Source organism: Mycobacterium toneyamaense (assembly GCF_055384815.1).
In genome coordinates, this window is sequence record NZ_AP040333.1 from 3,107,067 (window position 1) to 3,559,329 (window position 452,263).

General features: G+C 66.7%; 429 protein-coding genes, 1 tRNA gene, 8 pseudogenes and 1 riboswitch (2 of these 439 only partly in view). Of the genes and pseudogenes, 226 read left to right on the forward strand and 212 right to left on the reverse strand.

The genetic code is table 11. The features are described 5' to 3' along the window. Both ACZ5IQ_RS15015 and dnaE read left to right on the forward strand, forming a co-directional pair. Positions 1–366, forward strand: the 3' portion of a protein-coding gene (locus ACZ5IQ_RS15015; protein ID WP_464480003.1) for a TetR/AcrR family transcriptional regulator. Its footprint begins 342 nt before the window's first position; the window shows 366 of its 708 coding nt (coding positions 343–708); the start codon falls outside the window, past its left edge; its stop codon occupies positions 364–366. Between the two features lie 58 nt (positions 367–424). Further along, a complete protein-coding gene (dnaE, locus tag ACZ5IQ_RS15020; protein ID WP_212811477.1) occupies positions 425–3,958 on the forward strand; it encodes a DNA polymerase III subunit alpha in 3,534 nt (1,177 codons plus the stop codon). Between the two features lie 7 nt (positions 3,959–3,965). Here the strand turns inward: dnaE and ACZ5IQ_RS15025 are convergent, their stop codons facing one another. After that, positions 3,966–4,799: a class I SAM-dependent methyltransferase gene (locus tag ACZ5IQ_RS15025; RefSeq protein ID WP_464480004.1), complete on the reverse strand. Its 834-nt coding sequence runs from the start codon at positions 4,797–4,799 to the stop codon at positions 3,966–3,968. A 199-nt stretch (positions 4,800–4,998) separates the two neighbouring features. Then, entirely contained in the window at positions 4,999–5,697 is a 699-nt protein-coding gene (locus ACZ5IQ_RS15030) for a hypothetical protein (protein WP_464480005.1), read from the reverse strand. Positions 5,698–5,776: 79 nt separating this feature from the next. Between ACZ5IQ_RS15030 and ACZ5IQ_RS15035 the strand changes: the two genes are divergently transcribed. Continuing rightward, positions 5,777–7,288: a carboxylesterase/lipase family protein gene (locus ACZ5IQ_RS15035; RefSeq protein WP_464480006.1), complete on the forward strand. Its 1,512-nt coding sequence runs from the start codon at positions 5,777–5,779 to the stop codon at positions 7,286–7,288. Between the two features lie 4 nt (positions 7,289–7,292). Here ACZ5IQ_RS15035 and ACZ5IQ_RS15040 read toward each other — a convergent pair whose 3' ends face one another. From ACZ5IQ_RS15040 to ACZ5IQ_RS15050, 3 genes are read right to left on the reverse strand one after another with little or no spacing between them, the layout of a single operon-like run. Continuing rightward, positions 7,293–7,766 carry an RDD family protein gene (locus ACZ5IQ_RS15040; RefSeq protein WP_212811473.1) on the reverse strand — a complete coding sequence of 158 codons (474 nt, stop codon included), beginning with the start codon at positions 7,764–7,766 and terminating at the stop codon, positions 7,293–7,295. A 9-nt stretch (positions 7,767–7,775) separates the two neighbouring features. Beyond that, positions 7,776–8,585, reverse strand: coding sequence for a class A beta-lactamase-related serine hydrolase (locus tag ACZ5IQ_RS15045; RefSeq protein WP_244872554.1), 810 nt, complete (start codon positions 8,583–8,585; stop codon positions 7,776–7,778). A 29-nt stretch (positions 8,586–8,614) separates the two neighbouring features. Continuing rightward, positions 8,615–9,538 carry a LysR family transcriptional regulator gene (locus ACZ5IQ_RS15050; protein WP_212811472.1) on the reverse strand — a complete coding sequence of 308 codons (924 nt, stop codon included), beginning with the start codon at positions 9,536–9,538 and terminating at the stop codon, positions 8,615–8,617. Between the two features lie 85 nt (positions 9,539–9,623). Here ACZ5IQ_RS15050 and ACZ5IQ_RS15055 point away from each other — a divergent pair, with 85 nt between their 5' ends. The 4 genes from ACZ5IQ_RS15055 (at position 9,624) to ACZ5IQ_RS15070 (ending at position 13,223) form a co-directional block, all read left to right on the forward strand. Beyond that, on the forward strand, positions 9,624–10,445 hold the full coding sequence (locus tag ACZ5IQ_RS15055; protein ID WP_406783694.1) for an acyl-CoA thioesterase domain-containing protein: 822 nt from the start codon (positions 9,624–9,626) through the stop codon (positions 10,443–10,445). Positions 10,446–10,567: 122 nt separating this feature from the next. Continuing rightward, positions 10,568–10,813, forward strand: coding sequence for a hypothetical protein (locus ACZ5IQ_RS15060; RefSeq protein ID WP_318985090.1), 246 nt, complete (start codon positions 10,568–10,570; stop codon positions 10,811–10,813). A 138-nt stretch (positions 10,814–10,951) separates the two neighbouring features. After that, on the forward strand, positions 10,952–11,836 hold the full coding sequence (locus ACZ5IQ_RS15065) for an EamA family transporter (protein WP_318985089.1): 885 nt from the start codon (positions 10,952–10,954) through the stop codon (positions 11,834–11,836). 4 nt (positions 11,837–11,840) lie between these two features. Next, positions 11,841–13,223 (forward strand): purine-cytosine permease family protein, encoded by a 1,383-nt coding sequence (locus ACZ5IQ_RS15070; protein WP_464480007.1) that lies wholly within the window; start codon positions 11,841–11,843, stop codon positions 13,221–13,223. On the opposite strand, the gene ACZ5IQ_RS15075 is transcribed toward ACZ5IQ_RS15070, so the two are convergent. The 7 genes from ACZ5IQ_RS15075 to ACZ5IQ_RS15105 all read right to left on the reverse strand — a co-directional run bounded on the left by ACZ5IQ_RS15075 (position 13,193) and on the right by ACZ5IQ_RS15105 (position 21,009). Further along, positions 13,193–14,035, reverse strand: coding sequence for a hypothetical protein (locus ACZ5IQ_RS15075; RefSeq protein WP_464480008.1), 843 nt, complete (start codon positions 14,033–14,035; stop codon positions 13,193–13,195). The genes ACZ5IQ_RS15070 and ACZ5IQ_RS15075 overlap by 31 nt on opposite strands. 98 nt (positions 14,036–14,133) lie before the next feature. Then, positions 14,134–15,258, reverse strand: coding sequence for an epoxide hydrolase family protein (locus ACZ5IQ_RS15080; RefSeq protein ID WP_212814817.1), 1,125 nt, complete (start codon positions 15,256–15,258; stop codon positions 14,134–14,136). Positions 15,259–15,278: 20 nt separating this feature from the next. Next, the gene (locus ACZ5IQ_RS15085) at positions 15,279–15,896 is read right to left on the reverse strand and encodes a LutC/YkgG family protein (protein WP_212811469.1); all 618 of its coding nucleotides are present in this window, start codon (positions 15,894–15,896) and stop codon (positions 15,279–15,281) included. Next, positions 15,893–17,359, reverse strand: coding sequence for a LutB/LldF family L-lactate oxidation iron-sulfur protein (locus tag ACZ5IQ_RS15090; protein ID WP_212811468.1), 1,467 nt, complete (start codon positions 17,357–17,359; stop codon positions 15,893–15,895). The genes ACZ5IQ_RS15085 and ACZ5IQ_RS15090 overlap by 4 nt, the downstream gene beginning before the upstream one ends. Further along, positions 17,356–18,084 carry a (Fe-S)-binding protein gene (locus tag ACZ5IQ_RS15095; protein ID WP_212811467.1) on the reverse strand — a complete coding sequence of 243 codons (729 nt, stop codon included), beginning with the start codon at positions 18,082–18,084 and terminating at the stop codon, positions 17,356–17,358. The genes ACZ5IQ_RS15090 and ACZ5IQ_RS15095 overlap by 4 nt, the downstream gene beginning before the upstream one ends. 15 nt (positions 18,085–18,099) lie before the next feature. Beyond that, positions 18,100–19,482 carry an aminotransferase class III-fold pyridoxal phosphate-dependent enzyme gene (locus tag ACZ5IQ_RS15100; protein ID WP_464480009.1) on the reverse strand — a complete coding sequence of 461 codons (1,383 nt, stop codon included), beginning with the start codon at positions 19,480–19,482 and terminating at the stop codon, positions 18,100–18,102. Between the two features lie 27 nt (positions 19,483–19,509). Next, positions 19,510–21,009 carry a CoA-acylating methylmalonate-semialdehyde dehydrogenase gene (locus ACZ5IQ_RS15105; RefSeq protein ID WP_464480010.1) on the reverse strand — a complete coding sequence of 500 codons (1,500 nt, stop codon included), beginning with the start codon at positions 21,007–21,009 and terminating at the stop codon, positions 19,510–19,512. Positions 21,010–21,124: 115 nt separating this feature from the next. Between ACZ5IQ_RS15105 and ACZ5IQ_RS15110 the strand changes: the two genes are divergently transcribed. The 5 genes from ACZ5IQ_RS15110 to ACZ5IQ_RS15130 all read left to right on the forward strand — a co-directional run bounded on the left by ACZ5IQ_RS15110 (position 21,125) and on the right by ACZ5IQ_RS15130 (position 26,317). Beyond that, positions 21,125–22,750: a PucR family transcriptional regulator gene (locus ACZ5IQ_RS15110; RefSeq protein WP_464480011.1), complete on the forward strand. Its 1,626-nt coding sequence runs from the start codon at positions 21,125–21,127 to the stop codon at positions 22,748–22,750. A gap of 13 nt (positions 22,751–22,763) precedes the next feature. Further along, positions 22,764–23,393: a TetR/AcrR family transcriptional regulator gene (locus ACZ5IQ_RS15115; protein WP_053856342.1), complete on the forward strand. Its 630-nt coding sequence runs from the start codon at positions 22,764–22,766 to the stop codon at positions 23,391–23,393. A 171-nt stretch (positions 23,394–23,564) separates the two neighbouring features. Beyond that, entirely contained in the window at positions 23,565–24,809 is a 1,245-nt protein-coding gene (locus ACZ5IQ_RS15120) for an LLM class flavin-dependent oxidoreductase (RefSeq protein ID WP_244872553.1), read from the forward strand. Beyond that, entirely contained in the window at positions 24,806–25,858 is a 1,053-nt protein-coding gene (locus ACZ5IQ_RS15125) for an alcohol dehydrogenase catalytic domain-containing protein (protein WP_212811463.1), read from the forward strand. The genes ACZ5IQ_RS15120 and ACZ5IQ_RS15125 overlap by 4 nt, the downstream gene beginning before the upstream one ends. A 69-nt stretch (positions 25,859–25,927) precedes the next feature. Beyond that, complete coding sequence (locus tag ACZ5IQ_RS15130) at positions 25,928–26,317, forward strand: hypothetical protein (protein WP_212811462.1); 390 nt, start codon at positions 25,928–25,930, stop codon at positions 26,315–26,317. Positions 26,318–26,362: 45 nt separating this feature from the next. Here ACZ5IQ_RS15130 and ACZ5IQ_RS15135 read toward each other — a convergent pair whose 3' ends face one another. Continuing rightward, positions 26,363–26,992, reverse strand: coding sequence for a TetR/AcrR family transcriptional regulator (locus ACZ5IQ_RS15135; RefSeq protein ID WP_212811461.1), 630 nt, complete (start codon positions 26,990–26,992; stop codon positions 26,363–26,365). Positions 26,993–27,078: 86 nt separating this feature from the next. Here ACZ5IQ_RS15135 and ACZ5IQ_RS15140 point away from each other — a divergent pair, with 86 nt between their 5' ends. The 4 genes from ACZ5IQ_RS15140 to ACZ5IQ_RS15155 all read left to right on the forward strand — a co-directional run bounded on the left by ACZ5IQ_RS15140 (position 27,079) and on the right by ACZ5IQ_RS15155 (position 30,098). Continuing rightward, on the forward strand, positions 27,079–28,236 hold the full coding sequence (locus tag ACZ5IQ_RS15140; RefSeq protein ID WP_212811460.1) for an acyl-CoA dehydrogenase family protein: 1,158 nt from the start codon (positions 27,079–27,081) through the stop codon (positions 28,234–28,236). A 107-nt stretch (positions 28,237–28,343) separates the two neighbouring features. Further along, the gene (locus ACZ5IQ_RS15145) at positions 28,344–28,694 is read left to right on the forward strand and encodes a hypothetical protein (protein WP_212811459.1); all 351 of its coding nucleotides are present in this window, start codon (positions 28,344–28,346) and stop codon (positions 28,692–28,694) included. Between the two features lie 57 nt (positions 28,695–28,751). Continuing rightward, the gene (locus ACZ5IQ_RS15150) at positions 28,752–29,177 is read left to right on the forward strand and encodes a hypothetical protein (RefSeq protein ID WP_212811458.1); all 426 of its coding nucleotides are present in this window, start codon (positions 28,752–28,754) and stop codon (positions 29,175–29,177) included. A gap of 63 nt (positions 29,178–29,240) precedes the next feature. After that, positions 29,241–30,098: an SDR family NAD(P)-dependent oxidoreductase gene (locus tag ACZ5IQ_RS15155; RefSeq protein WP_212811457.1), complete on the forward strand. Its 858-nt coding sequence runs from the start codon at positions 29,241–29,243 to the stop codon at positions 30,096–30,098. Between the two features lie 45 nt (positions 30,099–30,143). Here ACZ5IQ_RS15155 and ACZ5IQ_RS15160 read toward each other — a convergent pair whose 3' ends face one another. Further along, complete coding sequence (locus ACZ5IQ_RS15160; RefSeq protein ID WP_212811456.1) at positions 30,144–30,779, reverse strand: TetR/AcrR family transcriptional regulator; 636 nt, start codon at positions 30,777–30,779, stop codon at positions 30,144–30,146. A gap of 139 nt (positions 30,780–30,918) precedes the next feature. Between ACZ5IQ_RS15160 and ACZ5IQ_RS15165 the strand changes: the two genes are divergently transcribed. From ACZ5IQ_RS15165 to ACZ5IQ_RS15205, 9 genes are all read left to right on the forward strand, one after another. Beyond that, positions 30,919–32,679, forward strand: coding sequence for an N-acyl-D-amino-acid deacylase family protein (locus ACZ5IQ_RS15165; RefSeq protein WP_212811455.1), 1,761 nt, complete (start codon positions 30,919–30,921; stop codon positions 32,677–32,679). 408 nt (positions 32,680–33,087) lie between these two features. Beyond that, entirely contained in the window at positions 33,088–34,266 is a 1,179-nt protein-coding gene (locus ACZ5IQ_RS15170; RefSeq protein ID WP_212811454.1) for an LLM class flavin-dependent oxidoreductase, read from the forward strand. Next, a complete protein-coding gene (locus tag ACZ5IQ_RS15175; protein ID WP_212811453.1) occupies positions 34,263–35,651 on the forward strand; it encodes an NtaA/DmoA family FMN-dependent monooxygenase in 1,389 nt (462 codons plus the stop codon). The genes ACZ5IQ_RS15170 and ACZ5IQ_RS15175 overlap by 4 nt, the downstream gene beginning before the upstream one ends. Positions 35,652–35,654: 3 nt before the next feature. Continuing rightward, entirely contained in the window at positions 35,655–36,779 is a 1,125-nt protein-coding gene (locus tag ACZ5IQ_RS15180) for an LLM class flavin-dependent oxidoreductase (protein WP_212811452.1), read from the forward strand. A 61-nt stretch (positions 36,780–36,840) separates the two neighbouring features. Further along, positions 36,841–38,643 carry a fatty acyl-AMP ligase gene (locus tag ACZ5IQ_RS15185; protein WP_212811451.1) on the forward strand — a complete coding sequence of 601 codons (1,803 nt, stop codon included), beginning with the start codon at positions 36,841–36,843 and terminating at the stop codon, positions 38,641–38,643. Between the two features lie 160 nt (positions 38,644–38,803). Next, positions 38,804–39,400 (forward strand): TetR/AcrR family transcriptional regulator, encoded by a 597-nt coding sequence (locus ACZ5IQ_RS15190; RefSeq protein ID WP_212811450.1) that lies wholly within the window; start codon positions 38,804–38,806, stop codon positions 39,398–39,400. A 4-nt stretch (positions 39,401–39,404) separates the two neighbouring features. Continuing rightward, entirely contained in the window at positions 39,405–39,911 is a 507-nt protein-coding gene (locus ACZ5IQ_RS15195; RefSeq protein WP_212811449.1) for an SRPBCC family protein, read from the forward strand. Continuing rightward, a complete protein-coding gene (locus ACZ5IQ_RS15200; protein WP_212811448.1) occupies positions 39,911–40,963 on the forward strand; it encodes an LLM class flavin-dependent oxidoreductase in 1,053 nt (350 codons plus the stop codon). Before ACZ5IQ_RS15195 ends, ACZ5IQ_RS15200 begins: the two co-directional genes overlap by 1 nt. A 144-nt stretch (positions 40,964–41,107) precedes the next feature. Then, the gene (locus ACZ5IQ_RS15205; protein WP_464480012.1) at positions 41,108–41,965 is read left to right on the forward strand and encodes a hypothetical protein; all 858 of its coding nucleotides are present in this window, start codon (positions 41,108–41,110) and stop codon (positions 41,963–41,965) included. Positions 41,966–42,034: 69 nt separating this feature from the next. Here ACZ5IQ_RS15205 and ACZ5IQ_RS15210 read toward each other — a convergent pair whose 3' ends face one another. From ACZ5IQ_RS15210 to ACZ5IQ_RS15220, 3 genes are all read right to left on the reverse strand, one after another. Next, positions 42,035–44,365: an arylsulfatase gene (locus tag ACZ5IQ_RS15210; protein ID WP_244872547.1), complete on the reverse strand. Its 2,331-nt coding sequence runs from the start codon at positions 44,363–44,365 to the stop codon at positions 42,035–42,037. A 110-nt stretch (positions 44,366–44,475) separates the two neighbouring features. After that, positions 44,476–45,594, reverse strand: coding sequence for an Rv3169 family protein (locus ACZ5IQ_RS15215; protein WP_212811445.1), 1,119 nt, complete (start codon positions 45,592–45,594; stop codon positions 44,476–44,478). 7 nt (positions 45,595–45,601) lie between these two features. Continuing rightward, the gene (locus ACZ5IQ_RS15220) at positions 45,602–46,615 is read right to left on the reverse strand and encodes an NADP-dependent oxidoreductase (protein WP_212811444.1); all 1,014 of its coding nucleotides are present in this window, start codon (positions 46,613–46,615) and stop codon (positions 45,602–45,604) included. 102 nt (positions 46,616–46,717) lie between these two features. Between ACZ5IQ_RS15220 and ACZ5IQ_RS15225 the strand changes: the two genes are divergently transcribed. Next, a complete protein-coding gene (locus tag ACZ5IQ_RS15225) occupies positions 46,718–47,386 on the forward strand; it encodes a TetR/AcrR family transcriptional regulator C-terminal domain-containing protein (RefSeq protein ID WP_212811443.1) in 669 nt (222 codons plus the stop codon). 73 nt (positions 47,387–47,459) lie between these two features. Here the strand turns inward: ACZ5IQ_RS15225 and ACZ5IQ_RS15230 are convergent, their stop codons facing one another. After that, a complete protein-coding gene (locus tag ACZ5IQ_RS15230; RefSeq protein ID WP_061006101.1) occupies positions 47,460–48,893 on the reverse strand; it encodes a glyceraldehyde-3-phosphate dehydrogenase in 1,434 nt (477 codons plus the stop codon). 160 nt (positions 48,894–49,053) lie between these two features. Further along, positions 49,054–50,256, reverse strand: coding sequence for an MFS transporter (locus ACZ5IQ_RS15235; RefSeq protein ID WP_212811442.1), 1,203 nt, complete (start codon positions 50,254–50,256; stop codon positions 49,054–49,056). Positions 50,257–50,350: 94 nt separating this feature from the next. Here ACZ5IQ_RS15235 and ACZ5IQ_RS15240 point away from each other — a divergent pair, with 94 nt between their 5' ends. After that, positions 50,351–52,198 (forward strand): HNH endonuclease signature motif containing protein, encoded by a 1,848-nt coding sequence (locus tag ACZ5IQ_RS15240; RefSeq protein ID WP_212811441.1) that lies wholly within the window; start codon positions 50,351–50,353, stop codon positions 52,196–52,198. Positions 52,199–52,207: 9 nt separating this feature from the next. Here the strand turns inward: ACZ5IQ_RS15240 and ACZ5IQ_RS15245 are convergent, their stop codons facing one another. After that, complete coding sequence (locus ACZ5IQ_RS15245) at positions 52,208–52,600, reverse strand: hypothetical protein (protein ID WP_226521989.1); 393 nt, start codon at positions 52,598–52,600, stop codon at positions 52,208–52,210. Between the two features lie 59 nt (positions 52,601–52,659). Then, positions 52,660–53,439: a DKNYY domain-containing protein gene (locus ACZ5IQ_RS15250; RefSeq protein ID WP_212811440.1), complete on the reverse strand. Its 780-nt coding sequence runs from the start codon at positions 53,437–53,439 to the stop codon at positions 52,660–52,662. A 169-nt stretch (positions 53,440–53,608) separates the two neighbouring features. Between ACZ5IQ_RS15250 and ACZ5IQ_RS15255 the strand changes: the two genes are divergently transcribed. Then, positions 53,609–54,985, forward strand: coding sequence for an L-serine ammonia-lyase (locus ACZ5IQ_RS15255; RefSeq protein ID WP_135355286.1), 1,377 nt, complete (start codon positions 53,609–53,611; stop codon positions 54,983–54,985). Between the two features lie 7 nt (positions 54,986–54,992). Continuing rightward, entirely contained in the window at positions 54,993–55,991 is a 999-nt protein-coding gene (locus ACZ5IQ_RS15260) for a Gfo/Idh/MocA family protein (RefSeq protein ID WP_464480013.1), read from the forward strand. Here the strand turns inward: ACZ5IQ_RS15260 and ACZ5IQ_RS15265 are convergent. Further along, a complete protein-coding gene (locus ACZ5IQ_RS15265) occupies positions 55,939–56,622 on the reverse strand; it encodes a VC0807 family protein (RefSeq protein ID WP_064858237.1) in 684 nt (227 codons plus the stop codon). The genes ACZ5IQ_RS15260 and ACZ5IQ_RS15265 overlap by 53 nt on opposite strands. Positions 56,623–56,855: 233 nt before the next feature. On the opposite strand from ACZ5IQ_RS15265, the gene ACZ5IQ_RS15270 reads away from it, so the two are divergent. The 3 genes from ACZ5IQ_RS15270 to ACZ5IQ_RS15280 are packed head-to-tail and all read left to right on the forward strand — an operon-like array spanning position 56,856 to position 58,244. Further along, positions 56,856–57,347: a universal stress protein gene (locus ACZ5IQ_RS15270; protein ID WP_061007371.1), complete on the forward strand. Its 492-nt coding sequence runs from the start codon at positions 56,856–56,858 to the stop codon at positions 57,345–57,347. A 10-nt stretch (positions 57,348–57,357) separates the two neighbouring features. Further along, positions 57,358–57,921, forward strand: a complete 564-nt coding sequence (locus ACZ5IQ_RS15275) for a hypothetical protein (protein ID WP_061007381.1) — start codon at positions 57,358–57,360, stop codon at positions 57,919–57,921. A gap of 26 nt (positions 57,922–57,947) precedes the next feature. Beyond that, a complete protein-coding gene (locus ACZ5IQ_RS15280; protein WP_061007370.1) occupies positions 57,948–58,244 on the forward strand; it encodes a DUF1330 domain-containing protein in 297 nt (98 codons plus the stop codon). A gap of 46 nt (positions 58,245–58,290) precedes the next feature. Here ACZ5IQ_RS15280 and ACZ5IQ_RS15285 read toward each other — a convergent pair whose 3' ends face one another. Both ACZ5IQ_RS15285 and ACZ5IQ_RS15290 read right to left on the reverse strand, forming a co-directional pair. After that, positions 58,291–58,791 carry a hypothetical protein gene (locus tag ACZ5IQ_RS15285; RefSeq protein WP_409429911.1) on the reverse strand — a complete coding sequence of 167 codons (501 nt, stop codon included), beginning with the start codon at positions 58,789–58,791 and terminating at the stop codon, positions 58,291–58,293. 174 nt (positions 58,792–58,965) lie between these two features. Next, positions 58,966–59,565: a TetR/AcrR family transcriptional regulator gene (locus ACZ5IQ_RS15290; protein ID WP_409429910.1), complete on the reverse strand. Its 600-nt coding sequence runs from the start codon at positions 59,563–59,565 to the stop codon at positions 58,966–58,968. Between the two features lie 120 nt (positions 59,566–59,685). On the opposite strand from ACZ5IQ_RS15290, the gene ACZ5IQ_RS15295 reads away from it, so the two are divergent. After that, entirely contained in the window at positions 59,686–61,287 is a 1,602-nt protein-coding gene (locus tag ACZ5IQ_RS15295; RefSeq protein ID WP_409429909.1) for an FAD-binding protein, read from the forward strand. Here ACZ5IQ_RS15295 and ACZ5IQ_RS15300 read toward each other — a convergent pair. Beyond that, positions 61,274–62,002: pseudogene (locus tag ACZ5IQ_RS15300) on the reverse strand (MMPL family transporter); the annotation flags it as partial. The gene ACZ5IQ_RS15295 and the pseudogene ACZ5IQ_RS15300 overlap by 14 nt on opposite strands. A gap of 75 nt (positions 62,003–62,077) precedes the next feature. On the opposite strand from ACZ5IQ_RS15300, the gene ACZ5IQ_RS15305 reads away from it, so the two are divergent. Then, positions 62,078–63,430: a putative bifunctional diguanylate cyclase/phosphodiesterase gene (locus ACZ5IQ_RS15305; protein WP_165605493.1), complete on the forward strand. Its 1,353-nt coding sequence runs from the start codon at positions 62,078–62,080 to the stop codon at positions 63,428–63,430. Between the two features lie 88 nt (positions 63,431–63,518). Here the strand turns inward: ACZ5IQ_RS15305 and ACZ5IQ_RS15310 are convergent, their stop codons facing one another. Then, positions 63,519–64,349 (reverse strand): alpha/beta hydrolase, encoded by an 831-nt coding sequence (locus ACZ5IQ_RS15310; RefSeq protein ID WP_064858242.1) that lies wholly within the window; start codon positions 64,347–64,349, stop codon positions 63,519–63,521. Beyond that, positions 64,337–64,678, reverse strand: coding sequence for a hypothetical protein (locus ACZ5IQ_RS15315; RefSeq protein ID WP_131808694.1), 342 nt, complete (start codon positions 64,676–64,678; stop codon positions 64,337–64,339). Before ACZ5IQ_RS15315 ends, ACZ5IQ_RS15310 begins: the two co-directional genes overlap by 13 nt. Before the next feature lie 94 nt (positions 64,679–64,772). Between ACZ5IQ_RS15315 and ACZ5IQ_RS15320 the strand changes: the two genes are divergently transcribed. Then, complete coding sequence (locus ACZ5IQ_RS15320; protein WP_165605494.1) at positions 64,773–65,768, forward strand: hypothetical protein; 996 nt, start codon at positions 64,773–64,775, stop codon at positions 65,766–65,768. A gap of 49 nt (positions 65,769–65,817) precedes the next feature. Here the strand turns inward: ACZ5IQ_RS15320 and ACZ5IQ_RS15325 are convergent, their stop codons facing one another. Then, positions 65,818–66,528, reverse strand: coding sequence for a fibronectin type III domain-containing protein (locus ACZ5IQ_RS15325; RefSeq protein WP_406805017.1), 711 nt, complete (start codon positions 66,526–66,528; stop codon positions 65,818–65,820). Positions 66,529–66,898: 370 nt separating this feature from the next. Here ACZ5IQ_RS15325 and ACZ5IQ_RS15330 point away from each other — a divergent pair, with 370 nt between their 5' ends. The 3 genes from ACZ5IQ_RS15330 to ACZ5IQ_RS15340 all read left to right on the forward strand — a co-directional run bounded on the left by ACZ5IQ_RS15330 (position 66,899) and on the right by ACZ5IQ_RS15340 (position 70,773). Beyond that, positions 66,899–67,144, forward strand: a complete 246-nt coding sequence (locus ACZ5IQ_RS15330; RefSeq protein WP_064858246.1) for a hypothetical protein — start codon at positions 66,899–66,901, stop codon at positions 67,142–67,144. A gap of 447 nt (positions 67,145–67,591) precedes the next feature. Continuing rightward, positions 67,592–69,121 (forward strand): alpha/beta hydrolase, encoded by a 1,530-nt coding sequence (locus ACZ5IQ_RS15335; RefSeq protein ID WP_234789599.1) that lies wholly within the window; start codon positions 67,592–67,594, stop codon positions 69,119–69,121. Positions 69,122–69,459: 338 nt separating this feature from the next. Further along, the gene (locus ACZ5IQ_RS15340; RefSeq protein WP_052536990.1) at positions 69,460–70,773 is read left to right on the forward strand and encodes an IS256 family transposase; all 1,314 of its coding nucleotides are present in this window, start codon (positions 69,460–69,462) and stop codon (positions 70,771–70,773) included. Here ACZ5IQ_RS15340 and ACZ5IQ_RS15345 read toward each other — a convergent pair. The 8 genes from ACZ5IQ_RS15345 to ACZ5IQ_RS15380 form a co-directional block, all read right to left on the reverse strand. After that, positions 70,718–71,827 carry an ATP-grasp domain-containing protein gene (locus ACZ5IQ_RS15345; protein WP_409429908.1) on the reverse strand — a complete coding sequence of 370 codons (1,110 nt, stop codon included), beginning with the start codon at positions 71,825–71,827 and terminating at the stop codon, positions 70,718–70,720. The genes ACZ5IQ_RS15340 and ACZ5IQ_RS15345 overlap by 56 nt on opposite strands. Before the next feature lie 97 nt (positions 71,828–71,924). Next, the gene (locus ACZ5IQ_RS15350) at positions 71,925–73,133 is read right to left on the reverse strand and encodes a glycosyltransferase (protein ID WP_064860128.1); all 1,209 of its coding nucleotides are present in this window, start codon (positions 73,131–73,133) and stop codon (positions 71,925–71,927) included. Beyond that, on the reverse strand, positions 73,130–74,257 hold the full coding sequence (locus tag ACZ5IQ_RS15355) for a glycosyltransferase family 4 protein (RefSeq protein ID WP_244872546.1): 1,128 nt from the start codon (positions 74,255–74,257) through the stop codon (positions 73,130–73,132). Before ACZ5IQ_RS15355 ends, ACZ5IQ_RS15350 begins: the two co-directional genes overlap by 4 nt. Positions 74,258–74,268: 11 nt before the next feature. Next, entirely contained in the window at positions 74,269–75,165 is an 897-nt protein-coding gene (locus ACZ5IQ_RS15360; protein ID WP_234789732.1) for a hypothetical protein, read from the reverse strand. 50 nt (positions 75,166–75,215) lie between these two features. Then, positions 75,216–76,421 (reverse strand): glycosyltransferase family 4 protein, encoded by a 1,206-nt coding sequence (locus ACZ5IQ_RS15365; protein ID WP_082934830.1) that lies wholly within the window; start codon positions 76,419–76,421, stop codon positions 75,216–75,218. Next, positions 76,418–78,310, reverse strand: a complete 1,893-nt coding sequence (locus ACZ5IQ_RS15370; protein WP_064860126.1) for an O-antigen ligase family protein — start codon at positions 78,308–78,310, stop codon at positions 76,418–76,420. The genes ACZ5IQ_RS15365 and ACZ5IQ_RS15370 overlap by 4 nt, the downstream gene beginning before the upstream one ends. Next, on the reverse strand, positions 78,280–78,858 hold the full coding sequence (locus ACZ5IQ_RS15375) for a YveK family protein (protein ID WP_212811435.1): 579 nt from the start codon (positions 78,856–78,858) through the stop codon (positions 78,280–78,282). Before ACZ5IQ_RS15375 ends, ACZ5IQ_RS15370 begins: the two co-directional genes overlap by 31 nt. Continuing rightward, positions 78,855–80,360: a lipopolysaccharide biosynthesis protein gene (locus tag ACZ5IQ_RS15380; RefSeq protein WP_064860124.1), complete on the reverse strand. Its 1,506-nt coding sequence runs from the start codon at positions 80,358–80,360 to the stop codon at positions 78,855–78,857. Before ACZ5IQ_RS15380 ends, ACZ5IQ_RS15375 begins: the two co-directional genes overlap by 4 nt. 339 nt (positions 80,361–80,699) lie before the next feature. On the opposite strand from ACZ5IQ_RS15380, the gene ACZ5IQ_RS15385 reads away from it, so the two are divergent. After that, positions 80,700–81,962: a glycosyltransferase family 4 protein gene (locus tag ACZ5IQ_RS15385; RefSeq protein WP_064860136.1), complete on the forward strand. Its 1,263-nt coding sequence runs from the start codon at positions 80,700–80,702 to the stop codon at positions 81,960–81,962. Between the two features lie 22 nt (positions 81,963–81,984). On the opposite strand, the gene efeO is transcribed toward ACZ5IQ_RS15385, so the two are convergent. Further along, entirely contained in the window at positions 81,985–83,151 is a 1,167-nt protein-coding gene (gene efeO, locus ACZ5IQ_RS15390; protein ID WP_082934829.1) for an iron uptake system protein EfeO, read from the reverse strand. A 451-nt stretch (positions 83,152–83,602) separates the two neighbouring features. On the opposite strand from efeO, the gene ACZ5IQ_RS15395 reads away from it, so the two are divergent. Further along, positions 83,603–84,793: a hypothetical protein gene (locus tag ACZ5IQ_RS15395; RefSeq protein ID WP_131808814.1), complete on the forward strand. Its 1,191-nt coding sequence runs from the start codon at positions 83,603–83,605 to the stop codon at positions 84,791–84,793. 45 nt (positions 84,794–84,838) lie between these two features. On the opposite strand, the gene ACZ5IQ_RS15400 is transcribed toward ACZ5IQ_RS15395, so the two are convergent. Beyond that, positions 84,839–86,890, reverse strand: coding sequence for a beta-propeller fold lactonase family protein (locus ACZ5IQ_RS15400; protein ID WP_464480014.1), 2,052 nt, complete (start codon positions 86,888–86,890; stop codon positions 84,839–84,841). Between the two features lie 574 nt (positions 86,891–87,464). Here ACZ5IQ_RS15400 and ACZ5IQ_RS15405 point away from each other — a divergent pair. Continuing rightward, the gene (locus tag ACZ5IQ_RS15405; protein WP_406774597.1) at positions 87,465–87,695 is read left to right on the forward strand and encodes a hypothetical protein; all 231 of its coding nucleotides are present in this window, start codon (positions 87,465–87,467) and stop codon (positions 87,693–87,695) included. A 681-nt stretch (positions 87,696–88,376) separates the two neighbouring features. On the opposite strand, the gene ACZ5IQ_RS15410 is transcribed toward ACZ5IQ_RS15405, so the two are convergent. The 6 genes and pseudogenes from ACZ5IQ_RS15410 to ACZ5IQ_RS15435 all read right to left on the reverse strand — a co-directional run bounded on the left by ACZ5IQ_RS15410 (position 88,377) and on the right by ACZ5IQ_RS15435 (position 93,926). After that, positions 88,377–88,937, reverse strand: a complete 561-nt coding sequence (locus ACZ5IQ_RS15410) for a hypothetical protein (RefSeq protein ID WP_406774648.1) — start codon at positions 88,935–88,937, stop codon at positions 88,377–88,379. A 396-nt stretch (positions 88,938–89,333) separates the two neighbouring features. Further along, positions 89,334–89,735 (reverse strand): annotated as a pseudogene (locus tag ACZ5IQ_RS15415) (carbohydrate-binding domain-containing protein); the annotation flags it as partial. A gap of 178 nt (positions 89,736–89,913) precedes the next feature. After that, complete coding sequence (locus ACZ5IQ_RS15420) at positions 89,914–90,336, reverse strand: holo-ACP synthase (protein ID WP_234789729.1); 423 nt, start codon at positions 90,334–90,336, stop codon at positions 89,914–89,916. Further along, positions 90,327–92,699, reverse strand: coding sequence for a glycoside hydrolase family 2 protein (locus ACZ5IQ_RS15425; protein ID WP_064860120.1), 2,373 nt, complete (start codon positions 92,697–92,699; stop codon positions 90,327–90,329). The genes ACZ5IQ_RS15420 and ACZ5IQ_RS15425 overlap by 10 nt, the downstream gene beginning before the upstream one ends. A gap of 4 nt (positions 92,700–92,703) precedes the next feature. Next, entirely contained in the window at positions 92,704–93,693 is a 990-nt protein-coding gene (locus tag ACZ5IQ_RS15430; RefSeq protein WP_234789728.1) for a DUF1839 family protein, read from the reverse strand. Next, positions 93,690–93,926, reverse strand: coding sequence for an acyl carrier protein (locus ACZ5IQ_RS15435; RefSeq protein ID WP_064860119.1), 237 nt, complete (start codon positions 93,924–93,926; stop codon positions 93,690–93,692). Before ACZ5IQ_RS15435 ends, ACZ5IQ_RS15430 begins: the two co-directional genes overlap by 4 nt. Before the next feature lie 109 nt (positions 93,927–94,035). Between ACZ5IQ_RS15435 and ACZ5IQ_RS15440 the strand changes: the two genes are divergently transcribed. Both ACZ5IQ_RS15440 and ACZ5IQ_RS15445 read left to right on the forward strand, forming a co-directional pair. Next, a complete protein-coding gene (locus ACZ5IQ_RS15440; protein WP_064860131.1) occupies positions 94,036–95,202 on the forward strand; it encodes an acyl-CoA dehydrogenase family protein in 1,167 nt (388 codons plus the stop codon). 10 nt (positions 95,203–95,212) lie between these two features. Further along, positions 95,213–96,145 carry an amino acid--[acyl-carrier-protein] ligase gene (locus tag ACZ5IQ_RS15445; RefSeq protein WP_064860118.1) on the forward strand — a complete coding sequence of 311 codons (933 nt, stop codon included), beginning with the start codon at positions 95,213–95,215 and terminating at the stop codon, positions 96,143–96,145. 1,111 nt (positions 96,146–97,256) lie between these two features. Here the strand turns inward: ACZ5IQ_RS15445 and ACZ5IQ_RS15450 are convergent. Together ACZ5IQ_RS15450 and ACZ5IQ_RS15455 are read right to left on the reverse strand one after the other, a co-directional pair. Next, positions 97,257–98,924 carry a sugar transferase gene (locus tag ACZ5IQ_RS15450; protein WP_244872544.1) on the reverse strand — a complete coding sequence of 556 codons (1,668 nt, stop codon included), beginning with the start codon at positions 98,922–98,924 and terminating at the stop codon, positions 97,257–97,259. A gap of 170 nt (positions 98,925–99,094) precedes the next feature. Then, entirely contained in the window at positions 99,095–99,769 is a 675-nt protein-coding gene (locus ACZ5IQ_RS15455; protein WP_212811432.1) for a GNAT family N-acetyltransferase, read from the reverse strand. 154 nt (positions 99,770–99,923) lie between these two features. Here ACZ5IQ_RS15455 and ACZ5IQ_RS15460 point away from each other — a divergent pair, with 154 nt between their 5' ends. Continuing rightward, entirely contained in the window at positions 99,924–100,970 is a 1,047-nt protein-coding gene (locus ACZ5IQ_RS15460; protein ID WP_464480015.1) for an alpha/beta fold hydrolase, read from the forward strand. Here ACZ5IQ_RS15460 and ACZ5IQ_RS15465 read toward each other — a convergent pair. Then, positions 100,915–101,825 (reverse strand): annotated as a pseudogene (locus ACZ5IQ_RS15465) (DUF4436 domain-containing protein). The gene ACZ5IQ_RS15460 and the pseudogene ACZ5IQ_RS15465 overlap by 56 nt on opposite strands. A gap of 512 nt (positions 101,826–102,337) precedes the next feature. Between ACZ5IQ_RS15465 and ACZ5IQ_RS15470 the strand changes: the two are divergent. After that, positions 102,338–102,628: pseudogene (locus ACZ5IQ_RS15470) on the forward strand (TnsA-like heteromeric transposase endonuclease subunit); the annotation flags it as partial. Between the two features lie 62 nt (positions 102,629–102,690). On the opposite strand, the gene ACZ5IQ_RS15475 reads toward ACZ5IQ_RS15470, so the two are convergent. Continuing rightward, a complete protein-coding gene (locus ACZ5IQ_RS15475; RefSeq protein ID WP_138247680.1) occupies positions 102,691–103,488 on the reverse strand; it encodes an ATP-binding protein in 798 nt (265 codons plus the stop codon). 1 nt (position 103,489) lies between these two features. Continuing rightward, the gene (istA, locus tag ACZ5IQ_RS15480; protein WP_406775775.1) at positions 103,490–105,100 is read right to left on the reverse strand and encodes an IS21 family transposase; all 1,611 of its coding nucleotides are present in this window, start codon (positions 105,098–105,100) and stop codon (positions 103,490–103,492) included. A 49-nt stretch (positions 105,101–105,149) separates the two neighbouring features. Here istA and ACZ5IQ_RS15485 point away from each other — a divergent pair, with 49 nt between their 5' ends. From ACZ5IQ_RS15485 to ACZ5IQ_RS15500, 4 genes are all read left to right on the forward strand, one after another. Beyond that, positions 105,150–105,716 (forward strand): TnsA-like heteromeric transposase endonuclease subunit, encoded by a 567-nt coding sequence (locus tag ACZ5IQ_RS15485; RefSeq protein ID WP_464481475.1) that lies wholly within the window; start codon positions 105,150–105,152, stop codon positions 105,714–105,716. Positions 105,717–105,839: 123 nt separating this feature from the next. Further along, the gene (locus ACZ5IQ_RS15490; RefSeq protein ID WP_005148662.1) at positions 105,840–107,804 is read left to right on the forward strand and encodes a Mu transposase C-terminal domain-containing protein; all 1,965 of its coding nucleotides are present in this window, start codon (positions 105,840–105,842) and stop codon (positions 107,802–107,804) included. Beyond that, positions 107,792–108,820 (forward strand): TniB family NTP-binding protein, encoded by a 1,029-nt coding sequence (locus tag ACZ5IQ_RS15495; RefSeq protein ID WP_005148661.1) that lies wholly within the window; start codon positions 107,792–107,794, stop codon positions 108,818–108,820. The genes ACZ5IQ_RS15490 and ACZ5IQ_RS15495 overlap by 13 nt, the downstream gene beginning before the upstream one ends. Positions 108,821–109,118: 298 nt before the next feature. Further along, entirely contained in the window at positions 109,119–109,664 is a 546-nt protein-coding gene (locus ACZ5IQ_RS15500) for a hypothetical protein (RefSeq protein WP_226522004.1), read from the forward strand. Between the two features lie 136 nt (positions 109,665–109,800). Here the strand turns inward: ACZ5IQ_RS15500 and ACZ5IQ_RS15505 are convergent, their stop codons facing one another. Genes ACZ5IQ_RS15505 through merA (ACZ5IQ_RS15525) form a run of 5 tightly spaced genes read right to left on the reverse strand, consistent with a single transcriptional unit; the run spans position 109,801 to position 113,587 of the window. Further along, entirely contained in the window at positions 109,801–110,649 is an 849-nt protein-coding gene (locus ACZ5IQ_RS15505; RefSeq protein ID WP_024444598.1) for a cytochrome c biogenesis CcdA family protein, read from the reverse strand. Continuing rightward, on the reverse strand, positions 110,646–111,146 hold the full coding sequence (locus ACZ5IQ_RS15510; protein WP_225433764.1) for a TlpA family protein disulfide reductase: 501 nt from the start codon (positions 111,144–111,146) through the stop codon (positions 110,646–110,648). Before ACZ5IQ_RS15510 ends, ACZ5IQ_RS15505 begins: the two co-directional genes overlap by 4 nt. A gap of 46 nt (positions 111,147–111,192) precedes the next feature. Continuing rightward, a complete protein-coding gene (locus ACZ5IQ_RS15515) occupies positions 111,193–111,483 on the reverse strand; it encodes a hypothetical protein (RefSeq protein ID WP_005148657.1) in 291 nt (96 codons plus the stop codon). Positions 111,484–111,515: 32 nt separating this feature from the next. After that, a complete protein-coding gene (gene merB, locus ACZ5IQ_RS15520) occupies positions 111,516–112,157 on the reverse strand; it encodes an organomercurial lyase MerB (RefSeq protein WP_005148656.1) in 642 nt (213 codons plus the stop codon). A 26-nt stretch (positions 112,158–112,183) separates the two neighbouring features. Beyond that, entirely contained in the window at positions 112,184–113,587 is a 1,404-nt protein-coding gene (merA, locus tag ACZ5IQ_RS15525; RefSeq protein ID WP_005148655.1) for a mercury(II) reductase, read from the reverse strand. Positions 113,588–113,643: 56 nt separating this feature from the next. Between merA (ACZ5IQ_RS15525) and ACZ5IQ_RS15530 the strand changes: the two genes are divergently transcribed. The 3 genes from ACZ5IQ_RS15530 (at position 113,644) to ACZ5IQ_RS15540 (ending at position 116,641) form a co-directional block, all read left to right on the forward strand. After that, on the forward strand, positions 113,644–114,033 hold the full coding sequence (locus tag ACZ5IQ_RS15530) for a heavy metal-responsive transcriptional regulator (RefSeq protein WP_005148625.1): 390 nt from the start codon (positions 113,644–113,646) through the stop codon (positions 114,031–114,033). Between the two features lie 138 nt (positions 114,034–114,171). Then, positions 114,172–114,813 (forward strand): cadmium resistance transporter, encoded by a 642-nt coding sequence (locus ACZ5IQ_RS15535; RefSeq protein WP_079481877.1) that lies wholly within the window; start codon positions 114,172–114,174, stop codon positions 114,811–114,813. Positions 114,814–115,636: 823 nt separating this feature from the next. Next, positions 115,637–116,641, forward strand: coding sequence for an MCE family protein (locus tag ACZ5IQ_RS15540; RefSeq protein WP_464480016.1), 1,005 nt, complete (start codon positions 115,637–115,639; stop codon positions 116,639–116,641). Between the two features lie 380 nt (positions 116,642–117,021). On the opposite strand, the gene ACZ5IQ_RS15545 is transcribed toward ACZ5IQ_RS15540, so the two are convergent. From ACZ5IQ_RS15545 to merA (ACZ5IQ_RS15555), 3 genes are all read right to left on the reverse strand, one after another. Further along, positions 117,022–117,453, reverse strand: coding sequence for a hypothetical protein (locus ACZ5IQ_RS15545; protein ID WP_406803288.1), 432 nt, complete (start codon positions 117,451–117,453; stop codon positions 117,022–117,024). Positions 117,454–117,714: 261 nt separating this feature from the next. Beyond that, positions 117,715–118,059 (reverse strand): hypothetical protein, encoded by a 345-nt coding sequence (locus tag ACZ5IQ_RS15550; RefSeq protein WP_464480017.1) that lies wholly within the window; start codon positions 118,057–118,059, stop codon positions 117,715–117,717. A 26-nt stretch (positions 118,060–118,085) separates the two neighbouring features. Further along, positions 118,086–119,489 (reverse strand): mercury(II) reductase, encoded by a 1,404-nt coding sequence (merA, locus tag ACZ5IQ_RS15555; RefSeq protein WP_005148655.1) that lies wholly within the window; start codon positions 119,487–119,489, stop codon positions 118,086–118,088. A gap of 56 nt (positions 119,490–119,545) precedes the next feature. Between merA (ACZ5IQ_RS15555) and ACZ5IQ_RS15560 the strand changes: the two genes are divergently transcribed. Further along, complete coding sequence (locus ACZ5IQ_RS15560; protein WP_005148625.1) at positions 119,546–119,935, forward strand: heavy metal-responsive transcriptional regulator; 390 nt, start codon at positions 119,546–119,548, stop codon at positions 119,933–119,935. A 126-nt stretch (positions 119,936–120,061) separates the two neighbouring features. Here ACZ5IQ_RS15560 and ACZ5IQ_RS15565 read toward each other — a convergent pair whose 3' ends face one another. Further along, positions 120,062–120,211: a hypothetical protein gene (locus tag ACZ5IQ_RS15565; protein WP_255207537.1), complete on the reverse strand. Its 150-nt coding sequence runs from the start codon at positions 120,209–120,211 to the stop codon at positions 120,062–120,064. Here ACZ5IQ_RS15565 and ACZ5IQ_RS15570 point away from each other — a divergent pair. Next, positions 120,188–120,544, forward strand: a pseudogene (locus tag ACZ5IQ_RS15570) (cadmium resistance transporter); the annotation flags it as partial. The gene ACZ5IQ_RS15565 and the pseudogene ACZ5IQ_RS15570 sit on opposite strands and share 24 nt — an antisense overlap. A gap of 89 nt (positions 120,545–120,633) precedes the next feature. On the opposite strand, the gene ACZ5IQ_RS15575 reads toward ACZ5IQ_RS15570, so the two are convergent. Beyond that, entirely contained in the window at positions 120,634–121,947 is a 1,314-nt protein-coding gene (locus tag ACZ5IQ_RS15575) for an IS256 family transposase (RefSeq protein ID WP_052536990.1), read from the reverse strand. A gap of 1,271 nt (positions 121,948–123,218) precedes the next feature. On the opposite strand from ACZ5IQ_RS15575, the gene ACZ5IQ_RS15580 reads away from it, so the two are divergent. From ACZ5IQ_RS15580 to ACZ5IQ_RS15655, 16 genes and pseudogenes are all read left to right on the forward strand, one after another. Next, positions 123,219–123,977, forward strand: a complete 759-nt coding sequence (locus ACZ5IQ_RS15580; protein ID WP_061263690.1) for a TnsA-like heteromeric transposase endonuclease subunit — start codon at positions 123,219–123,221, stop codon at positions 123,975–123,977. Beyond that, positions 123,974–126,025, forward strand: coding sequence for a Mu transposase C-terminal domain-containing protein (locus ACZ5IQ_RS15585; RefSeq protein ID WP_061263693.1), 2,052 nt, complete (start codon positions 123,974–123,976; stop codon positions 126,023–126,025). The genes ACZ5IQ_RS15580 and ACZ5IQ_RS15585 overlap by 4 nt, the downstream gene beginning before the upstream one ends. 2 nt (positions 126,026–126,027) lie before the next feature. Beyond that, a complete protein-coding gene (locus tag ACZ5IQ_RS15590) occupies positions 126,028–127,065 on the forward strand; it encodes an ATP-binding protein (RefSeq protein ID WP_061263695.1) in 1,038 nt (345 codons plus the stop codon). Then, positions 127,062–127,955, forward strand: coding sequence for a hypothetical protein (locus tag ACZ5IQ_RS15595; RefSeq protein WP_061263697.1), 894 nt, complete (start codon positions 127,062–127,064; stop codon positions 127,953–127,955). The genes ACZ5IQ_RS15590 and ACZ5IQ_RS15595 overlap by 4 nt, the downstream gene beginning before the upstream one ends. Before the next feature lie 76 nt (positions 127,956–128,031). Next, positions 128,032–130,626 carry a type I restriction endonuclease subunit R gene (locus ACZ5IQ_RS15600; protein ID WP_081104741.1) on the forward strand — a complete coding sequence of 865 codons (2,595 nt, stop codon included), beginning with the start codon at positions 128,032–128,034 and terminating at the stop codon, positions 130,624–130,626. Further along, a complete protein-coding gene (locus ACZ5IQ_RS15605; RefSeq protein WP_061263701.1) occupies positions 130,623–132,056 on the forward strand; it encodes a class I SAM-dependent DNA methyltransferase in 1,434 nt (477 codons plus the stop codon). The genes ACZ5IQ_RS15600 and ACZ5IQ_RS15605 overlap by 4 nt, the downstream gene beginning before the upstream one ends. Continuing rightward, the gene (locus tag ACZ5IQ_RS15610; protein WP_061263702.1) at positions 132,053–133,414 is read left to right on the forward strand and encodes a restriction endonuclease subunit S; all 1,362 of its coding nucleotides are present in this window, start codon (positions 132,053–132,055) and stop codon (positions 133,412–133,414) included. Before ACZ5IQ_RS15605 ends, ACZ5IQ_RS15610 begins: the two co-directional genes overlap by 4 nt. A gap of 91 nt (positions 133,415–133,505) precedes the next feature. After that, a pseudogene (locus tag ACZ5IQ_RS15615) lies at positions 133,506–135,326 on the forward strand (TrlF family ATPase); the annotation flags it as partial. Between the two features lie 283 nt (positions 135,327–135,609). After that, on the forward strand, positions 135,610–136,011 hold the full coding sequence (locus ACZ5IQ_RS15620; RefSeq protein WP_212811429.1) for a TA system antitoxin ParD family protein: 402 nt from the start codon (positions 135,610–135,612) through the stop codon (positions 136,009–136,011). Continuing rightward, positions 136,008–136,583 (forward strand): zeta toxin family protein, encoded by a 576-nt coding sequence (locus ACZ5IQ_RS15625; protein ID WP_212811428.1) that lies wholly within the window; start codon positions 136,008–136,010, stop codon positions 136,581–136,583. Before ACZ5IQ_RS15620 ends, ACZ5IQ_RS15625 begins: the two co-directional genes overlap by 4 nt. Before the next feature lie 511 nt (positions 136,584–137,094). Continuing rightward, positions 137,095–137,646 (forward strand): YaeQ family protein, encoded by a 552-nt coding sequence (locus tag ACZ5IQ_RS15630; protein WP_135356156.1) that lies wholly within the window; start codon positions 137,095–137,097, stop codon positions 137,644–137,646. A gap of 113 nt (positions 137,647–137,759) precedes the next feature. Beyond that, positions 137,760–138,311 (forward strand): DapH/DapD/GlmU-related protein, encoded by a 552-nt coding sequence (locus ACZ5IQ_RS15635; RefSeq protein WP_212811427.1) that lies wholly within the window; start codon positions 137,760–137,762, stop codon positions 138,309–138,311. A gap of 743 nt (positions 138,312–139,054) precedes the next feature. Further along, positions 139,055–139,366, forward strand: coding sequence for an NIPSNAP family protein (locus ACZ5IQ_RS15640; protein ID WP_212811426.1), 312 nt, complete (start codon positions 139,055–139,057; stop codon positions 139,364–139,366). Between the two features lie 35 nt (positions 139,367–139,401). Further along, positions 139,402–139,980 (forward strand): TetR/AcrR family transcriptional regulator, encoded by a 579-nt coding sequence (locus ACZ5IQ_RS15645; protein WP_212811425.1) that lies wholly within the window; start codon positions 139,402–139,404, stop codon positions 139,978–139,980. A gap of 80 nt (positions 139,981–140,060) precedes the next feature. Beyond that, positions 140,061–140,852, forward strand: a complete 792-nt coding sequence (locus ACZ5IQ_RS15650; RefSeq protein WP_061010194.1) for an SDR family NAD(P)-dependent oxidoreductase — start codon at positions 140,061–140,063, stop codon at positions 140,850–140,852. 31 nt (positions 140,853–140,883) lie between these two features. Then, entirely contained in the window at positions 140,884–141,744 is an 861-nt protein-coding gene (locus ACZ5IQ_RS15655; RefSeq protein ID WP_212811424.1) for an SDR family NAD(P)-dependent oxidoreductase, read from the forward strand. A gap of 233 nt (positions 141,745–141,977) precedes the next feature. On the opposite strand, the gene ACZ5IQ_RS15660 is transcribed toward ACZ5IQ_RS15655, so the two are convergent. Continuing rightward, a complete protein-coding gene (locus ACZ5IQ_RS15660; protein ID WP_064859155.1) occupies positions 141,978–142,190 on the reverse strand; it encodes a DUF7489 domain-containing protein in 213 nt (70 codons plus the stop codon). A gap of 1 nt (position 142,191) precedes the next feature. Continuing rightward, a complete protein-coding gene (locus ACZ5IQ_RS15665; RefSeq protein WP_212811423.1) occupies positions 142,192–142,821 on the reverse strand; it encodes a dihydrofolate reductase family protein in 630 nt (209 codons plus the stop codon). A 177-nt stretch (positions 142,822–142,998) separates the two neighbouring features. Here ACZ5IQ_RS15665 and ACZ5IQ_RS15670 point away from each other — a divergent pair, with 177 nt between their 5' ends. Both ACZ5IQ_RS15670 and ACZ5IQ_RS15675 read left to right on the forward strand, forming a co-directional pair. Further along, positions 142,999–144,135, forward strand: coding sequence for a beta-propeller fold lactonase family protein (locus tag ACZ5IQ_RS15670; RefSeq protein ID WP_212811422.1), 1,137 nt, complete (start codon positions 142,999–143,001; stop codon positions 144,133–144,135). A gap of 114 nt (positions 144,136–144,249) precedes the next feature. After that, on the forward strand, positions 144,250–145,281 hold the full coding sequence (locus ACZ5IQ_RS15675) for an aldo/keto reductase (protein ID WP_212811421.1): 1,032 nt from the start codon (positions 144,250–144,252) through the stop codon (positions 145,279–145,281). Between the two features lie 8 nt (positions 145,282–145,289). Here the strand turns inward: ACZ5IQ_RS15675 and ACZ5IQ_RS15680 are convergent, their stop codons facing one another. After that, positions 145,290–145,913, reverse strand: a complete 624-nt coding sequence (locus ACZ5IQ_RS15680; RefSeq protein ID WP_244872542.1) for a type 1 glutamine amidotransferase domain-containing protein — start codon at positions 145,911–145,913, stop codon at positions 145,290–145,292. A 227-nt stretch (positions 145,914–146,140) separates the two neighbouring features. Here ACZ5IQ_RS15680 and ACZ5IQ_RS15685 point away from each other — a divergent pair. Then, positions 146,141–146,951: pseudogene (locus ACZ5IQ_RS15685) on the forward strand (LLM class F420-dependent oxidoreductase). Between the two features lie 17 nt (positions 146,952–146,968). Here the strand turns inward: ACZ5IQ_RS15685 and ACZ5IQ_RS15690 are convergent. Both ACZ5IQ_RS15690 and ACZ5IQ_RS15695 read right to left on the reverse strand, forming a co-directional pair. After that, positions 146,969–147,724: an amino acid ABC transporter ATP-binding protein gene (locus ACZ5IQ_RS15690; RefSeq protein WP_061006497.1), complete on the reverse strand. Its 756-nt coding sequence runs from the start codon at positions 147,722–147,724 to the stop codon at positions 146,969–146,971. Continuing rightward, positions 147,721–149,199 carry an ABC transporter permease subunit gene (locus ACZ5IQ_RS15695; protein WP_135356213.1) on the reverse strand — a complete coding sequence of 493 codons (1,479 nt, stop codon included), beginning with the start codon at positions 149,197–149,199 and terminating at the stop codon, positions 147,721–147,723. The genes ACZ5IQ_RS15690 and ACZ5IQ_RS15695 overlap by 4 nt, the downstream gene beginning before the upstream one ends. A gap of 191 nt (positions 149,200–149,390) precedes the next feature. On the opposite strand from ACZ5IQ_RS15695, the gene ACZ5IQ_RS15700 reads away from it, so the two are divergent. Continuing rightward, complete coding sequence (locus ACZ5IQ_RS15700; RefSeq protein ID WP_212811420.1) at positions 149,391–150,455, forward strand: cupin domain-containing protein; 1,065 nt, start codon at positions 149,391–149,393, stop codon at positions 150,453–150,455. Positions 150,456–150,465: 10 nt separating this feature from the next. Here ACZ5IQ_RS15700 and ACZ5IQ_RS15705 read toward each other — a convergent pair whose 3' ends face one another. Further along, a complete protein-coding gene (locus tag ACZ5IQ_RS15705) occupies positions 150,466–151,569 on the reverse strand; it encodes a GGDEF domain-containing protein (protein ID WP_212811419.1) in 1,104 nt (367 codons plus the stop codon). Between the two features lie 278 nt (positions 151,570–151,847). Here ACZ5IQ_RS15705 and ACZ5IQ_RS15710 point away from each other — a divergent pair, with 278 nt between their 5' ends. The 3 genes from ACZ5IQ_RS15710 (at position 151,848) to ACZ5IQ_RS15720 (ending at position 154,761) form a co-directional block, all read left to right on the forward strand. Then, a complete protein-coding gene (locus tag ACZ5IQ_RS15710) occupies positions 151,848–153,533 on the forward strand; it encodes a GMC family oxidoreductase (RefSeq protein WP_212811418.1) in 1,686 nt (561 codons plus the stop codon). Positions 153,534–153,599: 66 nt separating this feature from the next. Then, positions 153,600–154,289 (forward strand): hypothetical protein, encoded by a 690-nt coding sequence (locus ACZ5IQ_RS15715; RefSeq protein ID WP_133428351.1) that lies wholly within the window; start codon positions 153,600–153,602, stop codon positions 154,287–154,289. Between the two features lie 64 nt (positions 154,290–154,353). Continuing rightward, complete coding sequence (locus ACZ5IQ_RS15720) at positions 154,354–154,761, forward strand: type II toxin-antitoxin system VapC family toxin (protein ID WP_212811417.1); 408 nt, start codon at positions 154,354–154,356, stop codon at positions 154,759–154,761. Between the two features lie 10 nt (positions 154,762–154,771). Here the strand turns inward: ACZ5IQ_RS15720 and ACZ5IQ_RS15725 are convergent, their stop codons facing one another. Beyond that, entirely contained in the window at positions 154,772–155,377 is a 606-nt protein-coding gene (locus ACZ5IQ_RS15725; protein WP_212811416.1) for an LGFP repeat-containing protein, read from the reverse strand. An 82-nt stretch (positions 155,378–155,459) separates the two neighbouring features. Beyond that, positions 155,460–156,200, reverse strand: a complete 741-nt coding sequence (locus ACZ5IQ_RS15730; protein ID WP_212811415.1) for an alpha/beta hydrolase family protein — start codon at positions 156,198–156,200, stop codon at positions 155,460–155,462. Between the two features lie 241 nt (positions 156,201–156,441). Here ACZ5IQ_RS15730 and ACZ5IQ_RS15735 point away from each other — a divergent pair, with 241 nt between their 5' ends. Together ACZ5IQ_RS15735 and ACZ5IQ_RS15740 are read left to right on the forward strand one after the other, a co-directional pair. Next, positions 156,442–156,870 (forward strand): nuclear transport factor 2 family protein, encoded by a 429-nt coding sequence (locus tag ACZ5IQ_RS15735; protein WP_061006491.1) that lies wholly within the window; start codon positions 156,442–156,444, stop codon positions 156,868–156,870. A 15-nt stretch (positions 156,871–156,885) separates the two neighbouring features. Continuing rightward, positions 156,886–158,262 carry a cytochrome P450 gene (locus ACZ5IQ_RS15740; RefSeq protein WP_464480018.1) on the forward strand — a complete coding sequence of 459 codons (1,377 nt, stop codon included), beginning with the start codon at positions 156,886–156,888 and terminating at the stop codon, positions 158,260–158,262. On the opposite strand, the gene ACZ5IQ_RS15745 is transcribed toward ACZ5IQ_RS15740, so the two are convergent. Next, positions 158,242–159,135, reverse strand: a complete 894-nt coding sequence (locus tag ACZ5IQ_RS15745; protein ID WP_212811413.1) for a TIGR03560 family F420-dependent LLM class oxidoreductase — start codon at positions 159,133–159,135, stop codon at positions 158,242–158,244. The genes ACZ5IQ_RS15740 and ACZ5IQ_RS15745 overlap by 21 nt on opposite strands. After that, complete coding sequence (locus ACZ5IQ_RS15750; protein ID WP_212811412.1) at positions 159,132–159,866, reverse strand: hypothetical protein; 735 nt, start codon at positions 159,864–159,866, stop codon at positions 159,132–159,134. The genes ACZ5IQ_RS15745 and ACZ5IQ_RS15750 overlap by 4 nt, the downstream gene beginning before the upstream one ends. A gap of 81 nt (positions 159,867–159,947) precedes the next feature. Here ACZ5IQ_RS15750 and ACZ5IQ_RS15755 point away from each other — a divergent pair, with 81 nt between their 5' ends. Further along, entirely contained in the window at positions 159,948–160,448 is a 501-nt protein-coding gene (locus tag ACZ5IQ_RS15755; protein WP_212811411.1) for a MarR family winged helix-turn-helix transcriptional regulator, read from the forward strand. Positions 160,449–160,457: 9 nt separating this feature from the next. Here the strand turns inward: ACZ5IQ_RS15755 and ACZ5IQ_RS15760 are convergent, their stop codons facing one another. After that, positions 160,458–161,621 carry a serine hydrolase domain-containing protein gene (locus ACZ5IQ_RS15760; RefSeq protein WP_061006487.1) on the reverse strand — a complete coding sequence of 388 codons (1,164 nt, stop codon included), beginning with the start codon at positions 161,619–161,621 and terminating at the stop codon, positions 160,458–160,460. A 177-nt stretch (positions 161,622–161,798) separates the two neighbouring features. Between ACZ5IQ_RS15760 and ACZ5IQ_RS15765 the strand changes: the two genes are divergently transcribed. From ACZ5IQ_RS15765 to fahA, 4 genes are read left to right on the forward strand one after another with little or no spacing between them, the layout of a single operon-like run. Beyond that, positions 161,799–163,289, forward strand: a complete 1,491-nt coding sequence (locus ACZ5IQ_RS15765) for an MFS transporter (protein ID WP_212811410.1) — start codon at positions 161,799–161,801, stop codon at positions 163,287–163,289. Between the two features lie 52 nt (positions 163,290–163,341). Next, on the forward strand, positions 163,342–164,559 hold the full coding sequence (gene hppD, locus ACZ5IQ_RS15770) for a 4-hydroxyphenylpyruvate dioxygenase (RefSeq protein ID WP_212811409.1): 1,218 nt from the start codon (positions 163,342–163,344) through the stop codon (positions 164,557–164,559). Further along, positions 164,559–165,863: a homogentisate 1,2-dioxygenase gene (gene hmgA, locus ACZ5IQ_RS15775; protein ID WP_212811408.1), complete on the forward strand. Its 1,305-nt coding sequence runs from the start codon at positions 164,559–164,561 to the stop codon at positions 165,861–165,863. Before hppD ends, hmgA begins: the two co-directional genes overlap by 1 nt. Further along, positions 165,860–167,173: a fumarylacetoacetase gene (fahA, locus tag ACZ5IQ_RS15780; RefSeq protein WP_212811407.1), complete on the forward strand. Its 1,314-nt coding sequence runs from the start codon at positions 165,860–165,862 to the stop codon at positions 167,171–167,173. Before hmgA ends, fahA begins: the two co-directional genes overlap by 4 nt. Here the strand turns inward: fahA and ACZ5IQ_RS15785 are convergent. The 4 genes and pseudogenes from ACZ5IQ_RS15785 to ACZ5IQ_RS15800 all read right to left on the reverse strand — a co-directional run bounded on the left by ACZ5IQ_RS15785 (position 167,160) and on the right by ACZ5IQ_RS15800 (position 170,909). Continuing rightward, on the reverse strand, positions 167,160–168,059 hold the full coding sequence (locus ACZ5IQ_RS15785; protein WP_212811406.1) for a phenylalanine 4-monooxygenase: 900 nt from the start codon (positions 168,057–168,059) through the stop codon (positions 167,160–167,162). The two genes, fahA and ACZ5IQ_RS15785, sit on opposite strands and share 14 nt — an antisense overlap. 65 nt (positions 168,060–168,124) lie before the next feature. Further along, on the reverse strand, positions 168,125–168,589 hold the full coding sequence (locus ACZ5IQ_RS15790; RefSeq protein ID WP_406774611.1) for a DinB family protein: 465 nt from the start codon (positions 168,587–168,589) through the stop codon (positions 168,125–168,127). Between the two features lie 61 nt (positions 168,590–168,650). Further along, positions 168,651–169,970: pseudogene (locus ACZ5IQ_RS15795) on the reverse strand (cytochrome P450); the annotation flags it as partial. Between the two features lie 147 nt (positions 169,971–170,117). Further along, positions 170,118–170,909 carry a protein kinase family protein gene (locus ACZ5IQ_RS15800; protein ID WP_061001332.1) on the reverse strand — a complete coding sequence of 264 codons (792 nt, stop codon included), beginning with the start codon at positions 170,907–170,909 and terminating at the stop codon, positions 170,118–170,120. Positions 170,910–171,037: 128 nt separating this feature from the next. Between ACZ5IQ_RS15800 and ACZ5IQ_RS15805 the strand changes: the two genes are divergently transcribed. Next, entirely contained in the window at positions 171,038–171,847 is an 810-nt protein-coding gene (locus ACZ5IQ_RS15805; protein WP_061001331.1) for a tyrosine-protein phosphatase, read from the forward strand. A 10-nt stretch (positions 171,848–171,857) separates the two neighbouring features. Then, positions 171,858–172,868 carry an AraC family transcriptional regulator gene (locus ACZ5IQ_RS15810; RefSeq protein ID WP_061001330.1) on the forward strand — a complete coding sequence of 337 codons (1,011 nt, stop codon included), beginning with the start codon at positions 171,858–171,860 and terminating at the stop codon, positions 172,866–172,868. Between the two features lie 34 nt (positions 172,869–172,902). Here the strand turns inward: ACZ5IQ_RS15810 and ACZ5IQ_RS15815 are convergent, their stop codons facing one another. Continuing rightward, positions 172,903–173,877 carry a hypothetical protein gene (locus tag ACZ5IQ_RS15815; RefSeq protein WP_061001329.1) on the reverse strand — a complete coding sequence of 325 codons (975 nt, stop codon included), beginning with the start codon at positions 173,875–173,877 and terminating at the stop codon, positions 172,903–172,905. 15 nt (positions 173,878–173,892) lie between these two features. Beyond that, positions 173,893–174,321, reverse strand: coding sequence for a cellulose-binding domain-containing protein (locus ACZ5IQ_RS15820; protein ID WP_061001328.1), 429 nt, complete (start codon positions 174,319–174,321; stop codon positions 173,893–173,895). 248 nt (positions 174,322–174,569) lie between these two features. Here ACZ5IQ_RS15820 and ACZ5IQ_RS15825 point away from each other — a divergent pair, with 248 nt between their 5' ends. The 3 genes from ACZ5IQ_RS15825 to ACZ5IQ_RS15835 all read left to right on the forward strand — a co-directional run bounded on the left by ACZ5IQ_RS15825 (position 174,570) and on the right by ACZ5IQ_RS15835 (position 177,409). Continuing rightward, the gene (locus ACZ5IQ_RS15825; protein ID WP_234785450.1) at positions 174,570–175,058 is read left to right on the forward strand and encodes an Hsp20/alpha crystallin family protein; all 489 of its coding nucleotides are present in this window, start codon (positions 174,570–174,572) and stop codon (positions 175,056–175,058) included. A gap of 649 nt (positions 175,059–175,707) precedes the next feature. Then, complete coding sequence (locus ACZ5IQ_RS15830) at positions 175,708–176,163, forward strand: DUF1942 domain-containing protein (protein ID WP_061001326.1); 456 nt, start codon at positions 175,708–175,710, stop codon at positions 176,161–176,163. A gap of 61 nt (positions 176,164–176,224) precedes the next feature. After that, on the forward strand, positions 176,225–177,409 hold the full coding sequence (locus tag ACZ5IQ_RS15835; RefSeq protein ID WP_409431623.1) for an MFS transporter: 1,185 nt from the start codon (positions 176,225–176,227) through the stop codon (positions 177,407–177,409). Between the two features lie 8 nt (positions 177,410–177,417). On the opposite strand, the gene ACZ5IQ_RS15840 is transcribed toward ACZ5IQ_RS15835, so the two are convergent. Next, complete coding sequence (locus ACZ5IQ_RS15840) at positions 177,418–179,184, reverse strand: GNAT family N-acetyltransferase (protein WP_061001324.1); 1,767 nt, start codon at positions 179,182–179,184, stop codon at positions 177,418–177,420. 89 nt (positions 179,185–179,273) lie between these two features. On the opposite strand from ACZ5IQ_RS15840, the gene ACZ5IQ_RS15845 reads away from it, so the two are divergent. Then, complete coding sequence (locus ACZ5IQ_RS15845; protein ID WP_464480019.1) at positions 179,274–180,053, forward strand: alpha/beta fold hydrolase; 780 nt, start codon at positions 179,274–179,276, stop codon at positions 180,051–180,053. Positions 180,054–180,148: 95 nt separating this feature from the next. Continuing rightward, positions 180,149–182,326 carry a glutamine synthetase III family protein gene (locus ACZ5IQ_RS15850; protein ID WP_061001322.1) on the forward strand — a complete coding sequence of 726 codons (2,178 nt, stop codon included), beginning with the start codon at positions 180,149–180,151 and terminating at the stop codon, positions 182,324–182,326. Positions 182,327–182,334: 8 nt separating this feature from the next. Here ACZ5IQ_RS15850 and ACZ5IQ_RS15855 read toward each other — a convergent pair whose 3' ends face one another. Continuing rightward, positions 182,335–182,817 (reverse strand): DinB family protein, encoded by a 483-nt coding sequence (locus ACZ5IQ_RS15855; protein WP_082761984.1) that lies wholly within the window; start codon positions 182,815–182,817, stop codon positions 182,335–182,337. A gap of 130 nt (positions 182,818–182,947) precedes the next feature. Between ACZ5IQ_RS15855 and ACZ5IQ_RS15860 the strand changes: the two genes are divergently transcribed. Together ACZ5IQ_RS15860 and ACZ5IQ_RS15865 are read left to right on the forward strand one after the other, a co-directional pair. Beyond that, positions 182,948–183,301: a YciI family protein gene (locus ACZ5IQ_RS15860; protein WP_061001321.1), complete on the forward strand. Its 354-nt coding sequence runs from the start codon at positions 182,948–182,950 to the stop codon at positions 183,299–183,301. An 8-nt stretch (positions 183,302–183,309) separates the two neighbouring features. Next, a complete protein-coding gene (locus ACZ5IQ_RS15865; RefSeq protein ID WP_061001320.1) occupies positions 183,310–184,536 on the forward strand; it encodes an RNA polymerase sigma factor in 1,227 nt (408 codons plus the stop codon). A 9-nt stretch (positions 184,537–184,545) separates the two neighbouring features. On the opposite strand, the gene ACZ5IQ_RS15870 is transcribed toward ACZ5IQ_RS15865, so the two are convergent. After that, positions 184,546–185,211 carry an alpha/beta fold hydrolase gene (locus ACZ5IQ_RS15870; RefSeq protein ID WP_409431622.1) on the reverse strand — a complete coding sequence of 222 codons (666 nt, stop codon included), beginning with the start codon at positions 185,209–185,211 and terminating at the stop codon, positions 184,546–184,548. Continuing rightward, positions 185,208–185,942, reverse strand: coding sequence for a cutinase family protein (locus tag ACZ5IQ_RS15875; protein ID WP_061001318.1), 735 nt, complete (start codon positions 185,940–185,942; stop codon positions 185,208–185,210). The genes ACZ5IQ_RS15870 and ACZ5IQ_RS15875 overlap by 4 nt, the downstream gene beginning before the upstream one ends. Before the next feature lie 159 nt (positions 185,943–186,101). On the opposite strand from ACZ5IQ_RS15875, the gene ACZ5IQ_RS15880 reads away from it, so the two are divergent. Next, complete coding sequence (locus ACZ5IQ_RS15880; protein ID WP_133427494.1) at positions 186,102–186,344, forward strand: hypothetical protein; 243 nt, start codon at positions 186,102–186,104, stop codon at positions 186,342–186,344. 15 nt (positions 186,345–186,359) lie between these two features. On the opposite strand, the gene ACZ5IQ_RS15885 is transcribed toward ACZ5IQ_RS15880, so the two are convergent. The 4 genes from ACZ5IQ_RS15885 to ACZ5IQ_RS15900 form a co-directional block, all read right to left on the reverse strand. Next, positions 186,360–186,788, reverse strand: a complete 429-nt coding sequence (locus ACZ5IQ_RS15885) for a Rieske (2Fe-2S) protein (protein ID WP_061001316.1) — start codon at positions 186,786–186,788, stop codon at positions 186,360–186,362. A 7-nt stretch (positions 186,789–186,795) separates the two neighbouring features. Then, positions 186,796–187,020: a hypothetical protein gene (locus ACZ5IQ_RS15890; RefSeq protein WP_133427491.1), complete on the reverse strand. Its 225-nt coding sequence runs from the start codon at positions 187,018–187,020 to the stop codon at positions 186,796–186,798. A 193-nt stretch (positions 187,021–187,213) separates the two neighbouring features. Beyond that, a complete protein-coding gene (locus tag ACZ5IQ_RS15895; RefSeq protein ID WP_082761980.1) occupies positions 187,214–188,623 on the reverse strand; it encodes a WS/DGAT/MGAT family O-acyltransferase in 1,410 nt (469 codons plus the stop codon). A gap of 19 nt (positions 188,624–188,642) precedes the next feature. After that, the gene (locus ACZ5IQ_RS15900) at positions 188,643–189,248 is read right to left on the reverse strand and encodes a cadmium resistance transporter (protein ID WP_061001313.1); all 606 of its coding nucleotides are present in this window, start codon (positions 189,246–189,248) and stop codon (positions 188,643–188,645) included. Positions 189,249–189,341: 93 nt separating this feature from the next. Here ACZ5IQ_RS15900 and ACZ5IQ_RS15905 point away from each other — a divergent pair, with 93 nt between their 5' ends. The 8 genes from ACZ5IQ_RS15905 (at position 189,342) to ACZ5IQ_RS15940 (ending at position 199,442) form a co-directional block, all read left to right on the forward strand. Continuing rightward, positions 189,342–189,815 (forward strand): GtrA family protein, encoded by a 474-nt coding sequence (locus ACZ5IQ_RS15905; protein WP_061001312.1) that lies wholly within the window; start codon positions 189,342–189,344, stop codon positions 189,813–189,815. A 314-nt stretch (positions 189,816–190,129) separates the two neighbouring features. Next, positions 190,130–191,080, forward strand: a complete 951-nt coding sequence (locus ACZ5IQ_RS15910) for a PE-PPE domain-containing protein (protein WP_061001310.1) — start codon at positions 190,130–190,132, stop codon at positions 191,078–191,080. Between the two features lie 5 nt (positions 191,081–191,085). Continuing rightward, positions 191,086–192,087 carry a hypothetical protein gene (locus ACZ5IQ_RS15915; RefSeq protein WP_464480020.1) on the forward strand — a complete coding sequence of 334 codons (1,002 nt, stop codon included), beginning with the start codon at positions 191,086–191,088 and terminating at the stop codon, positions 192,085–192,087. A gap of 61 nt (positions 192,088–192,148) precedes the next feature. After that, on the forward strand, positions 192,149–192,628 hold the full coding sequence (locus tag ACZ5IQ_RS15920; RefSeq protein WP_061001333.1) for an OsmC family protein: 480 nt from the start codon (positions 192,149–192,151) through the stop codon (positions 192,626–192,628). Between the two features lie 29 nt (positions 192,629–192,657). Then, entirely contained in the window at positions 192,658–193,140 is a 483-nt protein-coding gene (locus tag ACZ5IQ_RS15925) for an Lrp/AsnC family transcriptional regulator (RefSeq protein ID WP_061001308.1), read from the forward strand. A 162-nt stretch (positions 193,141–193,302) separates the two neighbouring features. Beyond that, a complete protein-coding gene (locus tag ACZ5IQ_RS15930) occupies positions 193,303–196,782 on the forward strand; it encodes an indolepyruvate ferredoxin oxidoreductase family protein (protein WP_061001307.1) in 3,480 nt (1,159 codons plus the stop codon). A 96-nt stretch (positions 196,783–196,878) separates the two neighbouring features. Further along, entirely contained in the window at positions 196,879–197,940 is a 1,062-nt protein-coding gene (locus ACZ5IQ_RS15935; protein ID WP_061001306.1) for a Glu/Leu/Phe/Val family dehydrogenase, read from the forward strand. Next, positions 197,940–199,442, forward strand: coding sequence for an amino acid permease (locus ACZ5IQ_RS15940; protein ID WP_464480021.1), 1,503 nt, complete (start codon positions 197,940–197,942; stop codon positions 199,440–199,442). Before ACZ5IQ_RS15935 ends, ACZ5IQ_RS15940 begins: the two co-directional genes overlap by 1 nt. Positions 199,443–199,445: 3 nt before the next feature. Here ACZ5IQ_RS15940 and ACZ5IQ_RS15945 read toward each other — a convergent pair whose 3' ends face one another. The 7 genes from ACZ5IQ_RS15945 to ACZ5IQ_RS15975 all read right to left on the reverse strand — a co-directional run bounded on the left by ACZ5IQ_RS15945 (position 199,446) and on the right by ACZ5IQ_RS15975 (position 203,808). Further along, entirely contained in the window at positions 199,446–199,973 is a 528-nt protein-coding gene (locus tag ACZ5IQ_RS15945) for a lipoprotein LpqH (RefSeq protein WP_212811384.1), read from the reverse strand. A 120-nt stretch (positions 199,974–200,093) separates the two neighbouring features. Further along, positions 200,094–200,366 (reverse strand): hypothetical protein, encoded by a 273-nt coding sequence (locus ACZ5IQ_RS15950; RefSeq protein ID WP_212811383.1) that lies wholly within the window; start codon positions 200,364–200,366, stop codon positions 200,094–200,096. 164 nt (positions 200,367–200,530) lie between these two features. Further along, positions 200,531–200,965 (reverse strand): VOC family protein, encoded by a 435-nt coding sequence (locus tag ACZ5IQ_RS15955; protein ID WP_212814807.1) that lies wholly within the window; start codon positions 200,963–200,965, stop codon positions 200,531–200,533. 9 nt (positions 200,966–200,974) lie between these two features. After that, positions 200,975–201,961 (reverse strand): NAD-dependent epimerase/dehydratase family protein, encoded by a 987-nt coding sequence (locus tag ACZ5IQ_RS15960; protein WP_212811382.1) that lies wholly within the window; start codon positions 201,959–201,961, stop codon positions 200,975–200,977. A 207-nt stretch (positions 201,962–202,168) separates the two neighbouring features. Further along, entirely contained in the window at positions 202,169–202,531 is a 363-nt protein-coding gene (locus ACZ5IQ_RS15965) for a zinc ribbon domain-containing protein YjdM (protein WP_212811381.1), read from the reverse strand. Positions 202,532–202,565: 34 nt separating this feature from the next. Beyond that, on the reverse strand, positions 202,566–203,306 hold the full coding sequence (locus ACZ5IQ_RS15970; RefSeq protein WP_212811380.1) for an SDR family oxidoreductase: 741 nt from the start codon (positions 203,304–203,306) through the stop codon (positions 202,566–202,568). A gap of 1 nt (position 203,307) precedes the next feature. After that, positions 203,308–203,808 carry a flavin reductase family protein gene (locus ACZ5IQ_RS15975; protein ID WP_212811379.1) on the reverse strand — a complete coding sequence of 167 codons (501 nt, stop codon included), beginning with the start codon at positions 203,806–203,808 and terminating at the stop codon, positions 203,308–203,310. 112 nt (positions 203,809–203,920) lie between these two features. Here ACZ5IQ_RS15975 and ACZ5IQ_RS15980 point away from each other — a divergent pair, with 112 nt between their 5' ends. From ACZ5IQ_RS15980 to ACZ5IQ_RS16030, 11 genes are all read left to right on the forward strand, one after another. After that, complete coding sequence (locus ACZ5IQ_RS15980) at positions 203,921–205,102, forward strand: zinc-dependent alcohol dehydrogenase (RefSeq protein WP_212811378.1); 1,182 nt, start codon at positions 203,921–203,923, stop codon at positions 205,100–205,102. A gap of 12 nt (positions 205,103–205,114) precedes the next feature. Continuing rightward, positions 205,115–206,116: an AAA family ATPase gene (locus ACZ5IQ_RS15985; protein WP_212811377.1), complete on the forward strand. Its 1,002-nt coding sequence runs from the start codon at positions 205,115–205,117 to the stop codon at positions 206,114–206,116. 7 nt (positions 206,117–206,123) lie between these two features. Beyond that, positions 206,124–206,990, forward strand: coding sequence for a DUF58 domain-containing protein (locus ACZ5IQ_RS15990; protein ID WP_212811376.1), 867 nt, complete (start codon positions 206,124–206,126; stop codon positions 206,988–206,990). Beyond that, positions 206,980–207,456, forward strand: a complete 477-nt coding sequence (locus ACZ5IQ_RS15995; RefSeq protein ID WP_212811375.1) for a hypothetical protein — start codon at positions 206,980–206,982, stop codon at positions 207,454–207,456. Before ACZ5IQ_RS15990 ends, ACZ5IQ_RS15995 begins: the two co-directional genes overlap by 11 nt. Continuing rightward, entirely contained in the window at positions 207,447–209,210 is a 1,764-nt protein-coding gene (locus tag ACZ5IQ_RS16000) for a VWA domain-containing protein (protein ID WP_212811374.1), read from the forward strand. The genes ACZ5IQ_RS15995 and ACZ5IQ_RS16000 overlap by 10 nt, the downstream gene beginning before the upstream one ends. Further along, on the forward strand, positions 209,207–209,905 hold the full coding sequence (locus tag ACZ5IQ_RS16005) for a hypothetical protein (protein ID WP_244872536.1): 699 nt from the start codon (positions 209,207–209,209) through the stop codon (positions 209,903–209,905). The genes ACZ5IQ_RS16000 and ACZ5IQ_RS16005 overlap by 4 nt, the downstream gene beginning before the upstream one ends. Before the next feature lie 44 nt (positions 209,906–209,949). Continuing rightward, positions 209,950–210,489: a cysteine hydrolase family protein gene (locus tag ACZ5IQ_RS16010; protein WP_212811373.1), complete on the forward strand. Its 540-nt coding sequence runs from the start codon at positions 209,950–209,952 to the stop codon at positions 210,487–210,489. 48 nt (positions 210,490–210,537) lie between these two features. Beyond that, a complete protein-coding gene (locus tag ACZ5IQ_RS16015) occupies positions 210,538–212,439 on the forward strand; it encodes a transketolase (protein WP_244881363.1) in 1,902 nt (633 codons plus the stop codon). 25 nt (positions 212,440–212,464) lie between these two features. After that, positions 212,465–213,079 carry a class I SAM-dependent methyltransferase gene (locus ACZ5IQ_RS16020; RefSeq protein WP_212811371.1) on the forward strand — a complete coding sequence of 205 codons (615 nt, stop codon included), beginning with the start codon at positions 212,465–212,467 and terminating at the stop codon, positions 213,077–213,079. A 10-nt stretch (positions 213,080–213,089) separates the two neighbouring features. Next, positions 213,090–213,731 (forward strand): FKBP-type peptidyl-prolyl cis-trans isomerase, encoded by a 642-nt coding sequence (locus ACZ5IQ_RS16025; protein ID WP_212811370.1) that lies wholly within the window; start codon positions 213,090–213,092, stop codon positions 213,729–213,731. Positions 213,732–213,927: 196 nt separating this feature from the next. Continuing rightward, positions 213,928–214,611, forward strand: coding sequence for a sensor domain-containing protein (locus tag ACZ5IQ_RS16030; protein ID WP_212811369.1), 684 nt, complete (start codon positions 213,928–213,930; stop codon positions 214,609–214,611). Between the two features lie 9 nt (positions 214,612–214,620). Here the strand turns inward: ACZ5IQ_RS16030 and ACZ5IQ_RS16035 are convergent, their stop codons facing one another. The 5 genes from ACZ5IQ_RS16035 to ACZ5IQ_RS16055 all read right to left on the reverse strand — a co-directional run bounded on the left by ACZ5IQ_RS16035 (position 214,621) and on the right by ACZ5IQ_RS16055 (position 219,845). Next, positions 214,621–214,896 carry a hypothetical protein gene (locus tag ACZ5IQ_RS16035; RefSeq protein WP_174557662.1) on the reverse strand — a complete coding sequence of 92 codons (276 nt, stop codon included), beginning with the start codon at positions 214,894–214,896 and terminating at the stop codon, positions 214,621–214,623. Positions 214,897–214,958: 62 nt separating this feature from the next. Next, positions 214,959–215,549, reverse strand: coding sequence for a hypothetical protein (locus ACZ5IQ_RS16040; RefSeq protein ID WP_244872535.1), 591 nt, complete (start codon positions 215,547–215,549; stop codon positions 214,959–214,961). A 64-nt stretch (positions 215,550–215,613) separates the two neighbouring features. Beyond that, complete coding sequence (locus ACZ5IQ_RS16045; RefSeq protein ID WP_212814804.1) at positions 215,614–216,081, reverse strand: glycine-rich domain-containing protein; 468 nt, start codon at positions 216,079–216,081, stop codon at positions 215,614–215,616. Between the two features lie 42 nt (positions 216,082–216,123). Next, complete coding sequence (locus tag ACZ5IQ_RS16050; RefSeq protein ID WP_464480022.1) at positions 216,124–217,281, reverse strand: acyltransferase family protein; 1,158 nt, start codon at positions 217,279–217,281, stop codon at positions 216,124–216,126. A 26-nt stretch (positions 217,282–217,307) separates the two neighbouring features. Further along, positions 217,308–219,845: a DEAD/DEAH box helicase gene (locus ACZ5IQ_RS16055; RefSeq protein ID WP_061010290.1), complete on the reverse strand. Its 2,538-nt coding sequence runs from the start codon at positions 219,843–219,845 to the stop codon at positions 217,308–217,310. Between the two features lie 71 nt (positions 219,846–219,916). Here ACZ5IQ_RS16055 and ACZ5IQ_RS16060 point away from each other — a divergent pair, with 71 nt between their 5' ends. The 3 genes from ACZ5IQ_RS16060 to aceA all read left to right on the forward strand — a co-directional run bounded on the left by ACZ5IQ_RS16060 (position 219,917) and on the right by aceA (position 224,070). Next, entirely contained in the window at positions 219,917–221,296 is a 1,380-nt protein-coding gene (locus tag ACZ5IQ_RS16060; RefSeq protein ID WP_204158460.1) for a glutaminyl-peptide cyclotransferase, read from the forward strand. Between the two features lie 27 nt (positions 221,297–221,323). Continuing rightward, positions 221,324–221,719 (forward strand): tautomerase family protein, encoded by a 396-nt coding sequence (locus tag ACZ5IQ_RS16065; protein WP_061005550.1) that lies wholly within the window; start codon positions 221,324–221,326, stop codon positions 221,717–221,719. 74 nt (positions 221,720–221,793) lie between these two features. Further along, on the forward strand, positions 221,794–224,070 hold the full coding sequence (gene aceA / locus ACZ5IQ_RS16070; RefSeq protein ID WP_464480023.1) for an isocitrate lyase ICL2: 2,277 nt from the start codon (positions 221,794–221,796) through the stop codon (positions 224,068–224,070). Positions 224,071–224,090: 20 nt separating this feature from the next. On the opposite strand, the gene ACZ5IQ_RS16075 is transcribed toward aceA, so the two are convergent. Further along, entirely contained in the window at positions 224,091–224,957 is an 867-nt protein-coding gene (locus ACZ5IQ_RS16075; protein ID WP_212811363.1) for a hypothetical protein, read from the reverse strand. 195 nt (positions 224,958–225,152) lie between these two features. On the opposite strand from ACZ5IQ_RS16075, the gene ACZ5IQ_RS16080 reads away from it, so the two are divergent. Beyond that, on the forward strand, positions 225,153–225,446 hold the full coding sequence (locus ACZ5IQ_RS16080; RefSeq protein WP_212811362.1) for a hypothetical protein: 294 nt from the start codon (positions 225,153–225,155) through the stop codon (positions 225,444–225,446). Between the two features lie 173 nt (positions 225,447–225,619). Further along, positions 225,620–225,862: a hypothetical protein gene (locus ACZ5IQ_RS16085; protein WP_212811361.1), complete on the forward strand. Its 243-nt coding sequence runs from the start codon at positions 225,620–225,622 to the stop codon at positions 225,860–225,862. Between the two features lies 1 nt (position 225,863). Here ACZ5IQ_RS16085 and ACZ5IQ_RS16090 read toward each other — a convergent pair whose 3' ends face one another. Then, entirely contained in the window at positions 225,864–227,210 is a 1,347-nt protein-coding gene (locus tag ACZ5IQ_RS16090; RefSeq protein ID WP_244872534.1) for a sensor histidine kinase, read from the reverse strand. A 78-nt stretch (positions 227,211–227,288) separates the two neighbouring features. Then, positions 227,289–227,783 (reverse strand): thiol peroxidase, encoded by a 495-nt coding sequence (gene tpx / locus ACZ5IQ_RS16095; protein ID WP_318984990.1) that lies wholly within the window; start codon positions 227,781–227,783, stop codon positions 227,289–227,291. A 173-nt stretch (positions 227,784–227,956) separates the two neighbouring features. Here tpx and ACZ5IQ_RS16100 point away from each other — a divergent pair, with 173 nt between their 5' ends. Then, positions 227,957–228,916, forward strand: a complete 960-nt coding sequence (locus tag ACZ5IQ_RS16100; RefSeq protein ID WP_464481476.1) for a type IV toxin-antitoxin system AbiEi family antitoxin domain-containing protein — start codon at positions 227,957–227,959, stop codon at positions 228,914–228,916. Positions 228,917–228,995: 79 nt separating this feature from the next. Here ACZ5IQ_RS16100 and ripD read toward each other — a convergent pair whose 3' ends face one another. Then, a complete protein-coding gene (gene ripD, locus ACZ5IQ_RS16105) occupies positions 228,996–229,676 on the reverse strand; it encodes an NlpC/P60 family peptidoglycan-binding protein RipD (protein WP_464480024.1) in 681 nt (226 codons plus the stop codon). Between the two features lie 267 nt (positions 229,677–229,943). On the opposite strand from ripD, the gene ACZ5IQ_RS16110 reads away from it, so the two are divergent. Next, positions 229,944–230,606 carry an MOSC domain-containing protein gene (locus ACZ5IQ_RS16110; protein ID WP_464480025.1) on the forward strand — a complete coding sequence of 221 codons (663 nt, stop codon included), beginning with the start codon at positions 229,944–229,946 and terminating at the stop codon, positions 230,604–230,606. On the opposite strand, the gene ACZ5IQ_RS16115 is transcribed toward ACZ5IQ_RS16110, so the two are convergent. The 4 genes from ACZ5IQ_RS16115 to ACZ5IQ_RS16130 form a co-directional block, all read right to left on the reverse strand. Beyond that, positions 230,603–231,802: an MFS transporter gene (locus ACZ5IQ_RS16115; RefSeq protein WP_346416198.1), complete on the reverse strand. Its 1,200-nt coding sequence runs from the start codon at positions 231,800–231,802 to the stop codon at positions 230,603–230,605. The genes ACZ5IQ_RS16110 and ACZ5IQ_RS16115 overlap by 4 nt on opposite strands. A 56-nt stretch (positions 231,803–231,858) precedes the next feature. After that, complete coding sequence (locus ACZ5IQ_RS16120) at positions 231,859–232,752, reverse strand: LysR family transcriptional regulator (protein WP_464480026.1); 894 nt, start codon at positions 232,750–232,752, stop codon at positions 231,859–231,861. Between the two features lie 57 nt (positions 232,753–232,809). Continuing rightward, positions 232,810–234,936: a catalase/peroxidase HPI gene (gene katG / locus ACZ5IQ_RS16125; RefSeq protein WP_244872533.1), complete on the reverse strand. Its 2,127-nt coding sequence runs from the start codon at positions 234,934–234,936 to the stop codon at positions 232,810–232,812. Positions 234,937–235,038: 102 nt separating this feature from the next. Then, on the reverse strand, positions 235,039–235,488 hold the full coding sequence (locus ACZ5IQ_RS16130; protein WP_212811353.1) for a Fur family transcriptional regulator: 450 nt from the start codon (positions 235,486–235,488) through the stop codon (positions 235,039–235,041). 351 nt (positions 235,489–235,839) lie between these two features. On the opposite strand from ACZ5IQ_RS16130, the gene ACZ5IQ_RS16135 reads away from it, so the two are divergent. Beyond that, positions 235,840–236,919 carry a sensor domain-containing diguanylate cyclase gene (locus ACZ5IQ_RS16135; protein ID WP_464480027.1) on the forward strand — a complete coding sequence of 360 codons (1,080 nt, stop codon included), beginning with the start codon at positions 235,840–235,842 and terminating at the stop codon, positions 236,917–236,919. On the opposite strand, the gene ACZ5IQ_RS16140 is transcribed toward ACZ5IQ_RS16135, so the two are convergent. Next, complete coding sequence (locus ACZ5IQ_RS16140) at positions 236,909–237,595, reverse strand: Rv0518 family GDSL lipase (RefSeq protein WP_464480028.1); 687 nt, start codon at positions 237,593–237,595, stop codon at positions 236,909–236,911. The two genes, ACZ5IQ_RS16135 and ACZ5IQ_RS16140, sit on opposite strands and share 11 nt — an antisense overlap. 39 nt (positions 237,596–237,634) lie before the next feature. Further along, the gene (locus tag ACZ5IQ_RS16145) at positions 237,635–238,852 is read right to left on the reverse strand and encodes an acyltransferase family protein (RefSeq protein ID WP_318984984.1); all 1,218 of its coding nucleotides are present in this window, start codon (positions 238,850–238,852) and stop codon (positions 237,635–237,637) included. A 205-nt stretch (positions 238,853–239,057) separates the two neighbouring features. Between ACZ5IQ_RS16145 and ACZ5IQ_RS16150 the strand changes: the two genes are divergently transcribed. Both ACZ5IQ_RS16150 and ACZ5IQ_RS16155 read left to right on the forward strand, forming a co-directional pair. Continuing rightward, entirely contained in the window at positions 239,058–239,354 is a 297-nt protein-coding gene (locus ACZ5IQ_RS16150) for a hypothetical protein (protein WP_406784259.1), read from the forward strand. 139 nt (positions 239,355–239,493) lie between these two features. Continuing rightward, positions 239,494–240,645 (forward strand): alkaline phosphatase family protein, encoded by a 1,152-nt coding sequence (locus ACZ5IQ_RS16155; RefSeq protein ID WP_464480029.1) that lies wholly within the window; start codon positions 239,494–239,496, stop codon positions 240,643–240,645. A gap of 6 nt (positions 240,646–240,651) precedes the next feature. Here ACZ5IQ_RS16155 and ACZ5IQ_RS16160 read toward each other — a convergent pair whose 3' ends face one another. Next, a complete protein-coding gene (locus tag ACZ5IQ_RS16160) occupies positions 240,652–240,843 on the reverse strand; it encodes a hypothetical protein (protein ID WP_212814802.1) in 192 nt (63 codons plus the stop codon). 211 nt (positions 240,844–241,054) lie between these two features. Between ACZ5IQ_RS16160 and yaaA the strand changes: the two genes are divergently transcribed. The 4 genes from yaaA to ACZ5IQ_RS16180 all read left to right on the forward strand — a co-directional run bounded on the left by yaaA (position 241,055) and on the right by ACZ5IQ_RS16180 (position 245,385). After that, positions 241,055–241,801, forward strand: a complete 747-nt coding sequence (yaaA, locus tag ACZ5IQ_RS16165) for a peroxide stress protein YaaA (RefSeq protein WP_212811347.1) — start codon at positions 241,055–241,057, stop codon at positions 241,799–241,801. Between the two features lie 165 nt (positions 241,802–241,966). Beyond that, complete coding sequence (locus tag ACZ5IQ_RS16170; RefSeq protein ID WP_212811346.1) at positions 241,967–242,944, forward strand: TerC family protein; 978 nt, start codon at positions 241,967–241,969, stop codon at positions 242,942–242,944. Positions 242,945–242,998: 54 nt separating this feature from the next. Beyond that, positions 242,999–244,432, forward strand: a complete 1,434-nt coding sequence (locus tag ACZ5IQ_RS16175) for an amidase (protein WP_464480030.1) — start codon at positions 242,999–243,001, stop codon at positions 244,430–244,432. 32 nt (positions 244,433–244,464) lie between these two features. Then, a complete protein-coding gene (locus tag ACZ5IQ_RS16180; protein WP_212811344.1) occupies positions 244,465–245,385 on the forward strand; it encodes an alpha/beta fold hydrolase in 921 nt (306 codons plus the stop codon). Positions 245,386–245,391: 6 nt separating this feature from the next. On the opposite strand, the gene ACZ5IQ_RS16185 is transcribed toward ACZ5IQ_RS16180, so the two are convergent. The 4 genes from ACZ5IQ_RS16185 to ACZ5IQ_RS16200 all read right to left on the reverse strand — a co-directional run bounded on the left by ACZ5IQ_RS16185 (position 245,392) and on the right by ACZ5IQ_RS16200 (position 250,728). Then, positions 245,392–246,684 carry a competence/damage-inducible protein A gene (locus ACZ5IQ_RS16185; protein ID WP_464480031.1) on the reverse strand — a complete coding sequence of 431 codons (1,293 nt, stop codon included), beginning with the start codon at positions 246,682–246,684 and terminating at the stop codon, positions 245,392–245,394. A 30-nt stretch (positions 246,685–246,714) separates the two neighbouring features. Continuing rightward, entirely contained in the window at positions 246,715–246,933 is a 219-nt protein-coding gene (locus ACZ5IQ_RS16190; protein WP_036420352.1) for a hypothetical protein, read from the reverse strand. Between the two features lie 34 nt (positions 246,934–246,967). Beyond that, complete coding sequence (locus ACZ5IQ_RS16195; protein ID WP_464480032.1) at positions 246,968–249,835, reverse strand: glycoside hydrolase family 2 protein; 2,868 nt, start codon at positions 249,833–249,835, stop codon at positions 246,968–246,970. Positions 249,836–249,990: 155 nt separating this feature from the next. Then, entirely contained in the window at positions 249,991–250,728 is a 738-nt protein-coding gene (locus ACZ5IQ_RS16200; RefSeq protein ID WP_464480033.1) for a glucose 1-dehydrogenase, read from the reverse strand. A gap of 59 nt (positions 250,729–250,787) precedes the next feature. Between ACZ5IQ_RS16200 and ACZ5IQ_RS16205 the strand changes: the two genes are divergently transcribed. From ACZ5IQ_RS16205 to ACZ5IQ_RS16220, 4 genes are all read left to right on the forward strand, one after another. Then, positions 250,788–251,567 carry an HAD family hydrolase gene (locus ACZ5IQ_RS16205; protein WP_244872530.1) on the forward strand — a complete coding sequence of 260 codons (780 nt, stop codon included), beginning with the start codon at positions 250,788–250,790 and terminating at the stop codon, positions 251,565–251,567. Positions 251,568–251,704: 137 nt separating this feature from the next. After that, positions 251,705–252,838 carry a nitronate monooxygenase gene (locus ACZ5IQ_RS16210; RefSeq protein ID WP_212811342.1) on the forward strand — a complete coding sequence of 378 codons (1,134 nt, stop codon included), beginning with the start codon at positions 251,705–251,707 and terminating at the stop codon, positions 252,836–252,838. Between the two features lie 166 nt (positions 252,839–253,004). After that, the gene (locus ACZ5IQ_RS16215) at positions 253,005–253,577 is read left to right on the forward strand and encodes a TetR/AcrR family transcriptional regulator (RefSeq protein WP_212811341.1); all 573 of its coding nucleotides are present in this window, start codon (positions 253,005–253,007) and stop codon (positions 253,575–253,577) included. Next, complete coding sequence (locus ACZ5IQ_RS16220; protein ID WP_212811340.1) at positions 253,574–255,811, forward strand: molybdopterin-dependent oxidoreductase; 2,238 nt, start codon at positions 253,574–253,576, stop codon at positions 255,809–255,811. The genes ACZ5IQ_RS16215 and ACZ5IQ_RS16220 overlap by 4 nt, the downstream gene beginning before the upstream one ends. Here the strand turns inward: ACZ5IQ_RS16220 and ACZ5IQ_RS16225 are convergent, their stop codons facing one another. Then, positions 255,812–256,486, reverse strand: a complete 675-nt coding sequence (locus ACZ5IQ_RS16225) for a PAS and ANTAR domain-containing protein (protein ID WP_244872529.1) — start codon at positions 256,484–256,486, stop codon at positions 255,812–255,814. It abuts the gene before it with no gap. A gap of 162 nt (positions 256,487–256,648) precedes the next feature. Between ACZ5IQ_RS16225 and ACZ5IQ_RS16230 the strand changes: the two genes are divergently transcribed. Beyond that, positions 256,649–257,377 (forward strand): Crp/Fnr family transcriptional regulator, encoded by a 729-nt coding sequence (locus ACZ5IQ_RS16230; protein WP_212811339.1) that lies wholly within the window; start codon positions 256,649–256,651, stop codon positions 257,375–257,377. Here the strand turns inward: ACZ5IQ_RS16230 and ACZ5IQ_RS16235 are convergent. After that, on the reverse strand, positions 257,374–257,835 hold the full coding sequence (locus ACZ5IQ_RS16235; protein ID WP_212811338.1) for a hypothetical protein: 462 nt from the start codon (positions 257,833–257,835) through the stop codon (positions 257,374–257,376). The two genes, ACZ5IQ_RS16230 and ACZ5IQ_RS16235, sit on opposite strands and share 4 nt — an antisense overlap. 282 nt (positions 257,836–258,117) lie before the next feature. Between ACZ5IQ_RS16235 and ACZ5IQ_RS16240 the strand changes: the two genes are divergently transcribed. Further along, on the forward strand, positions 258,118–259,377 hold the full coding sequence (locus tag ACZ5IQ_RS16240; RefSeq protein ID WP_212811337.1) for a cytochrome P450: 1,260 nt from the start codon (positions 258,118–258,120) through the stop codon (positions 259,375–259,377). Here ACZ5IQ_RS16240 and ACZ5IQ_RS16245 read toward each other — a convergent pair. Further along, positions 259,349–259,693 carry a hypothetical protein gene (locus tag ACZ5IQ_RS16245; protein ID WP_212811336.1) on the reverse strand — a complete coding sequence of 115 codons (345 nt, stop codon included), beginning with the start codon at positions 259,691–259,693 and terminating at the stop codon, positions 259,349–259,351. The two genes, ACZ5IQ_RS16240 and ACZ5IQ_RS16245, sit on opposite strands and share 29 nt — an antisense overlap. Positions 259,694–259,861: 168 nt before the next feature. Between ACZ5IQ_RS16245 and ACZ5IQ_RS16250 the strand changes: the two genes are divergently transcribed. Next, positions 259,862–260,611 (forward strand): helix-turn-helix domain-containing protein, encoded by a 750-nt coding sequence (locus ACZ5IQ_RS16250; RefSeq protein ID WP_212814796.1) that lies wholly within the window; start codon positions 259,862–259,864, stop codon positions 260,609–260,611. Here the strand turns inward: ACZ5IQ_RS16250 and ACZ5IQ_RS16255 are convergent. Beyond that, positions 260,601–261,365, reverse strand: a complete 765-nt coding sequence (locus tag ACZ5IQ_RS16255) for a L,D-transpeptidase (protein ID WP_371824546.1) — start codon at positions 261,363–261,365, stop codon at positions 260,601–260,603. The two genes, ACZ5IQ_RS16250 and ACZ5IQ_RS16255, sit on opposite strands and share 11 nt — an antisense overlap. 75 nt (positions 261,366–261,440) lie before the next feature. Then, positions 261,441–262,766: a DUF7159 family protein gene (locus ACZ5IQ_RS16260; protein WP_464480034.1), complete on the reverse strand. Its 1,326-nt coding sequence runs from the start codon at positions 262,764–262,766 to the stop codon at positions 261,441–261,443. A gap of 355 nt (positions 262,767–263,121) precedes the next feature. Here ACZ5IQ_RS16260 and ACZ5IQ_RS16265 point away from each other — a divergent pair, with 355 nt between their 5' ends. Both ACZ5IQ_RS16265 and ACZ5IQ_RS16270 read left to right on the forward strand, forming a co-directional pair. After that, entirely contained in the window at positions 263,122–263,328 is a 207-nt protein-coding gene (locus ACZ5IQ_RS16265; protein WP_212811334.1) for a hypothetical protein, read from the forward strand. Between the two features lie 56 nt (positions 263,329–263,384). Further along, the gene (locus ACZ5IQ_RS16270; protein WP_212811333.1) at positions 263,385–263,801 is read left to right on the forward strand and encodes a DUF6188 family protein; all 417 of its coding nucleotides are present in this window, start codon (positions 263,385–263,387) and stop codon (positions 263,799–263,801) included. Between the two features lie 12 nt (positions 263,802–263,813). Here ACZ5IQ_RS16270 and ACZ5IQ_RS16275 read toward each other — a convergent pair whose 3' ends face one another. Then, complete coding sequence (locus ACZ5IQ_RS16275; RefSeq protein WP_212811332.1) at positions 263,814–265,742, reverse strand: flavin-containing monooxygenase; 1,929 nt, start codon at positions 265,740–265,742, stop codon at positions 263,814–263,816. Between the two features lie 81 nt (positions 265,743–265,823). On the opposite strand from ACZ5IQ_RS16275, the gene ACZ5IQ_RS16280 reads away from it, so the two are divergent. Then, positions 265,824–267,107, forward strand: coding sequence for a cytochrome P450 (locus ACZ5IQ_RS16280; RefSeq protein WP_212811331.1), 1,284 nt, complete (start codon positions 265,824–265,826; stop codon positions 267,105–267,107). 4 nt (positions 267,108–267,111) lie between these two features. Here ACZ5IQ_RS16280 and ACZ5IQ_RS16285 read toward each other — a convergent pair whose 3' ends face one another. Together ACZ5IQ_RS16285 and ACZ5IQ_RS16290 are read right to left on the reverse strand one after the other, a co-directional pair. Then, entirely contained in the window at positions 267,112–267,498 is a 387-nt protein-coding gene (locus ACZ5IQ_RS16285; protein WP_212811330.1) for a cupredoxin domain-containing protein, read from the reverse strand. Further along, positions 267,495–268,406, reverse strand: coding sequence for a dienelactone hydrolase family protein (locus ACZ5IQ_RS16290; RefSeq protein WP_212811329.1), 912 nt, complete (start codon positions 268,404–268,406; stop codon positions 267,495–267,497). Before ACZ5IQ_RS16290 ends, ACZ5IQ_RS16285 begins: the two co-directional genes overlap by 4 nt. A gap of 124 nt (positions 268,407–268,530) precedes the next feature. Between ACZ5IQ_RS16290 and ACZ5IQ_RS16295 the strand changes: the two genes are divergently transcribed. Further along, complete coding sequence (locus ACZ5IQ_RS16295; protein WP_212811328.1) at positions 268,531–270,330, forward strand: N-acyl-D-amino-acid deacylase family protein; 1,800 nt, start codon at positions 268,531–268,533, stop codon at positions 270,328–270,330. Then, positions 270,320–270,763, forward strand: coding sequence for a nuclear transport factor 2 family protein (locus ACZ5IQ_RS16300; protein ID WP_020100212.1), 444 nt, complete (start codon positions 270,320–270,322; stop codon positions 270,761–270,763). Before ACZ5IQ_RS16295 ends, ACZ5IQ_RS16300 begins: the two co-directional genes overlap by 11 nt. 7 nt (positions 270,764–270,770) lie before the next feature. On the opposite strand, the gene ACZ5IQ_RS16305 is transcribed toward ACZ5IQ_RS16300, so the two are convergent. After that, positions 270,771–271,253, reverse strand: a complete 483-nt coding sequence (locus ACZ5IQ_RS16305) for a carboxymuconolactone decarboxylase family protein (RefSeq protein WP_212811327.1) — start codon at positions 271,251–271,253, stop codon at positions 270,771–270,773. 113 nt (positions 271,254–271,366) lie between these two features. Next, positions 271,367–271,846: a bacterioferritin gene (gene bfr, locus ACZ5IQ_RS16310; protein WP_212811326.1), complete on the reverse strand. Its 480-nt coding sequence runs from the start codon at positions 271,844–271,846 to the stop codon at positions 271,367–271,369. Positions 271,847–272,119: 273 nt separating this feature from the next. Here bfr and ACZ5IQ_RS16315 point away from each other — a divergent pair, with 273 nt between their 5' ends. Beyond that, entirely contained in the window at positions 272,120–272,755 is a 636-nt protein-coding gene (locus ACZ5IQ_RS16315) for a fatty-acid--CoA ligase (RefSeq protein ID WP_212811325.1), read from the forward strand. After that, positions 272,755–272,943 (forward strand): (2Fe-2S)-binding protein, encoded by a 189-nt coding sequence (locus ACZ5IQ_RS16320; RefSeq protein ID WP_020100208.1) that lies wholly within the window; start codon positions 272,755–272,757, stop codon positions 272,941–272,943. Before ACZ5IQ_RS16315 ends, ACZ5IQ_RS16320 begins: the two co-directional genes overlap by 1 nt. A gap of 2 nt (positions 272,944–272,945) precedes the next feature. On the opposite strand, the gene ACZ5IQ_RS16325 is transcribed toward ACZ5IQ_RS16320, so the two are convergent. The 3 genes from ACZ5IQ_RS16325 to ACZ5IQ_RS16335 are packed head-to-tail and all read right to left on the reverse strand — an operon-like array spanning position 272,946 to position 275,041. Further along, positions 272,946–273,716, reverse strand: a complete 771-nt coding sequence (locus tag ACZ5IQ_RS16325; RefSeq protein ID WP_212811324.1) for an enoyl-CoA hydratase/isomerase family protein — start codon at positions 273,714–273,716, stop codon at positions 272,946–272,948. After that, positions 273,713–274,420, reverse strand: a complete 708-nt coding sequence (locus ACZ5IQ_RS16330) for an EthD domain-containing protein (protein WP_212811323.1) — start codon at positions 274,418–274,420, stop codon at positions 273,713–273,715. Before ACZ5IQ_RS16330 ends, ACZ5IQ_RS16325 begins: the two co-directional genes overlap by 4 nt. A gap of 12 nt (positions 274,421–274,432) precedes the next feature. After that, positions 274,433–275,041, reverse strand: coding sequence for a PaaI family thioesterase (locus ACZ5IQ_RS16335; RefSeq protein ID WP_371824572.1), 609 nt, complete (start codon positions 275,039–275,041; stop codon positions 274,433–274,435). Between the two features lie 451 nt (positions 275,042–275,492). Between ACZ5IQ_RS16335 and ACZ5IQ_RS16340 the strand changes: the two genes are divergently transcribed. The 4 genes from ACZ5IQ_RS16340 (at position 275,493) to lon (ending at position 279,889) form a co-directional block, all read left to right on the forward strand. Continuing rightward, a complete protein-coding gene (locus ACZ5IQ_RS16340) occupies positions 275,493–276,173 on the forward strand; it encodes a LuxR C-terminal-related transcriptional regulator (protein ID WP_212811321.1) in 681 nt (226 codons plus the stop codon). 18 nt (positions 276,174–276,191) lie between these two features. After that, positions 276,192–276,671, forward strand: coding sequence for a nucleoside deaminase (locus ACZ5IQ_RS16345; protein ID WP_212811320.1), 480 nt, complete (start codon positions 276,192–276,194; stop codon positions 276,669–276,671). A gap of 174 nt (positions 276,672–276,845) precedes the next feature. After that, complete coding sequence (locus ACZ5IQ_RS16350; protein WP_244872527.1) at positions 276,846–277,502, forward strand: VC0807 family protein; 657 nt, start codon at positions 276,846–276,848, stop codon at positions 277,500–277,502. A gap of 29 nt (positions 277,503–277,531) precedes the next feature. Further along, positions 277,532–279,889 (forward strand): endopeptidase La, encoded by a 2,358-nt coding sequence (lon, locus tag ACZ5IQ_RS16355; RefSeq protein ID WP_212811319.1) that lies wholly within the window; start codon positions 277,532–277,534, stop codon positions 279,887–279,889. A gap of 87 nt (positions 279,890–279,976) precedes the next feature. Here the strand turns inward: lon and ACZ5IQ_RS16360 are convergent, their stop codons facing one another. Together ACZ5IQ_RS16360 and ACZ5IQ_RS16365 are read right to left on the reverse strand one after the other, a co-directional pair. Further along, positions 279,977–280,993: an ABC transporter ATP-binding protein gene (locus tag ACZ5IQ_RS16360; RefSeq protein WP_212811318.1), complete on the reverse strand. Its 1,017-nt coding sequence runs from the start codon at positions 280,991–280,993 to the stop codon at positions 279,977–279,979. Positions 280,994–280,996: 3 nt separating this feature from the next. Next, a complete protein-coding gene (locus ACZ5IQ_RS16365) occupies positions 280,997–282,046 on the reverse strand; it encodes an ABC transporter permease (protein ID WP_212811317.1) in 1,050 nt (349 codons plus the stop codon). Between the two features lie 79 nt (positions 282,047–282,125). On the opposite strand from ACZ5IQ_RS16365, the gene ACZ5IQ_RS16370 reads away from it, so the two are divergent. From ACZ5IQ_RS16370 to ACZ5IQ_RS16415, 10 genes are all read left to right on the forward strand, one after another. Further along, a complete protein-coding gene (locus tag ACZ5IQ_RS16370; RefSeq protein WP_212811316.1) occupies positions 282,126–282,458 on the forward strand; it encodes a TfoX/Sxy family protein in 333 nt (110 codons plus the stop codon). Between the two features lie 36 nt (positions 282,459–282,494). Beyond that, on the forward strand, positions 282,495–283,130 hold the full coding sequence (locus ACZ5IQ_RS16375) for an HhH-GDP family DNA glycosylase (RefSeq protein WP_212811315.1): 636 nt from the start codon (positions 282,495–282,497) through the stop codon (positions 283,128–283,130). Between the two features lie 30 nt (positions 283,131–283,160). Beyond that, a complete protein-coding gene (locus ACZ5IQ_RS16380; protein ID WP_212814435.1) occupies positions 283,161–284,393 on the forward strand; it encodes an NAD(P)/FAD-dependent oxidoreductase in 1,233 nt (410 codons plus the stop codon). 42 nt (positions 284,394–284,435) lie between these two features. Next, a complete protein-coding gene (locus tag ACZ5IQ_RS16385) occupies positions 284,436–285,692 on the forward strand; it encodes an HNH endonuclease signature motif containing protein (RefSeq protein ID WP_212814433.1) in 1,257 nt (418 codons plus the stop codon). Between the two features lie 83 nt (positions 285,693–285,775). Further along, positions 285,776–286,300 carry an RNA polymerase sigma factor gene (locus ACZ5IQ_RS16390; protein ID WP_212814794.1) on the forward strand — a complete coding sequence of 175 codons (525 nt, stop codon included), beginning with the start codon at positions 285,776–285,778 and terminating at the stop codon, positions 286,298–286,300. Positions 286,301–286,331: 31 nt separating this feature from the next. After that, complete coding sequence (locus tag ACZ5IQ_RS16395) at positions 286,332–286,907, forward strand: methylated-DNA--[protein]-cysteine S-methyltransferase (protein ID WP_212814793.1); 576 nt, start codon at positions 286,332–286,334, stop codon at positions 286,905–286,907. After that, positions 286,904–287,614 carry a 2OG-Fe(II) oxygenase gene (locus ACZ5IQ_RS16400; RefSeq protein WP_212814431.1) on the forward strand — a complete coding sequence of 237 codons (711 nt, stop codon included), beginning with the start codon at positions 286,904–286,906 and terminating at the stop codon, positions 287,612–287,614. The genes ACZ5IQ_RS16395 and ACZ5IQ_RS16400 overlap by 4 nt, the downstream gene beginning before the upstream one ends. 2 nt (positions 287,615–287,616) lie before the next feature. After that, positions 287,617–287,865: an Ada metal-binding domain-containing protein gene (locus ACZ5IQ_RS16405; protein WP_406801474.1), complete on the forward strand. Its 249-nt coding sequence runs from the start codon at positions 287,617–287,619 to the stop codon at positions 287,863–287,865. A gap of 87 nt (positions 287,866–287,952) precedes the next feature. Further along, the gene (locus ACZ5IQ_RS16410) at positions 287,953–288,711 is read left to right on the forward strand and encodes a CPBP family intramembrane glutamic endopeptidase (protein ID WP_212814427.1); all 759 of its coding nucleotides are present in this window, start codon (positions 287,953–287,955) and stop codon (positions 288,709–288,711) included. Positions 288,712–288,830: 119 nt separating this feature from the next. Further along, positions 288,831–289,103, forward strand: coding sequence for a GlsB/YeaQ/YmgE family stress response membrane protein (locus ACZ5IQ_RS16415; RefSeq protein WP_020100188.1), 273 nt, complete (start codon positions 288,831–288,833; stop codon positions 289,101–289,103). Positions 289,104–289,166: 63 nt separating this feature from the next. On the opposite strand, the gene ACZ5IQ_RS16420 is transcribed toward ACZ5IQ_RS16415, so the two are convergent. The 4 genes from ACZ5IQ_RS16420 to modA all read right to left on the reverse strand — a co-directional run bounded on the left by ACZ5IQ_RS16420 (position 289,167) and on the right by modA (position 293,006). Then, positions 289,167–290,189, reverse strand: coding sequence for an APA family fibronectin-binding glycoprotein (locus ACZ5IQ_RS16420; RefSeq protein WP_213020320.1), 1,023 nt, complete (start codon positions 290,187–290,189; stop codon positions 289,167–289,169). 167 nt (positions 290,190–290,356) lie between these two features. Continuing rightward, positions 290,357–291,445 (reverse strand): sulfate/molybdate ABC transporter ATP-binding protein, encoded by a 1,089-nt coding sequence (locus tag ACZ5IQ_RS16425; RefSeq protein ID WP_212814425.1) that lies wholly within the window; start codon positions 291,443–291,445, stop codon positions 290,357–290,359. Further along, on the reverse strand, positions 291,442–292,245 hold the full coding sequence (locus ACZ5IQ_RS16430; protein WP_212814423.1) for an ABC transporter permease: 804 nt from the start codon (positions 292,243–292,245) through the stop codon (positions 291,442–291,444). Before ACZ5IQ_RS16430 ends, ACZ5IQ_RS16425 begins: the two co-directional genes overlap by 4 nt. Continuing rightward, entirely contained in the window at positions 292,242–293,006 is a 765-nt protein-coding gene (modA, locus tag ACZ5IQ_RS16435) for a molybdate ABC transporter substrate-binding protein (RefSeq protein WP_212814792.1), read from the reverse strand. The genes ACZ5IQ_RS16430 and modA overlap by 4 nt, the downstream gene beginning before the upstream one ends. A 119-nt stretch (positions 293,007–293,125) precedes the next feature. Between modA and ACZ5IQ_RS16440 the strand changes: the two genes are divergently transcribed. The 3 genes from ACZ5IQ_RS16440 to ACZ5IQ_RS16450 all read left to right on the forward strand — a co-directional run bounded on the left by ACZ5IQ_RS16440 (position 293,126) and on the right by ACZ5IQ_RS16450 (position 296,314). Beyond that, entirely contained in the window at positions 293,126–293,797 is a 672-nt protein-coding gene (locus ACZ5IQ_RS16440; protein ID WP_212814791.1) for an SDR family oxidoreductase, read from the forward strand. A gap of 84 nt (positions 293,798–293,881) precedes the next feature. Beyond that, on the forward strand, positions 293,882–294,811 hold the full coding sequence (locus ACZ5IQ_RS16445; RefSeq protein WP_212814421.1) for an LLM class F420-dependent oxidoreductase: 930 nt from the start codon (positions 293,882–293,884) through the stop codon (positions 294,809–294,811). A gap of 99 nt (positions 294,812–294,910) precedes the next feature. Then, positions 294,911–296,314, forward strand: coding sequence for an NAD(P)/FAD-dependent oxidoreductase (locus ACZ5IQ_RS16450; protein WP_212814419.1), 1,404 nt, complete (start codon positions 294,911–294,913; stop codon positions 296,312–296,314). 1 nt (position 296,315) lies between these two features. On the opposite strand, the gene ACZ5IQ_RS16455 is transcribed toward ACZ5IQ_RS16450, so the two are convergent. The 8 genes from ACZ5IQ_RS16455 to ACZ5IQ_RS16490 form a co-directional block, all read right to left on the reverse strand. Then, on the reverse strand, positions 296,316–296,975 hold the full coding sequence (locus ACZ5IQ_RS16455; protein WP_212814417.1) for an urease accessory protein UreD: 660 nt from the start codon (positions 296,973–296,975) through the stop codon (positions 296,316–296,318). A 3-nt stretch (positions 296,976–296,978) separates the two neighbouring features. Beyond that, positions 296,979–297,665, reverse strand: a complete 687-nt coding sequence (gene ureG / locus ACZ5IQ_RS16460) for an urease accessory protein UreG (RefSeq protein WP_212814415.1) — start codon at positions 297,663–297,665, stop codon at positions 296,979–296,981. A 15-nt stretch (positions 297,666–297,680) separates the two neighbouring features. Next, positions 297,681–298,316 (reverse strand): urease accessory protein UreF, encoded by a 636-nt coding sequence (locus ACZ5IQ_RS16465; RefSeq protein ID WP_212814413.1) that lies wholly within the window; start codon positions 298,314–298,316, stop codon positions 297,681–297,683. Positions 298,317–298,334: 18 nt separating this feature from the next. Continuing rightward, on the reverse strand, positions 298,335–300,068 hold the full coding sequence (locus ACZ5IQ_RS16470) for an urease subunit alpha (RefSeq protein ID WP_020100177.1): 1,734 nt from the start codon (positions 300,066–300,068) through the stop codon (positions 298,335–298,337). A gap of 31 nt (positions 300,069–300,099) precedes the next feature. After that, positions 300,100–300,411, reverse strand: a complete 312-nt coding sequence (locus ACZ5IQ_RS16475) for an urease subunit beta (protein ID WP_212814790.1) — start codon at positions 300,409–300,411, stop codon at positions 300,100–300,102. Between the two features lie 42 nt (positions 300,412–300,453). Beyond that, positions 300,454–300,756, reverse strand: coding sequence for an urease subunit gamma (locus ACZ5IQ_RS16480; RefSeq protein ID WP_212814411.1), 303 nt, complete (start codon positions 300,754–300,756; stop codon positions 300,454–300,456). A gap of 77 nt (positions 300,757–300,833) precedes the next feature. Then, on the reverse strand, positions 300,834–301,235 hold the full coding sequence (locus tag ACZ5IQ_RS16485) for a PaaI family thioesterase (protein WP_212814409.1): 402 nt from the start codon (positions 301,233–301,235) through the stop codon (positions 300,834–300,836). Between the two features lie 186 nt (positions 301,236–301,421). Further along, positions 301,422–302,192, reverse strand: a complete 771-nt coding sequence (locus ACZ5IQ_RS16490) for an iron reductase (RefSeq protein WP_212814407.1) — start codon at positions 302,190–302,192, stop codon at positions 301,422–301,424. Between the two features lie 211 nt (positions 302,193–302,403). Between ACZ5IQ_RS16490 and ACZ5IQ_RS16495 the strand changes: the two genes are divergently transcribed. From ACZ5IQ_RS16495 to ACZ5IQ_RS16545, 11 genes are all read left to right on the forward strand, one after another. Beyond that, a complete protein-coding gene (locus ACZ5IQ_RS16495) occupies positions 302,404–302,820 on the forward strand; it encodes a BlaI/MecI/CopY family transcriptional regulator (protein ID WP_029104910.1) in 417 nt (138 codons plus the stop codon). 14 nt (positions 302,821–302,834) lie between these two features. Next, on the forward strand, positions 302,835–303,791 hold the full coding sequence (locus tag ACZ5IQ_RS16500) for a M56 family metallopeptidase (RefSeq protein WP_212814405.1): 957 nt from the start codon (positions 302,835–302,837) through the stop codon (positions 303,789–303,791). 71 nt (positions 303,792–303,862) lie between these two features. Further along, the gene (gndA, locus tag ACZ5IQ_RS16505) at positions 303,863–305,362 is read left to right on the forward strand and encodes an NADP-dependent phosphogluconate dehydrogenase (protein ID WP_371824547.1); all 1,500 of its coding nucleotides are present in this window, start codon (positions 303,863–303,865) and stop codon (positions 305,360–305,362) included. A gap of 92 nt (positions 305,363–305,454) precedes the next feature. Continuing rightward, a complete protein-coding gene (locus tag ACZ5IQ_RS16510; RefSeq protein WP_212814401.1) occupies positions 305,455–306,903 on the forward strand; it encodes a GuaB1 family IMP dehydrogenase-related protein in 1,449 nt (482 codons plus the stop codon). A 256-nt stretch (positions 306,904–307,159) separates the two neighbouring features. Then, positions 307,160–308,521 (forward strand): hemolysin family protein, encoded by a 1,362-nt coding sequence (locus ACZ5IQ_RS16515; RefSeq protein ID WP_212814399.1) that lies wholly within the window; start codon positions 307,160–307,162, stop codon positions 308,519–308,521. Beyond that, a complete protein-coding gene (locus ACZ5IQ_RS16520) occupies positions 308,514–309,563 on the forward strand; it encodes a hemolysin family protein (protein ID WP_212814396.1) in 1,050 nt (349 codons plus the stop codon). Before ACZ5IQ_RS16515 ends, ACZ5IQ_RS16520 begins: the two co-directional genes overlap by 8 nt. Continuing rightward, complete coding sequence (locus ACZ5IQ_RS16525; RefSeq protein ID WP_244872887.1) at positions 309,556–310,458, forward strand: 3-methyladenine DNA glycosylase; 903 nt, start codon at positions 309,556–309,558, stop codon at positions 310,456–310,458. Before ACZ5IQ_RS16520 ends, ACZ5IQ_RS16525 begins: the two co-directional genes overlap by 8 nt. Beyond that, a complete protein-coding gene (locus ACZ5IQ_RS16530) occupies positions 310,455–311,822 on the forward strand; it encodes a lipase family protein (RefSeq protein ID WP_133427530.1) in 1,368 nt (455 codons plus the stop codon). The genes ACZ5IQ_RS16525 and ACZ5IQ_RS16530 overlap by 4 nt, the downstream gene beginning before the upstream one ends. Further along, the gene (locus ACZ5IQ_RS16535) at positions 311,819–313,174 is read left to right on the forward strand and encodes an alpha/beta hydrolase (protein WP_212814391.1); all 1,356 of its coding nucleotides are present in this window, start codon (positions 311,819–311,821) and stop codon (positions 313,172–313,174) included. The genes ACZ5IQ_RS16530 and ACZ5IQ_RS16535 overlap by 4 nt, the downstream gene beginning before the upstream one ends. Before the next feature lie 101 nt (positions 313,175–313,275). Further along, complete coding sequence (locus ACZ5IQ_RS16540; RefSeq protein WP_133427532.1) at positions 313,276–315,489, forward strand: malate synthase G; 2,214 nt, start codon at positions 313,276–313,278, stop codon at positions 315,487–315,489. Between the two features lie 98 nt (positions 315,490–315,587). After that, positions 315,588–317,696, forward strand: a complete 2,109-nt coding sequence (locus ACZ5IQ_RS16545; protein ID WP_212814389.1) for a substrate-binding domain-containing protein — start codon at positions 315,588–315,590, stop codon at positions 317,694–317,696. A 111-nt stretch (positions 317,697–317,807) separates the two neighbouring features. Here ACZ5IQ_RS16545 and gcvP read toward each other — a convergent pair whose 3' ends face one another. From gcvP to secA2, 11 genes are all read right to left on the reverse strand, one after another. Further along, entirely contained in the window at positions 317,808–320,678 is a 2,871-nt protein-coding gene (gene gcvP, locus ACZ5IQ_RS16550; RefSeq protein WP_212814387.1) for an aminomethyl-transferring glycine dehydrogenase, read from the reverse strand. 161 nt (positions 320,679–320,839) lie between these two features. After that, positions 320,840–320,937: riboswitch (glycine riboswitch) on the reverse strand. A 106-nt stretch (positions 320,938–321,043) separates the two neighbouring features. Beyond that, entirely contained in the window at positions 321,044–321,670 is a 627-nt protein-coding gene (locus tag ACZ5IQ_RS16555) for a MerR family transcriptional regulator (protein WP_020100160.1), read from the reverse strand. Between the two features lie 243 nt (positions 321,671–321,913). Then, on the reverse strand, positions 321,914–322,408 hold the full coding sequence (locus ACZ5IQ_RS16560; protein WP_020100159.1) for a bifunctional nuclease family protein: 495 nt from the start codon (positions 322,406–322,408) through the stop codon (positions 321,914–321,916). Between the two features lie 52 nt (positions 322,409–322,460). Beyond that, positions 322,461–323,195 carry a transcriptional regulator FtsR gene (gene ftsR, locus ACZ5IQ_RS16565; RefSeq protein ID WP_212814385.1) on the reverse strand — a complete coding sequence of 245 codons (735 nt, stop codon included), beginning with the start codon at positions 323,193–323,195 and terminating at the stop codon, positions 322,461–322,463. Between the two features lie 15 nt (positions 323,196–323,210). Then, complete coding sequence (gene garA / locus ACZ5IQ_RS16570) at positions 323,211–323,687, reverse strand: glycogen accumulation regulator GarA (RefSeq protein WP_020100157.1); 477 nt, start codon at positions 323,685–323,687, stop codon at positions 323,211–323,213. Positions 323,688–323,888: 201 nt separating this feature from the next. After that, positions 323,889–324,284, reverse strand: a complete 396-nt coding sequence (gene gcvH / locus ACZ5IQ_RS16575) for a glycine cleavage system protein GcvH (RefSeq protein ID WP_212814383.1) — start codon at positions 324,282–324,284, stop codon at positions 323,889–323,891. Positions 324,285–324,356: 72 nt separating this feature from the next. Next, entirely contained in the window at positions 324,357–325,145 is a 789-nt protein-coding gene (locus ACZ5IQ_RS16580; RefSeq protein ID WP_212814381.1) for a DUF881 domain-containing protein, read from the reverse strand. A gap of 9 nt (positions 325,146–325,154) precedes the next feature. Continuing rightward, complete coding sequence (locus tag ACZ5IQ_RS16585) at positions 325,155–325,487, reverse strand: small basic family protein (protein WP_020100154.1); 333 nt, start codon at positions 325,485–325,487, stop codon at positions 325,155–325,157. A 10-nt stretch (positions 325,488–325,497) separates the two neighbouring features. Beyond that, a complete protein-coding gene (locus ACZ5IQ_RS16590) occupies positions 325,498–326,442 on the reverse strand; it encodes a DUF881 domain-containing protein (RefSeq protein ID WP_212814379.1) in 945 nt (314 codons plus the stop codon). Beyond that, positions 326,439–327,077 (reverse strand): CDP-alcohol phosphatidyltransferase family protein, encoded by a 639-nt coding sequence (locus ACZ5IQ_RS16595; protein ID WP_212814377.1) that lies wholly within the window; start codon positions 327,075–327,077, stop codon positions 326,439–326,441. The genes ACZ5IQ_RS16590 and ACZ5IQ_RS16595 overlap by 4 nt, the downstream gene beginning before the upstream one ends. A 10-nt stretch (positions 327,078–327,087) precedes the next feature. Beyond that, complete coding sequence (gene secA2, locus ACZ5IQ_RS16600) at positions 327,088–329,433, reverse strand: accessory Sec system translocase SecA2 (RefSeq protein WP_212814376.1); 2,346 nt, start codon at positions 329,431–329,433, stop codon at positions 327,088–327,090. Positions 329,434–329,581: 148 nt separating this feature from the next. Between secA2 and ACZ5IQ_RS16605 the strand changes: the two genes are divergently transcribed. Next, positions 329,582–331,501 (forward strand): ABC transporter ATP-binding protein/permease, encoded by a 1,920-nt coding sequence (locus ACZ5IQ_RS16605; protein WP_212814374.1) that lies wholly within the window; start codon positions 329,582–329,584, stop codon positions 331,499–331,501. On the opposite strand, the gene ACZ5IQ_RS16610 is transcribed toward ACZ5IQ_RS16605, so the two are convergent. The 6 genes from ACZ5IQ_RS16610 to ACZ5IQ_RS16635 form a co-directional block, all read right to left on the reverse strand. Next, positions 331,502–332,980, reverse strand: a complete 1,479-nt coding sequence (locus tag ACZ5IQ_RS16610; RefSeq protein ID WP_406774837.1) for an FAD-binding protein — start codon at positions 332,978–332,980, stop codon at positions 331,502–331,504. A gap of 129 nt (positions 332,981–333,109) precedes the next feature. Continuing rightward, complete coding sequence (locus ACZ5IQ_RS16615; RefSeq protein ID WP_406774838.1) at positions 333,110–333,754, reverse strand: SRPBCC family protein; 645 nt, start codon at positions 333,752–333,754, stop codon at positions 333,110–333,112. Further along, positions 333,754–334,086, reverse strand: a complete 333-nt coding sequence (locus tag ACZ5IQ_RS16620) for an ArsR/SmtB family transcription factor (RefSeq protein WP_212814368.1) — start codon at positions 334,084–334,086, stop codon at positions 333,754–333,756. The genes ACZ5IQ_RS16615 and ACZ5IQ_RS16620 overlap by 1 nt, the downstream gene beginning before the upstream one ends. Positions 334,087–334,196: 110 nt before the next feature. Beyond that, on the reverse strand, positions 334,197–334,880 hold the full coding sequence (locus ACZ5IQ_RS16625) for an Rv1815 family serine proteinase (protein ID WP_464480035.1): 684 nt from the start codon (positions 334,878–334,880) through the stop codon (positions 334,197–334,199). A gap of 193 nt (positions 334,881–335,073) precedes the next feature. Continuing rightward, positions 335,074–335,694 carry a LysM peptidoglycan-binding domain-containing protein gene (locus tag ACZ5IQ_RS16630; RefSeq protein ID WP_138249423.1) on the reverse strand — a complete coding sequence of 207 codons (621 nt, stop codon included), beginning with the start codon at positions 335,692–335,694 and terminating at the stop codon, positions 335,074–335,076. 160 nt (positions 335,695–335,854) lie between these two features. Beyond that, positions 335,855–336,721: a sterol desaturase family protein gene (locus ACZ5IQ_RS16635; RefSeq protein WP_464481477.1), complete on the reverse strand. Its 867-nt coding sequence runs from the start codon at positions 336,719–336,721 to the stop codon at positions 335,855–335,857. A gap of 146 nt (positions 336,722–336,867) precedes the next feature. Between ACZ5IQ_RS16635 and malQ the strand changes: the two genes are divergently transcribed. From malQ to ACZ5IQ_RS16660, 5 genes are all read left to right on the forward strand, one after another. After that, a complete protein-coding gene (malQ, locus tag ACZ5IQ_RS16640) occupies positions 336,868–339,015 on the forward strand; it encodes a 4-alpha-glucanotransferase (RefSeq protein ID WP_267325750.1) in 2,148 nt (715 codons plus the stop codon). 56 nt (positions 339,016–339,071) lie between these two features. Further along, complete coding sequence (locus tag ACZ5IQ_RS16645; RefSeq protein WP_060999815.1) at positions 339,072–339,527, forward strand: hypothetical protein; 456 nt, start codon at positions 339,072–339,074, stop codon at positions 339,525–339,527. Positions 339,528–339,689: 162 nt separating this feature from the next. Continuing rightward, entirely contained in the window at positions 339,690–340,547 is an 858-nt protein-coding gene (locus tag ACZ5IQ_RS16650; RefSeq protein WP_464480036.1) for a metal-dependent hydrolase, read from the forward strand. Positions 340,548–340,672: 125 nt separating this feature from the next. After that, complete coding sequence (locus ACZ5IQ_RS16655) at positions 340,673–341,986, forward strand: IS256 family transposase (protein WP_052536990.1); 1,314 nt, start codon at positions 340,673–340,675, stop codon at positions 341,984–341,986. A 134-nt stretch (positions 341,987–342,120) separates the two neighbouring features. After that, positions 342,121–343,182, forward strand: a complete 1,062-nt coding sequence (locus ACZ5IQ_RS16660) for a PDR/VanB family oxidoreductase (RefSeq protein ID WP_346416265.1) — start codon at positions 342,121–342,123, stop codon at positions 343,180–343,182. A gap of 155 nt (positions 343,183–343,337) precedes the next feature. Here the strand turns inward: ACZ5IQ_RS16660 and ACZ5IQ_RS16665 are convergent, their stop codons facing one another. After that, positions 343,338–344,885, reverse strand: coding sequence for an IS1182 family transposase (locus ACZ5IQ_RS16665; protein WP_061009594.1), 1,548 nt, complete (start codon positions 344,883–344,885; stop codon positions 343,338–343,340). Between the two features lie 90 nt (positions 344,886–344,975). Here ACZ5IQ_RS16665 and ACZ5IQ_RS16670 point away from each other — a divergent pair, with 90 nt between their 5' ends. Genes ACZ5IQ_RS16670 through ACZ5IQ_RS16680 form a run of 3 tightly spaced genes read left to right on the forward strand, consistent with a single transcriptional unit; the run spans position 344,976 to position 347,625 of the window. Continuing rightward, positions 344,976–346,292, forward strand: coding sequence for a serine/threonine-protein kinase (locus ACZ5IQ_RS16670; RefSeq protein WP_406774841.1), 1,317 nt, complete (start codon positions 344,976–344,978; stop codon positions 346,290–346,292). After that, the gene (locus tag ACZ5IQ_RS16675; protein WP_212814355.1) at positions 346,292–347,179 is read left to right on the forward strand and encodes an LLM class F420-dependent oxidoreductase; all 888 of its coding nucleotides are present in this window, start codon (positions 346,292–346,294) and stop codon (positions 347,177–347,179) included. Before ACZ5IQ_RS16670 ends, ACZ5IQ_RS16675 begins: the two co-directional genes overlap by 1 nt. Beyond that, entirely contained in the window at positions 347,170–347,625 is a 456-nt protein-coding gene (locus ACZ5IQ_RS16680) for a nuclear transport factor 2 family protein (RefSeq protein ID WP_212814353.1), read from the forward strand. The genes ACZ5IQ_RS16675 and ACZ5IQ_RS16680 overlap by 10 nt, the downstream gene beginning before the upstream one ends. A gap of 7 nt (positions 347,626–347,632) precedes the next feature. On the opposite strand, the gene ACZ5IQ_RS16685 is transcribed toward ACZ5IQ_RS16680, so the two are convergent. Then, the gene (locus ACZ5IQ_RS16685) at positions 347,633–348,391 is read right to left on the reverse strand and encodes a class I SAM-dependent methyltransferase (protein WP_212814786.1); all 759 of its coding nucleotides are present in this window, start codon (positions 348,389–348,391) and stop codon (positions 347,633–347,635) included. 94 nt (positions 348,392–348,485) lie between these two features. On the opposite strand from ACZ5IQ_RS16685, the gene ACZ5IQ_RS16690 reads away from it, so the two are divergent. Then, positions 348,486–349,280, forward strand: a complete 795-nt coding sequence (locus ACZ5IQ_RS16690; protein ID WP_244872885.1) for an LmeA family phospholipid-binding protein — start codon at positions 348,486–348,488, stop codon at positions 349,278–349,280. 45 nt (positions 349,281–349,325) lie between these two features. Further along, a complete protein-coding gene (locus ACZ5IQ_RS16695) occupies positions 349,326–350,123 on the forward strand; it encodes an SGNH/GDSL hydrolase family protein (RefSeq protein WP_212814349.1) in 798 nt (265 codons plus the stop codon). Here the strand turns inward: ACZ5IQ_RS16695 and ACZ5IQ_RS16700 are convergent. From ACZ5IQ_RS16700 to ACZ5IQ_RS16710, 3 genes are read right to left on the reverse strand one after another with little or no spacing between them, the layout of a single operon-like run. Beyond that, positions 350,106–350,480, reverse strand: a complete 375-nt coding sequence (locus tag ACZ5IQ_RS16700) for a DUF732 domain-containing protein (protein ID WP_212814347.1) — start codon at positions 350,478–350,480, stop codon at positions 350,106–350,108. The genes ACZ5IQ_RS16695 and ACZ5IQ_RS16700 overlap by 18 nt on opposite strands. Before the next feature lie 51 nt (positions 350,481–350,531). Next, complete coding sequence (locus ACZ5IQ_RS16705) at positions 350,532–351,095, reverse strand: hypothetical protein (protein ID WP_212814345.1); 564 nt, start codon at positions 351,093–351,095, stop codon at positions 350,532–350,534. A 51-nt stretch (positions 351,096–351,146) separates the two neighbouring features. Then, entirely contained in the window at positions 351,147–351,959 is an 813-nt protein-coding gene (locus ACZ5IQ_RS16710) for a nuclear transport factor 2 family protein (RefSeq protein WP_212814343.1), read from the reverse strand. A gap of 95 nt (positions 351,960–352,054) precedes the next feature. Here ACZ5IQ_RS16710 and ACZ5IQ_RS16715 point away from each other — a divergent pair, with 95 nt between their 5' ends. Together ACZ5IQ_RS16715 and ACZ5IQ_RS16720 are read left to right on the forward strand one after the other, a co-directional pair. Continuing rightward, positions 352,055–352,468 (forward strand): hypothetical protein, encoded by a 414-nt coding sequence (locus ACZ5IQ_RS16715; protein WP_464481478.1) that lies wholly within the window; start codon positions 352,055–352,057, stop codon positions 352,466–352,468. Positions 352,469–352,562: 94 nt separating this feature from the next. Continuing rightward, on the forward strand, positions 352,563–352,985 hold the full coding sequence (locus tag ACZ5IQ_RS16720) for a hypothetical protein (RefSeq protein WP_212814341.1): 423 nt from the start codon (positions 352,563–352,565) through the stop codon (positions 352,983–352,985). Positions 352,986–353,308: 323 nt separating this feature from the next. On the opposite strand, the gene ACZ5IQ_RS16725 is transcribed toward ACZ5IQ_RS16720, so the two are convergent. Beyond that, positions 353,309–354,712, reverse strand: a complete 1,404-nt coding sequence (locus ACZ5IQ_RS16725) for an HNH endonuclease signature motif containing protein (protein WP_212814337.1) — start codon at positions 354,710–354,712, stop codon at positions 353,309–353,311. Between the two features lie 164 nt (positions 354,713–354,876). After that, positions 354,877–355,338 (reverse strand): SRPBCC family protein, encoded by a 462-nt coding sequence (locus ACZ5IQ_RS16730; protein ID WP_212814335.1) that lies wholly within the window; start codon positions 355,336–355,338, stop codon positions 354,877–354,879. 350 nt (positions 355,339–355,688) lie between these two features. On the opposite strand from ACZ5IQ_RS16730, the gene ACZ5IQ_RS16735 reads away from it, so the two are divergent. Next, positions 355,689–356,258: a peptidoglycan endopeptidase gene (locus ACZ5IQ_RS16735; RefSeq protein WP_212814333.1), complete on the forward strand. Its 570-nt coding sequence runs from the start codon at positions 355,689–355,691 to the stop codon at positions 356,256–356,258. A 65-nt stretch (positions 356,259–356,323) separates the two neighbouring features. On the opposite strand, the gene ACZ5IQ_RS16740 is transcribed toward ACZ5IQ_RS16735, so the two are convergent. Continuing rightward, positions 356,324–358,699 carry an ATP-binding cassette domain-containing protein gene (locus ACZ5IQ_RS16740; protein ID WP_212814331.1) on the reverse strand — a complete coding sequence of 792 codons (2,376 nt, stop codon included), beginning with the start codon at positions 358,697–358,699 and terminating at the stop codon, positions 356,324–356,326. A gap of 127 nt (positions 358,700–358,826) precedes the next feature. Then, complete coding sequence (locus ACZ5IQ_RS16745; protein WP_212814329.1) at positions 358,827–361,268, reverse strand: Tex family protein; 2,442 nt, start codon at positions 361,266–361,268, stop codon at positions 358,827–358,829. Between the two features lie 113 nt (positions 361,269–361,381). Here ACZ5IQ_RS16745 and ACZ5IQ_RS16750 point away from each other — a divergent pair, with 113 nt between their 5' ends. After that, positions 361,382–362,548 (forward strand): GGDEF domain-containing protein, encoded by a 1,167-nt coding sequence (locus ACZ5IQ_RS16750; protein WP_212814327.1) that lies wholly within the window; start codon positions 361,382–361,384, stop codon positions 362,546–362,548. A 9-nt stretch (positions 362,549–362,557) separates the two neighbouring features. On the opposite strand, the gene ACZ5IQ_RS16755 is transcribed toward ACZ5IQ_RS16750, so the two are convergent. Then, positions 362,558–363,844, reverse strand: a complete 1,287-nt coding sequence (locus ACZ5IQ_RS16755) for a lipase family protein (RefSeq protein ID WP_406801486.1) — start codon at positions 363,842–363,844, stop codon at positions 362,558–362,560. 266 nt (positions 363,845–364,110) lie between these two features. Here ACZ5IQ_RS16755 and ACZ5IQ_RS16760 point away from each other — a divergent pair, with 266 nt between their 5' ends. Beyond that, positions 364,111–364,803: a hypothetical protein gene (locus ACZ5IQ_RS16760; RefSeq protein ID WP_212814323.1), complete on the forward strand. Its 693-nt coding sequence runs from the start codon at positions 364,111–364,113 to the stop codon at positions 364,801–364,803. A 2-nt stretch (positions 364,804–364,805) separates the two neighbouring features. Next, positions 364,806–366,764 (forward strand): YhgE/Pip domain-containing protein, encoded by a 1,959-nt coding sequence (locus tag ACZ5IQ_RS16765; RefSeq protein WP_212814321.1) that lies wholly within the window; start codon positions 364,806–364,808, stop codon positions 366,762–366,764. A gap of 6 nt (positions 366,765–366,770) precedes the next feature. On the opposite strand, the gene ACZ5IQ_RS16770 is transcribed toward ACZ5IQ_RS16765, so the two are convergent. From ACZ5IQ_RS16770 to ACZ5IQ_RS16780, 3 genes are read right to left on the reverse strand one after another with little or no spacing between them, the layout of a single operon-like run. Further along, entirely contained in the window at positions 366,771–367,199 is a 429-nt protein-coding gene (locus tag ACZ5IQ_RS16770; protein ID WP_212814318.1) for a VOC family protein, read from the reverse strand. Positions 367,200–367,244: 45 nt separating this feature from the next. Continuing rightward, on the reverse strand, positions 367,245–367,664 hold the full coding sequence (locus ACZ5IQ_RS16775; protein ID WP_212814316.1) for a hypothetical protein: 420 nt from the start codon (positions 367,662–367,664) through the stop codon (positions 367,245–367,247). An 11-nt stretch (positions 367,665–367,675) separates the two neighbouring features. Further along, a complete protein-coding gene (locus tag ACZ5IQ_RS16780) occupies positions 367,676–368,872 on the reverse strand; it encodes a globin domain-containing protein (protein ID WP_212814313.1) in 1,197 nt (398 codons plus the stop codon). A gap of 233 nt (positions 368,873–369,105) precedes the next feature. Here ACZ5IQ_RS16780 and ACZ5IQ_RS16785 point away from each other — a divergent pair, with 233 nt between their 5' ends. Then, positions 369,106–369,471: a PE-PGRS family protein gene (locus ACZ5IQ_RS16785; protein ID WP_371824548.1), complete on the forward strand. Its 366-nt coding sequence runs from the start codon at positions 369,106–369,108 to the stop codon at positions 369,469–369,471. A gap of 112 nt (positions 369,472–369,583) precedes the next feature. On the opposite strand, the gene ACZ5IQ_RS16790 is transcribed toward ACZ5IQ_RS16785, so the two are convergent. Then, positions 369,584–370,378, reverse strand: coding sequence for a SigB/SigF/SigG family RNA polymerase sigma factor (locus ACZ5IQ_RS16790; RefSeq protein ID WP_244872884.1), 795 nt, complete (start codon positions 370,376–370,378; stop codon positions 369,584–369,586). Between the two features lie 432 nt (positions 370,379–370,810). Between ACZ5IQ_RS16790 and ACZ5IQ_RS16795 the strand changes: the two genes are divergently transcribed. Then, the gene (locus tag ACZ5IQ_RS16795; protein WP_244872937.1) at positions 370,811–371,065 is read left to right on the forward strand and encodes a hypothetical protein; all 255 of its coding nucleotides are present in this window, start codon (positions 370,811–370,813) and stop codon (positions 371,063–371,065) included. A 133-nt stretch (positions 371,066–371,198) separates the two neighbouring features. Further along, positions 371,199–371,924, forward strand: coding sequence for a cutinase family protein (locus ACZ5IQ_RS16800; RefSeq protein ID WP_406774844.1), 726 nt, complete (start codon positions 371,199–371,201; stop codon positions 371,922–371,924). Here the strand turns inward: ACZ5IQ_RS16800 and ACZ5IQ_RS16805 are convergent, their stop codons facing one another. The 4 genes from ACZ5IQ_RS16805 to ACZ5IQ_RS16820 all read right to left on the reverse strand — a co-directional run bounded on the left by ACZ5IQ_RS16805 (position 371,925) and on the right by ACZ5IQ_RS16820 (position 377,190). Next, positions 371,925–372,308 carry a hemerythrin domain-containing protein gene (locus tag ACZ5IQ_RS16805; RefSeq protein WP_406774845.1) on the reverse strand — a complete coding sequence of 128 codons (384 nt, stop codon included), beginning with the start codon at positions 372,306–372,308 and terminating at the stop codon, positions 371,925–371,927. A gap of 87 nt (positions 372,309–372,395) precedes the next feature. Continuing rightward, positions 372,396–373,658, reverse strand: a complete 1,263-nt coding sequence (locus tag ACZ5IQ_RS16810) for an osmoprotectant NAGGN system M42 family peptidase (RefSeq protein WP_212814308.1) — start codon at positions 373,656–373,658, stop codon at positions 372,396–372,398. A gap of 11 nt (positions 373,659–373,669) precedes the next feature. Beyond that, the gene (gene ngg / locus ACZ5IQ_RS16815; RefSeq protein ID WP_212814305.1) at positions 373,670–375,391 is read right to left on the reverse strand and encodes an N-acetylglutaminylglutamine synthetase; all 1,722 of its coding nucleotides are present in this window, start codon (positions 375,389–375,391) and stop codon (positions 373,670–373,672) included. After that, complete coding sequence (locus tag ACZ5IQ_RS16820; RefSeq protein ID WP_212814303.1) at positions 375,388–377,190, reverse strand: N-acetylglutaminylglutamine amidotransferase; 1,803 nt, start codon at positions 377,188–377,190, stop codon at positions 375,388–375,390. Before ACZ5IQ_RS16820 ends, ngg begins: the two co-directional genes overlap by 4 nt. A gap of 539 nt (positions 377,191–377,729) precedes the next feature. Here ACZ5IQ_RS16820 and ACZ5IQ_RS16825 point away from each other — a divergent pair. Then, positions 377,730–378,392: a DUF1361 domain-containing protein gene (locus ACZ5IQ_RS16825; RefSeq protein WP_212814301.1), complete on the forward strand. Its 663-nt coding sequence runs from the start codon at positions 377,730–377,732 to the stop codon at positions 378,390–378,392. On the opposite strand, the gene ACZ5IQ_RS16830 is transcribed toward ACZ5IQ_RS16825, so the two are convergent. Next, on the reverse strand, positions 378,370–379,032 hold the full coding sequence (locus tag ACZ5IQ_RS16830; RefSeq protein WP_212814299.1) for a response regulator: 663 nt from the start codon (positions 379,030–379,032) through the stop codon (positions 378,370–378,372). The two genes, ACZ5IQ_RS16825 and ACZ5IQ_RS16830, sit on opposite strands and share 23 nt — an antisense overlap. A gap of 280 nt (positions 379,033–379,312) precedes the next feature. Here ACZ5IQ_RS16830 and ACZ5IQ_RS16835 point away from each other — a divergent pair, with 280 nt between their 5' ends. From ACZ5IQ_RS16835 to ACZ5IQ_RS16850, 4 genes are all read left to right on the forward strand, one after another. After that, a complete protein-coding gene (locus ACZ5IQ_RS16835; protein ID WP_212814297.1) occupies positions 379,313–379,546 on the forward strand; it encodes a hypothetical protein in 234 nt (77 codons plus the stop codon). Between the two features lie 43 nt (positions 379,547–379,589). After that, positions 379,590–379,781, forward strand: coding sequence for a hypothetical protein (locus tag ACZ5IQ_RS16840; protein WP_212814295.1), 192 nt, complete (start codon positions 379,590–379,592; stop codon positions 379,779–379,781). Between the two features lie 83 nt (positions 379,782–379,864). Continuing rightward, on the forward strand, positions 379,865–381,409 hold the full coding sequence (locus tag ACZ5IQ_RS16845) for a GAF domain-containing sensor histidine kinase (RefSeq protein ID WP_212814293.1): 1,545 nt from the start codon (positions 379,865–379,867) through the stop codon (positions 381,407–381,409). A gap of 42 nt (positions 381,410–381,451) precedes the next feature. Then, positions 381,452–381,817, forward strand: coding sequence for a response regulator (locus ACZ5IQ_RS16850; protein WP_212814291.1), 366 nt, complete (start codon positions 381,452–381,454; stop codon positions 381,815–381,817). Positions 381,818–381,964: 147 nt separating this feature from the next. On the opposite strand, the gene ACZ5IQ_RS16855 is transcribed toward ACZ5IQ_RS16850, so the two are convergent. Continuing rightward, on the reverse strand, positions 381,965–382,102 hold the full coding sequence (locus tag ACZ5IQ_RS16855; protein ID WP_212814289.1) for a hypothetical protein: 138 nt from the start codon (positions 382,100–382,102) through the stop codon (positions 381,965–381,967). A 381-nt stretch (positions 382,103–382,483) separates the two neighbouring features. On the opposite strand from ACZ5IQ_RS16855, the gene ACZ5IQ_RS16860 reads away from it, so the two are divergent. Then, positions 382,484–383,338, forward strand: coding sequence for an FHA domain-containing protein (locus tag ACZ5IQ_RS16860; RefSeq protein ID WP_212814287.1), 855 nt, complete (start codon positions 382,484–382,486; stop codon positions 383,336–383,338). Here ACZ5IQ_RS16860 and ACZ5IQ_RS16865 read toward each other — a convergent pair. After that, entirely contained in the window at positions 383,332–386,436 is a 3,105-nt protein-coding gene (locus tag ACZ5IQ_RS16865) for an FAD-dependent oxidoreductase (RefSeq protein ID WP_212814285.1), read from the reverse strand. The two genes, ACZ5IQ_RS16860 and ACZ5IQ_RS16865, sit on opposite strands and share 7 nt — an antisense overlap. 123 nt (positions 386,437–386,559) lie before the next feature. Further along, positions 386,560–388,491, reverse strand: coding sequence for a serine/threonine-protein kinase (locus ACZ5IQ_RS16870; RefSeq protein WP_212814283.1), 1,932 nt, complete (start codon positions 388,489–388,491; stop codon positions 386,560–386,562). 105 nt (positions 388,492–388,596) lie between these two features. On the opposite strand from ACZ5IQ_RS16870, the gene ACZ5IQ_RS16875 reads away from it, so the two are divergent. Continuing rightward, positions 388,597–389,964, forward strand: a complete 1,368-nt coding sequence (locus ACZ5IQ_RS16875) for an FAD-binding oxidoreductase (RefSeq protein ID WP_212814281.1) — start codon at positions 388,597–388,599, stop codon at positions 389,962–389,964. Here ACZ5IQ_RS16875 and ACZ5IQ_RS16880 read toward each other — a convergent pair. Continuing rightward, positions 389,939–390,214 (reverse strand): hypothetical protein, encoded by a 276-nt coding sequence (locus ACZ5IQ_RS16880; protein WP_212814279.1) that lies wholly within the window; start codon positions 390,212–390,214, stop codon positions 389,939–389,941. The two genes, ACZ5IQ_RS16875 and ACZ5IQ_RS16880, sit on opposite strands and share 26 nt — an antisense overlap. 142 nt (positions 390,215–390,356) lie before the next feature. Here ACZ5IQ_RS16880 and ACZ5IQ_RS16885 point away from each other — a divergent pair, with 142 nt between their 5' ends. From ACZ5IQ_RS16885 to ACZ5IQ_RS16895, 3 genes are read left to right on the forward strand one after another with little or no spacing between them, the layout of a single operon-like run. Further along, complete coding sequence (locus tag ACZ5IQ_RS16885; protein ID WP_212814277.1) at positions 390,357–390,797, forward strand: three-helix bundle dimerization domain-containing protein; 441 nt, start codon at positions 390,357–390,359, stop codon at positions 390,795–390,797. A gap of 45 nt (positions 390,798–390,842) precedes the next feature. Then, complete coding sequence (locus ACZ5IQ_RS16890) at positions 390,843–391,997, forward strand: acyl-CoA dehydrogenase family protein (RefSeq protein ID WP_212814275.1); 1,155 nt, start codon at positions 390,843–390,845, stop codon at positions 391,995–391,997. Next, complete coding sequence (locus ACZ5IQ_RS16895; RefSeq protein WP_212814273.1) at positions 391,997–393,289, forward strand: ClC family H(+)/Cl(-) exchange transporter; 1,293 nt, start codon at positions 391,997–391,999, stop codon at positions 393,287–393,289. Before ACZ5IQ_RS16890 ends, ACZ5IQ_RS16895 begins: the two co-directional genes overlap by 1 nt. A gap of 1 nt (position 393,290) precedes the next feature. Here ACZ5IQ_RS16895 and ACZ5IQ_RS16900 read toward each other — a convergent pair whose 3' ends face one another. From ACZ5IQ_RS16900 to ACZ5IQ_RS16910, 3 genes are all read right to left on the reverse strand, one after another. Continuing rightward, a complete protein-coding gene (locus ACZ5IQ_RS16900) occupies positions 393,291–394,304 on the reverse strand; it encodes an NAD-dependent epimerase/dehydratase family protein (protein WP_212814271.1) in 1,014 nt (337 codons plus the stop codon). A 122-nt stretch (positions 394,305–394,426) separates the two neighbouring features. Beyond that, positions 394,427–394,555 carry an Rv1893 family protein gene (locus ACZ5IQ_RS16905; RefSeq protein WP_464481479.1) on the reverse strand — a complete coding sequence of 43 codons (129 nt, stop codon included), beginning with the start codon at positions 394,553–394,555 and terminating at the stop codon, positions 394,427–394,429. 19 nt (positions 394,556–394,574) lie between these two features. Next, positions 394,575–395,489, reverse strand: a complete 915-nt coding sequence (locus ACZ5IQ_RS16910) for an acetoacetate decarboxylase (protein ID WP_212814269.1) — start codon at positions 395,487–395,489, stop codon at positions 394,575–394,577. Positions 395,490–395,681: 192 nt separating this feature from the next. Between ACZ5IQ_RS16910 and ACZ5IQ_RS16915 the strand changes: the two genes are divergently transcribed. The 3 genes from ACZ5IQ_RS16915 to ACZ5IQ_RS16925 are packed head-to-tail and all read left to right on the forward strand — an operon-like array spanning position 395,682 to position 398,652. Then, on the forward strand, positions 395,682–396,647 hold the full coding sequence (locus ACZ5IQ_RS16915; protein ID WP_212814267.1) for an alpha/beta hydrolase: 966 nt from the start codon (positions 395,682–395,684) through the stop codon (positions 396,645–396,647). Then, positions 396,644–398,218 carry a succinic semialdehyde dehydrogenase gene (locus ACZ5IQ_RS16920; protein ID WP_212814265.1) on the forward strand — a complete coding sequence of 525 codons (1,575 nt, stop codon included), beginning with the start codon at positions 396,644–396,646 and terminating at the stop codon, positions 398,216–398,218. Before ACZ5IQ_RS16915 ends, ACZ5IQ_RS16920 begins: the two co-directional genes overlap by 4 nt. Continuing rightward, positions 398,215–398,652, forward strand: a complete 438-nt coding sequence (locus tag ACZ5IQ_RS16925; RefSeq protein ID WP_212814263.1) for a nitroreductase family deazaflavin-dependent oxidoreductase — start codon at positions 398,215–398,217, stop codon at positions 398,650–398,652. The genes ACZ5IQ_RS16920 and ACZ5IQ_RS16925 overlap by 4 nt, the downstream gene beginning before the upstream one ends. A 126-nt stretch (positions 398,653–398,778) precedes the next feature. On the opposite strand, the gene ACZ5IQ_RS16930 is transcribed toward ACZ5IQ_RS16925, so the two are convergent. Further along, the gene (locus ACZ5IQ_RS16930; protein WP_212814261.1) at positions 398,779–399,471 is read right to left on the reverse strand and encodes a type 1 glutamine amidotransferase domain-containing protein; all 693 of its coding nucleotides are present in this window, start codon (positions 399,469–399,471) and stop codon (positions 398,779–398,781) included. 153 nt (positions 399,472–399,624) lie between these two features. On the opposite strand from ACZ5IQ_RS16930, the gene ACZ5IQ_RS16935 reads away from it, so the two are divergent. The 3 genes from ACZ5IQ_RS16935 to ACZ5IQ_RS16945 are packed head-to-tail and all read left to right on the forward strand — an operon-like array spanning position 399,625 to position 402,758. After that, positions 399,625–400,650, forward strand: coding sequence for an AraC family transcriptional regulator (locus tag ACZ5IQ_RS16935; protein ID WP_244872883.1), 1,026 nt, complete (start codon positions 399,625–399,627; stop codon positions 400,648–400,650). Next, the gene (locus ACZ5IQ_RS16940; RefSeq protein WP_212814259.1) at positions 400,647–401,702 is read left to right on the forward strand and encodes an AraC family transcriptional regulator; all 1,056 of its coding nucleotides are present in this window, start codon (positions 400,647–400,649) and stop codon (positions 401,700–401,702) included. The genes ACZ5IQ_RS16935 and ACZ5IQ_RS16940 overlap by 4 nt, the downstream gene beginning before the upstream one ends. Before the next feature lie 60 nt (positions 401,703–401,762). After that, positions 401,763–402,758: an NAD(P)H-quinone oxidoreductase gene (locus ACZ5IQ_RS16945; RefSeq protein WP_212814257.1), complete on the forward strand. Its 996-nt coding sequence runs from the start codon at positions 401,763–401,765 to the stop codon at positions 402,756–402,758. On the opposite strand, the gene ACZ5IQ_RS16950 is transcribed toward ACZ5IQ_RS16945, so the two are convergent. Beyond that, entirely contained in the window at positions 402,755–403,060 is a 306-nt protein-coding gene (locus ACZ5IQ_RS16950; RefSeq protein WP_212814255.1) for a three-helix bundle dimerization domain-containing protein, read from the reverse strand. The genes ACZ5IQ_RS16945 and ACZ5IQ_RS16950 overlap by 4 nt on opposite strands. Next, positions 403,057–403,968: a universal stress protein gene (locus ACZ5IQ_RS16955; RefSeq protein ID WP_244872882.1), complete on the reverse strand. Its 912-nt coding sequence runs from the start codon at positions 403,966–403,968 to the stop codon at positions 403,057–403,059. The genes ACZ5IQ_RS16950 and ACZ5IQ_RS16955 overlap by 4 nt, the downstream gene beginning before the upstream one ends. A 206-nt stretch (positions 403,969–404,174) precedes the next feature. Between ACZ5IQ_RS16955 and ACZ5IQ_RS16960 the strand changes: the two genes are divergently transcribed. The 6 genes from ACZ5IQ_RS16960 (at position 404,175) to ACZ5IQ_RS16985 (ending at position 410,529) form a co-directional block, all read left to right on the forward strand. Next, entirely contained in the window at positions 404,175–405,173 is a 999-nt protein-coding gene (locus tag ACZ5IQ_RS16960; protein ID WP_212814779.1) for an Acg family FMN-binding oxidoreductase, read from the forward strand. A 290-nt stretch (positions 405,174–405,463) separates the two neighbouring features. Beyond that, complete coding sequence (locus ACZ5IQ_RS16965; protein WP_212814253.1) at positions 405,464–406,288, forward strand: universal stress protein; 825 nt, start codon at positions 405,464–405,466, stop codon at positions 406,286–406,288. 76 nt (positions 406,289–406,364) lie between these two features. Continuing rightward, the gene (gene dosR, locus ACZ5IQ_RS16970; RefSeq protein WP_212814251.1) at positions 406,365–407,012 is read left to right on the forward strand and encodes a hypoxia response regulator transcription factor DosR/DevR; all 648 of its coding nucleotides are present in this window, start codon (positions 406,365–406,367) and stop codon (positions 407,010–407,012) included. A 48-nt stretch (positions 407,013–407,060) separates the two neighbouring features. Then, the gene (locus tag ACZ5IQ_RS16975; RefSeq protein WP_371824574.1) at positions 407,061–408,773 is read left to right on the forward strand and encodes a GAF domain-containing sensor histidine kinase; all 1,713 of its coding nucleotides are present in this window, start codon (positions 407,061–407,063) and stop codon (positions 408,771–408,773) included. Positions 408,774–408,994: 221 nt separating this feature from the next. Then, complete coding sequence (locus tag ACZ5IQ_RS16980) at positions 408,995–410,026, forward strand: Acg family FMN-binding oxidoreductase (protein WP_212814247.1); 1,032 nt, start codon at positions 408,995–408,997, stop codon at positions 410,024–410,026. Positions 410,027–410,079: 53 nt separating this feature from the next. Further along, positions 410,080–410,529 carry a hypothetical protein gene (locus tag ACZ5IQ_RS16985; protein WP_244872881.1) on the forward strand — a complete coding sequence of 150 codons (450 nt, stop codon included), beginning with the start codon at positions 410,080–410,082 and terminating at the stop codon, positions 410,527–410,529. A 34-nt stretch (positions 410,530–410,563) separates the two neighbouring features. Here ACZ5IQ_RS16985 and ACZ5IQ_RS16990 read toward each other — a convergent pair whose 3' ends face one another. Continuing rightward, on the reverse strand, positions 410,564–411,172 hold the full coding sequence (locus ACZ5IQ_RS16990) for a hypothetical protein (protein ID WP_212814245.1): 609 nt from the start codon (positions 411,170–411,172) through the stop codon (positions 410,564–410,566). Positions 411,173–411,424: 252 nt separating this feature from the next. On the opposite strand from ACZ5IQ_RS16990, the gene ACZ5IQ_RS16995 reads away from it, so the two are divergent. Both ACZ5IQ_RS16995 and ACZ5IQ_RS17000 read left to right on the forward strand, forming a co-directional pair. Further along, positions 411,425–412,822 carry a wax ester/triacylglycerol synthase family O-acyltransferase gene (locus ACZ5IQ_RS16995; protein WP_212814243.1) on the forward strand — a complete coding sequence of 466 codons (1,398 nt, stop codon included), beginning with the start codon at positions 411,425–411,427 and terminating at the stop codon, positions 412,820–412,822. A gap of 64 nt (positions 412,823–412,886) precedes the next feature. Continuing rightward, positions 412,887–413,276 carry a SpoIIAA family protein gene (locus ACZ5IQ_RS17000; protein WP_212814241.1) on the forward strand — a complete coding sequence of 130 codons (390 nt, stop codon included), beginning with the start codon at positions 412,887–412,889 and terminating at the stop codon, positions 413,274–413,276. Positions 413,277–413,336: 60 nt separating this feature from the next. On the opposite strand, the gene ACZ5IQ_RS17005 is transcribed toward ACZ5IQ_RS17000, so the two are convergent. Then, complete coding sequence (locus ACZ5IQ_RS17005; protein WP_212814238.1) at positions 413,337–415,733, reverse strand: phosphoketolase family protein; 2,397 nt, start codon at positions 415,731–415,733, stop codon at positions 413,337–413,339. Continuing rightward, positions 415,730–416,632: a universal stress protein gene (locus ACZ5IQ_RS17010; protein WP_212814777.1), complete on the reverse strand. Its 903-nt coding sequence runs from the start codon at positions 416,630–416,632 to the stop codon at positions 415,730–415,732. The genes ACZ5IQ_RS17005 and ACZ5IQ_RS17010 overlap by 4 nt, the downstream gene beginning before the upstream one ends. A 270-nt stretch (positions 416,633–416,902) precedes the next feature. Here ACZ5IQ_RS17010 and ACZ5IQ_RS17015 point away from each other — a divergent pair, with 270 nt between their 5' ends. After that, on the forward strand, positions 416,903–417,691 hold the full coding sequence (locus tag ACZ5IQ_RS17015; RefSeq protein ID WP_244872880.1) for a universal stress protein: 789 nt from the start codon (positions 416,903–416,905) through the stop codon (positions 417,689–417,691). 56 nt (positions 417,692–417,747) lie between these two features. Here the strand turns inward: ACZ5IQ_RS17015 and ACZ5IQ_RS17020 are convergent, their stop codons facing one another. Beyond that, entirely contained in the window at positions 417,748–418,641 is an 894-nt protein-coding gene (locus tag ACZ5IQ_RS17020; protein ID WP_212814234.1) for a universal stress protein, read from the reverse strand. 137 nt (positions 418,642–418,778) lie between these two features. Then, complete coding sequence (locus tag ACZ5IQ_RS17025; RefSeq protein ID WP_212814232.1) at positions 418,779–419,075, reverse strand: hypothetical protein; 297 nt, start codon at positions 419,073–419,075, stop codon at positions 418,779–418,781. An 84-nt stretch (positions 419,076–419,159) separates the two neighbouring features. Between ACZ5IQ_RS17025 and ACZ5IQ_RS17030 the strand changes: the two genes are divergently transcribed. The 3 genes from ACZ5IQ_RS17030 (at position 419,160) to ACZ5IQ_RS17040 (ending at position 422,653) form a co-directional block, all read left to right on the forward strand. Further along, positions 419,160–420,524, forward strand: coding sequence for a cytochrome P450 (locus ACZ5IQ_RS17030; protein ID WP_212814230.1), 1,365 nt, complete (start codon positions 419,160–419,162; stop codon positions 420,522–420,524). After that, positions 420,521–421,183, forward strand: a complete 663-nt coding sequence (locus ACZ5IQ_RS17035) for a class I SAM-dependent methyltransferase (protein WP_212814228.1) — start codon at positions 420,521–420,523, stop codon at positions 421,181–421,183. Before ACZ5IQ_RS17030 ends, ACZ5IQ_RS17035 begins: the two co-directional genes overlap by 4 nt. 81 nt (positions 421,184–421,264) lie before the next feature. Continuing rightward, entirely contained in the window at positions 421,265–422,653 is a 1,389-nt protein-coding gene (locus tag ACZ5IQ_RS17040) for an AAA family ATPase (RefSeq protein WP_212814226.1), read from the forward strand. A gap of 27 nt (positions 422,654–422,680) precedes the next feature. On the opposite strand, the gene ACZ5IQ_RS17045 is transcribed toward ACZ5IQ_RS17040, so the two are convergent. Beyond that, entirely contained in the window at positions 422,681–423,235 is a 555-nt protein-coding gene (locus tag ACZ5IQ_RS17045) for a PadR family transcriptional regulator (protein ID WP_212814223.1), read from the reverse strand. A gap of 274 nt (positions 423,236–423,509) precedes the next feature. Here ACZ5IQ_RS17045 and ACZ5IQ_RS17050 point away from each other — a divergent pair, with 274 nt between their 5' ends. After that, entirely contained in the window at positions 423,510–424,508 is a 999-nt protein-coding gene (locus tag ACZ5IQ_RS17050; RefSeq protein ID WP_212814221.1) for an NAD(P)H-dependent flavin oxidoreductase, read from the forward strand. Here the strand turns inward: ACZ5IQ_RS17050 and ACZ5IQ_RS17055 are convergent. The 4 genes from ACZ5IQ_RS17055 to ACZ5IQ_RS17070 all read right to left on the reverse strand — a co-directional run bounded on the left by ACZ5IQ_RS17055 (position 424,505) and on the right by ACZ5IQ_RS17070 (position 428,391). Next, a complete protein-coding gene (locus tag ACZ5IQ_RS17055; RefSeq protein WP_212814218.1) occupies positions 424,505–425,809 on the reverse strand; it encodes an amidohydrolase family protein in 1,305 nt (434 codons plus the stop codon). The genes ACZ5IQ_RS17050 and ACZ5IQ_RS17055 overlap by 4 nt on opposite strands. Then, positions 425,803–427,005, reverse strand: a complete 1,203-nt coding sequence (locus ACZ5IQ_RS17060; RefSeq protein ID WP_371824549.1) for a CoA transferase — start codon at positions 427,003–427,005, stop codon at positions 425,803–425,805. The genes ACZ5IQ_RS17055 and ACZ5IQ_RS17060 overlap by 7 nt, the downstream gene beginning before the upstream one ends. Beyond that, positions 427,002–427,940 carry an enoyl-CoA hydratase/isomerase family protein gene (locus ACZ5IQ_RS17065; protein ID WP_371824550.1) on the reverse strand — a complete coding sequence of 313 codons (939 nt, stop codon included), beginning with the start codon at positions 427,938–427,940 and terminating at the stop codon, positions 427,002–427,004. Before ACZ5IQ_RS17065 ends, ACZ5IQ_RS17060 begins: the two co-directional genes overlap by 4 nt. A gap of 100 nt (positions 427,941–428,040) precedes the next feature. After that, positions 428,041–428,391 carry a hypothetical protein gene (locus ACZ5IQ_RS17070; protein WP_212814216.1) on the reverse strand — a complete coding sequence of 117 codons (351 nt, stop codon included), beginning with the start codon at positions 428,389–428,391 and terminating at the stop codon, positions 428,041–428,043. Positions 428,392–428,781: 390 nt separating this feature from the next. Between ACZ5IQ_RS17070 and ACZ5IQ_RS17075 the strand changes: the two genes are divergently transcribed. From ACZ5IQ_RS17075 to ACZ5IQ_RS17090, 4 genes are all read left to right on the forward strand, one after another. Further along, on the forward strand, positions 428,782–430,284 hold the full coding sequence (locus ACZ5IQ_RS17075) for an SDR family oxidoreductase (RefSeq protein ID WP_244872879.1): 1,503 nt from the start codon (positions 428,782–428,784) through the stop codon (positions 430,282–430,284). A gap of 74 nt (positions 430,285–430,358) precedes the next feature. After that, a complete protein-coding gene (locus tag ACZ5IQ_RS17080) occupies positions 430,359–430,796 on the forward strand; it encodes an SRPBCC domain-containing protein (RefSeq protein ID WP_029118694.1) in 438 nt (145 codons plus the stop codon). A gap of 61 nt (positions 430,797–430,857) precedes the next feature. Then, on the forward strand, positions 430,858–431,502 hold the full coding sequence (locus ACZ5IQ_RS17085) for a UdgX family uracil-DNA binding protein (RefSeq protein WP_212814212.1): 645 nt from the start codon (positions 430,858–430,860) through the stop codon (positions 431,500–431,502). Between the two features lie 54 nt (positions 431,503–431,556). Further along, on the forward strand, positions 431,557–432,123 hold the full coding sequence (locus ACZ5IQ_RS17090) for a dihydrofolate reductase family protein (protein ID WP_212814210.1): 567 nt from the start codon (positions 431,557–431,559) through the stop codon (positions 432,121–432,123). A gap of 11 nt (positions 432,124–432,134) precedes the next feature. On the opposite strand, the gene ACZ5IQ_RS17095 is transcribed toward ACZ5IQ_RS17090, so the two are convergent. From ACZ5IQ_RS17095 to ACZ5IQ_RS17105, 3 genes are all read right to left on the reverse strand, one after another. After that, entirely contained in the window at positions 432,135–432,884 is a 750-nt protein-coding gene (locus tag ACZ5IQ_RS17095; RefSeq protein ID WP_244872878.1) for an LOG family protein, read from the reverse strand. 38 nt (positions 432,885–432,922) lie between these two features. Further along, positions 432,923–435,529 (reverse strand): helix-turn-helix transcriptional regulator, encoded by a 2,607-nt coding sequence (locus ACZ5IQ_RS17100; RefSeq protein WP_464480037.1) that lies wholly within the window; start codon positions 435,527–435,529, stop codon positions 432,923–432,925. A gap of 106 nt (positions 435,530–435,635) precedes the next feature. Further along, a complete protein-coding gene (locus tag ACZ5IQ_RS17105) occupies positions 435,636–436,931 on the reverse strand; it encodes a glycoside hydrolase family 25 domain-containing protein (RefSeq protein WP_464480038.1) in 1,296 nt (431 codons plus the stop codon). Between the two features lie 377 nt (positions 436,932–437,308). Here ACZ5IQ_RS17105 and ACZ5IQ_RS17110 point away from each other — a divergent pair, with 377 nt between their 5' ends. Both ACZ5IQ_RS17110 and ACZ5IQ_RS17115 read left to right on the forward strand, forming a co-directional pair. Continuing rightward, a complete protein-coding gene (locus ACZ5IQ_RS17110) occupies positions 437,309–437,986 on the forward strand; it encodes a hypothetical protein (protein ID WP_212814204.1) in 678 nt (225 codons plus the stop codon). A 147-nt stretch (positions 437,987–438,133) separates the two neighbouring features. Beyond that, positions 438,134–439,165: a peptidoglycan-binding domain-containing protein gene (locus tag ACZ5IQ_RS17115; RefSeq protein WP_244872876.1), complete on the forward strand. Its 1,032-nt coding sequence runs from the start codon at positions 438,134–438,136 to the stop codon at positions 439,163–439,165. Between the two features lie 4 nt (positions 439,166–439,169). Here ACZ5IQ_RS17115 and ACZ5IQ_RS17120 read toward each other — a convergent pair whose 3' ends face one another. Together ACZ5IQ_RS17120 and ACZ5IQ_RS17125 are read right to left on the reverse strand one after the other, a co-directional pair. Continuing rightward, on the reverse strand, positions 439,170–440,345 hold the full coding sequence (locus ACZ5IQ_RS17120) for a damage-control phosphatase ARMT1 family protein (RefSeq protein WP_212814202.1): 1,176 nt from the start codon (positions 440,343–440,345) through the stop codon (positions 439,170–439,172). Positions 440,346–440,355: 10 nt separating this feature from the next. Next, positions 440,356–440,613: a DUF3297 family protein gene (locus tag ACZ5IQ_RS17125; RefSeq protein ID WP_212814200.1), complete on the reverse strand. Its 258-nt coding sequence runs from the start codon at positions 440,611–440,613 to the stop codon at positions 440,356–440,358. A 372-nt stretch (positions 440,614–440,985) separates the two neighbouring features. Between ACZ5IQ_RS17125 and ACZ5IQ_RS17130 the strand changes: the two genes are divergently transcribed. Further along, positions 440,986–441,219, forward strand: coding sequence for a hypothetical protein (locus tag ACZ5IQ_RS17130; RefSeq protein WP_073696419.1), 234 nt, complete (start codon positions 440,986–440,988; stop codon positions 441,217–441,219). A gap of 4 nt (positions 441,220–441,223) precedes the next feature. Here ACZ5IQ_RS17130 and ACZ5IQ_RS17135 read toward each other — a convergent pair whose 3' ends face one another. From ACZ5IQ_RS17135 to ACZ5IQ_RS17175, 9 genes are all read right to left on the reverse strand, one after another. After that, positions 441,224–442,042 carry an HpcH/HpaI aldolase/citrate lyase family protein gene (locus tag ACZ5IQ_RS17135; RefSeq protein WP_212814198.1) on the reverse strand — a complete coding sequence of 273 codons (819 nt, stop codon included), beginning with the start codon at positions 442,040–442,042 and terminating at the stop codon, positions 441,224–441,226. Between the two features lie 93 nt (positions 442,043–442,135). Continuing rightward, positions 442,136–443,233, reverse strand: a complete 1,098-nt coding sequence (locus ACZ5IQ_RS17140) for a fatty acid desaturase family protein (protein ID WP_212814196.1) — start codon at positions 443,231–443,233, stop codon at positions 442,136–442,138. Positions 443,234–443,312: 79 nt separating this feature from the next. Beyond that, a tRNA-Pro gene (locus tag ACZ5IQ_RS17145) sits at positions 443,313–443,386 on the reverse strand. Positions 443,387–443,474: 88 nt separating this feature from the next. Then, positions 443,475–444,881 (reverse strand): ribosome biogenesis GTPase Der, encoded by a 1,407-nt coding sequence (gene der / locus ACZ5IQ_RS17150; RefSeq protein WP_212814193.1) that lies wholly within the window; start codon positions 444,879–444,881, stop codon positions 443,475–443,477. Next, positions 444,878–445,561, reverse strand: coding sequence for a (d)CMP kinase (gene cmk / locus ACZ5IQ_RS17155; protein WP_064986779.1), 684 nt, complete (start codon positions 445,559–445,561; stop codon positions 444,878–444,880). Before cmk ends, der begins: the two co-directional genes overlap by 4 nt. Continuing rightward, positions 445,558–446,301 (reverse strand): pseudouridine synthase, encoded by a 744-nt coding sequence (locus tag ACZ5IQ_RS17160; protein ID WP_212814190.1) that lies wholly within the window; start codon positions 446,299–446,301, stop codon positions 445,558–445,560. The genes cmk and ACZ5IQ_RS17160 overlap by 4 nt, the downstream gene beginning before the upstream one ends. Before the next feature lies 1 nt (position 446,302). Continuing rightward, positions 446,303–447,052 carry an SMC-Scp complex subunit ScpB gene (scpB, locus tag ACZ5IQ_RS17165; RefSeq protein ID WP_406802701.1) on the reverse strand — a complete coding sequence of 250 codons (750 nt, stop codon included), beginning with the start codon at positions 447,050–447,052 and terminating at the stop codon, positions 446,303–446,305. Next, positions 447,049–447,915 carry a segregation/condensation protein A gene (locus ACZ5IQ_RS17170; RefSeq protein ID WP_406776139.1) on the reverse strand — a complete coding sequence of 289 codons (867 nt, stop codon included), beginning with the start codon at positions 447,913–447,915 and terminating at the stop codon, positions 447,049–447,051. Before ACZ5IQ_RS17170 ends, scpB begins: the two co-directional genes overlap by 4 nt. Next, positions 447,915–448,853 (reverse strand): ParA family protein, encoded by a 939-nt coding sequence (locus ACZ5IQ_RS17175; protein WP_064986777.1) that lies wholly within the window; start codon positions 448,851–448,853, stop codon positions 447,915–447,917. Before ACZ5IQ_RS17175 ends, ACZ5IQ_RS17170 begins: the two co-directional genes overlap by 1 nt. Before the next feature lie 102 nt (positions 448,854–448,955). On the opposite strand from ACZ5IQ_RS17175, the gene ACZ5IQ_RS17180 reads away from it, so the two are divergent. Next, positions 448,956–449,690: an O-methyltransferase gene (locus ACZ5IQ_RS17180; protein WP_064986776.1), complete on the forward strand. Its 735-nt coding sequence runs from the start codon at positions 448,956–448,958 to the stop codon at positions 449,688–449,690. Here ACZ5IQ_RS17180 and ACZ5IQ_RS17185 read toward each other — a convergent pair. The 4 genes in view from ACZ5IQ_RS17185 to ACZ5IQ_RS17200 are tightly spaced (at most 32 nt apart) and all read right to left on the reverse strand, a layout consistent with a single transcriptional unit that may run on beyond the window. Further along, positions 449,678–450,043 (reverse strand): DUF1622 domain-containing protein, encoded by a 366-nt coding sequence (locus ACZ5IQ_RS17185; protein WP_064986775.1) that lies wholly within the window; start codon positions 450,041–450,043, stop codon positions 449,678–449,680. The genes ACZ5IQ_RS17180 and ACZ5IQ_RS17185 overlap by 13 nt on opposite strands. Before the next feature lie 32 nt (positions 450,044–450,075). After that, positions 450,076–451,038: a site-specific tyrosine recombinase XerD gene (gene xerD, locus ACZ5IQ_RS17190; protein WP_212814184.1), complete on the reverse strand. Its 963-nt coding sequence runs from the start codon at positions 451,036–451,038 to the stop codon at positions 450,076–450,078. Then, a complete protein-coding gene (locus ACZ5IQ_RS17195; protein WP_406803406.1) occupies positions 451,038–451,652 on the reverse strand; it encodes an NUDIX domain-containing protein in 615 nt (204 codons plus the stop codon). The genes xerD and ACZ5IQ_RS17195 overlap by 1 nt, the downstream gene beginning before the upstream one ends. Then, positions 451,645–452,263, reverse strand: partial view of a CTP synthase gene (locus tag ACZ5IQ_RS17200; protein ID WP_212814180.1) — the end only. Its footprint extends 1,148 nt past the window's final position; 619 of the gene's 1,767 nt are visible here — the last part of the coding sequence; its start codon lies beyond the right edge, outside the window — the gene reads right to left on this strand; the stop codon is at positions 451,645–451,647. Before ACZ5IQ_RS17200 ends, ACZ5IQ_RS17195 begins: the two co-directional genes overlap by 8 nt.

Sequence of the window (452,263 nt, forward strand, 5' to 3'; positions counted from 1 at the left end):
GAACCGGGCAGTGTGGCACTGCTGGTGAGTTCCTATCTGGAGGCCGACCGGCTGCCCGCCCCGCGCAGGGACGCAAAGGCCGCCGTCCGCAAATTCATGGACCAGGCCGTGCGCGACGCCGTGGCGCGCGGCGAGTTGCCTGCCGGGACGGCTGTGGCCCCTGTTGCCGATCTGCTGTACACCATGGTGTGGGGGCTCGGGTTCTACGCCGGGCTGGTGGCCGATCGAGACCGCGTCGAGGCGGTAACTAAGCAACTGCAACAGGTGTTGCACAAGGGGTTGCTGGTGGGTCCCGGCGCAACAGCAGACGGCCCGGCTGGCGGCCCCGCGCCCGCGGCCGCCACGGGCGCGTCGCAGTCGGCCTGACGACACAGCCCGCGACACGCCGAGACGTGTCGGTGGCCCGTTTTAGACTGGCAGCCCTATGAGCCAGTTCGTGCACCTCCACAATCACACCGAGTACTCGATGCTGGACGGTGCGGCGAAGGTCAAGCCCATGATCGCCGAGGCGCTGCGGTTGGGAATGCCTGCCATCGGCATGACCGACCACGGAAACATGTTCGGCGCCAGCGAGTTCTACAACGTCGCCACCAAAGAGGGCATCAAGCCGATCATCGGCATCGAGGCGTACATCGCGCCGGCGTCGCGCTTCAACACCAAGCGCATCACGTGGGGTGATCCGAGCCAGAAGAGCGACGACGTCTCGGGTAGCGGTTCGTACACCCACATGACGATGGTCGCGGAGAACGCGACCGGTCTGCGGAACCTGTTCAAGCTGTCGTCGCTGGCGTCGTTCGAAGGGCAGCTCGGCAAGTGGTCCCGGATGGACGCGGAGATCATCGCCGAGCATTCCACCGGCATCATCGCCACCACGGGCTGCCCGTCGGGTGAGGTGCAGACCCGGCTGCGGCTCGGCCACGAGAAAGAGGCCATCGAGGCCGCCGCGAAGTGGCAGGAGATCTTCGGCAAGGAGAACTTCTTCCTCGAGCTCATGGACCACGGCATCGAGATCGAGCGCCGGGTCCGCGAGGGCCTGCTGGACATCGGCAAGAAGCTGGGCATCCCGCCGCTGGCCACCAACGACTGCCACTACGTCACGCGCGAGGCCTCGCACAACCACGAAGCGCTGCTGTGTATCCAGACCGGTAAGACACTGTCGGACCCGACGCGGTTCAAGTTCGACGGTGACGGCTACTACCTCAAGTCGGCCGAGGACATGCGGGCCATGTGGGATCACCAGGTACCCGGTGCCTGCGATTCGACGTTGCTGATCGCCGAGCGCGTCGAGTCCTACGCCGATGTCTGGAAGTTCCACGACCGGATGCCGATCTTCCCGGTGCCCGAGGGCGAGACACAGGCCACCTGGCTGCGCAAAGAGGTGCTGCGTGGCCTGGACCGGCGCTTCCCGGGCGGTCCGCCGCAGGAGTACCTCGACCGCGCCGAGTACGAGATCAGCGTCATCGTGCAGATGGGCTTCCCGGCGTACTTCCTCGTCGTCGGTGACCTCATCAGCCACGCGCGCGAGGTCGGCATCTGGGTCGGCCCGGGCCGCGGTTCGGCCGCCGGTTCGCTGGTGGCCTGGGCGATGGGCATCACCAACATCGACCCCATCCCGCACGGTCTGCTGTTCGAGCGGTTCCTCAACCCCGAGCGCGTGTCGATGCCCGATATCGACATCGACTTCGACGACCGCCGCCGCGGCGAGATGGTGCGGTACGCCAGCGAGAAGTGGGGCAGTGACCGCGTCGCCCAGGTCATCACCTTCGGTACCATCAAAACCAAAGCCGCGCTGAAGGATTCGGCCCGAGTCCACTACGGGCAGCCGGGCTTCGCCATCGCCGACCGCATCACCAAGGCCCTGCCGCCGCCGATCATGGCCAAGGACATCTCGGTGGCGGGCATCACCGACCCCAACCACGAGCGGTACAAGGAAGCCGCCGAGGTCCGCGCGCTGATCGACACCGACCCCGACGTCCGCACCATCTACGAGACCGCGCGCGGCCTGGAGGGCCTGGTCCGCAACGCGGGTGTGCACGCCTGCGCGGTGATCATGAGCTCCGAGCCGCTCATCGACGCCATCCCGATGTGGAAGCGCGCCCAGGACGGCGCCATCATCACCGGCTGGGACTACCCGTCGTGTGAGGCCATCGGCCTGCTGAAAATGGACTTCCTGGGCCTGCGCAACCTCACCGTCATCGGTGACGCGCTGGAGAACATCAAGGCCAACCGTGGCATCGATCTGGATCTCGACCACCTGAGCCTTGACGACCCGAAAACCTACGAGCTGCTGGCGCGCGGCGACACGCTCGGGGTGTTCCAGCTCGACGGTTCGGCGATGCGCGATCTGCTGAAACTGATGCGGCCGACCGGCTTCGAGGACATCGTGGCCGTCCTGGCGCTGTACCGGCCGGGTCCGATGGGTGTGGATGCGCACACCGACTACGCCAAGCGTAAGAACGGGCTGCAGGAGATCAAGCCCATCCACCCGGAGCTCGAAGAGCCGCTGCGCGACATCCTTTCCGAGACTTACGGTTTGATCGTCTACCAAGAGCAGATCATGCACATCGCGCAGAAGGTCGCGGGCTACTCGCTCGGTCAAGCAGACCTGCTGCGTCGCGCGATGGGTAAGAAAAAGAAGGAAATCCTCGACGAGGCCTACGGCGGGTTCGCCGACGGCATGAAGCAGAACGGCTTCTCGCAGGCCGCGATCACCGCGCTGTGGGACACGGTCCTGCCGTTCGCCGGCTACGCGTTCAACAAGTCGCACGCGGCCGGCTACGGCCTGGTGTCGTTCTGGACGGCGTATCTCAAGGCCAACTATCCGGCCGAGTACATGGCGGGTCTGCTGACCTCGGTCGGTGACGACAAGGACAAGGCCGCGATATACCTGGCGGATTGCCGCCGCCTGGGCATCACGGTGCTGCCGCCGGATGTCAACGAGTCGGTGCACAACTTCGCCTCGGTCGGCAAGGACATCCGCTACGGGCTGGGCGGTGTGCGCAACGTCGGCGCCAACGTGGTGCAGTCGATCATCGCGGCCCGCACCGAGAAGGGGAAATACACCGACTTCTCCGACTACCTCAGCAAGATCGACATCACGGCCTGCAACAAGCGGGTCACCGAATCTCTGGTCAAGGCAGGCGCTTTCGACTCGCTGGGCCATGCCCGCAAGGGCCTGTTCCTGGTGCACGCCGACGCGGTCGACTCGGTGCTCGGCACCAAGAAGGCCGAGGCCATGGGCCAGTTCGATCTGTTCGGCGGCGGTGACGCCGGGGATGCCGGCGATGCGGCCTTCACCATCAAGGTGCCCGACGACGAGTGGGACGACAAGCACAAGCTCGCCCTGGAACGCGAGATGCTGGGTCTGTACGTTTCGGGCCACCCGCTCAACGGTGTCGCGCACCTGCTCAATGCGCAGGTGGACACCCAGATTCCGGCCATCCTCGAAGGCGCTGTCGCCAACGACTCCCAGGTCCGCATCGGCGGCATCCTGGCGGGCGTGGTGCGGCGGGTCAACAAGCAGGGATTGCCCTGGGCCTCAGCGCAATTGGAAGATCTCAACGGTTCGGTCACCGTGAACTTCTTCCCGAAGACCTACGCGGTGTTCGGCGCCGACATCATGGACGACGCCATCGTGCTGGTGAGCGGCAAGGCCCGGGTCGAGGACGAGCGGGTGTCGATCTTCGCCAGTGACCTTGTGGTGCCGGACTTTTCGAATGCACAGGCCGACCGCCCGCTCGCAGTGAGCCTGCCGACCCGGCAGTGCACCCCGGAGAAGGTCAGCGCGCTCAAACAGGTGCTGGCCCACCATCCGGGCACCTCTCAGGTGCATCTGCGGCTCATCAGTGGCGACCGGATCACCACCCTGGAACTGGACCAGACGCTGCGCGTGACACCGTCGTCGGCGTTGATGGGCGACCTGAAGGCGCTGCTGGGTCCGGGCTGCCTGGGCGGGTAGTCGCTGCTCAGAAGCCGTAACGCAGGATCCGGGCTTTCCGGGCACCGGCGCGGGTGCGCCCCGTCAGCCGGGTGGCGATCCGCAGCACCCGGGGAAACAGGTCAACCTCGGGCTGGTGGGCCAGGCTGGCTTCTTCGATGAGGTGCATTCGGGGATTCCAGGTCAAGGGGTGCCGGGCGTCTTTGAAACCCGCGTAACCCAGTTGGCTGCCGACGTCTTTGAACATCTTCTGCGGCAGGTACTTGAACGCCGCGAGGCTGATCGGCCCGAACTGTCCGTAATCGTTGAACGCCAGCTCGCCGTGGTGGAAATGTTCGGTGACGCTGCGGAACACACCGGCTATGACGGGCTCGGTGAGGAACGCGAACAGACCGTCCGCCACGAGCATGGTGGGCCGGTCTGCGGGAATCCCTGCGGCCCAGTCTGTTTCGGCCACCGATGCCACCACCGTATGGCAGTGCGGATTCGCCGGCAACAGCTCCTCGCGAAGCGCGGAGATGCCCGCCAGGTCGACGGTGTACCAGTCGACCGTCGGCGGCGGTGCGACCCGATAGAAGCCGCTGTCGAGGCCCCCGCCCAGATCGACCACGACCGCATCGGGATGGGATGCGAGGAATGCAGCTACGCGGTCGTCGAGCATCTTGGCGCGCAGCGCGGTCTGGCAGACCACGCTGGTCTGGACCCCGAGTGCGGCGAAGTCGTAGTCGATGGCCGCCACTGCGGCATCTGCCCAGGTGTCCCCGAGAATCGGTCGGGGCCGCCGGCTGTCGAGGGCCCTCGCGTACACGGTGAGCAGGGCGGTCCGTTCCACAGGCGTCAGCGACGTGACAGCTATTCCCATCGTTCCGACCATACGCCATCATTCGAGCTGAACGTTTCGGCCAAAACGTTTAGCGCCCTGCGGATTTCGCGTCTCGCTGCACCTGAGTTGGCGGCCTGTCGTCGAGAAGTACGCAGCCGAGATCGAGGCGCTCTACGCAACGGATCCGGGTCCGACGGTCCACGAACCGAAAGCGACTGTCGCCGCGGCGAATTGACCCTCAGGCAGTGGTGCAGGCGAACTTCAGCCCCACGCCCTCGGGTGCCGGGAGCACCGGAGTCAGGCAGCCGAAGGTCTGGATGCCGGCATCACTGAACCGGACTGCGGTGCGGCGCGCGTAGTTCACGCAGACCGGCCCGGTGGCGTCGGCGCGGCATTGGTAGTCGCCGAACCGCAGGCTCTGGCCGTCTTTGAGCTTGGGGCCGGTGCCCTTGTTGAATCGTCCCGGATCTCCGTGCACGGAACCGACTTCCGCTGTCGGCCCCTCGAAGTCGACCCAGCCGCCCACCCAGTGGCCATAGGTATCGGCCGGTTGTGGTGGCGGGGACTTCAGGTGTGTCAGGCAGGCCAGCGTGCCGTTGAAACTCTTGTCGGTCATGCAGTTCGCCCCGGAGGCGGTGGTGAACGCGATGTCGGTACCCAGATCGGTGGGCGTACCGTCGCGTGTCGCGGTGTGGAACCCCGCCGGGTCGGCCGGGGTACCGGCCTCGACCCAGGCGATCACGTCGGCGACGGGGGCGCCCGCGGGCGGCGGCGTCGTGGGTGCGGCTTTCGGCGTCGGAGCCGGCGGACGACTCGTTGGTGCGGTGGCCGACAGCGATGGCTCCGAGATCGCCACGCCGGGCCGTCCGTGCTGGTCTGACGTGGCGGCACAACCCGCAACCAGGGCACATGCCGCGAGGACCACCGGAAGTCGCATGCCCGCCAGGGTAACCGGCACTACCGCAACACGCGGCTCAGGCACCCCGGTGATTACAGATTTTCGATAGTGTCCATTTATGCACGAACGTACCGTCCGCGTGACCATCGACAGCGGAACCATCGAGGGTTTCACCCGTGACGGTGTGCACCGTTGGCGTTCCGTGCCCTACGCGCGGCCGCCGGTGGGCCCGTGGCGCTACCGGGCCCCGCAACCGGTGCAGCCGTGGCGCGGCGTGCGGTACTGCCATGGCTTCACGTACTGCGCGCCGCAGGACCGCAAATTCACGATGCTCAGCGTGGGCAAGTACCAGCCGATGGGTGAGGACTGTCTGACCCTCAACGTGGTGACGCCCGAGCAGCCCACTGGCGAGCCGTTGCCCGTGATGTTCTTCATCCACGGTGGCGGCTACATCCTCGGCAGTTCTGCCACCCCGATCTACGACGGGGCCGCACTGGCGCGGCGCGGCTGCATCTTCGTCTCGGCCAACTACCGGCTGGGTGCGCTCGGCTGCTTCGACGTCTCGACCCTGGCCACTGCGGAGCACCCGCTGGACGACAACCTGTTCCTGCGCGACCTGGTGGCGGCGCTGAAGTGGGTGCGGACCAACATCGCGGTTTTCGGCGGCGACCCGGACAACGTGACCATCTTCGGGGAGAGTGCCGGTGCGCACGCCGTCGCGACGCTGCTCGCCGTGCCGCAGGCGAAAGGCCTTTTCCACCAAGCGATTGCGGAGAGTCCCGCCAGTGGCATGGTGCGGTCACCCGACGCGGCGGCCCAGTTCGCGAAGCAGTTCGCCGCACAGCTCGGCGCCGGTGAGCGCGACGGCGCCGCCGCGCTCATGGCCGCGAAACCGGCTGAGCTGTTGGCCGCGCTGGACCGCGTCATCCATGGTGCGGTGGCCGACATGCCGGGGGCCTTTCCGGCCGGCCCGGCGTACGGCACCGAGTTCCTCCCCGAGGATCCGATGGTCGCGATGCGCGAGGGGCGGGCCCACCAGGTGCCGCTCATCGTGGGCAGCAATGCCGACGAGGGTCGCCTGTTCACCAAGTTCATGCAGCTGCTGCCCACCAACGAGGCCATGATCGAACGCATCCTGGCCCATGTCCCGGCCGAGCAACGCGCCCGGATCATCGGGGCCTATCCGGGCTACCCGCACTCGGCCGACGCCTGTATCAAGCTCGGCGGCGACTTCGCCTTCGGCACGGCGGCGTGGGATATCGCCGGCGCGCACATGCGCCACGCGCCCACGTACGCGTATCGGTACGACTACGCGCCACCGGCGCTGCATTGGACGGGTCTGGGCGCCACGCACGCGACCGAACTGCTCGCCGTGTTCGACGTGTACCGGACCCCGCTGGGTTCGGTGCTGACGGCCGCCATGGACCGCAAGTCGGCGTTGCGGATCAGCAATGACGTGCAGAACCGCTGGCGGGCGTTCGCCCGCACGGGCGTCCCCGGCGCGGGCTGGCCACGGTACGACGCCGACGACCGCGCCGTGCTGGTGTTCGACCGCAAGACGCGTGTCGAGTTCGATCCCCGGGCCGAGCAGCGTCAGGCCTGGGAAGGCTTTTCACTGGTCCACGGCTAGGCCGCTACTTCTTGACCACCTGGGTGCCGCCGGCGAGTTCGTCGTGCCGGCCCTGCTTGCAGGGGCTGGAGCTGATGGTGACGGCGATGAAGATGTATGCGATGAACGCGAGCAGCCCGCCGACCCACGGGATGATGGTCAGCAGGGTGAACGAATTGCGGATGGCCGACTGCTTTAAATCGGGTTTCGGCATGCCGTGCGGGCCGCGGACGCTGAGGCCCAGCACCATCTTGCCGGGCGTCGCGCCGGCCAGCACCTCGAACAGCACGAAGTACAGGAAGGTGCCCAGCCCGGAGAACAGGCCGGTCACCATGATGTCCGACATCGAGCCGATCGAGAAGGCGCCGAAGAAGGCCAGCACTCCGACGATCAGTCCGTCGATGAACCGCGCGAAGAAACGGGGCAGCAGGTCGCCGGGATGCACCGGGGTCGGTGCGCCGTAAGCGCCTGAGGTTGGGTAGTTCTCGCCGTAGGTCATGACGTCAATTTACTGCCGATTGGCCAGCAATATCTGGCTTAACCGCGTAGTGGTGGCCTGGCCGTCCGCATTGCCGCCGGCGCCGTTCAACGCGTTCATGACGGCCAGCGTGAAACGTTGTCCGGGACCGGCGAATCCGACGGTGTTGGTCACCCAGCCGCCCTGTTCGTCGGACCAGCCGTCCTTGTTGCCGGGCGCCATGTTCGGGCCCGCGCCCCAGACGCCCCACTGCTGGATCGGATCGACGTTCTGCATGGCGTTCACGATCCAGGCGGTCTCGTTGGGCCGCAACCGGGTCAGCATGTAGTTCACCATCTGGTCCAGATCGTCGGTGGTCGACTTCTGAAAACCCCAGTAGGGGAACATGTCTCCGAATCCCCGCTGCGGTTGGACCCGCGTCATGCCGAAATGCGGGAAGTCGTTGTTGAAGATGGTGTGGTCGGGTCCGCCGTACCGCGTCCACAGGGTGTCGGCGGCGTCGTTGTCCGAGGTGTGCAGCATCTTGCCCATCAGGGCGATGTCGTTGTCGGTGAGCCGCAGCAGCCCGGCGCTCTGCCGGGCGAACAGGTCCACCACGATGCCGAGCTTGATGGTCGAGGCCGTCCAGACCATGTCTCCGGCATGCGAATTACGGTACACCGCACCGGTTTTGCGATCGCGGAGCACGTAGCCGACGGTGCCCGGCCGGGTGGCCAGGTAGGCGTCGGCCGCCGCGACGCGTTGCTGCGCATCGCAGGCACCGGTGCATTCGGCGCGCGCGGCGGGCAGCGCGGATCCGGTCAAAAGCGTTGCGACCAGCGCCGCCCTGAGCAGTTTCACGCCGGTAGCCTCCCAGATCTCGGTCAGTGTCATTCGGTGCCGACGGCCTCGGGGCGCGGCCACGTCGGGAGGGGCACCGGTCCGTCGCCCGGTCGCAGCCGGTCGAGCACGGCCCGTAGCGGCGGCCAATTGGTGCGGCCCTTGCGGGTGACGGCGTAGGCGGTGTGGATCACCGTCGGCCCGGCCAGCGGGACGACCTTGATGCCCGCGCTGGTGGGGCGTTCCAGCGGCAGCAGACCGACGCCGTATCCGGCGACGATCAGATCCTCGACCAGCTCGAGGCTGTCGATCTGATGGGCGATGCGCGGGGTGAATCCGCTCAGCGCACCCAGCGTGCGGACGGCATCCTCGTCAGCGGTGTTGCGCGAGTTGACGATCCAGGTCCGGTCCGCGTAGTCGGACAGTTCGGCGGGTCCGTGGGCTTCGTCGGCCGGCAGGCCCAGGCCCCACGGAATCGACCACAGCGCAAAGCCTTCCAGCAGCGGGCTGGGGGAGGCCGGAGCGAGGTTGTAGTCGTAGGTCAGGGCCAGGTCCAGGTCGTCGTCGGTGAGCAGCGCGAACGCTTCGATGGGCTCGTATTCGCTGATGGCGACATCGATTCCGGGGTGCTCCTTCGTGAGTTCCGCCAGGATCGGCAGCAGCGAGACGCGGATGCCGGTGGCGAATCCGCCGATCCGCAGCGTGCCGACGGGTTCGGCGTCGGAATCGAGGTCCAGGCGCGCCGCGTCGACGGCGGCGAGAATGGTGACCGCATGATCGGCCAGGCGCTGTCCGGCCGGTGTCAGTCTGACTCTGCGGCCTTCCGGTTCGATCAGTTGGGTGCCGGTCTCCTTGGCGAGTGCGGCGATCTGTTGTGACACCGTCGACGTCGTCAGATTGAGGTTTTCGGCGACGGCCCGCATCGACCCCAGGCGTGACAGCGCCAGTAGGAGGCGCAGCCGTCGGGTGTCCATCCGACCATTGTCCAGGAAATCTGCATGATTCTGCACCGTCCGGCCCGAAGTTATGAATATTTAGCCAATGTGCGACGATCCGAAAATGACCGCACGCCCCGCCCACTTCATCCCGATCGACGCCGACCGGGTCCAGCCGACCCGATTCGCCCAGAGCCTGTGGGGTGAAGACCACCTCAACGGTCCGGCGGTGGTGGGGCTGGCCGCCCACGCACTGGAGGCCGCGTTCGGATTGCCCGACTTTCTGCCGGCCCGCCTCACCGTCGACCTGTTCCGCGCCGCGCGCGGCGTGCCGACGACGACAGAGGTGAAGCTGGTCCGGGACGGGCGACGCGTGCGTAATTCCGAGTGTGACGTGGTGCAGGAGGGCGTGGTCGTCGCCCGGGCCACGCTGGTGCAGTATCGGCTCGCCGAGGCGCCTCCCGGCGAGGAGTGGTTCCGCACAACCGATTTCGAGCCGCCCACGGAGATCGACGGCGGGCTGGCGCCGTACATCAGCAGTGACGGCGTGGGCTGGACGCGGGCCATCGCCGAGCATCAGAACACGGCCCGCAAGCGCTACGTCAACCAGCCCCTCGACGTCATCGAGGGCGAGACCAACACGCCGTTCGTCCGGGCCGCCGTGGCCGCCGAGGGCACCAGCATGGTCACGAATCTGGGGACCGCGGGCATCGGCTACATCAACGGCGACCTGACCGTGGCGTTGACGCGGCTGCCGCAGGACGACTGGGTCGGTGTCGAGGCCGAGACGCACTGGGCGGACCGCGGCATCGCGGTCGGTGCCACCACGCTGTACGACAGCGCCGGGCCCATCGGTACCGGGCTCACCACTGCGGTCAGCAATCCCGCCGCTCAGATCGATTTCGGCCACAGCCGGTTCCCCGATCGGATCAGGCGGGACGTGTAGCGCTCCGATTGTGAAGCGCTGCAGAAGGTTTAGCGGCGGGACGCACGCGGTAACCAACAACTGTCCGAGCAATCCGTGGGGTGGACACCCCGCAATCATCTGATTGGAGGATCGCGATGAGGATGAAGAAAACAGCTGTCACCACTGCTGTTGCCGGTGCTCTGTTCGCCGGCGCCGCGGGTGTCGGCACAGGCATGGCCACGGCGAGCATGACGCCGCCTCCCGGGCCGACCGTGACGGCACCGCCGGCATGGGCGCCCCCGAAGCCGGCCGAACCGGCGTGGTCGATGGGTAATCCCCAGGTCTGGGATGCCGGATGGAACCACTGGGGCGTCTGGGTGAACGGCACGTTCGTTCCGACGTTCTGATCGGTTCGGTTCTGATCCGGATCACGAAGGAGCCGTTGTTGCAGTCGTTGCAGCAACGGCTTCATTCATGAATTGCGAACGATATGTCCACGATTATCACGTGGACATGAACATTCTGGTTCCCGTTCAATACAACGCATGACCACCGCAGCGGCGCGAAACGGCGCACTCATGACCGTCGCGTCCATGATGTCGGTGCAGCTGGGCGCCGCCCTTGCGGTGAAGCTCATGGACGGCATCGGGCCGGCCGGCGTGGCCTGGCTCCGCCTGGCCTGGGCCGGCACGTTGATGCTGCTGTTCGTCCGGCCGCGGCCGAAGTCGTTCACCCGCTCGGCGTTCCTGTCGTGTGTGCTGCTCGGTATCGCCACCGCCGGCTTCACGGTGCTGTTCATGGTGGCGGTCTCCCGCATTCCGCTCGGCACCGCGAGTGCCCTGGAATACCTCGGCGCGCTTGGCGTCGCAGTGGCCAAGGGGCGCGGACGCGGACGGCTGCTGTTCCCCGCGATGGCGGGCACCGGCGTCGTTCTGCTGACCCAACCGTGGGCTGCTGCCGTCGACCCCGTGGGTGTGCTCGCCGCGCTGGCTTCAGCGGTCTGCCTCGGTGCCTACATCCTGCTGACACAGCGCGTGGGCGACGAGGTCTCCGGCATCACGGGTCTGGCGGTGTCCATGCCGGTGGCCGGGCTGGTCGTCACCATGGTGGCCGGTCCGTCTGTCGTCGGCCATCTGACGCCGCACCTGCTGCTGGCCGGCCTGGGTCTCGCCATCCTGTTGCCGGCCATCCCGTTCACGCTGGAGATGCTGGCCCTCAAGCGCCTCACCGCGGCAGCGTTCGGCACGCTGATGAGCCTCGAACCCGCATTCGCCATGATGCTCGGGCTGATCGTGCTGCATCAGGTGCCGGGGCTGCCCGCCGTCGCCGGTCTCGCACTCGTCGTGCTGGCCGGTGTCGGCGCCGCCCGCAGTGGCGCTCGACCCGTGGCCGGAGCGGACCACCAGGAACCGGTCCTCGTGGTCGAATAGGGGCATGACGCCACCGGCCACCGCGCTCACCGCCTCGCCGTTCACCGGCCGCACCCCCAGCCGGGCCGGGGACCTGTCGGTGGAAACCCATGGCATCGCCCCGGTTCCGGCCGACCGGCGGTACGGCACGCCGGGCCGGTTGTTCACGGTGTGGTTCGCGCCGCAGATCAACATGACGTGCGTCTTCACCGGCGCGATGATCGGCGCGCTCGGTCTGGGGTTCTGGCTGGCGATGCTGGCGATGCTCGTCGGCACGGTGCTCGGGTCGCTGGTCGTCGGCTACCTCTCCACGCTGGGCCCGCGCACCGGTACTGCGCAGCTGCCCGGGGCGCGGCTGGCTTTCGGCGGTTTGATCGCGGTACCTGCTGTGCTGCAATGGCTCTCGTCGGTGGCATGGGACGCACTGGTCGGTCTGTTCGGCGGCGAAGCGCTCGCCGTGCTGCTCGGTATCCCGTTCTGGGCGGCGGTGCTGATCGTGCTGGGCGTGCAGGGCGCGGTCGGGTTCATCGGCTACGAGCTGATCCATCGGCTGCAGGCCGTTCTCACCGTGGTGTTGTTCGTGACGTTCGTCGTGTTCGCGGTCAAACTCGTTGCCGGACACCAGGTTGTGACGCCGGCGACCGCGCACGGCGCCGACCTCGCCGGCGCCTTCGTGCTGGCGGTTACCATTGCCCTGAGCCTGGCCGTGTCGTGGGCCAGCTATGCCGCCGACTTCAGCCGCTACCTCCCGGCGGATTCCGCACCGCGCAAGGTGTTCGGGTTCAGTTTCGCCGGGCTGGCCGCCGCGTACGTGTTCGTCGAGACCATCGGCATCGCCGCGGGCGGTCTCATCACCGACCAGACCGCCGAGGGCGTGCGGTCGGTGATGGGCGGGGGAGCACTGGGTGCCATCGCGCTGGCGGTCATCGCGCTGGCATCGGTCGGCTCGGGCGTGATGAACGACTACAGCGGTTCCCTCGCCCTACAGACGCTGGGCGTCCGCGTACGGCGGCCGATCTCCTCGCTGGTGGTGACGGCGCTGGCGTTCGGCCTCATCCTGTGGCTCCACACCGGCGACACCGCAACGCGATTCACCAATGTGCTGCTCCTGATCAGCTACTGGATTCCCGCCTTCGCGGCCATCGTGATCGTCGACTGGCGCCGCCGCAGCCGCGGCCGGCAGACGGTGGATCCCGCGGCGGAGACGACGCCGCGCGCCGACGCCATTGCCGCGCTCGTCGCGTTCGCGGTGGCCTACGGCGCCGCGATCCCGTTCATGAACACCACGCTGTTGCAAGGGCCCGTCGCCGTGGCGTGGCATGGCGCCGACATCGCGTACTTCGTGAATTTCGTTGTCGCGCTGGTGGTCTACGGCGGCTACCGGCGGTGGCGAGGGTCGCGAGTGTGAGTCCTATGCAGGTGATTTCGCGAAAATCCCTGCATAGGACTCACAGTCGTCAGATCGGGCAGCCGGCCCCCGGTCCAGCCTTCGGCTTCGAGCAATGCGATCCGATCGATATCCCACGACCGCTGCCGGCGGTCCGTCCAATGGTGCACGCCGTCGTACTCGACTGCCACTTTCCACTCGGGCCATCCCATATCGACGCGGATACGGAGGTGACGGAACTCGATCTGCGTTTGTGGCGTCGGTAGACCCGCACCGACTAGAACGAGCCGCAATCTGCTCTCCTGCGGGGACTCCGCACCGCCGTCGACCAGCCCAAGCATGGCTCGCAGTCTCGCTGCACCCGGGACTCCACGGTGTGCCTCGGCGACCGCTGCCACATCGGCCGCCGTGATGCGGGTCGCGTTGAGCACCGCGTCGACAATCGGAATTGCTTGTGGTGCAGGACGAGTGCGGCCGATGTCGAAGGCCGTCCGGGCCGCGGTGGTGACGGTGATGTCACCGACTACGCACAGTTCGCACGCGCCGACAGTCCACGACCGCACGGCGAGCCCAGCCTGAGACCGCCGATTTGCGCGCAAGATCTCCGCGGGGTCGCTTGGGTCCAACCATTTTGTGCCGAGCACCGCGGCTGCAGACAATCCGCACAGCGGCGCACCGCTCGCGAGCCAAGCGGCTTGTGCTCGGAGCTTCGCCGTCAGTTCGATATCGCGCGGTAGGTATACATCGCGGAATATCGACCGGTAATCGCGGGCCAGATCATGTCTGGTGAGCGCTCCCCGGCGTACTTCCTGACTTCCGATGAAAGGTTGCATGGCCACACCGTCGGTGGCGACACCGACGAATGTGAGTGCTGTGCACCCATAACTGGCTGCTTCTGTGCATAGACCTCACACTGGGAATAACTCAGTCGTCAGCGCACCGTCGCGAAGAACGCGCGCACGTCGTCGACGAACAACTCGGGCTGCTCGAATGCCGCAAAGTGGCCACCGCGCGGCATCGTGGTCCAGTGGGTGATGTTGTAGCCGGTCTCGCACCAGGACCGTGGCGCCCGCAGGATCTCCTTCGGGAACGACGCGACACCGGTGGGCAGCTCGACCTTCTTCTGGCCACCGCCGAACACCCGGAAGCTCTCCCAGTACAGCCGCGCCGATGACGCCCCGGTGGCCGTCGCCCAGTAGATCATCACGTCGTCGAGCATCTCGTCGCGACTCAGCGCGCTCTGCACGTCACCGTCATGGTCGGTCCACGACCAGAACTTCTCCACGATCCACGCCAGTTGCGCCACCGGTGAGTCGACCAGGCCGTAGCCGATCGTCTGCGGACGCGTGGACTGCTGCTTGGCATAGCCGGAATCGACGTCCTGGTAACGCTTCAGCGCCGCCAGCGCGTTCTGTTCCTCGGCCGTGAACTCCGTCGTGCCGGCGGCGGGGCGGCCCATGGGCATGTTGGTGTGAATGGCGATGCAATGACCCACGTTTCGCCCGATCTGGGTGGTGACCGCCGCACCCCAGTCGCCGCCCTGCGCGCCGTAACGGGTGTAGCCGAGTCGCACCATGAGCTCGTCCCACGCCCGCGCGGTCCGCTCGACGCCCCAGCCGGTGGCGGCTGGTTTGCCCGAGAAGCCGTAGCCGGGCAGCGACGGACACACCACGTGGAAGGCGTCTTCGGCCCGTCCGCCGTGCGCGGTCGGATCGGTCAGCGGGCCGATGACCTTCTGGAACTCGGCGATCGACCCGGGCCAGCCGTGCGTGATGACCAGCGGCAGCGCATCGGGGTGCGGTGACCGCTGATGGATGAAATGGATGTCCAAACCGTCGATTTCGGTGACGTACTGATCGAACCGGTTCAGCGCGGCCTCGCGGGCCCGCCAGTCGTAGCCATTGGCCCAGTAGTCGGCGAGGGCGCGCGTGTAGCGCAGCGGAATGCCCTGGCTCCAGTCGTCGACGCACTCGGGTTCCGGCCACCGGGTGTTGGCCAGACGATGGCGCAGATCCTCCAGCACGGCGTCGGGCACGGCAATCTGAAACGGTGCAATGTCAGTCACAGGATCCATTCTTACCTCGCGGCCCCGATGATCACGACGTCGAGGGTCCGTGGACCGTGCACACCCTCGACACGCTGCAGTTCGATGTCGCTCGTCGCGCTCGGCCCGGAGATGAAGGTCAGCGGGCGTGACGGGTCGAGCGCCGCGAAGGCCTGCGGCACGGTGTCGACGATCTGGTCGGCCCGGATGACGCAAATGTGATGGTCGGGCACCAGCGTCAGCGCGCGGCGGCCCTGTGCCGCACCGGCATCCAGCACGATGGTTCCGGTTGCCGCGATCCCGAGGGCGCAGCCCGTCACCACCGCAGCGACGCTGTCCAGTACCTCGAGGCCGACGGGTGGGTCGTCGACGATGGTGTGGCTGCCTGTCACCCAGTCGGGCGGCAGGTCCGCGGGAACGACGGCGGTCCCGCTGCCGACGAGAGCGCTGATGGTCGGGGCGACCGCGTCTGGCCCGACGCGGTGAACGCGCGCCCGGTAGTCGGCCACCGCCTCGGCGAACCGGTCGACGTCACCAGGGCCGGTCAGCGGCTGCCGGTCATAGTCGCGTGGCACGCGTACCTCGGCCGGCGGGGCCGATCCGAGTGCGGTGCGGATGCGCTCGAGTATCACTGCCCGCGCGTCGGTCATTGTTCGCCGCTCCGGTTGCGGGCCCACCACTGCCGGAACGTCTCGGTGGGCGGTGCCGGAACATCCCGGCTCGCAGTCCATTTCGATGCCGGCCAGGGCAGCCTGCTGATGCGGTGATCTTTCCCTGCTACCAGTCGTCCTATCCCGAGTGCCTTCTCGGCCAATCCGAACCGCGCCGCGGAACCCATGGCCCAGCCCGCGGCTTTCATCGCCAGGTCCTGTCCGCCGGGCAGCCCGCCACGTTCTGAATCGACCTGCACCGCACGCAGATGCACCAGGATCGACGGGATGTCGATGCGCACGGGGCAGGCCTCGAAGCAGGCGCCGCACAACGACGACGCGTACGGCAGGCTCGCGTTCGGGTCGTCGTGGCCGGTGGTCCCGGTCAGCAGGGGACTGAGGATCGCGCCGATGGGCCCCGGGTACACCGAGCCGTAGGCGTGCCCGCCGGTGCGTTCGTAGACCGGGCAGACGTTCAGGCACGCACTGCACCGAATGCAGTGCAGCGCAGCACGTCCCACTTCGTCGGCGAGGACGCGCGTCCGGCCGTTGTCGAGCAGCACCAGATGGAACCGCTGCGGGCCGTCGCCGGGGTGCACGCCCGTCCACATCGAGGTGTACGGGTTCATCCGCTCGGCGGTCGACGACCGCGGCAGCAGTTGCATGAACACGTCGAGATCGGTGAAGCGCGGGATCACCTTCTCGATGCCCATGACGGTGATCAGGGTTTCGGGCAGGGTCAGGCACATCCGCCCGTTGCCCTCGGATTCGACGACCGCCAGGGTCCCGGTCTCGGCCACCCCGAAGTTGGCGCCGCTGACGGCGACCTTGGCGGACAGGAACTTTCGCCGCAGATGCGCGCGGGCGGCCATGGCCAGCACGCGGGGCTCGTCGGTGAGTTCGCCGGCGCCGGGCATTTCGCGTTCGAAGATGTCCCGGATCTCCGCGCGGTTGCGATGGATCGCCGGAACCAGGATGTGACTCGGTTTGTCGTGTCCGAGTTGAACGATCAGCTCGGCCAGATCGGTTTCGATGGGCGTGATGCCCTCGGCCTCCAGGTACTCGTTGAGCCCGATCTCCTGCGTGGCCATCGACTTCACCTTGACGACCTCGTTGCTGCCGGTTCCCCGGATCAGCTCGGCGACAATGCGATTCGCTTCGTCGGCGTCGCGCGCCCAGTGCACGGTGCCGCCACGCGCTGTGACATTGGCTTCGAGCTGCTCCAGTAACTCCGGCAACCGCGCCAGCACATCCTGTTTCAGGGCACTGCCGGCGGCCCGCAGCTGCTCCCAGTCATCGCATTCGGCAATGGCGGCAAGGCGTTTGGCGCGGATGGTGCCGGTGGCATGGCCGATGTTGCGGCGGAGTTGCGCGTCGCCGAGCGCGGTGCGCGCGGCAGCCGGGAAGCTCTGGTCGCCACGGAGATTCCCCACGCCCGGCTGCCCGAGAAACACCGCGGTCATGGTGTGGCCGCCAGGATTTCAGCCAGGTGCACGGTGCGGACGTCGCTGCCGATCCGACTCAGTCCGCCGCCGATGTGCATGAGGCACGATGCGTCACCTGCCGTGCACACCGCGGCGCCCGTCGTCGCGATGTTCGCCATCTTGTCTTCGAGCATCGCGGTGGACACGTCGGCGTTCTTCACGGCGAAGGTGCCCCCGAAGCCGCAACAGGATTCGGCCTGCGGCAGTTCGACGAGCGTCAGGCCGCGGACGTTGCGCAGCAATCGCAGCGGCTTGTCACCGACACCCAGCAGCCGCAGCGAGTGACACGTCGGGTGGTAGGTGACGCGGTGCGGGTAGTAGGCGCCGACGTCGTCGACGCCGAGCACGTCGACCAGGAACTCGCAGAGTTCGAAGGTGTGCGCCGCAACCGATTCGGCGCGCGCCGCGAGCTCGGTGTCGCCGGCGCGGTGCGCCACCATCGCGTGCTGGTGACGCACCGACCCGACACACGATCCCGACGGCGCCACCACGGCATCGAATCCGCTGAAGGCGTCCACGTGGTTGCGCACCAAGGACACGGCTTCACGCAGGTAGCCCGTGTTGACGTGCATCTGGCCGCAGCAGGTCTGCCCGGCCGGGAACTCCACCTCGTGCCCGAGCCGCTCCAGCAGCCGCACCGTGGCGATGGCGGCAGCCGGGAACATGGCATCGGCCAGGCAGGTCGCGAACAGCGCTATCCGCACCGGCCGACAGTACCCCTACTGGGCGTACTGGTCCGCCACGTCGAGGGCGCGGTCCAGGATTTCCAGTCCGGCCCGGACCTCGTCGTCGGTGGCATTGCACGGCGGCACCACATGGATGCGGTTGAAGTTGGTGAACGGCATGAGGCCGTTCTCCTTGCAGAACGCGATGACGGTGTTCATCGCGGCACTGCTGCCACCGTAGGGCGCCAGCGGCTCCCGCGTTTCGCGGTCCTTGACCAGTTCGACGGCCCAGAACACACCCGCGCCGCGGACCTCACCGACACTGCGGTGCCGCTGCGCCATATCCCGCAGGGCCGGCCCGATGATGTCCGCACCGAGGTGGGCGGCGTTCTCGACGATGCCTTCGTCGCGCATCGCGTTGATGGTCGCGACGGCGGCCGCCGTCGCCAGAGGGTGCCCGGAGTAGGTCAGGCCACCCGGGTAGGCGCGCTCGGCGAAGGTCTGGAAGATGGCGTCGCTGATCGCGACACCACCCAGCGGCACATAGCCGGAGTTGACGCCCTTGGCGAACGTCAGCAGGTCCGGAATGACATCGAAGTGGTTGATGGCGAACCATTTTCCGGATCGGCCGAAGCCCGACATGACCTCGTCGGCGATCATCACGATGCCGTACTCGTCGCACAGTGCGCGCACCCCGGCCAGGTAGCCCGGCGGCGGCACCATGATGCCGGCGGTGCCCGGGATGGACTCCAGGACGATGGCCGCGATGGTCGAGGCGCCCTCGAGCTCGATGACGCGCCGCAGCTCGTCGAGGGCCCGAGCGGATTCCTGCTCCTCGGTCTCGGCGTGGAACACCGAGCGGTACAGGAACGGGCCGTTGAAGTGGACGACGCCGGCGGCGCCGCGGTCGTTGGCGAACCGTCGCGGGTCGCCGGTCAGGTTGATCGCGAGGTCGGTGCCGCCGTGGTAGGCGCGGTAGCGGGCCAGCACCTTGTGTTTGCCGGTGTGCAGCCGCGCCATGCGGACGGCGTGCTCGTTGGCGTCGGCGCCGCCGTTGGTGAAGAAGATGTGGTTCAGGTCGCCGGGGGTCAGCTCGGCGATCAGCCGCGCCGCCTCGGATCGGGCGGCGTTGGCGTGCTGCGGTGCGATGGTGCACAGCTTGGCGGCCTGTTCCTGAATCGCGGCAACGACTTTCGGGTGCTGGTGGCCGATGTTGGTGTTGACCAGCTGCGAGGAGAAGTCGAGCAGCCGGTTGCCGTCGCCGTCCCAGAAGTAGCTGCCTTCGGCCGCCGTGATCGTCATGGGGTTGAGCGCGCCCTGGGCCGACCACGAGTGGAAGACGTGGGCGCGGTCGAGGGCGTAGGCGCGCTCGGCTTCGGCGCGCATCGAGTCGATGGTGTGTCCGACGGGCAGGACGTGGTCCGCGGCGAGGGTCATGTCAGGTCCTCTATCTGGTTCGCGCGATCAGTTGTTTTCCGGGAAGCCCAGGTTGATGCCACCGTGGCTGGGGTCGGCCCAGCGCTGGGTGACGGCCTTGGCGCGGGTGAAGAACTGGACGCCCTCGGGGCCGTAGGCGTGGGTGTCGCCGAACAGCGAGGCCTTCCAGCCGCCGAAGCTGAAGAACGCCATGGGAACCGGGATCGGGACGTTGATGCCGACCATGCCGACCTCGACCTCGTTCTGGAACCGGCGGGCCGCGCCACCGTCGTTGGTGAAGATCGCGGTGCCGTTGCCGTAGGGGTTGTTGTTGATCAGTTCCAATGCCTCGTCGTAGGTTTCGACGCGCACGACCGACAGCACGGGGCCGAAGATCTCGTCGGTGTAGACGCTCATCTCGGGGGTGACGTTGTCGAGCAGCGTCGGGCCGAGCCAGAAGCCGTCTTCGGCGCCCTCGACGGTGAGGTTGCGGCCGTCGAGCACGACCTTGGCGCCCTCGGCCTCGCCGGCGTCGATGTAGGCGGCGACCTTGTCGCGGTGCACCTTGGTGATCAGCGGGCCCATGTCGGAGTCCTTGGCGCCGTCACCGGTCTTGATGGCGGCGGCACGCTCGACGATCTTGGCGACGAGGTCGTCGGCGATCGGACCGACCGCGACGCAGGCCGAGATGGCCATGCAGCGCTCACCGGCCGAGCCGAAGCCGGCGTTGACCATGCTGTCGGCGGCCAGATCGAGGTCGGCGTCGGGCAGGATCACGGCGTGGTTCTTGGCGCCGCCGAGGGCCTGCACGCGCTTGCCGGAGGCGGTGGCGGTCCGGTAGACGTACTGCGCGATCGGCGTGGAGCCGACGAACGAGACGGCCTTGATGGCGGGGTTGGTCAGCAGCTCGTCGACGGCGGTCTTGTCGCCCTGCAGGACGTTGAAGACGCCGTCGGGCAGGCCGGCTTCCTTCCACAGTTCGGCCATCCACAGCGAGGACGACGGGTCCTTCTCGGACGGCTTGACGACGACGGTGTTGCCGGCGGCGATGGCGATGGGGAAGAACCACATCGGCACCATGGCGGGGAAGTTGAACGGCGCGATGATGGCGACGGGGCCGAGGGCCTGCCGGATGTTGTAGACGTCGACGTTGGTGGAGGCGTTCTCGGCGTAGCCGCCCTTGAGCAGATGCGGGATGCCACAGGCGAATTCGACGACCTCGATGCCGCGGGCGACCTCACCCATGGCGTCGGAGAGCACCTTGCCGTGCTCGGCGGTGATGATCGCGGCGAGCTCTTCGCGGCGGGCGTTGAGCAGCTCGCGGAAGGCGAACAGCGTCTGCACGCGCTTGGTGATCGAGGTGTCGCGCCAGGCCGGGAAGGCGGCGACGGCGGCGTTGATGACGGCCTGCGCGTCCTCGACGCTGGCCAGCGCGACCTGGCCGGTGACCTGGCCGGTGGCCGGGTTGGTGACCGGTGCCGACTGTCCCGAGGATCCGGTGAAGACGTCGTTGTTGATCCAGTGCGAGATGGTCTGCGAGGTGGTCATCGTCGAGATTGGCCTTCCGGGTCGGGGCGGGGTGTGCACTCAGCTTGCCGCGGCGGAACCCCTGAATTGGCCGACAATCTGTATCAAGTTCGACCGCTCGATTTACACTTTGTAAATGCCCACCGTTGCCGAGATCGTCGCCCTGCCGGTCATTCAGCAGGGCGAGCCCGAGATTCTCTGCGCCACCGGATTCGACCGGCCGATCCGCTGGGTCCACGTCAGTGACGTCCCGGACCTCTCGGAAGTCCTGCAGGGCGGTGAGCTGGTGCTGACGACCGGTGCCGCGCTGCGGGCCGCGCCGCTGGAGTACCTGCGGTCGGTGGCTGCCGCGCAGGCCGTCGGCGTCGTCGTCGAACTGGGCGCCGGGGCCGTGCCGCTGCCCGTCAACGTCGGCGCGATCGCGGAAGAACTCGGGCTGGCCCTGGTGGCGGTGCGCCGGGTGATCAAGTTCGTCGAGGTGACCGAACAGGTGCACCGCGTGATCGTCGCCGACCAGTACCAGGAGGTCGATTTCGCGCGGCAGACGCACGAGGTGTTCACCGACCTGAGCATGCGCCGGGCGACGCCCGCCGGGATCGCCGAGGCGGCGGCGAATCTGCTCGGCGCGCCCGTCGTCCTCGAGGACCTCACCCACCAGGCGATCGCGGTGGCGACGGCCGGGCGCCCGACCTCAGATGTGTTGCGGGACTGGCAACGTCGGTCCCGCCAGCACGAGACCGGGGCCGAACGGACCGACGACTGGGTGATCAGCGAGGTGGGACGCGGCGAGGATGCGTGGGGCCGTCTGATCGCGCTGAGTCCCTCGGACGACGTGGCGGGCAGGTTCACGATGGTGCTGGAGCGGGCGTCGCAGGCGCTGGTGCTGCACCGGATGGCCGAGCGCGGCCGCACCGACATCGAACATCAGGCGCAGGCCGGTCTACTGGAAGACGTTGCGCGCGAACGTATCCGGTTCGAGGATGAGGCGACAGCGCGCGCCTTCGCGCTGGGCCTGCGTCCGGCGGCGCAGTACCTGCCCGCAACGCTGCGGATCGCAAGCTGGGCCGCGCAGGATGGTTCCGACACCGACCCGGTATCCGAACAACGCCGCAGCGCACGCCTGCTCGACGTGGTCACCCGGTCGGTGAAGGCGTTGGGGCACACCGGATTGTTCTCACTGCGCGGTCCCGGCGAGATCGCCATGGTCCTGTCGCTCAACACGCGCGCAGGCGGCGCGCTGGAGCCACTGGGCCGCGCACTGCGACGCGACGCCGAACGTGCCGTCGACGCTCACGGCCTGGTACTGGGCATCGGTTCGCCGGCGGCGGGCCTGATCGACGCGATTCACCGCATCACCGATGCTGCCCATGTCGCCGAGGCGGCGCTGTCGCTGCCCGCGTCGCAACGGGTCTGCTTCCGGGTCGCCGACATCAGGCTGCGCGGGCTGCTGTCGATGCTGCGGACCGACCCGCGGGTGCAGCGATTCGCCGAGGGGGAGCTGCGCGCGCTGATCTTGCACGACATGGAGACGGGTGAGGGCCTGCTCGACGTCTTGCGCGGCCACCTCGAACTCGGCGGCAACAAGTCGGCGCTCGCGTCGCGGCTGCATCTGAGCCGCCCGTCGCTCTATGCGAAGCTCAGCCGCATCGAGCAGATCCTCGACGTCGACCTCGCCGACGGTGAGTCGGCGACCTCCCTGCACGTGGCGTTGCTGATCCTGGAGACACGCAACGCTTTCGGTGGCGCCGGCGCACCGCTGTGACATGCTTCTGACCGTGTCGGGCACATCGCAGAACCGCCAGGGCAATGCCACCCGCGCCAAGTTGGTGAAGACGGCCGAGAAGCTCTTCGCCGAGCAGGGCGTGGACGCCGTCTCGGTGCGCTCGGTCAATGCGGCGGCGGGCCTCGGCGCCGCCTCGGTGCACTACCACTTCGGTTCCAAGGATGAGCTGCTGCGCGCGGTGGTGCTCGACCTCGGCGCCGCGGTGGGCTCGGCCATCCAGGCGAATGTCGATGTGCTGGCAGCGGATTCGGCCGCGCCGTCGCCCGACGCATTGGTCCGCGCCGTCACCGCACCCTATCTCGATCTGCTCCGGCGCCAGCGCACTCGCGGTATGCGCTGGATCAAGATCATGGCCCAGATCACCCAGGCCGGCCCGGCCGACGAGAACATCGAGCCCAAGCTGCGCGTCGCCCTGCTGGCACAGGTGCGGCGGGCCTTCCCGAACGCCGACGAGGCCCGGCTCGAGGCCCGCTGGGCGGTGTCGATCATGGGCTTCGTGCAGGGCCTGAGCCGCGCCGACGAATGGGACCGCGCCAAGCTGTCGGCCCCGGCCCTGGAAGCGTTCTACGAAGACCTCGTGACGTTCGTCGTCGGCGGCACCGAGCGCCTCTTGAATTCTTAACCGCGAGCGGCCGTGTCTGTACGGCAACACGCCGCAATCTGCGTGCATTTTCGTCGCACTCGTGGCTGACGAGCGCGCCCATATTTCTGGATCACTTGATCCAATCGAGTGATCGGATTACAGTCGGCCGGGCAAGCCGAGACAGCCCTCACCGAGAATCAGGAGACCACCGTGAGCAGCGTTGCCCAGTGGAGCCCGACGTCCATGAAGTTCGGGGCGTTCCTCGCCCCGTACCATCCGCTCGATGCCGACCCGGCGTTGCAATTGCGCCGCGACATCGACCTGATGACGCATCTGGACCACCTCGGTTTCGAAGAGGCCTGGATGGGGGAGCACCACTCCACCGGCGCCGAGATCGTCCCGGCGCCTGACGTTTTCATCGCCGCCGCGGCCGAGCGCACCGAGCGCATCCGCTTCGGCACCGGGGTGATGTCGCTGCCGTACCACCACCCGCTGATCACCGCGGACCGCATCACACAGCTGGACCTGCAGACCCGCGGCCGGCTGATCGTCGGAACCGGCCCGGGCAAGATCCCGCTCGACGCGCACATGATGGGCATCACCACCACCAACCAGCGCCGCATGCAGGGCGAGGCGCTGGAAGCCGTCCTGCGTCTGCTGCGCGGTGAGGTGGTCAACATGGAGACCGACTGGTTCACCCTGCGCGACGCCCGCGCCCAGCTGCCCACCTACAACCCGGCCGGCATTGAGGTGGCCACCGCCTCGACCATCTCGCCCAACGGCTCGGTACTGGCCGGCAAGCACGGATTGTCGCTGCTGTCGCTGGCCGCGAGCTCGCAGGCCGGCTACGAGTCGCTCGACCGCAACTGGGGTGTGTACGAACAGGTTTCGGCCGAGAACGGCCATGTCGCCGACCGGTCGACATGGCGTCTGGTCAACCCGATGTTCATCGCCGAGACGCGCGAGGAAGCCGAGCGCGCCGTCAGCCGCCGCATTCACGCCATCGCCGAATACGTCAACCGGCAGCAGAACATCAACCCGGATTGGGCGCAGACCCCGGCCGGCATCATCGACTACTGGCGCACCGAATCGCTCGGCGAGTTCGGTCAGGCGATCATCGGCACGCCCGAGGACGCCATCGCGCAGATCGATCGCCTGATCGAGAAGACCGGCGGCTTCGGCACCCTGCTGATCATGCACGTCGACCTGGCCGACTGGGAGAACACCAAGCGCAGCTACGAGCTGTTCGCCTCGGAGGTCATCCCGCACTTCCGCCGCCGCAACGCCGGCCGTCAGGCCAGCCTGCAGTTCGCGCAGGACAACTCAGAGGTGCTCATCGGCAACCTCGTGGGCGCGATCACCAAGGCCTACACCGACTACTACGGGCAGCCGACCGATCTGCCCGCCACCCCGGCGCCCGCCAACGAACTCAACACCGCAGGAGCACACGCATGAGGGCAGCACAGTTCATCGACGGCCAGTTCACCGTGACGGACGTGCCGGAGCCGCCGGCCACCGGTCCGGGCCAGCTGCGCATCAAGGTGGCCGCGTGCGGCATCTGCGGCAGCGACCTGAGCATGTCCAAGGACCCGTGCCGGTTCGTGTCCGTCGCAGCCGGGGCGGGCTTCCCGTTCGCGGTCTTCGACGCCACCCGTCCGGTGGTGCTGGGGCATGAATGGGCGGGCGTCGTCGTCGAAACCGGCGAGGGCGTCGAGGATTTCCAGGTCGACGACCGCGTCACGGGCCTCGGCATCACCACCGAGCAGAACGGGATGCCGACGATCATCGGCTACTCGAACGACTACCACGGGGCGTTCGGCGAGTACATCGTCGTCGACGCCTTCTGGGTGCGGCATGTGCCCGACGGCCTCTCGCTCGAACACGCGTCCCTGGCCGAACCGCTGCACGTCGGCGAGATGCACATGCAGCAGTCGGGGCTGACGCCCGCGGACACCGCGCTGGTGATCGGCTGCGGCTCGATCGGTCTGGGCACGATCCTGGCCGCGAAAGCCGCAGGCGCGCACCTCGTCCTCGCCTCCGAGCCGTCGCCGAAGCGGCGCGAGCTCGCCGCGAAGATGGGCGCCGACATCGTCGTCGACCCCACCGAACAGGACCCGATCGACGTCTACAACGAGTTGCTGGGCAGCGGCAAGACCGGCGGTGGCCTGTTGATCGCCTATGAGTGCAGCGGCCGGGTCGGCACGCTCAATACCCTGACCCACACACTGCCGTGGGGGTCGCGCATCCAGGTGGTGGCATCGCCGTTCGCGGAGGAGACCATCATCCCGGTGGTCGCGCAGATGCGACAGATCGCGATCAACTTCGGGCACGGCCCGTACGAGCAGGCCTACGAAAAGGCGCTGGGCCGGCTGGCGGCGGGGGAGATCGACGCCGAGGCACTGATCACCGGACGCACCGGGCTCGACGGCATTGCGGACGCGTTCACCGCGCTGCGGAATCCGGACGAGCACGTCAAGATCCTGGTACTGCCGTCTCGGTCGTGAGCAGCGTTACCGACGTGTAGCCGTGTCGATCACGGGACAGGCGGGCCCGGGTGCGGCACAGTTAACTGTATGGCCGGTCAAATGATTCCGAAGCCCAGCGACCTGAAGGCTGCGGCTCAGTCCGCGGTCGATGCCGCCCAGTCCGCCGTCGAGATGACGCAGGCGGTGGCCAGCGGTGCCATGCGCATCCCGCCGGCCTCCGTCCAGCTCGCCGCCCAGGTGCCCGATCTCATCGAGAACCTGGCGGTGGCCACCGAGCGGCTCAACGCGACGATCGACCGCACCGAGCGGGTCATGGCCATGGCCGATCCCATGTTCCGGACGCTCGACGCCCTGCTGCCGCAACTCGAAGCCCTGGTGAACACCGGCAACGAGGTGTTCCGGCTGCTGTCGAACATCCCCGGGGTGTCGCGGCTGAACCCCTTCGGCGGCGGACCCAAACCCCCGCAAGACAGGTGATTTGTGCACGATTTTCCGCGCCGGCCGCGGAAAATCGTGCACAAATCACGGTAGGGCGTTGAAGCGGATGGCCAATCCGTCGATGAACGCAGTCAGGGCCAGCTCGAAACCGGCCGTGTCGATCTGGTCGGCCTTGCCACGCAGCAGATGTGCCTGGCCCATGTGCGGGTAGCGGTCGCGGTAGACCTGCACGTCGTCGGTGAATCCACGTGAGAAGGAGCCGACGGTCGAACCGAGCACCAGTGACCGGGTGGCGGCACCGATCAAGGTCGCTTCCCGCGGTGGCCAGCCGGCGCCGACCAGGCCGCCGTGGACGGCGTCGGCGATCCGGAGGCTGACATCGCGACGGCCCGGCCCGGTCGCCAGGTAGGGCACGAGATTCGGGTGGGCGGCCAGCGCGGCGCGGTGGGAGCGGGCCCACGCCGCCAGCGCGTCCTGCCAGTCATCGCCGCGGTCGAACCCGGAGGTGTCGATTTCCCCGGCGACCCGACTCGCGACGGCGTCGAGCACGTCGTCCTTGGTGGGGTAGTGCTTGTACAGCGACGACGCCTGCACGCCGAGTTCGGCGGCCAGCTTGCGCATCGACAATTCGGCGAGGCCATCGCGATCGATCAAGTCCAGAGCGGTGTCACGGATGAGTTCGCGGTTGAGCAGCGGTACGCGGGGCCTGCCCATCTGCTTCTCCCTTGAATTAGCGAACATTGTTAGCTTATGGTGACGGCAACAAGCTAACACTGTTCACCACTTTTGAGGAGTTGTCTGTGAAACGCGAGGTCTACAGCGAAGAGCACGAGGATTACCGGGCCATGATCCGGGCCTTCGTCGAGGCCGAGGTGAGTCCGGTCTACGACGAGTGGTTCGAGAAGGGCCTCGTGCCGCGCGAGTTCTACTACAAGCTCGGCGAACTCGGCATCTTCGGCGCGGAAATCCCGGAGGAGTACGGCGGCGAGGGTCTGACCTCGTACAAGTTCCAGGCGATCCTCACCGAGGAACTGGCCCGCGCCGCGGTGTCGTTCGGCGGCTCCAGCGTGCACGTCGGTCTGTGTCTGCCCTACATCCGCGACATCGGCAACGAAGAGCAGAAGAAGCGCTGGTTCCCCGGCATGCTCAGCGGCGAGATCATGTTCGCCATCGCGATGACCGAGCCCGGCACCGGTTCCGATCTGGCCGGAATGCGCACCACCGCAAAGCTTTCCGAGGACGGCACCCACTACGTCCTCAACGGCTCCAAGACCTTCATCACCGGCGGTGTGCACGCCGACCGCGTGATCGTCTGCGCGCGCACGTCGGCCCCCAAGGAAGACGATCGCCGCTTCGGCATCTCGCTGCTGGTGGTCGACACCAAGCTGGAGGGCTACTCGGTCGGCCGCAAGCTCGACAAGCTGGGCCTGCGCTGCTCGGACACCGCCGAGCTCAACTTCACCGACGTCAAGGTCCCGGTCGAGGACATCCTCGGCGAGCCCGACCAGGGCTTCAACTACCTCGGCCAGAACCTGCCGCGCGAGCGGCTGGGCATCGCCGTCAGCGCCTACGCGCAGGCCAAGGCCGCGGTCCGGTTCGCCGTGCAGTACACCAAGGATCGCACCGTGTTCGGCAAGCCGGTCGCCTCGTTCCAGAACACCAAGTTCGAGCTCGCCGCCTGCCAGGCCGACGTCGACGCGATGGAAGCTGTCGTCGACCGGGCCATGGAAGCGCACGACCTCGATGAGCTGTCCGCCGCCGACGCCGCCAAGGCCAAACTGTTCTGCACCGATGCGGCCGCGCGCGTGATCGACCGCTGCCTGCAGCTGCACGGCGGCTACGGCTACATCAACGAGTACCCGATCGCCCGGCTGTACGCCGACAACCGCGTCGGCCGCATCTACGGCGGTACCAGTGAGGTCATGAAGATGATCATCGCGAAGGACATGGGGCTCTAAAAGCGCTGTCGCAGTGTGCGAAGGCGCCCGTCGGAGTAACTTGATTCCCGGGCGCCTTCTGCATTTTCGGGCCTGTCGAGGTGCCCGAATCGAGGGAACGACGCAAAGTGGCAGCCCCACGACACCACGTGCACGTGTGCGACCATCCGCTCACGCGGGGTCAGGCGCGCCGGCTCAGTCGGCGCTTCGCCGTCGCGGGAGTGCAGATCGAGCCCGGGCGCCTGCAGGAGATCGCGGCGGGCGCGGCAACCGTCGGCGACGAACACATCGATGTCGCGTTCGCCATGGTCGCCATCAGCTACGTCGCGGACCGTCGCATCGCGAAGTTGACGCGCATTCGCCGCCGGATGGGCCGCTGGCTGCTGGTGGGTGCGATGATCGTATTGAGTCTGTGTCTGCTCATCAGCTTGGCCATGGCCATCTTGACGCTGATGCAGCCGACGTTCACGGGGGTCTGAGGAGTCGAGATCGAGAACGTACTGACGCGCTGGGCGATCGGGGTCATCGCCTTCGCGATGATCGTCGTCGCTGCCGTGCTGCCGTGGTACACCGCCCACAACGACCATGGGCACGGTTCCATGAGCGGCTGGGGAATCTGGGACATCACCGGGAACCTGGGCGCCGCGTTGCGGCCGCTGCCCTTCGCCGTGCTGATCCTGCTCGCGGCCGGCACGATGATCGTCGCCGCGGTGCGCGCCATGTTCGGCACCGCGCTGGCCGCGGCCATCGCCTGCTTCGTGGTCAGTCTGCTGCCGTTGATGACGGGCGGCGCGGTCGACCGGCGGCTGGCCGGAAGTGATTCCGTCGCAGTGGTTCTCGGTCAGGCGGTCACGCCGATGATCGTCATCGGCTTCGTGGCCTGCGTGGTGAGCTGGATCGGATATGCGCGGTGCGTGCTGCGCGCGGCGCCGAGAGCCGAGGTCGAGGTCCAGCCGGCCTGACCGGCATTCCACTGATCGGACGTTCGGGCCGTCCGGGCCCGCGCCCTGCGATTTACTTCGGCCATGGGTGCACAGGAACTGTTCGGTGGTGGGATCGCGGTCATCACGGGTGCCGGCTCGGGCATCGGGGCCGGACTGGCCAGGTACGCCGCCGAGCTCGGGATGACGACGGTGCTCGCCGACGTCGACGCCGCCGCGGTCGCCGCCCTGCGCGATGAACTGTCCGCTGCCGGTGCAACCGCCGTCGACGCGGTGTGCGATGTCCGCGATGCCGAGGCCGTGCAGGCCCTGGCCGACCGGGTCAACCGCGAGATCGGGCCGGTGCGCCTGCTGGTGAACAACGCCGGCATCGAGCAGTTCGGGTACTTGTGGGATACCCCGGTCGCCAATTGGGAGCGCGTCATGGACATCAACGTCAGCGGCGTCTTCCACGGCGTACGGGCCTTCCTGCCCGCCATGCTGGCGTCCGACGAACCCGCGTGGGTGTGGAACATGTCGTCCGTCGGTGGCGTGTCGACGGTGCAGCTGCAGGCGCCGTACATCGTCAGCAAGCACGCCGTGCTCGCACTCACCGAGTGCCTGCGCGTCGAGGTCGAGCTCGCCGGCCACGACGACCACGTCACCGTGCAGGCGGTGCTGCCCGGACCGGTGCAATCCAACATCTTCACGGCGGCCGGCGGTGTCGACAGTGGAAGCGGGGACGCCGCCGACGCCTCAGAGTCCGAGCGCGCGGCGATGCACCAACTCTCTGCCATGGACCCGCTCACCGCGGCCGCGGCCATCTTCGACCAGTCGGCGGCCGGCGGCTTCTATCTGACCACCCACCCCGACGCCGTCGCCGGCGCCATGGCCGAACGCGCCCGCGTCCTCAGCGAGCAGGCGATCCCCAAGCTGCGCACCCGCCGGTTCGCCACCAAGTGATTTGTGCACGATTTTCCGCGCTCGCCGCGGATTTTCGTGCACAAATCACCCCAGTGAGGCGAGGAGCGCGGCCAGTCCGTACTCGAACACCGCGTCGTAGTCGGTCGGCGAGCGCAGGGCGTCGACCAGTTTCTGATCCGGCCAATCGTCGCCCCACAGTGAGGGGTCCTCTTCCTCGTGCTCGCCGCTGCGGATGGCCGAAAACTGCATCAGCGCAGACGAAATCACGTGTACCTCGATGGACCGCAAGGCCAGGGCCGCCTGATTGCCGGTGATCCCCAGTGCGGCAAGTTCGGCGGCGAGGGTCTGCTGCACCGGCTGGAACAGTGATGGCGTCCGGTCGCGTTCGTGCGCGATCGCCATCAGGTGCTGGCGTTCGATGAGCGCGGTGCGCTGTGCGCGGGCCAGGGATGCGATGCGATCGGCCGGCGTGTCGCCGGTGGCGGGCAGGCTCGCCATCACCTCGATCAGCCGGTCGATCAGGTGGTCGAACAGCTTGTCCCGGCCGCCGACGTGCCAGTAGATCGAGGTGACGGCGACGCCGAGATGCTCGGACAGGCTGCGCATGGAGAAGCCCTCGACACCGTCGCGTTCCAGCAGCGCCGCGGCGGTATCCAGAATGAGTTGAGCGTCAACAGGTTTCGACGGACCATCGGACCCGCGCTGGGTTGCCTCAGCCATGACCACCTCCTTCAGCCTTGCCGAACACCTAATCACACCAGGGCTGCGTCCAGTCTCTGGATCTGCCGCCCATCACGGTGTAACACTGTTACAGTACTGCCGCCGACGGATGTTCGCGGGCAGCAACGAGGGAGCAGATGTGTTCGATCTGAAGATCACCGGTGGCACCGTCGTCGACGGCACCGGCGCCGACCGGTTCACCGCCGACGTCGCGATCAAGGACGGCAAGATCGTCGAGGTTCACCGCCGCGGTCCGAACGACCCTGTGCTGTCCGGTGATTCGGCCGAGACCATCGATGCCACCGGCAAGATCGTCGCTCCCGGGTTCGTGGACATCCACACCCACTACGACGGCCAGGTGAGCTGGGACAGCGTGCTGGAGCCGTCGAGCAACCACGGCGTGACGACGGTGGTCGCGGGCAACTGCGGCGTCGGTTTCGCGCCGGTGCGCCCCGGCCAGGAGGAATGGCTGATCGCGCTCATGGAGGGCGTCGAAGACATCCCCGGCACTGCCCTGACCGAGGGCATCACGTGGGGCTGGGAGAGTTTCGGCGAGTACCTCGACGTCGTCGGGCAGCGTGAACTGGCCGTCGACATGGGCACCCAGATCGCGCACGGCGCGGTCCGCGCGTACGCCATGGGGGAGCGCGGCGCCCGCAACGAACCGGCCACCGCCGACGACATCAAGGCCATGGCCAAACTGGTCCAGGACGCGATCGAGGCCGGGGCCCTGGGCTTTTCGTCGTCACGCACGTTGGCACACCGTGCCATGGACGGCGAACCCGTGCCCGGCACCTTCGCCGCGGAAGACGAGTTGTTCGCCCTGGGCCGGGCCACCGCGGCCGGTGGGGCGGCCGTCTTCGAGCTGGCCCCGCAGGGCGCGGCGGGCGAGGACATCGTCGCGCCGCGCAAGGAACTCGAGTGGATGCGCCGGCTGGGAGAGGAGATCGACTGTGCCCTGAGCTTCGCGCTCATCCAGGTCGACGCCGACCCCAATCTGTGGCGTGAGCAGCTCGATCTGTCGGCGGCCGCGCACCAGGCGGGCAGCCGGTTGTTCCCGCAGGTGGCGGCGCGGCCGTTCGGCATGTTGCTGGGCTTCCCCGGCCACCACGCGTTCACCCACCGGCCGACGTACCGCCGGCTGGTCGCCGAGTGCACGCGCGAGGAGCTCGCCGAGAAGCTGGCCGAGCCCACGGTGCGGGCCGCGATCCTGGCGGAGGAAGACCTGCCGATCGATCCCACGAAGTTGTTCGACGGCATGTTCATGCTGGCGCAGAATGCGGCAAATCGCCTGTACCACATCGGCGAACCGCCGGATTACGAGCCGACGGTCGAGCGCACCGTGGCGGCGATCGCGGAGCGCCGCGGCGTGGACCCGCTGGCCGCGATGTACGACCTGATGCTGGAAGCCGACGCCGGCGCCATGCTGATGTACCCGATGTTCAACTACTCGGACGGCAACCATGACGCCATCCGCGAGATGCTCACGCATCCGGCCGGGGTGCTCGGGCTGTCGGACGGCGGCGCGCACTGCAGCATGATCTGCGACGCGTCGTACCCGACGTTTCTGCTGACGCACTGGGCCCGGGACCGCCATCGCGGTGAGAAGCTGCCGCTGGAGTACGTCATCCGCAAGCAGTCGCATGACACCGCCCAGCTGTACGGGATGTCGGACCGTGGCGTCATCGCCGTCGGCAAGAAGGCGGACGTCAACGTCATCGATCTGGACGCGCTGACGCTGCACGCGCCGAAGATGGTGCACGATCTGCCCGCCGGGGGAAAACGCTTGGTGCAGGGCGCAAGTGGGTACGACGCGACGATCGTCAGCGGCACCGTCACCCGACGGCACGGCATCGACACCGGCGCGCGGCCGGGCCGGCTGGTCCGCGGCATCCGCTAGCCCGGTTTGGAATCCTGATGATTTCAGGAGCATCGCGATACCTCTGGGGTCGTGCAGACGCGGCAGGCCCCGCGCGAAAACTCGCATCCCAGTGATCTGTCCCGGGTCCCCGGCACTCGCCGCGAGGCGCGCCAGGTTCAGACGCCGTCGACTGCCGCACGTCGCAAAGACGTTGGCATAGAGCCTTTTTGATGCCCCAGCGCACACGCCAACGGCCGCTCCGGCGGGCATCGACGATCCCGCCGGCCTGATCTCCGGCCGGCCGGTGCGACGGCTGAGCGTCCGTCTACCGGATGTGCCGACCGATCGGCCGACTATTCCCTGCCCTGGCGCGGACACTGCCGCAACCGCCGCGATCTGCGCGCGGCTCGGCAGAGTGGTCGTACCCCGTCAGGAAGGCAGGTTGCGATGCCTCATTCGTCGAGCCGAATCCATCTGGCCGTGGCGCTGGACGGCGCCGGCTGGCACCCGGCCGCGTGGCGCGAACCCGACGCGCGATCCGCCGATCTCTTCGGCGCCGGCTACTGGACCGACCTGGTCCTCGAGGCCGAACGCGGTGCATTGGACTTCGTGACCGTCGAGGACTCGTTGGCAGTCCAGTCCGACGACCCCTTCGTGCCCGACCAGCGCGTCGATCGGGTCCGTGGCCGGTTGGACGCGGTGTTGATCGCGGCGCGGGTCGCGCCCCGTACCCAGCGGATCGGGTTGGTGCCCACGGCCGTCGTCACCCACACCGAGCCGTTCCATGTGTCGAAGTCCATCGCGACGCTCGATTACGTGAGTGCCGGCCGGGCCGGTGTGCGCGTCCAGATCGCCGGCCGCCCGGATGTCGCCGCGCACTTCGGGCGACGTGAGGCTGCGTCCCGGTCGCGGACCGACGAGTATTTCGCCGAGACCGCCGATTACGTCGAGGTGCTGCGCCGGCTGTGGGACAGCTGGGAGGACGACGCCGAGATCCGCGATGCCGCCACCGGCCGCTTCATTGATCGCGACAAGCTGCACTACATCGACTTCAGTGGCCGCTGGTTCTCGGTCAAGGGTCCGTCCATCACGCCGCGCCCACCGCAGGGGCAGCCGATCGTCGCGGCATTGGGCCACGGCCGCGCTGCCCACGAGCTGATCGCCGGCAGCGCGGACCTCGGGTTCGTCACCCCTGGCGACGCCGCACAGGCCGTAGCTGTCGTCGAGGAAATCCGTGGGTTGCAACACGACGCCGGCCGCGGTTCCGAGACGATCCACATCTTCGGCGATGTGGTGGTGTTTCTCGATGACAGTGCGCCGGCGGCGCAGGCCCGCCGGCGCCGGCTCGATGACGTCGCCGGTGTCGAATACCGCAGTGATGCAACAGTGTTCGCCGGAACCGCCGCGCAATTGGCCGACCTGCTGACGGAGTGGCACGGCGCCGGGCTGACGGGATTTCGGCTGCGGCCGGCGGCTCTGCCGCACGACCTGGTCCAGATCACCGAACAACTGGTGCCCGAATTGCGGCGCCGCGGACTCTTCCGCGACGGGTACGAAGCGAACACGTTGCGTGGCCTGCTCGGGTTGCCGCGCCCGTCCAACCGTTACGCAAGGAGCAGCCAATGAGCAAGCCAGTCAAGCAGATTCACCTCGCTGCGCACTTTCCGGGCGTCAACAACACCACGGTGTGGAGTGACCCGGCGGCGGGCAGCCACATCGAGTTCAGTTCGTTCGAGCACTTCGCGCGGACGGCCGAGCGCGGGAAATTCGATTTCCTGTTCCTGGCCGAGGGCTTGCGCCTGCGCGAACAGAACGGCCAGATCTACGACCTCGACGTCGTCGGGCGTCCGGACACCTTCACCGTGCTGGCCGCGCTGGCCGCGGTGACGGAGCGAATCGGCTTGACGGGCACCATCAATTCGACGTTCAACGAACCCTATGAGGTGGCCCGGCAGTTCGCCTCCCTGGATCATCTCTCTGACGGCCGTGCGGCCTGGAACGTCGTCACCTCGTGGGATGCGTTCACGGGCGAGAACTTTCGCCGCGGCGGGTTCCTGGCGGAGGACCAGCGCTACGAACGGGCCAAGACATTCCTGCAGACGGCGCTGGAGCTGTTCGACTCGTGGCGCGGCGACGAAATCGTGGCGGACAAGACGAGCGGCGTGTTCCTGTCCGAACCCGATGCCGGCGCGTTCGCGCACACGGACAGCCACTTCGACATCCACGGCCGGTTCAACGTGCCACGCAGCCCGCAGGGGCGCCCGGTGATCTTCCAGGCGGGCGACTCGGACGAGGGCCGCGAGTTCGCGGCATCCGCTGCCGACGCCATCTTCTCGCGGCACAGCACGCTGGAGGCCGGGCAGGCGTTCTATACCGACGTCAAGGGCAGGTTGGCACGTTACGGCCGGCGCCATGACGAGTTACTCATCCTCCCGGCCGCGACGTTCGTGATCGGTGACACCGATGACGAGGCGGCCGACCTCGCGCACGAGGTCCGGCTCGCCCAGGTGTCCGGGCAGACCGCGATCAAGTTCCTCGAACAGCTCTGGAACCGCGACCTGTCCGACCATGACCCGGACGGGCCGCTGCCGGCGGTGGATCCCGTCGTGGGGGAGAACACCATCGCGCGCGGCCGGGCCAGCGTGCGCATGTTCCGGGACCCGCTCGCGATCGCCGCCGAGTGGCGGGCCAAGGCCGAGGCGCAGAACCTCACCACGCGCGAGCTGATCGTCGAAGTCACCGGGCGGCAATCGTTCATCGGATCGCCCCACACCATCGCGGCGACGATCGACCGATACGTCCAGGCCGATGCCAGCGACGGATTCATCCTCGTCCCGCACATCACGCCCGGCGGCCTCGACCCGTTCGTCGACCGGGTGGTGCCACTGCTGCAGGAGCGCGGCACGTACCGCACCGACTACACGGGCACCACACTGCGCGACCACCTGGGACTGGCGCCGCTGCCGCGGCCGGCGGTGCGCACCAACGTCTCCGCAGAAGTGGCGTCGTAGCTCATGGCGACTCCACTGACCGTGCTCGATCTGGTGCCGATCTCGTCGGGTTCGACTGCGCCGCAGGCGCTACGCAACAGCATCGACCTCGCCAAGCGCGCGGAGGCCCTCGGCTACGCGCGTTACTGGTTCGCCGAACACCACCTCAATCCCGGTATCGCCGGCACCTCGCCGGCTGTGCTGCTCGCGCTGACCGCGGCGGAGACCTCCACGATCCGACTGGGCTCGGGGGCGGTGCAGATGGGTCACCGGACCGCGGTGGCGACTGTCGAGGAGTTCGGTCTGCTCGACGCGCTGCACCCGGGCCGGTTCGACCTCGGCCTGGGGCGCTCCGGTGGTAAGCCGCGGGAACCGAAAGTCCCGGTGGGTGCCGCGGTGGGCGCTCCGAGTGTCCGCAACGGCGCGCGCGGGCTGCTGATTCCACCGAAGTTCGATCCGCGCCCGCTGTTGCAGTCACCCCGGTTCGCCCTCCAACGGGCACTCCTGCAGCTGCCCGGCGCGCAATCGCAGGACTACACCGACCAGATCAGCGACATCCTGGCGTTGATCGCCGGCGTCTACCGCGACGCCGACGGCTTGGCGGCGCAGGTCGTGCCCGGGGAAGGCGCCGACCTCCAGATCTGGATCCTGGGCAGCAGCGGCGGTGAGAGCGCCGAGGTCGCCGGGACCAGAGGACTGCGGTTCGCCAGCAACTACCACGTCGCACCATCGTCGGTCCTCGAGGCGACCGACGCCTACCGGGCCGCGTTCCGTCCATCGACCGAACTCGACGAGCCGTACGTCGCGGTGTCGGCGGATGTCGTCGTCGCCGACGACGAGGCCACGGCCCGCGAACTCGCCACCGGATACGGCCTGTGGGTGCGCAGCATCCGCACCGCCGAAGGCGCCATCCCGTTCCCGACCCCGGCCGAAGCGCGGACGCACACCTGGACGGCCGCCGATCGTGAGCTCGTCGCGGACCGGGTGGACACCCAGTTCGTGGGGACCGCCGCACAGGTCGCCGACAAGCTGGAACGGCTACGCGACGCGACCGGGGCCGACGAATTAATCATCACCACCATCACCCACGACCACCAGGACCGGGTGCGCTCCTACGAGTTGTTGGCCGACGAGTGGTCGCGGCGGTGAACAACTACAGATAGATGTGTAGCGGCGCAGCCATTTTCAAGGGTGCGCATAGGCTGGACCCATGACACCGGGCAGCGGCCTTTTCCAGATCGAGGACTGCGTCGACGAATCGGGGGCGGTGACGCTGCCGCCCGGCGCGACGCTGATCGCCCTGATCGATGGGAACATCGCGCATCTCCCCGACATGGTGGCATACCGCTACCTCGACTACTCCGGCACCGAAGCGCGGACTTACGAAGTGACCTGGGCCCAACTCGGGGTGCGACTGGCGGCCATCGCGGCCCGGCTGCAGTCCGTCACCGAGCGCGGTGACCGCGTTGCCATCATGGCGCCACAGGGCCTCGAATATGTCGCCGGGTTCTTCGCGGCGATCAAGGCCGGCGCCATCGCGGTACCGCTGTTCGCGCCCGAATTGCCGGGGCATGCCGAGCGGTTGGACACCGCACTCCACGATGCGCGACCGGCAGCGATCGTGACGACGGCGGCGGCGCGGCCGGCCGTCACTGAATTCCTCGCCGCGCATCCGGACCTGGGCACGCCGGCAGTCGTCGCCATCGACGAGGTGCCGGACGACGAGGGCGTTTCGTTCGAACCCGTCCACCTCGAGATCGACGATGTCTCGCACCTGCAGTACACCTCGGGGGCGACCCGCCCGCCCGTCGGCGTGGAGATCACCCATAAAGCGGTGGGCACCAACCTGATTCAGATGATCCTGTCCATCGACATGCTGGATCGCAACACCCACGGCGTCAGCTGGCTGCCGTTGTATCACGACATGGGTCTGTCGATGATCGGCTTTCCCACCGTGTACGGCGGGCACTCGACATTGATGTCGCCGACGGCGTTCGTCCGCCGGCCGTTGCGGTGGATCCAGGCGTTGTCGGACGGCTCGAAGGTCGGCCGAGTGGTCACCGCGGCACCGAATTTCGCTTACGAATGGGCGGCGCATCGTGGTGCGCCGAGCCCGGGTGACGACATCGACCTGGCGAACGTGGTGATGATCGTGGGCTCGGAGCCCGTCAGCATGGACGCCATCAAGAGCTTCAACGCGGTCTTCGAATCGTATGGACTCCCGAAGACGGCGATCAAGCCGTCCTATGGCATTGCCGAGGCAACACTTTTCGTGTCCAACATCGCGCCCGACGCGGAGGCGACGGTGCGGTACTTCGACCGCGCGCAGCTGGCGTCCGGTGTGGCGGTGCCGGTGGCCGAGGACGCACCGGGCGCGGTCGCGCAGGTGGCGTGCGGGCAGCCGGCGAGCAGTCTCTGGGTGGTGCTGGCGGACCCGGTCACCGGAACCGAACAGCCCGACGGTCGCGTCGGCGAGATCTGGTTGCAGGGCAACAACATCGGCCGTGGTTATTGGGGCCGGCCAGAGGAGACCCGAGAGGTTTTCCACGCTCGGCTGCGCAGCACCTTGCCGCTGAACAGTCACGCCGACGGCGCCGATGTCGACGGATCCTGGTTGCGGACAGGTGATCTGGGTTTCTACCTCGACGGCGAGTTGTACGTCACGGGTCGTCTCGCCGACGTCATCACGATCAGTGGGCAGAACCACTATCCGCAGCACATCGAGACGACGGCCGCCGACGCGTCACCATTGGTGCGGCGCGGCTACGTGACCGCCTTCACCGTGCCGGGCGAGGATGGCGAACAGCTCGTGATCATCGCCGAACGTGCCTCGGGCACGGCGCGCCATGATCCCCGGCCCGCGATCGAGTCGGTCCATGCGCTCGTTTCGGAGCGTCATGGCGTGACCGTCGCCGAGGTCCGGTTGCTGCCTGCCGGCGGCATCCCGCGCACCACCAGCGGGAAGCTGGCGCGCCGCGCCTGCAGAGCCGCCTATCTGGACGGTTCGCTGTAAGCGCCGGGCGCCACGCGGCCGGTTATGAATCGCCTCATATTCGGGTGCGTTGACGCACGTCCATACTGCTCGCACGCGTCGGATGCGGGCGGTTCTTGACTCCTCGATATGAACACGATCATAATTCGAGTCAATCGTTCCGCCCGTCAGGAGTCGCCCCATGCCGCCCGACACTCGCCAGTCGATGGTGGTCGCCGCCGTCGAACTGCTGCGTGAGCGGGGCGTCGACGGTGTCACGCTCGACGATGTGCTGAGCCGCAGCGGCGCGCCGCGAGGCTCCATCTACCATCACTTTCCCGGCGGGCGCGCTCAGATCATCGACGAGGCCGCGCAGCTCAGCGGTGATGCCATCTCCCGGCTGATCTCCAGGGCGGCACCGGACGGCCCGGCGGCCGTCGTCGATGCCATGACCGGATTCTGGCGGAAGCTGCTGGGCCAGAACAACTTTGCGGTCGGCTGCCCGGTGGTGTCCATTGCCGTCAGCGCCGCACCGGGTTCGGCGCTGGCGCAGCACGCCAATCAGATCTTCCGCACCTGGCACCAGCTGGTCACCGACTGTCTGGTGGCCGACGGCGTCGGCACCGTGGTTGCCCGCCGACTGGCCACCATGTCGCTCGGTGCCATCGAAGGTGCCATCACCATGTGCCGGGCCACGTCGAGCCTGCAGCCGCTCGATGATGTCAACGCCGAACTGAAGTTGCTGTTGGCAGCCCGGACGCTCTTTGCCGCAGGCGCACCTACCCCGAAGGGAAGTTGAGACCATGGAATGGACCGGTGCGGTGTATGCCGACGCCCCGACCGTCGAGGTGTCGACGTGGATCGACGCGCCCGTGGCACGGGTCTGGGAAGTGGCGTCGGACATCACGGTGATGCCCGAGTGCAGCCCCGAGCTGCAGCGGGTCGAATGGCTCGGGGACTGTGACGCACCGCGTGTGGGTGCCCGTTTCGTCGGCCACAACAGCCATCCCGCACTCGGGGAGTGGTCGACGGAGTGCGAGATCGTCGAGTACGAACCACAACATGTGATGGCCTGGGCCATCGGCGATGCCGGCAACCCGACCGCAACGTGGCGCCTGAGCCTGCAACCCGACGGCACCGGGACCCGGTTGGCGGAATGGGCCCAGATGGGCCCCGCACCGTCAGGGTTGTCTCTGGCGATTGCCCGGATGCCCGACAAGGAACAGAAGATCGTCTTCAACCGGCTGCGCGAATTCGAGTCCGGGATGCAGTGCGCGCTGGCGTACATCAAGCAGCGGGCCGAGAGCTGATGCGCGCCGCGACGACGGTCGAGGCTGCGAGCCTCGGAAACTGGAATTATCAAAGGCTTTTCGTCTCCGAGGCCGAGAAGTTGGGCCTGGACATCTGTTGGGTCGCCGAGGCGTGGGGATCCGACGCGCCGTCGGCACTCGGGTACTACGCCGCGTGCACGGAACGGATGTTGTTGGGCTCGGGCATCATTCAGCTCGGCACCCGGACGCCGGTGGCCATCGCCCAGGCCGCGATCACGCTGTCGAATCTGTCGGGCGGGCGCTTCCTGCTGGGCCTCGGCGCATCGGGACCCCAGGTCATCGAGGGACTGCACGGCGTACCGTTCGCCAAGCCGCTGGGCCGGATGCGGGAGACCATCGACATCATCCGGCAAGTTGTCGCGGGCGAGCGGGTCACGCACAGCGGCAGCCAGTTCCAGATTCCGCTGCCGGGCGGTGACGTGAAGCCGATGCGCCTGTCGATGCGGGCGGAGCACGAAATGCCGCTCTACATAGCGAGTCTCACACCCGCCATGCTGCGGCTCACCGGCGAGGTCGCCGACGGCTGGCTCGGCACCAGCTTCGTCCCCGAAGGTGCCGACGACGCCTACTTCGCCCACCTCGACGACGGTCTCGGGCGCTCAGGCCGCGCGCGTGCCGATCTCGACATCTGCCAGGGCGCCGAGGTGTCGTTCGCCCGCGACGAGGCCCATCTCAAGACGCTGATCGACGCCCGGAAGTCCGAGCTGGCGTTCAGCCTCGGTGGGATGGGTTCGGCCTCGACCAACTTCTACAACCAGGCGTACAGCCGGCAGGGCTGGGCCGAGGTCGCGGCCGCGGTCCGGGAACGCTGGCAGTCCGGTGACCGCGACGGTGCGGCGGCGCTGATCACCGACGAGATGATCCTGGCCACCACCTTGATCGGCACCGCGGACATGGTGCGCGATCGCCTTCAGGTGTGGTGCGATGCCGGCGTCGACACCGTCCGGATTTACCCGGCGGGTGACACTCTCGAGGAACGGTTCACCACGCTCGGTGCCGCCATCGACCTGGTGCATTCGATCGAGCGGTGATCCGGCCGGCCTGACGGCGGCGGGCACATCATAGGGAGTTCCCTTATTTGCCGGGCCGTGACGCGGACGTAGCGTCGAACCGTGGTTCGAGCTGGCCAGCGCACCGCGATCCGTCTGCCATGTTCCGCTGCCCGAGGAGATGTCATGCCCAGTCGAAGGCGAAATCTGAGACGCATCGTCACGCCGATTCTGGTCGCGTGTCTGTGCACGTTCGGTCTGATGCTGCCGCCGGCGGCGAGCGCCGATCAGTTGTCGAACGGGCTCACCGCGAACTGTACGCCCGACAGCGACGTCCACGTCACGTGCATCATCGGCGGATGTGCTCGCGTGCACGGTGACTACGTCATCGACGCGGTACACATCATGTGGAACGGCATCCAGTCCGAATACGAATTCAAATGCATCAACGGCGCCACCGCACGGTGGGGACATGACAACGGCGGCAAGGCTTTCAAGATCGGCGTCCAGGGCTGCCGCAAGAAGGACTTCGAAGGCGACTGGTGCGGGCCGTGGGCCGACTACAACTACACCCCGCCCGCAAAACCGCAGGAGGCGCCGGTGAATTGCCCGCCGGGATCGAAGACTTCGACGGTGCCTGCGGGACAACAGTGTGAGGCAGCACCCTTGGCGGACATCAAATGCCCGGACGGGTCGCCGACCCCGACGGTGCATGCCGGCCAACAGTGCGCCCCGATTCCCGAGGTGACCAACGCGATTCAGGCGTCGTTCGGCGCTCCGGGTGCGACGAGTATTGCCTTCAATGTCTCGAACACGTCGAATCTCGCGGCAACGTGCAACTATGTCGCCACCACGAACTCGGTGAATCCGTTGGTGCCGCGCAAGACCACCCGGCAGTTCAGCGTCCCCGCCAACGGGAACCACACCGAGACTTTCAGTGGTGCACCGACTTTCTCCACCTACAACGTCGTGCTGTCCTGCCACGACGCCGGCGGTAAGCAGAAGTCGGAGATCGGCCACGTCGAAACGTCGGTGACGTGGTGACCTGACCCGACTCGGGGGCGTCCTGCCACGGTCCGCAATGGCGCGGGCCGTGGCAGGACGGCGTCCGCCTTACGTGTAGGCGACGTGGACGTGGTGGATGTGTCCTTCGAAGGGGAAGGGCGCGCGTTCGCGGTAGTCCATCGACACGGGTGACCCCAGGCAGGTGCCGATGTCGAGGCAGTCGTTCGCGGTGAACAGCAGCGGGGCGCTGATCGGCACCTGTCCGGCGGCCACCGTCTCGCCGTCGACCGCGACGGTGATGTCCAGCGGGCCACCGGGACGCAGCTCGGCGTACTGGGTGGTGACCGTGATGGTGTGCCGGCCGGGCGCGACGGCGGCGTCGGACTGAATCTTGGTGCGTTGCAGGATGAACAGGTTGTACTCGTAGCGGACGTGGCCGTTCTCGAGGTAGCAGGTCAGGCCGCCGGCGCCACTGCCAAGGGCGTACAGGACCCCGGATGCGTTCTCCGGGACGTCGGCGTCGATGGTCACCACGTTGTTCTTGTTGCCCAGTGCCGGGGCGCAGAACTCGGGCATGCGGATCATGTCGCCGGAGAAGTGCCACTCCCGGAACGGCGGCGCGATCCGCAATTCCGGGTGGTACACCGGAACCCACAGCCCGCCGCCGACCGGCAGCACGGCGTTTCGGGCCGCTTCGATGGCGAACATCTCCCGCATCTGCGCGAGCTTCTCCGGCAGCTGCGCGGCGAGATCGTTGGCCTGCGACCAGTCTTCGTCCAGGTTGTACAGTTCCCAGACATCCTGATCGGGCGTCCACGTCGCGATGCCCGGGGGTTGCCCCGGCACCCACGGCAACCGCGGCCCACGCGCCGACGCGATCCAGCCGTCGTGATAGATCGCCCGGCTGCCCATGATCTCGAAGTACTGAGTCTTCTTGCCGCCCGGCGCGTTCCGGTCGGCGAGGGTGCGGGCAAAGCTGGCGCCGGCCAGCGGCATCTGCGGTTCGCCGTAGACGGTGCGCGGCGGCTCGATGCCGACCACCTCGTAGATCGTCGGCACGATGTCGTTGCAGTGCAGGAAGTTGTCGCGCGGCACGGTGTCGGCGGCGATCTTCGCGGGCCAGCGCACCGCCAGCGGATTCCGGGTGCCGCCCAGATGCGACGCCAGCAGCTTCATGCCCTTGTACGGCGTGCTGCCGGCCCAGGCCCAGCCCGCGTGGTACTGATTGTCGACCAGGGGAGAGCCCAGGACGTCCAGCCCGCCGAGCTCATCGAGCGCGTCGATGTGCTGGCGCACCGTCGTGGGAATTCCGTTCTGCGCCAACAGCTCTGAGATGGTGCCGTTCTGGCCTTCGCCGGAGGAACCGTTGTCGCCCCAGATGTACAGGAACAGGGTGTTGTCGCCGTAGCCGAGGGCATCGAGTTCGTCGGCGATCCGGCCGACCTGCACGTCGACGTGCTCGGCGTAGCCGGCGGCGACCTCCATCAGGCGCCGCTGGAACGGCTTCTCGTCCTCGGGGATGTCGTCCCACGCCGGCAGGGTCTCGTCGCGTTCGGTGAGTTCGCAGTCCTGCGGAATCCAGCCCTTTTCCTTGGCCCGCTCGAAGACCCGCTGCCGGTAGGCATCCCAGCCGTCGTCGAACTTGCCCGCGTACTTGTCCGCCCATTCCTTCATGATGTGGTGCGGGCCGTGCAGGCAGCCGCTCGCCCAATACATGAAGAACGGCTTGTCGGCATTGAAGGCCTTGTGCCGGCGCAGCCACGAGATGGCGTCATCGGCGAGGTCTTCCGACAGGTGGTAGCCCTCTTCGGGAGTCTTCGGCGGGGCGACCACCGTGGTGTTGCGGACCAGGTTGGGTTCGTACTGAGACGCCTCACCGGCGAGAAAGCCGTAGAAGTATTCGAAACCCAAACCGGTGGGCCAGTTCTCGAACGGGCCGGCCGCGGTGGTTTCCTCTGCCGGGGTGTTGTGCCACTTGCCGAAAGCCGAGGTGGCGTAGCCGTACTGTTTGAGAACTTCGGCGACCGTCGCGCTGGACCGCGGAATCTTGCCCGCGTACCCGTCCCAGTCGTTGGCGAGTTCGGCGATCTGCCCGTTGCCGATCTCGTGATGGTTGCGACCCGTCAGCAGCGAGGCCCGCGTCGGCGAGCACATGGCCGTGGTGTGAAACCTGTTGTACGAGACGCCTTCCGCGCACACCCGGTCGAGTGTCGAGGTGGTCACTTCACCACCGAGAGTGGACGGCAGCCCGGGACCGGCGTCGTCGATGAGGACGATGACGATGTTGGGGGTGTCGTCGTGCAACCGCTTGGGGACGGTCCGCGGCTGGTACGTCGACTCCTGCAGCGTCCGGCCGGCGATGCTGGCGGATGGAACCGGCGGGAACGGCAACACGCCACCGTCCGGCAGTACCGGTGCCACCACACTCGTGTCAGACAACTCGACCCCTCCTTCTGGTGATGCGGCAAGAGACTGCCCCCGATCCGGGGTCTACTGTGCCGTACGCCACTGACGGTCGCGTCAGCGGGGGAGATCTTTGCCGTGCCGGGTCAGCCCTGGTAGCCGTCCAGGAATCCGGTGAGTCCCGACGGGGTGTGCGGACCGATGGCGATCTGTTCGACGACGCCGATCCCGGTGCGCTCACCCATGGTCGCCTTCACGACGTTCTGCAGGTGCAGCGACGTGAAGTCCGTCGGATCGAAATCGCCCAACCGGATTGATTCCCTGCCGATTTCGTACGGGCCATGATTGGAGCCGTGGCCCCAGTGCGGGTGCCAGTAGCCGATGCCGCGCATCCGGAACGTATAGAGCTTCTCCAGTTCGATGTGTGTCTCGCCCTCGATGGGATCGGTGAACCACAGGTGGGCCCGCCGGATTTCACGCCGCCCGGGCTCCCAGTCCAGTTCGTAGCCGATGTCGTAACACTCGCGTACGCCGACGCGACTGGACGGTGACGCACCGTCCGGCAGCGGGTCCAGGACCGCGGCAGTCTCCAGCCACCGGCGGCCGTCCTCATGCTCATGGAACGCGTAGTGGGTGAATCGGTCTCCGAAATGCAATGGCGCCCAGAGCCAGAAGACCTGGAACGGCATGGGTTGGCGCAACACGGCGAGCTGTTCGCCGACCGGACGGATGCCCCACGACCGATCCCGGGTCCCCGGCACCTCACCGGCCCTGACCGCAAGGTCCTCGCCGTCGACGCTGATGATCCCTTCCCACGACCCCCATTGCGTCAGCCTGGTGTGGTCGGTCAGCACGATGCCTTCAGCGGTGCGTCGCTGTTGACGTGGCTCCTCGACGGCCACAGTGGTGGCTCGGAAGGTCAGGTCGCAGGAGATGTTCTGCTCGTTGTCCTCGACGACATAGCGGATGGTCCGCAATGGTTCGGCGACTTCGACGCGGAAAGGGCCGATGGTCGCCGACCGGTCCAGGGGCATCGCGCCCGAGGCGAAGATCGAATGTTCGACACCGTCTTTCACGACACTGAACGCGGCGTCGATGATGCCGCGAACGGGGTAGTGCCCCATGGCCGCACCGAAGTAGAAATCGCCGTCACGCTGGTGGCCGTTGAACCAGTAGCGGTCGTAGTGGTTGGGGTCGCCGCTGGCCGGCACGCCTACCGGGTCTGCCGAGGCGTGAATCGGATAGTCGTCAAAGGGCGTCAGCACGGCGGCGTCACCGTTCCGGGTCGTTGATCTTCACCAGCATCTTGCCGATGTTCGCCCCGGTGAACAGGCCGTTCAGCGCGTCGATGCTGGATTCCAGTCCCTCGTAAACGGTTTCGCGATGCACCAGCAGGCCCTGCTGCTCCCAGCCACTCAGCGCGGCGAAGGCCTCGTCGAACCGCGCCCACTCCTCGAGTGCGATGAAGCCCTGCATCGTCGAGGCCGTGGACAGCAGATTCACGTAGTTGGACGGACCGGGGTGGTCGCCGTTGAGGTACGTCGTGATGATGCCGCACATGACCACCCGCGCCCGGTGGGCGAGATTGCCGAGCGCGGCATTGAGGATGTCGCCACCGACGTTGTCGAAGTAGACGTTGATGCCGCCCGGACAGGCCGCCTTCAAGGCGGCCGGGAAATCGTCGGCCTTGTAGTCGACGCAGGCGTCGAACCCGAACTCCTCGACCACGACGCGACACTTCTCCGGGCCGCCTGCGATGCCGACGACGCGCGCGCCGGCGATCTTGGCGATCTGCCCGGCCACCGATCCGGTGGCGCCCGCGGCGGCCGAGACGACGACCGTCTCGCCGGGTTGGGGCTTTCCGACGCCCGTCATGCCGAAGTAGGCGGTCGCCCCGGTGGGGCCGTAGATCGACATCACCGCGAGAGGGTCGGTGTACCCGACGACCGGCGTGCTGAACAGGTCGTCGTGGATGATCGCATAGTCCTGCAGGCCGGTCAGCGTGGTGACCAGGTCACCGACTTTGTAGGCATCGCAACGAGATTCGACGACCTCGCCGATGCCGGCCACGCGCACCACCTCACCGAGCCCCAGCGCCGGGAGATAACCGGGTTCGCCGTCCAGCCAGGTGCGGGCAGCGGCGTCGATGCCGACATAGGTCGTCCGTAGCAGTGCTTCACCCTCTGCGGGGACGGGTGCGGGCACCGTCACCATCTCGGTGTCGTCGGGGGAGACCAGACCGTTGGGGCGGCGCCGCAGCAGGATCTGACGGTTTTCTCGGTTCATCGTGTCGTTTCTGTGGGTACCGGCGAGTTTTCATATTGATTATTAAAAGTCCTCTCGGTTATCGTCAACCCCGAATGTGGAAGTGGTCGCCAGGAGAGTCCGATGAGCGTCAACAACGCAGCACCCCGCCGGGGGCGGCCGCCGCGTGTCGACCAGAGTGCCATTGCCGCAGCGGTTTTGGAGATCGGCACCGAGAACGCCACCATGCGCCGGGTCGCCGAGCATCTCGGTATCAGCCTGCCGGGGCTCTACCATCACGTGAAAAACCAGCACGACCTGCTGCGCCTGGCCACCGTCAGTGCCCTGACGAACTCACCGCCGCCGCGGTACACCGGCGGACACTGGGCGACCTGGCTCCGCGACTATGCGTCCTACATCCGGTCGGTGCTGGCCGCCGAACCCGCGCTGGTGGAGAAGTTCGTCAGTGGTGCGGTCGGCCATGACGTCGAGATGGAGTACACCGCCGATGCAGTGGAAGCGCTTGCCGCGCAAGGTTTGTCGCCGAGCGACGCCCTCGCGGTATGGGCATCGGTGAGTACCATGGCAGTCGGCAGTGTCACCGAGGCCCATCGCGAATACCTGTACTCCGAGAGCGGGCAGCCATGGTTGGCCCGGATTCTCGCGCTCACCGCCAAACGTTCACCGTCGGAGTTTCCCACGTTGCGTGCCATCGCGAAATCGGGTGACGACCCGTTCGGTGACGAGGCCTTCCAGCATCGAATCACGTTGCTGCTGACCGGTATCGCCGCGCATTACGGACTGCCCCTCTAGCGCCGAAACGGCACTCCAGCAGAGCAAGTCTCGTGAACTTGTCTGTCGGAATGCCGTTTCGGCGGAAGGTGGATCAGCTGCGCGGGTACGTCGGGTATTCGATACCCGAAAGGAACTGCACGACACGAACAACCTGGCACGAGTAGCCGAATTCGTTGTCGTACCAGCAGTACAGGATCGCCTGATCGCCGTCGACGATGGCGGCGTTGGCGTCGATGATCGACGCCGCACGCGAACCGATGAAGTCGCTCGACACGGCGTCGGTCGCCGCGGTGTAGTCGAGGTTGCGGCTCAGCGGACCCGACAGCGACGTCTCACGCAGGTGCGTGAGCACCTCATCCTTCGTCGTCTCCTTCTTGAGCTGCAGGCTCAGGATGGCGATCGACACGTCGGGGGTAGGAACGCGGATCGAGTTACCCGTGATCTTGGCCTTGAGCTCCGGCAGCGCCTTGGCGACGGCTGAGGCGGCACCGGTCTCGGTGATGGTCAGGTTCAGCGGCGCGGAACGGCCACGACGGTCGGCCTTGTGGTAGTTGTCCAGCAGATTCTGGTCGTTGGTGAACGAGTGGACCGTCTCGACGTGACCACGGATGATGCCGAACTTCTCGTCCATCGCCTTGAGCGGCGGCACGATCGCGTTGGTGGTGCACGACGCACACGAGAAGATCTGCTGGTTGACGTCCTGGCCCAGGTGGTTGACGCCGTGCACGATGTTCGGCACATCGCCCTTGCCCGGTGCGGTGAGGACGACCTTCGAGATGCCCGGACGCAGGTGCTGCTCGAGGCCGGCGCGGTCGCGCCACTTGCCGGTGTTGTCAATCAGGATGGCGTCGCTGATGCCGTACTGGGTGTAGTCGACCTCGGACGGGTCATTCGCGTAGATGAACTTGATGACGTTGCCATTGGCGATGAGGAGGTTGTTCTCCTTGTCGACCTTGATTGTGCCGTTGAAGTGCCCGTGGACCGAGTCGCGGCGCAGCAGCGAAGCGCGCTTCTTCAGGTCGTCGGCGCCACCGCTGCGCACCACGACGGCCCGCAGGTTCAGGCCGTTGCCGCCACCGGCCTTCTCGACCAGCAGTCGGGCCACGAGGCGACCGATCCGGCCGAAGCCGTACAGCACCACGTCACGAGGGCCCTGCGGCTCGGCCTTGTTGTCGCCCGTGACGTCGGACAGTGCGTCGGCGACGAAGTCGGCTACCGAAAGGCCACGCTCGTCGGCGCGGTAGGCGTGCACCAGCAGGCCGAGGTCGATCTTGGCCGGACCCAGGTCCAGATTCGCCAGAGCCTCCAGGAACGGGAAGGTCTCGACCACCGAGAGCTCCTCGCCGGCGATCTGCCGGGCAAAGCGGTGGGTGCGCAGGATGCTGATCACCGACTTGTTCACCAGCGACCGGCTGTGCAGCAGGACGGTGACGCCGCGCGTGCGGTGCAAGGTGCCGACGATCGGAATCATCGCCTCCGCCAGGGCTTCCTGGGTGTTCCAATTGGCAAGTTCTGGTGTATTCAACTCATCTGTCCTACGGGTCGCTTGGCCGATCGCGCTGAGCAGCGCATTCATGTTAGCGATCGGTATTTCCGGCTCTGCAGGTCGTCCCGCTGGCAGGGCACGTAGGGGTTGACAGGCACGCCGGCCCGTGGGCCGAAACTGTGTCCCAGCAGGCGACTACTCAGTGGATGGCCGGCTGAATCCTGCGCAGGATGGGCACCAAACCGATCAGTGCGACGACGTTCGCCACCACGATCAGCGCGATCGTGTAGGTGGGGGAGATGTCGTAGACCGCACCGAGCAGCCCACCGGCGATGAGCAACGCGATACCGCGCAACAAGGCGAGCCAGCCGAACGCCACAGCCCGGGTGTGCACCGGGACCAGCTCGGTGACGACTGACTTCACGGTGGAGTCGAGGACTCCGTTGACGATGCCCCACACCGCAACGCCGATCCATACGAGGGTCCGGTCGCCGGTGAAGGCAATCGCGGACAACGCGGCGGCAATGGGCACCGCGACCAGAGTGACGGGCCCGCGCTTGTCGTAAACCCGACCCATCACGAGGCCGGCCGCACCGTCGACCGCCATCGCAACCGCGAAGAGGACGGGGACCTGAGCGTCAGACAGCAGCCCGGTGCGTTGGGCGTGGAATGCGAGCAACGGGAACGAGGCGACGCCGCACGACAGCACCCCGATCGTGATGACGTAGTGCCAGAACCGAGCGGGCAACCGCTTCGGTACCGCAGGGCTACCGGCGTCGGGTTCGGTTGCTTCCCGAATGGCCTCCTCTTCGTAGCTCCGCGGATCGGGAACGCGAAAGCGGAGCCAACCCAGCAGGATCAGTACGAGTACGCCCGGAACAATCAGTACTCCGAACGCCATCCGGTAGTCGCCGGCGTGAGCGCTCAACACCGCGGCCAGCAGCAGCGGCCCGGCGATGGCGCCGGTCTGGTCGAGGGCCTGGTGTACGCCGAAGGCGCTGCCGCGACCCGTGCTCGTCGACGCGTGCGACAGCAATGTGTCCTTGGCCGGCGAGCGGACCGCCTTGCCCAGGCGCTCGGTGCCATACAGCAGCAGCGCCGGTACGAGCGATCCTGTGACGCCGATCAACGGGACGCTCAGCACCGTCAGTGCGTAGCCGGTGATCGTCCAGCTCCAGTAGTGCTGGGTCCGGGCCACGGCATAGCCGGCGACAACCCGCAGCCCGTATCCGATGAATTCGCCTGCGCCGGCGACCAATCCGACGACGGCGGCGGACGCCCCGAGGGTGGCCAGATAGGGGCCGATGATGCTGCGTGCGCCTTCGTACACCATGTCGGCAAGCAGGCTCACCACGCCGAAGACGAGGACAAAGTGCCAGGGCTTGAGTGGTCGGCCGGTCACGCACCGATTGTGCACGGGACCGAGGCGGAAGTGTCACCGATGTCCTGAGACATAACACGTGACAATGGTCGGATCTGGCGGTAGACTCGAACACATGTTCGAACATTCTGGTATCGGGGCCGGCGGTGTGCCGGTCCACGATGCCGGCGTGGTCGACTTGATGATCCACTTCGCGCGGGTGGAAAACCAGTGCGCTGCGGGCCGGCTGACAGCCGTCGCCGACCTGGTGGCGCTGCGGGTCGATGACCAGGATGGCCGGCAGTGGTGGGCCTGCGATGGCTGGGACGCCGCGGTCGCCGAAGTCGGGGCGGCGCTGGGGATCGGGAAGCGCGAGGCGTCGGGGCAGTTGTCGATCGCGGTGGCGTTGCGGTTCCGGCTACCTCGGGTGGCGGCGGTGTTCGCCGACGGTGGAGTCTCGGCGCGGACGGTCGGGGCGATCTGCTGGCGTACTCGTCTGGTCGAGGACCCCAACACGCTGGCGGTGATCGACGCCGCGCTCGCGGGAGCACTGTCGGAGTGGGCGGGGTTGTCGCGCAAGAAGATCGAGAAGAAGATCGACGGTTGGGTGCAGAAGTTCGACCCCGCCGCAGTCCTGAAAGTCCGCTCAGCAGCGCGCCGCCGTGGGGTCGGGGTGGGCAAGCCTGATGACGAGACCGGCGTGGCCTCGATCTGGGGTGCACTCCTGGCTACTGATGCCGAACTGCTGGATCGGGTGCTCACGGAGATGGCCCGGCAGGTTTGCGACCAGGATCCGCGTACGTTCGGGCAGCGCCGCGCTGACGCCCTGGGAGTCCTGGCAGCACGCGGGGACCTACTGGCCTGCCAGTGCGGCAATTCCGACTGCCCGGCGGCTGGGCCTGATGCGCGGGCGACGGCGGTGATGATTCATGTGCTGACCAATGGGCTGCCGGCGCCGGTGCCTGACCCGCTGCTCAGCGGGGACCCGGCCGCGCCGCTGGTGCCCACGCCGGCCCCGTCTGCGCCGGAGCCGGTCTTCACGCCCCAACCTGATCGCGCGCCTGAGCCGGTCTTCGCACCTGCACCTGCGCCAGCAGCCGAGCCGGCGAACGACATGGCGTCGACGCCCATGCCTATGTCCGACCCTGCGCCGGTGGCCGATTCGCGGGCCGCCGAAACCCTGGCGCCTGTTGCGTTCGAACCAGCCAGCGACAGCACGTCCACACCGGTGGCCGACGCGGCGCCCACGCCGGCGACCGCGCCGGTGCGGGCGCCGGTCGGTTATGTCCTCGGCGGCGGCGTGATCCCGCCGACAGTGTTGGCGGACCTTGTCGCCCGGGGCGCGAAGGTCCGTTCGGTCGCCTCCGCCGCCGACCTGGATGAGGTGCCGCGATACCGGCCGTCGGCCGCGATGGATGAGTTCGTGCGGATGCGGGCGATGACGTGCATGTTCCCGGGCTGCGATCACCCGGCCACCGCCTCCGATATCGACCACACGGTGCCGTGGCCGGCCGGTCCCACCCATCCGGGCAACCTGAACCCCAAGTGCCGCAAACACCACTTACTGAAAACGTTCTACGGCGGCCCCGACGGCTGGCAGGACCGTCAACAACCCGACGGCACCATCGTGTGGACCGCACCGACCGGGCACACCTACATCAGCGTGCCCGAAAGCCGAATCCTGTTCCCCCGCACGATCACCGACACGCCACTGCCCAATCCACCACCAGAGACCGTTGGTCTGGACACCGCCACGGCTCCCGGCCGGAGCATCATGATGCCCATCCGCCGCCGCACCCGCGCACAAGACCAGGCGCAGCGCAATGCCTACGAACGCGCCCTCAACCAAGCCGACATCGACGCACAAGAGGCCGCCCGGGAAGCCTTCGCCCGCCAACGCAGAGAACGAGAAGAATGGGAAGCGGCAGAAGCCGCAGCAGCCGCCGAATCCGCAGGGCAACAGGACATCCCACCCCCGCGGTGAATCAGATGGCTAGTGTGCGTGGTCGAACAGCACCAAGGTGTCGGCCAGGTTGCCGTCCACGAAGTAGGCGCGGCAGGTGAAGGGGTCGTGAATCGTGCCGCCGGCTTCGGCCTTGGCGTCGATCGTCCCCGACACGTTCCACACCGTAATGCGGCTGCGGTCAACGCCTTTCAGCGGTTTGTCCATCATCAGCGGAAACATGTCCTGTCCATCCGTCTCCAGCGCGCCGGCAACCGACCGAACGCCGGAAAGTTGGGCTGAATCGGGCGATGCCAATTGCTTGCGCACGTCGGCCTGGCATCTGTCGCGGGCGACGTCTTGCGCAGCACGCGGCTCCGGACCCATGAGGCCGAAACCGCGGGTTTTCACGCCGATCACCGCGAGGACCGCCAGCGTCAGCACACACACTGCCGCGATGATGAGGAGCCGGCGCGCACGACGACGCTCTCCGTGGTCAGCTGTCATGGCCCGAACGTAACCTGCGTCGCGTCGCACCCGGTCACAGGCTTGCCGGATGGGAAGTCATGCGGGTCGACGTTCGGGATGACGGTGTCCCAGCGGTACGCGTGTTGCGCATCGGCGGCGCACCCTTCGTTGGCGGTGTCGTACAGCACCCGGAACGTATGTGGGTTGGCGCCCACGATAGCCCGGTCCTGGTAGTAGGCACGCTGATCATCGACGGCGTAATTGAACACGCTGTCGTTGAGGCGACGGAAAGTCGCCGCGTTCGCCCCGGCGATCGCCTCGCAGCGGTAGTAGGCGGTGTGAATGTCCTTGGCATAGTCCAGGTTTCGGTCGTCGGGGGAGAATCGCAGGATCTCGAAGTGCGCTGGGTCGTCCGAAATCTCGCGGTCCTTGCAATAGACACTCCGACCGTCTTTTGCCAGATCGCTGTTGATCGGCACGAAATGGTCGGGGTCGTTGCTGAGGGGCAGAGTGCCGGCCCAGATGTGGTTGCGGTCCTTGGCCCAGCCGTAATTCAGCCAGTCGAATGTGGCGGCATCGGCACCGGGGATCTGAGCCCCTCGGTAGTAGGCGTGCGACTTGTCCCGTGCGTAGCCGCTCGAGAGTTTGTGGAAGGACTCGGCGTCAGCGCCTGCCACCACCCGGGGTGACGAGTCGATGCCGGCGGTCCAATAGACCTTGCCGTCCTCGACGTAGTACCCGCCGACGACCTTGGGACTGCACGCACCGACGAGTGCGGACGCGGCGATGCACAGCACGGCAGCCAACCGACGCATGTCGACCCCTTTCGATGAACGTCCACCATCCCCCGTGGCAGAGCGTCCGGCCGGGATCACGCTACTCGCGGTGTGCCTTCGTCGACGACGATCAATGTCGGCGACCGAGTCTCGTCGCTGACGCTTCTGCGTACGCTGGCGAACAGTTCCCGCTCAATCTGGAGTTGTCATGACGATCAGCGTGTTCGATCTGTTTTCCATCGGGATCGGGCCGTCGAGTTCACACACCGTCGGGCCGATGCGAGCCGCCGGCATGTTCGTCGACGAACTCAACGCGCGCAATGTGGTCGACCGGGTCGTCGATGTCCACGTCGACCTGTACGGGTCGCTGGCTGCCACGGGCGGCGGCCACGGCACCATGCCGGCGATTCTGCTCGGTCTGGAGGGCTACCGGCCTGACACCATCGAGACCGATGAGATGGAACGGCGGCTGGCGGTCATCCGGGCTGAAGGGAAGATCCGGCTCGGTGGCCGAATCGTGCTTGCCCTCACCGAATCCGATATCGCTCTGCACCCGACGCAGCAAATCGACCGTCACCCCAACGCGATGACGGTCACGGCGACCTCTGCGGACGGCGGGGTGCTGTACCGAGAAACGTACTTCTCGGTCGGCGGTGGCTTTGTCCTCACCGAGGAGGCCATGGCCGCCTCACCCGAAAGCACCAGCGAGACCGCCGCTTTCACGTCGGCAGCCGAACTGCTGGCCCTCACCGACCGTGAGCGCATCTCCATCAGTGATGCGATGATGGCGCAGGAGTCCGCGACCCGCACCGAGGCAGAGGTGCGCGAGCGTCTGCTGCACATCCGTGACGTGATGGTCGCCTGCGCGACCAACGGGATGTCGCGCGACGGCTACCTGCCCGGCAACCTGCGGGTCCGTCGCCGGGCCAAGGACTGGTTCGTGCGGCTCAATGCCGAAGACCCGCAGCGGGATCCGGCGTTCGCCGAGGATTGGGTGAATCTGGTGGCGCTGGCGGTCAACGAGGAGAACGCCTCGGGCGGACGCGTCGTCACGGCTCCGACGAACGGCGCCGCGGGCATCATTCCGGCCGTGCTGCACTATGCCTTGCACTACACGGCGGCGGGTAAGGCCGACCCCGATGACGCGACGGTTCGATTCCTGCTGACCGCCGGAGCCATCGGGTCGCTGTACAAGGAACGCGCATCCATCTCGGGCGCTGAGGTCGGTTGTCAGGGCGAGGTCGGATCCGCGGCCTCCATGGCGGCGGGCGGCCTCGCGGAAATTCTCGGTGGCACAACGCAACAGGTCGAGAACGCTGCCGAGATCGCCATGGAACACAGCTTGGGGCTGACGTGTGATCCGATCGGCGGCCTTGTCCAGATCCCCTGTATCGAACGCAACGCCATCTCCGCGGGCAAGGCCATCAACGCCGCACGCATGGCGCTGCGAGGTGACGGCACCCATCGGGTCAGCCTCGACCAGGTCATCGAAACCATGCGCGCCACAGGCATGGACATGAGCTCCAAGTACAAAGAAACCTCGACTGGCGGCCTCGCAGTGACCGTCAATGTCGTCGAATGCTGAGCCGTTGATGAGCGAGACAGTCGCGCCGGTACGAATCGGCATCCTCGGCGCAGCCCGGATCGCGCCGTTGGCGCTCATCAAACCGGCCAAGGGCCGCGGCGACGTCGTCGTGGCCGCGGTCGCAGCCCGCGAGGAAGAGCGGGCCGCCGCATTCGCCACCCGCCATGGCATCGGTACGGCGTACAGCGCCTACGAGGACCTGATCGCGGATCCCGAGCTGGACGCGGTGTACATCCCACTGCCGAACGGGCTGCACGGCAGGTGGATCCGGGCTGCCCTCGCGGCAGGTAAACATGTGCTCTGCGAAAAGCCGTTCACCGCCAACGCCGCTGAGGCGGCCGACATCGCCCAACGCGCGGCCACTTCCGACCGTGTGGTGATGGAGGCGTTCCACTACCGCTACCACCCGCTGGCGCTGCGCGTCGAGGAGACCATCGCCTCAGGCGAATTGGGGAAGCTGCAGCACGTCGAGACGGCGATGTGCTTCCCGCTGCCCAAATTCTCCGACATCCGGTACAACTACGCGCTCGCGGGCGGCGCGACGATGGACGCCGGCTGCTATGCCATCCACATGGCGCGCATCTTCGGCGGTGGCACTCCCGAGGTCGTATCGGCGCAGGCGAAACTCCGGGACCGGCAGGTCGACCGTGCGATGACCGCCGAATTGCGTTACCCCGCAGGGCATACCGGACGGATACGTTGCAGCATGTGGTCGACGAGTCTCCTCGAGATGAGCGCTCGGGTCGTCGGGGACCACGGCGAGTTGCGGGTGTTCAATCCCGTGCTGCCCCAGCTGTACCACCGCCTGACGGTCCGCACCGTGAAAGGCAAACGGGTGGAACGGTTTCCGCGGCGCGCATCCTATGACTATCAGCTGGACGCCTTCGCCGGTGCGGTCTTGCGTGGTGAACCTGTCAAGACGTCTCCGCAGGACGCGGTCGAGAACATGACCGTCATCGATGCCGTGTACCGGGCCGCCGGACTTCCGGTGCGAGAGCCTGCTTGAAGCGGCGGACCATGAGGGCCACCACGGCGCCGATGGCCAGGACGACGACCGAACCGACGGCGTTGACCAGGCCGTTGGCGACGTCGAACGGGAACGTGAAGATGATGCCGAGCAGGACGGCCACCTGAATCAGCAGGCCGACGCCGACGACGGCGCTCAGTCGGACGTGCAACGCCAATAACGCGGTGGTCGGAGTGTGCTCGGTGGTGGCCGGCATGAATCGGGCCGCGACGAACTGCGTCATGGGCTTGCCGAGCAGGCAGCTGGCGAGGAACACCGCCGCCGCCACACCGCCGACGAGCGTCTGCCCAGCCAGCACGAGCCGGGGATCGGTCGTCACCAGGGCGACGGCCAGGGTGAGCCCGAACATCAGCATGAGGTACCCGGAGTAGGGATCGAGCCGACGAACCCGCACGAGCCCGTACGCGACCGGGACACCGGCGACGACCGTCGCGGCCAGGAGCGCGAAGTACTCGGAATGCCCGGTGGCGCGGAGGCCGTAGAAGGCGACCAGCGGCGTGCCGATCTCGAGGACGGTCCGGACGATCGCGCGGCGTTTGGCGGCGGATCGGGCGGCATCCGGGCGGTCGACCGGCTCCGGTTCGATGGTGTCGATCGACATGGCGGTCATGGAGATGTCCTTCCCGGACGAGTCGGTGGCGTCGCCGTGCAGCGATGCCTACAGCGTCTCGCTCGGGCGGTCCCGGGTCTGTCGGGCGACCGGTTGATGAGGGGGAGGAAACCGATGTCCACCGATCGGCGGAGCCGCTGAAGGCGCGTACCTCCGAGCCACGCCAAAAGTCCACGTCAACCGGATTGTCCGCGCTAATGTCGTCTCGACGTCACTGCCGTAAGGAGACAGCCATGGGTAGCTATCGGACGGTCCTGGTCGGAACTGACGGCTCAGACTCATCGATGAAGGCAGTCGAGCACGCGGCTACGTTCGCCGCTCAGCAGGGCGCGAAGCTGGTGATCGCGACGGCCCATTTCCACGAAGTCGAAAAGGGCAGCTGGGCACGAGCGGCCGCACCGGAAAAGGCCAGTGATCGTCGCGCCGAGGACGTACTCGGTCGTGACGCCGGCTACCGGGTGCACGGCGACGCGCACGTGTACGAGATTCTGCGCGACGCAGGCGAACTCGCGCGTGGCGCGGGCGCCCAGGACGTGGAAGAGCGGTCGGTCATCGGCGCACCCGTCGAAGCGCTGACCACGCTGGCGCGCGACGTCGCCGCCGACCTGATCGTCGTCGGCGATGTCGGCCTGAACACGACCGCAGGACGCCTGTTGGGCTCGGTTCCCGCCGACGTTGCGCGCAAGGCCAAGATCGACATCTTGATCGTGCACACCGTCGACTGACCTTGTGCCGATGTCGACCCACGACTTTGCCACCTACGAGGAATTCGGCCGAAAGTTCTTCGAGGTCGCTGTCACCGCCGATCGCGTTGCCGATGGCTTCGGCACGATGGCCGGCGACACCTTTGAGCTCGGGCCCTTTCCGGCCGGCCCCGCCGGGATCGCGCGGGTGACGGCGCGGGTCAGCATCGAGCAGCCACAGGTGACACGCAGAGACGGCGACATGATCGCTTTCGACGTTCGCATTCCCCTCGACATCGATCTGCTCATCGACCTGCGCGTGGACCGGTCCCGGTTCGAGGTGACGGGCGAGATCGCGTTGATCGCCACGGCTCGCGCTGCCGAGCCGCTGCTGCTGATCATCGATATCCCGAAGCCGGAGCGCAAAGACATCACCGTGAACGTGACGTCGCAGACACTGCGCGGTGAGCTGCTGCGGATCGTGGCCGACGTCGACTCGGAGATCAAGCGCGTCATCGCCAAGCAGGTCGGCCGCCGGATCGAGGCGCCCGAAGCGCAGCAGGCGAAGGTCGTCGACATCGGTAAGCGCATCGCCAGCGCCTGGACCGGCGTCTGACGGCGCCGACGGGGTAGCGTGCCCGCATGACGGTGTACGCCATTGCGCAGCTTCGGTTTACAGATCGACCCGCCTACGACAGGTATCAGAGTCGGTTCATGGGCGTCTTCGCGCAATACGCGGGGACCATCCTCGCGGCAGACGAGGCACCCGCGGTCATCGAAGGCGACTGGGATCGCGAGAAGGTGGTCCTGATGTCGTTCCCCGACGAGTCGTCGTTCCGTGCATGGGCGAATTCACCTGAGTACCAGGAAATCTCGGTCGATCGCCGGGCTGGATCCGACGCCGTCGTCCTGCTCGTCAAGGGAATCGGTGCGCCGTAGTGGTGGCGTACCGAACAACCCCGTGGCCGGACGATTCGGCGACCGATCAGACCGGCGCGATGTAGTTGCTGCTGTAGAACTCCTCCGGGACTTGCGAATGCGCAGACGGTAGGTCCACGGCCAGCCACATGCCGGTGGCGCCGGCCGGGATGGGCGCCTGCAGCGTGATGCTGCCGCTGCCGAAGGCATCGGTGACGAGGGTTCCCGTGGTGATGCCGCGGTCACCGGGCAGACAACCCAGCACGGCGTGCGGTGCCGGGATCACCCGCACCACGTACCGCGCGTCGTCGGCGCCGTTCGTCAAGTCGATATGGGCGACCGCGATGCGACCGTCCGAGGTGATCTCGGCGAAGGGTTTTGCGCTTGCGCGACCCAATTGTGTTGTCACCAGCTGGAAGTCGCAGGTGTGCAGGTTGGCGAGCAGGAACATTCGATGTGCCGGCGATGCGGACGCCGACGTGGCCACCATCGTCATGGCCGCGCTCAATGCTGCCGAGATGGCCACGGCTCGCGCGAATTCGCCCCGTACGGTCGCTAAGGTTTTCACTGTGAACCTTCTTGCTCGTGCGTGAAATAGATTGGCGCACTACGTGTTCAACAGCCTATGAAGGTGAGGTGTCCGCCCGGATCGTGCCGTGGTCGGAGATCGGTCGAAGACTTCCTACTCCCGGGGTAGGTATCGACCGCCACCCACGGCACGATGCCGGCGCGTGCGGCGTGACTAGCGCGCCGGGGCAACGCCGTTCAAGACGAAGTCGATGACGGCACCGGCGACGTCGCGCTGCGTCTTTCCCGAGCCGACGGCGTTGTGCAACAGCGCTGTCATCATGACCGCCCCGAAAATGCTGACCGCATCGGTGTGTGGCTCCGCGACACGCTTCAGGGTGCCGTCGGCGGCACCGGCCTCGAGCACACGCGCGATGGGTTCGTAGAACGCATGCTGGACCGCCGAAGCGAGGTCGGGGAGTCGGATGGCGCGGCCCAGGTCACCGACCAGTGCCATGCTCGTCCCCGGCCGATTCATGGTGTGCGCGACCTGCGCGGTGATGACGGCAATGAGCCGTTCCCGCCCGCTTCCCGTGGAATCGGCGGCCGCGGCAACGTCACGAGCCAGGTCGCCCAGTGAATCCCGCAGCAGGAAGCCGAGGATGTCGTCCTTGCCGGTGAAGTAGTAGTACAGCGTGGCTTTCGGGACACCGGACGCGGCGGCGATCTCTTCGATCTTCGTGTTTTCGAGGCCCTTGGCGGCGATCAGGTCGGCCGCGGCATAGAGCTTGCTCGCCACTGCCGCGGGCACTGCGCGTCCGGTCTGTTCAACCACGAGTCGAAGTGTACGAGGGAGCGATCCGCGGGACCTCGCGACGGTGGAACCGACATCTAAACTGATATGTTGTACTCAGAGTCTAAACCGTGAGTTCTAGACCTGTCGGAAGGGATCACCATGAGCAGCGTCACCGCAGACGTCGTTGTGGTCGGCTACGGAGCCGCGGGCCTGTGCGCTGCGCTCGAGGCGCGGGCTCAGGGAGCGGACGTCCTCGCCATCGATCGTTTCAACGGGGGCGGCGCCACGCAGGTGTCCGGCGGGATCATCTACGCAGGCGGTGGCACGTGGGTCCAGCAACAGGCCGGCATCGATGACACTGCCGATGCGATGTACGAATACCTCCACGCCGAAGTCGGCGACTCGGTGCGGCCGGAAACACTGCGGCGGTTCGTCGACGGTAGCCCTGCGATGATCGACTGGCTCACCGCACACGGCGTGCCGTTCGAGGCCTCGGTATGTCCCTACAAGACGTCCTACCCCAACAACAAGTACTACCTCTACTACTCGGGTAGCGAGAACTCCGGGCACTTTCGTGCGCTCACGCCGCCGGTGCAGCGCGGCCACCGGGCCAAGGGTGCAGGCGCGTCGGGCAAAAAGATCTATCAGCCGCTGGTGGCGTCAGCGCGTCGGGCGGGCGTGCGCACGATGTTCCACACGCGAGCCGAGTCACTTCTGACCGATGCCGCGGGCCGGGTCGTGGGGGTCCGGACCAGCACCCTGGCGCAGGCTCCGGCGTGGGTGCAGCGTCGCTACGCGACATACGCCGCGCTGTCCGTGAAACCCGGTATCTACTACCCGCCGCTGCGCGCGGCGATGGACCGGCGGCTCGCCGCTCTCGAACGCCGTTACGCCCGAACGGTCGACATTCATGCCCGCAACGGGGTAATCCTTTGCGCCGGTGGATATATCGCCAATCGCGAGTTGATCCAGCAGCACGCTCCGGACTATCGCGATGGCCTGCAGCTCGGCACCAGCGCGGACGACGGCAGCGGCATGCGGTTGGCTGTCGACGTCGGTGCGGCCGTGGATCGGCTGGACAACGTATCAGCGTGGCGGTTCATCACGCCGCCCAGTGCGATGCTCGGCGGCCTTGTCGTCGACGAACACGGACAGCGCTTCATCGACGAAACCCGTTACGGCGCAGCCATCGGCAACGCGATGGTGCAAGGCCACAATGGGCGGGGCTGGATCCTGGCCGACCGGACGCTGCTCGAGCAGGCGCGCGAACAGCTTCCGCAGCAGGCGATCTGGTTCCAGCGCCTGCAGATGGAGGCGATGCTGCGGACCGATCGCGTGGAGGCGGCCACCATCGAAGCTGTCGCCGCCAAGGCGGGCGTCGACCCGGTTGGACTGTGCCGGACAGTCGCTGAGCACAACGAGGCCGCGGCAGCGGGGCGCCCGGATCCGATGGGCAAGCCGGCCGAATACGTGCACCCCATCGAACAGGGTCCGTACTCGCTGATCGCGATCTCGATCAAGCGCAGCCTGATCAATCCGTGCCCGATGTTCACCCTCGGCGGCCTCATCGTCGACGAAGACACCGGTGCCGTGAAAACTGCTGAGGGACAATCGATCGACGGCCTCTTCGCGGCAGGACGCACGGCTATCGGCATCTGTGCCAACTCCTACGTGAGTGGGCTGTCGCTCGCCGACTGTGTGTTCTCCGGACGGCGTGCCGCGCAGCACGCCGTCCGACGCGGTTCGGTCAGCGCTCGCTGAGCGACAGGTCGTCGTCGTCGAACTTCTGCGGCGACGGCCACGGGGCGGGGACCGGGCGCTGGCGCACGATCTGCGGCCACCAGAACCACTTGCCCAGCAGTGCGGCGATCGACGGTGTCATGAACGATCGCACCACCAACGTGTCGAACAGCAGACCCAGACCGATGGTCGTACCGATCTGCCCGAGGATCACGAGGGGGCTGAAGATGAACGCCGCCATCGTTGCGGAGAACACCAGACCGGCTGCTGTGACGACGCTGCCGGTGCCACCCATCGACCGGATGATGCCGGTGTTGAGGCCGGCATGCATCTCCTCTTTGAACCGGGACACCAGCAGCAGGTTGTAGTCCGCGCCGACGGCCAACAGCAGGATGATCGCGAGCGGCACCACGACCCAGTACAGATGGATGCCGAAGATGTACTGCCACACCAGGACCGACAATCCGATCGAGGCGCCGAGGGACAGCACGACGGTACCGACGATGACGGCCGCGGCCACGATGCTGCGGGTCACGATCACCATGATCAGCAGGATGAGCGCGACTGCCGCCAGCGCGGAGATCAACAGGTCGTACTTGGTGCCCTCTTGGATGTCCTTGTTGGTGGAGCCGATACCGGCGATGTAGATCTTGGCATCCGACATCGGTGTCGCCTTGAGGGCGTCGAACACCGCGTCCTTGATCGCGTTGATGTGCGGGATGGCCTCGGGGTTGTGGTGCGTCAGATTGTGACGTTCAACGAGAACCAACGCCTACGGGCCGCCGCGCGAGAACTCTTGGAGCAGGACCGGGTGACCGGCCTCGACAACGCGATCTCGTTGCGCGACCGACTGTCTTCCTTGCTGTCCCGGACCGGCCATGCCGCCGAAGGCGTTTCGGTTGCGCGTCTCGATATGGACGAGTTGGCGTTGGTGACCGCGGCCTATGGCCGTGGTGCGGGAGACGACCTGCTGAACCTGGCCGCCGGCCGTATCCGATCGAGCGTCGGCCTCGACGATGTCATCGCACGGCTGGACAGCGGGCAGTTCGCGGTACTCATGGACGGCGGTGTCGAGCGCGGCCGGGCCGTGGCAGACCGCCTGGTCCAGGCATTCGCCGACCCGTTCATCATCGACGGGCACGACCTGCTGATCCGACCGAGCGTCGGCCTGGCGGTGGCCACCGAGGGCGAAGCCGACCTGACTGCCGACGATCTGCTCGCGCGAGCGGCGGCGGCCGTTCAAATCGCCAAGAACTCGCACCTGCGAAGTGCGTACATCCACGGCAGGGACAGCGACATTGACGACGACGCTGCGACGACAACGCGCACCGCGGCCTTGGGAGCACGGCCGACCGAGACGGTCCGGCTGCTGGGCCAGCTACGCCAGGCGATCGACAGTGAGGCACTCTGCCTGTATTACCAACCGAAGTTCGACCTGATCTCGGGCGCCATGATGGGCGTGGAAGCCCTATTGCGTTGGCCCCATGCCGAACTCGGCCTGCTGGCCCCCGACCGCTTCTTGCCGTTGGTGCGTTCGCATGGCCTGACCACCTTGGTGAACGATCTGGTGATCGAGCGGGCGCTTGACGACGTTGCCCGCTGGCGCGGTGAGGGACTGGCTGTTCCCGTGGCAGTCAACGTATTCGCCAATTGCCTCACTGACATCGCCTTGCCCCGGCGGATCGCCAAGGCGCTGGAAGAACGCCGGATCTCTGCGGCCGACCTGACGCTGGAGATCACCGAGGACTTCATGCTGAGCAAGCTGGGACGCGTTCAGTACGTCTTGAACGGGTTGCGCCACACCGGAGTACGGGTCGCGATCGATGATTTCGGCAGCGGCTATTCAACGTTGAGTTACCTGCGCGACCTTCCGGTGGACGAAGTCAAGCTCGACCGGCAGTTCGTCGCATCTGTCCTCAAGGACGATCGTGCCGCCGAAATCGTCCGCTCCATCATTTCGCTGGCCCATCATCTGGGTGCCCGCGTCGTCGCTGAGGGCGTGGAAGACGGCGAAACTGCCGCTCGGCTCAAGCAATTCAAGTGCGACGTTGTGCAGGGCTATCTCTACAGCACGCCCATCGCCGCTGATCGCGTGCCCGCCTGGCTTCGTGAACGGCGAGACTTTCCGCCGAGCATTCCGCGGCCCGTCGCAGCGAGCATCTAGCGGGCCGAGTTCTGTGACCCGCGTTCTCGGAAATTGTGCGGATCTATGGGCGCACCGAGAGCGAGTAAGCGCTGAGAGTCTGCACCAATCATCGGGCCATGAGCGGCGCGAGCCACGCGAGTTCGTCTTGCATCAGTGGGTTCCAGAACGCGGGGGCGTGACCGCCGGGTGAGAGACCGCCTGCGGCGCCGTTCGGCAATTGAGCGATGAAAGCTCTGGTTGCGGCAGCGAACCCGTCGCTCTCACCGCAGTCGATCCGGATCGGAATCGAGGCCAACGAGCGCTGTCCCCATACCGAGTTCGCGGCATAGTCTTCCGGGCCGTCGAAGGCTCCCTCCGGCACCGTTTCAGGCGAGGTCCACAGTGCTGGGCTGACAGCGCAGATCGCCGCCGTCCGGGCGCGACCCAACCGGGCGCCCAAGAGAAGTGCGCCGTACCCGCCCATTGACCAGCCCAGGAACCCCACCCGCGACGTATCCAGGCCCTGCCCGGCCAGCATCGGTATCAGCTCATTGAGCACCATGGCTCCCGGGTCGTCTCCGTTGGCCCGCTTGTGCCAAAAGTTGTCGCCGCCGTCGACGCCGACGACTGCAAACGGCGGCAATCCTGCCTTCACAATCTCATCCAGGCGGTCCGGAAAGTCTGCCGACATGGTCTCGTCGAGATTGCTGCCCCTGCCGTGCAACGCGATGACAGGGCGAAGCGGCCCACCACGGCCGGGTGGCCGTGCGATGGCCCACCTGGTTGACACGCCGCCCCGCGCCTCGGAGAGGAAAGTATTGGCTCCGCTCGTTGCGGGGGCCGGATGTGCGGTGGCACGGGGCCGGCGAACAGTCGTGCCCAGTACATACGCGCCGACGGCTCCGGCGCCGGCGATGGCGCCGCAACCGATGAAGGCGCGCCGGGTCAGCTGGGCCATGGCGCCATCATGCCATCAACCCGGCGCAGCAGGCGTGGCGATTTGCCCAGAGCTGCGTAGCGACGCAAATGGAGTTCGATGATGTCGAAATGACCATCTGACGCGGGAAGTTTTCGCGTCTGCGGTAACTTTGGACCGGTGGCGACCATTATGGCGGGGAGCCGCATGTTGATGTCGATGCGAAAGCGCTGGTGGGGCAACGTGACCGGGGTGTATCGCTCCACTCCCTTGGACAGGTCTTGGTCCGGCAGTCGGATAGTTGCAGTCGTCGGACCCTTGGAGGGGCTCACCGCCGATGAGGTGCAATCCCGACTGTCGACGATAGTCACAAGTTCGGCAACCCCCAGGATTGCGATCGCGCCAAGCCAGAGCCAAGCGTGCTGGCCGTACCGTCCTGATCTCATCGACGATGCGGTTCACGTCGTGGCAGACACTGCCTCAATCGATCTCGGCGCCTTTCTCACCGGGATCGGACACCGCCAGGGTCGGCGGAATCCAACCGACGTCTTCGTCTCCGGCGGTTTCCTTGCCGTCGAATACCCACACGCGGTCGGTGACGGACATTACGGGTTGAGCATCATCGGTGCGCTGGCTGCCGGACTACCGGAGTTGCCGTCGGATCTGCCGCATACCGTGGTTTGGCGGGCGTTGTGGCGGCACTACGCTAGGCGCCCTGCGCTGCTGAGATCGCTCTGGACTCTGCGAAAAGAACAGCGGCGCAGAACTTCTGGTATTTCCGAAGCCGGCGCCGTGGCCGATTGGCGGTCGTTGAGGCGAGTCGCCACACGTCGGTTCGATGCGCGCCAGATCGGTCGATTGCAGGATTGGGTTGACAAGCATGCGCCCGACTCGACGCGGGTGGCGGTGATGTCAGCCTTGTGGCTCGCCGCGCTGCGATCAGTGCAGCTGCCCATCGACGAGCATGTGGTGGTGTTGTTCAATTGCCGGCGGTACCTGCCTCGCGAATATGCGGCCGCCCTGGGAAATTTCGCGATCGGGATTCCACTTAGGATAGGTACATTGCCGCCGGACCAGATCACGGCTCAGCTGCGCAAAGTGACTGAAACAGGATGGCCCATCATGTCCATCGGGATCGGCGCGCTCCGCTCGTTGTTGGGTGGCTTTACCCGCACGAGAGCCGCAGAACCAGACGTTGGCACAGAACGGATTCGGCTGTCCGTGAGTGATATGGGCCGGCTTCCATTCGATCACCTACCGTGGGTGCGTGATGCGCCGCAACTGGCGACTGCGTTCGTCGACCTCGATCGACCCGATGCGATGACGCTACTGATTTCCGACACCACCAACAGTCGCAACGTCTCCGTCACATACTGCGAAGCCACCGTGTCGGGGGAAGTTGTGGAGGCGGCGCTTGACCGGATGTACACGGAGCTGACGGAACTGCTGTCTGCGCTGTGATTTCGGTTGGTGATCCAACCGCGTGCTCGGCCGTCATCTGCCGGTCGGATCAACCGACAGGTGTCCGCACCGAGATGATGTTCGATGACGAAGACAACCGGCCGACACCATCTTGAGCGCGCACTCCGTACAGGTAGGTCTGGCCGGGTAGGGCCGATCGGTCGGCGAGGGTAGCCGACGATCCCGACGCCACCATGGTCCAGTACTGTCCCGAGGGGTCGCCACGCCAGAGGTAGTAACCGACGACTCCGGAACCCTGTCCGTCGTTCGATGCCTGCCAGGCCACCGTGACGCTGGTCGGGGCGACGCTGACGGCAGTGACGCCCGCCGGTGCGGTCGGCGGGGTGACATCGACGTTGCCGTCCCATTGCTGCAGCACGCGTAAGCGGCTCCACGGAATCGCGTTCATGTCGTAGTAGTCCCATGCGAGACCGGCACTTTGGTAGGCAGCCGGAATCTGGCCGGGCTTGCCGATCAGGCTCGGATCACTTTCGAAAACCACCGCGATGGACGCCCCGGCATTGTCGACGACGTACGCACCGAATGTCTGGAGTGCCTTCGCGATCACTTGTTGCCCGTAAGGCAGTGCGCCGACGTTGATCGACGGATCCAGTTGAACCCGTGAGCCTTCGGGGACGCAGTTCGCGCTTGCGTCGAAACCGTCGGTATGCGATGCGGGGTAGCGAAAGTACCCCGGACACGCGAGGCTCGATGCAATGGCCAGTGCGTGCGGAATCAAACCTGCCTGGATTTCGCGCATCCTGACGACGCCGGCGAGTCGCGAAACGTTTGTGGCTGTGGCGGATCCACTTGTGCCGCCGCCCGGCCCGATGCCCGAACCGTTTGCAAGGTCGTACGTGATGCCACCCCAGCTGGTCGAAATGGTTCCGCCGGACGGCTGCGCAGCACCCCAGAAGTCGTACGAAACAGGGGGATTCGCGGTCCAGTCGATGGAGATCAGCGCATGGTCGCTGCCTGTGTTGGGCAGTGCACCTGCCGGTAGACGCACCGCGGTGGGCAATGGGCATGGACCCCAAGCTTGTGTGCATCGAACGGAGACGACCGGCGACGAGGCCGATGCGTTGTAGATCGGTATTCCGAACTCGTTGAGATTGGCGACGTGCTGGCCGATGCTGAGTCTGGCGACGATGGCCGCGGAGTTGCTTATCAACGCCGGGTTGGATGTGATGGCGCTGTTCCACACGCTTGTGCTCGCGAATGGGCGGCCTGCGGCCCCCGTGAAAGACGATTCAGCACCTGCCGTCGGCGCGATCAGTATCGCGGTGGACGCGATGCTCACCGCTCGAGTCAGTGCCGTCCACGTTTTTGCACCCCGCCCCTTGGTCGTCATGTCAAACCCTCTAAATTGTCGATGATGGCAAATGTTCCGGGTTCAGCGGACTGTGGTCCGGGCGACATCGTGCTTTCGCCGCCAAACAATACGTTCCGAGAGTTGAAACTGGTGCGGCAGGCTAGTCACGATTTGGCTAAAACTGCTGTCCATAAGCGCACACTGGTGTTGTCGAGCCCAATTTCGTCCACTTCGCAACGGGGGGTTGGACGTGCGCGACAGACGGCGGCGATGACGCAATAGTGTGCACATACATGTAGATTGGGCAAATACTTTTGTTACCGGGGGCGCGGTGGATGGGCAGACAGGGCCGGAATCGGCCATGAGGGGGAAGCCGACGTGGTTCGGACCAGAGCGATCGCGACTGTTTGGCGTTGTGCATTCGCCTGAGGGTGGAGCTGCGCGGGCGGGCGTGATCATCTGTCCGCCGCTCGGCAGGCAGCAGCTATATTCGTATCGAGGGTTGAAGTTGTTGGCGCAGGAGTTGTGCGCCAAGGGTTTTGCGGTGTTGCGGTTCGATTACCCGGGTACCGGGGACTCGACCGGAGCGCAGTCTCGCGACAGTGCTGTGACGGACTTTGTCGAGGGCGTCCGAACCGCGGTCGACTACATGAGGTCCGCTGGGGTTCAGCGGGTATCGCTCGTCGGCGTGCGAGCCGGCGCACTGCTGGCGGCTGTGGCCGCCGAGTCGGTTGCCGGGCTCGAGTGCGTGGTCCTGTGGGACCCCGTGACCGATGGTCGTCGGTATGTGCGCGAACAGCAGTCGCTCTACCGGGTATCAGTTTCCGATGGCGGCTCGGACGAACTGCCCGACGAGGTAGGCGCAGTACAACTCCTCGGCATGCCGTTGTCGTCCGCCGCTGCTGCTGAGTTGAGCGCTTTGAAGATGCCGAGTGTGGTCAACGCTGCTCGCCTGCTGGTGCTGACCAGACCGGAATATGTCGGTGACCGTCGGCTCGCCGGCCTCGACGTCCAGGCCTGCGAAGCGCAGGTGATTTCTGGGCAACCGGAGTTTCTCGAGCCGCGAAGCGTGTTCTTCAAAATCCCGACGGATACGGTGGCTGCGATCGAGAAGTGGATGGATGCGAACAGCGCGTCGGAATCGGTACCGTTTCGTCCTGGCCTGCTGGGTTCCGCCGTCGTCGAGGTGTTGCCCGACGGTCGGGAGATTGTCGAGTCGTTCGTCGAGCTCGGGCCTGACCGGTTGTTTGGCATCAGAACTGCAATCGCCGGAACTCGTGAGGACGGTCCCACTGTATTGATCCACAACACGGCTTGCGAACATCGTGTGGGCTCAGGGCGGATCTGGCCAGATTCAGCGCGGGAGCTGGCGACGCTAGGTGTCAACGTGGTGCGCTACGACCGCCGCGGTGTCGGTGAGACGGGTATCGCGAACGACCAATACACCGGGATCCATTCAGCAGCCGCTCAATCTGACGTGACGGCTGCCGTCCATGCACTGGGGGTGCCGTCTCGCAACCTGATGATGACTGGGATCTGCTCCGGTGCATGGAATTCCGCGTACGCGGGTTCGCGATATGGCGTGCGTCTGGTGGTGCTCCTGAATCTCCTGCTGTATTCGTGGCGGCGAGTCGATGGTGTGGCCGAACGCTTCGCATACATGGCCGAGGCACCCGACAACCCACCGCGACTGAGACAGCGGACGTGGGAAACCGTCAAGAAACTGCTACGGGACGACCTGCCATATCCAGGCTGGTTGCTTCTGGGACACTTGGGTTACACGCAGGCTCCCGAAGTGCTGATGACTCCCCTTATGAAAAAGGGTGTGCGTACTGAGCTCGTCTTGTCCCCATCTGACTACGAGTGGTATCAGGCGCATCGTGGCCCAATTGGGGCGAATCGACTGGCACGTCGCGGGTCGACGCCGAAGCTGACCGCCGTGCCCGGCGGGGATCACGCTGTCCTACATCGCGGACTGCAAATATTTATGCGGAAGTACTTGGTGGATGCGGCGCGACGAGAATTTTCCGCGTCGCCGTGACGGCCGCGGTCAATTCCGCAATTGCGGAGCCGCTCTTCTTGCACGTACGCGCCCGCATGGCGTCAGCCCGATGAGCGGCAGCGGCCAGTAAGACGTACAGCACATAATTTGCGCCAAGGATTCGCCAAAATGCCGACGAACGAAGAAGATACAGGCCCACGGCGCGCCACGGCTGCCCGCCTCGGATGAGATTCTCGGCATCGTGAGCAATGATCAGAACCTGTGGATGAGCCTCGGCGAGGCGGCGTAGGAAAGGGCGCACCTTCCCGAGGATGATCTGAATGTCGAAGGTCTGATCAAGAGCCGGCGTTGGCGCGCTGGTTCGGGAAGGTACGCCCATGCTCACGGTAGTTCACGATGCGGATTCATCCAACGAGGATGCTGGCTCGTCGCGGTCGTTGCTCGATGAGATTGTCCGCGACGGTGCCCGCCAGATGCTGGCCGCAGCGTTGCGGGCTGAGGTCGCCGCCTACATCGAGGCTCATGCCGGTGAGCTTGATGAGAACGGGCACCGGCTGGTGGTGCGCAATGGCTATCACCGCGAGCGCGAGGTGCTCACCGCGGCGGGCGCGGTGAGTGTGACCGCGCCGCGGGTCAATGACAAACGTGTTGACCCGGACACTGGTGAGCGGCAACGGTTTTCCTCGGCGATCCTGCCGGCGTGGGTGCGCAAGTCGCCGCAGATGACCGAGGTGTTGCCGTTGCTGTATCTGCATGGCTTGTCGACCAGTGATTTCGGTCCGGCGTTGGAGCAGTTCCTGGGCTCGGGTGCCGGCTTGTCGGCCACGACGATCACCCGACTCACCACGCAGTGGCAGGACGAGGCCAAGGCCTTCGAGGCCCGTGATCTGTCGGGCACCGACTACGTCTACCTGTGGGTCGACGGCATCCATCTCAAGGTGCGCCTGGAGCAGGAGAAGCTCTGTTTGCTGGTGATGATCGGTGTGCGCGCTGACGGCCGCAAGGAGCTGGTCGCGCTCACCGACGGGTACCGGGAGTCGGCCGAGTCGTGGGCTGATCTGTTGCGGTCGTGCCGACGTCGCGGGATGACCGCACCGGTGCTGGCCGTCGGCGATGGGGCCCTGGGGTTCTGGAAGGCCGTGCGTGAGGTGTTCCCGGCCACCGGCGAGCAGCGGTGCTGGTTTCACAAGCAGGCCAATGTTCTTGCCTGCCTGCCAAAGTCGGCTCATCCGGGGGCGATCGCGGCGATGCGGGAGATCTACAACGCCGAGGATATCGACCACGCGCAGGTGGCGATCAAGGCGTTCGAGGTGGACTACGGCGCCAAGTACCCCAAGGCGGTCGCCAAGATCGTCGATGACGCCGATGTGCTGCTGGAGTTCTATAAGTACCCGGCCGAGCACTGGGTCCATCTGCGCACTACCAACCCGATCGAATCAACGTTTGCCACGGTACGTTTGAGGACCAAGGTGACCAAGGGGCCGGGTTCACGCGTCGCCGGAATGGCCATGGCTTACAAGCTGATCGACGCCGCGCAAGCCCGCTGGCGAGCCGTCAACGCACCGCACCTGGTCGCTCTGGTCCGGGCCGGCGCGATCTTCCACAAAGGCAAACTGCTCGAGCGACCCACCGACATCACCCCGTCGGCGGACTCGGCACCGACCGAATCAACTGGAACGGAGGTCGCCTGAAACAAGCCGATCCACAGGTATTGACAATTCCTCCGGCATCGTAGGGAAAGGCCTCAACTCGAGTTCCCGGCACCGCGGTCCGTTGTCGAGGACACGCACTGCTGATCGCGGTGGCATAGAGAAACGCAGCGGCGGTATCGACCTTGTCCTGCTCAAAGGAAAGCATCGGGCCGTAGGGCCGGAGGTTGAGGTCGATCAGCCAGTGTTTCCCGGCCGCATCACGGATGCTCTGTAGATTGATCGGCCCGCTGAGATTCAGCGCCTGACAAAGCGCCCGGCCGACGCTGAGCAGAACTTCGTCATTGACCACTTCGAAAGCCAGTGGCGCACACGTCGGATCGGTGGGGAGTTTGACGGCCTGATGAGTCATGTCCTGGACGATCTGTCCCTGGAATACCGCTCCGGCATACGACACGATCTGACCCGCGACGTATCGCTCGAAGAAGCAGTCGCCTCCGAGATCCAACCTGGCAACGGCAGATTCGATGTCGCCGATGGTCCTCGCGATCACCACGCCCGCGCCTGACGCTCCCAGCTTGGTCTTGACGACGAGCGGTAGACCGAGTTGCTCGGCCGCGTCGGTCGGCGTGACCGCGCACGCCGCCAATTGCTGGGGAGTCTCGATTCCCAACGCGGCGGCAAAAGATGCGGCACGTGATTTGTCACTGTATGTCACCCTGCGTCGAACATCGTCGGCCACTGCCGCCGGCAGGCTGTCATAGAGATCGTCGGGCAGGCCCACCATCATGGGTTCCGTCAGGAACACCTGCGCCACGGTGAACGGCTCGAGAAGTTCCGGTAGATGTTCCAATTCCTGAATGTCCGGCAGGTAGTAGCACCGCGCATAGAGCAGCGATTGGACAAGACGTTCGAGCCTGCCGGCCGTGGCGGTGGTGATTCTGATGGATGGAATGCCGTTGCGGCGGATCAGGGCCGCTACTTGATGGAAACTGTGCCAGAGCGAGTCGTGGTCGAGGAAGACGAACACGCCGGATTGCCGGCGGGGCGGCGCGCCGCGGTGGCCCCGTGACCGCACATTAATAGCGTCACTCACGGCACACCCGGCCGATCTTTTCAGTGGATTCGCTGTGTGGTCTCGCGAGAATAGCTCACGGTGAGCTGCGATGGTGGCTTGTGGGCCAATAAACTGCCTAGACCTTGGCGAAGAGTGCCCGCAATACTGCCGTGGTAGAGGCGATGTCGAATTGCTGTTCGACGAGGCGGCGTCCGGCGCGGGCGTAGTCATCGAGGACGGGGCCGGACGCGATCAGCCGTTCCAGGGTGTCACGCAGGCTCTGTGCGTCCGCCGGCCTTGCCAACAGCCCGGTCTGTTCGGGTACCACCAGTTCCGGGATTCCCGACAAACTTGTTGACACCGTTGGTATTCCGCTCGCGAGTGCCTCCATAAGGGCGACCGGCAGGCCCTCCATCTGGCCGTTGGCTGCGATGATACTCGGCAACACGAACAAGTCCGCGTCCGCCAACGCTTGCTTCACTGCTGCCTCGGACTGTCCGCCTTGGAACCGGACGCGCTTTGAGAGACCGAGCTGTGCCGCCAGCGCCTGCAATTCATTGTCCAGCGGTCCATTGCCGATCAGATCGAGTTCGATCCGATCGACGCCGGGCCCGCCGAGGGACAGTGCGCGGAGGAGCACCTCGTGGCCCTTGTACTCCTGAAGTGAGGCCACACACAGTGCCCTGATGGCGCCGCGTTCCGGGATGGTACGGGGGCGGAATTGGTATGCGGCGGTGTTGATTCCGCAGTGGATCACCTGCACCGGGGTGACGGTGTACTTCGACAGTAGACGGCGGTTGTACTCGGACACCGTGACGATGAAATCGGCGCCGTCGAGTTTGCGGCTCAGCATAGATTGGTCCACGTAAAGGTCGTGTGCGTGCACGGTGACGCTGTAGGACACACCAGCCAGGCGTGAGCAGATCCAAGCGGCCAAGGCGGGATATGTCGCGTAGTGCGCATGGATATGCCGTGCCACGCCGGATGCGTGCAATTCTCGGGCATGAGCGGTGGCGATCGGGACGGTAGCCAAGGCGCGCAGCAACAATGCGGGCCGTCGACCGTAGCCGCGCACGATGTCGGCCAGAATCGACATGGTGATCAGCGGGTGGTGCAGGAGTGCCCACGACAGGCCGACAATGCTTCGCCCCATGCCCGGCTGCGCCAGTTTGTCGACCCATGGCCGCGCGATGTCGTGGACCTGTGGGTCAGGAGACGGGAACAACGACCGCAGCCCGACGTCCCGCTCGTCCCCGGTTGCGAGGGCGTCGAGCTCGCGGACGATGAATGTCTCCGAAATGATCGGAAATCGCGACACCAGGTAGTCGATCGCCTTGGCGCTCAACGCTTACGCTCAACCAGATCAGAGTAGAGGTTGCTGAGTCGGCGGGCCCACGAACTTGACGAGAATTCGTTGCGCGCGCGCTCGATTGCGTTTTGGCCCAGCGTTTTTCGCAAGTCAGGATTGTCCAGTAGTCGATTCACCGCAGCGGCCAGGGCTGCCGGTTCATTGGGCTCGAACAGCAGCCCAGTTCCTTCATCGAGGATGATGTCGGGGATGCCGCCGATGCGTGATGCCGCGATGGCCTTACCCGACGCCGACGCCTCGATCAGGACAGTGGGCAGATTCTCGCCGAACGTCGATGGCAGCAGCACAACATCGGCAGCGCGGTAGACGTCCGGCATGTCTGACCGAACGCCGGCGAACACGATCGACTGCTCCAAGTCGGCGTCGCTGACCAATTTCCGGAATGCGGCCTCGTCGGGCCCACCGCCGACGAGTGAAAGAATTGCGTCGGGGTGTTTGCGCAAAACCTGCGGCCACGCCTCTATTGCCACCGGGATGCCTTTGAAAAAGCGGAACGCTGCAGGTAACACGACGAGCGGCGCGGGGCCACCGCCCAATTCCGCGCGAACCGCGGGCTTGACCTCCCCGGGCTGAAAGTTGGTTACGTCGATTCCGTTGTGCAGCACATCCCAGTTTCTCGGGATGCGCCCTCGGCGGTGCACGTCTGCCCACGATGTACGGCTGGCGTCGGAAACGAACAGCACTCGATCGCCAAGCGTCGCGGCTTCAGCCGCGATCTGCTCGCGCCAGTGCGCGCGGCCGGGCCAGCGCTGCGTGACGTGATGGAACGTACATACCACCGGACGGCCGGTCAGCTTCGCTGCCGGCACCGCGAAGGTTGCCGCCATTTCAAGGTGCGTGTGCACGAGATCGTAGTCACCCCTGCGGATCTCGCGCACCAGGCGGGGAATACCGGTGGGATCCAGCAATCGGCGTACACCCAGCGAGTGAGGGTGCACGCCGGCTTCGGACAGGATCGCCATCGTCTTCTCGGCGTTGACCGAGGCACGATCGAGGCCGACGACGTCCATCTCGACCTCGGTGTCGCGCATGGCGACGGCCAAGTGCGCCAGCAGCGTTTCGGCGCCACCCATCCGGAATCCATCGATCAGGGTCAGCACCCGAATCGGCCTCATTTGAGTACCCGTAGTTTCTTCCAGGGGATATTCGTCATTCCGTCGTAATCCCATTGCAGTCCGGCTGCCGCGTATGTTTCCCCAACAGTTCCGGGCGCGGCGGAGTCATCGCGTTCGAAGCTGACACTGAGGGCGGATGCGCTGACGTCCATGATGTAGGCGCCGTATCGCTGCAGAGCCTCGGCGACGAGGCGCTCCGCACGAGTAAGGTTCAGGCTGCCCAAATCCAGGCTCGGGTCCAGCTGAACCCTGGCGCCCTCGGGCAGGCAGTCGGACTTTGTTGATTGGCCGTCGGTCTTCAACGCCGGTGGGCGAAAGACCTTGGCGCATACGTTGTAGCTCTGCATCGCGAGCGCATGGGGGATCGAGCCCTGCGCGATCTCTGCGACGCGAACCACACCAGCCAACCGGGAGGCGCCCGAACCTGTGCTGGCGCCGCCCCAGCCGGAGCCGTCGAGGCTGTTGACGGCGGCGAACCCGGTCGTCCACGAACCGTTGCCGGGCTTCGCGAGCCAGAACTCGAAAATGGTCCGGGATGCCGGGTCAATCACCACCATGGCGCCGTCCGAGCCCTCCTGCGGTCGCGCCCCGTCGGGGATCGGTACCTGAAGGCCGTCGAACGGGCAATGACCCCATTCGGGGATGGTGCACGGGACGGTGTATCGGGGCGTTCTCGGGCCGGCGGTATATATCGGTATGCCGAATTCGATGGTCGAAGCATTCGCGCTGTGGTCCCAGGCCACGGCACTGATCATCGCGGCGCTATTGGGGTCGACAGGAGCATCGGCCGGGATGAGCGTTCGGAACGGGCTGTCCGCAGCAAACGGCTGGGCAAAATCTGATGCACTTGCTGTGACATGCGAGGTGATCGGGGTCGTGGCGAGACTCGCCACCGCTACTCCGATGCCGATGGCGGCGGCCCGCCGTCGCAATCGCTTGGTCCTCATGGCTCGCATTCTGTCGACCCGATCAGTTCAGTGGCCGCCGTCAATTCATTGCTGATCGCGGCTGCTGCGACAGCCCAGGAACGTTGCACAGCGGCTCTCCCGGCCTCCCCGAGTGTGGCCGCTGACTGGGGATTCTGCAACAATTTGAGGATTGCTGTGGCGAGCATCGCAGGGTCGTTCGGAGGCACGAGCAGGCCGGTCACTTCGTCTTCGATAGCGGCCGGTAGATCGCCCACGGTGGTGCCGATGACCGGACGACCGAACGTGTACGCGAGGTGCGCGACGCCGCTTGCGCTGGCTCGGATGTAGGGCGTGACAACAACCCTGGCGGAGTCGAAGAGGTTCTGCACTTCATCCATCGCGCAGTAGCCAGGACGGGTTTCCGCGCCGACTGCTGCAGCTTTGGCAATCAGTTCGGGGCCGTTCACGTCGGCACCGATCGCCCCCGCGATGACCAGGCGGGCGGTCGGCATGCCGGTCTTGACCCGGCGAAAGGCCTCGATCAGGACGTCGATGCCTTTGTAGGTGGTCCAGGTGCCGAAGAACAGCGCGATCGGTTCCGTTTGGGTGACCGGTACCACGGGGCGGCCTCGATTGATCACGCCTGAGTCGCCGTGCGGAATGACGACGACGTCGCAGCTGGGCCGCCAATGTTCCATGACGATCTGCCGGGTCCGCGGACCGAGAACGAAGGCAGCGTCCATGTGCCGCCACGCGGCGGCGAACGATGCCTGCAGCAGGTGTCCCTGCTTCGGGGTGCTGGTGTCCTTCGCGTCGGATCGGGGGAGCGGTTCGTGGGCGACTATCGCGAACACTGTGCGCGGCAGCAGCTTGCAGATTGCGACGACGAACCACGGTTCGAAGGTGAACCGCCACTGCGAGAACAGCACGGCGCGCGGCGGCCGCCGGCGCAGCTTGACCGCCAGCGTCAGCCAGGCCAGGACAAGCCGACCCGCGCGCGTGCCACGGCGTAACAAGTAGTGCAAACGGCCACCGGCGTCGTCGTTGTCATTGGGGTGCCAGGTGGGCAATACCGAGCGGACCAGAAATCTGGCTTCCTCGGAGGTGATTTCGGGGTCCGGACCGGTCCACAGCTCAACGTGTTCGCCACGGTCCGCCAGCGCCGCCCCGAGTTGGGCAGCGAATTGGAAGAGGCCGCCCGACGGGGAAAATTCGACCAGCACCGTGCGGTTGTCCGTCACGCTGGTGCTCCAGCGGACTCGTGCTCAGCCTCGGTCGGCAGTTCGGGATTGCTGACCCGGAAGCGGCGGGCAAGGAGACCGATGGCGAGTCGGGTGAGCACCATGATCACCAGACCCCAAACCGCGGCGTAGACGATCGTCACTTTGGACCGCAGAGATACGGGCTCCAGCTGTACATCGGTTATCGCCGCGATGCTGTACTGCATGTGACCAACGTTGTCATCGATACGGGTACGCGCCACCGCCAGCGCGTTGGCAAGGTTTCGTCTCGCGGCATCGCCGTCGGAACCCGTGACGGTGAAGGTCAAAATTCCGCGGACCGGGTCGACGTCGATCTTGGCAGGGGCTTCGGTGTTGTGCATGACTTCGGCCATCGTCGGCAGGAACGCTGTGCGAGCACGGACGTTCATGGCGTAGGAGGACCACCCGTCTAGTCGGCCGGCGGGCACCACGATCGCCTTCTGGGCGGCCTGCACTGCTGGCGTGGTCCTCGTCAGCATGGTGACGCCGGCGGCTGCGGCGCCGGCGATCACCGCGACCATCCACGTTGCGGTGGTCCGTAGCATCCGCCGTTTGATCGCAGTTGGTACCGGCTCGGCAGGCCCGAGTGCGCAGGCCAGGGCCAACACGATCGCGAACGAGCGGAAGTACGCGAGGTGCAGGAAGATGCTGGCGACCGACCAAGTGACGACGCCGGTCAGCGTCGCCGCTGCCAGTGCCCGATCCACCGAAATGGGGTCCGAAGAGATCCGCAGTGCGAGGATCGTGAACACGCCACCCAGCATGATCAGCCAGGTGATCAGGCCGACGACGCCGGATTCGGCGAGCAGTTGCGCATACAGATTGTGCGGGGCCACGAGTCCTTCGTGAACCGCGGTAGACACTCTGTCGGTGTAGAAGGGGACTTGGCCGCCGAACGTAGCCGGTCCGAAACCGAAGACGGGCCGTTGCTGAAACATCTGCCAGGCCATTTCTTGTGATGCTTGGCGGCCGAGTACAGACGGATCGATATCGTACTTACGGTCGGCGCTGAACAAGTCGCTTCCCAGCGCGATGATGCGGTTGCCGATGCCAGGAATTACAAACGCCACTGCGATGGCAAGGGGAATCAATGCGAGCTTGGCCGGCTTGCCCGAAGCGATGAACCACAACACCACCGCGAGACCAGCCACCAGCAACGTGCCGCGCGATTGCGTGAGGTAGACGGCGATCACCATGGGTACGGTGGTGAACAGCCAGAACAAACTGAGCAACTGGTTGCCGGCGAGGCGACTGCGCTGTGCCAATGCCCAGCCCATGGGAAGGCCGAGGACCAACAGGCGGCCCCAGAAATTCGAGTCACCGTAGGGGCCGCCGAAACGCTGGGTTGTGATCAATTGCCCTTGTGCTTGCGAAATTGAAGCGAGCCCACCGAACGTCAGATGTCCGCCGCTCAGGTAATTGACAATCGTCAGAATCGACAGCACCGCCAGGGTGGCGGCCACCGCCATCGCCACAGTCCACGGCTTACCGGTGGCTTGGGTGAGTACGAGGATGATCAGGAGATAGACCAAATCCACCACGGATCGCCATAAGACGCCTTGTGATGCGGTCAGGTCTACAGTGCCCACCATCGCGATCAGTTGACCGGCCAGGTACACGCCGACGAGGGCCACACCGATGGCTGTCCAGCGATTGAGTCGTGCTCGGGATTCAGTATCACGTAGGGCGAAAACGACCGCGACCGCACCCAACGCCATGCTGGTCTTGAACAGCGGGGGTTTTGTGTACTGCGCAGCGACCTCGGAAATGTTGGCGATCTCCATGACCACCATGACCACGAGGACGCCGACGATCCACCGCGTGGACCAGGCCTCGGTTACGCGGTGCCGCGGCGCGAGCGTAGCCATGTCACCCCGATACCGACCACGGCGCCGACGATGAGGCCGACGATGGCGCCGGTCAGGATCAGCTGGATCGGTGACGTCGCCATCTCCACCGCGCTAGGCGGCGAGATCACGCGGAGCTGGAACGGTGCCGAAACCGCCTTGACCTCAGGCGTGGCTTTTTCGAGCAGATCGGCAACAGCGGTTTGCGCCGCGTGTTCCGACGGTGCGTCGGCCGTGATCGACACGATGGTTGTCTCCGGTACCGCGCCTGCGGACAACGTCAGCTTCGACGGGTCGACGCCCGCTGCTGCGGCGGCGCCTGCCTGCCAACGTGGATCGGACAAGACCGTCGCCGCCGTGCGCGGAACCTGTCCCTGAGTGAGCACCTCCCAATAGGCCGACGAATCCGCTGTCGTCAAGTCGGGCCCGGGAACCAGGGCCACCTGTGCAGTCGCGCGATAGGTCGCTGAATTTAGCAATTGGGTGCCGGCGACTCCGCCCAGGACCCCGCCGATGATCGCGAGGATCGCGACAAGCGGGTTCAGCCACAGGCGTTTCGGACGACTCATGGATGGCCCTTTCGAATCATTATCGCCAGCCGGTTGACGACTGGCCGAACCAGCTGAGGTGCGGTGAGACACAATGCCGAAGCATAGATAATCATGCCCAGTAGAACCAGAACGGCAAGCTGGATCGGTGCTGGTAGACGGATATGCAGAGCGTCGATACCGAATAGCGCGGCGCCCATCGGGACAGCCGCGGCCAACGGGCGGCCGATCACCGAGAGAACCGATGCCCACCCTAGGGGAATCACCTTGCGAACAACGATCATTCGGATCACGAAATGCACGACTTCCACGCTGAGAAGCGCGACGGCCACCAACGTGGCGCTGTGGCCCGCAGCCCACCAGACGGGCCCGATCAGCAGCACGAGCCGGGCAGCATTGATGGCTGTCAGCAGGCCGGGGCGGCCCGCCGCTTTGAGGACGTCTCCCGCATGAAAGGAAGCCGAGTAAACCGTGGTGTACAACGCCAGCACCACAAGGATATGCGTGGCGGCGGCATACCGTGTGCCGTACATCGTTTCCAGTAACGGTCGCGCTGTGGCGGCCAGGCCGATGCCCATCGGGATTGTCAGTGCGACAACCACACTCAACGCCTTCTGATACTGCGCCGACATCGCCCGCCGATCGTGTTGCAGGCGCGACATCGAACTGAACAGCACATCGCTGATGACCGAGCACAGACTGAGCACGACCAGCTCGGGCACTCGATACGCCAGTGTGTAGAGGCCGAGTTCGGTTGTGCCGAGCCGGGTTCCGATGGCCAGGTAGTCGACGTTGTAGATGGCGTACGCGAGCAGTGTGACTCCGGTTACCGGGATGCCGAATCGAAGTAGCGCCCGTGCTTCACTCAATTGGAATCGCGGCGCCATGAAGGTCGGAGCGCTCCACCAGTACATGACCGTGGTGATCGAGACACCGGCAATCTGGCCGTAGACCAGGCTCCATACGCCGTGGCCGGTCGCCGCGAACCAGATGGTCAACGCTGTCTTGACAACGGCCCCGACGAACTCCGGCATCAAGCGTCGCTGAAAGCTCAAATCGCGTCGCATCCAAGACAGTGGGACGACGCCGAGTGCCGAAATCCCTAGGGCGACAGCAAGGACCTGAATGAGCGGCGCGATGTCTGGGTGGTGAAGCAGGCGTGCGGTGCTGCTCGCCGTCGCGGCGAGAAGTGCACCGGTGATGGCGCCTATTCCGATCGAAAGGGTCAATCCGGTCGGGGCGATTCGTTTCCACGGGTGGTGAACCTGCACCAGCGCTGGGCCGACGCCGAGATCTTTGACGTAATCGAATAGGTTGACCAGCAACAACGCCAAGGCGAAGACGCCGAATTCCTCGGGAGTGAGCAGGCGGGCGACGACGATCGTCATCAACAGCGTGGAGCTCTTGCTCACCGCAAAGACGAGGTAGTTCCAGATCGTCTGTTTGCCAAGATTCGCCGCTTTGGCTGCCGCGGACTCCGGAAATGTGTCTTCCGGCGGATCGGCCGAGACTGGTTCCGTCACACTTTCCCTGACGGTCGCCGAATTTTCTGACAGCCCCGGTGCTGCGACCCTTCGCGCAGACGTGTGGCGTCCCATCACTTCGATCACTCCATTCAAAAGCGCTGAGACTGTCTAGCGCGATTTGGGGACGAGCTATCCTCCGGCGTGTGGTCAGTGTATTCGGAGGAGTCGAAGACTTCGCCGTCGGGGACCCACTTTCTGTGCGCTGGTCGATCATCTACATGTTTGCTTAAACTGCATCCTTGCGGTGCTTGTGTCAGGCTACCGCCGTAAGGTGGGGAACACTTCCGCTGCTGGTGTTGGGTAGGGGCGGCGTAGCGAATCGAGGCAGGTGCTGTGGTGTCGGTGACTCTGGTCAGTGCCGTCGATCCGTATCCGACCGATGCCGGCAAGAAGGTGGTGCTGGCGGGTTTCCTGGAGTATTTCCGCGAGCGGTTCGGCGCGGGCAACGTGCATTACCTGCTCGTCGGCGGTCGCGCCCAGCAGGCGTTTCCGGTCACCCTGCATCCACTGCCGCGCCCGAGCCGAAGGGCGGCGCTGACTGCGGTGTCCACCCGCCTTCCGTTTGGACGATCGACCCTACAGGAATCTTTGCTGTATTCACCAGATGTGGCACGCGCAGTAGCTGCAGCGATAGCCCGCATCGGCCCTGATTTCGAAATCTATGACACGATTCGCATGGCGCAGTATGCCGATGCGGCGCGTGCTGATTGGCAATTGTGTTATTTGGATGACCTATTTTCCGAGCGATACGCAGCGATGCTCGATGCGGGCAATCGGTACCCGGATGTGACGATCCGGCCGCTCGGCAATTTCGAGCAGCATGTGCCCGGCCCATTGCGGCCGCTGGCCGACAGCAAGTTGCCGCAGCGGATGCTTCTGCGAATGGAAGGTTTGCTGGCTCGGCGCAGCGAGGATCGCGCGGCATTGCGGTTTCGTCGCAATCTGCTGGTGAACGACGGTGAAGCAGCCCGCTTGCGGGCTCGAGTCGCGCACCGCGGAACTGCCGACGTGATGGCGGTGCCTCCGTTGGTCAAGCCGCCGCCGTACCGTGCGCGCCAATACGGTGGAGCTCCGGAATTCGTGTTTGTCGGGTTGCTGTCACTACCGCACAACGAGGATGGCGTGCGTGCGTTCCTGACTGACGTTTGGCCTTTGGTGCTGGGCCGGATGCCGAAAGCGCGGCTGCGGATCATCGGGCGAGACTGCGGACCGGAGCTGGCCGAAATCGTGGGGCGGCAGGGCGAGTCCGTGACGCTGGAGGGATACGTCGCCGATCTCACCGAGGTCCTGTCATCGGCGGCAGGCTTGGTCAATTACCTGAGGTTCGGATCAGGTATCAAACTCAAAGTCATCGAAGCGCTGGGCCGGGGATTGCCTGTGGTGTCCACGAATATCGGTGCCGATGGGTTCGCCACCGGCACGGAACACGGGGTGCTGGTGGCCGATCAGGCCGAGCAGTTCGCCGAGGCCCTCTGTGACCTGACTGATCCTGCACGCAACCGCGCGGTATCGGAGGGCGCCCGTGGACAATTCGGCACGATGTACGCGCGCGACGCCGTCTTCGCTTGCTACGACCAGGCTTTCGCAATAGGCCGGTAATCGCGGTGGTCACCGACAGCGCTCATCGCGAGGCGGCAGTGCTGGGCACTTGGCCGACCTCGATGTTCAACGCGTCGATCGCGCGCGAAAGCTCTTGCCGCTGGGGCTCTGCCACCCTGTCGTAGGGTCCGAAGCCTAAGCCGCCGTTCCACTGCAGTCTGTCCAGCAATCCTTGAACGTTGGCAAACGCCTGGTCGATGCGCTTGCCGAGCTCGGGACTACGTTGGTCGACTTCCGGCCGTACCGAACCCACCCCGACGCGGCAACCGTCCACGCCGGCCTGAACGTCCCACAAATCGGTGTGACTGAATATCTCACCGCCACCGGTGATGGCTTCCTTGGCCAATGTCGCCAGCACGGTCTGGGCGCCGTGAACCACCTCGTCGGCGCTGACTGCCCATTCCGGACTCGTCAGACCCGAATCGAGCTCTTTGACGTCGGCCAGTAACTTGTCGGCCACCGCGTTGGTATCAGGTTGTAGGCCGCTCAGCCAGAGATCCCTTTCCAGCCGGTGGAAGCCGGTCCATTTGTCGTCTGGATGCACTTCGGCCGGGCCGAGGTCGATCCGAGTCTGGAGGTTGTTCGGAAACCGCTGTGCGACAGGCGCAATGCGCTCGTAGTACGTCCGTGCCGTTGGGTACAGGTCCTGAGCGCCGGTGACGTCCCCCTTCTTGACGGCGCCGACAAGGGCCGCTGTGGCGGTCACCAGGGCGCCGGTCTGGTTGCTGACGTATCGCTTGTAGCTCTGCTCGGCCTCGTCCTGTCGGTCCGCGGCAATGGGGTTTCCGTCAACCTTGAAATCGGCGCTGATGCCGTCGCCGATCAGTGCGGGCTTGCAGGCCGTGAAGTAGTAGCCGGGTTCGTTCAGGGCCACGGACAGGTTTCGCTGCTGCCCCGGCTGAATGTTGTGGACGTCACCCAGCACCCGGGCGCCGGCACCGTACAGGTAGAACTCGGTCACTTTGGTGCCGTTGTTCGTGACAACGAAGTCGGTCCGGCCCGTCTCGGTCGAGGTTTTTGACAGCGTGCATTCATGATCGGTTGCAGCCACCGTGATCTGGTGGGGCCCTGGTTTGCCGTCGGAGGCCGGTGGCGGCGTGGGTGCGCACCCGGCCAGCGACACCGCGACCAGGCTGAGCAACACGGTGGCGGTCCCGACCGCCGTGGCATCGTTCGCAGCACGGGTCATTTGGGAGGCCTTTCGTGACTGGTGGGGCTCAAGGCGAGTAACGCCGGCCGATCATCGGTAACAACAACCTAGCCGCAAAGCTGTGGCGATACGCGCAAGTGTTCCTGCACGGCGACATCAGCTGCCTCCCGGCCGGTCCCGGTCGCCAGCTTGGCATTCTGCCGCACCGGCGTCGCCAACTCGCGTCGACCGATCAGAGCTCCGTTGCCGGGGCGATTCGGACGTCGCTGTCCGCTGTTGACGCGGAGTGCCGAGACAACGAACGAATGGTATGTTTTGTCGTGATGTGGCATTTTCAGCAAACGTAGCGCCGCATCCCGCACGTCCTCGGTTCGACGTTTCCGGGAGCTATCCGGGCCGACCCCTTGGCGCGGGGTGCTCAACCCGGACCGGGGTCGGTGGTGGCACGGCAGTTGATTGAGTCCTTGCACGTTCGCTGGAAAGAAGACGCTTGAGTACCCGACTGAATCCACGGCTCTGGATCCTCGTGGCGTTTGCCGGATTCTTGTTGGTCAGCAACTCCGCTCTCGGCGCACCGCCGACCCACGATTCGATCGACTACCGCGAGATCGCGAGCGCGGCACCCCATCTGCCCCATGGCCACATCGGCTCGGCCTATACCGGCCGATTTGTCGTCCACTACACCGTCGGGCTGTTTTCCTGGGCCACGGGGCTGCCGCTCGGCGCGGCATACGCTGTAGCCCTCGCGGGGGTGCTCGTGGTCCTCGGTGCGGTGATTCTTGCGCTGCTTCAGAGTTGCTCGTTGGGCGAATTCAGCATTGCCGCGGGCTTATTGGCTCTCAGCCCGTATGCCCTGCGGCCCTACCTCATCCAGACGAGCATGCTGGGCGATCTGGTATTTGTGATCGGGCTGGGTGCGAGCCTTTACGGCGTTCGCAGCAGACGGGTACCTCAGGTGTTGGCCGGCCTGGTCGTCGCGGTTCTCGGGCGACAGAGCGCGATCGGTGTCGCACCGGTGTTGGCGCTGTGGGTCTTGCTGGATCCGGCCTGGCGGTCATCGGTATCGATCCGCGTGCGCGTCACGATCGCTGCCGTCGCGGTCGTCTTGACCACGGCGCTCTACAGCGGAGTCAGAGCGTTTACCGCTCGCTTCACCATCCCTTACGAGCCGTCCCTCCTGCACGACTCAGTCCTGAAACGAATCGCCGACTTACCCGCTGCCGCTTCAGAACTGATCACCCACGCTGCGCGCACCATGGCCCCGTTGATCGTGCCTGTCGCCCTGATCATCGTGCTCGTCATCAGCCTCGGGTGGCGCCGTGTGACGTTCCGGTGCTGGGGTTCACTGGTTGTCGCAGCGTCATTGGTAGTTCAGCCGTTGATGATCGATCCGGCCTGGACCGGGTTCGCACACAATGAACAGCGCTTGGCCGCGTTGGCACTGTTGCCGCTGTCGTGCGCTGCTGCCGATCTGCTGGGTCTTGCACACCGCAGTGACATGCCGCGGAGCCGAATCCTGATCACGGTGGGCCTATTGGCCATCGGCTCGCTTCATCATGAGTTCAGCGTCGTCGGGCCGACGTCTCTCGGCACGTTTCTTGCCATCCAGTTCGTCGTCGCGGTGGCAGCGTGCTGGTTGGTGCTGCAGACGAAGCCCACCGCGACACCCGCTCAACCATGATGGGATCAGTCAGCCGTCACTCCCAGTCGCATCGCGCCGGATCCCTCATGCCGGGCTGGCGCCGTTCCACGTGGCCAGGAATTGCAGTGATGTCCACGGGATGTGACTCATGTTGTAGTAGTCCCATGCGATGCCGGCTCCGGTGTATGCCGCATTTCCGGGGTCCAGTTGGCCGATCAGCGCCAGGGGAGCGCCGCCGGCATCCCCGATATACCCGCCGTACGTCTGCAAGGTCTTAGCAATGACCTTCTCTCCGGCCGTAATTCCCGGAATCGCATCGACGTTGATCGACGGGTCGAGGATGAACCGGGTTCCCTGGGGAATGAGCGGCGTCGACGCCAACGCATCGGATTTCACGGCTGGGTAGACGTAGGAATTCGCCGCAAAGGACGACGAGAAGAACAACGCATGGTTGAGACCGGTGTTGTTCGCCGCCGCAGCGCTGAACTCGTCGGCCATGACGATTCCCGCCAGCCGCGAGAACCCGGTGGCGGTGGCCGAACCGGACGTGTCAATCCCGTTGCCGGTCAACGAAGTCATGCCGCCCCACGATGCCGACCAGGTATTCGACGTTGCGTTGTACTTCGCCTGCCACAGGCCGAATACCATGTTGGTGACTGGGTCGACCACGACGAGATGACCGTCGCTGCCCGTAGGAACGGGGGTGCCGAGCGGAATCGGAACCTGATACGTCCCGAACGGACTGGGCCCCCAGGCCGGGGCATTGGTGAACTGGATGGTGTAGCGGGGCGTGTTGGCCGTGACCTGAGATGCCTCGACCACGCTGACACTGTAGGCGTTGATGTCGAAGACGTGCTGACCCCCCGAAATCGCAGCGGCCCACGCTGCCGAATTGGTGTTGAGTACCGCTCCGCCTGATATCGCGTTCCAGAGCCAGGTCGCTGAATTGAATTCCGGCACAGTCGGTGTCGTCGGGGTGGTCGTGGCGAGGATAGGCACTGACACCGACACCGTGGCCGACAGGCTGCCATCACTGGCAGTAACAGCGAACACCGCGGTCTTGGCCCCGTCAGCCTGTCCGGCGGCGATTCGGGCAACAGATGTCGGGGTGAAGGTGTAGTTGCCCGCCGAAGTGACCGTGACAACGCCGGCAGTGGGCTGAGTGATGCTATAGGTGAGCGAATTGTTGTTGGGATCAACGAAGTTCAGCGTGCCACTGACTGCACCGCTGGCCGGGTCGGGTGTGCCCACCGTGGGAACTCCGGCAACGGGCGGACTGTTGAGGTTCAGCACCCGGACAGCGTTGTCGGCCATATCGGACACGTAGAGCTGCCGGCCATCCGGGCCGGATGCGATGCCGTGCCAGTTCGACTCTGGCGCGCTGTCGATGGTGAGAGCGCCCACCACCCTGTTGGTGCTGATGTTGATCACAGACACCGTGTCTGTGGCATTGGCAGCAAACAGCATGGTGCCGTCGGGGCTCAGAGCGAGACCGAGGGGCTTGCTACCCATCTGGATGGTCGACACCGACCGCGCTGCCACGGTGTCGACCACCGACACCGAGTTGCTGCCGTTGTTCGTGACGTACACCTGGCGGCCGTCGGCCGAGACAGCCACTCCGAAGGGGTTGCTGCCCACGGCAATCGAGGCCACCGTCTTGTTCGTTCCGGTGTCGACCACCGAGACCGACTTGGAATTCCAATTTGCGACATACAGCCGGGTTCCGTCGGCCGAGAGCGCCATCGCGCGCGGGCTTTTACCAACCGAAATCGTGCTCAGCACCTTCGGGGTCGCTGTCGAGGTGTCGATCACGGTTACCGAATTGGTTCCCGAGTTGCTTGTGTACAGGCGTTGACCATTCGCGGACAACGCGATGCCGTAAGCCGTTCCACCTCCGGTATTCACCGTCGCCACAACGGAGTTCGTGGTGAGGTTGACCACCGACACTGCGCCGTTTCCGGCCACATACGCGCGGCTGCCATCGCTGCTCAGCGCAATCGCCGAAGGCGAGCCGACAACCGGGATGCTGGTCACCGCGCCGGTGGTCCGATCGATCACTGACAATGTGGAACTGCCCGAATTGGCGGCATACACCTTGGTGCCGGATACTGCGAGCGCGACCGGGCCGGTGCCCACGGTGGTGGGCGTTGCCGACGGGACAATGGTCGCGGGTAAGACTGGCACGGTGACGGTTACCGATGTCGAGGTGGAGGCGTTGCTGACGGCGACTGTGAAGGTGTCCTTGGTGGCTCCGCCCGCAAGTCCGGCGAGCACTCGGCCGGCCAGACTCGGCGTGTACGTGAATGCGCCCGTCGCGGCGTCAACCACAACGGCTCCGCTGCTCGCTGTCTGGCCGGAAAGCTTGTAGCTCAACGTGTTTCCGGCGGTGTCTGTGCCGTTTATCGATCCAGTCACCACGCCCGTAGTCGGGTTCGGCGACGTCTGCGTGGGTGATGCCGTCGGCGGAGCCGTGACCGCCACCGCGGTCAACGGTCGAACTGCGGCCGTTGCGGCGACGGTAGTCGCCGCCGTCTGAGTCTGTTGGCGACGCGTCCAGGCCAGCAGGCCCAACTGCGCAGCCGAGTCGAGCGGTACGAGTGGTGTGTCCATTGGTGCGGTGGGGCCGACAGTCAAAGTCCCCGCGCTCAGATTTGTGAGCGGCGTGGTTGTTGTCAGAGAGGTGTTGTAGTGCTAGACGGCCAGTCGGTCGATGTTGGCGCCTCCGGCCACGACAGGCGATGGTGCTGGGGGCGCCGCAGCGGCGGAGGACTTCCGGGCCGCGGCTGAAGCCGCTGCCGGGCGCGGGGCGGCACTGCCATCTCGCGACGGCGTGGACGCGGTCGAGTTCACCACCGGTCGACTGCTCGGCGAATCGTCGTCGTGGCCTTTTGGGGCACTGCCGGCGCCGCGGGGCCCGGGCCGCCGCTTGGCGGGGGTGTGAGTCTTATTGGGTGCCCCGACCCTCTGGCTGCTTGTCGTCGGCGCGCCGACGGATGCGGATTTGGGCGGATTCGACGATGTCGCACCCGAATCGGTCTCTGCCGTTGCGATACCCGGCACGGCGGCGATGGCCATACCGACCCCGAGCGCAACAGCCAATGCCCCTACGCGTCCGATGCCCAATCCGATGTCCATTTGCCCGGCCTTTCGACGCTGCATGCGGTTTTGAGCTACGAGGTCCGCAGTTGTCGCAACGATGATGGCGAGCATTGACGGTGGTGTATCGAGATTCGCAAACAATTCCAAAAGTCTGAACCACGCTGCGCCACAACAATATTCGCCATAATTTGAGAAATTGACGTAGATGACGAGAAGTGTGCAGTACGCAGCCAAATCAGACCATGAGTATTTATTTGCTAGGACGTCAGTTTGATTTCAATCGGACCTGTTGGTCGGCGTGACGGCGGCGGCGGCGACGTGCAGCGCACAATCTGGTACTCGCTTTTGCTGAGACCGCGCTGGCGACCATCACTGCCGGTCACGTAGATAGGCTGCGCCTCGGCGCGGCTGATTCGTCCGGACCATGGGATCAACGGCCGTGAAGAGGCCTGGTCACCTGAGCGTAGGCGGACTGTTCCTAGTCGACGTCGCGCGAAGCACGAAATTGCGAACCGATACGGGTTCAGCTCGCCAGCACTTGCAGACTGCTCCATGGGATGTCGGGCATGCTGTCGTAGTCCCACCGCAAGCCAGCGGACTGGTATACGGCACCGATCGAATTCGCGGCCGCCGTGGTGTCCCGCTCGAAGCTTACGCTGATCGACGATCCGCCCCTGTCCATCACGTAGGCGCCATAGGTCTGCAGCGCAGTGGCGACGGTACGTTCGGCTGGCGTGAGACTCAATGACGCGAGGTTGACCGATGGGTTCAGCCGTACGCGCGCGCCTTCGGGTATGCAATTGGTTGCGGTCGAATTCCCGTCGGTCTTGAGTGCGGGGGCGCGATATATAGATGCGCAGACGTTGTCGGTCTGCAGTGCCAAGGCGTGGGTGATGCTGCCCTGTTGAATCTCGGCGACCCGAATGACTCCGGCGAGTCGCGATGCGCCCGAACCGGTACTGGCTCCGCCCCAGCCGGATCCGTCGAGGCTGTTCACCGCACCCCATGAGCTCACCCACGAGGCGCCGGACTGCCTGGCTTGCCAGAACTCGTAGATGTTGCGGCTGGCTTCGTCGATGACCACCATCGCACCGTCCGATCCTGGAGATGGAACTGCGCCAGACGGGATCGGGATCTGGTGTCCGGTGAATGGGCACGGTCCCCATGAGCTGATGGTGCAAGCGACGCTGTAGCGGGGCGTCGACGTGGTGGCCACGTAGATCGGCACCGCGTATTGAACGAGGTTTGCGTAACCGGCTCTATTGCGCGCCGCGTATGCAACCATGTTGGCGCTGTTGGGATCTACCGGTGTCGCGGTGCTCAACGCGGTGCGCCAAGTGCTCGTCGACGTGAACGGCACGCCGGCGGTCCCGGTGCCGGCCGGCACGGGCGGTGGCGTGGTCGTGGACGAACCGGCCAGGGTCATGGTGATCGTGTCGATGAGCAATGCGCGAGTGCAAGTGCTCGTCGAATTGTCATTGGTGAACGTGATCGTCAGAGCGTGTGATCCGGCAGGCACCGTGCGATTCGTGCTGAAGTTCGTCCACGTCGTCTCTTTGACACTGGTCTTGATGACTCGCGAACCGTCGATCGCGACCACCATGTTGGGTGAGCCGTTGCAGGGCACGCCTCTGGCGCGCACTGTGATGGTCGCAGCGGCGGTGACGGGCATGGACAGCGTTGCCGTCGCAGTCCCTTTGGCGATGAAGGCAAGTGCTGCTCCGCTCGTCGCGGTGCCGTCAGAGAGCGCTGTCGCGGATCCGGTGGGTGACACAGACAAAGTGGTTCCGGCGATTGCGGCGTCCGCTGCGTGGGCTGGTGCGGCTACGGCGATCGGAAACACCACTGCGACGGCGAGCGCGGTCCATCGGCGAACTGCCATGACGCGCTCCTGAGGTTGTGGCGATCAGAACGTGTCACATCCTGCAGTCAAGTCGCTATCAAAACAATGGTCCCAGCTATCACTTTGATAACAAACCGCATTTGGCGAGATGGTTTTCGCGTATTGACGGTATTGTATGTTTCTCCTCGGTTACGTGGCATTAGCCACCAATGACCACTCAGCCGTGGGTTGTTCCCGAGCACACCGCCACGACCACTGCGGCAGCGTGGCAGTCTGAGTGCGTCAGTGACACAGATATTTGGTTCCAGCCCTGCTCTGCTGCCAGCATCGCCGCAGCGCCGAAGAGTCGCAAAGCGGGCAGTCGGGCAGTCGTGACTATCTCGATTTCGCGCGGCGCAAAGGCTGCATCAGGCTGCGAAAACGCCTTGATTGCAGCCTCTTTCGCGGCAAATCGAGCAGCGAGGCGGGCCACCTGATCGGGGCCGGCGCACGCCGCCTGCTCATCGGCGGTATATATCTTGTCAAGAAACCGCTGTCCGAACGCTGACAGCGAGTGCTTGATCTCCCCGAGGCTCACGACGTCGCAGCCCACCCGAATCTGCGCGCCCGGAACCTGCGCCTCAGGCGGGTTCATTCGCATGTCTGGACGGGAACGCGGGTGATCAGATCTATCGAATCGACTGTGCCGGTGGGCCTTTCGCTGCCGCCCTCGCGCGCCAGGAGAACTTGGTGGGGCAGCCGCGGTGCCAGGTCGAAATAGTTGTCACCGGGTGTCCAGCCGGGAATGTCGACCTCGACATAACGGAGCGCGACCTCTGACGTCACATTCAGTACCCAGTTGTCGGGCGATGATCTCGACACCATGGCCGTCACTGCTGACGCGGCTTGCCCGACTCTCGGGTTGATCACCAACACGTCGCGCGCGGTGCGGGCGTTGTCGAACACCGCGACGGCTTGCACTGCGTCTGCGGACGGCGGTCCGAAGCGGAACGCATGTGACAGATCGCGAAAGTGACCAGATATCTCGGAGTCGAAGTATGTGACCGACGAAGCGGGCGGCACCGCCACACGGCACGTCGCATCGACCGCGATACCTGTGAAATTCGTTGCAGTCAATCTCAATTCGCCGTTCAGCGGCGTACTGGTGTCGTTGTGTACGTCGATCCGGATGCCGGCCAGCCCATCGTTCGCGACGATGACCGACACCGGTGCCCAGGTGCGGGCCAGCACTGCTAATGCCGCTTTGGCCCCGCCGTCGGAGTCCAGGAGGCCCCAACCGGCGCCGGGCACCAAGTCCCTGCCGGACAACACCAGAGCGCCCCCGCAACCCGAGTCGGAACGTCGCCAGAAGCCGAAACATTCGCGCATTGTGCCGGCGACGGCAAGTCGGCCCAGTTGGAGGTACCGTTCGGCACTGGTGCGCCGAACCTCCAGGACGTCTTCCCCGAAGATCTCACGGACGTAGAAATCCCGAACGTCCTCGAAGTCCCACGAGGATCCCCGGTCTCGGGGCACACCCGCTTTCCAATCCGGATGGTGTCCAGCAACGCTTGCAGAACCGAAATGCCTTTCCACATGAGCGGACTCGGGTGGATTGGAGAACGCCAGGCTCTCGGCTGCGAATCGGATCCCCGCGCTGCGCACGTCCGCCAGCGGCCGCAGGTAACCGCCCACCCCGAACCATCCGGCCACACCGGTGTCGGGGCGGATAGCGAGCTGCGCGCTGCCAGGGGCGGGTGAGGGCGAAGATCGGACATAGTGGGCATCCGAATGCTCTACGACGACCGCAGGGAGCAGTGTGTCGATGACTTCAATGGCGGATTCCTGTGCGCTCAGTCCGAGCATCTCGGGCTGCTGGAGAGTCTCGCTACCACCGCTGACCACCGCCAGTGCGGGGTTCCCTGACACTCGACGCAGAACTGATCCCAATTCGCGCGCGATCAACTCGCCCTGCTCGGCCGGAGGGTCGAACGTCGCCAACATCGCATCCTGCCAGACCAATAGACCCGCTTCCGCACACGCCTGCCAGAACTCGTCTTGTTCGAATGCCAACCCGCCGACGACCCGTACCATGTTCGCGCCAGCAGAGGCGAAAGCCATTACCTGAGAGCGAATTTCCTCGTCTTCTGCGTACATCCGGAACGGGTCCGGCGGGGACCAGGTCACGCCTCTGCAGAATATCGGGGTGTCGTTCACGGTGATCTGGAATCCGTCGGTCGATACCGAAACCGTCCGGAACCCGATCAGCTGATCAATCATCTCGACGCCGTCCGCTGCCACGCGGACCCGGTAAAGATGCTGAGGGCCATAGCCGTTAGGCCACCAGCGTACGGGGTCGGCGACCGCGACATCGATGTCTACGGCGCCATTGGTCGGTGGCACCGAATGTTCAGCAATCAGGCTGCCGGCCGGATCGAACAGGGCGATATGGATCGACTTCGCATTGGTGGTTCCGGCGATGGTCAGGATGTCGCCCTCGACCCGCGCCACGATGTCCGTGCGCAGGCGCGCCGGGATCACTTTGACTGGACGCCAAATACCCACGGGAGCAGGGGTGTTCCCATACACGGGGGCGCGCCCGAGCAATGTGGTCCGCGCCCAGCGCAGGCCCGGCGATGCGACCATTGTTGAGCGCCAGCGGCCGCGCGGGCGCCGAGTCTCCAGCCAACGGTTCAGCGAACCGAAGCGGATCACCACTTCGTGTTTGCCTGCCTCGCAATCGATCCGGACCGGTAGAAACATCGACTCACATTCGATGACAGGTGTACGGTCCAAGAACACGATCGCCGGGAACGTCAGGCCGGCGAACGCGACATCAGCTGCCTCGTCAACGGTGAACGTGGTACGGCACCACCAGTCGAAATCATCCGGGTTACCGCTCTGGAGGCCGGCCACTGTCGAGGGTGCGTCCAGAACTGATGCCGCTTCCCACTGATCGGCCAATTCGTCGGGGTGTATGAATGCATCAGGCGCGCAACGCAGGACCTGCCACCGGGCCAGCATCGGCCTAACCTACCGCGTCGGCTATGACCTGGATTCCGATCTGCCAGTCCTGGGCCATCGAATCGAGCGCCGGAGTCACGTCCACCTTGCGGCCGTTGGCGACACGAGCCATCTTGAACTGCACCGATTTGGCGTTGCTCGCCACATTGCGCAGACATCCGGCGGCGACCGCCGCGCCCGGGAACTCGGTGTCGAGATATTCGGCCAAGTCGGCGAGCAGCTCAGCGGTGGCGCCACACTGGCGCAACGAAGCGAACGCCCATAGGTGAAATCGTGCGATACCGGCCTCGGGTAGCCAGCTGGCGGCATTGTGGACGCAGGCGGCCAGTCGATCGACCGGATTGCCGCGCGGTCGGCGACGCAGGTGGTCGCGCACGATGGCGGGAAGAGCACCGGGTTCAGCCCAATGCGGGAAGTGCCGGATCACCTCCATGTATGGCGGAAGCGGCAGCGCGGATTCCGCGGTCAGGCCGAAGATGCCATCGAAATCTTCGCCGGTCAACTCGAACAGCCCCGCGTTGTGCAGGTACCGCAGCTCACGCGCGGGACGGTCGATCCAGATCGGGGTGATGGTGGTTTTGACGTGCTCTGCGCGGTACGCGGTTCCAGCCGTATCCGGCAGCCACCAGCTGTCCACCTCAACAGTGTGGAGCACACCGCGCTGTGGGCCTGTCTCCACGATGTCTAGAACGGGAAGCCACACGTTTTCTTCGCCGACCTCCAAGCCGTACAGCCGCCGCAGCTCGTCGGGTTGCTGCTTGCCGAACGTCCAGGACAGGCCGTCGTGATCGGCGGACAACAGTGCTGCGAACGCGGGAACAGGGTTCAGCCCAAGGCAATTCAGTATCTCGATCCAGAGATCCAGGTAGCAGTTGGTCTCGGTCCAGATGCGGTCGGCGCCGTGCGTGAAATGCTGTGCATGGCTGGCGGGCGTTGCGTCGATCCGCAGGGCTGTCGCTGTCTGGGGCACCGCGGCAAGTGTCACGGTCGTCACCCAGCGAGGCTGGAGACGACCGCCTCGATGTTCTTGATCGAGGCGAACGTGGATTTCTTCAGTGCCTCGTCGGGAAATTCGATGTCGAACTCATCTTCCAGAGCCAGCATCACGTTCACTGATGCATGTGACGTCAATCCGAGTTCGTAGAGGTCGGCATCATCGGCCACTCCGGTTGGGTCGACGGCCATCCGACCATGGGCCGCCAGGACCCGCTCAATAGTCTCCCGCATGGGGCTATCATACAGGCCAAACTGAATTTTGAGTTAGCTGTCAGTGCTGTAGCGAATGGCATTCCACCACGGATTCGGAATGCGTCGAGAACTTTTGGGGGAAGCGTCCATGTCCGACCGTGACGGCGTCGCAACGTTGAACCAGGCTGTGGTGCCCGGCCTCGCCGAAGCTGTGCAAGCGGCGGCCGCGGCCGCTGACGACGTTGATCGGGACGCGCGCTTTCCTCACGAGGCTGTCGAGGCTCTCAAGCACGCAAAATTGTTGTCTTGTGGCCTGCCGGTCGAACTTGGGGGCCGGAACTTCCCAATCGGCCGGTTGGCTGTCGTCGCGCGCGCCCTGGGTGGCGCCTGCAGCGCGGCGGGCATGGTCTTCGCAATGCATCAGACGCAGGCGCTGGTGCTAGCCAAATATGCCCGATCGGGGCCGCCCGCCGAGCTGACAAAGTTGATTGCAGCAAATGAATCACTTATTGCTTCAGCAACCACTGAGGTGACTACTGGTGGCGATCTGGGTGCATCCACGTGCGCGGTGGTGAGCGACGGCGATGGCGTGCAGTTGGAGAAGAACGCACCAGTCATCTCGTACGCCGAGCACGCGGACTACATCGGTGCCACGGCGCGACGCAATCCCGACGCCTCGGCGAATGATCAGGTACTACTGCTATGTCCCGCCCAGGACACGAAATTGGAGCGCACCAGCACATGGAACACCCTGGGATTTAGGGGGACATGCAGTCCGGGCTACCTTTTGTCGACTCGGACGTCGCCCGACAATGTGATCCAGGCCGACTTTGCCAGCATCCTCGCCACGACGATGCTGCCTGCGTCGCACACGCTGTGGGCGTCAGTGTGGCTGGGTATCGCCGATGCTGCCTACGCCAAGGCGCGTAGCACCGTTCGGCAAGCTGCGCGCAAGTCGCCCGGCAAATCCGTACCGCAGGCGACATTGCTGGCCGATCTGACTGTCGCGCATCAGGGTTTCGAGTCGATGGTGCAGCACGAAGTGCGGCGGTATCAGGCGCTGGTCGAGTCAAACGCCGACGAGGCCACGATCAGCTTCACCCTCGCGATGAACAATTTGAAGATCGCGGCGTCGACTGCTGTCATCGAAGTGGTCACCGACGCTCTGAGGATTGTGGGACTCAATGGATATCGTGAGGACCATGCATTGTCCATGGGACGTCTGCTGCGGGACGCGTTCGGACCGCAGCTCATGGTCTCCAATGAGCGCATTCGCTTGAATAACGCCAACCTCGTGTTGGCCTACCGGGGGTAACGATCAGCACATGGTTTCCGATTCACTCGAACTCGCCCGCAAGGAATTTCGCGATTCATTGACTGAAGCCGGGTTGCTCGTCCCGCTCGGGATCGACGGGTTGTATGGCCGCAGCGGTGCCTTCGAGAAGATCATCGATGGTATCGACATCGCGGTCCGCGCCAAAGGTGCCGAAGTGCACGGTGACAATGCGGTGGTTCTGCGTTTTCCACCGCTGTATCCGCGCGAGGCGTTTGAGAAGACCGACTATATTGCGTCCTTTCCGAACCTCACCGGCGCCGTGTCGACATTCACCGGCGGCAACGCCGAGCACCGGGCCCTGCTGGCTGATCGTGATGCCGGCATGTCCTGGGACGGGCATCTGAGTCCGGCCGGAACCATGCTGGTTTCGGCCGCATGCCACCCCAGTTATGGAACGTTGCCGAAGGTGCTGCCGGAAGGCGGTGCGCTGATGGACATCTACGGCTACTGCTTCCGGCACGAACCAGCGATCGATCCCGCACGGATGCAGGCCTTCCGGATGCATGAGTACGTTCGTGTCGGTTCGCCTGAACAGGCTGAGGTGCACCGTAATTCGTGGGTGGCGCACGGCATGGACGTACTGACATCGCTCGGGGTCGATGCCCGCTCGGAAGCTGCCAATGATCCTTTCTTTGGGCGAGCCGGCCGGATGCTGGCGGCCAACCAGCGTGACGAGAACTTGAAGACTGAGTTGGTTGTGCGCCTCTACGGGGATCTCGACGAGGGCACCGCAGTTGTCTCAGCCAACTGTCACCGTGACCACTTCGGTGAGACCTTCGGCCTCTCGACTTCCGATGGTGCGACGGCACACAGCGCCTGCGTCGGGTTCGGGATGGAGCGAATTGCGCTGGCGCTCCTGGTGACTCATGGTCTCGAGACGGATTCGTGGCCAGCCTTGGTCCGGAAGCAACTCGGATGGTGACAGGGCCGTCCATCGCTGAACCGATTGCTAACAGTCGATATGCGCTATGCGTTGATCCAACCGCTCAGATGCATCGTCCTGCCCTCACGGCATGAAGCGGAGACGGTCGACACCGGCAGTGTCGTCCAGTTTCGTGTGCCGACGACCGAGTGCGACGCCAACCATGGTGAGGATCAACATCCCGGTAACGCCGGGGAGTGCACCACTGATCAGACATCCTCCTCCCGGTATATCCGGATCTGACAGCCCCGGAATTGGTGCCTGCGAGGAGACTGTAAGGGGACTGCGCACGCCATCTGCTGGCGATGAATAAGTCGGCATGAACCGGGTGATATCGACGGCTTGTAGCGTGCCCCACCGTGATGGGCCTGCTACCACGTCGGTGTCTCTGGTGGTGGCCGGCCAGGTTCGCCCGCGGACAGCGCGCCGCACGCTCACCGGTGCGATGTCAGCCGATGGCATTGAAAGGTCGCCTCGCTGCCGTGCACTCGACTGCGGGCTGGATGTCAGCGCGGAGTTCATGGAAATCGGGAAGATCGTGGTGTCCTGCTGACGAAGCGAACGGGCATCGACTCGACTGGGTTCGTTAGATCCGGCAACTGGTTGATCCGGAGATAGCGGCGCGGTCTCCAGTGGGCGGCTCTTGTTGGTTGGTGCCTTATGCGCGGGTACGTTGGCCGTACGCAGCGATTTACGCGGTCGGGGAGACGGATTGGCGGACATCAGCGGTGTCTGCTGGGCATCACGGCCATCACTCATCGCTTTCGACACATGTGCACCGTGTACCGAATGACCATGTGAGGCGCCCGATGCCGCTGGCCGTGCATCGTTCACCAGCGGCGGCGGCTGATCTGCCTTCGCTGACGGGGAGGCGACAATTCCGACGACCAAGCCCGCGACCGTCAGCGAAAGCGCCTTGCCCTGCCGCCTGGTTGATTTCATCACAACCGTCCCGAGTCATCGGACTGTTGCCTGAAGCCGATAGTGGGCTCGGACTGGCGGCCGAGGTGCCCACGGCCGCATCTCCTCACGAGCCTGAACCTCGAGCGAAGTTGATCGGGGTCGGTCTCGCTCGAGGTCCAGGAGTTTTGTGGGTAGGTTGCCACGGTTGTCAGTAGGCGCCGCTGCCAGTCAGGACGGTACGGACAGTTTTGGCGATGATGAGCAGGTCTTGTAGTAGGGACCAGTTTTCGACGTACGAAAGGTCCAGGCGCACAGCGTCTTCGACCGCTAGGTCGGAGCGTCCGCTGATTTGCCAGAGTCCGGTGAGGCCGGGTTTGACGGTGAGGCGGCGGCTGACGAGGTCGTCGTAGGTGTCGACTTCGCGGCGGACTTGGGGTCGTGGTCCGACGACGCTCATGTGTCCGGTGAGGACGTTGAGGAATTGGGGGAGTTCGTCGATGGAGTATTTGCGGATGATTTTGCCGATGGGGGTGACACGGGGGTCGTCTTTCATCTTGAAGAACATGGCACCACCGCCGTTGGCAGCGATCAGGTCGGCTTGGCGGGTGTCGGCGTCTTGGTACATGCTGCGGAACTTGGTCATCTTGAACGGGATGCCGTCGAGGCCGATGCGCTCCGCCTTGTAGAAGATCGGGCCACTGCTGGTGAGCTTGACGGCCAGCGCGGTGACGAGCATGAGCGGGGCCACCGCCAGTAGCGCGGCACCGGCGAAGGCGATGTCGAAGGTGCGCTTGATGAGCGAATTGGCACGGCTGTATTGGGGTTTGGTGATCTCGAAGACGGCCATGCCGGCGACCGGGCGGCTGGTGAGGCGTTGGTCGGCGATGTCGATGAGGCCGGGAGCGACCATGAGATCGATACCATGAGTTTCCAGTTCCCACATGAGCCGGCGGATGTCGGTGGGGCTGAGATGGTGGGTGGCTGCCAGGGCGACAGTGTCGGCGTTGGTGTGCAGGACTGCGGCAAGGATGGCTTCGTCGGTGCCGACGATGGGGATGTCGCGGCCGGCGATGGTGATGACTTCCTTGGCGTGGGTGGGTCCCATCGGGGTGCAGAATCCGGCGACGTGGTACCCCGCCCACGGATCCTTCGCGAACTCGGTGGCGATGTCCGCGGCGGCACTCGTGGCGCCGACAACGAGGAGGCGGCTTTGGTTGTAGCCATGGCGGCGCTTGTTCGCGTGGATCTTGCGCCAGATCCAGCGGGTGGCGATCAGACCGACCAGACCCGTGGGCAGAGCGATGGCCAGGTAGCCGCGCGAGATGTCGAAGTGCAACAGCGTCGAGGCGATGGCGATGAGGCCGAACAGCTGCAGCGTGGCCGCAGCGAGGGTGACGTATTCATCGAATCCGCGGCCGACGATTTTGGCTGATCGGCTGCCAAGGGACAGAAAACCCATCCAGGCGATGGCGATGATGGCGGACACGACGAGGTAGCGGATGTGGGGACCGCCGTCGAGGGAGACGTAGACAGGGCGCGCGTCGGCACCGGCGAAGCGGAAAATCTGCCCGAGGATGACGGCAGAGCAAATAACGAGTGCGTCGCTGAAAATAAGCTGGCGTGCATATTTTGCGTGACGTTGCTCACGGATTGACCTGCCCCGGTTGCCGCTTGTGGTAGCCGGTGGTGGCTGCAGATTGAGCTGGTTTGTTGTGTCGACCTGACCGGTGGACGACTTGATTACCGACTTTACCTGCGCATTTTCTACGGTTGGTGTCGACATGGCTACCGGGGCGCTCTCTGCTGGGCGGGACTCACTCGGCGGGTTCGATCCCTGGCTGCTTGCAGGATTCACCTGCCAGTTCAGGATCCACACGCGGACCGACGGTGGTCTCGCGTGATGCTGTATCTGTTAACGAATGCGATTTTGAGCAAATTTATACCTAAGGGTTGAAACAGGCAAGTAGGACACCTAATCAACACGTGTTACGGCCATCACATCTGGCCTCAGACCCATGTGAGACGAGACCTGACTGCTCTGGGGCGTCAGGAAATGCGGATGATCTCGAGGGGGACCGTGCGCGTCAGGGTGAAACCCATCGCCTTGTAGAGCGTCTGAGCCGGGTTGTCGCTCGAGGTATGGAGGAACGGAGTTTCGCCGCGCTCGCGGATGCCGTGTGCGATCGCGCGGATCAGGCGGGATGCCAGGCCCTGTCCGCGGGCTTCGGGGGCGGTGCAGACTGCGCTGATTTCCGTGTAGCCGGTCGGACGCATCCGCTCGCCGGCCATCGCAACAAGCGAACCGTCGGCGGTACGGATGCCGAGGTACGTTCCGAGTTCGATGGTCCGGGGCAGGAACGGCCCGGGTTTGGTCTGCTCGACGAGAGCGGTCATCTCGGGTACGTCGGCCGCTGTGAGCGGTATCGCCGCCGGTTCGGGCGCGGTATCGACGCCGCTACCTTCAAATTGGACCAAACCGAATGTCTCGACGACGGACCATCCCGCGGGCAGTGGCGTGGCGCGGTCGCGAAGTACCGCAATCTTGGTGGGCCCGGCCAGGCGGGCGACGTGGCTGTAGTCCTCGTCGGTCAGCTCGCGTGGGTGACCATAGAACACCGACACGTCCGGGTGATATCGCTGGATTCGTCCGCTGACTTCACGGAATCGGCTGTGCGGGCCGTCCAGCGCGGCGTTGACGGGATCGGCGAGCACATCGGTCACGTCTCGATCATCCCAGACGGCGAGACGGCGTCAGGACGCCGCTGGCGACGGCCCTGCCGGGAAGGCTTTGGATTCACGAGGATTGAATCGCGTTTGTAGCCCTGCCTATTCCCAACCATTCTGGGCGGGGAGGCAGAAGATAGACTGCCCGACCATGCCCTCGCTTGCGACCTCGGCGCGCAACCTGTTCGCCATCACGCTCGGCGATGGTGTCTGCCCACCGGAGCCGACCGAGCATGTGGTGCTGTTCGATGAACCGCACCGCCAACTGCGGCGCTACGGCCAGTCGGACGGACGCGAGTCCGCACTGGTGCCGGTTCTGCTGGTACCACCACTGGCCGCTTCGGCGACCTGCTACGACTTGTCGCCGGGTCAATCGCTGGTGGCTCACCTGCTGGAACAGGGCCGTACCCCGTATGTGGTCGACTACGGCGAAATCGGCTGGGCTGACCGGCATCTCGGTTTGGAGGCCTTCTTCGCAGACATCCTGCCGGAAGCCATCGAGCGGGTGCTCATCGATTCCGGGGCTCAGGAACTCGACCTGATCGGTTGGAGCCTCGGCGGCACACTCAGCCTGTTCACCGCGGCTGCCAACAAGGACCTGCCCATCCGTTCGATCACCGGCATCGGCACGCCGCTGGATTACGGCCGAATCCCCGGCTACCCGGAAGTCCGACGAATCACCAAGCCCACCAACGGCTATGCGGTCACCACCGTCCTGCGCGCCATGGGCGGGGTGCCCGCTCCGGTGGTGCAGGCCGCTTACCGCGCGACGTCCTGGGATCGCGAACTCAAGCGACCGTGGTTCGTCCTCAACAACCTGGGCAACACCGAAGCCTTGGCCAGGGCCGAAGTGATCGACCGCTTCCAGGACGCGTTCCCGGGATATCCGGGGCGCGCCGTATCTCAGATGTGGGGCCGGCTGATCTACCACGACGAGATCGCCACCGGCGTCGTCAATGTCGCGGGCCGGACCCTTGACCTGACGTCATTGACACTGCCGATCCAACTGTTCGGCAGCCACCGGGACGCCATCGCGCCGTGGGAATGCGTGCACAACGGGGTGACCATGCTGAAGTCGGCCGATGTTCGGTTCGCCACTGTGGAAGCCAGCCATCTCGGCTTGGTCGCATTGTCGGCCGGTGTCACCGAGACGTGGCCGGCGATCGACGACTTCCTGAAGGAACTGGACACGCGCTAGGAGGGTCCGCCGGCGGCCGTTCTATTCGGGCCTGAGGTGGCGCCACCAGCACGTGATGTACAAGCTCATCGAGGCCACCAGTGTCACGATCACCCAGAGCACTACGGACACGTCGATCCACGTCCCGATGGGTGGAGCATCGGGTAGCGCGTTGCGCAGCGGCACCACTGCGAAAAGCATTGCGGCAAACCATGTCGTCATGGGCGGCTGAAACTTGCGGCGGTTGCGTGCGGTCTGTACGGCGACCACCGCTCCTAGTACGGCAATCGTGACGAGCGCGCCGACGAGGACTGCGGCGAATGCGGCTGTGCTGGGGGAGCGCTGCGCCTTGACCCGGTAGACACCCGGTGCGGCGTCGTTGCTGCCGGCCGGAATGTGGAACATCCATCCGGGCACCCGATCGAAGAACGCGGGCGTCACTCGTATCGGTACGTGTGACGCACCCCGGAACAGTTCGACGGTGATCGGGCCCGAGCGGTAATGGTCGAATGGATAGCTGCCAGGGTCGCCGGACAGGATCAGCGCGACGGGAAAGACGTCGGGCACCATGCCTTTCGTCCATGTGCGGCGGGTCGGTGTCACTGCGGATTGCACTGCGACACTGAGGTCTTCGGTAAGACTGTGCGTTTGCGGGTCCAGCAGCGCTGGACCGGGCACGACGGTCACGTTGGCCACCATGTCGCCTTTGACCGAATGGACCTCGTTCAGGTCGATGGTGACGGTGGTGCCATCGGCTGTCGGTATCGGCTCGCTGATTTGGCTCGGGTGTCCGAGGCCGGTCCTCGCGTACAGCGCGATTGTCGTGAGGTACAGGGCGACGACAACCGCCACACTCGCGACTACCCGGACTTTCATCGGCGACCCCTCCCGCATAATTGACAGCAGTGTAAGTCAGGTTTCTGCACGGATGCGCCGAAACCCCGATGGCATCGTCGGTGAAAGGTTGAACCAGGTTGCGGCCCAATGCTATTCGTCACAGTGACGAATAGCATTGCGGCAGGTTTCCCGAGACGGCAGGGGGGTGAATGGCGGTCGACTTTCGCCTGTTGTCATATCGATGGCCAGTCAGCGCTTGAGCCACTCATGCGCACACCGCGGCGTTGAACGGCAGATCGCCAATTCGGATCGAAAGGCTGGGCGCTGCAGTGATATTCGCGCACCCGGTTAGCCGTGGCTAAAACGTCACAGTGACAAATTGGTTCAGTCCGGCCCGCGCGCTCAAGCGTCGCTGGGGGCTGCCGAGTTGGCGGCACGGTTGCGCCTGGGCATGTTGTCCGTTCTCATTGATTCTGGGGCATTCTCATTGAATCTGGGGTAAGTGCGTGTCTTTCTCATTGAATCTGGGGCACGAGGCTTAGCGTTTATGTGTGCTGACGTCGGCTGTTTCGGCTGGGCCAGGTGTAGCGAGTGCAGTGGACTTGGAGTTCAACACCCGCGAGGGATGCACGCGGCAATCGCTGGACCGATGTGCTGCAACCCGGTTTGAGTTGGACTGTTCACCAGTGCGGAATTTCCCCTCGTTTCGAGGTCAGCGTAACTTTCCCGGGCTGTGGTGGTTCGCCACAACCGGCGCACATGTAGGTCACGAGTCCTGGGTAGAACGTGACCAGTTGATGGCGTTGGATGCCGATCCGGATGTTGTTGGTGTTCTGTCGCAACTGTCGCTTGCCAGGGTGATGGGACCACCTGATTGCCAGGGGGATGGGACCACCGTGGCGCGTTATTGAGGATGCTCGTCGGCGGGGTCTGGGTCAAGCTGAGGGCGGGTCCGTTGGCGGTAGGACGGTCCTTCGATGACCAGGGTGTGCGCGGCGGAGGTCAGTCGGTCGATGGCTGATTGGGCGAGCAGGGTGTCGGCGGTCATGGTCAGCCATTCGGCGGGCTCGCGGTTCGACGTCATGATCGTGGTCTTGGCGCGGTGGCGCTCGACGACGATTTCGTAGAAGTCGCTGGTTTCGGTGGCGTCGAGGGGGCGTAGCGCGAAGTCGTCGATGATCAGAACGTCGACGGCGGCCAGGCGGCGGATCTCGGCGTCGACGGTGTGGTCGAGGCGGGCGGCGCGCAGCCGGGTGAACAGTTTGTCGGCGCGGCCGAACACGACGGTGTGTCTGCGTCGAATAGCCATGTTTCCCAATGCTGTTGCCAGATGCGTCTTGCCAACGCCGACGGGCCCGAGGACGATCGCGGACTGGCCGGCATCGAGGAACCGTAGCGAGGTGAGATCACCGAGCAGGGTGCGGTCATAGCGCAGGTCGCCGTGGGCGGTCCAGGTATCAAACCGCATGCTCGGATCGAGTCCGGCTTTGGCCGCTCGTAGTGCCGCGGAGCGGGATTCGCGTCGGGAGACCTCGTCAGCCAGCAGTGTTTCCAGGAAGCCGATGTGGCTGAGTTTGTGTTGTCGGGCCAAGGCGGCGCGTTCGGGCAGGGTGTCAGCCAGTGCACCGAGCTTGAGGGCTTTGAGCAGTCGGAGCAGATCAGCGCCGATCGGGTCGGTAGCTCCACGGGCGGTGGTAGTCATGTCAGCGGTTCTCCTCGGAAACGATGGTCAATGATGTTGGGGTGGAGTTGAATTCGGAAGGATCACGGGCGAAGCGGGTCGCGGTGTGACCGACCGCTTTCGGCAGGGCCGGGGAGCTGGTCTCGGTGGCACGCTCGAGCATGGAGGCGATCTTGTTCACCGAGACGACATCGAGATCCAGCGACAATGAACAGGCCTGTTCGACCCGGTCGGCGCCGTAGCGGCGCACCAGACCCAGCAGCCGGTAGACGGTACGCATCTTCGTCCAGGGCAGCCGGTCATCGAGGATGCGTTCGGCGTAGATCCCGACGTTGGGGCCGTGCGCGGCGCAGGTGGCGATCAATGTCGTCACATCGCGCAGCGCGTAGCCGGTCTTGTGTTCGGGCAGATCAGCGGGGTCGGTGCTGCGCCCACCGGCCGGTTGGCGGGGATGGACCTTGACCAGCACGCCGCGGCGATAGAACTTCACCAGCTCGGTGTCGGCGCGCACGTCCAGGTACTGACCGATCCAGCATTCGGGCAGCGAATACAGGGCCTTGGCGACCTCGGCGTGGAAGTCGCGGTGGACCTTGACCGTCTTGAACACCGGCACGTCATAGACCTGCGGCACCGCCAACAGCCGGGGCTGCTCTTCGTCGGTGAACACCTCCAGCGGGCGTGCGCAGGTGGTGCCGTGGGTGCGGGTGCCCGCAGTGTCACGACACCACGCTGTGGCGGCGTCCTGCGCCTGCTGCAGACTGGTGAATGTTTCTCCGTCCCAGAAGTTTCGCCGCACGTACTGCACGGCGCGTTCCACCCGTGGCTTGTCTTTCGGCGAGGCCACCCTGGCGGGGTCGGTCAGAAACCCGCTATGCCCGGCGTAGTCCAGCCAGCCCTGGCTGAACTGCGGGTTGACCGCGTCCGCGGCGGCGATCACCGGTTTGAGGTTGTCGGGGATCAGCACGGCGAACACCCCGCCGAAGAACTCCCAGGCCGCCTCGCAGCCGGCGATCACCGCGGCCAGGGTCTGCGAGTACGACAACCACACGAACATGTGCCGGGAGTACACCGCGGTGAAGATCAGCGCGTGCACCTTGCGGCGGCGCCCGTCAGCAGCGTCGGTGAGCATCCCCAGGTAGCCGAAGTCGACCTGGCACTCCACTCCGGGATCGCCATCAGCGACCCGCACCGTGAGGTCTTTGCGGCCGAAACCGCAACGCTGGCTGGCGAATCGGTGCAACGTCCGATACGGCACCACACACCCCTGCCGGGCCAACAGGGTGTGGATCTTCGTGACCGTCAACGGCCGATGCTCACCGGTGCCGGCCACCCAGGCGGTGATCTGATCTTCGAAGCCCACCAGCTGCTCCCACGCCGCCCCGTGGCCATCGGGGCGCACCGGACGCACCGCCTCGGCAACCATCCCGATCAACGCATCATCGACCGCGCTGACGTCGTCGTCGCGACGCAAACCCGCCGCCTGGGCGGCCTCGACGTAGCGGCGCACCGTCTTGCGGTCCAGGCCGCAATGCGCGGCAATGCTGCGGTACCCCGGCGCCGGCAGTCCCACCACCCCCAGCCACACCCGCAGCACTTCCCTGATCTCATTCACACTGACCTCCCGAAAAGCCATGCCCGCCGACCTCCGTGACCTTGAGCCGTCACGGCGATCGAACGAACAAATGAAAAGACCACCGACGCGACGCGCCGGTGGTCCCATAACTGGCAATCCAGGTGGTCCCATCACCCTGGCAAAAATCAGGTCACACTGGTCCCATCCTCATGGCAGACGACAGCAACCATTTTGGATTCATTGGCGTGACGGCACGCGGCATGCTCCTGACTACTTCGTGCGGCGCCGCGATGGATCTGTCGTCGTAGTCGACGTTCGTGAGGACGACCGGATCTCTGACGCTGATCGGGACGTGTTCGATCGGTCTGCCGCCACGTGCGCGATGGTCGGTTGGGATTACCTGCGTGTCGGTTCCCTCGATCCAGTGCTGCGGGCGAATCTACGTTGGTTGTCGGGTTATCGGCATCCGCGAGTATTGAAGATCGGTTTGGCTGATCAACTGGCGGAGGTCTTCGCTCGGGTCCGTCCGTTGATGGCTGGTGTGCACGCGGTCGGGACTCCTTTGGTGGTGCTGCCCGTACTGTTTCATCTGCTCTGGCACGGCCGTTTAGTTGCCGATCTGCAAGGAGCGGCACTTGGCGACGACACGGCGATTGGCCTCGGGACCGGGTGGTGACCTGACGTGCGAACGGGTGTCGTCCGAGAGGGAGACGAAATCCGTTTATCAGCAGGTGTTTTCACCGTCGTAACCCTGTCGGGCGGATCAGCTCGACTGGTTGACGCTGTCGGCGAGCAGATTGTGGTGCCGCTCTCGCAGCTGATGGTTGATCCGGCATTGGAATTGGTGTCGGGGTCGCGACCGCCACTGTGTTCTGAGGAAATGCTGGCTGGCATTCCCGAGGCAGCCGTCGAGCAAGCACGGTGGTGGGAGCGCCACATCGTGGAGATCCTCAGCGGCCGCCCGCCTGGGACGGCCGCGGGCATTCGTCCCCGCCCAGAGTTCGACACGGCGAAACGATCTCTGCGGCAGCGTGAGCTGGCCAAGTTGGACGAGCTGCGTGCCGCCGGCCACGACGTGAGTCGGAATGCGTTGCAGCGTCGCCGATTTGCCTACGAACGGGACGGGCTCCTGGGAGTGGTTGACGGGCGCCATAATCGGCGGCGCGCGGTATTCGGCCGTGTGGACGACCGTGTCGTCGCCGCGGTGCGGGATGCGATCGAGGGCGAGACCGACCTGTCAACGGGAACGGTGCAGCGTCTGCAACGGCGGGTCGCCAAGACGCTGGTGGCCACCTATGGTGCCGACGACGCGCCCGCGATGCCGTCGCAGCCCACCTTCTACCGGCTGGTCAAGCGCCTCGCGGAAGGACGGCACACGTTCGGGTCAGCACGGACGCGGCGATCGCTGTCCAAGCAGCCCGATGGCCCATTCGGGTCGATCACCGTGGTGCGCCCCGGCGAGATGGTGGAAATCGATTCAACCCTTCTGGATGTACGGGTAGTGCTCGATGACGGCATGGTAGACCGAGTCGAGCTGACTGCGATGGTCGACAACGCTACGCGGTCCATCCCGGCCGCGGTGCTGCGACCGACGACCAAAGCAGTGGACGCGTCACTGCTCTTGGCGCGGGCATTGACGCCCGAACCGATGCGCCCGGGATGGGCCGATGCGCTGCGGATGTCCCGGTCGGTACTTCCGCACCACAGCCTGACCAGTGTCGATCAGCGCCTGGCCGATGCTGCGGCCAGGCCGGTGATCGCTCCCGAGACGATCGTCTGCGATCACGGGAAAGCGTATCTGTCCCAAACATTTCGGCAAGCGTGCTGCACATTGGGGATCAATCTGCAGCCGGCTCATCCCGACTGCCCGACCGATAAGCCGAAGATCGAGCGGACATTGCAGTCGGTGGGCACCCTGTTCGCACAGTACGTGGCCGGTTACGTCGGTTCATCGGTGGAGCGGCGTGGGAAAAACGCCGAGGACGACGCGGTGTGGTCGATGATTGAGCTGCAGGCGCTGCTGGACGAGTGGATCATCGCGGTGTGGCAGAACCGCCCCCACGATGGCCTGCGGGATCCGGTGACGCCGGGGAAAGCGTTGTCTCCCAACGAGAAATACACTGCCCTCGTTGAGGTGGCTGGCTATGTACCGGTCCCACTGGACGCCGACGACTATATCGAATTGCTTCCCGTGCAGTGGCGCACAATCAACAGTTACGGGGTCCGGATCAACCATCGCACCTATGACGCCAAGGCGCTCAACCCATACCGGCGCCAGCATTCCGGGGTCGATGCCCGTAACGGACAGTGGGAAGTGCACTACGACCCGTATGACGTGTCGAGGATTTGGGTGCGCAATCACCACGAAGACGGATGGCTGGCCGCGACGTGGACGCACCTTCGGTCCTCGCCGGTGCCGTTCGGCGAGACACTGTGGCGCCACGCCCGCTCCGTAGCCGACCGCAGAGGGGCCCAGAAGACCCAGGAAGCGGAGATTGCGGCCATCGCGGAGGACTTGCTGGACCGCGCCGCCGCTGGGCCGCAGCAGCAGACGAAAGCCGAGCGCCGAGTGACTGGACGGACCAGCGCCGCGAGCGCCGGCCGGGACTGGCCGGACCCGACGGAATCATCCGAACATCATGGCCCGTCACCGTCGGAACGGGCCGCCGACAACGAGACTTTCGACGATGACGGCGAGATGGCGGAGGTCATACCCCTGCCGGTGTTTGATGCACGCAAGGAGGCCCAAACGTGGCGACTGTGACCGAGATTGCGGCGGTGGGTCAGTTAGAGGATCGCCGCCAGCCGACCACGACGCTGGAGGGCTGGCGGCGTTTTGTTGATGCCGATCCGCCGGAGTTCACGTTGCTCGCCGACGACGAGTGGGCCAGCCTCGGTGAGGACGAGCGGACGGCCTACAACGAGGCCCGGGTTGCGCATCATTCGGAGCTGGTGGTGGTCACCACGTCGGCGATCGAAGCGATCACCCATCAGGGCCGGCTGTTGACATTGCTCAACCAGCGCGAGATCGGGGCCCGGCGCGGGCTGATCATCTCCGGCGGGGCAGCGACGGGGAAAACTACGGCGATCAAGCAACTGGGTCGGTTTCACGAATTGCGCACCCGTGCACGGTTTCCCGGCGATGAGAGCCGGATTCCGGTGGTGTATGTGACGGCCCCGCCGAAAGGGTCGCCCCGCAAGTTGGCGATGGAGTTCGCACGGTTTCTGGGGCTTCCCACGCTCAATCAGCGGATGAACGTGACCGATATTTCCGATGCCGTGTGCCAGGTGCTCATCGATGCCCGTACCGACATCGTGGTGGTCGATGAAATCCACAACCTCAACCTCGACACCCGCGCCGGCGAAGAACTGTCCGACCACCTCAAATACTTCACCGAGCATCTGCCTGCGACATTCGTTTACGCCGGGATCGAAGTGGAACGCTCGGGGCTGTTCACCGGCACGCGGGGACGGCAGTTGGCCGGCCGTTGCGGGGTGATCCACACCAGCGCATTCCCCGACGCCAAGGAGTGGCGACAACTCGTCGCCGCCATGGAAGGTACCTTGCGTCTGCATCGACACGAACCGGGAAGCCTTGTCGCCCAGGCCCGTTACCTGCACCGCCGCACCGGCGGGATGATCGGCAGCCTGGCCCACTTGATCCGGGCTTCAGCAATCCAAGCGATGCTCGACGGCACCGAGCACATCACCCGCGAGGCCATGGACGATATTTTGATCGACTACGCCGCCCACACGGCCGCGGCCCGCACGGCCAGCTGACGTGGCAACTGTCAGGCCGTGGCCGCGCGGACCACGCCAGCGGCTCCCGCGAACGATCGCACCGTTCCGTTGGGAAGCCGTATCGTCCTACATCGACAGGCTGGCCCGCGCCAACCATATCGGCGTCTCCACACTGCGCGGCCATGTCGCCGAATCATGCGCAGCCCGGCCGCGACCGGACTGGTTGGCCGTCGTCAGCGGCCAACCTGAGCAGGTAATCCGGTCCCGTCTCTGCGGGCTTGCTGGCGACCCCACCGCGCTCAAGCAATATCTCCGCCGCCCTTTGTGTCAAAGATGTATGGCACGCAAGGGAATACACGAACCCGTCTACTGCTACCTGCCTGCACATGTCTCCGTATGCCACCGTCACCGACGCTGGATCGGTTCACCAACGCGCGTTCTTGACGACCAGGTGGATCTTCGTGACCGGCCCACGGTGCTCAGTGCCGGGCGCACGCATCGGCGCTTGGCCCGTCAGTATTCAGAGGTCGACCTTCATGACGCCTTGGGCGACGCCCGCCACATCCTGGTCTTCTGGGCTCACGCAGAGCGTCACGTGGCGGCGGGGATTCTGCAGAATGGCCTAGAAGCGCACGTGGTGGCCTACCCCGATGTGATCGCCGTAGCCGCAACATTGCTCACAGCTCGCCCTCGGGTTGAACAGCCCAGGACGCCAACGGAACCCGCCTGGCCGACGCTACTGCTCGACCGCATCAACGAACGCACCGGCGCCCACCATGCCGACGCCACCCCCGTCGAGCAATGGGCGCAGTACCGACGCCTATTCGCCACTGCCGTATTGACGACACGCTCAGACGGCGCAGAACTGGCGTGTCGCGCTTAGGGGTCGGCAGTCTTGAATGTGCCTTATCAGTAAGGCACTTGTGGTGTGCATCTGACTGTGTCCGACGGTTGTATCTATCGGCTTTCTAATCGTTAGGGACAGTGGTATCTGGCTGGGTGTATCGGCCGGTGAATCATCACCGGCGGCGCTGCTTGCCGGTGATTGGCCGGCGGTGGGTGGTCCAGCACGCGGCCACCGCGCTGACCACCACAGCGAAGGCGGCAATGACGCTGGCCGGGAGGGCGTGGTCCTGCAGCCATCCGGTCGCGGTGGCCGACCAGCCGGTGAGCAGGTTGCCGCCGCTGGCGGTGTGCCCGGTGGCCGCGGGCAGCCAGTACCACGCGAGGTAGGCGCCGGTGGCGATGAGGACAACGGCGGTGACGCGGGTCCCGTGGCGGGCGAGGATACCCAGATGCCGGGTCAGGGCCGTGCCGGCGATGGCGGTGCCGACGCTGACCAGCATCAAGATGGTGGCGGCACCGGCTGTGTATGCGGTGAACACTGCCAGCAGACCGCCCCATCCGCTGGTGGCCTGGGCCTGGGCGATCACCGCGAGCAGTACCCCGAAGGTGCAGGACAGTGACGCCAGGGCGTAGCCGATTCCGGCCGCGAGCACACCACCGGCTGTTGGGGAGTCCGGCCGATGACGCGTCCGGGCAGGCATACGCAGACCGATGGTGCGGCCGGTGAGCATGAAGCCGCCCAAGATGGCCAGGGTGAGCCCGATCGTGATCCCGAGCCAGGGAGCAGCCGTCACCAGGGTCCGGGCACCGGCACTGATCGCGATACCGGCGAGGGTGAGGGTGCCGGTGAACCCGATGGTCAGGACGGCCCCGGTGCGCAGTGCCCGGGCCAGCCGCACGAGCACCGCATCGGTGCCGCCGGTGGCGATGGTGCCGGTGATCCACGCCGGTAGCAGCGCGAACCCGCAGGGGTTGACCGGGGCGAGCATGCCAGCGGTAAACGCGAGCGCGAGCAGGTTCACCGTGCGGCGCTGCTGCCGAGGGCGGCCAGGATCTGATCCTGGGACGGGGCGTGGCCGCGGTAGCTGATCTGCCCGGACGGGTCGATGACGAGGGCGGTGGTCGGCGCGGTCACCTGGTAGCGGCTGGTCAGGGCCCCGTTAGTATCGACGACCGCGGGCAGGCTGGTGCCGCCGATCTGGTCCAGGAAGTGGCGAACATCGGCGGGTTTCTCGGTGGGGACGATGTCGACGGCTAGGAACTTGGCGCTGCCTCCGGCTTTCTCCACGGCCGCCCGAGCAGCGGCCAGGGATTTACCGCCGCCGACGCATTCGCCGCACCCGTAGGAGAAGAACAGGATCGCGGTCGGGGCGGCAGCGGGCAGTTCGACGGTTTTGCCGTCCACCGTGGTCAGTGTCGCCGCCGTCGCCTGGGTTGTGGCGTTGGCGTGTGGCGGTGAGGTCGGATTGCTGGTTGTGGCCGATTGGCCGCACGCGGTCAGCGCGCCCGCTGCCAGCATCACAGCCGTAACGCCCGCCCACCTGTGGGGTGTAAACGAACGCGTTTCAGACATTGTCGATGCTTCCTTTCGTCAGGTCGTCGAGCGTGTGCGTCGCGGGTGAATGGCTGTCGGCGGGACAGCAGTGATCGCCGCGTTGACCGCGGCGGGCGAAGGCGACCACAGCCGCCAGCAGCAGCGCGACGGCTGCCCCGATGACCCATGGATTCTCGAGCAGTCCACACACGGCGGCGAGCGCGCCGCCGGCGATCAGGACTGGCGCGGCGCAACACAGGGCCGTCACCAGCACCGCTGCCGCACCCAGCAGCACGGGATTTCTTCGTGGACGTTGATTCATTGATTTCTCCTCATCAGGTTGGGTGCGGCTGGTCAGCTGCAGCAGCCGGGGTGGGCAGTTGGCGGGGTATGGAGCTGGGTAAGGATTTGTGTGGTCAGGGCTGCGCCGAGTTGGTGGGCCTCAGCGACGCTGACGATCTGACCTTCGGGGTGCTCGGCGAGCCACGGCGCGGCGTCCTGCGCGCAGGTGAAGTAGTGCACCTGGTTGCAGAATGAGGACCGGATCGAGGTGAGGTCGTCGGGGTTGACCAGCGAGACCACCGCGGTCTCGGGCTGCACGCTGGTGACACCGTTTTCGCCGACCGAGACCCTGATCGGGTGCCCGCTGACGGGTGATTCGGATTCGATGCTGGCGGGCCGGTCCAGGATGGTGGGAAAGATGAGGGTGTCCAGGGCGCACCAGGTGTAGAGCTCTTGGCCGGCCACGGTGAATCGGTGGCGGGTCGGGCGCAGGGTCAGGCCCTGGCCGACGATGCGGCCCTGCTCGTCGTATTCGGTGTCGGGTACCGCGGCCAGACGCCGGGTCACCTCGTCAACCGGGAGGCCGACGGCCGCGGCGAGCGCCTCCACGGTGACCGGCTCGCCGGCGGCGAGCAGCCGCAGCAACGGCACCAGCATCGTCGGGTCGAGCCCGGACTCTTCCGGAATGGTCAGGCGGTCAAGGAAATTGGGCATCAGGAACCTTTCGAGTGAGCCATGCGTCAGGATGCGCAGCAGGACAGTCGGGACATATCGGCGCTGAAGGACTGGGCGGCGATTTTGATGCCTTCGGCCATGGTCAGATACGGGGCCCAGGACCCGGCGACCTGGTCGACGGTCATCGCGGCGTCGAGGATGTAGACCGCGGCGGCGGCGATCTCGCCAGCATCCTTGGCGACGGCGGTGATGCCGTGGATGCGGCCGGTGCCGGCGTCGGCGACGAGTTTGATGAAACCGCGGGTGTCTCGGTTGACCACCGCACGCGGCACATGTTTTAGCGGCAGCACCCGGCAGTCGCACCGTGTCCCGGCGGCGAGGAGCTCGGCCTCGGTCGTCCCGGCCGCACCGACCGCGGGGCTGGTGAACGTCACGCGGGGCAGATGGCGGTAGTCGACCCTGCGGCCGGCGTCGGTGAAGATGTTGTCGGCGACCATCGCGCCGTGATGGGCGGCGACGTAGACGAACTCGCGGTGCCCGGTCACGTCGCCGGCCGCCCAGATCCGTGGGTTCGACGACTGCAGCCCGTCGCTCACCACGACCTCGTTGTTCTCGCCGGTTTTGACCTGCACCGCTTCGAGATTCAGGCCGTCGGTGTTCGGACGGCGGCCGGTGGCGACGAGGACTTTCGCGGCACGGAACTGCTGCGTTCCGCCGGTGATGGTCGCGGTGACCGTGACCTGATCGTCGGCCTGCTCGACCTCGCTCACCGTGGCGCGGCGCACCACCCGGATGCCGTCGTCGGCGAACACCTCCAGCAGCGCCATGCCGACTTCCGGCTCTTCCTTCGATGCCAGCGTGGAGCGGACCAGCACCGTCACCGTTGACCCGAGCCGGGCGAACAGTTGCGCCTGCTCCAACGCGACGTAGCCGCCGCCGATCACCAGCAGCGACTCCGGGACCTCGGTGACTTCCATCGCGGTGGTCGAGGTCAGGTAGGCGACGCCCTCGAATGCGGGCGGGATGACTGGGTTCGCGCCGGTGGCGATCAGGTAGTGCTCGGCCTCGATGGTGGCATCGCCGACCTCGATGACGGGCGCGTCCGGGGTTCCGGCGAACCGCGCTTGGCCCTGAATGCGCTGCCAGCCATACGATTCGGCCACGTTGAGGTACTTCTCTGAGCGCAGCGACTCCACCAGATCGTGCGTGCCGGCGATCAGGGCCGCCATGTCCACCGGGCCGGCCGTGGTGGCGATCCCCGGGAACCGGGCAGTGTCGGCTGCGGTATGCCGGGCCTCGGCCGCTGCGATCAGGGCCTTTGACGGCACGCAGCCGGTGTTGACACACGTGCCACCGAAGATGCCGCGCTCGATCATGACGACGGACTTGCCGAGCGCGGTAGCGCGGATCGCCGCGGCCATCGCCGCGCCGCCGGAACCGATGACCGCGAGGTCCAATCCCTGACTCATGCACCCATCCTTGACCTTCAAGTAGGCTTGAAGGTCAAGTGTTCTGAGGAGACATCGTGAGAATCGGGAAGCTCGCCGAGGCGACCGGGGCCACCACCGCGACGCTGCGCTACTACGAAGACGAAGGCCTGCTCCCGCCCGCCGAACGTTCCCCGGCGGGGTATCGCGACTATGCCGCCGACACGATCGCCCGGGTCGGCTTCATCCGACGGGGACAGGCCGCCGGGTTCAGCCTCGCCCAGATTCGGCAGATCCTCGACATCCGTGACAGCGGCCACGCGCCGTGCACGCACGTGCGCGACCTGCTCGACATCCGACTGACCGACCTCGACGAGCAGATCAGCGCACTGGTGGCACTGCGCGAGACCATCGCCCGGCTGCGGCAGGGCGCCGAAAGCGTCGACCCGGAATCATGCAGCGCCGATGACGTATGTCGATACCTCTAGGAGCCACCTCCGTGGCACCGGAGGCATGTATTTCGTCAAGTCCGTTGACCCCGGCAGTCGTCATGAATTTCCGCCCCACTGGAGGTCGTTGGTGCGCGGGAGCGCGGGGCCTGCTGAGCAGTAGGCTCACCCGATGCGGTGGGATTTCACTCGAAGCTGGTCGCATTGGCCGTGCTGAGCCCAGCCACACTCGTTCAGGCGATCGCCACCTTCGCCATCACCAATATCGACGACATCGTGGTCCTCGCGGTGATGTTCGGCCAGGCGCCCGGTCATCGTGGCGCAGCCATCCGAGTGACCGCCGGTCAGTACCTCGGCTTCACCGCCATCTTGGCAGTTTCGGTCGGCGGCGCACTCCTGGGTGCCACGCTGCTTCCTCCAGCCGCACTGCCGTACTTCGGGCTGCTGCCCATCGTGTTGGGGCTGCGGGCGGCATGGCTGGCCTGGCGGGATCGCCGCACCCAACCGGCGCCGACCGATGATCCCGCAACACTGTTGACGCCTGGCACCTGGCAGGTCGCAGTCATCACCTTCGCCAACGGCGGCGACAACATCGGCGTGTACGTTCCGATCTTCGCCGTCTCAACGATCGCCACCATCGGTGTTTACATCATCGTGTTCCTCATCGGTGTGGCCATCTGGTGCGCGGCCGGCCGATATTTCGCCTCCCACCCGATCATCGCCAAAGCACTCTCACGCTGGGGCCACATCGTTCTGCCCGTTGCACTGATCACAATCGGGGCCCTCATCCTCATCAAAGGCGGAGCGTTCGCCCTCTAGCTCGGAGCAACTTCACCACTCAGGGCCAGGAGGCGCTCCTGCATCGGCATGTGTTGGCGTTCAACCACTTTGGTGATGTCCCGGCCCGTATCCGCTATGACAATCTAAAACGGGCGGTGGCCAAGGTGCTCAAAGGCCGCAGCCGGCACCCGAACTACCAACACGAGCGAGCGCACCACAGAATCATGATCGTGTGTCACGAGAGACACGATCACAGTAGTTATACCGAAGACGTACCCGAGCCAACGGAATCGACAGGAGACCATTCCGGCTACCCTGCTGCGCTCGCAGCCGGGCGCGGAAGCAGGGTAGCCCCAGATTCAATGAGAAACGTCGCGATCGAAATTCTCATCCAATCTGGGGCAATGCAGGTCAGACTAGTAAATGTGCCCCAGATTCAATGAGAACGGACAACTCCAGATCGAAAAGTTGCGCGCTGCAGCGATATTCGCGCACCGTGCGAGGCATGGTTAAAACGTCACTGTGACAAATTGGTCCAGTGGAGCGGCCGGTCCGCGAGCGTGGTCGGGGCTGCCGTGTTGGCGGTACGACGGCCCGCCCGGCGCGTAATCGAGGCACCGACGCTCCGGGCCAGTTTTGTGGCCAGACGTGGAGTCGTGTCTCGTCGGGGTTCCTGCCGGCGCCCCGTGAAGTGCGCACGCCCAGACGGCGTCGGGACCACCAGAAGCCGACCGATGAGATGGCACGTGATCCGCTGAGTCCGGGCCGAGCCGTCGTCACCAATCAATACCAAAACGCCGATAATATCTAATTATGTCAATTAAAGCATGGACGTACACCCGCTGAATCACCCCATGGTCGTGTGGCTCTCGCCTACCGGCCTGATACCGATGAGCAAAAGAGTCCGGACACCGAACTTGTTGTCACACAACGGAGTTCACGGCGGTTCGGGCAAGTACCTGCGCAGGCCATCCAGATCCCGCTTGCCACGACGGCGTTCGGCAACAAGTACGTCGCCTTCGCGTCACCGCTGGATCCGTCGCCACAGCGACTACGGGCCGGCGAACAGATCGACGCCATCGGAGTCACAACCGAATTCAACACTTTGTTCGAGACCATCACCGCCATCTCGGAACAGATCGACCCCATCAAAGTGAACGCCACGCTGACCGCCGCAGCGCAGGCACTCGACGGACTCGGCGACGAGTTCGGGCAATCCTTGGTCGAGGGCAACGACATTCTGGCCGACTTGATCGCCCGGACGCCCTCGTTCCGACACGACACCGTGGCCATCGCCGACCTGGCGGAGACGTACGCGAATGCCTCACCTGACCTGTGGAATGGTCTGAAGAGTGCGGTTGCCGCCGAGCGCACCATCAACAGCGAGCGCGAGAATCTGGACCGGGCCTTGCTGGCCTCGGTTGGATACGCCGATACCGTCGCCGACAACTTCGAACGCGGTGGTCCGTACCTCGTCCGTGGTGCACAGGATCTGCGGCCCACGGCGGAGCTGTTGAACGAATACAGTCCCGAATTCGACTGCACGCTCAGGGGCGTCGTAAGAGCAGGGCCGGCGTTGGCGAAGGCGATCGGTGGCAACGGCTACTCACTGGAGGGTCCAGGCACATTGGTTGGGGCCGCGAATCCCTATGTGTACCCGGACAATCTGCCGCGGATCAACGCCTCGGGCGGTCCGATGGGCCGGCCGGGCTGCTGGCAGGTGACCAAAGACATTCTTCCGATGCCGTATCTGGTCATGGACACCGGTGCGTCCATCGCACCCTACAACCACTTCGGACTCAACTCGCCGGTCGTCGTCGACTACGTCTGGGGTCGTCAGCTAGGGGAGCACACCATCAACCCGTGACGGCTGATGTGCACTGAGTTTCATTGTGGCAGCTACGATCCGAGCCGCGAGGTGACCCGCCCGAAGCGGGCGGGTCACCGTTCGCCGTCAGCGACGCCTGCCTGGCATACCGAACCACGGCATCATGGGTTGGTTGGCGGGCGGCGCGACAGTACCCGGCCGGGCCTTGATCGACGTGCTGCCGTTCGTCGAGCAGATGGTTTTTGCAAAGGTGTCTTGGCACGTCGGGCGAGCATTGGCGACGGGGGCTGAAATACCTGCCGCTGCAGCCAAACTCACCATCAACAACGCTGCCTTGCGTCGACCCGGCATGTGTCCATTCCCCTCGGTCGCATTACCAACATGGATGTGCGCGGTACGCGCTGACATGCGCGCGCTCATCAGGGGCATGCCGATACGACAGTGGTGGAGTCCGCCCCGAGAGGCGTACCCGCGGCCGCGGCGCGGTTGAAGGCATCGTCACGAGCCGCCTCGACAGTCACGCCGGCGCCGCCACTGACGACATGGGTGACACCGTCGCCCACAGACACGATGCAGAGGCGATCATTGGTCACCTCATCGCTGGTGCACTCAACTCCACCAGCTGCGGTGCATGCCGCGATGACTGCCGCCGAAGCCTCATCGTTGGTGTCGCCGGTTGCGGTGAAACCAACCAGTGCGCCTTCGAATTCGCCTGTGCCGACCGCCACCGAGACGTCGTCCAGATCCTGGACGAAACCAGGTGGACCCCCCGCCCAAGCCGTAGCGGCTGCGCCACCTGCCAAGACAACGCTCGCAGCCACGATCGTCGTTACCAAACGGCGCTTCACCATACCGATCCTCCCCGTAGTGTAATTCAACGGCAGTCTATCTACCGTTTCCCTAAAATTAACGGAAATCGAAATATTTCATCTGGCCGCATTTGCGCGCACTGCCGGCCCGCTGAGCGTTTGGATCGGCAAGTCTCGCTGGAAATGTCTTGCCCGACAGGCTTGTTCGACGCGTCTGATTGAGACTATGGGTTCCCGGCAGTCTTGACGTTAATTGAGAGTATATGGACGATGTACGGCCGGTGAATGCAACGTTAAGCAAACTCATAGACAGGCGGCTCGTTTCGGCGGTCCGACGGCTTCGCTCTCGATGACACTCCGCGGCAGGCTTCCGCAGGTGTAGAGCTCTTGGCCGGCCACGGTGAATCGGTGGCGGGTCGGGCGCAGGGTCAGGCCCTGGCCGACGATGCGGCCCTGCTCGTCGTATTCGGTGTCGGGTACCGCGGCCAGACGCCGGGTCACCTCGTCAACCGGGAGGCCGACGGCCGCGGCGAGCGCCTCCACGGTGACCGGCTCGCCGGCGGCGAGCAGCCGCAGCAACGGCACCAGCATCGTCGGGTCGAGCCCGGACTCTTCCGGAATGGTCAGGCGGTCAAGGAAATTGGGCATCAGGAACCTTTCGAGTGAGCCATGCGTCAGGATGCGCAGCAGGACAGTCGGGACATATCGGCGCTGAAGGACTGGGCGGCGATTTTGATGCCTTCGGCCATGGTCAGATACGGGGCCCAGGACCCGGCGACCTGGTCGACGGTCATCGCGGCGTCGAGGATGTAGACCGCGGCGGCGGCGATCTCGCCAGCATCCTTGGCGACGGCGGTGATGCCGTGGATGCGGCCGGTGCCGGCGTCGGCGACGAGTTTGATGAAACCGCGGGTGTCTCGGTTGACCACCGCACGCGGCACATGTTTTAGCGGCAGCACCCGGCAGTCGCACCGTGTCCCGGCGGCGAGGAGCTCGGCCTCGGTCGTCCCGGCCGCACCGACCGCGGGGCTGGTGAACGTCACGCGGGGCAGATGGCGGTAGTCGACCCTGCGGCCGGCGTCGGTGAAGATGTTGTCGGCGACCATCGCGCCGTGATGGGCGGCGACGTAGACGAACTCGCGGTGCCCGGTCACGTCGCCGGCCGCCCAGATCCGTGGGTTCGACGACTGCAGCCCGTCGCTCACCACGACCTCGTTGTTCTCGCCGGTTTTGACCTGCACCGCTTCGAGATTCAGGCCGTCGGTGTTCGGACGGCGGCCGGTGGCGACGAGGACTTTCGCGGCACGGAACTGCTGCGTTCCGCCGGTGATGGTCGCGGTGACCGTGACCTGATCGTCGGCCTGCTCGACCTCGCTCACCGTGGCGCGGCGCACCACCCGGATGCCGTCGTCGGCGAACACCTCCAGCAGCGCCATGCCGACTTCCGGCTCTTCCTTCGATGCCAGCGTGGAGCGGACCAGCACCGTCACCGTTGACCCGAGCCGGGCGAACAGTTGCGCCTGCTCCAACGCGACGTAGCCGCCGCCGATCACCAGCAGCGACTCCGGGACCTCGGTGACTTCCATCGCGGTGGTCGAGGTCAGGTAGGCGACGCCCTCGAATGCGGGCGGGATGACTGGGTTCGCGCCGGTGGCGATCAGGTAGTGCTCGGCCTCGATGGTGGCATCGCCGACCTCGATGACGGGCGCGTCCGGGGTTCCGGCGAACCGCGCTTGGCCCTGAATGCGCTGCCAGCCATACGATTCGGCCACGTTGAGGTACTTCTCTGAGCGCAGCGACTCCACCAGATCGTGCGTGCCGGCGATCAGGGCCGCCATGTCCACCGGGCCGGCCGTGGTGGCGATCCCCGGGAACCGGGCAGTGTCGGCTGCGGTATGCCGGGCCTCGGCCGCTGCGATCAGGGCCTTTGACGGCACGCAGCCGGTGTTGACACACGTGCCACCGAAGATGCCGCGCTCGATCATGACGACGGACTTGCCGAGCGCGGTAGCGCGGATCGCCGCGGCCATCGCCGCGCCGCCGGAACCGATGACCGCGAGGTCCAATCCCTGACTCATGCACCCATCCTTGACCTTCAAGTAGGCTTGAAGGTCAAGTGTTCTGAGGAGACATCGTGAGAATCGGGAAGCTCGCCGAGGCGACCGGGGCCACCACCGCGACGCTGCGCTACTACGAAGACGAAGGCCTGCTCCCGCCCGCCGAACGTTCCCCGGCGGGGTATCGCGACTATGCCGCCGACACGATCGCCCGGGTCGGCTTCATCCGACGGGGACAGGCCGCCGGGTTCAGCCTCGCCCAGATTCGGCAGATCCTCGACATCCGTGACAGCGGCCACGCGCCGTGCACGCACGTGCGCGACCTGCTCGACATCCGACTGACCGACCTCGACGAGCAGATCAGCGCACTGGTGGCACTGCGCGAGACCATCGCCCGGCTGCGGCAGGGCGCCGAAAGCGTCGACCCGGAATCATGCAGCGCCGATGACGTATGTCGATACCTCTAGGAGCCACCTCCGTGGCACCGGAGGCATGTATTTCGTCAAGTCCGTTGACCCCGGCAGTCGTCATGAATTTCCGCCCCACTGGAGGTCGTTGGTGCGCGGGAGCGCGGGGCCTGCTGAGCAGTAGGCTCACCCGATGCGGTGGGATTTCACTCGAAGCTGGTCGCATTGGCCGTGCTGAGCCCAGCCACACTCGTTCAGGCGATCGCCACCTTCGCCATCACCAATATCGACGACATCGTGGTCCTCGCGGTGATGTTCGGCCAGGCGCCCGGTCATCGTGGCGCAGCCATCCGAGTGACCGCCGGTCAGTACCTCGGCTTCACCGCCATCTTGGCAGTTTCGGTCGGCGGCGCACTCCTGGGTGCCACGCTGCTTCCTCCAGCCGCACTGCCGTACTTCGGGCTGCTGCCCATCGTGTTGGGGCTGCGGGCGGCATGGCTGGCCTGGCGGGATCGCCGCACCCAACCGGCGCCGACCGATGATCCCGCAACACTGTTGACGCCTGGCACCTGGCAGGTCGCAGTCATCACCTTCGCCAACGGCGGCGACAACATCGGCGTGTACGTTCCGATCTTCGCCGTCTCAACGATCGCCACCATCGGTGTTTACATCATCGTGTTCCTCATCGGTGTGGCCATCTGGTGCGCGGCCGGCCGATATTTCGCGAGGAATTGTCAATACCTGTGGATCGGCTTGTTTCAGGCGACCTCCGTTCCAGTTGATTCGGTCGGTGCCGAGTCCGCCGACGGGGTGATGTCGGTGGGTCGCTCGAGCAGTTTGCCTTTGTGGAAGATCGCGCCGGCCCGGACCAGAGCGACCAGGTGCGGTGCGTTGACGGCTCGCCAGCGGGCTTGCGCGGCGTCGATCAGCTTGTAAGCCATGGCCATTCCGGCGACGCGTGAACCCGGCCCCTTGGTCACCTTGGTCCTCAAACGTACCGTGGCAAACGTTGATTCGATCGGGTTGGTAGTGCGCAGATGGACCCAGTGCTCGGCCGGGTACTTATAGAACTCCAGCAGCACATCGGCGTCATCGACGATCTTGGCGACCGCCTTGGGGTACTTGGCGCCGTAGTCCACCTCGAACGCCTTGATCGCCACCTGCGCGTGGTCGATATCCTCGGCGTTGTAGATCTCCCGCATCGCCGCGATCGCCCCCGGATGAGCCGACTTTGGCAGGCAGGCAAGAACATTGGCCTGCTTGTGAAACCAGCACCGCTGCTCGCCGGTGGCCGGGAACACCTCACGCACGGCCTTCCAGAACCCCAGGGCCCCATCGCCGACGGCCAGCACCGGTGCGGTCATCCCGCGACGTCGGCACGACCGCAACAGATCAGCCCACGACTCGGCCGACTCCCGGTACCCGTCGGTGAGCGCGACCAGCTCCTTGCGGCCGTCAGCGCGCACACCGATCATCACCAGCAAACAGAGCTTCTCCTGCTCCAGGCGCACCTTGAGATGGATGCCGTCGACCCACAGGTAGACGTAGTCGGTGCCCGACAGATCACGGGCCTCGAAGGCCTTGGCCTCGTCCTGCCACTGCGTGGTGAGTCGGGTGATCGTCGTGGCCGACAAGCCGGCACCCGAGCCCAGGAACTGCTCCAACGCCGGACCGAAATCACTGGTCGACAAGCCATGCAGATACAGCAACGGCAACACCTCGGTCATCTGCGGCGACTTGCGCACCCACGCCGGCAGGATCGCCGAGGAAAACCGTTGCCGCTCACCAGTGTCCGGGTCAACACGTTTGTCATTGACCCGCGGCGCGGTCACACTCACCGCGCCCGCCGCGGTGAGCACCTCGCGCTCGCGGTGATAGCCATTGCGCACCACCAGCCGGTGCCCGTTCTCATCAAGCTCACCGGCATGAGCCTCGATGTAGGCGGCGACCTCAGCCCGCAACGCTGCGGCCAGCATCTGGCGGGCACCGTCGCGGACAATCTCATCGAGCAACGACCGCGACGAGCCAGCATCCTCGTTGGATGAATCCGCATCGTGAACTACCGTGAGCATGGGCGTACCTTCCCGAACCAGCGCGCCAACGCCGGCTCTTGATCAGACCTTCGACATTCAGATCATCCTCGGGAAGGTGCGCCCTTTCCTACGCCGCCTCGCCGAGGCTCATCCACAGGTTCTGATCATTGCTCTATTTCGCCTCCCACCCGATCATCGCCAAAGCACTCTCACGCTGGGGCCACATCGTTCTGCCCGTTGCACTGATCACAATCGGGGCCCTCATCCTCATCAAAGGCGGAGCGTTCGCCCTCTAGCTCGGAGCAACTTCACCACTCAGGGCCAGGAGGCGCTCCTGCATCGGCATGTGTTGGCGTTCAACCACTTTGGTGATGTCCCGGCCCGTATCCGCTATGACAATCTAAAACGGGCGGTGGCCAAGGTGCTCAAAGGCCGCAGCCGGCACCCGAACTACCAACACGAGCGAGCGCACCACAGAATCATGATCGTGTGTCACGAGAGACACGATCACAGTAGTTATACCGAAGACGTACCCGAGCCAACGGAATCGACAGGAGACCATTCCGGCTACCCTGCTGCGCTCGCAGCCGGGCGCGGAAGCAGGGTAGCCCCAGATTCAATGAGAAACGTCGCGATCGAAATTCTCATCCAATCTGGGGCAATGCAGGTCAGACTAGTAAATGTGCCCCAGATTCAATGAGAACGGACATCCGGCGCACCAATGTGACGATGCATCGACATGGGCTATGCCTTTGAAAAACCTTTGCGGGTAACAACATTCAAGCATCCGGCGAGCCGCTGGTGAAACGTCACTGTGACGTATCGTTATTGTCGCACAGGGTGGCTCGATCAGAGTCGTCGCAGCCGAGTGGGTGGCGCTAGTATCTCCGGACGTACCCGGGGTGTCGACGCGTGACAACCGGTCCTTGGAGGAACGGCCGCCGGCGCCGCGACGCTTGTGCGGCTTGCAGCGCGCGGATACGCGCCATGAGTGTTCCGGGTGATGGTTAAGCATGTGATGGTCCGTGAGCGACTCCGCCGATCAGGCGAAGAGATCGACGGTCTTGGTCCACCCTCGCGTACCAGGCGAAAGCCAAACGCCGATAATCGACATTATGTCAGTTACTCGAATAGTAGTTTGTCGCGGTCCGATGCTGCACCCGCCCCGGCCCTTGTCCTGTCTCGATATATCTGGCGGGTTTCGCATTTGAACTGGCGGTTCTCGGAGTGTTGCCTGTATCTCAGTGAATCTGGCGGTTAATGTCGTACCCCGGTCGTAGTCTCAGCTGCGATGACCGGAGGGGGTCGGGATGGCAACTCCACGCCTGCGTTCCCTGCCACGGAACGTCACCGACGTGACGCGATTATTGGCGTGCGTGGACGGCTCCGTTCAGAACTTGCAGGTGTCACCCGACGTCGGGTCAGTGCAGCTCGAGCGCACGACCCCGATCCGCGACTTCTTCTCCTGGCCGGGCAAGCGAAACTACGAAGGACTGTACTGGTCGAGCACGAATCGCCGTCACGTCGACTTCGAGTCGCTCCTCGAACGTGAGTATCTCCTGGCGGCCGACAACGCATCCGACATCGTCGCCATCGCAGCACAGCCCCTCGCACTGCTCTGGCCCCGGGACACGCGAGGCAACCGCGACCACGTACCAGACTTCTTCGTTCGACTCGCCAACGGCGACGGTCGCTTGGTCGACGTACGCTCGTCAAAAGGAGCCGAGAAGCACGCCGAGCAGTCCGCCCTGACACGCCGAATCTGCGACGAAATCGGCTGGGACTATGAGGTCTTCACCGGCTTACCTCCCGAGCTAGCCCACAACCTGCGCTGGCTTGCCGGATATCGTCACGACCGCAGCGCTCCACCGTCGACAGAGATCGCCGAGTCTATCGAGCATTGTTTCGCGGCACCTGTGCCTCTACGGCTCGGTCTCGATGAAGCCAGCTCGCGCACGGGTCAAAGCATCGAACTCACCACTGCGCATGTGCTGCACCTGATATGGCGCAAAAAGCTGGCGACAGACATGACTCGACCGCTATCGATGTCCAGCGAGGTGTGGGCATGAAGACGGTTCGGCTTTTCGACATGCTGAGCTACGACGGCCAGACATGGCAAGTCGTAGCCCAAGATGGACCAGAACTGGCGCTGAAAGAACTCATTTCAGGACGCATCCGCAAGATCGGCGTGGCGGAGCTTCTCGGTGACGAAAGCTTCCTTCCCGACGTCCCCGACCGCCTACCTCGACTTGATTCGGCCGCTGTGTTGGAGACATTGGATCCTGCTGGCCGCGATCGCGTATTGTTCCTCCGCCGCCACGTCGTTGAAGTTCTGACCGGCAGGCCGCCCGTGGACATCGACGGACTAGACGAGGACTCACCCACACCAATCCGCTGTGAGTACGATTCGCGACTTCCGCTAAAGGATCGCATTGCCGCAAAAGTCTCCGAGCTTGCAGCGGCGAAAACCCCTGTGGGGCATCGGAGTCTGGAACGGTACATCAAGGCATACCGTGAGGACGGTGTTGCTGGCTTGGTCGACGGACGGGCGCAGCGGCAGTCTTCACCCACCGGACGGATCGACCCGGCGGTGGTTTCCCTTATCGAAGACGCGGTGAAGGGGCAGACAAACGTCTCGACAGGAACGCGCTCCCGCGTCATCAAACAGGTGAGCCTGGAAGCCTCCCAGTTGGGCTTGCCGCTCCCCTCACGGTCCACCTTGTACCGCGCGGTGGAGAACCTTGAAAAGTCTCGACATCCATTCGGAAATGCGACAACCCGGCGCACGCAAGCGAACCGCCCAGACCGAACGTGGGGTCGGCAAGCTCCGTCGCGGCCAGGTGAACTGACCGAAGTGGACAGCACACCGATGGACCTGATGGTCATCTACCCAGACGGTTCCACTGGGCGCGTGGACCTGACATTGATGCTCGACGTGGCCACTCGGACACTCTGTTCCGCGATCCTGAGACCTGTGGCAACCAAAAGCGTTGATGCGGCAGTGCTTCTCGCACGAGCACTAACTCCTCTGCCGATGCAACCCGGCTGGAGCCGATCGGTGAGTTTCTCGCGTTCAATCCTTCCTCCCGGCATGATCGAAGGTGACGACGAGATCCGGGCTAGCGTGGCCGCCAAGCCCGTCATCGTTCCCGAGTCGATCACGGTCGACCGAGGCAAGGTGTACGTCGGATCGACGTTTCTCAACGCTTGCGAACGCCTGCAGATCAGCGTTACCAAGGCCGCTCCCCGCACACCCACCGACAAGCCCCATGTCGAACGAGTCTTCGCCGCTATCAACAGCGGCTTCACCCAGTACCTCGCGGGCTACGTCGGACCGAACGTCGTCAAGCGCGGCAAGGCTCCCGACGCTGAAGCGATGTGGACACTCGCCGAGCTGCAGAATCTTCTCGACCTTTGGATCGTCGCGGTCTGGCAGAACAAACCACACGCCGGTCTTCGGCATCCGGCGATGCCGAAAAAGGATCTCACACCGAACGAGGCTTACGCGGCATTGGCGTCGGTCGCGCCAACAGTCAACGTCGCCCTGGATCGCGATGACTACATCGGGCTGCTTCCGGTGACCTATCGGTCGATCCAGGGCTACGGCATCAACTTCGAAAGCCTGCACTATGACGACCCCGCGCTGCATCCCTACCGCGGCGTCAAGAGCGGTTTACCGCTGCCGGCCAACGGTGGATGGGAAGTTCGATACGACCCGTATCGACTGCAGTCGATCTACGTCCATGACCATTTCCGCGGCGAATGGATCGAGGCCGAGTGGAGCCTCGCAAAACAGTCCCTGGCGCCGTTCTCCCTCGACGTTCTGCGGGCTGCGCGCAAGGCAGTGCAGAAGCGCGGCGAGAGCCCCGGCGGCGTGGATGTCCTCGCGGAGATCAGCCGCATCCAAACCGGTGGCGCCCGAACTGTCAAAGAACAACGGGCTGCTAAGCGGGACAGTGTGAACAAACCCGTCGTGCCACCACTGTCCCCCACGGTCGAGCAAGCTGCTGCAGACGCCACGGAAGAATCCCTAGCTACTGTCTCCGCGATCAGCGCAGCCAACGCCACCCCGCGGTATCGAGCTGCCCGCCGCATTGACGACGAGGACGAGGAGTAGCCGTGGCCGTACCTGATTCGCTGGCTGCATGGCGAGAGTTCGTCAATCGTCGCAATGTCGAGCCCGAGCACCTCACGATGGAGCAGATCTGCGCCCTGTCCCCTGCCGAGAAAGAGGACTACGACCACCAACGTTTCGCCTGGCTTGGCGCAGACGTCGTGCTGGAAACGCCCGATACCGAGGCCTTGACGCACCAAACACGGGTATTGATGGCCAGAAACTCCGCCGAGTCGGCCACCGCGCGGCGCGGTCTGGCGATCTCCGGGTCCGCCGGCCGCGGGAAGTCAACTGCCGCACTCCTGATCGGGCGCCGGCATGAACGAATGATGCGTACCAAGTTGAATCGGTACGACGACGGCTTCGCCCCGGTGGTCTACACGGTAGTCCCACCCGGGACCACCCCGAAGATGATGATGCTGGCATTTGCCAACTTCCTCGGCCTGCTGGTCCCGAATAAGTCGACCGCGCAAGACCTGACCGAGCAGATTGCGGGGTTGATGCGGAGCCTGTCGGTGTCGTTGGTCCTCGTCGACGAGGTGCACAACCTCAAGACCAATCATCAGGCTGGCAGCGAGGCCGCGTCGGCGTTGAAGGTGTTCTCGGAGAGACTCGACGCGACGTTCATCTATGCCGGCATCGACCTGCTTCAGGCCGATTTGTTCGCCGGGCACATGGGCCGCCAACTGAAAGGCCGGATGGCAGTCCACCAGATGCGGAAGTACGAGTTCGGCACGAAAGCACAGCGGGAAAAGTGGACGGAACTTGTCCTCGGTGTCGAGGCACTGTTACCGCTTGGACGGCATGCCGCCGGAACCCTCGAAACTGAGGCGACCTATCTCTATGACCGCACGGGAGGTTCCATCGGGTCACTTCGGGCCTTGCTGAACGACGCAGCAATCGCCGCGATTATCAGCGGCGAGGAGCTGATCAGTAGGAAGCTGCTCGATATGACACCTACCGATTTCGCGGCTGAGGAGGCTGCTGCGCGCACGGTGGCCGACGAGAGGGCGACCCCAATGCCATTGAAGAGGGCCGAATGAGAATCACTCCCCTCCCAGTTCGCACGCGCCTGTATCACGGCGAGACCCTGGACTCTTACATCCAGCGGCACGCCGCCCGGAACTTCTGCATGCCTTCCGATGTCGACCGCGCATTGCGCGAGCGTGGCATCGTGAAATCCAAGAATCGGCGCGACCCCGCTCGCGTCCAGGCGTGGCTGGAACTTGCAGGCACGTCGGCCGAGCGGTTCACCGCGCCTGAATACGTCCTAGATCAGGAAGTGACCGAGCGGGTTCTGTGCCTCCGTTGCACCAGAGGTGAGCCTGCCCGAGGGAAACTTACCGGCATCGGGATGGTATGTATACGGCACAGGCGATGGCTCGGCTCTCCGCAGATAGATCTGCATGGCTACTTCCCCGCTCTCGCTGCGGAACGGCACTTTCGGCGGCACCTTGCTGCTCGCGATGTCCTGCACGATTCCCTGCCCATGCTGATTGGCCGAGAATGCGCAAGTCCAGCGATCATTGGAGCTAGCGAGATCGACCGCCGCAGAATTGAATTCGGCATCGACGCTGTCGATTCACTGACGTATCCCGAGCAAGTTAAGATCGCTCGGCTGCTGTGTTTACCCGCATTTCTTTGCGCAGCAACTGATCCTGACACCGATTCAGCTAGGCGCAGTTCACTCGTCACGCGGGCAGTAGAGAAGATCATCCCCGCTCGGGACGATGCAGACCCGTGGCGAGCGACCAACCGGGTGTGGACGGCCATCACGCACCTGACCGCCCGCCGACGAGATGCCCGCATCTATGGAGTACCGATGCGCGACACGTACTACAACATTCTGCGGTTTATTCAGGAACCGCGGGACGATTCCGCAGCGTCGGGCCGGTCCCGTGAGGCACAGGGGCGAGGCGGATATGGAGCTTGAACAGGCGACTCGACAGACGCGCATTGACCCCCGGCTTAAGGCCGCCGGTTGGGCGGTCACTCCGTTTGACCCGGCCATGCCGAAAGCGATTCCATCGCAAAAGGCTGTCGAAGAATGGCCGACAACGGCTGGCCCAGCGGACTACGCGCTTTGCGACGAGAATTCGGTAAGAGCCGTCGTAGAAGCCAAGAAGCAGTCCACCGGAGCCCAGGGAATCCTCCCCCAAGCTGAGCGGTACTCCCGTGCGATTAGAGTCGACATCGCCTGGCGGGGCGAATACGGTGTCCCGTTCTTATATGCCACAAATGGTGAAGAGACGTGGTTCCACGACGTTCGTCTCCCCCAGAACCGCTCCCGCAAGGTTGCAACGTTCCATACCCCTAATGCGCTGCGGGAGCTACTCGAACGTGACAGTGACGCAGAGTTCGCCAAACTACGCACAATTCCGCTGAATTCATACTTGCGGACGTATCAAGTGGAGGCCAACACAGCGATCGAGCAGACCGTTGCCGACGGCAAGCGCAAGATGCTCGTGACGATGGCGACCGGCACCGGCAAGACGCTAATGACCGTCAACGAGATCTATCGGCTCATGAAGTCCGGCGTCGCTCGTCGCGTCCTGTTCCTCGTCGACCGCCGCGCACTGGCCGCACAGACGGTGCGCGCCTTCGCCAGCTTCGAGGCCGAGCCAGGTCTCAAGTTCGACAAGCTCTACCCGGTCTATTCGCAGCGCTTCCAGCAGTCCGATTTCGATAAGGACGAGAAGTTTGACCCGAACGTGATGCCGAACTCGTTGCTGACGAACCCAAAGTTGGGTGACGCGTTCGTCTACGTCAGCACCATACAGCGGATGAGTATCAACCTGTTTGGTCGTGACGCTGGGATTCGCTTCGGGGAGGGCGATGGCGGCGATGTGGACGCAAAGAAGCTCGACATCCCGATCCACGCGTTCGATCTGATCGTGGCCGACGAATGCCACCGCGGCTACTCCGCCAAGGAGCTGTCGGTGTGGAGGGACACACTCGATTGGTTTGACGCGATCAAAGTCGGGCTAACAGCAACACCAGCTGCCCACACAATGGCCTACTTCGAAAACCTTGTCTATCGCTACGATTACGAGCGAGCGGTACGCGAACGCCACCTCGTGGACTACGATGTTGTGCGGGTGCGCAGCGATGTCCGCATGAACGGCGTGTTCTTACGCAAGGGTGAACAGGTCGATCAGGTGGATCCCGACTCCGGCGCCCGACAACTGGACCTGCTCGAGGACGAGCGTGCCTACGACGCCTCAAAGGTGGAGCGCGAGATTACCGCACCCGACAGCAATCGCAAGGTGCTCGCCGAGGTGAAGAAGTATGCCGACGCCCATGAGGCCGAAACCGGCCGCTTCCCCAAGACTCTCATCTTTGCCGCCAACGACCTCCCCCACGTATCGCACGCCGATCAATTGGTGGAGCTTGCCAAGGATGTATTTGGCCAGGGTGAGTCGTTCGCCGGCAAGATCACCGGTCGAGTAGATCGACCGCTGCAGAAGATCCGTGAGTTCCGCAACCGCCCCAACCCCAAAATCGTTGTTACCGTTGATCTTCTGACAACCGGTGTCGACATCCCCGACCTTGAGTTCCTGGTCTTCCTGCGACCAGTCAAGTCCCGCATCCTGTTCGAGCAGATGCTCGGACGCGGCACCCGGCGCTCACCAGACTTGGTGCCGGCCAAGACACACTTCACAGTATTCGACTGCTTTGACGGCACGCTACTCGAATACTTCCGCTCGACCACTGGCATGACCATCGAACCGCCAGAGGGCGACAGCAAGGCGATCGCGCAGATCGTCGAGGACATCTGGCAGAACCGCGACCGCGACTACAACACAAAACGCCTCGTCAAGCGGCTTCAGCGCATCGACAAGAACATGAGCGGCGAGGCACGTGAGCTGTTCGCCCGCTTCATCCCCGATGGGGATATGGGGCACTTCGCCGAGGTTCTGCCCGCCAAGCTGCGCAGCGACTTTGTAGGCACTATGAAGATCATCCGTGACCCTGACTTCCTCACTCTGTGTGTCGAGTATCCGCGTGCGAGAACGCACTTCGTCGTCGCCTCGGACGTGATTGACACTGTCGAGTCCGAAATCCTGATCAAGGCCGGGATCGGCAAGGAATACAAGCCCGAGGATTATCTACAGTTGTTCGTCCGCTTCGTCGAGGAGCATGAGCGCGAGATCGAGGCCGTACAGATTCTGCTCGGTCGACCAAATGACTGGAGTCCGGAGGCGCTACGCGAACTGCGAGACGTTTTGAGCCAGGCGCCCGAACACTTCACGGACGACAACCTGCAGCGCGCGTTCAAAGCGACTCATCATAAAGCGCTGGTCGACATCATCTCGATGGTAAAACGGGCAGCCATCGAAGAGGCACCGTTACTCACGGCCGAGGAACGAGTCAACGCTGCACTAGCCAAGGTCGCCGCTGACCGTAAGCTGACTGACGCCCAGGAGAAGTGGCTGGAGTACATCCGCCAGCACTTGGTGCAAAACCTCAGTATCGAGCGGGAAGATTTCGACGTCATCCCAATCCTGTTTGATCGGGGCGGCTGGGGACGAGCCAACCGAGTGTTCGACGGGCAGCTCGATGAACTGATCAAAGAACTCAACAAGGAGCTTGTCGCCGCATGACAACTGGTGATGTCGTAAACAAACTTTGGGGCTTCTGCCACGTCCTTCGTCATGACGGTATCGATTACGGTGACTATATCGAGCAGCTGACATATCTGTTGTTTCTCAAGATGGCTGACGAGCGCGGTGTCGAAGTTCCCGAGCACGCCGACTGGCCGTATCTCCGAAAGCAGTCCGGCAGCGACCTGCTCGGTGCGTACGTCGAGGCGCTACGCACGCTCGGCAAGGAGCGAGGAATCCTCGGCGACATCTACTCGGGATCGCAAAATCGCTTCACCAATCCAGTCAACTTGCAAAAGCTCATCGGCCTGATCGACGAGACCGAGTGGACCGCCATCGACACCGACATTAAGGCGGCAGCGTTCGAGGGACTGCTGGAAAAGGCTGCCAGCGAAGGCAAGAAGGGCGCCGGTCAGTACTTCACGCCTCGCATCCTCATCCAGTCGATGGTGCGCTGCATCAAACCCGATCCCCGCGTGAGCAAGGGCTTCACCATCTGCGATCCGGCGGTCGGTACTGGCGGATTCCTAATCGCGGCCTATGAGTGGCTGAAGGCTGAGACCAAAGGCGGTGCGCTCGACCGTGAAACGGCCAAGCGCATCCGTGCCCACACCTACTACGGCAACGAACTTGTGCAGCGCCCGCGCCGGTTAGCGTTGATGAATCTCTACCTGCATCAGGTCGAGCCACACATCACGCTTGGCGATTCGATCTATGAGACGCCCGGCAGCCAGCGTTATGACGTGATACTGATGAACCCGCCATTCGGCACCAAGGGTGCCGCGCAAGCACCCGACCGCGAGGACTTCACTGTCCAGACCAGCAACAAGCAGTTGAACTTCCTACAGCACATCTTGACCACGCTCAAGATCGGCGGCCGTGCGGCGGTGGTTGTTCCCGACAATGTGCTCTTCGCCAATCAAGCGGGAGAGGTGTTCGAGGTCCTCATGGAAGACTGTGACGTACACACCGTGTTGCGTTGCCCGCGTGGCACATTCAGCCCCTATACAGAAGGCACTAAGACCAACGTCCTCTTCTTTACCAAAGGCCGGACGACCGAACGTACCTGGATCTACGACGCCCGCTCTAACGTGCCCAAGATTACTAAGAAGAGCCGGCCACTCAGTCCGAAGCATTTCGCCGAGTTCGAGGAGTGCTACGGCGATGACCCGAATGGGTTGAGCAAGCGATCTGAGAAGCAAGCCACGGATGGGCGGTGGCGTTGCTTCACTATCGACGAAGTAAAGGAACGCCACTACAAACTTGATGCGTTCAAGTGGATCCGCGATGAAGAACTCGACGACCCTGACGAGCTCTCAGACCCGGAGGAACTCATCACCACTGCGATGGAGGAACTCCAGCTCGCGCTAGACGACCTTGCCGACATCCAGAAGCTGCTGGAAGGTAACGTCAACGGCGGTGAGTCATGAGTGACCGTCCCGGATGGCACACCTCTCGACTTGACGAGCTGTGCGACATCAATCCCCCCAAGCCCAAGCTTCACAACGTCGATGACTCGACCGAAGTTCTGTTCGTGCCCATGGCAGCTGTAAACGAAGTCTCGGGCACAGTTGCGACCCCGCAGAAGTCCACCGTCGGGATCGTCGGCCGCAAGTCTTACCGGAGCTTTACGTCTGGCGATGTGTTGTTCGCCAAGATCACGCCCTGTATGGAGAATGGAAAGGCCGCAGTTGTGCCGACGATCCCAACCGGATTGGGGTTCGGTTCAACCGAGTTTCACGTCATACGTCCAAAGCAAGGCACCGATCCACGCCTGATATGGCACTTCGTCCGCCAGCAGTCGTTTCGCGACGAAGCGGCCAACCACTTCACCGGCACGGTTGGCCAGCTCCGCGTGCCCGCAGATTTCCTCAAGTCATTCGAAGTGATGATTCCATCCGACAAGAAGTACCAGTCGCAGCTCGCTGCGCTTCTCGATGCGGCCACGGGTCACAGCGCGAGCGCGTCATCTCATTTAGCCACTGCTCGACGCGCGGTTGAGCGGTTCCGTCAATCCGTCCTCGCCGCCGCTTGCTCTGGCCGCCTCACCGCAGATTGGCGCGAGGAACACCCAGAGGCCGAATCGACTGCGCCAGAGAAGACGTCGGGCAAGACGCGTCGGACTCGCGAAATGACACCGCTCGACCTTGAGCTCCCGGAAATGCCAGACACCTACATCGTCAGCACCGTCGGCGCAGCGTCGACGGTGCTCGAGTATGGCACGTCGAAGAAGGCCGACAACGATGCCCTAGGAGTGCCCGTCCTGCGCATGGGCAACATCCAGCGCGGCCGGCTTGAGTTCGATGACCTCAAGTACTGCCCCAGTGACCGTGAGATCGAACGTCTTGTCCTCCGGGACGGCGACCTGTTGTTCAACCGCACCAACAGCCCCGAGCTCGTCGGTAAGGCGGCGGTGTTCCACGAGCCGGTCGCGATGACCTTTGCTTCCTACCTCATCCGAGTACGCTTCGCCGACGACGTGGCTGACCCAGACTTCGTAAACTACTGGCTCAATTCGGCTTGGGGCCGTATGTGGGCCCGCCACGTCAAGACCGACGGCGTGAGCCAGTCGAACATCAACGGCACCAAGCTTGGATGTATGCCGCTGCCACTGCCGCCGATTGAGGAACAACGGGAGATCGTTCGACGAGCGTCACACATGCTGGCGATGGCAGACGCGCTGCTGGCACGAATAGACGAAACTTCTCGCAGCGTCGACCGCAGCTCGCAAGCTCTGCTCGCGAAAACCTTCCGCGGCGAGCTAGTTGGATCTGGAGATAATTCGTGAGCTGCGTTGTCCCTGTCCGTCTCTCGTCTCGCGCGGGCGCTTGGGGTTGTCGGCAGCAAGAGTCCGAAGCAGGAGGGGGAAGTTTGTAGCCATGCCTAATGAATCCACTAGAGCCATCGAGTTAGCCGACAACGGGGGCCATTTCTATCGCGCAGATTTCCAGGTCCATACCCCGCGTGACACGCAATGGGACGGACCTCGCCCTGTCGATAGAGACTCATGGGCAGACAGCTTTGTGGCCGCAGCCCGGGAAAAGGGGCTCCACGCGGTCGCAATCTCCGATCACCACGACTTCGCCTACTTTCCGTATATCCAGAGAGCGGCCGCTCGAGAGCAGTTCGCCGACGGTAAGGCCGTGCCGGAGGCCGAGCGGTTAGTCGTATTTCCGGCGCTTGAATTATCATTGAATGTGCCGTGTCAAGCCATTTTGATCCTCGACGCAGATTTCCCGGCCGATCGACTTGGCGACGTTCTGAAGGCTCTGCACTTCGATCCCATCGACCCTGATCTGGACTCGCTGCCACAGACTGAGAACCTCGATGACTCAGACGACCTGAACCAGCTGCACGCGAAGCTCGACAAGAACGCATGGCTGAAGGGCCGGTACATAATTCTGCCGAACGTAACTCCTGGTGGATACCGAACGCTAATGCGACAACAGTTCCAGGGAAAGTATAAGGAGATGATCCCTGTCGGCGGATACCTTGACGGGCCGATTTCCTTGCTCGATCGAGACCTCGGAACAAAGAAGATCCTTGACGGAGAAGTCAGCGCATGGGGCAACAAGCGTGTGGCGCTGTTTCAGACCTCGGATTCCCGTAGGGCCGACTTCTCGACGCTTGGTGTACACACGACGTGGGTGAAGTGGGCCACGCCCACTGCCGAAGCGATCCGCCAAGCGTGTCTGGCTCAAGAATCGCGGGTTTCTCACGCACAACCGGCAATGCCGAACGTATGGGTAGCGCGTGTCGTCGTGTCTAACAGCAAGTTCATGGGTCGAGTGGACGTAGCACTCAACCCCCAGTACACCGCCCTGATCGGTGGACGTGGGACGGGCAAATCGACTGTGCTCGATTATCTCCGCTGGGCATTGTGCGACCAACCTGCCCGGGCAACTGAGGATGACGAGGTTGCAGATCCGCGCGTGCGTCAGCGCAAGCTCGTGGAGGCAACTCTCAAGCCTTACGACGCCCACGTCGAGGTGCACTGCGTGATCAATGGGATCACACATGTCGTTCGTCGACACGCGAGTGATGGGACGATCCAGCTCAAGGTTGGAAAAGCCCAGTTCGAAATGGCCACAGAGGCGGCTATTCAGAGTCTTCTGCCGATTCAGGCGTACAGCCAGAAGCAGTTGAGCAGCGTCTCGATTCGCGTCGATGAACTTCTCAGATTCGTCACGTCGCCTATCCAACGCGAGCTCGACGAGATCGGTCGCAAGCGTCAAGAGGTGGTCGGCCGACTCCGAGAAAACTACGGCACCCTCCAGCGCTTTCGAGATCTGTCTGCCGAGATCGAACGTGGCGACCTGCGTGTCCGGTCGCTGGCTGAACAGGCGCAGTCGCTCCGCGATGGCCTCGCAGGCATATCTGAAGTGGATCGCCAAATCCTTGACGCGAAAGCCGGACACGACGATCTCCGGTCAGCTCAAACCGCCTGGCTTCAACATGTCGAGGCCACCCAGGAACATCTCACCGGTCTGCTTACTTCGCTGGACTCGTCGCTCGATGACGTTGTGTTACCGGCATCAGCACCTGCAAACCTGTCTGTCGAAGCGAACGCACTCCTTACCGCTACGCGCGATGCCCTGACTCAGTTGCGGTCCACAATTAGTCGACTGGAGACCGACTTCAATGCACTGTCGGTAGAGGGCGGTGCGCTCGCAGTGCCCTCTGACGCGCTGACCGCAAAGCCCTACGTATGTGTTCGGTTCACGCTGCTAGTCGTTTTCGTCGTCGTGACGGTGTGCGGCCTCGATCGCTTCGGGCGGGGCTGGCTGCTGTAACCAGGTTCGAATCCGCAACAACCCGCCGGCGATAGTCCCGACGGCAAGCACTGCAACGACGATCCAGAACGCAGCGGACATGGAGCAATTGTCCGCCTCTGGCCCTTCTGCCGGCGGTGCCCTGGAAAAATGACGCCGTATAGTAGCAATCTGCTACGGTGGTAGCAACATGCTACACGGGAGGTGGGTCATGTCCGAAGTCGCCGATCGGGTCACCCGGGTGTCCGCTGACCTGTTCGAGGCCGCGGCCGCCGAGGGTGCCCGGCAGAGTCGCTCCGCCAAGCAGCAACTCGACCATTGGGCGCGGGTGGGCCGCGCTGTATCGACCCAGCACACCGCTTCACGACGCAGGGTGGAGGCTGCCCTCGCCGGTCAGATCGACATCGCCGTTCTCAACACCGAAGAAGGCGTGGTGTTCAATGCCGAGGTTTCCGCGGCGATCGAGGAGAGTCTGGCCCGCACCGATTACGGTGCCGTGCTCGCCTCTCGTGGGATCACCACGGTGGCATTGGATGAGGACGGCCAGATCGTCGAGCATCGCCCGGACGGCACCGAGTCCGTGGTTGGTGCGGTGCACTCGCTGCGTCGGTGAAACGCCTGGACCTCGTCGTCGGCTCGAACGGTGCCGGAAAATCGACGTTCGTCGAACTCACGCTGGCTCCGCTGCTACCGAGCAGCGTGTTCGTCAACGCGGATGAGATCGCCAAACAGCGCTGGCCTACCGACGCTTTGGGCCACGCCTACGAGGCCGCGCGGATCGCCGCGGCGACGCGGGAAGCGTTGATCGAGCAGGGGCGTTCATTCATCGCCGAGACCGTGTTCTCGCACCCCTCCAAGCTGGAGCTGATCGATGCGGCCCGTCATGCGGGGTACGTCGTGGTGTTGCACATTGTGCTGATCCCGGAGAACTTGGCCGTTCACCGCGTCCGCTACCGGGTTGCCGCCGGTGGCCACGATGTGCCCGAGGAGAAGATCCGGGAACGGTATCGCCGGCTGTGGACATTGGTGGCTGCAGCGATCGTTCGCGTCGACAGCGCAGCGGTTTACGACAATTCCGCGGCCAGTGGACCGCAGATCGTGGCGCAGATGAGTGGCGGACTGAGCGTCGACACGCCCCGATGGCCGTCGTGGACTCCGGAACAGCTGCGTAGTCGCTGGCCGTAGCTCGGCGCAGCTCGGGCCGTCGCCACCACGTTTGTTGTCGGGCGGGCACGGGTAGCCACTACAGGAGAAAGCCGCAGAGCCCTGACCGCTCCGGAAGCGGCATGAATATTTTGGTTCGGCTCTTTGCGGCAACGAATGCGCAGCCACCACAGGAGAACTCATGTTGTCGAACATCTCGATCACGTCGATGCTCGTCGCCGCTGGTGCGGCCGCCGCGGTAGTACTCGCGCCGGTCGCTTACGCAGATGGCGGGTCCGCTCCGTGTGCGGATGAAGGCAGTGCCACCGTTTGCCAGGCGCCAGGAAACGCCAACGTCATCGCCACCCCACCCGAACAGAGTGGTAGCGGCGCTTCCGGGGGCGGCGGCGGAAATAGCCAGAACGGCCCGTACGGGCCGAATGGCTCACAACCGCCAGTCGGCTAGCGCGGAGTCGCCACTTCTCCCCTATGGCAATTCGAATTGACGGCGGCCCGACTGCAAGGCAGGTGCCGGCCGGGTGGACACTATGACGTGGCCCTTTCTGCAACAGTATTCAAAGTTGAACTCGGCGTCTCCGATGTCGACCACGGTTACTACGCCGACCACGCGTTGACGGTGGCCCGCCATCCCAGTGAGACCGATGAGCGGATGGTCGTGCGGTTGTTGGCTTTTGGGCTTCGTGCACACCGACTCAGCGACGTCGACGGCGAGTTGGCGTTCGGGCCGGGCCTGTCCACCCCTGGCGTACCGGACTTGCGGCTCGCCGACTACACCGGCCGGATCCTGGAATGGATCAACGTCGGCCAGCCCGACGAACGCGTCTTGGGTAAGGCGGCCAGCCAGGCCGACCAGGTGCTGCTCTACCCGTTCGCCGCCGGCGTGGCCACCTGGTGGCGAACCGTCGGTCCCAAAGTGGCGGGGCTGGCGAACCTGTCGGTGCTGCAGATACCGCACGAGTCGGTGCAGCAACTGGTCCAAAGCGTCGATCGACGGGTCTCGGCACAGGTGATGGTGATCGAAGGTCAGGTGACGATGACCGTTGGCGGAGTCGACGTGACCTTCACCCCCGAGCCATTGGAGTGAAGGATTTCGGTTGCCGTGCAACGCTTTCCGCCCGCCGGCGAAGTCAGTTGCCAAGTTCGGCAACAAGGCGCGTCGCTCGCTGAGATGCCTGCGGTCGGTGCCAGGATCGAGATATGAAGAAGAACACCGCGCGGCTGATCCCCAGAGGTACCGACGAATCGCGCCGTGTGGTGGAACGGGTCCAGCTTGTCATGGACCTGACGTCGCGACTGAATGTGCTGCGGCACTCGGATGTGGATGGCCGCAACGCATTGCTGAACGAAATCCTGGGGCGGTCGCTGCCGGAAACCACGACGATCTACCCGCCGTTTTATTGCGACTACGGCCTCAACTTGCGTCTGGGTGACCGGGTTTTCGTCAACCAGAACTGCTCGTTTTATGACCTCGGCGGCATCACAATCGGAGACCGCACATTGATCGGGCCGGGCGTCACCCTCTGTACCGCCGGTCATCCCGTCGAACCGGCGGCCCGATTCGACGGGATCACGGTCTCCCCGATCGATGTCGGGACAAATGTCTGGATCGGGGCCAACGCGACCATCGCTCCTGGGGTCACGATCGGCTCAGGGTCGGTCGTGGCCGCCGGCGCGGTCGTGGCGACGGATGTCCCGCCGAACTCGCTCGTCAGCAGCGCTGGTCACATACAGCGACGCGCTCTCGCGTAAGTCCCGGTACGGGAGCGCTGCTCGCGTACCGGGACTGCGCTGACATCCGCCTCGGATCAAGGAACCGAGACGCACCCCACGCCGGGCACACAGCCTCCACCGCCGCCGGGACCGCCGCCGCCGGACGGCCCCCCAGGAATGCTGCCGCCTCCGCCACCAGGACCGCCAGCACCCGTCGGGCCGCCCGGAATTGACCCACCGCCGCCGCCCGGGCCGCCGCCACCCGTGGGTCCACCGGGCACGCTGCCGCCCCCGCCACCGGGTCCCCCGCTGCCGGTCGGGCCGCCCGGGATCGAACCGCCGCCACCTTCAGGGCCACCACCACCCGTGGCTCCGCCTGGGGCGGTGCCGGTGCCGGGCGAAGTCGTAGGTGACATGGTCGTCGGCGTCGTCGTCACCGTGGTGGTAGTCGTCGAGTTGGTCGTTGTCGTTTTGCTGCCTTCGTCGGTGCCGCATCCCGTGGCGAGAGGAAGTACCGCGACGCCGGCGATCAGGCCGATCCAGGCTGAGTGCCTACGCCACGATGCTCGCGATTGCGGGCGGATGCTCGTGTCAGCTGTCAATCTCATGGTGATGTTTGCCTCCCTCTCGGCTGTCGTTGCGTTATTCCCCGAGATCGAGACTTCCAATCCTCGACGCCGAAAGAAGCGCATCGCGTCGTTTGGATCGCGGAGCCCCCGCGTCCGGCGCACCCCGTCGGCGAGAACGACATCCAGCCGAATCTACGACTGTAGACTTGCCGCGTGGAGTTGCGAACCTACACATTGACTGACGCCGCCGCGCTGGAGAGTTACGTCTCGGACTTCTGGCCTCGCCACATTCGCACGCTGCGCAAGTACGGCATCACTGTGCGCGGCGTCTGGACGGACCTCGAGTCAAGTGAGCCTCGCGTCATCGCACTCGTCGATTATGCGGGCGGCGATCCCCGCCGCCTCGCCGAGAGTTACCGCGCAAGCGATGACTTCGTCGAGGACCACCGGCATTTCGATACGTCGCTCATCGTCGCGACGCACACGCAAACGCTGCAGCCGATCGCGAGTTCCCCGCTTCAATAACGATGCTTGGTGCATCGCTGGGAGGAGATACCCACATGGCCACATCCACTTCGCCTACGCGCAATGCGGCCGCTACCCGTGAGGCGATCCTGCGCTCGGCGATCGAGAATTTCGCCCGCGCCGGATACGACGGCGCGGGAGTCCGCCAGATCGCGCACGACGCCGGCGTGACCGCCATGCTGGTCAACAGGTACTTCGGCTCGAAGGAAGGGCTGTTCGCCGAGGCGGTCGAAACGTCATTTGCCACACCCACTTTCATCGGAGAGCGATCTGACGATCTGGTCGCTGACACTGTCCGGGCCCTGGTGGCGAGGACCGGATCCGGCGACGATGCGCCACCACCGTTCATGATCATGCTGAGGTCCGCCTCGAGCCCGGTCGCCACGACGATCGTGCGCGACGCCATCGAACGCCACGTTGGCGCCCGGCTGGCGCGACAACTCGACTCGCCCGATCAGAATCTGCGCGGCGAGATCCTGCTCGCGTTGATCAGCGGAATGCTCATGATGCGCGGCGTGGTCGGGACGAGCGCGCTTCGCAAAAGCAAGCCCGCGGACATCGAAAGGGTGCTTGAGCCGGCCATCGCCGCGCTCATCGGCGGTTCGCGAGTCTGAACTCCGAAACAGGAATGAACCCGCCTAAGTCTACGTTCGTATACATCGAAGGTATACAGATGTAGACAAGGAGGACCCGGGTGGAGCTCGGATTGAGGCACAAGCGCGCATTGGTCACCGGTTCGAGTGCGGGTCTCGGTCGCGCGATCGCTGAGATGCTGGCTGCAGAGGGCGCGTCCGTGGTGGTACACGGACGTGACGCCGACCGGACGCAAGCGGTCGTTTCCGCGATCGGCGCCAACGGCGGTGAAGCGGTCGCCGTACTCGGCGACCTCTCGACCGACGAAGGCGCCGCAGCCGTCGCGCATGCCGCGGGCGAGATCGACATCCTGGTCAACAATGCCGGCGACTACGACGGTTCGTCCTGGGCGGAACTCACCACCCACGAGTGGGCGAGAATCCACCAGACCAACGTCGTGTCCGTCGTGCGGATGATCGACCATCTTGTCCCGGGCATGCGCCGACGGGGCTGGGGCCGGGTCATCCAGATCGGCGGTGGTCTCGCCGTTCAACCGGTCGCCCAGCAGCCGCACTACAGCGCCACGTTGGCTGCGCGACACAACTTGACCGTCTCGCTCGCCCGAGAGTTGTCCGGAACCGGCGTCACCGCCAACATCGTCGCGCCCGGAGCCATCCTCACCGACAGCACACGGGCCATGGTGCTGCAGGCCGGCGCCGTGCACGGCTGGGGAACCTCCTGGGAAGACATTGAAAAAGCCGCGGCCACAACATGGTTCCCCAACGACATCGGCCGACTCGGCCGTCCTGAGGAGATCGCCGCCGCGGTCTGCTTCCTCGCCAGCTCCCATGCCGCGTACATCAGCGGTGCCGATCTCCGCGTCGACGGCGGCACCATCCGCAACGTCAACTGAAACCACCAGTCGCCAAAGAAAGGTCACTGTCATGTCGCATGTCTTCCTCATCTCCGGAGCTTCCCGCGGTCTCGGGCGCGCCATCGCCGAAGCGGCGCTGGCAGCCGGGCATCACGTCGTCGCGGGTGTTCGCTCGGTATCAGCGCTCGACGATCTCGCTGCCCGTGAACCTGAGCGTCTGGCCGTTGTCCCGCTCGACGTCACCGACGACGAGCAGGTCCGCAGTGCCATCGACACCGCAATCCAACGCTGGGGTCGCCTCGACGTTTTGGTCAACAACGCCGGGTACGCCAACATGGCTGCCGTCGAAGACGTTGACGTCGACGACTTCCGCGCCCAGGTCGAGACGAACTTCTTCGGCGTCGTAAGGCTCACCCAGGCCGTGCTTCCGATCATGCGGAGGCAGCGTGCGGGCCATATCGTCCAAATATCCTCCGTCGGTGGACGTTTGGCGCGGCCGGGCCTGGCTGCCTATCAGTCCTCCAAGTGGGCCGTCACCGGCTACTCCGGGGTCCTCGCACAGGAGGTCGCTCCGCTCGCCATCAAGGTGACGGTGCTGGAGCCCGGTGGCATGCGTACCGATTGGTCGGGCTCGTCGATGCGCATCGCCCCGGTACGCGACGAGTACAGGGACACAGTGGGAGCCGCGGCGCAGCTGAGCCAATCCGCCAACCTCGGCGCCAGCGATCCGGTAAAGGTCGCGGCGCTGTTGCTCGACATCGTCGAGATGGACACTCCGCCGGCTCGCTTGCTGGTCGGCCCAGATGCCTACCGGTACGCCACCGCGGCCGGGCGCGACCTGCTCGCCTCTGACGAACGGTACGCGGATCTGAGCAACTCGACCGCGGCCGACGACGCCACCGCCGATCAGCTCAATCCGCTTGGTGCGTAACGCATCAGGTCGGTGCCAGAATGAGTCAGAAGCCGCTGCGTACAGGTGCTGGGTGATCGGTGGGAGTGCTCGCCGGCTCCTCCTTCGATGGTGTCCGGCGAGGTCGGCCGGCCATGGCGGTTTGAGGACGACCTTGGTCCGCCCGTCGTCGCGGTGGTGATTGCAAAGACGCTTGAACTCCGACCGGCTACCCCCGGCCCGCCACAGGTAAACACTCACCGCGTCTGCGGCGCTCACTCCCGACCTACGTCTTTTACGAACCGCCCTCCCGCGGTGTTGCTCACCCTGTCCCCGACGGATAGCTCCTTCCACGTCGCACGGTCGACGCGCACAGTGATCGTCTGCCCGTCGTCGCGCCGAATGCGCAGGCGCCGGTAGAGATTCGCCCCGTCGAGAAGCGCCCGGGATTTCTTGACGACGGTGCCTTCCCACTCCGATGTCGACATCTCAGCTTCCTTCAGGTGATCGGGTGACGTGGTAGCGCAGATGAGCCACGCCGGGGGCCTGCAGCACCCGCACGAGCTCCATCTTCGGTAGGCCGGGCCGGAATCCGTCGAACAAGCGCTCCCCCGAACCGAGGATGACCGCCGACACTTGCAGGTCGATCTCGTCCACCAAGCCCGCCTTGATCGCCTGGCGTGCACACGATGCGCCGCCGGCGATCGAGATGTCCTTCCCGCCGGCAGCCGCCTGCGCCTGTGCGTACGCGGATTCGATGCCGTCGGTGACGAAATGGAATGTCGTACCGCCCTTCATCTCGATCGGGTCGTGGGCGTGGTGCGTGAGCACGAAGACCGGGCAGTGATACGGCGGAGTGTCACCCCACCAGCCCTGCCAGTCCGAGCCGTCCCATTCCCCACGAATCGGTCCGAACATGTTGCGCCCCATGATGGTTGCGCCCATGCCGTCCAGCATCTCGGACATCACCTGCCGGTTGACGGGGTGATCTCTGCTGGGACCGATATGCCAATCATGGAGGTCGAGCCCGCCCACCCCTAGCGGATTCTCTTCGCTCTGACCGGGCCCGGCGGCATACCCGTCGGCCGAGATCGACATCGAGAGATTCGTTCGTGCCACGTCAAGTTCCGTTCCGTCGATCGGTTCATGCGATTGCCCTTGTCTACATTGAGACCGCTGCGGCGCCGATAACTCATCGTCGTCGGCAGTATTGCCATTCGGGTGTCGAGCGCATCTCCCTGTTGTAGCTTGGCTGGCGCTGGGTCAGGTCAATTCGATTCGACCGGAAGGCAAGCCATGGCGCTCGAAGTCATCAAGACCATCCCTGTCGGCGGCTCCCCGAGTCGGGTAGCACTTACTCCCGATGGTGGCCGCGCTTACGTCCTCAACGGCGGCGGCGACTCCGTCTCGGTCATCAGCACCGTGACCAATACGGTCACCACCACCATTCCCGTCGGGGACCTCCCCGACTCGGTGGCGATCTCCCCCGACGGCACACGTGCCTACGTCACGATCGAGAACGCCGGCACGGTCTCGGTGATCAGTACCGCCACCAACACCATCACAGCGAACATTCCCGTCGGTGACTTCGCGGGCGGAATCGCGCTAACTCCCAACGGCGCCCGTGCATATGTCGCTGCGGCGCACAACCCGGCCACGTCCGGAGACGTCGTGGTGATCGACACGGCTACCAACACGGTCACCGCAACGATCCCCGTCGACGGACATCCCCACAGCGTCGCGGTCAGTCCGAACGGTGCGCGCGCGTACGTCACGAACTGGAACCTGGACGGTTCCGTGTGGGTGATCAACACCGCCACCAACACGGTGATCAAGACCGTTGAGGTCGGAGACTTGCCCAGCGGTGTCGCCGTCAACCCCAACAGTTCCCGTGTCTACGTCACCAACGCGGCTCCCATCGGAACGGTTTCGGTGATCAACGCGACGACGAACACCGTCGCCGAGACAATCCCTGTCGGTAACTCACCGATCGGCGTTGCGGTCAGTCCCAACGGTGCCCGGCTCTACATCACCAACCGTGGCTACCCCGGACCCGGCTCACTGCAGGTGATCAACGCCGCCACCAACGATGTCACCGAAACGCTCGAGGTAGGCGAAGATGCGTGGGCTCTGGCGGTCAGCCCCGACGAAGAGCGGATCTATGTCACCAATCTCGGCGACGACTCGGTGTCGGTGATCGGCGACCACGTTCGCCACTTCCCCGACGTGCCCGACCTCGTCGGCGACATCCTCGGCGGCGTCGCGGGCGACGGTGGCGGATGGCTGATCATCGGCAACCACTTCTACAAGATCCCGCCGCGCCCTCTCGCGGTGGTGCGAATCGCGCGCGCGATAGCGCCCTACCTCGGCAAGCCGATCGAGAACCGGGATTTGGCCAAACAACTGCGCAACACTCTCAATCGACGCCGATAGCGACGGGGGTTCTCGCTCGCTGTCACCCGCCGTTGCCGGCCGATCCGCGGAACAGATTCGCGATGCCTCAGGTTGCACCCTAGAACGCCCATCGAACCTGGAGGAGGATGACACATGCCCGAATCGGTCGTGCTCGGCGACCAATTGGCCACCAGTGCAATGGGTTTCGGAGGAATGGCGCTGACACCGGTGTACGGCGGAGCCATCGATGAGGATGAATCACTGGCGACGCTGAACCACGCCATCGACGCCGGGGTGACCTTCATCGACACCGCCAACATCTACGGAGACGGGGACAACGAGCGGCTGATCGCTCGTGTGCTCGCCGGCCGCCGCGACGAGGTCACGCTGGCCACCAAGTTCGGCATCCAGGGCAACCCAGCCGGCCGCGCGCAGGGTCGCATCAGTCCGCGGGGCGACGCGGCCTACGTACGTCAGTGCATCGACGAGAGCCTGCAGCGCTTGCAGACCGACGTGATCGACCTGTACTACCTGCACCGGCGCGACCCAGCCGTGCCGATCGAGGAGACCGTCGGCGCGATGGCCGAATTGGTCGCGGCCGGCAAGGTGCGTCACCTCGGGCTGTCTGAGGTCAGCGCGGCCGAACTGCGGGCTGCCCATGCCGTGCATCCGATCGCGGCGCTGCAGAGCGAGTGGTCGGTCTGGACGCGCGACATCGAGTCCGTCATCGTCCCCACCGCTGCCGAGCTCGGCGTGGGTATTGTTCCGTTCTCTCCGCTGGGCCGCGGCTTCCTGACGGGCTCCGTGCGGTCGGCGGCCGATATGGGCGAGAACGACTTCCGGCGCACGATGCCGCGCTTCGCCGGATCAGCGCTGGAGGCCAATCAGGCGGTCGTTGACGCCGTGGTGTCGGTCGCCGCCACGGTCGGAGCGACGCCGGCACAGGTGGCGTTGGCATGGCTGCGTCAGCGCGCCGATGACCTGGGCGTTGCGGCGGTGCCGATTCCGGGCACGCGCCGCGCCGCACGGGTCGACGAGAACCTCGCCTCACTGTCGGTCACATTGACCGCCGAGCAGGTGAGCGCGCTCGGGGATGCGGGTAACGCAGTGACCGGGGCCCGCTACGCCGACATGTCCGCGATCGGTTCCAGCGGAGACTCTTCGCCGGACGACAGCGCTCAGTAAGCCTGATGTCAGGTGCCGGCGAGCGCTTCCACAACGGCCGACGAGAACGCCGGTAGGTCATCGGGGCCACGACTGGAGATCAGATTCCCGTCGATGACGACCTCGCGGTCGACAACTGTCGCCCCGGCGTTCTGCAGATCGATCCGAAGGCTGGGGTACGACGTCAGCGTCCGGCCCTTGGCGACGCCGGCGTCGATCAGCGTCCACGGACCGTGACAGATGACGCCGACCGGCTTGCCGGATTCGACGAAGTCGTGGACGAACTTGACCGCTTTGTCGTCGGCGCGCAGTTTGTCGGCGTTCACCGTGCCGCCCGGAATGAGCAGCGCGTCGAAGTCCTCCGGCGTGATGTCACCTACCAGGCGTTCCACCGGCTCGGTGCCACCGGGTTTCAGGTCGTTGTCGCGCATGTCGATGGAGCCTTCTTGCAGCGAGATCAATTCGGTGCTGGCACCCGCGGCCTGTACCGCATCTCGGGGCTCCTGCAGCTCTCGGCGCTCGACGCCGTTGGTGGCAAGAATCGCCACCTTCTTGCCCTCGAGCGGCGCAATACTCTCGTCCAGATTCTGTTCGGCCTGCTCGGCGTAGTCAGCCAGTTCAGCGATCGATTCATCGCCTTCCTCAGCGCGCATGGTGTACTCCTTGCCTGCGCCGCCGCGTCTGGCGGCACCGCTCGGCTGGGTACCCGAGGACGCCGTGGCCGAAACCGCCTGCGCATGAGCGTGGACCTGACCGGCCACGACCTCCCCAAAGACGAGGTGCACCAACCACTTCAAGGCTGGAAACGCCCGACCCGGAATAAACCCGCACGCGGGGACCTTGGCTCAAGAGTCGCCCCTTCCCCGACCAAGGAGCATCCATGACTCGTCCCGTCCGCGTCGCTGTACAGATCCAGCCCGGCGGCACGCCTGACTACGCCACCTGGCGCGACGCCGTCGTGGCCGCCGACGATCTCGGCGTCGACGTGATCTTCGGCTACGACCACTTCCATCGCCCGGCGATGAAGGCCATCGTCGACGGCAAGCCCGTCCTGTTCGACGATCAGCCCGACGTCGCCAACTTCGAGGGGTGGACCGCGCTCGCCTCGTGGGGCGAGATCACCTCACATGCCGAGATCGGGCTCCTCGTCACCGGTGTCGGCTACCGCAACGCGGATCTGCTGGCCGACATGGCGCGCACCGTCGACCACATCAGCGGTGGTCGCCTCATCCTCGGTCTGGGCGCCGGGTGGTACGAAAAGGACTACACCACTTACGGTTACGACTTCGGCACCTTCGGTTCGCGCTTCGACCTGTTCGACGACAGCCTGATCCGCATCGAGAACCGGCTCGCCGCCCTGATTCCGCCGCCCGTCCGCAAGATTCCGATTCTCATCGGCGGCACCGGGCCCAAGCGCTCCCTGCCCGCCGTCGCCCGGCACGCCGACATCTGGCACGCATTCCAGGACATCGAGGCGTTCCGCAAATCCAGCGACCGCGTCGACGAGCTGGCAGCGACATTCGGCCGCAACGGATTCTGACATCGAACGCTCGACGCTGTGGACGAACGCCCAAGCTGCCGATGCCTTCCGTGAGGCCGGCGTCACGCTGTTCCAGACCGAACTGACAGCGGACAACAACTACGACCTGACCTCGCTCAAAGAGGTGGTCGCATGGCGGGATGGTGCGTGATCGCGAGCTGAATCGCGCTACAGCGGATTCAGAATGCGGTCCAGGAACTGCCGCGTGCGCTCTTCCTTCGGGTTGCCGATCACCTCGTCGGGCGTGCCCCGCTCCAGGATGATGCCCTGATCGGTGAACAGCACCTGATTGGAAACCTGCCTGGCGAACTGGATTTCGTGGGTGACGATCACCATGGTCCAACCCTCGACCGCGAGATCCTTGATCACCGAGAGCACTTCGCCGACGAGTTCGGGATCGAGCGCCGACGTCGGCTCGTCGAACAGCACTAATTTCGGCTTCAAGGCGAGCGCCCGGGCGATGCCGACGCGCTGCTGTTGCCCGCCGGACAGCTGATACGGGTATTGGTCCTTTTTGGCGGCAAGCCCCACCTGCTCCAGGAGCGTGACGGCTTCGGCCTCTGCTTCCGCTTTGGGCCGCTTCTGCACGATGACCGGGCCCTCGGTCACGTTCTGCAGGACCGTCTTGTGTGGGAACAGATTGTGGTTCTGAAACACGAAGCCGCTCCGGGACTGGAACCGGCGCACCTCGGGTTTCGGTGTGGGCGTGGAGAAGTCGATTTCGATATCGTCCACCCGAATGACCCCGGCGTCAGCCCGGTCGAGGGCGTTCAGCGTGCGCAGCAGCGTCGTCTTGCCCGATCCGGACGGCCCGATGATGGCCGTCGCCGTGCCCTGCTCGACGGTGAACGAAACTCCCTTGAGCACCTTGTTGTCGCCGAAGGCTTTGTGGACGCCCTCGGCGACCACGCGGTTCTCTGTCATCGCGCCACATACCTTTCCAGCCGGCGTTCAATACGACCCTGGCCGAACGAGAGCGCCAGGCAGATGACCCAGTAGTACACCGCGGCGGTGCCGTACAACGCGAAGAACTCGAACGTCGGCGCCGCGATGATCTGAGCTTGCCGCAGCAGTTCGGTGACCAGGATCGTCGAGGCGAGCGACGTGTCCTTCACCAGCGAGATCAACGTGTTCGACAACGGCGGCACCGCCACCCGGGCGGCCTGGGGCAGGATGATGCGCCGAAGCGCGCCAACATAATTGAAGCCGATGGTTTCGGCGGCCTCCCATTGACCTTTGGGAATGCTCTGGATGGCCGAGCGGATGATCTCCGCCCCGTAACCGCCGACGTTCAGGGAGAACGCGATGATGGCGGCAGGGAACGGATCGATCTTCACACCCAGTTCCGGCAGCGCGAAGAACACGATGAACAGCTGCACCAGCAGTGGAGTACCGCGGATGATCGAGATGTAGAACCGCGCCACGTTGGCAAGAACCACGTTCGACGACAACCGTGCCAGCGCCACCGCCAACGCGATCACCAGACCGATCACGAAGCTGATCACCGTCAGCGGGATGGTCTTGGTGATTGCGGCCTTCGCCAACGGCACGAGGCTGTCCCCGATCAGCGCCCATGTCGAGCGCGCCACATGCTGCGCCCGGTCGGTGTCGGGTCCGCCAGATGCGTTGGCCTTGAGGTACTTCTGCGAGATCCGGGCCAGAGTGCCGTCGGCCCGCAATTCGTCGAGCGCCTTGTTCAGATCGGGTAACAGCCCGCTGTCCTTCCGGGCGGCGAAGCCCTGCTCGCTCTTCTCGCCGGTGTTGGCGGCGATCTTGACCGACTTGTCCCCGGTCTCGGCGAGGTAGGCGTACACCGCGATGCTGTCGTTCACGACGACGTCGACGCGCCCCTGGTTGAGCAGCTTGATGGCCTGGGTGAAGCCCTCCACGGTCTCGACACGGGCCCCGGCTTTTCGGGCGACCTCAGACCAATTGCTGGTGGCGTTCTCGGCGGCGACCTTGCCCTTCAGGTTGTCGAGCGACTTGATCGAGTTGTCGTCCGCACGCGTGACGATCACGCCCTCCCCCACCGAATACGGCTCGGAGAGGTCGTATTTCGCCTTGCGTTCGGGATTGATCGTCACCTCATTGGCGACGACGTCGAATCGGTTGGCCTCCAGCGCGGCGAAGATCGAGTCCCACGGCGTCTCGACGAACTCGACACGCACACCGAGCTTGCCGGCGACGGCCTTGGCGACGTCGACGTCGTATCCGACCAGCTCGTTCGTGGCCGGGTCGTGGTAGCTGAACGGTGAATACACCCCTTCGGTGCCGACGCGCAGCACGCCCGCCGCCTGGACCGGATTCTCGCCGTCCTTGCTACTCGGCGATCCGCACGCCGCCAGTATCAGAGCGACGAGCAGCAACACCGGCAGGACGGCTCCTCGTATGTAGCGCACCGCCGGAAGTTAGCAAGTCGGTCGGCGGTCACCAAGGGTTCTGCTCAATCCGGGTGATACGAGCCTTACCGCCAGCAGGAATACCTGAGGTAGCGCTCGCCGCCACCACGGATTACCGCCGCCGTCCATGACGGCACGCTCCCCGCCGACAACACTGACCTGTATCCGCTTGACCAACGAGGAGGCTCCGCATGACAACGTCCATCGCCCGCAGCAGCCACACCGTCTCGCTACTCGACGGCGAGATCGTCGAGGAATCCGAACACGGCTCGATGCGCCGGGTCACCGCTGATGCCATGCCGATTCTGAAGAATCTGTCGATCAAGCGCCTGTTGCTCAATCCGGGGGCCATGCGCACGCCCCACTGGCACGCCAACGCCAACGAACTCACCTACTGCGTCTCGGGAACCGCGCTGGTGTCGGTCCTGGACAACCACAGTGTGTTCTCGAACTTCATCGTCACCGCAGGGCAGATGTTCCACATCGATTCCGGTGCGCTGCACCACATCGAGAACATCGGTACCGACGTCGCCGAGTTCATCATCGCCTTCCGCAACGAACGTCCGGAGGACTTCGGGCTGGGCGCCACCTTCGGGGCGTTCACCGACGCCGTGTTGGGCAATACGTACGACCTGCCGTCGTCCGACATCAGCAAGATCCGCCGTAGCACCGTCGACCACAAACTGGCAGCCCGCACCGGCGACCCGAGTATCCCTGCCGCTGCTCACTTCAACGACCCGCACAAGTTCGACATCGAGGCCCAAGCGCCCGGTCTCAACTACGCCAGCGGGAACGCACGCTTCGCCCGTGACCAGTTCTGGCCTGCGCTGAAGGACATCTCGATGTACTCGCTGCGCGTCACCGAAAGCGGTATGCGCGAACCACATTGGCATCTCGTCACCGCGGAGATGGGCTACGTGCAGCACGGCGACGCGCGCATGACCATCATGAATCCGGACGGGACCCTGGACACGTGGAACCTCACCACCGGAGACATGTATTTCATCCCCCGCGCCTACCCCCACCACATCGAGAACATCGGCGCCGACGACTGGCATTTCCTGATCTTCTTCGACCAGCCGTTCCCCGCCGACATCGGCTTCAAAGCCTCTGCCAGCGCCTATTCGCGTGAGGTCCTGGCCGCGGCATTCAACACCCACATCGATGACCTGCCGACGTTCCCCTTCACTCCGGCCGACCCGCTGGTGGTGTCCCGGGTGAACCCCGTCGATACGCACGGAGTCGGTCAACTCTGAGAAAGGGCGGCTACTCCGCGAGACGTACGGCGGTCTGTCCGTGCGAACCGTCAGCGTGCCTGGATGCGTTGCCGCCCAAGCGTTTCGCCACGTACATCTCCAGGTCTGCCGACATCACCAGGTCGTCGATGATCGTGGCGGCAGCGGAGTCGTCGACATCTGAGAGCGCGATCGTTGCCACTCCGACGCTGGCGGTGATGGCATACGGAGTGGCGGCGATCGCCGCACGCAGGCGTTCGGCGGCCGACGACTGATGGGGTCGGTGCGTGGTGTCGGCGATCAGGAACTCATCACCACCGCTGCGGCCGATCACCGCATCATGGCTGGCCTGCTTCCTGAGGATGTCGGCCACGGCGATCAGCGCACGGTCACCGAACAGGTGGCCACGGCTGTCGTTGAGGAGCTTGAACCCGTCGAGATCGATCACCGTCACCATGAGATGTGCGGACGTGCCCCGGTCGCGATGGATCAGCTCCTGGGCTTTGATGCCGAAACCACGCCGGTTCAGCAGGAATGTCAGTGGATCACAGTCCGCCCGGATGAGGTCGGTCCCCAGGGCGTGGACGACGATCTGAATGCTGGCAGGCACCGTCACCGTGAGAACGAAAACCAACCACACTGCGCACACCGCGAGGACGGGTCGGCCGGACGTGGTCAGTCGGACGGCCTCGACCGTCGCGACGATCATCGCCACCTGGAAGTTGAAGGCCGCGTGGATGGCCCGGTGGGTGAATGCGACGTACGCCGCAGATACCCCGAACGTGGTACAGACCAGGATGGCGACGGCCGGGTCGCTACAGGACAGCGCAACGGCGGCGATACAGGCCGTGACCATCGCGGCGAAGATCGTCGACCGTCGTCGGCTGGGCAGCCCGACAACCCAGATGAGGTCGGCGAGCACCAACCCGACGGTGGCCGCGCGGGTGACCAGTCGCGGGACGACGCCGACCGGTCCCTCGGGAACCGTCATCAGCGCAATCGGGATGAAGGTGCTCATGATGGCCACGGCGGCGATCATCGTGCGAACGAGGCCTGACAGCCCACGAAACTTCAGGTACCCCATGAGCCAGTCGTAGTGATCGGACTGACGCCACCATTGCTTGACCCAACGCATGGTGCATCTCCCCCCAACGGGTTACCTGGACGTCCGCAGTCGTCAAACCCTCGCAGCCGCTGATCGCTGTCCGACGCACATTTGCTGACGAATGATTGCATCACATGTTCATCCAGTTTGCCAGGGGTGCAAACTGGGAATGTCGCCGCGTCGGAGATAGCCAACCGGGCGCGCGCCGCGACACCGCGGTGGGGCTCGGCGGCGGGGATGTGTACGGACCGGATGGTGATAACGCAGACTGAGACACCAATCCGACGCCCTGGAGGACCGATTCCGGAATGAGCCCAGTTGCCGAATTCGACTTCGTCATCGTGGGAGCAGGCAGTGCCGGCTGTCTGCTCGCCAATCGGCTCAGCGCCAACCCCGATCACCGGGTGCTGCTGATCGAGGCAGGCGGCAGGGACAACTGGTTCTGGATCAAGGTGCCGGTGGGCTACCTGTACACCATCGCCAACCCCCGCACCGACTGGTGTTTCACCACCGAGGCCGACCCGGGTCTGGCCGGCCGCAGCATCCACTACGCACGCGGCCGCGTCATCGGTGGGTGCTCGTCGATCAACGCCATGATCCACATGCGGGGGCAGGCCAGCGATTACGACCTCTGGGCGCAGGCGACCGGCGACGATCGCTGGCGTTGGGGTGGCTCCGACGGCGTCGGCGAGACGCTGGCGATCTACAAGCAGCTGGAGGACTACTTCGGCGGAGCCGACGAGTGGCACGGCGTCGGCGGCGAGATCCGCGTCGAGCGGCCACGGGTGCGCTGGAAGATCCTGGACGCCTGGCAAGCGGCCGCTGCCGAGGTGGGCATCGCACCGATCGACGAGTTCAACCGGGGCGACAACTCCGGCAGCGCGTATTTCCACGTCAACCAGAAGCGTGGCCGACGCTGGTCGATGGCCGACGCGTTCCTGCACCCCATCGCCCACCGGCCCAACCTCACCGTCTATACCGACAGCCAGGCCGTGCAGCTGCTGATGGACGACGGCGTCCAGGAGCATCAGCGTCGCGGCGCCTGGACCACCGCCCGACACCGTGCCACCGGTGTGCGGCTGCGCAAAGACGGCCAGATCGTCGATGTCCACGCCCGGCATGAGGTGATCCTGAGCGCCGGCGCGATCGGATCACCGCAACTCATGCAGGCCTCTGGTCTGGGTCCGGCCGGGCTGCTCACCGAGCATCACGTGCCGGTGGCCGTCGACCTGCCCGGCGTCGGCGAGAACCTCCAGGACCATCTGCAGCTGCGCACGGTGTACCGCATCCAGGGCGCCCGGACGGTCAACACGCTGTACCGGAACTTGGTCACTCGTGGCGGCATGGGGCTTCAGTACCTGGCGCTGCGCTCCGGACCGATGACCATGCCACCGTCGACGTTGGGGGCCTTCGCGAAAAGCGATCCGGCACTGGCCAGTCCGGATCTGGAGTGGCACGTGCAGCCCTTGTCCCTGCCCAAGTTCGGTGACCCGCTGCACTCGTTTGGGGCGATAACTCCCTCGGTGTGCAATCTGCGCCCCACCTCGCGGGGTCATGTGCGCATCGCCAGTGCGGATCCCCTGACGAACCCGAAGGTCATGTGCAACTACCTGTCGACCGAAGCCGACCACCAAGCCGCGGTGAAGGGCCTGCGGATGACCCGGAAGATCATGGCGGCGCCGGCCCTCGCGCGCTACCGGCCCGAGGAGCTGCTTCCCGGCCCGCAAGTGGCCAGTGACGACGACCTGCAGCAGGCAGCCCGCGAGCTGGGCACGACCATCTTCCATCCAGTGGGCACCTGTGCGATGGGAGCCTTTGACACACAAGGTCTTCCGCGGTCAGCAGCCACGGTGCTCGATACCGAGTGTCGGGTGTACCGCGTCGCGGGCATGCGCGTCGTCGATGCGTCGGCGATGCCCACCATCACGTCCGGGAACACCAACGCGCCGGTGATGCTGATCGCCGAACGTGCAGCGCGGGCGATCCTGGGGTGAAGCACCGCAGGCAGCGTTGTCTCGCGGGCGAAACTTGTCGGTGGCTGCTGGCACTCTGTGCCGGCTATGACCAATGTCCGCACCCTGAGATTCCACACCAAGTACGGCCCTACGCCGCTCTTCGATAAGGCGCGCCAACAGCTGACGGAGCTCGCCGGTCTTGGCCTCGAGATACCGCATGCAAAATCCCGCCTCGAAGCGCGCGGAATTCCGATGGAGTATCTGACCGATTTTCAGCCCCAGCACTGGGAGGTGATGACCGTCGAGACCAATGTCCGTACAGGCCGCATCACGTACATGTCCCTGCGGTGCAATGTCGAAGCGCGGAAGTATCTCTGGATCGTTCTCGCTTTCGAGCACGTGATCACTGCATGGATCAGAGATACCCCCAGAAGCCGCGTGACCGGTCAGATGATTGTCAAAGATGGTCCCGCTTGGGACGCTGCGGCACGGGGTGAAGACCCAATCCGCACACAAGCCGTCGGCGAGTGGGAGGCAGTTCGACGGCGCAGCGTGCGCGCGCGAGAAGTGCTCGCCGCACTCGCCACCGCGTCCGAATATCCGAGCGCGGACAGACTCGCACATGTGGCGAACCTTGTTCTCGCCGGCAGCACCTGGAAACGGGCTTCAATCGAAACTGGCTGGCGCAGCCCACAAGAGATGGACACAGCGATCGGACGCCTCTTGCAGACGACCAAGCAGAACGTCGCTGCTGCGCGAAAGCCCGCGTGCAAAGACGCCGATTCGGGCGGGTGACACCGAATACCTGAGACGAGTTCATCGACACGCAGCATCAGCCCCACCATGCGATGGTGCTGGAATGACAACTTTCGTCATCGATGCGCCGGTGGCAATCTCGCTCGCGACGACGGGAGCTTCGATTCCGTCAGAACACAGCCTGGCTGCGCCGACGCTCCTGCGCTCGCAAGTCCTTGCGCTCGTGTACGAGTCGGTGCGCGGCGGCGAGATCGACGAGCGGGCGGGCCGAAAAGTGCTCGACCGGATCCGTGGGCTGCGAATCCGGCTTCTCGGCGATCGATCCCTGCAGGATCACGCCTGGCGAATAGCCGCCGAGTTGAACTGGCCGGACACCTACCGGGCTGAGTTCATCGCACTCACTCAGTTGCAGGCCGACGCGCTGGCCACTGCGGACCATGAATTTGCTTCCGCAGCAAGCGCTTTCGTTCCAACTGTGTCACCGGCTCAGATCCTGACGTCATCGAGCTGAGCGTCGCCTTCTACAGCCCTGACGGGACGCCCTTGCCGTTGACCGTCACCTCGACCTGACCGGTCTTCGTGTTGTACGTGATCTTGCCGTGCTCGAACGTCGCGACGAGTTGATCGCCGACAGGCGTCTCGTCACTGGTGACGACGCCCAGGGGGCCGGCCGAGCCGTTGGTGCCGGTGGCCGCGGGCACGCCGTCCGCATCGCGCTGGACATTCCAGGCCTCCCGGATCTTGCCCCAGATGATGTACGCGGGCGTGCCCGGCTGGCTGTTCTTGGCCACGATGGCGCCGCCCTGGAACTGCTGGAAGACGACGCCGCTGTCGCGGGTTCCGGCGTTGTGGTCACCGGTCAGGGGCTTGCCGAGAGCCGACTTCTGCTTGTCGCTCGCCGACGCGTACTTTGCCGCGATCGGGCCGGTCAGCGTGACCTCGACGTCCCGCTCACCGATGAGCTTCACTTCGGCGGGCGGCGCCGGAACTTCGGACGTCACGACCAAGGCGACCTGCGGTTCCTGAGCCGACACACCGATCCTCGTGCCATTGCTGCAGCCGGCAACGGCCAGTGCGACGGCGGCCAGGCCGGCGATGGTAGTGCGGCGGTACGTGCTCGTGTCCATAGGTTCCCCTCACGTCTTCGGTGTGGTGCGCGTCATGTTGCAGCTGATGCCCCGGCCCGGTCACGACCATAACGGAGGCACTTCAGCACCGCGCGCCGCCCGGTGTGAGGTGTCGAGCGAAGAAACGCGCCGCGTCCTCCCCGGCGAACGAGGGGACGCCCGTGTGCCCACCCATGTTGGCCTGCAACGTCTTCTCTCGTGAGCCGAAAGCGTCGAACACGTCGAGCGCCATCTGGCGGTCATTCGATTCGTCGTCCCACTGCAGCAGGACGTGCAGGGGAATCGTGATTCGACGGGCCTCGTCGAACATGGCGCGGGGTACGAAACTGCCGGCGAACAAACCCGCGGCAACGATGCGCGGCTCGACCACGGCCAACCGGATACCGATGGCCAGCACCCCGCCGGAGAAGCCGACCGGACCGCTGATCTCGGGCAGCGCGAGGAGAGCATCGAGCACGGACTGCCATTCCGGGACGGCGGTATCGACCAACGGGATGACGAGCCGGTCGACGATGTCGTCGACCGGCTCGCCCGCGCCCAGCGCCCGGTGCAGATCGGCGCGGGCCCGCTCGAGATCCGCCAGGCGGGGGCGATCACCGCTTCCCGGCAGCTCGATGGTGGCAGCGGCGAAACCGTGCGCCAACGCGTCGCGGGCGCGGTTCGCGAGTTGCGGATACATCTGATGCAGACCGCCGGGATGACCCAGCAGGATCAAGGGTGCGGGTGAAGCTTCGGGCGTCCATAGGATGCCCGGGATGTCGTTGAGACTGAAGGTGCGCTCGACGCCGCCGCCGTCAAGATGATGTTCGGAAATGAAGTGCATGGTCGTGCCTTTCGGGAGTGCTCGTGAGACGGCGCTCCCGGGACGACCTATCGCCCGACTGTGGCCCTGGTGAGGAGCACCCACGTCGATACGTTCACGGGTACCACCTCCTCGTCCTCTTGCCTGGCCTGCCAAGAAAGTATCAGCGGCCGCCAATCGCGGCCAACCATTTTTCGTCATGCGATTCGGAGGTGTCGCCACTTCGGCCAGCGCCGAAGTATCGGCGGCGCATTCTGGATCCATGAACGCTGAAAACTCTGACGAAGTCGATCGCCCGGGCATCGAAGCAGTGACACGTGCTTGGGAAGAAGCGTTGGCGAACCACGATGTCGAGGCACTGTTGGCGTGCTACGCACCGGACGCGACGCTGGAAAGCCCTGTCGCAGCGCACATCTTGGGCGGCCCGGGGGTCTGCCGGGGCCACACGGAGCTCCGGCCTTTCCTGACCGAGGTGGTGGCCCGTACTCCGGACGAGCGACACTACTTCCGCGCCGGCTTCTTCACCGACGGCCACCGTGCCACCTGGGAGTATCCCCGCGAGACGCCGGACGGTCAGCAGATGGATTTCGTCGAGGTCATGGAGATCGAGGACGGCTTGATCCAGGCCCACCGCGTCTACTGGGGTTGGCGCGGCGTCGAGATCCTGGCCAGTGATGGCTACTACCGATGATTTCGATCCTGGGCGATGCGGGCGGCTTTTCCGTCTAGCCTGAGCGGTAGGCGATCGGCGGGGGCGAACGACGTGAATCTGGATATGAAGACCCGGGCACACTGGCTGATGGGGTACGGGCTCCCCCGCGCGACACTGAAGCTGCTTTCACGCCGCGGAGACCCATTTGCCCGATTGCTGCTCGACGACGGTCAGCATGATCGCGCGTATGACCTGATCGAGCAGATTCGCCAACAGGGCCGCATGTCGCCAATATTCGGCGGCAACGCACTGGTCACCGCAGATCTCCAGATCACCCGAGAAATCCTGCGTGACAACAGGTTCCGAACCGCAAAGCCAACCGATCGATCGCCGTTCCGCACTGTCCAGCGGCTCTTCGAGAAGACCAATCCCGGCGTGATCAATCCAGTGGTGCCGCCGTCACTTCTGATGGTCGACGCACCCGACCATGCCCGGCTGCGACGCCTGGTATCCCGGGCATTCACCCCGAAAGCCATCGACGGGCTTCGGCACCGCATCCACGACGTCGCCGAAAGGCTGCTGAACGAGCTGGACGACGGCGGCAGCGAATGCGATCTGGCGGTAGCCTATGCGTCCCGGATCCCCATCGAAATCATCGCGGACATGCTGGGCATTCCCCGCGCGGAGGCGCCCTACCTCTACGAGATGGGTGAGTCGACCTCCAAGCTGATCACGACCACAGCACCGTCGTGGCGTAACTTCCAGACCGCCGTCGCAGCGCTCCGCGAGCTCGAGACCTACCTTGCCACCCACATCGAGCACCTCCGCGGCGCAAGCGCCGGCGACAGCATCTTGTCCGCCGTCGTCCAGGACACCGAACTCTCCGACTTCGAGGTCAGGACGTTCGCGGGCCTTCTTCTCGGCGCCGGATTCCTCACTACGGCACATCAATTCGGCAACGCCGTGGTGGCGCTGATCAATCATCCCGACCAGTTGGAGCGACTCCGAGCCCATCCGGAGGGCTGGCCCAACGCCGTCGAGGAGATGCTGCGCTACGACTCCGTCTCCCAGATCGGAGTCAGAGTGGCGACTGAGGAAGTTCAGGTCGGCGGATACCCGGTGCCCAAGGGGACCGCCGTCTTCCTGCTCCTCGCCGGCGCCAACCGCGATCCAGCCGTGTTCGAACGCCCGGACCAATTCGACGCCGCACGCGACAACGCCCGCGATCACGTCAGCTTCGGCACCGGCAGTCACGTGTGCCTCGGCGCTCCCCTGGCACGCATGGAACTGCAGATCGGCCTGCAGACGCTGTTCGAGCGCTTCCCGCGTCTGGCTCTCGCTGGTACGCCGGCCACGGACGACAGCACTCTGCTGCGAGGGATCAGCTATTTGCCTGTCTCTCTGGGACCTTCACCGGTGCGCCCGGGCTGATGCCGAGACTCTCGCCAGCTGACCCGCAGCCCTGACCACGACGTCGAGCTCGGTGGGTGTCCACGGCCGGCCGCGGGCGATCACGACAATGTGCTCAATTCCCAGCCCCGCCAGATTCCGGCAACGTTCGGCCAGGTCGTCGGCCGTCTCGCCGGGAGTCAAAGCCGTTGTGAGCGTGCGTTCGATCTCCTCAGGCGGCCGGCCGATCTCGGCGCAGTGCCGCTTGAGCGTGTCGAGTTGACGGCGAATCACCATCTCCCCGTTGGGAATATCGAAGAGGTTGCAGGCGTCCGCGTACTCGGCGACCATGCGCAAGGTGCGGCGCTCGCCGGTGCCGCCGATCAACACGGGCGGCCGCCTGATCGGCAGCGGCCGGCCGATGGGGTGCTCAGCACGGTAATAGCGCCCCACATAAGGGGATTCGTCGCCGTCCCACATGCGGCGGGCCAGCGCGAGGAGCTCGCCCATGCGGTCGAATCGTTCGCCGGTCGGTGGCAGGAACAGCCCGAGCGCTCGTGCCTCGTCGGCGTTGTAGCCGGCGCCCAGCCCCAACCAGGCTCGCCCGCCGGACAGTATGTCCAAGGTGGTGACGGCTTTGATCAACACCGCCGGGTCGCGAAATGTTGTTGCGGTGACCAGTGTTCCGAGCCGTAGCTCCGCGGTCGAGGCCGCCAGGAAGCCGAGGGTGGTGTACGCCTCCAGCATCGGTTCATCCAGTCGGCCGGCCGGGTCGGCCTGCAGCAGATGATCGGCCACCCAGAGCGTGTGAACATCTGTGCCATCGAGGATTTCGGCAACCGAGGCCAGGTTTGCGCGGATCGCGGTCGGCCCGTCCGGCCACGAGAAGTTGGTGACGCTGACGCTGAGTCTCATGACGGCCCGCCAGGGACTGCGTGCTCTCGCCGGTTGCGGGCGGCACGTCGCTTCGGGAGCAGAACGCCAACGGTGACAAGCCAGATCAGCGCCGAGAACCTGGCGAGCGGCAGGAGGGGCGAGGCCTGCGGCCAGATGAGGACAATCGTCGCGAGCTCGGCGGCCGCGGCGATACCGAGACCGGTCCATGCCACGGGCCGCGGTACCAGCTGCAGGATCAGCGCCGGGACCGCGATGCCTGCTGTCAACAGTCCGAGCATCACGACGTGTGCCACGCCGCCGGTGAGAAACACCAAATAGTAGAGCGCATTGATCAGTGGGCCGTCGGTCATGATTTCCGGCCGCGACAGCGTCCACAGCAGCAGGCTCGACAGCCCCAATCCCCCAGCAGCCAGTACCCCGCCGGCCAGGGCGATGGTGGCACCGGGCGCGGTGACGCCGAGTTGCCGCAGCCGTGCGCTGACGGTGGCGGCGTAGATCAGAAGCGGCACCGACGCCCCGCAGACGAACACCGCGCCCACCTGTGCCGACGACGAACGCGCGCGGAAGTAATCCTGCACTGCCGCTGAATTCTGGTACGGCAGCGGCGGTGTGCCGCCAAGCGCAACACCCAATATGACGCCGCAGAGCAGCAGGCCGAGTGAAATCGTGCCAAGAAGCCACAGCGGCGGCCCGCTCTGTTGGGGCGCCCGGCTTGGCACCGGTGGTCCATCGTGCGCGTAATCGTTCATGTATTGAACGATATTCTTAGTGAATTAAATGCGTCAACCTCATTCACGAATTGAACGGTTTCGGCCATGTATTGTTCGTCCATGTCATCAGCTTCCAGCGCCCAGCAGCGGGGCGGTGTCGCATTCCTGCTTGCCCAGCTCGGCCACCACGCCGCTCAGTTGTTCGCCGAACGTCTCGAGGCCGTGAAGCTGACTCCCCCGCATGCCGGCATCCTGCGGATGATCGCCACTCAGCCGGGCCTCAGTCAGCAGGAACTGAGCACTCTGCTGGGTTTGTTGCCCAGCCGAGTGGTCGTATACCTCGACGAGCTCGAGTCCCGGGGCGAGGTCGAACGCCGGCGCAACCCGACCGACCGGCGTCTGTACGCGTTGTATCTGACCAAATCGGGTGAGAAGTTGATGTGGACGCTCTCGGAGATCGCTCGTGAGCACGAACAAGACCTGACCACCGGCCTGTCCAGTCAACAACGCAAGACGCTGGGCGAACTGCTCGCCGCCGTCGCCGACCAGCAAGGTCTGACGCCGGCCGTGCACCCGGGCTTCCGGCAACTCGGCCGGCGGCGGGATGCGACTCCTGGCTGAGCAACGCGTTTACAGTGCGGCGTAGGTCGCTTCGACGAGATCGTTTGCACGACGATCCCCGGCGAGCGCGTCGCGACGGAGGTTGGGCACGAACGCGAACGCCAGTTGATTGTCGACGTCACCGAACGCGAACGCGCCGCCGGCGCCAGGATGCCCGAACGCTCCGGGTCCGGCGTTATCGGGGAACGAGAACAACTGCGACGGCCGCATGTACCCCAGGCCGTAGCTGGAATCGAGAACCATGACGGCATCAGAACCGCTGTGCCGCAAACGGATTGCGTCAGCCAGATTCTCCGGAGGCAACAGCTCCCCGGCGCTCAGACGCGCATAGAAATCCGCTAGTGCACGCGCAGTGGTTATCAGTCCGCTCGCCGGCCAGCCGGCCGCCAGAACACCGGGATGGTTGTAGCGCGCAGGTGGATTGGCGGTCGCGCGGGTGAACAAGGATTGCGGATCGCGGTATGCCTCGACGAGGCGTGCGACCGTGGTGGCGGGGATTGCGGCGGTGTCCGTTGCCCATTGCTGTTCGCTCGCGTCGGGAAAGCCGGTCCGGGCGATGCCATCGAGGGCGGCGCTACTGGTGCCGATCATGAGATCTCCACTGATGTGCGATCGCACGAACTCACCCACCGTCCTCTTGGCGTGCCGTCGGACGATCTCGCCGGCGAGCCAACCGAACGTCAACGCGTGATAGCCGTGCTTCGATCCCGGTTCCCACAGGGGCTGTTGAGCGGCGAGCAGACCGGCCATCAGTTCCGGATCGGCAGCTTCCTCGATCGAAACGGGGCGCTCCACAGCGGGTAGACCGGCGGCGTGCGAGAGCAGCTGTTCCCCCGTGGTGTGGCTCTTGTCCGCCGCGCCGTACTCGGGCCACCACGTCACCACAGGTGCTTCGAGGTCGACACCGTAGAGCTCCGCCACCATCAGCGCGGCCGTCGCGGTCACCGCCTTGGTACACGAGAAGGTGACGCAAGCCGTGTCGCGCTGCCAGCGCCGTCCCGTGCGCGGGTCAGCGATGCCGCCCCACAGGTCGACAACGGGCCTGCCATCGATCACGACAGAAACGCCCGCGCCCCAGTTCTGTCCGTCGGCGAAGCTCGCTTCGAAGATATCTCGCACAGCGGCGAACGCCGGATCGACGCTCCCCTCCGTCAAACCTGCCATGAGGACCATTAGAGCATGCGTAGACGCAACAATATGGCCGGATGGTGTAACGCGGGCTGGGTCTGGCCGTCGTGATTGTAGCGGGCAGACCGACACTTCAAACGCGTGGAAATCTTTGCCAGGTAATCACTTTCCAGCGCGGTAGGTTGGTGCTCACGGCACGTCAGCGATTCAATGGGGACTTCGATGCTCGCAAACACCTCCTCGGGCGTACGTTTCAGCAGCGCGGCGGGGCGCTGGATCCTCGCCGCGACGGTGCTGGGATCCGGCATGGCCCAGCTGGACGCGACGGTCGTCAACGTGGCGCTGCCGGCGATCGGCCACGACCTGAACACCGAAGTTGGCGGGCTGCAGCTCGTGGTCAGCGCCTACTCGGTGACGCTGGCAGCCTTGATCCTGCTGTCGGGCAGCCTCGGTGACCGGTTGGGCCGCCAGCGGATTTTCGTCGTCGGTGTGGCATGGTTCGCGGTGGCATCAGCGATCTGTGCGCTGGCGCCAACCGCCCAAATGCTCATCGCCGCAAGGGCTTTGCAAGGCGTCGGCGGTGCGCTGTTGACGCCGGGCAGCCTCGCCATAATCCAGTCGGTGTTCATGCCGGCCGACCGCGGCAAGGCGATCGGCGCATGGTCGGCGCTGGGCGGGGTCGCCGCGGCAATCGGCCCGCTGCTCGGCGGTTACCTCGTACAAGCGATCAGTTGGCGCGCCATTTTTCTCATCAACGTGCCGCTGGGCGCTCTGGTCGCCTGGCTGGCACTGCGCCACGTCCCCGAGAGCCGCGCCCCGTCGAGCGCCGGCCGCCTCGACTACGCCGGCGCGACGACGGCGACTGCCGGGCTGGCCGGCGCGACGGTCGCCTTCGTGGAAGGGCCCAACCGCGGTTGGGATTCTCCGGTCGTGCTCGCGGCCGGGGTGCTCGGTGCCGTCGCAATGGTCGCATTTGTCGTGGTCGAACGGCGCACCGCGAATCCCATGCTGCCGCTTGGCATTTTCTCCTCACGACAGTTCACGAGTGCCAACGCGGTGACCTTCGTCGTGTACACCGCACTCGGCGGGGTCTTCTTCCTGCTCGTGGTCGTGCTGCAGACCGCGCTCGGCTACTCCCCCGTCGCGGCCGGCGCCGCCTCGCTCCCGGTCACAGCGATCATGCTGGCCCTCTCGTCGGCATCTGGCGCACTCGCCCAGCGCATCGGCCCGCGACTGCCACTGACCATCGGTCCGCTCGTGATCGCGGCCGGCATGGTGCTGATGACGCGGATCGGCCCGGGCGCCTCGTACGGCACCGTCGTACTGCCCGCCGTGGTCGTCTTCGGGTTGGGGCTCGCGGCGACGGTCGCTCCCGTCACGGCCGCCGCCCTCGCGGCCGCCGACGAGCGTCACGCCGGTGTCGCCTCCGGAGTCAACAATGCGGTGGCCCGCACTGCCGGACTGCTGGCCGTCGCCCTACTGCCCCCGCTCTCCGGGCTGACCGGCGACGCCTTCCGATCGCCCGCCGCGATCACCGCCGGCTTCCACACGGCGATGCTGATTTCGGCCGGCCTAGCGGCCATCGGCGGCGTGCTCGCATTCGCCACCATCTCCAACGACCTGCTCACCGAAGAACCGGCCGAGGAACCCCAGAACCACCACTATCACTGTGCGCTGGCCGAGGTTCCCGCCGCCGAACGCGGTGGTAGCTGAACACGGCCGCGAATTCATCGAGTAATCCGGCATTTGGGAGAAGAATGTCCACATGGCGAACCAGAGCGCCCTGACCGACCAGGAGAAGCAGGCCCGGCTCGACGTCAACCAGCTCAAGCAGCTGGTGGGCCTGGTGGAATACGACCCGACTGACGATCCATTCCCCGTAACTGGTTGGGAAGCGATCGTTTTCGTGGTCGGTAATGCCACAGAGGCAGCGAGCTACTTCCAGTCGACGTGGGGCATGGAGCTGGTCGCCTACTCGGGGCCCGAGAACGGCAATCGTGACCACAAGGCCTTCGTGCTGCGTTCGGGGTCTGTCCGGTTCGTGCTGAAGGGCGCGGTGAGTCCCGACAGTCCCCTGATCGCCCACCACGCCAGCCACGGCGACGGCGTCGTCGACATCGCGTTGGAGGTGCCCGACGTCGACAAGTGCATCGCACAGGCCAAGGCAGCCGGCGCCACAGTCCTGGCAGAGCCGCACGACATCGCTGATGAGCACGGCGCCGTGCGCGTCGCGGCCATCGCAACCTACGGGCAGACCCGCCACACGCTGGTTCAGCGGGATGTCGCCGGAACCCGCTACCGCGGTGCCTACCTGCCTGGCTACCAGCCGGCGACAAGTGGTCTGGTCCGACGAGACGGTGCTCCCGCGCGGCTGTTCCAGGCGCTGGACCACGTCGTCGGCAACGTCGAACTCGGAAAGATGGACGAGTGGGTCCGCTTCTACAACCGGGTCATGGGGTTCGTGAACCTGGCGGAGTTCATCGGCGACGACATCGCCACCGACTACTCGGCGCTCATGTCGAAGGTCGTCGCCAACGGCAACCACCGGGTGAAGTTCCCGCTCAACGAACCGGCCGTGGCGAAGCGCAAGTCGCAGATCGACGAATACCTCGAGTTCTATCGCGGACCGGGAGTGCAGCACCTGGCGCTGGCCACCAACGACATCCTCACCAGTGTCGACGAGCTGCGCCGGCAGGGCGTCCAGTTCCTCGACACGCCCGATGCGTACTACGAGGATCCGGAACTGCGCGCCCGCATCGGCGAGGTCCGCGTGCCGGTCGAAGAACTGCAGCAGCGCGGCATCCTGGTCGACCGTGACGAAGACGGGTATCTGCTGCAGATCTTCACCAAGCCGCTGGGAGACCGGCCGACGGTGTTCTTCGAACTCATCGAACGCCATGGCTCACTGGGTTTCGGCAAGGGCAACTTCAAGGCGCTCTTCGAGTCCATCGAGCGCGAGCAGGAAAAGCGCGGGAACCTGTGATGGCCGGGTACCAAAGCGGTTTCGGAAACAGCTTCGAAAGCGAGGCCCTGCCCGGCGCGCTGCCCCTCGGCCGCAACTCACCGCAACGGTGCGCCTACGGCCTCTACGCCGAGCAACTCAGCGGGTCACCGTTCACCGCACCCCGCGCCACCAACAAGCGGTCCTGGCTGTACCGGATTCGGCCGAGCGTGGCCCACTGGGGCGATTTCACCGCCGTGCCCGGCGAACACTGGCGCTCGGCGCCCGACGACGCTCCTGCCGTCCCGATTGCCCAAATGCGTTGGAACCCTGAGCCGATGCCGGATCCCGCGGTCGAGGACACGACGTTCATCACCGGCGTCCGTACCATCACCACCGGCGGGGACGTCAACGCCCGCACCGGATTCGCCAACAGCATCTACACCATCACGTCATCGATGGTGGACACCTACTTCTACAACGGCGACGCCGAAATGCTGTTCGTGCTCGAGCACGGCAATGTTCGGTTCTGTACCGAGTTCGGGATCATCGACGCCGAGCCCTGTGAGATCGTCGTCGTCCCGCGGGGTGTGAAGATGCGCGTCGAGGTGCCCGACGGTCCGGCCCGCGGCTATCTGTGCGAAAACTACGGCGGCCCTTTCACTCTTCCCGAGCGCGGCCCGATCGGCGCCAACTGCCTGGCCAACTCGCGCGACTTCCTGACACCGGTCGCGGCCTATGAGGATCGCGACGTCCCGTCCACGATGTATGTGAAATGGGGCGGCACGCTGTGGCGAGCGGATATCGCCCAGTCACCACTGGATGTCGTTGCCTGGCATGGCAATTACGCACCGTACAAGTACGACATGCGCCGATTCTCCCCCGTCGGGCCGGTTCTGTTCGATCATGCCGACCCGTCGATCTTCACAGTGCTCAGTTCACCGAGCGAGACGCCCGGAACCGCCAACGTGGACTTCGTCTGCTTCCCCGAGCGGTGGATGGTCGCCGAAGACACTTTCCGGCCGCCGTGGTACCACGTGAACGTCATGAGTGAGTTCATGGGACTCGTGCGCGGCGTGTACGACGCCAAGCCGAACGGCTTCGTGCCCGGCGGCGTCAGCCTGCACAACGGCATGACCCCACATGGCCCGGACGCCAACGCATTCCACGCCGCCAGCACCGAAGAACTGAAACCGGTCAAGCAGGAGCACACACTGGCCTTCATGTTCGAGACGCGGTTCCCGCAGCAGGTGACGGCGTACGCCGCGAATTCACCGCAGCGGCAACAGGATTACGCGGACTGCTGGAGAGGGCTGGTCAAGCGCTTCCAGCCGGACAAGCCGTGACAGCACTCGACTTCACCCACGACCCGGGCCGGCGGAGTTGGGTCGCCTCCGCGGGCCCTGATAGTGACTTTCCGCTGCAGAATCTGCCGTTCGGCGTGGTCGCCGGTGTAAACGGCGAACCGGGCGGTGTTGTCCGGATCGGCGACATGGTCCTGCACCTGAGGGGGCTCGCCGAGTCCGGCCTGCTCACCGGCGAGGCGCAGACGGCCGCAGAGTCCGCGGCAGACGGAACGTTGAACGCCTTGTTCGCCTTGGGATCTGGTCCCCGCGTAGCACTTCGTAGGGCGCTGCACGCACTGCTCGCCGAAGGCGCGCCGCAACAACAGACCGTGGCGGCGTTGCTCACCCCACTGCGTGACGTCGATGTCCTGCTGCCCGCCCGCATCGGCGACTACACCGATTTCTACGTCGGCATCCACCACGCCCGCAACGTCGGAGCGCTGTTCCGGCCCGACAATCCCCTTCTCCCCAACTACAAATGGGTGCCCATCGGCTATCACGGGCGTGCCTCGAGCGTGCAGGTCAGCGGCACTCCCGTGACGCGACCGCACGGGCAATTGAAGGGTCCGGACGCACCAGCGCCTGTGCTGGCACCCACCCGGCGCCTGGATTTCGAGCTGGAACTCGGCGCGTGGATCGGCCCGGGAAACCGCCTCGGCGAACCGGTGCGTCTCGATGACGCCGAATCCCACATCGCCGGCTACTGCCTGCTCAACGACTGGTCGGCGCGGGACGTGCAGGCCTGGGAATACCAGCCACTCGGCCCGTTCCTGGCGAAGAGCTTCGGCACCACGGTCTCGCCCTGGGTAATGACTCCAGAAGCATTGGCGCCGTTCCGGATTCCGTTCGATCGTCCCGAGGGTGATCCCGCTCCCCTGCCCTACCTCGACAGCTCACGGCACCGTGCGAGCGGTGGGCTCGATATCGAGCTGCAGGTCCGTATCAGCACGGCCCGGATGCGCGACGACGGCGAGCCGCCGCACCCGATCGCACGCTCATCCAGCCGCCACATGTACTGGACCTTCGCGCAAATGGTCACTCACCACACGAGCAACGGATGCAACCTGCAGCCCGGCGACCTGCTCGGCAGCGGCACCCTGTCCGGTCCTGACACCGGCTCCGAAGGCAGCCTGCTGGAGCTCAGTCATGGCGGCACGGGCTCGATCACGCTGCCCAACGGGGAAACGCGCACGTTCCTCGAAGACGGCGACGAAATCACCCTCAAGGCAACGGCACATCGTCCCGGGGCGGCCATCATCGGGTTCGGCGAATGCGTCGCGGTCGTCCAACCAGCGATCACCTACCCGTGACCTGAGCGGCGTCGTGCACCAGGCGCTCCACCATGGCGTCGTCGACCTCGGCGAAGAACCCGCCGACAACATCCTCGATCTCGCCGAATCCCCTGGCGCAGAAGAGAATCGGTTGGTAGTGCGTGATGTCGTAGGTCTGCACCCCCATCCGGGCGATGTTCAATGGCCGCAGATCAGCCACATCGATCTGCTGGATCTCCCCGTACGACGACAGCAGGCCGGCACCGTAGGTACGTACCTCGCCATGTTGACGGACCACACCGAACTCCAGCGAGAACCAGAAGACCTTCGAGACGAATTCAAGGGCCTCAGTCGTTTTCACCCGCTGCGCCGCCTGCCCGGCCAGCCGGTACAGCGCCGCGAACCGCTCGTGCGCCAGGCAATTGCCGTGGCCGACCACCTCGTGGATCAGGTCCGGCTCGGGAGTGTAGAGCGGCACGGAGTGATGCCGGATGTACTGGGTGGAGTGGAAGATGCCGTCGGCGAGCAGTCCGTAGAACTCGCGCAGCGGCACCAGACCGGCCGCCGGCACGTACTGGAAGCCGGTCAGCGGCCCGAGCTTCTCGTTGACCTCGACCAGTTGCGGAATCCGATCCTCGGGAAGCCCCAACCGTTCCCTGCCCTGCAGGTACTCGGTGCAGGCCCGGCGCTGGTGTAGCCGGTGCAGCTCGGCGCACGCGATGCGCCAGACCTCCTGCTCGTCGTCGGTGTAGGTCGCGACGGGTGGCGGCGTTCCGGGCTGCCAATCCATGGCGAGCGCGGCAATAGCGTTGCGGCGGGCGCGGTACTCCGGGTCGACTGCGCCTGGATGATCCGCAGCCAGATGGACGGTGACGTCATCTCCCGACCGCGTCACCGGCGCATACAACTGCGCTTCCTCGAACATCGCTGCCTCCCGGAGGTCCGGGCGTCGCACAGCGCGGCGTCTAACACCCAGGATATGCGCGCTGATCACGCACGACTGGCAAGCACCTGTTCGCGCAGGATGTCGGCGTGCCCGCAGTGGTGCGCCAGCTCCCGCAGCACCTGCAACATGACCCAACGCAGGGTTCGCGGCCCGGACCGGTGCCCCGTCACGACGGTGTCCAACGGTAGATCGGCGACCGCCGCCCGCGCTGTCGCACAGACATCACGGTGCGCCGCAAGAACCGACGCAATGGTGTCGTCGTCATCCAGCTGGAAGGACTCGTCGACGCTCTGCACCAGGCCGAGAGCCTGACGGGATGTGCCGCCGACGCATTCCTCGAACCACACGCGCTGCATCCAGGTGACGTGCTTGAGCAACCCGAGAAGCGTTGTCGCTGACGGGACGAGGCGCCGGCGGGACTCCTCCTCGGTGAGGCCGTCGAGAGTCAGTTCGACGGCACGGCGGTAGTCCTCCACGAAGGCGTCGAGCTGGGCCCGTTCGTCGTCCATCAGTACATCGAACGAGCCCATCGCTGTCCTCTCGTCACACCGTGGCGGCCGGCTGCTTCCTGGTGACCTTCACCATCATCTTGGAGTAGCCCTTCACGAAGTTGGACTGGGTGTACTCGGGCTCCCCCACAACCTCGATGTCCTCGAATCGGGCCAGCAGCTCCTCCCACAGGATCTTCAGCTGCAGTTCGGCGAGGCGGCTGCCCATGCAGCGGTGGATGCCGATGCCGAATGCCAGGTGATGGCGGGCGTTGTGGCGGCCGATGATGAAGTCGTCCGGATTCTCGAACTTGCGCTCGTCGCGGTTGGCCGAGGCGTACCACATGACGAGCTTGTCGCCCTTGCGGATGAACTGTCCGTTCAGGATGGTGTCCTGTTTGGCGACGCGGCGCATGTAGGCCAGCGGGGTCTGCCACCGGATGATCTCGTGGACCGCTTTGGTGATGAGGCCCGGATCGGCCTTCAGCCGGGCGAACTCGTCGGGGTTCTGGTTCAGGGCGAGCACGCCACCGGTCATCGAATTGCGGGTGGTGTCGTTGCCGCCCACGATCAACAGAATCAGGTTGCCGAGGAACTCCATCGGCCGGTCGATCAGGTCCTTCGTGTCCTCGGACGACTGCATGAGCGTGATGAGGTCGAAGCCGGGCTTCTCTCCCGCCGCCAACCGAGCCTTCTTGTCGTACCAGAGGGCGCTGAACGCGCGTGCCATATCGGCTGCGGCGCTGAACATCTCATCCATGTCGGCCTCGCCGCCGGTGGCCGAGGCGCTGCCGGCCACGGTGTCGGTCCAGTAGACCAACTTGCGGCGCTCGTCGTAGGGAAAGTCGAGCAGGGTTGCCAGCATGCGTGAGGTCAGTTCGATCGAGACCGTGTCGACCCAGTCGAACGGCTCGTCCACGGGCAGACCGTCGAGGACCTCCTGCACCCGGGTCCGGATCAGTGCTTCCATCTCCTGGAGGTTCTGGGGCGCCACCACGCCCTGCACCGCGCCCCGCTGCTCGTCGTGCCGCGGCGGGTCCATGGCGATGAACATCTCGACGTCCAGGCCTTCCGGCGGGTCACCGATGATGATCTGCGGCTCGGCGGAGAAGCGTTCGTTGTCCTTGTCGACGGTGACGATGTCGTCGTAGCGGGTGATGGACCAGAACGGCCCGAACGGGCTGTTCGGCTGGTAGTGCACCGGCGCCTCGTCGCGGAGCCGCTTGAAGTAGGACTGCCAGCGGCCCTGGCGGAACATGAACGGGTTGCTGACGTCGATGTCTGCCAGCTCGACTTCCTCGACGGGGGGAATCGGGGCCTCGACGAAGACCGGCGACTTGTCGCCGACCACCGATTTCTTCGTCTTCTGGTAGAGGTGCATGCCCTTGATCTGCAAAGGCATCGGGATGGTCGACTGCGCACGGTTCAGCACCGGATCGAGGATCGCTTCCTGCGCCTTGGTGATTGCCTGATCGAGGATGTTCACGATTTTCTCCGTCTTGTCAGATCTGGAATTCGGGGCTGTGGATCGGCCTCTGGCCACGTCATGTCATGCGGGCACGTTGCGCTCCAGTGCGCTGCGGTGCCGCCGGACGAACTCGAGGTCGCCCTCCAACAGCGCGACGAACGGCCGGGCACCGCGGTCGCCGGCGTCCACCGCGGCACGGCACGAGCGGACGGCCTCACCGATGCGACCGATGATGTCGTCGACGAAGCCTTCGCGGTCGTCGAGTCCGTATGCGTCGAGGAACATGTGCAGGCGACGCACGGCATCGGGAGCCTTGGACCAACCGCGGGCACGGCCGTGATCGCGGGCGTGCAGACCGACGACATGCCAAGCGGCATAGGCCAGTTCGCGACGCCGAGTGGTCGGTCCGGCGTGGTCCCAGTCGATCAGTGAGTGGATGCGGCCGGCTGAATCTGCCACCAGGTTCGCGAGGCTGACGTCGTTGTGCCCGATGATCTCGCCATCCCGCAGACCGCGACTGCCGTCACGCCACTGCAAGGCGGGCCCCGGGCGGAAGCTCTCCACGGCGTCATGGAACTGACGCAGCAGACGCGCGACCCGCACCAGGTTCGCTTCGAAGCGCAACCATGCGGGCCAGCCCGCGGCACTGGCGGCCGTTTGTCCGTCGATGAAGGTCAGCACCTCATGGCCTTCGGAATCGACGCCGAACACGCGGGGCGCACCCTCGAAGCCGACAGACTCGAGGTGCTCGAGAAGTGCGTGCACGGCCGGCGTCCAGTGTCCGGTCGAACGGCGGACCGTTCCCCCGGAGCGAAGGACGGTACCGCCCCAGCCGCCGACCAGGCGCTCTGCGGTGTCGTTGACTGCAACCATCGGGGCCTCCTCGCATCGACTGTTCGTTGGCAATGACGCTACGAACCGAAACGTGCAGCTGGGAGACCCTAAGTGGCTGAATACTTACTCGAAGTGGCAACCCCGAGGCCAGATGTAAGCTACCGGCCGTGGCCGTCGTCGATCAGTACCACCTCTCCGGTGCCTGGAACTTCCGTGACGTCGGCGCACTACGAACCGGCGACGGACGCGCGATACGGCCCGGTGTGCTCTACCGATCGTCGGAACTGTGTGCGCTCGACGACGCCGGTCAGAAGAATCTTCACGCACTGGGAATCACCGACGTCATCGACCTTCGTAGTGACAGCGAGATCGCGTGGAACGGGCGCGACGTCCTACCGGCGGGAGTCACGCTGCACGTCGCGTCGGTACACGACGACGGGCAGCAGAACGCCCCGCATGAGCCCGGCCGGGCGGTCACACCCGAGTTGTTCGAGGCCGCCCTCGAGTACGCCTACAGCCGCTTTCCGCTGCTGCCGACGGGACAGCACGCACTGGCGTACACAATCGGCGTGATAGCGGAAGCACCGGGTGGCGTCCTCATTCACTGCGCGGCCGGAAAGGATCGCGCGGGCTGGATCGTCGCCGCCCTCCTGCGTGCCACCGGTGTCCGCGAGGCCGACATCCTGGCCGACTATCTGCGCAGCAACGAGTCCGTCGAACCACTGCGCAAGCATGTGCTCGCCCGCAACGGTGACCTCTCCCGGTTCTCGGACAAGATCCTCGGGGTCCATGGCGACTTCATCGCCGCGTCGTGGCGGACGGTCGACGAGCAGTTCGGCAGCTTCGACGCCTACCTGAGCCAGATCGGCATCGACGCACCCAGGGTCGCCGCACTTCGCGCCCGCCTGCTGGGCGAAACCGACACTCCCGCAGTGAATTCGGCGAAGCCAAACGATCTTGGCGCGGCAACTTACTAGATTTGGCAACGTGGTCGACTGGGATATTCCGCGTACGCCGGCAAGCGTCGGCGTGCTGCTCGGCCTGGCCGGCGAACGCGGCGTCAGCCCGGAAACGTGCCTGGCCGGCTCACGGCTGACCGTCCGGGGCCTACAACGCCCGGGAGCCGAGGTCACCGCCCGCCAGGAACTGACCGTGGTGACGAATCTACTTGAGGCACTTGACTATCCCGATGACCTGGGTGTCGAGGTAGGGCTCCGCTACCGTCTCGCCACCTACGGAATCTTCGGGTTCGCGTTGATCAGCAGCCCGACGTTGCGCAGTGCGATCGACGTCGGAGTGCGCTATCTCGACCTGACGTTCGCTTCGTCGACGCTGGGCACCCGGGTGGTCGGCGACGAGTTCCAGTTCGTCATGGAGGCGCCGGGAACACCGGACCGCGTCCGGCGATTCGATATCGACCGGTTGGCCACGGCGATATCGGTGATCAAACGCGAATTGTCAACGGAACTGCCGCCCTTCGGCGTTCGGTTCACCCATTCCCGCCCGGCCGATCTCGATCGCTACATCGCGGCATTCGACACCGAGCCGGAGTTCGACGCGCCAGAGAACCTGCTGATCCTGCCCGTCGGCTTGCTCGACATCCCGTTGCCCCAGGCCAACGCCTACAACTCCGCCGCTACCCAGGAGCAGTGCCGCAATCTCCTCGAAGAGCGGCGCAGCCGGACCGGGCTGTCGGGCCAGGTTCGTGACCTGTTGCTGGCGTCCCCGGCGCAGCCGCCGAATGCGCACGAGATCGCTCATGCGCTCCTGATGAGTCCGCGGACGCTACGGCACCGGCTCGGCACCGAAGGCACGTCGTACCGCGAACTGCTCGACGAGATCCGCCAGCGACTCTCGGAAGAGATGTTGATCGGGGGCCGCCTGACGGTCGCCGAGACTGCCAGTCGGCTCGGCTACGTGGAGTTGTCGAGCTTTTCGCAGGCATTCCGCCGCTGGCATGGGATGAGTCCGCGGGCCTTCCGCGCTTCTCGCACCTGACCAAAGAGCTTGGTCCGCACGCTATCTGACGCGGCTATGCCGCGCTGTCCCACCAGTCGAGTAGCCGCGCCCCGTACAGGGTGAGCCACTTCGACGGCTGCCCCGCCGGCACATCGACTTCGAACCACACCCGCCCCGGCCGGCGGCCCGTCTGCAGCCAGGTGCCGTCCGACTGCCGGGCGGCTCGCACGATGTCGATCGCCGCGCTCATCCGAGGGTCCCGCCCGATGTCATCGTGCAGTGCCGCGCGCCGAAAGTACTCACCCGCGTTGAGTGCGCTGTAGGACCAGCGCATCGGATAGCTGAAATCGTTGATCCATTGCCCCACTGGCTGATTCGTCGTCAGCCGGTAGAGCAACCGGCGTTCGAGGAGGTACTCTTCCCCGCGCCGGCGCGCTGCGCTGATCTCGGCCTCTCCCCCGGTGGCAGCCTCGAACGCCAGCAGTCCTTTCAGCGAGTTGAGCGTCGAATGGAACGAGGAGCGCGTCGAACCTTCGACCCAGTCGCAGTTCCAGCCACCGTCCGGCAGCTGATGCTCGAGAAACCAGGCGGCGAGGCCGTCGACGTTCGCGCCGAGCCACACGCCGTTGGCCAGGGTCCAGGCGTTGATGCAGCAGTCCACCTCACCGGACCAGTAGGGCAGGTCGTCGTACTCCCAGCGGCAGTACTCGTCGAGCAATTCGGCGGTGCGGCGATCCCGCAACACCGATGCGTCAAGTCCCCACTCGCGCAGTGCATTCAACGTCCACGTCGTGGCTGTCCACGGCTGGCCATCCTCTGTGCCATCGGGGTCGTCGAAGTCGTAGTCCGCCGGGAAGAACGCGCCCCCGGCCCACCGCACGTCTGCGTCCTGCAGCGCGAGCAGACGTGCGCCGAAGCCCTCGGTCGCGATCCGTGACCGGGTTGCCTCCCATACCGTGGCCGGGGCACCGAGAAGATCGCGCTCGACCTGCCAGCGCAGCGCCGGGTCCGAGTCCAGCAGCCAGTCCGTCAGGGCTTCGCTCGTCATCAGGCCGCCATCACGCTAGGAGCAGTAGACCTGGCCGTTGAGCACACAATTCGACGGTGGTGTGTAGGTGCCGCTCAGCACGCCGCGAATGCCACCGTTGGCGGTGCCCCCGGGTGGAATCACGCGGTTCCAGCTGGCGGGGCTGATCACATAGTGCGTGCCGTACTGGGTGAAGGTGCTGCTCCACGCGTGCGAGATCGACTGGCCCATCGGCATGTCGAACTCGATCTTCCAATCTGCCATCGGCACGGTGCTGTAGTTGGTGACAACGAAGCGCGCGATGAAGCCGTCCTGCCAGGTGTGTTGCACCACGAACCGCGCCCCGGCCGCGGCCGCGTGCGCCACCGGACTGCCGGCGAGTCCGAGGACGATGACCGTCAGCGCGGACACGACGAGGTGAAGCGCTGCGCGGCAGCGCTTCACACGGGAGTCCGGTCCAGTCATCGCAGCCCAGACTAAGGCTCCCCCGCGCGCGTCCTCCATCGCGCCGCAGGTGCGCTGCCGTACCTTTGCGCGATTGCAACCATCGCGAGACCGTCTCCCGGTCCCGCTTGGCGCTCCAAAAATTCTGCCTCCACTTGCTTGCACTCACCGGCGTCGAGTGCTAAAACAAATCTATGCCAGCCGATACAGATAATCGAGCTGGAAGCGCATAGATGGCATAAGAGAAAGGACAGATGGAGGTGGCCACGATGCTGCTGCGTACTGACCCGTTCCGACAGCTGGATCGCTTCACCCAAGAGGTTCTCGGCACCGCAGCCCGGCCGGCCGCGATGCCCATGGACGCCTGGCGCGACGGTGATGAGTTCCACGTCGAGTTCGACCTGCCCGGCATCAACACCGACTCGCTCGATCTCGACATCGAGAACAATGTGGTGACTGTGCGCGCCGAACGGGCGCCTGTGGATTCGTCACGCGAAATGCTGGCCGCCGAACGGCCGCGCGGCGTCTTCTCTCGACAACTGGTGCTGGGCAACAACCTTGACACCGGCAGGATCACCGCGGAATACCGCGACGGCGTCCTTCAGCTCGTGATCCCGGTGGCCGAGAAGGCCAAGCCCCGCAAGATCACCGTGAGCAGAGGCGGCAACGCCAAGGCGATCGATGAGAATCGAGTGATCACCGAAGACGGCAGCCCTGTCACCGACACCTCGAACAAGAAGGAGCCGGTGCACGCCTGACCGAGTCGAAGTGCCGGTGCCGGGCCGGGACGCTGTCCCGCTCGGCACCGGCACCCGGCAACCGAATTCGTCGCGACACATTCTTGAATGGTCGGTGCCATGCCGACGGTGCGAGGAGGTGAAAAGTGATGCAGTACAGCATGATTGCGGCGCCGGCGGCGCCTGACACCAGCGCGCCAGAAGAGCTGGCCCAGTCTCTGGGTGTGGACGACCCCACGATGGTGATAGCGCTGATCGCCGAAGTCGACGCCATCTTCTGCGCCGCCGAAGCTCCTTGCCGTCAGCAACCGACGCCACCGGCGATCGGGTGTGCCCTACACGAGCCCCGGTGCGCTGGTCGGTCTTTGGAATACACATCTCGGCGACCACGGCGCGGGCCGGTGCGCTGCATGACGCCGGTACAGCGCAGTCCTCCGGAAGCCGCAGCCGCTTGGTACCTCCGCCACCAAGGCTGGGCCGTACGCCGCCGGGGCCACACCGTGGGCGCCCTTCAGGCAGAGGCGCCGATGCCCAATCTAGGCAACGCCCCCCGGCGGCAGGCCCGGTCTTCACGCCCCTCCGTTTCGTCGTGGGCACCTCTGGATACCCCTTCAGAAGGACCAATGACAGCTGACTCCTGAAAACAGGAGCATCACGGAAGGAGCTTCACGTGGCGTTCTCGCAGATCGCATCGAAAACGATGACAGCCGCTGTCGGTATCGCGGCAGCCGGAATCCTGACGGCGACCCCGGCCATCGCCGACCCGACGGCGGTGATGTTCGGCCAGCGCGCGGAGATTCCCAGCCCCGGTGGGGCGATCGAGTACACCGTCATCAACCTGCAGCCCAGTGGCCACAACGACGGCATCTGGTACTCGGACGTGACAGCACGCGCCGTGAGCGGCGCTCCGACGCCGAACATCTCCGATTTCAACGCGCGCGCTGTCAACAGCTCGACATATGCGGACATGAAGGGCAACGAGGCCGGCGGCCTGCCCAACCAGCCGATCGCTCCGGGCAGCTACACGACGGGTCGAATCTACTTCGACGTCCGTAACGGAACCGCGCCCGACAGCGTCGTGTACCGCGATGCCGGCGGCACCGACAAGGTGGTCTGGAAGAGCTGAGCCGACTGCGATGGCGGATTTCCGCCAGCGCTGCACGCGACGCCGCCAATAACGTCGACGCGTGACCACAACCGCACATAGAGACCCGGTAATAACCGGCACCACAGTCCTTTTCATGTCGCTGGCCGCCGCCTTGGGGACCGCGACCATCTACCCGCTGCAGCCGGCCATCGCTGACATCGCGCGGTCGCTCGATTCCGGTCCGGCGGCCGTGGGGGCTGCGCTGGCCTGCGGGCCGGTCGGCTATCTGCTGGGACTCGCCCTGCTGGTCCCGCTGGTGGACAGGTTCTCGCCCCGCTGGGTGGTCGCACTGCAATTCCTGGCGCTCGGCGGCGCGCTGGCGTTGACCACCGTCGCTGACACCGTGTGGCTGCTCGGTGTGGGACTGCTGGTGACCGGTGCCTGTTCCTCTGTGGGTGCGGGTCTGAGTTCCGTTGTCGGACGGTTCGCGCCCGAGCGTCGGCGCGCGACCATTCTGGGGATCGTCACCGCCGGCATCTCGGCGGGAATCCTGGCCGGCCGGATTGCCGGCGGTTGGCTGACCGACGTGATCGGCTGGCACGCAATGCTTCTCACTGTCGCCGCGGTCACCATAGGCGTCGCCGGTGCCTGCTTGTTGTTCCTGCCGACAGCGGTCGGCACACTCGAGCGGAACTACCTCACCGAACTGGCGTCGGTGCCCGGGCTCTTCCTGCGCTGCCGGGTGCTGCGCCGTGGCGCCCTGCGCGGGTCCCTGTGGTTCTTCGCGTTCTGTGCGGTCTGGTCGGGAATCGCCGTCGCGTTGTCGCAAGAGCCGTACTTGTTGTCTGCCAAGCAGATCGGCCTCTACGCCCTGGCCGGGATTGCCGGGATCTTCGCGACGCGCGTTGCCGGCGTGTACACGGACCGATTGGGTTTCCGGCCGGTGATCCTGGTGGGCCTCGCGGTCGCGGCCGCCGCCTGTCCGGTGCTTGCCGTCGGTTTGAGCAGTCCCTGGGCGACCATGGCCGCTCTCGCCGTGTTCGATGCCGGTCTGTTCGCGGCGCAGGTAGCGAATCAGGCCACCATCTTGGCGATCGATCCGTCCGCGCCTGCCCGCTTCAACAGCGCGTACATGCTCGTCTACTTCGTAGGTGGCAGCCTCGGGACGGCGTTCGGCGCGGCAGCGGTGATCTCATTCGGTTGGCCGGCGACGGTCAGTGCCTGTGGCGCAGCGCTTCTCGTCGCTGGACTGCTCACTGTGGCCCGTGCTTCCCGCGGGTCGTGAGCGCCGACTCAGATGGTGCGTTTGAGGCCGACGTGCGCGGCGTGGTACCCGAGTCGGTCATAGAACGCCCGGGCCTGTTCGCGCGCTTCGTCGGTGGCCACCTGCGCCAGCCGTGCACCGTGCGCCCGGCCGTACTCGTGCGACCACTGCACCAGGGCTGTACCCAGACCCTTTCGGCGCTCGGCAGCGGTGACCCGCAGTCCTTCTATCTGCAGCCGGGTCGAGCCACCGCGGGAGAGACCCGGAATCACGGTCAACTGGACGGTGGCGACGATCACGTCGGAACAGTTGCGAACCACCCCGAGGTAGTTGGCATGGTCACGAACGAGGACGTCATAGGCCGCCTCGTAGTCTTCGAGGTCGGCGGTTTCCCGATCCGGACCGAATTCGTCGTCGGACAGCAGCGCGACGATCGACGCGACGTCGTCACGGGCCGCCCGTTCCACCCGGAAACTGCGGTCCCCCACTTGCAGCAGTCCCCGAACCGACGTCCGCGCCTGCGCCTGCAGGCGCGTCACCAAGAGGTCCAGCCATGCCCCGACATTCGTGCGCGCCTCATGGGTGTCGGGATAGCGACACCGCAGATGCAAACCCGACTCGTCCAGGATGAACCACAGCATGACCCCGTCGGTCTGGATGGCGGCGCTCACGTACTGGGCGTCCAGGCCGACGTCATCGATGCGGACCGGAAGGCGCCGCAGGTCCAGCCACGAGATCGCGAACATGCCCGGGGACATCGGCATGCCGCCCCATGGGGACAGCACGTCCGCCAGCGGCCAGGAACCGAGTTGCACTGCCTCCTTGACGGCGTTGGCCGCGGCACGTGGCTCGGCGACCGTCGACTCCAGTACCGAATTGGTGATGAACCAACCCACCGAGTCGTGCCAGGTGGTGTCGAAGCGACTGTGCACCGGGAAAACGGCGCGAAGCGGCGCGTCCGCCAGCTCCCGGGTCACGGCCGTCATCGCGGCCACCGCCAGCGCCAGCGTCGACACCCCGTCGTTGCGGGCCTGCACGGCGAACGCCGCACCGGCGTCGACGTCGAACACGTCCCGGACCTCGACGCGTTCCGGCCCCAACTCGGGTTCGCCCAGCGGCAGCGGGAATCGCGGCATCACCCCTCCGCTGTCGGCGATGACGCGCGCCCAGGTCTGCCGGACGTGGTCCGGTGCCGCGGGACGGTCGAGCAGCGCCTGGGTGTGTTCGACGAATGCGGGCGCCGGCGGCAGCGCAGCAGCACGGCCGAAGCCCGCACCGCCGAGTAGCGCCAGCAGGTCCCGGGCAATCACCAGCATCGACCACATGTCGACGTGACTGTGGTCGGCGGCTATCACCACGGTCAGTGCTGCCGCCGTTTCCAACAGACACAACCGGTGTGAGGGCTGCTGATACGGCGAGCACGCGGCATCCAGGACACCACGCAGGGCGTCATTCACCGCCTGGCCGGCAGCAATCTCATGCTCGACCCAGCCGCCGGGACCGACTTCGATCTCGTGCAGTTGCGGATCGCCGTCCGGCCCTACGGAGAATGCGGTCCGCAGCGTGTTGTGGCGGGCCACCACCGCCAGCCAGGCGTCGGCCAGGGCTTCCCGGCTCACCCGCGCGGGCAGACGGATGGACAACGCCATCCACGAACCCGGCCGGGCCCCTGCCGCCACGTGAATCCGCTGGTCAAAGGACACCGGCAAACACCGACCCGGCGCGGACACCGCGACGTCGTAGCCCCACAGACGCCCGAACGGCAGGCGGAGGTGCGAGACGTTCGTGAGCCGCATGGCGGTACCCTAGCGCCCCGGTTAGCCTGAATGCTCGGTCAGCAGGTCGACGCCACGACGAGGCGATCGGTTACGGAAAGAGTTGCCTGATGCCTACTTTCGCAGTTCCCGGAGCCGAGCTTGCGGTTGAACTGAGCGACGAAGGTGGCCACCCGGTTGTCCAACTCCACGGACTCACCTCCAGCCGTGCGCGCGATCGGGTGCTCAATCTCGACCTCGGCCGGGGGCTCAGCGGGACGCGGCTGCTGCGCTACGACGCGCGTGGCCACGGCAAGTCGACGGGCCGGAAAGTCCCCGCGGACTACCGGTGGGAACAGCTCGCCGCTGACCTGTTGAACCTGCTCGACCGGTGGTTTCCCGGCGAACCGGTGCACGGGGTCGGGCCGTCGATGGGTACAGGGACGCTGTTGCATGCGGCGTGCCGCGAACCAGAACGGTTCACGGGATTGACCTTGATGGTGCCGGCCACCGCGTGGGAGACCCGGCGCGCGCAGGCCGCGCACTACGAGGCCGCGGCCACGCTCATCGAGACCGAGGGCGTCGGCGCGTTCATCGCGGCCTCTCGTGGCGCGGCCCGGCCGCCGGCGACCGTGGGTGCGCCCGAAACGGTGCCCGACGTCGCCGACGCCCTGCTGCCGTCGCTGTTTCGCGGCGCCGCGCTCAGTGACCTGCCGGCGCCGGAAGCCATCGCGCGGATCGACGTGCCGACGACGATCCTGGCCTGGATCGACGACCCGGCCCATCCCGCCTCGACCGCGGAAGCGCTTGCCGCACTGATGCCGCGGTCGACCCTGACGTTCGCGCACACCCCGGAGGACGTCGAGACCTGGCCCAAGATTCTGAGCCAGGACGTCGGCCGCCGGGTCTGACGGGTATTGAACGTCGCCTTTGACATCGACGTAACACTGCCGCCATGAGGCGTCCCTAGGGTGAAGCGGTCATTCACGTGGGGAGAGGAATTCCATTGAGCGGAAACGCCACCCGCTTGCGCGCGATCGCGGGCGTCCAGGCCTATACGCCTCCGGCGTACACCTTCGACCCTGCTGAAGCGCCCGGCGAGATCTTCGGGACGAACGTTTTCACCAAGGCCGAGATGCAGGCCCGCCTGCCCAAGGCGATCTACAAGTCGGTGGTGGCGACCATCGAGAAGGGCGCCAAGCTCGATCCGACAGTCGCCGATGCCGTCGCGGCCGCGATGAAGGACTGGGCGCTGGAGAAGGGCGCGACGCACTATGCGCACGTGTTCTATCCGATGACGGGCCTGACCGCCGAGAAGCACGACAGCTTCCTCGAACCGGTCTCCGACGGGCAGGCACTGGCCGAGTTCGCCGGCAAGACCCTGGTGCAGGGCGAGCCCGACGCGTCGAGTTTCCCGTCCGGCGGCCTGCGGTCGACGTTCGAGGCCCGCGGGTACACCGGCTGGGACGTGACCAGCCCGGCGTACATCCTGGAGAACCCGAACGGCAACACCCTCTGTATCCCAACGGTTTTCGTGTCGATGACCGGCGAGGCGCTGGACTACAAGACGCCGCTGCTGCGCAGCCAGCAGGCCATGGGCATCCACGCCGAGCGGATCTTGACGTTGTTCGGCCACAAGGATCTGGAGAAGATCGTCTCGTTCTGCGGTCCTGAGCAGGAGTACTTCCTGGTCGACCGGCACTTCTTCCTCGCCCGGCCCGACCTGATCAACGCCGGTCGTACCCTATTCGGCGCCAAACCGCCCAAGGGGCAAGAGTTCGACGATCACTATTTCGGTGCCGTGCCCGACCGGGTGCTGGGGTTCATGATGGACACCGAGCGGGAGCTGTTCAAACTCGGCATTCCTGCCAAGACCCGCCACAACGAGGTCGCCCCCGGACAGTTCGAGGTGGCCCCGATGTTCGAGCGGGCCAACATCGCTTCCGACCACCAGCAGTTGCTGATGACGGTGTTCAAGACCATCGCCAAGAAGCACGGCATGGAATGCCTGTTCCATGAAAAGCCGTTCGCCGGGGTGAACGGGTCGGGCAAGCACGTCAACTTCTCGGTCGGCAACGCCGAGTTGGGCTCGTTGTTGGTGCCGGGTGACACGCCCCACGAGAACGCGCAGTTCCTGGTGTTCTGTGCGGCCGTCATCCGCGCGGTGCACAAATACGCTGGCCTCCTGCGGGTTTCGGTCGCGTCGGCGACGAATGACCACCGCTTGGGTGCCAATGAGGCACCGCCGGCGATCATCTCGATCTTCCTGGGTGATCAGCTCGCCGACGTCTTCGAGCAGATTGCCAAGGGCGCGGCGACATCGTCAAAGGGCAAGGGCAGCATGATCATCGGTGTCGACACCCTGCCGGTGCTGCCCACCGACCCAGGTGACCGTAACCGCACCAGTCCGTTCGCATTCACCGGCAACAGATTCGAGTTCCGGGCGCCGGGCTCGGGTCAGACGGTCGCGGTGCCGATGATCGTCCTGAACACCATCATGGCCGACTCGCTGGACTACTGCGCAACCGTTCTGGAAAAGGCAGTCGCCGACGGTGAGGAGTTCGACTCCGCGGTGCAGAAGCTGCTGACCGACATCGTCACCGAGCACGGCGCCGTGGTCTTCAACGGCGACGGCTACTCGGAGAACTGGCAGGCGGAGGCCGCTGCGCGCGGGCTGCCGAACCTCAAGACCACGCTCGATGCCATCCCCGAACTCATCACGCCCGAGGCGATCGCGGTCTTCGAGAAGTACGGCGTGTTCAACGAGCGGGAGTTGCACAGCCGTTACGAGGTGCGCCTGGAGCAATATGCCCTGACGATCGGCGTCGAGGCGAAGCTGGCGCTCGAGATCGGTTCCACCATCATCCTGCCGGCCGCTGTGCGCTACCAAACCGAGCTCGCGCAGAACGTCGCGGCATTGACCGCAGCCGGCATGACACCGAGTTTGACTCTGCTGCAGTCGATCTCGGAGCCGATCAGCGCCCTCAGTGACGCGCTGGCAGCACTCAAGACGGCGCTGACGGATCATTCGGCAGCGACCGCCTATGACGAGGCCAAGCACGCGCAAGTCGCGCTGTTGCCCGCCATGGACGCGATCCGTGCCGCGGCCGACACGCTGGAAACTGTGGTGGCCGACGACCTGTGGCCGTTGCCGACGTACCAGGAGATGCTCTACGTCCTCTGACCGGCGACTCAGACGCCAGTGGCGCCATCGATCCGTTCGCGGACGATGTCGGCGTGCCCGCAGTGGCGGGCGTACTCCGCGATCATGTGCGTGTAGATCCAGCGCAGACTCACCTCGCTGCCCATGAACGGGCTGACGTCATCCAGCCGACGTACCGCGCAGTTGGCACGCGCATGGGCGACCTCGTCCTGCCAGATCCGTAATGCGAGCGGGTACGACGACTCCGACGACAGCTCGAAGCCGCCGTCGTGCCCCTCGGGATGATCCGTCGGCCCGAAGATCGGTGGTGCCTGCTCACCGGCGAGCACCCGGCGAAACCAGTTGCGCTCCACCTCCGCGGCGTGCCGCAGCAGCCCAAGCAGGGTCAGCTCAGATGGCGGCGCGGAGGCGGTGCGCAACTGATCTTCGTCGAGGCCGTCACATTTCGACGCCAACGTCGCGCGGTAGAAGTCCAGCCAACCTTCGAGTGTGGTGCGCTCGTCGGCATTCATGGGCGGCACCGGCCGCTGCACGGAAGTCACGCTTCCCGAGGGTAATCCCGGATCTGTCGAAATCCGGGGTGGTCGTTCGTGTAGAAGGTGAGGGGTGGCACCGGCCGCCCCCAGATCGAGGAGTGACGGTATGCACTACCTACTTGCCATGCATCAGCCGGTCGGCGATCCGCCGCCGCCCGAGGTGCTGGGACCGATCATGGATGCGCTGGACGCGGTCGAGCACGACATGAGAGCCGCGGGCGTGTGGGTGTTCTCCGGGGGTCTGCACAATCCCGATGCGTCGACGGTGGTGCGGGTCAGCGACGGCGCGGTCCTGACGACGGACGGCCCGTACGCCGAGGGCAAGGAGCATCTGGGCGGCTTCACCATCATCGACGTGCCCGATCTGGATGCCGCGCTGGGCTGGGCGCGCAGGCAGGCAGAAGCCGTGCGGCTGCTACCCATCGAGGTGCGACCATTCCGGGGCGATCTGAGGGGCTGACCGAAACCGTGTCGCAGCTGCCGCCCGCAGAGATCGCCGAGGTGTTCCGGCGGGAGTACGGGCGTGCGGTGGCTGTCCTGGTCCGCCGATTCGGTGACATCGACCTCGCCGAGGAGGCGGTCCAGGACGCGTTCACCAAAGCGGTGGATCGCTGGCCGCAGGCCGGCCTGCCGCCGAGCCCTGCCGGATGGATCATCACCACCGCCGCGCACACGATCGTCGACCGGTTTCGCCGGGAATCCGCTCGCGGTGAGCGACACGCGCAGGCGGCACTGCTCTATCCCGCAGCCGATGACGAGCAACCCGAAGAAGGCCCCGTGCACGACGACCGGCTACGCCTGATCTTCACGTGTTGTCACCCGGCACTCGCCCTCGACGCGCGGGTCGCGCTGACGCTCCGATTGCTGGGCGGCCTGTCGACCAAGGAGATCGCCCGCGCCTTCCTCATCTCGGAAAGCACTGTCGCGCAAAGGGTGGTCCGCGCCAAGCGCAAGATTCGCGATGCGCGTATCCCCTACCGGGTACCGCACGACAGCGACCTACCCGAGCGCGTGCACGGCGTGCTCGCCGTGGTGTACCTGATCTTCAACGAGGGCCACACCGCCAGTTCGGGCGACGATCTCATGCGGGCCGATCTCACCGGCGAGGCGGTTCGGCTCGGCCGATTGTTGGCCGAGCTGATGCCGGACGAGCCCGAAGTGTGGGGGCTGCTCGCGCTGATGCTGCTGACCGACGCGCGACGCCCGGCGCGCACAGCTGCCGACGGAAGTCTGGTTCTGCTGGCCGATCAGGATCGCCGCCGGTGGGACCGCGGTTTCATCGCCGAGGGGCAGGCCCTGGTCCGCCGCTGCCTGCGTCGGAACCAGCCCGGGCCGTACCAGATCCAGGCCGCCATCAACGCCGTGCACAGTGCCGCGCCGACCGCCGCCGCGACCGACTGGTGCCAGATTCTGGCGCTGTACGACCAGCTGATGGCGATCGCCCCCACACCCGTCGTCGCCCTCAATCGCGCCGTGGCGGTCGCCGAGGCGCAGGATCCGCAGACGGCACTAAACCTGGTGGACGCGCTCGCCCTCGCGGACTATCACGTCTACCACGCGGTCCGGGCGGCACTGCTGTCTCGCCTGGGCCGCACAGCCGAGGCGGCGGAGGCCTACGACAGAGCCGCCCGTCTGACCGCGAACCCCATCGAAGAGGCTTACCTGTGCCGGGCGCGTGACGCCTTGCACGATTGACCTCAACTGTCAGCGCGGGATCGTCAGCAGGTCGACGAACTCGACCGGATGCGACAGCATTGCCATGTGGCCGCCGGGCATGACCTCGGGTTCGATCCCGAGACGGTCCGCGACGACGCGCCGCATGAACCGCTCGGGGAAGAACCGGTCGTCGCGGAACAGCAGGAACCGCGTCGGAACCTGCGGAAGTGCCTGTGCCGGCCACGGTTTCAGCGCCGGGGTCTCCGACTGTGGGCGTTCGATCTCCGCGGCGATCACCGCGGGGTCTACACCGTTGTAGTACAGCGCAACGGCGTCATCGGCGTCGTAACCACCCGCGGCAGCCGCTTCCCGTTGCGCGGCAACACATCCGGTTGCGCTCCACCAATCGCCGGGGCATTCACCCGGCTGGGGAATCATCGCCGAGACGTAGATCAACTCTGCCGCGCCGACCCGCGGGCAGGCCAGCGCTCCGGTAAAGCCGCCGAACGAATGGGCCACGACCACAGGCGGTTCGCCGTCGGCGCGTGAGTGTGCCGCGACCACGTCGGCATACACGTTCAGGTCGGCCGAGTCATCGGCGCACGGCAGGTCGACCGCGATGCCGCGATGCCCGCGAACAGCCAACTCGCGCAACACAAATCGCCAGTAGGACGGATCGCAACCGCCGCCCGGAACGAGCAGGAACGCGGTCACAGCCTGCTGACGACGAAAGTCGCGGCCTGGTCGGCCATTCCGTTCGACCCGTAGGTGATGTGGGCGAACGACGGTCCACCGGCGGGCGCCCCGTTGCAGATGGTGTCGTCGGGCACGCACAACTCGATCGTCTTGGCGACATAGGCAGGACCGATGGCGATCGGTGGCGCGCCGATGTCCGTCATGAACTCGGGCGAAGGCTTCCCGAACAGCACAAGCGCCGCAACATGGTTCGCGATCGCCGGCGGCATCGGCTTGGGTGCGTACCAGGTGTACTCCGCCAAATCCGCCGGGATCTCCTTCGGGAGCGCGTTCGCGGTCGTGAATCCCGACACCACCGCGCCCTGGGAATATCCACCGAGGACGATCCTGGTCTTCGGGCAGTTCGCCGCGGTGGCCTCGACGTGCGTGGCGGCATCCTTGACGCCGTCCACGACGCTCTGCACGAAGTCCAGTCGGTTGCCGAAGTCGCTGCTGGCCGCATAGTTGACCGGATACACCGCGATCGACTTGTTCCCTGCCTGTGCCTGCAGCGCGTCGACGAGCGCGCGGCCGGCCATCCCGACACCCGGTGGTTCGCTGGTGCCGCGGGCGAACACCACCTCGACGTCGGGGCACGGATCGGCGGACACCGGCGGCGCCGGGGCACTCACAAAAGCGGATACGACGACCGTGGCGACCCCGGCGAGATGGGGTAACCGCTTGGCTTGGAACAGCTTGATGACGTCCATATCAGCTCCAGCTACTACGACCGGCTTTTCCATGCTGACACACAGCGGATGGCGGCGATAGCCGCCATCCGCAGGAATCTGCCAAGAATTCGCCAAGGGCCGCGTCTCACCATTGCTGTCAGCGGTCGACACAGGCCGAACCAGCGAGAGGGAGACACCATGATCACCAGCGCCATCAAGAAGGTCGCGGGCACTGCTCTGCTGTCGGGCGGCTTGACGCTGATCTGTTTCGGACTGGCCTCGGGCACGGCCCAGGCGTTCAACCCGCAGCCGGAACCTCCCACCAAGCCGAGCGTCTCGGTGCAATCGCAGACCACGTCGCCGCGCTCGATCGGTGGCTTCGGCCCGACGTCCCCCAAGGTCACGACGGGCGGTGTCCGCGGCTGCGACGGCTCGGTGTAGCCGCCGGGCTTGAGGTCAGGTGACGGTCAGCGTGTCCCCGGTGACCGTCACCGTCTTCGGGGCCAGCGGCTCGTCCGCCGGACCCTTCACGACGGCGCCGTCCGCGATACTGAATGTGCTTCCGTGACAAGGACAGTCGATGGTGCCGTCGGCGACCTTCGACACCGTGCACTGCTTGTGTGTACACACCGCGCTGAACGCCTTGAACTCCCCGGCCTTCGGCTGGGTGACGACCACTTTCGCCTCCGGGAGAACCACGCCGCCGCCCACCGGTACCTCGGCGGTCTTCACCGATGGTGATGCGGCCTTGGACTCACTGCCCGCGGACTGGCCGCCCGACGGCGGCGCCTCTTTACCGCCGCAGGCGGCAACCACCATCCCCGCACCGACGGCACCCGCGCCGAGGAGTACCCCACGACGGCTCGGGTGCCCGGCCTCGATCATGCGAGGCTTACCGCCGGCCGCCGCCGTTGTACCCGGGCGAAGCGACTTCGCCTTCAGTGAGCTCGTAGGGCGGCGTGAACAAGCTGGGATCGTCGAGCGACGATTCCGGCGCGTTGAACGGACCTTGTGCCGCCTCCGGGGCTGCGGGGGCGTCGGCCGGGGCCACGCAGGTGCCTTCGGAGGCGACCAGGCCATCCGAGCACGTGAGTTCGTCGGCGTGTGCGAGCGGCATGCTGATCAAAGCCGCCACCGCGGATGCAACGCCAAACGTTGCTGCCCCCATTGACATGCGAGCGAATCGCGTCGTCGTTACGCTCATTTCATACCCACTCTCCGGCGCTAACTGGTCCGGTGAAGGTAGCACCCTTGCGTCTGCTGTGAAGGTTCGTTTCGGCACTTGGGTCAATTGCTTTTACACACTGTTTTCACAGCAGACCATAGGCCTGCTCCAGCGCCACCAACGCCTCGCCGGTCTTGATTGCCAGCTTCTGCATGTGCGGCATCGAGTCACGGCAGCCGGTGAAGCCGAAATTCAAAGTGCCCGAGTAGCTTTGGCAGGTGATGTTCAGGCCGACGCCGTGGACGGGTATCGACACCGGATAGGTGGACACGAGCTCGTTGCCCCGGAAGTACAGCGGATAGTCGGGCCCGGGCACATTCGACAAGATGACGTTGTAGGACGCCGGGGCCACCTTCGGGGCACCCACGGTCGCCGCCCCGGTCTGCACGAGGAACGGCGCCATCAGCGCCGCGGTGTAGGCGAGAATCGCCGTACTGGTCATTCCCGACAATTGGTCCTTGGCCGCTTTCGTCGACGCGCTGATGGTCTCGATCCGCTCGCGGGCGTCGGCGAGGTCGGTACCGAGGGTTGCGAGAATGGCGCCGACGGCGTTGCCGCCGCCGGGATCGTCTTTCGGCCGAATGTTGACCGGCAGCATGGCAATCAGCGATTTCTCGGGCAGTGCGTCGAGTCCGAGGAGATAGTCACGCAGTCCACCGCCGCAGATCGCGAGCGCGACATCGTTGAGGGTTGCGCCCGCCGCGTCAGCGACGGCCCGCAAGCGCGCGATGTCGTACTGCTGTGTGGCGAACCGCCGGCTCCGGCCGATGCGGCCGTTGAAGATGGTGTGCGGCGCCTGGCCCGGGCCGACAAGCGGATTGCTCCTGCTGACGGCGGTCACCGCCAGCTTGGCGAACGCGGCAGGCAGATCGATGACGGTCGACAACTCCGAGGTGATGGACCGCAGCAGCCCGCCGATGTCGGGAATGAGGCCGCTGTCCTTCTCGTCCTTCTTGCGCTCCCGCTTCGGCACCGGGTTCCGGAAGAACAACGGGGTGTCGGTATCGGACGGGTCGGTCGACATCGACCGGATCAGCGTCTTCATCGCCGTATAGCCGTCGACGAGTGAATGGTGCATCTTCACGTACAACGCGACGTTGCCGTCATCGAGGCCCTCGATGATGTGCAGTTCCCAGGGCGGTCGCGTCAGGTCGAGCTGCCGAGCGTGCAAGCGGGAGATCAGGATTCCCAGTTCGCGCTGGTCGCCGGGACGGGGCAACGCGGACCGCCGGACGTGATACATGACGTCGAACTTCGGGTCCTCGACCCAGCGCTGCAGCGGATTCAGCAGGAACCATGGCGTCTGCAGCTTCATGTTCCACGGTGGCTCGATCTCGTTGGACCCGTAGATCTCGTCGCGCAGCAGATCCAGGATGTCCCCGGCGTCGCCCGATGTCGGACGGAACTGCATGAGCCCGGCCACATGCATCATCGTCTCGGGAGATTCGGCCGCCAGGAACATCGAGTCGAGCGGGGACAGTCGTCTGCTGGTCACCCGGGTGAACTTACTGCGGTTACCGCGCGAACACGCCGCCTTCGACGAGGATCGTGGTCCCGACGGCGATCAGCACCACCGGCAGGATGAGGTGTCCCCACCGCGTGAACGTGTCGGCGACGACGCGGTGGGCGGCGAAGTATCGGCCGACGACGCACCAGACCCCGACCCCGACGAGAAACACCGTCACGTACAACGCGACCGTGCCGGCCGTGGCGACCGCGAACATCGGCACGTAGACACCGACGTTGTCGCCGCCGTTCGCGAACGTCACACCGGCGACCTGCCAGACACCCGGAGCGCACGGTGCCGGCCCGCCCTCACCATCCGGCGGTTCGCCGCCCCGGTGCCGCCAGGCCACCCAAGCGGCCCTGAGCCCCAACATGATCGGCAGCAGGCCGAGATAGGGCAGCACGCCAGCCGGCAGCAGTGCCGCACCCGCAAGCGCGGTACATACGGACACCGCCACGATGGCCACGAAACCCAGGTACTGCCCGGCGATCACCCGCATGGCCGCGCTGCGGTGGCCACGCGCCTGGCCGAAGAACACGGCGAGCACCACAAGGTCGTCGATGTTGGTGACGGCGAAGGTCGCGATGGCTTGGGTGATCGTGGCCAGGCTCATCGGCGTGGAGATTACGGGACGCCGCCCGAGCCCGAAGCGCAGAGTTCGCCTGCCAGCTACCTGGTCGACGCCGGCCCATGGCACAGTGCCCGCGTGACCGTCGACGCGGCAGGTGGCCTGCAGCGCGCCGTCGACAGCTTCCACCGTGGCTGCGAACTGGTCGTCAGCCGGCTGCCCTTCGGGCTCGAATCGGTTGTCGCTCCGACGTTCCTAGGGTTCGCGTTGATCAACGGCGGCACGTTCGCGATCGACCTGTTGTTGCTCACCGCATTGCGGGACGGGTTGGGATCGCCGCTGGCGGTGGCGGTCACGGTGTCGTACGGGTGCGCGTTCGGGCTGAGCTACGTGCTGAACCGAACCTTCAACTTCAGCTCGCACAGCGCGGTCGGCCCGCAGCTCGCCATCTACGTCGTGGTGGTCGCGGTCAACTACCTGGCCTTCATCCTGGGCGTCTCGACGGGATTGTCGGCGCTCGGCGTCGAGTACCACGTCGCCCGGATGGTGGCGGGAGGCTGCGAGGCGGTCTATATGTACGTCGCGATGCGCTGGGTGGTGTTCCGGCGGTGACCTGCGTCTCATGGCATGCAAAAATGCTGCAGCGGTGTTAATTTCGCCTGGTCAAGTTGTACTGAGGTACCAAACGGGGGTAGTCGGGGACGGCAGGGCACATCAGACGCGCCGGCGAGAATCATTCGCTCCACGCCGCCATTACCGCCGCTGACTCATCAGCGAGATCCACGTACGTCACCGCGGGCGACATCGTCGCCCGATTGGTCGCGCGCTGCGTATGAACCGCAATCCCCTCCTCGTGCACAGATAGGAACTGCCCCGTGGCCGGCCTGAACCGCTGCAGTGCAATAGGTTTCGTCGTCGCACTCTGCATGACGATCAGTGTGCAACCGTCGGCGACGGCATCGGATGAAAGCCCCGGCGTCACCTTCTACCTGCAGGGCACGTGCCTGTGCGACGTGTCGCCGACCTCCCAGGAAGCCCTCGGACTGGCCGACGGATACCTGGACTCCAGCGGCACCATCCATGGCATCGGGTACCCCGCCGGCCTCCTGTTCGCCGCGGACGCTGTCATCGGCACCACCAAGGTGAACGCATCGCTTGCCACGGTTCCCGACGGCGCCGCCGTCACCCTGGCCGGTCTGAGCCAGGGCGCCATCGTCCTGAACTACGTGAAACTCGCACAGTCGCTACGGGATTCATTCGGTGGGGGTCGTGAGGACAATCTGCAGTTCGTGACCTTCGGCGACCCGCAGAACACCACAGGCGGTATCACCACCAAGAATCGGGCACTGCAACTGTTCGCGCCGAATGTGCCACGGGCAAGCGCGTACCCCACCACCGAGATCGTTCGCGAGTACGACGGCTTCTCCGATTGGCCGGACAAGCCAACACGTCTGGCCGTCCTCAACGCTGTCATGGGAATCGGATTCGTGCACACCGATTACGGGTCGGCGGCCAACCCGGCGACGCCGGGAACGCTCAAGACCATCCGTACCAACGCCGCCGGCGGCACCACCACCCATTACGTCGTGCCAACGGCCCGGCTGCCGCTCACACAGCCGCTGCGCGATGCCGGACTGAACACGTCTCTCATCGACGCCCTGCTCCGCCCGCAGATCGACCGCGCCTACGTCCGCCGCCCGGAGGTCGCGCCGCGCGATCGGGCTCCGCGGCCGTCGATCACTGCCCTGGCGTCGAAGGCTCTGCGCAGGGCCAACCCGGCGGCCGCCAAACACGAAGAAGGCAAAGAGAAAGCACCGAAACCTCAGCGGGGGTTCGGTTTTCGGAAGTCTCGCCGCGGCGGGGAATCGAGGAGGTAATTCGCATGTGGATCAAGACGCAGACCGTGACGCTGTCTGTGGTGTGCTCGGCCGCGGTCGTGGTCACCAGTGCCGCACCGGTTCTCCCGACGACGCACCCGACGGCGCACCCGACGACGGTGCACAGCGCCGAGTACCGGTACGCGCTCACGGCCGCGACCATCGATGCCGCGTTCAACCCGATTCGGTACGCCGGCAACCTCGGAGGTGCGGCCCAGGCCGTCGCCACCGACGTAATCTACTGGCAGACACCGGACTTCCCGCTGCTGGTGCTGAGCGCGCAGGTCGATCAGAGCACCGGTGAGTACGAGGCCGTGCAGAAGGTGACGTCGACGACGGCGCACCTGCAGAGTCTGGTCAGCGCGGTCACCGACTTCCCCGGCGCCGCGTCGTCACCTCAGGTGCGGCAGTTGGTCAGCGGGATCGGACAGGCAGGCGCCGCTGCCGCCGGTGCCACCAAGACCGTGACGGCCACGCTGGCGCCCCACCTCGCGCCGCTGACCCCTGTGATCTACGTCGTCAGGGTGGCCAGAGCAGCGGTCGGCGTCTACTACGCCGTCGCCACCCTGTCCACCACGGGCGTCGGTTCTGTCCTCAGTGGGCATAATCCGTTGACGGCCGTCGCCAACGTCGTGTCCTCGGTCCAGGGTCTGGCCAATGTGCTCACTCACGCGCCGCGGCCGACCGCGGCGGTCGCGACCCGCTCCACTGCCGAGCCGAGCGCCACCGCCGAATCAGCCAGCACAGCATCGAAACCCACCGCGAAACCGGCCGCTGCCGATGTCACCGGGAAGCGGTCTGGCAAGGCCACCAAATCGGAAACGAAGCAGGACGATTCGTCGGTAACCACGGCGCAGAAATCTGGGACCAGCAAGCCGGCCAAGAAGGCCAAGAGCGGCGAGTCGACGACCAAGACGTCCGACAGCAAGACGTCCGACAGCAAGACGTCCGAGTCCAAGCAGTCCGAGACCAAGGCGAAGGGCGACCACGGGCGGAGCAAGCACTGACCTTCGGGCGCGTGCGCTAGAACAGAGGTACGCGAGCGCAGCGACGAAGGGGATGCCCGCCATGGCGAAGACGCACCACTACGAACTCGAGGTGACATGGACCGGCAACACCGGCACCGGAACCTCGGGTTACCGCGAGTACGACCGCGCACACGACGTCAGCGCCGACGGCAAGCCCACGATCGCAGGCAGTGCCGACCCCGCGTTCCGCGGCGACCCACAGCGCTGGAACCCCGAGGAGCTCCTGGTGGCCTCGCTGTCGCAGTGCCACATGTTGTGGGTCCTCGCGCTGTGCTCGCAGGAGGGCATCGTCGTCACCGGATACACCGACCAGCCGTCGGGCACCATGGCGCAAACCCCGGACGGCGGCGGGTACTTCACCGAGGTGGTGCTGCGTCCGGTTGTCGAGATCGCCGACGACCGGCACCGCGAGGCCCTCACGAGGGTCCACGAGCGAGCCCATCACCTGTGTTTCATCGCCAATTCCGTCAACTTCGATGTCCGGTGCGAAGCACAGGTGAGCGTCGCCGAATCGGCGTGACCCACGGTGCCCCCGTGGGAAAATGGCGCATGACCATCAAGCTCGACGCACTCGATTCCGCGCTGCTGTCGGAGCTGGCCGCCGATCCGCGGACGCCGATTCTCGAGTTGGCGTCGCGGCTGAAGGTCGCCCGCAACACCGTGCAGGCGCGCATGAAACGGCTCGAGGAATCCGGCCTGGTCCGCGGCTACCCGCCCAACATCAACCTGTCGCAGCTCGGGTTCGCGGTACACGCGCTGGTCTTCATCGAGACCGACCAGACCAAGATGAACGCCATCATCGAAGCGTTGCAGGACGTCCCCCATGTGCTGGAGGTCCACGCCACGACGGGGCGGGCCGATCTGCTCGCCCGCATCGCCGCTCAGACGCAGGAAGAGCTGCTCAGCGTCATCCAGCGGGTGCACCGGATCGACGGTGTCAAGCACTCCGAAACCATGCTCGCGATGGCGACACCCGTCGAATACCGATCGCTGCCTCTGGTGCAGCACGTGACACAACGTCGAACAAAATGATGCGTGCGTCACAGTGCGCCACGTCACAATTGAGCAGTCTGATCAATATTTTCGTCGACTGTTGACGTAGATCACCCACAGGGGCAGATTTCGCTGCACTGATTGCTAATAGTTCGCGTTTATGGCTGGCGATCTGAGTGGCGGAAAGTGTGGAGGTTGTCGATGACCAGTGTCTTGTCCCGATCCGAACTCGCAGCGGCCGAACCCGCCGCGCCCTACGACCTCGATGACCGGTACCGCTCCGGCGCCGGCCCCGTCCTGCTGACCGGGGTTCAGGCCATCGCCCGCATGATGGTCGAGCAGCATGTCCGTGACCTGCGCGCCGGCCGCCGCGTCGCGACGTTCGTCTCCGGTTACCAGGGCAGCCCCCTCGGCGGCGTCGACAAGATGCTGCTGGGCATGCCGAGCGTCTTGACCGAACACGACGTCGTCTTCACCCCCGGGTTCAACGAGGAACTCGCCGCCACCTCGGTCTGGGGCAGCCAGACCGACCTGCCCGCCGGGAAGGCCACCCACGACGGCGTCATCGGTGTCTGGTACGGCAAGGGACCCGGCGTCGACCGCGCGACCGACGCGCTGCGCCACGCCAACATGTACGGCGTCAACCCCCGCGGCGGCGTGCTCCTGCTGGTCGGCGACGACCCGGCATCGAAATCGTCGACGGTGCCCGCCGTCAGCGAGCGGTCCCTCGCCGCTCTCGGCATCCCGGTCCTGTTCCCGCGCAACGCCGAAGAGATCATCACGATGGGCATGCAGGGTGTTGCGCTGTCGCGCGCCTCGGGCTGCGTCGTGGCGATGAAGATCGTCGCCGACGTCGCCGACGGCGCCTGGACCGTCGACGCCGACGTGGCCGACATCGCGATCACCGCACCTGAAATCCTCTGGGACGGAAAGCCGTTCACTTACGTTCAGCGACCGATGGCGGCCCCGGCCGACAGCCTCATCGCCGAAGCCGACCTCTACGGTCCACGCTGGGCGACCGTGCGCGCCTTCGGGGACGTCAACGACCTCGACGTCCTCGAAGTCGACCCGGCCCGCGCCAAGATCGGCATCGCCGCCACCGGCACCACATTCGACGCGGTCCGCCAGGCGCTGCTCGACCTCGGAGTCGACGACGCGGCACTGCACCGCGCCGGAATTCGCCTGCTGCGCATCGGGATGCCGTACCCCGTCGGCCAGCAGGCGGTCCGGGAATTCGCCCGGGGCCTCGAGCAGGTGATCGTGGTCGAGGACAAGACGGCCTTCATCGAGACCCAGGTCCGCGAAATTCTCTACGGCACTACCGGTGCCCCGCAGATCATCGGAAAGCACGATGCCGCGGGCGCGCCGCTGTTCCCGCTCGGCGGCGAGCTGACCGCGGCACGCTTGCTCGCGCCGCTGCGCCGGGTACTGCGCGATCACGTCGAACTCAAGCGCACGCCTCCCCCGCCGCTGTCGCTGGAAGTGTTGTCCGCCAAGCGAACCGCGTACTTCTGCAGCGGTTGCCCGCACAACCGGTCCACCGCGATCCCGGAGGGCTCCATCGGCGGCGGTGGCATCGGGTGCCACACTCTGGTCACCATGTCCGGCCGCAGTGACAGCGCCGTGGTGGGTCTGACGCAGATGGGTGGCGAAGGCAGCCAGTGGATCGGACAGGCCCCGTTCACCGATGTGCCGCACCTGTTCCAGAACGTCGGCGACGGCACCTTCTTCCACTCCGGACAGCTCGCGGTGCAGGCCTGCATCGCGGCCGGTGTCAACATCACCTACAAACTGCTCTACAACGAAGTGGTCGCCATGACCGGTGCGCAGGACGTCGAAGGCGGGCTGGTCGTGGCGGGCCTCACCCACAAGCTGACGGCCGAAGGCGTCAAGCAGATCATCATCTGCGCCGACGAACCCAAGCGGCACAACAAGAAAGCCCTCGCCAAGGGCACGCGGCTGTGGCACCGCGACCGGCTCGACGAGGCGCAGAAGGTGCTGCGGGAGATCCCGGGCGTCACCGTGCTCATCTATGACCAGCACTGTGCCGCCGACGCCCGCCGCCAGCGCAAGCGCGGCACCCTGCCCACCCGCAACACCCGCGTGGTGATCAACGAAGCGGTCTGCGAGGGCTGTGGCGATTGCGGCACCAAGTCGAACTGCCTGTCCGTTCAGCCGGTCGACACCGAATTCGGTCGCAAGACCCGGATCGACCAGACGTCGTGCAACACCGACTACACGTGCCTCGACGGCGACTGCCCGTCATTCGTCACGGTCGAACTGACCCCGGAGAAGAAGGGCCGCAAGACATCCCGGCGTAAGGCGCCGGAGCCGCCGCGCGTCACGGATCCGGGATTCGGCGTGCCGACCGGCACCCAGAACGTCTTGCTCGCCGGCATCGGTGGCACCGGCATCGTCACGGTCAACCAGGTGCTCGCGACTGCCGCGCTGCGCGCGGGCTACGAGGTGGAGAGCCTCGACCAGATCGGCCTGAGCCAGAAAGCCGGACCGGTGGTGTCGCACCTGCGGTTCTCGACCAGCGCCCTGGAGCCGTCCAACCGGCTCACCTCGGGGAGCGCCGACTGCATCATCGCGATCGACCTGCTCACCGCGACCGACAACCGGAACCTCGGCTACGGCAGTGCCGAGCGCACCATCGCCGTCGCGTCGACGAGCCAGACGCCGACGGGCGACATGGTGTACGACAAGTCGGTCGCGTACCCGGAGACGCAGTCGCTCCTGGACCGGCTCACCGCCGCCACCCGCACGCTGACCCATTTCGATGCCCTCGCCGCGGCGCAGGCCCTGTTCGGCAACACCGCGGCAGCCAACTTCCTGGTCGTCGGCGCCGCCTTCCAGAACGGCGGCCTACGCCTGCCCGGGGCCAGCATCGAGGAGGCCATCGGCATCAACGGTGTCGCGGTCGCCGCCAACGTGGCGGCGTTCCGCTGGGGCCGTGTCGCGGTCGCCGATCCGGCCGCGTTCGCCGCCGCCGTCGACGCCGCCCGGCCCAAGGCCGTGCCCGCGCTGGCGCGCCCGGAGCTGCTGGCCAGCACCACGTTCGACGGGGAGGTGCGCCGACGGGTCGAACTGCGGGCCGGCGAGCTGGTCGGTTACCAGAACGCCAAGGTCGCCCGGCGTTACGTCGAAACGGTTCAGGCCGTGTGGCAGCTGGAGCGCACCATCACCGACAACACCGCGTTCAGCGAGGCCGTGGCACGTGGGCTGCACAAGTTCACGGCCTACAAGGACGAGTATGAGGTCGCGCGGCTGCTGGTCGATCCGGCGTTCCTGGCCGACGTGCAGGCGCAGGTGCCCGGTGGGGAGAACCTCACCTACAAGCTGCATCCGCCCGTCCTGCGCGCCATGGGCCGCACCAAGAAGGTCGGCTTCGGACCGAAATCGCATGCGGCACTGAAGATGCTGGCCAAGGCCAAGGTGCTGCGCGGCACCAAGCTGGACCCGTTCAGCTATGCCCACGTCCGGAAAGTGGAGCGGCAGTTGCTGTCTCAGTACACGGCGATGGTGCTGCGCCTCGCCGCCGAGCTGACCGTCGACAACTACGCCACGGCCGTCGAGGCCGCCGGACTGCCCGACACCGTCCGCGGCTACGAGGACGTCAAACTCGGCAATGTCGAGCTGTACTGGGCACGCCTGCGCGAGCTCGGCATCCCGGCCTGACCGGCCGCCACCCCAGATGTCCTGCCGCCACCCCTGCGGCAGCGTCAACCAGGCCGCCAAACATGCGGCAGCAGAAAGGAATCCGTAGTGACAGCCATGTCCACCCCCGTCGGAGTGTTCGGTCGCTCGCACAAGTTGAGCTCCCGCAGCCATGAGCAGGTCGTGTTCTGCGAGGACGCCGAGTCCGGCCTCAAGGCCATCATCGCCATTCACTCGACCGCGCTGGGTCCTGCCCTCGGCGGTTGCCGCATGTACCCGTACGCCGACGAGTTCGAGGCGCTCGAGGATGTCCTGCGGCTGTCGTGGGGCATGACGTACAAGGCCGCGGCAGCCGGCGTGAACCTGGGCGGCGGCAAATCCGTCATCATCGGCGATCCCACGAGCGACAAGAGCGAAGCGCTGTTCGCGGCCTTCGCGCGCTACGTCAACACCCTCGGCGGGCGGTACGTCACCGCGGGCGACGTCGGCACGAACACCGACGATCTCGACATCATGGGTAAGTACACCTCGCACGTCACCGGTCGCAGCGCCGTCGCCGGCGGCTCGGGTGACAGCGCCCGTCTCACCGCGCTGGGCGTTTTCAACGCCATGCGGGCCGGCGCCGAATCCGTCTGGGGCGCAGCCACGTTGGCGGGCCGGACCATCGGCGTCGAAGGTGTCGGCAAGGTCGGCCGGGAACTCATCGCCCTGCTGCTCGCCGATGGCGCCGACGTATTCGCCACCGACGTGAACGACGCGGCACTGCAGCGTCTGTCGAGCGATCACCCCTCGGTGCGCGTCGTCAATTCAGTTGCCGACGCCCCGGTCGATGTCTATGCTCCGTGTGCCCTCGGGGCTACTCTGACGCCTATGAGCGCTCAAACCATCGAGGCGAAACTGGTCTGCGGTGCCGCGAACAACCAGCTCGCGACGCCCGACGTCGAGCTGTTGCTCGGCCGTCGCGGAATCACCTGGGTACCTGACTTCGTCGCCAACGCCGGCGGCCTCATCCAGGTCGCCGGTGAGCTGCACGGCGCGGACCGCGCTGCCGTCGAAGCCGACGTGACCCGCATCTTCGACCGCTGTCGCGACATCATCGCCACCGCGAACGAGACGGGCATCAGCATCGGCGCCGCCGCGAACCTGTTCGCCGAACAGCGGCTCGACGGGGCCATCTGATGGGCGCCGGCGGCGGGCTTTTCCGCACCAAGTCGGTCGAGCAGTCGATCCGGGACACCGATGAGCCCGATTCGAAGCTCCGCAAAGACCTGACGGCAAGGGATCTCACTGTTTTCGGCGTTGCCGTCGTCATCGGCGCCGGCATCTTCACCCTTACCGCTCAGACCGCGGGCAACATGGCGGGGCCGGCCGTGTCGGTCGCCTTCGTCATCGCGGCGATCACATGCGGGCTCACCGCGCTGTGCTACGCCGAGTTCGCCTCGACCGTGCCCGTCGCCGGCAGCGCCTACACCTACGCGTACGCCACCTTCGGCGAGCTGGTCGCGTGGATCATCGGCTGGGATCTGATACTCGAATTCGCGCTCGCGGTATCCGTTGTCGCCAAAGGCTGGTCGCAGTATCTCGGCCACGTGCTCGGCGGGACGGTGTCGCCCGTCGTGCACCTCGGGTCCGTCAAGTTCGACTGGGGTGCGCTGGTGATCATCGCCATCGTCGGCGTATTGCTGGCGACCGGAACGAAGCTGTCATCGCGAGTTTCGGCCGTCGCCGTGGCGATCAAGCTCTCCGTGATCGTGCTGATCCTCGTCGTCGGCGCCACCTACTTCAAGGCCTCGAACCTGACGCCCTTCATCCCGGCGGCGCAGCCCTCGGCGAAGGCCGACGGTGTGCACCAGTCAATGCTGGCCTGGCTCACCGGAACTGGCGGTACGAGCTTCGGGTGGCTGGGCCTGCTGACCGCCGCCAGCATCGCGTTCTTCGCGTTCATCGGCTTCGACGTCGTCGCCACCGCGGCCGAAGAGACCCGCAACCCGCAACGCGACGTCCCCCGCGGCATCTTCGGCGCGCTGGCCATCGTCACCGTCTGCTACGTCGCGGTGTCCTTCGTCCTCACCGGCATGGTGCCGTACACCCAGCTCCAAGGGGAGAATGCCACCCTCGCAACGGCATTCGCCCTCCACGGTGACACCTGGGCCAAGAACATCATCTCCATCGGCGCATTGGCGGGCCTCTCGACCGTCGTCATGGTGATGTTCCTCGGCCAGACCCGCGTCCTGTTCGCGATGTCCCGCGATGGCCTGCTCCCCAAGCGGCTCTCGCACACCGGCAAGCACGGCACCCCGGTGCGATTGACCGTCATCGTCGGTGTGGTGTGCGCGGTGCTGGCCGCGTTCGTGGACTTCGGCACGCTCGCGGGCATGGTCAACATCGGCACGCTTGTCGCCTTCATCCTCGTGGCGATCGGAGTGCCGATCCTGCGCCGCACACGGCCCGATCTCAAACGCGGCTTCCGGGTGCCTCTCGTGCCGCTCGTCCCGATCCTGGCTGCGCTGTCGTGCCTATGGCTGATGATCAACCTCGAGGTCGAGACCTGGCTTCGGTTCGTCGTGTGGATGGCCGTCGGCGTCGCGCTGTACTTCGTCTACGGCAGGTCGCACTCGAAGCTCGCGCAGCGGAAGGCCGAGGCGCACAAGCACCTCAACGTCACTCAGATCGCGGCGTGACCCTCAGCCGCAGGTAACGCGAATCTCGAAGGGCTTGGTCACCATCACGGGCGGTAGCGCTGCCGTCACCCCGGTAGCGCTACCGCTGATGACGTAGGTGTCGCCGTCCTTGGACGCCGTGGCCTCGCCGCCCGACACGCCCTGCTGATAGCCGAGAATGACGCCGTTGACGTTGCCCAGGATCACCGAGTGCACCGTGGCGGCGTCCGGTGTCAGCACCACCGCCACTCCCGAGGCCTTCTGACCGATGGCGATGTTGAAGTTTCCGACGGCGTTGGTACAGACCACATTGCCCGTGATGTTCTGACGCACCCCGTCGACGGTCACCTCGGCCTGGCCGGGCGGCGGATTGCCGGTCGGCGGTTGGGTGGGCGAGGCCGTCGTTGACGATGCCGGCGATGACGTGGACTTGGTGGTGGTGGTGCTGCTGCTCGAGCTCGTCGTCTCCGACGGCGGTTTCTCGCCACTGCAGCCGGCGATCCCCACGACAACCGCCATGCTGACCGCACCGATCGCAACCTGTCGCCTCATGGCACCCCTCGTGTTGTCGTCGCCAATTCCGATTCACCACATCTACGCCGTTGAACCGGTCGCCGCATTTCTTTTCTGAGATGCGACGACCGGCTCGTTCCGGTGGCTACGGCAACCTGCCTACATCGGCATGAAATTGCCGAACCACCAGAAGCCCCAACGCTCGATGGCCGGGCTCCACACCACGGACGCACCCGGAGCCCACCACGGCGGGTTCGGTTGGACCGGCGCCCAGGGCGGCGGAATCGCCGGGGGCACATTCGGTTCGGCGCTCGCGACGCCGCTTCCCAGGGTGCTCGGCGACACTGTCGCGATTCCGCCGGCCACGCCGAACAAGCCGGCCGCCAGACTGCCGGCGACGGTGGCTGCTGCTGCCAGTTGTTTGATGGTCATTGTCTCGTCCTTGCCTCGACTGCATGGCCTCATGCGTCAAGGTCCGCGACGGATGCGACATCGCATTCCTACCTGGCGAGCGTGCCCGACCCCCGAACGAGCGGACCTGGCGCCGTAGGCAATTGGTGAATACCCCACGGCGCCAGCGGTAAACGGGCCTGCGGTCAGTCGAGGCAGAACTCGTTGCCCTCCACGTCCTGCATGACGATGCACGACTCGTTGATGTCGTCGGCGGGAAGCAATCGCACGCGGACCGCACCGAGCGCGACCAGCCGTTCGCACTCCGCCTCGAGCGCCGCCAGTCGTTCGTCCCCGGACAGACCGGTGGCCACGTGCACATCCAGATGCACGCGGTTCTTCACCGTCTTCCCTTCGGGAACGCGCTGGAAGAACAGGCGCGGGCCGACGCCTTCGGGATCGACGCACGCGAACTTCGAACCTCGATGTTCGGGTGGCAGTGCACGGTCGAAGTCGTCCCACGATGCGAATCCTGGCGGTGGCGGTGGTACGACGTATCCCAGCACGTCGCACCAGAACCGCGCCACGCGCTCGGGTACCGCGCAGTCGAAGGTGACCTGAAACTTCTTGACGTCAGCCATCATTCGCCCTCAGTGGTTCAGCTTACGAAGGCCGGCGACGGTGTCGGCCAAGGTGATGCGCGGATCGCGATAGGTGACACCGAGTTCGCGCTCGCTCGGGGTGTCGTCCGAGTCGGGCATCTGGGTGTAGTACTGCATCGCGGCTTCGGTGAACGGCGTCTGGAACGGCAGCAATGGTCCCAGCCGATCAAGTACCTGGCCGGCCAGCCGCAGCACCGTGTCGGGAACCGGAACGGAGAACATGGTCTTGTCGCCGACTTCGCTCAACAACCGAGCCAGCTCGTCCACCGGAATGCGATGGCCGCCGGCCATGTAGCGGCGGGGTCCCTTGCCCGGCTCCAGCAACGCCGCGTGGAGCTCGGCCAGATCCCGACCGTCGACCACCGTCCAGGCCGCGCTGCGGCCGGGAATCGCGCCGAGTTGAAGTGCCTGCGCCACGCCTTCGCCGGCCTCGCCGAACTGGTTGCCGACCGGCGGGCCCATGACCATGCCGGGGTAGGTGATGTTCACCGGCGCCCCGGCGTCCTGCATGCCGCGGGCGTAGATCTCGACCTGGGCTTTGGACCGTCCGTAGCCGTCGGTGCCGCCGAACACCGGAAGGTCGGCCTCGAGCTTGTCCACGTCGGGATTGAACAGCGCGGTGATGCTCGAGACGTGAATGATCGGATCAAGGCCCAGTTCCACGGCGCCGCCCAGTACGTTGCGCGCACCGTCCATGTTGGTGCTCAGCATCTGCGCCGCCTGGTTCGGATCGGTGGCGACCAGCGCCGCGGCGTGCAGCACGGCGTCGCACCCGTCCAGCGCGCGCAGCACCGAGTCGCGATCGGTGATGTCGCCGACCACGTGGTCAGAGACGTCGACGCCCAATTGGGCCACGCTGGTCTGCAACCGAGCCGCGTTGCGCACCAGGAACCGGACCGAATGCCCCTTGTCCGCAATGGCTTTCGCACTCCAACCACCGACGAACCCGGTCCCGCCCGTGACCAGCACCCGCATGACGCCTACCCCCTCCGAAGTGAACTGCCGCTGTCCAGACGCTAGTACCTGGCTTCACGCCGCAGGGTGGATCCGCGTGATGTGGACATCACTCGGACAACACGCCCGATTCCAATCGCGCGACCCCCTACGCGCGCATCTCGACGTGAGGCAACAGGCCGACAAGTGCCGCGGCGTTCGGCTATCCCTGGACACAGCGCAGTAGCGTCAGGACGACTTCTTGACCACGCTCGACTTGAGCTGCAGACGCCCGAAACCGGGCACGTTTGCGTCGATGTCGTGGTCGCCGACGCCGTCGGTGATGAGCGTGATGCCTCGGACCTTGGTGCCCACCTTGATCGCACCGCCACCGCCGCCCGACACCTTGACGCTTTTCACGAGCGTGACGCTGTCGCCGTCGGCGAGCACGTTGCCCACAGCGTCCCTCACCACTCGCCCGGCATCGGCGTCGCCGGCATCACCGTCAGCCCACTCGTGGCCGCACATGGGACACGCGTACAACGCACCGGATTCGTAGGTGTACTCGCTCGTACACCCTGGGCACGGGGGCGTCGCTGCTGTCTCTGTCATGCGATGATTATGGCAACACCGTCAGCACCGTCGACTAACCCTGCACAGTCGGACGGATGGTGATGTCCCCGATCTCGACGTCGTGCGGCTGCTCCATGGCGAAGGCGATCGCGCGGGCGACCGCGTCCGGCGGCAGCCCGAAGTCATCCATGTTGCGACGAATCTGGTCGCGAAGGGCGGGATCGTCGATCGCGGCGTCGAGCTCGGTGCGGACGAAGCCCGGCGATATCGACGTCGTTCGTACGACGCCGTCCGTCGACTCCTGCCGCAGACCTTCCATCAGGGTTCGCACCGCATTCTTCGTGGCCGCGTAAACCGCCTGCCCCGGAACGACTTTCAGCCCTGCTGTGGACACCGTCGTGATGAAGTGCCCGGCACCCTGTCGCCGGAACACCGGTAGCGCCGCGGCGATGCCGTGGAGCACGCCGCGCAGGTTGACGTCGATCATCTGCGACCAGCCGTCGGTGTCCAGGTCGGCGACCGGACCGATCTTGCCGATCCCGGCATTACTCACCAGCACATCCAGCCGACCGAACGCGTCCACCGCGGCGGCCACCAGTGCGTCGACGTCGGCCCGGTGTGTCACATCGGTCGGGCACGTGACGACCTGCCCGCCGGCGGCGCGGATCGCACCGCCCAACTCGTCGAGCCGGGCACCCCGGCGGGCGCCGAGAACCACCACCGCGCCCCGTTCGGCGAGCAGCCGGGCTGTTGCTTCGCCAATGCCACTGCTGGCGCCCGTGATGGCGACGACTTTGCCTGCGATACCGGTCATCTCAGCCCTGTCTACGCGCCGTGCCCGGGCTGAGATCCTTCACATCGTCGAAGAACACCGGCTTGCCCCCGGTGCCGGAATCACCGCCCGCGACAGGTGCCAGCAGATGGCCCACGTGGTCGCCCATGTCGAATCTCGCTATGATCTCGCCGACGAACCAGGCCAGCGCGGAATCGAGGACCGCAGAGCCTTCCGGCCCGACATGCCAGGCGCAGCGCTCGAATTTGTCGACGGCATCGCCGGTCTCACCGCCGAACAGCTCGGCCAGCTTCAACTCGTCGCGCGGCAGCAGGTGCACCGCAAGGTGAGTGGCCGTCCGCGCGATCGAGGTCGTGTGATTCGCCGTGGACAGCCCGACGAGGAACCTCGGCGGGTCGATGCTGGCCTGCGTGGCGAAGCCCACCAGGCATCCGGCGGTCTGACCGTCGGCCTGCACCGTGACCACGAACATCGGGTAGTCGAGCAGGTCGACGAAATCATCAAATGCGGTCTCTGGTTTCATCACCGGTCCTGGCCTCGGGTTTTGGGATACCGGAGTTGGGGTAGCCACTGCTCATTCTTGCAAACCGTCAACGGGTGCCGTCGATGGTCGATACCGGAGATGGGAGTCCTGCGTGAAGGCAGTTACCTGGCATGGCCGACGAGACGTCCGAGTCGACACCGTGCCCGACCCGGAGATCGAAGCGCCCACCGACGCCATCATCGAAGTCACCTCGACCAACATCTGCGGATCGGATCTGCACCTGTACGAGGTGCTCGGGGCGTTCATGCACGAGGGTGACATTCTCGGGCACGAACCCATGGGCATCGTTCGCGAGGTCGGCAGCGACGTCGACGGGTTGGCGGTCGGTGACCGGGTCGTCGTGCCGTTCCAGATTTCCTGCGGGCACTGCTACATGTGCGGCCGGCAGCTCTACACCCAGTGCGAGACCACGCAGGTTCGCGACCACGGCAAAGGTGCCGCGCTGTTCGGCTATTCGGAACTGTACGGGCAGATACCGGGCGGCCAAGCCGAATACCTCCGAGTGCCGCAGGCCCAGTTCACCCACATCAAAGTGCCTGAGGGACCGCCGGATTCGCGATTCGTCTACCTGTCGGACGTGCTGCCCACGGCGTGGCAGGCTGTCGCCTACGCCGACATTCCCGACGGCGGGAGCGTCACGGTGCTCGGGCTGGGGCCGATCGGCGACATGTGTGCGCGCATCGCCGAGCATCTCGGCTATCGGGTGATCGCCGTCGACCGGGTTCCCGAACGGTTGGCGCGGGCATCGGTGCGCGGTATCCACACCGTCGACCTCGACACCGTCGACGGCAGCATCGGCGACACCATCCGGGCGCTGACCGACGGCCGCGGCACCGACTCGGTGATCGATGCGGTGGGCATGGAGGCCCACGGATCGCCTGTGGCCCAGGCACTTCAGCGCATGACGGCGACGCTGCCCGACATGGTGGCCAAGCCGATGATGCAGAACTTCGGGGTCGATCGACTTCATGCGCTCTACTCGGCCATCGACATCGTCCGCCGCGGCGGGACCATCTCGTTGATCGGCGTGTACGGCGGCATGTCGGACCCGCTGCCGATGATGACGCTGTTCGACAAGCAGATCCAGCTACGCATGGGCCAGGCCAACGTCAAGAGATGGGTCGACGACATCCTGCCGCTGCTCGGCGACGACGATCCGCTGGGCGTCGACACCTTCGCCAGTCACGTTCTGCCCCTTGATGATGCACCACATGCCTACGACATCTTCCAGAAGAAAACGGACGGTGCCGTGAAGGTGATGCTCAAGCCGTGAGCGGAAGGACCGATGACACTACCCCGAATGCAACCCGACCAGGGCGCCATCGCCGAGGCGAGAGCCATCGTCGGCGCCGTGGCGTCGGCGTTCTCCCATCAGGTCGTGGGCCAGGAGCACCTGCGTGAGACGATGCTCGTCTCACTGCTCGGTGGCGGTCACCTGCTGATCGAGAGCGTTCCCGGTCTCGCCAAGACCACCGCGGCGCGCGTTCTTGCCGCGTCTGTCGGTGGCAGCTTCCGCCGCATCCAGTGCACGCCGGACCTGTTGCCCAGCGACATCATCGGCACGCAGATCTTCGAGGCCGACACCAACACGTTCACCACCCAACTGGGCCCGGTGCACGCCAACATCGTGTTGCTCGACGAGGTCAACCGCTCGAGCGCCAAGACGCAGAGCGCCATGCTCGAAGCGATGGAGGAACGTCAGACCACGATCGCCGGCGTCGAATACCCGATACCCGAGCCGTTTCTCGTCATCGCCACCCAGAACCCCGTCGACCAGGAAGGCACCTATCCCCTGTCGGAGGCCCAGACCGACCGCTTCATGCTCAAAGAGCTCGTGCAATATCCGTCGATCACGGACGAGATCGAGATCATCGACCGCATGGACGCCGGGCGGTACGACCGCGCCCGTCATCCGGCCCCCGTGGTCTCGCTCGACGACGTCCGGCGGGTGCAGGAGATCGTCCGCTCGGTCCACCTCGATCGCGCGCTCGTCGCGTACGCGAGCCGACTGGTCGACGTCACGCGCAGCCCCGCCCAACACCTACCGTCGCACCTCGCCCGACTCGTCGAATACGGCGCGAGCCCCCGCGCAACCATCGCCTTCTGCCGCGCCGCACGCGCGCTCGCCGTCATCCACGACCGCGGACACGTTGTGCCCGAGGATATTTCGATGCTCGCACACCGCGTGCTGCGGCATCGGCTGATCCTCGGTTTCGAGGCCGCGAGCGCGCGGATCACGCCTGACGCAGTGGTCGACGCGGTACTGCAGACGGTCCCGGTGCCGTGAGGCCGCCATGGGGAAACACCTCGACGCCGCGAAAATCCACATCGGCCGTGACCCGGGCAGCCTCCTGGAAGGCGGCCGCTACGCGCTGATCCACACCCGGAGCCTCGAGTTCGACGAACTACGCCCCTACGTCCCAGGCGACGACGTCCGGGACATCGATTGGAAGGCGAGTTCCCGGTCCGGCCACACCCTCATCAAGCAGTTCGTGTCCGAGAAGCACCACAAGATCGTGGTGGTCGCCGACGCCGGCCGAAACGTGTCGGCGCTCGCGCCGTCGGGAGAGCTCAAGAAGGACATCATCATGCACGTCATCGGCGCGATCGGACTCATGACGCTGCGCCGCTCCGACGAGATAGGCCTGGTGGCGGGAGACCGCCGTGGTTGTATCGACACCCGCCTGCGGCGTGGCGAGACGCATATCGAGCGCATGCTGCACCACTACCTGCAGCTCGCCGGCGAATCCCCCGCCCGCAGCGATCTGCTGGTCCAACTGCAATGGCTGGCCACGCATTACCGCCACCGGCTCCTGGTCTTCATCGTGTCCGACGAACCCGAGATCAGTGACGCGTTGCAGAACGTGCTGCGCTCACTGACCGCCCGGCACGACGTCCTGTGGGCGCTGGTGACCGACATGCCGCCGGTGGGATCCGGAACCGGCCGCAGCTACGACGCCGCCGATGGACAGTTCCTGCTACCGCCGTCCGCACTCGACCGCGCCGTCACCGAAGCCTACCGGCGATCGGAAGACGAACGGCGCCAGAAGCTTTCGGATTTCCTGACCCTGTCCGGCGTACCGCATGCGCGAATCGGCGCGAGCACCCAGATCAAACCCGCCCTGACGGCGATGACGGGGGTCTACGCACGTGCCAGATGACGATCTGCTGCGCCACGTAATCGGCCCCGAGCCCTATTCCGGGTGGTGGCCGTGGTTTTCGGCTGCGCTGATCGTCTGTGTAATCGCCTGGTATGCCTGGCTTTTCACGGCGATGTCAGCGTCCCGCCGGATCGGCGACGTGCGGTTGATCCGAGTCGTGCGGGACGAGATGATCAAGCTGCGCGCGATCCGGGACATTCGCGGCATCGCCAGGCGCCATCGATCGGGCGACCTCTCGGCGCCGGCTGCCGGGGCGGCGCTGAGCCGAGAAGTCCGCCGGTTCCTGCACGCCGCGACCGGGCTCCGCGTGCAGTACATGCACGTCGGCGCCATCGCAGCCGGCCCGGCCGGCGCCGCCGCACCGCTGCTGTCCGAACTCGTCGACGTGCAATTCAATCCGCGATCGGACGTCGATGTCGACGATGCCTGCGCGACCGCCGAAGGGCTGGTCAGGCGATGGAGCTGACCTGGCGGATTGCGGCGATCATCGGGTGCGTCGCGCTGGCGGCGTGCGTGGCGGTGGCCGTGCTCTGGCCACACCGCCAGCGTCCCGGCGATCTCAGACCGCTCGCCAACACCGGCCGCCTGACACGGCTGCCCGAATACCGCCGGGCACAACGCCGGAACACGATCTCGGTGTGGTCCGCCGTCGTGCTCCTCGTGGTGGGTTTCGGTGCCGCCGTCGTGGCCACGGCACGACCCACGGGACTGCCCACGCTCGATCGCCGGTCCGAAGCCGCTGCGCCGCAGGACATCATGATCTGCGTCGGCGCCCCGGTCTCCGATTCCCCCGTCAACGCGACGCTGCAGTTCTTCGCCGATGCGGCCCGGGAGTACCGCACCGAGCGGATCGGGCTGACGTCTGCCAATCGCCGTGTCGTCCCGTTGACCCGGGACTACCAGTACGTGGCCGCGGAGCTCACCGCCTATGGTCGGCAGATCAAGCGCAGCGACGCCAGACCGTTCGTCGCGCCCGTCCGCTACACCGGCTACACCCCGAACATCGAAGACCTCCTCGCGCTGTGCATGACCGGGTTCCCGCCGGCCGCCAAGGGCACGGCGACGCGCAGGTCACTCATCTACGTCGGGCCAGACGCTTCGAGCGGAGAGGCCGGCCGGCTGTTCGACGGCACCGCGCTTCGAGACCTGGCTGCCACCAGCAAGATCCAGGTGAACGCACTCATCGTCGGCGCCGATGGGGGCACCGTTTCCGGCCTCGTGCACGACACCGGCGGCAGGTCGCACCCTGCCACTGATATCGGTGCGTCGTTGCGCGACATCACCCGCCATCCGCCCCCGGCCGATCGGACGAACGTCGCCGCCACACCGACAGAGACTCCGGACATCGCACTCGTGGTCGCCCTGCTCGCCGCCTGCGGTGCCGCATGGTGGCGACGGCGAAGCACCGAACACGCCGGCTGGCGGACGTGGCGCTGGGCCGGATTCGGCCTGACCGTGGTGCTGTTGATCGCCGCCGGCACGCGCCCGGCGATCGGGGCGACACCCCCGCCGCCCCAGACCGCAGGCGCGCTCGAGCCGAGTGTCTTCCTGGTCGTCGACCGCTCGGCGGACATGGCGGCACCGGGACCCGACGGCCGCTCACGCGCGGCCGAGGCGAGTGCCGACATCGCGCAACTGATCGACCGCTATCCGACCGCGCGGTTCGCCGTCGTCGGATTCGCGTCCGGCCCAGCAGTGGAATGGCCGCTCTCGGCCGACGCGTGGAGTCTGAAGCCGGTCGCGACGGCTCCCGTCACCTACCCCACATCGGAACCGGCACATACCGACGCCGGCGCGGCAAGTACGGTGCTGCGCTACCAGCTGCTCAGCGCAGCCCAGCAATACCCGGACGCCAAGAACCTCGTGTATTACCTCGGCGCGGGGACACCGGAATCCGCCACTCCGCAAAGGGAATTCGATCTACCGGAAGGTGTGGTCGCCGGCGGGGCCGTGATCGGTTACGGCGACGACGCGGTCCCCTCGCTACGGGCCGTTGCCGAGCAGATCGGGGTGCCGTATGTGCCGCGGCCCGCGGCCGGGCTGCCGCCCGAGGCGCTCACCGACGTCGCCCGCCCCGTCCAATCGCCCATCGGCTCGGGTCACAGTGGAACGGAACTCTACTGGGCGCTCTCAGGGCTCGCCGCCATGCTGCTTCTCATCGAACTGTTCCTGACGTTGCGGGAAGCGGCCCGCACCCGACTGGACCGGGTACGACTGTGAACACCGACCGACGAAAGCTGCGTCGCCGACTGCTCCTGGGCTCGGCGCCCGTCGTCGCCGCGGTGCTGATCCTCGCCGCGAAGCTGGCAACTGTCGCTGTCGTCGGCGACTCGGCGGTCACCGACTATGCGAACCGGGACACCGCCGCGCTGTCCGACGACGTCGCAATCCTGCGCCAGTTCAACGTGATCGAACCGGGCCGGACGTCGTACGCCGGCGGAAGCCTCGCGGTACTGCAGCACCGGCTCGGCGATGCCGACCGCGAATTCGGCCGCGCCCTGGCGCAGACCCCGGCCGACCGGTCGTGCCCGGTCCGGGTCAACCTCGAGCTGATCCGCGAAACCCTCGGCGATCAAGCTGCCGCAGCGGGCGACCGCGACGCGGCCGTCCGGCAGTACACCGCCGCCAGGGATGTGGTCACGCACGCGCCCGCCGACTGTTTCGCGGGCAACGCCGACCCCGATGCGCAGCGGCGCCGGATCCGCGCAGAGGCCCTGCCCCGGCTGGACGCCAAGCTCGCCGAGGCCGGCCCGCCGCCGGCCGCGCCGCCCCCACCCCCTCCGGCAGCACCGCCCCCGGCGCCGCCGCCCGCGGCCGGGGATGCCACGTCGACCCTTCCGCCACCGCTGCCCCCGCCGGACGGCGCCGACCCGATGCAAGGGCTGCAACAGATCCTGCGCGACGCGGCACGGTGACTTCGGCAGGTGTGCCCGCGGTGACGTCTGGGTATGTACCATCGATGAGTGACACCGCTCTGTTGATCATCGACATGTTCAACGACTACCGGCACGAAGACGGTGAGGAACTTGCGGCGAATGTCGCCGAGATTCTCGATCCGTTGCACCGGCTGCTGACGGCGGCCCGATCACACCCGGGTGTGGACGTCCTGTACGTCAACGACAACCATGAAGATTTCAGCGTCGGCGGCGAAGGCATCGTCGACGTCGCGTTGTCCGGGAGCCATCCCGAGCTCGTCAAGCCGCTGGTGCCGGCACAGGGCAGCACCTTTCTGACCAAGGTGCGGCACAGCGTCTTCTACGCCACCGCCCTCGACTACCTGCTGCGGCAGCGTGGCGTCACCAGGCTGATCCTGACGGGTCAGGTCACCGAACAGTGCATTCTCTACAGCGCCCTCGACGGGTACCTGCGGCACTACGACGTCATCGTCCCACCCGACGCGGTCGCGCACATCGACCCGCAACTCGGTGACGCGGCGCTGAAGATGATGCGGCGCAACATGGGCGCCGAGATCATCGAATCCACGCGGTGTCTGCCCTGACGCGTCGGGCGCGCGTGTACCGACCGTGACACCGGGTATGCGCCCTGTGTGAACACGACACCACCGATAACCCCCATGGACACCGTGGCCGAAGTTGCGGCGCGTCTGCGCGTGGATTCGATCCGGTCCAGCACCAGTGCCGGATCCGGTCACCCCACGTCGAGCATGTCAGCCGCGGATCTCGTCGCCGTGCTGATCACCCGTCACCTGCGCTATGACTGGCGCGATCCGGCCGCCGTCACCAACGACCATCTCATCTTCTCGAAGGGCCACGCGTCACCGCTGTTGTATTCGGCCTTCGCGGCCGTCGGCGCGATCACCGACGAAGAACTGGTCGACGGCTACCGCAGGTTCGGGCAGCGCCTGCAAGGTCACCCCACACCGGTACTGCCGTGGGTGGACGTCGCGACAGGCTCGCTCGGCCAGGGACTGCCCGACGGCGTCGGACTCGCGCTGGCCGGGAAGTACCTCGACGGCCTTCCGTACCGGGTGTGGGTGCTGTGCGGTGACAGCGAGATGGCCGAAGGCTCCATGTGGGAAGCGCTCGACAAAGCGTCCTACTACAAGCTGGACAACCTGGTCGCCCTCATCGATGTGAACAGGCTGGGACAGCGGGGCCCGACAGACCTCGGTTGGAACGTCGCGGCCTACGAGCGGCGCTGTCAGGCTTTCGGCGCCCGGACGGTCGTCATCGACGGCCACGACCTCAACGCGATCGATGAAGCCATGGCCGGCGTCGGTACTGCGGAAGCAGTGGACCGCCCGACGGTGATCATCGCCAAAACCATCAAGGGCAAAGGGTTCTCGGAGGTGGAGGACAGCCCGGACTGGCACGGCAAACCGTTGCCCGACGACATGGCCGAACGGGCTATCGCCGAACTCGGTGGCCGGCGCAGACTGATCGTGCGCAGCCTCGAGCCACCGACGCCCGCTCCGGCAGAGGAATGGCAGGCGGCCGAGCCCGTCGACCTCCCCACCTACGAACTCGGTGCGGACATCGCCACGCGAAAGGCCTACGGCGACGCGCTGGTGTCGGTCGGCAGTCGCAACCGGCACGTGGTCGCACTCGACGGCGAGGTCGGAAATTCCACCCACGCAGGCGAATTCGCGCGGGCATTCCCCGACCGCTACTTCGAGATGTTCATCGCCGAACAGCAGCTCGTGGCCGCGGCGACGGGCCTGAGCGTCCGCGGATACATCCCGTTCGCCTCCACGTTCGCCGCGTTCCTGACGCGCGCCTACGACTTCATCCGTATGGGCGCGATCTCGAACGCGAATGTGAAACTTGTCGGCTCCCATGCCGGCGTCGAAATCGGCGCGGACGGCCCATCGCAGATGGCACTCGAAGATATGGCGATGATGCGCGCCGTCCACGACGCCGTCGTGCTGTACCCGAGTGACGCCACCAGCACCGTGGCACTGGTGCAGTCGATGGCCGAGACGCCGGGAATCAGTTACCTGCGCACCACGCGCGGCGCCTACCCGGTGCTCTACGACGCCACCGAGGAGTTTCCGGTGGGCGGCGCCAAGCTCCTGCGCGTATCCGATCACGATGACGTCACCTTGATCGGCGCCGGCGTGACGGTGCACGAATGCCTCAGCGCCGCAAACGAACTCGCCGGGAAAGGCATCACCGCCCGGGTCATCGACTGTTACTCGATCAAACCGCTCGACGCCGCCACCGTCGCCGCGGCCGTCGCCGCCACCGGTGGCCGCGTCGTCGTCGCCGAGGACCACCACCCCGAGGGCGGTCTCGCGTCGGCGGTTCTCGATGCGCTCGTCGCTCACGATCTTGCCGATATCCGCCTCGCGCATCTGGCCGTCCGCGGCATGCCCGGTTCCGGCACGACACGCGAACTGCTCGCCTGGGCGGGCATCGACGCGGACCGCATCCGGGAAGCCGCGACGACGTTGATCGCCAAGAGCGTTGTCGACAGCACGCCGCGCTGAAGTTCGGGCTTGCGACAATGGACGCATGGTCGAGCAGAGCCTGTGGATGCAGAAAGTCGAAGCCGATCCCGGCCACTCGCAGTGGTACATCGAACGGTTCCGGGCGCTCGCCCGCGCCGGTGAGGATCTCGTCGGCGAAGCCCGCCTGATCGACGCGATGGCTGCCCGCGGCTCGCGAATCCTCGACGCCGGCTGCGGCCCCGGCCGGATCGGCGGCTACCTCGCCGCGGCCGGGCACGAGGTGGTCGGGGTGGACGTCGACCCCGCTCTCATCGCGGCCGCCGAAGAGGATCACCCCGGACCGCGCTGGCTGGTGGGCGACCTCGCCGAACTCGACCTGCCGGCCCGCGGCATACCGGAGCCCTTCGACCTGATCGTGTCGGCCGGCAACGTGATGACGTTCGTCGCCCCGAGCACCCGCGTGCAGGTGCTCTCCCGGCTCCGCGCCCACCTCGCCGACAACGGCCGTGTGGTGATCGGGTTCGGCGCCGGCCGCGATTACGAATTCAATCAGTTCTTCCAGGACGCCAGCCGAGCCGGCCTCACCCCGGATCTGCTGCTCTCCACCTGGGATCTGCGGGTGTTCACCGACAAATCCGACTTCCTGGTCGCAGTCCTCATCCCGATCCCGCCCGGGTAGCGTGACACCGGTGAACCTCTCTCGCGTGTCTTCCTCCGTTGCCCTGACCGCCTGCGCCGCCTCCCTCGCCGTCGCCCTCACCGCGTGTGGCTCGGACGAGAAGCCACCGGCGGCGACCACGACGCAGGCGCCGTTGGTGACCACGACCCCGAGCGCGGCGACCGCCCTCGACAACTCCTCGACCGCCGCTGCCCGCACCTGCCCGACGGCAGAAGGACAGGGCGGCGCACCCGAGTGGACCCTGAGCGGCGCCACCGGCAGCGTCGCCGTCACCGGATCCACCGATACCGCGGCTCCGGTCGTCACCGTCAAGGGCCCGTTCAGCGTGAACCAGACCCAGGTGCAGACACTCAAGGCCGGCACCGGACCCGTCGTCCCCGAAACCGCGACGGTCTCGGTCTGCTACGCGGGCTTCAACGGGCGTGACGGATCGAAGTTCGACAGCGCCTACGACCGCGGCGCCCCGGCCACCTTCTCCCTCCTGCGCGTCGTGCCCGGTTTCCAGAAGGCCATCGCCGGACAGAAGGTCGGCTCCACCGTCGCCGTCGCGATGACGTCGGCCGACGGCTACCCCGACGGCCAGCCGAGCGCGGGCATCGAGAAGGGTGACTCGCTGGTCTTCGCGATCAAGATCCTCGACGTGTCGAACTGACCGTCATGCTGCGGCGGTGCGGCGAACCTGTTATCAAGAACTTGGTTCATCGTTACCGCGAAACACCGTCGAGCAAAGGTGGCCCCGACCTCAACTGACGCCACAATAGAAGTGTTGGAGTGCCGCGCTGGGGAGGACAGCGCAGCACGACAGCGCAGCATGTCAGTAGGTCGCCGCTGCCGCGACGGGAGGATATATGCGCAGCTCTGTCGGCACCGTCACCGTCGTCATGGTCGCGGTTCTGACCGCCGGATGTGGTAGCACCGCCGGTACACCCGTGCCGGTGACCACGCCGCCGATGGTGGCCCGGCCCCTCGTCGAACGCGAACTGGACGGTCTGCTGCTCAACCCCGACCAGGTCAACGCGACCATGGGGTCGGCCGCCATGACGGTGCTCAGCGCTCAGTCCACGATGTCGGACAACAGCGCCACGATGGCACCGCCGGAGTGCCTCGTCATCGACGGCGCCGCGGAAGCCGCGGTGTACGCGGGCAGCGGCTTCTGGGCCGAGCGCGAGCAGAGCATGAACGACGGGGACAAGTTCACCCACTACCTCAAGCAGGCTGTCGTCCTGTTTCCGACGCAGGACAAGGCGCAGGAGTTCTTCAACACGCAAGCGCAGCTATGGCCGGCGTGCAAGCAGTACACGCACACGCAGAGTCAGTCGCAGTGGTCGGTCGGGCCGATCACCAACGCGCACGACACCCTCAGCGTCGTCGCGACAGAACAAGACGCGGCCGCACCCGGATGGGCATGCGGCCGCGCCTTGGCACACAAGAACAACGTCATCATCGACATCAACACGTGCAGTCCCAATCCGGCGGACACGGCGGTCCAGATCGCCACCCAGATCGGCACCAACGTCGCGGCACGATGGTGACCGCGGTGGTTACCCGCCGTTGGTGACCGGGTTCGACGTCAGCGGGATGAACCCGTCGTTGATCCAGACGCCCCACCGGCCGCCCCAGGCCGAGGTCCACACGACGGGCTGACCGTCCCACACCTCAGCCGGCTTCTTCGGGGCCCACGGCGGAACCTCCTCGCCCAGCCCGGGCGCCGGTGGCGGCGGCTGCGCAGCAGCCAGCGGCATACCGAAGCCGAGCGCGGCCGCGGCGAGCGAACCCGCGACGGCGGCGGCGGACAAGGTCTTCTTGATCGAGGTCATGCACACGCTCCCCTGCGTAGACTGCGATTACTTAGCGTATGTAATCACATTACGCCGTCGAGTCAGTGCGATGGGGTCGGCGCGAATCCGGCAGCCGGCGGCGGCGCGCCGGGACCACCCGGCGCCGGCGTGGCCGGCGCCGCACCCGGGGCGTCGTAGTACCCGGGCGGCGGTGGGCCGTTCAGCGGGTAGTAGCCCGGAGGCAGCGCCGGTCCACCGGTCTTGGGCCCGGTGTCGACGATCGGGTTCGACGACGCCGGATCGGTCAGTGAAATGAACCCTGGTGGCAGCTTGGGCGCCGGCCCCGCACCGGGCGGTGGTCCGGGTGCCTCCTCGGGCGGCATGGTGAGCGCCTCGATCGGGTTGCCGCTGTGGAACGTGTGCCAGATGTCCCGGAGATAGCCGAGCTGACCCGGCGTACTACCGGCGCCGTACTGCGGGTTCTCGATCTCGGGGACCGTCGGAGCGCCGATCGGAGGCGCGGCCACCGGGCCGCTGGGACCGCTCGCAGGCTCCACGACGGGCTGGCCGGGTGCGGGTGTCGTCGGTGTGGCCGGGTCCGCCGCAGCCGGACCGGCCGCCGCGAGCGCACCGGCCAGCAGCACACCGCCGACTATCACCGGCGCGTGGAAACGCTGTCGCTCGGTCTTCAAATGCTCGTCCGTCCTTTCAACCGGCGTCCGTAACGGGTCAGGCTATCGCGTGTACCGGCCTCCGTCATCTCGTTCGGGCCTGAAAAGCCCGGTACGCCGACCTGATTTCCGCGACCCGCGCCGCAGCGATCCCCCACGGTTTGTCGACCCCGACGCGTTCGTCGAGGTCCCACAGCACACAGTCCTCATCCGGTCCGGCGACTTTTTCCCACGCGATGACCGTCCGCCGGAGTTGCTCGTGCATCGGCTCCGACACGGCGCCGGCGGGCGCCCCGCCTTCGGGATGATGGTGCAGGAACCGGCCGTAGGCCGTGTCACAGAAGGCCGAATACCTTGCGGTACAGAGGATCAGCCCGTGCCAGGCCTCGTCGACGGCGTGCGACGGCATGCCGATCACCTGACCGTCGCGCATGGCCACCCCGCAACACCGCAACCACTGCCGCAGGCCCTCCGTCACGAGATCCCGTGGCTGCCAAGGGCACGTCTTGTACACCGCGTCCGGCAACTCGAGCTCTGCCACCGCGGCGTTCATCCGGTCCAGCGGCCCCTGACGCGTGAATCGCACCCTGCAACTCTATGTCGCGGTCGGCAAGTCGAGATCGGCCATCGCGGCCCGTCGCCGCGCTTCCCAGCGCCGCAGCGCCACCCGGCACGGCTCCTCCAGCAGCGCGTAACTCACCGCGGCCACCGCGAAGCCGAACGTCGTCGTCAGGACCATCACGACCGGTAGCGCGCCGGGGAACGTCGTCTGCCCGATCATGGCGAGCACCATGTCGAGGGCGGCGAGGTGCCAGAGGAACAGGCCGTACGACCAGCGGCCGAGCGTCACCATCGGGGCGCTGGCCAGTACCCGGTGCCGGCCGTCCGGGACGTCCAGGACCAGCGGCGCCAGCAGGGCCCAGGCGATGACGGCCCCGAGCGCCGTCCGCACGATGAACTGGCCGAGGGTTGCGTGCTGGTGGCCGCCGGGCATGGCCAGCGGCGATGCCGCCACCAGGAACGCGACGACCGCCACCGCCATCAGGATCGAGCGCTGCCGAACCAACCGATGTGCCCAGCCGTACGGCCGGAACATCCACTCCGCCAACAACATCCCCACGGCGAACCACGAGGCGTAGGCCGGCAGCCAGTTGAGCGGATTGGCCCCGTGGTACGCCGGGATCGGCAGATAACCCCAACCGAAACTGAGCAGCGCCACGCCCGCGATCACCGGAACGCGCAGGCGCAGTGACACTTTCGCGACCAGGATCGCCAACACGGGCACCACGAGATAGAAGGCCATCTCGACCGACAGGCTCCACATCTGCGTGAGCCCGGCGATCAGCGTCTTGGGGACGAAGACCTGCGTCAGGGTCAGATTTGCGAGCCACACCGCCCGGTCCGCGCGGTGGGCGTCCGGCAGCAGGGTCAACACCGCGACCACCGTCAGCAGATACGCGGGCATGATCCGGACCAGCCGGGACCGGTAGTACGGCGCCGCCTCGGGTTCGGGTCGCAGCCCGTGCGCCGCAGCGGCGTGACCACGCCACAGCAGGAAACCCGACAACGCGAAGAACACGGCCACCGCCAGGTCGAAGCGCGCCAGCAACCGGCCGGCAACCCCGTCGGTGTAGCCCGTCTGCAATGCCACATGCGTGAGCACCACACCCAGGGCCGCGGCCGCCCGCAGGCCTTCGACCGCAGGCAGGAACCCACGGGTGCCGCTGACGGGCTCGGCGGCAGGGGCGGTCATGCGCCCAGTCTGCCCGAGAAGCGCGCTCAGCTACCGAAAAGCCCCGCATCGACGACCCGCATGACCGGCGCGCCGTCCTCGTCGGACGCGCGCAGGTCGACCTCCACGTCGATGCCCCAGTCGTGATCGTGCGCCGGGTCGTCCAGAATCTGCCGGACGCGCCACACGTCGGGCGCCCGGTCGAAGATCAGCATCGCGGGGCCGCGCGCGTCGGCCCCGGTGCCGATGTCCTCGTGTTCGGCGAAGTACTGCTCCCCCACCTCTTCCCAGCGCTGCGCCGTCCACCCCGACCCCGAGTCCAGGGCCCCGAGCTCGTCCCAGCGGTGCCGGGCCCACAGCTCCACGCGCCGGAACAGCGCGTTGCGGACCATAGCGGTGAATGCCCGCTCGTTGCCGGTGAGCGGCCGCACCGGCGCCATGACCGCCACCTCGTCGACCTGATCGGCGCTGGTCAGTTGCTCCCATTCGTCGAGCAGGCTCGAATCGACCTGGCGCACAAGCTCACCCAGCCATTCGACGATGTCAGTGAACTCGTCGGTCCGGGCGGTGGCCGGTACTCCGGAGCGCAGCGCCTTGAAAGCATCGGACAGGTACCGCAGCACCGCGCCTTCGGTGCGGGTCAGGCCGTAGGCACTGACGTACTCCTTGAACGTCAGCCCCCGCTCCCACATCTCGCGCACGACGGACTTCGGGGCCGGGTGCCCGTCCGCGGCCCACGGGTTGCTCCGGCAGTACACCTCGAAGCAGTGCGTCAGCAGCTCATCGAGCGGACGCGGATAGGTGATGTCGTCGAGCAGTTCGATGCGTTCGTCGTATTCGATGCCTTCGGCCTTCATCGTCGCGACGGCCTCACCCCGGGCCTTCTTCAGCTGGGCCGCCAGGATCTGGCGCGGGTCCTCCAGCGTCGCCTCGATCACCGAAACCACGTCGCGCGCAAACGTTTCCGAATCCGGGTCGAGCAGCTCGACCGCAGCGAGCGCGAAAGTCGACAGCGGCTGGTTCAGTGCGAAATCGGGCGGCAGGTCGACCGTGAGCCGGTAGCGGCGCCCATCGGGTTCCGGTTCGGCCAGCCGTTCCAGCACGCCGGCCTGCAGCAGTGAGCGCGCGATCCCTACCGCCTCACGGATGTGCCGCAGTTGCCTCTTGCGCGGCTCATGGTTCTCACCGAGCAGCCGGCGCATGGCCAGACAGGGGTCACCGGGACGGTCGACGACGTCGAGAATCATGGCCGTGGACACCCGCATGTTGCTCGTGAGTGCTTCCGGCGCGGCCTCGACCAGGCGCTTCATGGTGTTCTCACCCCACGGCACCATGCCGTCGGGCGCTTTGCGGCGCACCAGCTTTCGGCGCTTCTTCGGATCGTCGGCGACCTTGGCGAACTGCTTGAGGTTCTCCACCTCGTGCTCGGGGGCCTGCACCACGACGGTGCCCGCGGTGTCGTAGCCGGCCCGCCCGGCGCGGCCCGCGATCTGGTGGAACTCACGGGCATTGAGCAGCCGGGTACGGGTGCCGTCGTACTTCGACAACGCCGAGAAGACGACGGTGCGGATCGGCACGTTGATGCCGACGCCGAGGGTGTCGGTGCCGCAGATGACCTTCAGCAGCCCGGCCTGGGCGAGCTGTTCCACCAGGCGCCGGTACTTGGGCAGCATGCCGGCATGGTGCACGCCGATGCCGTGGCGCACGAGCCGTGACAGCGTCGAACCGAACGCCGTCGTGAAGCGGAAGCCCCCGATGTGCTCGGCGATGGCGGCCTTCTCCTCCTTGGTGCTCACGTTGACCGACATCAGCGCCTGCGCCCGCTCCAGCGCGGCGGCCTGGGTGAAGTGCACGACGTAGATCGGCGCCTGCTTGGTCTGCAACAGGTCGGCGATGGTCTCGTGCATCGCGGTGGTGGCGTAGCTGTAGAACAGCGGCACCGGGCGCTCGGCGCCGGCCACCAGAGCCGTCGGCCGGCCGGTGCGGCGGGTGAGGTCCTCACGCAGGACCGTGACGTCGCCGAGCGTCGCCGACATCAACAGGAACTGGGCCCTGGGCAGTTCCAGCAGCGGCACCTGCCAGGCCCAGCCGCGGTCGGGGTCACCGTAGAAGTGGAACTCGTCCATCACCACGAGCCCGATGTCCGCGTCGGCACCTTCCCGCAGCGCGATGTTCGCGAGGATCTCGGCCGTGCACGCGATGATCGGCGCGCCGGCGTTGACCGCGGCATCGCCGGTGAGCATGCCGACGTTGGCGGCGCCGAAGACGTCGCACAGGGCGAAGAACTTCTCACTGACCAAGGCCTTGATCGGCGCGGTGTAGTAGCTGCGCCGGTTCGCCGCCAGGGCGAAGTACACCCCGCCCGTGGCCACCAGCGACTTGCCCGAGCCGGTCGGCGTCGCCAGCACCACATTGGCGCCACTCACCAGCTCGATCAGGGCCTCCTCCTGCGCCGGGTACAGCGCGGTCCCCGACTCCTCGGCCCACGCGGCGAACGACGCCAGCAGTTCGTCGGGGTCAGCGCCCGTCGCGCGCAGCGCGGACAGGTCGGCGGGGTCGTCCAAGAGAGATATGCGGGGTGCCATCGTGTGCTCCAGCCTGCCCGATCACCGGCCGGACGTCCGCGCCGGGCGGACACTTGGGCAGGATGGCTCGTGTGACGTGGTTGATCCCCGACGCGCTCATCGTGGCGCTGTCCCCGATGGCGGTCCTGCCGCCGGTGCTGCTCCTGCTGTACTCGGACCGGCCCCGCAGCACCGGCCTGACCTACCTCTGCGGGTGGCTCGTCGGGATGGCCGCCGTCATCAGCGCAGTGGTGCTGGTCTCGCCCGTCGGGCAGTCGCACGCCGCCGCGACCAGTTCGCGGTTGCAGCTCGGCATCGGCATCGTGCTGGTCGTGCTCGGTGTCGTCACGTGGCTGCGGCGCAGGCACTACGCGCAGGCGACGGGCTGGCTGACCCGGCTGCAGTCCGCGTCGCCACTGGTCACCGGCGTCACCGGACTGGTCTTCGCCGTCGCGAACCCGAAGTTCATCCTGGCGTGCGTCGCGGGCGGCGTGGCCATCGACGCCCTGCTGACCGCACCCACCGAAAAAGCCGGTGCCATCGGCTTTTTCGTCGCCCTGGCCGGATCCACCACCGCCGCTCCCATCGTGGCGCACCTGGTGGCCTCGCGGTACGCCGAGAAGGGCCTGGAGCGGATGCGCCACTGGGTACAGGAACACACCGCCGCGATCACCGCCGTGACGCTGACGGCCGTCGGCACGCTCCTGATCGTGGTGGCGGGGATCCCCACCGCCGCGGCCGATCAGGTCGCCAGACTCCAACCCGTCGTACTCGAACGGTTCGATCACGACCCCGTCGCCTTCACCGAGGGCATGTTCGTCGACGGCGCGACGCTGTATGAGAGCACGGGTCTCGAAGGAAAATCCGAGCTGCGCGAACTCGACGCCGATACCGGCCAGTTGCGTCGCGTGGTCCCGCTGCCGCCCACCTATTTCGGTGAGGGCATCGCCGACGCCGGCGCGCACCTGTGGCAGCTGACCTACGAGAACGGCGTCGCCATCGAGTGGGACAAGGCCACGCTGACCATGCTGCGGGAGGTACCGCTCGACGGTCAGGGCTGGGGCCTGTGCCGCGCCGGCGACCGGCTGATCCGCAGCGACGGGTCCGCGGTACTGCGCGTTCACCGTCTCGACGACATGCGCGAAACCGGCACTCTGGCCGTGACCTACAACGGAATTCGAGTGCCGGGGCTCAACAGCCTCGACTGCGTCGGCAACCGGATCTGGGCCAACGTGTTCCCCACCGACCAGATCATCGAGGTCGACGCCGCCACCGGCGTCGTCAGGGCGGTCGTGTACGCCACCGGTCTGCGCGAGGCTGCCTGGCACGGCGAAGCCGGGGTGCTCAACGGCATCGCGCACCTCGGCGGGCCCGACGGAAACGGACAGTTCCTGATCACGGGCAAGTACTGGCCCGCCGTGTACCGCGTCCGGTTCGATGCGGCGACCGAAGCGGAAATTCAGGTGCGCTGACGGCCGCCGGGTGTGACGATCAGCGCCATGCCGAGTTCCCTGATCGAGGTCCGACGCCAGTACAGCCGGTCCGATGAGGTCGCCCTCATCGACGCCGTCCACGATGCGCTGGTCGCCGCGTTCCGGATCCCGGTCGGCGACAAACACGTCCGGCTGGTGGCCCATGAGCCGCACCGGGTTTCGCACGCGCCGCATCTCGCGCACCCCGAGCGGTACACCCTGGTGACCATCGACTGTTTTGCCGGCCGGTCGGTGGCGGCCAAGCGCGAGCTGTACAGAGAGATCGTTGGCCGCCTTGCCGCCTTCGACATTCCGGCCGACCACATCACGATCCTGCTGCGCGAGAGCGCGCTGGAGAACTGGGGCATCCGGGGCGGCCAGGCCGCCTGCGACGTCGGCCTCGGCTTCGATGTGAATGTCTGATCGCGTATTCACGGCCGCCCCGCGGCGATAGGCTCGGAGAGCTCATCGGAAACAAGCTCAGCAAGGAGCAGTCCATGACTCTCGAAGCAGTTGCGACGTCTTTCGAGCAGAACGTCGCCGACGTGCAGGAGTATTTCGACAGCCCCCGTTTCGACGGCATCACGCGGCTCTACACCGCGCGGCAGGTCGTCGAACAGCGCGGCACCATCCCGTCCGACTACCCGGTGGCCCGGCAGGCCGCCGAGGCGTTCTATCCGCGGCTGCGCGAACTGTTCGCGCAGAAGAAGAGCATCACGACGTTCGGGCCGTACTCCCCCGGCCAGGCCGTGGTGATGAAGCGGATCGGTATCGAAGGCATCTACCTCGGTGGCTGGGCCACCTCGGCAAAGGGCTCGATCAGCGAGGACCCCGGGCCAGACCTGGCGAGCTACCCGCTGAGCCAGGTGCCCGACGAGGCCGCCGGCCTCGTGCGCGCCCTGCTGACCGCGGACCGCAACCAGCAGTACCTGCGCCTGCAGATGACCGAGGAACAGCGGGCGGCCACCCCGGCGATCGACTACCGGCCCTTCATCATCGCTGACGCCGACACCGGCCACGGTGGAGATGCCCACGTACGCAACCTGATTCGCCGTTTCGTCGAATCGGGCGTCCCCGGCTACCACATCGAGGATCAGCGGCCCGGTACCAAAAAGTGCGGCCACCAGGGCGGCAAGGTGCTGGTGCCGTCGGACGAACAGCTCAAGCGTCTCAACACCGCGCGCTTCCAGCTCGACATGATGGGTGTGCCGGGAATCATCGTGGCGCGCACCGACGCCGAGGCCGCCAACCTCATCGACAGTGCAGCCGACGAGCGCGATCAGCCGTTCCTGTTGGGCGCCACCAATCTCAACATCCCGTCCTACAAGTCGTGTTTCCTGGCGATGGTGCGCCGCTTCCACGACAAGGGTGTCACCGATCTGCGTGGGCACCTGCTCTACGCGTTGCCCGAAGGGCAGTACGCCACCGCGGAGGCCTGGCTGGACAGCCACGGCATTGCGGGCCTCATCGACGAGGCGGCCGCCTCCTGGGACCAGAATTCCGGGCAGTCCGTCGACTCGGTCTTCGACAAGGTCGAGTCGAAGTTCGTCGAGGCGTGGCAGGCGGATTCGGGCCTGAACACCTACTGCGAGGCGGTGGCCGAAGTGCTGCAGTTCCGCGCCAAGGAGGGCGAGGCCACGACGGTGAGCCCCGAGGAGTGGCGCAAGTTCGCGGCCCGCGCGTCGCTGTACGCGGCGCGGGAGAAAGCCCGCGAACTCGGCGCCGACGTGGCGTGGGACTGCGAGCTCGCCAAGACCCCCGAGGGCTACTACCAGGTGCGCGGCGGCATCCCGTACGCGATCGCGAAATCCCTTGCGGCCGCGCCCTTCGCGGACATCCTGTGGATGGAGACGAAAACCGCGGACCTGGCCGACGCCCGGGAATTCGCGGAGGCCATCCACGCCGAATTCCCCGACCAGATGCTGGCGTACAACCTGTCGCCGTCGTTCAACTGGGACACCACCGGCATGACCGATGACGAAATGCGGGCGTTCCCAGAGGAACTCGGCAAGATGGGGTTCGTCTTCAACTTCATCACCTACGGCGGCCACCAGGTGGACGGTGTGGCGTGCGAGGAGTTCGCGACATCCCTGCGACAGGAGGGCATGCTGGCCCTGGCCCGGCTGCAACGCAAGATGCGGCTCGTCGAATCTCCCTACCGCACACCGCAAACGCTCGTCGGCGGTCCGCGCAGCGATGCCGCGCTGGCCGCGTCGTCGGGGCGGACCGCGACCACCAAGGCGATGGGTGCCGGCTCCACGCAACACCAGCACCTGGTCCAGACCGAGGTGCCCAAGAAGCTCCTCGAAGAGTGGCTGGCCATGTGGAGCGATCACTACCAGATCGGCGAGCAGCTGCACGTACAACTGCGGCCCCGCCGCGCCGGTTCCGACGTCCTGGATCTGGGCATCTACGGCAGCGGTGACGAGCCGCTGGCCAACGTCGTCGTCGACCCGATCAAGGACCGCTACGGCCGCAACATCCTCACGGTGCGCGACCAGAACACCTTCGCCGAGAAGCTGCGGCAGAAGCGCCTGATGGACCTGATCCACGTGTGGCTGATCCACCGGTTCAAGTCGGAGATCGTCTACTACGTGACGCCGACGGAGGACAACATCTACCAGACCGAAAAGATGAAGTCGCACGGCCTGTTCAGCAACGTCTATCAGGAGGTCGGCGAGATCATCGTCGCCGATGTCAACAAGGCGCGGATCGACGAACTACTGGCGCCGGACCGCGAGGCCCTCGGCCGCTTGATCCGCAAGGAGGACTAGCCGGTCGGGTCGCCACGGTTTCACGCCTGAGCCGTGGCGACCGCCGGTTCCTCTTCTGCCGCACCGAAAATCGCGATCGCGACCGCCCCGGCGACCGCGGTGGCGAAAGCGACCCCGACCAGCCATCCGAGTCCCGGCTTCGCCACATCGCCCAGCAACAGGACGCCGACCACGCCGGGAATCACCGTCTCCCCCATGACGAGTGCGGCGGCCACGCCGTTCACCGAACCGATCTGCAGTGCGACGGTGAACAGGTAGAAGCCACCGCCGCCGGCGACCACCACCGCCCACGCCGCCGGGTCGGAGAGCAACGCATGCCATTCGAACGGGTCGAGCCCGTGGGTGATCCGGACCGCGACCGCCATGGCGCCGTACAGGATGCCGGCGATCAGCCCGGCCGGCACCGCGGCCTTCTTGCCGAGCACCCGAACGAGCACCACCCCGAAGACGAAGATGAGCGCCGATGCCGCCAGCACGCTCCAGTGCATGTGCCGGCCCGGCACCTCGGTGCCGAGTTCACCGGCGCTGAAGCCCAGAATGCACAGTGCCACAAGGACTGTCGCGATCGCGGCCCAGTCCCGCGGGCGCAGGCGCACGCCGAGCACCAGCACGCTCAGGACGGCGGTCACCGCGAGGTTGGCACTCATGATGGTCTGCGACAGGAACAGTGGGATCAGCCGCGCCGACACCAGGCTGCCGAGGAAGCCCAGCCCGTCCAGCAGCATGCCGGCGAGGAACAGCGGCGCCAGGATCGCCGTCACTGTCGACCGGAACGTCGGTGCGGTGTCGGCAGCTTCGCCGTCGCGACGGGCCGCGCGGGACTGCAGCACCGATGCCGTGCCATAGCTGAAGCAGGCAACGAGGGCGGCGAGGATGCCGATCAGCATGGTGCGGCTCCGGCTCCGGCGAACCGAGAATTGGCGGGCATCGGCCAATTGTAGGAAGCGGGCCGGCGCGGTCGCCTTCCTGCGCCGGCCGCACGACGCCAAACCGGGACCTACCACTTACGTCAGGCACAGCTGATCCACAACCTGCTGCCGTTCCATGGTCGGACAGTCCGCCACGAACGGAGACGATCGATCATGAAACACACCAAGATGATTGCCGGCCTGGCGATCGCCGGCAGCTTCGGCGCCGGCCTGGTGACGCTGGGCACCGGCGTCGCGAGCGCCGACTGGGGTCCACCGCCACCCCCGCCCGGGCCCGGCTGGGGACCACCGCCGCCGGACCACCACTGGGGCCCGCCGCCACCGGCATGGGGACCGCCGCCACCACCTGCTTGGGGACCGCCGCCGCCGCCCGGAAACCCGCCGGGCACCTGGAACGGAGGCTGGGAACCGGATGGCGGGGTGTGCCTGTTCGGCGCCTGCATCTGAGCAGGGCACCCGGAAACCGAAAGCCACCGCCTAAGGCGGGCACAGGCCATACATAGCTTGACTAACGAGAATGACTACAGACCGAGAAACAGCGAGCGCCGCAACGTTGTTGCAGCAATCGATTGAGTCGAGGAATGGAGTAGATCATGAAATCGATAAAATTCATTGTTGGTTTGGCTGTCGCGAGCGGCGTTGCCGCCGGAGCCGTCGGGCTGGGTGCGGGTACCGCGAGTGCGGATACCGGCATGGCGCCGGTCCCGGCGCGCTGGGGTCACGGCCCGGGCTGGAACGGCCCGGGACCCGGACCCGGCTGGGGTCCGCCGCCCCCGCCGGCCTGGGGCTGGAACCCGCCGGGCACGTGGAACGGCGGCTGGGAGCCTGACGGCGGATTCTGCATCTTCGGCGCCTGCATCTAGCTCAGACTGCTTGCGGACGCGGCGCGGGCAGCTCCAGCAGGAGCCTCGCGCCGCCGAGCGGACTCTGCGTCAAAGACGCTGTGCCACCATGCAGTTCGGCCTGTTGGGCAACCAGTGCCAGACCGAGACCCGAACCCGAATGTGACGCGGTGGACCCGCGTGCGAACCGGTGGAACACCGCGTCACGTTCGTGTTCCGGTACGCCGGTGCCATTGTCGTCGATGGCGATCTGCACGCCGTCGTGCGAGCTGACGGCCGACAGCTGCACCCGGGTCGCACCACCGTGTTTGACGGCGTTGGCGATCGCGTTGTCGACAACCAGCCGGAGCCCGACGGGCAGGCCCAGCATCAGCACCGTCGGGGACGGTACGAGGGCGACGTTGAGGTCGGGATAGACCCGTACCGCGTCGTGGGCGGCCCGGTCGAGCAGCTCGGTGATGTCGACGGGCACGAGATCGTCGGCCGTGGTGAGCTCGCCCTGGGCGAGCCGTTCCAGCGCCGTCAGCGTCGCCTCGATCCGGCTCTGTGTGCGCATGACGTCGCCGATCACCTCGGCACGCTGCTCCGCCTCGAGATCGAGCGTGGACAGTACCTCGAGGTTCGTCCGCATCGCGGTCAGCGGGGTGCGCAATTCGTGTGATGCCACCGAGGCGAAGTCGCGGGCCGACTCCAGCGCGGCCTTGGTACGTGCCTGTTCCTCGCCGATGCGGGCCAACATGCCCTCGACCGCCTCGGCGATCTCCACGGCCTCCGAGACGCCCCGCACGTGGACCTCTTCGGGCTTCGACTGGGAGTTGATCTGCCGGGCCTGCTGAGCGAGCTTGCGGAACGGGTTGATCATCACGAACCACATCGAGCCGCCGACCACGAACGTGCCGAGAATGACGCCGCTACAGATGGCCAGGATGCGGATGTGCAGGTTACGGATCTGGCGCTGCGCCTCGGCCAGCGGTGCGCCGAGCGCGATCGACGCCGAACCCGTGGTGACGGTGCGGACCCGGTACTCGACGCCGTTGATCGTGGTGTTGGCATACCCGGCCTCGAACTGCGGCAGCACGATCTCCGGCGGCATCGAGACCGTGGCGGCGCCGATGCGGACGGTCTGCACCAGTGAGCCCTCGGATTGCGGCGTGCCGGTGGGCGTCTGCCGGGCGATGCTCAGCAGGGTGTTGACGTCGGGCAGGCTGCTCAGCGAGTCCAGCCGCCGATCGAGCTGGCTGTACTGGTCGTTGGTGACGCCGATCCACACCCAGGTTCCGATGATCAGCACCGTCGCGACCACCGACAACGCCGCGACGACGACGATGGCTCGCAACGACAAAGCCGGTATCGGTAATCGCAGCTGCACCAAGTCATCATGCCCGATACGAAAAAGCGGACGGGGCGCGTGCCCCTGGCACACACCCCGTCCGTCGAAGAGCTGGTGTTACTTGGCGGCGGCCAGCGCTGCGTCGTAGTCCGGTTCCTGGGCGATCTCGGGCACCAGTTCGGTGTACACGACATTGCCGTCGGCGCCGATCACCACGATGGCGCGGGCGAGCAGGCCGGCCATCGGGCCGTCGGCGATGGTGACGCCGTAGTCCTCACCGAAGCTGTCCCGGAACGCCGACGCGGTGGTGACGTTCTCGATGCCCTCGGCACCGCAGAAACGCTTCTGGGCGAACGGCAGGTCCTTGGACACGTTCACGACGGTGGCGCCGTCGGCGGCGGCCCGCTCGTTGAAGGTCCGCACGCTGGTGGCACACACCGGGGTGTCGACCGACGGAAAGATGTTGAACACCACGGACTTACCGCTGAACTGGTCCTTGGTCACCGGAGCCAGGTCAGCGCCGGTCAGGGCGAACGCCGGGGCCGCGGACCCGACAGCGGGCAGCTCGCCGACGGTGTTGATGGGGTTTCCACGCAGGGTTATCTGTGCCATACCCGACAGTCTGTCAAGACTGCGTCACGCGCGCAGCGCTGGGGTGCTGCTGTGCCCGCTCTGCCTCGGATCGCAGTCAACATGTGGCTGAGATCCGAGGCGTAGACGGTTATCCACAGCCGGCCAACCCGGGGTCTGGCGCCGGCCCGCGCACTGCCGCGAAGATCGACGACGTGGATGACAAGGGCCTAGCCGCCGACGCGGAGATTGCCGCGGTTCTCGGCCGTCAGGCAGGCGTCATTTCGCGGCGACAGGTGCTCGGCGCCGGCAGGCACGACGCCTACATCCGGCGCATGCTGCGGCGCAACGAATGGGCTCGCATGCACGACGGCGTGTACGTCGACCACACCGGATCGCCGAGTTGGCAGCAACGCGCCTGGGCTGCAGTGCTTTACGCCGCGCCGGCGGCGCTGTGTCTGGAGTCGGCGATGCAGCACGAAGGCCCGGTCGTCCACGTCGCGGTCGACCGGAACCGGACCGCGCTGGTCGAGCCCGACGGTGTTCGCATCCATCACGTTGCCCACCTGGACCAGCGGGTGCTGTGGCACGTGGGACCACCGCGGCTGCGCTACGAGGAGGCCGCACTGGATGTCGCCTGCCGGGCCGCAGAATTCGATGCGATCGCCATCCTGGCAGACGCCTGCCAGTCCCGACGGACCACAGCACAGCGACTGCTGGCAGTACTCGAGAGCCGACGGCGCGTGCCTCGCCGACGCTGGCTGCGGGCGATTCTGCTCGACATCTCAGAAGGCACGTGTTCGGTCCTCGAACAGCGCTACCTCGATCGCGTGGAGCGGGCGCACGGGTTACCCCGAGGCAGTCGTCAGAACAGGTCTTCGTCGTCGTCCGGTGTTCGATACCGCGACGTCGAGTACGGGAAACGGCTGGTGGTAGAGCTCGACGGCAGGCTGTTCCACGACTCGGCGACCGCCCGGAACAACGACATCGAACGCGATCTGGATGCCGCGGTCGACGGCCGGTGGACGGTCCGACTCAGTTATCAGCAGGTATTCGACCGGCCATGTCAGACCGCAACGAAGATCGCACAGGTTCTGCGACAGCGTGAGATCCCCGTGCGCGGTCATCCGTGCGGACCGGGATGCGGATATCCCGCCGCCGATATCGCCGCTTGACCAGAATCCGTGCGCTTACGCCTCGGATCACAGTCAGTAGGTGACTGCGATCCGAGGCGCTATCGGGTGGTCGCAGCCGCTACTGCCACTCGATGATGCGGCTCAGGTACGGGTCCATGCCGTTGGTGCGCACCGGGCCCACAGTGACGGAGGGCTCGGTGCCCTCGATCATCTGGCCGTTGCCCACGAACAGGGCGACGCTCTGCGAGCCGGCCGGGCCGTAGAACAGCAGGTCGCCCGGCAGGGCCTGGTCCGCGGTGATCTTCCGGCCGACCTTGTACTGCTCACCCGACGACCGCGGCAGCTTGATGCCGACGCCGGCGAACGCGTACTGAACGAGGCCGGACGCATCGAAGCCCGGCGTGGTCGGCGCCGGCGTGATGGCGCTCGCGGTCGGCGATTGGCCGAACAGACCCGACAGGCCCGGGATGAGCGTGTTGGTCTGCGGCGCCGCCGCCGGCTGCGCGACACCCATCGGCTGCAGGCCGACCTGCGGAGCCGGCTGAGCCACCGGCGCAGCCGCGGTCGTGACGCTGGCCGGCGGCAGGCTGGGGCCGTTGGCGTTGCCACCGCCGTAGACGAACGGCACCCCGCGCTGCGACAGCGCGCGCCGGATGACGAAGTCGATGGCCTGTCGGTGGGTACCACCGGTCCAGGTGGTGTCGGCCGACGCGAGGGGCGCCGACACCAGCGGAGCCGCCACCGCCATGGGCGCCGCCAGCAGTGCCGCGCTCGCCACCGTCACAATGATCCGCCGCATCTCGGCCACCTCTCGTCGTGCGCCACCGGCACACGACGCTGCGTGGTCTACGCAGGGGTCGCGGCCCCGGTGGTCCCTCTCGTCACAAATTTCACTAACGTCACTTTTACCCCACGCGCGCGTCTTATCCCACATAAATGCAGGTCAGCGCGCGATCTTTATCGAAAATGTGATCGAAAGGTGATCCACGGTGACCGATTTCAGCGCTGGCGGTGACCCGGGCCACTCCCGGTCGAAGGAGCCGGACGGCACCTCTAGGCTTGCGCCATGGCAGCGATCCTGACGGTGAATCTGGCGGTCCCCCGACCGAGCCCCGACAAGGATCAGCTGAGCACCGGAATCGACAAGCGCCCGACGTCCGAGCCGGTGCCCGTGCGAGCCCCCGGCCCCATGCACGGCGGTCTCGGCAGCGGTCTGGTCGGCGACACCATCGGCGACCAGCAGTTCCACGGCGGTGACGACCAGGCGGTGTACGCCTACGCCCGTGAAGACCTCGACGACTGGCAGGTCCGCCTCGACCGCGAGCTGGCCAACGGCTCGTTCGGCGAGAACCTCACCACCGCGGGGCTCGAGGTGAACGACGCCGTCATCGGCGAACGCTGGCAGATCGGAGACGGCGGCCCGCTCCTGGAAGTGAGCCGGCCCCGCATCCCGTGCCGCACCTTCGCCGAGTGGCTCGAAATCCGCGGCTGGGTCAAGACTTTCACCGCCCAGGCGCTGCCCGGCGCCTACCTGCGCGTCGTGACGCCCGGGGTGCTGCGGGCCGGGGCATCGATCACGGTGGTCTCGCGTCCGCCGCACGACGTCACTGTCGCGATGGTGTTCCGCGCCCTGACCCTCGAACCGGAGCTACTGCCGCGGCTGCTTCCGGCCGACGCGTTGCCGGACGCCATCAAGGACCGCGTCCACCAGCGGGCTAGCCAGCACTAATCGCGCAGCACGACGGCCGCCGCGAGTCCGGCGACGACCTGCAGCCCCACGATGACGGCGGCCACCGCCGACCACCCGGCGGTGTCGAAGGCGATCCCGCCGACCCAGCCGATGACGCTCGAACCCGCGTAGTACGCCAGGTTGTACAGCGAGCCGGCCTGCGCCTTGCCCACGGTGGCCAACTGGCCGGTCCAACCCGAGGCGGTGGCATGCGCGCCGAAGAACCCCGCGGTGGCGACCAGCAGGCCGGCAAGGACCGCGATCACGTTGTGGCTCAGGGTGATCACCACACCCAGACCCATCACCGCGACGCTGCCCAGCAGGACCGGGCGCCGGCCGTACCGGCTGGCCGCGGCCCCGGCCCACGCCGACGCCCAGGTGCCCGCCAGATAGGCCACGAACACCAGGCTGACGACGGTCTGCGGAAGGCCGAACGGCGCCGCGCTCAACCGGAAGCCGAGGAAGTTGTACATCGCGACGAACCCGCCCATGAGCAGGAAGCCCTGCAGATACAGCACCAGTTGCCTGGGGTTGCGCAGGTTGGCCGCCAATCGGTGCGCCAGGGAGCCCTCGGTCTCCTCGTCGGCCGGGACGAATCCGCGAGGTTCGGGGGCCAGTCGCATGAAGCCGACAGCTGCCGCGCTGCAGAGCAATCCGACGACGAACATGGCCCACCGCCAGTCGGTGAATTCGGCCACCGGGGCGGCCACCAGCCGGCCGAGCAATCCGCCGATCGTGGTGCCGGCGACGTAGGTACCCGCGGCCCGCGCGGCATGGCCGGCTTCGATCTCCTCGGTCAGGTAGGCCACCGCGATGGCCGGCACTCCCCCGAGTGCCAGGCCTTCGGCGAATCGTCCGGCCAGCAACAGCTGGAATGTCGGCGCGAACGGCACCAGCAGCGCCAAACCCGTTGCCACACAGACCGAGTAGGACATCGCGCGCACCCGGCCGATGCGGTCGGCGAGCGTCGACCAGCCGATGACCCCCAGCGCCAGGCCGATCGTCGACGCCGACACCATGAGCGCCGAGGCCGCGGCACCGGTATTCAGGCTGCGGGCGATGAGCGGCAGGACCGCCTGCGGCGAATACAGCTGCGCGAACGTCGCCACGCCGGCGCAGAACAGCGCGCCGAGCAGCCTGCGGTAGTCGGTGGAACCGCGCACATGGCCGGTCCAGACGGGCGCTTCAACAGTCACGAACGCAGGCTAGGAACCACCCCGTTCATGTGTCCAATACATTAGTTTGAGTTGTTTCATACGTTTTGTGCATCAGATGCGGTGGTGCTGACCAGGTCGGCGAATCGCGCTGCAGCAGGCGACAATTCGCGACCCTTGACCCACGCCATGCCGATCTCGCGCTTGACCCTGGTGTCGGACAATGGGATGTAGATCACCGAGGGATCACCCCGGCCGGGCCGCGGCACCGGCACCACGGCGACGCCGAATCCCGCCGCGACCAAACCTTCCATCGTCGGGATCTCCATGGCTTCGAACGCGATTTCCGGCGTGATGCCGCTCTCGGCCCACACCTGATCCGTCAGCTGGCGCAGCCCGAAATCCGCCCCGAGCGCGATGAAGGTCTCCTCGGCCACCTCGCTCAGGCGTACGCGGGCACGGCCCACCAGCCGGTGGTCGGCGGGCACGGCCAAGCACAACCGTTCGACATACAGAACCCGCCAGACGCATGGCACCTGCGTCGGCCGCGGGGACGTGATCGCGACGTCGGCCTGCCCGGTGCGCAGCCGCTCCGCGATGTCGTGCGCCGCGCCCTGGAACAGCTCGAAGCGCACCGCCGGAGCCCGTACCCGGAACTGCCGAAGCACCTCCGGCACAAACCAATTCGCGGTCGAATGCAGAAAAGCCAACCGGACCAGGCCGCTGTCCGGATCCAGCAACGCCGCGATCCGGCTCTGTGCCGCATCCATCTCGGCAATGCCGCGACGCGCATGTTCGAGCATGATCCGCCCGTACCCGTTCAGCCGCAGCCGCCGGCCGGTGCGGTCGAAAAGCGGTGTGCCCACTTCGTTTTCCAGCCGGGCCAGGGCCCGCGACAGCGTCGGCTGTGCGACACCCAATTCGGCGGCGGCAGCGGTGACGTGCTCGGTCTCGGCCAGGACGACGAACCAGCGGAGTTCATCGAGGAGCACGAAAAGCACAGTACCCCGTGAGCCCGAGGGCCCACGGGGTACTGAATCAGGTTCCGGCTAGATGTCGAACCGGTCGGCGTTCATCACCTTGGTCCACGCCGCGACGAAGTCCTTGACGAACTTCTCCTTGTTGTCGTCCTCCGCGTAGACCTCGGCCAGTGCCCGCAGCTGCGAGTTCGAGCCGAACAGCAGGTCGACCCGGCTGGCGGTCCACTTCGGCGCGCCGCTGCTGCGGTCGGTGCCGACGTAGGTGCCGTCATCGGCCGGCGACGGGGCCCACTTGGTGGACATGTCGAGCAGGTTGACGAAGAAGTCGTTCGTCAGCTTGCCCTTGTCGGCCGTCAGCACACCGAGGTCCGAACCGCCGTGGTTGGCACCCAGTGCGCGCAGACCACCGATGAGCACGGTCAGCTCCGGCGCCGTCAGCCCCAGCAGATTGGCGCGGTCGATCAGCCGGTACTCGGACGGCAGGGTGTCGCCCTTGCCGACGAAGTTCCGGAAACCGTCGCCCTTCGGCTCCAGGTAGGCGAACGACTCGACGTCGGTCTGATCCTGGCTGGCGTCGCCGCGACCCGAGGTGAACGGCACCGCGACGTCGAAACCGGCGTCCTTGATGGCCTTTTCGAGGCCGACGACACCGCCGAGGACCACCAGGTCGGCGAACGACACACCGGTCGGCGACGCCTGCTGGATCTCCTCGAGCTTCCGGATCACCTGCGCCAGTTCGTCAGGCTCGTTGACCTCCCAGCCGAGCTGCGGCTGCAGCCGGATGCGGCCACCGTTGGCGCCACCGCGCATGTCGCTGGAGCGGAACGAGGCCGCCGCCTTCCACGCGGTGTTGACCAGCTGCTGCACCGACAGGCCCGACTCGGCGATGGCGGTCTTGAGCGAGGCGACGTCGGCCTCGGACAGCGTCTTGCCGGCCGGGGTGATGTCCTGCCACAGCCACGTCTGCTTCGGCACCAGCGGGCCGAGGTAGCGCACCACCGGACCCATGTCGCGGTGCAATAGCTTGAACCACGCCTTGGCGAACTCCTCGGCCAGCTCCTCCGGGTGGTCGAGCCAGCGGCGGGTGATCTCGCCGTAGATCGGATCGAAGCGCATCGACAGGTCGGTGGTCAGCATCGACGGGTGGGTCTTGCCGGTGCCCTGTGCCATGGGCACCGAGTTGGCCCAGCCGCCGTCCTTGGGCTTCCACTGGTTGGCACCCTGCGGGCTCTTGGTCAGCTCCCACTCGTTGCCGTAGAGGATCTCCAGGAACGAGTTGTCCCACTTGGTCGGGGTGTGGGTCCAGGTCACCTCGAGACCGCTGCTGACGGCCTCGTTGCCGACGCCGGGGTTGGCCCAGCCCAGGCCCATCTGCTCCAGCGGGGCGGCCTCGGGCTCCACGCCGTTCTCGATGTCGGTGGCACCGTGGGTCTTGCCGAAGGTGTGGCCACCGACGATGAGGGCGGCGGTCTCGACGTCGTTCATCGCCATGCGGCCGAAGGTCTCACGGATGTCGATGGCCGCGGCCAGGTAATCCGGATTGCCTTCGGGGCCTTCGGGATTGACGTAGATCAGACCCATGTGGCTGGCGGCCAGCGGGTTCTCCAGCTTGGTGCGGTCGGTACCGGCGTAGCGGTCCTGCGAACCCAGCCACTCGTGCTCGGAACCCCAGTAGATGTCCTCCTCGGGCTCCCAGTAATCCGGGCGACCGAAAGCGAAACCGGCGGTCTTGAAGCCCATGTGCTCCATGGCGCGATTGCCCGCGTAGACGATGAGGTCCGACCAGGAGATGTTCTTGCCGTACTTCTTCTTCAGCGGCCACAGCAGACGACGCGCCTTGTCCAGGCTGACGTTGTCGGGCCAGCTGTTGAGCGGGGCGAAGCGCTGCATGCCCCGGCCGCCGCCGCCGCGGCCGTCCTCGACGCGGTAGGTGCCGGCGGCGTGCCACGACATGCGGACGAACAGCGGACCGTAGTGGCCGAAGTCGGCGGGCCACCATTCCTGCGAGTTGGTCAGCAGCTCGTCGAAGTCGCGCTGGAAGGCCTCGAAGTCGAGGTTCTTGACGGCCTCGCGGTAGTCGTAATCCTCGTCCGTGGGATCGATGGCCGGCGGGTTCTTCTGCAAAATCTTGAGGTTGACGGCGTTGGGCCACCAGTCCCGGTTGCTACCACCCTCGACAGGCGGCTTGATGCGCATCGGGCAACCGCTTTCGGCAGGCTCGGTCTGTGCTTCTCCGATCGGAGGGTGAGTTTCCTCAGGCACTGCACTTCCTTTCGAGGGTGGTGAATTGTGTTGCGATCACGGATGTGATCGTGAAGTTGTGGCTGCCGCGCAGTCGGGGCACACACCCCAGTAGATGACCTCGGCCTCGTCGACGACGAAACCGTCGAGCACGCCGTGAGTGTCCGACGGGGTCAGGCAGGGCGCTTCGCCGGTGGCACAGTCGATGTCGGCGATGGCGCCGCACGAACGGCACACGACGTGGTGGTGGTTGTCGCCGACGCGGGTCTCGTACCGGGCCACCGAACCCGAGGGCTGGATACGGCGGATGAGCCCCGCGGTGGTGAGTGCGGCCAGCACGTCGTAGACCGCCTGACGGGAGACGTCGGGCAGGATCGCGCGGACCGCGTCGAAGACGCTTTCGGTGTCGGCATGCGGACGTCCCGCCACCACCTCCAGGACTGCGAGGCGGGGCCGTGTCACACGGAGATCTGCGGAACGCAGCTGCTCCGTGTAGTCGGTCGTCACGTGTTCACTTCTACGCGCTTTTTTGGACTGAGTCAAGACTTTGGCGTGATGTGTGTCACGCGAATTCGCTGAGGGAAACCGGCGACGATGCCATTCGCAGAGGTCAAAGCCGTTGTTCCGCAGACACTTTAGGCGACCCGCCGCGCGCCCGCAGGAAATTCACCCGAACCGGCGAATCGCCGCGTTCAGTTCGCGGGGCGATTCAGCATCCGAGGCTGAACGTATGCACAGAGTTTGCCGACGGCCGCCGAATCCGCGCGGCGCGATTGTTAATCTGCTGCATATGCGACGCAGCGTGACAGGCCATCCGGTTCGCCGGCCGGCTGACGCGGGAGACCACCGGGTACCCGCATGACCGCTGGCGGACAGAATCACTATTACTGGCTCACCTCGCTGCTCGCCGTCCGCGGCCTGCAGACCCGAACCTGCCGCGTGATCGCCGCGCTCAACGCGGTGCTCGGCATGGTTCCCGTGGTGCTGATGCTCAGCCCCGCGGGCCCCCATGGCCCGGTACGCCAGGCGATCGCCGTCGCGGTCGGCGCGTGCGCACTCGGCGTCGGCGCCGTCTGGCTGCGCCATTCCTGGCCCTCGCAGCGGTTCTCGGCGATCTCGGTGACGCTCGGCGCGATCCCGATGAGCGCGGCCTGCCTGATCATGACGGACCCGATGCTCGGGCTGCTGGCCACCAGCGCGTTCATCTTCTCCAGCGGTTATGTGGCCTTCCTGCACCGCCCCAGCGTGCTGGCCGGTCCCTGGGTGCTCGGCGGGCTCACGCTGGGATACCTGGGCGTCCGCGTCGGGTCGGAAGACCCCGCGCTGGCGGCGTGCGCCGTCCTGATCATCGCGCTGCTCAACGTCTTCGTGTTCTTCACGTGCCGCGTCGCGATCGGGCTCAGCTCGACCGACATCCACCACAGCGAGATCGAACCGCTGACCGGGCTGCTCAACACCGACGGGCTGTACTCGCGCGCCGCGAACCTGCTCGCCGCCCGCAACCGGCAGGACGACCGTCACATGGTGCTCGCCGTCGTCAGCATCGACAGCTTTCCGCTGCTGTCCTCGATGTCCGGCCAACGGCGCGCCAACCGGGCCCGCATCGACGTCAGCCAGGCCCTGCGGGAAACGGTGCGCCGCAACGCCATCGCCGCGCACATCTCCGACAGCGACTTCATCGTCGCGGACACCTTCACCAGTCCCGACGCCTCGCCGCTGATCGACCGCGTGCAGGGCGCCATGAAGTCGACGCCGTCCCGGGTGACCGCGAGCATCGGCGTGGTGTGCACCCCGCTGGCGCCGCTGACGGTGCACCCGCCCGAGATCGTCATCGACGCTCTGCTGGCGGCAGCCGCCGAGGCCATGGAACGCGCCCGCGAGGACGGCGGCAACGACGTCCGCTACGACGTGCGGGACGACCTGCCGATCAACGAGTAGGCAGCTCGGCGCGAATCCGCGGCGCGATGAGGCCCGCCAGGTAGTCGTGTCCGGCGTCGGTCGGGTGGACGCCGTCGGGCGCGATGAGGTCCGGACGGTCGACGAACCACCGCTCGGCGATCGGGTCGACGAACGTGGCACCGGCCATCCCGGCCTGCATGCCGAGCACGTCGCGGATCTGCAGCACCGCCGGCGGTACGTCGGCCGTCGGCCAGGGCGGCCCGATCACCAGCAGCTTGGCACCGGGCGCCGTCGCCCGCGCCTGGGCGAAGGCGTCGTGCGCCATTCCCGACAGCTGCATGAGGTCGGCGCCCTGGTCATTGCGGGAGCCGAAGAACACCACCAGGGCGTCGTCCGGCCGCACGGCGCGCCTGGTCAGGTCCAGGAAGATGCTGCCGTGGTCGCCGCGCACGACGTAACCGGCCCGGCCCTCGGCGGCGACGTCGGCCGTGATCGGGGCACCCCAGGCATCGAGGTTGCGACCGGCCTGCGCGGTCCAGCTCCGGGGGCCCTGGCCGCCGAAGTTGGTGCCGTTGGTGTACGAGTCGCTGATCACCGCGACGCGTTCGGGCATCCCCGGGCGCACGTTCCGGTACGCGTGTGCCGGACCGGGCGCGCTCACCACGGACACCGCACACAGCGCAGCGGTCAGCAACAAGGTGGTCAGATGGCGCACGGGTCTCCCATGATGAGTCGGTACTACGGCGTAGTGCGGTCAGCCTGCGCGTTCGGCGGGCTCTTCGTCGTCAGATATCGCCTGGAGTTTACGTTGTGTTACAACAGCTTTCGAGCCATCTGCCGGCCCGACCATGCGCCGCATCCAGTGCCGCGCCGGCTCTTCGACGTAGTGGAACAGCAGCACGGCACCGGCGAACGAGCCGGCCAGCAGCGCCAGCACGATGAACTTGGTGCCCCAACTCGGCAACATCTCGATTCGGTACTGCGCCGCGGCCCAGTTCCAGCCCTGATGCACGAGTTCGTGGACCATGTACAGGCCGAACGACACCTTGCCGCCGTAGACCATGACGCGGGTCGACAACAATGCGGGCAGGGTGCCGGTGCCGACCGAAAGGGCCACCACCAACGGCAGGAAGAAGACGTCGACGAGGCCGAAGTCGTCACGGATGGTCGGGATCGGATGTGCGTCGAACCAGTACACGAGGCCCACGATGACGGCCAGCAGCACCACCGACAGCACCCCCGCGACCGTGCGGCCCCGGTCGGTCAGGTTCAGCTTGCGGACGGCGGCACACGCCAGGGCGCCTGCGGTGAACTGCAGGACGATGCGCGGCAGCCAGCTCCACGGCGTGTAGAACTCGCCCGTGGCGGCCAGGAACAGCAGCGGCGGCAGCGTAACGGCGAACGCCAGCCACAGCAGGGTCCGCGCGCGGCTCACCCGGGCCACCCGGAACAGCACGATGACCAGCAACCCGAACAGCAGGTACGCCAGCCATTCCGCGCTGATCGACCAGGCCGGGCCGTCCCAGCTGGAGTTGTCGAAGTACGGCACCACCCACAGCTGGACCAGGAACAGCTGACGCAGATAGTTGGGGCCGGTGAGGGTGGCCGCCTCCGGCGACGGGAAGTCGCCGACGTTGAGCGTGAAGATGATCCAGGCCACGGCGAGGTGCATGGTGACCAGGTAGACGGGCCAGACCCGGGCCAGGCGGAGCCACAGGAAATGCAGCGTCGCCCGTGTCGACCACGCCGGCCCCATGCGCTCGAGGTAGTTCCAGGTGAGGACGAATCCGCTGAGGATGAAGAACAGATCGACGCCCTGCGCGCCGCAGTCGAGGATCGGGGCGAGGGCGTCGCTCAGGGGCGGTGACGCCTGCTTCAACAGCGGACGGAAATGGAACAGCACCACCCACACTGCCGCAACGATGCGCAGGCCGGACAGTGCCTTGATTTCACCGCTCGGCACCACACTCATGACGGGAAAAGGGTAACAGCGGCGAAGACCCGGGTCCTGATGGGAAACCTGTGACTTTTCTTGGATGACACTCCCGACCGCGTGATTCCGGGCCGAAATGCATTTCCCCACAGAAAGGCGTGTCCGGTAGTAACTCTGCTCACAGAATCGAATCGAGGAGTGCGGGAGGCTGGAATATCCGGCCGCTCAGGAGCATTCTGTAGACATGCTAATTAGGCGGAAATTCACGACATCGGCGGTCGCCGCGGTGGCCGCCACAGCAGCGATAGTTGCCGCTCCGGCCGCGGCGATGACCCTCTCCGGGAGCATCGGCACGGATCGGACCGTGGTTGCCGACAACGGCTACGGCGGACCCGATGGCCAGGGTGGCGGCGGTGGCTGCGGCGACGGCGCGAACTGGCGGGGCTGCGGTGGCTGGAACCCCGTCACCGGCGGCTTCGGACACGGCTGCTTCAACGGCATCTGTGGCGGCTGGGACGGCACCCGCGGCTGGGGCGGCTGACAACGCATTTGCTCGCGTCGCGAGATAATTGCGTTTTCCCTATTCACGGTGCTGAATAGGAATTTACTCGCGGCGCCAATGGGGTCCGCGGCGCGGTAATTGGATTTACTTCACCCGGGAAATCCCTAAGCTCGCGGCCATGGATCTGCCGAGCCCGCGAGCCGACGCGCCGCATCTGGCCGACGTGGTACCGGCCGTGCTGGCCGCGATGGGTGTCCCCGGGGCCCAACTCGACGGTGTGCACCGGCCCATCGACCTGCCCGGCGGTGTTCGTGGCGCGTGCGTGCTGCTGATCGACGGCCTCGGTGCCCAGCTCCTCGACACCTACGCAGCCGACGCTCCGGTACTGGCCGGGCTTCGCGGCCGGAACCTGCGCGTCGGCTACCCCGCCACCACCGCTGCGGGGCTGGCGGCGGTGGGAACCGGACGGCGCTCCGGCGAACACGGCATGGTCGGCTACTCGTTCCGGATTCCCGACCACGGCGTCGTCAACGCGTTGCGCTGGACGCCGCATCCCTTCGGCGCGGACCTGCGCGACGCGCTGGTTCCCGAGGACGTGCAGCCGCTGCCAACCACGTTCGGCCAAGCGTCGGCCGCCGGTGTCGCGGTGAGCGTCATCTCGGGCGCCGAATTCACCGATTCGGGGCTGACCCGCGCGGTGCTCCGCGGCGGACAGTACGTCGGGGTGCATCGACTCGGCGACCTCGCGGCCCGCGTGCAGCAGGCCGTCGCCGACGGCGGCTTCTGCTACGGCTACCACGCCGATCTGGACATGCTCGGCCATCTGTACGGCGCCGGGTCGACGGCCTGGCGGATGCAGCTGCGGCAGGTGGACCGGCTGGTCGAATCGATCATCGAGGCCCTGCCGGCCGGCGGGCTGCTGGCCGTCGTCGCCGACCACGGCATGGTCAACCTCGACGACGCCGACGTCGTCGACATCGATGCGCGTCCCGAGCTGTTGGACGGCGTCGTCGCCGTCGCCGGTGAGGCCCGGGCGCGGCACGTCTATGTCGCCGAGGGCGCGGCGGACGCGGTCGCCGACGCGTGGCGAGAAACGTTGGGCACGAATGCCTGGGTGCGCACCAAGGAGCAGGCCATCGCCGAGGGGTGGTTCGGCGCGCGGGTCGGTGACGCGGCGCGCAGCCGCATCGGCGATGTCGTGGCAGCGGCCCGGGACAACGCCGGATTGGTACGTAGGACGGTCGAGCCTCTTGAATCTGCCCTCATCGGGCAGCACGGATCGTGGACAGATGCCGAGCAGCTGGTTCCGCTGCTCATCGCTTCCGGTTAGCCGGGACTATTCGGGCTTCAGATGTGCATCGTCGGCGAAAACGAGGGTGCCACTGTCCAGCAGGACGGCCCAGCGGCGCGCCGCGTCGACAATATGGTCGTCGCCGACATCGACCGAATAGCCCGCATGATCGCCGTAGTCCTCCACGATCACACCACGCACGTCTTTGGCGTCGCCACGGTTGACGCGAACCCGCATGTCAACGGCGAACTTGGCGTTCCTACCCATAACCACCCCAGCATTCCCTGGTAACCACCGCAGGTACGGAACCTCGGCCCACCGACCTCTGCCCCGACGTCAGTAGGTACCGAACTTTAGGCCACCGTGACCACAGCGGCAAAGCAAACACCCCTGATTGACAGGTAGATGGTACGTGTCGTACCAACGGGCGTCGGCTACCGTCTTCGCCGTGATCGTGCTGCTGCCGCCCTCGGAGACCAAGCGCCCAGGTGGCGACGGACCGCCCCTGCAGCTCGGCACGCTCGGTGTGCCGGAACTCACGCCGCTGCGCGCAGCGCTGATCGACGAACTCGTCACCCTCGCTGCCGACCCCGAAGCCAGCCGCAAGGCCCTCGCCATCTCCGCCGCGCAGGACGCCGAAATCCAGCGCAACGCCGAACTGCGCAGCGCCCCGACGATGCCGGCCATCGACCGCTACACCGGGGTCTTGTACGACGCTCTGGACATCAGCTCACTGCGCGGCGCCACCGCAACCCGGGCGCGCGCCCGGCTGGCCGTCGGGTCGGCACTCTTCGGCCTGCTGCGCGCCGACGACCCGATTCCGGCGTACCGACTGTCGGCATCATCGAAACTGCCCGCCGGCGGGACACTGGCCAGCCGGTGGAAGCCGGTCCTGGAACCTGTACTGGCCCAGCTGCAACAGCAGGAGCTCATCGTCGACCTGCGCTCCGGCTCATACGAGGCCCTCGGCAAGATCCCCGGCGCGGTGACCGTCGACGTCTACACCGAACACCCCGACGGGCGGCGCACCGTCGTCAGCCACTTCAACAAGGCCCACAAGGGCCGGTTGGCCCGAGCGCTGGCCGGCAGCCGCGCCGAACCGACCGACGCCGCCGCCGTTGCCGCTGTTGCCCGTCGTGCCGGGATGCGCGTCGAACGCGACGGGGCGCAGTTGACGGTGGTGGTCACGGCGTGACGCCGACGGTCTGCGATAATGGTTCGTGAGGGGAGTATTCCTTCGCCACGGTGTCGTCATCACGTTGTCCAATGTCGGGCAGCCGGTGCTGTGGGCCGGCCGCCTGAATCGGGGCGACGGTGGTAGAGACCTAGGTCGTTCACTGACGCCCGGAGGCACCCTCATATGAATGTTTCGACGCTGGAATGGTCCATCACCCTCGGGGTGACAATCGCCGTACTTCTCTTCGACGTGGTGGTGATCGGCCGCCGCCCGCATGAACCCACCACCCGGGAAACCGCCGGATACCTGGCGCTGTACATCGGCCTCGCCGTCGCCTTCGGCATCTGGGTATGGCAGTTCCACGGCGGTCAATACGGCATCGAGTACTTCGCGGGCTGGCTGACCGAGTACAGCCTCTCGATCGACAACCTGTTCATCTTCCTGATCATCATGGCCAGCTTCAAGGTGCCGCGAATCCTGCAGCAGGAGGTGCTGCTGATCGGCATCATCCTGGCGCTGATCTTCCGTGGCATCTTCATTGCCCTTGGCGCCGTGGCCATTTCGAAGTTCTCGTGGATCTTCTACCTGTTCGGCGCGTTCCTGGTGTACACCGCGATCAAGCTGGCCCGCGACACCGAGCACGACGACGACGCCGAGAACTCGATGGTGCGGTTCGCCCGCAAGTACCTCAAGGCCTCGGACCAGTGGGACGGCAGCAAGCTGCACACCGTGGTGAACGGCAAGCGGGTCCTGACCCCGATGATCCTGGTCATCATCGCGCTGGGGACCACCGACCTGCTGTTCGCGCTCGACTCGATCCCGGCGATCTACGGCTTGACCCAGGAGCCGTACCTGGTGTTCACCGCCAACGTGTTCGCGCTGATGGGTCTGCGTCAGCTGTACTTCCTGCTCGGCGACATGCTCAAGCGGCTGGTCTACCTGTCGCAGGGCCTGGCCTTCATCCTCGCGTTCATCGGCGTGAAGCTGGTGCTGCACGCACTGCACGAGAACACGCTGCCGTTCATCAACGGCGGTGAGCCCGTGCACGTGCCGCAGATTCCCACGCTGCTGTCGCTGGCGGTCATCATCGTCACGCTCGTCGTGACGACGGTGGCGAGCCTGTGGAAGACCCGCGTCGACAGCAAGGCCGGCGCCGCCTGACCGCGGCAACCGGTCACGGTTGCCAGATCGCTTGCGCGCCAGCAGGATGCCCTGGTGACCGATCTCGTGGACGATGCCGTCGGGCAGGCGCAACTGGTGGCCAGCGGCGCGGTGAGCAGCGCCGAACTGCTGGAAGCCGCGATCACCCGGCTCGAATCGGCGCGCCGGCTCAACGCCGTGGTCACCGATCTGTTCGACCGCGGCCGCGAACAGGCCCGCCGGCTCGATGAGTCCGGGGTGCTGCGCACCGGCACCGCCGGACCGCTGGCCGGGGTGCCGTTCCTGCTCAAGGACCTCGGGGCGTCGCTGGCCGGCGCCCCGGAGGCCATGGGGTCACGGGCGCTGCGCACCCATGTCGCCGACCAGACCGCCTGGATCGTGCAGCGGTATCTGGACGCCGGGCTGGTGATCTTCGGCAAGACCAACACCCCGGAATGGGGCAACCACTGCACCACCGAGCCGTCCCTGTTCGGGCCGACGGTGAACCCGTGGTCACCGGAGGTCAGCCCAGGCGGCTCGAGCGGCGGGTCCGCCGCCGCCGTCGCGGCCGGCATCGTGCCCGCCGCCTCCGGTGGCGACGGCACCGGCTCGATCCGGGTGCCGGCGTCATGCTGCGGCGTCGTGGGTCTCAAACCGCGCCGCGCCCGGACCTCGTTCGCGCCCGGCGCCGGGCACGGACTGGAGGGGTTGGTCAACGAGCACGCCCTCACCCGCACCGTCCGCGACTGCGCGGCGCTGCTCGATGCCGTCACCGGTGGCGCACCGGGCGACCCGTACTCTGCTCCCCTACCCGACCAGCCGTTCCTCGACGCCATCGCGCAGACCCCGGCGGCGCAGCGCATCGCGATCGCGGTGGATTCGCCGTTCCCGGGGCCGGGCACCGACCCGCAGGTCGCCGCCGCGGTCGAGGCCACCGGCGCGCTGCTGGCGGGCCTGGGCCACCACGTCGAGCCGTCGGCGCCGAGCATCGATCCAGACGCTGTCGCCGACGCCATCGCGGTGCTGCACCGGGTCAGCAACGTCCAACTGCATGAACTGGCCGCGGCGCACCTGGGCCGTCCCCCACGCGAGGACGAATTCGAACCGAGCACCTGGATGATGATCCGCGAGGGATTCGCCACCACCGGCCTGGCCTACGCCGAAGCCATCGCGGCCGTCCACGCCCAGACCCGGCGGTTCGCCGCCGGGATGGCCGGCCACGACGTCCTGCTGGTACCGACGCTGCTGTCCGGACCGCCGCCGTACGGCCTGCTCGATCAGCCCCGCACCGGCACCCGCGAATTCTTCGACGTCGAATTCGCCACCACCGGCTGGACGTCGCTGGCCAACGTGACGGGCTGGGCCGCCATTTCCCTGCCGCTGGGCCGCACCGCGGACGGACTGCCCATCGGCGTCCAGCTGATGGCGCCGGACGAGACCATCCTGCTGCAACTGGCCCGGCAGCTGGAGCAGGCCGCGCCCTGGGCGGACCGCTACCCGCGCCCCTGAGTCCGCCCACCGCGGCGTGCAACAATTCGGCCATGGTCATGTCGATCGATCGCCCGAAACTCGAAGGCAACATCGCCGTCGGAGAAGACCGCCAGATCGGTTTCGCCGAGTTCGGGAACCCGCAGGGACGGGCCGTGTTCTGGCTGCACGGGACGCCCGGCGCGCGCCGGCAGATCCCGACCGAGGCCCGCAGCTTCGCCTCCCGCAACAACATCCGGCTGATCGGCATCGACCGCCCCGGCATCGGTTCCTCGACGCCGCACCAGTACGAGAACGTGCTTGGGTTCACCGAGGACCTGCGGACCATCGCCGACACCCTGGGCATCAACCGGTTCGCGGTGATCGGGCTGTCCGGCGGCGGTCCCTACACGCTGGCCACCGCGGCCGCCATGCCCGACCGGGTGGTGATGGCCGCGGTGCTCGGCGGCGTCGCGCCGCTGATCGGCGAGGACGGCATCAGCAGCGGCCTGATGGAGCTGGCCAAGATCGTGCGGCCGATCATCGAGGTCGCCGACACCCCCATCCGCTGGGTGGCGGGGTCACTCATGAAGGTGATCGCGCCGTTCGGCTCCCCCGCGCTCGACCTGTACGCACGCATCTCCCCCCACGGCGACCGGAACCTGCTGAGCCGCCCCGAGTTCAAGGCGATGTTCCTCGACGACCTGCTCAACGGCAGCCGCAAGCAGCTGGCGGCGCCGTTCGCCGACATCGTCGTGTTCGCCCGCGACTGGGGCTTCCGGCTCGAGGACATCAAGGTGCCGGTGCGCTGGTGGCACGGCGACGCCGACCACATCGTGCCCTACGCCCACGGTCAGCACGCGGTGGCGCGCATTGCCGACGCGGAGATGTTCACGCTGCCGGGCGAGAGCCATCTCGCGGGTCTCGGTGTGCCCGAGGACATCCTGACCAAGATTCTCGAGGTCTGGGACGCCGCCGACCTCGCGGACCAGTAAGGCCCCTCAGACCGTCACCGGCTGACCGCTGAGTACGCGGCGCAGCATGTGCATGGCGACGGTCGTCGACCGCTCCCGGATGTCGGCCCGGTTGCCGGGCAGGTGAATCGTGCGCGTGTGCGTCGCACCGTCGGCCAGCCCGACACTGAAACACACTGTGCCGACCGGCTTTTCGTCGCTGCCGCCACCGGGGCCGGCGATGCCGGTGATGCCGACGGCGACGTCGGCGCCGAACCGCTGCAGTGCACCCGCCGCCATGGCCTCGGCGACCGGTTCGGACACCGCACCGTGGGCCGCGATCAACGCGGGGTCGACGCCGAGCAAGTCCGCCTTGGCTTCGTTCGAGTACGACACCACGCCGCCGGCCAGGTAGGCCGAGGAGCCGGGCCGGTCGGCCAGCCGGGCCGCCAGCAGGCCCGCCGTGCACGACTCGGCCGTCGCGATGGTGCGGCCCGAAAGCAGTTGCGCCACTTGGTCATCGACCAGCGCACCGTCCTCGGAGAAGACGTCGTGCGGATGCCGCTCACGCAGCAGCGCGGCCAGTTGCCGGTAGCTGTCGGTGGCGTCGGGTTCGTAGCGGGTGACGATCTCCAACTCGCCGCGACGCAGGCACGTCGTGATCTCCAGCCCCGCGAAACCGGGCACCAGGGTCTCGGCTTCCCGCAGCGTCTCGGCCAGCCCGGACTCGGGCAGGCCGAACATCCGGATGGTCTCCTGGCGGTAGACGGTGCGGCCGGCGATCGCACGTTGCGCCGTCGCCGTCTCGATGGCCCGGCTCCACATCGGCCGCAGCTCGCGGGGCGGTCCGGGGAGCACGATCACCGTCGGTGCGCCGCCGGCCCGGGTCACCACGACACCCGGCGCCGTGCCGACGGGGTCGAGGATCTCGACGCCGTCGCCCGCCGGCACCAGGGCCTGCTTGCGGTTGGCCGCCCGGACCGCCTCGAAATCGGCGCCCGGGAACCGGCCCATGAAGGACCGCAGGATCTCGGCGATGCGCTCCTCGAGCGCTTCGTCGAGCACCAGCTCGCGGCCGCAGAACTTCGACACCACGGCGACGGTCATGTCGTCGGCCGTCGGCCCCAGGCCGCCGCTGGTGACGATCAGGTCGACACCTTGTGCGGCAAGGAAATTCAGTTGCGCTTCGATGTCCTCGGGCCGGTCACCGCAGATGGTGATGTGGGCCAGCTCGACGCCGAGTTCGAGCAGCCGGTCGGCCAGCCACGGCCCGTTGAGGTCCTGGACCCGGCCGGTGAGAACTTCGGTCCCGGTCACCACGATGCCCGCACGCACGCCCATGGCGATCAGGGTACGGCGCTGCGGGCTCGGTCAGACCGCCAGCCAGGCGCGCACGGTGTCGAGCTCGCGCGTGTACTGCTCCATGATGTCGTCCTGGAACCGCGTGCCGCCGCTGATCGCGTCGTCACCGCGCCAGATCACGCGGACCCGGGACGCGCCACGCAGGTAGACGTCGACGCGGTCGTCCGTGTGCCGCTGCCACCCGCTTGCGGCGGTGCGCTCGGCCAGTGCGGAGCGTTCGTCAGCCATGTGTTTCTCCTTCACGTCGACTCACCATCATGTCCTATGCGCCCGGTCTCGGGACCCGCGGTACCGCGTCGGGCGCCGCGGGCCGGACGTCCGGCTCGGCCAGACCAGGGTCGGTCACCGAGGCCCGCGCGGCCGCCTCCGCCGCGTCCTGAGGTGGCCGGCCACCGGTCACCGGGACCGTCACGGGCGGCGTGTTGTAGCCGCCGACCCGCACCCAGCCGGCGTTCACGCCCGGCTTCGGCACCAGCCCCCGGACATGCGCGGTCTCCCCCGGATACACCGTGACGTAGTTGTCGCTGTACTCGATGGGCAGGATTTCGTCGGCGTCCGGCGCGGTGGTCAGCTCGGCCCGCTCGAAGAACGCGACCTGCTTGGTCGGGTTGCGCAGCGTGATGTCGACGACCTGCTGGCCGTCCCCGTTCACGGTGCCGGCGGCACTGACCTCGAGGCGGGCCTTCGTCATGTAGTTCAGCGGCGTCATGTCGGCCCACGCGGTCTGGTGCAGCTCGAAGGCGACGTCCTTGCGGGGGTCTCCGATGTCGTCCTGCTGCGACTGCCAGTAGTCGTTGTCGGCGATGACCTCGCCGACCGGGTTCACCAGCTCGCACCGGACGAAGAACACCCGGGAATCGGGCACCACCCGCGGCAGCGTCAGTGCCACCGCGGCGGCACCGGACGCCACGTCGTACGGGTCACTGGTGCGGTCGTCGCGCAGGTTCCCGTTGATGTCGTACACCCGCGTGCGCACACGCAGGCCCACCGCGTTCTCCGGGCTCTGGTTGGTGATGCTGACCTTGGCGGTGCTGTGGTCGCCCGTGGCGTACGAATCGAACGTCACCGACAGCGGCTGCAGACCCTTCTTCGCGCCGTAGTACGCACCACCGGGCCGCAGGTAGTAGTCGAAGATGTTGCCGAAGAACGACGGCCAGTGGTTGTTGAGCATCCAGTAGATCGTCATCTTGTGGTCCGCCCAGCCCAGCGCGGCGAACGACTCGAACTGGGCCCGCGTCGCCTCGTAGTGGGCGAGCTGGGCCTTGCGCGTGAATTCCTCAGCGCCGCTGGAAGATCCGTAGCGCTGTACGACGGCGTTGCGGATGCTCGCCAGGGCCTCGTTGCCGGGGTTGGAACCGGCGTGGAAGTACCACATGTCGTTGATCGGCCACAGCTTGTCCGGCGGGATGAACTTCCGCAGGCTCGCGAACGGCGGGATGTGCTCGTTGTCGCCCTGTTCGGCCGACGCGCCGCGGGCGGCGGCGTACTCGCCGTCGAACCAGTACGCGGGCGGCCGCCAGGTGTACGGGCCGGCCATCTGGATGCCGTCCCACAGCCGATTGCCCGACGAATCGGTCGTGTACGACGACACTGTGTCGACGACGGCGTTCTGCCAGTGCAGCTTTCGCAGAATCTCGTGGTACTGCTCGAGGATGTCGGCGGGCGGGTGCCCGTCGCTGGCGTTGGCCCAGACGAACGCCGACGCATGCGATCGCAACATCGTGATCTGCGAGCGCAGGCTGTCCTGCGCCACCCGGTGGTCCTCCTGGCCCCACTGCGGCCACTTCTCCCACTGGTTGCAGCACATCCAGCCCACCATGAGCGGGATGCCCAGTTCGTCGGCCCGTTCGATGAAGCGGGCACCGGGAATCTTCGATTCCATCCGGATCATGTTCAGACCCAGATCCTTGACGTAGCGCAGGATGGCGTTGTCGCGGTCGGGATCGTCGCGGTACAGCAGGTCCGGGGTGTAGGTGGCCCCGCGCGCCAGGAAATCGCGGCCGTTGACCTTGAGATAGAAGTTGCCGCCGGAGCCGAGCTGCGGGAACTCCTCGCTGCCGTCGCGGCCCTGCTCGATGGACCGGATGCCGAAGCGCTGCTTCAGCTCATCGGTGGCCTGTCCGTACTGCAGGAACTGGATACGGAGGTCGTACAGGTCGGGCCGGCCCATTGTGTACGGCCACCACAGGTCCGGGTGGGACAGGCGCAACGCTTCGTAGTCACCGGGACTGAACGTGACGTCGCGGCTCTCCCCCGGCCCGAGCGACACCGGCCGCTCGATGTGGATGTCCGCCTTGCCGGGTCGGGTGATGGTCGCCCGCACGACGCCGTTGACCCGCTGGTCGGAGTAGTTGGTCAAACCCGACCGGACACTCAGCTGGGCGCTGTCGGTGCGCGGCAACGGCAGCTGGCTGTTCACGGTCGCGTCGGTGATCGCCACGTCGCCGGACATCTTCAGGGTGACGGGCTTGAGAATGCCGGCGTTGCGGTCCGCCACGAACGAGTTGCCGTTCGCCGGGTTCTTACCGGGACCCTGATATCCGAGGTAGTTCCAGTTGATCCAGTCGAACCAGCTGTCGGCCAGCTCCACGCCGTCGACGTCCTGCAGCGCGCGCTCCGGGGTGACCTTGACGGCGAGGGTGTTGGCGCGGCCGCGGTCGATCCACTTCGACACGTCCAGGGTGTGGTCGACGTACATGCCCACGATCTGCTTGCTGTCGGCGATCTGATGCCCGTTCAGCCAGATCTCGGCCCGGTAGTTGATGCCGGGAAAGTTGAGCCGGTACGTCGAGTGCCCGGCCGGTGCGACGAACGTGGTGCGGTACCACCAGTCCTGCTTGTACAGGTCCTGCGGCACCTTGGTCAGCAGGTTGTCGCCGTAGTAGAGGTCCGGATAGGTGCCGTCGTCCTGCAGCGCCTGCAGCACCGTGGACGGCATGTGCCGCACCTGGTGCCAGCCGGGACCGGCGGCCGGGAATCCGTCGACGCTGAGCTGCGCTCCGGTGGCCACCATGCCCTGCGCGGAGGACAGCTGCCAGCCCTGCGCGAGCTCCACTTCGGCGGCCGCGCTCATGGGCCTCAGCAGGCGCGGCAGATCACCGGTGCACGCGAACAGCAGCACCAGAGACATGACGGCACCCAGCACTGCACCGCGGCGCAACTCGGTTGATATAGCCCTGCTCCCTCCGAGAACATCAGCATCTGAACGCGCTTCTACAACCGAATGCGCGATGTGGGGGCACCTCATTGTGCCCCGTCAGACCGGCAGTTCCGGAATCGCTGAGGTCAGAACTTGTGTGGCACGTCGGTCGTCAGGCCGCCGTCGACGACGAACTCGCTGCCGGTGGCAAACGACGATTCGTCACTGGCCAGGAACACCACGAAGGTCGCTACCTCGTCGGACTGTCCGGGCCGGCCCAGCGGCGCGGTCATCATGTCGTCGGGAAAGTATTTGGTCATCGGCGTGCGGATGAAACCGGGCAGCACCGCGTTGACCCGGATCTTGTCCTTGCCCAGGTCGATGGCCGCCGATTTGGTCAGCCCGCGCACCGCCCACTTGGACGCGACGTACGGATGCAGCAGCGTCGCGCCGCGCATGCCCTCGATGGACGAGATGTTGATGATCGAGCCGCCACCGGCCTCCCGCATCGGCGCGACCACCGCCTGCATGCCCAGGAAGGTGCCCGTGAGGTTGACGTCGATGCACTTCTGCCACTTGGCCATGTCGAACTCACCGATCTTGCCGAGGGCGGTGATGCCGGCGTTGTTGACCAGAACGTTGAGCACACCGAACTGTTCGGTGGCGGTGGCGACCGCTGCGGCCCACTGGTCGGCGTCGGTGACGTCGAGATGGACGTAGCGTGCGGCATCCCCGAGTTCGGCGGCCAGCGCCTCGCCGGGCTCATCGAGGATGTCGCCGATGACGACCTTGGCGCCCTCGGCGACCAGCATCCGCGCGTGCGCCGCGCCCATCCCCCGTGCGCCGCCAGTGATCAGTGCAACTTTTCCGTCCACGCGTCCCATGACGGGTCACGCTACCGCCCGCCCGGTGGGTGGCCGGGAGGCCCGGCATACTGGTCAGCATGGCTGCGCCGAACGCCGGACCGATCACGGGGCCGATCGCTGCGGCCGCCGCCGGTGACCTTGGCGCGAACAGCTCGAATGTGGGCGCGTTCTTCGACGTCGACGGCACGCTGGTGTCCGGTTTCATCGCGACGGTGCACGCGGCCCACCGGTTCCGGCAGCGGCAGGCGGCCTTCGGCGAGCTCACCGGAATTCTCGAAGCGACGGTGCGATACAAGTTGGGCCGCATGGAGTTCGAGCGGTTGCTGGTGCGCGCCGCCGGTTACCTGCGCGGTGAGTCTCTCGCCGAACAGGAGTCGCTCGGCGAGCAGCTGTTCCACAGCCACGTACAGGCCAGGATTTTCCCGACGATGCGCGAGGTCGTGCGCGCCCACCAGCGCTCCGGGCACACGGTGGTGCTGAGTTCGTCGGCCCTGACCATGCATGTCATGCCGCTGGCCCGCTACCTCGGCGTCGAGCACGTCATCTGCAATCACTTCACCGTCGACGGCGACGGCACCCTCACCGGCGACATCGTGCGGCCCATCGTCTGGGGCCACCGCAAGGCCGCGGCGGTCGAGGCGTTCAGCCAGGCCAATCACGTTGACCTGCAACAGAGTTACTTCTACGCCGACGGCGACGAGGACCTGCCGCTGATGCACGTCGTGGGGCACCCGATTCCGGTGAACCCGCGGCCCGGGCTGGCAGCCGAAGCGGAGCGGCTCGGCTGGACCGTGGTCCGCGCGGCGGCCCCGTCCAGCGACCGGCCCGGCTGGCTACGACGACTCGTGCGTCGCTGACGTTCTGGAACGGCCGTCGCCCGAAATCTGGGCCCAAATCTGCGCGTAGCCTTGCGCGCCGGACCGTCACGCGGTACTAAATTAGAACACGTTTCAGTTTTGCCGCTCCTGCCTCGACCCCAGCACAAGGAATCCCCATGCGCACCGCTATCTGCGACCAACTCGGCATCGAATACCCGATCTTCGCCTTCACCCACTGCCGCGACGTGGTCGTGGCAGTCAGCAAAGCCGGTGGCTTCGGCGTCCTGGGCGCCGTCGGCTTCTCCCCCGAGCAGCTCGAGATCGAGCTGAAGTGGATCGACGAGAACATCGGCGACCATCCGTACGGCGTCGACATCGTCATCCCCAACAAGTACGAGGGCATGGACCAGGTCGACCTGGATCCGGAGGTGCTCAAGAAGCAGCTCAACGCCCTCGTGCCGCAGGAGCACCTGGATTTCGCGAAGAAGCTGCTCGCCGATCACGGGGTGCCGGTCGACCACAGTGACGACGACGCCCTGCAGCTGCTGGGCTGGACCGAGGCCACCGCCACCCCGCAGGTCGAGGTCGCATTGCAGCACCCGAAGTGCACGCTGATCGCCAACGCGCTGGGCACCCCGCCGAAGGACATGATCGACCACATCCACGCCGAGGGCCGCAAGGTCGCCGCGCTGTGCGGCTCGCCGTCGCAGGCCCGTAAGCACGCCGACGCGGGCGTCGACATCATCATCGCCCAGGGCGGCGAGGCCGGCGGGCACAGCGGCGAGATCGGCTCGATCGTGCTGTGGCCGCAGGTGGTCAAGGAGGTCGCGCCCGTCCCGGTGCTGGCCGCCGGTGGCATCGGCAGCGGCCAGCAGATCGCCGCGGCGCTGGCGCTCGGCGCGCAGGGCGCGTGGACCGGTTCGCAGTGGGTGATGGTCGAAGAGAGCGAGCACTCCGAGCAGCAGCACGCCGCGTACGCCAAGGCCAGCAGCAAGGACACCGTGCGCAGCCGGTCGTTCACCGGCAAGCCGGCCCGGATGCTGCGCAACGACTGGACCGAGGCCTGGGAGAAGGAAGGCAACCCGAAGCCGCTCGGAATGCCCTTGCAGTACATGGTTTCCGGCATGGCGGTGGCGGCCACGCACAAGTACCCGAACGAGAGCGTCGACGTCGCGTTCAACCCGGTCGGCCAGGTGGTCGGCCAGTTCACCAAGGTCGAGAAGACCTCCGCGGTGATCGAGCGCTGGGTGCGGGAGTACCTGGAGGCCACCGGCCGGCTCGAGGAGCTGAACGAAGCCGCGTCCGTGTGATAGAGGCCGCCGGTGTGCGCCGGCGGCCGGCATGACGTCATTTGCGCCTCGGATTGCAGTCACCATGCGGCTGCGATCCGAGGCGTAAGTGTGTCTGCCACGCGGGGATGGACCCATGCCGTCGGATTATGTATGGTTGCATACATAATCCGACGGAAGGGCGCGGATGGCTGGTCCCCGTGAACGCATGATCGTGTCTGCCGCGCTGCTCATCCGTGAGCGGGGCGCGCAGTCGACGGCCATCTCGGATGTACTCGCCCACAGCGGGGCACCGCGCGGTTCGGCGTACCACCACTTCCCCGGCGGCCGCACCCAACTACTCTGCGAGACAATCGATTTCGCGGGCGAGTACATCGCCCGCCGGATCGCCAAGGCCGGCACCGCACTCGAGGCACTCGACGTGCTGGTCGACGGCTTCCGCTCCCAACTCACCGAGTCCGGATACCGGGCCGGCTGCCCGGTGGTGGCGGTCGCCGTCGAGGCCGACAACCCGCCCGTCATCGAACGCGCCGCCGCCGCTTTCACCCGCTGGCTCGCCCAGCTCGAAGAGCAGCTACGGGCCGACGGCGTGTCCGCCGAACAAGCCGCCGAATTGGCCATGCTCGCCACCACCGCGATCGAAGGCGCCGTGCTGGTGGCCCGCACCACCGGCTCCACCACCCCATTGGACCTCGTGCATCGGCAGCTGCGCGCCCTCGTGACTGCCACGACCGACTCGGAACGAAAGGCGTCCTCATGACCCAGACCCAGGAGTGGCAGTCGACCGCCTGCATCCTGTGCGAGTGCAACTGCGGCATCGTCGTCCAACTCGACGGCCGCACCCTGTCGAAAATCCGTGGGGACAAGGCACATCCGGCCTCGCAGGGCTACACCTGCAACAAGGCCCTGCGGCTGGACCACTACCAGAACAACCGCGACCGCCTCACCTCGCCGATGCGCCGGCGCCCCGACGGCACCTACGAGGAAATCGACTGGGACACCGCCATTTCCGAGATCGCCGAGGGCTTCTCGCGGATCCGCGACGAGTACGGCGGCGACAAGATCTTCTACTACGGCGGCGGCGGTCAGGGTAACCACCTGGGTGGCGCCTACAGCGGCGCGTTCCTCAAGGCGCTCGGCAGCCGGTACCGGTCGAATGCGTTGGCACAGGAGAAGACCGGTGAGTTCTGGGTCGACGCCCAGCTCTACGGCGGACATACCCGCGGCGAGTTCGAGCACGCCGAGGTGTCGGTGTTCATCGGGAAGAACCCGTGGATGTCACAGAGCTTTCCGCGGGCCCGGACCGTGCTGCAGGACATCGCGAAAGACCCGCAGCGGTCGATGATCGTCATCGATCCGGTCCGCACCGACACCGCCAAGATGGCCGACTTCCACCTGCGGGTACGGCCCGGGACGGACGCGTGGTGCCTGTCGGCCCTGGCCGCGGTTTTGGTTCAGGAAAACCTGTGCGACGAGGCGTTTCTCGCCGAACACGTCACGGGCGTCGAGCCGGTGCGGGAGGCGCTGCGCGCCGTGGACGTCGACGAGTTCGCCCAGCGCTGCGGCGTCGACGCCGAGCTGTTGCGCGCCGCAGCGCGCCGGATTGCCGGTGCGACAAGCGTTTCGGTGTTCGAGGACCTCGGTGTCCAGCAGGCACCCAACAGCACCCTGTGCTCGTACCTGAACAAGATGTTGTGGATCCTCACCGGCAACTTCGCCAAACGCGGTGGCCAGCACCTGCATTCGTCGTTCGCTCCCCTGTTCGCCGCCGGTGGCGTCGGCCGTTCGCCGGTGACGGGCGCTCCCATCATCGCCGGGCTGCTGCCGTCCAACGTCGTGCCGCAGGAGATCCTGACCGACCATCCGGACCGCTTCCGCGCGATGATCGTCGAGAGCAGCAACCCCGCGCACTCCATCGCGGACTCGAACGCGGTGCGCGACGCGCTCGGCGCGCTGGAACTGCTGGTGGTCATCGATGTCGCGATGACCGAGACCGCCCGGTTGGCCCACTACGTGCTGCCCGCGGCGAGCCAGTTCGAGAAGCCCGAGGCGACCTTCTTCAATCTCGAGTTCCCGCACAACACCTTTCATCTGCGCCACCCCCTCCTGACACCGCTGCCCGGCACCCTGCCCGAGCCGGAGATCTGGGCGCGGCTGGTGCGCGCCCTCGGCGTCGTCGACGACGCGGAACTCGACCCGCTGCGCCGGGCCGCCCGCGAGGGCCTCGACGCGTATCTCGGGGCGTTCTTCGGCGCGGTGGGCGCCAACCCGGCACTGGGCCGCGTGCTGCCTTATGTGCTGTACGAGACGCTGGGTCCGACGCTGCCGGACGGACTGGCTGGAGCGGCCGCGTTGTGGGGGCTGGCGCAGAAGACCGCGATGACGTACCCCGATGCGGTCCGCCGGGCCGGCCATGCGGACGGCAACGCGCTGTTCACCGCGATCCTCGAAGGCCGGTCCAGGGTGACGTTCACGGTGCACGAGTACGAGGACGACTGGAGCCTGGTGACGCACACCGACCGCCGGTTCGCCCTCGAGATACCCGAGATGCTCGCCGAACTCGGTGCGCTCGCCACCGACCGGCCGCCGCTGACCTCCGACGAATACCCCATCGTGCTGTCGGCCGGTGAGCGCCGGGCGTTCACCGCCAACGACATCATCCGGGATCCGGGCTGGCGCAAGCGCGACGCCGACGGCGCACTGCGGGTCAGCGTGGAAGACGCCGCGGCACTCGGGTTGGTCGACGGCGGGCGGGCCCGGATCACGACGGCCGCCGGGACCGCGGAAGCTTCCGTGGAGGTCACCGACGTCATGCTGCCCGGCCACGCCTCGCTGCCCAACGGGTTCGGCGTGGACTTCACCGAAGCCGACGGCGAGAAGCGGGTGCCCGGCGTGGCGCCCAACGACCTCACGTCGGCGGACTGGCGCGATGCGTTCGCGGGTACCCCGTGGCACAAGCACGTGCCGGCCCGGATCGAGGCGCTGACGGCCTGATCAGCTGGCGACCGGGTCGCCCGGCAGGAGCAGCCGGTCGATGGTGCTGACGCTCTCGGGCGACAGTCCCTCTCGCATGACCGCCTCGAGAAACTGTCCCGCAACGGTCTTGACTTTGACGTGGGTCATCTGCGAGCGCCACGTGAGGATGTCGAACGCGCGGTCGGCGTCGATGCCGTAGGCCGCCATCAGGATGCCCTTGGCCTGCTCGATGGTGGCGCGGGACTTGACGACCTCTTTGATCTCGGACGTCAGGTCGGCCTGCATGGTTTCGGTGACATCGACGTAGTAGCCCTGCGTCCCGATCACTTCACCCGACTCGTCGGTCACGTGGTCACCGACCACCACCATCCAATGTGTCTTGCCGTTGACGTCGATGATCCGGTGCCGGCTGCTGAACAGCCCTCCCGACCGCACCCGGTCGAGAATTTCGGCCACCCGGGCCCGGTCGTCGGGGTGCTTGTGACTCAGCAGCAACTCGGTCGTGGGCTCCACCTGCCCCGGCGCGTAGCCGTGCATCCGCGCCACTTCGTCGGACCACACCCACCGTTGATCGGCGACGAAGAACGTGAATCCGCCGGCTTTCGGCGAGTCACCGCCGGCCAGGACCGCCGCGACTTCCCAGTGTTCAGACGCGTTGTCGGCATCGGCGTCATCGGCCACTGCATCAGGCATACGGAAAAACCAATCATTGATCTCTATGAGGGCTATGCCGGGCCGCGCTGACGGTCGGCCCGCAAATAGTAGCCGCTATGTCAGCTCTCTGACATAGCAAATCACCGACGCGCCGTTAACTGTTCGTATCGGGACGACGCACCCGTCGAGTAGCTTGCTTGAGTGGGCACGGAGGTTCAGCTGAGCGATCTGCACCGCAATGCCGTGCTCGCAACCTTCGACAGCGACCGACTCGACCGATTGCTGCCGCACATCCAGATCGACTTCAGCCCTATCGGCCACGTGGCCCAACGGGCCGGAAACCCGTTGAGTCACATCCATTTTCCGCTCGATTCGGTCTATTCGGTCCTGGCCGAGTCCGAGCACGGCGCCGGGATCGAAGTGGGCACCGTCGGCTCCGAGGGCCTGGTCGGCGTCGCCGGCCACCTGGGTGCGCGCAACAGCCGCCAGACCGTCGTCTGCTGGTGTGCCGGCGATACCGCACACGTTCCGGTCGCGGAGTTTCTGCAGCTGACCACCGAAGGCGGCCCGTGGCATGACGCGATCGACCGGTTCACCGACTATCTGCTGATCCAGACGGCGCAGAACGTGCTGTGCACGAGCGCGCACTCGGTGCGCGCACGGTTGGCGCGCTGGTTGCTGGCCGCGCATGACCGGTACGACTGCCAACAGTTCTCGAGCACGCAGGAAAGCCTCTCGCAGATGCTGGGCGTGCAGCGCCCGACCATCTCCGAGACGGCGGCACGGATGCAGCGCGATGGCTTGATCATCTACCGGCGCGGCAACATCGAGATTCTCGACCGCGTCGCGCTCCGGCAGATCGCGTGTGAGTGCTACCGGGTGGTCAGCCAGGCGCTGACGGCCGTGCGCGACGCGGGCCGGCCGACCTAACCGACCGGAGCGTCAGCAGCGGGCGGCGGAGCCGCAACCGGCGCCTGCGGACCGGCGGGCAGCCCCGCGGGCGGTGCCGCATCGGCGTCCATGGGGCGCTGCGCGAGCAGCACGAGGGCCTGCTTGGGGCTGATCTCGCGCTCCTGGACGGCGTGCCAGACGTCGCGCAGATACGACAGCTGGTCGGTGTCCTGCGACCCCTCCGCGGTGGTCGTGGTGTACGGCGGCAGATTCTCGGGACTGGACAGGTGCGGTACCGGCGCGGCGTTCGCCACCGGGACGGGCTTCCCGACCGGTGCCGGCTTGGGATCCGCGGGCGCCGCCGGCGGATCGATCGGCGCGGCCGACTGGTCGACCGCCGCGGTGTCGTCGGCCCAGGCGGCCGGGGCGACCGGCAGCAGCAACGCTGCGCAGGCCAGACCCACGGCGCGGAATTTGACGCTGTCCAGGATTCTCATGTGTTGCCCTCCCGTCCGTCTCCGGTAACCAATGGTGCTACAGGTGACTGCGGTATTGCTGGGAATTTGCCGGATCAATGTGGTGCGGCCGTACGAATCCGGGATCGGGTCCAGCGCCGCGACGAGCCCACCTCGGGCGCATCGGCTACGACGAATAGTGCTCCCCGGTTCGGGTCGCGTCGGCATTCCCCCAGAATCCGAGCCGAATTATCGGCATAACCTTGCGGCTCCGACCGGCACGCGGTACTAAATTGGAACACGTTGCAGAGTGAGGAGCGTCACATGACGGCACCCAACATCCCGGCCGGATTCGACTTCACAGACCCCGATATCTACGCCCAGCGGCTCCCGGTCGCGGAGCTGGCCGAACTGCGCCACGTCGCGCCGATCTGGTGGAACGAACAACCCATGGGCAAGGGCGGCTTCGACGACGGTGGCTACTGGGTGGTGACGCGGCACAAGGACGTCAAGGAGGTGTCCCGCCGCAGCGACGTGTTCTCCAGCCAGGTGAAGACGGCCATCCCCCGCTACCAGGACGGCACGGTCACCGAGCAGATCGAGCGTGGCAAGTTCGTGCTGCTGAACATGGACGCACCGCATCACACCCACCTGCGCAAGATCATCTCGCGCATGTTCACCCCGCGGGCCATCGAACTGCTGCGGGACGAACTGAGCCGGCGCGCGCAGCAGATCGTGCAGGAGGCAGCCACCCAGGGGTACGGCGATTTCGTCGAACAGGTGTCCTGTGAGCTGCCGCTCCAGGCGATCGCCGGACTGATGGGCGTGCCGCAGGAAGACCGCAAGAAGCTGTTCCACTGGTCCAATCAGATGGTCGGCGACATGGACCCCGAATTCGCCGGCAACGACGCCATCACCGCGTCGGTTGAACTGATCATGTACGGCATGGCCATGGCGGCCGACCGCGGCGCCAACCCGCGCGACGACCTGGTGACCCGGCTGGTGCAGGCCGACGTCGAAGGCCACAAGCTCTCGGACGACGAGTTCGGTTTCTTCGTCATCCTGCTGGCGGTGGCGGGCAACGAGACCACCCGCAACACCATCACCCAGGGCATGATGGCCTTTGCGGAACACCCGGACCAGTGGGAACTGTTCAAGCGGGAACGTCCGGCGACGGCAGCCGACGAGATCGTCCGCTGGGCGACGCCGGTCACCTCGTTCCAGCGCACCGCGACGCAGGACACCGAGCTCGGCGGCGTGCCGATCAAGAAGGGCGAGCGGGTGGTGATGTTCTACCGGTCGGCCAACTTCGACGAAGAGGTGTTCGACGACCCGTACACGTTCAACATCATGCGCGACCCCAACCCGCACGTCGGCTTCGGCGGGACCGGCGCCCACTACTGCATCGGGGCGAATCTGGCCCGCATGACCATCGACCTGATGTTCAACGCGATCGCCGACCACATGCCGGATCTGCGTCCGCTCGGTGAGCCGGAGCGGCTGCGGTCGGGCTGGCTCAACGGCATCAAGCACTGGCAGGTCGACTACACCGGAGCTAACGCGAAATCAGCTGTCGCGCGGTGACCTTGGGCCGATCGGGATAGTCGAGCAGCGACTGCCAGTAGTCGTCGGACAGCTCCTGGCCGGAGCGCAGCACCATGGCGAGGCCGGTCGCCATCGCGACGCCGAGCAGGCCGAGCCACAAGCCGGTGACCGCGATGACCACCCACAGCACGGTCGTCAGCACGGGCCACGGCGATACCAGCATCAGCAGCGGCGCGAAGAAGAAACCGGTACCGACGTACCAGGCCGATCCGGTTCGGTCGGCTGCCATGACGGCCCGTAGCCAGACCGGCGGCGCCGGCGCCGCCGGTTCGGTTGCCGAGTGGGTGGTGCGCATCTCGATCGCCTCCTACTGCGTTGTCGGGCAATTCGAGACTGTCCCCGTCAGGTAATCGCCGCAATTACCTGGCAGGTAGTCGCCACGGGGACGCACAACCGCGACACTGGATTCGTGACCGTCACCAGCGCTGCCCCGACACGTTCGCCGCAACCCTTCGGAGAGCTCATGCGGCAGTGGCGCCAGCGGCGGCGCATCAGCCAGCTCGACCTCGCCATCGAGGCCGACGTGTCGGCCCGCCATCTCAGCTTCATCGAGACCGGCCGGTCGACGCCGAGCCGAGCCATGGTGCTCAAGCTCGGTACTGTGCTGAATGTTCCTGCGCGAGAACAGAACCGGCTGCTCATGGCCGCGGGTCACGCACCGGTGTACGCCGAGCGCTCACTCGACGACCCGGAGATGAGCGCGGTGCGCACCGGGATCGATCGTGTCCTCGCCGCATACGAGCCGTTCCCGTGCCTGGCAGTCGACCACCTGTGGAACATCGTCGCGGCCAACGCCGGCACCGCCGTGCTGCTCGAGGGCGTGGCGCCCGAGTTGCTGAATCCGCCGAACGCCCTTCGCATTTCGCTGCACCCGGATGGTCTGGCTCCCCGAATCCGCAATCTCGGGCAGTGGCGGCACCACGTGATCGGCCGACTGCGCCGTGAAGTCGCCGGTAGCGCGTCGGCCGAGCTTCACGATCTGCTCACCGAGATCGAGGCCTACCCCGGCGGGGACGTCGCATCGTCCGATCTCGGCGGCGTCGCGGTGCCGCTGGAGATCGACGGTCCGGATGGCACGGTGCTGACATTCCTCAGCACCGTCACCACATTCGGCACCGCGCTGGACCTGACCGCCGCGGAGTTGAGCATCGAAGCGTTCCTGCCCGCCGATGACGCGACGGCGCAGGCGATCCGCGAGAGCGCTACGCGTTGACGACGATCGGGTCGCCGATGTTCACCTGGTTGTAGTACCAGGACGCGTTGTCGGTGCTCAGGTTGATGCAGCCGTGGCTCACGTTCGAATTGCCCTGCTGCGCAACCGACCACGGAGCCGCGTGGACGTAGACGCCGCCCGAGGTGACCCGGACCGCGTAGTAGACCGTCAGCTTGTAGCCCTCAGGGTCGTTGAGCGGGATGCCGATGGTCCGCGAGTCCATGACCACGGGGCTTTCTTTCGACATGGCCGTGAACGAACCCACCGGGGTGGGGTGCTTGGGCTTGCCCATGGACGCCGGCATGGTCTTCACGACCTGGCCGTCGATGCTCACCGTGAAGGTGTGCCCGCTGATGCTCGCGACGCCGAGGGTGGCCGCTCCGGTCCCGAACGACTGTTTGGCCCCGCCGACCGACACCTTGATGGTCGAATGCGCCGGCCAGTAGGTGCTGGGCGTGAACTGCACCTTGTTGTCGGCCAGCCACGCGAACGTGCCTGCGGGCGCCTTGGTCATCTTCGGCGACGAGAACTCGATGGTGCGCTCGGCGCGCCCCCGGTCGGCGACCGGCTGACCGAAGGTCACGGTGACGGGCATTCCGACACCGACCACGTCGCCGCTGCTCGGCGTGATCGTGGCGACCGGGAGGGACTCGGGCAATGCCGCGACGGCAGCACCCACAGGGCCGCTCAGCATCATCACCGCAGATGCGGCGACGGCCAGCGCATAACGCACAGTTTTGGGCAAGGGGTCCATCCTCAGGTCCGAGATACGTTCACTACATATCGTAGTTCGACGCCGGCGTTACTTTCGTTAGCCGCACTCCGGGGTTTACTGCGGCGGAGCGACGGGCTCGGCGGGCGGGGCGACATCGCCAGGCGCCGGGGCCGCCGGAGCCGGGGCGTCGGCCGGTACTGCGACCGCCACCGAATTCGCCGGCATCTCCACCGGCGGGATATCCGTGGCCGCGGGCGGCGCGTCGGCTGCCGGCACACCGTCGGGGTGCACGGCCGGTTCGGGTTCGACGACGGGAGCCGCCTGCGGCTCGACAATCGGCGCATCGGGCAGCGGCGCCTCGACGGGCGCCAACAGCTCGGCCGACGGCTCGGCAGCGGGCGCCACGTGCACCGCCGGAGGCTCGGCCGGCGCGACCGCCTGCTCGGCGGCCGCGGGCCGCGGGCTCTTGGTGACGGGCGTCGAGGCGCCGCGCGACGGCAGGAACTGCATCGTGACGGCCATCGACACCGACGCCACGAACGCCGTGGACCCGACGGCCAGCATGGTCAGGGGCAGGGCGGGCGAGCTCGACAGCTGCTCCCACCGCGAGGAACCGCTCGACCGATGCCGGCCGGTCGGCGCGAAGACGGGTCCCTCGAATTCCTGCTCGAAGGCATCGAAGGTCGGATCCCAGCCGAAATCCTGGCCGGCCCATTCGTCGGGTCGCGGCTGGTCACCGAAGTAGTACGGCTCGGACAGGTCGGAGTCGCCCGACCGCACCGACACCAGCGCCGCGCCGCGGGCCAGGGCCAGATCCGCTTCTTCCGGCGTGAACACCGGCACCGACAGCGCGTCCTGCAGCCCCGGCAGGATGGCCTCGAAGTTGCCGGCGGATCCGATGACCACGAGTGCCTCCGGCTGCCAGTCCGCGCGGGCGAACACCGCGCTGAGCCAGCTGGTCAGGCCGGCGCGGGAGCCGATGGTGTGGTTCACGGCCGTGTGAACGGCGCCGCTCGCCGCATGCACGATCATGGTGATCGCGAATTCGGGCTCGATGGTGCACACCGCGGTGGTCCCACAGCCCAGCGCGTCGGCGATGCCGCGGGCCACTGCCTCGTTGGCCTCCGGGAACCGCACCGGCACCACGTTGTCGAAACCGGACTCGGACAGCGACTGCATGAGCATCGAGGCCTCGGCGTCGGCATCGTCGCTCCACGTGAGCCCGATCGACTTGAGCCGCAGCCCACGCGTCGCCGCCAGGGCCTCGCTGCGCAGCACGGCGGCGGTGGCGTCGCCGGAGTTCATGATCTCGACGGCGTCGTGGTCCATGGTGAACCCGTCGACGTCATTGCCCTCGACCAGGACCAGGCCCATGGATGACGGAGTCATGGCCAAACCGAGCACCGCGTCCACGCAAACAACCCCTTCAAAAAAACGCATGGTGGCGACGCACGACCGGCGATGACGCGCGCTTCGGCGTGCGGGAACTATCCGGAATCGTGGTGAGACAAGCCACCCTTTGACCGGTGACCTTACCCGTTACCCGGGCCACAACGCACCCGTCCGCAAGCCACCGACCTGCGATGATTTGCCAGTCGTCCACGGCGCTGTGTTCAAACCGTTATCAGTATTAGCCATCTTCGCCGCCGCCGCTCGGCGTGGCCCGCCGGTCACCGTGAGGTTTGACGGCAGGCACATGCGGTAATCCAGTGGCCTAGTTGTGACCTGTCGCTACTGGTTCCCGTGGCGGGGCGGCGGGACAATTGTCGGCAAGACCAGCCAGGAGGTCAGCATCATGACGGCACCGGCACTCACCACGCCCACCGCGGTATCCCACGGCGAAGTGGGCGTACATGTTCGCGGCCTCTGCTGGTCCTATGCGACCTGCACCTGCGGCTGGACCGCACGGCGCCGCCACCTGCGGGCCTCTGCCGAGCAGGACGCCTGGACGCACTCCATCGAATCCGGCTGCGCGGTCGCCTTCCCCCTCGTCAACCGCTAGCGCGGCGCTGCCCCGCGCGATCTTGCGCAGCGGGCCAGGTCGTAACACAGTGGATTATGACCGAACAGTGGATTAAAGGATGCGCAGTGCAGCGGATCTCCTTCCGCGACGGACTGGTGCTGGACCTGGAGGACTACAACGAGCTCGTCATCTCGGCACCGCTGGCCCTGACCCTGCCTGCCACCGAGACCGACCCGCAGGAAGTCGTCGCGATCAACCCGGCCGACGTGCGCAAGCAAGAGCGGCCGTTGTTCGATTTCGCCGGCCAGAAATGCACGCACGCCGAGTGGGAGGACAACGGCAGCCTGCACCTGGCGTTCGCCGACGGACACCGCATCGACGTGCCCACCGACCAGGAACACACCTCGTGGGAGCTCTACGGCAAGCACCATGGCTACGCCGCGTGCCTGCCGCACGGGCGCGTGCGGGTGGTCCGGCACGACCTGCCGGACGACGAGGCCGTCAACAGCTGATGCGCCGGCCGCTCACCCGAAGGTGTAGTCCTCCGGGTCGGCGGTACGCGTCCACGTCCAGTAGTCGACCAGACGCCACGGGCTGAGCGTGTAGATGTCGCCGTCGGCGTTCTTGTAGAACGAGTGCCGGATGGACGGCTGCGACCACACCATGGTGCGCATCTCGGCCTGGCTGCGTTGCACCCAGTCGTCGAGCTTCTCGGGCCGCGGTTCCATCCACCGCCCGCGGCCGGCCAGCAGCAGGTCCAGACATTCTGCGATGTAACGCATCTGGCATTCCGAATGGAAGATCAGGCTGCCGCCACTGGCGAGATTGGTGCCGGGCCCGTACATGCAGAAGAAATTCGGGAAGCCCGGGACCGTGATGCCGAGATACGCGGTGGGCCGTTCACCCCACTGCTCGGCCAGCACCCGGCCGTCACGCCCGATGATGGTCATGGGCCACAACACTTTTCCGGCGTGAAATCCGGTGGCGTACACGATGACGTCAGCCTGATGGCGCTGGTCGTCGACCGTCACGACGGCGTCGCGTTCGATGCGCGCGATGGGCGTGCGGATGAGTTCGACGTGGTCCTGTGTGAGCGTCTGCAGCCAGCTTCCGTTGTCCTGCAACGTGCGTTTGCCCGTCGCCGGGTAGTCGGGGATGACCTTGGCCAGCAGGTCCGGGTTGTCACCGATCTGCCCTTTGATCCACTCGGTGAACATGATTCGGGTGACATCGTTGATCTCGCTCACCGCGCGTTGCTGGTCGGGATAGTCCGGGTCGACGCGCGCTGCGGCAAGACCCTTGTCGCAGCCGGGCCAGAACAGCAGGAACCGGTACCAGCGGCCGTAGAACGGCAGGTGCTTCAGCGCCCACTTGACGCCGTCGCCGACCCTGGCGTGATAGTTGGGGTTGGGGAACATCCATTGCGCGGTGCGCTGAAAGATGTTGAGCGAAGCGACTTTCCCGGCGATCGACGGCGCGATCTGAAAGCCGCTGGCACCGGCGCCGACCATCGCGACATGCTTGCCGGTGAGGTCGACGTCGTGATCCCACTGCGCCGAGTGGAACGACGGGCCCTCGAATTCGTCGCGTCCCGAGATGGGCGGCAGATACGGACGGTTGAGCTGCCCGACGGCGCTGATGACGGCGCGCGCCGACACCGTCTCGGCCGACCCGTCCGCGGTGCGGAGGGCCACCTGCCATGTCGCGGTGGCCTCGTCCCATGTCGCGCCGGTGACCTCGGTCTCGAACCACACGTGCGGGCGGATGCCGTACTGGTCCAGGATGCGTTCGAAATACGCCTGCAGTTCGGGCTGTTCGGCGAAGAACTGCGTCCAGTGGTCGCTGGGTTCGAAGCTGTAGCAGTAGAAGTGGTTTCCGACATCGACACGGGCGCCGGGATAGCTGTTGTGCCACCAGGTGCCACCGACACCGGCGGCGCGTTCGATGATGGTGAACGGAATTCCGGCCTCTTTCAAGCGGATACCGGCGAGCAGTCCGGATTCGCCGCAGCCGATGACGACGACCGGAAAGTCCGCGGCCGATCCGGCGTCACGTCCGGCGGCGCCGGCGCGGACGTCCGTACCGTCGAGCTCCATCTCCTCCAGCACCATCGGCACGTATTCGTCGGGGACCGGTTCGCAGACCAGCCACTCCATCATCTCCTTGAGCAGCTCGGCGCCGATCGGTTCCGGCTCGGGGCAGCCGCGGTCGCGGTAGTCGGTGATCACCTTCAGCGCCAGGGCACGCACCGCCGCTTTGTCGTCCTCGGACATGTAGCCCTGGACCTCGTTGAGGAACAGCCCGGCAGGGCGCAGGGCACCGCGGATCAGCTCCGGATCACCGGACATGTGCACCAGCGACAGCATCAGCGTGGGGATGCTGACGTCCAGCAGAGCGCGGGCGATGTCCTCATCGGAGGTCGTAAACGGTTGTCCTGCATGTGGGTTGCGCACCACAAGGAACTATCACGTCCGGTGGACAGTTCGCAGCCGATTCTCCCGCGGTGCGGTACGACCGGGCTTTACGCTCCGAGGATGGCCATCGCGTTACTCGACAACGGCGCACCGCCGGCGGACCTCGCACTGTCCGACATCGACCTCGGTTCGGTCCGGTTCTGGGGCCGGAACGACGGGTTCCGGGACGGTGCGTTCGCCACGCTGCGGCGCGAGGCACCCATCGCCTTCCACGGCGAACTGGCCCAGGAGGGATTTGAAACGGGCCCCGGCCACTGGGCCCTCACGCGCTACGACGACGTGTTCTTCGCCAGCCGCCACCCACACATCTTCAGCTCCGCCGACGGCATCACGATCCCCGAGCAGACGCCGGAACTGGCCGAGTATTTCGGCTCGATGATCGTGATGGACGACCCGCGGCACACGCGGCTGCGGAACATCGTGCGCAGCGCGTTCACCCCGAAAGTGGTGGCGCGGACGGAGGCCTCGGTGCGCAACCGGGCGCGGAGTCTGGTCGAGTCGATGATCGAGCGCCATCCCGACGGCCACGGCGACATCGTGGCCGACCTGGCCGGTCCCCTGCCGCTGCAGATCATCTGCGACATGATGGGCATCCCGGAGCCGGATCACGAACGGATCTTCCACTGGACCAACATCATTCTCGGCTTCGGCGATCCCGATCTGACCACCGATTACGAGGAGTTCTTCCGTTGCGCCATGGACATCGGCGGCTATGCCACCGCCTTGGCCGATGACCGGCGCGTCAACCCCCACGACGACCTCACCACCGCCCTGGTGCAGGCCGAGGTCGACGGCGAACGACTCACCTCGAGCGAGGTGGCGTCGTTCTTCATCCTGCTGGTGGTCGCGGGGAACGAGACCACGCGCAATGCGATCAGCCACGGGGTGCTGACGCTCAGCCGGTTCCCGGAGCAGCGGGACCAGTGGTGGTCCGATTACGACGCGGTGGCACCCACGGCGGTCGAGGAGATCATCCGCTGGGCCTCCCCCGTCGTGTACATGCGCCGGACCCTGACGCAGGACTTCGAGCTGAGCGGCGTGAAAATGCAAGCCGGGCAGAAGGTTACGCTGTGGTACGGCTCGGCCAACCGGGACGAGGCGAAATTCGACCGCCCGTGGCTGTTCGACGTACACCGCAACCCCAATCCGCACCTGGGCTTCGGCGGCGGTGGCGCACACTTCTGCCTGGGCGCGAATCTGGCCCGTCGCGAGATCGCGGTGGCGTTCGAGGAGATTCACCGCCGCGTCCCCGATCTGACGGCCACCGACGAGCCCGACCGGTTGTGGTCGCAGTTCATCCACGGCATCAAGCGCCTGCCGGTCAGCTGGACGCCCCCGCGCTGACCGCTTACTGGACGATCAGGACACCGACCATCCCCGGGTGATACACACAGTAGTACGGGTAGCGGCCCGGCGTGGTGGGTGCGGTGAACGTCGCCTGCGCGTTGCCGCCGACCTTGACGTCGAACTGCCCCTTGACCTTTGACGTCACGGTATGCGCGACGTCGTCACTGTTGACGACGGTGATCTTTGCGCCGGGAGGCACGGTGAGCGGGTCGCCGAAGTTGAGCGCGGTGATGGTGATGGCCGGTCCCTGCACCGGGCCGGTCACCGGCACCGCGCTGGTCGTCGGAGTGCTGTTGGGCGCCGGGACCGGAGCCGAACAGGCGGCGGTCACCGCGGTGGCGAGTGCCGCCGCAACCACGAGCACCGCCGGGACGCGCGTCGTCGTCATGCCAGGTACCTCTGCAGCCAGGACTGCGTCTGCGCCCAGGCGTCGGCGGCCGCGGTGGGGTTGTACCGCTGGCCCGAGTCGTTGAAGAACGCATGATCGGCGTCGGGCTCCACGACGATCTGATGAACCATGCCGGCCTGCTCGAGCGCGGCTGCCGCCGCGTCCTTGCTCGCCGTCACGCGCGCGTCCTTGGCGCCGTAAAAGGCCAGCACCGCAGCTTGTTTCGAGCCGGCGAAGTCGTGCGGGTCGGGCAGCGGACCGTAGAACGGCAACGCCGCCGAGAGCCTCGGCTCGCCGGCGGCCAGGAGCTGCCACGTGAGCCCACCGCCGAAGCAGAATCCGAGCACCGCGAGTTTCCCGCCGGGCGTCCGCCGCTGCAGTTCGTCGAGCCCGGACCGCAGGTCGGCGACGAACTGGTCGGGCGGAATCTTGCCCAGCGCCGCGGTGGCCTCGGCCGGATCGGCGAAGGCCGCGGTGCCGCCCTGCGCCGACAACAGGTCGATGCCCAGCGCCGAGTACCCGATACCGCCGAGGCGGCCGACGACCGACCGCACCCAATCGTTCAGGCCTTTGTTCTCGTGGATCACCAGGACGCCGCCGCGTGGCTGGGCGGCCGCGGCCCACGATCCCTGCAGCTTGCCGTCGGCCCAGGTGATGGGCGCGGGCTGGACGGCGTTCTCCATACCGGGCGGTGGGCCGGGCTCGGTCGACGGCTTGCCCGACGTCGGGCTCGACGTGGTGGCCGCAGTGGTGCCTCGATTCTCACCGCAGGCCGCGATCAGCGCACTGGCGGCCGCAGTACCCACGCCCAGGAGCGCGAGCCTGCGCAGCGCCTCACGACGGGACAGCAATCCGTCGACGTGGTCGGTGGCGATTTCCTCGGCGATGTACCGCTGCAAGGGGGTCACCCGAGCCAGTATCCGCCCTGATCCTGAGCGACGTCACAAGGTTTCCCCAGGACGAGTAGACATTTTCTAGAAAGTGTTCACTTTTTCATTGACATGGGCCTGACCGGCACGCTTCTATAGTTAGGTGACCTCTGCAACGACGTTCGACACGATCATCCGCAATGGCCGTTGGTTCGACGGAACCGGCGCGCCTTCCGCGGTCCGGGACATCGGAATCCGCGCTGGACACGTCGTGGCGATCGGCGTGGACCTCGACGACACCGGATGCCCGAACGTCGTCGATGCCACCGGCAAATGGGTGACGCCGGGCCTGCTGGACATCCACACGCACTACGACGTCGAGGTACTGGCCGGCCCCGGCCTGGCCGAGTCGCTGCGGCACGGCGTGACCACCGTGATGCTCGGCTCCTGCTCGCTGTCCACGGTGCATGTCGGCGGCGAAGACGCCGGTGACCTGTTCGGCCGGGTGGAGGCCATCCCGCGCGACCACGTCATCACCGCCGTCGACGAGAACAAGACCTGGGACACCGCAGAGGGTTACATCAACGCACTCGAGGACCGGCCGCTGGGACCGAACGTGGCCGCGTTCATCGGCCACTCCGACATGCGCACCGCCGTCATGGGCCTGGACCGCGCCACCCGCAAGGACGTCCGGCCCACCCGCGGCGAGCAGGCCGAGATGGAACAGATGCTCGCGGCCGCACTGCAGGCCGGGTTCGTCGGAATGTCCTCGCAGCAGCTGCTTTTCGACAAGATCGACGGTGACACCTGCCGGTCGCGCACCCTGCCGTCCACCTACGCCAAGGCCCGCGAGCTCCGCCGGCTCAAGACGCAGCTGCGCCGCTCGGGCCGCATCCTGCAGTCAGGCCCGGACCTGCAGAACCCGCTGAACCTGGTGTCGCAGTTGGCCCAGTCGCTCGGCCTGTTCCGCGAGAACCTCAAGACGAGCCTGCTGTCGGCCGCCGACATCAAGGCCAACCCGTACGCCATCACCATCATGGGACCGGTCGCCAGGCTGGTGAACAAGCTCGGCGGCAACTTCCGGTGGCAGCACCTGCCCGTACCGTTCGAGGTGTACGCCGACGGTATCGACCTCGTGGTGTTCGAGGAATTCGGTTCGGGCGCAGCGGCTCTGCACCTGCGCGACGAGGTCGAGCGCAACGACCTCATGCGCAATGACGAGTACCGCCGCGAGTTCCGCAAGGACTACGAGAACAAGTTCGGCGTACGGGTGTGGCACCGCGACTTCTTCGACGCCGAGATCGTCGGCTGCCCCGACGAGTCCCTCATCGGCAAGACCTTCGGTCAGGTCGGCGTCGACCGCGGGCTGCATCCGGTGGACGCCTTCCTCGACCTGGTACTCGAATACGGCCGCGATGTCCGTTGGCGCACGACGATTTCCAACCACCGCCCCGAGGTGCTCAAGAAACTGGCGCGCGACCCCGGCATCCAGCTCGGTTTCTCCGACGCCGGTGCGCACCTGCGGAACATGGCTTTCTACAACATGGGCCTGCGCCTGCTGCGGCACGTGCGCGACGCCGAGCGCGCCGGTACGCCCTTCCTGACCGTCGAGCAGGCCGTGCACCGGCTGACCGGCGAACTCGCCGACTGGTACCGCCTGGACGCCGGACATCTGCGCGTCGGTGACCGCGCCGACCTCGTCGTCATCGACCCGGAGCGGCTGGACGATGCGCTCGACGCCTACGCCGAGGAGCCCGTGGCGCAGTACGGCGGACTGTCCCGCATGGTCAACCGCAACGACGCCACCGTCGCCGCGGTGTTCGTCGGTGGCCAGCAGGTCGTCCGCAACGGGGTGCCGACCGATCTCGTCGGCACCACCCGCACCGGCCGCTTCCTACGGTTCGCCCGTCAGACCCCCGCCCTGCCCGTCGCCAAGGAAGGTGAGTTCGCCAGTGTCGGTTGAGGATACGGTCCACGGATTGTGGCAGGCGCTGTCGGCGCGGGACTGGGAGCGACTGAAGGATTTTGTGTCCGACGACTGCATCTACCTGGACATGCCGGTCGGCCCGGCCGCCGCCGCGCGCGGGCCCGAGGACATCGTCAAGCGGCTCAAGATCGGCCTGGAGCCGCTGGCATCGTATGAGAACTTCGACGGCCTGCTGCTGACCAACGGCGCCGATGCCATGTACGAGCATCACGAGGAATGGCATTGGGAGACCGGCGAATCCGCGATCCTCAAGTTCGTCACCGTGCACCGCGTCGAGAACGGCAAGGTGACGCTGTGGAAGGACTACTGGGACATGGGCGCGCTGTCGAACTTCGCGCCGCCGTCCTGGCTGGAGAATTTCGCGACCGCTGACATGTCGTGGATCTTCGACGCGACCGGACTGGTCTAGACCCCTCTCAGAGGGTGATCTTGCAGGCCTGACCGATGTCGAGGGTCCGCAGCATGCGGCCCATGCCGAGCCACATGGCGCACGAGAGCGCCAGGTCGGTCATCAGCTCGTCGCTGAAATGCTCTGCGGCACGGGCCCAGAAGTCTTCGTCGTCGCGCAGCCCAGTGTGGTCGGAAGCGAAACGGTAGGCGAACTCGGCGGCGATGCGCTCCTGTTCGGAGTAGCCGGGCCAGGTCTGCCACACGCCGGCGTGGTTGTAGAGGTCTTCGTCGACGCCCTCCGCCTCGGCTGCCGAATCGCGGGTGTTCTGGCACACCACGCACTCGTTGTCGAGGGCGATCACCACGCGGGCCAGTTCACGTACACGCAGCGGCAGGCGGCCCTTGGTGTAGACGGCGTTGGTGAAACCGGCCATGGCCGTGCCGATGTCGGGTGACTTGACCACCCAGGCGGTTACGTCTTCGTCGGTGAAATCTCCGATTCGGCTCACTTTTCGCACGCTACGCCAAAACTGAAACAAGTTCTAGTTTTTCGGCGGACAAATTCCCGGCGTACGACAACGGCCCCGCCCCGAAGGGCGAGGCCGTGTTCGACCGGGACCGCCTATGACGGCGGGCGCGACACGCACTGTGCCGCGTAGAGCTGCCCGCCGAGCTTGTCCATGAGCTCCAGCTGCGTCTCCAGATAGTCGATGTGACCTTCCTCGTCTGCGAGGATGGCCTCGAAGATGTTCGCGCTCGTGGCATCACCCTTCTCGCGGCACATGATGATGCCCGGCTTCAGGCGGGTGACCACCTCGTACTCGATGGCCAGGTCGGCCTCGAACTGCTCGCGCAAGGTCTGCCCGATCCGCAGCGAGAACAGCCGCTGGTAATTGGGGAGGCCGTCCAGCAACAGGATGCGATCGGTGAGGGTTTCCGCATGGCGCATTTCCTCGAACGATTCTTCACGCGTGTGCTTCGCCAATTCCGTGAAGCCCCAGTTGTCCTGCATCTTCGAATGCAAGAAGTATTGATTGATCGCAGTGAGTTCACTCGTCAATTGCTCGTTGAGCAGTTTGAGGATCTCGGGGTCGCCTTGCATTTCGGCTCCTTTAAAACACCATCGGGCTGGGTCAAGTGTCACTGGCGCGGAACAACAACGTGCCTGTTCCAAACCTAGTCGAGTGACCCTTTGTCGGCGACCGGTTCGGCGGGTGTTTCGCCCCCCCGATTCGATCCCGAATCCCCGGTATCCAGATCCACGACTCCACTGCTGGCCAGCAGCTATGGACTGGCTGCCCTAAGTAAGGTTAGACTGCACTAACCCCCGCGGCGCCCGTCCGCGGACCCGAGCGACCCGGAATGGCAGGAGCCGATGAGCGAGCAACCGTTGCACTCGCTCATTCTTGCCGCTGATTTTCGTGTCGACGATGTGGAATCCATGTGGGAGCGGGTGAAATCGCATCGGTCGATTCTCACCGAGCTTTCCGCACACCACGTCGTCGTATATTCATCACTGTGGGAACCGGGCCGGGTATTGGCCACCGTCGGAATTCGTAATGCAAATTCCGTCCGCGAAGTTCTGCGTTCGCCGGCGATATTCGAATTCTTCGATGCCTCGGGCGTGGACGACATCCCCGCGATCTTCGCCGGTGAAGTGGTCGAGAAGGTCGATATCGCCGAGCCCCCGCCGGGCCAGCATGCCGTCGCGTCCGTCGTCGTCGGCGTCGTGACCGCGGTCGAGGACGTCCCCGCCCTCATGGACAAGGTGCACGACGCCGCCGCCCGGTTCCGCGACGCCGGCGTGTGCAAGGTCTGGGTGTACCGGGCCTTCGACGACGGCCACGAGGTGCTGATCCTGCAGCAGATCGTGAACGAGACTGCCGCCCGGCGCTGGATCGATCACCCCGATGCCGCCGCCGAATGGATGTCGGCCGCCGGATTCGGCGTCTATCCAACGGTTTTCGTCGGGACCCTGGCGCACATCACGTCGATCGAGGCGGCCGGCTGATGTTCGTCTGCCTGTGTACCGGAGTGACGAGCCAGGTCGTCACCGAACTCGTCGAGGGTGGCGCGACCACGTCGAAGCAGATCGCCGAGAAATGCGGCGCCGGCCTGGACTGCGGCCGCTGCCGCCGTACCGTGCGGGCCATCATCGAAGCGGCCCGCACCGACTGTCCGGTGCACAAAGCGGGTTAGCGCTACCCCTTGCGCCCCACGAATGCGCTCAGCGCATCGGCATTGGCGGCCCCACCGAGCAACTCGGCGAACTGACCGGACTCGCGCTGCGTCGCCGCGACGATCGCGTCGCGCGTCGGCTCGACCATCGCGTGCTTGACGGCCATGAGACTCGAAAGCGGACGCGAGGCAATGATTTCCGCATGACGACGGGCCTCCGGCAGCAGATCGTCGGGCTCACACACCCGCCACACCAGGCCCATGCGCAGCGCTTCCTCGGCGCTCACCCATTCCGATGACAACAGCAGCCAGGCCGCGTTCTGCCGGCCCATCAACCGCGGCAGCAGATACGACGATGCCGCCTCCGACGCCACGCCCAGGCTGGTGAACGGGCATTTGAGCCGCGCCGTCGTCGACATGAACGCCAGATCGGCATAGCCGAGGATGGTGGTTCCGATACCCAGGCCGACGCCGTTCACCGCACAGATCAGCGGCTTCGGAAACGCCGTCAGCGCCTCGATCAGGCCCGGGAAGCCGTACTCCCCCATCTGATATTCGGGATTGTTGACCATCTCCTGCATCTCGACCAGATCGTTGCCGGCGCTGAAGGCCCGGCCGGCGCCGGTGAGCAGGACGACCGAGACCTCCGGATCGGCCGCGGCCTCCTTCAGCGCGATCGTCGTGGCGTCGTAGAGCGCTTCGCTGAACGCGTTGAGTGCGTCGGGCCGGTTGAGGGTCAGGGTCCGGACCCGGTTGGTGTCGTCGATCTGAACGAGCGCGGCGGGGTCGGTCACAGGTTGTCTCCAAACGGGTTGCGCATGATGTAGCGGCTGGTGGGCACGGTGTCGATGTTGACGTTGGCGCCGAAGGCCGACGTACTCGCGGCCATCTTTCCGGCGCGGTCGGCCAGATCGGCATCGTCGGCGGCGCCGAAGAAGGCGTGCAGACTCGTCGTCGCCTCGATGGGGAACAGCTCCTCGACGATCGCGCCGAGCTCCGGGGCGTCGGGCGTCAGCGAACGGACCACGGCGTTCTGCGTGTAGCCGAACGTGGACTGGGTGTCGATCGCGATCTGGGTGTGGTCGATGTGCCAGCGGCGGAACCACTCTCGCTCGTCGATGTCTTCGGGACGGCGCAGCAGCGCGATGTTCGCCAGGCCGGTGGTGCGCTCCCCGAGGACGATTGCCGGGCCGGCCAGCGGGACCGACTCGGTGACCAGATATGCGGCCAGTTCGGTGCATTCGGCCCGCAGTCGCTCCAGCGCGGCCGTCATCTGCGCGCCGTAGTACTGCTGCGTCCAGATGCTGATCACCGCGACCACCGGCGGGTCGAGCGTCGTCAGCAGCATCAGCGAGTCCCGGACGGCGCCGTCTTTGACGTTGACCGCCAATCCGGGCAACCCCAGCGCCAGCAATTCCCCGGCAACCTCGGTGCGCAGCCGCTCGCACCAGGCGTCGTCGGCGGTGTCACGCCGCAGCGTGACCATGACCTTCTCCATCGAATCTCCCCGTCAGTCCCGCGCCCAGCGCGGCGTGATGAACACGCCCTCGGCCTCCACCGTGATGCCCTCGGCATCGGCGATGTGCCCGACGGCGTAGGTCTTGATGCCCTCGGTCCGCACGATGCGGGCCTCGGCGTGCAGATCGCCGAGCCGCGTCATGCGCCGGTAGCGCATGGTGAGGGTGCCGGTGAGCCGCGGCTGTCCCGGCAGGCTCGCCCCCTCGCCGAGGACGTGGTCGAGGACCATCGCCGACACCCCGCCATGAACGTGGCCCGGCGGGCCCTCGTAGGCGGCGCCCAGATGGAAGTCGGCCGACACGCTGCCGTCGGCAGCCCGGATGAGGACGACGGGCGGCGCGATCGGGTTTCGAACCCCGATCACCGCATTGCCCCAGGGCATTTCACTGCCCTGCGCGCCGAACCTGATGCCGAACGAACCCTCGAGCTGCTGCGCGCGGAGCTGGGCGGTGGCGGCGTCGATCTCGGCCTGCACGGCGGCGATGGCCGCGGCTCCGACCTCTGTCCGGATGGTGGCATCGATGAGCTCGCGTACGGACTGCGTGAGCGGTTCGTAGACGGCTCGCATCCGCGCCACCTCGTCGGCGCTCAGCTTCTGCATGGTGTCCTCGAGCACCCTTGAACTAGAACACGTTCTAATCAGGCTGTCGAGGGTGGGGTCCCACTGCCTGCGCGCCAACAGTTTTCGCCGTGGCCACGGCGACTATCGGCAGCCGAACCACCGCCGCGGATCGCACTGGCCGTAGCAACCATGAAACATGGATACAGCAAATGCGATACAGGATGCCGGAAAGCCGATTTACCGAGACCGTCGTTCCGCGATCCCGCGCCCATCACGCGCCGTGGTAGCACATCGCCACGTCGATGTGCCGCGCAATTGCCAAACATTCGCACCTTTGTCCGGAATGCTGTACATCGTCACACCCGCGCACTAGAGTTCGGCACAGGTGCCGCCGGCGTGCACGCAGCAAACTTCGACGGACAACACGGCAATGCGATCCCGGATACTGCCGGCGAGCCGGCGGGATCCGGTTGTGAAGGAGTTCAGGCCGATGCGGATCGATCCGTTCGCTGGATGTCAGGTCTCACGCGTGACCGTCGTCGACTCGTACGAAGTCGTCCATGCCGGCATCGCGGCCTGGCTCCGTGACGACCACGCACTCTGCGCGACGGCCACGTCCTACTTCGCCGACACCGAGGAGTTCCTGCGGCGACGGCCCGTGCCCGAAGACGACGCCCAGGTGGTCGTCCTGGGACTCAAGGCGGACGAAGCCAACAGTCTCGCCGCCGTGCGTGATCTCGACAACCGCGGTTACCACGTCGTGGTGTATTCGCATCTCACCGACCGCGACGTCATCCGCACCGCGATCGATTCGGGCGCCCGGACCTACCTCATCCAGACCGAAGGCCGGGAGCACCTGCTCAAGGCCATCCGGGCAGCCGTGACCCCGTTCCCCTATGTCGGGCCGAACGTGGCCGCCGCTCTCGACGACCGGGATTTCTGTCTGCGCCCGGTCCTGGCGCCACGCGAGCAGGAGGTGCTCCTGGCGTGGTTCCGGACGGACAGCAAGGAACTCGTCGCGCAGCAACTGTTCCTGGCGCCCAGTACCGTGCGCACCCACCTGCAGCGCATCCGGGCCAAATACATCGCCGCCGGCCGCCCGGCCGGCACGAAAGCCGCGCTGGTGGCACGCGCCATCCAGGATCGGATCATCAGTATCGACGATCTGTGACTCCGTAAACTTCACGCCATGACCGTCACCGCCGATGATCTGCGCCACCTGAACCGCTGCGTCGAGCTGGCCCGTGAGGCGCTGGAGGACGGCGACCAACCTTTCGGCTCGCTGCTGGTGGATGCCGACGGCGTCGTCGTCTTCGAGGACCGCAACCGGGTTTCCGGCGGAGACCAGACCCAGCACCCCGAATTCGCCATCGCCCGTTGGGCGGCAACCAATCTCGATCCCGCGCAGCGCGCCGCCGCGGTTACCTACACCTCCGGTGAGCATTGCCCCATGTGTTCGGCCGCGCACGCCTGGGTGGGGCTGGGCCGCATCGTCTACGCCACGTCGTCGGCGCAACTCGGCGGCTGGCTCGGCGAATGGGGCGTGGCACCCTCCCCCGTTGCGGCGCTGCCCATTTCGGCCGTGGCGCCCGGCGTGCCCGTCGACGGCCCCGTCGATGAATTCGCCGACACCATGAAGGAGCTGTACGCGGCCTGCTTCCGGCCGTGAGCCCTGTTCCGAGTCCGAACCGTTAGCCAACTGCGACGTCACTCTTCGGCATCGAGACGAGGAACCGGACGTCCCGGGTGCTTCACTATTCAGTACGGGAGCCTGCCGTTACCCCCGAGACGGCAGGCTCCCGCTTTTGGCCACCACTCAGGATCACCGCATACTGTCGTCGCCGTGAGCCAGGCACAGTCCATGCGACCGATCATCCGCGGCGTCCTGCTCGACATCGCTCCGCCACTGATCGCGTACTACGGACTGCGGGCCGCCGGCGTGTCCGAATATGTGGCGCTGCTCACCGCCACGGTGCTGGCCGGCGGCAAGGTCGCCTACGACGCGATCAGCGCGCGCCGTCTGGACCCGTTCGCGGGTTACCTCATGCTCAATTTCGGCCTGAGCCTGGCCGTCGGGGTCAGCACGTCGGATCCGCGAATGCTGCTGGCGGGCAACACGTTGGTGGGCGGCCTCGGCGGCCTGGTCTTCCTCGGCAGCTGCGTGGTCGGCACCCCGCTCACCCAGATCGTGTCGGAGCGAGTTCAGACCGAAGAACACGACACCGGCCCGGCTGCGGCCGCTTACCGGCGGCGCGTGCACATTCTGCTCTCAGCGATGTGGGGCGTCGGCCTGCTCGTCGGCACCGCACTGCATCTGGCGGTCATCTTCTCCACCCCGGTGGACGTCGCCAACGCCCTGACCTCGGTGTTGTCGCTCGCCACCACCGGCTTGCTGATGACTGCGACGTTCGTGGTCGGCAAACGGGCCGCGAACCGCTGGGAAGAACGCCAACAGGGCGAGCCGACGACCCTGGAACAAATCGACACCCCCAAAGGTTGAGCGCAGGAGATTCAACTTTGGAGGTACGGATGTCTGACGCCACAACAGCGCCCATCGCTGTTCCCGTCCTGTTTGTCACCGAGCCGATCGTCCTGCCGGGCATGGTCGTGCCCATCGAACTCGATGAGGCCGCACGTGCCGCGGTCGACGCGGCCCAGGCCGCCGCAGCCGCCGGCGAGGCCGGGAAGCTGCTCATCGCGCCCCGCCTCGACGACCGCTACCCCACCCACGGCGTCCTGGCGTCGATCGTCCAGGTCGGCCGCGTGCCCAGTGGCGGAACCGCCGCCGTCGTCCGCGGTGAGCGGCGCGCACACATCGGGTCCGGCACATCCGGCCCGGGCAGTGCGCTGTGGGTCCTGGTCGACGAGATCACCGAGACCGCTGCGACCGACGAAACCCGCGCGCTGGCAGCCGAATACAAGAAGCTGCTGCTGGCGATCCTGCAGCGCCGCGAGGCCTGGCAGATTGTCGACGCCGTCAACCAGATCAGCGAGCCGTCGGCACTGGCCGACACCGCGGGTTACGCCTCTTACCTGACCGACGTGCAGAAGCGCGAGCTGCTGGAGACCTCAGATGTGAGTCGTCGCCTCCACCTGCTGGTCGAGTGGACAGGCGAGCACCTGGCCGAGGTCGAGGTCAACGACAAGATCGCCGAGGACGTCCGCGCCGGAATGGACAAGCGGCAGAAGGAATTCCTGCTGCGCCAGCAGCTCGACGCCATCCGCAAGGAGTTGGGCGAGCTGGACGGTAGCGCCGGCGCCGAGGAGCCCGCGGACTACCGCACCCGCATCGAGGCCGCCGATCTGCCCGAGAAGGTGCGCGAGGCGGCGCTGCGCGAGGTCGGCAAGCTGGAACGGTCCAGCGAGCAGACCCCCGAGGGCGGCTGGATCCGGACCTGGCTGGACACCGTGCTGGAACTGCCGTGGAACGAGCGCACCGAGGATTCGACGGATCTGAGGGCCGCCCGGGAGATTCTGGACGCCGACCACCATGGGCTGGACGACGTGAAGGACCGCATCGTCGAGTACCTGGCGGTGCGGGCCCGCCGCGCCCAGCGCGGCTTGGCCGTCGTCGGCGGTCGTGGCTCGGGCGCCGTCATGGTGCTGGCCGGCCCTCCTGGTGTCGGCAAGACGTCGCTGGGTGAGTCGGTGGCACGTGCACTGGGCCGCAAGTTCGTCCGCGTCGCCCTGGGCGGTGTGCGCGACGAGGCCGAGATCCGTGGCCACCGGCGCACCTACGTCGGCGCGCTGCCGGGCCGCATCGTGCGGGCCATCGGCGAGGCGGGTTCCATGAATCCCGTTGTGCTGCTGGACGAGATCGACAAGGTGGGCTCGGACTACCGCGGTGATCCGGCGGCGGCACTGCTGGAGGTGCTGGACCCGGCGCAGAACCATACGTTCCGCGATCACTACCTGGATCTGGATCTGGACCTGTCCGATGTGGTGTTCCTGGCGACGGCCAACGTCATCGAGAACATCCCCAGCGCCCTGCTGGACCGCATGGAGCTGGTGCAGATCGACGGCTACACCGAGGACGACAAGGTCGCCATCGCCCGCGACTACCTGCTGCCCCGGCAGGCCGAACGGGCGGCGTTGACCACCGACGAGGTGACGGTGACGGACGCGGCGCTGCGCAAGATCGCCGCGGACTACACGCGCGAACCGGGTGTGCGGCAGTTCGAGCGACTGCTGGCGAAGGCGCTGCGGAAGGTCACCACGCGGCTGGCGTCGGGTGTTGACGCGGTCACGGTTGATGAACCGGATCTGGTCGAGTACCTGGGCCGTCCGCGATTCATGCCGGAGTCGGCCGAGCGCACCGCGGTGCCCGGCGTGGCGACCGGACTGGCCGTCACCGGCATGGGTGGCGACGTCCTCTACATCGAGGCCGGTTCGAACGAAGGCGAACCGGGTCTGCAACTGACCGGTCAGCTGGGCGACGTGATGAAGGAGTCGGCGCACATCGCGCTGTCCTACGTGCGGTCGCACGCGGCGGAACTGGGTGTCGATCCGAAGGCGCTGGATCGCCGCATCCACGTCCACGTGCCCGCGGGCGCGGTGCCCAAGGACGGTCCGTCGGCCGGCGTGACGATGGTGACCGCGCTGGTCTCCATGGCCACCGGACGGCAGGTGCGGTCCGATGTCGGGATGACGGGCGAGGTCACGCTGAACGGGCGGGTGCTGCCCATCGGCGGGGTCAAGCAGAAGCTGATGGCAGCCCAACGTGCCGGGCTGACAACAGTTTTCATCCCGTCGCGCAACGAACCGGACCTGGACGACGTGCCGGCCGAGATCTTGGACGCACTCGATGTGCGGCCGATGACCGACGTGGCCGACATCATCGCCCAGGCATTGGAGCCGGCGGCGGAGGCCGTGACCAACGCCGCCTGACAACCGAATACCGCGAGCAGACGCAAAACTGTCATTTTCGACCGAGATTCGACAGTTTTGTGTCTGCTCGCGGATAGAACAGGACCCTCAGGCGATGTCGGCCGACGGCGGTTCGTCGGCCAGGTGGATCGCGCGGTGCTCGATGAGCTCGTGGATGCGGTCGGGCCCGAGCCGGGCCCGGAAATCCTTGACGGTGTAGCCGACGACGACCCCGTCGGTGAGGGCACGCACCGTCGCGGTGCGCGGAATCCCGAACAGCGGCCCGATCTCGCCGAAGTACTCGCCAGGGCCCGCGGTGAACAGCAGCATCGTCTCGCCGTCGGGCATCTCGCGGGTGATCTCGAACCGGCCCTCCCGCACGACGTAGATCAGGTCGCCGATGGTCGTCTGCTCGAACACCAGATCCCCGGCGTCGAGTTCGAAGACCTCGGGCTCCCGCTCGGTGCTGGAGACGGTGGGGACCAGCTCGATCACCCGGTCCGCCAGCGGCAGCATGCGGCTGTCATGAGTGGCGACCACCACCACGCGGTCGTCGGCGAGCTCCCGGATGAGCCGCAGCACCTCCTCGACCTGGATGAAGTCCAGGTGCGCCGTGGGCTCGTCGGCCAGGATCAACGGCGGGTCCAGCGCGATGGCCCGTGCCACCGCGACGCGCTGCTGCTGTCCACCCGACATGTCACCGGGGCGGTGTGTCATCCGGTGGGCCAGACCGACCCGGTCGAGCAGTTCCGCGGCACGCTGCCGGGCTGCGCCGCGGCTCATGCCCGCGGCCCGCATCGGCACCATGACGTTCTCGGCGGCCGTGAGGCTGGGCACCAGGTTGAACGCCTGGAACACGATGCCGACGGTATTGCGGCGGTAGTCGGTCAGCGCCTTGGGCCCGAGCGTGGTGACGTCGATACCGTCGAACAGGATCTGGCCCGACGTCGGCTTGAGGATTCCACCCATGCACGACAACAGCGTCGTCTTCCCACAACCGCTGGGACCCAACAGGATCGCGAGCGATCCCGCCGACAGCTCCAACTGGAAATTGTCGATGGGCCTGACCTTGTCGGCGCCCTTGCCGTATTCCACCACCAGGTCGCGAATCTGTAAGTCGCTCATGGTCTATGGCCCCCCGAATGCCATCGCTGGATCTATCGTCACCGCTCTACGCATGCCCGCCAGGCTCGCGATCAGCCCGATGGTGATGGCCACCACCGGCAGCAACAGGTACGCCCCGGCCGGGACATCCACCCGCATGGGGAACATCGGCCCGAGCACCATCGCCAGCAGCACGCCGATCGCCGCCGAGCACACGGCGATGAACACGGCCTGCAACGCCAGCCCACCCATCATCGATTTCGTCTTGACCCCAACGGCTTTGAACACCGCGAAGTCGCGGGTGCGCTCCATGGCGGACATGTAGATGAACATGCCGATGATCGTCGCGGCCACCACCCAGAGCAGGACGGCCATGATGCTGATGGCATCGACGGCGACTTTCAACGGCCGCATCATGTCGTCGATGGCACCGCGACGGTCCACCAGCCGGTAGCCGTCGAGCGCCCTGGTCGGGTCACCCCGGATACCGACCGACGCGATGACGGGCTGCCCGCCGTACACCAGGCGCTGCGCACCGACCGTCGTGAGGAACAGATTGGGCTGCTGCGCCAGCACGGTGGAGTTGTTGACGATCCCCACGACCTGCAGTGTGTGCGAGGCGATGTGCATCTGGTCGCCGATCTTGCGGCCCAGCGTCGACGACACCGCGATCTCGTCGGGCGTGGCAGGCGGCCGACCCTGTGACATCGCCGGCATGCCGGGGCCGGCGGTCGGGGCGCCGAACAGGTTCATGGTCCGCGGCGTCCCGTTGTCCAGTGCCGTCGTGCCCGCATAGACCACTGCGGCAGCGGCCTGCACGCCCGGAAGCCGTTGCGCGCGTTCGACTTCGGTCTGCGCGAACGGCGACGAACCCAGGAACGGTCCGGCCGCCCCGTTCTGGATCATGAAGTAGTCGATGCCCAGCGAATTGACGGTGTTACTGGCCTCCACCCGGAATCCGTTGGCCAGCCCGGTGAGCACCAGCGTCATGGCGAACACGAATGAAGTGCCGACGACCGCGATGAGAAATCGGCGGCGCCGCCACTGCAGGTCACGTAACGCCGCGATCAGCACGTGTGGAATCTAACGTGTTCGCTGACTGCACAGCGGCAAGATAGCCAAAGCCGACGGCTGATTGGGGCAGACTGACCACATGGCCTATGACGAGGATCTGGCCAACCGGATCCGTGAGCTGCTCGGCCCGGTCGGCGGCATCGAGGAAAAGCGAATGTTCGGCGGGCTGGCGTTCCTGCTGAATGGCCACATGTCCGTGGCCGCGAGTCACGACGGTGGCCTGTTGGTGCGGGTTGCGCCCGATGAGACCGAGAAGTTGCTGGGACGTGCGCACTGCGAACTGATGGTGATGGGCGGCCGCGAGATGCGGGGCTGGCTGCGGGTGGCGGCCGACGGCCTGAAAACCAAACGCCAACTGCAGACCTGGGTCGACCGGGGCGTCGGCTACGCGGGCACGCTGCCACCCAAGTAGCGTTTGCGCACCGCGCCATTGGGTATGCCGGGGGTTATGGCACGGGATCGACAGATCGTCGCGCGGCTGCTCGACGCAGCCGGTACGACGTATGCCGAGGAAGCCGGGATAACGCTCCGCGACAAGCCGATGCCACTGTTCAAACTGCTGTCGCTGTGCATGCTCGCGAGCAAGCCCATCGCCGCGGAAACCGCGGTCGCCGCGGCGCGAGAACTGTTCCGCGCCGGGTTGCGCACGCCCACCGCGGTACTCGATGCCGACCGCAGCCAGATGATCAGGGCGTTCGGACGCGCCGGCTACGCCAGATACGACGAGAGCTCGGCGACCCGCATGACCCACATCGCGACCCGGGTCAACGACGAGTACGGCGGCGATCTGCGCAACCTGCGAATCAGGGCGCACCACGACGTGAAAGCCGCAGCCAAGGCCCTGCAGGGGTTCGACGGTATCGGCCGCACGGGCGCCGACATCTTCCTGCGTGAGATCCAGGACGTCTGGACCTGGGTGCAACCGTATTTCGACGATCGGGCACTCGCCGCGGCGAAAGATCTGGGCCTGCCGACGGACGCCGGCAAGCTCAGCAGCCTGGCCCCGAACCGGAACGCGCGGCTGGCTGCCGCACTCGTGCGGGCGTCGCTCGACGACACCGTCCGCGAACGCATCGAAGCGTAGACCAACTCAGATCGATGAAGGGATTCTCGAATGGCCGGCTCACCCACTTTTGTGATCATCGGCGGCGGGCTGGCGGGCGCCAAAGCCGCGGAAGCCTTGCGCAGCAAGGATTTTGACGGGCAGGTGGTGCTGTTCGGCGCCGAGGACCGGCTGCCCTACGAGCGTCCCCCGCTGTCGAAGGAATTCATGGCCGGTAAGAAGACCATCGAAGAATTCACGGTGCAGCCCAAGAGCTGGTACGCCGAGCACGACGTCGACCTGAAACTCGGCACGGAGGTCACCACGCTCGATCGCACCGCGCACATGGTGGCGTTCAACGACGGCGATCACGAGCACTACGACAAGTTGTTGCTGGCCACGGGATCCCGCCCCCGCAAGCCGCCGATCCCTGGATCCGACGCCGACGGCGTGTACTACCTGCGCACCATCGACGACGCCACCGCACTGCTGGCCCAACTCACCGAAGGCCGGCGGCTCGCGATAGTCGGAGGCGGCTGGATCGGGCTCGAAGTGGCGGCCAGTGCCCGGGGGCTGGGCGCCGACGTCACGGTGGTCGAGACCGCCGCGCTGCCGCTGCAGGCCTCCCTGGGCAAGGAAGCCGGCGAGGTGTTCGTCGGGCTGCACCGGGACCACGGCGTGGATCTGCGGTTGGGCACCACGGTCGATGAGATCACCACCGCTGACCACAAGGCGACGGGGCTGCGACTCGGCGACGGATCCACCGTCGAGGCGGATGCGGTACTGGTCGCGGTCGGCGCCAAGCCGAACGTCGAGTTCGCGGAACGCTCCGGACTGGTCATCGCCGACGGCGGCGTCGCCGTCGACGAGTCCCTCAAGACCAGCGATGACGATATCTACGCAGTCGGCGACATCGCGGCCGCCGAGCATCCGCTGTTCGGCGTGCCGATCCGGACCGAGCACTGGGCCAACGCCCTCAAGCAGCCGGCCGTCGCCGTCGACGGAATGCTCGGCACGGCAACCACTTACGACGAACTGCCCTACTTCTTCACCGACCAGTTCGATCTCGGCATGGAGTACGTCGGATACGCGCCGCAGTACCAGATGGCCATCACGCGCGGTGATCTCGGCACGCGTGAGTTCACCATGTTCTGGCTCGACGGTGGACACCGCGTGCTGGCCGGCATGAACGTCAACATCTGGGAAGGCCTCGACGACATCAAGAAGCTCATCCGGTCGCGGCGGCCGGTGGATGTCGGGGCACTCGCCGATTCGTCGGTTTCGTTGTCGACGTTGGCCGGTTAGCACGTCGCCGTTTTTGTCGGACCCTTCTGCTTTGATGATGTTATGCCCAGCAGCGCAACGGCTTTCGATGTTGAGTCGTCGCCGTGCGAGCGCATGGATGCGTACTTCGCCGAGATCGGTGAGCTGACCGGTCAGCGCAACGCGATCGACGCCCGGCTGGTGCAGATTGCCGCCGAGATCGACCGGGACGGGCTCTGGGGTGCCACCGGCGCCCGGTCGATGGCGTCGTTGATGGCATGGAAAACCGGTGTGTCACCGCGCAATGCGGAAGTGATGATGGCGGTGGCGCACCGGCTCGAGGAGTTCCCGCGCTGCGCCGAAGCGATGCGGGCGGGCCGGTTGTCGCTGGATCAGGTCGGGATGGTCGCCGAACATGCCGGCGAGGGTTCTGATGAGCACTACGCCCAGTTCGCCGAGAGCGCCACGGTCACGCAGTTGCGGACGGCGGTGAAACTGGAGCCGCGCCCGGGGCCTGAGCCCAAGCCCGAGGTGCCGCGGTCGATCGCCAAGACCAGCCACGACGACGGCTCGGTCACGTACAAGATCCGGTTGCCGAAGTTGGAGGCGGCGAAGTTCGATGCGGCGATGGCGTCGCATCAGGATGCATTGGTCGCGGACTGGAAGCGCGACCACGAGGACACCGAAGGGCAAGTGTCGGAGCAGGCACCGCCGTTCCCGAATCAGGTGGATGCGTTCATGAGCGTGGTGGAGGCCGGCTGGGACGCCGACGTGGCACTGCGGCCGCATGGGCAGCGCACCACCGTCGTCGTGCATGCGGACCTCGAACAGCGCACGGCCGCCTTGCATCTGGGTTCGGTGCTCACCGATGAGGAACGCCAACTGCTGTTGTGCGATGCCACCTGCGAGGTGTGGCTCGACAAGCACGGCCAGCCGTTCGGTGCCGGGCGCAGCACCCGCACCATCAGTCGTCGGCTGCGCCGCGCGCTGGAGCACCGGGACCGCTGCTGCCGGGTTCCGGGGTGCGGGGCCACCCGCGGCTTGCACGCCCATCACATCATTCATTGGGAGAACGGCGGGGAGACCGAGCTGCACAACCTGGTGCTGGTGTGCCCGTACCACCACCGGTTGCATCACCAGCGGGTCATCACGATCACCGGGCCGGCCGATCGGCTGGTCGTCACCGATGCCGCGGGCCGACAACTCGACGGCGGATCACTTGCTCGGCCGCCCACCACGGCCCGCCCCGATGTGCCGCCGTGCCCCGGCCCGACCGGGGAACGCGCCCAATGGTGGTGGTACCAACCCTTCGAACCACCACCCGCACCGTCGTCGAACTAGACGCACCACCCGCGCCACCTAGCATCGGTAAATCGGTGAGGATCGAGACCTCACAAATACCGGCGACGGAGCGTCTACTGGGTGTGAAAGCCAAACCGCCATTCGAGGCCGTGGTGCGCAACCACGGTCCTACGGTCTTCCGGGTCTGTGCCGCCATCGTCGGCGTACACGACGCCGACGACGCCTGGTCAGAGACGTTCCTGGCGGCCCTCAAGGCCTATCCCGAGCTGCCGGCGGATGCGAATCTCGAGGCCTGGCTGGTGACCATCGCGCACCACAAGGCCATCGACATCACCAGAACCCGGACACGCCGGCCCATCCCCACTGACGTCGTACCCGAGCCGGCATCTCGGCGCGACGTCCGCGACAGCGCGGCCATCGAAGTCGATCTCGCGGTCGCCGTCGATGCACTCCCACCCAAACAGAAGCACGCCGTCGCGTACCACTACCTCGCGGGACTGCCCTACAACGAGATCGCCGAGATTCTCGGCGGCACCGCCGCGGCCGCACGCCGCGCCGCCAGCGACGGCATCGCCACGCTACGACGCACCTATCGCGCCGAACTCATCGGAGTGACGGCGCCCGGGAAAAGAGACACCCATGAATAACGGCGAAATCATCACCGGCGACCTGGCACGCATGACCGACATCGGCCCGGACCGGTTGGCCGAATTGCACGACCGGCTGGCCGCGGCCGCCCAGCGCGACGGCGTCCTCGACGTCGCCTACCGCATCGTCGACAGTCCCGTCGGTCCGCTGCTGCTGGCGGCGACCGAACAGGGCCTCATCCGTGTCGCCTACGCCATCGAAGACCATGACACCGTCCTGCAGCAGCTCGCCGACAAGGTGAGCCCGCGCATCCTGCGGGCACCGGCCCGGCTCGACGCGGTCGCCCGTGAACTCGACGAGTACTTCACCCGGACCCGCCGAACCTTCGACGTACCGCTGGATTGGCGGCTGGCCGCCGGATTCCGCGCCGCGGTGCTGCACCACCTGCCGGAGATCGGCTACGGGCAGACGGCCAGCTATGCCGCTGTCGCCGCGCTGGCCGGCAGCCCCAGGGCGGTCCGCGCCGTCGGCACCGCCTGCGCGAAAAACCCACTGCCCGTGGTCGTTCCGTGCCACCGCGTGGTCCGCAGCGACGGTGCGATGGGCGGCTACCTCGGCGGTCCGGAAGCCAAGCGCCTCCTACTGGACCTGGAGGCCGCGGCATGAGCGTCTGGCAGCAGCGTGTCGCCGCCACCGACTGGGGAGCCGTCCGCACCGAGCTCGAGACCGTCGGCGGCGCGCTGACCGGACCTCTCGTCACGCCGGCCGAGGCCGCCGAGCTGGCGGCGATCTACCCCGACGCGAGCCGATTCCGCTCGACCATCGACATGGCCCGCTACCGGTTCGGCGAAGGCCAGTACCGCTATTTTCACCGGCCCTACCCGGAGATCGTCACCGAGCTCAAGTACGCGCTGTACCCGCGGCTGCTGCCGATCGCCCGCGACTGGTGGACGCGGCTGCGCCGCGATCCGCCGTGGCCCGACAGTTTCGACGACTGGCTGGACACCTGCCACCGGGCCGGGCAGACGCGCACCACCGCACTGTTGCTCAAGTACGGCGCCGGCGGCTGGTGCGCCCTGCACCAGGATCTGTACGGGGACTTGGTCTTTCCGCTGCAGGTCGTCATCAATCTGACCCGGCCGGAGGTCGACTACACCGGCGGCGAATTCCTGCTGTACGAGCAGCGGCCCCGCGCGCAGTCGCGTGGCTCGGCGATCTCCATCCCGTTCGGACACGGACTGGTCATCACCACGCGCGAACGGCCGGTGGCATCGAAACGCGGGTGGGCCGTCGGCCCTGTGCGCCATGGTGTTTCGACGCTGCGCTCGGGAAACCGGATGACCCTCGGCCTGATCTTCCACGACGCCGCCTGAGCATGTACACGCTCATCGATGCGCAGGGCCGCACCTACGTCAGCGCGACGCCGGGGCGCCTGGGCGGCCATCGGCGCAACAAGCTCTACGGCAGGCTGGACTGCCCGTCGGCGCTGCGGGCCATTGCCAAGGGCGGCTACGTGACCCATCGGGTGTTCTTCGCCGATGAGACCGCTGCCGTCGCTGCCGGATACCGCCCCTGCGCGGTGTGCCTCCCCGAGACGTACCGGCGGTGGAAGGACCGTCATTGATCCTCGCGCGACACATCGATCCGGCAGTGGGTCGCCGCCAACCGATGTGACCTGGGTCCTTGGCGCCCGTCGGTACACTCGCCAAAGATGATCGACGCCTCGGCAGCCGCCGCTGCACCATGCCTACCGACCGGCTCACCAGCCGTGCGGCACCCGCGCGTCTACATCGACGTGGCCGTGGTGGTGGCCGTTCTGGTCGCGACCAACCTGCTGGCCCACTTCACGACCCCCTGGGCGAACATCGTCGTCGTGCCCCTCGCGGCGCTCGGGCTGGTGGCCCTGGTCCGTAAACGGGGCCTCGGGTGGACCGAGCTGGGACTCGGCCGCGCGCACTGGCGGACCGGCATGCGCTACGCGCTCGGCGCCATTCTGCTTGTCGGGTCGGTGATCGCCGTCGGCGTCCTGCTGCCCTGGACCCGCCCGATGTTCCTCAACAACCACTACGCGACGATCTCCGGCGCCCTGCTCGCGTCGATGATCGTCATTCCGCTGCAGACCGTCATCCCCGAGGAACTGGCCTTCCGCGGCGTACTGCACGGCACGCTCGACCGGGCCTGGGGATTCCGCGGCGTCGCCGCCGCCGGCTCACTGTTGTTCGGCCTCTGGCACATCGCCACCTCGTTGGGCCTGACCAGCAGCAACGTCGGATTCACCCGCGTGCTCGGCGGCGGGGTGGCCGGCATGATCGCCGGCGTCGCGATGGCCGTCGTCGCGACCGCGGCCGCGGGATTCGTCTTCACCTGGCTGCGGCGTCGGTCCGGAAGCCTGCTTGCGCCGATCGCGCTGCACTGGTCGCTCAACGGCATGGGCGCACTCGCCGCGGCCGCCGTCTGGCACTTCAGCTAGGCCTCCCGCCCCGCGACTGGCCCCCGAACCGTCACCAGATTGCTGCGTTTCAGACGTGTTTGTCGTGCTCCGAACCGGGCTAGCCTCGAGATGTATCAGTCAATCGAAAGGTCATGACAATGATGCACATCGTCTGGTTGATTCTTCTCGGCCTCGTCGTCGGAGCCATCGCCCGGTTCGTCGTACCCGGTAAGGACGACATGGGGTGGATCCTCACGTGCGTGCTGGGTATCGCAGGTGGTTATGTCGGCGGCACGCTGAGCAGTGTCGTCTACGCACCGCACAAGCTCGATTTCCGCCCGCCGATCGAGCACTCGTTCTGGGGTGCGCTGGTCGGCGCGGTGATCCTCGTCCTGCTCTACCGCTTCGTGAAGTCGAAGAGTTCTACGTAGAACTCGACACAAAGAATCGAGGACCGCGCCCGGTTGGGCACGGTCCTCGATTCTTTTGAGCGACTATCCGGCGGGGGCCATCTCCGGCGGCGCGTTCGTCACCGGCACCGGCACGCCGACCATCGGGTGGGCCGGATCGGCAGGCTTGGGCGGGGCGTTCGGGTCGACCGGAGGTGGCGGCGGCGGGTTCCACGGGCGGATCGACTGGGCCAGCGTCACCGCTGCGGCCTTGTCGACCGGGTGGTTGCCCGAACCCAGCCACACGACGAACCACCGCTGCGGGTTGCGCTGGCTGCGAATGGTGGCGTCCGGCGGCGGGTTGCCGACGACGCCCGCCCAGATCTGGCCGTTGGGCTTGCCCGTATCGGTGAACTTGACCTCGTAGAACGACGCCGCGCCCGGCAGCGTCCCGGCGGTGAGCGCCGTGGTCTCCTGGCCGACGCGGGTGCCCGGGAAGGGCATGAAGAACTCGCCCATGTCCGAGGCCAACCGGTTGGCGGCCTTGCCGTTGTCGGATTCGGCACCGGCGAACAGCTTGAGGTCCAGACGACCCAGCAGCACGCTGGTGTCACTCGGGGCCTGCTCCGAACCCGCGGCCGGGGCCTTGGTCAGCAGCGCCTGGCCGTAGGACAGCTGCGTGGCATCGGCGATCTTCCAGCCTTGCGGCACAACGTAACTGAAGCCACCGGCGTCGTTGTTGACGCGTCCGGGCTCGGGCGCGGGCGCCGGAGCTGCCGCAGGTGCGGCGGGCGCGGCTCCCGGTGCGGCCGGAGCTGCCGGCGCACCCGGCGCGGCCGATGGCGGCGGCGCGGCGTTGGGATCAGCCGGAGGTGCGGCCGGGTCCGGCGCGGGCGGCGGCGGGGCCCACGGCGGCGGTGCCGGCGCGTCGACCGGAGGCGCCGGTTCCCCAGCCGGGGCGGGTGCCGGAGCTGGAGCCGGGGCGGGCGCAGGAGCTGGCGGCACCGGGTCGGCATACGAGATCGCGCTCGGCAGCGCGATGGCCGCGGCCGCCGCGCCTGCCACAGCAGCAGTCAGGGATTTCGGAAGGCGTTTGCGGGCACTTGTCCGCGCATCCGGGTGTCGCATGGGGACGAAAATACAGTGTTACCGGCGTGACGCAAGTGCGAGTTGCGGCTAATTCTCCGGCGAGTCGGTTAGCTCGCTTCCGGCATCCGGACAGACCACGGCGATATCGGTCCGTTGCTGAGGCGTCGCGCCGCCCCGATGCGGCCCGGGACGGGCCGGGCGTGCCGTCAGGCGGGCCGAATCGCCACGTCCCGCGGATCGACGCCGAAGTACACCTGCTCCCCCGGAATCAGCCGGAGACCTGCCGCCGCCTCCGCGCTGATATCGGCCGCCAGACCTCCACCGCCGTCGTCCGTCGCCTCGGCGCGGACGCGGATGACGGGGCCGCGGTGATCCAGTTCCGCGACGCCAACCGCGACGACGTTGACGTCGGCCGCCGGCACCTCACGGGACACCGACACCGCCGCCGGAGCGAACACCGCGATCGCCGGATCGCCCGGCGTCACCTCTGGCCCCCATACACCGCGCCACGTCTGCCCCGCGGCCAGCAGGGAACCTCCGTCCGCGCCCGCGTGCCCGCTGACCAGATTCACGCCCGCGAACCGCGCCCCGAAGGTCGTCCGCGGTGCGGTCAGCACGTCGGCGACGGCGCCTGATTCGACGATGCGGCCGCCCTCGATGACCGCCACCCGGTCCGCCAACGTGACGACGTCCAGCACGTCGTGGCTGACCAGCACCGAGCTGCGTCCGTCCGTCGCCAGGACACCGCGCAGCAGCCGGCGCATCGCCGATGCCGCCGCGACGTCGAGGCCGGACAGCGGTTCGTCGAGCAGCAGCACGTCGGGTTCCGCGGCCAGCGCCCGGGCCAGCGCGACCCGTTGCGCCTGACCACCCGACAGTTGTCCCGGCCGGCGATCGGCCAGTTCGGTGGCACCCACCTCACCGAGCCAGCGTGCGGCCGTCCGCCGCGCCTCGGCATGTACGCCCCGGCGACGGTGCTGACGGGCCCGGGGCCCGAATGCCACGTTGCCCGCGACCGTCAGATGGGGAAACAGCGCCGGGTCCTGCAGCAGCAGGCCGACCCGCCGGTTGTGCACCGCGACATGCCGGCCGGCCGCCGTGTCCGTCAGTCGGCGCCCGCCCACTGTGACGGAGCCCGCGTCGGGCCGCAGCAGGCCCGCGATCACGTGCAGCACACTCGATTTCCCCGCGCCATTGGGCCCGACGACGGCCAGCACCTCGCCGGCCGCGACATCGAACTCCACGTCGATGCCCCGGTCTTCGACGACCGCGCGCACCGCGAGACCGCCCGTCACGGCCGGGCCTCCGCCTCGAACGGCCCGCGACCGAACCGCGCGCCGCCCGTCACGAGCACCACGATGGCCGCGACCACCACCAGCACCAGCGACAATGCCACGGCGGCATCGGCGTCGGCCTCGCGCTGCAGATAGATCTCCAGCGGCAGCGTCCGCGTCACGCCCTCGCGGGAACCGGCGAACGTCAGCGTGGCGCCGAACTCGCCCAGCGACCGCGCGAACGCCAGGACCGAGCCCGACACCAGACCCGGGGCCAGCATCGGCAGCGTGACCCGGCGCCACACCGTGGTCGGTCGGGCGCCCAGCGTGGCCGCGACCGCCTCGTACTGTGACCCGGCCGTACGGGCCGCGCCTTCCAGGGCGATCACCAGGAACGGCAGGGAGACGAACGTCTGCGCCAGCACGACCGCCGTCGTCGAGAAGGCGATGTGCACACCCGCCGCGTCCAGGTACCTGCCGATCAGCCCCAGCCGGCCGAAGGCGTACAACAGCGCGATACCGCCGACGACCGGCGGCAACACCAACGGCAGCAGGATCAGTGGGCGGGTCCAGCGCACCACCCGGGAGCCGCTGCGCGCCAGGACCAGCGCCATCGGCACACCCAGCACCACGCAGAGCACGGTGCTGGCCGCGGCGGTCTTGAGACTCAGGGCCAGCGCGGTCACCGACGAGTCGCTGCTGATGAGCTCCAGGAATCGCGACCAGTCGACCTTCGCCGCGACCGCGATCAGCGGGAGGACGACGAACACCGCACCCAGAGCCGCCGGGACGTAGATCCAGCGCGGCAGCCCGGGGTTCAAGGCTGTGCGAACCCGAACTGCGCCAGGGTCTGGCGGCCCGTGTCACTCGTGACCAGGTCGACGAACCGCTGGGCAGCCGAGGCGTCGGCCGCCGACTTCAGCACCCCGATCGGGTAGATGTTCACCGCCGACGCCGCCTGCGGGAACTCGACCGTGGCCACATTGTCGCCCGCCGACTTGGCGTCGGTCTGATAGACGAGCCCCGCGTCGGCCTGGCCGCTGGTGACCTTGTTCAGCACGTCGGTCACCGACGTCTCCTCACTGACCGGCTTGAGTTCGACGCCGACGATCTTCTCGGCCTTCCGCGTCGCCGTGCCGCACGGCACCTGACGGGCACACACCACGACGTTCAGTCCGGGCCGGGCCAGATCACCGAAGTTGCCCACATGCTTGGGGTTTCCCGGCGGGGTCACGATGACGAGCGTGTTGGCGGCGAAGTTCACCGGGGTGCCCGCGAGCAACCCGGCCTTGGCCGCCTTGGTCATGTTGTTGGCGTCGGCCGAGGCGAACACATCGGCCTTCGCGCCCTGCGTCAGCTGTTCGACCAACGACGACGAGCCCGCGAAGTTGAACTGCACGTCCGCGCCCGGGTTCTCCTTCTTGTAGCGGTCGGCGAGCGCGGTGAATGCCTGCTTCAGGGACGCCGCCGCGTACACGTTGACGACGGGGCCCGAGGTCTTGTGCTCCGAACCGCATCCGGACAACGCTCCGACTCCGCCGAGCAGGACCGATACCGCCACAGCGCGCATCAACTTGCGCATGAGCCACATGCGCAAAACCCTAGGGGTCATTCCTCCGCGTGGCGAGTTTCGTCAGCTAGCTACTGTCCAGTAACATGGCGGCAACCGCGTTCAGCGTTGCACACGAGGAGGCCCTGTTCATGGACGTTCTGGTCACCGGAGGCGATACCGATCTCGGCCGCGTCATCGCCGCGGGATTCCGCGACGCCGGGCACAACGTCACCATCGCCGGCGCCCGCCGCGACGAGCTCGAAGTGGCCGCCAAGGAACTCGAAGTCGAGTCGATCGTGCTGGACAACACCGACGGCGCCGCGCTGGAGCAGATGCGCGACAAGCTGCCGCAGCACCTCGACACCATCGTGAACGTCCCGGCTCCCGCCTGGTCCGCCGGCGACCCGCGCACCTACACCCTGGCCGAGCGCGCCGCCGTATGGCGCAACACGCTCGACTCCTCGCTGCTGTCGGCCGTCCTGACCGTCCAGATCCTCGGCGACCAGATGCGTTCGGGCGGTGCCATCGTGACCGTCGTGCCGGAGTGCCCCAAGGACGGCACCGCCGACGCCGCGATCAAGGCGGCCGTGTCGAACTGGACCGCCGGCCAGGCCGAGCACTTCGGCGTCCGCGGCATCACGATCAACGTGGTCGCCGCCGGCCGCGGCTCGGAAGCGGGCTACGACGGCGTCGAGACCGGCGGTGCGACCGTCGGGTCCGAGCTGACCAAGCTCGCGCTCTTCCTGACCACGCCCGCAGCCCGCCACATCACCGGCGAGACGCTGCACGTGAGCGCCGGTGCGCTCGCAACCTTCGCCTGATCCGGATTTATTCCCGTTTCGCCCGGGCTTCGCGCCCGGCGAAACGCAGGACGCGACAAGGTGGTTGGTGACTAGGGTCGAATCGTGACGATTCGATTCGCTCTCCAGATTCCCAACTTCTCCTACGGCACCGGCGTCAGCGAGCTGTACCCGACCGTCGTCGCCCAGGCGCGGGAGGCCGAGGCCGCCGGCTTCGACTCCGTCTTCGTGATGGACCACTTCTATCAGCTGCCGATGATCGGCACCCCCGATCAGCCGATGCTCGAGGCGTACACCGCGCTCGGTGGCCTCGCGGCCGCGACCCAGAAGGTGCAGCTGGGCACCATGGTCACCGGCAACACCTACCGCAATCCGACGCTGCTGGCCAAGGCCATCACCACGCTCGACGTCATGAGCCAGGGCCGCGCGATCCTCGGCATCGGCACCGGCTGGTTCGAGCTCGAGCACGAGCAGCTCGGATTCGACTTCGGCACCTTCACCGACCGGTTCAACCGCCTGAACGAGTCACTGCAGATCGTGCTGCCGATGCTCAAGGGCGAGCGCCCGACCTTCAGCGGCCAGTACTACCGCACCGTCGAAGCCATGGCCAACCCCCGCTACCGCGACCACATCCCCCTGCTGATCGGCGGCCGCGGCGAGAAGAAGACCATCCCGCTGGCGGCACGGCACTTCGACCACCTGAACATCATCGGCGGCTTCGAAGAGCTGCCCCACAAGCTGGGCGTCGTCCGCGACGCTTGCGAGAAGATCGACCGCGACCCGGCGACCCTCGAAACCAGCATGCTGCTCACCGCGCTCATCGACGACCGGGCGACTCCCGCCGCGATCCCCGAGGCCAACCGCCAGAACATGGTCGCCGGCAGCGCCGAAAGCGTCGCCGAACAATTGAAGGCCAAGGTGTTCGACGTCGGCGTCGACGGCGTCATCATCAACATCCCGACGCAGGTCACGGGCTACGTACCCGGCGTCATCGCCGCACTCGGAGCTGCCCTGCATTCGGTGATCGGCGCCTAGCCGGGCCCGGTGGGGCATCTCACTGCATTGATCGATTCAGCTGCGACTAGCCTGTGTATGTAAACAGTCTTGTAGTAGTACGTCGAGGAGCCCCTCAACATGGTCCACCCCGGAGCTACGGCAACGGATCGCCACAAGGTCGTCATCATCGGTTCGGGCTTCGGTGGCCTGTCCAGTGCCAAAGCCCTCAAGCACGCTGATGTCGACATCAAGCTGATCGCCCGTACCACGCACCACCTGTTCCAGCCGCTGCTGTACCAGGTGGCCACGGGCATCATCTCCGAAGGTGAGATCGCCCCGCCCACCCGGCTGATCCTGCGCAAGCAGAAGAACGCCCAGGTGCTGCTCGGCGACGTGACGCACATCGACCTGGAGAACCAGACCGTCGACTCGATCCTGCTGGGGCACACCTACAGCACGCCGTACGACAGCCTGATCATCGCCGCCGGTGCCGGTCAGTCCTACTTCGGCAACGACCACTTCGCCGAGTGGGCGCCGGGCATGAAGACCATCGACGACGCGCTCGAACTGCGCGGCCGCATCCTCGGTGCGTTCGAGCAGGCCGAGCGGTCCAGCGACCCCGAGCGCCGCAAGAAGCTGCTGACCTTCGTGGTCGTCGGCGCCGGCCCGACCGGTGTGGAGATGGCCGGGCAGATCCAGGAGCTGTCGGACCAGACCCTCAAGGGCAGTTTCCGGCACATCGACCCGACCGAGGCCAAGGTCATCCTGCTCGACGCCGCGCCGGCGGTGCTGCCGCCCATGGGCGAGAAGCTGGGTCTGAAGGCCAAGAACCGGCTCGAGAAGATGGGCGTCGAGATTCAGCTCAACGCGATGGTCACCGACGTCGACCGCAACGGCATCACCGTCAAGGACAAGGACGGCACCATCCGGCGCATCGAGTCGGCCTGCAAGGTGTGGTCCGCCGGTGTGCAGGCCAGCCCGCTCGGTCGCGACCTGGCCAACCAGTCGGACACCGAGATCGACCGGGCCGGCCGCGTCAAGGTGAATCCGGACCTGTCGATCCCGGGCCACCCGAACGTTTTCGTCGTCGGTGACATGGCCTTCGTCGAGGGCGTCCCGGGCATGGCGCAGGGCGCGATCCAGGGCGGCAAGCACGTCGCCGCGATCCTGAAGAACGAGGCCAAGGCCCGCGCGCACGGCACCAAGCCCAAGCCGCGCGAACCGTTCTCGTACTTCGACAAGGGCTCGATGGCCACGGTCTCCAAGTGGAACGCCGTCGCCCAGATTCCGCTCGGCGAGAAGGCCAAGCTGGAATTCGGCGGCTTCATCGCCTGGCTGGCGTGGCTGGGGCTGCACCTGATCTACCTCGTGGGCTTCAAGACCAAGATCGCCACGCTGCTGTCGTGGACGGTGACGTTCATGAGCCGCCAGCGCGGTCAGCTGACCATCACCGAGCAGCAGGCCTACGCCCGCACCCGCATCGGCGAACTCGAGGAGATCGCATCATCTGTTCAAGCCACACCCGACCCGGTGGCTTCCTGAACTAAAGCCTTGGTCCCTGCCACGCCGACAGGCAACCCCCGTCGGCCAGGGGCATGACCACCTGATCTCGGCGTGATTCGTACCCATCGGCGGTACGGATCACGCCGAGATCGCTTTCTGGGTAACAGAATTCGCTGACATACGCGCGCGGAGCGGCGATCTCGTCGTCACTGACGGCGCCGGCGCCGAGTTCGACGCGGTGCCGCACCACCGGCAGCGCCTCGTGGTCGACGTGCAGTGTGCCCTCCCAGAAGCCGTGCTGCTCGCCGGTCCGTCCGACCTGTACGCGTTCGCGCAGCCGCACCCGGCCCGTCTCGGCGATCTGCAGTCGCGTCGTGGCCCGGTGGCTGCTGCCGCCCGCGACGACGGTCGGCTCCGGATCCAGGTCGAGTTCCCCGGCCACTTCGAGATCCCAGGCCGAGCGTGACTGCGCCGTCATCGCACCGGGCAGCACCACCATGGCAGCCACGCTGCGCACCCGCAGCCGGGCACCGGCCTCGACGATGACGCGCACGTCGATGGTGTCACCGCCCAATGGTGTTGCGGCCGTGGACACCAGGTGGACGGCGTCGGGGGCGGTGCGGCGCGCGGCCACACCGCCGACGCATTCGATGCGCGGGCCCCGGCCGGGGGTCGCGACGATCAGAACCTGGGTGTGCATCACTCAGGCGTTCGTCACCCCGGCGCCGGCGAGCTGTTCGCGCACCCAGGCCTGCACCAGCGACGCGGCCGGATCCTCGGTGAGCGAGATCAGCACCGTCGGGCGGTCACCGCGCACCTGGCCGGCGTCGCGCCGCATGACGTCGAGGTCGGCGCCGACCATCGGCGCGAGATCGGTCTTGTTGACCACCAACAGGTCCGAGTACGTGACGCCGGGGCCGCCCTTGCGCGGCACCTTGTCACCACCGGCCACGTCGACGACGAAGATCTGGACGTCCACCAGACCCGAGGAGAACGTCGCGGTCAGGTTGTCTCCCCCGGACTCCACCAGGATGAGGTCGAGCTTGTCGTTGGTCTCGATGAGATCGTCGATGGCGTCCAGATTCGCGGTGATGTCGTCGCGGATCGCGGTGTGCGGGCAGCCGCCGGTCTGCACCGCGGCGATGCGCTCGTCGGGCAGCACGGCGTGCCGGCGCAGGAAGTCGGCGTCCTCGGTGGTGTAGATGTCGTTGGTCAGCACGGCCAGGGACAGCTCGTCGCGCAGCTGCCGGCACAGCGCCGCGACGAGCGCCGTCTTACCGGAGCCGACGGGGCCGCCGACGCCGATGCGCAGCGGCTCACCCGGCTGCCGCTCGCGCTTGGGCCGGCCGTGGTGATGGTGCGGCTGGCCGTCGATGAAATGTGGTGGCATGGTGGACCTTTCGGTTCAGGAGGCGAACAGGGGGCGGTCGCGGCCGGCGTGTCGTTGCGCCAGGACGTCGAGCAGTGGATCGGACAGGTCCGCGATGCCTTTCGCCGCTTCGGCCGCGGTGGCGTCGCACAGCCCCGACAGCTCGAAGGTCAGCGCGGCGACGTCGGCCGGATCGAGTGCCAGCAGGCGTTGCGCCGCCGTCGCCGAGCCGGTCATGGTGGTGTAAACGACTGTGGCGCACGTCTGTTCGGGGTCGAGCCCGCTGACACGACCCACCACACCCGAGGCCACCGCGAGATGTGGCCGGGTGCCCACGGTGCTCCAGTCGGTGTCCGGCCAGACCCGGCGCGCCAGCCGTACCAGCCCACGGCCCTGCGCCCGGGAGGCCTGCCGGGCCGCGGGAGCTGGTGTGCGCGCGTCGGTTTCGCGGTCGGCTGCCACCGGGTCGAGCCCGCTGTGGACCGCCGCGGCGATGGAGGCGGTGACGAGCCCCTGGGTCCGGATGCGCCGGCGCAGGTAGGCCTGCAGCGTCACCACGTTGGTCACCAGACCGCTGGTGACCGCCTCCTCGACACCGCCGGAGTGGACGTGCCCGCCGGTCGGCAGCCGCGAATCCGCCAGTGCCAGCAGGGTGGCCAGGCCACTATCCATCAGAACAGCCGCTGTCCATCAGAACAGGAAGTATCTCTGTGCCATCGGCAGCTCGGCGGCGGGTTGTTCCTGCCAGACCTCGCCGTCGATGCGGACCGTGAACGTGTCGGGATCGACCCGGATGTCGGGCATGGCGTCGTTGAGCGGCAGGTCGGCCTTGCCCCGGCCACGGACGTTCTTGACCGGAACGAGCCTGCGCCGCAAGCCGAGTCGCGCCGCGAGGTCGTCCTCGATGGCGGTGGGCGAGACAAAATGCACCGCCAGGCCGGCCGCCACCGTCGGGTGGGCGCCGAACATCGGCCGCGGCAGGACGGGTTGCGGCGTCGGGATCGAGGCATTGGCGTCGCCCATCGCCGCCCAGGCGATCGCGCCGCCTTTGAGCACCAGGTGCGGACGGACGCCGAAGAACGCGGGCTCCCAGAGCACCAGATCGGCCAGCTTGCCGACCTCCACCGAGCCCAGCTCGTGATCGATACCGTGCGTCACCGCCGGGCAGATGGTGTACTTCGCCACGTAGCGGCGGACCCGGTTGTTGTCGTTGCCTCGCGCGCCGCCGGGGTCGCCTTCGAGCGGACCGCGGCGCTTCTTCATCACGTGCGCCGTCTGCCACGTCCGCATCACCACCTCGCCGATGCGGCCCATGGCCTGGCTGTCACTGCCGATCATCGAGATGGCGCCGATGTCGTGCAGCAGGTCCTCGGCGGCGATGGTGGACGGCCGAATCCGGCTCTCCGCGAACGCCAAATCCTCCGGCACGGCAGCGTTGAGGTGGTGGCACACCATCAGCATGTCGAGGTGTTCGTCGAGGGTGTTGACGGTGTGCGGGCGCGTCGGGTTGGTCGAACTGGGCATCACGTTCGGGTGACTGGCCACCGTGATGATGTCGGGCGCATGACCGCCGCCGGCGCCCTCGGTGTGGTACGCGTGGATGGCCCGGCCGGCGATGGCCGCCAGCGTGTCCTCGACGAACCCCATCTCGTTGAGCGTGTCGGAGTGCAGGGCCACCTGGACGTCGGCCTCCTCGGCCACCCGCAGACACGCGTCGATGGTGGCCGGGGTGGTGCCCCAGTCCTCGTGCAACTTGAAACCGGCGGCGCCGCCGCGCAACTGCTCCCACATCGAGTCGGGGTTGATGGTGTTGCCCTTGCCCAGCAACAGGATGTTCATCGGCCAGCCGTCGAGCGCCTGCAGCATGCGCCCGAGATGCCAGGCGCCGGGCGTGACAGTGGTGGCCTTGCTGCCCTCGGCCGGTCCGGTGCCGCCACCGATCATGGTGGTGATGCCGCCGCCGATCGCCTCCTCCAGCAGCTGGGGACAGATGAAGTGCACGTGACAGTCGATGCCGCCGGCGGTGAGGATGCGGCCGTTGCCGGCGATGATCTCGGTGGACGGGCCCACCACGAGATCGGGGTGCACCCCGGACATGATGTCGGGGTTGCCGGCCTTGCCGATGGCGACGATGCGGCCGTCCCGAATCCCGATGTCGGCCTTGATGATTCCCCAGTAGTCGATGATGATCGCGCCGGTGATCACGGTGTCCGGCGCGCCGTCGGCCCGGGTCGTACGCGCCTGCCCCATCGACTCACGCAGCACCTTGCCGCCGCCGAAGACCGCCTCGTCGCCCGACAGGCCCGGGCCGCCGCTGAGGTCCTCGGTGATCTCGATCAGCAGATCGGTGTCCGCCAGACGGATGCGGTCGCCCGTCGTCGGCCCGAAGAGCGCCGCATACCGTGAGCGGGAAAGGGAACTCATTCGTGCCGTCCGTTCTTCGCGCCAGCGCTCATCAGCCATCCAGCTTTCCGGGCGGATTCAGCGACAGCCCGTACACCTCGCGGGTTCCGCCCAACGGGACCAGGGCAACCCGCTGCGCGACCCCGGGTTCGAACCTGATCGCGGTGCCCGCCGGCACGTCGAGCCGGTACCCGTGTGCGGCGGCGCGGTCGAACTCCAACGCGGAATTGGCCTGCGGGAAATGCACGTGGCTGCCGACCTGCACCGGCCGGTCACCGGCGTTGACCACGTCGAGGGTCAGCCGCTCGGCACCGGCGTTGATGGCGATATCGCCGTCGCCGTAAAGGATTTCGCCCGGAATCAGCCCCGCCCCCTCGACGGTCGCGCGTTCGGTCATCGTCGGGCCTCAGGCGATCGGATAGTGGACGGTGACGAGTTTGGTGCCATCCGGGAAGGTGGCCTCGACCTGGACGTCGGACAGCATCTCCGGGACCCCCTCCATGACGTCGTCGCGGCTGAGCACCTCACGGCCGCTGACCATGAGCTCCGCGACGGTCCGCCCGTCACGGGCGCCTTCCATCAGGTGATCGGTGATCACCGCGACCGCCTCGGGATGATTGAGGCGCAGCCCTCGGGCCTGCCGTCGGCGCGCCAGTTCGGCGGCGTACGAAATCAGCAGGCGTTCTTGCTCATGCGGCGTCAAACGCATAAGGGGCGATATTGCCACGGCACGCCGGGAATGGCATGTCGGGCGGTGGTTTTCAGCCCCTCACCGCAGGCGGGCGCTCAGCCCTCGAGGTTCTGCAGCCGCACCTGGCCCCGCGCCACCGGACGATCGTCCTCGTCGGTGATGGTGACCAGCCACAGCTGCTGCCGCCGGCCCCGGTGGATCGGCGTCGAGGTGGCGGTGACGGTGCCGGCCTTGAGCGCGCGGAGGAAGTCGGTGTTGTTGTTGACGCCGACGACGGTGCCGCCGCCGTGCTCGGCGAGCCAGACGTGGCCGGACACGCTCGCCAGACCCTCGACGATGGCGCAGTAGACGCCACCGTGCACGATGCCCCACGGCTGCAGGATCTTGTCGGTGATGGTCAGCTGGGCGCGGCCGCCGTCCGGGGTGACCTCGAGATAGGTCAGTCCGATTTCGCTGTCGAAGCCCTTGCCGAGGCCCTCGGGCACAGATGTCGTCACGAATAGCTGTCTACACGAGCGCCGGTGGCGGCGAGTTCGGCACCCACGCGCCACCAAAGCGAGCAGGCCCCGCACCGATGGTGCGGGGCCTGCTCTTCGAATGGACCGGGAATCACTGCAGCCCTCAGGATTCCGGCGCGGTCCGTTGGTCTTTCGACTCCTGAATAGTAGGCAAGGCTTGCCTAATTAGCAAGCCCTTGCCAGTTGCATCCGGTCGCGGCCGCGCACCGGCGCACCGAACCCAACAAGGGTGTCCAGCACCGCCTGCGCACGGCGCATACCGTCAGCCTCGCCCACCCCGGCCAACAGCGGCACCTGGGTCGCCGTGCTGACCACGGACGCACCGACGATGTGCCACATCGCCGACACCGCGAGGATGCCGCCGCTGACGTCGAAGAGCTTCGCGAACAGCGGGTTCAGCGCACGGTGGCAACGATGGGCGAGCCAGGTCGCGAGCGCTTCCTCACCCGGGAACGCGACGACACCCTCCCCGATCCGGCGGGTCGCCGGCACTCCCAGCCCTCCGAACACCGGATCCCCGGGCAGCACCCGCAATGTCGGGTCGGCGACGCCGACCCAGTCGATGCCGCCCTCCGAGTCGACGTGGACCCACAGGTTCTCCAAGCCGGGATCCCAGGCACGGCCCTCGAGCACCAGCAGCGGCACGACCCGGCCGACCACGACGTGCGCCAGCATTGCGGCCACCTGCTGGGCGGCCACCGCCTCGCTGCCGGTGTCGCCGGTCGCCGTGTCGAACATCATCTGCATGCGGTCGCCCGTCACCGCTTCGGCGAGCGGCCACCATCGGCGTCGGGAGATGTCGTCCATCACCGCGACGCCGTAGACCCGGGGATCACTGGGACACAACTCGCGCAGACGACGACTCGACTCGTGCAGCGGCAGCATCCGGCGGATGTCCATCGTGGCGATCAGCGGGTCAGTCACAGCGGAGGGCATGAACACATCCTTAAGTTAGGTTAGCCTTACTATAGTGACGACCCGCGAGATGTAAACCGCTGTGACGGGACTCACAAGCAGCAGAAAAACAGCCCTGACCGGGAACCACGACGCGCCACCGGGGCGTTGGGGAGAACATCCGAAATGGATACGACGCACGGTAGTAAATGCGTAGTACCCTGAGAACACTGCCGAAAGAGTGAAATAGGACATGGCGAAATTGACGCGACTGGGCGAGCTGGAGCGCGAGGTGATGGACCACCTGTGGTCCTCCCGCGAGCCGCAAACCGTGCGTCAGGTGCATGAAGCACTCGCGACGCGCCGGGATCTGGCCTACACCACGATCATGACCGTGCTGCAGCGCCTGGCGAAGAAGAACCTGGTCGTCCAGCATCGTGACGACCGCGCGCACCGCTACGCACCGACCCACGGCCGCGACGAGCTGGTCGCGGGCCTGATGGTCGACGCCCTCGACCAGGCCGCGGACTCCGGCAGCCGCGTCGCGGCGCTGGTGCATTTCGTCGAACGCGTCGGCGTCGACGAGGCCGATGCGCTCCGGCGCGCCCTCGATGAGCTGGAAGCCAAGCACCGAATCCCACCGGCGACTGGCAATTCCGGCACCGACTGAGAGACACTAAGCGCGTGTCCGCCCTGGCCTTCACCATCGTCGCGCTACTGCTGGTCGGGCCGGTACCCGCCCTGCTGGCGCGCGCATCGTGGCCACAGCGGGCCCCCCGGGCCGCGATCGTGCTGTGGCAGTCCGTCGCCATCGCCGCCGTGCTCTCCGCCTTCAGCGCCGGTATCGCCGTCGCCAGCAGGCTTTTCGCGCCTGGCCCGGACGGTCGTCCCACAACCACCGCGACCAGCGAGATCAGCGTCATGGGCTGGCCGTTGTGGATCACCCATGTCGCGGTCTTCGCCCTGACCCTCGTCGTCAGCGCCCGGCTGGCCATCGCCTTCGTCCAGGTCGCCATCGCGACGCGGCGCCGACGTGCCCACCACCGGATGATCGTCGACCTGCTCGACTGTTCGCGGGACACCGCCCCCGCACCCCAGGCCCGTCACCTCATCGGGCACGGCCTGCGCATCCTCGATGTCCAGCAGCCCCTCGCCTACTGTCTGCCCGGCGTCCGCAGCCGCGTCGTCCTCAGCGAAGGTGCGCTCAAGCACCTCGACGACAGTGAGATCGCCGCCATCCTCAGCCACGAACACGCCCACCTGCGCGCCCGGCACGACCTCGTGCTCGAGATGTTCATCGCCGTGCACGCCGCCTTCCCCCGCTTCGTCCGGAGCGCCAGCGCCCTCGACGCGGTCCGGTTCCTGATCGAACTGCTCGCCGACGACGCCGCCGTCCGCGCCACCGGCCCCACGCCACTGGCCCGCGCCCTGGTGGCCTGCGCGTCGGGCCGGGCACCCAAGGGCGCCCTCGCCGCGGGCGGGCCGACGACCGTCCTGCGGGTGCAGCGCCTGGCCGGCGAACCCAACAGCTCCTGGGTCGCCGCGGGCGCCTACCTGGCGGCCGCCTCCGTCCTGGTCGTACCGACCGTCGCGGTGGCTGTGCCCTGGCTCACTGAATTGCACCGGTTGTTCTTCTCGTAGACTTTGCGACTGGCAGCATCTCCCTTCCGTGGCGGATGACGCCGCACCGGCCCAGGCCGGTCCGAAATGCTATGCGCCACAACCAAACAACGAAAGGGCCAGCCGTGAGCTCGTCGGGAAACCCGGAATCAACCACCGCTACCGCCCAGATCGGGGTCACCGGCCTGGCGGTCATGGGCTCCAATCTCGCCCGTAACTTCGCCCGCCACGGCTACACCGTCGCGCTGCACAACCGCTCCGTCGCCAAGACCGACGCGCTGCTGGCCGAGCACGGCTCGGAGGGCAAGTTCGTCCGCAGCGAGACCATCGCCGAGTTCCTGGACGCGCTGGAGAAGCCGCGCCGCGTGATCATCATGGTCAAGGCCGGCGATCCGACGGACGCCGTGATCAACGAACTCGCCGACGCCATGGAGCCCGGCGACATCATCATCGACGGTGGCAACGCGCTGTACACCGACACCATCCGCCGCGAGAAGGCGATCCGCGAGCGCGGCTTGCACTTCGTCGGTGCCGGCATCTCCGGTGGCGAAGAGGGCGCGCTCAACGGCCCGTCGATCATGCCGGGCGGGCCCGCCGAGTCGTACGTCTCGCTCGGGCCGCTGCTCGAAGAGATCTCCGCGCACGTCGACGGCGTGCCGTGCTGCACGCACATCGGGCCCGACGGCGCCGGCCACTTCGTCAAGATGGTGCACAACGGCATCGAGTACTCCGACATGCAGCTCATCGGTGAGGCCTACCAGCTGCTGCGCGACGGCCTCGGCATGGCAGCCGGCGAGATCGCCGACGTGTTCGCCGAATGGAACAAGGGCGACCTGGACAGCTACCTCATCGAGATCACCGCCGAGGTGCTCAAGCAGGTCGACGCCAAGACCGGCAAGCCGCTGGTCGACGTCATCGTCGACGAGGCCGAGCAGAAGGGCACCGGCCGCTGGACCGTCAAGTCCGCGCTCGACCTCGGCATCCCGATCACCGGTATCGCCGAAGCCGTTTTCGCCCGCGCCCTGTCGGGCTCGGTGCCGCAGCGCCGCGCGACGGTCGGCCTGGCCTCGGGCCACCTCGGCGAAAAGCCCAGCGACGCCACGAAATTCATCGAGGACGTGCGGCAGGCGCTGTACGCCTCCAAGATCGTCGCGTACGCGCAGGGCTTCAACCAGATCGAGGCCGGCAGCGCCGAATACGGCTGGAACGTCAAGCCCGGCGACCTGGCCACCATCTGGCGCGGCGGCTGCATCATCCGCGCCAAGTTCCTGAACCGGATCAAGGAGGCGTTCGACGCCGAACCGGAACTCGCCACCCTGCTGGCCGCGCCGTACTTCCGCAGCGCGGTCGAGTCGGGCATCGACAGCTGGCGCCGCGTCGTCGTGACCGCCACCGAGCTGGGCATCCCGGTCCCGGGCTTCGCGTCGTCGCTGTCGTACTACGACGCGCTGCGCACCGAACGGCTGCCCGCCGCGCTGACGCAGGGCCTGCGCGACTTCTTCGGCGCCCACACCTACGGCCGCACCGACGCCCCGGAGGGCAAGAAGTTCCACACCCTGTGGAGCGGCGACCGCACCGAGGTCGAAGCCTAGGTTTCCCGTCACGCGAACTGCCCCTCTGCACCGGCAGCGGGGCAGTTCTGCGTCCACTCGGCATTGTCGGGCGAGCCAACTAGGCTGACGGTGTGCAGTTTCTCGAGTATGAATCGGCTGGCCACCGGCCCCCGTACGACCTGACCTACAACGACGTCTTCGTGGTACCGGGGCGCTCCGAACTGACGTCCCGCTTCGACGTCGACCTGGCCACCACCGACGGCACGGGCACCACCATCCCGATCGTCGTCGCCAACATGACCGCTGTCGCCGGCCGCCGCATGGCCGAGACCGTGGCCCGCCGCGGCGGCATCGTGGTGCTGCCGCAGGACCTGCCCATCGATGCCGTGCGGGGCACCGTCGACTTCGTCAAGAGCCGCGACCTGGTGGTCGACACCCCGGTCGTGCTCGCGCCCGACGACTCGGTCTCGGACGCGCTGGCCCTGATCCACAAGCGCGCGCACGGCGCCGCGGTCGTCGTCGACGACGGCCGCCCGCTGGGCCTGGTCACCGAGGCCGGCTGCGCCGGGGTGGACCGCTTCGCGCGCGTCCGCGACGTGGCCACCACCGACTTCGTGTCAGCGCCCGCGGGCACCGAGCCGCGCAAGGTGTTCGACCTGCTGGAGCACTCCCCGACCGGCGTGGCAGTCCTGACCAATGCCGACGGCTCGCTGGCCGGCGTGCTGACGCGCACCGGTGCCATCCGCGCCGGCATCTACACCCCCGCCGTCGACGCGCAGGGCCGGCTCCGCATCGCGGCCGCCGTCGGCATCAACGGTGACGTCGCCGCCAAGGCCCGGGCCCTGGCCGAGGCCGGTGTCGACGTCCTGGTGGTCGACACCGCGCACGGGCACCAGTCCAAGATGCTCGACGCGCTGTCCGCCGTGGCCGCGCTCGACCTCGGGCTGCCGCTGGCCGCCGGCAACGTGGTGTCGGGCGCCGGCACGCGCGACCTGATCAACGCGGGCGCGTCCATCGTCAAGGTGGGCGTCGGCCCGGGCGCCATGTGCACCACGCGGATGATGACCGGGGTGGGCCGCCCGCAGTTCTCCGCGGTCGTCGAATGTGCCGCGGCGGCAAAGGAACTCGGCGGCCACGTCTGGGCCGACGGCGGCGTCCGGCACCCGCGCGACGTGGCACTGGCCCTGGCGGCGGGCGCCTCGAACGTGATGATCGGGTCGTGGTTCGCCGGCACGTACGAGTCACCGGGCGACCTGCTGATGGACCGCGAGGGCCGCGTCTACAAGGAGAGCTTCGGCATGGCCTCCAAGCGCGCGGTCGCGGCCCGCACGGCCAGCGATGGCGCGTTCGACAGGGCCCGCAAGGCCCTGTTCGAGGAAGGCATCTCGTCGTCGAAGATGGCGCTGGACCCGGTGCGCGGCGGCGTCGAGGACCTGCTCGACCACATCACGTCCGGCGTCCGCAGCACCTGCACGTACGTCGGCGCGGCAAACCTCGCCGAGCTGCACGAGAAGGTGGTGCTCGGGGTGCAGTCGGCCGCCGGATTCGCCGAAGGACACCCGCTGCCGACGGGTTGGTGAGCAGGTCCGCAAGGGCCGACCAGCTACCATTGCCGTACGGCCGCCGCACGCAGCAGGCGTCGGACGGCTGTCGATATCGATTCAGCGAAAGGGAGCACGTGCCGCAGGCACCTGTTGGGGCGTCGACCGTCCCGAGCCAGGCGGGAGCGTGCCAGGCCGATCACGCGCTCCCCGAGTCGAGCGCCGAGTCCATCGACTCCGAACCTCCCAGTAGCCGGCCGGGCCGTCAGCCCGGCGCCCCGAGCGGTGGTGCACGGTGACCACCGCGCTGACCATCGCGAGCCTGGCCGCGTTCATCCTGCTCACCCTCGGGACGGCAGTCTTCGTGGCGGCCGAGTTCTCCCTGACGGCGCTGGAACGCAGCACCGTCGAGGCCAACGCCCGTGACGGGGGCCGCCGCGACCGCATCATCCGCACCGCGCACCGCAACCTGTCCTTCCAGCTGTCGGGCGCCCAGATCGGCATCTCGATCACCACGCTGATCACCGGTTACCTCGCCGAGCCCGTCGTGGCGCGGCTGCTGCACGGCCCGCTGCACGCCGTCGGCCTGCCCGAGCGGTTCACCGACCCGGTGGCCCTGACGCTGGCGCTGCTGATCGCCACGTCGGTGTCGATGGTGTTCGGCGAGCTGGTGCCCAAGAACCTCGCCGTCGCCCGGCCGGTGCCCACCGCGCGCGCCACCGTGCCGTGGCAGTGGTTCTTCTCCCTGTTGTTCTCCCCCGCCATCAAGCTGACCAACGGCACCGCCAACTGGGTGCTGCGCCGGCTCGGGGTCGAGCCCGCCGACGAGCTCCGCTCGGCGCGGTCCGCGCAGGAGCTGCTGGCGCTGGTGCGCAACTCCGCCGAGAGCGGCTCGCTGGACCCGCAGACGGCCGAATTGATCGACCGCTCACTGCAATTCGGCGGCCGCACCGCCGAGGAACTGATGACGCCGCGGTCCATGATCGAGTCGCTGGAGGTCACCGACACCGTCGCCGACCTCATCGAGACGGCCATCCGCACCGGGTTCTCGCGCTTCCCCATCGTCGCCGGCGACCTCGACGAGACCGTCGGCATCGTGCACGTCAAACAGGTCTTCGCGATACCCGTCGAGCTGCGCGCCGGCACCCGGCTGGCGCAGCTGGCGCGGCCCGTCCCGACGGTGCCGTCGACCCTCGACGGTGACGCGGTGATGACCCAGATCCGGGCCAACGGCGTCCAGACCGCCCTCGTGGTCGACGAATACGGCGGCACCGCCGGCATGGTCACCGTCGAGGACCTCATCGAGGAGATCGTCGGCGACGTCCGCGACGAACACGACGACGCCACCCCCGACGTCGTCGAGGTGCGCGACGGCTGGCTGGTGTCGGGTCTGATGCGCATCGACGAGGTGGACACCGAGACCCCGTTCCGCGCGCCCGAAGGCGATTACGAGACCATCGGTGGCCTGGTGCTCAAGGAGCTCGGCCACATCCCGGACGTCGGCGACACCGTCGTCCTGACCGAATTCGACCCGGACAATCCCGAACTGGACCCCGTGCGCTGGAAGGCCACGGTGATCCGGATGGACGGCCGGCGCATCGACCAGCTGGAGCTCACCCAGCTGGACCCGACCGAGTCGGGAGCCGACCATGAATGACGTCCTCGGCATCCTGCTGACCATGGTGCTGCTGGGCGCCAACGCGTTCTTCGTCGGGTCTGAGTTCGCGCTCATCTCGGCGCGGCGCGACCGGCTGCAGGCACTGGCCGAACAGGGCAAGCGCAGCGCCGTCACCGTGCTGCGGGCCGGTGAGCGGCTGTCGATGATGCTCGCCGGTGCCCAGCTCGGCATCACGATCTGCTCGATCCTGCTGGGCCGCGTCGGCGAACCGGCCGTCGCGCACCTGCTCGAGGAGCCCTTCGACGCGGTCGGCGTGCCCGATACGGTGCTGCACACCGTGTCCTTCGGCGTCTCCCTGGCGATCGTGGTGACGGTGCACGTGCTGCTGGGCGAGATGGTGCCCAAGAACATCGCCATCGCCGGGCCAGAGAAGGCCGCGATGCTGCTGATCCCGCCGTACCTGGTCTACATGAGCGTCGCCCGGCCGTTCGTCATCTTCTACAACTGGTGCGCCAACAGCACGCTGCGGCTGCTCGGCGTCGAGCCCAAGGACGAGCTGGACGTCACGGTCTCGTCGGTCGAACTGTCCGAGATGCTGACCGAATCACTGTCGGAGGGGCTGCTCGACGCCGAGGAACACGTCCGCCTCAAGCGCGCGCTGGACATCCGGACCCGGACGGTCAAGGACGTCGCGATACCGCTGCAGGACATCCGCGCGGTGCCGATCGCCGCGCCCGGGACCGGTCCCACGGTGGGCGCGGTGGCCCAGGCGCTGCGCGAGACGGGCTACTCCCGGTTCCCGGTCACCGACGGGCACAGCGCCTACCTCGGCTACCTGCACATCAAGGACGTGCTGCCGTGCATGGACGACAACGACGCGGTCCTGGACCGGTCCATGGTGCGCCCGCTGCCCATGGTCGCCTCGACGCTGCCGGTCGCCGACGCGCTGTCGTGGCTGCGCCGCAACAACAGTCACCTGTCCCTGGTGACCACCGACGGCTACGTCACCGCGATGGTGGCGCTGGAAGACCTGGTCGAGGACCTCGTCGGCGTGGTGCGTGACGGTACCCACCGTGTCTGAGACGGTGTGCGCGCCGCCGCGGGTCCTGGCCGAGGACGACTGGGCGGCGCGGGAACAGCGCTACCTGGACCGCGTCGACGCCTTCCTGGCGCCGCATGAACGGCGGATGCGGGCGGGCGAGCCGCACCCGGTGTGGGACTTCCTGTTCACGTACTACAGCCTCAAGCCCCGCCAGCTACGGCGCTGGCATCCGGGATACGGCCGGGCGCTGAGTGGTCCCGGCGCGCTGCGGTTCACCGACCGGGCCGGGTACGGCCGGTGCGGTGACGCCGTGACGGTGACGCCCGAGTACCTCGCCGGCCGCCGCGAGACCGTCGCCTTCGTCGCCGACCTGTTGGCTGCGACGGCGGCCCGCCCGGCGCGGCTGAACTGTTTCGGCCTGCACGAATGGGCCATGGTGTACCGCGCGCCCGAGGTGCGGCACGCCCAGGTGCCGCTGCGGCTGAGCGCGTCGGACACCGATGCCGTGGTCGAGTCGATGCCGCTGCGGTGCACGCATTTCGACGCCTTCCGGTTCTTCACCGAGGCGGCCGTACCGCGTAACGGCGAAGCCCTCACCCGACACGCCCAAGCGGCCACCGAGCAGCCGGGGTGCGTGCACGCAAATATGGACTTGTACAAATGGAGTTACAAGCTCGGACCTTTGCTGGAGTCGAATCTGTTGATGGATTGCCTTGACCTCGCGGCGGACGCACGCGTCCTCGACATGCAGGCCAGCCCGTACGACCTGAGCGACTACGGCATCGAGCCGATCGCCATCGAGGACCCGTCGGGCCGCGCCGAGTATGTGCGCCGCCAGCAGGACATCGCCAATCTCGCTGTGCCGCTGCGGGACTCGCTGCTGTCCGAGTGCCGGGCCTTGCTCGCGTACGACACCGACGGCGGCATGCTGTGACGGCCCGGACGGCGCTGCGCATCGCGGCGGCTGCCCTCGCCGCCGTGCTGACCGTCGCCGGCTGCTCCGACGATGCGCCGGGCCGCAGCCCGCAGCGCAGTGGTCAGGTGTTGCCGGGCGACTACAGCGGCGCCGGCCCCGGCACGCTCGTCGCCGCGCAGCCGCTGACGACCGTCGACCCCGAACTGGCCGGGCTGACCGCGATCTCCGCGCGCATCACCTACGTCTCGACTTCGGGCATCAACGACAGCCATCCCAAGGTGACGGGCTCGGTGTTCCTGCCGAAGGGCAACCCGCCCGAGGGCGGCTGGCGCATCATCGCCCTGGCCAACCCGGGCAGCGGCATCAAGTCCGACTGCGCGCCGTCGTCGTCGCCGAGCCTGCTGGGTCTGCTCCCGACCGTGCGACTCATGGTCGGCGCCGGCTATCTCGTGGCGATCACCGACTATCAGGGCATCGGGCTCGACGAGACCTATCACCCGTACCTGGACTCCACGACCGAGGGCTTCAACCTGATCGACCTGGCGCGGGCGACGCGCAAGCTGGTCTCCGCCGCCTCCACCAATTGGGTCGCCGTGGGCACCGGGCAGGGCGGTCAGGCCGCGTGGGCGGCCGCCGAGCTGGCCACCGACTACGGCGGCGGGCTCCGTCCACAGGGCGCCGTCGCGCTGGCCCCGACCGCGGCGCTCGAGTGGCTGGCCGACGCCTCGGCCGAGGGGAACCTGAACCGCGACCAGCAGCTGATGCTGCAGCAGTACCTCGCGGTCATGCCGCAGGCCTACCCCGGATTCCCCATCGAGGACTACCGCCGCGGCGCCGCCCGCGACCACTGGGACACGTTGTCGGCGTGCCGCGGCCCGGCGGTCGCCGACCGCACCGGCGTGCTGGATTCGCTGGGTCCGCACGACCTCGGCCCGACCACACCGGCAGCCGCCGACGCGTTGCGCGGTTACCTGCGCAAGGCGACGCTGCCGCAGGCGCCGGCCGCCGCGCCGATGCTGATCACCCCCGGGCCGCCCGACGGCCTGGTGCCGCCCGAGCAGACCGCCGCCGCCGTCGAACGGGCCTGCGCCATGGGCGACGTCATCGACTACGTCCAACCCGACGAGGCCGACGCCCTCGGCTGGATCACCGACCGGTTCAACGGGGTGCCCGCACCCAACACGTGTCCCGGCGCCACCCCGACCTCCACCACACCGACGTCGACGGCCAGTTCGCACTCGGACGACTCCGACAGCGACCAGTCGGACTCGGGTGGCGACGAGGTGACCCCGACCGCCGAACAGACCGCGGCCGAGACCGAGGCGCCGCACCACCAGCAGCCCGCGGCCCCGCCGCCGGCGGACCCCGGGGATGCCGAATGAACATCGGCCTGCTCGACGGCTGGCTCCCGACCCTGATCCAAGTGGTGACGGTGCTGGCACTGGTCGTCGCCGTCGGGCGACGGTCGCCGCGCTGGCTGCGGCTGTGGCTGCCGGTGGCCATCGGGACCGGCGTCGTCCTGGCCCTGGCGTGCAGCTGGTTCATCTCCGATCAGGGCCTGGCGGGCGGGCCGGCCCCGACGTCCCTGTGGGTGTGGATCGTGCTGACCGGGGTGGCGCTCGTCGTGGCCATCGCGGGCTGGCCCGGCCTGCACTGGTGGCGGCGGGCGGTGGCCGTCGCCGTGGTGCCGCTGTGCGCGGTCTGCGCGGGTCTGGCGGTCAACACCTGGACCGGCTACCTGCCGACCGTCGAGGCCCTGTGGCAGCGCGCCACCGGCGCCGAGCTGCGCGGCGAGATCGATCTCGAGACCGCGCTGACCATGCGCCGCTCCGGCGAGCGCCCGGACCGCGGCGTCCTCGTCTCGGTGCAGATTCCGACGACGGCGTCGGGCTTCCGCGCCCGTCCGGAGCTCGTCTACCTGCCGCCCGCGTGGTTCGCGCACGACGCCCCACAGCTACCGGCGGTCGTGATGGTGGGCGGCGAGTTCGGCTGGCCCGCCGACTGGCCGACGGCCGGCGGCGCGCAGCGCACCGCCGACGATTTCGCGGCCGCCCACGGCGGCAACGCCCCCATCCTGGTGTTCGTCGACACCAGCGGGCAGTTCTCCAACGACACCGAATGCGTCAACGGGCCGCGCGGTATGGCCGCCGATCACCTCACCAAAGATGTTGTGCCATTTGTCACGTCGACGTTCTCGGCGAGTGCCGACCCGTCGCGGTGGGGCATCGTCGGCTGGTCGGCCGGCGGCACGTGCGCGGTGATGACGACCGTCATGCACCCCGAGCTGTTCCAGACGTTCGTCGACATGGACGGCCAGGTCGGCCCCAACGCCGGTTCCGAACCCCAGACCATCGCGCGGCTCTTCGGCGGTGACGCGGCGGCGTTCGCCCATTTCGATCCCGCGACCGTGGTGCGGAAGCACGGCCCGTACACCGGCGTCGCCGGCTGGTTCGCGGTGTCGGAGAACGGGCCGGTGGTGTACCAGCCGGCACAGGCCGGCACGCCGACGAACGTGCAACCGCCGGACAATCCGGAGAGCCACACCGCCGTCGCGACCTACATGTGTGCGTTAGTCAGCGCCGCCGGCATCGAGTGCTCGGTCGTCCCGCACGGCGGTGACCACACGTTCCCCAGCGCCGCAGAGGTGTTCACCGCGGCCCTGCCGTGGCTGGCCGGACGCCTGCACACGCCCGGCGTCCCGGCCATCGGTTTGCCCGGCTCGACACCGCAATAACGGTGTGACCCGGTTCTCATTGGCCGACGCACCGGTGAGCTGCGGTTACCCACGGGTAAAGTGGATGGTCGCCGTGTGGGCTGCTTAGGAGGAAGAAGAAAATGACTGATCGTGTGACGGTGGGAAATCTGCGGGTGGCCCGCGTACTGCACGACTTCATCACCAACGAGGCTCTGCCCGGCACCGGGGTCGATCCGGACAGCTTCTGGGCGGGGGTCGACAAGGTTGTCACCGACCTGACCCCGCAGAACCAGGACCTGCTGGCCCGCCGTGACGACCTCCAGGCGCAGATCGACAAGTGGCACCGCGCCCGCGTCATCGACCCCGTCGACACCGACGAGTTCAAGACCTCCTACCAGGAGTTCCTGTCCGAGATCGGCTACCTGCAGCCGGAACCGGCCGACTTCAGCATCACGACCTCGGGCGTCGACCCGGAGATCACCAGCACCGCGGGACCGCAGCTGGTGGTGCCGATCCTGAACGCCCGGTTCGCGCTCAACGCCGCCAACGCCCGCTGGGGTTCGCTGTACGACGCGCTGTATGGCACCGACGTCATCTCCGACGAGGGCGGCGCCGAGGCCGGCAAGGGTGGCTACAACAAGGTGCGCGGCGACAAGGTGATCGCCTACGCCCGCAACTTCCTGGACCAGGCCGTCCCGCTGGCGGCCGGCTCGTGGGCCGACGTCACCGGTCTGAAGATCGACGACGAGCACCAGCTGCAGGCCGAACTGGGCGACGAACTGTCGAGCGGCCTGGCGAACCCCGAAGAGTTCGTCGGCTACACCGGCCAGCTCGGGGATGCCTCGTGGTCGGTGCTGCTCAAGCACCACGGACTGCACATCGAGATCCTGGTCGACCCCACCTCGCCGGTCGGCTCGACCGACAAGGCCGGCATCAAGGACGTCGTGCTGGAGTCCGCGGTCACCACGATCATGGACTTCGAGGACTCGGTCGCGGCCGTCGACGCCGACGACAAGGTGCTCGGTTACCGCAACTGGCTGGGCCTGAACAAGGGCGACCTGTCCGAAGAGGTCAGCAAGGGCGGCAAGACCTTCACCCGCGTGCTCAACCCCGACCGCGTGTTCACCACGCCGGACGGCGAGGGTGAACTGACCCTGCCGGGCCGCAGCCTGCTGTTCGTCCGCAACGTCGGCCACCTGATGACCAACGACGCCATCATCGACGCCGAGGGCAACGAGATTCCCGAGGGCATCCAGGATGCGCTGTTCACCGGCCTGATCGCCATGCACGGCCTGAAGTCCACCGAGGAGAACGGCGAGCTGACCAACAGCCGCACCGGCTCGGTCTACATCGTGAAGCCCAAGATGCACGGGCCCGACGAGGTCGGCTTCACCTGCGAGCTGTTCAGCCGCGTCGAGGACGTCCTCGGCCTGCCCGAGGCCACCCTCAAGGTCGGCATCATGGACGAGGAGCGCCGGACGACGGTCAACCTCAAGGCCTGTATCAAGGCTGCCGCCGACCGCGTGGTGTTCATCAACACCGGCTTCCTGGACCGCACCGGCGACGAGATCCACACCTCGATGGAGGCCGGTCCGATGGTGCGCAAGGGCGCCATGAAGACCCAGACCTGGATCAAGGCCTACGAGGACGCCAACGTCGACACCGGCCTGGCGTGCGGCCTGGCCGGCCGCGCCCAGATCGGCAAGGGCATGTGGGCCATGACCGACCTGATGGCCGACATGGTCGAGCAGAAGATCGGTCAGCCCAAGGCCGGCGCCACCACCGCGTGGGTGCCCTCGCCCACCGGCGCGACGCTGCACGCCATGCACTACCACCAGGTCGACGTGTCCGAGGTCCAGAAGGAGCTGGCCGGCAAGAAGCGCACCACCCGCGCCGAACTGCTGACCATCCCGCTGGCCAAGGAACTGGCCTGGGCGCCCGAGGAGATCCACGAAGAGGTCGACAACAACTGCCAGTCGATCCTCGGCTACGTGGTGCGCTGGATCGACCAGGGCGTCGGCTGCTCGAAGGTGCCGGACATCCACAACATCGCCCTCATGGAGGACCGCGCCACGCTGCGCATCTCCAGCCAGCTGCTGGCCAACTGGCTGCGGCACGGCGTCATCACCGAGGACGACGTGAAGGCGAGCCTGCGCCGGATGGCCGCGGTGGTCGACGAGCAGAACGCCGGTGATCCCGCGTACCTGCCGATGGCCCCGGATCCGGAGGGCAGCATCGCCTTCCAGGCCGCGCAGGAGCTGATCCTCGAGGGTTGCAGCCAGCCCAACGGTTACACCGAGCCGATCCTGCATCGGCGCCGGCGGGAGTTCAAGGCCGCACACGCCGGTTCGTGAACGGTCAACTCCCCCATCATCGTTGATTAAAATTCGGCGGGCCCGCGTCACTCGACACGGGTCCGCCGATTGCACGCCGACACCAGGAGCAGACACCAATGGGTAGGCACAGAGCTCCCGACGACGACGAATCGAACGCCGACGAATCACGCGACGACGCGGTCTCCGACTACGACGCGCTGTCGCCCGACATCCCGGAAGCCGACGACACCGCGACCGGCGTGCTGGGATTCCGGGTGCCCGACGACTGGGCCGAGATGCACGGGATGCCTGCTGCCGAGAACCCGCGTGCTGCCACCCCACCCCCCGCCGCGCCGCCGTCCGACAACGGCGACCGGTACGAGACCGACGAACCCGACTACGGCGAGCCCGACTATTCGGACCAGCCCGACCTCACCGGCGCCGACAGCGTCACCCAGGCGTTCCCGTCCGTCCCGCGCCGGGCCTCGGTCCGGTCGCACGGCGGCGACTGGGAGGGCGGCGAATGGACCGGCAGCCACCGGGCCATTCAGACCAAGCGCCGCGGCGTCAGCGTCGGGGTCATCGCCGCGCTCGTGACCGTCGTGGTCGTCGTCGCCGCGGTGATCCTGTGGCGGTTCTTCGGCAGCGTGCTGTCCGACCGCAGCCGCGAGGCCTCGGCGCGGTGCGTGTCCGGCTCGGTCAGCGTGCCCGTGCTGGCCGACCCGTCGATCTCCGATGCGCTCAACTCGCTGGCCGGCAAGTACAGCCAGACCGCCGCGCCCATCGGCGACAAGTGCGTCAAGGTCGAGGTCAAGGCGACCGACCCGACCACCGTCGTCGACGGGGTGGTGAACAAGTGGCCGTCGAACCTGGGTCCGCGGCCCGCACTGTGGGTGCCGGCGAGCTCGGTGTCGGCGGCCCGGCTGGTGGCCGGCGCCGGCGAGCAGGCTGTCAGCGGTGAAGCCAAGTCGCTGGCGACCTCGCCCGTGCTGCTGGCTGTCAGGCCACAGCTCAAAGACGCTCTGGCCCAACAGAATTGGGGCACCTTGCCGGCACTGCAGACGAACCCGACGGCGCTGGACGGCTTGAGCCTGCCGGGCTGGGGTTCGCTGCGGCTGGCCGTGCCGACCGTCGACAACAGTGACGCGGCATACCTGGCGGCTGAAGCCGTCGCCTCGGCCGCGGCCAACGGCGGCCCGGTCAACGCCGGCGCCGGTGCCGTGCACCGGTTGACGGCCGCACAGCCGAAACTCGCGGACCCCAAGGCCTCGACGGCGCTGGATGCCCTCATCTCCGCGAGCGACCCGGCCACGGCGCCGGTGCACGCCGTCGTCACCACCGAACAGCAGCTCTACCAGCGGTCGCAACACACCGACAACGCCAAGGGCAAGCTGGCGGCCTGGCTGCCGCCCGGCGCACCGGCGGTCGCCGACTACCCCGCCGTGCTGCTCGGCGGCGAGGGCCTGTCGCACGAGGAGGTCACCGCGGCCAGCGAGTTCGAGCGCTTCCTGCGCAAGCCCGAACAGCTCGCCGAGCTGTCCAAGGCCGGCTTCCGCGTCAGCGGCGGCAATCCCCCGAAGAACGACGTGGTGAACCTCGGCTCCCTGCCCGACGCCCTCGCCGTCGGCGACACGGGCACGCGCGCCACGCTGGCGAACGCCGTCGGCGGCACCTCGAAGAGCGGCGCCGTGACGATCATGCTGGACCAATCGATGCCGACCAGCGATGGCGCCAAGACCCGCCTGGGCAACGTGACCACCGCGCTGATGGACCGGCTCAAGGCGATGTCGCCGAACAGCTCGGTGGGTCTGTGGACGTTCGACGGCGTCTCGGGGCGCAGCGAGATTCCGGTGGCGCCGCTGAGCGAGCAGGCGCATTCGACGCAGCTGATCTCGAACCTGAACAGCCAGAGCTCGTCGGGTGGCGGGCACGTCTCGTTCACGACGCTGCGCATGCTCTACGGCGATGCGATGTCGAAATATGTCGACGGCCAGGCGAATTCGATCCTGCTGATCACCTCGGGCCCGCACACCGACCAGTCGCTGGACGGCCAGGGCCTGCAGGACTACATCAAGTCGGCGTTCGATCCGGCCCGGCCGCTGGCGGTCAACGTCATCGACATCGGGTCCGACTCGGACGGTTCGACGTGGCAGGCCGTCGCGCAGCTCACCGGCGGCACGTTCACCAGCATGCCGACCTCGGCGGCGCCGGAGCTGGTCAACGCCGTCGCCGCGGCCCTGCCCTAACCCGGGTTTTTCTCACCACCCGCGAGCGGCCGTGTCTGCGCGCGACACGCCGCGACCTACATACAAAAACGTCCCGCTCAGCAGCGCTGAGCGGGACGTTTTTGCACGGACCTAGGCGAACGCCTCGATCGGCGGGCAAGAGCAGACCAGGTTGCGGTCGCCGAACGCGCCGTCGATACGGCGGACGGGCGGCCACACCTTCGGCCGGAAACCCTTGCCCAGCGGGTAGGCGGCATGCTCGCGGGTGTACGGGTGCTTCCACTCGTCGACCAGCAGGCACTCGGCGGTGTGCGGCGCGTTGTGCAGCGGGTTGTCGTCGGCCGGCCACTCACCGGAGCCGACCTGGTCGATCTCGGCCTTGATCGCGATCATCGCGGCGATGAAGGCGTCGACCTCGGTCAGGCTCTCGCTCTCGGTGGGCTCGACCATCAGCGTGCCGGCAACCGGGAAGCTCATGGTCGGCGCGTGGAAACCGTAGTCCGCCAAGCGCTTTGCCACGTCGTCGACGGTGACGCCGGTGGCCTTGGTGATGGCCCGCAGGTCCAGGATGCACTCGTGGGCGACCATGCCGTTCTCGCCGGTGTAGAGCACCGGGTAGTGCTCGTCGAGGCGCCGCGCGATGTAGTTGGCCGACGCGATCGCGGTCAGCGTCGCCGCGCGCAGCCCGGCCGCGCCCATCATCCGGATGTACGCCCAGGTGATCGGCAGGATCGACGCCGAGCCGTACGGCGCCGCCGACACGGTGTGGTCGTCGGCGAGCTCGGCGGCCAGCGGGTGCCCAGGCAGGTACGGCGCGAGGTGCGACCGGACCGCCACCGGGCCGACGCCCGGACCGCCACCACCGTGCGGGATGCAGAAGGTCTTGTGCAGGTTCAGGTGGCTGACGTCGCCACCGAACTTGCCCGGACGAGCGAGGCCCACGATGGCGTTGAGGTTGGCGCCGTCGACGTAGACCTGACCGCCGGCGTCGTGCACGGCGGCGCAGATGTCGGCGACGTCCTGCTCGTACACCCCGTGCGTCGACGGGTAGGTGATCATCAGCGCGGCCAGATCACTGGCGTGCTCGGCGACCTTGGCGCGCAGGTCGTCCAGGTCGACGTCACCGTTCTCGCGGCACGCCACGACGACGACCTTCATGCCGACCATGGCGGCCGACGCGGCGTTGGTGCCGTGCGCGCTGGACGGGATCAGGCAGATGTTGCGGCCGGCCTCGCCACGGGCCTCGTGGTAGGCGCGGATGGCGAGCAGACCGGCGTACTCGCCCTGCGACCCGGCGTTGGGCTGCAGCGACACCGAGTCATAGCCGGTGATGCTGACGAGCCACGCCTGGACGTCGGCGATCAGCTTGCGCAGACCCGGGGTGTCCGACGCCGGGGCGAACGGATGCTGCTGCGCGAACTCGGTCCAGGTGATGGGTTCCATCTCGGCGGCCGCGTTGAGCTTCATGGTGCACGAGCCCAGCGGGATCATGCTGCGGTCCAGCGCGATGTCCTTGTCGGCGAGCGAGCGCAGGTAGCGCATCATCTCGGTCTCGGTGCGGTACCGCGAGAACGCCGGGTGGGTGAGGAATTCCGAAGTGCGGGTGTGGATTTCGGGGCCGTCCCAGTGATGGCCGCCGCGCGTCGCACCGAAGGCGGCGAGCACCGCGTCGACGTGCTCGGCGGTCGTGGCCTCGTCGCAGGACACCGAGATGTGGTCGGCGTCGACGAGCCAGACGTTGATGCCGCGCTCCTTGGCGGCCGCCTGCACCTGCGCGGCCATGCCGGGAACCCGAGCCAGGACGGTGTCGAAGAATCCGGAGTGGACGACCTCGACGCCGGCCTCCTTCAGGCCCATGGCCACCGCGAGGGCGTGGCCGTGCACGCGGTGCGCGATCGCGGTCAGCCCGCGCGGCCCGTGGTAGCTGGCGTACATCGCGGCGATCACCGCGAGCAGCACCTGCGCGGTACAGATGTTGCTGGTGGCCCGGTCGCGGCGGATGTGCTGTTCGCGGGTCTGCAGGCTCAGCCGGTAGGCCTTGGCGCCGTCGGCGTCGACCGAGACGCCGACCAGACGCCCGGGCAGCTGCCGGGCGTGCTTGCCGTGCACGGCCAGGTAGCCGGCATGCGGGCCGCCGAAGCCCATCGGCACGCCGAAACGCTGCGTGGTGCCGAAGGCGACGTCGGCGCCGATCTCGCCGGGCGGGGTGACGAGCGTCAGCGCCAGCAGGTCCGCACCGATGGCGACCAGCGCACCGCGCTCGTGAGCCTGCGCGATCAGCGCGGACCAGTCGTTGACCGCGCCGCTGGCCCCCGGCACCTGGGCGATGACGCCGAAGAAGTCGCCTTCGGGCAGGCCGTCGCGCAGGTCGGCGGTGACGATCTCGATGTTCAGCGGTTCGGCGCGAGTGGCCAGCACGGCCGCGGTCTGCGGGTAGATGTCGGCGTCGACGGCCAGGCGGCGGCAGTCGCCCTTGACGGCGCGGTGCATCAGCGTCATGGCCTCGGCGGCGGCGGTGGCCTCGTCGAGCATCGAGGCGTTGGCGATCTCCATGCCGGTCAGGTCGGTGACCATGGTCTGGAAGTTGAGCAGGGCCTCCAGCCGGCCCTGGCTGATCTCCGGCTGGTACGGCGTGTAGGCCGTGTACCAGGCCGGGTTCTCGAGGATGTTGCGGCGCAGCACGGCCGGGGTCAGGGTGTCGAAGTAGCCCTGGCCGATCATCGACACCGCGACGGTGTTGGTCTCGGCGAGCGCCCGCAGCTCGGCCAGCGACTGCTCTTCGGAGGCCGGGGCCGGCAGTTCGTCGAGGCCGGGGGCCAGGCCGGCGCTGGACAGGGCATCGAGGATGCCCGCGGGCAGGGCCTTGGCGGCGAGCTCTTCGAGCGAGTCGACGCCGATGATCTCGAGCATGGTGGCCACCGCGCCGGCATCCGGACCGATGTGCCGGTCGACGAAGCGAAGCTGGTGGTGCTCGGCAGAGGAACGGGACGTGCTGTCGGTCATGACGGCCTCTCCAGACGTTCAGGCTCGGGGCAGGCTTGCCACGGAACCGCTAGGGGTTCCTCCCCCTCTGTCGTCGGTGCCTGAGAGATTCGGCCCGACGGCGTGGTCGGCCTTTCCCCATGGGCGGGCGAGTCGCAGCTCGCCGCTTTCCAGAGGCATCGGGCTCCGGCGCGGTCCGGGGGCCTGAGAGGTTGATGGAGAGGTATTGCTCCTTCGGCGTCCATGGCTGGCGGCCACAGAACTCTCCCGCGTCGGGACGATGCGCGCGCCAGTCTACCGGTCGGTCACCGATGGTCACGAATGGACAGCAAACGGCCCCTCTCCGTGGGGAGAGGGGCCGTTGCTCGTGCTTGGGTTGGCGGGACTCAGCCGATCTTGCGGTCGCGCTGCTTGCGACGCGAGGCGAGTTCGTCCTCGGGCGCGGCGATGGACTCGCCGCCGTCGGCACGCTCACCCGGGAAGTCGGCGATGGCGCCGGTCAGCTCACGCATGGCGCCCGAAACCGCGATGCCGAACACGCCCTGACCGCCCTGCAGCAGGTCGACGACCTCTTCGGCCGACGTGCACTCGTACACCGTGGTGCCGTCCGAGAACAGCGTGATGTTCGCCAGGTCATGTACGCCGCGCTGGCGCAGGTGGTCGACCGCGACGCGGATGTTGTGCAGCGAGATGCCGGTGTCCAGCAGCCGCTTGACGATCTTGAGGACCAGGATGTCCTTGAACGAGTACAGGCGCTGGCTGCCGGAGCCGGCGGCGCCGCGGATCGACGGCACGACCAGCGAGGTGCGGGCCCAGTAGTCCAGCTGACGGTAGGTGATGCCGGCGATCTGGCAGGCGCTCGGCCCGCGGTAGCCGACCAGTTCGTCGGGAACAGACTCGTCAGGGAACAGGCCTGCCTGCACCGGCACGGGAGCCGGTGTCGGGGCGGCCTGCTCAGGCGCGCCGTTGGTCGTCAGGTCCAACTGCTCTTGACGTGGCGTCTCGTCGCCCACTGCCTGATCCTCTCGCCGATCGAACTAACCTGCCTGGCGGCCACTGCTGCTCGGCGGGCATGTCCGCTGCTCGAATGTGTCGAGCATACGCTTCCCGCCGGGCCACTTCAGCCCGTCACCAGAACGAGGAAAGTATGTGGCGCGGATTCGGCGAATCCGCAAACGGCGCACCGAGTGTCGACACGCGCTGACCTAACTGAGATGCATCCGTAACAAGGGCCCTCCGGGACAGCGCACTCCGACCTAAGTCGCCTTGAAATCGTCCGGCGAAATGCTGTCGAGGAACTCCTTGAACTTCTCGACCTCGTCCTCGCGCACGGGGCCGGACGACTCCTCGTCACCCTCGTCCGGGATGAGCAGACCCGCCTCTGCGAGTACCGCTTCCTCGACGTAGATCGGTACGCCCACCCGCAGCGCGATGGCCACCGAGTCCGACGGCCGCGCCGACACCGTGATGTCGCGGTCGAACACCAGGTCGGCGTAGAAGGTGCCTTCCTGCAGGTCCACGATGCGCACCTCGCGCAGCGAATGACCAAGCGCGGCAATCAGATCCTTGATCAGGTCGTGCGTCAGGGGCCGAGCCGGCGAGACGCCCTGCTGCTCGAGCGCGATCGCGGCCGCTTCGGACTGCCCGATCCAGATCGGCAGGTAGCGGTCACCGTCGGATTCGCGCAGCAAGAGCACGGGTTGGTTCTGCGGCTGTTCCACCCGAATGCCGACCACACGAACCTCGCCCATCTGCGTCTGCCCTCCGCAATCCGTGTGCCATCAACGAATTCGAGTCTAGTCCTCAGCGATCGAGAACGTCGCGCACGGCAGACTTGATCAGAGACGTGTGCAGCGTGATGGCGAGCGCCGCGACCTCGCGGGCCAGTTCGTCGGCCCGGTCCCGGGCCCCGGCGTTGCCGGCTTTTCCGATGGGGCCGGCGATCTGGGCGATCAGGTCCGACTGCCGGTCGGCGGCGGACCGGAAGGCCCGCAGGTGCCGCGGTTCGACACCGTATTCGCCCAGCGCATGGGCGCATTGTGCGATGACCACGGCATGTTCGTCGAAGAACCCCGCCGGGCCGGGGATGATCACGCCGCTCTTGACCAGCGCGGCCAACAGCTCCGGCTTGATCCCGGAGCGCTGCAGCAGGTCCTCGCGGCTGAGCCGGACCTGGGCGGGTGCGACGTCAGCCGGGCCGCCGGCCTGGTCGCTGTCGGGATCCGGAACCAATTTCGGTACGCCGTAAGCGGATCCGTTCGACGGCAGCGCGCCGTCGGGCTGGGCGTCCAGCTGGGCCTTGATGACCTTGAGCGGCAGGTACTGGTCCCGCTGCGCGGACAGGATGAACCGCAGCCGCGCGCAGTCATAGGCCGTAAAACGACGGTAGCCCGACCCAGTGCGTTCGGGCGTGACCAGACCCTGTTCCTCCAGGAACCGGATCTTGGAGATGGTCACATCCGGGAAGTCTGGCCGGAGCAGGTCGAACACCGCTCCGATCGACATCCCGGCCACTGCACTGCGGTCGGGCTGCGTCATCGACTGACCGCCGGTCTAACCAGCCGAGCTGTCGTCGGTCTTGGGGCCGGTCAGGAACACCAGGCGGAACTTGCCGATCTGGACCTCGTCCCCGTTGGCCAGCACCGCCGAGTCGACGGGCTCGCGGTTGACGTAGGTGCCGTTGAGGCTGCCGACGTCGACCACCTGGAACTCACCGGACTCGAGCCGGAACTCGGCGTGGCGACGGCTCACCGTCACGTCGTCGAGGAAGATGTCGCTGTCGGGATGACGGCCTGCCGAGGTGCTCGGCTGATCCAGCAGGAATCGCGAGCCGGCATTCGGCCCGCGCTTGACCACCAGCAGGGCCGAGCCCACCGGCAGTCCTTCAACTCCGGAGACGGCACTGGTGCCGCTCGTCGAAGCCGGGGCGTCGAGCTCATTGAGGAAGTCCGCCCGGAAGACCGAAGTGGTCTCCACCGTTGCCTCCTCGGAGCCGAAATCGGTCCCCGAACCGCTGTCGTTATCCGTCACGCGCTGCTCCTCTACTGGCTGCTGTGGCGCTCTTTTGCACGACCAGCCGGCAGGTGCTGCCAGCAGTCATCGAATGTCGCATACGTCTCACTATTGACCGTACCGCGCGGCGCGGGCCAGTGTGCCCGCCACCACCGGATCCGCCGCGCCGACTTTGGTGTCGCCACGGCCGAACCGGACCGCAGCACCCTAACAAAAGGGTTACTCGTCCAGGGTCGCCCGGTAGCCGTCCGCGTCGAGCAGACCGGCGAGCTGGCCATCCAGTTCGGCCGCGTCGGCCTGCAGTTCGATGAGCCAGCCGCCGTCGTACGGATCGGAGTTGACCAGGTCGGGCGAGCCTTCCAGATCACCGTTGACCGCAACGATTTTCGCGGCGATCGGGGCGTACAGCTCCGACGTCGTCTTGGGCGATTCGACCTCACCGAACACGTCGCCGGCGGCCACGGTGGTACCGACCTCGGGCAGATCGACGTAGACGACGTCACCCAGCGCACCCTGCGCGAAATCGGTGATTCCGACCCGCACGGTGCCCTCGCCGGTGCGGCGCACCCATTCGTGCTCGGTGGTGTACAGCAGATCGGCTGGCGTTTCGCTCACGACGCTCCTTGCGAGTTCAGGTCAGTGTGTTTTCGGTCAGTAAGGATACGGCTCGACGATCAGGCCCGGCGTCTACTTGACGGGCTGAGCGTATTGGCGCGGTTTCGGTTGCCGCAGGGCACTCACGTCGATCGTGTCGGCCTGTTGCACGGACATTGTGCCGCCAACGCGTTTCACACTGTCCATCGCCCCGCCCGGGATGTTCATCGCGGCCGCGAGCGTCGGCGGATCCCCAATGGCGAGAATGGAATAGGGCGGGTTCATGGTCACGTTGTCGACCACCAGCGCGCCCGCGGTGCCGGTCACCCAGGTGTCGACGCCGACCCGCACCGCGGTCTGCTGGTCGCCGCGTCCCGACCGGATCTCCATGGCCTCGGCGCCGGCGGCGCGCAACTCGTTGATGACGTCGAGCAAGGTCTCGGGTGACACGCCGGGCGCGATGTCCTCGATGGTGATGGTGACGCCCGGGCCGGTCGCCGCGACCGTGCCGATCAGGATCGACAGGGCACGCAGCCGCGCCTGCGCGTTCTCGATGGCGGCCTGGTCGCTGTTGCCCGACGCCTGCAACGACGACAGCGTCTTCTGCAGGTCCGCCACCTCGGTGTTGAGGGACGCCTCGCGCTGTTGCAGTGAGTCGAGCAGCACCAGCAGGTCGGCAGGCCGCGCGGTGTCGAGCGCGTCACCCGATTCTGTCTGGCGCACCTGCGTCGCGATGGCCACCCCGAGCAGCACGCAGAGCAGTACGGCCAGCGCGCCGAACATCAACTGCGACCGGCTGCGCGGCAGCCGCGCCGGAACGCCGTCGGGCAGCTCGTGCCGGCCGTGGTGTTCTTCTTCCGCGTGCTGTTCGTCGTCAGCCATGGTGCACCGTCACGCCCCGAACAACCTGCGCCGCAGCGCCGCCGCGTTGCCGAAGATCCGGATGCCCAGCACCACGATGATCGCGGTGGACAGCTGGGTGCCCACGCCCAGCTGGTCGCCGACATAGACGATCACGGCGGCGACCAGGACGTTGAAGACGAACGAGATCACGAAGACCTTCGCGTCGAAGATGCGCTCCAGGTAGGCCCGCAGTCCGCCGAACACCGCGTCGAGCGCCGCCACCACGGCGATCGGCAGGTACGGCTGGACCGCCTCGGGCACGCTGGGGTGGAAGATCAACCCCAGCACGATGCCGACCACAAGTGCCGCGATCCCGATCATGTAGCCCTGCTCACTTTGGTCCAATCTCCTTGGCGAAGTTGACATCTCGTACCGACGCGGCCGACACCGTCAGCCGGTCCCGGGTCTGGACGCTGATCCCCACCCCGTACGACTGCGCGAGCAGCATCAGCCGCTGCATGGCAGGGGTCTGCTCGAACACCTCCTGCATGGCGTGCGGCGGCCCGATGGCGACGACGACGTACGGGCTGGCCACCGGCTGGTTGTCGACGAGGATGCCACCGCCGGCCTGCCGCATGGTCACGTTCGGCCCGATCCGTACGCCGCCGACGGACACCGCCTCGGCACCGGCGGCCCACAAGGAGTTGACGGCCAGCTGCAGGTCCCGGTCCAGGATGATCTGCGGGCTGCCGGCGACCCGCTGCTTCGACACGTCGGACAGGTTCGGGCTCGGCGGGGGCTCGGTGACGGTGACGGTGAGGCCGGGGCCGGTCACCGCGGTCACGCCCGCGCCGAACTCGGCCTGCTCGAGGGCGGCCAGCAGTTCACGGCCTTTCGCGTCGCCGGCCAGCCGGCCACGGCGTGCGGCCTCCACCTGGCCGGCCAGCGCGTCCCGGGTGGCGGTGCTGTCGCGGGTGCGCGCTTCCGCGGTACGCGCGTTGGCCGACAGGACGTGCTGGGTCTGGTCGTTGGCAGGGGCCATCGACACCGCATGCTGTGCCGCCGTCACGAACACCACCGACACCGCGGCGACGCCGACCAGCAGCCACGCACCGTCGGCCAACCGCCGGGAGCGACCGCGCCGGGCACCGTCGCCGTCCGCTTTGCGGCGCTCGGCCGCGGCGGCATAACCGGGGTCCAGGTGATCGGTGAGCAGCGAGCGCAGCAGCGACGGCACCGGAATCCGGACCGGCTCGTCGGCGACGTGGCTGTTGCGGCCGGCCTCCGGCCAGTAACCGCCCAGGGCCCGGTCCCGGGGTGTCCCGGCTTCAGTCACGCGGCGGACCTCGCGACCGGCGGCAGATCTCGGCGCACCATGGCCACCTGGATCAGGTACAGCACCGCGGACCACAGATACATGGCGATCCCCCACACCAGGAACGCCCAGCCGCAGGCCAGCACCACGCGGCTCCAGGCATCGGGCCATTGGCCCAGCAGCACCAGCGGGAAGCCGGACATCAGCGCGAACGTGGCGGCCTTGCCGATGTAGGTGACGGGCAGCGCCGTCAGCCCGCGGCCGCGCAACAGCGGCAGCGTGGCCGCCAGCACGGCGTCGCGGCCGATCAGGGTCAGCACGAACCACCAGGGCACGACGTGCGCGATCGCCAGCGCGACCGGCACGACGAGCATGTAGATCCGGTCGACCAGTGGGTCCAACAGCTCGCCCAGCCGCGACGACTGGTTCGGGACCAGGCGCGCGATCTTGCCGTCGGCCCAGTCGGAGAAGCCGCTGAACATCAGGATCGCGACGGCCCAGCCGTTCGCGTGCGCCGACAACAACAGGTAGAGGAACACCGGGACCAGCAGCAACCGCAACGCGCTGAGCGCGTTGGGAATCGTCAGCACCCGGTCGCCCGACTCGGCTTCCACGTCTGTGTGCGATCCGCCTCCGGCTTCTCGCTGGGGGTCCATAGGGCTAAACCTAACGGAATACCCCGGGCAGGCTCAGCGCTGCCATCGTGTCGTCGGCCAGCGGGTTGTCGTGAATCATGTACGTCCACGTCGACGTCGGGCGGGCCAGCTTGGACAGATCCAGTCCGGGCTCGTCCTCCAGCACGTTGGCGGTCTCGAAGGTCTGCTGCGCGGCCTCGATGGCGTCGGCCGCCAGCGACGCGAACGCGTCGACCGCCATGCGGTGGAATTCGTCGAGCGGATCCTGGCGTCCCAGCGCGCGCAGGTGGATGCTCTCGCGGATGTCGGACAGGTAGGCCAGGTGGTCGGCCCAGCCGCGGTCCAGGTGGTACAGCATGATCAGCCGGCAGATGCGCTCTAGCGCGTCCTCACCGACCTCGTCGACGAGTTCCTGGTACCGGTCCGGCGACAGCTCCTTGAGTTCGTCCCGCGCGGTTGTGGTGCGCAGCAACGTCTCTCGGCGTTCCACGATGATCGCGCGTTGCTGCGCGGTGAGCTGGTTGTAGCGCCAGGTGTTGGCGTGCACGTCCAGCAGCCGGCCCTCGGCGACGCGCTGTGCGTGCTCGAGCATCTGGCCGGCGCGGTCGCTGATGATGCGGCCGTCCTCGTCCGTCTGCATCGGGAGCTTCTCGGGATCCAGGTGCGAGACGACGACGTCGTCCTCCCAGCTGGAGAAGAACACCGACGAGCCCGGGTCACCCTGGCGGCCGGCGCGGCCGCGCAGCTGGTTGTCGAGGCGTTCGGTGTGGTGCCGGCCGGTGCCGATGACATGCAGGCCACCGAGTTCGGCGACGGCGTCATGGTCGGCTTCGTCGGATCCGCCGAGGCGGATGTCGGTGCCGCGGCCGGCCATCTGGGTCGAGACGGTGACGGTGGCGAGCTTGCCGGCCTCGGCGATGACGGCGGCTTCCTCCTCGTCGTTCTTGGCGTTCAGCACGACGGCGGGCACGCCGGCCTTGACCAGTTTCGCGTGCAGCGCTTCGGATTCGGCGACGTCGCGGGTGCCGACCAGCACCGGCTGACCGGTCGCGTGGATCTTCTGGATGTGCTCGATGACGGCCTGGTTCTTGGCGGCCGCGGTGATGTAGACGCGGTCGGCCTCGTCCTCGCGGATGTTCGGTGTATTCGGCGGAATCGGCGACACCCCGAGCCGGTAGAACTGGCGCAGCTGCTCACCGGCGGCCAGCGCGGTACCGGTCATGCCGCACACCGTCGGGTAACGGCCGATGAGGGCCTGCACGGTGATGGTGTCGAGCACCTCGCCGGTCTCGGTGGTCTCGATGCCTTCCTTGGCCTCGACGGCCGCCTGCAGGCCGTCGGGCCAGCGCTGCAGCGACGCGATGCGGCCGCGCGAGGCGTTGATGAGGTGAACGGCGTTGTCCCGAACGATGTAGTGCACGTCGCGCTGCAGCAGCACGTGCGCGTGCAGGGCCACGTTGACCTCGGTCAGGGTGGTGCCGATGTGCTCCTCGGAGTACAGGTCGATGCCGCCGAGCGCCTTCTCGAGCTTGCGCGCGCCGGCGTCGGTCAGGTGCACGTTGCGGCGGTCGGCGTCGGTGTCGTAGTACTGCAGCGAGTCGTCGACACGGTTCTCGGAGGTCATCTCCCCCACCAGCCGGATGATCTCCATGCGCGGGGTCTCGCGGTGCGTGGTGCCGGCGAGCACGAGCGGCACCAGCGCCTCGTCGACGAGCACGGAGTCGGCCTCGTCGATCAGCGCGACGTCCGGCCGCGGCGACACCAGGTCGTCGACATGGGTGACCAGCTGGTCGCGCAGCACGTCGAACCCGATCTCGTTGACCGAGGCGTAGGTGACGTCGCATTCATAGGCGGCGCGCCGTTCGTCGGCCGTCGACTCGGCGGTGATCCAGCCGACCGTCAGGCCCATCGCGGCCAGCAGCGGCCCCATCCACTCGGCGTCGCGCCGGGCCAGGTAGTCGTTGACGGAGATGACGTGCACGTGCCGGCCGGCAAGCGCATAACCGGCGGCCGCGATCGCGCCGGCCAGGGTCTTGCCCTCACCGGTGGCCATCTCGACGACGTCGCCGGCCATCATGCGCAGCGCGCCGAGGAGCTGAACGTCGAACGGCCGCAGACCGGTGGTGCGTTCGGCCGCCTCCCGGGCGATGGCCAGGAACTGCGGGATGTCGGCGGCATCGGCGAGGTCGGACAGCTCGAGCAGCTTGGCGGCCTTGGTGATCTGCTCGTCGTCCAGCCCCGCGGCCTTGTCGTCGAATTCGGCCGACGCCCGAACCTGATTCATCGATCGGTTCTGGTTCTTGTCGGTGGAAGCACCGAGCAGCTTCCAGAACTTGCTGCTCAGCCGGCCGGATTTCGCGGTGCTGGTTTTCGCCACAGGTCAAAGGTACCGGTCCCGTCCGTCCGCTCTGCTGCAGCCGTCCACCTGCCCGTCCACCTGCCGGAGCCCCGCGGAAGGTGACCGGCGTCTCACGTCATTGCCTGTCGCAGCGCGAACGTCAATAGGTCACGGGTACCTTGCGGGGATGGATTTGTTCACCCCGACCCTCGAATGGGGCAGTGAGCTCACGACCTCGCTGTGGTGGATCGCGAAAGCCTGGCTGATCGCCGCGGTATCGACGCTGGTGGTGGTGACCGCCATCGGCCGCTTCACGGTCTGGGGAAGGCAGTTCTGGCGCATCACCGGCGCCTACTTCGTCGGCCGCGACAGCATCGTCGTATGGCTGTGGCTGGCGGCGCTGCTGCTGTCGGTGATCACCGGTGTTCGGCTCACGGTGCTCTTCAGCTATCAGAGCAACGATCTGATGACCAGCTTCCAGGTGGTGGCTTCCGGCCTGGCCGGTCACGACCAGGCCGTCAAGGACTCGGGCGCACACGGCTTCTGGATGTCGATCGGCATCTTCTCGCTGCTGGCCGTGCTGCACGTCTGCCGCATCATGCTCGACCTGTTCATGACGCAGCGGTTCATCCTGCGGTGGCGCGCCTGGCTGACCGACCGGCTCACGGGCGACTGGCTGGACGGCAAGGCGTACTACCGGTCGCGGTTCATCGACGACACCATCGACAACCCGGACCAGCGCATCCAGAGCGATATCGACATCTTCACCGCCGGCGTGGGCCCGCTGCCCAACACGCCCAACAACATGACCACCTCCACGTTGTTGTTCGGCGCCATCAACGCCATCGCATCGATGCTTTCGTTCACCGCGATTCTGTGGAACCTGTCCGGCACGCTGACCATCGCCGGCCTCACGATCCCGAAGGCGATGTTCTGGATCGGGCTCGGCTACGTCCTCGTCGCTTCGGTGGTCGCCTTCTGGATCGGCCGCCCCATCATCTGGCTGTCGTTCGACAACGAACGCTTCAACGCCGCGTTCCGCTACGCGCTCGTGCGGATGCGCGACGCGGCCGAGGCCGTCGCCTTCTATCACGGTGAACTCGCCGAGCGGACGGGCCTGCGCCGGTTGTTCGCGCCCGTCGTCGACAACTACAAGCGGTACGTGAACCGGATGATCGGCCTCAACGGCTGGAACCTCTCGATGAGCCAGATCATCGTGCCGTTGCCGTACGTCCTGCAGTTCCCGCGCTTCCTCGCCGGCGAGATCAAGCTCGGCGACATGAACCAGACGGCGTCGGCGTTCGGCAGCATCCAGGACGGCCTGTCCTTCTTCCGTAACGTGTACGACCAGTTCGCCGGCTACCGCGCCGCCATCATCCGTCTGCACGGCCTGGTGACGGCCAACGACGCGGCACGGCACCTGCCCGAGCTCGCCACCGAGGACTGCCCCGACGACACCATCACGCTGGAGCAGGTCACGGTGAGCACGCCGGACGGCCGCGAACTCATCGCGCCGCTGGATCTGTGCCTGTACCCGGGCGAGGCGCTGGTGGTCACCGGCCCGTCCGGCAGCGGCAAGACGACCCTGCTGCGCAGCCTGGCCAAGCTGTGGCCCTTCTGCCACGGCGCCATGCACTTCCCGATGGAGGAGAACGAGACGCTGTTCCTGTCGCAGCTCCCGTATGTGCCACTGGGTGATCTGCGCGCGGTGGTGTCCTACCCGAGCAAGGTGGGCGCCCACACCGACGAGCAGCTGCAGGAGGTCCTGCGCAAGGTCGCACTGCCGCACCTGGCGAACCGCCTCGACGAGGTCGACGACTGGGCCAAGGTCCTCTCGCCCGGCGAGCAGCAGCGCGTCGCCTTCGCCCGCGTGCTGCTGACCCGGCCCAAGGCCGTGTTCTTCGACGAGTCCACCTCGGCACTCGACGAAGGCCTGGAAATGATGCTGTACCAACTGGTTCGGAACGAACTGCCCGACACCACCGTGGTCAGCGTCAGCCACCGCAGCACCGTCGAACAGCACCACCAGCAGGAGCTGGAGCTGCTGGGCGACGGCAACTGGCGGCTCACCCGGATCGAAGACGACGGCGTGCCCGCCCCCGTCTGATCACCGCGTGGCGGCGTGGGTTCCGGCCCGGCGGCCGAAGAACGACCCTTCGCCCAGCTGGGTCCCGCTGGCATAGCCCTTGCCGTCCTGCGCGATGTTCGATGCGCAGGCACCCGCCGCGTACAGGCCCGGCACGGCGGTGCCGTCCGCGCGCAGCACTTCGCCGTCGATACTGACCGACAGCCCGCCCATCGTGAATCCCGAGTAGAGGGCCCGGCCGAGGGACAGGTCGAAGGCCGCCCACGGCCCATTGTCCTGGGCCGCAACATAATCCGGCTGCTTGTGGAAGTCGGGGTCGGCGCCGGCCGCGGCGTTGGCGTTGTACCGCTCCAGTGTCGCCGCCAGGTTGCCGGCCGGAATGCCCAGCGCCTCTTCCATTTCCGCGATCGTCTCCCAGCCGTCGATGAACCGGATCAGCGGCATCGCCGGCATCTCGGTGTGCGCCTCGTCGACGATCAGGTAGGCCACCTGGTCGGGCTGCTCGAGCACGAAAGCCGATGTGCGCGAATGGTAGGAGTCCTCGTTGACGAAGCGCTGGCCGTTCTGGTTGACGATGACGCCGGTGAGCAGGATTTCCGGCGGGTAGGCGGCAGCGGTGATGAACAACTGGTCCAGGTTCTTGGCGACGCCGCCGGCGGACACGCCGAGCTTGATGCCGAGCCCGTCGTCGTTGGGATTGCCCAGGATGTAGGGCTCGACTTCGCCGTGGTGCTTGGTCTTTCGCTTCTGGCCCAGCGCCGGCGTGTGCTCGGCCACCATCTCGGGGTTCATCGCGAAACCGCCCGCGGCGATGATCACCGCACCGGCCTTGACGGTGCCCGTCACGCCGAAGTTCTTCCATGCCACCCCGGCGACGGCGCCGGTGTCGTCGAGCACGAGGTTCGTCGCGCCGGTCTCGTAGCGCATCTCGACACCGAGTTCGTCGGCGCGCTTCAGCAGCAGCTTGATGACCATGTCGGCGCCGCCCAGTTCGCCCGGCACCGGCACCGAGTGGCCGCGGGGTGCCGGTTTGGCCTGCTCGCAGAACGGCCACACCTTCTCGTTGCCGGTGTAGGACAGGCCCTCGGTGCCCGGCGGCACCACCACCTTGCCCGGGTAGTAGCTGCGCTCGAACTGAAAACCCAAGTCCTCCAACCAGTTGAAGTGCTCGACGCTGCCGTCGCAGTAGGCCCGGATCTTGTCGTGCTCGGGGTCGTGGGCAACGGCGACCAGGTACTTGTACATCTCGTCGGGACTGTCGTCGTGGCCGGTGGCCTGCTGCACCGCCGTGCCGCCACCCAGGTAGAAGTGGCCGCCGGCCATGGACGTCGTGCCGCCGGCACCGGCCGCCTTCTCCAGCACCAGGACCTTGGCGCCCGCGGCGGCGGCGCTGACCGCGGCGCAGCCACCGGCGATACCGAAGCCGATCACGACGACGTCGGCCTCGTCGGACCATTCGGTGACGTCGGCGGCGTTGACGGTCTCGGGAACTGTTTGCATCGTCTCTCCTGGGCCGGTCTCGGTGGTGTCCAGGGCGGTCGATTCAGGAAACCTGGACACGTGTCTGATCAGTGATCGACTAGACAATAACGTCGAGACGGGACCATGGCTAGAACGTGTTCTAGTTCGCTATCCGTTTTCGTCGACACCCAGGTAGGCCGCGATGCACCGGGCCGACGCGGCGCGCGCCTGCTCAGGGTCGGCGCCACCGGCGATATCCGCCGCGCACCAGGCCGCGCCGGATTCGCGGGTGAACCGGCGGCCCTCGTCGCTGACGGTCCACTGCGGGCCGAACGACGGATCGATGTCCTGCCCCGTCGAGGTGTGGATGGCCAGCCCGAGAAGCGCGCCGTCCCAGCCCATACCCACGGCACTGGGGCCGTACTGCGCCCAGAACTCGTCGTCGTCGGCCGGGGCGATGTGGTCGAGCTCGAGACGCGCCGAGCCGTCGCCCCCGTCGACGATGCGCAGCTCGATCCAGCTGGTCTGTCCGTTGCACTCCCAGGTGGCCGTGAAGGTATGCGGCGGATCGCACGTCAACACGGTGCCGCCGGCGTTCCCCTCGATCTGGAACGTGCCGCCGACCACGAGGTCGCCGGTGACCGGCAGGAACCATCGCGGAATCCGCTCCCGATTGGTACATGCGTCCCACAGATCGGCGGCATCGGTCGGGTATGTCTGACTGATCGTGACGACGCGGACTTCGCCCGCCTGCCACGTGCGCGTGCCGACCGTGCGTTGTACGGCGTTGATCTGTGCGGTGACGTCGATCATCACTCCCCCTTGCGGTTGCGTTTCCCGCGCGCCACTTCGGTGGCCAGCGCGTCCAGATGCGGTTGCCAGAACCGGCGGAAACCGGCCAGCCAGTTGTCGATGTCCTGCATACCCCGGCCGTCCACGGCGTACAGCCGTCGCTGACCGTCCGGGCGCACGCTGGCAAAACCGTTGTCGCGCAAGACCTTCAGATGCTGCGACACCGCCGGTTGACTGATCGAGAACTCGGCTTGGATCGTCGCCCCGATGGCGCCCGCGGTCAGTTCACCGTGCGCCAGCAGTTCCAGGATCCGTCGGCGAACCGGGTCCCCCAGGACATCGAAGGCGTGCACATCGCAAAGTTATAGTCACGACTTATATAAGTCAAGGGTTACACATCTGGGCGTGACGCAGAAACCACGTTCGCGCCCACAGCGCAGGATCGACGCGGGCCGCGCCCCGGTCAGTTGCCGGCGGCGGCCTGCTGCACGACGCCGTCGCCCGTCTGCTGGTCGGTCGCGCTCCACGACACCGCCGCCGGGAAATGCCCCCACGTGCTGTTGAAGACGCCGACGAGGACGGCCCGGTTGTCCGGCGTGACGGTGTAGACCGGTCCGCCCGAATCGCCCTTCTGGCTGACGATGCCGTTGGTCATGGTGAACCAACCGTTGTTCACCGCATCCACGGTGCCGCAGGTCTCGCCGGTGACGACGCCGAAGTGACACACGGGAGCGCCCTGCTGCGGGTTCACCGCGGGATCGGTGACGAGCATCCGGCCGCCCGGCAGAATGTTGTTCACCATGACGTCGCCGGCGATGTTGATGGACTCCCAGTCGGAGATCTGGTGGTCGGTCGCGATCGTGGCGCCGTCCGGCGTGTTGTCCCGGAACGTGATCATGGTGCCGATGAAGCGGCCGTCCTTGTCCGTCACCGGGCCGTTGCCACGGCAGTGACCTGCGGTGTAGCCGGTCCGTGCGACCGGGTCGACAAAACCCAGCGTGCAGCGCGTGGTGCCCTGGTGAATCTCCATGCCCGGGTACACGAGTACCCCGGGATCAGCCGACGCGATCGGCGCCGGGGCGCCCACGGCGAACATCGGCACGGCGACCGCGGCTACTGCAGCGGCCCGCAAACCCCCCACAAACATGACCTTGCTCCCATCACCTCGGGACGGACGTCGCGCCAGCCTACCCCGCAAACCCGAACGCGGGATGGGAAAGCCCCCGCCCCCGGCGACCGGCGGCCGTCCTGCACCAGCAAACAAACTGCCCATGAAATCGGACGTTGAAACGCACTGGCGGCCCGGATCTTTCGATCCGGGCCGCCAGGGTCCGTCCAGGTCAGGGAATGGTCAGGAGCTGACCGGGCTGAATCAGGTCCGGGTTGTCGATTCCGCTGGCACCGGCAATCTCCGGGTAGCGGTTGCCGTCACCGTAGAACTGCTCGGCGATGGCCCACAGGGTGTCGCCGGACTGCACGGTGTAGGTGCGCGCCGCCGGCGGCTCGGGCGCCGGGGCGGGCTCGGGCTCGGCGATGACCTCGGCCGCGACGGGTTCGGCAGCCACCTCGGCCACCTCGGGCTCGGGGGCGGGCTCCGGCGCGGCCTCGACCGGCGCCGCGGGCACCTCGTCGGTGTGGGTCTCGGACGACCACTTGGCGTCGTCGCCGCTGTAGAGGACCAGGTTGCGGTCGTCCTGCAGCACGAGGCGGACGTTGTCGGCGCCGGCGGTCTGGCTGGCCCACACCGGCTTGTCCGGGGTGTACAGCACGAAGTTGCCGTCCTCCTGCACCTCGGCACGCTTGACGTCCTGGCCGTCGGTGGCGGTGGCCCACACGGACTGCTCCCCCGCGTACAGCACCAGGTTGCCGTCGTCCTGCAGCACCAGCCGGTACGCACCGTTGTTCGACGTCAGCGACTGGCCGACCTCGAGCTTCTCGCCCTTCTGAAGTGTGTCACCCATGAAAGTCCTGCTCCTTTGGTTCGATTCACCCCTGTCGCCCATCGACAGTACCGACGGTTCCGGGGAACGCCAGCGTTTGCGCTCGCCGAAATCAAAACAGTTGGCAAACAATGAGTTATCGCCGAGAAATCTCAGCGTTCTGACAGCGTTGACGCCCCTGTCAGCGAACCGGCGCGGGCCCGGGCCCGGCCGGCTGCCATCCCGGCGGGCCGAAAACGTAGCCCATTCGGTCTCCGAACCCGTTGGCCTGGCGCACATCTCGGACCATCGAGACATATTCATGCGTCTGCAGTTTCCAGATATCGTATGTACCAACGGGTTTGGTCAATCCGTAGTTCGGCCGCGCGGTCTCCGGCGTGAAGCTGCCGAACATCCGGTCCCAGATGATCAGGATGCCGCCGTAGTTCTTGTCGAGGTACTGTTGGTCACGGCCATGGTGCACACGGTGGTGCGACGGCGTGTTGAAAATGTATTCGATTGGCCGCCATAGCTTTCCGATGCGCTCGGTGTGAATCCAGTACTGGTACACCAGGTTCAGCGAGAAACTGGCGAACACGATCCAGGGCGGCACGCCCAGCGCCGGTAGTACCGCCTTCATCGCCAGGTCGCCGGAGGGGTTCCACTTCTGCCGCAGCGCGGTGGACAGGTTGAAGTACTCGCTGGAATGGTGCGCCTGGTGGGTGGCCCAGAACAGCCGCACCCGGTGGGCCATGCGGTGGTAGGTGTAGTAGATCAGGTCGACCCCGAGGATGGCGATCACCCACGTGTACCAGGCGTCGCCCGGCAGGTGCCACGGCGCGACATACACGTACAGCGCCGCGTAGCCGACCAGCGCGAGGAAATTCAGTACACCGCTGGTGACCAGCGACACCGCGCCCATCCAGATGCTGGCCCAGGCGTCGGCGCGCAGGTACGCGCCCGACGGCGGCCGCTGCTCGTCGTGCGCGAGCTTGCGGGCCGCGCCCCACTCCAGCAGCAGCGCCACCACGAAGAACGGGATGGCGTACGACACCGGGTCGTGCAGCATGGTGGGCAGCACGTCGGACAGCAGATCGGAACTCACGTCGACACCTCCGCGCGCAGCGTATCCGGACGCGCACCGTCCACCGGCCGTGTTCGCGACAGTGCGCGCTCAGCTCCCATGGTGCGCCGAATCCCGGCAAGATGGCGCGCATGACTGAACGCACCGCGTCGCTCGTCGAGCTTGCCCGACGCCACGGTGTGGCCACCGAGTACATCGACTGGAGCGGCGCGCAACACGCCGTCGCCGCGGCCACGCTGGTCGCCGTCCTCGCGGCGCTGGGCGTGCCTGCCGCTTCCGAGGACGAATGCGCGGCGGCCCTTGCCGACCACGAACGCGCGTACTGGCAGCGCACCCTGTCCCCCACCATCGTCGCCCGGGCGGGTCAGCCGTCGAGTTTCTGGGTCCACGTCACCCACGGCGCCCCCGTCGGCGTGTGGATCCGGCTGGAGGACGGCTCGGTGCGGGCCGGCCTGCGCCAGCTGGAGAACAACCGGCCGCCGTTCGATCTCGATGGCCGGCTGGTAGGCGAGGCCACCTTCGAACTGCCGGCCGATCTCCCGCTGGGCTACCACCGCCTGCATGTCCAGGCCGGCACCGCCGGGGACGCCGACGCCGTCCTGATCGTCACCCCCGATGCGCTGACGCTGCCGAGCCGCCTGGGCAGCGGCCGGGCCTGGGGCCTGGCCACCCAGCTCTACAGCGTGCGTTCGCAGAACTCGTGGGGCACGGGCGATCTCACGGACCTCGCCGACCTCGCCGTGTGGTCTGCCGCGCGGTACCACGCCGATTTCATCCTGGTGAACCCGTTGCACGCCGCCGGCCCGGTGGCGCCCATGGAGCCGTCGCCCTACCTGCCGACCTCGCGGCAGTTCGCCAACCCGCTCTATCTGCGGGTGCAGGCCATCCCCGAATACACCGCCGTCCGCACGCCGGCCACGCTGCGCAAAGCCCGCGCCGACGCCCAGTCCCGCGCCGACAAGAACGAGTTCATCGACCGCGATGCGGCCTGGAAGTCCAAACGCAATGCGCTCAAGGAGGTGTACCGGGCCCACCGCTCGGCTGGCCGGACCATCGCCTACGACGGCTACCGGCAACGGACCGGCCGCACGCTCGACGACTTCGCGACGTGGTGCGTGCTGGCCGAGAAACACGGCGACGACTGGCGCGACTGGCCGGCGGAGTTTCAGCACCCGGACCATCCCGCGGTGCGGGCCTTCGCCGAAAAGCACAGCAGCCGTATCGATTTCCACCGGTGGCTGCAGTGGCAGCTCGATGACCAGCTGACCGCCGCGCAGGCCACCGCGGTGCAGGCGGGGATGGCGCTGGGCATCGTCCACGATCTGGCGGTCGGCGTGGATCCGGGCGGCGCCGATGCCTGGGCGCTGCAGGATGTGCTGGCCACCGGGGTGTCGGGCGGAGCGCCGCCCGACGAGTTCAATCAGCTGGGGCAGGACTGGTCGCAGCCGCCGTGGCGGCCGGACGAACTCATGGAGCGCGCCTACGAGCCGTTCCGCGCCGTGGTCAGGGCGGTGTTGCGGCATGCCGGCGGCGTCCGCATCGACCACATCATCGGCCTCTTCCGGCTGTGGTGGATTCCCAACGGTGCGACGCCGGTCGACGGCACCTACGTCCACTACGACCACGAGGCGATGATCGGCATCGTGGCGCTGGAGGCACACCGGGCCGGTGCGGTGGTGGTCGGCGAGGACCTGGGGACCGTCGAACCGTGGGTTCGCGACTACCTGCGCGACCGCGGCCTGCTCGGCACCTCGATCCTGTGGTTCGAGGCCGACCAGGACGGCGGACCGCTGCCCGCGCCGCGATGGCGCGAATACTGCCTGTCGGCGGTGACGACGCATGACCTGCCGCCGACGGCCGGCTACCTGGCCGGTGCACATCTGCGCCTGCGCCGCGACCTGGGGCTGCTGACCCGCCCCTACAAAGAAGAGGTCGCGGCCGATCGCGCCGACCAGCAGCGCTGGCTGGACGTCCTGCGGGCGGCGGGGTTGCTGCCGCCGAACGCGCCCGAGGCGATCGACGCCGACCAGATTGTCCTGGCCCTGTACCGCTACCTCACCCGCACCCCGTCGCGGCTGCTGGCACTGGCGCTGCCCGACGCCGTCGGCGACGTACGGACCCAGAATCAGCCCGGGACCACCGACGAATATCCGAACTGGCGGGTGCCGCTGGCGGGTCCCGACGGCCGGAAGATTCTCCTCGAAGACCTGTTTTCCGATCCTCGTGCGGCCGCGTTGGCGCAGGTGATGGCCGACGCGGTGACGCCGGGATTGAGTTGATTCGAGTTTCTCCGCCCCGCCATCTGCGCTATCTTCGCTGTACTCGAGGAGGTCAGGTGAAGAAGCTGAAGATGCTGACGGCAGGTGCCGTGGCAGCAGGTGCGGTGGCGGTGGGTGCCACCGCGATGTTCGGCTCGTCGGTGGCCGCGTCGGATCCCGGCGGTTCGAACTCCATGAATGTGGTCGGCGAGTCCTATGCGCGCGCCGTCTCGATTCTCAAGAGCCAGGGCGTCAGGGCCACGTTCGGCGGCTCGGTCGGCAGCGATGTGCCGCAGGCGCAGTGCATCGTCGATCAGGAGAAGATGGGCAGCCACGGCCGCGTCATCCTCATGCTGAACTGCACCACCAAGGCCGTCGAGAACGCCTCCGCCGGCGCGCCCGCGGCCGGTGGCGGTGCCCCCGCAGGGGCGCCCGGTGCTCCGAAGGGCCCGAACGTCGGCGCCAACGGCGTGACGACGGTGCAGGCGACGCCTGTCGGCCCGCAGCCGGGCATGTCCATCCCCGGTATGTAACTCTTTGCCGAAACGGCATTCCAGCAGGTCGACACACTGTTTTTGCCTGCTGGGATGCCGTTTCGTCGTCTCGCGGCAAAACCCAGTACCGCCGTTCCCACATAAAACGCTTACACTGAATCCACTTGCAACGATGCTTGAGGATCCGGAGGTAGCTTTTCCATGCTGCAACCACAGCGTTTCGCTCACGAGGTCGACCCGGGTCCGGTGCAGATCCAGGCCCGCAACGTGGCTTTCGAGACCGCGGACAAGCCGATGTCCTGGATTCCCGGCCACCCCGTCGCCTCGCACGTGGTGAATCTGTTGAACATCCTGCTTCCGGCCGGCGAGCGCTGGTTCATCGAGACCTTCAACGAGGCGCTGCCGCTCATCAAGGATCCGAAGCTCGCCGACGACGTCCGTGGCTTCATCGGCCAGGAGGCCATGCACGCCGAGGCGCACGACACCGTCATGAACGACTACCTGGTGAACAGCGGCATGAACGTCACACCGCTGCTCGATCAGGTCGAGTTCGTCTTCGAGGAAATCCTCGCTCCGGCCAAGACCGACGACCCGCGCCGCAAGATGAACAACCTCATCGAGCGGCTGTGGTTCATCGCGGCCGTCGAGCACTACACCGCCGTGCTCGGTGACTTCGTCCTGAACTGCACATGGGACGACCACGACGCCGACCCCGTCATGGTGGACCTGTTCCGCTGGCACGGCGCCGAGGAGGTCGAGCACCGCTCGGTGGCCCACGAGGTCGCCGTGTACTTCCGCAACAGCTACTTCGACCGCATCCGCGCCATGAGCGTGGTGGCGGTCCTGATGTACGTGTTCTTCCAGCGCGGCATGCGGTTCCTGGTCAAGAGCGACCCGCAGCTCAAGCTCGGCTGGTGGAAGTCGCAGCGCCTGCGGATGCGCGACTCGAAGCTGGGGCTCCTGCCGAAGTACCGGAACCTGCTGCTGACCCAGACGCTGGTGTACTTCAAGCCGAACTACAGCCCGGAAGACATGGGCTCGACCGCGCAGGAGCAATGATCAGAACCTGTGGATGAGCCTCGGCGAGGCGGCGTAGGAAAGGGCGCACCTTCCCGAGGATGATCTGAATGTCGAAGGTCTGATCAAGAGCCGGCGTTGGCGCGCTGGTTCGGGAAGGTACGCCCATGCTCACGGTAGTTCACGATGCGGATTCATCCAACGAGGATGCTGGCTCGTCGCGGTCGTTGCTCGATGAGATTGTCCGCGACGGTGCCCGCCAGATGCTGGCCGCAGCGTTGCGGGCTGAGGTCGCCGCCTACATCGAGGCTCATGCCGGTGAGCTTGATGAGAACGGGCACCGGCTGGTGGTGCGCAATGGCTATCACCGCGAGCGCGAGGTGCTCACCGCGGCGGGCGCGGTGAGTGTGACCGCGCCGCGGGTCAATGACAAACGTGTTGACCCGGACACTGGTGAGCGGCAACGGTTTTCCTCGGCGATCCTGCCGGCGTGGGTGCGCAAGTCGCCGCAGATGACCGAGGTGTTGCCGTTGCTGTATCTGCATGGCTTGTCGACCAGTGATTTCGGTCCGGCGTTGGAGCAGTTCCTGGGCTCGGGTGCCGGCTTGTCGGCCACGACGATCACCCGACTCACCACGCAGTGGCAGGACGAGGCCAAGGCCTTCGAGGCCCGTGATCTGTCGGGCACCGACTACGTCTACCTGTGGGTCGACGGCATCCATCTCAAGGTGCGCCTGGAGCAGGAGAAGCTCTGTTTGCTGGTGATGATCGGTGTGCGCGCTGACGGCCGCAAGGAGCTGGTCGCGCTCACCGACGGGTACCGGGAGTCGGCCGAGTCGTGGGCTGATCTGTTGCGGTCGTGCCGACGTCGCGGGATGACCGCACCGGTGCTGGCCGTCGGCGATGGGGCCCTGGGGTTCTGGAAGGCCGTGCGTGAGGTGTTCCCGGCCACCGGCGAGCAGCGGTGCTGGTTTCACAAGCAGGCCAATGTTCTTGCCTGCCTGCCAAAGTCGGCTCATCCGGGGGCGATCGCGGCGATGCGGGAGATCTACAACGCCGAGGATATCGACCACGCGCAGGTGGCGATCAAGGCGTTCGAGGTGGACTACGGCGCCAAGTACCCCAAGGCGGTCGCCAAGATCGTCGATGACGCCGATGTGCTGCTGGAGTTCTATAAGTACCCGGCCGAGCACTGGGTCCATCTGCGCACTACCAACCCGATCGAATCAACGTTTGCCACGGTACGTTTGAGGACCAAGGTGACCAAGGGGCCGGGTTCACGCGTCGCCGGAATGGCCATGGCTTACAAGCTGATCGACGCCGCGCAAGCCCGCTGGCGAGCCGTCAACGCACCGCACCTGGTCGCTCTGGTCCGGGCCGGCGCGATCTTCCACAAAGGCAAACTGCTCGAGCGACCCACCGACATCACCCCGTCGGCGGACTCGGCACCGACCGAATCAACTGGAACGGAGGTCGCCTGAAACAAGCCGATCCACAGGTATTGACAATTCCTCACCGCGCAGGCCGTGGCGTATCTGGCCGCCTCGCCCGCTGCCCGCGCCGCACACCTGTGAGGGCGCGCCGCTTCCGGTCACGTCTGGCGCCGCCCAGCGTGATGGGCCTGTTGCCGCACGACCTGCTGGTGACCGTGGCCGACGCCGTCGTCAGCAGCACGTTCTGGGTATCGACGCGGGTACGCAAGCCCCCGGTACCGGCTGTCGTCGAGCGCACCATCGCGCTGAAGATCGCCGGCCGTGAGGTCGTCGCGCACGACCAGGACGTGGTGGCGTTGACGTTCGTCAGCGCCGACGGGTCGGAACTTCCCCGCTGGCACCCGGGTTCGCATCTCGACATCCACCTGCCCAGCGGTCTGATCCGCCAGTACTCGCTGTGCGGCGATCCCGACGAGCAGGGCGCCTACCGAATTGCCGTGCGGCGCATACCCGATGGCGGCGGTGGCTCCATCGAGGCGCACCAGCTGGCGGTCGGGGACGTGATCACCACCAACGGACCGCGCAACGCCTTCCCGCTGGCGGTGCCCGGCTTCGGGTCGCCGACCCGCACGCTGCGGTTCATCGCCGGCGGTATCGGTATCACGCCGATCCTGCCCATGCTGGCGCGTGCCGAACAGTTCGGCATCGACTGGTCGATGCTGTACGTCGGCCGCAGCCGCGACAGCCTGCCGTTCCTGGACGAGCTGACACGGTTCGGCGACAAGGTGCAGATCCGCACCGACGACGTCGACGGCCTGCCGACGGCCGACGATCTGCTGGGCGACTGCCGGCCGGGCACCTCGGTGTACACGTGCGGCCCGGCGCCGATGCTCAATGCGATCCGTACCCGGCTGGTCGGGGCGGACGACATCGAGCTGCACTTCGAGCGCTTCGCCGCGCCTCCGGTGACCGATGGCCAGGAGTTCAAGGTCGAGGTCGCCTCGACGGGCCAGACCGTTGCCGTCGCGGCCGACGAGACGTTGCTGACGGCGCTGATCAAAGCCGGTGTGCACGCACCGTATTCGTGCCAGCAGGGCTTCTGCGGCACGTGCCGGGTGAAGGTGCTCGCCGGCGCCGTCGACCACAGGGACGGCCTGCTGACCGAGACCGAACGCGAGGCCGGTCAGGCACTGATCTGTGTGTCGCGCGCGCAGGGCGACGGACCGCTGACCCTGGACCTCTAGGAGCCTGCTGAATAAGGCGGTTTTGGGGCGGGGTGCCTCAAGGCGCTCTGTGGCGCGTGTGTGTTGTGAGTCAGACCCGAGGGTCGACAATTCGAGGGTCACCCCGCCGCATTGAGCGTGGCATCTGGTGCCGCGGGTGGCAATGCCCGGTCGTGTCAGGCGATGGCCCAGTGGGTGCCGGTGTGGGTCAGGCCGAGGGTGATCAGCCGGCGCAAGTTGAGGGCGGCGGCGCGGTGGTGCAGCCAGTGGTCGTTTTTGATGGCGCCGCGGTAGCGGACTTTGCGGTTGCCGCGGGTCAGCCAGGCGATGGAGCGTTCCACCATGGGCCGGTGTTGGCGGTACTCGTCCCGCCACCGGGGAGTGCGCGCTGCTGCGCGGGCGGCACGTAGCAGCGGTTCATGCTCGCTGATAGTGAGGTTGCGTCCCCGTGACGCGGTGGTGCACTGGGCCCGTAATGGGCAAGTGCGGCAATGCTTCTCAAATCTCGCGCCACCTTTAGGTGCGATATTGACGGTGTGCCCAGCCGGGCAGGTCACGGTGCGGGCATCGAAATCGATAGCGAAGTCATCGCTGGTGAACCCGCCGGGCACCGGGGCCCGCAACGGCAGCGGTTTGATCACCGCGACATGCTTGAGTTCGGCGAGGGTGGCGCGGGCCGCGCCGGTGCCGTAGGCCGAATCACCGAGCACCCGCACCCCGGCCGGCTCCTCCTGCAGCAGGGCCAGCCCGACGACGGCTTCGTGGTTATCCGGGCCACTGGCTTTGGTCAGAGCGCAGTCGGTGATGATCCCGGTATCGGGTTCGATCGCGATATGGGCCTTGAAGCCGTCCTGCCGCCGGTGCACCGTCTTATGGGCGTGGCGGGCATCAGGATCCACGGTCGAGACGACCCGATCCGGAGCAACGTTCTGGGCGATGCGCCACTGCCCGTCGGTGCCATCAGAGCCTTCGACCGGTTCGACATCCTGCCCGGCGATCAACGCCAACAGCGCCACCGCCTCAGCGGCCCGCGGTCCCAGCTCCTGCTCGGGCAGATGCCCCAGGACCCGATGCGCGTCAGTAACCAGGGCGTCGATGAGCTGATCGCGGGCAGCCTTGTCGTTCCAGGCGATCGCCGGCTTACCCGGGTCGTGGTAATTGTGTGCCGTGCAATGAGTCTCGATCACCTCGGCGGCGCCGGGGACGTCGCGGCCCACGCGGCGGATCGCGGCGATCAACTGGGTCACGGTGTCCTGGGTGGCCACCGCGTCATCGAGGACCGTGGAATCCAATGCCCGCCGAGTCTTGCCCGCCAGTACCGCGGTCTGCGCGACCACCGTTCTGACCGCCTCGAAGATCCGGTTAGGGCGATCAGAGGCCGCCAGCCGGCGCCGCCAGTACGTCAGCGTGGTGGAGTGAAACGCCGGCGCGGTGACCGGCAGCCCGCACGCGGCTTTCCACCGCAGATCGAAGGTGACCGCATCCACCGTCTCGTTGTCGGAGAGCCCGTGCAGGGCCTGCAGCGTGATCACCGAGGCCATCACCTCGGCCGGCACGCTGGGTCGCCCCCGCCGTGACGGGAACAGATCAGCGAACATCTCCTCCGGGAACAGCTCGTGGCGATGAGCGGCCAGGAACGCAAACACGCTGTCGGGCTTCAGAAGATGCCCGGCAACCGATTCGGCATCCAACAACTCACGCTGATCATCAGAGCGACCCTGCACCCACCAATTATCAGCGAAATCCCAGGTCAACCCCGGCCGCCACACCGATTAATTCAGCAGACTCCTAGCCGTCCGGTTTACGATGCCCCAATGCCAATGGCCGAGGGGACCGATTTCGCGGGCTACACCATCGTCCGGTGCCTGGGTTCCGGTGGCATGGGCGAGGTCTACGTCGCCCAGCATCCGCGACTGCCCAGGCAGGACGCGCTCAAGGTGCTGCGTCCCGAGATGTCCACGAATCAGGAGTTCCGCGAGCGGTTCCTGCGTGAGGCGGACCTGACCGCTGCGTTGTCGCATCCGAACATCGTCGGGGTGTACGACCGCGGCGAGTTCGACGGCCAGTTGTGGATCTCGATGGAGTACGTCGACGGCATCGACGTCAGCCGCCTGCTGCGCGGCGCCGGCGGCGTATCCGACGATCAGGCGGTCGCGATCATCAGCGCCGTCGCCGACGCGCTCGACTACGCGCACCAGCACGATCTGCTGCACCGCGACGTCAAGCCGGCCAACATCCTGATCAGTGACACCGATCCGGCGAGCCGCCGAATCAAGTTGGCCGACTTCGGCATTGCGCGGTGCGCCAACGACTCCGCCGGGCTGACCGCGACGAACATGACCGTCGGCACCGTGTTCTACGCCGCTCCGGAGCAGCTGACCGGCAGCGTCATCGACGGCCGCGCCGACCAATATGCGTTGGCGGCCACCGCTTTTCAGCTCTTCACCGGGGCGCCGCCGTTCGAGAACTCCAACGCCGCGGTGATCATCGGCAAGCACCTCAGCGCTCCCCCGCCGTCGCTCTCACAAAGCCGGCCCGATCTCGCCGCCCTGGACCCGGTGCTGGCCAAGGCACTCGCCAAGGATCCCAAGGACCGGTTCGACAAGTGCGCCGATTTCGCCCGCGCCCTCCAGCACGGGCTGGGCGTGACGGGCGCGGATGCCACCATTCTGGCTCCCGCGGCGGCGGACCGGACGCAGGTCCTGCAGCCGGACAAATCCACGCGGTCCCGCCGGTCGCTGATCCTGCCCGTGGTGCTCACGGTGCTGCTGATCGCCGCACTGGTCTTCGCGGCCATCGAGTTCACCCGCGCCAAGGATGAACAGCCGGCACCGCCGCGTCCCGCAGCGACGACCACAACGGCTCCCCCGGCGACCACCACACCGTCGGCCACCGAGGCGCCACCGAGCCCGACATCGGCCGTCGCGCCCACCGAGCCTCCCGCCGAGCCGACCGAGGCGACGGTCACCAGCACGGTCACGGTCGAGACCACCACGCCGCCGACCACCCCGACCACCACCGAAGCGCCTGCGCCAGAACAGGAGACGCCGATCCGCGAATGCATGGACCGGACCGGGATGACACGGCTGCAGTGCTGGGAAGAGATTCGCCGCGGCGAGCGGAGGCGCTGATGTCACCCAAGTTCGCCGTGGTCGCACCGGTCGCGGCCGGAGTCACCGCCGATCCGGTCTGGATGACGCAGTTCGCCCGCCACCTGGAGAGCTGTGGCTTCGAATCCATTGTGGCCGTGGAACATACGGTGCTGCTCACCGAGTACTCGAGCGTGTATCCCTACGACGCCTCGGGCCGCGTGGAGATTCCCGCCGACTGTGCGGTCCCGGATCCACTGGAACTGCTGGCTTTCCTCGCCGGGCAGACGAGCACACTGGGCCTGGCGACGGGCGTGCTGGTGCTGCCGAACCATCACCCGGTGGTGTTGGCCAAGCGCGTCGCCACCTTGAACGCCTTGTCCGGCGGTCGTGTTCGCCTGGCCGTCGGCATGGGCTGGCTGCGCGAGGAGATCGAGGCGTGCGGGGCCCCGTTCGACGCCCGTGGCCGCCGCGCCGACGAGCAGATCGACGTATTGCGGCTGCTGTGGTCGGATCAGCCGGACGGCGTCACCCATTCCGGCGAGTTCTTCGAATTCGCCCATGCCGCTTGCTATCCCAAGCCGGTTTCGCCGATCCCGATCCACATCGGCGGGCACAGCCGGGCCGCGGCCCGCCGCGCCGGCCAGCGCGGTGACGGCTTGCAGCCGCTCGGCGTCGCGGGCGCGGAACTGTCGGCGTTGATCGCGCTGATGCGGGAGTCGGCCGAGCGGACCGGCCGGGACCCCGACGCCCTCGAACTCTCCCTCGGACACCTGGTGCCCAAGGTCGACGCCGATCGTGCCGGCCGGCTCGCGGAGCTCGGCGCCGACCGCATCGTGCTGGCGATGCCGCCCGTCACCGACATCGACGAGGCCAGGGACATGTTGTCGGCGTGCGCCGAACGGCTCGGGCTCACACCGTGCCGCTGACAGTGGCCGACCGGCTGGCGCTGACCGACCTGGTGCACCGCTACGCCGCGGCCGTCGACGACCGCCGGTTCGACGATGTCGTCGAACTCTTCACCAGCACAGCGGAATTGGTCCTCCCGGACCCGCCCCGATCGCTGGACCCGATACGGCCCGAGCACGGGCCAGACGGGGTCCGGGCCGCGATGGCCGCCCTGTCGGGCGTCGTCCGCACCCAGCACGAGATCGTCGGTGAGGTCTACACCGACGCCACCGACCACGCTCGTGGCCGCATCACGTGCGTCGCCCACCACTGGACCCGCGGCGCCGACTCGGACGTCACCGATCTGGTGTGGCACCTGCGGTACGACGACGAGTACGCCCCGACCGGCGACGGCTGGCGCATCCGGCGCCGCGCCCTGACGCTCAACGCCATCGAGACCCGGCCCGTCCGCCGCCTCCGGGACTAGCCGTCGTCTACGCCGGCTGCGCCACGATCAGCAGCGTGTCTCCGCCGACCTGCACGCCGCCGTCGCCGATCACCGCCGCCAGCCGAGCCCGCAGCTCGGCGGCCCGGTCGGCGGGCAGCACCAGGTGGTTGGAGTAGGTGAACACGAGGTCCAGCCACTGCTCGCGGGTGTACTGCTCACCGCGGGCGTAGGTCAGCTGCTGCACGGCGAATCCGGCGGTCTCCAGGTCGGCCACCACGTCGGCGCTGTCCATGCCCGAGCCGGTCCCGCCGGTGGGGGTCCCGGTCACCAAAGGTGAAGCGGCATCGAGGAAGTCGCGGTACACCTCCGCGAAATCCTGGCGCGACGGCTGCACCGGGAACAGCCGGTTCCACGCCAGCGCCAGCCGGCCGCCCGGGGCGAGCAACCGGCGAATCTTCGGCAGCGCCGCCGCCGGGTCGACCCAGTGGAACGACTGGGCGAACAGGACCACGTCGAAGGTCCGGCCGGCGTCGTCCCAGTCCTCGAAAGTGGCCACCTCGACGGTGACGCCGTGCTCGGCGGCGATCTCGGCCATCCTCGGATCCGGTTCCAGCGCAACCAGTTCCGCCCCGCGGGCGATCAGCTGCCGGGACGCGATCCCGGTTCCGGCGCCGACGTCGAGCACCCGGACCGAACCGGTCCCGACCAGTTCGTCGAGCATGGCCTCCGGGTAGCGGGGCCGGTGCCGGTCATACGACCGGGCGGCACCGCCGAACGAATCAGCTCGGTCACGCTGCCGGTACAGCTCATCAGACTCAGCCACGACTCGACGCTACCGGGAGCCCGTTCCCCGGATGCCGAGTGGTGCACCGGCGGCAGCTACGGGCATGCTGGACCCCATGACGCGTCCGCCGCGCCGGTGGGACCCGCTCCGACCGCTCGATCTGTTCACCTCGGTGGTGTCGACCGCCGCGGTGCTGCCGGTGAGCACCGGGGCGGCCGCGGCCTATCGGACGGCGTTGCTGACGGTGCGGCCGCTGGTGGTCGGGCGCCGGATCACCGTCCGCATGAGCACCAGCGACCTGGCCTTCACCGTGACCAAGTTCGATTCCCGGTGGGATGCCGGCATCTTCGCCGTCGGCCACATCGGCACGGTCAACATCGCCGCGGACAAGGTGAAATGGGCGGGAACCGAACTGAATTCGGTCTCGGCGAAGCTGAACAACCTGCACATCCGGCCCTCGGTGCCACCGATGTTGGCAGCCACTCCCGTCGAGGTGACGTTGGAGGTGCCGTCCGACTCGCTCGACGAGCTGATCCGGGCCGCCGAACCGCGTGTGCGCACCGAGATCGGCGACGACGGGGTCACCCGAATCCGGTTGTCGCGCTTCCGCTCCGGGGTCATCGAGGTCGATCCTCACCTGCACGGCAAGACGTTGTGGCTCAAGCCCCGTGGCCTGACGCTGGGCGCCGCCCGGGTCCCGGTGCCCGGACTCGCCCCGGCGTACCCGGTGCGGCTGCCCGAGCTGCCGTACGGCATGACCCTGACCTCGGTGGAGGTCGGTCCGGGCGTCGTACGTGTCGGTGCGACACTGCCGGAATGGCGGTTCGACCTGCCGCGCGCCGTCCTGGACGAGCTGATCAACCAACTCAGTGTGGTGGGCCGGCCGCTCGACGTGATCTGGCCAGGCTGATCCGCTGCGCTGAAGATCCGCCGATCCTTCACTACAGTCACGGTCGTGACCATCGGCTACTCCCGATACGTCGCGCTCGGCGACAGCCAGACCGAGGGCCTGTTGGATGGCGACGACAACACCGGCATCCACGGTTTCGCCGACCGCCTGGCCTGGCGACTCAACGCATTACAGCCTGGACTCCAATACGCGAACCTCGCGGTGCGGGGCCGTCGGATCAGTGACGTACTGGACCGGCAGCTGCCGCTGGCCCGGGACATGAACCCCGACCTGATCACCAGCTGCATCGGGATGAACGACGTCACGCGGCCGGTGCGCAGCTTCGACAAGGCGCTCGAGGACATGCGGCGCGTGCATACCGAACTCGCCGCCACCGGCGCGACCGTGGTCACGACGACGTTTCCCGACATCGCCCGCATCCTGCCGGTGGGACGGGTGCTCAGCGGCCGGCTGCGCCGCATCAATGAGGTGATCCGGGCCGACTCGACCCGTTTCGGATTCCGGCTGGTCGACCTGTCGACGGCCACCTCGATGCTGGACCCCGCGACCTGGGCCGTCGACCGGGTGCACGGCTCCCCGCACGGCCATCAACTGTTCGCCGACGCCGCCGCCGAGGCGCTGGAGTTGCCCGGCAGCGATCACCGCTGGGCCGAGGTCGAGGGTGAACTCGTCCTGCCGCGACTGCGCGAGCGCATGTATTCGCAGCTGATGTGGGCCCAGAACATGCTGATGCCGTGGGTGTGGCGGCACACGCTGGGCAGTTCTCGAGGTAAGGGGCTCGAGCCGAAGCGCCCGGTGCTGGCGCCGCTCGACGCCAGCCCGGCGTTATCCGAGGCCGAGTAGTCCGAGCGGCAGCGGCGATTCACCGCGTCCGAGCGCACCGACGACGCCCGGGCAGAACGACGAGATCGCGAAGCCGGTGAACATCGTGGCCGGGCCCAGCGACATGCCCGAGGTGTCGGCGACCTTGGCCGCCGCGTCGGCCAGGGTCTGGCCGGGCTGCGCGAGCATCGGGCACACCGACTGGCCCAGCGCGACCGGATCAGACCCGTTCGGCAGCATCATGTCGGCGTTGCTGAGCGCGTTGTTGAAGGCATCGACGCCCGCATCTGCGCTGGCCGGAGCGGCCACGACGAGGCTGCCCACGATTCCGACGGTGGTAGCTGCAATTGCGATGGCGGCGCCGAATGTGCTCTTCATGATGTCCTCATCATAGGGGAAGCAGGTTGCCGCTACCGCCTCGCGGCCGTCTCAGACGCCCGTCCAGGCGCTTGCAATCCGGGTTCCGATGTCGATGACCTTGGCATCTGCGCTGTTGATCTCGCCTGCCACATGCTGGGCGATGAAGCGCCGGATCTCGCCGTCGACGTTGGCAACGATGCGCAACAGCTCCGCCCGGATCGATGACGACGTCACGTGGATGGCGATGTCCGACGACCGTGGCGTCTTGACGTCGATGACGAGGAGCAGCGGGTGGGCGGCCCGCGCGGTCGCGGTCAGGTTGATCTCGCCGAACACCATGAACCGGGGCCGGTCGATGCGCAGGTCCAGCGTCATGTCGATTTCCAGCGGGATGCGGATTGCGAAGGTGATTTCTTCACCGAGCGTCCTGGCCACCACGGGGTGTTTGATCTGCACGCGCGCGGTGACCTTCGCGAGCCCGCCGGGGCCCTGGGCGATGGGACCCATGTCGAAGGCTTCACCGGCGATGCCGCCGATCGCGTCCGCGACACGTTCCTCGCTGACCGCGACCTCGAAGAATCGTCGACCGAATTCCTCGTAGGACATGTATTCGTGTTGTGGTTGCACTGGCATGGTGTGACTACGTTCTCATGTCGGGGACGGAAGCAGCGGCAACTGGCGGCTTCATTCGGCAAAGAGTCGCAGGCCGACGATGCCCCGGCCCCCGATACCCAGCTCCGCGATGACCACACCGCGGTAGCCGTCCCGTCGGACGCCGGCCAGGACGTACCGGCCTGCGGCAATGACCTTCTGCACGCGCGTTCCGGCGAGTTCTTCGACCAGTTCGGACACGCTGAGCCGGGCGTCAGGGCCGCGGGTGATCTGCACCGGCTCACTGAGCCGGCGCTTGACCGCCAGCTCGTCGCCCGTCGCGGCATCGGCCAGCAGCCCCGTCAACGCACGCTTTGCTCTTGTCCCTCCGGTGCGCAGCCCGCCGAGAAAACCCACCGCGCCGCCGGGGCCCTGGTTGCGCAACAGCGCCGCCGAGAGCCCCAAACCCGCCGGCAGCGCCGCGGCGCCGCACCGGACGAACTGCACGACCATGCCCGGCAGCTCCCAAAATGCTTGCAGCCGAGAAATTTTCAGCGACGCGTCGGAGCCCTCTGCCACCACGTCGTACTGCAGATAGACCGGGATGCGCAGCTGCACCTGGGTGCCCATGTGCACTTCGAGCTCGAGGTCACGCACGACGGTGTTGCCGAGCACGATGTCGGCGTCGCGGTGGAACACGATGGTGCGCGGCCCGATGAAGGTGTCGTAGAACTGTGCGATGGCACGGTGACCGACGTGCGGCCGGGAACCGGCAGGGTCCTCGACGCGTCCGTCGGCGCTGAACAAATCCACCCAGGCCGCCTTGTCGTGCGCTGCCGTGGCGGCAGGCGAGCGCTCGACGGTGGCCAGGAGGTCGTCGCGGGTCGGCGATTGTGGTACCGGCATGTCTCCATCGTCCACCACCGCCGAGTTCGGCTGCGAGGGGATGGCCTGTCGGATCGTCGTGGCAGATGTCGCCGATGTCGCGCACACTGGTCGGTATGAGCAACAACGGCCCGTTCGGCATCGATCCGGAAGAGTTCGATCGCGTCCTGCGCGAGACGGGCGAGGGCATCCGGGGCGTATTCGACCGCCTCGGCCGCGGTGCCGCCTGGGCCAACGTGGTGAACGACCTGACCCGGACGCCGCGGCACGCGACGCAGCCCGAGACCACCGGCGACACCGGCGACGGCGTGTGGGTGGTGTACACCGTCGCCGCGGACGGCGGAGCGCACGTCGAAGAGGTCTACCCCTCCGAACTGGAGGCCCTGCGGGCCAACAAGAACAACACCGACCCGTCCCGAAAGGTCAGGTTCCTGCCCTACGGCATCGGGGTGAGCGTGCTGGACGCGCCTGAACAGGCCAGCGCACCGCAGCGTGACGACGATCAGACGGCGGGGCACGAACCCCGCTGATATTGACCTGCCGACTATATCCCCGGCGACGCGGCTGACACGCTACGCTTTGCCACATTGTCGTGTGGCAGTAGTGCGAGGGGAGATGACCAGGATGTTTCGGGTACTGACGGTGGCCGCAGCGATCGCCGGAACCGCCATCGGGCTGGCACCCTTCGCGAGCGCCGATCCGGCGCTGGGCGGCAGCGACGATCCCGGCCGCTACCCCACTGACGTCCCCGGCATGAACTACCAGGCCGTCAACGGCGCGCCGTGCGACAACCACGACATCTTCATCTTCGGCCGCGGTCCGGGCGGCGCATCCATGGCCTGCCACTGGATTCCCAACCAGTGGCCGCCCGTCGACACCGGATTCTGGGGCTACTCCTATGCGATCCAGGGCGTCAAGGACATCGGTTCTCCGTGCCCGGGCCCGCAGACCGCGGCGCAGGCTCCTGACGGCCGACCGCTGCTGTGCCTGGGAGCGCAGGGCTGGCAGCCCGGCTTCAAGACCGGCGACGGGTTCTTCCCGAGCTGATCCCCACACTGCACCGCGAGCCGCTGGCCGGGTGTCGACATTCGTCACTGGCGGTAGTGCGCATTCAATTCGTTTGCAGCGCAGCACTTTCGCCTTCCATGGTTGTGGGTCACCGGTAGCCTCAAGTGCCGCGGTCGCTGACCGCCATCGCTGCCGACCGCCGTCGCTGCGATCCGCCGCGCTGCTGACCGTCATCGCCGCGACCCGCACCGCGCCCCGATCCCGCCTTCTGTTTCGGACCAGCCGACCGATTCGAACGGACGGCCGATATTCGCCCATAGGACATCGCCGGTGAGGCTGGGTTGCCGCATCGGGGCGTCGTATCAGGTTGCGGGACTGTCTGTTTCACCATCGGAATCTCCGCTCTCGGGCGGGTAGAGCGTGGGGTGGTGGTAGTGGTTGGTTCGTGGTTGGCCGACGTCGAGCAGGGGTGGTGGGGTCCATTGGGTGCGACCGTCGGGGCCCATGGTGGTGTGCCAGCCGCCGGTGTCGACCAGACGGTTGTCGCGGCCGCAGGCCAGGGTGAGGTTGGTGATGTCGGTGGGGCCGTCGTCGCGCCAGTTGGTGTTGACGTGATGAGCCTGCGAGCGCGAGGCGGGGGCGATGCAGTTGGGGCGGGTGCAGCCGTGGTCGCGGGCGAACAACGCCAGGCGTTGGGCTGTACTGGCGGTTCTCGCTGCCCGGCCCAAGTAGAGCGGTTGGCCGGTGTGCTCATCGAACACCGCCAGGTAGTTGTCCGAGCCCTGGGCTGCCATCCGCACCAGATCCTTCACCAGGAGCTTGGTACCGGTGTGGGTGAGCGCCATCCCGGCGCGCTTTTCCAGCTCGGTGACGGTGCAGGTGGCGACCACCGCGACGGGGAACCCGTTGTGCACCCCGGAGGTTCCGGTGGCCAGCATCATCCGGCCCACGAATTTGAAGGCGTCGTACTGCCGCTGCGCCACAGTCCTTGTGTCGTTGTCGATCTGCTCCTGCGTCGGGGTCCCGGAGAAGCAGGGTTCCGGATCGGCCGGGTTGCACATGCCCGGGGCGGCGTACTTGTCGAACAACACCTCCCAGTAAGCCCGCCCTTCCGGATCGAGTTGAGCGGTGACGTCGGTACGCCCGTCAGGCCGCTGCTTACCCATCACGAACGACCGCTTCGGATCCGGCTCATCGTCGTTGGGTTCGGGCCCATCCTGATCCAGCTTGTACAACAAATCCGCCGCGACTTTGCGGAGGTCTTCGGGGGTTTTGACCCGGGCATCGGCCACCAGATCCGTCTCGCACTGCAACAACGTGACCGGGTCGGCCGCCCACAACGGCACCTTGCCGAAAAACCAGGCGATCACCTGCACGTGCTCACTATTGATCGCACCCTCGGCCAACGCGGCGGCCACCAGTTCCCACACCGGACCCAACGCCTCGCCCGTGATCGCCGAGCGCGGACCCAAATTATCCGTGTCCCGCACCCTCCGGCGGGCCTCCTCCCGGCTGATCCGCAACCGCACATGCAACACCTCAGGCCAATCCTTGGCCCCGATCCCCTTGGCGGTGGCCTGGGTTTGTGCCGCGGCCAGGATCTGATGGTCGACCGCCTCGGCCGCGCACTTCAGGGTTTCGCGGCGGGACTGCAGCTCCAACAGGACTTTGATGGGCAACCCGCTGTAGTCCAGGCCGTTGACCGTGGCGATCGCATCCTCAAGCGCCGCGTAGGCGTTGAGGACAGTAGCGGAGTCGATGGCCATACTCGAACATTAGTTCGAATCACCGACAAGGCGCTGTGACGAATGGGCCACTAGTTACCTCCTGCAACCAGCGCTAACAAAGTGACCAAAGTTTTTTCGAGAGCGTCGCCGGTAAGGCAAGGAAACCCGGCCATCCAGCGCGGCACCCCATCCGGCAGCCTGGATCAGCCCAAGCTTTTCTCAAAATGACGCCGAATGGCAGCGAGCATCGCCGCGTGCGCCTTCTCCGCCTGCGCAGCAGTGAAAGCCATGAACGGAGAAGGTGCCTCTATATCCACTACCTCGGTGAGAGCGGTGCCTGCGCCGGCAGGCGCGAAGGTGACGGTGCCACTGAGCCGCACGGACGGAAATTGGCGCGCCTCGGTGTGCACGACGCCGTCGGGCGCGATCAGCACCGTGGCCCGGTAGGTCACGCGCAGACTCAACGGGCCGAATGGGATGCGATCCCGCACCCGATAGTCACGGCGGCGGCCCCGCACATCCTGCTGATCGGCCAGACAGTCCACCGCCACCACGAGCGGATGAACCAGCTTCATATTCGCCAGATCTGTATAGAAGGTGCGGACTTCGTCGGGCGTCCCCGGCACCTCTTCCCTGAGTTCGAACCGGGACCGCGACAGCCACATCGACCCACCGTAACTTGACCGTTTCAGATGGTCAGCCAGTATCCGCCGAATCGGCGGCATGAGCTGCCCGACAGGACGTCGAAACCGACGCAAAAGCCGCGCAGAGGCCGGTCACGCCGGTCTCGGAATTAGCTGGTCACGACCTCGCAACGACCGTCACGACCTTGCATTTGCGCAAAAGCTGTGTATGGCAGTATGTTTTGCGCATTCACCTGCGAAGACGTGAAATCGCTTCTGCCCCAAACGATGCGAATACACACCGATGTAACGCACACCACAGGATTCGCGAAACGTGATGGCAGACACAGTATTTTGACCGTCGCGATTTTCCGTTGCTAGCGTTCATCGCCATGTTTGCTATTGCGACCGCCTCGCTGCTGGCTTTGGTCAACCAGGTTTCGGGTACGCCGTACGTCTCCGGCGGAGACACGGCACGCGGCACTGACTGCTCCGGACTGGCCTCCTGGGTGGCCAACGCGGCCACCGGCCGCCCCATCTACGGCAACCGGTTCAACACCGGCAACGAAGAGGCCGCACTGCGGGCTCGTGGCTTCCTGCCCGGCACCGCGCCCGGCGCCCTGAACATCGGCTGGAACGGCGGCCACACGGCCGTGACGCTGCCGGACGGCACTCCGGTGTCCAGCGGTGAGGGCGGTGGCGTCCGCATCGGTGGCGGCGGCGCCTTCCAGCGCCAGTTCACCCACCACATGCACCTGCCGATGGCCCCGGGTGAGGACATCCCCGCCGACCTGCCTCTCGACGGCCCGCTGGACGCGCCCCTGGCGCCTCCGGCCGACCCGGCCGACCTCCCGGCCCCGGAAATCATCGAGGCGGCCAACTTCGCGCCCGCTCCCGAGGCCCCGGCGCCGGCCCCCGAGGCGCCTGCCCCGGCTCCTGAGGGCCCGGAGATGCCCGTCTAACCGTTCGACGACCCCTCTGTTTCACAGTCAGGGCTGCCACCGCTCAGCGATGGCAGCCCTGACTGCTATCTGACGTCTTCGGCAAGGTGGGTTCCGGTCAGGGTGTTCCCGGCCGCGACCAGGTCGGCCGGAGAACCCTCGAAGATGACCCGGCCGCCGTCGTGACCTGCGCCGGGACCCAGGTCGATGATCCAGTCGGCGTGCGCCATGACGGCCTGGTGATGTTCGATGACGAGGACCGACTTGCCGCCGTCGACGATCCGGTCCAAGAGCGCGAGCAGTTGCTCGACGTCCGCCAGGTGCAGGCCGGTGGTCGGCTCGTCGAGGATGTAGATGTCGCCCTTCTCCCCCATCTGCGTGGCGAGCTTGAGTCGTTGTCGCTCCCCGCCGGACAGTGTGGTCAGCGGCTGCCCGAGCGTGAGGTAGCCCAGCCCGACGTCCACCATCCGGGCGAGGATTTTCTGTGCGGCCGGCACTTTCGCGTCACCGTCGGAGAAGAACTGCTCGGCCTCGGCGACGGGCATGGCGAGCACTTCGGCGATGTTCTGCCCGCCCAGGGTGTATTCGAGCACCGAGGCCCCGAACCGCCGGCCTTCGCACTCTTCACAGCGCGACTCGACGGTCGCCATCACTCCCAGGTCGGTGTAGATGACTCCGGCTCCGTTGCATGCCGGGCAGGCGCCTTCCGAATTCGAGCTGAACAGTGCGGGTTTGACGTCGTTGGCCTTGGCGAACGCCTTGCGGATGTGGTCGAGCAGTCCGGTATAGGTGGCCGGGTTGCTGCGTCGCGATCCCCGGATCGGCGCCTGGTCGATGGTGACGACGCCGTCGCGCCCGGCCACCGACCCGTCGATCAGGGAGCTCTTGCCCGAGCCCGCCACGCCCGTGATCACGGCGAGCACGCCGAGCGGGATGTCCACGTCGACGTCCTGCAGATTGTTGGTGTTTGCGCCACGAATCTCCAACGCCCCGTTGGCTTCTCGCACCGACTCCTTCAGCGCCGCCCGGTCGTCGAGATGCCGTCCGGTGATACTGCCGCTACCGCGCAGCCCCTTCACCGTGCCTTCGTAAACCACCTGGCCGCCACCCGAGCCCGCCTCGGGACCGAGGTCCACCACGTGGTCGGCGATGGCGATCACTTCCGGCTTGTGTTCGACGACCAGCACGGTGTTTCCCTTGTCCCGCAGCTGAATCAACAGGTCGTTCATGCGGGTGATGTCGTGCGGATGCAGTCCGATGGTCGGCTCGTCGAACACGTAGGTGACGTCGGTCAGGGCCGAGCCGAGGTGGCGAATCATCTTGACCCGCTGCGCTTCTCCGCCGGAGAGTGTGCCGGCGGGGCGCGCCAGGGAGAGGTAGCCCAGACCGATCGCGACAAACGAGTCGAGCGTGTGCCGCAATGTCGCCAACAGGGGCGCCACGCCGGCGCCGAGGCGCTTGTCGTCGGCCAGCGCCCCGACCCACTCCGCGAGGTCGGTGATCTGCATGGCGCAGGCCTCGGCGATGTTGACGCCCTTGATCTTTGACGAGCGAGCCAGCTCCGACAACCGGGTGCCGTCGCACTCGGGACAAGTCGTGAACGTCACCGCCCGCTCGACGAACGCCCGGATATGGGGCTGCATCGCCTCGACGTCCTTGCTCAGGAACGATTTCTTGATCTGCGGGATCAGCCCCAGGTAGGTGAGGTTGACGCCGTCGACCTTGATCTTGGTCGCCTCCTTGTGCAGCAGGGCGTCCAGTTCCTTCTTGGTGAACTTCTTGATCGGCTTGTCGGGGTCGAAGAAGCCGCAGCCGTTGAAGATTCGGCCGTACCAGCCGTCGATGCTGAAGCCGGGAATGGTGATGGCGCCCTCGTTGATCGACTTGCTGTCGTCGTACAGCGCGGTGAGATCGATGTCGTTGACGGCGCCACGACCCTCACACCGCAGACACATACCGCCCACGATGTTGAAGTCGCGACGCTCTTTGACGGTGCGTCCGGCGCGCTCCATGGTCACCGCCCCGGCCCCGCTGATCGAGGCGACGTTGAACGAGAACGCCTGCGGCGAGCCGATGTTCGGTTCACCGATCCGGCTGAACAGGATCCGGAGCAGCGCACCGGTGTCGGTGGCGGTGCCGACCGTGGAGCGTGGGTCGGAGCCCATCCGCTCCTGGTCGACGATGATCGCGGTCGTCAAACCCTCGAGCACGTCGACGTCGGGGCGGGCCTGCGACGGCATGAAGCCCTGCACGAATGCGCTGTAGGTCTCGTTGATCAGCCGCTGCGATTCGGCGGCGATGGTGTCGAACACCAGCGAGCTCTTGCCGGAGCCGGACACCCCGGTGAACACCGTCAGCCGCCGCTTGGGGATCTCGACGCTGATGTCCTTGAGGTTGTTCTCCCGGGCACCGACCACGCGGATGAGGTCATGGCTGTCAGCGGCATGCGTTCTGCTGGGCATACCCACACGCTAACCGGGCCTCGAGCCGGGTCGCTTCTCGATTCCTGATCACTTCTCGCGAGCAGCCATAAAACTGTCGAAAATCACTGGGATATCGACAGTTTTATGTCTCCTCGCGAGAACACCGCTACTTGCCGAAGCCCGCCTTGCGCAGGGCGTCGGCCATCGAGCCGGACGGCACAGACTCGCGGCGGCCACCGCCATTGCCGCGCTGCGGATTACGTCCGCGATCTTGGCCATTGCCGCGGTTCTGTCCGCCACCGTTACCGCCGCGGTTGCCGCCATCGCGTCCGCGCGGCTGCCCGCCGCCGTCGCGCCGGGCTCCGCCGCCCTGCTCGGGCCGCTTGCCGTCGCGGGCGCGCTGCGGGTCGTCGTTGAGCCGCAGGCTCAGTCCGATGCGCTGCCGCTCGACATCGACCTCGAGCACCTTGACTTTGACGACCTGGCCGGACTTGACCACCTCGTGCGGGTCGGAGACGAAGCGGTCGGCCATCGCCGACACGTGCACCAGACCGTCCTGGTGCACGCCGACGTCCACGAAAGCGCCGAACGCGGCCACGTTCGTCACGACGCCCTCGAGCACCATGCCGACCTTGAGGTCGGACACCTTCTCGACGCCGGCCGCGAAGGTCGCGGTGGAGAACGCGGGGCGCGGGTCGCGGCCCGGCTTCTCCAGCTCGCCCAGGATGTCGGTCACGGTCGGGATGCCGAATCGTTCGTCGGCGAAGTCGCCCGGCTTGAGCGCGCGCAGCTTCCGCTCGTCGCCGATCAGTTCGGCGAGGGTGACGCCGGCGCGGTCGAGGATGCGCCGCACCACCGGGTAGGCCTCGGGATGCACACCCGAGGCGTCCAGCGGGTCGTCGCCTTCCCGGATGCGCAGGAAGCCGGCGCACTGCTCAAAAGCCTTGGGGCCCAGACGTGGAACGTCGAGCAGACCGCTGCGGCTGCGGAACGGTCCGGTCTTGTCGCGGTACGACACGATCGACTCGGCCAGCGATTCGGTGACGCCGGAGACCTTGGCCAGCAGCGGCACCGAGGCCGTGTTGAGGTCGACACCGACCGCGTTCACGGCGTCCTCGACCACCGCGTCGAGGCTGCGGGCCAGGGTTCCGGGCGTCACGTCGTGCTGGTACTGCCCGACGCCGATCGACTTCGGCTCGATCTTGACCAGTTCGGCGAGCGGGTCCTGCAGACGACGGGCGATCGAGACCGCGCCGCGCAGCGTCACGTCCAGGTCGGGCAGCTCGTGGGCGGCATAGGCCGATGCCGAGTACACCGAGGCGCCGGCCTCGCTGACGATCGCCTTGGTCGGCAGCCGCTTGGGACCGGACGCGCCCGCCGCCTTCAGGTCGGCGATGAGTTCGGTTGCCAGCGCATCGGTTTCGCGGGACGCGGTGCCGTTACCGATGGCGATCAGTTCGACGTTGTGCCGCGCGACGAGGGCGGCCAGCGTCGCCTTGGCGTCGTTCCACTTGTTCTGCGGCTGATGCGGGTAGATGGCACAGGTGTCGACGACCTTGCCGGTGCCGTCCACCACCGCGACCTTCACACCGGTGCGGAACCCGGGATCGAGTCCCAGCGTGGCGCGGGTTCCGGCCGGCGCGGCCAGCAGCAGGTCCTTGAGATTCTTGGCGAACACCGCGACGGCGTCCTCCTCGGCGCGCTGCCGCAGCCGGATCCGGGCGTCGACGGCCGCCGAGAACATCAGCTTGGTGCGCCAGGCCCAGCCGACCGTCGCGGTCAGCCACGGCGTGGCGGCGCCCCCGGCAGCCATGTCCACACCGAGCGACTGCGCGATCATGGCCTGGTACAGCGTCTCGTCGCCGCCGTCGAAGTTGAGCGACAGCGCCTCTTCCTTCTCACCTCGCAATACCGCCAGCACGCGGTGCGACGGCATGTCCTCGAGCGGCTCGGAGTACTCGAAGTAGTCGCGGAACTTCTGGGCGGCAGGGCTTTTCGCCGCCTCCTCCGACCACGGCTTGGTGGTCAGGGTGCCGTCGGACCAGAACTTCTCGCGCACGGCACCGACCAGTTCGGCGTCCTCGGACACCCGCTCCACCAGGATGTGGCGCGCGCCGTCGAGTGCGGCGGCGACGTCGGCCACCTCCTCACCCAGGAACTCGGCGGCCACGTCCTCGGGGTTGAGCGTGGGGTCGGCGAGCAGCCGGTCCGCCAGCGGCTCCAGGCCGGCCTCGCGGGCGATCTGCGCCTTGGTGCGGCGCTTGGGCTTGTACGGCAGGTAGATGTCTTCGACCCTGGACTTCGTCTCGGCGGCCAGCAGCGCCGCCTTCAGGTCGTCGGTGAGCTTGCCCTGTTCTTCGATCGAGGCCAGCACAGCGTCGCGCCGCTGATCCAGTTCACGCAGATACCGGAGCCGCTCCTCGAGGGTGCGGAGCTGACCGTCGTCCAGGCTGCCGGTGACTTCCTTGCGGTACCGCGCGATGAACGGCACGGTCGCGCCTTCGTCCAGCAGCCGTACCGCGGCGTCGACCTGACCTTCGGCGACGGCCAACTCTTCGGCCAGGCGGGCGTTCACGGACTTGACGACAGACTTGACGCTCAAATTCACGGGCTGGACCCTACCCAATGCTGCCGACAGTCGTCGGCAGCGGCGAGTAAGTTTGCGCTATGCCTCAGCCGATCCCGACGCACCACGCCCCTGGGCGCACCCGGTAGCGCGACATGAATCCCGACGTGCGCACCCTGTGGATGGTCGTCTCCATGACCGCCCTGCTGTTCGGGTTGCTGCATGTCTGGGTGGGGGCCGGTAGGCGGCGACATCCGGCGGTCCAGCTGTGGGGCGCGGGCAATTTCCTGGGTGCCCTCGGAGCCGGGCTGCTGAGCGCCCGCGGGCTGGTGCCCGAGGTGTTGTCGGTGACGGTCTCCAACGTCCTGATCGTCATGTGCTGGTCGTTGATCTGGGGTGGTCTGTGCGCCTTCAACGGCCAGCCGGTCCGCGGCCGGGTGATGGCTGCCGGGCCGCTGGTGGTGCTGGCCGCGTTCGAGTTGATACCGCCGTTCAACGTCAGCATCCCGGCCCGGGTGTCCCTGACGGCTCTCGTGCTGGCCGGATATTTCGCGCTCAGCGTCGTCGACGGCATCAAAGCCCAGCGTGTCGAGCGCCTGGCGTCGCGGCGCATCCTGATCGGCCTGTACGTCGTCGCGGCCGCGGCGACCGTCGCGCGTTCGGTCAGCCTCCATCTGGACGCCGGCGCGGTGCAGTTCGCCACCACCAGCGCGGCCGTGTCGGTGCCGATGCTCTTCTTCGCTTTCGCCGTGATGGCCATCAACCTGTGCCTGTCGCTGATGGGTTGGGAGCGGCTCGAGGATCAATTGGCCGACGCGGCGATGCTCGACTCTCTCACCAGGACGCTGAACCGCGCGGGCTTCATGATCCAGGCGCAGCGGCTGGCCGAGGAGTGCGTCGCGCGCCAGTTGCGGTGCTCGGTCATCGTGATGGATCTGGATGAGTTCAAGGCCGTCAACGACGTCTTCGGGCACGAGGCCGGCGACCGGCTGCTGACCGAGTTCGCATGCGTGGCACGGTCGAATCTGCGCAGCGGCGACCTGTTGGCGCGGATCGGCGGCGAGGAATTCTGCGCGATGCTGCCGGGTGTCGACGAAAGTCAGGCGGCCGTCATCGCCGACCGGCTCCGGGTGGCGTTCGCCGCCGCCACGTTCAGCCACAATGACGCGGTGCTCGCCGGAACGGTGAGCATCGGGGTATCGCAGCTCGGGCACAAGGCGGGGTTGCGGTCGGCGATCCGCCGCGCCGACGTGGCGATGTACGAAGCGAAGAGCCGGGGCCGCGACCGCGTGATCCGCGCCTCCGCGGCGGGCAGGGACTGAGCTCTCGACTCAGTACGTCCCGCAGTTCGGCGACGTGGGCTCACCGTTGAAGCGCGCCGCGATCCATTGCATGGCGGGCTCGCCGTCGACCAGCATCGGCAGGGCATGGTTGATCACCAGTTTGTTCAGGAACGGGGGCTCCTCGTTGGTGCGGAACTCGACATCGGCCCCCTTGTCGCACCAGTCCCGCCCGAGCTGGTTGGCCGCGGTCCACGGCACGAGCGGGTCGTAGCGGTTGCTGTTGATGAGGACCGGAGCGTTGGGCTTGTACTTGCCGAGCTTCTGCATGTCGAACAGCGTCTTGAAGGGCTCTTCCTCGACCAGCACGTTGATGTCCTCGGTGAAGTACGGCTGCAGATGCCGGAACATGAAGTCGACGATGGTCTGACCGACGCACTGCCGTGAGACGCTCTCGAGCATGTCCTTGCCGCGCTGGGTGAGCTTGGAGCGGATCAGGTCGGCGAACTCGGGGTAGGCGTAGATTTCGCCGTTGAGCGCGTAACCGACCACGCCGACCAGCGCGCTGCCGTCGGTGTACGGGAACAGTTCCTTGAGATCGGCGACCGGCGCCCCGGCGTACGTGCCGACGACGTGCAGTTCAGGCGCGTAGGACGACGCCAGCTCGGCCGCCGACGCCGCAGCGCCTCCGCCTTGCGAGTACCCCCAGAAAGCAACGGGCCCATCGGGATCCAGTGAGGTGCCCGGCAGCTTCTTGGCGGCGCGCGCGGCGTCGAGCACCGCGGCGGCCTCGGCCACGCGGTTGACGTACGTGTGCATCCCGGGAGTACCGAGGCCCTCGTAGTCGGTCATCACGATCGCGAAACCGCGGGCGACCATCGTGGCGATGAACGCCTCTTCGTAGTTGACCATGATGTCCCAGCCACCCGAATAGTGGATGCCCTGGTTGAACTGCCGCGACGGCGCACACTGATTGCCCTGGCCCTGGGTGCCCACCGCGTAGCTGATGAGCGGCCGTGGCCCCTTGCCGGGCCAGTCGTTGTACGGCTCGAAATAGGTGCCGGTGACGGCGACCGGATTTCCGCGGGCATCGGTGCTGCGGTACATGATTCGCGTTCCGGTCGCCATGATGGCGCCGAGCTGGCCGGACGGTTCGAGCACCAGACGCGACGGCTCGGTCCGGATCAGATCTCCGGGCTTGCCCGGCGGCAGTGGATCCGGCGGCAGATAGAACTCGGCGTACTGCGGCTCGTCGCCGTCAGCGTGGGCTGCGGGCAGTCCCGTGAGCAGTGAACCAATGAGTAGACATGCGGCCAGAACGCCCCCGAAACGATGCATAACGGGACAATAACAATGGGACTCTCGTACACGAAATCAGGAATACCTGAAACCAAGAATTCAATTCTTGACGGACGTCGAGTGACAGGCCGCACAGACATTACCTGGAAGCGATCCACGAAGTCGGCGCGCCCGATGTGTCCGCCACGGCATATCGCGAGCGATTCCGCGTGACATCACACCTGCGAGAACGCCGCTATCGGAGTTTCTGCCCCGGCGCGCTGATTTACTGGCCATCGTTACTTCGACCCCGGAGATGAGCAGCAATGGACGACGAGACGACGGCCGCCCCCGACACAGCGGACAGCCCGCCGGTGATCACCGCGCAGGGGCTCGCTGTCATCGGCGAGCACGGCCCGCTCTTCTCTGATGTCGACCTGGAGCTGCGGCCCGGATTCCACGCCATACAGATGCCGGGCGGTCCGGCGCAGCACACGCTCCTGCTGTCGCTGGCAGGCCGGCTCAAGCCGACGCGCGGCACCGTCACCGTCAACGGCGCGACGGGGCCCCGCGGCATCCGGAAGCACTGTGCCATCGCCGCGTTCGCCGACATCGACGACCTGGAAGACATGGTGACGGTCCAGACGGTCATCACCGAGCAGCGCCGCTGGGTGTCGCCGTTCCCGGCCTGGGTTCCGGTCCAGTCGGACGTCCCGGAGATGACGGCGGTCTTCGGCGACGACCTTCCGCTGCTGTCGCCAAAGAGCTTCATCATCGAGCTGTCCGATCTCGAGCTCTTTCTGCTGCGCATCACCCTGGCCCTGATGTCCGACCGGCCGGTGCTGATCGTCGGCGACCTCGAGCAGGTCCGCGACAACGAACGCCGTGCCCTCGCGGTACAGCGGCTCGGCGCCCTCGCCGAGCACCGCACCGTCGTCGTCGGAGTGACCAACCCGCTGGGCGAGGACGCCCCCGACCACGTTCTGCATGACCGCCGCATGCTGACCGGAAAGGCCTGACCATGCTTGCTGGACTCGCATTCGGCTCTGAGATCAAGCGATTCGGCCGCAGCCGCATGACGCGCGCCGCGATCGTGGTGCTGATGCTGCTGCCGCTGGTGTACGGCGCGCTGTACCTGTGGGCGTTCTGGGACCCGTTCGGCCAGGTCAACAAGATGCCAGTGGCCCTGGTGAACGCCGACCGCGGCGCCGTCGTCGAGGGCGTCCACGTCAACGCGGGCGACGAGATCGCCCGGAGCCTGACCGCGGACCACAGCCTCGACTGGCATGTGGTCAGCGACAAGGAGGCGCGCGACGGCGTCGAGCACGGCAAGTTCTACTTCATGCTGGAGCTGCCGGAGAACTTCAGCGAGGCCATCGCCTCACCCGTCAGCGGCGATCCCCAGAAGGCCCAGCTGATCGCGGTGTACAACGACGCCAACAACTACATCTCCTCGACCATCGGACGCACGGCCACCAGCCAGGTGCTCAACGCGGTGTCGACGCGCATCTCCGGCCAGGCGGTGAATCAGATTCTGTCCGTGGTGGTTTCGTCCGGAGCCGGCATCAAGCAGGCCGCCGACGGAGCGCAGAAGCTGGCCGACGGCGCGGCGCAGGTCGACACCGGCGCCGGCAAGCTGGTCGGCGGCCTCGACGACGCCCGGAACGGCTCGGCCAAGCTGTCGGCCGGCGCCAAACAACTCTCCTCCGGAATCAACCAGGCCACCGATCCGCTGCTGAAAGTGACCAAGGCCCTGTCGCAGGTCGGCGGGAGCACCGAGCAGTTGCAGCAGAGCGCGACGGCGCTGGAGCAGGCCGCCGATCAGGCCGGCGCGCTCGCCACCGCGCAGGACACCGCGGCAGCAGCGATCGGTTCGGTGATCCAACAACTTTCGGTGAACCAGGACCCGGTTTCGGTCGGCGCGGTCAACACCCTGCGCGGCGTCCAGGACCAGCTGAACGGCCACCAGTTCACGCCACAGATCCGCCAGCAGATCACCGATGGCCGCAATGCCGCGATCTCGATGACCGAGAACCTGCGCTCCCCCGGCAGCCCGCTGCGGACTGCTCTCGATCAGGTGGGCGGCAGCGGCCAGCAGCTCACCGACAAACTGAACCAATTGCGTAACGGCGCCCAGCAGTTGGCCACCGGCAATGCGCAATTGGCAAGCGGCATCGTGCAACTCGATGACGGGGCGCGCCAGTTGAAGTCGGGCACCGTTCAACTCAAGGACGGCAACCACGAACTGGCCACCAAGCTGGCCGACGGCGCCAAGCAGGTGCCGACGTGGACCGAGCAGCAGAAGCAGGCCATCGCCGACACCATCGGCGGTCCGGTGAACCTGGAGTCCTCACACGAGAACGGTGCCCCCAACTTCGCCACCGGCATGGCCCCGTTCTTCCTGACGCTGGCCCTGTTCTTCGGTGCGCTCGTCCTGTGGATGGTGTTGCGGCCCTTGCAGAACCGCCCGATCGCCGCCGAGGTGCTGGCCATTCGCGTGGTGTTCGCCAGCTATCTGCCCGCGGCGGTCCTCGCCCTGGGCCAGTCGATCATCCTGTACTGCGTGGTGCGGTTCGCCCTCGGCATGCAGGTGGCGCATCCGGTGGCGATGCTCGGCTTCATGATGCTGATCTCGCTGGCCTTCGTCGCCGCGACGCAGGCCATCAACGCACTGGTCGGGCCGGCGGTCGGCCGCGTGCTGATCATGGCCCTGCTGATGCTGCAGATGGTCAGTGCCGGCGGGATGTACCCGGTCGAGACGACGTCCAGGCCGTTCCAGGTGATGCACAAGTTCGATCCGATGACGTTCGGTGTCAACGGACTTCGCCAGCTGATCCTCGGCGGCATCGACGGCCGGCTGTGGCAGGCCATCATCGTGTTGGTGTGCATCTGGCTCGGCGCACTGGGCATTTCCAGCCTGTGCGCCCGCCGCAACCGGACCTGGAACCTGATCCGGCTCTTGCCGGCCATCAAGATGTAGCGGCTTCTACCCCAGGCTGACGGTGCCGTCCGGGTTGACGCGCCAGTTCGGGTTGTGCGCGATTTCCCAGATCACGCCGTTCGGATCCTGGACATGCGCGTGGAACACGCCACCGAACTGACCGGGCTGCGGCGGCTTGAGTGTGGTGCCGCCCGCGGCGGTCATCGCGGCCGCCAGCTCGACGACTGCGTCCGGGCTGTCGACGTTGTGCGCCAACGTGATTCCGCTGACCTGCGAATGGTCGGCAGCCTGTGCGAGGTCGGCATTGAACTTCTCCGCGAGGAAGAATCCGAGCAGCTGACCCGGCGCCGTCTGGTAGAAGATGATCTCCCCCGGCACATCGAGCGCCGGGGTCCACCCGAGCGCGCCGTAGAACTGCCGGGTGGCGTCGAGATCGACCGTGGCCAGGGTGAAGAAGTGCACTTGCTGCTTCATGGCCCCAGGCTACGTAGGCCCACCGACAGTTCTCGCGCGGTGCGACTAGAGCAAACCCACGCCGGCGACCAGGAGCGCGATGACCTTGGTCATCTCGAGCGCGACATAGGCGTAGTGACCGCGGGAGCGCGGGCCTTCGCGGCCGGCGAGCACCTCGTCCGACCGGCGATTGAGCCCGGGCCGGACAGCGACCAGCTGCACGACCAATGCCCCCACGGCCACGGCGAACGCGACCATGACGGTGACCGACGGCCGATTCACCAAGGCTGCGAGCACGATTGCCGCGGCGAACACCAGCTCGACGGTGTTCAGCGCGCGGAACACCAGGCGCCCGATGCCGAGACCGATCGGCAGGGTGACGTTCGGCGCGCGGAATTTGAGCGGCGCCTCCAGGAAGGAGATGGCGAGCACCATCCCCAACCAGACGAAGGTGATGGCGACCTGGATCGCAGTCGGTGTACTCATCAGCGGCGAGGTTAGACGGCCAGCGGGCTGAACGCTTCGAACCAGATGCGGTCACGCGCCACACCGGCGGTCCCGAGCTGCCGGACCACCTCTGCCATGAAGGGCGTCGGACCGCAGATGTAGGCGTTGACATCCGGCGGAAATGCGATGGCGCTCAGGTCGATTCGGCCATGCCGGTCCGGTTCGGTGAGCGGATAGCCGTCGGGCAGCCCGTCGTACCAGGTGTGCAGTGCAGCACCGGGAATCCGCGCGACCAGATCGGCCAGTTCCGCACGGTGGGCGTGACTGGCGCGGGTGCGGTCGCAGTGCACGACGGTCACAGAGCGTTGGGGCTGCTCGGCCGCGATGAAGTACAGCATGCCCAGCACCGGCGTGATCCCGATGCCCGCCGAGATCAGCAACAGCGGCGTCTCGGCCGGACTGTCCAGGGTGATGTCGCCGAAGGGGTGCGACACCTGCAGCACGTCACCTTCGAAAACGTACTCGTGCAGGTGCGACGACACCGCGCCGTCGCGGCGCACCGAGATGCGCCACCCGTCCACGGCACCGGCGTGCGACAGGCTGTACTGACGAATCTGGCGCGCGCCGTCGGGCAGCTGCACCGCCACCGAAATGTACTGTCCCGGAGCGAAATCGGGCAACTTGGCACCATCGGCGGCAGCCAGTCCGAAGGCCACGGTGAGTGGCGACTGCTGCACCCGTTCGACCACCCGAACCGGCATCCAGACATGCTCCGGACTGGTGCCGGCCGCCTCATACAACTCCCGTTCGCGGCCGATCAGCAGGTCCGCCATCGACCAGTAGACCGCCGTCCACGCCTCGGCGACATCGGCGGTGACGACATCGGCACCGAGCACCTCGACGATCGCCGCGAACAGGTGTTCATAGACCACCGGGTACTGGTCCGGCGCCACGCCGAGGGACGCGTGCTTGTGTGCGATGCGCTCGACGACGTCCGCCCCGGGGGCATCAGGGTGCACGAGCAGCGTGGCGTACATCGCGACCGACCCCGCCAATGCCTTCTGCTGCGACCCGTTCGCCTGATTGCCGCGGTTGAACAGGTCACGCTCCAACTCCGGATGCGCCGCGAACAGGCGACGGTAGAAGACCGGGGTGATCTCGCCGATCGCACCGCCGACCACAGGCAACGTGGCTTTGACAACCTCGGCGTGGGCCGGCGACAACGTGGACGTGGACGTGGACAACATGGCAGAACCTCTCACTTCGTCGTGAATGCGTCGGCGCGACCCGGATCGATGATTCGTCGAGGCCGGTCCGCCGCCTGCCAGCAGGCTATTTAAATAAGCATCATCGATGCAAGTATTATGCTGCGTGACCTACGACACCATGTAGTAAGCACCGGTCCGCAGTCGGAACGACCGATCCCGCGAATCCGGCAGCCAGAGGTTTGACTCCACCGTCAGACGGCAATGAACGAGATATGTTCACTGACAAAATGATTCCCCTGTTGGCGGCCGGAGCGTTCGCAGCGGCCGGCGTGGCCGCCTCGTTCGTGTCAGCCGATATCGTGCCGAGCACCGTCGGCGCCCACCCCGTGCTGACCAGCTACCCGCTGCAGCCCGTCGATGATCCCGGCCCTGGCCCGGGCGGTGGCGGTTGTGTCAACGGCCAGTGTGGTTCCGGTGGCGTGAATGGTGGTCCCGGAGGCGGCCCGGGAGGTGCCGGCTGCGTACCCACCCAATGGGGCACGGCGTGCGGTTCCGGCGGCACGAATGCCGGTCCGGGCGGAGTCCCCGGTGGTAGCGGCTGCATTCCCGGAGTGGGCTGCGGCGGCGGGCACGGCTAACCGCCGGTGAGCCCGGTTTCCCCGACCAGCAGACGATCGACGACGCTGGTGCTCTCGGGCGAAAGCCCTTGGTGCATCAGCGCGTCGAGCGGCTGGGCGGCCGCGGTCGCCGTCAGGTCTGCGCGACCTGCATGCGAATCTCCCGCAGCGTCCGCTCCAGGATGCGCGAGACGTGCATCTGCGAGACGCCGATCGTCTCCGCGATCTGGCGCTGGGTCTTGGATTTGAAGAACCTCAGGTAGAGAATCCGCTGTTCACGCACCGGCAGGGACTGCAGCACCGGTTTGACCGATTCGCGGTCGGTGATGCGCTCGAAACCTTCGTCGACGTCACCGAGCAGATCGGACAGCGACTGCGGGTTGTCCTCGTTGTCGACGACGGGCGTGTCGAGTGATTGCGGTTGATAAGCATTGGCCGCCAGGAGGCTTTCCGTGATCTGTTCCGGCGCAACGGACAGCGCCTCCGCCAGTTCGCTGATGGTCGGCGTGCGCCCCAACTGCTGCGTCAATTCCGTTGTCGCGCCCTTGATTTGCTGGCGGATGTCGCGAATGCTCCTCGGGACGTGGACTTTCCAGCCGTAGTCGCGGAAATGGCGGCGCAACTCCCCCATGATGGTCGGGACGGCGAACGCCACGAACCCGGCACCGTTGTCCGGATCGAAGCGGTTGATCGCTTGGATCAGGCCGACCCGCGCTACCTGGACCAGGTCGTCGAGGTTTTCCCCCCTGCCGTCGAAATGGCGGGCCAGCCGGTCGGCCAACGGGCAGCACCGCAACACGATTTGTTCGCGTTGCCGGGCGAATTCGTCGGATTCGGCCGGAAGGGCGCGTAGCTCTACCACCAATTCCGGTACGTCCGCATATTCGTCGGCGTAGCGGTCTCCTTCAGGTAAACGCTTCTCCAGCAACGAAGTTGACATGACGTGCCTTCCCCAGGCCCACAACACGCATCGGGAGATTCGGCTCCCTGAGTATCGACTCGGCGCCGTGGCATGCGTGTTGTTTCCACCAGTGAGGTGGACCGGCAATCTGCCGTCGCCGATCGCCACCTACGGCACCCAGCACAGCCGTGCCCTCATCTGGACCGCGGCTGCATACCGGACAGGTAGCTCTCAGCTGCCGTCGCTTCGGTCTAAGCAACTGCGCCATCTTGACGCTGTACCCGACCTTACCGCCGAACGCATCGGGGCACCACCGCGACGCTGCGCCGACCGGCCATCACAGCTGGTCAGGCGGCAAAAAACATTTCTGCGAGAACAGGTTTGGCCGAGAATGGCCCAGGGTATGCACCCCGTCGGCGTGAGCAGCACTTGAAAACCCAACAGGAACGGCTCTTTTCGATGGCGGTGTGTATTACCTGCGGAACGGATTGCGACGAGTCGTTCACGTTCAATTGGAACGGACGCAGCGCGAGCTTCGACTGCATCGAATGTATGGCCACGATGGTGGCCCCGATGTGCCGCCACTGCGGATGCCGAATACTGGGCCACGGGTTGCGACTCGACGGCCGCCAGTATTGCTGCGACCATTGCGCGCAGGCCGGCGAACACTCGGCCCGGCCGGCGGCGAACACCGACCGCTGGCAATTCGGATAGCGGTCTCCCGGCCCAGCCCGGACGAGTGACGCCACTGATGGTTTAGACCGACGGTTCCCGGGGTAAACGGGCCGTATTCGTCGACCGCAATGGAGCGATCCGACCGGTGAGCCGAAGATCGGTGGGTTCAGTCATGAAGACCATCACGTGTTGTATCGCCGCGGCGGTGCCGCTGACCTCCCTGTTGCTGGCCGTACCGGCCGGGAGCGTTCCAGCGCCTGCGCAACCCTGCCCCGATATTCAAGTGATTTTCGCGCGGGGCACGATGGAACCACCGGGCGTGGGCAAGGCCGGTCAGGCCTTCGTCGACGCACTGACCGCACGGGCTGCGGGCCGGACCGTCGATGTGGCCCCCGTGGACTACCCGGCGTCGCTCGATTTCGCGACCGCCGCGGACGGGGTCGTCGACGCGACGAACAGGGTCCAGAGCACAGCATCAGTCTGTCCCACCACGAAGATCGTGCTGGGCGGGTATTCCCAGGGCGCGGCGGTGGCCGCGTACATCACCGAGGACGCCGTCCCCGCCGGCGTCACCCTGCCGATGGGCATCACGGGACCGATGCCGGCATTCGTGGCAGACCATGTTGCCGCGGTCGTGCTGTTCGGCAAGCCCTCGTCCGGCTTCCTGCAGATGGTCTACACCGGTGCGCCCCCGATCACGGTCGGCTCACGTTATGTGTCGAAGACCCTCGACCTGTGCATCGCCGATGACCCGGTGTGCTCGACGGCCGGCGGCGACAATGCCGCCCATGTGGCGTACTCCGACAACGGAATGGCCGACCAGGCAGCACAATTCGTCATGAACAAGCTCGGCCGCTCCCCTGCACAACCCCGCGTCGAGCAGGCCGCGCCGCGCTGATCAGCGGCCGGTCAGCAGCGGAAACTCCTCGGCTTCGACGCGCTGCGTGTGGTCTTCTGTGGCCTGTTGTAAGTCGGTAAGGGCGCTCTCGAATTCTGCCGAGGCCGGGTCCAGCCGGGCCATGCGGTCCAGCCGCTGCTTGGTGTCGTCCGTCTCGCCGCGCAACGACTCGACCACCAGCCCGCGCCGCACCCTCGGGTGAACCAGTAGTTCCTCGCTCACTTCCTGCGCGGTGAGCGCCGCGCGCAGCTCCGCGAAGTGCCGCCGGCGCGCAGCGGTGTCGGCCGCGTGCAACGTCTTGCTGAACAGTTCGCGTGCCATGAGGTGCCGGGCCTTGACGTAGTCGATGACGGCATCGGTGGCAGTCGTCGATGCAGGTGTCATGAAAATCCCCTCCAAGGTCGTTCCGGCCGGTGTTCCAGCTTCTGCTACCCAATTCGCGGCGAAGTAAACCCACCAATTGCGCCTGAATCAATGCTGCGAGACGTCGGCGCTGCCCTCCTCGGGTGGCCAGTGGTGCCCCTGTGACGCCGCGCCCGGGTCGTGGAAGTCGCCGCGTGACAACGGCACCCACTGCTCGCTCGCTGCGGCCTGCTCGGCGGGGAAATCTTCCAGATCGCCGAACGGCTGCGCGTCCCACATCGCGAACGTCAGCGGTGTCCGGAGCCAGCTGTACAGCAGCAGATAGGTCGCTTCGAGCGAATCGAGGTGCGTGCGCTCCCAGCCGTGACTGCCGTCGAGCCCGAATCCGACGAGCGCGGCGCGCGTGGCCGCGCCGGCCTCGATCGCCGCCGCCACGTCCGACCGGTAATACCGAAAGATGTCGCGGGCGTAGGTGATTCCCTTTTCCTGCGCCAGCTTGCACAGCTTGCGGGTCAGGTAATAGTCGAACGGCCCGTGCATGTCGGCCATCGGGATGGTGACGCCGTGCTCCAGGGACTGCTGGCCGGGCGCGCACACGGCGTTGTCGACCGACACCAGCTCCGCGACATCGGGCGGCAGGCCGTGACTGGCGCCGTGGCCGACCTCCTCGGTGATCGTCACCATGAGCGTGGTCCGGTGTGGCAGCACGATGTTCCCCTCGGCGACGACCTTGGCCAGCGTCAATGCGATGGCCACACCGGCCTTGCCGTCGAGGTGGCGGGAAACGACGAAGCCGTCCTCCGTCAGCTCGGGGCTGGCGACCAGCGCGACGAAATCGCCGACGTTGAGGCCTAGCTTCTCGAGATCCGCGCGCGATGACACGCTGCGGTCGACGCGGACCTCGACGTCGTCCCAGCTGGTCGGCTGCGTATCGATCTCGTCGCCGAACGCGTGACCACTCGCCTTGAGCGGCATCACGGTTCCGGTGAAGAACTGGTCGTTGTCGTCGGGCAGGATGCGGACCCGGGCGCCGGTCGCGAACCGCGCCGAGAAGGTGCCGACGGGCACGAGCGCCAGCCGGCCGTTGTCCTTGAGTTCGCGGACCATGCAGCCGATGGTGTCGGCGTGCACCACGATGGCGCGGTCGGTGGTCTGCGACCGCCCCGGCAGTTCGGCGATGAGTGCACCGCGCCGGGTCAGCGTGAATGGCACGCCGAGTTTCGTCAGGGTCTGGCCGATCAGTTGCATCACGGCATCGGTGCGACCCGAGGGGCTCGGCGTCTGCAGCAGCGCCAGCAGGGTGTCGACCATCCAGCCCCGGTCGTCCGGCGACATCCGTACGTTCTCGGCATCGTCGGGCTCAGCCATCATCTCTCCAAATGTCAGTGTTGCTCGATCGGGTCGGGATGCCAGGCCCACGGCGTCGCTGCGGTTCGCGGGAACAGCAGATCGATGAACGCCTGTGCGGTCGGCCGCGGCTCGTGATTGGCGAGGCCGGGCCGCTCGTTGGCTTCGATGAAGACGTACTCCTCGCCGCTCACCGACGGCACGATCAGATCGATCCCGGTCACCGGAATCTCGATCGCAGCGGCCGCGTCGACCGCCACTTTCGCCAGCATGGGGTTGAGTTCGTCGGTGACGTCGTGAATGGTCCCACCGGTGTGCAGGTTCGCGGTGTGCCGCACGATGAGGCGTTCGTTGGCGGGCAGCACATCGTCCAGCTGCCAGCCCGCCTTGTGCACGGTGTCATCGGTGACGCTGTCCAGCGGGATCACCGACTCCCCGTGCGTGGCCACCGACCGGCGCCGGCTCTGCGCTTCGATCAGCTGGCGGATGGTGTGGGTGCCGGTGCCGATCACCTCGGGTGGCCGGCGGAGGGCGGCGGCGATCACCTTGCCGTCGATGACGATGATGCGCAAATCCTCACCCTCACAACGCTCTTCGATGAGAACATCGGGGCAGTGCTGCACGGCGAGCCCGATGGCCCGGTTGAGTTCGTCGGGTGTGGTGACCCCGACGGTGATGCCCGCGCCCTGTTCTCCGCGGGCGGGCTTGACGACAGCGCTGCCCACCTTCTCCAGGAAGCGGCAGTCCTCGTCGGTGAATGTCGCAGTGCAGCCTTCCGGTATGCGGATGCCGGCCTCGGCGACGACGGATCGGGCGATGCGTTTGTCGTCACACCGGCTCATCGCCACTGCGCTGGTCAGCTCGGACAGCGATTCGCGGGTGACGATGCTGGTCCCGCCATGGGTCAGCCGGAGGTAACCTGCCTGCGCGTCGAGCACGTCCACCGCGATGCCCCGCAGGATCGCCTCGTCGGCGATGATGCGCGCATACGGATTCAGCTGGGCCAGTTCCTCTTCCGGCTTCACCGGGGCGAACAGCGCTTCGTTGATGGCGTTCTTGCGTTTGATCCCGAGCACAGCGGGGACACGGGCGAAGCCGATGCGCTCATACAGCGCGATGGCACCGTCGTTGTCGTGCAGCACCGAGAGATCCATCTGTGCCCGTCCCCGCCGGACGAACTCCTCGATCAACGAGCGCACCAGCAGGCCGCCGGTGCCGGGCCGGGTCACGGCCGGATCCACCGCGAGGCACCACAGGCTGGAGCCGTTCTCCGGATCTCCGAACAGCTGGCGGTGGTCGATGCCGGTGACCGTGCCGACGACTTGTCCGGTCGCGTCGTCGACGGCGACCAGGTACACCACCTGCGGTGCGGTCTGGCTGTTGGTCCACATGAGGTCACTGTCGGCCGGCACCATGTGGCACCGCACGTAGATGTGGTTGATCGCCACGCAGTCCTCGAGCGAATTCACCTGGCGCACGGTCAGTCCCGGCACGTCGGGCGGCCGGTACTGCATGGGCTTCGTCAGGTCGAGGCGGTAGGTGAAACTGGGGTCGATGAAGAATTCGTGGGAGTGCAGTGCCACGAAGACATGCGGCGCGTCGAGGTACATCCCGATGTCACGGCGCCCGCTGCCCTCTTCCCGCAGCGCGGTGCCGAACGCGTCGGGGTCGTGGAACGTCTGACCGAAAACCAGCCGCCCCCAACCCATGTCCTGTATGACGCCCTCGGCCCTGTCGGTGGTTTCCGTTGTCGTCATCTGCCCGCTCCGTCGACGTGGGTGGCTAGCCAGAGTTCCAGCAATCCGATCTGCCACAACGGGTTCCCCCGCAACGGGGTGAGATTGCCGTTGGGATCGTCGAGCATCCCGGCGACCGCGTCGGGAGCGAACAGACCACGGTCACGCGCGGCCTGACTGTGCAGCGCGTCGCGGACCAGGTCGAGGTAGGGGCCTGCGAGATGCTTGAGCGCGGGCACGGGGAAATAGCCCTTGGGCCGGTCGATGACGTCGGCCGGGATGACCTTGCGCGCAGCGTCTTTCAGGACGCCTTTACCGTCCTGGGCGGTCTTGAGTTCCGGCGGGCACGTCGCCGCGAGCTCGACCAGCTCGTGGTCGAGGAAGGGCACGCGGCCCTCCAGCCCCCACGCCATGGTCATGTTGTCGACGCGTTTGACCGGGTCGTCGACGAGCATGACGGTGGTATCGAGGCGCAATGCCCGATCGGTCGCGGTGGCCGCGCCGGGATGACTGAAGTTCTGCAGCGCGAAAGCGCCCGCGGAATCGTGCTCGAGCCGCCATTGCGGTTGCAGCAGGCGGTTGACCGCGTCGTGACTGCGGTCGAAGAACGCCGCGCGGTAGTGCCGCAGCGCGTCGGCCGGATCGTTGTCGACGGCCCGCGCCATCGGCGGGTACCAGTGATAGCCGGCGAAGATCTCGTCGGCGCCCTGTCCGGACTGCACGACCTTCACATGCTGGCTGACCTCCTGCGACAGCAGGTAGAACGCCACGCAGTCGTGGCTCATCATGGGCTCGCTCATGGCTTCGATGGCACCGGAGAGCGCAGGCAGCATGCGCGCGGAGTCGATACGGATCTGGTGGTGGTCGGTGTCGAACTGGCGGGCGATGATGTCGGAGTACTTGAACTCGTCGCCCTCCTCGCCACCGGCGGATTCGAATCCGATGGAGAAGGTGGCCAGGCCGTGCTGGCCGGCTTCGGCGAGCAGACCGACGATCAAGCTGGAGTCCAGGCCACCGGACAGCAGGCAGCCCACCGGCACATCCGCGACCAGGCGGCGCTCGACCGCGGTGCGCAGTGCCGCCAGCACCGCGTCCCGCCAGTCGTTCTCGGTCCAGTCGGCCCGTTCGAGCGACCGCTCGAAAACCGGTTCCCAGTACGTCGTTTCCGTGCGCTTGCCGTCCCGTTCGATGCGCATGACGGTGCCCGGCGGCAGCTTCTGCACACCACGCAGGATGGTGCGCGGGGCGGGCACGACCGAGTGAAAGCTCAGATAGTGTTGCAGCGCAACAGGATCGAGTTCGGTATCGACACCGCCGGCAGCCACCAGCGCCGGCAGTGACGACGCGAAACGCAGCGCTCCCCCGTCGGCTTCACACCAGTACAAGGGCTTGACGCCGAGGCGGTCACGCGCCAACAGCACCCGGCCCGACTCGATCTCCGCGACCGCGAAGGCGAACATCCCGTACAGGTGCTCGACGACGCGTTCACCCCACTCCTGGTACCCCTTCAGCACCACCTCGGTGTCGCTGTGCGAGAAGAAGCGGTATCCCTTGCTCGAAAGTTCCTGGCGTAGTTGGGGATAGTTGTAGATGCACCCATTGAAGACGACGGTGAGGCCGAGCTCCGGATCGTGCATGGGCTGGTGTCCGTGACTGGACAGATCGATGATGGCCAGACGCCGGTGACCCAACGCCACCCCGTCCCGCACCCATAGTCCGCTACTGTCCGGGCCCCGCGGTGCCATGCGGTCGGTCATGGCAGCAACCGCCGCCAGATCAGCACCACGGCCCCAGGCGATTTCGCCGGCAATGCCGCACATGGTGGAAGTCAGCTCCCTTGGTGGACGTCTCCGGCTCCACCGTACCCGATGTGCACCGTCGACGTGCGGATGATTCAAATTTGTTCTGTTGCAATATGTTTGCTCGCGGAGCTCTCAGCGATCCGATTTACGGCCACGAAAGTGCCCGTGCCGCTGACCGCGCTCCCGCAGCGTCATCTGGCGTTTCCTGTTGATTTCCAATCGATTTCGTGATGCAGGGTCCGGTTAGCCGGCTACCGCCTTGCGCGGTAGCCGACTAACCTCGTCAAAATGTCTGTGCCACTACCCCGTTGGACAGCGGGATACGCGCGCGGACCACGCAATTGCGTCCGCTGCCGTCGGCGCCTCTGTACCGATCGCCGCCACGCGTCGAATCGACCGTATTGAGTTGTCGCTCGCGTCCGTCAAGGACTGCTCCCCTCCATGGCTCCGCTCGATCAGCTCAGGGCAGGCGCTGCCCTCGGCTTCACATACCCGGGCACGGGCCGGCCGAAACCTCCGAGCCGCAAATTGGGGAAAATCGCAGGCACACTGGTCAGGTGATCGATTTCCGCGGGTACCTGCTGGTCGCCGCCCTGCTCGCCACGACCGCCCTGACACTGGTCCTCGGGATCACCGATCCCGAGGCGCCGCTGTCCTACCCGACCCGGTTCCTGGTGTGGAACATGTTCCTGGCCTGGATCCCGGTACTGTTCGCGGCCGCGTTTGCCGCGGTGACGCGGCGCCGCTGGCTGCTTCCGCTGGGGCTGGGCTGGCTCGCGTTCCTGCCGAACGCGCCGTACCTGGTCACCGACCTGGTCCACCTGGGTGAACGGGACGAGCTGTGGCGCCACGTCCTGCAGTACGGGTTCGCGGCGTGGACCGGCATCCTGCTGGGCACCGTGTCCCTGTTACTGGTGCACAAGCGGATCGATCGCGAGTTCGGACCTGTCTGGGGCTGGCTGACCGTGGTGACGTCCGTGGGTCTCTGTGCGATCGGCGTCGTGATCGGCCGGTTCCAGCGCTGGAACTCCTGGGACCTGGTCACCCGGCCCCACGCGGTCGTGGCGGCCACGTTCGAGTGGGTGCGCTCGCCGCTGTCGTACGTGCAGTCCACCGGGGTCGGGCTGGCGGTCGCCGCGTTCTTCGGGTTGGCCTACGTGACCATCTGGGCACTGGGCGGCGTGTCCCGCCCGCGGGTCAGCGCGAGTCCAGGAAGGTGATGACCGCCAGCACCCGGCGGTGATCTTCACCGGTGTCGGGCAGGTTCAGCTTGCTGAGAATGCTCCGCACGTGCTTCTCGACGGTGCCTTCGGTCACCCAGAGCTGATGCGCGATGCCGGCGTTCGACCGGCCCTCCGCCATCAGGGCCAGCACCTCGTGTTCGCGTTCGGTCAACACCGCCAGCGGGTCTTCCCGGCGCTGCGCCGCGAACAGTTCCTGCACGAGGGCGGGGTCGACCACCGATGCGCCGCCCGTGATGCGGTGCAGCGTCTCGAGGAAGTCGGTCACATCGATGACGCGGCTCTTGAGCAGGTAGCCGATACGCTGGCCGCCGCTGAGCAGTTCCATCGCATGCTCGACGTCGACGTGTGCCGACAACACGAGGATCGCGACATTCGGTAACTCGCCGCGGATCACCTTGGCCGCGTCCAAGCCCTCGGTCGTGTGCGTCGGCGGCATGCGGATATCGGTCACCACCAGGTCGGGGACGGTGTCCCGGACCAAGGCGAGCAGCTCGTCGCTGTCACCGGCCTGCCCGACGACGGTGAAACCCGCGCCGCTGAGCAGGCTCGCCACCCCTTCGCGAAGCAGCACGTCGTCGTCGGCGACGACGACGCGTGTCCCCTCCCGTGCGCCCACTGCGTCCACGTATGTCCTGTTCGTCTCGATCCTGGCCGCCGTGCCGTCAGACGCCGGACGTGCCGCTCATTGCGTTCATCTTGCCTGGCCCCGGTCCCGAGTCGCTCGCGGTCCGGTGAATCGGCCCCGGACCCGCTGACCGGGGGCAGGCATTGCAGCTAGCCCTACCCCCTATTTGGGCGCTGGCATCGACGACACCGGCGACGCCGCGGAGCAATCTGGATACCAGCCGGACACGGCCAACCGAAGAATTCAGAACACCGAAAGCTGGTAGAGGACAATGCATATCACCCGCACCCGGATCATCCCGCTGGCCGCGACCGCCGCAGCGGCCCTGGCCATCGTCGCCGCACCGACCGCGGCGGCCGCGACGCTGCCCACCGGATCCACCGTCACCCAGAGCAGCGGCAACGCCCAGATCGTGGCGACTCCGGGCCCCGCGGCCCAGGAAGCCGGCCAGCTGCAAGAGCCGTTCGGTGGCGACTACGGCTTCCTGCTGTTCCACAACCACTGACCCGATCCCGACCCCTACCGTCCGACCGAAAGCGAGCCCGATCATGAAGAACTCTCTGAAGCGCGCCACCGTGTGGTTGGCCATCGCCGCGGTCGGCGGGGCCCTCGTGGTGGCACCCGTCGCTGCCGCGGACACCGACCCGACCGTCCCCTCCGGCACCGACACCTACAGCCAGTACGTGAACGGCGAACACAACACGAACGCGCCGGCAGGCCACGTCGATCAGTCGTTCTGACGCTTCCGCCAACTCGCCGTCTGCGCCGTCCTGACCGCGGTTAGGGTCGTGACGAGATCAGGCGACCAGACGGGAGGCGGCGGATGAATCCGGCACGATGGAATCCGGCTGTCTCCACCCCGCCGTGGTACATCGGCCTGCTGGTCGCCGCGGGGCTGATCGCTGCCGAGGTAGGGGTGGTGCAGCTGTTGCGCGATCCGCCGCCGCACAGCACGTACGCCATCGTCTTCATGTTCGGCGTGCTGGTCATGAGCGCGGGCTGGGGCCTGGGCCTGTCACTGCTCACCACCGTCGCCAGCACGTTCGCCTATCTGTGGGTGCATCTGGACGGCGGCCCGCTCTTGCCCCTCAAGCCCATCGACGTTCTCACCGTGTCGGTGTTCCTGCCCATCGCCGGGATCGCGAATGTTCTTGGCTGGCAACTGCGTAACCGCGCCCGCGACGCCTACCAGAGCTGGCAGGTCGCCACCGAGGCCACCGAGCGCGTGCGCGAACTCGCCGACCAGCAGGGGGCGCTGCGGCGGGTCGCGACGCAGATCGCCGAAGGCAGATCACCGTCCGACGTCCTATCGGGCGTTGCCGACGAAGTCGCCGCGGTACTGCACGTCCGCAACGCCGGGCTTGTCCGATTCGAGCCGGGCGGCACCGCGACTCTTGTTGCGGCACACGATGAGCCCGGACTCACGGCCGTCTCCGTCGGTACCACGTTGCACCTCGACGGCGACGGCGTCATCGCCGAGGTCCGCTCGACCGGTCGCCCGGCGCGCATGGACACCCACAACGACGCCGGCGGTTCGACGCTTCGCGACCTTGGCCTGCGCGCGTGCGTCGGCGTACCCGTCACCGTCGACGGACAGCTCTGGGGCGCAATGGTTGTCGGCACATCCGGTGCGGATGCACTGCCCGCCGACACCGAGGACTGTCTGAAGGACTTCGCCGAACTCATCGGCACGGCCATCGCGAACGCGCATGCGCGTGCCGAACTCGTCGCGTCCCGCGCCCGCATCGTCACCGCTGCCGACAACGCCCGGCGCGGCATCGAACGCGACCTGCACGACGGCGCCCAGCAGCGCCTGGTCACGCTGGCCCTGCAGGTGCGCACCCTCGAGATGGCCATCCCGCCGGATCCCGCCGAACTGCGGTCCCGCCTCGCCGGCATCGGCGACGGCCTGCGTACCGCGAGCGACGAGCTGCGCGAGCTCGCGCACGGGGTCCATCCCGCGATCCTGTCGCGCGGCGGGCTGCGTCCGGCACTGCGCGATCTTGGCCGGCGCGCACCGCTGCCCGTGGAGGTCAACGTCGATGTCCCGGCGCGGCTGCCCCAGGCCGTCGAGATCGCCGCGTACTACACCGTCGCCGAAGCCCTCACCAACGCCGCAAAGCACGCGCAGGCATCCGTGGTCACCGTGAACGTCCACACCGACGCGACATCGCTGCGCATCTCGGTCGCCGATGACGGGGTCGGTGGTGCGAACCTCGACGCCGGCAGCGGTCTGGTCGGCCTCGAGGACCGGGTGGCCGCACTCGGCGGCAAGCTCCACCTGTCCAGCACCGTGGGCGCCGGCACCACCCTGGTGGCGGAGATGCCGCTGAAAGAGGCCACCGCCGTCGGCACAGATGGCAGCTAGCAGGAATGCCCCGACTGCATCACCCGCGCGACAATGAAGTACATGACGAACGGACGATCTCTGCGATGCGTCATCGTCGATGACAACGCCGACTACCTGGCCGCGGCGACAGCACTGCTGCAGCAGGGCGGCATCGACGTGGTCGGTACGGCGCGGTCACTCTCGGACGGAATGCACACCGTCGAACGGCTGCGGCCGGACATCGCGCTGGTGGACGTGAACCTGGGCGAGGAGAGCGGATTCGACCTTGTCGCCCAACTGAATTCCCATGCGGACACCGCCACCGTCATGGCCATCCTGACTTCCACCTTCACCGAACTGCCCGTCGCCGAGCTGACGGACTCGCCCCCGAGGTTTCTGCCGAAACTCGATCTGTCGGGCGACGCGATCCGCGCCCTCATCGCCTGACGGCCCGAGCCGCACCGGGCCGCGCCACACAGCCGAAACGGCCCGGCTCCCCACCAATGTCACCCCTCGATACCGCCTTCTCATCGAAAACCCTTGGAAGGCAGAAACACTGGTCTGGTGGAGCCGGGCCGGTGGCCGAACGCGCGATCAGAGAGGCTGATCCAGCGCGCCGGCAGACTGGTCGGCCTCGTCGCGGTCTGCGCCGGCGACAGGTGCCAGCGTTAACGCTCCGATGGCGGCGACAGCGGCCAGCCACGGGGCGAAGTGCTTGACGGCGATCTTCATGGTCGGCACGTCCTTTCAGGTCGGTGGCCGGTATTCCGGCGTGCTTCCATCGTCGGTTCTGACCTGCACGTTTGTCGCTCCCGCAGGCACCCGTTGTGCCCTTGCAGCTAGCGGGTACACGAAGACGATCCCTGACGTCGCCCACGAGGGCCGCGCGCCCATCGCGGTTGAAGCCAGGTACGCGCTGAGGCCGTCTGAAGTCCCTGAGTTCAGTAACCGACGGCAGATTGTCACCGTGATCGACGTCAGGGACGTCGTGCCTCTTCAACGGTCAGTACCAGCGGCCGAGCACCTGCCGCCGACGGGCACTCGCCACATGGCACGGGGTCGGACGCTGACTTATCATCAGCATCTGCGGCACACTACCGAGGCGGCGACAAGGTGGAACAGAAGCGGCACTACGTGGCCATCGGCCGCGGAGAAGGTCTGGTCGCCCGATTCGGTGACGTACTGGCATATATCGCCGACGGCGCCAGAGCCCGCCCACTACTGCGAGTGCTCAGCACCACCGTCCCGCCGGCGTTGCCGCAGGCGCTCGCCGCGCTCGCGTACGGTCCGGAATCCGACACGGTGCCGCACTTCGGTGCGCTGATACCGACCACCGACTGCCTGCATCTCATCGTGCGCGGCGAGGTGATCGCCGACGTCGAGGCGGGCGGCGGGCAGCGGCGCCTCGGCAGCGGCGGCCGGCCACTTGTCGACGAGCCGGTCGCACCCTGGTTCGACCGCATCACGATCTGTGGCACCACAACGACATTCATGCCCTGCGCGGACACCGATCTGATCGCCGGCGTGGTGCCCGGCGGCGGCTTCGTACTGCAGTCGAGCACGGCGCGGTCCGCCGCCCAGCAAGCACCACAGCCGGCGCCCGCGACCACGCGCGCGCGTCCCGTCACCGGCGTCCTCACTGCCGACGACGGGGCGGTGTACCCGTTGGACCGTGCGTACATCATCGGTCGCAACCCGATGATCGACCCCGCGGTGGTCAGCGGGGCGGCGTCGCCGATCAGCTTGCCCGACGACCCGCAGGTGTCGCGCGTCCACGCGTATGTCACCGTCACCGGCGGCCTGGTCCTGGTCCGCGACGCGCAGACCGTCGGCGGTACCCACATCGCGTCGCCGGGAGACCAGACCTGGACGCAGATCGGCGACCAGCCCGTCGAGTTGCTACCCGGCTGCTACCTGCGGATCGGTCAGAAGATCTTCACCTACCAGGTGCCGGCCCAGAGTCAGTAGGCGAGTTTGTCGGCGTCGGACAGGATGTCCCAGTTCCCCGTCCGCAGCGTCCCCAGTGCCACCGGACCGACACGTCGCTGCTCGCGGACCGCTTTCTGGGCGGCCGCGAGGTCGGCCGGATGGTGCCCCAGCACCGTCGCCCCGACCGCGCGGCCCTTCGACACCACCAGCCGGCGATAGGACGGCACCGCCGGCCGGTCGATGACCACCACCTCGTCACCCGGGCCAGGGTCCACCGGACCGATCGAAAACAGCTCCAGTTCAACGCCTTTGAGGATGGTCGGCGGGGTCTCGACCGGCACGGTCCGGTCGCCGCCGAGTGCGTTGACCGCCGCCGCCTCGGCCTGTTCGGTGGCCACCGGCCACAGGCCGAGCACCCGGCCGCCGTGCTCGGCCACGTCGCCCGCGGCGTAAACGCCGGGCACTCGGGTCTGCATGCGGTCGTCGACCAGTACGCCTTTGTTGACGGGAAGTCCTGCGTCCCTGGCCAATTCGATGTTTGGCCGGATACCGGTGGCGGTCAGGAACAGCTCGCACGACAGGATTCGGCCGTCCTTGAACCGCGCGCCCGTGACGGCCGGGTCGCCGCGCACCTCCGCGGTTTCCGCCTTGTGCGCGATGGTGATTCCGGCGCGGGCGAAATGCTCGGCCACCAGCTGCGAGCAGCGCGCGTCGATCTGCTTGCTCAACAGCCGGGTGCCGCGTTCGAGCACGGTCACGTGCAGCCCGAGCTGATGCAGGCAGTACGCCGCCTCGAGCCCCAGCAGCCCACCGCCGGCCACCACTGCGTGCCGGGCCCGCCGTTCCTGCACGTACGCGCGGATCCGCGTCGCGTCGGCAGCCGAGCGCAGCACGACGCTTCCCGGACGGTTCAGTCCGGGAATGTCAGGGACTGCGGCGCTGGACCCCATCGCCAGGATCAGCCGGTCATAGGGCAGCGTCTCGCCGGTGCCCAACCGCACCACCCGCGAACGCAGATGGATACCGGACGCCCACGTGTTCAACCAGGCGGTGACACCGTGGTCGTCGTACCACTGTTCGGGCAGCAGGTACAGCCCCTGCATCGCCGACCGGCCGTACACCAGGCGCGAGATGCCCATGCGGTTGTACAGACCGTGCGGTTCGGCTCCGACCAGATGGATTTCGCAGTCGGGGTGGCCGCGGCGCAGGAAGTCCGCGGCCGTCACTCCGGCGATGCCGTTGCCGATCACCACGATGCTGACGATCGACCGGTCGTAGCTGACGGGCCTACTCGCGGTGGTGTCGGCACGTTCGGGTGTCAGCGACACCGTGACGTCACCGCCTTGAATCCGGGCGCAGCACGCCATCCGGCTGGACTTGCCCAGACCCAACCGGTTCAGCGTCTTGAGCTCGTCGGCCTCTGCCGGTGACAGACAGCTCATGCCGGCGACGATCGACACGGGATCGGCGCCGCACACCCCCATGCGGCAGCCCGCCTCGATCGGCTGTCCACTGCTTTCCGCGACGTCGAGCAGACTCATGCCGATGTCGGCCCCGACGGGCTCGGCATCTGATTCGAAACGCACTCGCACCGCGGCGGTTTCGCCGCCGGCGCCGTCCACGCGCGCCGGCACCTTCGGCTGGTTCAGCAGCACCGGTTCGGCCCGCGCTCCGGTGACATAGGCGAACTGCAATTCGCTGACCCGGGTTCGGGCCAGCCACCACAGCGTCAGCAGAGCGATCGCCGAGGTGATCAGCCATCGCAACCAGGGGGCGTCGAGACCGGTGATCTGTCGTACCGAGTCGGCGATGATGGGACCGGAGAACCAGTAGTAGGCGTTGATCGCCACCGCGGCGAAGATCGCGGTCACCATGGCTTGGCTCAGCGGCGTGACGGCCTGCAGCACATAGCAAAGCCCCACGCTCACCAACACGAAAAGCGCCAGCACACCGTACTTTTCGGTCGTCGTGCCGCCCTGCTGGGCATGCACGGTGAAGAACCCGGTGATGAATCCCGGTAACGCGGCCGCGAACAGGACGCGCGGCGCACTCCAGCGTGGTTCGGGGTCGGCCATGTCGGCCTGCCAGGCGGCCCGGGGCTTGAAGTCGTAACAGTTCTTCGCGCAGCCCAGACAGGACTCACAGTGACTGTTCGGCGAGGTGACGTACGGCGTCTGCCCGTACGTGCGCTGCAGCGGCAGCAGCGGGCAGATGCTGGAACACCAGCCGCTCTTGCCTTTGAGCAGAAACCCACCGGCGAACGCCGACGCGATGATGACGGCCAGCACCACGCCCATCGCCGGTCCGCTGCGGTCCAGGCCGGCCAGCCGCGCTCCCGCGATACCGAAGAACAGGCCGGCGGCGATCAGGAAGCTGTTGCGCGTCCACCAGCCGGGCGCGGTGGCGGCCCGGCTGAATCCGGCCACCCGGGGCAGTTGATTCGACGCCGACAGTGGGCAGATGTTGCGCCACACACCTGGCGCGATGAAGAACAACGCCGGCCACAGCGGCACGATGACGCGGAAGAAGACGAACAGTCCCGCGGCCGGCCGGACGAACAGTGTCACCACCACCGCGAGATACGCCAGTACGCTGACGACCCGGATCCCGAGCCATGTCCGGCGCGAAATCTTGTGCGGCAGTTCGGTATACGACGGGAACAGGTCCCGAGTCCCGGTCGGATCGATGCCCAGGGCGCGCTCAGCGAGCCGCAGCCCCGCCGGCCGGACCGCCACCGCCGCGGCCGCCGGGACCGGGACGTCGACGAGCTTGATCACCTGCATGGTCCGCGTGGGGTCGTGGGCGGCCGCGGCGACCGGCGCCGGCTCCCCACTCGACAGCTTCGGGGCGTGGATGACGAGTATCTCGGTGCGGCCCAAGCGGATCACGTCGCCGGTCGACAGCGTGCCCCGTCCGGTCAGCAGCACCCCGTTGACGGTGCTGCCGTTACTGCTGCCGAGGTCGACGACCGACAGGGCGGTCGGGGTGGGAACCAGGCGCAGATGCCGGCGGGACACCTCACTGTCGGCGAGGTTGATGCCATCACACTCGCGGCCGAACTGCACCGGCCTGCTGAGCGTCATACGGCGGGCCGGCCGGCCCCATTCGCGGATCTCGATCACCGGCGGCTCAGCCATGGTCAGCTCCCCGAGAACTCGTCACCACGCAGCGCCCGGATGATCTGGGCGAAATCGCTGGTGGTCAGCTTAAATCGGTCGGCCTCGGTCCGCTGTCCGATCCGCGCTTTCGGGCCGGCGCTGTCAGTCTCCGGTGCGCATGAACTTGTCGGTGAAATCGCCACCCTTGCATTCGCCGCCGGTCGACGTGTTGATGCCTCGACCCTCGAGCGCCGGGATCGGATCCTGAAGATCGGTCGGCAGCGGATATTCCGCGGTGATCTTGACGTGCGTGGTCCCACCGAGCGCGCACGGGACGGTGCCCTCCTCGGTACGCGTCCACTTGCCGCCGGCGAAGATCAACGTGACCACACCGTCCATCGCGTGGAACGCACTGATACAGCGGTCCCCCGTGCGCAGGCACTGCGTACGCACCTGCAGATCCGGCGCACCGGGGGCGAAACCGCCGACCGCGTACACGATGTTCTCGTGGTAGCGGCCGTGCAATGTCGAGGCCGGCGAGGTGGTGCGTGGCGGTAGGCCGGCGGGGTCGGCGACGCTGCCCAACTCGCCGTCACCGGTGCGGGTGAACGTGACGGTCCGTTTGACGCTGCTGCACCCGTTGACGGCGTTTCGCGTGGTCTCACCTGCCAAGGTGCCGTCGGGCCTGGGCGTCAAGGTGAAGACCACCCACACCTCTGTCGGCGCCTCGTCGGGCGCGTCGGTACATTTCACGGCCCCGGTCCCGACGGCGACCCACTCACCGGATATCTGGTCGAACGTCATGTTCGACACCACGGGCACGGCGCTCTTGCCGGTGTACGACGCATTGGCTATGCACCCGTTGGCACCGCACGATGACCGCACGTCCCACTGACCAGTGATCGCCGGCCCGCCCGGGATCGCCGTGCCCTGCAGATCGGTCGCCGGACCGTATTCGGCGCGGTACCTGCCGCTGAAACCGGTGCCTGCCGCGGTGGCCGCCGGGCTCGGGGCCGCCGGTTGCGCGCTGGGACGATCGTCTCGTCCCAGCAGCTGCACTCCGGCGAACACCACACCGGCGACGACCAGTAGGGCGACCACCGCCAGGACCGCGATGAGCGCGCCGGATCGTGACGACCGCGTCGGCGGCGGGGCAAACTGGGTGGACGGGTTCTGGTACGGCGGTGCGTGTCGGGTGGGCGGCGGCACCGGCGCGGCCATGGTGGGCTGGTTGCGAAAATCGTTGGGCACCATCGTCATCGGTTGGCGCGACTGCTGTTCGAGGGCGTGCGCGAACTCACCGCAGCTGGCGAAGCGCGCTGCGGGTGTCTTCGACATGGCCCGGGCCAGTACCGGATCCAGGCCGCGGAGTTCGGGCCGATGCTCCCCCAGGGACGGCGCCGGCGCGGTGACGTGTTTGGTGATGACCACCGCCGGATTGCTGTCGGCGTACGGCGGATTCCCGGTCAGAAGCTGGAATGCCGTGCAGGCCAACGCATATTGATCGGTCCGGCCGTCCATCCCCTCGCCCCGGAGCTGCTCCGGCGCCGCGTATGCGACCGTCCCCACCGCCATGTTGGTCGCGGTGAGCCCCGCCGAGTCGTTCATCGGCCGGGCGATCCCGAAGTCGGCGAGGTAGATGCGAGATGTCTCGGCGTCCAGCAAGATGTTGGCCGGCTTCACATCCCGGTGCAGCAGGCCCCGCCGGTGCGCGTGATCGAGCGCCGACGCCACGGCCTGGATGATCGGCAGCGCCACCTCGGGCGGCATGCCGGTGGGATAGTGCTCACGCAACAGCTGCGCGGCATCGGTCCCGGCCACATAATCCATCGAAATCCAGAGCTGGCCGTCGCACTCGCCCCGGTCGTGGACGCCGAGGATGTTGGGGTGCGACAGCGTGGACACCAGGTCCGCCTCGCGCAGGAATCGCGGTCCGTAGTCGGGATCCGACGTCAGATCGGCCGACAGCACCTTCACGGCGTCCAGTCGCGGCAGCCGCGGATGCGAAGCGAGGTACACGCTGCCCATCCCGCCCGCGCCCAGTTTCCGCCGGATGGTGTAACCGGCGAAAACCTGACCCTCGGTGAGCAACACGGGCAAATCGTAGGCCCGCGGGGGTGCGGGCGCAGGCAACGTCGACAAATCCGCCCAGCGGACCAGTCCGGTCCATGACGACCGCGGTCTCGATACAGTCCGACGATGCACGCCGCCGCACTGAACCGTCTGGCCGATGCCCTGCCCGACGGCGCGCTGATCACCGATCCCGACATCATCGAGCGCTACCGCCGAGATTCGGCAGCCGACCCGAACGCCGGCACCCCCATCGCCGTGGTGCGCCCCGCCGGTACCGCTGACGTGCAGCAGGTGCTGCGGTGGGCCGCCGAACACCGCGTCGCCGTGGTACCGCGCGGCGCCGGATCGGGCCTGTCCGGCGGGGCCGACGCCGTCGACGGATCCGTGGTGCTCAGCACCGAACGGATGCGGGACATCCGGATCGATCCGGCCACCCGGACAGCCGTGGTGCAGCCGGGCCTGACCAACACCGAGGTCAAGCGCGCGGCTGCCGAACACGGTCTGTGGTATCCGCCGGACCCGTCGTCCATCGACATCTCGTCGATCGGCGGCAATGCCGCGACCAACGCGGGCGGCCTGTGCTGCGTGAAGTACGGCGTCACCGGTGATTACGTGCTCGGCATGGAGGTCGTGCTGGCCGACGGCACGGCATTGCGGCTGGGTGGTCCGTTACTGAAAGACGTTGCGGGACTGTCGTTGACGAAACTGTTCATCGGGTCCGAGGGGATTCTGGGGGTTATCACCGAGCTGACGCTGCGGTTGATCCCGGCTCAACCGCCCGCGTCGACCGTGGTGGCTTTGTTCGACTCCGTCGAGGATGCCGCCAACGCCGTGGTCGCCATCACCGGTGAAATCCGGCCGGCCATGCTGGAATTCATGGATCACGCGAGCATCAACGCCGCCGAGGACCACATGCGGATGGGCCTGGACCGGTCTGCCCGGGCGATGTTGTTGATGCAGTCCGACGCGCCGGGGGCCGCGGCGGAAGAAGTGGCGACGATCGTGCGCAACTGCGAGAAGTGCGGCGCCACCGAGGTTTTCGCCACCGATGATCCGGCCGAGGGCGCCGCGTTCACCGCCGCCCGCCGCGGCATGTTCGGCGCGGTCGAGAAGCTCGGCAGCTTATTGCTCGAGGACGTGGGCGTCCCGATACCGCAACTTCCCGCGTTGGTCACGGGGGTCGAGGACATCGCCGATACCTGCGACGTGCAGATCTACATGGTGGCGCACGCCGGCGACGGCAACACCCATCCGATCATCGTGTACGACCCCACCGACCCCGACGCCACCGACCGCGCCCAGCGCGCGTTCGCCCGCATCATGGAGCTGGCCATCGGGCTCGGCGGCACCATCACCGGCGAACATGGCGTCGGACGGCTGAAGCGGGACTGGCTACCCGCTCAGCTGGGCGACGACGCCATTGCCCTGACGCGGCGCATCAAAGACGCGCTGGATCCGCAGGGCATTCTCAACCCCGGTGCGGTGCTGCGCTAGTCACCTCGACGTGGGCCCGGACCCGTCCGGCGTCGTCGCACCAGCCCTTGCTCGCGGCGTATGCCAGCATGCCGGCCAGGTTCTGCCGCCATTGGTCGTCATCGCCCCGGCCGGCCAGGTCGGTCAGCACGTCCGGCGCGATCCAGGCGTGCTCGGGTACCTCGATGACCACCTTGAAGGCCGTGAAGTCGTCCGGTTCACGCACCTCGACGACTGGTGGGATTCCGGTGGGGTCGATGTGCAGGTACATTCGCGCTCCTTCGTTGACGGGCGCCGCCGATTGTGTGCGGGACCACCGGCCGCTGGCGGCACGTGTCCCACCCCGTGGGGCGAAAAGTCGATCTCACGTGCGCGTCGCCTGGCGGTAACCAACGATCCGTACAGTCGCTGGCATGTCCGAAGAACCCACGAGCCTCGCCGAGCAGACCTTCCGGGATCTGCTCACCGCGGCCATCACGCGGGGAGACCGGCCGCCACCCACCACGATTCTGGGCCCGACCTGCTGGATTGCGCTCGACGCGCTGGCCCGCGAGCACCCGGACGCCACGCCCGAGCGCGTCATCGCGGCGTACGACGCGTTCGCGATCGAACATCAGGGCACCGGCGGAACCGAGAACGACGTCGAGGCCGAGGTCGATCCCACCACCGCGCGGGCCACCGAATACGCCGCCATCGACGCGCTGGTGGCGCAACTGACCATCACCTACCCGAACATCGACCCCCGGACGGTGCGGGCCGTTGTCCGCCGGATACACGCCGATTTCCACGATCACGCGGTGCGGGACTTCATCCCACTCTTCGTGGAGCAGGCTGCGCACCGGAAACTCGCCTAGACCGACCTGCTTCGAGAGCGGCACCGCCCTGGCAAGGTAGTGCCCGTGTCCACTCACCTGACCGACGAAGAGGCCCTGCTCGTCGCGACCGTGCGCGCGTTCATCGACCGCGACGTCAAGCCCACGGTGCGCGATGTCGAACACGCCAACACCTACCCCGAGGCGTGGATCGAACAGATGAAGCAGATCGGCATCTACGGGCTCGCGATCCCCGACGAGTATGGCGGTTCCCCGGTGTCGATGCCGTGTTATGTCGAAGTGACGCAGGAACTCTCACGCGGATGGATGAGCCTGGCCGGCGCCATGGGCGGTCACACCGTGGTGGCCAAGCTGATCGGCCTGTTCGGCACCGACGAACAGAAGCAGACGTACCTGCCGCGCATGGCCACCGGTGAACTGCGCGCGACCATGGCGCTGACCGAACCGGGCGGCGGCTCGGATCTGCAGAACATGTCGACCACTGCCCGCCGGGACGGCACCGACCTGGTGATCAACGGATCCAAGACATGGATCAGCAACGCGCGCCGCTCGGGGCTGATCGCACTGCTGTGCAAGACCGACCCGTCCGCCGAGCCACGGCACAAAGGCATTTCGGTGGTGCTCGTCGAACACGGTCCCGGGCTGACGGTGTCACGCGATCTGCCCAAGCTGGGCTACAAGGGTGTCGAATCCTGCGAGCTGACGTTCGACGGCTACCGCACGCCCGCGTCGTCGATCCTCGGGGGCGAGCCCGGCAAGGGCTTCGGCCAGATGATGAAAGGCCTTGAGACAGGCCGGATTCAGGTGGCCTCGCGTGCGCTCGGCGTCGCGACCGCGGCGTTGGAGGACGCACTCGACTACGCGCAGGAACGCGAGAGCTTCGGGCAGCCGATCTGGAAGCACCAGTCCGTCGGCAACTACCTGGCGGACATGGCCACCAAACTCACCGCGGCGCGCCAGCTGACGCGGTATGCCGCCGAGCGCTACGACAGCGGCGAACGCTGCGACATGGAAGCCGGCATGGCCAAGCTGTTCGCATCCGAGATCGCCATGGAGATCGCGCTCAATGCCGTCCGGATCCACGGTGGCTACGGCTATTCCACCGAATACGACGTCGAACGCTACTTCCGCGACGCCCCGCTGATGATCGTCGGCGAAGGCACCAACGAAATCCAGCGCAACGTCATCGCCGCGCAGTTGGTCGCCCGCGGTGGGCTCTGATGGATAAGGGACGCGCCGGCAACGTCATCGGGTTCGTCCTCGCGGCAGCCGTCGTCGGTGCGTTGACCGGTCTGGCGGCGGGCAGCTTCCGCGTGCTGCTCGATTACGCGACACAGTGGCGCGCCTCGTTGTCGCAGTGGTCTCACGAAAGTTGGTGGGGCCCCATCGTCGTCGTCGCCATCTGTGCCGCCTGCACCGCGCTGGCCGCGTCGCTGGTCCGCCGCGTCGAACCGTTCGCCGAGGGCAGCGGTATTCCGCGCGTCGAGGCAGTGGTCGCCGGCCGCGCCGAACCGGGCCGGTTCCGAATCCTGCCGGTCAAGTACGTCGGTGGACTGCTGGCCCTCGGCTCGGGCCTCGCCCTCGGCCGCGAAGGGCCGTCGGTGCAGATGGGCGGTTCCATCGCCGTCATCGTCGCCTCGGCGACCCGCCGTCCCCAAGCGGATCTGCGCATCCTCGCCGCCGCCGGTGCGGCCGCCGGCCTGGCGACCGCGTTCAACGCGCCGATCGCCGGCGGGGTGTTCGTCCTGGAGGAGCTCGTCAAGCGCTTCGACCCGCGCACCACCGTCGCCACGCTGGTCGCCTCGGCGTCCGGGTTCATGGCGGCCTACCCATTCGTCCGCTCGGGCAGTGAATTCGAGGTGCCGGCCCTGGCCGATCCGGCGCTGGCCGACTCCGGGTGGATACTGGCCGTCGGCGTGCTCACCGGAGTCCTGGGGGTGCTCTACAACAAAGCCATCATGTTCGGCCTGCGCACCGCCGATACCAGCCGCTGGCCGGTCGAGGTCCGTGCCGCACTCATCGGCGCCGGCGTCGGTGTGCTGGTCTGGTACTCCCCCAACCTCGCAGGTGGCGGCGACCACCTCACCCAGGAAGCGCTGCTGGGCCACGGCGCCATCGGTGCCGTCACGGCGGTGCTGGTGCTGCGTTTCGTCCTGGGCGTGGTCTCGTATGCCGCGGGTACACCGGGCGGCCTGTTCGCACCGATGCTCGTCCTCGGCGCCGATGTCGGACTGATCGTCGGCCTGATCGCGACCCATGTCGCGCCACAATCGGCGCCTGCTCCGGCGGCCCTTGCCCTCATCGGCATGGCAGCGTTCTTCACCGCCACCGTCCAGGCGCCGGTGACGGGCCTCATCCTCGCCACCGAACTCACGGGCAGCGCGAACCAGCTGCCCCCGATGCTCGGTGCCTGTGCGACGGCGCTATTGGTCGCCATCGCACTCGGCTCGCGACCGATCTACGACCTGCTCACCGACCGGGCAGCCGCTGCCGCCACAGCCGCGAAAACGTAGCTCAGCGCAGATTGCCGGCGTATCTGCTTGGCAGCGCACCGATTTCGATGAGCCACAGCAGGGTGTCGCGGGCGGTTTCCTCGAACGGCCGCGCGACGACGCCGAGGTCCTCCGTGGTGGGCGACGTGTCGAAGCGGGTGTCCCGCTCGGCGAGCTCGACGGTCTCGACGTCCGCGGGGAGGTGAATGTCGTCCGGCAGCACCTTGTTGAGCAGTTCCACGAAACGGCTGAAGGGCTTGGCCACGATGGACGGCGTCGTCACGAATGGCAGCCAGCGTCCGGTGATCTTGTGCAGCGTGCCGTGCATCAGGTCCCCGGTCAGGTGATGGCCGGGCACCACATAGCGACGCGGTCCGTTGCCCCGCACCATGCATGCGGCAACGACATCGGCGACATCGCGGACGTCGACGTAGTGGGCACCGCCCCTCGGCCACACGGGAAGCCAGCCCTTCACGATCCAGGTGAACAGCTCGACCTGAGTCCCCAGATACGGATCGTGCGGTCCCAACACGCCACCGGGGTACACCGACACCACGGGAGCCCCGCCCGACTGGAATGCTCGAATCTGTACCTCTGAATCACGTTTCGACTTGGCGTACGGCAGGCCGACGTCGCCCAGCGGCAGGTCGGGTCCGCCGCCGTCGCGACACGTGAGGGCCACTGTCGACGAAATGTGCACGATGGGATCCAGGCCGCGTTCCACCGCACCGCCCACGACCAATTCCGTTGCGCGCAGGTTGGTCCGGGTGATCTCGGCGGCTCGGCGCGCGTCGAGACTGAACACGGCGGCCGCGTGGACGACGGCGTCGACACCGTCGAGTCCGGCAGCCACCACCTCGCGGTCCAGCACATCACCGACGACGATGTCGTCGACCGAAACACCCAGCGGTTCAAGTGATATCGGCACCTGCTCCGCCCGCCGAACCAGCATCCGCACATCGTGTCCGTCACGGATCAGCACGGCAACGATATGCGCTCCGACAAAGCCCGTCCCCCCGGTCACCAGAACCTTCATCGTCCGTCCTTCCCGGGGCTCGCCGGCCATTGTCGGTATGGCGCCGACCCCGCACAGGCCGCTGGGCCGCGTCGCCGCCCGCACCCTATCCCCGACCCGCGGCCATTCGCTGGAAATCCGGATCACGCTTCGGCGTCACTATCGGCACCATCGCCGGCGACGGCCGCCCTCAGCTTCTCGACCGCGTGCCGGCCGATGTCGACGGAGTTCTGGATGATGCCGGAAATCCCTTCTGCGACATCACCTCTGATAACGCGTCCAGGTACCCGCTCAGCCGAAGGCGTTCAGCGGCCGCGGCAAGTTCAGGACCAACTGCGCATCCTTGGCGATGTCCAGGCTCAGGACCCGGGACGCGCCGAGCCCGTCGAGCAGGTCGCTGAGCGGGCCGCCGTTACGGGCGATGGTCACGTCGCGAGGGAAGCTGCGCTGCGCGTACGACAGCGTGTTGGACTGCACCGACGTCTGGCGCCACTGGCCGTCGACCAGATGGATCATGGTGTTGGTACCCATGCGGGACTGCGACGGCACGTCGGTGAACTCGGGCAGCGGCGCGTGCAGCGTCACATCGGGTTTCCCTGTGGGCCCGTCGATCTCGGCGTGCACGGCGTCACTGATGTCGACGCTGATGTCGGTGCGCCACTTCGGCAGCTGGTAACCGTTGACTCCGCGAACCCGGGCGATCTCGGTGGTGACCGGTAGCGCCAGCACGTGCGCGTAGAAGTTCCTGCGCCGCAGGGCATTCAGCAGTTCGAGTTCGGGCAGCAGGCCCGACACCACGCCGTGGTCTCCGGGCTTGCGAATGACGGCGGCAACGGACACCTCATCGTAGGGATCGTTGTCGCACACCGCGTACGAGAAGAACGTCAGCGCGGCGATGCCGTAACCGGGCACGGCGCGCAATGGCTCCAGCGGGGCGGGGAGCATCGCGGCCAAACGGTCCAGCGGCGCAAGCAGATTCGCCTGAACGATGCTGGCGCGGTAGTAGAAGTTCGGCGCCCACAACGGCCCCACCCGTGAGTCGACCTGAACCTTCGGGATGCGCCGGAACCAGTCGATGTTGCCTACCGCGGGGTCTTGTGCCACCTCGTCCAGATTCGGGTTCGAGCGGTAGCGGTCGTAGTAACCGCCCTTCGGCACCTCGACGGTCTGGCCGGCGAATTCGACCTCGGTGAGTTGCGTAGCCATGGTGATGGACCTCGTCCTTCGTAGGGATTGACAGCTCAAGGCTGACAGCAGTCGGCCACGGTCCACAGGTGTCGGATGGCCAATAACTTGTGATAAGTGGCCAAACAGGTGTCACGGGCCGGCAAGTGGACAACTATCGAACAGGTCCCACCTCGTTGAGCAGTTCCACCCCGTGAGCATGAGGAGACAACCATGACCGACATCAAGCCGGTGCTCGAGCCCGAGGCGCTCGCCTTCTGCCAGGCCACCGACACACCGCCATTCCTCTACCAGCTGCCGCCGGCCGAAGGCCGCAAGACGGTCGACGAGGTGCAGTCCGGCGCAGTCCAGATGCCCGACGTCGACGACGAGTGGATCACCGTCGAGGGTGGACCCACGGGCTCGGTGCAGGTCCGCATCGTCAAGCCCGCCGGGACCACCGGCCCCCTGCCGGTGATCTTCTACATCCATGGCGCGGGCTGGGTATTCGGCAACGCCCACACGCACGACCGCCTGGTCCGGGAACTGGCCGTCGGCGCCGACGCCGCCGTGGTGTTCCCCGAGTACGACCTGTCCCCCGAGGCCAAGTATCCGACCGCCATCGAGCAGAACTACGCCGCCGCACAATGGGTCTTCGCCCACGGCGCCGAAAAAGGTTTGGATTCTTCGCGATTCGCGGTGTCCGGCGATTCGGTGGGTGGCGACATGGCCGCCGTGCTCACGCTCATGGCCAAGGACCGGGGCGACGTGACGATCTGCCACCAGGTGCTGCTCTACCCCGTCACCGCGGCGGACTTCGACACGCCGTCGTATCACCAGTTCGCCGAACACTACTTCCTGAGCCGCGAGGGCATGAAGTGGTTCTGGGATCAGTACACCGAGAACGACGCGCAACGCGATGAGATCTACGCGTCACCGTTGCGTGCCACCGTCGAGCAGCTCGAAGGCCTACCACCGGCTCTGGTGATCACCGCCGAGGCCGACGTCCTGCGCGACGGCGGCGAGGCCTACGCCGCGAAACTGCGCGAGGCCGGTGTGCCTGTCGTGCAGGTGCGGTTCGGCGGCATCATCCACGACTTCATGATGCTCAACGCGCTCCGTTCAACCCACGCGGCCACTGCCGCAATCAAACTCGCGCAGGACACGCTGCGCACCGCACTGCAGGAGAAGACACCATGACGACATTCGCGTCTCCGCCCGTGGCCGGCCCCCGCGCCGCGCTGCTGCGGAACCTGGCCGGCCGGGTACAGGCAATCGACCCCGGCTCCCGTCTCGAAGTCCTCAACTCGATGACCGGTCAGATACTCGCGGATGTCCCGCGGTGCACGCCTGCCGACGTCGCGGCGGCTGCCGAACGGGCCCGCGCGGTCCAGCCCGCATGGGCCGCAACGCCCGTCGAGGACCGCGCGGCCATGCTGCTGCGCTTCCACGATCTGGTGCTGGACCGTCAGGACGAAGTGCTCGACCTCATTCAGCTCGAGAACGGCAAGGCACGGCGCCACGCCTTCGAAGAGATCATCGACGTCGCCATGGTGTCGCGTTATTACGCCAACACCGCTGCCGACTACCTCAAACCGAAGCGGCGGCAGGGCGCGCAGTTGGCCCTCACCCAGGTGTGGGAACTGCACCATCCGAAAGGCCTGGTCGGCGTCATCTCGCCGTGGAACTATCCGCTGACGCTGGGCATCAGCGACGCCCTGCCCGCGATCGTCGCGGGGAACGCGGTGCTCACCAAACCGGACCAGCAGACGCCGTTCGCCACGCTCTGGGCGGTGCGGCTGCTCGAAGAGGCCGGTATGCCACAGGGTTTGGTGCAGGTGGTGACGGGCTCGGGTGCCGAGTTGGGCACGTCGATCATCGAACAGTCCGACTTTCTGATGTTCACCGGCTCGACCGCGGTCGGCCGCACGGTCGCCGCGCAGGCAGGCGAGCGGCTGATCGACTGTTCGATGGAACTGGGTGGCAAGAACGCGCTGCTGATCCTCGACGACGCCGACGTGGACAAGGCCGTCGACGGCGCGATCCGGGCCTGCTTCTCGAACACCGGTCAGTTGTGCATCTCGATCGAACGCATCTATGTGCCGGCGGCGTTGTGGGACAGCTTCACCACCCGGTTTGCCGCCGCCACCAAGAAGATGAAACTTTCCGGCGCCCTGGACTATTCAGCCGACATGGGCTCGCTGATCTCCGAGAAGCAGCTGACGACGGTGACCCGTCACGTCGCTGACGCGGTGGACAACGGCGCGGTCGTCCTCGCCGGCGGCCGCGCCCGTCCCGACCTCGGGCCGTACTTCTACGAACCGACCATCCTGACCGGCGTACATGACGGCATGATGGTGTACGCCGACGAGACCTTCGGACCGCTGGTGTCTCTCTACCGGGTAGAGAGCGAGGCCGAGGCCATCGACAAGGCCAACGACAGCCCGTACGGCCTGAACTTCAGTGTGTGGACGTCGAATCCGAAACGCGGGCGGGCCGTGGCCGCCAAACTGCAGGCGGGCACCGTCAATGTCAACGACGCCTACGCCGCCGCGTGGGCATCGGTCGACGCACCGATGGGCGGCATGAAGGCCTCCGGCATGGGCCGCCGCCACGGCGAGCACGGCATCCTCAAATACACCGAGTCCCAGACGATCGCCGTCGAGCGGCTGTTGCCCGTCGGTGCACCGGCCTGGCTCGGCGCGGGTACCTACGCCCGTGTCATGACACAAGGCATCCGCCTGCTGCGCCGGCTCCCGGGCGTCAAATGAACAGCAACACGTTGAGTGACGCCGGTGCCAAGCTCATGAACCGCGCACACCGGCTGATCCTGACCCTCAGCGGAAACAGGCTGTTGGCCAAGCCCTTCGGCATGGCGCTGGTGGAGCTGCATACGACAGGTCGCAAATCCGGGCTGCCGCGGTCCTGCTATCTGACGTCGCCCGTGCACAATTCGCGTCAGGTCGTGCTCGTCGCCTCCAAGGGCGGCGACGACCGCAACCCGGACTGGTACCGCAACCTCCAGGCCAACCCCGAGTGCGAGATCGTGATGGACGGACAGCGCCGGCAGATGTCTGCGCGCACCGCAACAGCCGCAGAAAAGGCCGAGCTGTGGCCGAAGATCGTATCCGCCTACCGGGGCTACGCCGACTACCAACGACGGACCAGCCGGGACATACCGGTCGTGATCTGCGAGCCGAGATGACCAACCAGATCATCGTTTTCGGCGCGACCGGGTATCTGGCCGCGACTGTGCGATCAGCGCCTCTCAACCATGGATTTGACGATCTGTGCGCACCCTCGACCCGAATCTGCCCGGCTCGGAGGGAAACTAGCCGCGCCCGAGGACTTCGACGACCTTCTTGGCCGTGGCTTTCGCGGAGCCGGGGTTCTGCCCGGTGACGAGGCGACCGTCGGCAACGACGTACGAAGCAAAGGGAATGAGCCCCTTTTCGTAGAGTGCGCCGCGCTTCTTCATTTCTTCTTCGACGTTGTAGGGCACCAGCTTGTCGACGCGGGCCACGACTTCCTCGGTCCAGGAGAAGCCGGTGAGTTTGCGGCCCGCCACGAGCAGCGAGCCGTCCGAAAGCGTGGTGTTCAGCAGCCCGGCGTAGCCGTGGCAGACAGAGGACACGACTCCCCCGCGTTCGAAGATTTCCCGCGAGATACGTTGCAGTCCTTCACTGTCCGGGAAGTCGAACATCACCGCGTGGCCGCCGGTGAAGTAGATGGCGTCGAAATCCGCCGAGTCGATGTCCGCCGGCGCGGCGGTGTCGGCCAGCAGCGCCATCTTGGCGGCCTCGGCTTTCCAGGCTTTGGCGCTCTTGTCGAAGTTGGGGAACTTCAGCGACCGCGGCTCCAGCGGCGAGAGCCCACCCTGGGGGCTGACGATGGTCTGCTCGTAGCCGGCCTCGGCGAAGACGTGGTAGGCATGCGTCAGCTCCGACAACCACAGGCCGGTCGGCTCGGACGGGTCCTCGTAGTGCGAGACGTTGGTGACGACGTTCAGGATGCGCTTGGTCATAGGGCAAGAATTCCGCAGGCGGGAATGCGGCGCTACGAGTTGGCCACTTCTCACAACTTGTTGGCCATTCATCACCTATTGCGTGAGACGGCTCGGCCCCTAGGCTCGGTACCGCAGGGTGACAGAAACCGGATTCGGCCGAATGAGGAGCATGTGAGTACGCACGATGTTCTCCGCTCACCGGCGGGGGTGGCTCTGCTCGTCGATCTCGCGACCGAACACGGAATGCCCGCCACCGCGTCACTGCATGGCACGTCGCTGACCCGCTCCGCCCTCGATGACCTGGACGCCGAAGTGCATCTGCGCGACGAGATCCAGATCATCACCAATATGCTTGCTGCCCTTGATGTCCCCGGCCTCGGCATCGAAGCCGGGCTGCGCTGCCATGCGGCCTCGCCCGGAATCTGGGGCCTGGCGTTGATGAGCTCGCGCACGTTGGGCGAGGCGATGCAGGTGGGCGTATCGCTGGCTGCGCTCAGTTTCTGTCTGTGCCGGCTCACGGTGTCGCCCGACATGACGGACGGCTACGGCCGGCTGATCCTCGACCCGTCCCACCTGCCGTCCGACCTGCGTCAGTTCGCCGTCGAGCGCGACAGCACCGGTATCCAGACGCTGCAGCGTGACCTGCTCATGTCATCGGACGCCCAGCTGCAGGTCGCGTACACCACCGAGCGGCCCGCGGATGACATCGTGCGGAAGTACGTCGACATCTTCGGCGTCGAGCCCGACTTCGGCGCACCGCAGAACTGCCTCATCGTGAGCCTCGACGCGTTGAACAAACCACTGCCCCAGGCGAACCAGTACGCGCGCTCGATGGCCGAGAAGCAAGCCGTCGAACTGCTGCGACAGCGGTCTGCACGTGCCGGTGTCGCGGGCCTCCTGCGCGACATGATGCTGTCGAGTCCGGCGCCCGTGCTGACACTCGACGAGGCCGCGCGGCAGCTGACTGTCAGCGCGCGCACGCTACGCCGGCACCTCGCTCAGGAGGGGGTGTCGCTGCGCGATCTGCAGGAGGAAACCCGTGAGGCACTCGCCGAGGAACTGGTCGCGAGCGGGATGCCGGTTGCCGAAATAGCCGACCGCCTCGGTTATTCGCAGACCTCCAGCTTCACGCAGGCGTTCCGCCGGTGGAAGGGCGTCGGGCCCCGCGAGTACCGCGAGCGATTGCGCGACCGATGACGACGCTTGACCTGCACTCCAAGCGGTCTGCCGCGAGCTTGACGGTGATGCTCGACTGGGCCGCCGACTTCGGCTTGACCGCGCAGCAATGCCTCGCCGGCACCAGGATCCCGGCCGCGGCGATTCGCGTTCCCGATGCCGAGGTCACCGCGCAGCAGGAGCTCAGGGCCATCACCAATATCGTTGCCGCGTTGGGTGATCAGCCCGGCCTCGGCCTGCAGGCGGCGGCCCGGTACCCGGTCACGGCGTTCGGGCTGTGGGGATTCGCCATCCTGACCAGCCCGACCTTGGGCGAGGCGATCGATGTCGCTGTGCGATTCGTCCAATTAAGTTACGCCTTCTGCACTTTCGAGACCCGCCGACACGGTGACGATCTGACGATCGTCATCGACGCCCGCGCCGTGCCGGCACCGATCCGCAGGTTCGTCCTGGAGCGCGACGCAGCGGCCATCCCCAACCTGTACCGGGAAATTCTGGGCGCCACCCCGCCGCCGAGCCGCATCAGCTTCGCCCTCCCCGATCCGGGGCCGGCCGTGACGTTCTATGAAGACATGTTCGGCTCCACGCCGGAATTCGATGACACCGAAACATCGGTCACCATCGAGTCCGGCCTGCTGAATATTCCTCTGCCGCAAGCCAGTAGCCACACCTCCAAGCTCACCGAGCAGCAGTGCCGGATGCTGCTCGAACAGCGGGAAGCCCGTACCGGCCGGGCCGGCCTGGTCCGTGACCTGCTGCTGGCCGACCCCGCCAACCCGCCGAGCCTGCCCCAGGTGGCGGACCGACTCTCGTGCAGTACCCGAACGCTGCGCCGCCAATTGGAGGCCGAGGGCACGTCGTTCCGGAAACTGCTCGACGAAGTGCGCCACCACCTCGGGACGGAGCTGTTGCAGAGCGGCATGACGGTCGAGCAGGTGTCCAACCGGCTGGGCTACACCGATGTCAGCAACTTCTCCCACGCCTTCCACCGCTGGAACGGCTCCAGCCCACGGGCTTACCTGGCACGCCGGAAGACCTACCCGAACAGACCCACGAGAAGTAGCGGGCGATGACCCCGACCACAGTCCGTCAATCACAACCAACCCAATTCCCCATCCCCGGAGGCAAATAACATGTACGCGACAACTCTCAACGGCCACGGTGAGCCCGAGGTGATGGAGTGGGCCAAGGTCGACGACCTTCCCGCGCCCGGGCCCGGCCAGGTCGCCATCGATGTGGTGGCGGCGGGCGTCAACCGCGCCGACGTCATGCAGCGCATGGGCTTCTACCCGCCACCACCGGGCGCCAGCGACATCCCGGGCCTCGAGGTTTCCGGCTACATCGCCGAAGTCGGTGCCGGAGTGCAGGATTGGGCACCCGGTGATGCGGTGTGTGCCCTGCTGGCCGCCGGCGGGTACGCCGAACGCGTCAACGTCGCCGCCAGTCATGTGCTGCCCGTGCCGCAGGGCGTGAGCGTCATCGCCGCCGCGGCGCTGCCGGAAACGGCGGCCACCGTGTGGTCGAACGTCGTCATGACCGGTGGCCTGCAGAGCGGGCAGACGCTGCTGATTCACGGCGGCGGCAGCGGAATCGGCACGCACGCAATACAAGTGGGGCGCGCACTCGGGGCCAACGTGGCGGTGACGGCCGGCACACAATTCAAGCTGGACGCCTGCCGCGAACTCGGCGCGCAGACGTTGATCAACTATCGCGACCAGGACTTCCCGGCGGTGGTCAACGCCGAATACTCTGGCGCCGACGTCATTCTCGACATCATGGGCGGCAGTTACCTCGGCAAGAACGTCGACGCCCTCGCCGAGAACGGCCACCTGACCATCATCGGCTTACAGGGTGGCGCCGTCGCCGAACTGAATCTCGGCACGCTCCTGTTCAAACGAGGATCGGTACATGTGACGAACCTGCGGCGCCGGCCGGAGGAAGGCCCCGGCTCCAAAGCCGAGATCATCAGCGCCCTGCGGCAGCATCTGTGGCCACTGATCGACGCCGGAGCGGTGGTGCCTGTCGTCGCGGCGGAGGTGCCGATCACCGACGCCCCTGAGGCGCACCGGCTGCTCGACTCCGACAAGACCGTCGGAAAGGTGCTGCTGACCGTCCGGGATGCCGACTAGCAGCCCAAATCACTGCCACGCCGAATGCGGTCGGCGACGATCCGCTCGACCAACAGTGGGACGAACGCTTGAATTCGGGCATCCGCGAACTGCATCGCAGTCTCCCGGCACCAGCCCGCGATCTCCGCATCCCGCGCGGTATCGTGGCGCCCCTCGCGAAGAGCGAGTTTCGCCGCAACGTGGGCAATCCAGTCCGTACGGGCGGTGTCACGGGACTGCCGCGTCCTGAATTCGGTCGCCACCGACCCTTGTCTGGTTGCCGATTGGGTGCACCGGATCGGCTGATGCAGCACCTGGGTCATGACTGCCCTACCGTCAGCAGCTCGGTCGAACTCTGGTGGCAAGCTGTTCCATTGCCACGTGATGGGCGGTAGGCCGGCCGGACGAACAACAGTGTGCAGTCCGAACCTTTCAAGGTCTCGCGCATTTCGTCGCCGGTCAGTTCCGCAACCAAGTCCCGGTCGTCTCCCCGCACGATGACAAGCTGGTCGATGCATGCACTCTGCCGAAGCAAGTTGCTCAGATGCCCCGGCATCGCCAGGGTGACCGACTCGAGGTAACTGTTGTCCGCGGCTCTCAAATACCGCTCCAGAGCGGCGTGCACCGGATTGCTGACATCGACCGGCTCACCCGAATGCGACCAGGGCTCCAGCATCAGAATCGGCGCATCACGCCATGCCGAATCAGACTCAGCAGCCTTCAATACTGCTGCAGCAGAGGCTGATTCGTCCAGGACAGCCACGATCCACTTGCGATGGTCGAACTCGCGATGTTTCCGCCGGATGATCGCGACTGAGCCTGGCGCGCTCCGGGCCACCTCAACAGCCGTCGATCCGCGCGGAGCATCAGGCGTGTCATGTGTTCCGCGGTCGCCGACGCACACCACAGCCGCCTGGCGGGACTCATCGGCAAGGCATTCAGCCGGGGTGCCCGAGAGAATCTCTGATTCGAGCTTCACGTCGACGCGTGTAGCGGTCACGGCTTTCCACGCCTTGTGCAACGCGTGCTGAGCGCGGTCGATGCTCTCCTGGTGGTCGGCATGATCCGAGTCGATGACGTAGACCAGCCGCAACGTGGTGTCCCGGCTCGCCGCCTCGAGTGCGGCCCAGCGCGCAGCGCGCACCGCATGTTTGGAACCGTCGATGCCGACGACGACCGGATTGACCGGGGCTTGGATGTTCATCAAAAGTCCTTGTGCCGTAGTGGTCATGCAGCTCTCCGATGCCATCTGACCGCACTGCTCGAACACGGCATAGTGTCGAAGGTCCTCGCGAGATCCGAAAAGTGCTCTGTCGACACCCGATGACGTGCTTGACCGCCAACGGCCGAGGTAATGATGACTTCCGACCCTGTGCGAAGCGTCCGAACCGTCGCAGGCTTCTAGGTGCACCTCGCTGTTGTCGAGAAGGACGCCGCATGACGAAAGCCACTATTTCCCTCGCGGAAATCGAAGATGCGGTACTTCTGGCCTGCAGAGCGCCGTCGATCCACAACAGCCAGCCGTGGTATTGGGTGCTCGAATCCGCCACGCTGAAGCTGTATCTCGACGCCGGCTGGCTGGTCACCACCGACGGTTCAGGCCGCCAGGCACTGTTGAGCTGCGGCGCGGCCTTGGACCATCTCCGCGTGGCGATGGCCGCAACTGGCTGGACCACAAAGGTAGAGCGCTTTCCCGACCCCGAGAACCACCGGCACCTCGCCGACATCCGCTTCCAGTCGGCCGCCGGCGTCACACCGGCACAGCGGCGGGCAGCAGACGCGATATTGTGCCGGCGATCCGATCGACTTCCGTTCGGCGCAGTGACAGACCGGCCCGCGTTGGTCGAAATGCTGCGGCTGGCAACGGTGAATCACCCGGCCCAGGTTGACGTCCTGACCGCCCGACAACGCACCGAAGTAGCCCAGGCCTCACATCTAACCGATGCGCTACGGATGTACGACGCCGCGTATCACGCCGAATTGGACTGGTGGACTTCGTCTTTTGAGAGTACAACCGGTATTCCACACAGTGCGTTGTTGTCGGCTGCAGAAGGTTTTTGGGTTGACATCGGACGCTCGTTCCCGGTTTCCCATGTCCGCGAGCGTCGCCAACATGCCGGCGATGACCAGGCCACCGTGGTGGTCATCTCCGCACTCGGCGATACGCGCGAGGACATCTTGGCGTGCGGCGAGACGTTGTCGGTAGTGCTGCTGGAAGCCACCGTCGCGGGCCTAGCCAGTTGCACGCTCACCCACCTGACGGAGCACCCGGCCACCTGCGACATCATCAGCGCGCTCACCGGCCATCCCCTGCCCCAGGTGTTGGTCCGCATCGGCACCGCCCCAGCCCTGGAGGACGTCCCGCCACCGACACCGCGACGCCAGCTGGCGGACGTTTTCCGCTTCCGGCCACATGGCTCTGATGACCGGAATTGATGGCGGAGCGCTGGATGTGCGCCTGGCGGCCGCCCACTTGCGATACCGCCGGCCCGCTACGCACAGTGCAGCCGCAAGCGCTACACCCGTTGCCAGTTGCTTCTTCATATCGTCGACGATGGCAAGTCACCAGCCCGCTCACTAGGGCACATGGGCCCACGGTCAGGCAACTAGGGACCAATGCCCCTGCCGCGGACACGGTCATCGCACCTACCGTCGACGAATAGTCAGCTGGGTGAAGTCAGGAGAGTGCGAAGATGTACAAGTCAGCTTCACCGTCATCGGCCGTCGTGGTCGGCATCGACGGCTCGCGGTGGTCGGTTGACGCTGCCTTGTGGGCGGTCGATGAAGCCGTCAGTCGCGACGTACCCCTGCGCCTGCTCTACGTCGTCGAGCCACGCGGCCATGGTGCCGTCGATCCCCAGCAGGAACCTCAAGATCTGGCGTGCGCCGACGTCTCCGTGCGGCGCGCGCTGGTCGCGGTCGAGTCCACAGAGCAGCCGGTCAAAGTGGAATGGGAAGTACTGCAGGGGCATCCCTCCCGGGTCCTGCTGGACGCCAGCCGATCTGCCGACCTGCTGTGTCTGGGCTCGCTCGGCATCGCGCATGCCACGGGGCACCGACTCGGTTCGACCGCGGCCACATTGGCGACTTCCGCGCCGTGTCCGGTGGCAATCGTCCGCAGCGGCAATCACCACGGGGTGATGCAGCCCAGGCACGTCGTGGTCGAAGTCGATGAAAGTCCGGACAGCGCCGTCGTTCTCGAGGCCGGAATCAGCGAAGCCCGGCTACGCGGAGTGCCCCTGACGGTGCTCGCAACGCGGCCGACCTCGCCTGCGGACGGACGGGACAAAGTGCAGGATGATGGCGTGTCTGCGCGGCTGGACAAACGTCTCTCCCGGTATCGCCTCGCCAACCCGGACATCGAGTTCAACCCCGTCGCAATCCGTGGTTCCACGATGAATTACCTTGATCGCCATGCCGATTCGATCCAATTGCTGGTGATCGGCAGGCACCGGAGACCCGGGATGGGTGAGATCGTGGGGACGGCGCGCTCAGCCTCGCCCCAGGTGAACTGCACGGCACTGATTTGCCAACGTAATCAGCGCCTGTAGCCGAGGCCTGGCCTATCGTCATGAGCAAGACGTCAACGTTTATCAGCGCGCCGCCGGCGTGCAGAAGGGCACGCGAATGGTCACAGTATTTCTCGTCGATGACCATGAAGTCGTGCGCCGCGGACTCATCGACCTGCTGAGTGCGGACCCGGATCTGGAAGTCATCGGCGAGGCTGGAACCGTGGCGCACGCCATGGCCCAGATTCCTGCGCTCAGACCCGATGTCGCCGTCCTCGATGTGCGTCTGCCGGACGGCAACGGCATCGAACTGTGCCGCGATCTGCTGTCGCGCCTACCCGACCTACGGTGCCTGATGTTGACGTCGTTCACCTCCGACGAGGCCATGCTCGACGCGGTCCTGGCCGGCGCGAGCGGCTATGTCATCAAGGACATCAAAGGCATGGAACTCGCCGAGGCGATCAAGGCCGTGGGCGCCGGACGGTCCCTCCTGGACAACCGTGCCGCCGCGGCGTTGATGGCGAAGCTCCGCAATGAAGCCGAGCGATCGGACCCGCTTTCGGGGCTGACCGATCAGGAACGGGTGCTGCTGGATCTGCTCGGCGAAGGATTGACCAACAAGCAGATCGCCGCACGAATGTTCCTGGCGGAGAAGACGGTAAAGAACTACGTGTCGCGTCTGCTCGCCAAGCTGGGTATGGAACGACGGACGCAGGCCGCGGTGTTCGTGTCGAAACTGGAGCGGCCGCGGCGCTCGGACGACTGATCTGCCGCCGACGTCAAATTCCTGGCGCACCGCTACCCCAGTGGCAGAATCACCGATGTGAGACGTCAAGACAGCAGCGCTGAGCATCCGCTGCGAGCGCCGCTATCGGGACTACGACTGCGTGAACTTCTCAGTGAAGTTCAGGACCGTGTCGAACAGATCATCGAGGGCCGTGACCGGCTCGACGGTCTGGTCGAGGCGATGCTCACCGTCACATCCGGGCTCGAACTGGACGAGACACTGCGCACCATCGTGCACACCGCGATCGAGCTCATCGACGCACGGTACGGCGCCCTCGGGGTCCGGGGCACGGATCACGAGCTCGTCGAATTCGTCTACGAGGGCATCGACGAGCAGACCCGCTGCAAGATCGGCCCGCTGCCCCAGGGGCGCGGCGTGCTGGGCGTCCTGATCGACGAACCGAAACCCATTCGACTGGAAGACATTCGCACCCACCCCGCCTCGGTGGGCTTTCCCGAGCACCACCCTCCCATGCGAACGTTCCTCGGGGTGCCGGTGCGCATCCGCGACAAAGTCTTCGGCAACCTGTATCTGACCGAAAAAGCATCCGGACAGCCATTCAGCGAAGACGACGAAGTGCTCGCACAGGCCCTGGCCGCAGCGGCCGGCATCGCCATCGACAACGCCCGGCTCTACCGTCAGTCGCAGCAACGCCAGGCCTGGATCGAGGCCACCCGCGATATCGGTACCGCTCTGTTGTCCGGCACGGAGCCGTCGCTGGTGTTCCGCCAGATCGCAGAGGAGGCACGTTCGCTGACGGACGCGGACGTGACGCTGATCGCGGTTCCCGAGGACGACGATGCGCCGACCAGCGAGATCACCGAACTCCAGGTGATCGACGTCGTCGGCGATGCCCGCGCATCAGCGCTGGAGGCGCCGGCAGCCGGCGGACCCATCGGCCGGGCTTTTCACGATCGAACGCCCTCGATCTGCCGGGCAGCCGAGCTACCTGAAGCACTAGCGGCCGACGTGGCGTCGGCACTGGTGCTGCCACTGCGCACCACCGAGAGCGTCATCGGAGTCCTGGTCGTGCTGCGGAATGCGGGCCGCCAGGAATTCACCGCGGATCAGCTGGACACGATGGCCGCGTTCGCCGACCAGGCCGCGCTCGCCTGGCAGCTTGCCGCCAGCCAGCGTCAGAAGCGTGAGCTCGCTGTGCTGGCCGATCGCGACCGCATCGCCCGCGACTTGCACGACCACGTCATCCAGCGGCTGTTCGCGGTTGGTCTGACGCTCCAGGGCGCGATCCCGCGCGCCAAGTCCAGCGATGTGCAGCGCCGCATCACCGACTGCGTCGACGACCTCCAGGAAGTGATCACCGAAATCCGCACCGCGATCTTCGATCTGCACGGCAGCACCGCCTCTACCACCCGGTTACGACAGCGACTCGATGCCGCTGTCGCCTCTTTCTCCAGCCACGAACTGCACACCACGGTCCGCTACGACGGCCCGCTCTCGGTCATCGAGCCCGACTTGGCCGATCACGCCGAGGCCGTCGTCCGCGAAGCGGTGAGCAACGCCGTCCGTCATGGCAAGGCCAGCGCAGTCGGCGTCACCGTCAACGTCGACAACGACTTGCGTATCGAGGTCACCGACAACGGCCAGGGATTACCCGAAGGCATCACCGAAAGTGGCTTGGCGAACCTCCGCCGACGGGCACAAGACACCGGCGGTGACATGACCGTCGGACCCGGCGTCGACGCCGGCACCGTCCTGCGGTGGTGGGCGCCGCTGCCCTGATGGGGTGACTCGGGATGCGGGTCCAATGTCTTTGGCCACCAATGACGATAGACACCGCTTCCGCCGGCATGTGGTCTGGGACAGAACTCTTCAGCAAGTGACGTAGTGCTCTGTCGATCGTGCCCGATCACCTGCAGGATCGTTGTATGAGAAACGAGCAGTGTGCGCGATCTGAAACGCACCGCGTCGACCTCGATCACAGGTCCAGTGAGGTGAATCAGATGCCCGAGACGTTCCCCGACCATCAGACGATTTGCGCGGCCATGGCGCTGGCAACGCGCGCCCCTTCGGTGCACAACACGCAACCCTGGCGGTGGCGCATCGGCGCCAACAGTGTGCACTTGTACGCCGAATCGTCACTGCACCTGATTCACACCGACCCCGACGGCCGCGACCTGCTGATCAGTTGTGGTGCGGCGCTGCACCACGCGACCGTGGCCTTCCACGCGCTGGGCTGGCAGGCGACCGTGCGCAGGTTCCCCAACCCGGCCGAGCCTGATCATCTCGCCGCGATCGAATTGACACCCTGCATCCCCGAGCAGGCCGACATCGCTCTCGCCGCGGCGATTCCGCGGCGCCGAACCGACCGGCGGTACTACAGCGGCTGGCCCGTCCCGCTCGGGGACATCGCTCTGATGACCGCCCGCGCGGCGCGCCTCGGCATCGGCCTGCGCCGGGTGAAGCTCAACGACGTGCTCACAAGTGCCCTGCGGCAAGCGGTTTCACAGCATGTGCATGATCTGGACTACCTCACCGAACTGACGGTCTGGAGCGGCCGCTATGCATCGGTCGCGGGTGTGCCCGCTCGTAGTACACCCGCGCCCGACCACAGCGCTGCTCTCCCCAGTCGCATCTTCGCCGGCCCCGTGCTCGGCCAGGCCGCAGGCACAACGGCCACCGATGACAACGGTTCACTGTTGGCGCTCGGCACCTCGACCGACACTCCGATTGATCGATTGCGGGCCGGAGAAGCAACGAGCGCAGTTCTGCTCACCGCCACCGCGCAGGGACTGTCCACGTGCCCCGTCACGGAGGCGCTGGAGAATCCCGAGTGCCGAGCCATCGTCCGATCGGACGTTTTCGGCGATGAATTGTTCCCGCAGATGCTCATCCGCGTCGGCTGGGCACCCTTGAACGCAGACCCCTTACCCTCGACCCCGCGCCGCGCGCTGACGGACGTCGTTTCCCTTCTGCACGACGAGGACTCGTTGCCGGGTTCTCGTGCCTGCGACGACCAGGCGGCGGGTCGCTGATCCGAGTCCCGATCGACGACCCGCGCCTCTATCCATGAGATGGAGTTCGCATAATGACCGCAACACCGCACATTCAGCACCGCACCCGGATGTTCGCTCGGGTGCTCGGGCCCTATCTCGTCGTCGCGGCCGCAACACTGGTCACCCGGGCTGATTACGTCAAGACCCTGATGCACACATTCGGGGACAACTCTGTATGGCCTTGGATCACAGGCGCATTCGTCTTACCGATGGGACTGGTCGTCGTCACACTGCACCCGCATTGGCGCGGAGCTGCTGCCGCCACCGTGTCGGTGCTGGGCTGGTTGACTGTGCTCAAGGGCGCGGCGTTGATGATGTTCCCCGCGGCGTACCTGGCGACAGGGCACGACGTTCTGGCCGTCGCACCGTGGTGGCAGGCGGTCGTGATCGTCACCGGGCTGGCCGGGCTGTATCTCACCGCGGTCGGGTGGTCCCCAGATCGTCGATCAGCCCCATCCGTCGCCGTGTCCGCCGACTCCTGATGAACTCCAACGGCATTCGGGTCGGCCGGCAACGTCAGATCGGTACGATGTCCTGATTCCCGGAGTCGATATCATTCAGTTCACGCGCAATCACTGCCATCAGCGTTCGAAGGTCATTGTTCGCGCGGTACAGATAGACCGAGGCCATCTCGATGTCTGCGACGTCCTGACTCCGAATGCCGGTCAGGCACTCACTGAATCCGGAGCCGAAATCCTCGAGAGTCTGCCGCAGGGCGGTTGTCAGTGTCGCTTCCGGGCTCGGCAACAACGCCTGTAGCTGAGGCAGGACCATCTGGCCGGCTTCGCAGGCCCGCTGAATTCCCACCATGTCAGACTTGGCAGCCGCGGTGGCGATGTTGTCCCGCTGAATCAGTAACGCGTCCAGCGGTGATTCAAGTTGCGCAAGCCACGCATGCAGTTGTTGCGATGTGGGCGGCGCCTGCTGTTGTGCCGTAGCAACTTTCGCCGGCGCTACCGCGTCATCCGGCAGCACCAGGCGGACCAGCGAAAAGCCGCCGAACATCCAACCGATGAGCATCGCCGCCACGATCAGCGCAGCGGTGATCAGAGCGAGAAACCGCCCTTGGGACGCACCTTCCACGCCTTCTGACGACAGGACATCCTCATCGGTGGATACGGCCATCGGGAAATCCTCCCTACGAATCACGACTTCAGTGGGGCAGCCACTCGATGGTGCGCCACTGGTCTGGGGCCCACACGGGCCAAAGGTCCTCTGGCAGGCAGCCGGAAGGCCACAAGCCCGGTCACGGCAGGCGCAGCAGGTGCCGAAGGTCCCTACGACCGCGGTCCATCAGCTCTGCTCGTGAACTTCCGACAGGCGCAACATCATTCGCGAACACCGCACCATTGGCAGGCCGGCCCGTAAAGGACACCGATGAACGACAACCAGCTCACCGCTCTCGATGCCGGATTCCTGCAGGCTGAGGATTCCGACAGTCATGCCAATCTTGCCGTCGCGGTGGTGGCCATCATGGAAGGCCCGGCCCCGGACTTCGCCGAACTACAAGCGGTGCTCGACGAGCGCTCGGCCACCCTGCCCCGTTGCCGACAGGTGTTGCACTCATATCCGCTCGACCTCAGCGCTCCAGAATGGGTACCGGCACCCAGTTTCGACATCACCCACCACGTCCGCCGGCTCACCGTAACAGCGCCCGGTGATGACACTGCGATTCATCGCGCGGTGGCGAGCTTGATGGAGCGCCGCCTCGACAGATCCCGTCCATTGTGGGAAGCGTGGATGCTGGACGGTCTGGCTGATGGTCGCTGGGCGATCGTGGTCAAGCTGCACCACTGCATCGCCGACGGTGTCGCGGCGACAGCAATGCTCGCCGGCATCTGCGACAACCAGTGGGCAGCGCGCGATGAAATCCCCTGCCTCCCTTCGGGATCAGCTCAGCAATCGCGGCGCGGCTTCAATCCGATCACGCTCGGCACCGATGCGTGGCGGATGGTGAGATCGACGGCGCGCAGTGGGGTGCGCATGGCGTTCGGAGCTGCTCAACTCGTAGCCGGCGTGCTCACCACCTCGACCCAACCCCTCAACGGGCAGCTCAGCGACATGCGCCGATTCAGTGCTGTCGAGGTCTCGCTACCCGATGTCCAGATGGTCGCCAAGCGGTTCGGCGTCACCGTCAACGACGTGGCTCTGGCCGCCATCACGGACGGTTTCCGGTCAGCGATGCTGCAGCACGACATGCAACCTTCGGCCGGGCCGATCCGCACCGTCGTGCCGGTTTCTGTCCGGCCTGCCGAACTACTCCACGTGCCCGACAACCGGGTTTCCATATTGCTGCCTGACCTCCCCGTCGATCGGCCGGATCCGCTCGAACAGCTTCGGCTGGTCCACAAGAGGCTGACAACGGCGAAAGGCAGTGGGCAGCGCCAGGCCGGCTCTCTGGTGGTTTCCGCAGCCAACCTGATTCCATTTCCGATCATGGCGTCGGCCGTGCGCCTGCTGGGCCGGCTTCCGCAACATGGCGTCGTTGCCGTGACGACGAATGTCCCGGGCCCGAGCCGGCGCATGCGCTTGATGGGTCGTCAGATCGCCGCGCTCGTGCCGGTACCGCCGATTGCGATGGGCATGCGCACGGGCATCGCCATCATGAGCTACGCAGATCGCCTGACATTCGGCGTCATCGGCGACTACGACGCCGAGCTCGACACGGAAGATCTCGCCCGCGGCATCGAGAACGGGCTCGCTCACCTGATCTCCGTCGCGTCAGCTGCGACGCACACTCGCCGGCTGGGCAACCTGATGCTGCTCAGCGGCTAGAACCGGCAATTACCCGCTGCTGCACAACAACTTTGCGCTCAGACTGATAGCACAGGAGTGAACCGTGATCGATCAACAATGGGACTCGGACAACTCGATTCTCACCATTCACCCGGAATCCCCGTTGAGTACCGGCGATTTTGCCGCCCTCAACCAAACTGTCGACCCGAAGATCGAGCAGGGCGGCGACCTTGCCGGCCTCATCATCGACGCTCCACATTTTCCGGGATGGGACAGTTTCGGGGCGATGGTGACGCACCTGCGATTCGTCCATGACCATCACCAACACGTGAAAAAGATTGCCATCGTCACTGATTCGCCGATAGCGGGCGTTGCACAGCACCTGGTGTCACACTTCATCACTGCGGAGATCCGGAAGTTCCCCGCGGGGCAGGTCGAGGACGCCACGGCGTGGATCACCAGTGGCCGTCAATCTGAGGACCCTAGACCTTAGTCGCCGAAGCCCCCTGAGCGCACAGTCGTCGCATGACGAGGACAGTTATCGCCGACGCCGTCAATCAGTTGCCGACTCCCAACGCCACTCCGTGACCTCGGGCAGATCCTCACCGCGCGTCCGGATCCATTCACGGTGGCGATCATGAGCCGCAACCATGTCTGCGCGCAGTGCGTGTACCGCGGGACCGTCGAGTCCGGGCGTCAGATCGATGGCGTCGATCACCAGCTGGAAGCGGTCCATCTTGTTCAGCACCAGCATGTCGAAAGGCGTTGTCGTCGAACCCTCTTCCAGATACCCCCGCACATGCATATTCCGGTGATTGCGTCGGCGGTAGGTCAACAGGTGGATCAACGACGGGTAGCCGTGGTAGGCGAAGATCACGGGTCGGTCGGTGGTGAACAACGTGTCGTACTCCGCATCGGTCATGCCGTGTGGATGTTGGGAGTCGGATTGCAGCCGGAACAGGTCGACGACGTTGACGACGCGGATCTTTATCTCCGGCAGGCGCTCTCGCAGTATCGATGCGGCAGCCAGCACCTCAATGGTGGGCACGTCGCCGGCGCCGCCCAGCACCACATCAGGTTCTGAACCCCTGTCGGTGCTGGCCCACTCGAAGATGTCCGCGCCGCGTGCGCAGTGCACCGCAGCTTGCTCCGCGGTGAGCCACACCGGGGCGTCGTTCTTACCGGCGACGATCACGTTGATGTAGCTCCGGCTGGCGAGGCAGTGCGCCGCTACCGACAGCAGCGTGTTTGCGTCCGGCGGCAAGTAAATGCGGGCGATATCGGCGCGCTTGTTGGCAACATGATCGATGAAACCCGGATCCTGGTGCGAGAAGCCGTTGTGGTCCTGGCGCCACACGTGGGACGTGATCAGGTAGTTCAGGGATGCGATCGGTGCGCGCCACGGTAGTTCGCGACTCACCTTGAGCCACTTGGCATGTTGGTTCACCATCGAGTCCACGACATGAGCAAAGGCCTCGTAGCTGTTGAGCAGGCCATGCCGCCCGGTCAGCAGATAACCTTCCAGCCAGCCCTGGCACATGTGTTCCGACAAGACTTCGAGCACACGCCCGTCGCGGGCCAGGTGCTCGTCGCTCGGCAGAACTGCTGCGTTCCACTGCTTGTCGCTGACGTCATACACGGCACCGAGCCGATTCGACGCCGTCTCGTCGGGCCCGAACAGTCTGAAGTTGCGGTAGCAGGCGTTACGCACCATTACTTCGCGCAGATATTGCCCGAGCACCCTGGTCGGCTCTGCGGTGGTGTCCCCCGGCCTGACGGTTGACACCGCGAATTCCTGGGCAGCAGGCAAATGCAAAGGTGTCAGCAGCAGGCCACCGTTGGCGTTCGGGTTCAATCCCATCTGATAATCGGTTGACGGCACATTGTCAGTCACCAGCGCTGTGGGGCAACCCATTTCATCGAACAGCTCGCCGGGGCGGTACGAATCCAGCCAATCGACGAACTGCCGGCGATGTTCCGGATCAGACCGGACATCGGCTATGGGCACCTGATGCGAACGCCACGTACCCTCAACAGGCACACCGTCGACCCACCGCGGTCCGGTCCAGCCTTTGGGCGTCCGCAACACGATCATGGGCCACTGTGGGCGCGCCGCTGGGGATGTCGCGGCACGCGCGGCGGTCTGGATTTCGTTGATCATCGCCACGACGCGATCCATCGCCGCCGCCATCTCCTGATGCATCTGTTGCGGGTCGTCGCCGCTGACGTAGATCGGATGGTGCCCGTATCCCCTTAGTAGACAATCGAGTTCGGTGTCGGTGATCCGCGCCAGGACCGTCGGATTGGCGATCTTGTACCCATTGAGGTGCAGGATGGGCAGTACCGCACCATCAGTGACGGGGTTGATGAACTTGTTCGAATGCCAGCTGGCGGCCAGCGGACCGGTCTCGGCTTCGCCGTCACCGATCACACACGCCACCAACAGGTTCGGGTTGTCGAGAGCTGCACCGTAGGCGTGCGCCAGGGAATAACCGAGCTCGCCGCCCTCGTGGATGGAGCCCGGAACTTCCGGTGCGACATGGCTGGGCACGCCACCCGGGAAGGAGAATTCGCGGAACAGTGTCGCCATGCCGCGTTCATCACGGGTTATGTCGGGACGTGTTCGGCTGTAGCTGCCCTCGAGCCAGGCGTTCGCGAACAGCGCCGGCCCGCCATGACCGGGACCGATGACATACATCGCGTCGAGATCATGATCGATGATGGCGCGATTCAGGTGCGCGTAGGTGAAGTTCAGCCCCGGCGAGGTGCCCCAGTGCCCCAACGGGCGGGGCTTGATGTGTTGATGCTCCAAAGGCGTTCGCAGTAGCGGATTGTCCATCAGGTAGATCTGGCCGGCAGTGAGATAGTTGGCAGCCCGCCAGTACGCGTCCACCGATCGCAGCCGCGCCGCCGTCAAGGGCTCACGCACCTCGCGAGTTGCGCTCGTCATCGGGTCGACTCGCGAGCATGCGGCCGAGCGACGAGGACTGGGCAATTCGCCTGGTGAATCAGTTTGTGGCAGGTGGAACCGAGCAGCAGCCCGGTGGCGTCGCCGCGACCATGGCTTCCGGTGACGACGAGCTGAGCGCGCTGGGCATGGCTCAGCAGGACGTGCCCGGGGTTGCCGATTGCCGCGACGCGGCGCACCGCGACATCCGGGAATTTCTCCTGCCACCCGGCCAATCGCTCGGCCAGCATCTCCTGCTGCTCCTCACGCGCCGGGCCGGTCAGGTCATTCCAGGGACCTTGGACATCGTAGAAATGCGCCGGCAAGTAGCCCCAAACCAGGACAGCGGTCAGTCCGGTCCCGCGCATGGCGGCTTCCTCGAAGGCCCAGCCAATCGCATCCTCACTGTCCGGGGCCCCACTGATCCCGACCACAACTGGGCCTGTCACCGGCACCCCCGGTGCGCGGACGACGACGACCGGGCTGTGTCCGTGTGCGGTCAGCGCCACTGCCACCGAGCCGGCCAGCAGGCCGGTGAATGCGTTCAGTCCGCTTGAACCGACGACGGTGAGGAATGCGCCCTTCGACAGCTCGATCAACACTCGAGCTGGGCGGCCCGCCTTTCTGGTCAACGTCACCTCCAGATCAGGGTCCAGCGTCTGGACACGATCGAGGGCCTCGTCAAGGAAACGCTGGCCCGTGGTCTCCAGGTACGTGAAGAAGCTCTCGGAGGCACCCGGGTTGAACCCCAGCGCAAAACTCTCGAAGTCGACGGCGTGCACCAACCGGAGCGGAAGGTTGCGCAACTGTGCTTCGTTGACGGCCCAAGTCAGGGCCATCAGCGATGAGCTCGACCCGTCGATGCCGACCAAAATATAAGGGCGGGGCGGTAATTCGGTCACAATATCCTCCGATGCCTCTGACTGTCCGATGCCCACGACGGTACGAGCACGGCTCCTCCGCTGCTATGGCCGAAAGTCACTCGTTGAGTGATCACTCGCCACCGCTCGGGACCCTTGACCTGTGGTGACTCATGCGCCGTCCCAAAGGCCTTTATGCCCTCGCCTCCGGCTACGTACCCGGGCGAGGATTCGATGACACATCTGCCGTGCCGCACGCCAGGGCAACCACTGCGTAACACGCGAAAACCACCGGGAGACAACATGATCGAAATGCACGCTGGCGATTCCGTCGTGGTCGGCATCGACGGGTCGACAGCTGCCGTCTACGCCGCTCACTGGGCCGTCGCTGAAGCCATCGCCCGAGATGTCCCGCTGCGGCTGGTGAGTTGCGTGCAAGGCCCGCAGCGCTCGGATCGAATGGTCATCGAATACGCCAGGACCTCTCTGCGGGCGGCTCACGCAGCCATCGACGACACCGCCGCGCACGTCAAGATCGAGACCGCCGTCGTAGTCGGAGACCCGACGGCGGTATTGATCGAAGAATCCCGCCGAGCCGCCATGGTGTGTGTGGGCTCCGTCGGGATAGGCCGTTTCGCAAAAGCGCTGCTGGGATCGACCGCGGCGGGCGTGGCCGAGGGCGCGGCGTGTCCGGCCGCAGTGGTCCGCAGTTACGCACCGCACCGGCGCTCGCCGGCAGGGTCGATCGTCGTCGAGGTCAATGACTGGGAAGAGAACCACGATGTGTTCGCCGCGGCGGTCGCCGAAGCGCAACTGCGTGGACGGCCCGTTGTGGCGGTCGGCGTGTGTCCGCCGGAGACCGGGATGAGTGGCCGCCAGGAGCTGCTGCGCCGTTGTGCGGTGTGGCTAGACCTCTACCCCGACGTGTACATCACGGCGGTACCCATCACGACGAGTTTCGCACGGTTCCTGCAGACGACGTCCGAACCGATCAGCCTCGTCGTTGTCGGTGCCCGCGAAGCGGCCAAGCTCGTCAAAATTATTGGCTCACACGCCGACGCGAACTCCGACAACCCCTCTGTGCTCGTCGCACGGGTCTGAAATACCTGAGGTGCAGGCGGCCGCGAACGGCCCCCTGCACCTCAGCAACGATCTGACTACCGGGCCTGCGGCCGGGCGACCAGCACCGGGCACTCGGCATGCTGCACCAGCCGGTGGCTCGTCGACCCGAGGAACCACCCGGCCACGTTTCCATGGCCGCGGGTCCCGGTGACGATCAGCTGCGCGCGCTGCGCATAGCCCAGCAGCACGTGCCCCGGATGGCCGGCGGCGACCACGCGGCGGACCGCGACCTCCGGGAACTTCTCCTGCCACCCCGCCAGCCGTTCAGCCAGCAACATCGCCTGCTGGTCCTCCCGCGCCGGGCCCGGCAGCTCTTCCCATGTCGGTTCGATGTAGTCGAAATAGGCTGGGACATAACTCGATACGAGAACGGCGAGCAGTTTCGCCCCGCGCAGTGACGCCTCCTGGAAGGCCCAGCCGATTGCTTCCTCGCTGTCGGGCGCGCCGCTGACACCGACCACGACGGGCCCTCCGGCGTGTGCGCCGGGCGCGCGGACCACAACGACGGGACTGTGGCCGTGCGCGGTCAGCGCCACCGCCACCGACCCCGCGAGCAGACCCGTGAACCCGTGCAGCCCACTCGATCCGACAACGGTGAGGAACGCATCCCTCGACTGCTCCTCCAGCAGCTGCGCCGGGCGGCCGACCAGGTTGTGGACGGACACCTCCACCTCGGGGGCGAGTGCCTGAACACGCTCCGCGGCCTCGTTCAGGAAGTTCTGTCCCGACGTCTCCACGTACTTGAAGAAGCTCTCGGAAGCACCCGGATTGAATCCCATCACGAAATTGCCGTAGTCGACGGCGTGGACCAGGCGCAGCGGCAGGTTGCGCAGTTGCGCCTCGCCGATGGCCCACAGCAACGCCTCCAGCGATGATCTTGATCCGTCGATGCCGACCAAAATGTATGGGCGAGGAGATAATTCGGTCATGATGTCCGCTCCAGACGAAGGTGCAATTCCCGACACCTTCAACGGTACGGGCGTCGACTGCCCGGGGCTATGGCCAAAAGTCACTCGCCGGCCAGGGCCCAGAGGTACGGCTTCGCGCCGGGGCGCGTTCCGGGTGACTACTCGTTGTCGCCGACGGCTTCGAGGCGCTCGCTCACCCGAGTGAGCGCCTCGTCGAACACGTCGACCTTCTCGCCCCGCTTTTCGTTGGCGGGCTGCGCGGCGCCCCGGCCACCCTCGGATTCCACCCGCGCCGCACCCTGACGCCGCAACAAACTGAAGTTCTTCTCACGCGCCTGCCGCAGCCTGCGCTGCAGCTCCTTGAGTGCTTTCGAATCCATCCGGGCCAACGCCTCGGGATGGCTCTCGGCGATCAGTTCGTTTTCCTGCGGGGTGAGGTTCACGTGGTTGCTCATGACTGATTCATACCCGTGACTGCGATACCTGCCGGTCGAATCACTCGACCGCGCGCCCCTGGCGCGGCATAATTCTTTATTGACATGACTGCAACCATCGACGCCCGCGACGTGGGCACGCTGCCGCTCGCGCCGAAGAATCCGCTGCCGTTACGGCAGTTGATCGCCACCCGGCAATTGCACACCGGGCTGGTCCGGCTGAGCGAGGCCGGTGGGCCCGTCAGTCGCATCGCCGTCGTACCCAAGCGCGTCGCGCCGCCCATCGTGCTCGTCACGTCGCCGGCCGGCATCCGCGACGTGCTGGGTCGCTCCGACAACCTCGCCGAACGCTCCACGATCCACGAAGAAGTGCGCAACGTGGTCGGCGACAATCTCTTCGTCCTGCCCAACAAGGCCTGGCCGCCGCGCCGGCGCGCCCTGCAGCCGGTCTTCACCAAGCAGCACGTCGACCGCTTCGGCGGCCACATGTCCCAGGCCGCGCAGGCGATCGCCGACCACTGGCGCGACGCGCATCACGTCGACCTCGACACCGAATGCCGCCGGCTCGCCATGCGGTCCCTCGGCTACTCGATTCTCGGTCTCGACATCAACGAGCACAGCAACACCATCGCCGAGAACATGCACGTGGCCTCGCGCTATACGGCCGATCGCGCCCTGCGGCCGATCAAGGCGCCGCAGTGGCTGCCGACGCTGGGACGGCGTCGGGCTCGCGCCGCGGTTGCCCGGATGCGCAAGATGACCATGGCGGTCCTGCAGGACTGCCGCGCGAACCCGGACCGCGATGCACCGTTGGTCAAGGCACTGCTCGCGGCCTCGGACCCCGATACCGGCCAGAAGCTCTCCGACGACGACATCTGCAACGACCTGCTCATCTTCATGCTGGCCGGCCACGACACGACCGCGACGACGCTGACGTACGCCTTGTGGCAGCTCGGGCGCAATCCCGCGATGCAGGACCGGGTCGCGGCCGAGGTCGCCGCGATCGGCGATCGGGAGCTGACCCCCGACGACGTGCCCCGGCTCGCCTACACCGCCCAGGTACTCAACGAGTCGCTGCGGCTGTGCCCGCCGGCGGCCGGTGTCGGCCGGACGGCGATGCAGGACATCGTGGTGGACGGCCATCGCGTCGAAGCCGGCAGCATCGTGGCCATCGGCATCAGTGCCGTGCACCGGGACCCCACGTTGTGGGATCACCCGCTGGCGTTCGACCCCGACCGGTTCAGCCCCGACAACGCCAAGACCCGCGACCGTTGGCAGTTCATCCCGTTCGCCGCGGGGCCGCGGTCCTGCATCGGTGAACACTTCGCGATGTTGGTGACGACGCTCGCGCTGGCCACCATCGTGCGGTCCAACCGCATCGAGTCGCTCCACGACGACTTCCCGCTCGAATCGCCCTACACAACGGTCGCGAAAGGCCCCATCCCGGTTCGGGTCACCGCGCGCGCGTGACGCCGGCGGTGGCCGACGCCCGGAGCCAGCTCGACTGGGACCACAACGCCTACTACCAGCGCCGGCTGCTGCAGCTCCTGCCGTCACGGTGCCAACGAGTCCTGGACGTCGGCTGCGGAGCCGGCGGATTCGCCGTCCAGCTCGCCGAGCGCAGTGCGCACGTCGACGCGGTCGATCGCTCGGCGGTGATGATCGCCGAAGCGCAGCGCCGGGCCCCGACGAATGTGAACTGCATTCAGGCCGACGTGCTGACCGACGCGCTGCCGGCAACCGACTACGACGCGATCGTGTCCATCAGCGCACTGCACCACATGCGGCTCGATGCGGTGCTGCCCCGGCTGGCCGACGCGCTTCGGCCCGGTGGTGTGCTCGCGGCCATCGCGCTGCCGCGGACAGACCTGCGGCGTGAGTGGCCGTATGAGCTCGGCGCCGCGCTCGCCCATCGCGCGCTCGGTGTCCGGTTTCGCGCCGAGCGACTGCTGGGAACCGGCAGCGGGTTCGCGAAGACGCCTGACCACGACGTGATGCCGGTGGTGCTCGACCCACCGCTGACGACGCGCGAAGTCGCCGCGCAGGCCGCGATTCTCCTTCCGGGTGCCTACGTGCGGCGCCTGCTCTTCTGGCGTTATCTGCTCGTGTGGCAGAAGCCCACCGCGTAGCGGCGGCGAAAACTCGTTGACGGTGCCTCGGCAGCGTGCCATTCTGTCCGACTGCCCTGTTTCCGACCCACATCACCAATCATGACTCTGACGAACGACGAAATAACCCAACTGGCAACCGAATTCGCCGACGACGACCGCACGGGTCGCCGGCCGATCAGCGATGTCGCGGCGTGGCTGAACGACGTGCACCCGATGGCGCGTGTGACCCTGCATGCACTCGGCGAGTTGCTTGCCGGCGTCTCCAACCTCGACAGGGCCGAGACCGCCGACCGGTTCACCGCCCGTGCGCTCGGGGTGAGCGACTGCGGTCAGCTGATCGATGAAACCCGCGATCTGAATCCCGTGGCCCGGTTGACCACGGCGTTGGCACTCGGTGAGTGGATCACTGAGCACGAGCAGGTGTGTCTGGTCGGCCCCGGCGAGTACTCGCATCCCCCGATGTGGACGCAAACCGAGATCGGCGAGCGGCAGTACCGCCACCCGCTGAGCCTGCGTGTGCACTTCCCCGCTGGGTCCCTGTTGCCCGAGGCCGGGTGCGTCATCAAGATCGAAACCCGCGAGTCGTTCAACCACTCGGCCGAGGTCAGCGTCTACGTGATGCCCGCACATCAGGCCGAGGCCCGCGTGCTGCTCGACAGGCTCGCAGAGCGTGCCAACGCGCTCAACCCGTACCGGGGCCGCGCGCTGCGCGCCACCAACGCGCATGGTCTGCAGCTCACGGTGATCGAGTTGCCGCCGGCTGTCAGCCGATCGAATGTGATTGTGCCCCAATCAGTGTGGACCGAAGTCGACCTCGGCATCGCGGCGGTTCGCGATCGCCACGGCCTGCTCAACGCCCACGGCTTGGGAGCCCGCCGCGGCGTGCTGTTGTGCGGTCCGCCCGGTACCGGGAAGTCGGCGGTGAGTGCTGTCGCGGCCAGTGAAGTCGTCGGCGATTTCACCGTGATCTATGTCGAGGCCCGCGCCGGAGCGGACCTGCTGACGGTCGTCGTCGAGGAGGCTCAGCGTCTGGGCGGCCCGGTGCTGCTGGTGCTCGAAGACGTCGACCTGTGGTGCCGGGATCGTTCCGTCGGCGGCGGCGGGTTGTCGGAGCTGCTGCAGGCGATGGATATTGCCCCCGACGCCCGCATCCTGACGCTGGCATCCACCAACGACGTCGCGACTCTGGACAAGGCGGCGATCCGCACCGGCCGGTTCGACTCGGTGGTCGAGGTCGGTTACCCCGACCGCGTCGGTGCGGCCCGCATCCTGTCGGTGCTGCTCGGCGACCTGCCCGGAGGGGCGGACGTCAACACGGCCGCGGTGGCCGCGGCCCTGCCCGAGCACACCAGCGGCAGCGACATCCGCGAGATCGTCCGCCGTGCTCTGCTCGCCGGTAACGGCGAAGCCATCAGCACGGCGGCGCTGCTCGCCGAGTTGGGCACCGGTCGCTACCGCGCCGAGCCGCCGGAAGGCATGTATCTGTAGGACGACGGAACCAACGTCCCGTAACCCTCAGGCGCCGTCACCGGACGACGTGAGCCTGTCCAGCACGTCCAGCGCCTCGCGACACCAGTCGACCCAGGCTTGCTCGGTCCGCAGGCCCGCCTTCAACACCAGGTGCCGCAACACGTCGGCGTCGGCGACCGGGGCCGCGAAATCTCGGGCATCGATCTCGCGGTAGTTGGCCAACATCGCTTCATGCGCGGCGAGGTGGTGCGCGATCACGGCGCGCACGGCCCCGGTCTCGCCGAGCGCCGCGGCGGCACGCACCCGCACGGCGATGGACATCCGCTCCGGCGCGGGATCATCGATGCCACAGAGCCATTCGCCCAGCGCCGCCCGTCCCGCGGGCGTGATGCTGAAGCGCTTGGGCTGACCGCGCTCAGGGCGATCAGGCGTCGAGGCCTCGGCCAGCCCGGAGGTCTTGAGCTTGTCGAGCTCCCGGTAGATCTGCTGGTGCGTCGCCGGCCAGAAGTAGCCGAATGCCCGATCAAACCGGCGGGTGAGTTCGATACCCGTCGATGCCCGCTCCGTGAGCGCGGTCAGGATGGCGAATTGCAGCGACATGGCGTGATCGTAAGTCCCGTGCGGTTTCCGCCGGCGCAGCGCGGCGGCAGCAGTCCTGTCACGACGGTTATCCAATCTGTTGCATAAAAGCGCGCCGGAAGCCGGGACCGGCGGTCGGCGCTTCCCTGATACGACTGATTTCCAACATGTTCGAATCAGCGGGCAACGCGAGAACATCCACCCGCCGCCGATTATGCCACTAGTTGCATAACCACTCCAGCGCCACTAGAGTCCCGTCCAAACCCGGTCTCCGATTCGAAGGGCTATCACCACCATGGGTCTGCCTCCCGTCCTCGCACAGCGCCTGTCCCTGCCGGTGGTCGCGTCACCGTTGTTCCTGTGCTCGGGGCCCGACCTGGTGAAGGCGGAGTGCCAGGCCGGCGTCATCGGCTCGTTCCCCGCGCTCAACGCCCGGCCGTCCAGCCTGCTCGGCGATTGGCTGGATGAGATCCAGGAGTCGAACGCCGCCTACGCCCTCGCGAATCCCGACGCCATCGTCGCGCCGTTCGCCGTCAACCAGATCGTGCATCGCTCCAACGACCGCCTCGAGCACGACATGAGCGTCATCGTCGAGCACAAGGTCCCGATCGTGATCACCTCGCTCGGGGCGCGTCCCGAGATCAACGATGCGGTGCACTCTTACGGCGGCATCGTCCTGCACGACATCATCAACAACGAGTTTGCGCACAAGGCCATCGACAAGGGTGCCGACGGCATCATCGCCGTCGCAGCCGGCGCCGGTGGCCACGCCGGTACCCAGTCCCCGTTCGCGCTGGTCCGCGAGATCCGCGAGTGGTTCGACGGTCCACTGCTGCTGTCGGGCGCCATCGCCCACGGCCGGTCCATCCTGGCCGCACTCGCCGCGGGCGCCGACTTCGCCTATGTCGGTTCGGCATTCCTCTCCACCGACGAAGCCAACGCGGTGCCCGAGTACAAGCAGATGATCGTCGACTCCACGGCATCCGAGATCGTCTACAGCAACCTGTTCACCGGCGTGCACGGCAACTACCTGCGCGGCAGCATCGTCGCCCAGGGTCTCGACCCGGACAACCTGCCCGAATCCGACGCCTCGGCAATGAATTTCGGCTCGGGCGGGAACACCGACGCCAAGGCGTGGAAGGACATCTGGGGTGCCGGTCAGGGCGTGGGCAGCATCAAGGAACGCCTGACCGTCGCGCAACTGGTCGAAACCTTGAAGACGCAGTACGTCGAAGCCCGCCAGGACCTGCTGAGCCGAGTGCTCGACGACGAGGTTCTCGAGCCGGCGCACTAGCCCGCCTGATACACCACCGCACCGTCGTACACGGTCGCAGCCACCAGCGAGGCGTCCAGCGCAGCCAGAACGTCTCGCGGTGGCGCCGCCAGCAGGCACATGTCCGCCGGCATTCCCACCGTCAGCTCCCGAGGCACGTCCGGCTGCGCGGGTGCGCCGAGGAACATCCCCAATGCCGTTGCGGCATCGATGCTTTCATCCGCCCCCAGCACGGCGCCCGACGGCGTCCTGCGGTGAACCGCGGCGCGCATCGCCGCCCAGGGATCGGCGTCCCCGAACGGCATATCGGTCGACAGCGCGACGGGTATCCGCGCGCCACACAGCGACGCCACCCGCCACAGCTGGCCATGCTCGTCCGCGGGTACGTCGGTGAGGTACTGCGCGCCGCGCTCGGCGATGAAGTTCGGCTGGGTCACCACCAGCACGCCGAGGCCACGCAGGTCGGCCAGGCAGTCATCGGGAATGACGGCGCCGTGCTCGATGCGATCCCCCGCCCGGGAACCCGCCTGCCGCAGCGCGGCAATCGCGACGACCAGCTGCGCGGCCGTAACACAGTGCAGTGCAACGATTCCGCCCTGACGGTGCCGTGCCGTGATCCAGCCGGCCAGCGCCTCGAGGTCCAGATCGTCGTCGTGCAGAATGCGTTTGGCGGGTGCCAGGACTTCGACGCGCTGGCGCAGTTCGCCATGCCGGCGGGCCTCGGCGAAGTCCATCACATCCTCAGCGGTGAGGTCGGGGGTCGCGTCGGTGACACCGGTGACACCGAATGCCGAGAGGCGCCTGCTGATCTCGCCGAGTCCGGCGTCGCTGCGCTGCAACGCATGCGTCCAGCCCGGGTCCGCGCTGCGCAGCCGGCCGTCGGGGTGGTCGGGCAGGCCGACAGCCGTCAGACCCGCGGAGTTCAGGGTCCACAGCACCCCGCTGCGGTGCTGGACACGCACAGGCACGTTCGGTGAAAGCTCGTCGAGCACAGCGCGGTCCAGCGGACCCGCGACAACCTCGTGATAGCCGACGGCGCGAATCCAGCCGTCCGCGCCGACGGCGGCCTGCCCCAAGACCGCACGCAGCGCGTCACGGCTGCGTACCTCCCCCGGACCGACCCGCACCGACGTCAACGCCGCTGCCGCCGAACGCAAGTGGACGTGATGGTCGTGTAGTCCGGGGATGACGGTGCCACCGGCCGCGTCGAGAACGTCCTCCCCGGTGATCGGCTCGAGGTTGTCGGCAATGGCCTCGATGCGCCGGCCCAGCCGAATATCGACGGTCCGACCGTCGAGCAGCGTAGCTCGTTGAATCAGCATGCCCGGCAAGCCCTTTCCTGCACGATGCCCCGCACCCGCGCGTTGTCGGTGCCCAGCTCGCCGGCCCGCGACGACAGCGCGGGCGCCACCGGTTCGGCCACCGGACCTACGCTCGCACCGCTCGTCAGTGGTAGCGCGGCGTATTCCGCCGCCACTGCTGCCAGGGCGATCTCGACGACTTCACCACCGCCGCGCCGCAGCGACCCCGCCACCGCCAGTGTGGCGTGCATCCCCGTCAGTGGATCGGCGATCGCGTCACCGCAGAACACCGGTCCGCTGCCCGCCGGGTCGGAGCCGACGAGGCCCCCGGAAACCGCGGCATCATCGCCGAATCCGACCCAGTGACCCTGCTCCCCCTCAGTGCCGTGACCGGTGATCCGCAGCCACACCCGGCCGTCCCGCGCCGGAACATCGTCCGGGCCCAGGCCTCGGCGGGTCAGCGCATCGGGACGAGACGACTCGATCACCACGTCGGCGACGGACAACAACTGCCGCAGCTCGTCGGGCTGGCCGAAATCGACGGCATAACAGAGCTTTCCGGCGTTCATCCAGTCGAAGAATCGTCGTTCCCCCTGCCGGGTGCCGTCCGGCCGCGACGGGCTCTCGACCTTGATCACTGTCGCGCCGGCGCGACACAGCAGCTGTCCACAGAGCGGGCCGGCCCACATCGAGGACAGGTCGACCACCAGCAGCCGGCCGTAGTCCCGGAACGGCTTTCGGTTGCCGTGTCGCCGGACCACCGGGGCGGCGGCGGTCGTCTCCCCCAGCACGCCGACAGGAAGACCGAGCAGACGCGCACGCTCCGCGACATCGGCGACCCGGCGGCGACCGGCCCACTCGATGATGGCCGGCCACGGGTGATCGCCGGGCACGTCGGATTCGAGAAGCGCCGGTACCGCGGCGACATCATCGGGCCGGGCCAGCGTCAGGGCGAACCAACCGTCGCGACCCGCGATCAGCCGCGTGGCGCCGCCGGCGCTGATCCGGCCCTGCCGGTGCAGCCCCGCCAGCGCGGCCCGCCCCGCGAGAAGCTCCGCCGCATCGATCTCGATACCAAGTCTGCCGGACAACTCGGATGCGACCGTCCGCGCCCGAGCCAGCACCGCCGCGCGACTGACGTCCGGTGGCCCGCCCGGCATACCCGTCAGCGCGGCCAGCCCACTGGCCGACCAGTCCCGCGCCGCCTCGTCACTCACGCGCTGACCGCATCGACCAAGCCCCAGTCCTGCGCCGTCACCGCATCGATCGTCGCCCGGGACAGCACCAAATACGCTGTGCGCCAGCGGCCGATCCGCCGCGTGATGCTCACCGTCCCTCCGGCTCCGGGGATCAGACCCAACGCCAGCTCCGGCAGGCCGAGGGTGGCGTCGGGGTGACAGGTCACCTGCCCGCAGAACGCGGCCATCTCCAGCCCGCTGCCCAGCACCTGGCCGTGCACGACGGCCCGGCACGCCGGGCCCAAGCGCGCGGTGATCTCGTCGAGCACCAGGGCCGGGCTGAAGCGCGTGCGGGCCAGGTGCGCAGACGCCGGGTCGTCGAATGTCCCGAATTCGGCGAGGTCTCCGCCGCTACAGAAGGAGGGACCGTTGCCGGTGAGCACCAGACCCGTCACCGAGGGGTCCAAGCGCGCGACCTCCAGCGCCTCCAGCAGTGCCGCCCGCGCGTCGGTGGAAAACGCATTGTGCCGCTGGGGGCGGTTGAACGCGACGTGCAGAGTGTCACCGTCCCGGTGCGACACCACCGGATCCGGGAGCAGCGGAACGGTTTTCGGGCCGCGTTCGGCGAGCCAGCGCGCGAACTCCCGGCCGGACTGCAGCGTCGAATACGCCAGTGATTCGGTGATCACCCCGGCGAACGTCGGCGCCGCGGGGTCGAATGCCCGTAGGACGTCGTCGCACACCGCGGCAGTCTGCGGCCACGTGGCGACGCGTTCGGCGATCTGTCCCAGCGCGGCGTCCACATCGGGCACCTGCACGGTTCTGCGGTCCGCACACGGGCGGTCGACCAGCGTGAAAGTCGCTTGCTGCAGCCAGAACTCGGCGTCATCACCGGCCGGGTCTCCGACCCCGATCACCAGACCTGCGGCACCCGGGTCCTCCGCGAGGTCGATGACCCTCAGTTCGTCAGGCAATGGACACCCGGTCCTCGGCCTCACGGTGAGCCAGCGGCACGTTCTCGCCTCCTGCGGATGTGGACAACCGGATCATGCCACTTCCGCCGCGGATTGAGGCCTAGTCGAGCTGCACCCGCACGGTGACGCGGCCCTTCTCGTCACGCGTCGAGATCGCATGCCCAGCACGGTCGGCGCCGCGAAAGTTGAGCAGTGTGATGGGCCCGCCCTCGCCGAGGAAGTTGCGCCACCAGCTCTTGGAGTCCGGGGCCATCACGCTGATGACCACGTCGTCGCCCGACAGCCGGTAGTTGACGGGGGTCTGGAAGCTACGGCCCGACTTGCGGCCCGTGTAGCGGATCTCGACCAGGCTGCGGCCGACGATGTCGCCGAGGACGGGCACGCTGGTCAGACCGACCGCCGCCTTGTTGAGCGCGCGGACGACGGGGTTGTCGAAAAACGTGCTGGACATGGTCGCCAGGCTAGCGCGGGTGGCCCGAGTCGGCCCATCTTGATCACGCGCATTCGCGACAGACGTGCCCCAGCGATGGGTCAGCTGTCAGCTCGCTCAGCTCACGGACGTGAATGCAACGGATGCAGATGAATTCATTGACCTGCTGCGGCGTACGAGCCAGCTGCTGCGGGCTGTCGTAATCAATCGTCACGTGGTCTGACCTTCCCAAGACGGACGCCGCACATGCGGCATGTCCGCAGCGAATGCCCCGTCCGCGCTCGGGATAAACAAATCTGTGATCGATTGCCGACCATCCGCGCGCGGCAGGCCTCCGAATCACTGGGTAGTGCCGGGCATTTTCGGGGAATGTCTCAGCAGTCAGCGTGCGGCCCCAACCGAGGAGAGTCTGTGACAGATGCGATCCACGCCGCACCGTCGTTGCGCGTGCTGGTCACCGGAGCCACCGGATACATCGGCGGTCGGTTGGTGGCGCGTGTCATCGAAGCCGGCCACCGCGTGCGCGTGCTGGCGCGCAACCCGGACAAGATCAGTGACGTGCCCTGGGCTGCTGATGTGGAGGTGGTGCAGGGTGACCTCACCGATGCGGCCACGCTCGGCGACGCGTGCCGCGACATCGACGTCGTCTACTACCTCGTACATTCGATGGGTAACCCGGGAGAGTTCACCGAGGCCGAACGCACCAGCGCAGAGAATCTCGCTGCTGCCGCGCGCACCGCCCACGTCAAACGCATCGTCTACCTGGGCGGCCTGCACACCGAATCCGACCGGCTGTCGTCGCACCTGCGGTCACGCAGCCAGGTCGGGGAAATCCTGATCGACTCCGGTGTCCCGACGGTCGTGCTGCAGGCGGGCGTGGTCATCGGTTCCGGTTCGGCCTCCTTCGAGATGATCCGCCACCTGACCAACCGGCTGCCCGTGATGACAACGCCGCGCTGGGTCAACAACCGCATCCAGCCCATCGCGATACGCGATGTCCTCTACTACCTGCTGGCCGCCGCCACGGCCGAGGTGCCGCGCTCACGCACCTACGACATCGGTGGACCCGACGTCCTGCGCTACGGGGAGATGATGCAGATCTACGCCGAAGTCGCGGGGCTGGCGAGACGCAGAATCGTGGTCCTGCCGGTCCTCACCCCGAAACTCGCCGGATTGTGGATCGGGCTGGTGACTCCGGTGCCTCCGCGGATCGGCCGCGCTCTGATCGAGTCCCTGAGCACCGACTCCGTGGTGACCGAGCACGACATCGATGAGGTGATTCCACCGCCGCCCGGGGGCACGACCGGATACCGCGACGCCGTTAGATTGGCGCTGCGCCGCATCGAGGACGGCGAAGTCGAAACCACCTGGGCCAACGCCTCGCCGACCGGTGCCCCGGCCGACCCCCTGCCGTCGGATCCCAGCTGGACCGGCGACGCCATCTATACCGACGACCGCAGCATCGACTGCGACGCCACCGTCGCCCAGGTGTGGCGCGTCGTGGAGGGCATCGGCGGCGAACGCGGTTGGTACTCGTTTCCACTCGCCTGGACGGTCCGCGGTTGGCTCGACGTACTGACCGGCGGCGTCGGCCTGGCCCGCGGCCGGCGCAACCCGAACACTCTCTACACCGGCGACGCTCTCGATTTCTGGCGCGTCGAACGCATCGAGCGGCCGCATCTGCTGCGGCTGCGCGCCGAGATGCGCACGCCGGGCCGAGCCTGGCTGCAGTGGGAACTCCACTCCCGTGACGATGGCACCACCCGGCTGCACCAGCGTGCCATCTTCTTTCCCAAAGGCCTTGCCGGACGGCTGTATTGGTACGCGCTGATGCCGTTCCACGGCATCATTTTCACGGGCATGATCAAGAACATCAGCGTCGAAGCCTCGAAGGAAGGATCTCGCGCCGCCTAGCGCGCCGCGCTGCGTCCCGCCTATTGAGTGGACAGTTGTCGGCAGCTGTACACCCTCTCCCGTACGGTGTGTCTGTGAGTTTCGCGATTGACAGGTCAGTAGAGATCGACGCACCGGCCGAGGTGGTCTGGCAGGTCCTCACCGACGGGGCCAGCTACGGCGAGTGGAATCCGTTCTGCATCGAGTGCTCGTCGACGTTCGAACCCGGCAGCCCGATCGACATGAAGGTGGTGCTGATCGGTCCGCCCAAGAAGCAGCGCGAATACATCAACACCTTCACCCCGGGCGTCGAGTTCAGCTACAACATGAAGCCCGCCCCGCTGGGACTGCTGCGCAGCGAGCGCTCACACCGGCTGACCCCGCTGCCCGACGGCCGCACCCGCTACGACTCGCACTTCCAGTTGTTCGGCCCGGTGTCTCCCATCGTCGCCGGCCTGCTGGGCCGCGCCCTGAAGAAGGGCTTCGGGGGCATGACCGACGGCGTCAAGAAGCGCGCCGAGTCCCTCCGGTAGCCGGGCGCCGCGTCGGCTGGGCGGCGCGATTGGCGCGGCGGCGTGCGGGGTAAACACCCGCATGGCCGAAACCAGCGCGGCAGACTATCTCCCCCGCGAGCTCAACATCCCGGCGCTGCGCACGGCGGCCGGCGTGTGCCACGGCTGCGCGCTGTACCAGCACGCGCAGCAGACGGTGTTCGGCGTCGGCGACGACGCGGCCGCGATCATGCTCGTCGGCGAGCAACCAGGTGACGTGGAGGACCGGCGCGGTCAACCGTTCGTCGGGCCGGCCGGCCGCCTTCTCGACCGCGCACTCGGCGACGCCGCGCTCGATCGCGACCGGCTGTATGTGACCAACGCGGTCAAGCATTTCAAGTTCAAGGCCACCGATCGCGGCAAGCGCCGAATCCACCAGAAGCCCAACCGAACCGAAGTGGTCGCCTGCCGACCGTGGCTGCTGGCCGAGCTGCGCACCGTCGAACCCGACGTGGTGGTGCTGCTCGGCGCGACGGCAGCACAGTCGCTCCTGGGCAACGACTTTCGGCTCACCCAGCATCGCGGCGAGACCCTGTCGCTCCCGGCCGACACCGTGCCGAACCACGACACCGTGGCCATCGCCACCGCGCATCCCTCGTCGATCCTGCGCCTGCCACCGCCCGACCGTGACGCCGCCTACCGCGACCTGGTGGCCGATCTCCAGAGGTCGGTGGAGCTTCTCGGCTGAGACTCGTCCCGCTCCTGGCCGATGAATTTCGCCGTCGGGTGCAGTCTGATCTACATGGGCAGACTCATCTATGGCTTCAACGTGTCGGTGGACGGATACATCGCCGACGCACAGGGCAGCATCGACTGGTCCGAACCGAGCGAGGAACTGCACCAGTACTGGAACGACTTCGAGCGCGAGACGGCGCTGTCGTTCTACGGCCGGCGGCTGTACGAGCTGATGGCCGCGTACTGGCCGACCGCCGACAAGGAACCGGATGCCACCCCGCTCATCGTGGATTTCGCCCGCATCTGGCGGGACATGCCGAAGGTCGTGTTCTCGCGCACGCTGGATTCGGTCGACTGGAACTCCCGTCTGGAACGCGGCGACCCCGTCGCGGTGGTGTCGAAGCTCAAAGCCGAGACCGACGGCAATCTGGAGATAGCCGGCGCGACGCTCGCCGCGCCCGTCGTGCGGGCCGGATTGGTGGACGAGTACCGGATCGTGCTCGTGCCCACCGCAGTCGGCGGCGGCACCCCGTTCTTCCCGACGCTGCCGGCATGGATCTCGTTGCGACTGTTGGAGAACCGCACCTTTCCCTGCGGCACGGTCCTCCTGCGCTACGAAGCGGAGCACGACTGAGGGCGACCTCGCTAATCTGCTGACGCGACGATGATGTCCACTGCTTCGGTGACGCTGTCGGTGCAGTGGATCAGGTCGAGGTCGGATTCGGAGATCTTTCCTTCCGCCAGCATGGTGTTGCGGATCCAGTCGATGAGGCCCGACCAGTAGTCGACACCCAACAGGATGATCGGAAACGCGGTGACCTTGCGGGTCTGCACCAAGGTCAAGGCTTCGAACAGCTCGTCCAGGGTGCCGAAGCCACCGGGCAGGCACACGAACGCCTGCGCATATTTGACGAACATGGTCTTGCGGACGAAGAAGTAGCGGAAGTTGATCCCCAGGTCGACCCAGTGGTTGAGCCGCTGTTCGAACGGCAGCTCGATGCCCAGACCGACCGAATAGCCGCCGGACTCGCTGGCCCCACGGTTGACCGCCTCCATCGCCCCCGGCCCGCCCCCGGTGATCACGGCATAGCCTGCGTGCACCAGCGCGGCGCCCAGCTCCTCACCCAATCGGTATTCCGGCGAATGCGGCACCGTTCGGGCGGAACCGAAAACCGTGACCGCCCTCGGCATCTCCGAGAGGGCATCGAAGCCGTCGACGAACTCGCCTTGGATGCGCATCACGCGCCACGGGTCGGTGTGCACCCAGTCGGTGGGGCCGCGCCGGTCCAGGAGGCGCTGGTCGGCGGTCGTGGTGGCGCAACGTTCGCGACGGAGTTGCACCGGGCCACTGATCTGGAGGTCGCCGTCGTCGTCCACGGTGTCGTTCTCGTTCACGTCGGCCAGCGTATGGGAAGCCGGGGCGCACCCGAGATTCAGTGAGCCGCCGCGCCGGTCCGGATCAGCTTGGCGAGATCCTCGCGGTCCGAGATGTCGAGCTTTATGCAGGCCCGATACAGGTGACCTTCGACCGTGCGCACCGATACGGTCAGCCGGTCGGCGATTTCGCGATTGCTCAGCCCGGCGGCAACCAGGTTCGCAATCTCACGTTCGCGCACCGTCAGGGGCAAGGGGTGCGCCGCCAATTCCAGTGCGGGAGTGCGTACTCCCCCGCACTGCGCGGCCAACCGGTTGGCGACGGCGGCGGCCTCGGCGCTGCGTCGCCGGTCGTCGGCCGCCGCGAACGTCGCCGATGCCTGCGCCGCGGCGTCGAGAGCGGACAACAACGCACCCAGCTGCTCGAATTGCTCTGCGGCAGCGAATAATCCAGGCCCGTCGCGATCACTGACCGCCCGGGCATGCGCCGCGATCACAGCGGCCATGCGGCCGCCGACTCCGGAGGCGACTTCGATCAGCCGGCCCGCGGCGCTGTGGTCACCGAATCGCACTGCGTCATGCAACGCCAGCATGGCCACTGCACTCTGGCCGGAACTGTCAGCCAACCGGGCGGCATCCAAAGCCAGTTCTATTGCGGCGCTGACGTTTCCCTCTGCCGCCGCGAGCCACGATTCCGCGATCCTGAGCTGTGGACCGAACACCGCGACGTGCCGGCCAGAGCGGACTTTCAACTCGGCGACCATCTTGGCCCCAGGCTGCACCCGACCCAACGCGCAGTAGGACTGCGCCAGCAACAGCCGAGCCGGGAAGCTCCACGAAGCCGCCGACTCGGCCGTCAGCGCCGCGACCGTCTGCTCCATCCGTGACACCGTCTCGACGAAATCGCCGCGGGCCAGACCGATGGTGCCGACCAGCACATTGGCCATCCCCCACGCCAGATACTGGCCCGACGAGGTGATCTGCATCATGACCGCGGATCGGCTGCTCGCCGCGTCGAATTCTCCGGCGAGCACCAACGCGCGCACCTCCCCGAACGCGGTGAGGTAGCGGAGCAGCCCGTCGGCCTTGGCGCTGGCCATGCGGCCCCGGCGCGCCAATACCGCCACTTCTTCGCTGCGGCCCATCAGTGCCAGGGCGAGCGCCCCACCGAATGCCGCCCACTGCAACGCGACCGGATGCGCGATGGGCTCGGCGAGCACCCGATCGGCCATCGCCACGGCTTCCGTCAGCCGGTTCTCGAAAGCCAGCGTTGCCGACGCTGTGCCGTCGATGATCGGTATCAACTCGGGGCTCGTGATGCGCTCGCGGAGCAGGGCGAGCACTTCGTCGGACCCCTCGGCGTCGCCCATCGCCCAGTGCAGGTTGGCGATGCGGGCCCAGCCCCACCGCAGCAGCTCCAGTTCGGTCATCTGCTCGGGGTCGAATGAGCTGAGCGTCTCCTCGGCTTCGGTCGCCTTGCCCTGCCACAGCAGCGAACGCGCCAGCAGTTCGCCGGCCTCGAGGCCACCGCCCCGGTTGGTGGCCGCGCGAGCCAGCCGCTCACCCAACGTCACGTTCGTGAGGGCGATGGCCTCTCTCGCCGCTGTGACGAGCAGATCCAGTTCGGGCACCTCGTCGCTGTCCAGCGTCAGTTCCGCGAGCCGAATCCGGTGCGCCGAACTGTTCAGCGGCCGGTCCCGCATCGCGCGAACCAGCTCGCCGCGCAGTCGGCGGGCGGCAGCCATCCCCAGCCGGCGGCGGATTACCTCGCCGAACAGCGGATGGGTGAATCGCACGTCAATGCCACCCGGTTCCTCACCGACTCGCACCAGACCACGGCTTTCCGCCTCTTCGACCACGTCCGAACCGACGATGGCAGTCAGAGTGTCCAGGTCGAGGGGCTCGCAGAAGGTGAGCAACCGCAGCGCGTGCAGCACCTGGTCAGGCAACTGGTCGACCCTGGAGTCCAGCAATGACGCCAGCTCCGAGGTGACCGCAGCCCGGCCCCGCAGCTGCCACACCCCCCGAACCTGCCGCAGAGTCCCGGCCTCGATGGCGCCTTCCACCAAGTGGCGGACGAACAACGCGTTCCCGCCCGAGGCCTGCCACATCAGCTCGGCAGACAGACCCTCCACCTGTCCGCCCAATGCCTCCTCGATGAGGCCGACACACTGCTGCTGACTGAACGGCATCAGATGCAACCGCTGCAGATACCGGTCCTTCCACAACGACGTGATCGCGTCGGGGACCGGAGCGCCCGCCCGGACCGTCGCCACGATGCGCACCGACCCGTCCAACGCCAGCTGGTGCAGCAGCGTCGCCGACAGCTGGTCCAACAGATGCGCGTCGTCCACGCCGATGACCGAATGTCCTTCGGCCAGAATCGTTTCGCGCGCCGCGGACAGGAATGCCACCGGATCACGCGACGTGGCACTGCGCACCAGATGGGCGAACACTCCCAGCGGGATGCCCCGCGCCGACTCTGTCGCCGCAACCCAGTGGGCGCGCACCGGCAGTGACTGGGTGACCAACCGGGCGAACGTGGTTTTGCCTACGCCCGCATCACCGACCAGGACGATGCCGCAATCGCCGGATTCCCCGAGCAATGCGCCGCGAATCACCGAGAATTCACTGTCGCGGTGCACGACCGGCCAGTTTTGGGCCACGGCGCACAATTCTACCGGCCGGTTTTCGCTGTTGAAGGCGTAATGACCGTGAAATATCGGTCCGCTTTTCGGGCCGGCAGCTAACGTCCGGCCCGAAATACGGGCGTTACATCTTGTCATGCAGATCGGACACCATGTCGAATAGCGTCTTGTTGTTGTGGGTCCTGGTAAGGATTTTCGCCAATGTCGTAATTTGATCGAAGACCGAGCGAGTCGTGTTCTGCTTTTCGTCGAGCGGCTCGGTGTCCGGGGCCAGCAGGTCGACCATCCGGTAGTCCGCGCCGTCGGGGCCGATCAGCGGTGAGCCGTCGGTATTGGTGCCGTTGAGCATGTTCATGATGTCCTGCGGCTGAGCCATCGTGATCACCCCTGTCGTCACGCGGGCGGCTACCGGCCCGGCACCGGCGGTTCCGATTCCACAGGCAGCGGCAAAATCGTTGGGCGACAAGCCGTCTGCGACGTTCATGTCGCAGTTGCCGAACGGGTTGCAGCCCATCGGCAAGCCCTGATTGGCGCCATATGCGCCGTCCGTGTATTGATGGGCGATCTGGCCGGGCAGCAGGGGGTTCGAGCCGTATGACGCAGCGATCACCCGTAATCCCTTGGGCCGCGACACCCACATCGTGTTGAAGTCGCCCTGGTTGGCATAACCGATGATGCGCGCCGGATTGCCGGCGTACTCCGCGAGGTTGTCGTACAGGGCGTTGATCCAGCCGGATCCGTCGCCGCCAGGGTTCCCACCGCTTTCGACGTCCAGCATCAGGACGACCCTGGGGTGCAGTCCCCCGTTGGCATCGATCATCTGCCGTACCGTGTCGGCATTTTCCTGCCAGTTCGGGCGCACGTAGGTGTAGACGATGCCGCAATCCAGCCGGCCGGTGTCCAGCGCATTGCGCATCCACGCATAGTTCTGCGCGAAGTTGGAATCCCGGTGCGTGCCGTCGCATACGCGGATGGACAGAATCTTGTACGGATAGGAATCACTGACCGGCACCTGGAATTCGGACACGTCGGCAAAGAAACTGTCCACGTGAGCCTGAGTCGGGGGTGTGCCGTCCTCGACGATCGGGCCGGCCACGTACCAGTGGTCGTTCCAGTAGTTGCTGTCGGAAGGGAGCGCCTTGGGCGTGGTGCAGCACCCCCAGGAGCCCGACGATTCCATCGCGACGCCGTCGACCACACAGTTCATGTGCGAGTGGGGACCGCCGTCGCCTTCATGGTGCAGGTTGATCACCACCGGCGCGTCGCCGGGCACGTCGCTCAACGATGCGACGTGCATCAGATCGAATGGTCCGACGTGTTGCTCGCCGTACGGCAGGTATCGATACGACTCGGTGGACAGACCTTGTCTGCCCCAGACCATCTGGTCTCCGTTGAACACCGCCGAGAGCACATCGGTCACCAGGCCCGAACAGTCACAACCCACGCCGCGATCGTTCGGGTCCCACGTGCCGCCGTAGACGTAGTCGTCGCCGAGCCGGTCGAAGAATATGCGTTTGGCGAACTCCACGTCGCCTCGAGTGACGGTCATCAGTCCCTCCTTTGATGAAGTGATGGGAACCCAGTGTCACGACGAAATATGCCGAGCCGCACCAGTAGCCCACTACTCGATTCGCTGTTCAGCAGGGCACGGAATCACGTCGTGACCCGGCGATGATCGAGTAGCCGGCTACGCAGGCGTCCAAATTGCCGGAGGCGCAACATCGTTGGTGCGCAGGACAACTGGACCGCGACTGACGCGGCGACCCCGTCGTCCTCGCCATCACGGAGGAGGTCATCATGAGCCTGGTTGCCATGGCGTCGGTCGCGGTTGCGCGCGACCTCGCACCGGTCGGTCAGCCGCTGAACAGCGTGACAATTGGCGCCGGACAGGGGGTTTCGCCGTCACCGGCACCGTCGGGTGAAGTGTCGGACTCGCAGCCGGAAATGCCGGCGATGGGGCCGACAGCGACGTTGCGTCGGCCAACCGATGTCGCCCAAATGGCCCCGCCGGCACCGCTGATCGACACAGCTGCCGGATTTGCGCAGTTGCTGGCCGCCCAAATCCCCGCCGAGGCACTCGTCGCCTACACGACGTTGTTGGCATTGTTCGTCGACTCAGGCCCTACGTACAACACCGGCCGGTGGGTGCTCTACGGCTTCTCGGTGATCGCCTGCGGTGCCATCATCCTCGCGACCTATTGCGCCAAGCGGAATTACACGTTGCAGCACGGGGACGGTGTGAGCGCGCTATGCGTCATGCGCCCGCCGTACCTGCCGATCGCGGCAGCCATGTTGTCGATGGCCGTATACGGATTGACAGTGCCCGGGTCACCACTGCAATACAGTGTGCCCGACGGCGCGTTCACGATGCTGTCCGGCACGCTTGCCGTCGGCGGAGCGCTGATGATGACCATTCTCACGCCTTTCCTGGGGACGGGTAACGCCGCCGTCCCGGTAGCGAATTCTGATTCGTGAAAGGTGAATTCGCATATTCGAGTAGTCGACTACTCGATACAGGTACCCGCCGCCGTCATTAGCGTCGAATCCGTCATCGACGCAGGATTCCGGACCAATTCGGGCCGACACGGGACCGGCGCGACGTGACAAGAAGGGAGCACTCCGATGCCGCTACCGTACGGGCCCGGGGCCCATGGCACCGAAATCGAATACTGGCAGGCCTGGTTCCAGCGCCAGTACCGCGCGTACGCGCCGGCGAAGGACCGGGTTTATGGTGACGGCGCAGTCGCCGCGGTCACCGAGATGCAACGGCGCCTGGGGTTACCCCAGACCGGCGTCTTCGACGAGACGACAGCGCAGGCGGCCCACTACGTGCCGCCGCCACGGAATCTGCGACCGATCATGTTCACGGTCGAAGGTCACCTGTCGGACATGTTCAGAGGACCGGTGGCCGACACCGCGACAACCCTTGAGACCGAGGGCCTTTGCCATCACCAGCCCATCGGCTACAACAACGGAGCGCTGCCATTCGACAACGAGAGCGGTATCAACGAGCTCGCCCGGCTGCTCGGCGCCACCCAGATGGACAACGGCGTGCCGTTCCCGCAGGGCACACCCTGGTCGCTCGGCGTCTACTCCCAGGGCGCGATCGTGGGATCGTACTTCTACTTCCGTTACCTGCGCCCCGGTCAGCCGCTGGCGTGGCGCACCGCGGACCTCAAAGGCGTTCTGGCGTACGCCAACCCGTGCCGACAGACCGATTCGATCGCGCCGTGGGCCAGACCAGGGGTGACAGTGACCGGCACGCACGGCCTGGACCCGCTCCAGCGATTCGGCTTGCCCGGCTTCCCCGCCAAGCCGGACCACTGGATGGATGTCTACCGTGAAGGCGACATCTTCGCCGAGAACCGTGACGACCAGGCGAGCGCGGTCAAAGCCGCTGTCTACCAGGCGGTGATGAACGACGGGATCAGCAACCCGTTCTCCCTCGCCGGGCAGATCGCCTTCACGCTCCATGCGCCCTTCGACGAAGTGTTCGCGGTGATCAAGGCAATGATCAGCGGCGCGGTGTTCCTGGCCAGTAACCCGAACCCGCACTACGCGCCGTTCGAGCTCGAGGCCGGCACGCGGTGGATGCGGGAACGACTCATCAGCGGATCGGTGTCAGTTCCGCAGCCCAGTCCGGTGGTCGTCTGAATCCCTACTCCACCCAGGCTTGGATCACCCCGTACCCGCCGCTGGTCCGCCACCCCTGTCCGGCGGTATCGAGTTCGGCAAGTTGCTCGGATGTCAGGCCGACGACAACTTCCGATTTGAGTGTCCGCAGTGCCGTCACCGGAGACGGAAAGTAGTCGACGGTCTGGTCGAACGGTGTTGTGGCGGGCCAGTATCGGTCGCCGACGAGGCGCCGATAGTTGAGGTCGCCTTTCATCACAGTCATTGTGGCGCCGGCGAATTCGGCGGTGAGGTCGTGGGGCATGTCGTGGAACGACAGCGGTGCACAGAAGAACTTGTGGGTGCGCACCGTGAGCCGGCCGCTGCGCACAGCGTTCCACAGCCGGTCGCCGGCCTTCCCGATCGGCGGATGTGCGTCGGCCCGCAAGCGTCGGATGACAGCCAGGACATCGGCCGTCGTCGCGTCCGACACGTAGTAGGGATACGGCTTGACGTACAGCACGATCTCGGCAGCCAGGCGCTGACAGAGCAGGCTGTCGATCAGGACGAGATCCGCCAGCAGTTCGCGGCCTGCGTTGTCGGCGACGACGCAGACGGTCGGGTTGTCCTGCGCGCGGAGCGCAGACCACAGCACGGGGCTGTCGTCGACGAGGATGCCCTCCGAGCGCGCGTCTGCGGCACCGGCGCCCTTTTGGAGTTGGAAGCTGAGGTCGGCGCGATTACCCCACAGCGCGGCCACCAGCAGAGTCTCGCGCTGCTGGTTCTCCGCCGCGTCGGCCAGGTCGGCGAAGGCACGCAGCTCGTCGTCGACCTCCGGCCCCGTCAGCTCGGCGGTCTTGACCGGCGCGAACGGGTCGACTCCGCGCCAGGCCCCGGCCCCGAAGTAACCGACGGCGTCGAGCAGCCGGCGGTAGAAATAGCTCTCGCTCCACAGGAACGGCACCTCGCCCCAGGGGCGTCCGTAGACGTCGTCTCCCCAGGCGAGCCACTCATCCCGGTCATGAGCATGCTTGGGCAACGGCTCGAGGACGCCGGTGGTGCTCTCGACGAGCAGCTGCTGCAGCATCGCCTCTTCGGCGGACGTGTAGGGCGTGGTGTCCAGTACCTGGCGAATCAGCTTTGGGTGACGCTCATGGAACACCTCCCACTCGAAGGACCCCGGCACCGCTGCGGTGATCGTGGGGGCATCGGTGGTGTCCACGGGGCGTCCGCTACTTGGCTGTGCGGAAATACGGTTCGACCGTGCCGCTCTGCTTGACGACCATCGGGTTTCCGCGGCGGTCCTTGGCGGTGGGGACCTCCACACGCACCCAGCCCTCGGCCACGTTGTATTCGACGACGTTGGTTCGCTCGACGCCATTGAAGCGGATACCCACGTCGCGCAGGAGCGCCTCTTCATTGAAGAACGGGCTACGCGGATCGATGGAGAGGTGATTCGGCGGGACGTCGGTGTTCTGATCCTGGGACATGTTGGCTTTCGTTGAATGCTGACGGATTCTTCTTCGCTAAGAACGTACGCGACCCCGCCGGAGCGGGTGCCGCGTAGGTCGTGGCGGGCCGCGGGGCCCAAGCTTCCACCGGATGAGGCCACAGACGCCGCCACATCGAAACCTGTTGGTGCCGCCGACAATTGCGCACTGTCACACCCACAAAATCCCCATACACCTCACGTGTCACATCCGTCTCGTGAGGCCCCCGCAGACCGCTGTTCGCCTGCACACATAACGGTGCCGGCACTCCGGAAGTCGGCCTACCATCGGAAGCTATATGGGCCAGGTGAAGGCAAATTCACCAGTGCCCCGCGACAGATCAAACCTCATGACAGAAGGAGGGATGGGCTGATGAAAATCGCACTCGCAATCGCTGCCGCCGCGCTCGCACTCAGCCCCATCGGCGTCGCCCACGCCACGCCAGGACAGTGTTTCAACACCCCTTGGGGTGGCTACTGCGACGGGCAAGCCGACGGCAACGGCATCTTCAACCACTGCGAAGGTGCAATGGGATTCAGCAACTGCTTCTACGTCCGTGCTGTACCCACGGACGTCGACCCGCGGGGATGGGTCCCGCTGACCTGACGCCTCAGTTCGGTATCAGCCGGAGTTGGCGCGCCTTCTCGAGGATGATCCGCGCGCGGTTCAATCGGGGTAAGTCGCTGCCGTCCTTCGGTTTTCCGCCGCGGGCGTTGAACTGCTCGACGAACTCGCGCGCCCAGCCGATGTCCGATTCGGAGGGGCTCAGTCCGGCGTTGATGGTCTCGGCGTCAGACGAACGCAGCGCGAGCTTGCCCGTCATACCCATCTGCCGGGTGAGCGCCACGCCCTCGGCCAGCTGATCCGGGTCGCGGGTGGGCCCGTCGATCGGACCTGGGATGTGCGCCGCCCGCGACGCGACGACCAGCTGGGAACGGCTGTAGGCCAGAGCCAACGGGTCCTGCTCGACGCCGATGTCCAGCGTGTAGTCATTGACGCCGAACGCGATGCGGAAGCACGGGCGCGCCGCGGCGATGTCGTGTACGCGCGCCAGCCCGCGCGCCGTTTCGATCAACGCGATCACCCGCGATTCGCCCCCGAGCCGGTTCGCGGTATCCCACATGTGATTTCCGCCCTCCGTCTTGGCCAGCACGACGCCCTTCAGCCCGCGGCACTCCGCCAGCGCGCGGCAGTCGGCAGACCAGAAATCACTCGACGCATCGTTGACCCGGACCCACGCCTGGGCCCCGGAGCTCAGGAAGTCGATGACTCGCTCCCGGGCCGCTTCCTTCTCGTCGGGAGCGACGGCGTCCTCGAGATCGAGGATCACCTCGTCGGATTTCGTGGTCGACAGCAGCTCCCCGAGATCAGGCTCTCGGGACGGATTGACGAGCAGCCAGGAGCGCGAAACCTTCGAGTTCACGGTCATGGCGTCAGGCTAGACGCATTGAGTGCGCCGCACCCGGCGTTGAAGCTGCGCACGGGACCACCAACCCGGCAGCGCCCCGAAGACCCCGAGAACCTAGCCGCGCCGCCGCCGTCCCACGCGCAGCAGCCAGTCGGGCAGCGCCAACCCGTGGATGATCCGTTGCGTCCGAAAGTACTGGCGCGGAAGCGATGCCGTGTTGTAGGGCAGGTCGTACTTCTCGCACAGTTCCCGGACCCGGACGCTCACTTCAGGCAACCGGCTGCTCGGCAGATCAGGGAACAGGTGATGCTCGATCTGGTAGCACAGGTGCCCACCCGAGAACGCCAGCAGCGGGCCTGCGTTGAAGTTCGCCGTCCCGAGAATCTGTCGCAGATACCATTCGCCGCGAGTCTCGTCCTTGACCACCGCCGGGTCGAACGTCTCGGCCCCGTCGGGGATGTGCCCGCAAATGATGTTCACGTACACCCACAGGTTCCGGAGCACATTCGCGGTGGCATTGGCCGCCAGCGTGCGACGCCACCGGCGCAGGCTGAGCGCCGGGAAGAACACATAGTCCTTGGCCAGCTGGCGCGCGCTCTTGGCGAGGAATTTCCGCTCCTCCACCGCGACAGCGTCTGGCGTCTCACCCCGGAGCCGCTCCGAGTGCAGGCCGTGCAGGGCGATACCCCATTCGAACGTCGCTGCCAGCACCAGGTTTCCGAGCGGGGCAAACAAATGCGCCCACCGCCACGGCTGGTCGGTCGTCACCCGTAGCAGGCGGTAACCGATGTCCTCGTCCATGCCGAGCACGTTGGTGTAGACGTGATGCCGATAGTTGTGCGAGTACCGCCACTGCGCCGAATGTCCGACCATGTCCCACTCCCAGGTATTGGAGTGGATTTCCGGGTCGTTCATCCAATCCCACTGGCCGTGGGAGATGTTGTGGCCGAGCTCCATGTTCTCGACCGACTTCGCATACGCCAGCGCGCACGTGCCGGCGACCCAGCCGACCTTGGACCGGCTCCCGGCGATCATCAGCCGCGCCGCGACATCGAGCGCCCGCTGAAAATGGATCACCCGCCGGATGTACGCCGAGTCCTTCGCCCCGAGCGACTCCTCGACGTCCCGGCGGATCACGTCGAGTTCGTAGCCGATCTCTTCGACGTCTTCACGGCTGAGGTGTACGTAGGCAGAGACATCGGCGATCGCCATCAAGGTGTCCTCGGGTGGGAGTGGCAGGAAGACGGGGCCATCCAGGCCACCGCGAGGCCTTTGACCTGCAAAAACTTTGTCGGGCTGACAGGATTTGAACCTGCGACCACTTGACCCCCAGTCAAGTGCGCTACCAAGCTGCGCCACAGCCCGCGGCGCTGCCGGACGAACCGGCAACGGTTGGAAAGCCTACCTCAGACCTCCCGCCGGACCCTAAACGGGTCCGGCGGCGCGTCGGCGACTAGCGCTTGGCCCCGCGCTTCTCCCGCACCCGCACGTTGATCTTGATCGGGCTGCCCTCGAAGCCGAACTCTTCACGCAGCCGGCGCTCGATGAAGCGGCGGTAGCCGGCCTCCAGGAAGCCCGTGGTGAACAGCACGAAGGTCGGCGGCCGCGATGCCGCCTGGGTGGCGAACAGGATGCGTGGCTGCTTGCCACCGCGCACCGGCGGCGGCGTGGCCGCCACGATCTCCTTGAGGAAGGTGTTGAGCCGTCCGGTCGGGATACGGGCGTCCCACGACGCCAGCGAGGTCTCCAGCGCCGGCACCAACTTCTGCACGGCCCGACCGGTTTTCGCCGAGATGTTCACGCGCGGCGCCCACTGCACCTGCACCAGCTCGCGCTCGATCTCCTTGTCCAGCAGGTATCGCCGGTCTTCGTCGACCAGGTCCCACTTGTTGAACGCGATGACGAGCGCACGCCCGGCCTCGATGACCATTGACAGCACCCGCAGATCCTGTTCGGTCAGCGGCTGAGAGGCGTCGATCAGCATGATCGCGACCTCGGCGGCATCGATCGCGCCGTGCGTGCGCACCGAGGCGTAGAACTCGTGCCCGCTGGCCTGGCCGACCTTACGGCGCAGACCGGCGGTGTCGACGAAACGCCAAGTCTTGCCGTCCAATTCGATCAGCGAGTCGACGGGGTCCACCGTGGTGCCGGCGACGTCGTGCACGACGGACCGCTCGTCGCCCGACAGCTTGTTCAGCAGCGAGCTCTTGCCGACGTTGGGCTTGCCGACCAGCGCGACACGGCGCGGACCGCCGGTCCCGCCGGACGTCTCGGAGACCTCGGGCAGCACCTCGAGCACGCTGTCGAGCAGGTCGGCCACGCCGCGGCCGTGCATCGCGCTGATCGAGTGCGGCTGTCCCAGCCCCAGCGACCACAGCGCCGCGGCCTCGGATTCGATCTTCTCGTTGTCAACCTTGTTGGCCGCCAAGAAGACCGGCTTGCCGGAGCGCTGCAGGCGCTTGGCGGCGGCCTCGTCGGCCGCGGTCGCCCCGACCACCGCGTCGACCACGAGAATGATCGCGTCGGCGGTGCGCATGGCCACGGTGGCCTGCTCGGCGACCAGCATCTGCAGGCCCTTGGCGTCGGGTTCCCAGCCGCCGGTGTCCTGCACCACGAACCGGCGCCCGACCCACTGCGCGTCGTAGGACACGCGGTCGCGCGTCACGCCCGGGATGTCCTGCACCACCGCTTCGCGACGGCCCAGGATGCGGTTCACCAGAGTCGATTTGCCGACATTCGGGCGGCCGACCACGGCCACCACGGGCGGGGGTCCGGCGTACTCGTCGACCTCGGCCTCGAATCCTTCCGAGCCGATCTCCCAGTCACCTTCGTCGAACCACACACCATCGTCGTCACTCATTGACGCACACCTACCTTCTGCTGCACGAGATCCAGCAGATGTGCCACCACACCAGCCTGGGTCATATCACTGGAATCGACGACGATCGCATCATCGGCGGCCTGCAGCGGCGAGACCGCGCGCGTCGAGTCCAGATGGTCCCGGCGCTGGACATCGGCCAGCACCGCTTCGTAGTTGTCGCCCAGACCGTTTGCGACGTTCTGCGCATTGCGCCGACGGGCGCGCTCCTCGGCCGAGGCGGTCAGGAAAATCTTGAGATCGGCGTCCGGCTTGACGACGGTGCCGATGTCGCGGCCCTCGACGACGACCGAACCGGCTTCCGCGATCAACTCCCGCTGCCGCTGCACCAGGATGGTCCGCACGGCCGGGATCGCCGACACGGCCGATACGGCGAGAGTCACCGCCTCGCCGCGGATCTCATCCGAAACGTCCTCGCCCGCCAGGTACGAGGTGTCGTGGTCCGGGTCGAAGCTGACGGAGAACTCCGTCTTCTCACACACCGCGACGACGGCATCGGCGTCGGCCGGGTCGATGCCGGCGCGCAGTACCGCCAGCGTCACGATGCGGTACATCGCGCCGGTGTTGATGTGGTTGGCGCCGAGTGCATGCGCCAAACCCGTTGACACCGAGGACTTCCCGGTGCCCGCCGGGCCGTCGATGGCGATGACGAGCGCGTTCACAGGCCCACCGCCTGGTACAGCTCGCCGACTTCCTTGCGCGTGAGCGCCCGCAGGCTGTTGACGCGCTGGTCCCCCAGCGCCACCGTGCCGATGTGCGTGCGCACCAGTTCCTTCACCGGGAAACCCACCTCGGCCATCAGCCGGCGCACGATGCGATTGCGGCCCTCGTGCAGCACGATCTTCACCAACGACTTGCCGGCGACCATGTCGACCACCGCGAACTCGTCGACGTAGACCGGGCCGTCGTCCAGTTCCACGCCCTCGCGCACCTTCTTGCCCAGCCCACGCGGCACGGTCCCCTGCACGGTGGCCAGGTACGTCTTGGACACCTCGTACCGCGGGTGCATCAACCGGTGGGCCAGCTCGCCGTCGTTGGTCAGCAGGATCAGCCCTTCGGTGTCGGCATCGAGCCGGCCGACATGGAAGAGCTTCTTGTTGCCGCGCACGCGGTGCTCGACCAGGTCACCGATACAGGGCCGGCCCTGGTCGTCAGACATGGTGGAGTGCATACCTTTTGGCTTGTTCAGCGCGAGGTACACCAAATCCTCGTCGACGAGAACCCGGGTGCCGTCCACCCGGACCACCTGGCGATCGGGGTGCACCCGGGTACCGAGTTCGGTGACGATCTGGCCGTCGACCTCCACCCGCCCGTCCAGGATCATCCGCTCGGCGACGCGACGAGAAGCAATTCCCGCCTGCGACAACACCTTCTGCAGTCGCACGCCTTCTTCGTTGGTCATGTCAGTCCCGATCTACGTCGAATTTGGCCGGCTCTGCAGCCGGCGCAGGGGTTCCGCCGAGTTTGGCGAAACGCGGCTCCTCAGAGAGCGTTTCAGTGATGTCGTCGATGACGTCGACATCCGGCAACAGCGGGGCGAGTTCCGGCAGCTCGCTCAGCGAGGTCAACCCGAGCCGCTCCAGGAACAATTCCGTCGTGGCGAAAGTCGTTGCACCACTGTCGGCATCGGTGCCGGCTTCGATGATGAGGCCGCGGGCGGCGAGGGTCCGCATCACGGCGTCGACGTTGACGCCACGCACCGCACTGACCCGGGCGCGGGTCACCGGCTGCCGGTAGGCGACGACCGCAAGGGTCTCCAGCGCCGCCCGGGTCAGCTTGGACCGGGCGCCGTCGAGAATCAGCCGCTCGACATAGGGCGCGTACCGGGCCCGGGTGTACATCCGCCAGCCGCCACCGGCCTCGCGCAGGTCGATGCCGCTGCCGCGCTCGGCCAGTTCGGCGGCCATCCGGCGCAGCTTGTCCTCGACACGCTCGATGGTTTCGTCCAGAGCGGTCGCCAGAGAGTCGACCGGCGCCGGGGTGTCGACCACCAGTAGCAGGGCCTCCAGCGCGCACCCGAGCTCGTCATCGCTGATCTCGGTGTCGAGTTCGTCACCCTCGGCGGCAGCGGCGTCGTCGGTCACACCAGCGTCAGGCTCGACGCCCTCGCCCACGCTGCTATCCGCGGCAATCACCGCGTCGTTGTCCGTCATTGGTCTTCTTCCACCGCCGCTGCCAGATGCTCGTTCGTCGGCCGCTCCCCGGTCCACGAAACTTGCAGCACTCCAAGCGGTTCAATCTGCTCGAAGTTTACCGCCTTGGCCCGGTAGAGCTCTAATAGCGCCAGGAACCGCCCGACGATCTCCATGCCGCCGTCACAGTCGGCGACCAGGTCGGTGAACGACGCCCACTCCCCGATGCCGCGACTCTCCAGCAGCCCCATCAGTTTCATGGCCTGCTCGGGCACCGACACCGCCTGCACGTGCAGGTGGTCGACGCGCAGCGACGGCACCGGACGCGGTGTGAACGCGGCCGCCGCGATCTGGGCGAACCGGTCGGCGTCGACGCCGAGCATCACCTCAGGCAGCAGCTCGGTGAACCGGTCCTCCAGCGTGACGGCCCGCGGGTAGCTGCGCATCGCCGCGGCCTCGAGCTCGGCGAACATCAACGCGACGTGCTTGAAGGCCCGGTATTGCAGCAGCCGCGCGAACAGCAGGTCGCGCACTTCGAGCAGGGCCAGGTCGTCCTCGTCGTGGACCTCGGCGGCGGGCAGCAGCCGGGCGGCCTTCAGATCCAGGAGAGTCGCCGCGACGACCAGGAACGCCGTCGTCTCATCCAGCTCGAGCTGGCTGCCGATCTCCTTGGTGTACGCGATGAACTCGTCGGTGACCTGGTGCAACGCCACTTCGGTGACGTCGAGTCGGTGCGCGAAGATCAGCTGCAGCAGCAGGTCGAAAGGGCCCTCGAAATTGTTGAGCCGGACCTGGAAGCCGGCTTTCTTCTCGTCCGGCTGGTCGGTCGCCGGATCCTCCGGCGCCGCGCCCCCAGCACTGTCGGGAGCGTCGACCTCCGAAATCACGCGCCGAACCGGTCGATGACCTCGCACGCCAACGCCCGGTACGCCTGGGCGCCACCGGATTTCGGGGCCCAGGTGGTGATCGGTTCACCGGCGACGCTGGTCTCCGGGAAGCGCACGGTGCGACTGATGACGGTGTCGAACACGAGATCGCCGAAGCGCTCGACCACCCGGGCCATGACCTCGCGCGCGTTGACGGTGCGGTTGTCGTACCGGGTGATCAGGATCCCGCTGATGTCGAGTTTGGGGTTCAGCCGGTCGCGCACCTTGTCGACGGTGTCGGTCAGCAACGCGAGACCGCGCAACGAGAAGAACTCGCATTCGGTCGGGATGATGACGCCGTCGGCGCAGGCCAGCCCGTTCACCGTGAGCAGCCCGAGCGACGGCTGGCAGTCGATCAGCACATAGTCGTAGCGGTCCAGCACGGGATACAGCGCGCGGGACAGCGTCTGCTCGCGGCCGACCTCGTTGACCAGCTGAATCTCGGCGGCGGACAGGTCGATGTTGCTGGGCACCAGGTCCAGGCCCTTGACCCGGGTGTTGATGAGCACGTCGTCGATCGACACCCGCGGCTCGACGAGCAGGTTGTGCACGGTGTGCTCGAGCTCGTAGTGCGGGACGCCGAGGCCGGCGGACAGCGCGCCCTGCGGATCGAGGTCGACCAGCAGCACGCGGCGGCCGTATTCGGCCAGGCTGGCGCCCAGATTGATGGTTGACGTGGTCTTGCCGACGCCGCCCTTCTGGTTGCACATCGCGATGACCTTGGCCGGGCCGTGCACGCTCTTGGGTTTGGGCTCGGGGATGTGTCGGGCGGGACGTCCGGTCAGGCCGATCGCGGGTTCCGGATCTGCGGTCGCGGACGAGGCATCGACATCAAGCGGCAACGAAACCGGCTCCACCGGGCTCAGGCCCCCCACGCCTGTTGGGACATCGGTCATGCGTCGCCGATCAGCGGCGTGACTCCCATAGCGAACATCCGGGCAAGTTTAACGGTGCCACGCCGCTGACGACGGCAGACCCGCTGTCCTAATGTGACTGCCATGAGCTGGAAGCGACGGTGGTCCTTCGTCCGGATGGCGCTGGGGATGCGAAAGTTCGTCCAGACCGGACAGTGGGGCGACGGCCGCGAGGCCGCCGCGGCCGCCTATGTGGAAGCGAACGCCCGCCGCGGCGACGTCGATCATGTCCTCGCGACCATCGACACGTTCGCCCGCGAACAGTCGATGCTCGTCAATGTCGGTGACGAAAAAGGCCAACTCCTCGAGTCCGCGCTCATCCGGGCCAACCCGTCGCGCATTCTCGAGCTGGGCACCTACTGCGGCTACAGCGCGCTGCTCATGGCCCGAACCGTGCCGGACGCGCACGTCTTCACCGTCGAACTGTCTGCGGACAACGCGGAGATCGCCCGCCGCATCTGGGCCCACGCCGGCGTCGCGGACCGGATCACGTGCGTGGTCGGCACCATCGGCGATGGCGGCGCGACGCTCGACGCGCTGGCCGGTCATGGATTCGGGCCGGGCAACCTCGATTTCGTGTTCATCGACCACGACAAGGCGGCCTACCTCAAGGACCTGGAGTCGATCCTGGCGCGGGGTTGGCTGCACCGCGGCGCGGTCGTCGTGGCGGACAACGTGAAGGTGCCCGGCGCTCCGGCCTACCGCGCGTACATGCGGGAACAGGAGGGCAAGCTGTGGCACACGCAGGAACACCCCACCCATGTCGAATACCAGAAAACGCTGCCTGACCTGGTGCTCGAGTCCGACTACCTGGGCTGAGCGTCGTCCGCCGCCTTGACCGGGCGCTGCCACGGCCACGAGCCGGTCATCTCGACCTGCAGCGAGAAGCTCAGGAAGGTCCGGATGGCGACGATGCCGGCCAGCACCGCGACGCTCTGCGCGGTTGGCGTGACGGCCACGGTGCGGATGATGTCGGCCGCGACGAGGAATTCGAGTCCCAGCAGGATCGAGCGGCCGAGCTGGCGCCGGAACGCGTCGTAGGCGCCGCCCTCTGAACCACGCATCCGACCGAACGTGGCGGCCAGGGCGATCACGGCACCGCCGACGATCACGGCGACACCGACGGCGTCGATCACCTTGCCGGTCGTCTCGATGATGTCGTAGAACGCCATGACCGGATGCTAGCCCCGGCCGATCGTCGTTCTCACCTGGCGCGCGGGTGCGCCCCCGCCCACACTTCGCGCAGCGCGCTGACGGTCACCAGCGTGTAGATCTGCGTGGTGGTGACGGACGCGTGGCCGAGCAGTTCCTGCACGACGCGCACGTCGGCGCCGCCTTCGAGCAGGTGCGTGGCGAACGAGTGGCGCAGCGTGTGTGGCGAGACCGCGGCGGTGATGCCAGCCCGTTCGGCGGAGTCCTGCAGCACCTGCCACGCGCTCTGCCGCGACAACCGGCCGCCGCGCGCGTTGAGGAAGATCGCGGGCGTGCCCTTGCCGCGGCGCGCCAGGTCGGGACGGCCCCGCACCAGGTAGGCATCCAGTGCCGTGACGGCGGGCCGGCCGATGGGCACCAGCCGCTGCTTGCCGCCCTTGCCGCGCAGCATCACCGACCGGGACTCGGTGTCGACGTCGTCACGGTCGAGGCCGACCGCCTCGGAGATGCGCGCCCCGGTCGAATACAGCAGTTCCAGCAACGCGCGGTTGCGCAACGTCAGCGGATTGTCGGCGTCACTGTCGCCGCCCGCGCCGTCCAGCAGCGCGATGACGTCGTCGTAGCTGAGGCTCTTGGGCAGCCGTCGGCCCGGTGTCGGCGGCTTCACACCGCGGGCGACGTCGGCGTCGGCGAGGCCTTCGGCGGCGGCGAACTTGTGCAGCCCACGCACCGCGATGACGGCCCGCGCGGCCGAGACCGAGGACAACGCGACGACGCCGTTGTCGGGATCGCCCTGACGCAGCGCGACGAGGAACTCGCTGACGTCGGTCTCGGTGACGGCGCGCAGGTCATCGATGCCGCGGCCGGCCAGATGGGCGGTGTACCGCCGGATGTCACGCCGATAGGAACTCAGCGTGTTGGCCGCGACGCCCCGCTCGATGCTGAGGTGGTTCAGGTAGCCCTGGACCTGCTGCTCCAGTCGCGACCGGACCCCCGCTGACGCCGCGGCCGTCATCAGTCCTGTTCCCGCCGGGTGCGCAGTGCGGACGGGCGGTCGATCCACGGCGCGTCGAGCGGCCGCTGCTCGGCCGGCCGGTGGGCGGCAGCCAGAATCCCGGCCACCGCAAGGGCATTGACGATCTCACCGTCGAACACCATCCGCACGGCATCGGCCAGCGGCACCCGCTTGACCACCAGGTCCGCTTCTTCGTCGTGCGCGTGCGGCCGGCCGATCTCGGTCAGGCCGGTGGCCAGGTAGATTCGCACGCTCTCGTCGCTGAATCCGGGCGCCGAGTCGACGTCGAGCAGCAGCTGCCAGTGTGCGGCAGCCAGGCCGGTTTCCTCTTCGAGTTCGCGCGCCGCGGTGACGTGCGGCGGCTCGTCACCCATATCGAGCAGCCCGGCGGGCAGCTCCCACAGCCGCCGCCCGATCGGATGCCGATATTGGTACACCAGTACCAGGTTCCCGTCGTCGTCGAGCGCGACCACCGCGACCGCCCCGTAGTGCTCGACCACCTCACGGCGCGCCGAGCCACCACCGGGCATCGCGACCTCGTCGGCCCGCAACGCGAAAATCTTTCCTACATAGACGGTTTCGCTCGAAAGCGTGGCGAAATCGTGGTCAGCCACGGGATTCTTGCAGCTGCTCGGCATCCTCGTCCGAACCCTCCGCATGCGATCCGGCGCCGTGCACCTCGGAGTCGATCTCCTCGAGCGGCAGGCGTTCGGCGGCCTTGTAGTCCAGCGACGCCCCGATGAACGACGCGAACAGCGGGTGCGGACGCGTCGGGCGGCTCTTGAGCTCCGGGTGCGCCTGCGTGCCGACCAGGAACGGGTGCAGGTCGGCGTCGTACTCCACGAACTCGACCAGCTGGCCGTCCGGCGACGTGCCGGAGAACTTCAGCCCGCTCTCGGAGATACGGTCGCGGTAGGCGTTGTTCACCTCGTAGCGGTGCCGGTGGCGTTCGGAGACCTCGGTCGCGTCGTAGGCCTTGGCCACGATCGAATCCGCCTGCAGCACGGCCGGATACGCACCGAGGCGCATGGTGCCGCCGAGGTCGGCCTCACCGGCCACCGCGTCGAGCTGGTCGGCCATGGTGGCGATCACCGGGTCCGGCGTGTGCTCGTCGAACTCCGCCGAGTTGGCGCCGCTGATGCCGACGGACCGCGCGGCCTCGATGACGATGCACTGCAACCCGAGGCACAGGCCCAGCAGCGGCAGCCGCTGGCGGCGGGCGTAG

Excerpts from the sequence above, each read along its gene's own strand:
- dnaE (WP_212811477.1), top strand. The coding sequence starts at position 425 with ATGAGCCAGTTCGTGCACCTCCACAATCACACCGAGTACTCGATGCTG.
- ACZ5IQ_RS15025 (WP_464480004.1), bottom strand. The coding sequence starts at position 4,799 with ATGGGAATAGCTGTCACGTCGCTGACGCCTGTGGAACGGACCGCCCTG.
- ACZ5IQ_RS15030 (WP_464480005.1), bottom strand. The coding sequence starts at position 5,697 with ATGCGACTTCCGGTGGTCCTCGCGGCATGTGCCCTGGTTGCGGGTTGT.
- ACZ5IQ_RS15035 (WP_464480006.1), top strand. The coding sequence starts at position 5,777 with ATGCACGAACGTACCGTCCGCGTGACCATCGACAGCGGAACCATCGAG.
- ACZ5IQ_RS15040 (WP_212811473.1), bottom strand. The coding sequence starts at position 7,766 with ATGACCTACGGCGAGAACTACCCAACCTCAGGCGCTTACGGCGCACCG.
- ACZ5IQ_RS15050 (WP_212811472.1), bottom strand. The coding sequence starts at position 9,538 with ATGGACACCCGACGGCTGCGCCTCCTACTGGCGCTGTCACGCCTGGGG.
- ACZ5IQ_RS15055 (WP_406783694.1), top strand. The coding sequence starts at position 9,624 with ATGACCGCACGCCCCGCCCACTTCATCCCGATCGACGCCGACCGGGTC.
- ACZ5IQ_RS15060 (WP_318985090.1), top strand. The coding sequence starts at position 10,568 with ATGAAGAAAACAGCTGTCACCACTGCTGTTGCCGGTGCTCTGTTCGCC.
- ACZ5IQ_RS15065 (WP_318985089.1), top strand. The coding sequence starts at position 10,952 with ATGACCACCGCAGCGGCGCGAAACGGCGCACTCATGACCGTCGCGTCC.
- ACZ5IQ_RS15070 (WP_464480007.1), top strand. The coding sequence starts at position 11,841 with ATGACGCCACCGGCCACCGCGCTCACCGCCTCGCCGTTCACCGGCCGC.
- ACZ5IQ_RS15075 (WP_464480008.1), bottom strand. The coding sequence starts at position 14,035 with ATGCAACCTTTCATCGGAAGTCAGGAAGTACGCCGGGGAGCGCTCACC.
- ACZ5IQ_RS15085 (WP_212811469.1), bottom strand. The coding sequence starts at position 15,896 with ATGACCGACGCGCGGGCAGTGATACTCGAGCGCATCCGCACCGCACTC.
- ACZ5IQ_RS15090 (WP_212811468.1), bottom strand. The coding sequence starts at position 17,359 with ATGACCGCGGTGTTTCTCGGGCAGCCGGGCGTGGGGAATCTCCGTGGC.
- ACZ5IQ_RS15100 (WP_464480009.1), bottom strand. The coding sequence starts at position 19,482 with ATGACCCTCGCCGCGGACCACGTCCTGCCCGTCGGACACACCATCGAC.
- ACZ5IQ_RS15105 (WP_464480010.1), bottom strand. The coding sequence starts at position 21,009 with ATGACCACCTCGCAGACCATCTCGCACTGGATCAACAACGACGTCTTC.
- ACZ5IQ_RS15110 (WP_464480011.1), top strand. The coding sequence starts at position 21,125 with ATGCCCACCGTTGCCGAGATCGTCGCCCTGCCGGTCATTCAGCAGGGC.
- ACZ5IQ_RS15125 (WP_212811463.1), top strand. The coding sequence starts at position 24,806 with ATGAGGGCAGCACAGTTCATCGACGGCCAGTTCACCGTGACGGACGTG.
- ACZ5IQ_RS15130 (WP_212811462.1), top strand. The coding sequence starts at position 25,928 with ATGGCCGGTCAAATGATTCCGAAGCCCAGCGACCTGAAGGCTGCGGCT.
- ACZ5IQ_RS15135 (WP_212811461.1), bottom strand. The coding sequence starts at position 26,992 with ATGGGCAGGCCCCGCGTACCGCTGCTCAACCGCGAACTCATCCGTGAC.
- ACZ5IQ_RS15150 (WP_212811458.1), top strand. The coding sequence starts at position 28,752 with ATGATCGTCGTCGCTGCCGTGCTGCCGTGGTACACCGCCCACAACGAC.
- ACZ5IQ_RS15155 (WP_212811457.1), top strand. The coding sequence starts at position 29,241 with ATGGGTGCACAGGAACTGTTCGGTGGTGGGATCGCGGTCATCACGGGT.
- ACZ5IQ_RS15160 (WP_212811456.1), bottom strand. The coding sequence starts at position 30,779 with ATGGCTGAGGCAACCCAGCGCGGGTCCGATGGTCCGTCGAAACCTGTT.
- ACZ5IQ_RS15170 (WP_212811454.1), top strand. The coding sequence starts at position 33,088 with ATGCCTCATTCGTCGAGCCGAATCCATCTGGCCGTGGCGCTGGACGGC.
- ACZ5IQ_RS15175 (WP_212811453.1), top strand. The coding sequence starts at position 34,263 with ATGAGCAAGCCAGTCAAGCAGATTCACCTCGCTGCGCACTTTCCGGGC.
- ACZ5IQ_RS15180 (WP_212811452.1), top strand. The coding sequence starts at position 35,655 with ATGGCGACTCCACTGACCGTGCTCGATCTGGTGCCGATCTCGTCGGGT.
- ACZ5IQ_RS15185 (WP_212811451.1), top strand. The coding sequence starts at position 36,841 with ATGACACCGGGCAGCGGCCTTTTCCAGATCGAGGACTGCGTCGACGAA.
- ACZ5IQ_RS15190 (WP_212811450.1), top strand. The coding sequence starts at position 38,804 with ATGCCGCCCGACACTCGCCAGTCGATGGTGGTCGCCGCCGTCGAACTG.
- ACZ5IQ_RS15195 (WP_212811449.1), top strand. The coding sequence starts at position 39,405 with ATGGAATGGACCGGTGCGGTGTATGCCGACGCCCCGACCGTCGAGGTG.
- ACZ5IQ_RS15200 (WP_212811448.1), top strand. The coding sequence starts at position 39,911 with ATGCGCGCCGCGACGACGGTCGAGGCTGCGAGCCTCGGAAACTGGAAT.
- ACZ5IQ_RS15205 (WP_464480012.1), top strand. The coding sequence starts at position 41,108 with ATGCCCAGTCGAAGGCGAAATCTGAGACGCATCGTCACGCCGATTCTG.
- ACZ5IQ_RS15220 (WP_212811444.1), bottom strand. The coding sequence starts at position 46,615 with ATGAACCGAGAAAACCGTCAGATCCTGCTGCGGCGCCGCCCCAACGGT.
- ACZ5IQ_RS15225 (WP_212811443.1), top strand. The coding sequence starts at position 46,718 with ATGAGCGTCAACAACGCAGCACCCCGCCGGGGGCGGCCGCCGCGTGTC.
- ACZ5IQ_RS15240 (WP_212811441.1), top strand. The coding sequence starts at position 50,351 with ATGTTCGAACATTCTGGTATCGGGGCCGGCGGTGTGCCGGTCCACGAT.
- ACZ5IQ_RS15250 (WP_212811440.1), bottom strand. The coding sequence starts at position 53,439 with ATGCGTCGGTTGGCTGCCGTGCTGTGCATCGCCGCGTCCGCACTCGTC.
- ACZ5IQ_RS15255 (WP_135355286.1), top strand. The coding sequence starts at position 53,609 with ATGACGATCAGCGTGTTCGATCTGTTTTCCATCGGGATCGGGCCGTCG.
- ACZ5IQ_RS15260 (WP_464480013.1), top strand. The coding sequence starts at position 54,993 with ATGAGCGAGACAGTCGCGCCGGTACGAATCGGCATCCTCGGCGCAGCC.
- ACZ5IQ_RS15265 (WP_064858237.1), bottom strand. The coding sequence starts at position 56,622 with ATGACCGCCATGTCGATCGACACCATCGAACCGGAGCCGGTCGACCGC.
- ACZ5IQ_RS15270 (WP_061007371.1), top strand. The coding sequence starts at position 56,856 with ATGGGTAGCTATCGGACGGTCCTGGTCGGAACTGACGGCTCAGACTCA.
- ACZ5IQ_RS15275 (WP_061007381.1), top strand. The coding sequence starts at position 57,358 with ATGTCGACCCACGACTTTGCCACCTACGAGGAATTCGGCCGAAAGTTC.
- ACZ5IQ_RS15280 (WP_061007370.1), top strand. The coding sequence starts at position 57,948 with ATGACGGTGTACGCCATTGCGCAGCTTCGGTTTACAGATCGACCCGCC.
- ACZ5IQ_RS15295 (WP_409429909.1), top strand. The coding sequence starts at position 59,686 with ATGAGCAGCGTCACCGCAGACGTCGTTGTGGTCGGCTACGGAGCCGCG.
- ACZ5IQ_RS15310 (WP_064858242.1), bottom strand. The coding sequence starts at position 64,349 with ATGGCCCAGCTGACCCGGCGCGCCTTCATCGGTTGCGGCGCCATCGCC.
- ACZ5IQ_RS15325 (WP_406805017.1), bottom strand. The coding sequence starts at position 66,528 with ATGCGCGAAATCCAGGCAGGTTTGATTCCGCACGCACTGGCCATTGCA.
- ACZ5IQ_RS15330 (WP_064858246.1), top strand. The coding sequence starts at position 66,899 with ATGCTGAGTCTGGCGACGATGGCCGCGGAGTTGCTTATCAACGCCGGG.
- ACZ5IQ_RS15340 (WP_052536990.1), top strand. The coding sequence starts at position 69,460 with ATGCTCACGGTAGTTCACGATGCGGATTCATCCAACGAGGATGCTGGC.
- ACZ5IQ_RS15370 (WP_064860126.1), bottom strand. The coding sequence starts at position 78,310 with ATGGCTACGCTCGCGCCGCGGCACCGCGTAACCGAGGCCTGGTCCACG.
- ACZ5IQ_RS15375 (WP_212811435.1), bottom strand. The coding sequence starts at position 78,858 with ATGAGTCGTCCGAAACGCCTGTGGCTGAACCCGCTTGTCGCGATCCTC.
- efeO (WP_082934829.1), bottom strand. The coding sequence starts at position 83,151 with ATGACCCGTGCTGCGAACGATGCCACGGCGGTCGGGACCGCCACCGTG.
- ACZ5IQ_RS15405 (WP_406774597.1), top strand. The coding sequence starts at position 87,465 with ATGTTGGCGCCTCCGGCCACGACAGGCGATGGTGCTGGGGGCGCCGCA.
- ACZ5IQ_RS15420 (WP_234789729.1), bottom strand. The coding sequence starts at position 90,336 with ATGCGAATGAACCCGCCTGAGGCGCAGGTTCCGGGCGCGCAGATTCGG.
- ACZ5IQ_RS15425 (WP_064860120.1), bottom strand. The coding sequence starts at position 92,699 with ATGCTGGCCCGGTGGCAGGTCCTGCGTTGCGCGCCTGATGCATTCATA.
- ACZ5IQ_RS15435 (WP_064860119.1), bottom strand. The coding sequence starts at position 93,926 with ATGCGGGAGACTATTGAGCGGGTCCTGGCGGCCCATGGTCGGATGGCC.
- ACZ5IQ_RS15440 (WP_064860131.1), top strand. The coding sequence starts at position 94,036 with ATGTCCGACCGTGACGGCGTCGCAACGTTGAACCAGGCTGTGGTGCCC.
- ACZ5IQ_RS15445 (WP_064860118.1), top strand. The coding sequence starts at position 95,213 with ATGGTTTCCGATTCACTCGAACTCGCCCGCAAGGAATTTCGCGATTCA.
- ACZ5IQ_RS15460 (WP_464480015.1), top strand. The coding sequence starts at position 99,924 with ATGCCCTCGCTTGCGACCTCGGCGCGCAACCTGTTCGCCATCACGCTC.
- ACZ5IQ_RS15475 (WP_138247680.1), bottom strand. The coding sequence starts at position 103,488 with ATGACTACCACCGCCCGTGGAGCTACCGACCCGATCGGCGCTGATCTG.
- istA (WP_406775775.1), bottom strand. The coding sequence starts at position 105,100 with ATGGCTTTTCGGGAGGTCAGTGTGAATGAGATCAGGGAAGTGCTGCGG.
- ACZ5IQ_RS15485 (WP_464481475.1), top strand. The coding sequence starts at position 105,150 with ATGAAAAGACCACCGACGCGACGCGCCGGTGGTCCCATAACTGGCAAT.
- ACZ5IQ_RS15500 (WP_226522004.1), top strand. The coding sequence starts at position 109,119 with ATGGCACGCAAGGGAATACACGAACCCGTCTACTGCTACCTGCCTGCA.
- ACZ5IQ_RS15510 (WP_225433764.1), bottom strand. The coding sequence starts at position 111,146 with ATGCTGGCAGCGGGCGCGCTGACCGCGTGCGGCCAATCGGCCACAACC.
- ACZ5IQ_RS15515 (WP_005148657.1), bottom strand. The coding sequence starts at position 111,483 with ATGAATCAACGTCCACGAAGAAATCCCGTGCTGCTGGGTGCGGCAGCG.
- merB (WP_005148656.1), bottom strand. The coding sequence starts at position 112,157 with ATGCCCAATTTCCTTGACCGCCTGACCATTCCGGAAGAGTCCGGGCTC.
- merA (WP_005148655.1), bottom strand. The coding sequence starts at position 113,587 with ATGAGTCAGGGATTGGACCTCGCGGTCATCGGTTCCGGCGGCGCGGCG.
- ACZ5IQ_RS15545 (WP_406803288.1), bottom strand. The coding sequence starts at position 117,453 with ATGGTGAAGCGCCGTTTGGTAACGACGATCGTGGCTGCGAGCGTTGTC.
- ACZ5IQ_RS15550 (WP_464480017.1), bottom strand. The coding sequence starts at position 118,059 with ATGCCCAATTTCCTTGACCGCCTGACCATTCCGGAAGAGTCCGGGCTC.
- merA (WP_005148655.1), bottom strand. The coding sequence starts at position 119,489 with ATGAGTCAGGGATTGGACCTCGCGGTCATCGGTTCCGGCGGCGCGGCG.
- ACZ5IQ_RS15565 (WP_255207537.1), bottom strand. The coding sequence starts at position 120,211 with ATGACCGGGCGCCTGGCCGAACATCACCGCGAGGACCACGATGTCGTC.
- ACZ5IQ_RS15575 (WP_052536990.1), bottom strand. The coding sequence starts at position 121,947 with ATGCTCACGGTAGTTCACGATGCGGATTCATCCAACGAGGATGCTGGC.
- ACZ5IQ_RS15580 (WP_061263690.1), top strand. The coding sequence starts at position 123,219 with ATGGCAACTCCACGCCTGCGTTCCCTGCCACGGAACGTCACCGACGTG.
- ACZ5IQ_RS15585 (WP_061263693.1), top strand. The coding sequence starts at position 123,974 with ATGAAGACGGTTCGGCTTTTCGACATGCTGAGCTACGACGGCCAGACA.
- ACZ5IQ_RS15595 (WP_061263697.1), top strand. The coding sequence starts at position 127,062 with ATGAGAATCACTCCCCTCCCAGTTCGCACGCGCCTGTATCACGGCGAG.
- ACZ5IQ_RS15600 (WP_081104741.1), top strand. The coding sequence starts at position 128,032 with ATGCCGAAAGCGATTCCATCGCAAAAGGCTGTCGAAGAATGGCCGACA.
- ACZ5IQ_RS15605 (WP_061263701.1), top strand. The coding sequence starts at position 130,623 with ATGACAACTGGTGATGTCGTAAACAAACTTTGGGGCTTCTGCCACGTC.
- ACZ5IQ_RS15610 (WP_061263702.1), top strand. The coding sequence starts at position 132,053 with ATGAGTGACCGTCCCGGATGGCACACCTCTCGACTTGACGAGCTGTGC.
- ACZ5IQ_RS15620 (WP_212811429.1), top strand. The coding sequence starts at position 135,610 with ATGTCCGAAGTCGCCGATCGGGTCACCCGGGTGTCCGCTGACCTGTTC.
- ACZ5IQ_RS15635 (WP_212811427.1), top strand. The coding sequence starts at position 137,760 with ATGAAGAAGAACACCGCGCGGCTGATCCCCAGAGGTACCGACGAATCG.
- ACZ5IQ_RS15645 (WP_212811425.1), top strand. The coding sequence starts at position 139,402 with ATGGCCACATCCACTTCGCCTACGCGCAATGCGGCCGCTACCCGTGAG.
- ACZ5IQ_RS15655 (WP_212811424.1), top strand. The coding sequence starts at position 140,884 with ATGTCGCATGTCTTCCTCATCTCCGGAGCTTCCCGCGGTCTCGGGCGC.
- ACZ5IQ_RS15660 (WP_064859155.1), bottom strand. The coding sequence starts at position 142,190 with ATGTCGACATCGGAGTGGGAAGGCACCGTCGTCAAGAAATCCCGGGCG.
- ACZ5IQ_RS15670 (WP_212811422.1), top strand. The coding sequence starts at position 142,999 with ATGGCGCTCGAAGTCATCAAGACCATCCCTGTCGGCGGCTCCCCGAGT.
- ACZ5IQ_RS15675 (WP_212811421.1), top strand. The coding sequence starts at position 144,250 with ATGCCCGAATCGGTCGTGCTCGGCGACCAATTGGCCACCAGTGCAATG.
- ACZ5IQ_RS15680 (WP_244872542.1), bottom strand. The coding sequence starts at position 145,913 with ATGCGCGCTGAGGAAGGCGATGAATCGATCGCTGAACTGGCTGACTAC.
- ACZ5IQ_RS15690 (WP_061006497.1), bottom strand. The coding sequence starts at position 147,724 with ATGACAGAGAACCGCGTGGTCGCCGAGGGCGTCCACAAAGCCTTCGGC.
- ACZ5IQ_RS15700 (WP_212811420.1), top strand. The coding sequence starts at position 149,391 with ATGACAACGTCCATCGCCCGCAGCAGCCACACCGTCTCGCTACTCGAC.
- ACZ5IQ_RS15705 (WP_212811419.1), bottom strand. The coding sequence starts at position 151,569 with ATGCGTTGGGTCAAGCAATGGTGGCGTCAGTCCGATCACTACGACTGG.
- ACZ5IQ_RS15710 (WP_212811418.1), top strand. The coding sequence starts at position 151,848 with ATGAGCCCAGTTGCCGAATTCGACTTCGTCATCGTGGGAGCAGGCAGT.
- ACZ5IQ_RS15715 (WP_133428351.1), top strand. The coding sequence starts at position 153,600 with ATGACCAATGTCCGCACCCTGAGATTCCACACCAAGTACGGCCCTACG.
- ACZ5IQ_RS15720 (WP_212811417.1), top strand. The coding sequence starts at position 154,354 with ATGACAACTTTCGTCATCGATGCGCCGGTGGCAATCTCGCTCGCGACG.
- ACZ5IQ_RS15725 (WP_212811416.1), bottom strand. The coding sequence starts at position 155,377 with ATGGACACGAGCACGTACCGCCGCACTACCATCGCCGGCCTGGCCGCC.
- ACZ5IQ_RS15730 (WP_212811415.1), bottom strand. The coding sequence starts at position 156,200 with ATGCACTTCATTTCCGAACATCATCTTGACGGCGGCGGCGTCGAGCGC.
- ACZ5IQ_RS15735 (WP_061006491.1), top strand. The coding sequence starts at position 156,442 with ATGAACGCTGAAAACTCTGACGAAGTCGATCGCCCGGGCATCGAAGCA.
- ACZ5IQ_RS15740 (WP_464480018.1), top strand. The coding sequence starts at position 156,886 with ATGCGGGCGGCTTTTCCGTCTAGCCTGAGCGGTAGGCGATCGGCGGGG.
- ACZ5IQ_RS15745 (WP_212811413.1), bottom strand. The coding sequence starts at position 159,135 with ATGAGACTCAGCGTCAGCGTCACCAACTTCTCGTGGCCGGACGGGCCG.
- ACZ5IQ_RS15750 (WP_212811412.1), bottom strand. The coding sequence starts at position 159,866 with ATGAACGATTACGCGCACGATGGACCACCGGTGCCAAGCCGGGCGCCC.
- ACZ5IQ_RS15755 (WP_212811411.1), top strand. The coding sequence starts at position 159,948 with ATGTCATCAGCTTCCAGCGCCCAGCAGCGGGGCGGTGTCGCATTCCTG.
- ACZ5IQ_RS15760 (WP_061006487.1), bottom strand. The coding sequence starts at position 161,621 with ATGGTCCTCATGGCAGGTTTGACGGAGGGGAGCGTCGATCCGGCGTTC.
- ACZ5IQ_RS15765 (WP_212811410.1), top strand. The coding sequence starts at position 161,799 with ATGCTCGCAAACACCTCCTCGGGCGTACGTTTCAGCAGCGCGGCGGGG.
- hppD (WP_212811409.1), top strand. The coding sequence starts at position 163,342 with ATGGCGAACCAGAGCGCCCTGACCGACCAGGAGAAGCAGGCCCGGCTC.
- hmgA (WP_212811408.1), top strand. The coding sequence starts at position 164,559 with ATGGCCGGGTACCAAAGCGGTTTCGGAAACAGCTTCGAAAGCGAGGCC.
- ACZ5IQ_RS15785 (WP_212811406.1), bottom strand. The coding sequence starts at position 168,059 with ATGTTCGAGGAAGCGCAGTTGTATGCGCCGGTGACGCGGTCGGGAGAT.
- ACZ5IQ_RS15790 (WP_406774611.1), bottom strand. The coding sequence starts at position 168,589 with ATGGACGACGAACGGGCCCAGCTCGACGCCTTCGTGGAGGACTACCGC.
- ACZ5IQ_RS15800 (WP_061001332.1), bottom strand. The coding sequence starts at position 170,909 with ATGGTTGCAGTCAACGACACCGCAGAGCGCCTGGTCGGCGGCTGGGGC.
- ACZ5IQ_RS15815 (WP_061001329.1), bottom strand. The coding sequence starts at position 173,877 with ATGACGAGCGAAGCCCTGACGGACTGGCTGCTGGACTCGGACCCGGCG.
- ACZ5IQ_RS15820 (WP_061001328.1), bottom strand. The coding sequence starts at position 174,321 with ATGACTGGACCGGACTCCCGTGTGAAGCGCTGCCGCGCAGCGCTTCAC.
- ACZ5IQ_RS15825 (WP_234785450.1), top strand. The coding sequence starts at position 174,570 with ATGCTGCTGCGTACTGACCCGTTCCGACAGCTGGATCGCTTCACCCAA.
- ACZ5IQ_RS15840 (WP_061001324.1), bottom strand. The coding sequence starts at position 179,184 with ATGCGGCTCACGAACGTCTCGCACCTCCGCCTGCCGTTCGGGCGTCTG.
- ACZ5IQ_RS15845 (WP_464480019.1), top strand. The coding sequence starts at position 179,274 with ATGCCTACTTTCGCAGTTCCCGGAGCCGAGCTTGCGGTTGAACTGAGC.
- ACZ5IQ_RS15855 (WP_082761984.1), bottom strand. The coding sequence starts at position 182,817 with ATGAATGCCGACGAGCGCACCACACTCGAAGGTTGGCTGGACTTCTAC.
- ACZ5IQ_RS15860 (WP_061001321.1), top strand. The coding sequence starts at position 182,948 with ATGCACTACCTACTTGCCATGCATCAGCCGGTCGGCGATCCGCCGCCG.
- ACZ5IQ_RS15875 (WP_061001318.1), bottom strand. The coding sequence starts at position 185,942 with ATGGACGTCATCAAGCTGTTCCAAGCCAAGCGGTTACCCCATCTCGCC.
- ACZ5IQ_RS15880 (WP_133427494.1), top strand. The coding sequence starts at position 186,102 with ATGATCACCAGCGCCATCAAGAAGGTCGCGGGCACTGCTCTGCTGTCG.
- ACZ5IQ_RS15885 (WP_061001316.1), bottom strand. The coding sequence starts at position 186,788 with ATGATCGAGGCCGGGCACCCGAGCCGTCGTGGGGTACTCCTCGGCGCG.
- ACZ5IQ_RS15890 (WP_133427491.1), bottom strand. The coding sequence starts at position 187,020 with ATGCCGCTCGCACACGCCGACGAACTCACGTGCTCGGATGGCCTGGTC.
- ACZ5IQ_RS15900 (WP_061001313.1), bottom strand. The coding sequence starts at position 189,248 with ATGAGCCTGGCCACGATCACCCAAGCCATCGCGACCTTCGCCGTCACC.
- ACZ5IQ_RS15910 (WP_061001310.1), top strand. The coding sequence starts at position 190,130 with ATGACGATCAGTGTGCAACCGTCGGCGACGGCATCGGATGAAAGCCCC.
- ACZ5IQ_RS15915 (WP_464480020.1), top strand. The coding sequence starts at position 191,086 with ATGTGGATCAAGACGCAGACCGTGACGCTGTCTGTGGTGTGCTCGGCC.
- ACZ5IQ_RS15920 (WP_061001333.1), top strand. The coding sequence starts at position 192,149 with ATGGCGAAGACGCACCACTACGAACTCGAGGTGACATGGACCGGCAAC.
- ACZ5IQ_RS15925 (WP_061001308.1), top strand. The coding sequence starts at position 192,658 with ATGACCATCAAGCTCGACGCACTCGATTCCGCGCTGCTGTCGGAGCTG.
- ACZ5IQ_RS15930 (WP_061001307.1), top strand. The coding sequence starts at position 193,303 with ATGACCAGTGTCTTGTCCCGATCCGAACTCGCAGCGGCCGAACCCGCC.
- ACZ5IQ_RS15935 (WP_061001306.1), top strand. The coding sequence starts at position 196,879 with ATGTCCACCCCCGTCGGAGTGTTCGGTCGCTCGCACAAGTTGAGCTCC.
- ACZ5IQ_RS15940 (WP_464480021.1), top strand. The coding sequence starts at position 197,940 with ATGGGCGCCGGCGGCGGGCTTTTCCGCACCAAGTCGGTCGAGCAGTCG.
- ACZ5IQ_RS15945 (WP_212811384.1), bottom strand. The coding sequence starts at position 199,973 with ATGAGGCGACAGGTTGCGATCGGTGCGGTCAGCATGGCGGTTGTCGTG.
- ACZ5IQ_RS15950 (WP_212811383.1), bottom strand. The coding sequence starts at position 200,366 with ATGACCATCAAACAACTGGCAGCAGCAGCCACCGTCGCCGGCAGTCTG.
- ACZ5IQ_RS15955 (WP_212814807.1), bottom strand. The coding sequence starts at position 200,965 with ATGGCTGACGTCAAGAAGTTTCAGGTCACCTTCGACTGCGCGGTACCC.
- ACZ5IQ_RS15960 (WP_212811382.1), bottom strand. The coding sequence starts at position 201,961 with ATGCGGGTGCTGGTCACGGGCGGGACCGGGTTCGTCGGTGGTTGGAGT.
- ACZ5IQ_RS15965 (WP_212811381.1), bottom strand. The coding sequence starts at position 202,531 with ATGACAGAGACAGCAGCGACGCCCCCGTGCCCAGGGTGTACGAGCGAG.
- ACZ5IQ_RS15970 (WP_212811380.1), bottom strand. The coding sequence starts at position 203,306 with ATGACCGGTATCGCAGGCAAAGTCGTCGCCATCACGGGCGCCAGCAGT.
- ACZ5IQ_RS15975 (WP_212811379.1), bottom strand. The coding sequence starts at position 203,808 with ATGAAACCAGAGACCGCATTTGATGATTTCGTCGACCTGCTCGACTAC.
- ACZ5IQ_RS15985 (WP_212811377.1), top strand. The coding sequence starts at position 205,115 with ATGACACTACCCCGAATGCAACCCGACCAGGGCGCCATCGCCGAGGCG.
- ACZ5IQ_RS15990 (WP_212811376.1), top strand. The coding sequence starts at position 206,124 with ATGGGGAAACACCTCGACGCCGCGAAAATCCACATCGGCCGTGACCCG.
- ACZ5IQ_RS16000 (WP_212811374.1), top strand. The coding sequence starts at position 207,447 with ATGGAGCTGACCTGGCGGATTGCGGCGATCATCGGGTGCGTCGCGCTG.
- ACZ5IQ_RS16010 (WP_212811373.1), top strand. The coding sequence starts at position 209,950 with ATGAGTGACACCGCTCTGTTGATCATCGACATGTTCAACGACTACCGG.
- ACZ5IQ_RS16020 (WP_212811371.1), top strand. The coding sequence starts at position 212,465 with ATGGTCGAGCAGAGCCTGTGGATGCAGAAAGTCGAAGCCGATCCCGGC.
- ACZ5IQ_RS16030 (WP_212811369.1), top strand. The coding sequence starts at position 213,928 with ATGCGCAGCTCTGTCGGCACCGTCACCGTCGTCATGGTCGCGGTTCTG.
- ACZ5IQ_RS16035 (WP_174557662.1), bottom strand. The coding sequence starts at position 214,896 with ATGACCTCGATCAAGAAGACCTTGTCCGCCGCCGCCGTCGCGGGTTCG.
- ACZ5IQ_RS16045 (WP_212814804.1), bottom strand. The coding sequence starts at position 216,081 with ATGAACGCCGCGGTGGCAGAGCTCGAGTTGCCGGACGCGGTGTACAAG.
- ACZ5IQ_RS16050 (WP_464480022.1), bottom strand. The coding sequence starts at position 217,281 with ATGACCGCCCCTGCCGCCGAGCCCGTCAGCGGCACCCGTGGGTTCCTG.
- ACZ5IQ_RS16055 (WP_061010290.1), bottom strand. The coding sequence starts at position 219,845 with ATGGCACCCCGCATATCTCTCTTGGACGACCCCGCCGACCTGTCCGCG.
- ACZ5IQ_RS16065 (WP_061005550.1), top strand. The coding sequence starts at position 221,324 with ATGCCGAGTTCCCTGATCGAGGTCCGACGCCAGTACAGCCGGTCCGAT.
- aceA (WP_464480023.1), top strand. The coding sequence starts at position 221,794 with ATGACTCTCGAAGCAGTTGCGACGTCTTTCGAGCAGAACGTCGCCGAC.
- ACZ5IQ_RS16075 (WP_212811363.1), bottom strand. The coding sequence starts at position 224,957 with ATGCTGATCGGCATCCTCGCCGCCCTCGTTGCCTGCTTCAGCTATGGC.
- ACZ5IQ_RS16080 (WP_212811362.1), top strand. The coding sequence starts at position 225,153 with ATGAAACACACCAAGATGATTGCCGGCCTGGCGATCGCCGGCAGCTTC.
- tpx (WP_318984990.1), bottom strand. The coding sequence starts at position 227,783 with ATGGCACAGATAACCCTGCGTGGAAACCCCATCAACACCGTCGGCGAG.
- ripD (WP_464480024.1), bottom strand. The coding sequence starts at position 229,676 with ATGCGGCGGATCATTGTGACGGTGGCGAGCGCGGCACTGCTGGCGGCG.
- ACZ5IQ_RS16110 (WP_464480025.1), top strand. The coding sequence starts at position 229,944 with ATGGCAGCGATCCTGACGGTGAATCTGGCGGTCCCCCGACCGAGCCCC.
- katG (WP_244872533.1), bottom strand. The coding sequence starts at position 234,936 with ATGCGCATCAAGCCGCCTGTCGAGGGTGGTAGCAACCGGGACTGGTGG.
- ACZ5IQ_RS16135 (WP_464480027.1), top strand. The coding sequence starts at position 235,840 with ATGACCGCTGGCGGACAGAATCACTATTACTGGCTCACCTCGCTGCTC.
- ACZ5IQ_RS16145 (WP_318984984.1), bottom strand. The coding sequence starts at position 238,852 with ATGAGTGTGGTGCCGAGCGGTGAAATCAAGGCACTGTCCGGCCTGCGC.
- ACZ5IQ_RS16150 (WP_406784259.1), top strand. The coding sequence starts at position 239,058 with ATGCTAATTAGGCGGAAATTCACGACATCGGCGGTCGCCGCGGTGGCC.
- ACZ5IQ_RS16155 (WP_464480029.1), top strand. The coding sequence starts at position 239,494 with ATGGATCTGCCGAGCCCGCGAGCCGACGCGCCGCATCTGGCCGACGTG.
- ACZ5IQ_RS16160 (WP_212814802.1), bottom strand. The coding sequence starts at position 240,843 with ATGCGGGTTCGCGTCAACCGTGGCGACGCCAAAGACGTGCGTGGTGTG.
- ACZ5IQ_RS16170 (WP_212811346.1), top strand. The coding sequence starts at position 241,967 with ATGAATGTTTCGACGCTGGAATGGTCCATCACCCTCGGGGTGACAATC.
- ACZ5IQ_RS16180 (WP_212811344.1), top strand. The coding sequence starts at position 244,465 with ATGGTCATGTCGATCGATCGCCCGAAACTCGAAGGCAACATCGCCGTC.
- ACZ5IQ_RS16185 (WP_464480031.1), bottom strand. The coding sequence starts at position 246,684 with ATGGGCGTGCGTGCGGGCATCGTGGTGACCGGGACCGAAGTTCTCACC.
- ACZ5IQ_RS16190 (WP_036420352.1), bottom strand. The coding sequence starts at position 246,933 with ATGGCTGACGAACGCTCCGCACTGGCCGAGCGCACCGCCGCAAGCGGG.
- ACZ5IQ_RS16195 (WP_464480032.1), bottom strand. The coding sequence starts at position 249,835 with ATGTCTCTGGTGCTGCTGTTCGCGTGCACCGGTGATCTGCCGCGCCTG.
- ACZ5IQ_RS16200 (WP_464480033.1), bottom strand. The coding sequence starts at position 250,728 with ATGGGACGCGTGGACGGAAAAGTTGCACTGATCACTGGCGGCGCACGG.
- ACZ5IQ_RS16205 (WP_244872530.1), top strand. The coding sequence starts at position 250,788 with ATGGCTGCGCCGAACGCCGGACCGATCACGGGGCCGATCGCTGCGGCC.
- ACZ5IQ_RS16210 (WP_212811342.1), top strand. The coding sequence starts at position 251,705 with ATGCGCACCGCTATCTGCGACCAACTCGGCATCGAATACCCGATCTTC.
- ACZ5IQ_RS16215 (WP_212811341.1), top strand. The coding sequence starts at position 253,005 with ATGGCTGGTCCCCGTGAACGCATGATCGTGTCTGCCGCGCTGCTCATC.
- ACZ5IQ_RS16220 (WP_212811340.1), top strand. The coding sequence starts at position 253,574 with ATGACCCAGACCCAGGAGTGGCAGTCGACCGCCTGCATCCTGTGCGAG.
- ACZ5IQ_RS16225 (WP_244872529.1), bottom strand. The coding sequence starts at position 256,486 with ATGCCTGATGCAGTGGCCGATGACGCCGATGCCGACAACGCGTCTGAA.
- ACZ5IQ_RS16235 (WP_212811338.1), bottom strand. The coding sequence starts at position 257,835 with ATGAGAATCCTGGACAGCGTCAAATTCCGCGCCGTGGGTCTGGCCTGC.
- ACZ5IQ_RS16240 (WP_212811337.1), top strand. The coding sequence starts at position 258,118 with ATGACGGCACCCAACATCCCGGCCGGATTCGACTTCACAGACCCCGAT.
- ACZ5IQ_RS16245 (WP_212811336.1), bottom strand. The coding sequence starts at position 259,693 with ATGCGCACCACCCACTCGGCAACCGAACCGGCGGCGCCGGCGCCGCCG.
- ACZ5IQ_RS16250 (WP_212814796.1), top strand. The coding sequence starts at position 259,862 with ATGCGGCAGTGGCGCCAGCGGCGGCGCATCAGCCAGCTCGACCTCGCC.
- ACZ5IQ_RS16255 (WP_371824546.1), bottom strand. The coding sequence starts at position 261,365 with ATGGACCCCTTGCCCAAAACTGTGCGTTATGCGCTGGCCGTCGCCGCA.
- ACZ5IQ_RS16260 (WP_464480034.1), bottom strand. The coding sequence starts at position 262,766 with ATGCGTTTTTTTGAAGGGGTTGTTTGCGTGGACGCGGTGCTCGGTTTG.
- ACZ5IQ_RS16265 (WP_212811334.1), top strand. The coding sequence starts at position 263,122 with ATGACGGCACCGGCACTCACCACGCCCACCGCGGTATCCCACGGCGAA.
- ACZ5IQ_RS16270 (WP_212811333.1), top strand. The coding sequence starts at position 263,385 with ATGACCGAACAGTGGATTAAAGGATGCGCAGTGCAGCGGATCTCCTTC.
- ACZ5IQ_RS16280 (WP_212811331.1), top strand. The coding sequence starts at position 265,824 with ATGGCCATCGCGTTACTCGACAACGGCGCACCGCCGGCGGACCTCGCA.
- ACZ5IQ_RS16285 (WP_212811330.1), bottom strand. The coding sequence starts at position 267,498 with ATGACGACGACGCGCGTCCCGGCGGTGCTCGTGGTTGCGGCGGCACTC.
- bfr (WP_212811326.1), bottom strand. The coding sequence starts at position 271,846 with ATGCAAGGCGACCCCGAGATCCTCAAACTGCTCAACGAGCAATTGACG.
- ACZ5IQ_RS16315 (WP_212811325.1), top strand. The coding sequence starts at position 272,120 with ATGAGCGAGCAACCGTTGCACTCGCTCATTCTTGCCGCTGATTTTCGT.
- ACZ5IQ_RS16320 (WP_020100208.1), top strand. The coding sequence starts at position 272,755 with ATGTTCGTCTGCCTGTGTACCGGAGTGACGAGCCAGGTCGTCACCGAA.
- ACZ5IQ_RS16330 (WP_212811323.1), bottom strand. The coding sequence starts at position 274,420 with ATGGAGAAGGTCATGGTCACGCTGCGGCGTGACACCGCCGACGACGCC.
- ACZ5IQ_RS16335 (WP_371824572.1), bottom strand. The coding sequence starts at position 275,041 with ATGCAGAAGCTGAGCGCCGACGAGGTGGCGCGGATGCGAGCCGTCTAC.
- ACZ5IQ_RS16340 (WP_212811321.1), top strand. The coding sequence starts at position 275,493 with ATGCGGATCGATCCGTTCGCTGGATGTCAGGTCTCACGCGTGACCGTC.
- ACZ5IQ_RS16345 (WP_212811320.1), top strand. The coding sequence starts at position 276,192 with ATGACCGTCACCGCCGATGATCTGCGCCACCTGAACCGCTGCGTCGAG.
- lon (WP_212811319.1), top strand. The coding sequence starts at position 277,532 with ATGTCTGACGCCACAACAGCGCCCATCGCTGTTCCCGTCCTGTTTGTC.
- ACZ5IQ_RS16360 (WP_212811318.1), bottom strand. The coding sequence starts at position 280,993 with ATGAGCGACTTACAGATTCGCGACCTGGTGGTGGAATACGGCAAGGGC.
- ACZ5IQ_RS16370 (WP_212811316.1), top strand. The coding sequence starts at position 282,126 with ATGGCCTATGACGAGGATCTGGCCAACCGGATCCGTGAGCTGCTCGGC.
- ACZ5IQ_RS16375 (WP_212811315.1), top strand. The coding sequence starts at position 282,495 with ATGGCACGGGATCGACAGATCGTCGCGCGGCTGCTCGACGCAGCCGGT.
- ACZ5IQ_RS16380 (WP_212814435.1), top strand. The coding sequence starts at position 283,161 with ATGGCCGGCTCACCCACTTTTGTGATCATCGGCGGCGGGCTGGCGGGC.
- ACZ5IQ_RS16385 (WP_212814433.1), top strand. The coding sequence starts at position 284,436 with ATGCCCAGCAGCGCAACGGCTTTCGATGTTGAGTCGTCGCCGTGCGAG.
- ACZ5IQ_RS16395 (WP_212814793.1), top strand. The coding sequence starts at position 286,332 with ATGACCGACATCGGCCCGGACCGGTTGGCCGAATTGCACGACCGGCTG.
- ACZ5IQ_RS16400 (WP_212814431.1), top strand. The coding sequence starts at position 286,904 with ATGAGCGTCTGGCAGCAGCGTGTCGCCGCCACCGACTGGGGAGCCGTC.
- ACZ5IQ_RS16405 (WP_406801474.1), top strand. The coding sequence starts at position 287,617 with ATGTACACGCTCATCGATGCGCAGGGCCGCACCTACGTCAGCGCGACG.
- ACZ5IQ_RS16410 (WP_212814427.1), top strand. The coding sequence starts at position 287,953 with ATGATCGACGCCTCGGCAGCCGCCGCTGCACCATGCCTACCGACCGGC.
- ACZ5IQ_RS16415 (WP_020100188.1), top strand. The coding sequence starts at position 288,831 with ATGATGCACATCGTCTGGTTGATTCTTCTCGGCCTCGTCGTCGGAGCC.
- ACZ5IQ_RS16420 (WP_213020320.1), bottom strand. The coding sequence starts at position 290,189 with ATGCGACACCCGGATGCGCGGACAAGTGCCCGCAAACGCCTTCCGAAA.
- modA (WP_212814792.1), bottom strand. The coding sequence starts at position 293,006 with ATGCGCAAGTTGATGCGCGCTGTGGCGGTATCGGTCCTGCTCGGCGGA.
- ACZ5IQ_RS16440 (WP_212814791.1), top strand. The coding sequence starts at position 293,126 with ATGGACGTTCTGGTCACCGGAGGCGATACCGATCTCGGCCGCGTCATC.
- ACZ5IQ_RS16450 (WP_212814419.1), top strand. The coding sequence starts at position 294,911 with ATGGTCCACCCCGGAGCTACGGCAACGGATCGCCACAAGGTCGTCATC.
- ACZ5IQ_RS16455 (WP_212814417.1), bottom strand. The coding sequence starts at position 296,975 with ATGCACACCCAGGTTCTGATCGTCGCGACCCCCGGCCGGGGCCCGCGC.
- ureG (WP_212814415.1), bottom strand. The coding sequence starts at position 297,665 with ATGCCACCACATTTCATCGACGGCCAGCCGCACCATCACCACGGCCGG.
- ACZ5IQ_RS16465 (WP_212814413.1), bottom strand. The coding sequence starts at position 298,316 with ATGGATAGTGGCCTGGCCACCCTGCTGGCACTGGCGGATTCGCGGCTG.
- ACZ5IQ_RS16470 (WP_020100177.1), bottom strand. The coding sequence starts at position 300,068 with ATGAGTTCCCTTTCCCGCTCACGGTATGCGGCGCTCTTCGGGCCGACG.
- ACZ5IQ_RS16480 (WP_212814411.1), bottom strand. The coding sequence starts at position 300,756 with ATGCGTTTGACGCCGCATGAGCAAGAACGCCTGCTGATTTCGTACGCC.
- ACZ5IQ_RS16490 (WP_212814407.1), bottom strand. The coding sequence starts at position 302,192 with ATGCCCTCCGCTGTGACTGACCCGCTGATCGCCACGATGGACATCCGC.
- ACZ5IQ_RS16495 (WP_029104910.1), top strand. The coding sequence starts at position 302,404 with ATGGCGAAATTGACGCGACTGGGCGAGCTGGAGCGCGAGGTGATGGAC.
- gndA (WP_371824547.1), top strand. The coding sequence starts at position 303,863 with ATGCGCCACAACCAAACAACGAAAGGGCCAGCCGTGAGCTCGTCGGGA.
- ACZ5IQ_RS16520 (WP_212814396.1), top strand. The coding sequence starts at position 308,514 with ATGAATGACGTCCTCGGCATCCTGCTGACCATGGTGCTGCTGGGCGCC.
- ACZ5IQ_RS16535 (WP_212814391.1), top strand. The coding sequence starts at position 311,819 with ATGAACATCGGCCTGCTCGACGGCTGGCTCCCGACCCTGATCCAAGTG.
- ACZ5IQ_RS16540 (WP_133427532.1), top strand. The coding sequence starts at position 313,276 with ATGACTGATCGTGTGACGGTGGGAAATCTGCGGGTGGCCCGCGTACTG.
- ACZ5IQ_RS16545 (WP_212814389.1), top strand. The coding sequence starts at position 315,588 with ATGGGTAGGCACAGAGCTCCCGACGACGACGAATCGAACGCCGACGAA.
- gcvP (WP_212814387.1), bottom strand. The coding sequence starts at position 320,678 with ATGACCGACAGCACGTCCCGTTCCTCTGCCGAGCACCACCAGCTTCGC.
- ACZ5IQ_RS16560 (WP_020100159.1), bottom strand. The coding sequence starts at position 322,408 with ATGGGCGAGGTTCGTGTGGTCGGCATTCGGGTGGAACAGCCGCAGAAC.
- ftsR (WP_212814385.1), bottom strand. The coding sequence starts at position 323,195 with ATGACGCAGCCCGACCGCAGTGCAGTGGCCGGGATGTCGATCGGAGCG.
- ACZ5IQ_RS16580 (WP_212814381.1), bottom strand. The coding sequence starts at position 325,145 with ATGGCTGACGACGAACAGCACGCGGAAGAAGAACACCACGGCCGGCAC.
- ACZ5IQ_RS16585 (WP_020100154.1), bottom strand. The coding sequence starts at position 325,487 with ATGATCGGGATCGCGGCACTTGTGGTCGGCATCGTGCTGGGGTTGATC.
- ACZ5IQ_RS16595 (WP_212814377.1), bottom strand. The coding sequence starts at position 327,077 with ATGGACCCCCAGCGAGAAGCCGGAGGCGGATCGCACACAGACGTGGAA.
- ACZ5IQ_RS16605 (WP_212814374.1), top strand. The coding sequence starts at position 329,582 with ATGGATTTGTTCACCCCGACCCTCGAATGGGGCAGTGAGCTCACGACC.
- ACZ5IQ_RS16610 (WP_406774837.1), bottom strand. The coding sequence starts at position 332,980 with ATGCAAACAGTTCCCGAGACCGTCAACGCCGCCGACGTCACCGAATGG.
- ACZ5IQ_RS16615 (WP_406774838.1), bottom strand. The coding sequence starts at position 333,754 with ATGATCGACGTCACCGCACAGATCAACGCCGTACAACGCACGGTCGGC.
- ACZ5IQ_RS16625 (WP_464480035.1), bottom strand. The coding sequence starts at position 334,880 with ATGTTTGTGGGGGGTTTGCGGGCCGCTGCAGTAGCCGCGGTCGCCGTG.
- ACZ5IQ_RS16630 (WP_138249423.1), bottom strand. The coding sequence starts at position 335,694 with ATGGGTGACACACTTCAGAAGGGCGAGAAGCTCGAGGTCGGCCAGTCG.
- ACZ5IQ_RS16635 (WP_464481477.1), bottom strand. The coding sequence starts at position 336,721 with ATGCTGCACGACCCGGTGTCGTACGCCATCCCGTTCTTCGTGGTGGCG.
- malQ (WP_267325750.1), top strand. The coding sequence starts at position 336,868 with ATGACTGAACGCACCGCGTCGCTCGTCGAGCTTGCCCGACGCCACGGT.
- ACZ5IQ_RS16650 (WP_464480036.1), top strand. The coding sequence starts at position 339,690 with ATGCTGCAACCACAGCGTTTCGCTCACGAGGTCGACCCGGGTCCGGTG.
- ACZ5IQ_RS16655 (WP_052536990.1), top strand. The coding sequence starts at position 340,673 with ATGCTCACGGTAGTTCACGATGCGGATTCATCCAACGAGGATGCTGGC.
- ACZ5IQ_RS16660 (WP_346416265.1), top strand. The coding sequence starts at position 342,121 with ATGGGCCTGTTGCCGCACGACCTGCTGGTGACCGTGGCCGACGCCGTC.
- ACZ5IQ_RS16670 (WP_406774841.1), top strand. The coding sequence starts at position 344,976 with ATGCCAATGGCCGAGGGGACCGATTTCGCGGGCTACACCATCGTCCGG.
- ACZ5IQ_RS16675 (WP_212814355.1), top strand. The coding sequence starts at position 346,292 with ATGTCACCCAAGTTCGCCGTGGTCGCACCGGTCGCGGCCGGAGTCACC.
- ACZ5IQ_RS16690 (WP_244872885.1), top strand. The coding sequence starts at position 348,486 with ATGACGCGTCCGCCGCGCCGGTGGGACCCGCTCCGACCGCTCGATCTG.
- ACZ5IQ_RS16700 (WP_212814347.1), bottom strand. The coding sequence starts at position 350,480 with ATGAAGAGCACATTCGGCGCCGCCATCGCAATTGCAGCTACCACCGTC.
- ACZ5IQ_RS16705 (WP_212814345.1), bottom strand. The coding sequence starts at position 351,095 with ATGCCAGTGCAACCACAACACGAATACATGTCCTACGAGGAATTCGGT.
- ACZ5IQ_RS16710 (WP_212814343.1), bottom strand. The coding sequence starts at position 351,959 with ATGCCGGTACCACAATCGCCGACCCGCGACGACCTCCTGGCCACCGTC.
- ACZ5IQ_RS16715 (WP_464481478.1), top strand. The coding sequence starts at position 352,055 with ATGAGCAACAACGGCCCGTTCGGCATCGATCCGGAAGAGTTCGATCGC.
- ACZ5IQ_RS16720 (WP_212814341.1), top strand. The coding sequence starts at position 352,563 with ATGTTTCGGGTACTGACGGTGGCCGCAGCGATCGCCGGAACCGCCATC.
- ACZ5IQ_RS16725 (WP_212814337.1), bottom strand. The coding sequence starts at position 354,712 with ATGGCCATCGACTCCGCTACTGTCCTCAACGCCTACGCGGCGCTTGAG.
- ACZ5IQ_RS16730 (WP_212814335.1), bottom strand. The coding sequence starts at position 355,338 with ATGTGGCTGTCGCGGTCCCGGTTCGAACTCAGGGAAGAGGTGCCGGGG.
- ACZ5IQ_RS16735 (WP_212814333.1), top strand. The coding sequence starts at position 355,689 with ATGTTTGCTATTGCGACCGCCTCGCTGCTGGCTTTGGTCAACCAGGTT.
- ACZ5IQ_RS16740 (WP_212814331.1), bottom strand. The coding sequence starts at position 358,699 with ATGCCCAGCAGAACGCATGCCGCTGACAGCCATGACCTCATCCGCGTG.
- ACZ5IQ_RS16750 (WP_212814327.1), top strand. The coding sequence starts at position 361,382 with ATGAATCCCGACGTGCGCACCCTGTGGATGGTCGTCTCCATGACCGCC.
- ACZ5IQ_RS16755 (WP_406801486.1), bottom strand. The coding sequence starts at position 363,844 with ATGCATCGTTTCGGGGGCGTTCTGGCCGCATGTCTACTCATTGGTTCA.
- ACZ5IQ_RS16760 (WP_212814323.1), top strand. The coding sequence starts at position 364,111 with ATGGACGACGAGACGACGGCCGCCCCCGACACAGCGGACAGCCCGCCG.
- ACZ5IQ_RS16765 (WP_212814321.1), top strand. The coding sequence starts at position 364,806 with ATGCTTGCTGGACTCGCATTCGGCTCTGAGATCAAGCGATTCGGCCGC.
- ACZ5IQ_RS16770 (WP_212814318.1), bottom strand. The coding sequence starts at position 367,199 with ATGAAGCAGCAAGTGCACTTCTTCACCCTGGCCACGGTCGATCTCGAC.
- ACZ5IQ_RS16775 (WP_212814316.1), bottom strand. The coding sequence starts at position 367,664 with ATGAGTACACCGACTGCGATCCAGGTCGCCATCACCTTCGTCTGGTTG.
- ACZ5IQ_RS16780 (WP_212814313.1), bottom strand. The coding sequence starts at position 368,872 with ATGTTGTCCACGTCCACGTCCACGTTGTCGCCGGCCCACGCCGAGGTT.
- ACZ5IQ_RS16785 (WP_371824548.1), top strand. The coding sequence starts at position 369,106 with ATGTTCACTGACAAAATGATTCCCCTGTTGGCGGCCGGAGCGTTCGCA.
- ACZ5IQ_RS16795 (WP_244872937.1), top strand. The coding sequence starts at position 370,811 with ATGGCGGTGTGTATTACCTGCGGAACGGATTGCGACGAGTCGTTCACG.
- ACZ5IQ_RS16800 (WP_406774844.1), top strand. The coding sequence starts at position 371,199 with ATGAAGACCATCACGTGTTGTATCGCCGCGGCGGTGCCGCTGACCTCC.
- ACZ5IQ_RS16805 (WP_406774845.1), bottom strand. The coding sequence starts at position 372,308 with ATGACACCTGCATCGACGACTGCCACCGATGCCGTCATCGACTACGTC.
- ACZ5IQ_RS16810 (WP_212814308.1), bottom strand. The coding sequence starts at position 373,658 with ATGATGGCTGAGCCCGACGATGCCGAGAACGTACGGATGTCGCCGGAC.
- ngg (WP_212814305.1), bottom strand. The coding sequence starts at position 375,391 with ATGACGACAACGGAAACCACCGACAGGGCCGAGGGCGTCATACAGGAC.
- ACZ5IQ_RS16820 (WP_212814303.1), bottom strand. The coding sequence starts at position 377,190 with ATGTGCGGCATTGCCGGCGAAATCGCCTGGGGCCGTGGTGCTGATCTG.
- ACZ5IQ_RS16835 (WP_212814297.1), top strand. The coding sequence starts at position 379,313 with ATGCATATCACCCGCACCCGGATCATCCCGCTGGCCGCGACCGCCGCA.
- ACZ5IQ_RS16840 (WP_212814295.1), top strand. The coding sequence starts at position 379,590 with ATGAAGAACTCTCTGAAGCGCGCCACCGTGTGGTTGGCCATCGCCGCG.
- ACZ5IQ_RS16845 (WP_212814293.1), top strand. The coding sequence starts at position 379,865 with ATGAATCCGGCACGATGGAATCCGGCTGTCTCCACCCCGCCGTGGTAC.
- ACZ5IQ_RS16850 (WP_212814291.1), top strand. The coding sequence starts at position 381,452 with ATGACGAACGGACGATCTCTGCGATGCGTCATCGTCGATGACAACGCC.
- ACZ5IQ_RS16855 (WP_212814289.1), bottom strand. The coding sequence starts at position 382,102 with ATGAAGATCGCCGTCAAGCACTTCGCCCCGTGGCTGGCCGCTGTCGCC.
- ACZ5IQ_RS16865 (WP_212814285.1), bottom strand. The coding sequence starts at position 386,436 with ATGGCTGAGCCGCCGGTGATCGAGATCCGCGAATGGGGCCGGCCGGCC.
- ACZ5IQ_RS16875 (WP_212814281.1), top strand. The coding sequence starts at position 388,597 with ATGCACGCCGCCGCACTGAACCGTCTGGCCGATGCCCTGCCCGACGGC.
- ACZ5IQ_RS16880 (WP_212814279.1), bottom strand. The coding sequence starts at position 390,214 with ATGTACCTGCACATCGACCCCACCGGAATCCCACCAGTCGTCGAGGTG.
- ACZ5IQ_RS16885 (WP_212814277.1), top strand. The coding sequence starts at position 390,357 with ATGTCCGAAGAACCCACGAGCCTCGCCGAGCAGACCTTCCGGGATCTG.
- ACZ5IQ_RS16895 (WP_212814273.1), top strand. The coding sequence starts at position 391,997 with ATGGATAAGGGACGCGCCGGCAACGTCATCGGGTTCGTCCTCGCGGCA.
- ACZ5IQ_RS16900 (WP_212814271.1), bottom strand. The coding sequence starts at position 394,304 with ATGAAGGTTCTGGTGACCGGGGGGACGGGCTTTGTCGGAGCGCATATC.
- ACZ5IQ_RS16910 (WP_212814269.1), bottom strand. The coding sequence starts at position 395,489 with ATGGCTACGCAACTCACCGAGGTCGAATTCGCCGGCCAGACCGTCGAG.
- ACZ5IQ_RS16915 (WP_212814267.1), top strand. The coding sequence starts at position 395,682 with ATGACCGACATCAAGCCGGTGCTCGAGCCCGAGGCGCTCGCCTTCTGC.
- ACZ5IQ_RS16920 (WP_212814265.1), top strand. The coding sequence starts at position 396,644 with ATGACGACATTCGCGTCTCCGCCCGTGGCCGGCCCCCGCGCCGCGCTG.
- ACZ5IQ_RS16925 (WP_212814263.1), top strand. The coding sequence starts at position 398,215 with ATGAACAGCAACACGTTGAGTGACGCCGGTGCCAAGCTCATGAACCGC.
- ACZ5IQ_RS16930 (WP_212814261.1), bottom strand. The coding sequence starts at position 399,471 with ATGACCAAGCGCATCCTGAACGTCGTCACCAACGTCTCGCACTACGAG.
- ACZ5IQ_RS16940 (WP_212814259.1), top strand. The coding sequence starts at position 400,647 with ATGACGACGCTTGACCTGCACTCCAAGCGGTCTGCCGCGAGCTTGACG.
- ACZ5IQ_RS16945 (WP_212814257.1), top strand. The coding sequence starts at position 401,763 with ATGTACGCGACAACTCTCAACGGCCACGGTGAGCCCGAGGTGATGGAG.
- ACZ5IQ_RS16950 (WP_212814255.1), bottom strand. The coding sequence starts at position 403,060 with ATGACCCAGGTGCTGCATCAGCCGATCCGGTGCACCCAATCGGCAACC.
- ACZ5IQ_RS16955 (WP_244872882.1), bottom strand. The coding sequence starts at position 403,968 with ATGACCACTACGGCACAAGGACTTTTGATGAACATCCAAGCCCCGGTC.
- ACZ5IQ_RS16960 (WP_212814779.1), top strand. The coding sequence starts at position 404,175 with ATGACGAAAGCCACTATTTCCCTCGCGGAAATCGAAGATGCGGTACTT.
- dosR (WP_212814251.1), top strand. The coding sequence starts at position 406,365 with ATGGTCACAGTATTTCTCGTCGATGACCATGAAGTCGTGCGCCGCGGA.
- ACZ5IQ_RS16980 (WP_212814247.1), top strand. The coding sequence starts at position 408,995 with ATGCCCGAGACGTTCCCCGACCATCAGACGATTTGCGCGGCCATGGCG.
- ACZ5IQ_RS16985 (WP_244872881.1), top strand. The coding sequence starts at position 410,080 with ATGACCGCAACACCGCACATTCAGCACCGCACCCGGATGTTCGCTCGG.
- ACZ5IQ_RS16990 (WP_212814245.1), bottom strand. The coding sequence starts at position 411,172 with ATGGCCGTATCCACCGATGAGGATGTCCTGTCGTCAGAAGGCGTGGAA.
- ACZ5IQ_RS16995 (WP_212814243.1), top strand. The coding sequence starts at position 411,425 with ATGAACGACAACCAGCTCACCGCTCTCGATGCCGGATTCCTGCAGGCT.
- ACZ5IQ_RS17005 (WP_212814238.1), bottom strand. The coding sequence starts at position 415,733 with ATGACGAGCGCAACTCGCGAGGTGCGTGAGCCCTTGACGGCGGCGCGG.
- ACZ5IQ_RS17015 (WP_244872880.1), top strand. The coding sequence starts at position 416,903 with ATGCACGCTGGCGATTCCGTCGTGGTCGGCATCGACGGGTCGACAGCT.
- ACZ5IQ_RS17020 (WP_212814234.1), bottom strand. The coding sequence starts at position 418,641 with ATGACCGAATTATCTCCTCGCCCATACATTTTGGTCGGCATCGACGGA.
- ACZ5IQ_RS17025 (WP_212814232.1), bottom strand. The coding sequence starts at position 419,075 with ATGAGCAACCACGTGAACCTCACCCCGCAGGAAAACGAACTGATCGCC.
- ACZ5IQ_RS17030 (WP_212814230.1), top strand. The coding sequence starts at position 419,160 with ATGACTGCAACCATCGACGCCCGCGACGTGGGCACGCTGCCGCTCGCG.
- ACZ5IQ_RS17040 (WP_212814226.1), top strand. The coding sequence starts at position 421,265 with ATGACTCTGACGAACGACGAAATAACCCAACTGGCAACCGAATTCGCC.
- ACZ5IQ_RS17045 (WP_212814223.1), bottom strand. The coding sequence starts at position 423,235 with ATGTCGCTGCAATTCGCCATCCTGACCGCGCTCACGGAGCGGGCATCG.
- ACZ5IQ_RS17050 (WP_212814221.1), top strand. The coding sequence starts at position 423,510 with ATGGGTCTGCCTCCCGTCCTCGCACAGCGCCTGTCCCTGCCGGTGGTC.
- ACZ5IQ_RS17055 (WP_212814218.1), bottom strand. The coding sequence starts at position 425,809 with ATGCTGATTCAACGAGCTACGCTGCTCGACGGTCGGACCGTCGATATT.
- ACZ5IQ_RS17070 (WP_212814216.1), bottom strand. The coding sequence starts at position 428,391 with ATGTCCAGCACGTTTTTCGACAACCCCGTCGTCCGCGCGCTCAACAAG.
- ACZ5IQ_RS17085 (WP_212814212.1), top strand. The coding sequence starts at position 430,858 with ATGGCCGAAACCAGCGCGGCAGACTATCTCCCCCGCGAGCTCAACATC.
- ACZ5IQ_RS17090 (WP_212814210.1), top strand. The coding sequence starts at position 431,557 with ATGGGCAGACTCATCTATGGCTTCAACGTGTCGGTGGACGGATACATC.
- ACZ5IQ_RS17110 (WP_212814204.1), top strand. The coding sequence starts at position 437,309 with ATGAGCCTGGTTGCCATGGCGTCGGTCGCGGTTGCGCGCGACCTCGCA.
- ACZ5IQ_RS17115 (WP_244872876.1), top strand. The coding sequence starts at position 438,134 with ATGCCGCTACCGTACGGGCCCGGGGCCCATGGCACCGAAATCGAATAC.
- ACZ5IQ_RS17125 (WP_212814200.1), bottom strand. The coding sequence starts at position 440,613 with ATGTCCCAGGATCAGAACACCGACGTCCCGCCGAATCACCTCTCCATC.
- ACZ5IQ_RS17130 (WP_073696419.1), top strand. The coding sequence starts at position 440,986 with ATGAAAATCGCACTCGCAATCGCTGCCGCCGCGCTCGCACTCAGCCCC.
- ACZ5IQ_RS17135 (WP_212814198.1), bottom strand. The coding sequence starts at position 442,042 with ATGACCGTGAACTCGAAGGTTTCGCGCTCCTGGCTGCTCGTCAATCCG.
- ACZ5IQ_RS17140 (WP_212814196.1), bottom strand. The coding sequence starts at position 443,233 with ATGGCGATCGCCGATGTCTCTGCCTACGTACACCTCAGCCGTGAAGAC.
- der (WP_212814193.1), bottom strand. The coding sequence starts at position 444,881 with ATGAGTGACGACGATGGTGTGTGGTTCGACGAAGGTGACTGGGAGATC.
- ACZ5IQ_RS17160 (WP_212814190.1), bottom strand. The coding sequence starts at position 446,301 with ATGACCAACGAAGAAGGCGTGCGACTGCAGAAGGTGTTGTCGCAGGCG.
- scpB (WP_406802701.1), bottom strand. The coding sequence starts at position 447,052 with ATGACGGACAACGACGCGGTGATTGCCGCGGATAGCAGCGTGGGCGAG.
- ACZ5IQ_RS17175 (WP_064986777.1), bottom strand. The coding sequence starts at position 448,853 with ATGACCGATGTCCCAACAGGCGTGGGGGGCCTGAGCCCGGTGGAGCCG.
- ACZ5IQ_RS17180 (WP_064986776.1), top strand. The coding sequence starts at position 448,956 with ATGAGCTGGAAGCGACGGTGGTCCTTCGTCCGGATGGCGCTGGGGATG.
- ACZ5IQ_RS17185 (WP_064986775.1), bottom strand. The coding sequence starts at position 450,043 with ATGGCGTTCTACGACATCATCGAGACGACCGGCAAGGTGATCGACGCC.
- xerD (WP_212814184.1), bottom strand. The coding sequence starts at position 451,038 with ATGACGGCCGCGGCGTCAGCGGGGGTCCGGTCGCGACTGGAGCAGCAG.